Source organism: Anaerobacillus alkalidiazotrophicus (assembly GCF_001866055.1).
Map to the genome: position 1 here is coordinate 288,357 of NZ_MLQS01000017.1, position 353,615 is coordinate 641,971.

The 353,615-nt window shown below is 34.5% G+C and carries 317 protein-coding genes, 2 tRNA genes, 2 pseudogenes, 2 riboswitches and 7 other annotated features (1 of these 330 only partly in view); of the genes and pseudogenes, 254 read left to right on the forward strand and 67 right to left on the reverse strand.

The genetic code is table 11. From position 1 onward, the window contains the following. The 12 genes from sppA to argH form a co-directional block, all read left to right on the forward strand. Positions 1-441 carry the 3' portion of a signal peptide peptidase SppA gene (sppA, locus tag BKP45_RS11685; protein ID WP_071389856.1) on the forward strand. It extends 576 nt beyond the left edge of the window, so only the last 441 of its 1,017 coding nucleotides appear in the window; its start codon lies beyond the left edge, outside the window; its stop codon occupies positions 439-441. 6 nt (positions 442-447) lie between these two features. Further along, the gene (locus tag BKP45_RS11690) at positions 448-924 is read left to right on the forward strand and encodes an RDD family protein (RefSeq protein ID WP_071389857.1); all 477 of its coding nucleotides are present in this window, start codon (positions 448-450) and stop codon (positions 922-924) included. Between the two features lie 92 nt (positions 925-1,016). Beyond that, complete coding sequence (locus tag BKP45_RS11695; RefSeq protein WP_071389858.1) at positions 1,017-1,685, forward strand: DUF2953 domain-containing protein; 669 nt, start codon at positions 1,017-1,019, stop codon at positions 1,683-1,685. Positions 1,686-1,705: 20 nt separating this feature from the next. Then, on the forward strand, positions 1,706-2,149 hold the full coding sequence (gene ytfJ / locus BKP45_RS11700) for a GerW family sporulation protein (RefSeq protein ID WP_071389859.1): 444 nt from the start codon (positions 1,706-1,708) through the stop codon (positions 2,147-2,149). Positions 2,150-2,736: 587 nt separating this feature from the next. Continuing rightward, positions 2,737-3,237: a thiol peroxidase gene (tpx, locus tag BKP45_RS11705; protein WP_071389860.1), complete on the forward strand. Its 501-nt coding sequence runs from the start codon at positions 2,737-2,739 to the stop codon at positions 3,235-3,237. Between the two features lie 366 nt (positions 3,238-3,603). Further along, entirely contained in the window at positions 3,604-4,590 is a 987-nt protein-coding gene (locus BKP45_RS11710) for a class I SAM-dependent methyltransferase (RefSeq protein WP_071389861.1), read from the forward strand. Positions 4,591-4,990: 400 nt separating this feature from the next. Continuing rightward, positions 4,991-6,178, forward strand: coding sequence for an acetate kinase (locus BKP45_RS11715; RefSeq protein ID WP_071389862.1), 1,188 nt, complete (start codon positions 4,991-4,993; stop codon positions 6,176-6,178). 346 nt (positions 6,179-6,524) lie between these two features. After that, a complete protein-coding gene (locus tag BKP45_RS11720; protein WP_071389863.1) occupies positions 6,525-7,466 on the forward strand; it encodes a 3'-5' exoribonuclease YhaM family protein in 942 nt (313 codons plus the stop codon). A gap of 122 nt (positions 7,467-7,588) precedes the next feature. Beyond that, positions 7,589-8,440 carry an EcsC family protein gene (locus BKP45_RS11725; RefSeq protein ID WP_071389864.1) on the forward strand — a complete coding sequence of 284 codons (852 nt, stop codon included), beginning with the start codon at positions 7,589-7,591 and terminating at the stop codon, positions 8,438-8,440. Positions 8,441-8,511: 71 nt separating this feature from the next. Then, positions 8,512-9,342 (forward strand): alpha/beta fold hydrolase, encoded by an 831-nt coding sequence (locus tag BKP45_RS11730; protein WP_071389865.1) that lies wholly within the window; start codon positions 8,512-8,514, stop codon positions 9,340-9,342. A gap of 402 nt (positions 9,343-9,744) precedes the next feature. Continuing rightward, positions 9,745-10,953 carry an argininosuccinate synthase gene (locus tag BKP45_RS11735; protein ID WP_071389866.1) on the forward strand — a complete coding sequence of 403 codons (1,209 nt, stop codon included), beginning with the start codon at positions 9,745-9,747 and terminating at the stop codon, positions 10,951-10,953. Next, positions 10,950-12,332, forward strand: coding sequence for an argininosuccinate lyase (argH, locus tag BKP45_RS11740; RefSeq protein WP_071389867.1), 1,383 nt, complete (start codon positions 10,950-10,952; stop codon positions 12,330-12,332). Before BKP45_RS11735 ends, argH begins: the two co-directional genes overlap by 4 nt. A gap of 69 nt (positions 12,333-12,401) precedes the next feature. On the opposite strand, the gene BKP45_RS11745 is transcribed toward argH, so the two are convergent. Next, complete coding sequence (locus BKP45_RS11745) at positions 12,402-12,836, reverse strand: universal stress protein (RefSeq protein ID WP_071389868.1); 435 nt, start codon at positions 12,834-12,836, stop codon at positions 12,402-12,404. Positions 12,837-12,979: 143 nt separating this feature from the next. Here BKP45_RS11745 and BKP45_RS22540 point away from each other — a divergent pair, with 143 nt between their 5' ends. From BKP45_RS22540 to BKP45_RS11755, 3 genes are all read left to right on the forward strand, one after another. Then, on the forward strand, positions 12,980-13,123 hold the full coding sequence (locus BKP45_RS22540) for a hypothetical protein (RefSeq protein ID WP_169824101.1): 144 nt from the start codon (positions 12,980-12,982) through the stop codon (positions 13,121-13,123). Between the two features lie 171 nt (positions 13,124-13,294). Beyond that, positions 13,295-14,053 carry an SDR family oxidoreductase gene (locus BKP45_RS11750; RefSeq protein ID WP_071389869.1) on the forward strand — a complete coding sequence of 253 codons (759 nt, stop codon included), beginning with the start codon at positions 13,295-13,297 and terminating at the stop codon, positions 14,051-14,053. 121 nt (positions 14,054-14,174) lie between these two features. Next, a complete protein-coding gene (locus tag BKP45_RS11755; protein ID WP_071389870.1) occupies positions 14,175-14,555 on the forward strand; it encodes a hypothetical protein in 381 nt (126 codons plus the stop codon). Positions 14,556-14,669: 114 nt separating this feature from the next. On the opposite strand, the gene BKP45_RS11760 is transcribed toward BKP45_RS11755, so the two are convergent. After that, positions 14,670-15,767, reverse strand: coding sequence for a M24 family metallopeptidase (locus BKP45_RS11760; protein ID WP_071389871.1), 1,098 nt, complete (start codon positions 15,765-15,767; stop codon positions 14,670-14,672). A 197-nt stretch (positions 15,768-15,964) separates the two neighbouring features. Between BKP45_RS11760 and BKP45_RS11765 the strand changes: the two genes are divergently transcribed. From BKP45_RS11765 to BKP45_RS11780, 4 genes are all read left to right on the forward strand, one after another. Next, complete coding sequence (locus BKP45_RS11765) at positions 15,965-16,651, forward strand: metal-dependent hydrolase (protein ID WP_071389872.1); 687 nt, start codon at positions 15,965-15,967, stop codon at positions 16,649-16,651. A 133-nt stretch (positions 16,652-16,784) separates the two neighbouring features. Beyond that, positions 16,785-17,033, forward strand: coding sequence for a hypothetical protein (locus tag BKP45_RS11770; protein WP_071389873.1), 249 nt, complete (start codon positions 16,785-16,787; stop codon positions 17,031-17,033). A gap of 89 nt (positions 17,034-17,122) precedes the next feature. After that, entirely contained in the window at positions 17,123-18,430 is a 1,308-nt protein-coding gene (locus BKP45_RS11775; protein WP_071389874.1) for a CBS domain-containing protein, read from the forward strand. An 81-nt stretch (positions 18,431-18,511) separates the two neighbouring features. Continuing rightward, positions 18,512-19,456 (forward strand): DHH family phosphoesterase, encoded by a 945-nt coding sequence (locus BKP45_RS11780; protein ID WP_071389875.1) that lies wholly within the window; start codon positions 18,512-18,514, stop codon positions 19,454-19,456. Between the two features lie 212 nt (positions 19,457-19,668). Here BKP45_RS11780 and ytrI read toward each other — a convergent pair whose 3' ends face one another. Together ytrI and BKP45_RS11790 are read right to left on the reverse strand one after the other, a co-directional pair. Further along, positions 19,669-20,175, reverse strand: a complete 507-nt coding sequence (gene ytrI, locus BKP45_RS11785) for a sporulation membrane protein YtrI (protein ID WP_139193817.1) — start codon at positions 20,173-20,175, stop codon at positions 19,669-19,671. 6 nt (positions 20,176-20,181) lie between these two features. Continuing rightward, positions 20,182-20,508 carry a YtrH family sporulation protein gene (locus tag BKP45_RS11790; protein ID WP_071389876.1) on the reverse strand — a complete coding sequence of 109 codons (327 nt, stop codon included), beginning with the start codon at positions 20,506-20,508 and terminating at the stop codon, positions 20,182-20,184. A gap of 454 nt (positions 20,509-20,962) precedes the next feature. Here BKP45_RS11790 and dnaE point away from each other — a divergent pair, with 454 nt between their 5' ends. The 8 genes from dnaE (at position 20,963) to BKP45_RS11830 (ending at position 32,937) form a co-directional block, all read left to right on the forward strand. Then, entirely contained in the window at positions 20,963-24,325 is a 3,363-nt protein-coding gene (gene dnaE, locus BKP45_RS11795) for a DNA polymerase III subunit alpha (RefSeq protein WP_071389877.1), read from the forward strand. 185 nt (positions 24,326-24,510) lie between these two features. Continuing rightward, positions 24,511-25,743, forward strand: coding sequence for an NAD(P)-dependent malic enzyme (locus tag BKP45_RS11800; protein ID WP_071389878.1), 1,233 nt, complete (start codon positions 24,511-24,513; stop codon positions 25,741-25,743). A gap of 589 nt (positions 25,744-26,332) precedes the next feature. Then, positions 26,333-26,998 (forward strand): FadR/GntR family transcriptional regulator, encoded by a 666-nt coding sequence (locus tag BKP45_RS11805; protein WP_084787866.1) that lies wholly within the window; start codon positions 26,333-26,335, stop codon positions 26,996-26,998. A 114-nt stretch (positions 26,999-27,112) separates the two neighbouring features. Further along, entirely contained in the window at positions 27,113-27,967 is an 855-nt protein-coding gene (accD, locus tag BKP45_RS11810) for an acetyl-CoA carboxylase, carboxyltransferase subunit beta (protein WP_071389879.1), read from the forward strand. Positions 27,968-27,984: 17 nt separating this feature from the next. Then, entirely contained in the window at positions 27,985-28,962 is a 978-nt protein-coding gene (accA, locus tag BKP45_RS11815; protein ID WP_071389880.1) for an acetyl-CoA carboxylase carboxyl transferase subunit alpha, read from the forward strand. Between the two features lie 200 nt (positions 28,963-29,162). Then, a complete protein-coding gene (gene pfkA / locus BKP45_RS11820; RefSeq protein ID WP_071389881.1) occupies positions 29,163-30,122 on the forward strand; it encodes a 6-phosphofructokinase in 960 nt (319 codons plus the stop codon). Positions 30,123-30,240: 118 nt separating this feature from the next. Continuing rightward, the gene (pyk, locus tag BKP45_RS11825) at positions 30,241-31,995 is read left to right on the forward strand and encodes a pyruvate kinase (RefSeq protein ID WP_071389882.1); all 1,755 of its coding nucleotides are present in this window, start codon (positions 30,241-30,243) and stop codon (positions 31,993-31,995) included. 546 nt (positions 31,996-32,541) lie between these two features. After that, a complete protein-coding gene (locus tag BKP45_RS11830) occupies positions 32,542-32,937 on the forward strand; it encodes an FxsA family protein (RefSeq protein WP_071389883.1) in 396 nt (131 codons plus the stop codon). Positions 32,938-33,075: 138 nt separating this feature from the next. Here BKP45_RS11830 and ytvI read toward each other — a convergent pair whose 3' ends face one another. Further along, a complete protein-coding gene (ytvI, locus tag BKP45_RS11835; RefSeq protein ID WP_071389884.1) occupies positions 33,076-34,185 on the reverse strand; it encodes a sporulation integral membrane protein YtvI in 1,110 nt (369 codons plus the stop codon). Positions 34,186-34,368: 183 nt separating this feature from the next. Here ytvI and BKP45_RS11840 point away from each other — a divergent pair, with 183 nt between their 5' ends. The 25 genes from BKP45_RS11840 (at position 34,369) to nrfD (ending at position 66,284) form a co-directional block, all read left to right on the forward strand. Further along, complete coding sequence (locus BKP45_RS11840; RefSeq protein ID WP_071389885.1) at positions 34,369-34,839, forward strand: DUF441 domain-containing protein; 471 nt, start codon at positions 34,369-34,371, stop codon at positions 34,837-34,839. Between the two features lie 641 nt (positions 34,840-35,480). Then, positions 35,481-36,596 (forward strand): citrate synthase, encoded by a 1,116-nt coding sequence (gene citZ / locus BKP45_RS11845; protein WP_071389886.1) that lies wholly within the window; start codon positions 35,481-35,483, stop codon positions 36,594-36,596. A gap of 174 nt (positions 36,597-36,770) precedes the next feature. Further along, a complete protein-coding gene (gene icd, locus BKP45_RS11850) occupies positions 36,771-38,042 on the forward strand; it encodes an NADP-dependent isocitrate dehydrogenase (protein WP_071389887.1) in 1,272 nt (423 codons plus the stop codon). Between the two features lie 352 nt (positions 38,043-38,394). Next, positions 38,395-39,333 carry a malate dehydrogenase gene (mdh, locus tag BKP45_RS11855; RefSeq protein WP_071389888.1) on the forward strand — a complete coding sequence of 313 codons (939 nt, stop codon included), beginning with the start codon at positions 38,395-38,397 and terminating at the stop codon, positions 39,331-39,333. A 299-nt stretch (positions 39,334-39,632) separates the two neighbouring features. Continuing rightward, complete coding sequence (locus BKP45_RS11860; protein ID WP_071389889.1) at positions 39,633-40,355, forward strand: response regulator transcription factor; 723 nt, start codon at positions 39,633-39,635, stop codon at positions 40,353-40,355. Beyond that, positions 40,348-42,120: a two-component system histidine kinase PnpS gene (gene pnpS / locus BKP45_RS11865; RefSeq protein WP_071389890.1), complete on the forward strand. Its 1,773-nt coding sequence runs from the start codon at positions 40,348-40,350 to the stop codon at positions 42,118-42,120. Before BKP45_RS11860 ends, pnpS begins: the two co-directional genes overlap by 8 nt. 304 nt (positions 42,121-42,424) lie before the next feature. Continuing rightward, positions 42,425-43,390: an FtsH protease activity modulator HflK gene (gene hflK, locus BKP45_RS11870; RefSeq protein ID WP_071389891.1), complete on the forward strand. Its 966-nt coding sequence runs from the start codon at positions 42,425-42,427 to the stop codon at positions 43,388-43,390. Beyond that, positions 43,390-44,319: a protease modulator HflC gene (gene hflC / locus BKP45_RS11875; RefSeq protein ID WP_071310067.1), complete on the forward strand. Its 930-nt coding sequence runs from the start codon at positions 43,390-43,392 to the stop codon at positions 44,317-44,319. Before hflK ends, hflC begins: the two co-directional genes overlap by 1 nt. Positions 44,320-44,489: 170 nt before the next feature. Continuing rightward, positions 44,490-47,102 carry a DNA polymerase I gene (gene polA, locus BKP45_RS11880; protein ID WP_071390154.1) on the forward strand — a complete coding sequence of 871 codons (2,613 nt, stop codon included), beginning with the start codon at positions 44,490-44,492 and terminating at the stop codon, positions 47,100-47,102. A 233-nt stretch (positions 47,103-47,335) separates the two neighbouring features. After that, entirely contained in the window at positions 47,336-48,163 is an 828-nt protein-coding gene (gene mutM, locus BKP45_RS11885) for a DNA-formamidopyrimidine glycosylase (protein WP_071389892.1), read from the forward strand. Positions 48,164-48,339: 176 nt separating this feature from the next. Next, entirely contained in the window at positions 48,340-48,975 is a 636-nt protein-coding gene (ytaF, locus tag BKP45_RS11890) for a sporulation membrane protein YtaF (protein WP_071389893.1), read from the forward strand. 22 nt (positions 48,976-48,997) lie between these two features. Further along, the gene (gene coaE, locus BKP45_RS11895) at positions 48,998-49,600 is read left to right on the forward strand and encodes a dephospho-CoA kinase (RefSeq protein WP_071389894.1); all 603 of its coding nucleotides are present in this window, start codon (positions 48,998-49,000) and stop codon (positions 49,598-49,600) included. A 395-nt stretch (positions 49,601-49,995) separates the two neighbouring features. Beyond that, positions 49,996-50,403 carry a hypothetical protein gene (locus BKP45_RS11900; protein ID WP_071389895.1) on the forward strand — a complete coding sequence of 136 codons (408 nt, stop codon included), beginning with the start codon at positions 49,996-49,998 and terminating at the stop codon, positions 50,401-50,403. A 263-nt stretch (positions 50,404-50,666) separates the two neighbouring features. Then, positions 50,667-51,131, forward strand: a complete 465-nt coding sequence (nrdR, locus tag BKP45_RS11905; RefSeq protein ID WP_071389896.1) for a transcriptional regulator NrdR — start codon at positions 50,667-50,669, stop codon at positions 51,129-51,131. 204 nt (positions 51,132-51,335) lie between these two features. After that, a complete protein-coding gene (locus BKP45_RS11910; RefSeq protein WP_071389897.1) occupies positions 51,336-52,781 on the forward strand; it encodes a replication initiation and membrane attachment family protein in 1,446 nt (481 codons plus the stop codon). Then, positions 52,781-53,713: a primosomal protein DnaI gene (gene dnaI, locus BKP45_RS11915; RefSeq protein WP_071389898.1), complete on the forward strand. Its 933-nt coding sequence runs from the start codon at positions 52,781-52,783 to the stop codon at positions 53,711-53,713. The genes BKP45_RS11910 and dnaI overlap by 1 nt, the downstream gene beginning before the upstream one ends. Positions 53,714-53,892: 179 nt before the next feature. Then, positions 53,893-55,002, forward strand: coding sequence for a cyclic dehypoxanthinyl futalosine synthase (gene mqnC / locus BKP45_RS11920; protein WP_071389899.1), 1,110 nt, complete (start codon positions 53,893-53,895; stop codon positions 55,000-55,002). A 402-nt stretch (positions 55,003-55,404) separates the two neighbouring features. Next, positions 55,405-56,268 (forward strand): putative sporulation protein YtxC, encoded by an 864-nt coding sequence (gene ytxC / locus BKP45_RS11925; protein ID WP_071389900.1) that lies wholly within the window; start codon positions 55,405-55,407, stop codon positions 56,266-56,268. A 75-nt stretch (positions 56,269-56,343) separates the two neighbouring features. Beyond that, positions 56,344-56,705, forward strand: a binding site (T-box leader). Between the two features lie 67 nt (positions 56,706-56,772). Beyond that, positions 56,773-58,695, forward strand: coding sequence for a threonine--tRNA ligase (gene thrS, locus BKP45_RS11930; RefSeq protein WP_071389901.1), 1,923 nt, complete (start codon positions 56,773-56,775; stop codon positions 58,693-58,695). A 360-nt stretch (positions 58,696-59,055) separates the two neighbouring features. Beyond that, positions 59,056-59,991, forward strand: a complete 936-nt coding sequence (locus BKP45_RS11935) for a substrate-binding domain-containing protein (RefSeq protein WP_071389902.1) — start codon at positions 59,056-59,058, stop codon at positions 59,989-59,991. Further along, the gene (locus BKP45_RS11940; protein ID WP_071389903.1) at positions 59,988-61,874 is read left to right on the forward strand and encodes a histidine kinase; all 1,887 of its coding nucleotides are present in this window, start codon (positions 59,988-59,990) and stop codon (positions 61,872-61,874) included. The genes BKP45_RS11935 and BKP45_RS11940 overlap by 4 nt, the downstream gene beginning before the upstream one ends. Further along, entirely contained in the window at positions 61,846-62,499 is a 654-nt protein-coding gene (locus BKP45_RS11945; protein WP_245747456.1) for a response regulator, read from the forward strand. The genes BKP45_RS11940 and BKP45_RS11945 overlap by 29 nt, the downstream gene beginning before the upstream one ends. A 296-nt stretch (positions 62,500-62,795) precedes the next feature. Beyond that, positions 62,796-64,313, forward strand: a complete 1,518-nt coding sequence (locus BKP45_RS11950) for a multiheme c-type cytochrome (RefSeq protein WP_071389905.1) — start codon at positions 62,796-62,798, stop codon at positions 64,311-64,313. Between the two features lie 100 nt (positions 64,314-64,413). Continuing rightward, complete coding sequence (locus tag BKP45_RS11955; RefSeq protein ID WP_084787870.1) at positions 64,414-65,091, forward strand: 4Fe-4S dicluster domain-containing protein; 678 nt, start codon at positions 64,414-64,416, stop codon at positions 65,089-65,091. 14 nt (positions 65,092-65,105) lie between these two features. After that, positions 65,106-66,284, forward strand: a complete 1,179-nt coding sequence (gene nrfD, locus BKP45_RS11960; RefSeq protein ID WP_071389906.1) for an NrfD/PsrC family molybdoenzyme membrane anchor subunit — start codon at positions 65,106-65,108, stop codon at positions 66,282-66,284. A gap of 149 nt (positions 66,285-66,433) precedes the next feature. Here nrfD and BKP45_RS11965 read toward each other — a convergent pair whose 3' ends face one another. Further along, the gene (locus BKP45_RS11965; protein WP_071389907.1) at positions 66,434-66,859 is read right to left on the reverse strand and encodes a hypothetical protein; all 426 of its coding nucleotides are present in this window, start codon (positions 66,857-66,859) and stop codon (positions 66,434-66,436) included. A 326-nt stretch (positions 66,860-67,185) separates the two neighbouring features. Between BKP45_RS11965 and BKP45_RS11970 the strand changes: the two genes are divergently transcribed. The 6 genes from BKP45_RS11970 (at position 67,186) to BKP45_RS11995 (ending at position 72,381) form a co-directional block, all read left to right on the forward strand. Then, positions 67,186-69,345 (forward strand): sensor domain-containing protein, encoded by a 2,160-nt coding sequence (locus BKP45_RS11970; protein WP_169824102.1) that lies wholly within the window; start codon positions 67,186-67,188, stop codon positions 69,343-69,345. A 511-nt stretch (positions 69,346-69,856) separates the two neighbouring features. Next, positions 69,857-69,979, forward strand: a sequence feature (ribosomal protein L20 leader region). A 249-nt stretch (positions 69,980-70,228) separates the two neighbouring features. Then, entirely contained in the window at positions 70,229-70,732 is a 504-nt protein-coding gene (gene infC, locus BKP45_RS11975; protein WP_071310049.1) for a translation initiation factor IF-3, read from the forward strand. A 65-nt stretch (positions 70,733-70,797) separates the two neighbouring features. Further along, entirely contained in the window at positions 70,798-70,998 is a 201-nt protein-coding gene (rpmI, locus tag BKP45_RS11980; protein WP_071389908.1) for a 50S ribosomal protein L35, read from the forward strand. Between the two features lie 43 nt (positions 70,999-71,041). After that, positions 71,042-71,398 (forward strand): 50S ribosomal protein L20, encoded by a 357-nt coding sequence (gene rplT / locus BKP45_RS11985; RefSeq protein WP_071310047.1) that lies wholly within the window; start codon positions 71,042-71,044, stop codon positions 71,396-71,398. Between the two features lie 97 nt (positions 71,399-71,495). Further along, a complete protein-coding gene (locus BKP45_RS11990) occupies positions 71,496-71,762 on the forward strand; it encodes a DUF1294 domain-containing protein (protein ID WP_245747457.1) in 267 nt (88 codons plus the stop codon). Between the two features lie 37 nt (positions 71,763-71,799). Beyond that, on the forward strand, positions 71,800-72,381 hold the full coding sequence (locus BKP45_RS11995; protein WP_071389909.1) for a TVP38/TMEM64 family protein: 582 nt from the start codon (positions 71,800-71,802) through the stop codon (positions 72,379-72,381). Between the two features lie 87 nt (positions 72,382-72,468). On the opposite strand, the gene BKP45_RS12000 is transcribed toward BKP45_RS11995, so the two are convergent. Continuing rightward, positions 72,469-72,852, reverse strand: a complete 384-nt coding sequence (locus BKP45_RS12000; RefSeq protein ID WP_071389910.1) for a sigma-w pathway protein ysdB — start codon at positions 72,850-72,852, stop codon at positions 72,469-72,471. Positions 72,853-72,970: 118 nt separating this feature from the next. Here BKP45_RS12000 and BKP45_RS12005 point away from each other — a divergent pair, with 118 nt between their 5' ends. Beyond that, the gene (locus tag BKP45_RS12005) at positions 72,971-73,462 is read left to right on the forward strand and encodes a dUTP diphosphatase (RefSeq protein ID WP_071389911.1); all 492 of its coding nucleotides are present in this window, start codon (positions 72,971-72,973) and stop codon (positions 73,460-73,462) included. Between the two features lie 67 nt (positions 73,463-73,529). Further along, positions 73,530-74,606: a M42 family metallopeptidase gene (locus BKP45_RS12010; protein WP_071389912.1), complete on the forward strand. Its 1,077-nt coding sequence runs from the start codon at positions 73,530-73,532 to the stop codon at positions 74,604-74,606. A gap of 254 nt (positions 74,607-74,860) precedes the next feature. Here the strand turns inward: BKP45_RS12010 and BKP45_RS12015 are convergent, their stop codons facing one another. Further along, on the reverse strand, positions 74,861-75,112 hold the full coding sequence (locus BKP45_RS12015; protein WP_071389913.1) for a hypothetical protein: 252 nt from the start codon (positions 75,110-75,112) through the stop codon (positions 74,861-74,863). A gap of 643 nt (positions 75,113-75,755) precedes the next feature. Here BKP45_RS12015 and BKP45_RS23020 point away from each other — a divergent pair. Continuing rightward, entirely contained in the window at positions 75,756-77,816 is a 2,061-nt protein-coding gene (locus tag BKP45_RS23020) for a BMQ_0737 family morphogenetic spore coat protein (RefSeq protein ID WP_245747458.1), read from the forward strand. 507 nt (positions 77,817-78,323) lie between these two features. On the opposite strand, the gene BKP45_RS22545 is transcribed toward BKP45_RS23020, so the two are convergent. From BKP45_RS22545 to tnpA, 3 genes are all read right to left on the reverse strand, one after another. Next, positions 78,324-78,473 (reverse strand): type II toxin-antitoxin system RelE family toxin, encoded by a 150-nt coding sequence (locus tag BKP45_RS22545; RefSeq protein ID WP_169824103.1) that lies wholly within the window; start codon positions 78,471-78,473, stop codon positions 78,324-78,326. Further along, the gene (locus BKP45_RS12030; RefSeq protein ID WP_071389915.1) at positions 78,466-78,660 is read right to left on the reverse strand and encodes a hypothetical protein; all 195 of its coding nucleotides are present in this window, start codon (positions 78,658-78,660) and stop codon (positions 78,466-78,468) included. The genes BKP45_RS22545 and BKP45_RS12030 overlap by 8 nt, the downstream gene beginning before the upstream one ends. A gap of 642 nt (positions 78,661-79,302) precedes the next feature. Beyond that, a complete protein-coding gene (tnpA, locus tag BKP45_RS12035) occupies positions 79,303-79,701 on the reverse strand; it encodes an IS200/IS605 family transposase (RefSeq protein WP_071389916.1) in 399 nt (132 codons plus the stop codon). Between the two features lie 212 nt (positions 79,702-79,913). Here tnpA and BKP45_RS22550 point away from each other — a divergent pair, with 212 nt between their 5' ends. Next, positions 79,914-80,054 (forward strand): hypothetical protein, encoded by a 141-nt coding sequence (locus tag BKP45_RS22550; protein WP_169823119.1) that lies wholly within the window; start codon positions 79,914-79,916, stop codon positions 80,052-80,054. 187 nt (positions 80,055-80,241) lie between these two features. Here the strand turns inward: BKP45_RS22550 and sspI are convergent, their stop codons facing one another. Continuing rightward, positions 80,242-80,451 (reverse strand): small acid-soluble spore protein SspI, encoded by a 210-nt coding sequence (gene sspI, locus BKP45_RS12040; protein WP_071309350.1) that lies wholly within the window; start codon positions 80,449-80,451, stop codon positions 80,242-80,244. A gap of 110 nt (positions 80,452-80,561) precedes the next feature. Between sspI and BKP45_RS12045 the strand changes: the two genes are divergently transcribed. The 4 genes from BKP45_RS12045 to BKP45_RS12060 all read left to right on the forward strand — a co-directional run bounded on the left by BKP45_RS12045 (position 80,562) and on the right by BKP45_RS12060 (position 86,090). Further along, on the forward strand, positions 80,562-81,323 hold the full coding sequence (locus tag BKP45_RS12045) for a TrmH family RNA methyltransferase (RefSeq protein ID WP_071389917.1): 762 nt from the start codon (positions 80,562-80,564) through the stop codon (positions 81,321-81,323). A 101-nt stretch (positions 81,324-81,424) separates the two neighbouring features. Continuing rightward, positions 81,425-81,651 (forward strand) — a binding site (T-box leader). 130 nt (positions 81,652-81,781) lie between these two features. Continuing rightward, complete coding sequence (pheS, locus tag BKP45_RS12050; RefSeq protein ID WP_071389918.1) at positions 81,782-82,816, forward strand: phenylalanine--tRNA ligase subunit alpha; 1,035 nt, start codon at positions 81,782-81,784, stop codon at positions 82,814-82,816. Positions 82,817-82,972: 156 nt separating this feature from the next. Further along, a complete protein-coding gene (gene pheT, locus BKP45_RS12055) occupies positions 82,973-85,399 on the forward strand; it encodes a phenylalanine--tRNA ligase subunit beta (RefSeq protein ID WP_071389919.1) in 2,427 nt (808 codons plus the stop codon). A gap of 253 nt (positions 85,400-85,652) precedes the next feature. Then, positions 85,653-86,090, forward strand: a complete 438-nt coding sequence (locus tag BKP45_RS12060; RefSeq protein WP_071389920.1) for a hypothetical protein — start codon at positions 85,653-85,655, stop codon at positions 86,088-86,090. A gap of 35 nt (positions 86,091-86,125) precedes the next feature. Here the strand turns inward: BKP45_RS12060 and rnhC are convergent, their stop codons facing one another. Then, positions 86,126-87,058 carry a ribonuclease HIII gene (rnhC, locus tag BKP45_RS12065; RefSeq protein WP_084787874.1) on the reverse strand — a complete coding sequence of 311 codons (933 nt, stop codon included), beginning with the start codon at positions 87,056-87,058 and terminating at the stop codon, positions 86,126-86,128. A gap of 471 nt (positions 87,059-87,529) precedes the next feature. On the opposite strand from rnhC, the gene zapA reads away from it, so the two are divergent. From zapA to BKP45_RS12115, 10 genes are all read left to right on the forward strand, one after another. After that, positions 87,530-87,790, forward strand: a complete 261-nt coding sequence (zapA, locus tag BKP45_RS12070; protein WP_071389921.1) for a cell division protein ZapA — start codon at positions 87,530-87,532, stop codon at positions 87,788-87,790. A gap of 3 nt (positions 87,791-87,793) precedes the next feature. Further along, positions 87,794-88,333, forward strand: a complete 540-nt coding sequence (locus BKP45_RS12075) for a CvpA family protein (RefSeq protein WP_071389922.1) — start codon at positions 87,794-87,796, stop codon at positions 88,331-88,333. A 509-nt stretch (positions 88,334-88,842) separates the two neighbouring features. Then, positions 88,843-90,558, forward strand: coding sequence for a DNA polymerase/3'-5' exonuclease PolX (gene polX, locus BKP45_RS12080; RefSeq protein WP_071389923.1), 1,716 nt, complete (start codon positions 88,843-88,845; stop codon positions 90,556-90,558). 12 nt (positions 90,559-90,570) lie between these two features. Further along, positions 90,571-92,931, forward strand: coding sequence for an endonuclease MutS2 (locus BKP45_RS12085; protein ID WP_084787876.1), 2,361 nt, complete (start codon positions 90,571-90,573; stop codon positions 92,929-92,931). 15 nt (positions 92,932-92,946) lie between these two features. Next, positions 92,947-93,357, forward strand: a complete 411-nt coding sequence (locus tag BKP45_RS12090) for a DUF350 domain-containing protein (RefSeq protein WP_071389924.1) — start codon at positions 92,947-92,949, stop codon at positions 93,355-93,357. A 565-nt stretch (positions 93,358-93,922) separates the two neighbouring features. Continuing rightward, the gene (gene nirB / locus BKP45_RS12095) at positions 93,923-96,283 is read left to right on the forward strand and encodes a nitrite reductase large subunit NirB (protein WP_139193819.1); all 2,361 of its coding nucleotides are present in this window, start codon (positions 93,923-93,925) and stop codon (positions 96,281-96,283) included. A gap of 14 nt (positions 96,284-96,297) precedes the next feature. Beyond that, a complete protein-coding gene (gene nasC, locus BKP45_RS12100; RefSeq protein WP_071389925.1) occupies positions 96,298-98,442 on the forward strand; it encodes an assimilatory nitrate reductase catalytic subunit NasC in 2,145 nt (714 codons plus the stop codon). 151 nt (positions 98,443-98,593) lie between these two features. Beyond that, positions 98,594-98,908 (forward strand): thioredoxin, encoded by a 315-nt coding sequence (gene trxA / locus BKP45_RS12105; RefSeq protein WP_071389926.1) that lies wholly within the window; start codon positions 98,594-98,596, stop codon positions 98,906-98,908. Between the two features lie 209 nt (positions 98,909-99,117). Further along, positions 99,118-100,887: an excinuclease ABC subunit UvrC gene (gene uvrC / locus BKP45_RS12110; protein WP_071389927.1), complete on the forward strand. Its 1,770-nt coding sequence runs from the start codon at positions 99,118-99,120 to the stop codon at positions 100,885-100,887. Positions 100,888-101,114: 227 nt separating this feature from the next. Then, positions 101,115-101,303, forward strand: a riboswitch (Lysine riboswitch). Between the two features lie 173 nt (positions 101,304-101,476). Then, positions 101,477-102,709 carry an aspartate kinase gene (locus BKP45_RS12115; protein ID WP_071389928.1) on the forward strand — a complete coding sequence of 411 codons (1,233 nt, stop codon included), beginning with the start codon at positions 101,477-101,479 and terminating at the stop codon, positions 102,707-102,709. A gap of 98 nt (positions 102,710-102,807) precedes the next feature. Here BKP45_RS12115 and BKP45_RS12120 read toward each other — a convergent pair whose 3' ends face one another. After that, on the reverse strand, positions 102,808-103,257 hold the full coding sequence (locus BKP45_RS12120) for a YslB family protein (RefSeq protein WP_071389929.1): 450 nt from the start codon (positions 103,255-103,257) through the stop codon (positions 102,808-102,810). Between the two features lie 127 nt (positions 103,258-103,384). Between BKP45_RS12120 and BKP45_RS12125 the strand changes: the two genes are divergently transcribed. From BKP45_RS12125 to yihA, 29 genes are all read left to right on the forward strand, one after another. Then, the gene (locus tag BKP45_RS12125) at positions 103,385-104,734 is read left to right on the forward strand and encodes a TrkH family potassium uptake protein (protein ID WP_071389930.1); all 1,350 of its coding nucleotides are present in this window, start codon (positions 103,385-103,387) and stop codon (positions 104,732-104,734) included. A 354-nt stretch (positions 104,735-105,088) separates the two neighbouring features. Beyond that, positions 105,089-105,697: a succinate dehydrogenase cytochrome b558 subunit gene (locus BKP45_RS12130; RefSeq protein WP_071389931.1), complete on the forward strand. Its 609-nt coding sequence runs from the start codon at positions 105,089-105,091 to the stop codon at positions 105,695-105,697. Positions 105,698-105,721: 24 nt separating this feature from the next. Further along, positions 105,722-107,491, forward strand: a complete 1,770-nt coding sequence (gene sdhA, locus BKP45_RS12135; protein ID WP_071389932.1) for a succinate dehydrogenase flavoprotein subunit — start codon at positions 105,722-105,724, stop codon at positions 107,489-107,491. After that, the gene (gene sdhB / locus BKP45_RS12140) at positions 107,488-108,249 is read left to right on the forward strand and encodes a succinate dehydrogenase iron-sulfur subunit (RefSeq protein ID WP_071389933.1); all 762 of its coding nucleotides are present in this window, start codon (positions 107,488-107,490) and stop codon (positions 108,247-108,249) included. Before sdhA ends, sdhB begins: the two co-directional genes overlap by 4 nt. A 199-nt stretch (positions 108,250-108,448) precedes the next feature. Further along, a complete protein-coding gene (locus BKP45_RS12145) occupies positions 108,449-108,673 on the forward strand; it encodes a helix-turn-helix domain-containing protein (protein WP_071389934.1) in 225 nt (74 codons plus the stop codon). Positions 108,674-109,244: 571 nt separating this feature from the next. After that, on the forward strand, positions 109,245-109,508 hold the full coding sequence (locus BKP45_RS12150; RefSeq protein ID WP_071389935.1) for a phosphocarrier protein HPr: 264 nt from the start codon (positions 109,245-109,247) through the stop codon (positions 109,506-109,508). Then, positions 109,508-111,226 carry a phosphoenolpyruvate--protein phosphotransferase gene (ptsP, locus tag BKP45_RS12155; protein ID WP_071389936.1) on the forward strand — a complete coding sequence of 573 codons (1,719 nt, stop codon included), beginning with the start codon at positions 109,508-109,510 and terminating at the stop codon, positions 111,224-111,226. The genes BKP45_RS12150 and ptsP overlap by 1 nt, the downstream gene beginning before the upstream one ends. Positions 111,227-111,865: 639 nt before the next feature. After that, the gene (locus BKP45_RS12160) at positions 111,866-112,315 is read left to right on the forward strand and encodes a MarR family winged helix-turn-helix transcriptional regulator (protein ID WP_071389937.1); all 450 of its coding nucleotides are present in this window, start codon (positions 111,866-111,868) and stop codon (positions 112,313-112,315) included. Positions 112,316-112,344: 29 nt separating this feature from the next. After that, positions 112,345-113,142, forward strand: coding sequence for a glutamate racemase (gene racE / locus BKP45_RS12165; RefSeq protein WP_071389938.1), 798 nt, complete (start codon positions 112,345-112,347; stop codon positions 113,140-113,142). A gap of 480 nt (positions 113,143-113,622) precedes the next feature. Then, positions 113,623-114,690, forward strand: a complete 1,068-nt coding sequence (locus tag BKP45_RS12170) for a GerMN domain-containing protein (protein WP_071389939.1) — start codon at positions 113,623-113,625, stop codon at positions 114,688-114,690. Between the two features lie 260 nt (positions 114,691-114,950). Further along, a complete protein-coding gene (rph, locus tag BKP45_RS12175; RefSeq protein ID WP_071389940.1) occupies positions 114,951-115,709 on the forward strand; it encodes a ribonuclease PH in 759 nt (252 codons plus the stop codon). A gap of 9 nt (positions 115,710-115,718) precedes the next feature. Continuing rightward, the gene (locus BKP45_RS12180; protein WP_071389941.1) at positions 115,719-116,312 is read left to right on the forward strand and encodes an XTP/dITP diphosphatase; all 594 of its coding nucleotides are present in this window, start codon (positions 115,719-115,721) and stop codon (positions 116,310-116,312) included. Positions 116,313-116,325: 13 nt separating this feature from the next. Beyond that, a complete protein-coding gene (locus tag BKP45_RS12185) occupies positions 116,326-116,841 on the forward strand; it encodes a metallophosphoesterase family protein (protein ID WP_071389942.1) in 516 nt (171 codons plus the stop codon). Positions 116,842-117,153: 312 nt separating this feature from the next. Continuing rightward, a tRNA-Gly gene (locus BKP45_RS12190) sits at positions 117,154-117,227 on the forward strand. A 6-nt stretch (positions 117,228-117,233) separates the two neighbouring features. Beyond that, positions 117,234-117,310, forward strand: a tRNA-Arg gene (locus tag BKP45_RS12195). A 1,062-nt stretch (positions 117,311-118,372) separates the two neighbouring features. Next, a complete protein-coding gene (gene ilvD / locus BKP45_RS12200; RefSeq protein WP_071389943.1) occupies positions 118,373-120,040 on the forward strand; it encodes a dihydroxy-acid dehydratase in 1,668 nt (555 codons plus the stop codon). Between the two features lie 11 nt (positions 120,041-120,051). Then, positions 120,052-120,316 (forward strand) — a binding site (T-box leader). Between the two features lie 205 nt (positions 120,317-120,521). Then, complete coding sequence (gene ilvB, locus BKP45_RS12205; protein ID WP_071389944.1) at positions 120,522-122,249, forward strand: acetolactate synthase large subunit; 1,728 nt, start codon at positions 120,522-120,524, stop codon at positions 122,247-122,249. Then, complete coding sequence (gene ilvN, locus BKP45_RS12210) at positions 122,246-122,764, forward strand: acetolactate synthase small subunit (protein ID WP_071389945.1); 519 nt, start codon at positions 122,246-122,248, stop codon at positions 122,762-122,764. Before ilvB ends, ilvN begins: the two co-directional genes overlap by 4 nt. A gap of 99 nt (positions 122,765-122,863) precedes the next feature. Next, a complete protein-coding gene (gene ilvC / locus BKP45_RS12215) occupies positions 122,864-123,886 on the forward strand; it encodes a ketol-acid reductoisomerase (RefSeq protein ID WP_071311177.1) in 1,023 nt (340 codons plus the stop codon). Continuing rightward, a complete protein-coding gene (locus BKP45_RS12220; protein ID WP_071389946.1) occupies positions 123,873-125,417 on the forward strand; it encodes a 2-isopropylmalate synthase in 1,545 nt (514 codons plus the stop codon). The genes ilvC and BKP45_RS12220 overlap by 14 nt, the downstream gene beginning before the upstream one ends. Positions 125,418-125,436: 19 nt before the next feature. Then, positions 125,437-126,525, forward strand: a complete 1,089-nt coding sequence (leuB, locus tag BKP45_RS12225) for a 3-isopropylmalate dehydrogenase (protein WP_071389947.1) — start codon at positions 125,437-125,439, stop codon at positions 126,523-126,525. A 110-nt stretch (positions 126,526-126,635) separates the two neighbouring features. Then, positions 126,636-128,048 carry a 3-isopropylmalate dehydratase large subunit gene (leuC, locus tag BKP45_RS12230; RefSeq protein WP_071389948.1) on the forward strand — a complete coding sequence of 471 codons (1,413 nt, stop codon included), beginning with the start codon at positions 126,636-126,638 and terminating at the stop codon, positions 128,046-128,048. 33 nt (positions 128,049-128,081) lie between these two features. Then, the gene (leuD, locus tag BKP45_RS12235; protein ID WP_071389949.1) at positions 128,082-128,666 is read left to right on the forward strand and encodes a 3-isopropylmalate dehydratase small subunit; all 585 of its coding nucleotides are present in this window, start codon (positions 128,082-128,084) and stop codon (positions 128,664-128,666) included. A 216-nt stretch (positions 128,667-128,882) separates the two neighbouring features. Continuing rightward, positions 128,883-129,908, forward strand: coding sequence for a tetratricopeptide repeat protein (locus tag BKP45_RS12240; protein WP_071389950.1), 1,026 nt, complete (start codon positions 128,883-128,885; stop codon positions 129,906-129,908). Positions 129,909-130,197: 289 nt separating this feature from the next. Beyond that, the gene (gene tig, locus BKP45_RS12245) at positions 130,198-131,493 is read left to right on the forward strand and encodes a trigger factor (protein WP_071389951.1); all 1,296 of its coding nucleotides are present in this window, start codon (positions 130,198-130,200) and stop codon (positions 131,491-131,493) included. 575 nt (positions 131,494-132,068) lie between these two features. Then, positions 132,069-133,340: an ATP-dependent protease ATP-binding subunit ClpX gene (gene clpX, locus BKP45_RS12250; RefSeq protein WP_071389952.1), complete on the forward strand. Its 1,272-nt coding sequence runs from the start codon at positions 132,069-132,071 to the stop codon at positions 133,338-133,340. Between the two features lie 519 nt (positions 133,341-133,859). Further along, complete coding sequence (lonB, locus tag BKP45_RS12255) at positions 133,860-135,542, forward strand: ATP-dependent protease LonB (RefSeq protein WP_071389953.1); 1,683 nt, start codon at positions 133,860-133,862, stop codon at positions 135,540-135,542. A gap of 481 nt (positions 135,543-136,023) precedes the next feature. Then, a complete protein-coding gene (gene lon / locus BKP45_RS12260; protein WP_071389954.1) occupies positions 136,024-138,348 on the forward strand; it encodes an endopeptidase La in 2,325 nt (774 codons plus the stop codon). Continuing rightward, complete coding sequence (gene yihA / locus BKP45_RS12265) at positions 138,345-138,932, forward strand: ribosome biogenesis GTP-binding protein YihA/YsxC (RefSeq protein WP_071389955.1); 588 nt, start codon at positions 138,345-138,347, stop codon at positions 138,930-138,932. The genes lon and yihA overlap by 4 nt, the downstream gene beginning before the upstream one ends. A gap of 22 nt (positions 138,933-138,954) precedes the next feature. On the opposite strand, the gene BKP45_RS12270 is transcribed toward yihA, so the two are convergent. Then, a complete protein-coding gene (locus BKP45_RS12270; RefSeq protein WP_071389956.1) occupies positions 138,955-139,809 on the reverse strand; it encodes a DUF4309 domain-containing protein in 855 nt (284 codons plus the stop codon). A gap of 523 nt (positions 139,810-140,332) precedes the next feature. Between BKP45_RS12270 and hemA the strand changes: the two genes are divergently transcribed. From hemA to ysxE, 9 genes are all read left to right on the forward strand, one after another. Further along, positions 140,333-141,697 (forward strand): glutamyl-tRNA reductase, encoded by a 1,365-nt coding sequence (gene hemA / locus BKP45_RS12275; RefSeq protein WP_071389957.1) that lies wholly within the window; start codon positions 140,333-140,335, stop codon positions 141,695-141,697. Between the two features lie 13 nt (positions 141,698-141,710). Continuing rightward, a complete protein-coding gene (locus tag BKP45_RS12280) occupies positions 141,711-142,535 on the forward strand; it encodes a cytochrome C assembly family protein (protein WP_071389958.1) in 825 nt (274 codons plus the stop codon). Between the two features lie 310 nt (positions 142,536-142,845). Further along, positions 142,846-143,778, forward strand: coding sequence for a hydroxymethylbilane synthase (hemC, locus tag BKP45_RS12285; protein WP_071389959.1), 933 nt, complete (start codon positions 142,846-142,848; stop codon positions 143,776-143,778). Then, positions 143,778-144,557 carry a uroporphyrinogen-III synthase gene (locus tag BKP45_RS12290; RefSeq protein WP_071389960.1) on the forward strand — a complete coding sequence of 260 codons (780 nt, stop codon included), beginning with the start codon at positions 143,778-143,780 and terminating at the stop codon, positions 144,555-144,557. Before hemC ends, BKP45_RS12290 begins: the two co-directional genes overlap by 1 nt. Continuing rightward, entirely contained in the window at positions 144,558-145,529 is a 972-nt protein-coding gene (hemB, locus tag BKP45_RS12295) for a porphobilinogen synthase (protein WP_071389961.1), read from the forward strand. Between the two features lie 289 nt (positions 145,530-145,818). Beyond that, on the forward strand, positions 145,819-147,108 hold the full coding sequence (hemL, locus tag BKP45_RS12300) for a glutamate-1-semialdehyde 2,1-aminomutase (RefSeq protein ID WP_071389962.1): 1,290 nt from the start codon (positions 145,819-145,821) through the stop codon (positions 147,106-147,108). A 258-nt stretch (positions 147,109-147,366) separates the two neighbouring features. Further along, positions 147,367-148,770: a stage VI sporulation protein D gene (gene spoVID, locus BKP45_RS12305; RefSeq protein ID WP_071389963.1), complete on the forward strand. Its 1,404-nt coding sequence runs from the start codon at positions 147,367-147,369 to the stop codon at positions 148,768-148,770. 24 nt (positions 148,771-148,794) lie between these two features. Continuing rightward, positions 148,795-149,724: a hypothetical protein gene (locus BKP45_RS12310; protein WP_071389964.1), complete on the forward strand. Its 930-nt coding sequence runs from the start codon at positions 148,795-148,797 to the stop codon at positions 149,722-149,724. Next, positions 149,721-150,749, forward strand: coding sequence for a spore coat protein YsxE (ysxE, locus tag BKP45_RS12315; protein WP_071389965.1), 1,029 nt, complete (start codon positions 149,721-149,723; stop codon positions 150,747-150,749). The genes BKP45_RS12310 and ysxE overlap by 4 nt, the downstream gene beginning before the upstream one ends. 391 nt (positions 150,750-151,140) lie before the next feature. Here ysxE and BKP45_RS12320 read toward each other — a convergent pair whose 3' ends face one another. After that, positions 151,141-151,329, reverse strand: a complete 189-nt coding sequence (locus BKP45_RS12320) for a hypothetical protein (RefSeq protein ID WP_407639598.1) — start codon at positions 151,327-151,329, stop codon at positions 151,141-151,143. A gap of 471 nt (positions 151,330-151,800) precedes the next feature. Beyond that, positions 151,801-152,069, forward strand: a binding site (T-box leader). Positions 152,070-152,240: 171 nt separating this feature from the next. On the opposite strand from BKP45_RS12320, the gene BKP45_RS12325 reads away from it, so the two are divergent. Continuing rightward, positions 152,241-154,883, forward strand: a complete 2,643-nt coding sequence (locus BKP45_RS12325) for a valine--tRNA ligase (RefSeq protein WP_071389967.1) — start codon at positions 152,241-152,243, stop codon at positions 154,881-154,883. A 52-nt stretch (positions 154,884-154,935) separates the two neighbouring features. Here the strand turns inward: BKP45_RS12325 and BKP45_RS12330 are convergent, their stop codons facing one another. Together BKP45_RS12330 and BKP45_RS12335 are read right to left on the reverse strand one after the other, a co-directional pair. Beyond that, on the reverse strand, positions 154,936-155,211 hold the full coding sequence (locus tag BKP45_RS12330; protein WP_245747469.1) for a YqzG/YhdC family protein: 276 nt from the start codon (positions 155,209-155,211) through the stop codon (positions 154,936-154,938). 84 nt (positions 155,212-155,295) lie between these two features. Further along, the gene (locus BKP45_RS12335; protein ID WP_071389969.1) at positions 155,296-156,162 is read right to left on the reverse strand and encodes an ATP-grasp domain-containing protein; all 867 of its coding nucleotides are present in this window, start codon (positions 156,160-156,162) and stop codon (positions 155,296-155,298) included. 90 nt (positions 156,163-156,252) lie between these two features. On the opposite strand from BKP45_RS12335, the gene BKP45_RS12340 reads away from it, so the two are divergent. The 29 genes from BKP45_RS12340 (at position 156,253) to rpmA (ending at position 183,857) form a co-directional block, all read left to right on the forward strand. Continuing rightward, positions 156,253-157,527 carry a bifunctional folylpolyglutamate synthase/dihydrofolate synthase gene (locus tag BKP45_RS12340; RefSeq protein WP_071389970.1) on the forward strand — a complete coding sequence of 425 codons (1,275 nt, stop codon included), beginning with the start codon at positions 156,253-156,255 and terminating at the stop codon, positions 157,525-157,527. 97 nt (positions 157,528-157,624) lie between these two features. Beyond that, the gene (locus BKP45_RS12345; protein WP_071389971.1) at positions 157,625-158,134 is read left to right on the forward strand and encodes a type IV pilus modification PilV family protein; all 510 of its coding nucleotides are present in this window, start codon (positions 157,625-157,627) and stop codon (positions 158,132-158,134) included. A gap of 3 nt (positions 158,135-158,137) precedes the next feature. Further along, positions 158,138-158,611 (forward strand): PilW family protein, encoded by a 474-nt coding sequence (locus tag BKP45_RS12350; RefSeq protein ID WP_071389972.1) that lies wholly within the window; start codon positions 158,138-158,140, stop codon positions 158,609-158,611. Between the two features lie 13 nt (positions 158,612-158,624). Further along, on the forward strand, positions 158,625-159,602 hold the full coding sequence (locus BKP45_RS12355; protein WP_071389973.1) for a type II secretion system protein: 978 nt from the start codon (positions 158,625-158,627) through the stop codon (positions 159,600-159,602). Positions 159,603-159,633: 31 nt separating this feature from the next. After that, the gene (locus tag BKP45_RS12360) at positions 159,634-160,581 is read left to right on the forward strand and encodes a hypothetical protein (protein WP_071389974.1); all 948 of its coding nucleotides are present in this window, start codon (positions 159,634-159,636) and stop codon (positions 160,579-160,581) included. 21 nt (positions 160,582-160,602) lie between these two features. Continuing rightward, entirely contained in the window at positions 160,603-161,892 is a 1,290-nt protein-coding gene (locus tag BKP45_RS12365; RefSeq protein WP_071389975.1) for a VanW family protein, read from the forward strand. A 160-nt stretch (positions 161,893-162,052) separates the two neighbouring features. Then, positions 162,053-163,717 carry a GspE/PulE family protein gene (locus BKP45_RS12370; RefSeq protein ID WP_071389976.1) on the forward strand — a complete coding sequence of 555 codons (1,665 nt, stop codon included), beginning with the start codon at positions 162,053-162,055 and terminating at the stop codon, positions 163,715-163,717. An 18-nt stretch (positions 163,718-163,735) separates the two neighbouring features. Continuing rightward, positions 163,736-164,776, forward strand: a complete 1,041-nt coding sequence (locus tag BKP45_RS12375) for a type IV pilus twitching motility protein PilT (RefSeq protein ID WP_071389977.1) — start codon at positions 163,736-163,738, stop codon at positions 164,774-164,776. Then, a complete protein-coding gene (locus BKP45_RS12380; RefSeq protein ID WP_071389978.1) occupies positions 164,776-165,981 on the forward strand; it encodes a type II secretion system F family protein in 1,206 nt (401 codons plus the stop codon). The genes BKP45_RS12375 and BKP45_RS12380 overlap by 1 nt, the downstream gene beginning before the upstream one ends. An 88-nt stretch (positions 165,982-166,069) precedes the next feature. After that, a riboswitch (cyclic di-GMP riboswitch) is annotated at positions 166,070-166,153 on the forward strand. Between the two features lie 113 nt (positions 166,154-166,266). Further along, the gene (locus tag BKP45_RS12385; RefSeq protein WP_071389979.1) at positions 166,267-166,707 is read left to right on the forward strand and encodes a type II secretion system protein; all 441 of its coding nucleotides are present in this window, start codon (positions 166,267-166,269) and stop codon (positions 166,705-166,707) included. A gap of 107 nt (positions 166,708-166,814) precedes the next feature. Then, positions 166,815-167,582: a prepilin peptidase gene (locus BKP45_RS12390; protein WP_071389980.1), complete on the forward strand. Its 768-nt coding sequence runs from the start codon at positions 166,815-166,817 to the stop codon at positions 167,580-167,582. A gap of 191 nt (positions 167,583-167,773) precedes the next feature. Then, positions 167,774-168,748, forward strand: coding sequence for a type IV pilus biogenesis protein PilM (pilM, locus tag BKP45_RS12395; protein WP_169824104.1), 975 nt, complete (start codon positions 167,774-167,776; stop codon positions 168,746-168,748). Beyond that, positions 168,738-169,316, forward strand: a complete 579-nt coding sequence (locus BKP45_RS12400) for a PilN domain-containing protein (RefSeq protein ID WP_071389982.1) — start codon at positions 168,738-168,740, stop codon at positions 169,314-169,316. Before pilM ends, BKP45_RS12400 begins: the two co-directional genes overlap by 11 nt. Further along, complete coding sequence (locus BKP45_RS12405) at positions 169,317-170,000, forward strand: type 4a pilus biogenesis protein PilO (RefSeq protein WP_071389983.1); 684 nt, start codon at positions 169,317-169,319, stop codon at positions 169,998-170,000. A 168-nt stretch (positions 170,001-170,168) separates the two neighbouring features. Further along, positions 170,169-171,293 carry an SPOR domain-containing protein gene (locus tag BKP45_RS12410; protein WP_169824105.1) on the forward strand — a complete coding sequence of 375 codons (1,125 nt, stop codon included), beginning with the start codon at positions 170,169-170,171 and terminating at the stop codon, positions 171,291-171,293. Positions 171,294-171,622: 329 nt separating this feature from the next. Beyond that, entirely contained in the window at positions 171,623-173,038 is a 1,416-nt protein-coding gene (gene aspA / locus BKP45_RS12415; RefSeq protein WP_071389985.1) for an aspartate ammonia-lyase, read from the forward strand. Between the two features lie 276 nt (positions 173,039-173,314). After that, positions 173,315-173,872, forward strand: a complete 558-nt coding sequence (locus BKP45_RS12420; RefSeq protein ID WP_071389986.1) for a Maf family protein — start codon at positions 173,315-173,317, stop codon at positions 173,870-173,872. 72 nt (positions 173,873-173,944) lie between these two features. After that, entirely contained in the window at positions 173,945-174,634 is a 690-nt protein-coding gene (radC, locus tag BKP45_RS12425; protein ID WP_071389987.1) for a RadC family protein, read from the forward strand. Positions 174,635-174,924: 290 nt separating this feature from the next. After that, on the forward strand, positions 174,925-175,962 hold the full coding sequence (locus BKP45_RS12430; protein WP_071389988.1) for a rod shape-determining protein: 1,038 nt from the start codon (positions 174,925-174,927) through the stop codon (positions 175,960-175,962). Positions 175,963-175,975: 13 nt separating this feature from the next. Then, on the forward strand, positions 175,976-176,854 hold the full coding sequence (gene mreC, locus BKP45_RS12435; RefSeq protein ID WP_071389989.1) for a rod shape-determining protein MreC: 879 nt from the start codon (positions 175,976-175,978) through the stop codon (positions 176,852-176,854). 1 nt (position 176,855) lies between these two features. Then, positions 176,856-177,416: a rod shape-determining protein MreD gene (gene mreD / locus BKP45_RS12440; RefSeq protein WP_071389990.1), complete on the forward strand. Its 561-nt coding sequence runs from the start codon at positions 176,856-176,858 to the stop codon at positions 177,414-177,416. Between the two features lie 30 nt (positions 177,417-177,446). Beyond that, positions 177,447-178,112, forward strand: coding sequence for a septum site-determining protein MinC (gene minC, locus BKP45_RS12445; RefSeq protein ID WP_071389991.1), 666 nt, complete (start codon positions 177,447-177,449; stop codon positions 178,110-178,112). Positions 178,113-178,227: 115 nt separating this feature from the next. Next, positions 178,228-179,025: a septum site-determining protein MinD gene (minD, locus tag BKP45_RS12450; protein WP_071389992.1), complete on the forward strand. Its 798-nt coding sequence runs from the start codon at positions 178,228-178,230 to the stop codon at positions 179,023-179,025. A gap of 436 nt (positions 179,026-179,461) precedes the next feature. Further along, positions 179,462-180,250, forward strand: a complete 789-nt coding sequence (locus BKP45_RS12455) for a M23 family metallopeptidase (protein WP_071389993.1) — start codon at positions 179,462-179,464, stop codon at positions 180,248-180,250. A 1-nt stretch (position 180,251) separates the two neighbouring features. Beyond that, the gene (locus tag BKP45_RS12460; protein WP_071390161.1) at positions 180,252-181,109 is read left to right on the forward strand and encodes a M50 family metallopeptidase; all 858 of its coding nucleotides are present in this window, start codon (positions 180,252-180,254) and stop codon (positions 181,107-181,109) included. A 98-nt stretch (positions 181,110-181,207) separates the two neighbouring features. Continuing rightward, positions 181,208-182,692, forward strand: coding sequence for an Rne/Rng family ribonuclease (locus BKP45_RS12465; RefSeq protein ID WP_071389994.1), 1,485 nt, complete (start codon positions 181,208-181,210; stop codon positions 182,690-182,692). A gap of 114 nt (positions 182,693-182,806) precedes the next feature. Further along, positions 182,807-182,887: a sequence feature (ribosomal protein L21 leader region), on the forward strand. 15 nt (positions 182,888-182,902) lie between these two features. Next, the gene (rplU, locus tag BKP45_RS12470; protein ID WP_071311128.1) at positions 182,903-183,211 is read left to right on the forward strand and encodes a 50S ribosomal protein L21; all 309 of its coding nucleotides are present in this window, start codon (positions 182,903-182,905) and stop codon (positions 183,209-183,211) included. Between the two features lie 9 nt (positions 183,212-183,220). Next, positions 183,221-183,553: a ribosomal-processing cysteine protease Prp gene (locus BKP45_RS12475; protein ID WP_071311127.1), complete on the forward strand. Its 333-nt coding sequence runs from the start codon at positions 183,221-183,223 to the stop codon at positions 183,551-183,553. Positions 183,554-183,566: 13 nt separating this feature from the next. Then, entirely contained in the window at positions 183,567-183,857 is a 291-nt protein-coding gene (rpmA, locus tag BKP45_RS12480) for a 50S ribosomal protein L27 (RefSeq protein ID WP_071311126.1), read from the forward strand. A gap of 273 nt (positions 183,858-184,130) precedes the next feature. On the opposite strand, the gene BKP45_RS12485 is transcribed toward rpmA, so the two are convergent. Genes BKP45_RS12485 through BKP45_RS12495 form a run of 3 tightly spaced genes read right to left on the reverse strand, consistent with a single transcriptional unit; the run spans position 184,131 to position 187,070 of the window. After that, positions 184,131-185,018, reverse strand: coding sequence for a glycine betaine ABC transporter substrate-binding protein (locus BKP45_RS12485; RefSeq protein ID WP_071389995.1), 888 nt, complete (start codon positions 185,016-185,018; stop codon positions 184,131-184,133). A 22-nt stretch (positions 185,019-185,040) separates the two neighbouring features. Continuing rightward, positions 185,041-185,874 (reverse strand): ABC transporter permease, encoded by an 834-nt coding sequence (locus BKP45_RS12490; protein ID WP_071389996.1) that lies wholly within the window; start codon positions 185,872-185,874, stop codon positions 185,041-185,043. Then, positions 185,874-187,070 (reverse strand): quaternary amine ABC transporter ATP-binding protein, encoded by a 1,197-nt coding sequence (locus BKP45_RS12495; protein WP_071389997.1) that lies wholly within the window; start codon positions 187,068-187,070, stop codon positions 185,874-185,876. Before BKP45_RS12495 ends, BKP45_RS12490 begins: the two co-directional genes overlap by 1 nt. A gap of 139 nt (positions 187,071-187,209) precedes the next feature. Here BKP45_RS12495 and BKP45_RS12500 point away from each other — a divergent pair, with 139 nt between their 5' ends. The 11 genes from BKP45_RS12500 to BKP45_RS12550 all read left to right on the forward strand — a co-directional run bounded on the left by BKP45_RS12500 (position 187,210) and on the right by BKP45_RS12550 (position 197,901). Continuing rightward, positions 187,210-187,419, forward strand: a complete 210-nt coding sequence (locus BKP45_RS12500; RefSeq protein ID WP_071389998.1) for a hypothetical protein — start codon at positions 187,210-187,212, stop codon at positions 187,417-187,419. Between the two features lie 145 nt (positions 187,420-187,564). Beyond that, complete coding sequence (locus tag BKP45_RS12505) at positions 187,565-188,299, forward strand: MBL fold metallo-hydrolase (RefSeq protein WP_071389999.1); 735 nt, start codon at positions 187,565-187,567, stop codon at positions 188,297-188,299. A gap of 410 nt (positions 188,300-188,709) precedes the next feature. Continuing rightward, positions 188,710-189,732: a PstS family phosphate ABC transporter substrate-binding protein gene (locus BKP45_RS12510; RefSeq protein WP_245747460.1), complete on the forward strand. Its 1,023-nt coding sequence runs from the start codon at positions 188,710-188,712 to the stop codon at positions 189,730-189,732. 116 nt (positions 189,733-189,848) lie between these two features. Next, positions 189,849-190,784, forward strand: coding sequence for a phosphate ABC transporter permease subunit PstC (gene pstC / locus BKP45_RS12515; RefSeq protein ID WP_071390001.1), 936 nt, complete (start codon positions 189,849-189,851; stop codon positions 190,782-190,784). 2 nt (positions 190,785-190,786) lie between these two features. After that, positions 190,787-191,671 carry a phosphate ABC transporter permease PstA gene (gene pstA, locus BKP45_RS12520; protein WP_071390002.1) on the forward strand — a complete coding sequence of 295 codons (885 nt, stop codon included), beginning with the start codon at positions 190,787-190,789 and terminating at the stop codon, positions 191,669-191,671. 48 nt (positions 191,672-191,719) lie between these two features. Continuing rightward, positions 191,720-192,538, forward strand: a complete 819-nt coding sequence (gene pstB, locus BKP45_RS12525; RefSeq protein ID WP_071390162.1) for a phosphate ABC transporter ATP-binding protein PstB — start codon at positions 191,720-191,722, stop codon at positions 192,536-192,538. Between the two features lie 16 nt (positions 192,539-192,554). Then, complete coding sequence (phoU, locus tag BKP45_RS12530; RefSeq protein WP_071390003.1) at positions 192,555-193,211, forward strand: phosphate signaling complex protein PhoU; 657 nt, start codon at positions 192,555-192,557, stop codon at positions 193,209-193,211. 68 nt (positions 193,212-193,279) lie between these two features. Next, entirely contained in the window at positions 193,280-194,086 is an 807-nt protein-coding gene (locus tag BKP45_RS12535) for a response regulator transcription factor (protein WP_071390004.1), read from the forward strand. Positions 194,087-194,310: 224 nt separating this feature from the next. Beyond that, positions 194,311-196,050: a methyl-accepting chemotaxis protein gene (locus BKP45_RS12540; protein ID WP_084787884.1), complete on the forward strand. Its 1,740-nt coding sequence runs from the start codon at positions 194,311-194,313 to the stop codon at positions 196,048-196,050. A gap of 66 nt (positions 196,051-196,116) precedes the next feature. After that, positions 196,117-196,974 carry an EAL domain-containing protein gene (locus BKP45_RS12545; protein WP_071390005.1) on the forward strand — a complete coding sequence of 286 codons (858 nt, stop codon included), beginning with the start codon at positions 196,117-196,119 and terminating at the stop codon, positions 196,972-196,974. A gap of 105 nt (positions 196,975-197,079) precedes the next feature. Beyond that, the gene (locus BKP45_RS12550; RefSeq protein WP_071390006.1) at positions 197,080-197,901 is read left to right on the forward strand and encodes an alpha/beta fold hydrolase; all 822 of its coding nucleotides are present in this window, start codon (positions 197,080-197,082) and stop codon (positions 197,899-197,901) included. Positions 197,902-197,923: 22 nt separating this feature from the next. On the opposite strand, the gene BKP45_RS12555 is transcribed toward BKP45_RS12550, so the two are convergent. Continuing rightward, positions 197,924-198,469, reverse strand: a complete 546-nt coding sequence (locus BKP45_RS12555; RefSeq protein WP_071390007.1) for a phosphatase PAP2 family protein — start codon at positions 198,467-198,469, stop codon at positions 197,924-197,926. A 202-nt stretch (positions 198,470-198,671) separates the two neighbouring features. Between BKP45_RS12555 and BKP45_RS12560 the strand changes: the two genes are divergently transcribed. From BKP45_RS12560 to BKP45_RS12580, 5 genes are all read left to right on the forward strand, one after another. Beyond that, a complete protein-coding gene (locus tag BKP45_RS12560; RefSeq protein ID WP_071390008.1) occupies positions 198,672-199,832 on the forward strand; it encodes a glycosyltransferase family 4 protein in 1,161 nt (386 codons plus the stop codon). Between the two features lie 758 nt (positions 199,833-200,590). Beyond that, a complete protein-coding gene (locus BKP45_RS12565; protein ID WP_071390009.1) occupies positions 200,591-201,385 on the forward strand; it encodes a Cof-type HAD-IIB family hydrolase in 795 nt (264 codons plus the stop codon). Between the two features lie 70 nt (positions 201,386-201,455). Continuing rightward, on the forward strand, positions 201,456-202,709 hold the full coding sequence (locus BKP45_RS12570; RefSeq protein WP_071390010.1) for an MFS transporter: 1,254 nt from the start codon (positions 201,456-201,458) through the stop codon (positions 202,707-202,709). A 272-nt stretch (positions 202,710-202,981) separates the two neighbouring features. Beyond that, entirely contained in the window at positions 202,982-205,930 is a 2,949-nt protein-coding gene (locus BKP45_RS12575; RefSeq protein ID WP_071390011.1) for a PD-(D/E)XK nuclease family protein, read from the forward strand. Continuing rightward, entirely contained in the window at positions 205,927-209,379 is a 3,453-nt protein-coding gene (locus tag BKP45_RS12580; RefSeq protein WP_071390012.1) for a UvrD-helicase domain-containing protein, read from the forward strand. The genes BKP45_RS12575 and BKP45_RS12580 overlap by 4 nt, the downstream gene beginning before the upstream one ends. 156 nt (positions 209,380-209,535) lie before the next feature. Here BKP45_RS12580 and ald read toward each other — a convergent pair whose 3' ends face one another. Both ald and BKP45_RS12590 read right to left on the reverse strand, forming a co-directional pair. Beyond that, complete coding sequence (gene ald, locus BKP45_RS12585; protein WP_071390013.1) at positions 209,536-210,660, reverse strand: alanine dehydrogenase; 1,125 nt, start codon at positions 210,658-210,660, stop codon at positions 209,536-209,538. A 257-nt stretch (positions 210,661-210,917) separates the two neighbouring features. Beyond that, positions 210,918-211,130 (reverse strand): KTSC domain-containing protein, encoded by a 213-nt coding sequence (locus BKP45_RS12590; RefSeq protein ID WP_071311107.1) that lies wholly within the window; start codon positions 211,128-211,130, stop codon positions 210,918-210,920. A 297-nt stretch (positions 211,131-211,427) separates the two neighbouring features. Between BKP45_RS12590 and BKP45_RS12595 the strand changes: the two genes are divergently transcribed. The 7 genes from BKP45_RS12595 (at position 211,428) to BKP45_RS12625 (ending at position 219,350) form a co-directional block, all read left to right on the forward strand. Continuing rightward, entirely contained in the window at positions 211,428-213,188 is a 1,761-nt protein-coding gene (locus tag BKP45_RS12595; protein WP_071390014.1) for a globin-coupled sensor protein, read from the forward strand. A gap of 22 nt (positions 213,189-213,210) precedes the next feature. Continuing rightward, entirely contained in the window at positions 213,211-214,983 is a 1,773-nt protein-coding gene (locus BKP45_RS12600; RefSeq protein WP_071390015.1) for an EAL domain-containing protein, read from the forward strand. A gap of 120 nt (positions 214,984-215,103) precedes the next feature. Then, a complete protein-coding gene (locus BKP45_RS12605) occupies positions 215,104-215,391 on the forward strand; it encodes a hypothetical protein (protein WP_071390016.1) in 288 nt (95 codons plus the stop codon). Between the two features lie 373 nt (positions 215,392-215,764). Beyond that, complete coding sequence (gene yidC / locus BKP45_RS12610; RefSeq protein ID WP_071390017.1) at positions 215,765-216,559, forward strand: membrane protein insertase YidC; 795 nt, start codon at positions 215,765-215,767, stop codon at positions 216,557-216,559. Positions 216,560-216,817: 258 nt separating this feature from the next. Next, a complete protein-coding gene (locus tag BKP45_RS12615) occupies positions 216,818-217,516 on the forward strand; it encodes a hypothetical protein (RefSeq protein WP_071390018.1) in 699 nt (232 codons plus the stop codon). A gap of 301 nt (positions 217,517-217,817) precedes the next feature. Further along, positions 217,818-218,819: a methyl-accepting chemotaxis protein gene (locus BKP45_RS12620; RefSeq protein ID WP_071390019.1), complete on the forward strand. Its 1,002-nt coding sequence runs from the start codon at positions 217,818-217,820 to the stop codon at positions 218,817-218,819. Between the two features lie 198 nt (positions 218,820-219,017). Then, a complete protein-coding gene (locus tag BKP45_RS12625) occupies positions 219,018-219,350 on the forward strand; it encodes a rhodanese-like domain-containing protein (protein WP_084787890.1) in 333 nt (110 codons plus the stop codon). Between the two features lie 289 nt (positions 219,351-219,639). On the opposite strand, the gene BKP45_RS12630 is transcribed toward BKP45_RS12625, so the two are convergent. Further along, the gene (locus BKP45_RS12630) at positions 219,640-220,344 is read right to left on the reverse strand and encodes a Crp/Fnr family transcriptional regulator (protein ID WP_071390020.1); all 705 of its coding nucleotides are present in this window, start codon (positions 220,342-220,344) and stop codon (positions 219,640-219,642) included. Between the two features lie 323 nt (positions 220,345-220,667). Here BKP45_RS12630 and BKP45_RS12635 point away from each other — a divergent pair, with 323 nt between their 5' ends. After that, positions 220,668-220,973: an IDEAL domain-containing protein gene (locus BKP45_RS12635; protein WP_071390021.1), complete on the forward strand. Its 306-nt coding sequence runs from the start codon at positions 220,668-220,670 to the stop codon at positions 220,971-220,973. Positions 220,974-221,374: 401 nt separating this feature from the next. Here the strand turns inward: BKP45_RS12635 and arsA are convergent, their stop codons facing one another. Together arsA and arsD are read right to left on the reverse strand one after the other, a co-directional pair. Continuing rightward, positions 221,375-223,141 (reverse strand): arsenical pump-driving ATPase, encoded by a 1,767-nt coding sequence (gene arsA, locus BKP45_RS12640; protein ID WP_407639599.1) that lies wholly within the window; start codon positions 223,139-223,141, stop codon positions 221,375-221,377. A gap of 111 nt (positions 223,142-223,252) precedes the next feature. After that, positions 223,253-223,615 carry an arsenite efflux transporter metallochaperone ArsD gene (gene arsD, locus BKP45_RS12645; RefSeq protein ID WP_071390023.1) on the reverse strand — a complete coding sequence of 121 codons (363 nt, stop codon included), beginning with the start codon at positions 223,613-223,615 and terminating at the stop codon, positions 223,253-223,255. A 191-nt stretch (positions 223,616-223,806) separates the two neighbouring features. On the opposite strand from arsD, the gene BKP45_RS12650 reads away from it, so the two are divergent. The 3 genes from BKP45_RS12650 (at position 223,807) to arsC (ending at position 225,830) form a co-directional block, all read left to right on the forward strand. Next, on the forward strand, positions 223,807-224,145 hold the full coding sequence (locus BKP45_RS12650) for an ArsR/SmtB family transcription factor (protein ID WP_071390024.1): 339 nt from the start codon (positions 223,807-223,809) through the stop codon (positions 224,143-224,145). Positions 224,146-224,170: 25 nt separating this feature from the next. Next, on the forward strand, positions 224,171-225,235 hold the full coding sequence (gene arsB, locus BKP45_RS12655; RefSeq protein ID WP_071390025.1) for an ACR3 family arsenite efflux transporter: 1,065 nt from the start codon (positions 224,171-224,173) through the stop codon (positions 225,233-225,235). A 175-nt stretch (positions 225,236-225,410) separates the two neighbouring features. Continuing rightward, entirely contained in the window at positions 225,411-225,830 is a 420-nt protein-coding gene (gene arsC / locus BKP45_RS12660) for an arsenate reductase (thioredoxin) (RefSeq protein WP_071390026.1), read from the forward strand. 64 nt (positions 225,831-225,894) lie between these two features. Here the strand turns inward: arsC and BKP45_RS23025 are convergent, their stop codons facing one another. Beyond that, positions 225,895-226,350: a PCYCGC motif-containing (lipo)protein gene (locus tag BKP45_RS23025; RefSeq protein WP_281243163.1), complete on the reverse strand. Its 456-nt coding sequence runs from the start codon at positions 226,348-226,350 to the stop codon at positions 225,895-225,897. Positions 226,351-227,008: 658 nt separating this feature from the next. Between BKP45_RS23025 and BKP45_RS12670 the strand changes: the two genes are divergently transcribed. Then, positions 227,009-228,265 (forward strand): M48 family metallopeptidase, encoded by a 1,257-nt coding sequence (locus BKP45_RS12670; protein WP_071390028.1) that lies wholly within the window; start codon positions 227,009-227,011, stop codon positions 228,263-228,265. Positions 228,266-228,324: 59 nt separating this feature from the next. On the opposite strand, the gene BKP45_RS12675 is transcribed toward BKP45_RS12670, so the two are convergent. Continuing rightward, positions 228,325-229,242: a DMT family transporter gene (locus BKP45_RS12675; protein WP_071390029.1), complete on the reverse strand. Its 918-nt coding sequence runs from the start codon at positions 229,240-229,242 to the stop codon at positions 228,325-228,327. Between the two features lie 168 nt (positions 229,243-229,410). After that, positions 229,411-231,171 carry a B12-binding domain-containing radical SAM protein gene (locus tag BKP45_RS12680; RefSeq protein WP_071390030.1) on the reverse strand — a complete coding sequence of 587 codons (1,761 nt, stop codon included), beginning with the start codon at positions 231,169-231,171 and terminating at the stop codon, positions 229,411-229,413. A 181-nt stretch (positions 231,172-231,352) separates the two neighbouring features. On the opposite strand from BKP45_RS12680, the gene BKP45_RS12685 reads away from it, so the two are divergent. Together BKP45_RS12685 and BKP45_RS12690 are read left to right on the forward strand one after the other, a co-directional pair. Next, positions 231,353-231,556: a hypothetical protein gene (locus BKP45_RS12685; RefSeq protein WP_071390031.1), complete on the forward strand. Its 204-nt coding sequence runs from the start codon at positions 231,353-231,355 to the stop codon at positions 231,554-231,556. Then, positions 231,537-231,851, forward strand: coding sequence for a YbjQ family protein (locus BKP45_RS12690; protein WP_071311084.1), 315 nt, complete (start codon positions 231,537-231,539; stop codon positions 231,849-231,851). The genes BKP45_RS12685 and BKP45_RS12690 overlap by 20 nt, the downstream gene beginning before the upstream one ends. A gap of 36 nt (positions 231,852-231,887) precedes the next feature. On the opposite strand, the gene BKP45_RS12695 is transcribed toward BKP45_RS12690, so the two are convergent. Next, the gene (locus BKP45_RS12695) at positions 231,888-232,457 is read right to left on the reverse strand and encodes a GNAT family N-acetyltransferase (protein ID WP_071390032.1); all 570 of its coding nucleotides are present in this window, start codon (positions 232,455-232,457) and stop codon (positions 231,888-231,890) included. A gap of 212 nt (positions 232,458-232,669) precedes the next feature. Here BKP45_RS12695 and BKP45_RS12700 point away from each other — a divergent pair, with 212 nt between their 5' ends. The 3 genes from BKP45_RS12700 (at position 232,670) to BKP45_RS12710 (ending at position 235,564) form a co-directional block, all read left to right on the forward strand. Then, entirely contained in the window at positions 232,670-233,668 is a 999-nt protein-coding gene (locus tag BKP45_RS12700) for an ABC transporter substrate-binding protein (protein WP_071390033.1), read from the forward strand. A gap of 116 nt (positions 233,669-233,784) precedes the next feature. Then, positions 233,785-234,783, forward strand: coding sequence for an ABC transporter permease (locus BKP45_RS12705; RefSeq protein WP_139193827.1), 999 nt, complete (start codon positions 233,785-233,787; stop codon positions 234,781-234,783). After that, positions 234,770-235,564: an ABC transporter ATP-binding protein gene (locus tag BKP45_RS12710; RefSeq protein ID WP_071390035.1), complete on the forward strand. Its 795-nt coding sequence runs from the start codon at positions 234,770-234,772 to the stop codon at positions 235,562-235,564. Before BKP45_RS12705 ends, BKP45_RS12710 begins: the two co-directional genes overlap by 14 nt. 788 nt (positions 235,565-236,352) lie before the next feature. Here the strand turns inward: BKP45_RS12710 and BKP45_RS12720 are convergent. From BKP45_RS12720 to BKP45_RS12735, 4 genes are all read right to left on the reverse strand, one after another. Beyond that, the gene (locus BKP45_RS12720; RefSeq protein ID WP_071390037.1) at positions 236,353-237,519 is read right to left on the reverse strand and encodes a KamA family radical SAM protein; all 1,167 of its coding nucleotides are present in this window, start codon (positions 237,517-237,519) and stop codon (positions 236,353-236,355) included. 189 nt (positions 237,520-237,708) lie between these two features. Beyond that, positions 237,709-239,652, reverse strand: coding sequence for a TRAP transporter permease (locus tag BKP45_RS12725; RefSeq protein WP_071390165.1), 1,944 nt, complete (start codon positions 239,650-239,652; stop codon positions 237,709-237,711). 188 nt (positions 239,653-239,840) lie between these two features. Further along, complete coding sequence (locus tag BKP45_RS12730) at positions 239,841-240,788, reverse strand: TAXI family TRAP transporter solute-binding subunit (protein WP_071390038.1); 948 nt, start codon at positions 240,786-240,788, stop codon at positions 239,841-239,843. 384 nt (positions 240,789-241,172) lie between these two features. Next, the gene (locus BKP45_RS12735) at positions 241,173-242,585 is read right to left on the reverse strand and encodes an MATE family efflux transporter (protein WP_071390039.1); all 1,413 of its coding nucleotides are present in this window, start codon (positions 242,583-242,585) and stop codon (positions 241,173-241,175) included. A 154-nt stretch (positions 242,586-242,739) separates the two neighbouring features. On the opposite strand from BKP45_RS12735, the gene BKP45_RS12740 reads away from it, so the two are divergent. From BKP45_RS12740 to BKP45_RS12775, 8 genes are all read left to right on the forward strand, one after another. Then, positions 242,740-243,612: an AraC family transcriptional regulator gene (locus BKP45_RS12740; protein WP_071390040.1), complete on the forward strand. Its 873-nt coding sequence runs from the start codon at positions 242,740-242,742 to the stop codon at positions 243,610-243,612. A 494-nt stretch (positions 243,613-244,106) separates the two neighbouring features. After that, positions 244,107-245,411 (forward strand): sugar ABC transporter substrate-binding protein, encoded by a 1,305-nt coding sequence (locus BKP45_RS12745; protein WP_071390041.1) that lies wholly within the window; start codon positions 244,107-244,109, stop codon positions 245,409-245,411. Between the two features lie 308 nt (positions 245,412-245,719). Then, complete coding sequence (locus BKP45_RS12750) at positions 245,720-247,045, forward strand: carbohydrate ABC transporter permease (protein WP_071390042.1); 1,326 nt, start codon at positions 245,720-245,722, stop codon at positions 247,043-247,045. Positions 247,046-247,047: 2 nt separating this feature from the next. Then, positions 247,048-247,896 (forward strand): sugar ABC transporter permease, encoded by an 849-nt coding sequence (locus BKP45_RS12755; protein WP_084787894.1) that lies wholly within the window; start codon positions 247,048-247,050, stop codon positions 247,894-247,896. A gap of 193 nt (positions 247,897-248,089) precedes the next feature. After that, entirely contained in the window at positions 248,090-249,811 is a 1,722-nt protein-coding gene (locus tag BKP45_RS12760) for a glycoside hydrolase family 13 protein (protein ID WP_071390043.1), read from the forward strand. A gap of 151 nt (positions 249,812-249,962) precedes the next feature. After that, the gene (locus tag BKP45_RS12765) at positions 249,963-251,009 is read left to right on the forward strand and encodes a LacI family DNA-binding transcriptional regulator (protein ID WP_071390044.1); all 1,047 of its coding nucleotides are present in this window, start codon (positions 249,963-249,965) and stop codon (positions 251,007-251,009) included. A 119-nt stretch (positions 251,010-251,128) separates the two neighbouring features. Next, complete coding sequence (locus BKP45_RS12770; RefSeq protein ID WP_071390045.1) at positions 251,129-252,214, forward strand: AI-2E family transporter; 1,086 nt, start codon at positions 251,129-251,131, stop codon at positions 252,212-252,214. Positions 252,215-252,502: 288 nt separating this feature from the next. Further along, entirely contained in the window at positions 252,503-252,871 is a 369-nt protein-coding gene (locus BKP45_RS12775) for a rhodanese-like domain-containing protein (RefSeq protein ID WP_071390046.1), read from the forward strand. Positions 252,872-253,634: 763 nt separating this feature from the next. Here the strand turns inward: BKP45_RS12775 and BKP45_RS22130 are convergent. After that, positions 253,635-253,766 (reverse strand): DUF3941 domain-containing protein, encoded by a 132-nt coding sequence (locus BKP45_RS22130; protein WP_139193821.1) that lies wholly within the window; start codon positions 253,764-253,766, stop codon positions 253,635-253,637. 266 nt (positions 253,767-254,032) lie between these two features. Between BKP45_RS22130 and BKP45_RS12780 the strand changes: the two genes are divergently transcribed. Both BKP45_RS12780 and BKP45_RS12785 read left to right on the forward strand, forming a co-directional pair. Beyond that, a complete protein-coding gene (locus BKP45_RS12780) occupies positions 254,033-254,881 on the forward strand; it encodes a YitT family protein (RefSeq protein ID WP_071390047.1) in 849 nt (282 codons plus the stop codon). Positions 254,882-254,953: 72 nt separating this feature from the next. Continuing rightward, a complete protein-coding gene (locus tag BKP45_RS12785; protein ID WP_245747473.1) occupies positions 254,954-255,430 on the forward strand; it encodes a BsuPI-related putative proteinase inhibitor in 477 nt (158 codons plus the stop codon). A 78-nt stretch (positions 255,431-255,508) separates the two neighbouring features. Here BKP45_RS12785 and BKP45_RS22555 read toward each other — a convergent pair whose 3' ends face one another. From BKP45_RS22555 to BKP45_RS12805, 5 genes are all read right to left on the reverse strand, one after another. Next, positions 255,509-255,679, reverse strand: a complete 171-nt coding sequence (locus BKP45_RS22555) for a hypothetical protein (protein WP_169824107.1) — start codon at positions 255,677-255,679, stop codon at positions 255,509-255,511. 15 nt (positions 255,680-255,694) lie between these two features. Beyond that, positions 255,695-258,697, reverse strand: coding sequence for a DEAD/DEAH box helicase (locus BKP45_RS12790; protein WP_084787896.1), 3,003 nt, complete (start codon positions 258,695-258,697; stop codon positions 255,695-255,697). Further along, complete coding sequence (locus BKP45_RS12795) at positions 258,687-260,279, reverse strand: SWIM zinc finger family protein (RefSeq protein ID WP_071390049.1); 1,593 nt, start codon at positions 260,277-260,279, stop codon at positions 258,687-258,689. Before BKP45_RS12795 ends, BKP45_RS12790 begins: the two co-directional genes overlap by 11 nt. A gap of 64 nt (positions 260,280-260,343) precedes the next feature. Then, on the reverse strand, positions 260,344-260,649 hold the full coding sequence (locus BKP45_RS12800) for an AzlD domain-containing protein (protein WP_071390050.1): 306 nt from the start codon (positions 260,647-260,649) through the stop codon (positions 260,344-260,346). A 3-nt stretch (positions 260,650-260,652) separates the two neighbouring features. After that, positions 260,653-261,396 (reverse strand): AzlC family ABC transporter permease, encoded by a 744-nt coding sequence (locus BKP45_RS12805; RefSeq protein WP_071390051.1) that lies wholly within the window; start codon positions 261,394-261,396, stop codon positions 260,653-260,655. Between the two features lie 131 nt (positions 261,397-261,527). On the opposite strand from BKP45_RS12805, the gene BKP45_RS12810 reads away from it, so the two are divergent. After that, complete coding sequence (locus BKP45_RS12810; protein WP_071390052.1) at positions 261,528-261,788, forward strand: DUF6154 family protein; 261 nt, start codon at positions 261,528-261,530, stop codon at positions 261,786-261,788. Between the two features lie 210 nt (positions 261,789-261,998). Here the strand turns inward: BKP45_RS12810 and BKP45_RS12815 are convergent, their stop codons facing one another. Next, complete coding sequence (locus tag BKP45_RS12815) at positions 261,999-262,553, reverse strand: hemerythrin domain-containing protein (RefSeq protein WP_071390053.1); 555 nt, start codon at positions 262,551-262,553, stop codon at positions 261,999-262,001. A gap of 164 nt (positions 262,554-262,717) precedes the next feature. Here BKP45_RS12815 and BKP45_RS12820 point away from each other — a divergent pair, with 164 nt between their 5' ends. Beyond that, entirely contained in the window at positions 262,718-262,921 is a 204-nt protein-coding gene (locus tag BKP45_RS12820; RefSeq protein WP_071390054.1) for a hypothetical protein, read from the forward strand. Here BKP45_RS12820 and BKP45_RS12825 read toward each other — a convergent pair. The 5 genes from BKP45_RS12825 to BKP45_RS12840 all read right to left on the reverse strand — a co-directional run bounded on the left by BKP45_RS12825 (position 262,918) and on the right by BKP45_RS12840 (position 266,021). After that, positions 262,918-263,268: a DUF1360 domain-containing protein gene (locus BKP45_RS12825; protein ID WP_211272972.1), complete on the reverse strand. Its 351-nt coding sequence runs from the start codon at positions 263,266-263,268 to the stop codon at positions 262,918-262,920. The genes BKP45_RS12820 and BKP45_RS12825 overlap by 4 nt on opposite strands. Before the next feature lie 352 nt (positions 263,269-263,620). After that, positions 263,621-264,220: a hypothetical protein gene (locus tag BKP45_RS12830; protein ID WP_071390056.1), complete on the reverse strand. Its 600-nt coding sequence runs from the start codon at positions 264,218-264,220 to the stop codon at positions 263,621-263,623. 376 nt (positions 264,221-264,596) lie between these two features. Next, positions 264,597-264,827 (reverse strand): DUF3813 domain-containing protein, encoded by a 231-nt coding sequence (locus BKP45_RS12835; protein WP_071390057.1) that lies wholly within the window; start codon positions 264,825-264,827, stop codon positions 264,597-264,599. After that, positions 264,827-264,958 (reverse strand): hypothetical protein, encoded by a 132-nt coding sequence (locus BKP45_RS23325; RefSeq protein WP_281243164.1) that lies wholly within the window; start codon positions 264,956-264,958, stop codon positions 264,827-264,829. Before BKP45_RS23325 ends, BKP45_RS12835 begins: the two co-directional genes overlap by 1 nt. A 256-nt stretch (positions 264,959-265,214) precedes the next feature. Beyond that, on the reverse strand, positions 265,215-266,021 hold the full coding sequence (locus BKP45_RS12840; protein WP_071390058.1) for a Cof-type HAD-IIB family hydrolase: 807 nt from the start codon (positions 266,019-266,021) through the stop codon (positions 265,215-265,217). A 170-nt stretch (positions 266,022-266,191) separates the two neighbouring features. On the opposite strand from BKP45_RS12840, the gene BKP45_RS12845 reads away from it, so the two are divergent. The 11 genes from BKP45_RS12845 (at position 266,192) to argF (ending at position 279,023) form a co-directional block, all read left to right on the forward strand. Then, entirely contained in the window at positions 266,192-267,469 is a 1,278-nt protein-coding gene (locus BKP45_RS12845; RefSeq protein ID WP_071390059.1) for a molybdopterin molybdotransferase MoeA, read from the forward strand. Positions 267,470-267,479: 10 nt separating this feature from the next. After that, positions 267,480-268,007, forward strand: coding sequence for a molybdopterin-guanine dinucleotide biosynthesis protein B (gene mobB / locus BKP45_RS12850; protein ID WP_071390060.1), 528 nt, complete (start codon positions 267,480-267,482; stop codon positions 268,005-268,007). After that, the gene (locus BKP45_RS12855; RefSeq protein ID WP_071390061.1) at positions 268,000-268,473 is read left to right on the forward strand and encodes a molybdenum cofactor biosynthesis protein MoaE; all 474 of its coding nucleotides are present in this window, start codon (positions 268,000-268,002) and stop codon (positions 268,471-268,473) included. The genes mobB and BKP45_RS12855 overlap by 8 nt, the downstream gene beginning before the upstream one ends. Continuing rightward, positions 268,466-268,699 carry a molybdopterin converting factor subunit 1 gene (gene moaD / locus BKP45_RS12860; protein WP_071390062.1) on the forward strand — a complete coding sequence of 78 codons (234 nt, stop codon included), beginning with the start codon at positions 268,466-268,468 and terminating at the stop codon, positions 268,697-268,699. The genes BKP45_RS12855 and moaD overlap by 8 nt, the downstream gene beginning before the upstream one ends. A gap of 634 nt (positions 268,700-269,333) precedes the next feature. Next, positions 269,334-270,371, forward strand: a complete 1,038-nt coding sequence (gene argC / locus BKP45_RS12865) for an N-acetyl-gamma-glutamyl-phosphate reductase (protein ID WP_071390063.1) — start codon at positions 269,334-269,336, stop codon at positions 270,369-270,371. A gap of 32 nt (positions 270,372-270,403) precedes the next feature. After that, entirely contained in the window at positions 270,404-271,642 is a 1,239-nt protein-coding gene (argJ, locus tag BKP45_RS12870; RefSeq protein WP_071390064.1) for a bifunctional ornithine acetyltransferase/N-acetylglutamate synthase, read from the forward strand. 18 nt (positions 271,643-271,660) lie between these two features. Next, complete coding sequence (gene argB, locus BKP45_RS12875) at positions 271,661-272,443, forward strand: acetylglutamate kinase (protein ID WP_071390065.1); 783 nt, start codon at positions 271,661-271,663, stop codon at positions 272,441-272,443. Positions 272,444-272,520: 77 nt separating this feature from the next. Further along, positions 272,521-273,678 carry an acetylornithine transaminase gene (locus BKP45_RS12880; protein WP_071390066.1) on the forward strand — a complete coding sequence of 386 codons (1,158 nt, stop codon included), beginning with the start codon at positions 272,521-272,523 and terminating at the stop codon, positions 273,676-273,678. A 95-nt stretch (positions 273,679-273,773) separates the two neighbouring features. Further along, positions 273,774-274,853, forward strand: coding sequence for a carbamoyl phosphate synthase small subunit (locus BKP45_RS12885; RefSeq protein WP_071390067.1), 1,080 nt, complete (start codon positions 273,774-273,776; stop codon positions 274,851-274,853). Beyond that, positions 274,846-278,031: a carbamoyl phosphate synthase large subunit gene (locus tag BKP45_RS12890; RefSeq protein WP_071390068.1), complete on the forward strand. Its 3,186-nt coding sequence runs from the start codon at positions 274,846-274,848 to the stop codon at positions 278,029-278,031. Before BKP45_RS12885 ends, BKP45_RS12890 begins: the two co-directional genes overlap by 8 nt. 14 nt (positions 278,032-278,045) lie before the next feature. Further along, entirely contained in the window at positions 278,046-279,023 is a 978-nt protein-coding gene (gene argF / locus BKP45_RS12895) for an ornithine carbamoyltransferase (RefSeq protein ID WP_071390069.1), read from the forward strand. Positions 279,024-279,488: 465 nt separating this feature from the next. On the opposite strand, the gene BKP45_RS12900 is transcribed toward argF, so the two are convergent. Further along, entirely contained in the window at positions 279,489-280,175 is a 687-nt protein-coding gene (locus tag BKP45_RS12900) for a Crp/Fnr family transcriptional regulator (protein WP_071390070.1), read from the reverse strand. A gap of 363 nt (positions 280,176-280,538) precedes the next feature. Here BKP45_RS12900 and lpdD point away from each other — a divergent pair, with 363 nt between their 5' ends. The 10 genes from lpdD to BKP45_RS12950 all read left to right on the forward strand — a co-directional run bounded on the left by lpdD (position 280,539) and on the right by BKP45_RS12950 (position 291,597). Continuing rightward, the gene (lpdD, locus tag BKP45_RS12905) at positions 280,539-280,865 is read left to right on the forward strand and encodes a prenylated flavin chaperone LpdD (RefSeq protein WP_084787902.1); all 327 of its coding nucleotides are present in this window, start codon (positions 280,539-280,541) and stop codon (positions 280,863-280,865) included. Positions 280,866-281,092: 227 nt separating this feature from the next. Beyond that, positions 281,093-282,190: a TIGR04053 family radical SAM/SPASM domain-containing protein gene (locus BKP45_RS12910; RefSeq protein ID WP_071390071.1), complete on the forward strand. Its 1,098-nt coding sequence runs from the start codon at positions 281,093-281,095 to the stop codon at positions 282,188-282,190. Positions 282,191-282,626: 436 nt separating this feature from the next. Then, positions 282,627-283,835: an MFS transporter gene (locus BKP45_RS12915; protein ID WP_245747461.1), complete on the forward strand. Its 1,209-nt coding sequence runs from the start codon at positions 282,627-282,629 to the stop codon at positions 283,833-283,835. Further along, entirely contained in the window at positions 283,835-285,958 is a 2,124-nt protein-coding gene (gene fdhF / locus BKP45_RS12920; protein WP_071390072.1) for a formate dehydrogenase subunit alpha, read from the forward strand. The genes BKP45_RS12915 and fdhF overlap by 1 nt, the downstream gene beginning before the upstream one ends. Positions 285,959-285,979: 21 nt before the next feature. Next, positions 285,980-286,522 (forward strand): 4Fe-4S dicluster domain-containing protein, encoded by a 543-nt coding sequence (locus BKP45_RS12925; protein ID WP_071390073.1) that lies wholly within the window; start codon positions 285,980-285,982, stop codon positions 286,520-286,522. 83 nt (positions 286,523-286,605) lie between these two features. Beyond that, on the forward strand, positions 286,606-287,139 hold the full coding sequence (locus BKP45_RS12930) for a Rieske 2Fe-2S domain-containing protein (protein ID WP_071390074.1): 534 nt from the start codon (positions 286,606-286,608) through the stop codon (positions 287,137-287,139). Beyond that, positions 287,132-287,329 (forward strand): hypothetical protein, encoded by a 198-nt coding sequence (locus BKP45_RS12935; RefSeq protein ID WP_071390075.1) that lies wholly within the window; start codon positions 287,132-287,134, stop codon positions 287,327-287,329. Before BKP45_RS12930 ends, BKP45_RS12935 begins: the two co-directional genes overlap by 8 nt. Before the next feature lie 259 nt (positions 287,330-287,588). After that, on the forward strand, positions 287,589-288,884 hold the full coding sequence (locus BKP45_RS12940; RefSeq protein ID WP_071390076.1) for a NarK family nitrate/nitrite MFS transporter: 1,296 nt from the start codon (positions 287,589-287,591) through the stop codon (positions 288,882-288,884). 83 nt (positions 288,885-288,967) lie between these two features. Continuing rightward, a complete protein-coding gene (locus tag BKP45_RS12945) occupies positions 288,968-290,461 on the forward strand; it encodes a NarK family nitrate/nitrite MFS transporter (RefSeq protein ID WP_071390077.1) in 1,494 nt (497 codons plus the stop codon). A 425-nt stretch (positions 290,462-290,886) separates the two neighbouring features. After that, positions 290,887-291,597, forward strand: coding sequence for a Crp/Fnr family transcriptional regulator (locus tag BKP45_RS12950; RefSeq protein ID WP_084787904.1), 711 nt, complete (start codon positions 290,887-290,889; stop codon positions 291,595-291,597). A gap of 163 nt (positions 291,598-291,760) precedes the next feature. Here BKP45_RS12950 and BKP45_RS12955 read toward each other — a convergent pair whose 3' ends face one another. Continuing rightward, complete coding sequence (locus BKP45_RS12955; protein ID WP_071390078.1) at positions 291,761-292,306, reverse strand: hypothetical protein; 546 nt, start codon at positions 292,304-292,306, stop codon at positions 291,761-291,763. 449 nt (positions 292,307-292,755) lie between these two features. Here BKP45_RS12955 and BKP45_RS12960 point away from each other — a divergent pair, with 449 nt between their 5' ends. The 6 genes from BKP45_RS12960 (at position 292,756) to BKP45_RS22560 (ending at position 296,181) form a co-directional block, all read left to right on the forward strand. Continuing rightward, on the forward strand, positions 292,756-293,475 hold the full coding sequence (locus BKP45_RS12960) for a YwiC-like family protein (protein WP_071390079.1): 720 nt from the start codon (positions 292,756-292,758) through the stop codon (positions 293,473-293,475). Positions 293,476-293,559: 84 nt separating this feature from the next. After that, positions 293,560-293,742 carry a YjzC family protein gene (locus tag BKP45_RS12965; protein ID WP_071390080.1) on the forward strand — a complete coding sequence of 61 codons (183 nt, stop codon included), beginning with the start codon at positions 293,560-293,562 and terminating at the stop codon, positions 293,740-293,742. A gap of 105 nt (positions 293,743-293,847) precedes the next feature. Continuing rightward, entirely contained in the window at positions 293,848-293,973 is a 126-nt protein-coding gene (locus BKP45_RS23330) for a hypothetical protein (protein ID WP_281243165.1), read from the forward strand. A 77-nt stretch (positions 293,974-294,050) separates the two neighbouring features. Continuing rightward, positions 294,051-294,794 carry a hypothetical protein gene (locus BKP45_RS12970; RefSeq protein ID WP_071390081.1) on the forward strand — a complete coding sequence of 248 codons (744 nt, stop codon included), beginning with the start codon at positions 294,051-294,053 and terminating at the stop codon, positions 294,792-294,794. Between the two features lie 273 nt (positions 294,795-295,067). Continuing rightward, positions 295,068-295,994 (forward strand): NAD-dependent epimerase/dehydratase family protein, encoded by a 927-nt coding sequence (locus BKP45_RS12975; RefSeq protein WP_071390082.1) that lies wholly within the window; start codon positions 295,068-295,070, stop codon positions 295,992-295,994. A gap of 10 nt (positions 295,995-296,004) precedes the next feature. Further along, a complete protein-coding gene (locus BKP45_RS22560; protein ID WP_169824108.1) occupies positions 296,005-296,181 on the forward strand; it encodes a hypothetical protein in 177 nt (58 codons plus the stop codon). On the opposite strand, the gene BKP45_RS12980 is transcribed toward BKP45_RS22560, so the two are convergent. After that, positions 296,178-297,773 (reverse strand): peptide chain release factor 3, encoded by a 1,596-nt coding sequence (locus BKP45_RS12980; RefSeq protein ID WP_071390083.1) that lies wholly within the window; start codon positions 297,771-297,773, stop codon positions 296,178-296,180. The two genes, BKP45_RS22560 and BKP45_RS12980, sit on opposite strands and share 4 nt — an antisense overlap. 343 nt (positions 297,774-298,116) lie before the next feature. Between BKP45_RS12980 and BKP45_RS12985 the strand changes: the two genes are divergently transcribed. Continuing rightward, complete coding sequence (locus BKP45_RS12985) at positions 298,117-299,073, forward strand: BMP family ABC transporter substrate-binding protein (protein ID WP_071390084.1); 957 nt, start codon at positions 298,117-298,119, stop codon at positions 299,071-299,073. Positions 299,074-300,134: 1,061 nt separating this feature from the next. On the opposite strand, the gene BKP45_RS12995 is transcribed toward BKP45_RS12985, so the two are convergent. Then, positions 300,135-300,467: a hypothetical protein gene (locus tag BKP45_RS12995; protein WP_071390086.1), complete on the reverse strand. Its 333-nt coding sequence runs from the start codon at positions 300,465-300,467 to the stop codon at positions 300,135-300,137. 233 nt (positions 300,468-300,700) lie between these two features. On the opposite strand from BKP45_RS12995, the gene BKP45_RS13000 reads away from it, so the two are divergent. Beyond that, a complete protein-coding gene (locus BKP45_RS13000; protein WP_071390087.1) occupies positions 300,701-301,639 on the forward strand; it encodes a beta-ketoacyl-ACP synthase III in 939 nt (312 codons plus the stop codon). A gap of 57 nt (positions 301,640-301,696) precedes the next feature. Beyond that, complete coding sequence (gene fabF, locus BKP45_RS13005; RefSeq protein ID WP_071390088.1) at positions 301,697-302,938, forward strand: beta-ketoacyl-ACP synthase II; 1,242 nt, start codon at positions 301,697-301,699, stop codon at positions 302,936-302,938. A 388-nt stretch (positions 302,939-303,326) separates the two neighbouring features. Here the strand turns inward: fabF and BKP45_RS13010 are convergent, their stop codons facing one another. Both BKP45_RS13010 and BKP45_RS13015 read right to left on the reverse strand, forming a co-directional pair. Further along, positions 303,327-304,322, reverse strand: a complete 996-nt coding sequence (locus tag BKP45_RS13010; RefSeq protein WP_071390089.1) for an LCP family protein — start codon at positions 304,320-304,322, stop codon at positions 303,327-303,329. Positions 304,323-304,584: 262 nt separating this feature from the next. After that, positions 304,585-305,292 (reverse strand): Crp/Fnr family transcriptional regulator, encoded by a 708-nt coding sequence (locus tag BKP45_RS13015; protein WP_071390090.1) that lies wholly within the window; start codon positions 305,290-305,292, stop codon positions 304,585-304,587. 188 nt (positions 305,293-305,480) lie between these two features. Between BKP45_RS13015 and BKP45_RS13020 the strand changes: the two genes are divergently transcribed. The 4 genes from BKP45_RS13020 (at position 305,481) to BKP45_RS13035 (ending at position 309,822) form a co-directional block, all read left to right on the forward strand. Then, positions 305,481-307,625 (forward strand): DNA topoisomerase III, encoded by a 2,145-nt coding sequence (locus tag BKP45_RS13020; protein WP_071390091.1) that lies wholly within the window; start codon positions 305,481-305,483, stop codon positions 307,623-307,625. 117 nt (positions 307,626-307,742) lie between these two features. After that, the gene (locus tag BKP45_RS13025) at positions 307,743-308,576 is read left to right on the forward strand and encodes a DUF2268 domain-containing protein (protein WP_245747482.1); all 834 of its coding nucleotides are present in this window, start codon (positions 307,743-307,745) and stop codon (positions 308,574-308,576) included. Between the two features lie 179 nt (positions 308,577-308,755). Beyond that, positions 308,756-308,968, forward strand: a complete 213-nt coding sequence (locus tag BKP45_RS13030) for a hypothetical protein (RefSeq protein WP_084787927.1) — start codon at positions 308,756-308,758, stop codon at positions 308,966-308,968. 107 nt (positions 308,969-309,075) lie between these two features. After that, positions 309,076-309,822, forward strand: a complete 747-nt coding sequence (locus tag BKP45_RS13035) for a YjbA family protein (protein ID WP_071390093.1) — start codon at positions 309,076-309,078, stop codon at positions 309,820-309,822. 59 nt (positions 309,823-309,881) lie between these two features. Here BKP45_RS13035 and trpS read toward each other — a convergent pair whose 3' ends face one another. Then, positions 309,882-310,868: a tryptophan--tRNA ligase gene (gene trpS, locus BKP45_RS13040; protein ID WP_071390094.1), complete on the reverse strand. Its 987-nt coding sequence runs from the start codon at positions 310,866-310,868 to the stop codon at positions 309,882-309,884. Between the two features lie 60 nt (positions 310,869-310,928). Next, positions 310,929-311,183, reverse strand: a binding site (T-box leader). A gap of 245 nt (positions 311,184-311,428) precedes the next feature. On the opposite strand from trpS, the gene BKP45_RS13045 reads away from it, so the two are divergent. After that, on the forward strand, positions 311,429-312,010 hold the full coding sequence (locus BKP45_RS13045; protein ID WP_071390095.1) for a TlpA disulfide reductase family protein: 582 nt from the start codon (positions 311,429-311,431) through the stop codon (positions 312,008-312,010). Between the two features lie 46 nt (positions 312,011-312,056). Here BKP45_RS13045 and BKP45_RS13050 read toward each other — a convergent pair whose 3' ends face one another. Then, entirely contained in the window at positions 312,057-313,046 is a 990-nt protein-coding gene (locus tag BKP45_RS13050) for a sodium:calcium antiporter (protein ID WP_071390096.1), read from the reverse strand. A gap of 447 nt (positions 313,047-313,493) precedes the next feature. Then, complete coding sequence (locus BKP45_RS13055; RefSeq protein WP_071390097.1) at positions 313,494-314,033, reverse strand: HD domain-containing protein; 540 nt, start codon at positions 314,031-314,033, stop codon at positions 313,494-313,496. A 282-nt stretch (positions 314,034-314,315) separates the two neighbouring features. Here BKP45_RS13055 and BKP45_RS13060 point away from each other — a divergent pair, with 282 nt between their 5' ends. The 5 genes from BKP45_RS13060 (at position 314,316) to spxA (ending at position 317,645) form a co-directional block, all read left to right on the forward strand. Next, positions 314,316-314,546 (forward strand): excisionase family DNA-binding protein, encoded by a 231-nt coding sequence (locus BKP45_RS13060; RefSeq protein WP_071390098.1) that lies wholly within the window; start codon positions 314,316-314,318, stop codon positions 314,544-314,546. A 26-nt stretch (positions 314,547-314,572) separates the two neighbouring features. Continuing rightward, positions 314,573-315,775, forward strand: coding sequence for a putative glycoside hydrolase (locus BKP45_RS13065; RefSeq protein WP_071390099.1), 1,203 nt, complete (start codon positions 314,573-314,575; stop codon positions 315,773-315,775). A 422-nt stretch (positions 315,776-316,197) separates the two neighbouring features. Continuing rightward, positions 316,198-316,749, forward strand: coding sequence for a GNAT family N-acetyltransferase (locus BKP45_RS13070; protein ID WP_071390100.1), 552 nt, complete (start codon positions 316,198-316,200; stop codon positions 316,747-316,749). Between the two features lie 55 nt (positions 316,750-316,804). Then, positions 316,805-316,933: a hypothetical protein gene (locus tag BKP45_RS23335; RefSeq protein ID WP_281243166.1), complete on the forward strand. Its 129-nt coding sequence runs from the start codon at positions 316,805-316,807 to the stop codon at positions 316,931-316,933. Between the two features lie 313 nt (positions 316,934-317,246). Then, a complete protein-coding gene (spxA, locus tag BKP45_RS13075; RefSeq protein ID WP_071390101.1) occupies positions 317,247-317,645 on the forward strand; it encodes a transcriptional regulator SpxA in 399 nt (132 codons plus the stop codon). Positions 317,646-317,739: 94 nt separating this feature from the next. Here spxA and BKP45_RS13080 read toward each other — a convergent pair whose 3' ends face one another. After that, positions 317,740-318,423 (reverse strand): TerC family protein, encoded by a 684-nt coding sequence (locus tag BKP45_RS13080; RefSeq protein ID WP_071390102.1) that lies wholly within the window; start codon positions 318,421-318,423, stop codon positions 317,740-317,742. A 511-nt stretch (positions 318,424-318,934) separates the two neighbouring features. Between BKP45_RS13080 and mecA the strand changes: the two genes are divergently transcribed. From mecA to pepF, 4 genes are all read left to right on the forward strand, one after another. After that, entirely contained in the window at positions 318,935-319,600 is a 666-nt protein-coding gene (gene mecA / locus BKP45_RS13085; RefSeq protein WP_071390103.1) for an adaptor protein MecA, read from the forward strand. Positions 319,601-319,930: 330 nt separating this feature from the next. Next, the gene (gene cls, locus BKP45_RS13090) at positions 319,931-321,442 is read left to right on the forward strand and encodes a cardiolipin synthase (protein ID WP_071390104.1); all 1,512 of its coding nucleotides are present in this window, start codon (positions 319,931-319,933) and stop codon (positions 321,440-321,442) included. Between the two features lie 366 nt (positions 321,443-321,808). Further along, positions 321,809-322,984 (forward strand): competence protein CoiA, encoded by a 1,176-nt coding sequence (locus BKP45_RS13095; RefSeq protein WP_071390105.1) that lies wholly within the window; start codon positions 321,809-321,811, stop codon positions 322,982-322,984. Positions 322,985-323,432: 448 nt separating this feature from the next. Further along, positions 323,433-325,253 carry an oligoendopeptidase F gene (gene pepF / locus BKP45_RS13100; RefSeq protein ID WP_071390106.1) on the forward strand — a complete coding sequence of 607 codons (1,821 nt, stop codon included), beginning with the start codon at positions 323,433-323,435 and terminating at the stop codon, positions 325,251-325,253. A 702-nt stretch (positions 325,254-325,955) separates the two neighbouring features. Here pepF and BKP45_RS13105 read toward each other — a convergent pair. The 4 genes from BKP45_RS13105 to BKP45_RS13120 form a co-directional block, all read right to left on the reverse strand. Next, the gene (locus tag BKP45_RS13105) at positions 325,956-326,864 is read right to left on the reverse strand and encodes a ClpXP adapter SpxH family protein (RefSeq protein ID WP_071390107.1); all 909 of its coding nucleotides are present in this window, start codon (positions 326,862-326,864) and stop codon (positions 325,956-325,958) included. 27 nt (positions 326,865-326,891) lie between these two features. After that, a complete protein-coding gene (locus BKP45_RS13110; protein ID WP_071390108.1) occupies positions 326,892-327,275 on the reverse strand; it encodes a globin domain-containing protein in 384 nt (127 codons plus the stop codon). 154 nt (positions 327,276-327,429) lie between these two features. Beyond that, positions 327,430-328,086: a lytic transglycosylase domain-containing protein gene (locus BKP45_RS13115; RefSeq protein ID WP_245747462.1), complete on the reverse strand. Its 657-nt coding sequence runs from the start codon at positions 328,084-328,086 to the stop codon at positions 327,430-327,432. 18 nt (positions 328,087-328,104) lie between these two features. Continuing rightward, entirely contained in the window at positions 328,105-328,689 is a 585-nt protein-coding gene (locus BKP45_RS13120; protein ID WP_071390109.1) for a CYTH domain-containing protein, read from the reverse strand. Between the two features lie 455 nt (positions 328,690-329,144). Between BKP45_RS13120 and BKP45_RS13125 the strand changes: the two genes are divergently transcribed. The 4 genes from BKP45_RS13125 to BKP45_RS13140 all read left to right on the forward strand — a co-directional run bounded on the left by BKP45_RS13125 (position 329,145) and on the right by BKP45_RS13140 (position 332,044). Beyond that, the gene (locus tag BKP45_RS13125; protein ID WP_071390110.1) at positions 329,145-329,525 is read left to right on the forward strand and encodes a UPF0738 family protein; all 381 of its coding nucleotides are present in this window, start codon (positions 329,145-329,147) and stop codon (positions 329,523-329,525) included. A gap of 71 nt (positions 329,526-329,596) precedes the next feature. Continuing rightward, positions 329,597-330,229, forward strand: coding sequence for a GTP pyrophosphokinase (locus tag BKP45_RS13130; protein WP_071390111.1), 633 nt, complete (start codon positions 329,597-329,599; stop codon positions 330,227-330,229). A gap of 110 nt (positions 330,230-330,339) precedes the next feature. Further along, a complete protein-coding gene (locus BKP45_RS13135; protein ID WP_071311000.1) occupies positions 330,340-331,131 on the forward strand; it encodes an NAD kinase in 792 nt (263 codons plus the stop codon). A gap of 19 nt (positions 331,132-331,150) precedes the next feature. Continuing rightward, on the forward strand, positions 331,151-332,044 hold the full coding sequence (locus BKP45_RS13140; RefSeq protein ID WP_071390112.1) for an RluA family pseudouridine synthase: 894 nt from the start codon (positions 331,151-331,153) through the stop codon (positions 332,042-332,044). A 27-nt stretch (positions 332,045-332,071) separates the two neighbouring features. On the opposite strand, the gene BKP45_RS13145 is transcribed toward BKP45_RS13140, so the two are convergent. Together BKP45_RS13145 and prpE are read right to left on the reverse strand one after the other, a co-directional pair. Continuing rightward, positions 332,072-332,524, reverse strand: coding sequence for a hypothetical protein (locus BKP45_RS13145; protein ID WP_071390113.1), 453 nt, complete (start codon positions 332,522-332,524; stop codon positions 332,072-332,074). Between the two features lie 22 nt (positions 332,525-332,546). Beyond that, positions 332,547-333,287, reverse strand: a complete 741-nt coding sequence (gene prpE, locus BKP45_RS13150) for a bis(5'-nucleosyl)-tetraphosphatase PrpE (RefSeq protein ID WP_071390114.1) — start codon at positions 333,285-333,287, stop codon at positions 332,547-332,549. A 225-nt stretch (positions 333,288-333,512) separates the two neighbouring features. On the opposite strand from prpE, the gene BKP45_RS13155 reads away from it, so the two are divergent. The 8 genes from BKP45_RS13155 (at position 333,513) to BKP45_RS13180 (ending at position 342,049) form a co-directional block, all read left to right on the forward strand. Further along, positions 333,513-335,585, forward strand: coding sequence for a cation:proton antiporter (locus BKP45_RS13155; protein WP_322788163.1), 2,073 nt, complete (start codon positions 333,513-333,515; stop codon positions 335,583-335,585). 33 nt (positions 335,586-335,618) lie between these two features. Beyond that, positions 335,619-335,765 carry a hypothetical protein gene (locus BKP45_RS22565; protein ID WP_169823186.1) on the forward strand — a complete coding sequence of 49 codons (147 nt, stop codon included), beginning with the start codon at positions 335,619-335,621 and terminating at the stop codon, positions 335,763-335,765. Between the two features lie 195 nt (positions 335,766-335,960). Then, the gene (fabI, locus tag BKP45_RS13160) at positions 335,961-336,749 is read left to right on the forward strand and encodes an enoyl-ACP reductase FabI (RefSeq protein ID WP_071390115.1); all 789 of its coding nucleotides are present in this window, start codon (positions 335,961-335,963) and stop codon (positions 336,747-336,749) included. 441 nt (positions 336,750-337,190) lie between these two features. Continuing rightward, positions 337,191-338,594 carry a peptidoglycan-binding protein gene (locus tag BKP45_RS13165; RefSeq protein WP_071390116.1) on the forward strand — a complete coding sequence of 468 codons (1,404 nt, stop codon included), beginning with the start codon at positions 337,191-337,193 and terminating at the stop codon, positions 338,592-338,594. Between the two features lie 294 nt (positions 338,595-338,888). Continuing rightward, on the forward strand, positions 338,889-338,969 hold the full coding sequence (locus BKP45_RS21630; protein WP_084034865.1) for a YjcZ family sporulation protein: 81 nt from the start codon (positions 338,889-338,891) through the stop codon (positions 338,967-338,969). Positions 338,970-339,867: 898 nt separating this feature from the next. Next, the gene (locus BKP45_RS13170) at positions 339,868-340,224 is read left to right on the forward strand and encodes a DUF1360 domain-containing protein (RefSeq protein WP_071390117.1); all 357 of its coding nucleotides are present in this window, start codon (positions 339,868-339,870) and stop codon (positions 340,222-340,224) included. Positions 340,225-340,247: 23 nt separating this feature from the next. Beyond that, positions 340,248-340,997, forward strand: a complete 750-nt coding sequence (locus BKP45_RS13175; RefSeq protein ID WP_071390118.1) for a sugar phosphate nucleotidyltransferase — start codon at positions 340,248-340,250, stop codon at positions 340,995-340,997. A gap of 326 nt (positions 340,998-341,323) precedes the next feature. Further along, positions 341,324-342,049, forward strand: coding sequence for a dTDP-4-amino-4,6-dideoxyglucose formyltransferase (locus BKP45_RS13180; protein ID WP_071390119.1), 726 nt, complete (start codon positions 341,324-341,326; stop codon positions 342,047-342,049). 135 nt (positions 342,050-342,184) lie between these two features. Here BKP45_RS13180 and BKP45_RS23640 read toward each other — a convergent pair. Next, positions 342,185-342,372 (reverse strand): annotated as a pseudogene (locus tag BKP45_RS23640) (IS3 family transposase); the annotation flags it as partial. Here BKP45_RS23640 and BKP45_RS22575 point away from each other — a divergent pair. From BKP45_RS22575 to BKP45_RS13200, 5 genes and pseudogenes are all read left to right on the forward strand, one after another. Next, complete coding sequence (locus BKP45_RS22575; protein ID WP_084787910.1) at positions 342,343-342,570, forward strand: sugar nucleotide-binding protein; 228 nt, start codon at positions 342,343-342,345, stop codon at positions 342,568-342,570. The pseudogene BKP45_RS23640 and the gene BKP45_RS22575 overlap by 30 nt on opposite strands. Before the next feature lie 44 nt (positions 342,571-342,614). After that, positions 342,615-342,917 (forward strand): annotated as a pseudogene (locus BKP45_RS23030) (dTDP-4-dehydrorhamnose 3,5-epimerase family protein). Positions 342,918-343,056: 139 nt separating this feature from the next. Next, positions 343,057-344,340, forward strand: coding sequence for a glycosyltransferase family 2 protein (locus BKP45_RS13190; protein ID WP_071390121.1), 1,284 nt, complete (start codon positions 343,057-343,059; stop codon positions 344,338-344,340). Positions 344,341-344,408: 68 nt separating this feature from the next. Next, on the forward strand, positions 344,409-345,545 hold the full coding sequence (locus BKP45_RS13195) for a glycosyltransferase family 61 protein (protein WP_071390122.1): 1,137 nt from the start codon (positions 344,409-344,411) through the stop codon (positions 345,543-345,545). 624 nt (positions 345,546-346,169) lie between these two features. Beyond that, positions 346,170-347,237 (forward strand): glycosyltransferase, encoded by a 1,068-nt coding sequence (locus tag BKP45_RS13200; RefSeq protein WP_071390123.1) that lies wholly within the window; start codon positions 346,170-346,172, stop codon positions 347,235-347,237. Positions 347,238-347,556: 319 nt separating this feature from the next. Here the strand turns inward: BKP45_RS13200 and BKP45_RS23340 are convergent, their stop codons facing one another. Both BKP45_RS23340 and BKP45_RS13210 read right to left on the reverse strand, forming a co-directional pair. Then, positions 347,557-347,682, reverse strand: coding sequence for a hypothetical protein (locus tag BKP45_RS23340; RefSeq protein WP_281243167.1), 126 nt, complete (start codon positions 347,680-347,682; stop codon positions 347,557-347,559). A 305-nt stretch (positions 347,683-347,987) separates the two neighbouring features. Further along, positions 347,988-349,517: a glycosyltransferase gene (locus tag BKP45_RS13210; RefSeq protein WP_071390125.1), complete on the reverse strand. Its 1,530-nt coding sequence runs from the start codon at positions 349,515-349,517 to the stop codon at positions 347,988-347,990. Between the two features lie 244 nt (positions 349,518-349,761). On the opposite strand from BKP45_RS13210, the gene BKP45_RS13215 reads away from it, so the two are divergent. From BKP45_RS13215 to BKP45_RS13225, 4 genes are all read left to right on the forward strand, one after another. Next, positions 349,762-350,877: a DegT/DnrJ/EryC1/StrS family aminotransferase gene (locus BKP45_RS13215; RefSeq protein WP_071390126.1), complete on the forward strand. Its 1,116-nt coding sequence runs from the start codon at positions 349,762-349,764 to the stop codon at positions 350,875-350,877. Between the two features lie 35 nt (positions 350,878-350,912). Next, the gene (locus BKP45_RS22580; RefSeq protein ID WP_169824110.1) at positions 350,913-351,089 is read left to right on the forward strand and encodes a nucleoside-diphosphate sugar epimerase/dehydratase; all 177 of its coding nucleotides are present in this window, start codon (positions 350,913-350,915) and stop codon (positions 351,087-351,089) included. Positions 351,090-351,145: 56 nt separating this feature from the next. After that, positions 351,146-352,009, forward strand: a complete 864-nt coding sequence (locus BKP45_RS13220) for a glycosyltransferase family 2 protein (protein WP_071390127.1) — start codon at positions 351,146-351,148, stop codon at positions 352,007-352,009. Between the two features lie 313 nt (positions 352,010-352,322). Then, positions 352,323-353,177 (forward strand): sulfotransferase domain-containing protein, encoded by an 855-nt coding sequence (locus BKP45_RS13225; RefSeq protein WP_071390128.1) that lies wholly within the window; start codon positions 352,323-352,325, stop codon positions 353,175-353,177. 68 nt (positions 353,178-353,245) lie between these two features. Here BKP45_RS13225 and BKP45_RS23570 read toward each other — a convergent pair. Further along, the coding region (locus tag BKP45_RS23570) for a hypothetical protein (protein ID WP_407639596.1) at positions 353,246-353,615 on the reverse strand (370 nt) is incomplete at its 5' end.

Sequence of the window (353,615 nt, forward strand, 5' to 3'; positions counted from 1 at the left end):
AAGAGTGGTCCATATAAAGACATTATGTCATCTATGCGTGAGATGACTGAAGCTGAAAGAGAAATTTTACAATCAATCATTGATGATTCTTATGAAAAATTTGTAGATGTCATTGCTAATGGAAGACAAATAGCAACCAAAGAAGTAAGAAAGCTTGCTGATGGGAGGATTTATTCTGGAAAACAAGCGCTAGATTTGGGGTTAGTAGATGGGATAGGAAATATAGATGTAGTAATCGATGTTATGCGTCAAGATATTGGTAGAGGTGACATTGATGTTGTAAAGTATGAAGCTCCGTTTAGCTTTCCGGGCTTTTTAACTATGACGATGCAGAATATGGTTTCCAAAAATCAAGACCCACTAGGATTAAAGCAACTTATAAGGTATTCTAATTCACCTAGTTTAATGTATTTATATGACGCAGATTATAAAATGGAGTGAGATAGAATGGATGAACAACACCTGGAGCAAAAAGTAACCATTGAAAAAGAAGAAAAGAACTATAGGTATGCTGGTTTTTGGATGAGATTTTGGGCTTACTTGCTAGATTTAGTCGTTGTTGCAAGTATAAATGGCATTGTTGTAACTTCGGTATTATCTATGTTGGGGTTATCAAACGTTAGAATTGCATTTTTTTCAATAGAAGCAGTATTAATCGCTTTTGTAACTGCCTTATATTTTTTATTACTAACAAAAAAGTGGGGACAAACAATTGGGAAAAAGGTTTTTGGGATAAAGGTTGTTCATGTTAATAACAAGCCGTTAACGTGGTCGTCTGTCATTTTTCGTGAAGTAGTAGGTAGATATATTTTACAAGTTTTCATTTTGACATATTTTCTATATCTCATTGTTGCATTTCAAAAGAAAAAACAAGGTTTACATGATATGGTTGGTGATACGTACGTAATTCATGAGGAAATATAGTTAACTAAGTTAATTTGATTTTTAGTTCAATCTTTTTCATTGTTTATTTTTATATAGAGAAGGCGATAATGATTGAGAAGGAGGAATTTGCCATGCATTGGATTTGGTGGGTAGTGATATCGATTACGACTTCTCTCGTATTGCTTCCTTTTGCAAAAATAAAAGTAAATATTAATTACTCTCATAATCAAGATAATGATGAGCTTGCTATAAAAATATCCACCTTCTTTGGCTTAGCTTCCTATAAAATAAGCGTTCCTGTCTTGAAAATTGATGAAGATTCCGCTTCTATTATTGTTAAAGAAGAACAACATTCAGCAGTAGGTGATAATGAGAAGACAGAAAAAATCACCCCAGAGATAATACTACGTGACCTTCGTAAGATAAAAGGTTTTTTAAGACATGTCGTAGGGTTTCATAAAATAGTTAAAAGGTTTTTAAATCGTATATCAATTAATCACTTCTCTTGGAGTAGTCATTTAGGTATTGGTGATGCAGCTTCTACAGGTACTTTAGTTGGTACGGCATGGGCAATAAAAGGAAGTACACTTGGTATCATTTCTCATTATATGAAGTTAAAAGTTGAGCCACTTATTGAAGTAAACCCGACCTTTCAAAAACTGACTTCACATACTCAAATTTCATGTATGATTTCATTTCGACTAGGGTATGCTATAATCGCAGCTTTGCAAACCGTAAAGCATTGGAAAAAACGTCCAAAGTTTACGTCGGGAAATTTGTATGAGCAAAAAGGTACTTAAAGCGAGGAGGTTATACTTAAATGTCAGAACATCCAATTCAAGGCCTAATGAAAACGGCTATGGAAAATTTAAAGGAAATGGTAGATGTTAATACAATTGTTGGAGATCCGGTGGAAACTCCTGACGGAAGTGTTATCATGCCAGTTTCAAAAGTAGGTTTTGGTTTTGCGGCTGGGGGAAGTCAATTTGTCATTGATAAACCTGGAACTAGTGATAAAGAGCACCCATTTGGTGGTGGTAGCGGTGGTGGTGTTTCAATTACACCAATTGCATTTTTGATTGTAAATGCATCTGGAGTTAAAATGGTTCATTTGGATGAAAATACACACCTTTATGAAAAGTTAATGGATTTTGCACCTCAAGTAGTGGATAAAATTCAACAAATGTTAGGTAATAATAAAAATCACAATGAAAACCAGAGTACAGCAAATCCAATTACAAACAATGATAAGTTTGAATTATAATTAAAAACTGAGCTTGAGGTGATTTTCTCAAGCGCAGTTTTTTTATATAATCAGAATTTATCCCACTCTTAAGGGGCAAGTAAGACCCCCACTGATTGAAGTTCAGCTTTATAAATTCTAACTTGGAAACTGTCTAGCGCAAGCAGCCTAGTAGCTCGGTTACTTCAGTCAAGCAACTGACTTCAATTACCTCTTGAAATCCTTCGTTGATTAGCTTCATGCAGCTTTGCTCCTGCGGTTACTCGTCGCACGGAAAACAATTGCTCCTGCGGTTACTCATCGCACAAAACACTGCTTCGAGGAAGCTTACTATGAAGCAGTACTTGAAGACGAGCACGTAAGAAGCAAAGAGCGGCTTCTGTCAAAGGACGCCCCAGTGAAGCTACTACTTGGAATACTTCGAAGTGGCTTTGCGACGAGCAAACGGAGTGGCACAGGAGCAGCTGCTCGTGACCAAGGCGCTTGCGCTTTTCTAGCTAGGTAAAATTTTGAAGCTAGAAAGTTGTAAGAAGCATATTTCTTGAAATTTCGCAAAAATACAACTATATTAACAGTGTAAAGATTGTTATTATGAGGAGGCAGTTCATATGGCTAACGTAACATTTAAAGGAAATCCTATAACCTTAATAGGTAATGAAGTGAAAGTAGGGGACAAAGCTCCACAATTTTCGGTGTTAGAGAATGATTTAACTCCATTCACATTAGAAAATATTAAAGATAAGGTTACAGTTATTAGTGTTGTTCCATCCCTTGATACAGGGGTGTGCGATGCTCAAACTAGGCGCTTTAATGAAGAGGCAGCTAAACTAAACGGTGTAGACATCTTAACAATAAGCGTCGATTTACCGTTTGCTCAAAAGCGTTGGTGTGGGGCAGTAGGTATTGAAAAAGTTAAAACATTATCTGATCATCGTGACCTATCGTTTGGAACAGCTTATGGTGTTGCAATTGAAGAATTAAGGCTTTTAACGAGAGCGGTATTTGTCATTAATAGTAAAGGGGAAGTTGCATACGTAGAATACGTTTCTGAAGCTACTGATCACCCTAACTACGAAGCGGCGATTGAGGCAGCTAAAGCATTAATTTAGATTCCATTAAAAACCGGAAGGCGCAACAAACAATATTAAGAAGTTAAGGTAACGTCGAGACCATCTAACTCACAAAACAATTACAGCTTTAAAAGACAATGGTAGTAGGATTATTATAATATCAATAAAAAACGCACATATTGTGCGTTTTTTACTTTGGTTATTTAACATAAGACGTATGTAAAATTAGTTAGGATGCTTTTTTCATGTTTTTTTAACAAACTCGAGAAAGAATTGCTAGGTGAGGCACTGTTTTTTTCGGTAAAAGCCTTTCAAGTACAGTTAAATGAGTAAAAGATGTATAATCTTCTTCTCAGGATGGAATAAAAGATGTAGAATAAACACTTGAGAAAGGAGAGGTTTTATATGGGTCAAGAGATTAGTTTTGAAACGTTTTTTAACAGTATAGATGAAAGTGTAGAAGTAATTCAAAATGACCAGAAACTTACATATTTAGAAGCACTTATCATTACGGGGGAATTTCTTTTTCAAGGTGAAATTGAACAACCATTAAGTGAATTAGCTTATAAAAAGGTGAAAACTACCTTGGCAAATGTTAAGGTTGATCAATTTTCGAATGAGCAAATTCGCAAGACTTTTCAATTAGCAATCTTAAAAGGAATGAAGGAAGGTACACAACCGCAACATTTAATGACTCCAGATGCAGTTAGTATGTTTGTGAGTTTCTTAGTAAATAAACTAACAGAGAAAAAAGAATATGTTCGTCTATTAGATCCATCTGTAGGTTCAGGTAATCTACTTACAACAGTATTAAATAATTCAAATAAAAAAATAGATAGCTTTGGGATCGAACCGGACGAGACACTACTACAACTAGCCTATGTAAGTGCCAATTTACAACAGCATAATGTAGAATTCTTCCATCAAGACAGCTTAACTGAAATTTTTATTGATCCTGTAGATGTAGTTGTTGCTGATTTACCAGTAGGCCATTACCCTAATGAAGAAGTAGCAAAACGATATAAACTAAAAGCAGAGAATGGTATGTCTTACACTCACCACCTGATAATTGAACAAATGCTAAATTATACGAAGCAAGGTGGATTTCTACTATTTTTAATTCCTAACACAATGTTTGAAACCGAACAAGCAAAACAGTTACATAGTTTTATTAAAGAACATGCTCATATATATTCTTTATTACAATTGCCGAAATCAATGTTTAAACATGATAACCACGGAAAAAGTATTTTTATAATTAGGAAAAAAGGAGAAGGGGTTAAAGCCCCGAATCAGGCGCTTTTAGCAGAACTACCTTCTTTTTCAAATAAACAAGCCTTAACAGAGATGATAAATAGTATAAACAATTGGCTTGAAGCATATTTAAATTAGGATGTTTAAATAGAGAAATATGAGTGAGTATAACCTTGGCTAGAATGTCAGGGTTTTTCCTTCGATATTTTATCTAATAAAAATATTGCTGATTGGAAAGCTAAAAAAGAATAATGGGTAGTAAATTTAGTTTTTTACTATAGTAATGTTGGTAATACAGGTTGTCGATTTGTTGTGTTACAGAAGTTTGTTTGGTTAGTTTCTTTCTTGTTATATCAATTGTTATCAGTAATTTAATATAAACTGTACTAACAAAATATGATTTTTTTTAGGAAATTGTTCTAAAGGTATTGAAATCTACGATTAACAGTGATTAAATGAGAAGGTATGAACATTTCAGTAATAATTAAATGTAGTTAAGGGATTAAAACAATTTATATTCTTGAAGGAGATGTAGTAAATGTCAAAAATCATGGCGATCAATGCGGGAAGCTCGTCATTAAAGTTTCAACTACTTGAAATGCCGGAAGAAACAGTAGTGACAAAAGGGATTGTAGAAAGAATAGGGTTAGAAGATTCAATTTTTCAAATTGAAGTTTCAGGGGAAAAGAAAAAAGAAACACTTAATATTTCAGACCATTCTCAAGCTGTAAAGATTTTATTAGATAAATTAACAAGCTTAGGGATTATTGAATCTCTAGATGAAATAGAAGGTATCGGACACCGGGTTGTTCATGGTGGAGAGAAATTTAATGATTCCGTATTAATTACAGATGAAGTTCTAAGCGGTATCGAAGATGTTTCGGATTTGGCACCGCTTCATAACCCAGCGAATATCGTTGGTGTGAAAGCATTTAAGGAAGTTCTTCCAAATGTTCCTGCGGTTGCAGTTTTTGATACAGCCTTCCATCAAACAATGCCTGAACAATCATATTTATACAGCCTTCCTTACGAGTACTATGAAAAGTACGGCATCCGTAAATATGGTTTCCATGGTACATCACATAAATATGTATCTGAAAGAGCAGCTGAGCTATTAGGAAGACCACTTGAACAATTACGTTTAATTTCTTGTCACCTAGGTAATGGAGCAAGTATTGCTGCTATTGAAGGTGGAAAATCAATTGATACATCAATGGGCTTTACTCCGTTAGCAGGTGTAACGATGGGTACGCGCTCTGGAGACATTGATCCGGCATTAATTCCATATATTATGGATAAAACTGGACAAACTGCTGCAGAAGTAATTGATGTTTTAAATAAGAAGAGTGGTATGTTAGCTTTATCAGGTTTCTCAAGTGACCTTCGTGATATTGAACAACAAGCACAAGAAGGGAACGAACGTTCTGAACTAGCTTTAGAGGTATTTACTTCTCGTATTCACAAATATATCGGATCTTATGCTGCACGGATGCATGGTGTTGACGCAGTTATCTTTACAGCTGGTATTGGTGAGAATAGTGACGAAATCCGTGCCCGTGTATTAAAAGGTCTAGAATTTATGGGAGTTTATTGGGATCCATCGTTAAATAAAGTGCGTGGAAAAGAAGCATTCTTAAACTACCCACATTCTCCAGTAAAAGTAATAATCATTCCAACGAACGAAGAAGTAATGATTGCTAGAGATACTGTTCGTCTAACTAAATAATATATTTAACTGTAAACAGTGGGAGTAAAGTAATTATAGATCTCCCACTGTTTATTAATACATAGGAGTAATCTGCGGTGGTTACTAAAATAAGGTTTTGCTATATCGGATTTTTAGACTTTCATAGGGGCAGTTAACAAAAACTTATCGTTATCTAAGGTTTTAGTTGGCGTTCTTTCCCCTTACGAGTGGTAAATGAAGAAAGCATCTGCTCAAGTGGAGTAGGTGCTTTTTGTACTATAAAATTATTTAGGTTTAATATTATATTAATTAGTGGATGCTAAATTTCAGTTACAAGCTCTAATTTAGTGATGAAAGTGTTTACAAATAAAAGGTGGTGCAGGAATTGACGTTAATTATAGATGCGGATCAAGGAGACCGTTTGATTGGCTTCTACCTTATTAAAGAATTGCAACAAAAAATAGCGACAAATGGTTCAGAGTATTTCGATCTGGTGTTAGGTGATCGTTCTGGAGTAATCTCGGCAAAGCTTTGGGATATTTCTGAAGAGCAAAAAACATCTTTTGAAGTAAAAAAAATTGTTAAAGTGGATGGTATAGTTACAATTTTTCGAAATCAAAGGCAGATACAAATCCAACGAATTCGTTTATCTACCCCAGAAGATAGTATTGATATACAATCCCTAGTACAAATGCCGTGCACTTCAAGAGAAGAGTTATGGCAAGAACTAAGAATGATGATTGAAGAAATACATTCACCGACTTTAAACAAAATTGTTAAAGCGATATTAATAAATAAAGACATACGTGATAATTTAACCACGCTGCCTGCTGGCAAAACAATGCATCATGCATACTATGCTGGCCTATTAGAGCATATTGTAACATTGATGCGATCTGCATTACAGCTTTTTCCCGTATATCCTCAATTGAATAAAGACTTAATCCTAGCTACTTGTCTATTACATGATATAGGGAAAACTAAGGAGCTTGCAGATCCAATTGTTCCTGAATATACAACTGAAGGAGAGTTAATGGGACATATAGTATTAGGCATTGAGATTATAAACGAAGCTGCTAGTGAGGCAGGAGTTTCGATAAGTGATGAGGAATTATTAGCTTTAAAGCATTGTATATTAAGTCATCATGGAGACGTTGATTTAGGCTACGGAAGTGCAGTTTCTGGGAAAATACCAGAAGCAATCTTTTTTCATTATTTAGATCAAATTGATGCGAAACTAAACGCGATGAAGTTAGCATGTCAAAGTACGAATGATGCTTGGGTTTATTCTCCTATTTTAAAGAGGAAAATACAAAATAATAGATAGTTGAGTAAACTTCATATTTTAATGTAACGGTAGAATCGAACTAATATGGTAACCGTGTAAAAATCTGTAGTATAGCTTCTTAAATATAAATTGTGAAAATTGCATGTAAGGGAGTGGAGGAATTGGAATTAAAAGGTCGTAAAAAAAACGTTTGGGAAGAAATTAAAAAGTGGGAACATTTGTATTTTGATAAAGGAGAAACAAATTCCCTCAACTCATTTGAAGAAAACTTCAATAATATAATAAAATCTTGGCGACCTGAAGTTCAAAAAAAACTATTACAGGCTGTTGATAGCATGATTTTTCATACATATTCAATCATTCAAGACAACCAATTCGATCAAAAGACTATCTCGAAAATTTTAGAACAAGGTAGAGTATTCCGTAGTGATGTTGAGAATATTAATGATATGAAAAAGTTGACAATCGATCAGCTTCGCTATATAACAAATAAGTTCCTAGCAAAGCAACGACTAGTTTCTCTTACCCAGGGCGGAACATTAGGAATTGGTGGGTTACCATTAGTAGTATTAGATTTACCACTATTATTGTTAGTAAATTTACGTTCAATACAACTAACTGCAATGACGTATGGTTACGATTTAAGAAAGCCATATGAAGTAATGCTAGCCCTGAAAGTTTTTCATGTTTCAACTTTGCCAAAAACATTGCAAAAACAAGGTTGGAACAAATTGTTACTAGAGTTAGATTCTTGTGAGGATGAATGGATCTTTTTCGATGAAAAAACAAGTGGTGAGTCCCTAGTATGTTTACAACAACCGATTAAGCAACTTACTAAAGGACTTTTAGTACTTATGTTAAAGAAGAAAACAATACAAGGAGTACCTATTTTAGGGATTGCTGCAGGTGCATCAGCGAACTATTTCTTTACCAAACAAGTCTCGAATATCGCTCATAACTTTTATCAGAAACGATTTTTATTAGAAGAAAAAATGATTAGTGAAAAACAATAAAAAATACATGAAAACTCCTTTAATAGCTTATTCTAAAATGTATAGAATTGAAGGGTAGTAAAGGGGTTTTTATGGAGAAACATTTTGTTTATATAGATGGTACAAAAATTTATTATGAGGATAGTCTTCATGGAAAAGATGTTTTAGTATGCCTTCATGGTTTTATTAGCTCATCTTTGTGTTGGTATCCGATTATGAAACATATGACAAAGTTTTTTCGGGTGATTGCCTTTGATCTTCCTGGCTTTGGACAAACTGTATCAAGTCATGATTTTGAATACACTTTAACAAACTATGGGTTACTAACAATTAGCTTTATTGAGAAACTAGGACTTAATAAAGTTCATTTAGTAGGACATTCGCTTGGTGGACAAATTGCTCTTCAAGCAGCTTTAAAAAAACCTAATCTTTTTCATAAGTTATTTTTAATAGGAGCGTCTGCCCAAAGAAAACGTCCTTCGAAAATTGCACGACTTTTTTGTTGCATTCCATTTGCTGATGAAGCCGCATTTCGCTTTTATTTTCAAGATCGTATGGTAGACATCGCTATTTCTAAAGTTTTAGCAGGTGGAGTTGGCTTAGAAGGCGAGATATTACAACCTTATATTGATACATGTAAAAAGAGAGAAGTTATTCAAGCTGTTCTTAAATTGGGAAAAGAACGAGAAGATGATATGAAGGAAAGCGATCTGAAAACTATTTGTCATGATACATATTTGTTGTGGGGGAGAGAAGACCAAGTAGTATCACTTAAAGAGGGGGAATTTTTAAATCAAAACCTAATAAATTCTACGTTAGCAATTATTGAGCACTGTGGACATCTCCCTATGGAAGAATATCCATTTACAGTATTGCATCACCTTTATTCATTTTTTATTCCAAATTACCGTAACCAAACCTGATAAATTTTATCCCACTCTTAAGGGGCAGTAAGTTAATCTAACAATCAGTGGAGATGAAGGAAAACCCCTACTGATTGAAGTTCAGCTTTATATTACAGATTTTCTGTACAAGGTACAATATCTGGCTGTGTTGGGTGCGCTTTCATCAAGATGTAGTTTGGTGTCCCTTGATTAATTGGATTAGGAAATTCATTTAAGTGAATAAAATTTGATAAAAATATTTATATTTTTTTATGATTCTGTATTGCAAATTTTATAATTTGTTGATAAAGTAGTGATTAGTTATTAATGTATAAAAAGTCAGTATAAATGAGAGAGGTTGTTAAACCCTCTTTTCTTTTAAAAACTTATGTATAATTATAATGATAATAGTATCAATATTCATAAACGGGGGAATTAAAAATGAGTAAACCGAAAGTTGTCTTAGCTTATTCTGGTGGATTAGATACATCAGTTGCTATTAAATGGATTGGAGATCAAGGGTATGATGTAATTGCTGTATGTCTTGATGTAGGTGAAGGTAAGGACTTGGATTTTATTAAAGAAAAAGCACTAAAAGTTGGTGCTATTCAGTCTTATACAGTAGATGCAAAGAAAGAATTTGCTGAGGATTTTGTTTTGCCAGCATTACAGGCTCATACAATGTACGAAGATAAATATCCATTGGTATCCGCTCTTTCACGTCCGTTAATTTCAAAGAAATTAGTGGAAATCGCTAACCAAGTGGGAGCAAGCGCAGTAGCCCACGGTTGTACTGGAAAAGGAAACGACCAAGTTCGTTTTGAAGTTTCTATTCAATCTCTAAATCCAGACTTAGAGGTTTTAGCACCTGTACGTGAATGGGGCTGGAGTCGTGATGAAGAAATTGAGTATGCAAAACAACATAACATTCCAATTCCAGTTAACTTGGATAATCCGTATTCGGTAGACCAAAACCTATGGGGTAGAGCTAATGAGTGTGGAATTTTAGAAGACCCATGGGCAACTCCACCAGAAGGTGCTTATGAATTAACAGCACCATTAGAAGAAACACCAGATGAGCCAGAAATTATTGAAATTGGCTTTGAACAAGGTGTTCCAAAAACAATTAACGACAAAGCATTTGAGCTTGATCAATTAATTTTAGAGCTTAATATTATTGCTGGTAAACACGGTGTTGGTCGTATTGATCACGTAGAAAACCGTTTAGTAGGAATTAAATCACGTGAAGTTTATGAGTGCCCAGGTGCAATGACATTATTAAAAGCTCATAAAGAACTAGAGGATTTAACGTTAACAAAGGACGTTGCTCATTTCAAACCTGTTGTTAGTAAGAAACTAACAGAAATGATTTATGATGGACTTTGGTTCTCGCCGTTAATGCCTGCCTTGCAAGCATTTTTAAAAGAAACACAAAAAACAGTAACGGGAACAGTGCGTGTAAAATTATTTAAAGGGCATGCTATTGTAGAAGGCCGTAAGTCAGAATTCTCTTTGTATGATGAAAAGCTTGCAACATATTCAACTGATGATGAGTTTGACCATAGTGCTGCAGTTGGATTTATTAAGCTTTGGGGCTTACCTACAAAAGTTAGCAGCATGGTTACAAAGAAGGGAGTCAATCAACTGTGACAGCTAAGCTTTGGGGCGGACGTTTTACAAAAAAAGCAGAAAGCTGGGTGGATGCCTTTGGGGCATCCATTGGCTTTGATAAAGAGTTAGTAAATGAAGATATTGAAGGAAGTATGGCACACATCAAAATGTTAGGAAAGTGTGGTATTGTTCCAAAAGAAGATGTTGAGAAAATATTGACTGGCCTTACAGTTATTAAGGAAAGAGCAGAAAAAGGTGAGTTAGAATATAACGTTCAAAATGAAGATATTCATTTAAATATTGAAAAGTTTCTTATTGATGAAATAGGTGAAGTAGGGGGAAAATTGCATACTGGTAGAAGTAGAAATGATCAAGTTGCAACTGATATGCACCTTTACCTTCGAAATCAGGTGAACGAAATAATGGTTTCAATAAAACACCTTCAGGAAGCTCTTCTTGGACAGGCGAAACAACATGTGGAAACGATTATTCCTGGTTATACACATATGCAGCGTGCTCAGCCTGTTTCTTTTGCGCACCATTTAATGGCTTATTTTTGGATGTTAGAGCGTGATTATGAAAGATATGAAGAAAGCATAAAAAGGATAAATATTTCTCCGTTAGGTGCAGGGGCTCTTGCGGGTACCACTTTTCCAATTGACCGAGCTTTTACAGCGGAATTATTGGGGTTTGATGGTATATATGAAAATAGTATGGACGCGGTTAGTGATCGTGATTTTATTATTGAATTTCTAAGTAATTCATCAATGTTGATGATGCATTTATCTCGCCTCTGTGAAGAGATTATCCTTTGGTCTAGTCAAGAGTTTCAGTTTATTGAACTGGACGATGCCTTTGCGACAGGAAGTAGTATAATGCCACAAAAGAAAAACCCTGATATGGCTGAATTGATTCGTGGGAAAACTGGACGAGTTTACGGAAGTTTGTTCTCGCTATTAACTACATTAAAGGGATTACCACTTTCCTATAACAAAGACATGCAAGAAGATAAAGAAGGTATGTTCGATACAGTTCATACTGTGAAAGGCAGTCTACAAATCTTTGCTGGGATGATTGAAACGATGAAAGTGTTAGACAATAACATGGAAAAAGCAACGAATGAAGACTTTTCAAATGCTACTGAACTTGCTGATTACTTAGCGAGTAAAGGAATGCCTTTTAGGGCTGCTCATGAAGTTGTCGGCAAATTAGTACTTCATTGTATTCAGAATAATAAGTTTTTGTTAGATTTATCAATGGCAGAATTCAAAGAAGCTAGTGAATTATTTGAAGATGATATTTATCACGTACTTGAGCCGAAAACTGTTGTGGCAAGACGTAACAGTGCAGGTGGTACCGGGTTTAATCAAGTAAAAGAAGCGATTGTTAAGGCTGAAAGCATAATAAATAAGAAGTAACAAAAAGAGCTGATTTTCAGCTCTTTTTTTGTTACTAATTTCGTTAAATAGGTAAGTGTTAGTTCTTTTCTAATTACGAACTATAAGGACGTCACATTTAGCGCTTCTCGCAATATATTCTGAAACGCTTCCGATCAGAAGTCTTTCAACGGTATTTAATCCTGTGGCACCTGTAATAATTAAATCAACATTATACCTTTGTGATATATGTTTGGAAATTTTTACTTTTGGTGAACCAAAGTCTAAAATACACTCTACATCTATTCCGGCCTTTACAACTTCAGCTTTATAAGCTGAAAGCATGTCCTTAGCGTATTCTTCAGCTCTAGAAACAACAGTTCGATCATATTGTTCAACGGTTGCAAAAGTCCTTGTGTCTACAACGTGAGCAATAAAAATTTTAGCTTGCTCTTTTTTTGCAACATCAATTGCCTTAAGCAAAGCTTTTTTTGCTTCTTCTGAACCATCTACTGCTACGAGAATTCTTGAATAACTCTTCTCCATGGATTCCACCCCTTTTTATAAGATAATGAAAGCCTTTTCGTACTAAGTATAACATGGAATATCAGATTGTTAAATTAAAGGTCGTGTCATAAATTGAGAAAGTTTGTTGAATAATATTTAAGAGGAAAAGGGAGGTGGTATTATTGAAAGAGCAAGAAATTAAAAATATAATTTTTGATGAAGAGGGAGAAGCGATTATTAGGCAACAACTGTTAGATTCCTATTACGAAGGAACAACAGAAACAAAAAAGAGAAATGATACTTATAACAATACTGATAATAAATAATTTTATTAATAATACTCACCTTGGTATAAAGTGCCAAGGTGAGTATTATTGTTCTAAATAAGACATTCTTTTTTACATATAATTTACATACTTCTATAATAGTGCTAAGAACAATTGAGAATAACTTGTTTTAGTTTTTAAATAAATAAAAATATGGGGAGGAGTTTTTCTATGCGTCATGTTTTAATCACAGCTGGAACAAAAGGTTTAGGGAAAAAAATTTCTGAACAGATGTTAGAAAAGGGGCATATGGTTACGATTAGTTATAGAAGCGACCAAGAAGCTGTTAAGCAGCTTTCAAAGGAATGGAAAAAATATGAGGGTTTTTTTCAATTTTTTCAAGCAGATGTAACTAAAAAGGAAGATTTAGTACATCTTGTTGAAGCTGCAGTGAACTCCTTTGGTGCCATACATATTTTAATAAATAATGCTGGTCCGTATGTTTTTCAAAGAAAAAAGTTAGTGGACTATAGTGACTCTGAGTGGTATGAAATGTTGGAAGGTAATTTAAGTAGTGTATTTCATTTAATAAGACAAGTTATACCTATGATGAAAAAGGAAAAATTTGGGCGTATTATTACTTGTGGTTTCCAAGGTGCAGAAAGTACTCCAGGCTGGATTTATCGTTCAGCGTTTGCAGCTGCTAAAGTAGGGCTTGTTTCGCTAACAAAAACTATTGCGATTGAAGAAGCAGAAAATGGCATAACTGCTAATATGGTTTGTCCTGGGAATATTGTCGGTAAGATGAAAGAGGCCTCTATTGCACACTCACGGAACCATTTCGATCAGGATACCCCAATTGGAAGATCAGGGACAGGAGAAGATATTGGGCGGATGATATCGTTTCTTTGTGAAGAAAATTCTGATATGATAACTGGTGCAGTTATTGAAGTGACTGGTGGAGTAGATGTTTTGCATCGCTATCGTTAGTAATGAAAGTTGAAGAAGTGCGACATATTAATTTAATTTATTTAAATTGTGTGACCGTAATACAAGTAGCACTTGTATAATTTACCCATTATTTACTAATAGTAGTGATGAGGTGATAATAATGTTGAAAAAGTTATTTTTAATATCTTTGATAATTAGTAGTAGCTTTGTTTTAATCCCATCACAAGGATTGGCTCTTAATTTGATGGAAAGTTTATACTTAAAGATTTCAATCGTTGAGAATGGTATAGAACATGAGTGGGAATATACTAGTCCAGGTAAGTATGAATATGAAAAAGGTGAGCGTGTAATAAAAACTAAAGTTGCAAAAGAAGAAATGCATTCAATTATCAAAACTTTGAATCTATCCAAAAGTGCTAAAATTGAAGACATGGTTAAGATACTGAAACAGGAGAGATTCCCAAAGTTAGAACGCCTCGATATCCGGTGGATGGATGGAGAAAATAAATTATATACATGGGTATGGATTAAAAATGAGTAGATATAACTTTAGGTTGAAAGAATAATCCCCTTAAGTTTTGTGATATGTTAAAGCTAGAAACAGTGAGGATGAAAAAACTCACTGTTTCTAGCTTAACTTACTAATTTTAGGTGGTTACTTTACTACCAGTAGCTCTTTTGGAAAGCTGGTTAAACTGCGGAAACCGTCTTTTGTAATGACAATATCGTCTTCTATACGAACGCCTCCTATACTAGGTACATAAATACCTGGTTCAACAGTAAAAACAAACCCTTCTTTTAATAAATCCTGGTTATTTTTGTTCATTGAAGGAAATTCATGTACTTCAATTCCTAGACCATGTCCAATACGATGTGGAAAATATTCTCCGTAACCAGCTTTTTCTATATAATCTCTTGCTACTGTATCGATATCTTCTATTTTTGATCCAACCTTACATAACGATAAAGCCGCATTTTGTGCTTCTAAAACCGTTTCGTAAATATGTCTTTGTTTCTCGCTAACCTCTTGATAAATTACTGTACGTGTAATATCAGAGCAATATCCATCTAAAACTACTCCAAGATCGAACAAAACAAAATCCCCTCTTTTTATTTTAGTTTGGCCAGGGTTGCCGTGAGGATCTGCTGTATTAGCTCCTGTTAGGACCATTGTCGAGAAGGACATTTCCCGGACACCTTTGCGTTTTAATTCATATTCAATTAAAGCTAAAATTTCCATTTCTGTTTTACCTTCTTTAATGGTGTTGACGCCAACCTCAACACCAAAATCTGCAAGTTCAGCAGCTTGTTTTAAAACAGTTAGCTCTTTTTCATCTTTTATTAGACGTAATGAATTTAACTTATCTTCAATAGAATGAAATTTAGTGTCAGGAAACATATGTGAAAAATTGTTTGCTCGAGAGAAGGAGATTTGTTCTTTTTCGATAGCGATTGCATGTCCTAATTTATTTTGCCTTTTTAATAGTTGGTGAATTAAGTCCCAAGGATTATCAGTATCACTGTAGCTAATAATCTCATATTCCCATCCAGCCGATTTTGCTGGATTTCTTTCCATATTTGGACATATTAGAACTGGTTCATCATTTGGGAATATAAATAAACCAATTAAACGTTCGTGAGGTTCAGAAAAAAAGCCAGATAAATAAAATACATTTGCTTTTGTTTGGACAAAAGCAAAGTCGTAGTCGTTTTCAGCAAGCCAATTCATTAATTTTTTTATACGTATGTTCATTTTACTCACTTCCTATTTTAATTTGATAAGGTAAGCATATTTAAAACTGTACCATTTTCTAGAGTGTTTGTTAATTTTATGCTTCACTTTTTATATTAAAGTTTAACCTTCGTTATAAAAAAATAGAAGGATTATGACGTTTAAAAGCGTAGTAGGTTTGTAAATAAAGTAAATATAAAGTTTAGGAGTGATAAATTATGAAATTAACATATCATGGCCATTCGGTCGTTTGTATTGAAACGAATGGTAAGAAGATTATCATTGACCCATTTATTAAAGGTAATAGCCAAACTAACCTCGACTTTAATGACCTAAAAGTAGATGTTATTTTACTTACTCATGGTCATAACGACCATGTAGGCGATACAGTTGAACTAGCAAAGAAAAATCAAGCCACTGTTGTTGCACCATTTGAACTGGCTACGTATTTAGGGTGGCAAGGAGTAACGGTTCATCCAATGCACTTAGGTGGTTCACACCAATTTAATTTTGGTAAAGTGAAGTTTACTCAATCTTTTCACGGTTCTGCTTACGTAGAAGAAGAAAATAAAAAGATTGTTTATACAGGAATGCCTGCAGGAATATTACTTTCCGCAGAAGGAAAAACCATTTTTCATGCAGGCGATACGGCTCTGTTTTCAGACATGAAGCTTATTGGCGAACGTAATAATATTGATGTTGCTTTTTTACCAATTGGTGATAATTTTACAATGGGACCAGAGGATGCAGCTATTGCGGCTACATGGTTAAGAGCAAAAATTGTAATTCCAATTCATTACAATACATTCCCGGTAATCGAACAAGATCCAAAGGCGTTTATTGCATTGTTAGCACCTGGGGTTGAGGGTAGGGTTTTAACCTCTGGAGAAACGATGGATTTGTAGAAGTGAATAGTATGAAGTAGACTAAACCATTTTGGTTTAGTCTATTTTTACGGAAAATTAAGATGAAACTAATCATTGTTATTATCTTTCTGCATATAATGCAAGTAAGACAACCTATAAGGAGGGTGAGTTTATGAGAAGAAATCGTTTGTTTTTATGTTTTATACTAGGAATCGCTATTGTATTTTACGGTGTACCATACTTGAATTTTCAAGCCGATTTGAAGACTACTATTTTTTCAGCTACTTGGTTACTGTTTGCGCTTATGGCAATTAGTGGAAACCTTATTGCTCTGTTATATAGTGATAAAATGAAACGAATGAAAACAACAAGAAGAAATATAAGTATACAAAAGAAACAAAAAGTACGACAATATGGATAATTGCCTTGATGTCAAGCTCTCTGATCGCTATACTTGTATCAGTACAGGCCCATTATTTCATGAATACAGGCTAGAAGAGGAGGAGCTTGATGACAAAGCATGAACAAATTTTGCAATATATCCAATCACTAGACATTGGTAATAAAATATCTGTAAGACAAATTGCAAAAGCGTTGTCAGTAAGTGAAGGGACAGCTTATCGAGCAATTAAAGATGCTGAAAACCAAGGATTAGTAAGTACAATTGAACGTGTTGGTACAATCCGAATAGAGAAGAAACAAAAAGATAATTTTGAAAAACTAACCTTTGCTGAAGTTGTTAATATTGTTGATGGACAAGTACTAGGTGGAAGAGACGGTTTATATAAAACGTTAAGTAAGTTTGTTATTGGTGCTATGAAAGCGGAAGCAATGATGCGTTATGTAGAGGCTGGGAACTTGCTAATAGTAGGTAATAGAAATGAAGTACACAAACTTGCTCTTCAAGAAGGAGCAGCAGTACTTATTACGGGTGGCTTTGATACTTCTGATGAAGTAAAAAAGTTAGCTGACGAAATAGCATTACCAATCATTTCCACAACTTACGATACGTTTACAGTTGCAACGATGATTAATAGAGCAATATACGACCAATTAATAAAAAAAGAAATTATTTTAGTCGATGATATTTACATTAAATTAGAAGACACTTATTTCTTGAAGACAACAGACCTGGTTGAAAAATGGTTTTATTTAAATCATGAAACTAGTCATAGTCGTTACCCTGTTGTTGACGAAAACATGAGAATACAAGGTATGGTTACTTCTAAGGATATTATGGGTGTAGATAAAACTTTAGAAATAGATAAAGTCATGACGAAAAGTCCAATTTCTGTAATTGGGCAAACATCAGTGGCATCAGCGGCTCATCTCATGGTATGGGAGGGGATTGAACAACTTCCTGTTGTCGATAATTATAAAAAGTTAATTGGAGTTATCAGTAGACAGGATGTATTAAAGGCTCTACAAATGAATCAGCGACAACCTCATGTAGGTGAGACCATAGAGGATTTGGTTACAAGTGGTTTTCAAGATGCTTCAACTAATAATAAAATTTGTTATCGCTGTGAGGTAACGCCGCAGATGACGAATCAACTCGGGACAATTTCTTACGGGGTATTTACAACAATTGTAACGGAAGCAGGAAGTCGAGCATTACGTACTCAAAAAAAGGGAGATCTGGTAGTAGAAAATATAACATTATATTTTATTAAGCCAGTTCAAATTGAAAGTTTGATCGATATCGTTCCAAGGATATTAGAAATTGGCCGTAAGTTTGGGAAGGTTGATGTAGAAATTTTTCATGAGGGAACTATTGTAGGTAAAGCTTTACTAATGGCGCAAATTATCGATCGATAAAGAGTATGTTGGTTTCGTTAAGAGAGATCCTAAAAGATAATAACACACAACTCTATGATTGATTTAAAAAGGAGAAGTTGAATGAAAGAAAGAATTATTGAAGCTGTTGAAAGTTATGACAAAATTATTTTACATCGTCACGTTCGTCCTGACCCGGATGCATTAGGATCACAAGCAGGTTTAGCTCTCATGTTAAAAAATCACTATCCACAAAAACAAGTTTATATGGTCGGTGAAGAAGAAAAGTCACTTCGATTTATCTCTAAAATGGACGAGATTTCTGACGAAACATTTCAAGATGCGTTAATTATTATTTGTGATACTGCTAATGTAGAACGAATTAGCGATGAAAGATATACAAATGGTGATAAAATCATTAAAATTGACCATCATCCAAATGAAGACCCTTATGGTGATATCATTTGGGTAGACTCTAGAGCAAGTTCTGTTTGTGAAATGATTTATGAACTTTATGAAACTTGGAAAGATTTAAAAGGGATGCAATTGACAGATGAAGCTGCAAGGTGCTTATACGCTGGTATTGTTGGAGATACGGGACGATTTCGTTACCCTAATACAACAGAAAAGACTTTTCGCTACGTAAGTGAGCTAATTAAATATCAGTTTTCACCGATTGAATTGTATGAAAAAATGGATGTGAAATCCTTACAAGATGCTCGACTTGAAGGGTATATATTAACCAATTTTCAAATTTTAGAATATGGTGTAGGTGTCATTAATTTACCAAACAAATTACTCGAACATTATGGAGTAACCGCCAACGATGCTTCAAAGTTAGTTAATACGTTTGCCAATGTTGAAGGATTAAAGGCGTGGGTGTTTTTTGTTGAGGAGCCAGATAACTTAATTCGAGTTAGACTTCGTTCCAAAGGACCAATTATAAATAAAGTGGCCCAAAAGTTTAATGGTGGTGGTCATCCTTTAGCTGCGGGTGCTTCAGTTGATAATTGGGAACAAACGAAAGGGGTAGTAGCTGAATTAATTGAAGCGTGTCGTTGTTATTAACAATACAAAAAAAGAGTCATGCAGTCCTTCTTTTATTAAAGAAAGAACTACATGACTTCCTTTTGGGGTAAAACCAGAAACCTATGCTAGTAATGTCTTCAAAAACAAAAATACCTAATTTCTCAAGTCCCTTTTTTATAGAAGGCAATCTCTATTGATTCGGTATAAGCTGAGTATCCAGACTTTATCTGTTCTACTTTTAAACGGGCGCTTTATTCTGCTAAACGAATCTCTACAAATAATTCTAGCGTTGTATAAATAGACCATCCTTTTATTGTGACTCGGTAACTCTTTTCATTAATGTTAAAATCCCGGTTTTCAATTGCTTGAATTAACAGTTCTTTAGTATTGGCAACTGATTCAATATTTTTGTTTTTTACAGCCTTTAATTCATTTTCAATTTGTAGACGAAATTCATGAATCGATAATTCACTTAGCTTTAAATCTTTATCATTTATAAAATATACCTTTACTTCTTGGATTGTAAGCTTTTTTAAATTTTCTTTATTTAGTTCATCTTGATCACTTCTTAAAATCTCAATCGTTTCTACTTGTGCATTAATCGTTGATTCTTGTTTTTTAATTTCGGTTACAAGTTTCTCTTGAACAGCTCCGAATTCATAAATAAAAAAAAACCAACCTATCAGAATTCCGATAATTATACCGGCAAAAAAGCGTTGCCATCCTGTTTTTTTATAATAAGGTGGGATTCGCATCATCGGTGATTATGCCTCCTGAGTGATCCACTGAATAATAACTCCACCCGAGTGTGCTCCAGAAAGTGCACAAAAGATCATAAACAATGTTTTGGCAATATCAATATGGGAACCGTCATAGATGCCTCTTTCAATACTATAAATCGCGTCAAAAGTACCGCCAATTGCTGCAACTAGTGCCCAGATTTTTAGTCCCGCTGCTAATTCATTAATTGTAGATAAAGGCGGTTTACCAATAAGGAAAGCGCCGATCCCACCTACAATTGCACCACCTATCACAACTCCAAAGGCTACAAAAAAATTCATAACTAGTGTCGCAACAAATTCTTTGTCCATACGAAAGCCTCTCCCTTTTTATTCTGGATTTTAAGGTTTTTTGATTACATATTTTAATTGGTAGAAAACACCAGTGTACGTCGGTGAATAATTCTCTTCTCTTTTATCTCATTTGGAGCGACGTAACATTTTTAAACTATGAGGAACGAAAAATAAAGCCGACAAATATAAAATAATCGTATTAATAAATATGGGACAAAGCTATTAATTATGCTAAGGATTTAAATTGTTTCTTATTTCATGTAAAATGTTAATAAGAAAATAAGGATCGTATGTTCTGTTACTGTTAGTTATAAAAGTTCTTTGTAGAGTGAAGGTCATAATTGCCAAAACCGAGATGCATAAATATTATCTCTAATTTCAAAAAACAACGTGATTAGATGCAGTATCCTAATCGTGTAAATATGTATGTGAAAAACATTGCGGTAAATTACTAATATAAGGGGGGAAAGTTGTGGAGTTCGCTCATTTACATATAAATACTGAATATAGCCTTTTAAAATCTGCTGCAAAAATAAATACACTAGTAAAGAAGGCGGCAGAACTAGGTTTTTTATCATTAGCTATAACTGATCAAAATGTAATGTACGGAGTTGTTCCCTTTTATAAAGCTTGTAAAAAAGCCGGTCTAAAGCCAATTATTGGACTTGAATTAAGTGTTAAAGGAGAACAAACTGATGAGACTAGATTGTTACTTTTAGCCAAAACATTTACTGGTTATCAAAATCTAATAAAATTATCAAGTATTGCTCAAGTATTTTCAACGACCAAATTAAAGCGAATTGAAAAAAAACAACTATTTGATTATTCCAAAGATTTAGTCGCTATTAGTTCGGCTTATAAAGGAGAAATTCAACTGTCATTACAAGACTCTGAAGAAATGGCCTTAAAGAAAATAAAGGAATATAAGCATTATTTCGGTGAGGATTTTTATATAGGCATTCAAGACCATTTTTTAGCTACGGAAAAACAATTAAATTTACAGTTAGTAAATCTTTCAAAGCGAGAAAAAATAAAGTTTGTAGCTACTAATCAGGTTATGTATGTTAGGAAAGAGGATGCGCTTGCACATAAATGCTTATTAGCGATTGACCAAGGAACGACATTACCTGAACTTGAAGGAGCTTTTCAAACAGAAGAATATTATTTAAAGCCAAAAGATGAAATGGTTGAACTCTTTTCGTATATTCCAGATGCAATTATAAACTCTCAAAAAATAGCAGATAGTTGCACTGTAGAATTAGAATTAGGCGGTCAAGCACTACCTAAATACCCACTTGAAAAAGAGAAGAATCCAAGAGATTACTTGCGTGAGCTTTGTTTTCAAGGGTTACAAAAACGATATACAGATATTACTAAAGATGTTGAAAATCGACTACTATATGAACTAGAAATTATTGATCAGATGCAATTTAATGATTACTTTCTAATTGTTTGGGACTTTATGAAATTTGCTCAAGGTCAAGGTATGATTACAGGACCAGGAAGAGGATCAGCAGCTGGGTCGTTAGTAGCGTATGTTCTTAACATTACAAATGTTGACCCCATTAAGTATGACCTTCTTTTCGAACGTTTCTTAAATCCTGAGCGGATTACAATGCCTGATATAGACATAGATTTTCCTGATACCAGAAGAGAAGAAGTTATTGATTACGTTTATCAAAAGTATGGAAAAAATCATGTGGCCCAAATTATTACATTTGGTACGCTAGCTGCAAAAGCTGCACTTAGAGATGTTGGAAAGGTGATAGGCTTACCATTAAAGCAAATTGATAATATTGCCAAGCTTATTCCTTCTAGGCCGAATTTAACTATTGATGAAGCAGTAAAAGAAACTCCTGTCCTACAAAAGCAAATCCAACAAAGTGAGGAAATTAGAGAATGGTTTCGTTTAGCTAGGAGAGTGGAAGGGTTGCCACGCCATGCTTCTACACATGCAGCTGGTATTATCATAAGTAAAGACCGATTAACTGACAAAGTACCCTTACAAAAAGGTCATTCAGACGTGCTACTAACGCAATATCCTATGACCATTTTAGAAGAAGTAGGACTTTTAAAAATGGATTTTTTAGGACTAAGGAATTTGTCATTTATTGAGGAGATTTTAAACCATATAAATAAAATGGAAAGTAAGAGGATTGATATCAACACGATCCCACTAAATGATAATAAGACATTTCAACTGTTAGGAAAAGGAGATACAACTGGAGTCTTTCAATTGGAATCACCAGGAATGAGACGAGTGTTGGCGAATTTAAAACCTACAGAATTTGAAGATATTGTTGCGGTAAATGCTCTGTATCGACCTGGCCCTATGGAAAACATCCCACTCTATATAGATGGTAAGCATAAAAGAAGAAAAGTTACATATTTGCACAAAAACTTAAAGCCTATTTTAGAAAAAACGTATGGAGTTATAATTTATCAGGAGCAAATTATGCAAATTGCTTCAAAAATGGCAGGCTTTTCGCTAGGAGAAGCTGATATTTTACGGCGTGCCGTAAGTAAAAAAAACCTTGAAACATTAGAAGAGCAGCGAGGGAAGTTTGTTCGTGGTTGCTTAGCAAATGGCTCTAATGAAAAAGTTGCAACTGATGTTTATAATTTAATTGTCCGTTTTGCTAATTACGGTTTCAATCGAAGTCACTCTGTAGCCTATAGTGTTATTTCATACTATTTAGCTTATTTAAAAGCAAATTACCCAACAGCTTTTTTTGCTGCGCTTTTAACAAATACTATTGGACAGCAAACAAAAATGAGCCAATACATTCTTGATGCCAAAAACAAAGGAATTAAAGTAGAGAGACCATCGATTAATAAGAGTGATGCAGGTTTTACGATAAGTAAAAATAACAGTGTTCAGTTTGGACTTGCAGCAATAAAAAATGTTGGAATAAGGGCTATTGAAGATATCGTATTTGAACGAAGTAAAGGTGGGGAGTATAAAGATATATTTGATTTTTGTGCTCGTAATGATTCTAAGAATATAAATAGAAGAACACTAGAAGCATTGGTCGCTGCAGGCTGCTTTGATGAGTTAGGGCATCATCGTGCTGCTTTATTAGCAACATTAGATTATGCACAAGAGTTTGGTGAGCAAATACGGCAACAAAATACTGAAAATCAAACTGCTCTTTTTGTTGATGAACTGAAAAAACCTGACCTAGTTCAGGTGCCACCATTTAAAGAAACGGAAAAGCTATATTTTGAAAAAGAAGTTTTAGGATTTTATCTATCTAGTCATCCGATTGAACAATATCATGATGTATTTATCTCACATGATAGAAATTCAATTTTGGAAGCATTGAAAAAAGGTGAAAGTCACCCGCGCCTTGCTGGACTCCTTGAAAGTGTAAGGTTGATAAAAACAAAAAAAGGTGAACAAATGGCTTTTCTAAAGCTAAGTGATGAAAGTGGAGAGATTGAGGTAACTGTTTTTCCGAAAACCTATCGAGAGTTTTATTCAGCTCTTAAGATAGGACAGCTTGTTTTTCTAGAAGGGAATTTAGAAATAACAAAAGAAAGAACACAGTTAATTCTAAAAAAAGTAGTAGATGTTACAACTTTACAAAAGAAGCAGAAGTTAGAAAGTGTATTATATATAAAAATTAGTAATGAATATGCTAGCCAAAAGAAATTAATACAATTAAAACAAGTTATTAAAAGGTACCAAGGTAACGTGAAAGTTATACTATATTATGAAGAAAAAAAACAATCAGTTCAATTGTCCGATGAATATAAGGTATCTGCAACAAGACAATGCTTAGAAGAATTATATACAATTTTAGGAAGGGAAAATGTGGTAGTTAAAAGATAAAGGGTAGACAGAAGAAATTGATCTGTTATAATATGGTGGGACGTGGTCAGACCACTTTTTTCGCATTCTTATAAATTTTATACTTGTGTTAAATAAGGGTAAAAAAGTTTGTCGCGACATAATAACGTATTCGTTTCTAATTTTTTAATTAGGTTTCAAATTACGATTATGGAGAGTGAAAGTTCATGGCAACATTAAGAGAAGAAGCACTTCATATGCACCGAATTAATAAAGGGAAGTTAGAGTCAAAATCTAAAATACCTGTAAGAAATGCCAAAGACTTAAGTTTGGCATATTCACCTGGGGTAGCAGAGCCTTGTAAAGAAATATTTGATGATGTAAGTAATGTGTATGAGTATACAATGAAAGGAAACATGGTTGCTGTAGTTTCCGATGGAACTGCTGTATTAGGTTTAGGTAATATTGGTCCTGAAGCTGCTTTACCAGTTATGGAAGGTAAAGCTGTATTATTTAAATCTTTTGCAGGTGTTGATGCATTTCCTATTTGTTTAGCCACTAATGATGTTGAAAAAATTATAGAAACCGTTAAACTTCTTGAACCTACATTTGGTGGCGTAAACCTTGAAGACATTGCGGCACCAAATTGTTTTGTAATAGAAGAACGCCTAAAGAAAGAGTGTAATATTCCTATCTTTCATGACGACCAACATGGTACAGCGATTGTAACTGCTGCCGGCTTATTAAATGCCTTAAAATTAACTGGAAAATCAATTTCAGAAGTGAAAGTTGTTGCCAATGGTGCAGGCTCAGCAGGGATCGCTTGTGTTAAACTTATGCAACGTATGGGGGTTAAGGATGTTATACTTTGCGACACCAAAGGTGCTATTTATGAGGGGCGTCCAGTTGGTATGAATCCAGTAAAGGATCAAATAGCTAAAGTAACCAATCGAGATAAGCTCCAAGGTAAATTGGAAGATGTTATTAAAGGTACAGATGTATTTATAGGGGTTTCTGTAGAAGGAGCTGTTACGAAAGAGATGCTTTTGAGTATGAATGCAGACCCGGTTATTTTTGCAATGGCTAATCCTGTACCTGAAATAATGCCAGAAGATGCAAAAGCAGCAGGCGCTAGCGTGATTGGTACTGGCCGTTCTGATTTTCCGAATCAAATTAACAACGTTTTAGCCTTCCCAGGTATTTTTCGTGGTGCATTAGATGTCCATGCGACAAATATTAATGAAGAAATGAAAATTGCAGCAGTAGAAGCAATCGCTAGTCTAGTTTCAGAAGAAGAGCTTAATGCTGACTATGTAATCCCAGCCCCATTTGATCCACGAGTCGCTCCAGCTGTTGCTAAGGCAGTAGCGAAAGCAGCAATGGAAACAGGTGTAGCAAGAAGAAAAGTTAATCCTGATGATGTTGAAGCAAAAACAAAGAAACTTGCAATTATAGACTAATTAGGTTCAAAATATTTTTATTAGTTTTCCTTTGCGATAAGAGTTCAGAGTTTGATTTCTTCCTCTTAAAGGTTTTGTGGATCTTTTCAAGTTCTGAACTCAATCTAATTATAATATGAAAAATAAAGTTTAAGAATTATAGAAACTATCTAGTTATAGAGCCTATATGCTCAAGGTTACTTGCCTCATTATTTGCAAGGAGTGGATCATTACTGTCTTAATGTATTGGTCTCTCGAGGGGGCGTCGGTGCTTGTTGCGGTGATTAAGGGCGCGCTTGCGCTTTTTTAATAAGGTAAGAAAGTATAAAATTTTTAACTTAGATACTGTCTAGAGCAAGCAGCCTACGAGCTCGGTCACTTCAGTCAAGCAACTGACTTCAATTACCTCTTAAAATTCTTCGTTGATTAGCTTCATGCAGCTTTGCTCCTGCGATTACTCGTCGCACAAAACACTGCTTCGAGGAAGCTTACTACGAAGCAGTACTTGAAGACGCAGAAGCACGTAAGAAGCCAAAGAGCGGTTGCCTATCGCTCGTGACTAAGGTGCTTGCGCTTTCTTATTACAATAAAGAATAAAGGTGGTGATATTATGTCATCACACCAAGACAAGGTTTATATCGAGATTATACGTGAACTTAATCGAATTATTCAAGAAGATGACTTGAAGGCTGGGGATAAACTCCCATCGGAAAGAGAACTTTCAGATCGATTACAAGTGGGCCGTTCTTCTGTACGAGAAGCCCTTAGATCACTTGAATTATTGGATCTAATTGAAACGAGACGAGGGGAAGGAACGTTTATAAAAACGATTGGTGGACATCGCTTGGTAGAGGTGCTAGCAAGTTTCTTTTTAAGGGAGGAAAAAGCTAGAAGTGACCTAGCCGAGACGAGGAAAATCGTTGAAGTTGAGGCTCTTCGCTTAGCTTGTGAGAGAATTAATGAAGAGCAAATATCAAATCTGGAAAGATTGATTGAACAGTCAAAAAGTTGTTTAGGGAAAGGCGACTTACCTGTTGAAGAAGATTATTTATTTCATAAAACCATTGTAGAAGCTTGTCAAAATCGTTTAATGGTTAATATTTGGATTTCACTTGTAGAGTATAGCAAAGTAACTTTACGGGAATCCTTGTCTAGAAAAGGGAGAGCTGAAATCTCAGTAAACGAACATGAACAGATTTTGGATGGACTAAAAAATAGAGATGAAAAAAAAGCGATTTCCGCAATGGAAAATCATCTCGAAAAAAGTCGTTTTTAATAAAAAAATGTATAAAAAGCGGTAATTGTTTATCTTGAAACAATTGAATTTATTATGGTATGATTTATGAAAATTTTGATTGAATGTGATCTTGTCCAGTAGAGAGGTGTAACTGTGTTAAGAGATTTATTTTCTAAGAAAAAAAAATATGCGACGATTCCGTCTGAGCAGGCAAAAATGGATATTCCAGAAGGACTTATGACTAAATGTCCAAAGTGTAAAACGATTATGTATACGAAAGAATTGAAGAAAAATTTATATGTTTGTGATTCTTGTGGGTTTCACCATCGTATCACAGCTTATGATAGAATTAATAGCTTAGTTGAAGAAGGTACATTTATTGAATATGATAGTGACATGGTTTCCAAAGATCCGTTATCATTTCCGTCTTATCTAGAAAAAACGAAGGCTGATCGTGAGAAAACGGGGCTAAATGAAGCCGTTGTTACTGGACAAGGTCAAATGGCAAATATGACAATTGTTATTGCCGTTATGGATGCTCGCTTTAGAATGGGGAGTATGGGATCTGTTGTTGGAGAAAAAATTACAAGGGCTATTGAAAAAGCCATTGAGATACATGCGCCATTTATCCTTTTTTCTGCTTCAGGTGGAGCTAGAATGCAGGAGGGAGTATTAAGCCTAATGCAAATGGCAAAGACGAGTGCCGCCCTAAAAAAACTAAGTAATGAAGGTGGTTTATTTATTTCTGTTATGACACACCCGACAACTGGTGGTGTATCAGCAAGTTTTGCTTCACTTGGGGATTATAACTTCGCTGAGCCAGGTGCTCTAATTGGTTTTGCAGGGAGAAGAATTATTGAACAAACGATACGTCAAGAACTCCCGGAAGATTTCCAAACCGCTGAGTTTTTGTTAAAACACGGGCAATTAGATAAAGTAATTTCACGTTTGGAAATGAAACAGACATTAACATTTGTTTTAGATATACATCGCAATATTTACTCGTAAAAGGAGGTGTAGATAATATGGCCAATGAACTACATTTTGAAAAACCGATTATTGAATTAAAAACAAAAATCGAAGAGTTAAAAAAATTTACTGAAGATAAAGGTATAGATTTATCAGGAGAAATTGTTAAATTAGAAGAAAGACTACTTCAGCTTGAGAATGAAATATATGGCAACATGAAACCATGGGATCGTGTTCAAATCGCTCGTCACAGTGATCGCCCAACCACAATGGACTATATATCTTATATGTTTACAGATTTTATTGAATTGCATGGTGATCGTTTGTATGGTGATGATGAGGCTATTGTTGCTGGAATCGCTAAATTTAACGGGATGCCGATAACAGTCATCGGTCATCAGCGAGGGAAAGATACAAAAGAAAATCTACGCCGTAATTTTGGGATGCCGCACCCTGAAGGCTATCGAAAAGCCTTAAGACTTATGAAACAAGCAGAGAAGTTTAAAAGGCCAATTATTTGTTTTATTGATACAAAGGGAGCCTATCCAGGTAAAGCTGCAGAAGAAAGAGGGCAAAGTGAAGCCATCGCTAGAAACCTTCTTGAAATGGCGGGNATAACTGTACCGATTATTTGTATTGTTATTGGAGAAGGTGGAAGTGGAGGGGCGTTAGCCTTAGGTGTAGGTAACCATCTTCACATGTTAGAAAATTCGACATATTCTGTTATTTCACCAGAGGGAGCTGCTGCACTTTTATGGAAAGATGCATCTCTTGCTCAAAGAGCTGCTGAAACAATGCGAATTACAGCACCTGATTTAAAGGAATTGAACGTAATCGATGAAATCATCCCTGAAGTTAGAGGGGGAGCTCATAGGAACGTGAAAGAACAGGCGAATAAAATTGAAGAAGCAATCAAAAAATCGCTCTCTGAATTGGTAAAATATTCCGAGAAAGAGCTCGTTGAACAACGTTACGAAAAATTTAATAAAATCGGCGAGGTGGACCTTGTAAACGATACCATTGCGATTAAATAAGGAATTTGCTTTCTCTTTTTAGAGAAGGCATTTTTATTTGTCGATGGATGTCTATTGTCATTATGAAAAAGAAGTGTTATTTTAGACACGTAATGAAAATACTAGTATTAAAGTTGTTTTAATCAAAATGAACATTTTAATACTTTTAGTATAATAATTAATTGAAAACTACTTATTATTTAATTATGAGGTGAATTGGAATGAAACGTATAGGAGTTTTAACAAGTGGTGGAGATTCCCCAGGAATGAATGCTGCAATTAGAGCAGTTGTTCGAAAGGCTATTTATCACAATTTAGAAGTTTATGGTGTTTATAATGGTTATGCAGGTCTTATATCAGGAAATATTGAAAAACTTGAAATTGGGTCTGTAGGTGATATTATCCATCGTGGTGGAACAATGCTTTACACGGCACGTTGTGAAGAATTTAAAACCCTAGAAGGACAGAAAAAGGGTATTGAGCAATTAAATAAGTTTGGTATTGAAGCTTTAGTTGTTATCGGAGGAGATGGTTCTTTCCAAGGTGCAAAAAAACTTACTGAACATGGCTTCCCTTGTATTGGAGTTCCTGGTACAATTGATAATGATATACCTGGTACAGATTTTACGATCGGTTTCGACACAGCTCTAAATACGATCATCGAGGCAATTGACAAAATTCGTGATACTGCAACTTCTCACGAGCGTACATACGTCATTGAAGTAATGGGGCGTGATGCAGGAGATCTTGCTTTATGGTCAGGTCTTGCTGATGGCGCAGAAACAATTTTAATTCCTGAAGAAAATTATGACATGAAGGATATCGTTGCACGCTTAGAAAGAGGACATGCTCGTGGTAAAAAGCACAGCATTATTGTTGTGGCTGAAGGTGTAGGAAGTGGTATCGATATTGGACGAGTTATCCAAGAAGAAACAAGTTTAGAAACAAGGGTAACTGTTTTAGGTCATATCCAACGTGGTGGTACGCCTACTGCTTTTGACAGAGTATTGGCTAGCCGTCTTGGTGCAAAAGCTGTTGAATTACTACTAGATGGTTATGCGGGTAAAATGGTTGGAATCGAGAAAAATGAACTTGTTTTCCATGACATTGATGAGGCACTAGCTAAGGAACATACTCTTGATCAAGATCTATACCAATTATCAAAAGAATTATCCATTTAATTTGTAACATGCAGTAATTATGCCATACTTTATTCCTCTAATCAATAGGAATAGTATGGCAAAATAGAAAAAAAAGGCATAATTAATTAATTTATATTATTTAGGAGGAGTATTAATCATGAGAAAAACGAAAATAGTATGTACTATTGGTCCCGCAAGTGAAAGTTTAGAGAAATTAACCAAATTAATTGAAGCAGGTATGAACGTTGCAAGGTTAAATTTTTCACATGGTGATTTTGAAGAGCACGGGCAAAGAATTAAAAACATTAGGGAAGCAGCTGCTAAAGCTGGGAAATATGTTGCTATCTTATTAGATACAAAAGGTCCTGAAATTCGTACCAATAACTTCGAAAATGGAGTGGCAGAATTAAAAGCCGGTGAAGAAGTTATTGTATCAATGGAAGAAGTGATGGGTACCGCTGAGAAGTTTTCAATTACATACCCTGGTCTAGTTGATGATGTTCAAATTGGATCTAAAATTTTATTGGATGATGGTCTAATTGAATTAGAGGTTATCGAAATTGCGAAGAAAGAGCTTAAAACGAAAATTTTAAATAGTGGAGTTATTAAAAATAAAAAAGGTGTTAACGTACCGAATGTAAGCGTGAAACTTCCAGGTATTACTGATAAAGATGCTAATGACATTATTTTTGGTATTGAACAAGGTGTAGATTTCATTGCAGCATCATTTGTACGTCGTGCTTCAGATGTATTAGAAATTCGTGAATTGCTTGAAAAACATGATGCAGGACACATTCACATCATTCCAAAAATCGAGAATCAAGAAGGTGTGGATAACATTGATGAAATTCTTGAAATTTCTGATGGGTTGATGGTTGCACGTGGAGATTTAGGTGTAGAAATTCCAGCAGAAGAAGTACCTCTTGTACAAAAAGAATTAATTAAAAAGTGTAACTTCTTAGGTAAACCTGTTATAACAGCTACACAAATGCTTGACTCTATGCAACGTAACCCTCGTCCGACACGCGCAGAAGCTAGTGACGTTGCGAACGCAATCTTTGACGGAACAGATGCTATTATGCTTTCGGGTGAGACTGCAGCTGGTGATTATCCAGTAGAGTCTGTACAAACAATGAATAATATTGCTTTACGTACAGAAGCAGCATTGAATTATGGAGAATTATTAAAGTCTAAAGGTAAAGAAAGTCAAAGAACTGTTACGGATGCAATTAGTCAATCTGTTGCACATACAGCTTTAAACTTAGAAGCAGCTTCAGTTGTAACTGCAACTGAAAGTGGACATACAGCAAGAATGATTTCTAGATACCGCCCTAAATCACCGATTCTTGCAGTAACTCATTCAGAGGATGTGTGTCGTAAATTAGCGCTTGTTTGGGGAGTTCTTCCTCAACTTGGAACAAAAGCTAGTACTACAGATGAAATGTTAGAAATAGCTGTTTCAGAAGCGGTAAAAACAGAGTTTATTGACCATGGTGACTTAATTGTAATTACTGCAGGCGTTCCTGTTGGTGAAACTGGAACTACAAATTTAATGAAAGTTCATGTTATAGGTGAAGTAGTAGCTAAAGGACAAGGGATTGGACGTAAAACAGCAACGGGGAAAGTAGTAGTGGCAAAAACAGCTGCAGATGCTAATGCTAAGATGCAAGAGGGAGCTATCCTTGTAACTGTAGGTACAGATAAAGATTTAATGGGAGCATTTGAAAAAGCTGTTGCTGTAATTACCGAAGAAGGTGGCTTAACAAGTCATGCTGCAGTAGTTGGGTTAAATCTTGGAATCCCAGTTATTGTTGGAGTACCTCAAGCTACGGATCAGTTTGAAGACGGTGATGAAATTACTGTAGATGCAACTCGTGGCAATATTTATAAAGGTCATACAAGTATCCTATAATTAAGGTGAAATAAAAGAGGGTATCCCGATAGTTTGACTCTTGGGGTGCCTTCTTTTTTATAAGGTAAGAAAGTATAAAATTTCTAACTTAGAAACTGTCTAGCGCAAGCAGCCTACGAGCTCGGTCACTTCAGTCAAGCAACTGACTTCAATTACCACTTGAAATTCTTCGTTGATTAGCTTCATGCAGCTTTGCTCCTGCGATTACTCGTCGCACAAAACACTGCTTCGAGAAAGCTTACTACGAAGCAGTACTTGAAGACGCAGAAGCACGTAAGAAGCCAAAGAGCAGCTTCTGTCAAAGGCCGCCCCAGTGAAGCTACTACTTGGATTACTTCGAAGCGGCTTTGCTCTTGAGCAAACGGAGTGGCACAGGAGCAGCTGCTCGTGACCAAGGCGCTTGCGCTTTTCTTGTAAAGAAACACTTAAGGTGAAAAGCTTAATTCAAGTTATCTCTGTTTAAGGTTTCACCCGAGTATTAATCTAGAATATAATAGGGGAACATAACTAACTCAATATTATTGTTAATAAAGGAGTACTTAAGAAATGTTGAAATTCCTTATTTTACTTTTAATTATTATTCCAACATTGGAAATTGCCGTACTTGTTCTTTCGGGTAATACAATAGGCATTCCTTGGACGCTATTACTAGTTATATTTACAGGGGTATTAGGTGCGTGGTTAGCAAAAAAAGAAGGACTACAAACCATTCGCTTAGCCCAACTTCAATTACAACAAGGGCAAATACCTAGTGGCGTTTTATTAGATGGATTATGCATTTTAGTTGGAGGTGTTGTATTATTAACACCTGGTTTCATCACAGATGCTTTAGGTTTTTTTCTATTAATACCCCAAACTAGAGCAATAGCTAAAGCGTTTCTTCAGAAAATATTCAATAGCATGATTAAAAATGGCTCTATTGTTTTTATTAATAGGCGATAACGATGATAGATTTTAATTCTTTTTAAGACAAAAAGGCTGTTTATAAAAGTTTCGACTCATTTAACATGTAGAAAGTGTACCTATGCAATTTCTACCGTCGTTATTGTGATGAGACTTATTAGAACAGCCTCTTTTAATCTAAACTTTAAATATATACCGCTTTAAATCTCGAAAAACATTCGCTTTTTGTAATGCTTGAATAAAGACTAAGAGAACAGGACCAATAATTAATCCTAAAAAACCAAACAGTTTATAACCAACAAACAAAGACAGTAGCGTTGCTAATGGATCAACACCAATATTTGAAGACAAAACTTTTGGCTCCGTTAATTGTCTTTGAATTACTACGATACTATATAAAATCGAAAGTCCAATTGTAAGTGGAAGTTGACCAGAAAAGAACGTATAGAATATCCATGGTATAAATATTAAACCGGTACCTATATATGGCAGTAAATCTACAATAGCAATGATAAATGCAATGGTAATAGGGTAGTCTACTTTTAGAAGTATTAGGCCGGCTAAAACAATAAAACAGGTAATAGAAATGAGTGTTAGCTGAGCAAAAAGGTATCCAATAAATGCTTTTTTAAGGCTATTCATAACATCTTTAGTTCTAGAGGCAATGAAGTTAGGTGTCCACTTCCGGTAGAAAAAAACCAATTTATACCAATCTTTGCTAATGAAGAACGTTGCTAATAAAGAAAAAATAATAACAGTAGCTAAATTAGGTAAACCTAGTAAAAATTCAGAAATACCACTTAAAATTGAGTGAATGGATGTTGAAGCTGCATTGGTAATTTGAGTTGTTACTGTTTCAATATATGTTAACACTGTTACTTGATTTTCATGATCTAAAGAATAAAATATTGTTATTATCTTGTCGTAAATCGGGATAACTTTTTCGGTGAAAAGCTCTTTTAATTCAAAAATTAATTTTTGAAAATGGAAAGGAACTGACTGTGATAAATAATTAGTCCCCATAATAATTTCAGAAATTAATATCGTTATGGAACCAATAAAGATACCAATAATGATAAATAATACAAGAGAAACCGATAGCCATCTAGCAACTCTAAACTTTTCTTGAAAAAAGTTTACAAAAGGATTTATCAAAAAAGCAATGGTGAGTCCTATAATGAAAGGATAGGCGGTTCTAAAAGCAAAATAGCTTGATAGTACTCCGATAATTATAACTGAAATTACTACAAGGAATCTTAATAGGATTTGAATATAGTTTGAGTTCATCTATCCTCTCCCTTTCTGACGGACTTCATATTACTAACATATGGCTTGGTTCATTTTTTAGAAGTTAAATGGACAATGTTTTATGAGACTTATTAATATTAAAATTCTTGAGAGTTGGCTCAAATTTATTTTGTATGATAAGATTATCTATGGATATGTTTATCAAGGAAGGATGCATCATTTTTGATATCACAGGCAACTGTTTTTATGTTTATTTTACTTTTCGTAGGACTAATTGCTAAAAATCAGTCATTAATAATCGCAGTAATAGCTTTATTAGCTATCAAGTGGATAGGTTTAGGTGAAAAAGCCTTTCCGATATTACAGGAAAAAGGAATACATATAGGCGTTACGATAATAACAATAGCTGTACTTGTTCCTATTGTCACCGGACAAATAGGATTTAAGGAATTGAATGAAGCAATGAAATCAACTTATGCCTGGATAGCACTTGGTGCTGGGATTTTTGTTGCTGTGATTGCAGCTAATGGTGTAGAGTTATTAAAAACTGATCCCCATATAACTGCAGCACTTGTATTTGGAACAATATTAGCAGTCGCACTTTTTAATGGTGTAGCTGTAGGTCCATTGATTGGAGCAGGAATTGCTTATATGGCAATGAAAATTGTTGAATTAATTAGTAGATTAGGGTAATAAAATAACTTTTGATAAAATATAAACGTATAGACCTATAAAGTTGGAAAATTATCTAACTCTAGTGTCATCGGCTAAAAAGCTTTTTTCCCTCATATAAGAAAAGTCGAGACCAAAAGCTTAACTCGACATCTTCTAAATCTCATGAGACTTCATTACAAGTTTTTTATGTCGTTGAACAAGGTTCCTTGTGCGGTTTTAATTTTCGTAACAATTTAAATAGTCGGAATTTATTTTTAAATAAACGTTCACAAATCTGTGGAAACTGTTTATAATTAAATTTGGTTGGGAATTTTTTAAACATTTTTCTTCTAGAAACAGGGCTTCTGGGCAAGTCCACAAGTAAATGCCTTAGTTTTTCTTATACTTTAATTTTTGTAGTAGCAAGATAATCCTTCCTTAAAGTATAAAAAAGACTAATTTCAAAAAGTCAACAGGAATCATTTGGATTTTCTGACGTTTTTATTAACAATGTCATTTTTTTATAAAGTGTCTTATTTTTAATCATTTCCCTAATCAATAATAGCTTAGTAGATAAAAACGTCAAAATAAAACTGGCAAACGACTTTTTGAAAGGCTCCTTCATTTCTATGCATGAAAAAGTATGAAGAAACAATCTATTGTAAAGGAGAGGTTGAAGAATGAGCGCAACTCGTGGTCTAGAAGGTGTTGTTGCAACAACGTCGAGTGTAAGTTCGATTATTGATGGAGTTTTAACCTATCATGGATTTAATATCGACGATTTAGCACACTATGCCAGTTTTGAGGAAGTAGTATTCTTATTATGGAATGGACGTCTTCCTAAGGAACAAGAATTAAAGCAGCTTACTGAAGAATTAGCTAGCTATGCTGAAGTGCCGCAAGGTGTAATTGAACAAATGAAGATGTACCCACTCGATAAAATTCATCCAATGGCTGCTTTACGTACTGCAATATCAATTTTGGGGTTATACGACCCCGAAGCTGATGACTTGTCAGAAGCAGCGAATAGACGTAAAGCTCTAAAACTTCAAGCTCAAGTACAAACGGTCGTGACAGCGTTTTCTCGCATTCGTGAAGGTAGAGAACCTGTAGCGCCGCGGAAAGACTTAAGCTTTGCCGCAAACTTTTTATATATGCTAAAAGGTGAAGAACCTGATGAAATCTCTGTAAATGCATTCAATAAGGCGTTAGTTTTACATGCTGACCACGAATTAAATGCATCGACTTTTACTGGACGTGTATGCGTAGCAACTTTATCTGATATATACTCAGGAGTAACAGCAGCCATCGGTGCACTAAAAGGACCACTTCATGGCGGAGCAAATGAAAGAGTAATGGCAATGCTTATGGAGATAGGTGAGGTTAATAACGTTGAACCTTATATTATGAATGCTTTGAGCAATAAGGTTAAAATTATGGGATTTGGTCATAGAGTATACAAAGATGGGGACCCGAGAGCAAAACACTTAAAAGAAATGTCAAAAAAATTAACAACGATCACTGGAGAACCAAAGTGGTATGAAATGTCTGTGAAAATTAACGAAATTGTAACAAGTGAAAAAGGCTTATTACCGAATGTTGATTTCTATTCTGCAAGTGTTTATCATAGCTTAGGAATTAAACATGATCTGTTTACTCCGATATTTGCTATAAGTAGGATGTCAGGATGGATTGCACATATATTAGAGCAATATAGTAACAATCGCTTAATTAGACCGCGCGCTGAATACGTGGGTCCAGAAAAACAAGAATATATTCCAATTTCCAAACGTTAATTTGTTGTGTTAGGGAGTATGATAATCATGGATAAAAGAAAATTTATGATTAGTAATGAAAAGCAAAATAACTCAGTACGATTATTAATTGAGAAACTCTTGATTGCTGATTAAGTTGCTTTTCATACTCCCATTACATATCTCAGTAAAATAGACTTTTAGGAGGAATTCATAATGAGTAAAGGTGAAAAAATTACTGTTCAAGGTGGCGTTTTGAACGTACCTAACAATCCGGTAATTCCATACATAGAAGGTGACGGCATTGGTCCAGATATTTGGGCTGCAGCTTCTCGTGTATTAGATGCTGCTGTTGAAAAAGCATATAATGGTGAAAAGAAAATTGTTTGGAAAGAAATCTTAGCTGGTGAAAAAGCATATGAGCAAACTGGGAATTGGCTTCCAGAAGAAACGTTAGAAGCGGTTAGAGAATATATAATTGCTATTAAAGGACCATTAACAACTCCAATTGGTGGTGGTATTCGTTCATTAAATGTAGCGCTTCGACAAGAGTTGGATTTATACACTTGCCTTAGACCAGTAAGATATTTTAACGGAGTTCCTTCTCCGGTTAAAAGACCGGAAGATACGAATATGGCGATTTTCCGTGAAAACTCAGAAGATATTTACGCTGGTATTGAGTGGCAAGCTGGTTCTGAGGAAGTGCAGAAAGTTATTAAATTCTTCCGTGAAGAAATGGGTGTTTCTAAAATTCGCTTTCCGGAAACTTCAGGTATTGGGATTAAGCCAGTTTCTGAAGAAGGGACTGCTCGCTTAGTTCGTGCAGCAATTGAGTATGCAATTAAAGAAGGCCGTAAGAGTGTAACGCTTGTTCATAAAGGAAATATTATGAAATTTACAGAAGGAGCCTTCAAAAATTGGGGTTATGAGTTAGCTGAGAAAGAATATGCTGATAAGGTATTTACTTGGGCTCAATATGATAAACTAGTTGAAAAAGAAGGACAAGAAGCAGCGAACAAAGCACAAGCCGAAGCTGAGGCAGCTGGAAAAATAATTATTAAAGATACAATTGCGGATATTTTCCTACAACAAATCTTAACTCGTCCAAAAGAGTTTGATGTAGTTGCAACGATGAATCTAAATGGTGATTATATTTCTGATGCGTTAGCAGCTCAAGTTGGTGGAATTGGGATTGCTCCGGGTGCTAACATCAACTATGAAACAGGACATGCTATCTTTGAAGCTACTCACGGGACAGCACCTAAATATGCAGGATTAGATAAAGTAAATCCTTCTTCTGTTTTACTTTCAGGGGAGTTAATGCTTCGTCACCTAGGGTGGAATGAGGCAGCTGACCTAATTATGGCTTCAATGGATAAGACAATCGGTGAAAAAGTAGTCACTTATGACTTTGCTCGATTGATGGACGGAGCGACAGAAGTAAAATGCTCAGAATTTGCTAATGCATTAATTAGTAACATGAAGTAATACAACTATCGTTTAGTTAAGTTGACTCATATAGAGTAGTGTACTCCGAAGGTTAAGGGACATATATAAATGTTCCTTTACAATGGAAACACATACTCGTTTTGAGTCAACTTTTTTTTCGTGAAAGCAATGATTCGAGTATGTATAATAGATGTAATTTAACGATACACTTTACAAGCTTCTGTAAATGATTAATGAAATTTACCATCAAATATGCTGAGTTTATAAATTTAGTTACTATCAAGAGTAGATTATTTCTTTTAATAATAAGTAACATTGGTTCTCGCGGCAACATATGGGCCATATTTATTAATGTGGATACTTAAACTAAAAAGGATTGGAGTGAGAAGGGATGGCAATTAAAAGACGAAAGATCTCTATTATTGGTGGCGGATTCACAGGAGCGACAACTGCTTTAATGGTAGCTCAAAAGGAATTGGGTGATGTTGTATTATTGGATATCCCGCAAATTGAAAATCCAATTAAAGGAAAAGCGTTAGATATGTTAGAAGCGAGTCCCGTACAAGGCTTTGATGCGAATATTGTTGGTACTTCAAATTATAAAGATACTGCTCATTCTGATATTGTCGTAATTACTGCTGGAATTGCTAGAAAACCTGGTATGAGTCGAGATGATTTAGTTAATACAAATGCAAAAATAATGAAGGCGGTTACTAAGGAAGTTGTAAAATATTCACCTAATTGTTATATAATTGTGCTTACTAACCCAGTTGATGCCATGACATACACAGTTTTTAAAGAATCTGGATTTCCGAAAAATCGTGTAATGGGGCAGTCGGGAGTTTTAGATACAGCACGATTTCGTACATTTGTTGCCCAAGAACTAAAAGTATCAGTAGAAGACATTAGTGGTTTTGTTTTAGGAGGACATGGTGATGATATGGTTCCTCTAGTTCGTTATTCGTATGCAGGTGGTATTCCTTTGGAGAAACTAATTAATGGCGAACGCTTGAATCAGATTGTACAACGTACTCGAAAAGGTGGTGGGGAGATCGTAAATCTATTAGGTAATGGTAGTGCTTATTACGCACCAGCTGCATCTGTTGTGCAAATGGTAGAAGCGATAATAAAAGATAAGAAAAGAATTATCCCAGCAATTGCCTATTTGGAAGGTGAATACGGGTATCAAGGTCTTTATTTAGGAGTACCCACAAAAATAGGTGGAGACGGTATTGAAAAAGTGTTTGAATTAGAATTAACTAATGAAGAAAAAAATGCCTTACAAAAATCAGTTCAATCCGTAAAAAACGTAATGAACGCATTGGAATAAATCGTAAAAAAGTTGGTCACTTCAGAAAAGCAATGGACTTCAATAACTACATGAAATACGTTGTTAAATATAGCTTTTTACAGAATTAATATTAGAAAAATCCGGTTATACCACCAACCGGATTTTTCTATGTTAAATAATCACGTAAATTTATTTCGTACAATTTGATCACTATATTATGTATAATAGAAAAAACAAGTTTAAATTATGACTTTGGGGTTAAGTATTAACTTTCGAAACAGTTACAAAACAACGACTATGGTGGGGGCCATAGCGATTATCAGGAGGAAATATATAAAATGGGTCAAAGACTATTAGTTGTTGATGATGAAGATTCAATCGTTACTTTGCTGCAATTTAATTTAGAACAAGCTGGGTATGAAATTGAAACAGCAATGGATGGAAGTACAGCTTTTAAAAAAGCGAGTGAATTTAATTTTGACTTAATCATATTAGATCTGATGATTCCAGAAATGGATGGGTTGGAAGTTTGTAAACAGTTAAGGCAAAATAAAGTTAGTACTCCAATTTTAATGCTTACCGCGAAGGATGATGAATTTGATAAGGTATTAGGCTTAGAGCTTGGTGCAGATGATTATATGACAAAGCCTTTTAGCCCAAGAGAGGTTGTTGCACGTGTACGAGCTATCCTTCGACGTGTAAGCCAAAACCAGGATGAAAAACCAAAAAAAGACACTATAAAAAAGGATTTATTAAAAATTGGAGAAGTAGAAATCTTCCCTGAGAATTACGAAGTATATTATCAAGGGAATCAGCTTGAATTAACACCAAAAGAATTTGAGTTATTATTGTACCTTTCTAACAACAAGGGGCGAGTCTTAACAAGAGATCAACTCCTTAATGCTGTTTGGAATTATGAATTTGTTGGAGATACACGGATTGTTGATGTTCACATTAGCCACTTGAGGGAAAAAATTGAGCCAAATACAAAAAAACCTATCTATATTAAAACAATTAGAGGTCTAGGCTATAAACTTGAGGAGCCGCAATTTAATGCATAAATATAGATTGAGGTTAACTCTATCATTACTTATAGCAATATTTATAGTATTAGTTGGTTTAGGTTTTTTTCTAGGTCAACTAATTAAAGAATTTTATTTTAATCAATTGAGTGAAAGGGTTTCAAAAGAAGCGAAAATAGTAGCAATAAGTATATTAGAAACGGGATTAGGTCATCGTGACCTTCATTCAATTGTGAAGGATATGGGAGATCAGTTAGCTGCTAGAATAACCATCATTGCTGATGATGGAGAGGTTATTGCGGAAACTGATACTGACCCAGGTACGATGGAAAATCATTATTATAGACCTGAAATCAAGGATGTTAGGGAATTTGGGGAAGGACAAGCAATTCGCTATAGTAGTACGGTTGGTGCCGATTTACTTTATTATGCTGTTCCTCTTATTGAAGGTGAACAAATAATTGGTTACGTTCGCTTAGGGATCTCAATACATGTCCTAGATGAAGTCCACAAGAAAATATGGGGTTTATTACTTGTTAGTTTTACAATTGCTTTTTTAGTTATTGTTTTACTTAGTTCTAGAATTACAAATGAAATGGTTAAACCGATAGAAGAAGCTACTTTAGTAGCTAAACAACTTACTCATGGTAACTTTAAAGTGAGGGTTTCTCACGGGAAAAATGATGAAACTGGTCAATTAAGTCAATCACTTAACGTCCTAGCCCAAAATTTAGATGAAGTGACTCGTACATACCAGGTTCAACAAGAACGTTTAGAGACATTAATTGAAAACATGGATAGTGGACTAATCTTGATAAATAATAAGGGTGAAATAAGTCTCATAAACAAATCCTGTAAAATAATTTTTCAAGAAGATGTAGACTCTTGGTTAAACAAGGTTTACCATAGTGTAATTATTCATAAACAAATTATTAAAATTGTTCAAGAACTATTTTTAACCGAGAAAGGGCAGAGAAAGCAAGTTGTTTTGCCAATTCAATTAGAAATGCGCCATTTCGATGTTCAGGGAGCTCCAATCATTAGTAGTGGTGGAAAAGAGCGTTTAAAAGGGGTTGTATTAGTCTTTCATGATATTACCGAATTGAAGAAACTAGAACAAATGCGTAAAGATTTTGTGGCAAATGTATCTCATGAATTAAAAACACCCGTAACTTCAGTTAAGGGGTTTACAGAAACATTATTGGATGGAGCTGCTAATGATGAAGTTTTAAGAAATCGCTTTTTAAAAATAATATGGGAAGAAAGTGAACGACTCCAAAGTTTAATTCAAGATTTACTTGATCTTTCTAAAATAGAGCAAAGTCAATTTCAGCTAAATTGGCAACATGTTGATTTAAGTTTACTCACTGACGATGTTATTATAATGCTTAGTAATAAAGCAAAGAAAAAGGAAATACAGATTTCAAAGGTAATAGAAGGTTTAACTTCTATTGAAGGAGATCCTTTAAGAATTAAACAGATAATGATCAACCTCGTTAATAATGCTATCATGTATACACCCAAAGGTGGGAGTATTGTAATAAGTATTAAGGAAAATACCAAAGAAAAGGTACTTTTTTCTGTTAAAGATACTGGAATTGGTATCAGTAAAAGCGAGACTCTTCGTGTATTTGAACGTTTTTATCGAGTTGACAGAGCTAGAAGTAGAAACTCTGGTGGAACAGGTCTTGGTCTTGCCATTGTAAAGCATTTAGTTGAAGCTCATCATGGTGAAATTAGGTTAGAAAGTGAAATAGGAAAAGGGTCGCAGTTTACAATTTCTTTTAATAAGAAACAGAGGTAAATATATACTTTCTTTACAAAGAATTAACATTAAATTCAATGTTAATTTACGTTAGATAAGTATAATTTCAATTGTGAACTGTTTCGTAAGCAATTTTAGCTATTGATGCATAGTGACAAAATTGTTTAACAGCCCCTTTGTTAGGTGTGAAAGCCCCCTTAGCTTTCCACCTTTTTTTATTCTCAATTTTTGTAGAAAAAAATTTAGGTAATAAATTGGTAAGTTACGAAACTTTTATTATAGTATAATCGTAAGTATAATTAATAAAATGATAGAAAATACAAACTTAAGAGGGGGCAAATTAATGGTAACTATGAAGCAAATAATAGTTGGCTTCTTTTCCTTAGTTGGAATAGCTATACTAGCCTTGTTTTTAGTAACAGGTTGGTACATAGTCGACGAATCAGAACAGGCAGCACTTATTACATTCGGTAAAGTAGATGACCATATTACAGAGCCAGGTCTAAAATTTAAATTACCATGGCCAATTCAACGCGTTGAAATTTTATCTAGAGGAACATTCACAACTACTGTAGGTTATGATGAAAGAGATGGAGAAGTTATTGAATATCGTGACGAAGCGAAAATGATTACAGGGGACGAAAACATTCTCCTTGCTGATTTAGTTGTACAGTGGCGTATTACAAACCCAGAAAAGTTTTTATTTAATTCAAATGACCCTGAGCAAATATTGTTTAGTGCAACATCTGCGTCACTACGTGGGATTATAGGTAGTTCAAGAATTGATGATGCACTAACAGATCAACGTCCTGAAATTGAAGCTCAAGTTTGGGATTATTTAGTAGCGTTAATTGAGGATTACGATATTGGTATTTCAGTTATGGACGTAAAATTACAAGATGTTGAACTTCCAAATGATGAGGTTCGTAGTGCATTTATGGAAGTTACAGATGCTCGTGAAGAACGCTTGACTAAAATCAATGAAGCGAATAAATACAGAAACCAAAAAATAAATGAAGCAAAAGGTGAACAAGACGCAATCATCTCTAGGGCAGAAGGTACTAGAACAGAAAGGCTTGAACGTGCTCGTGGTGATGTAGCAAGGTTTGAAGCACTTTATAATGAGTATTTAATTAGTCCAGAGGTCACGAGAAGTCGACTTGTCATTGAGACCTTAGAGAGAGTTTTGCCAAGCACAGAAATTTACATTATGGATGAAAGTAGTGATACGGTAAAATATTTACCTATTAGATCACTAGAGCGTAATCCATCCACTGCTACAACAGCAAGTGAAGGGAGTGGAAACTAATGAGTGAAAAAATAATTGATTTAAGTGAGCGTAAACCATCAGACGAATGGAAGAAATATTCAAAGTTTGGTATTGTTTTGGTTGTTTTAATAGGATTAATTACATTTATTTCTAATAATTTGTTTATTGTTGAACAAGGTGAGTTTAAAGTTGTTAGACAATTTGGTGAAGTAGTAAAAGTTATTGATGAACCGGGTTTAAATGTAAAAATTCCTTTTATACAATCTGTTTCAACATTAACAAAAAAGCAAATGGTTTTGGATGTTGACCCAACGGAAATTAATACACGTGATAAAAAGCGTATCTTAGTAGATAATTACGCTATTTGGAGAATTGACAACCCACAGCTAATGATCGCAAACGCTCAAACAATTGACCGTGCTGAAGCGATTATGATGAACTTTATTTACTCTGTAATTCGAGCTGAACTTGGTCAGCTAAATTATGACGAAATTATTAATGATGAGAAGTCATCTCGTGGAAGCTTTAATGACAGGGTACTAAATCGTGTTAATGAATTGTTATTACGAGATAATTACGGTATTTCAGTAACTGATGTAAGAATGAAACGTACAGATTTACCTGAGGAAAACGAACAAGCTGTATATCGTCGTATGATATCTGAACGAAACTCAATTGCACAAGATTATTTATCACAAGGGGATGCTGAGGCAAACCGTATTCGTGCGAACACAGATCGTGAAGTAAAAGAAATCGTAGCTAAAGCTAATGCTGATGCAAATGAAATTATCGGTGAAGGGGAAGCTGGGGCTGCCCAACTTTATAATGACGCGTTTAGCAAGGATATTGAGTTCTATAACTTATATCGAACACTACAAAGTTATGAACATACAATTGATGATCAAACTGTTATTGTACTTCCTGCCGATGCACCATACGCACGTATATTAATGGGTTATACTCAATAACTCAAGTCCTTTCTCCGGCTAGCTTTAAAATGATAAATAGAGTATATTAGCGTTAAACTTAGCCAAGCAAATGCTTGGCTATTATTTTTGAATGATCGTTAATCATGGTAAAATACTACAAAGTATAAAAAGATTATATTGAGGTGTGTTTCTTGAAAAACAAATTAGTGATGATTGATGGAAATAGTATTGCTTATCGAGCGTTTTTTGCTCTACCCCTTTTGAATAATGATAAAGGTGTATACACAAATGCTGTATATGGCTTCACAACCATGTTATTAAAAATTATTGAAGAGGAAAAACCTACTCATTTAGTGGTTGCTTTTGATGCTGGAAAAACAACATTCAGACATGAAACGTTTCAGGAATATAAGGGTGGTAGACAAAAGACTCCCCCTGAACTTTCGGAACAGTTTCCATTAATTCGTGAATTATTAGACGCATTCCAAATTAAGCGTTACGAAAAAGAAAATTATGAAGCAGATGATATTATTGGAACACTTGCTAAAAAAGCTTCTGAAAAGGAATGGGAAGTAAAAGTTTTTTCAGGCGATAAAGACTTACTACAACTTGTTTCGCCAAAAGTAACTGTTGCTTTGACGAGAAAAGGAATATCCAATGTTGATACATATGACGAAGCTGTTGTGAATGAAAAATATGGTCTTACACCTAAACAAATTATAGATATGAAAGGATTAATGGGAGATCCTTCAGATAATATTCCTGGTGTACCGGGAGTTGGCGAAAAAACTGCCATTAAGTTATTAAAAGAATTTGGTTCGGTAGAGAAAGTTCTTGAGTCTATTGAGTCAATTTCAGGAAAAAAATTAAAAGAAAAGTTGGTAGAAAATAGACAACAAGCTTTAATGAGTAAAGAGTTAGCAACTATTTTTTGTGAGGCACCTGTTGATCTTTCTCTTGAGGATCTCACTTTTAGGGAGTATGAAGAAAAGAAAGTCGTTTCATTATTTAAAGATCTGGAATTTCAATCTTTATTACAGCGTTTTAGTACTGATGAAGTTGAAAATGAAGAAACTATAGAAAAACTAGAATTTACTATTGTAGAAGAAATAAATGCTGAAATCCTTGGAACGGATTCAGCTATCGTTATTGAAGTCTTAGATGAAAATTATCATCAAGCTGACATACACGGTATTGCAATTGTAAATGAACATGGACGTTATTTTATTCCGACGGAATTGGCCTTATCAAGTGATGTCTTTAAAACATGGGCAAAAGATAAAGATGCTAAGAAGGCAATATTTGATGCAAAAAAAGCAGTTGTAGCATTAGGGTGGAAAGGGGTAATCCTAGAAGGAATTAACTTTGATCTTTTCCTAGCATCTTATATCATTGATCCATCTGCCTCATCTCATGAAGTCGCTGATATTGCTAATAGAAAAGGAAAACGTATTGTGGCTAATGATGAAACGATTTATGGAAAAGGGGCAAAGCGATCGGTTCCAAGTGTCGAAGTTTTAGCTGAACACCTCGTTAATAAAGCCAATACAGTATACACATTAAGACAAGAAATAGTAGAAGAATTAACCAAAAACCAACAGAAAGAGCTTTATTATGAATTAGAAATGCCGCTCTCAATTATCTTAGGGAAAATGGAGATGGATGGGGTAAAAGTTGACGTAGAACAATTAAAAAATATGGGTGAAGATTTAAATACACAGTTAAAGAAACTTGAACAGGAAATTCACGCATTAGCAGGCTTACAGTTTAATATTAATTCACCTAAACAATTAGGTGAGGTATTGTTTGAAAAGTTAAATTTACCTGTGATCAAAAAAACAAAAACTGGAGCGTCGACTTCTGCAGATGTGTTAGAAAAGTTGGCAGATAAACATGAAATAATTCCAAGTATCCTTCACTACCGACAATTGGGAAAACTTAATTCTACTTATATAGAAGGTTTACTAAAAGTAGTACACAAAGATTCTCATAAAATTCATACGATGTTTAATCAGGCATTAACACAAACAGGTCGTTTAAGTTCTACTGAGCCTAATTTGCAAAATATCCCAATTCGATTGGAAGAAGGGCGGAAAATCCGAAAAGCATTTGTACCATCGAAACCGAACTGGATTATGTATGCTGCTGATTATTCTCAAATTGAGTTACGTGTATTAGCCCATATTGCCAATGATAGTAATTTAATCGAAGCCTTTAATAAAGGTCTAGATATTCATACCAAAACAGCAATGGACGTTTTCCATGTTAATCAAACAGAAGTAACTGATCTGATGAGACGAAGCGCGAAGGCAGTTAACTTTGGTATTGTTTATGGTATTAGTGATTACGGTTTATCTCAGAGTTTAGGTATTACTCGTAAAGAAGCCGGTAATTTCATCGAGCGCTATTTAGATAGCTTTCCAGGAGTAAAAGACTATATGGAAAACATCGTACAAGAAGCAAGGGAAAACGGTTATGTGACAACGTTACTACACCGACGTCGTTTTTTACCTGAAATTACTAGTCGAAATTTTAATTTGCGTAGTTTTGCTGAAAGAACAGCAATGAATACTCCAATTCAAGGAACTGCTGCTGACATTATTAAAAAAGCTATGGTTGATATAACTGAAAGAATTGAGAACGAAGGTATGGAAGCTAAGTTATTATTACAAGTTCACGATGAATTAATTTTTGAGGCTCCTAAAGAAGAATTGGAAAAACTAAAAGAAATAGTTCCTGAAGTGATGGAAGGGGCAATTGAGCTTAAAGTACCACTAAAGGTCGATTATGCATTTGGTGATTCGTGGTACGATGCTAAATAAGCTTAATTAATGTTATTGACTGGTTGTGTTGCCCTTATACAGTCATGAACAGCACAATCAGTACATTATAATTGTTATCTTTACGACGATCATCTAATGTCGAGTGGACACGCTCGTAGTAGAATAGTTCCTAAAAGCTATAGGACACTACTTAACGTTAAATAGTGTTTTTTATCTTTCATTAAGGTTGGAAAGAATAATATTGTTTAGAGTATCTTTAGAGAGGTGATTGTATGCCAGAATTACCTGAAGTGGAAACGGTAAAGAGGACATTACAAAAATTGGTTATCGGTAAAACAATTAAAGATATTACAGTACATTGGGGAAAAATTATTAAACGTCCAGATGATGTAACGCAGTTTCGGCATCTTTTAATAGGTCAAACCATTATTAATGTAGAAAGAAGAGCAAAGTTTTTAAAACTCATCTTTAATGATTATGTTGTTGTTTCCCACCTGCGTATGGAAGGGCGATATGGACTGTACAAAGTGGGAGAACCAATAACTAAACATACCCATGTTATTTTTTCATTTACTGATGGAACTGAACTACGCTACCAAGACGTTAGAAAATTTGGAACGATGCATTTGTTTCTAAAAGGTGAGGAAGAATTTCAATTACCACTTGTCCAATTAGGGATTGAACCTTTTGATAACCTTTTTACTCCAAAGAAGTTAAAAGAACTATTCGAAGGGACAAATAGAAAGGTCAAGGTAACCCTTTTAGACCAAACAAAACTAGTTGGTTTAGGGAATATTTATGTGGACGAAGCTTTGTTTCGTTCAGGAATATACCCTGAACGAATTGGTAAGGAATTAACCCAAAAAGAATTGAAAAAGCTCTACCAAGAAATTAAAGCTACATTACAAGAAGCGATCAATATGGGGGGGAGTTCTGTAAAGTCTTATGTAAACGGTCAAGGTGAAATGGGAATGTTTCAACAAACGCTTTTTGTTTACGGGAGAAAAGGTGAACCTTGCAAAAGGTGTGGTACTGAGATTGAAAAAACAGTCGTTGGTGGTAGAGGTACACATTTTTGTCCTAAATGTCAGAAAAAATAACATTGAACAAAGAAACGAATAGTAATATAGATTTTCCGAACGAGAAAGCCCAACTGCTTTTTTGTGGGAGTTGTCAGTTTCATGAAATCATCATTATTGAAAATTAAAAAAGTAAGTACGTTGGATGGGCTCTAACCATATACTATCGTATCAGTGGTTGGAAGGAGCTTTTAAATATGGTAGAAATTCTTTCCTTACTTTTATTAGCATTGGCCGTAAGTCTTGATAGCTTTGGTGTAGGATTAACATATGGTTTAAGAAAAATGAAGCTTCCTTTTAAATCTTTACTTTTTATTGCTTCATGTTCAGCCATTTCAATTCTTATTGCAATGACAATAGGAAATTGGATTCAAAAATATCTATCTGCTAGCGTGGCAGAAAGTATTGGTGGGTTAATTTTAATCATTATAGGTGCATGGGCACTTTATCAAATTTATCGTCCAGCTAAAAGAGATGAAAAAAATAAAGATGATCACGTAATCTTAAATTTTGAAATTAAATTATTAGGAGTAGTTATCAAAATCTTAAGAAAACCAATGGTTGCCGATTTTGATAATTCAGGAACAATAACAGGAAGAGAAGCATTTATGTTAGGGATTGCACTGTCCTTAGACGCCTTTGGTGCTGGTATAGGAGCTGCCTTAATAGGCTTCTCTCCGATAATTATGGCACTTAGTGTAGCTTTTATGAGTGCTTTATGTGTAACTTTTGGAATGAAAAGCGGCTATATTTTTTCAGATTCAAAAATTATTCAAAAATTTTCATTTGTTCCAGGTTTATTATTAATTATATTAGGAATATGGAAATTGTGAATTGTAACAAGGAGAAGTTGTCATGATTATTGGTTTAACTGGTGGGATTGCCAGTGGTAAAAGTACAGTGTCTAAAATGCTAAAAGATGAGGGAATACCAGTTATTGACGCTGATATTGTAGCAAGAGAAGTAGTCCAAATTGGAGAAGAGGCTTATGAAAAGGTTGTGAACAATTTCGGAATAGAGGTTACAAACAGTGATGGTACTTTAGATAGAAAAAAACTTGGTGCTATTGTTTTTAATGACGAGGAAAAACGGTCAGCTTTAAATGAGATTTTGCATCCGGTGATAAGAAATCGAATGGAAAACAGGGTAGGGGAACTAAAAGAAAAAGGATATAAAACAATTGTACTTGATATTCCGTTATTATTTGAAAGTAAATTAACTAATTTGGTAGATAAAATTATTCTTGTGTATATTGATGAGGACCTACAAAGGAAGAGGTTGCAAAATAGAGATCAGTTTTCTGATGAGGAAGTAGAAGTCAGACTGAAAGCTCAATTTCCATTAAAAGAAAAGATTAAGTGGGCTGACGAAGTCATTCACAATCATGGATTACTAAGCGATACAAAAGAACAATTAGTAACTATTTTGATTAAGTGGAATTGCTTACCCCGCTCATAAGCACTCTGTTCTCACGATAATACCTAAGTGGAATGGGATTTTAGAGTTCGATGAGACCTATCCCTAGAGCTCGAATATATAACGGTGAACGGAAAAGATCAACTTAATACGATTATGTTCTATAAATGGTGATCAATAAATCACTTTATTAGTCTGAGATCTCTGTCGATTAAGTGTATTTAAGAGGTAGTATACTGTAGGAATACAGAAACTACCTCTTAATTAATTATTTAGGATTGTCATTTAATAAACACGATCAGAAAAACTTTTTAAAGTTTGTCATTACTGATTAAAAGCTAAGCGGTGTATTTTACACCTCTTTTTTTAGTCTTAAATAGCAATTTACTATATTTTCAATTATAATTTAACTATACATAATTAATTGAGGTGAGGATATGGGAATTAAAGATAAAATTAATAAGTATATCTCTGCTCACACGGAGACAAAGGAAAAACATGTAGATAAAGAACTACAAACAAGATACTACAAGACAATGAAAGATAAATCTTTTAACGAATTACTTAATATATTCCATCAAAATTCTAATTTTAAAGTAAAGTCAAGTTCTGTTGACCGTGGAGAGATTATTGTTGATGGTATTGGAAAGAAAAGAATATTCGTCATTGCTACAGTTGTTATGGTAGCACCGAACAGAACGGCCATTGATTTTGCAGTTACTACTGAGACTGTTCTTCCTATGGACTTTGGATATAGTGCAACAGTAATTAAATCACTTTATCAAAAAGTTGATCAACAATTAGAATATGTTGGTTCTGGTTTAGGTGATCAACTTATGAAATAGCTGCAAGTTTAGATGTTCTTCTACACATTAAACTTCTTCTTGTACTTCTTGTCATTTTTATATAAGATTAAAGGACAAGATTTATTATTACGAAAGCTAAGTTTATTGTTCAAGTTCCTATAAATTTAATTGCTCCTACGAAAACAATGATTTTATTTTATTTAATTGAAAAATTGGACGATGAGCTTGTTTCAATTATTACGAACAAAATAAACGGCGCATAAGAGATTTTTTGCGTTTAACTAATTTTGGAGATGATAGGTATGCGATGTCCAACCTGTAATCATAACGGAACACGGGTTTTAGATTCACGGCCAAGTCATGAAGGGCGTTCTATTAGAAGAAGGCGCGAATGTGAAATCTGTAATTTTCGTTTTACAACCTTTGAAACTGTTGAAGAAACACCGCTAATAGTTGTTAAGAAAGATGGTAACAGGGAAGAGTTTAGTAAAGAAAAAATTCTACGTGGGCTTATTAGGGCCTGTGAGAAAAGGCCTGTTCCTTTACAAACACTAGAAGATATTGTCGGTAAGGTAGAGAAGGCGCTAAGAAGTGCTGGTTCAGCTGAAGTGAAAAGTGAAGATGTTGGTGAAATTGTCATGGAATACTTAGCCAAAATTGATGATGTAGCCTACGTTCGTTTTGCATCTGTTTATCGCCAGTTCAAAGATATTAACGTTTTTATCGATGAATTAAAAGATCTTCTACAAAAGGCAGAAAAAAAATAAATGCGAGCTTAAGATATAATAATCTAAGCTCTTTTTTTTTATGAAAGATTATTTATTATGTAACTGCATGTTTCATTGGCTTTTTTAGAAGGATTTGTACATTTTTTCCCGAAATGGCTTTAAAAATTAATCGTTTTTATCTAAAGTTTAAGAGAAAAAGTGTTAAAATAGATAAGTAAATTTATAGATACAGGTGATTAGAGAATGACGTTACATTGGATGCATTTATTACCCGTTGATCGATATGTCGTTCGTATGAACTGCTTCATTAATGAAGCAGATAAAAAAATTATTACACTCTTATATCAACCGCTAATTGGAGCAGTTGCTCACAGTATATACTTTGCATTATTAAGTGAACTTGAAAATGATCAATACACTTCTACAGAGACGACTCATAAGACGTTGATGACAATGCTAGGAATTCCTTTAGATAAAATTTATGAGGAAAGAAAAAAGTTAGAAGCAATTGGACTTTTAAATGTTTATAAGAAAAAGCAAGATGATGATATTACTTATTTGTACGAATTGCAAAAGCCGTTTAGTCCTTTAGAATTTTTTAAAGACGATGTTCTTAGTGTTTATTTATATAATAGAGTTGGGAAGCATCGCTACCTTCAATTGAGGGAACGATTTACATTAGATAAAATAAATCATGAGGTTTTTGAAGAAGTTACTCATTCATTTAGTGATGTTTTCACATCATTACACCATTCTGAAATCTCATCTCAGCAAGGTGAATTAGCAGCTTCACTAACACTGGTAGAAGAAAAAGAAATTATCACTAATGACAAAGGAGAAAGTTCTTATACTATTTTAGAAGAAGCTTTTGACTTTTCGTTATTATTAGCCCATTTATCGAATTTAATTAATCCAACAAAATTATTAACTAATAAAGTAAAGTATACAATTGTTCGTTTAGCCTTTGTGTATAGAATTGACCCTTTAGAAATGAGTAAGATTGTACAGGATTCATTAACACAGAATGATACTGTTGATCTTGATGAGTTAAGAGTAAAGGTGAAAAATTGGTATCGGTTTACGCATGAAAGCGAGCCACCAGCACTAGGTTTACGAGTCCATCCAGAAAAGTTTAGGATAATGGCAGGAAAAGCTCCTACCTCAGAAGAAGAAGAAATGATTTTACATTACGAAACAGTATCACCATTAACGCTTTTAGAAAGTAAGTCTACTGATGGAGCGAGAGTACCTTTAACAGATATGAAAATTGTTGAAGCATTAATACTAGATTACAAGCTTCTGCCTGGTGTTGTTAATGTCCTCATAGATTATATACTTGAGATTAACAACATGAAATTAATAAAATCTTATGTTGAAAAAATTGCTGGGCAATGGGCTAGAAAAAATATAAAAACAGTAAAAGAAGCGATGGATTTGGCAAAAGAAGAATATATAAATCGTGAAAAATTGGAAAAAGGCGAAAATGAGGTAGCTGTTACGAAAGAAAAACAAACTACAAAGCGCCAAAACAATAACCGCTATGTTAAAAAAGACCGACTTCCTAAATGGTTAATCGAAGAGAAAAAAGAGAAAAACTTAGTTGAAGACGGTGATATCTCTAAGATGAAAGAGGAACTTGAGACAAAGTTTAAACAATTAAAATTACAAAGAAATAGGGGGGATAGCTAATGGAATCAATTCAGCAAACGCTCCATAAAATGAAAAACTCTACTAACATTTTAGATAGATTTCAACGTTTAAAAGATGAAGTTCTATCTGATAAATTAATTTTGGACTTTATCCAATCTAATCCTACCCTCTCAGAACATGAATTAGACCGTAATGTATCTCGCCTTTTTGAGTTTCGTAACGAGCGTAAAAATTGTACAAATTGTTCAAGTTTGCAAGAATGTTCTAATATGATGGGAGGCTATCAGCCACAATTGTATACTGAACGTGGGCAAATATTGATTCGTTATAACGTCTGTGATAAAAAGAAAAGTGCAGATGAACGAAAACGTCAGCAAACCCTAATTAAAAGTTTATATGTACCTAAAGAAATACTATCTGCTACCTTTGATCAACTTGACCAAGATAATCGTTCAAGACTTGTGGCAATTGCAAAAGCTGTTGAATTTGCAACAACAACAAATCCAGGTGAAAATGGAAAAGGACTGTATCTACATGGGAAATTCGGTGTCGGGAAAACGTTCATAATGGGAGCTATTGCAAATGAATTAGCAGAAAGAAATATTTCGTCAATGTTAGTATATACACCTGATTTTTTCCGAGAGCTAAAAAGTGGTATTCATGACGGGTCTTATAATGAAAAATTAGAAATTGTGAAAAGTACTCCTATTTTGATATTAGACGATCTTGGTGCTGAGACAATGTCAAGTTGGGTAAGAGATGACATTTTAGGTGTTATTTTACAACATAGAATGCTAGAAAAACTTCCGACTCTATACACGTCAAATTATGATTATGAAGAACTTGAAGAACACCTATCGTATTCTCAAAAAGGTGGAATAGAACAATTGAAAGCGAAGCGAATTATGGAACGAATCCGGCATTTTGCTGAACCGATTTCTGTAGAAGGAATCAATAGAAGGGGTAATTAGTGTATAAACTATTCTTTTAAACTAATTCTCAGTTTTAGATTCTAGATTATAATAAAATATGTTACGATATTCAAAGTTATAATTATTAATATAGTGTTAATAGATTAAAATTACGAAGGTTTAAACTTGTGTAACCTTCGTTTTCTAGGACTTATCTACGTAGATTTGGGGGTTTTTTGATGACTATAGATCATATTCTAGATCGTGCAATTAATGGTAAACGATTAACGATTGAAGATGCTATTTATTTATATGAAAGTAATGAAGTAGAGAAAATCGGAGCGGCTGCTAATGAAGTGATGAAAAAGTTTCATCCAGATCCAGTAACTACATTTGTTATTGGTAGAAATATAAACTATACGAATTACTGTGATACGTACTGTCGTTTTTGTGCTTTTTATCGGCCGCCAGGACATGAAGATGGCTATGTATTAGAAGATGATGTTATTTTTGATAAAATTCAAGAAACGCTAGATGTTAATGGAACTGAGATTTTGATGCAAGGTGGAACACATCCAGATCTTTCATTTAGCTACTATACTAACTTATTAAAAGGTATAAAAGAACGTTTTCCAACAATTACGATGCATTCATTTTCTCCAGCAGAAATTTGGAAAATGGTTGAAGTTTCAGGATTTAGTTTAAAAGAAGTATTGCTACAGCTTAAAGAGGCAGGTCTTGATTCAGTTCCTGGCGGTGGAGCGGAAATACTAGATGATCGGACTAGGCAAAAAATTAGTAAGAAAAAAGGTTCTTGGGAAAAATGGATTGAATGCATGAAGATGGTAAAAACAGTTGGTATGCATGGTACTGCTACAATGGTTATTGGTTTTGGGGAATCATACCATGAGCGTGCGTTACATCTTCAACGTATTCGTGATGCACAAGACGAGACAAACTGTTTTTTAGCTTTTATTCCATGGACGTTCCAGCCGGATAATACAAACCTTAAAGCTGATAAGATAACACCAGAAGAGTATTTGAAAAACTTAGCAATATCAAGATTGTTCCTCGATAACATTTCTAACTTCCAGTCTTCATGGGTTACAATGGGTCCAGAAATTGGTAAGAAATCTTTATCCTATGGGTGTAACGATTTCGGTAGCACAATGATGGAAGAGAATGTAGTATCGGCAGCAGGTGCTACTCATAAAGTAAATACTAATTTGATTTTAAGATTAATTCGTGAAGCTGGAAAAGTGCCAGCTCAACGTAATACAAAGTATGAAATAATTCGATTATTTAAAGAAGAAGAAAACTCAGATAAAGATTTTATCATGCAAAACTAACTTTTGAGAGGAGAAGTAGATTATTTTTCTACTTCTCCTTTATCTTTATATAACCAGAATTTATAAATTTCTAACTTAGAAACTGCCTATCGCTCGTGACCAAGGCGCTTGCGCTTTTCTTGCATAATCAGAATTTATAAATTTCTAATTTGGAAACTGTCTAGCTTCAGCGCCTACGAGCTCGGTCACTTCAGGCCTTTTCGGAAGCCAAAGAGCGGCTTCTGTCAAAGGCCTTCTAGTGCCTATCGTTCGTGACCAAGGCGCTTGCGCTTTTCTTGCTAGAAAGCATTGATTTTCTGAAAACATTTAATCATTTTTTAGGATAAGCTCCCATATACATGTAAAGATAAAATGAACACTAGGTGGAGTGTTTTCGTCTAATTGTTGTGGGAGGGGCTTTCATTGATAGAGATATATTTACAAAATAAGCTCGATCGTTATAAGCTATTTAAATATTTTAAGGCTGGACTCCATGCTTTTATCAGAAATGGAGTTGTCGAACTTTCATTAGCTAGTGATCGCTTGATTATTAAGGTAGATGAATCGTTTGATTTTCAAGAGACAATAAAGCCAGTATTAATTGAGGCACTGAAAAAGCATGTTATAGAAACAAAAGAAGAAATTTGGCTGTTAGATATTATAAAAAATGTTTTTTACTTTGAAGACTCTGAGGAACAAACACAAATATTAGCTATGGCTAAATCTATTCTTTCAGGAGAACGGTTAGAGCTTCCTAATGTCACAAAATTATTTACTTGTGAGAACATAATTTATGATGCATTTAGGGCCTTTTTAACGAGGAATTGTCAGTTTGATTATGAATCGTTTTTAACGTTTCGATTAAAGAGTTATTTAGATAGGCTCATAGACTGTGTTGAAATGTCAATTGATGAGTATCAACTAGAACAAGAATATCAAAACCTAATTGAAAGTTTCAGGTATTATTTAAAAAAGCGTACACCTAAATTATATTCTGTACATCTTCTGTTGGATGAGAGTTACACTTTCTTTGATGAATTTTTTCAACAAATATCTGAAGAAAAACTTGAACAGTATTTAGATCGAGAAATAATTTTTGAAAAAGGGATCCCTATTCAAGAGATCGTAATTAGTCCGCTTGTAAGTATAGCTCCTAAGGAACTTCACCTCTATTGTGATGAAGTTAATAATGGGGTTGTGCAATCAATTCAAAATATCTTTCAAGAACGAGTGAAACTTTATAACAAAGATTTTTTTTGGAAAAATAGCCATAAAATGAAGTTTTAGTTGTTGGAATAATCAATTGGACTTGATTTTCTATTTAGAAATTCATATAATACGTACATATGATAATTATATCCAACAACAGTTTTGATGAGGACATGAGTATTATTTTACGGTTCAAAGAGAGGGGAGTAGTAGCTGAGAGCTTCCTAACACGAAAATAACACTTACCACCTCTGAACTTCAGTAGGGAATTAATAGTATCTACTGACGGCTACAACCGTTATTTTCTCATGAGTCGCTTTTTCATTAGGTGAAAAAATTGGAAAACGAGAGACAAGAAGGTCAAGGAAGCGAAGCTATGAGCAACGAACCGTAAAAAATGCGGTGAGTAGCAGACTAGCAAGCTGACAAAGAGATTCGACGTCCGTAGTTACCTGATTTTTGAACTTGATTTGCGAGAATGAGGGTGGAACCACGAGTCAACACTCGTCCCTTTAGTTGGGATGGGTGTTTTTTGTTGTTTTACCAAAATTTTCTTTAAGATCTAAATAAGGAGTGTTCAAAATGGAACAAATAAAAGTAACTTTCCCTGATGGAGCAGTACGTGAATATGATAAAGGAGTTACAACGGAAGATATTGCGGCTTCTATAAGTCCAGGTTTAAAGAAAAAAGCAGTTGCAGGCAAAATTAATGATAAAGTCGTTGATTTACTATTACCAATTACAGAGGATGTAGTAGTTGAGATTGTTACTCTTGATTCTAAGGCAGGTTTAGAAGTATATCGCCATAGTACAGCTCATTTAATGGCTCAAGCATTAAAACGCCTATATCCAGATATTAAATTAGGAATTGGTCCAGTAATTGAAAATGGTTTCTACTACGATATTGATATGGAGCATGTATTGAAACCAGAAGACTTAGTAGTAATCGAAAAAGAAATGAAAAAGATAATTAATGAGAACTTGAAAATTGAGCGCAACGTTGTCACTCGTGAAACAGCCTTAAGTACTTACGAAGAAATTAATGATCATTTAAAGTTAGAGTTAATTCGAGAACTTCCTGAAGGAGAAGAAATATCTATTTACGAACAAGGTGAATTTTTTGATCTTTGTCGTGGTCCACATTTACCTTCAACAGGAAAAATTAAAGCATTTAAATTAATGAGTATTGCAGGGGCATACTGGCGTGGGAATAGTGATAACCAAATGCTTCAAAGGATTTATGGAACAGCATTTCCTAAACAAGCAGAACTTGATGAGTACTTACATTTCATTGAAGAAGCTCAGAAGCGTGACCATCGTAAGTTAGGAAAAGAATTAGAGTTATTCATGTTTTCAGAGGAAGCACCTGGCATGCCGTTTTATTTACCTAAAGGACAAATAGTTCGAACTGAGTTAGAAGATTTTTCTCGTGAATTACAAAGAAAAGCTGGATATGATGAAGTACGTACACCTTTCATGATGAACCAACGTCTTTGGGAGCAATCTGGTCACTGGGAACATTACCATGAAAATATGTATTTTTCAGAAGTAGATAATACAAAGTTTGCAATGAAGCCTATGAACTGTCCGGGGCATATGCTAATTTTCAAAAATGAACTTCATTCATATCGTGACTTACCAATTCGTATGGCTGAATTTGGTCAAGTACATCGTCATGAATTAAGTGGAGCACTAAATGGTATGATCCGTGTTCGTACGTTCTGTCAAGATGATGCACACATTTTCGTTACACCACAGCAAATTGAGTCAGAAATTAAAGAAGTGTTTGGGTTAGTTGATAAAATTTACAAAACGTTTGGTTTTGAATATTCTGTTGAATTATCAACTCGACCTGAAAATTCAATGGGTGACGATAAATTATGGGAGCAGGCAGAAAATGCTCTTCGTAATGTATTAGAAGATCTTCAATTACCATACCAATTAAATGAGGGAGATGGAGCTTTTTACGGTCCAAAAATTGACTTCCATATTAAAGATGCTCTTAAGCGTAGTCATCAATGTGCAACTATCCAGGTCGACTTCCAAATGCCTGAAAAGTTTGATTTAACTTATGTAGATGAAAATAATCAAAAGGTTCATCCAGTCGTTATTCACCGTGCTATTTATGGATCAATCGATCGTTTCTTCGGTATCTTAGTCGAGCATTTTGCTGGTGCATTCCCTACATGGTTAGCACCGGTTCAAGTGGAAATCATCCCAGTAAATGAAGTTCATCTTGATTATGCAAAAGAAGTGAAAGCAAAACTCCAAGATGTTGGTGTTCGTGTTCATATCGATACACGTAATGAAAAAATGGGATATAAAATGCGCGAAGCACAAATGAAGAAAACACCTTACATTCTAGTATTAGGTGACAAAGAAATTGAAGAGAATGCAGTTAATGTTCGCAAATATGGTGAACAAAAATCAGAAGCAGTCGGACTTGAAACGTTTGTATTTAACATTAAAGAAGAAATTGCAACAAGAAAAAATAATTTGATATAAATAAAAAAAGGTGCCCTGAATTAGTATATCAGGGCACCTTTTTTCATCAAACTGTTGAATTTACTTCCACCACTAAAAACTATTTTTTACTATACTAAAATTAGTGCGTTAATTAGTTATTTTTTGCAAGGTAGAAAGCATAAAATTTCTTACTTGGAAACTGTCTAGCGCAAGCAGCCTACGAGCTCGGTCACTTCAGTCAAGCAACTGACTTCAATTAAATGCTTTGAATCCTTCGTTGATCAGCTTATCCAGCTTTATAAAGAGCAAACGGAGTGGCACAGGAGCAACTCGTGACCAAGGCGCTTGCGCTTATCTTGTTTTAACAAAATTCTGTCCTATTAGACAAGGAGGGAAATAATGAAAACACTAAGAGTAGTATTTTTCTCACTTTTTAAAATTATTATCGTCATTTTAATGACCTCTTGCTCAATGAGTGAAAACAAAACGTTTGTCCAATTAACTAATACACCACTTTCAGATAAATCTGTAAGTGTAGGTAGTCTCGAAGAAGAGCCAATAAGGTTTGGTGTGGTATCTATTATGTCTATCAGAGAAACGCATCGCTTATACTATAATTTTAAGAAATACTTAGAGGAACAGTTAGGACGACCAATTGAAATCATACAAACGCAAACGTACTCAGAGATGAAAGAACTTTTTGAAAGGAATGAAATTGATGCAGGTATTGTTTGTTCTTATTTAGCTGTTATTGGTAGTCGAGATGAGATTTTAAAAAAGATTGCCATGCCAGTAATAAATGGTGAAAAAAAGTTTACTTCCTATATCATTACTCAAAAAAATAGTGAAATAAACTCCCTCGAGGACCTTTATAATAAAAGCTTTGCTTTTTCCGACCCCTTGTCATATTCCGGATATCTTGTAACAAAATACGACATTATGAAAGGTAAGAATGATTTTAATAAATACTTTTCAAACACTTATTTCACATATAGTCATGATAATACCATAATTGCAGTATCAAATGGTTTGGTAGACGCAGGAGCAACACATAGTTCAATATTTGAAAAGTTAAAGAGCGGAAATAACCCAATCGTTGATAATATAATTATTATTGGCGAAGGTGAATATGTTGGCCAATCACCAATCGTGGTTAATCCCAATATCGATGATGAATTTATAAAACAGTTAACTGATGTTGTACTAAACATGCACCTAAATGAAAAAGGGAAAGTTGCTTTAAATAAATTAAGCTTTGATTATTTTGATTTACCTGAAAAAGAATTATATGAGCCGATTACTCAAATCCTCGAAGAAATTGAGAACTTAAAATGAAGAAAACAGTACAATTTATTATTACTAGTTTAAAAAATAAAAGTGTAAAAACAAAAATTCTTGGTATTACGATTGGGTTAGTTTTATTAATGGGATTGACAAGTACAATCATACTTAGGGAAATTTTGGTTGTGAAACTTAGTGAAGACCTTGATCGCCGAGCTATTTCTATAGCTAGTGATGTTAGTTCCAGAAGTATTGACCATATAATTTTAAGAGATATTTATAGTTTTCATACTTTATTACAAGATACATTGAGCAATAATCCAGACATCGAATATATTTTTATTGTCGATCAAAATTTTGAGATGATCATCCATACTTTTGGATCTAATTTTGAAGTGTCAGACGAACTCTTAAATGTAAATATGATAGATACAAATGGTGATAGTACAAATACGCAGTTAGTTGTATTTGAATCAGAAACGGGAAAAATTCACGATGTGATTGCTCCTATTTTTTCTGGCGATGCTGGGTTTGTAAGAGTAGGATTAAATGAAAAACAAATTTACAATACCATTGACGAAATTACATTTATGCTTGTTATGACTACAATTATTATTGGAGGGCTTGGCTTTGTTATTGCATTCATATTAACGAAATATATGTATCGAGATTTAACACAACTAATGCATACAACACAACAAGTAGGAAAAGGAAATTTGGATTGTAAAGTAGATATAGAATGTAAAGATGAAATAGGGATGCTTGCTAAAGAAATTAATACAATGATCGAACGTTTAAATGATAAAAAAGAAGAAAATAATCGTTTTACAAAAGTATTAAAAATGAGAAATAATGAACTTTCCTTACTACACCAACTTGCTGTTGGTTCGACGGATATTGCTCATTTTGAAAAACTTCTAGAGAGTACAGCAGAACGTTTAATTGAGGAGCTTGGATTAAACAGTTGTTTCATTGACATCTTACTTGGTGGGGAAAGTCTTTCTACGTATAAAGGTAGTAAATGGTGTACAAATTGTACTAGTTTTGAAGGAAAAGTAGTCTTAGATTCTAAGCATTTCTTCATTCCTTTTAAAACAAAAGGGAAGAAAATTGGTCAAATTTTATGCTGTTTTGAAAATGATCCAGATGATACAACAGTAAAGTTTTTGACCTCTTTTGCTAGGCAGCTTACTGTCATTGCTGAAAATGCTGAACTTTGGAAGGAAATAAAATATAAAGAAGAACTACGATTAAAGCTTTTGGATCGTGTAATTACTGCTCAAGAGGAAGAAAGAAAACGGATTGCTCGTGAATTACATGATGAAACGAGTCAATCGATAACTTCTATTATAGTTGGATTAACTCTTTTGGAGGAGTATGATATACCACCTTCGATGCAACAAGAGATTATTGACCTTAAAGAGGTTTCCCAACGTACACTCGATGAAGTTCATTATCTTTCATGGTCATTAAGGCCGAGTGTTCTTGATGACTTAGGATTAATGCCAGCGATTAAAAAGTACGTCATTGAATATATGAAAAAATTCACAATTGATGTTGACATTCAAGTAATTGGATTTAAACATGTGCGACTTTCTTCTATATATGAGGTTACGATATATCGTGTTATTCAAGAAGCGTTAACAAATGCAGCCCGACATGCAAATGCTGATAATATTAGTATTATTTTAAAGCATATAAATGGAGTAGTTTCAGTTATCATTGAAGATGATGGGGAAGGATTTGACGTAAATAAAACCTTAAATGGTAAATTAACAAAGAATCATTTAGGACTCAAAGGAATGCAGGAAAGAATAGAGTCAATAGGTGGAAAACTAGTGATTGAATCGAACACTGGTATAGGAACTACAATATACATGAAAGATATCATGATTGGAGATGAAACGGGTGGCGAAGCCGAAAATAATGCTAGTTGATGATCATGGGGTTTTATTATCTGGGATACAGCTATTACTGTCAAAGATAAACGAGTGGGAGATAATAGGTACTGTTTCAAGTGGTGAAGAAGCTGTAGAAAAGGTCTTCGTTTGGAATCCGGATTTGATACTGATGGATATTTCAATGCCTGGAATTGGGGGAATTGAAGCAACAAAACAAATTAAATTATCACACCCTAAAGTGAAAATATTAATGTTAACGATGTATTCTGAAGAGGATTATTTTAAGAAAGCTTTAAAGGCCGGTGCTTCTGGCTATGTACTGAAAAAAGCGGTTGATACAGAATTGATTTCTGCTGTAAGAACTGTACTTCAAGGAGAAACTTACATTTATCCTACCTTATCAAGCTTTCTATTAAAGGGTTTTTTTGGGGAGAGGCAAGAAGATCATTCAAAGAAATCTCCTTTAAGTAAGAGAGAAAAACAAGTACTAAAGTACGTTGCTTTAGGTTTTACGTATCAAGAAATTGCTGATCAATTATATGTTAGTGTCAAAACTGTTGAAACACATAAAGCCAGGATATCGGAAAAATTAAATTTAAAGAAACGATCAGAACTTGTTCGCTATGCAGTAGCGCAAGGTCTAATTTCTATAAATGAGTAAAGTCAGGGGATTTTCCCCTGACTTTACTCATTTTTTGAACTGGAAAAAGATTAATTCAAGCACATTATTTATTTTTAAAACGTTCAGGTTATTTGTCTATCAGGGAAATCCCTGATTGTTATAGGGGGTAAGTAGTGATTTTTCTGAAATCATTCAGGGATTAGACTAAGTAAAAAGGTGGCTTTCACTGATAACAGATTGTGTAATAATATGTGAAAATATGAACAAGGACTTACTAAGAAAAACAGTAGGTCAATAATTTTCAATCATTTTATTTACTAAAGGGAGGGGAAAATATGAAAAATATACGGTTATTGGTTTTATCAATCGTTTTATTAATTTTAGTGGTATTCGCTGTAGGGTGTCAAACCAATACATCTGTTGGAGGGCAACCAGTAAAGCCAACATTTCCTACAGAACCAACTGCAGAAGTAGTAGACCTTATAACAAATGGTTCTTATTATGATAAGTTTGTAGGTCCTGAAAGATGCATGGATTGTCATGAAGAAAAATACGAAAAATGGGAAACTTCTTGGCACACTGCTAAAACGACGGAAGGGCCAAATCTTGGGTCTTACGAGTATGTTTGGGATTGGGTTTTTGATCAGTGGGAACAAATGGATTCATATTTAATTCTTGACCAAAAAGACAGCAATACCATTTATTTAAGCACAAAGAAATATGAATTATCTGAAGTTGATTATGTAGTAGGTAGTGTAAGAAAGCAACGATATATGGTTTATTACGATGGATCACCGCAAGAAGCTTACTTAGCAACTACTGAAGATGGTGGAATTAGTTGGAATTTGGATAAGTCCGAAAAGGTTCAGTTTGAAGGTAATAAAGAACGGGCTGGATATAATTTCTTATTTCTAGAATTAACTCCGAAACAAGAAATTAAAACATACGGAACATGGCGTTCATGGCAAGAACAGTGCATCGCTTGTCATACTACTGGATTCGATCCAGATGCTTGGGAAGAAGCAAAAGAGGAATATATTAACGGGGAACGTGAGGATTTAAGAGAAACTTTTACTGTAGATACACGTGTAAGTTGCGAATCCTGTCACGGCCCAGGTTTAGAGCACGTATATTATCCGTTACGTGAAGGTACAATCATTAACCCAGTAACAATGGATGGTGATGTTGATACGCGTAAACTTGTCTGTGAACAATGTCATACACGAAACCAAACAAATCTTATGTATGGAAATGGTTCAAATGATTTCCGTGGATTTCAGTTAGGTGTTCATGATTTTAATGACTATTTGAATATTATTCAATATACGCGGCCAGCATGGGGTGAGGGTAATCGTCAAGTTTCTATTGATGGAAAAGGTCGCCGTGACCACCAACAAGACATGGACATTCGCCTGCAAGATCATATTAAAGGTGGAGAAACGATCCACGGTTCTATGACTTGTTTTGATTGTCATGATGCTCATAATGTAGGAAATAACCCAGATAACTTACGAACTTTTGGTGATACACCTATAGCTAATTGTCTAACCTGTCACGGGCTAGAGTCTGAAGAAATGATGAAAGCTCTAGATGGTAGAACTGGTTGGGATAGTTACGGATTCGGAAACTGGAAAAATGAAGGTGGCCGTGTGCCAAACAAACAGCACATCTTTAATGTTGACGAGGAAGGCAGAAGCTTTGGGTTGTCCCCAGATCAATATATTTGGGCACTAAAGGTTGATGGTGATGCTTCACTAAAAGAGGATTGGCTACCAATTTGGCCATGGGAAAAAGATCTATATAGAGAGAAAGGTCAAAGAGTATCTGTTGGGGCTGAACCTTGGAATCAGTAGCTCTTAATATTGATTAACACAATAGGGTACTAATCATGTTTAGTACCCTATTAGAATAAAAGTTTTGTTGTTATAAGAAAAATTAAAAGGAGGGAAAACGATGAAAACAAAGGTTTCACGTCGCGCTTTTTTAAAGAAGACTGCAACCTTATGTTCTGGGGCAGCATTACTTACAAGTGGTTTATTATCACTTACTAGTTTAGTAACAGCTTCTAATGGAAATACCGTAAAAGTTAAATTTGGTATGATCATTGATAATACGAAATGTATTGGCTGTGGTCTATGTCAGGAAGCTTGTGCTACTAGACATGAGCTGCCAGAAGGTGAGTATTTTATTAAGCTCTATAAGGAATACGAACGAGGAATGTATCCTAATATCGTTGTAGAGAATATTACTACGCAATGCAATCATTGTGAGAATGCTCCATGTGCTAGAATTTGTCCAACTGGAGCAACATATTTAAATGATCAAGGTATCATGGTTATGAATGCTAAGAAGTGTATTGGCTGTAAAGGGTGTATCACTGCTTGTCCTTATAACGCAAGAATTTGGAGTGAAAAATTCGGTACACCTGAAAAATGTAATTTCTGTGATGGGTTTGTACAGGCAGGGAAGGACCCAGCGTGTGTGAAAGCATGCCCTCGCGATGCTCGTATTTTTGGAGATTTAAACGATGTAAACAGTAAGATTAGTAAAACGATCATTGAACGTCGACTCGAACCATTAAAGCCTGAACTTGGAACGAAGCCGAAAATTTATTATGTGAGACATAAGTAAAGGAGGAACTGGAGATGAATGAAGTCGTTCAACAAAAGTCGATATTACCGAAAAGTCCCAAAAATCAAACTCCTTTACTAGTGATAACGGGTGTGTTACTTGCTTTATTTATTTATGGTGCGATAGTAACACTCGCTAAAGGTCATCATGCATGGGGTACAACCGATGAAGTACTATGGGGGTTATTAATCTCTGCGTATGTATACTTTGCTGTTGGGTGTACAGGTTTATGTCTCTTATCAACATTAGGACACCGAGTATGGATTCTACGTCTTGTTTTTGGAGACACAAAGTTTACAAACACAAAAGAATTTGAAGATATGGGAATAAAGCCGATCATTTTGGCTATTACATTTTTATCTACAGCGTTTATTGTGCTTGCTCTAGAGCTTAAATACCCTCTTAACTTGGCAATTTATGCTGTTCTGTCTCCAAATTTCCAATCAGCGTTTATTTGGATGGGTTACTTATATGGAATTTACCTAGTGTTTTTAATTGCAGAAGTTTTTTTCCACATGATAAATAAAGAAAAGGCAGTAAAAGTATTTGCTGTACTAGCGATTACTACTGGGCTAGCAGCAACAAGTAATTTAGGTGCCGTTTTTGGTACGATGCCAGGAAGAGCTTTCTGGACTTCACCTTATTTACCTATATTGTTTATATTTACGGCATTATTAACTGGAGCGGCAGCATTACTCATATTGTTTTATTTCACAAGTGAGAGAACTAGAGAACAGCTCGTTCCGTATTTAAGTAAATTATTAGTATTGTTTATAATCGTTGTTCTTATTTTAACTATTTGGAATATACTCAGTGGTTTGATTGGGCAATCTCCTGAAAGATACGAAGCTACAATGTATTTGCTAACAGGTAGTTTAAGTATAAGTTTTTGGGTGTTTGAACTTGGATTAGGTCTTTTACTACCTTTGTTGATTGTACTAACAGTAAAAGATCCTCGGAGCTTAATGGCTGCCGGTGTAATGGTGTTAGTTGGAATGGCATTTGCACGTCATAATCTCATAACAGCAGGGCAAATCGTATCGCTAAAACCAGAAGTAAACGCTCCCGTTACGTTGTTAAGCTACACACCAACATTCGTTGAGTATAGTATGGTGATCGGTGCGCTAAGTATGATATTGATAGGGTATTTCTTAGGAATAAAGTTAGTAAATAAATTTCAAAAAGCTCATTGATTTAATAATTAAATATATTTTTACGATAAAAGGTGAATTCAAAGCTCGTGAAACTAAGGCTTTGAATTCACCTTTTAAGTAGGTAAAAATATATGTTGTTTTGAAGCTTGGCTGATGCCAGTTGATACGGGTATTTTAAGTAGCTTTTTCTAAAAAGTAATTTTATGACCTTCTAATGTAATATTTTTTAAAATTTTTAGTTTGTTATTTCGTTTGGATTTGATATAGTATTTCTCATAAGGGTAAGTTAAATCTTCTGGTAAATCATTGGCTTTTATTTCCGCTTTCACTTGTGTAAGCAGTGATTGAAATTCAATTTCCACATCATCCTCTAACTTTTTGCCTCGCTCTATATAATTGAACAATAGTGGTAGCGTTATTTCCCCTTTTTCTTTCTTATTTTGATACTCTACAAAGGCTTCATCAATTAATGAATTCAATTGTAATATCGCTTTTCTTTCAATCTCCTCAAATTTAGGTAGATACTTTTCCTCTAGAAATTCTGGCGAGATAGCGGATGCTGAATGACTAAATAGTGTGATAAAAAGAATAGTTAATAATAAGTATTTTTTCACTTTCTTCACCTTCATAAATAATATAAATTTTTTTGTACAAGTATAAGCTTAACTCATAGTTTTATCCAAAAAATGCTTTAATATTTAATGAATTTTATTATACAGATTTACATGACTATGTTACTATATCTAGCTGAATTGGTGCGTTTTCAACTAGATATAGCATGATGTCGCTGGATTAATGAAATTATAAGATTCAATAATTATTATGATAAATAATTACACTTTTCGACATTGGTAAATAAGTGGTAGACTTACTATACCAATAAAAGCGAAATACTCTATATTTTATGTTAAGAAGTTTTCTTCTCAAGGGGGGAATTTTTTTGAGTAAGGATTTAATTAATACATTTAAACGTAATACATCGATAAATCTTGTCTATGAACTAAAGCGTGAGCTAATAAAATTAAATATCAAAAGTCAAATGGTAGAAGAAATATTAGGTGAGTTATCTGACCTTAGTTATGCCCATGATCAATCAACCATTGTTGCAACAACAGATAAAAACGGTACAATTTTAAGCGTTAATGATACATTTTGCAGAATTTCTAAATATTCGAGAGAAGAATTAATTGGGAAAAATCACAGGATATTAAAATCTAACCATCACTCAGATGATTTTTATGCGGATATGTGGAGAACGATTACTAGTGGAAATGTTTGGCATGGTGAAGTGAAAAATCGGGCAAAGGATCGAACCTACTATTGGGTGAAAACTTCCATTTTTCCTTATTTTGATGAGAATGGAATTCCATATAAATTCGTATCAATTAGAACGGATATAACTGAAGGAAAGCTTTATGAAGAACAAGGACGAAGATTACTTAAAAATGATTTCTTTCAAGTGATGGGGAATTTAGATAACTTTGTATTTAAGTTAAAGAAAATAAATAAAGATTATGTTTTCACTTTAATTGCTGGAAAACTAGCAGAAGAAATTGGAATATATAAAGATAATTTTCTACACTCTTCTATTTCGAAAATTTTACCGCCAGTTATTTTAGATAAGTTTTTATACTATGTAGAAAAAACGTTTACAGGGAAGAAGAGTAAGTTTGAATTAAAAAATAATAATAAGCATTTGTATATAACACTTTCGCCATTTTATCGAGAGAATGAAATACAAGAAATAGTTGGATCGGTAAATGATATTACAGAATTAAAAAATTCTGAATTAACGGTTCAACATATGGCTTATCATGACACACTCACTAATTTACCAAACAGAAGAATGTTGGATCTTAATTTAACTCAACATATACAAACGGCTAAGGAAACAAATAAAAATGTTGGAGTAATGTATATTGATTTGGATCATTTCAAACATATAAATGATTCGTTAGGTTACCAGGTAGGGGATTATATATTAATTTTGGCAGCACACCGTTTAAAAAAAGTAGAGTTAACCAATTATATTGGTGATTATGTGCTTTATCATCTCGGTGGCGATGAGTTTTTATTAGTCATTTATGATTTTAAAGAAGATGATGTAGTTAAAGCGTGCCAATACTTATTAAAAAATTTTGAAAGTCCATTTTTATATAAACAAGCTGATATACACCTAACAATAAGTATAGGTATTAGCGCTTATCCATCATGTGGCGAAACCTCTGAAGATTTAGTGAAAAATGCCGATATTGCATTGTACACTGCTAAAGAAAAGGGTAGAAATACGTATATGTTCTACACCGATGAAATGAATAAGAAGTTAGTCAAAAAATTACAAATAGAAAATGAATTAAGGAAAGCATTAACAACAAACGATCAGTTAATGCTGCACTATCAACCACAGGTTGACTTAAAAACGAATAAAATTGTTGGTGTAGAGGCACTTATTCGCTGGCTTCATCCAGAAAAAGGCTATATCCCGCCTTTAGAATTTATACAAGTTGCTGAAGAAACTGGTTTAATTATCCCCTTAGGAGAATGGGTGTTAAAAGAAGCGGTTACTGAAATTAAAAAGTGGCAACAGCTTGGCTTTGATAATATTAGAGTGGGTGTTAATATTTCTAATAAACAATTCCAACATCCTAGTTTTATAAACGATTTATCAAAATTGTTGGAAAAAACTAGGGTCAACCCGAGTTTATTAGAGCTAGAAATAACAGAGAATAGTTTATTAGAAAATACTAAAGCAACGGTTGAGACATTAACCCAATTAAAAGAATTAGGAATTCAAATTGCTATCGACGATTTTGGTACAGGGTATTCTTCGTTAAGTTATTTGCAAACATTTCCGATAACTACTTTAAAGATTGATCAAACCTTTGTTTATCATTTACCTGATAATAAGGGCGATCGAGCAATTGTATCTTCAATAATAAATTTGGCACATAATTTAGGTTTACGAGTGATCGCTGAAGGGGTAGAAAATAAAGAAGCACTGTGTTATTTACAAGAAGAACAATGTAATGAAATGCAAGGCTACTACTTTAGTCGACCAGTTTCTGCTGACGAAATCATTTCCCTTTTAAAAAATGAATGATTTATCCCACTCTTAAGGGGCAAGTAAGACCCCACCTCAAAACTTAAGAAAATCGAGAAGTTTAGGTGGGGGATAAACTGCCCCTAAAGGTCCGATAAGTTGAACTAACAATCAGTGGGGGATGAAGGAAAACCCCCACTGATTGAAGTTCAGCTTTATCATAACGGTCCGTATCACCTATTAAACTCTACGAATTGAATTTTAACTATTTAAAGAGAATAATGAATTTCATCATTCATTATTCTCGCCGCTAAGATATTATCTTGGGTCTGTTTGGTTAATTAGAAAACTCATTCAATAAGTATATTTAAATACGGAAAATATTAATAGAGCAATTAATATTCATTTTTAGGAAAAAAACACTTGAAATGTTTCATAGATTCTTGTTAAGATAAATAAGTCGATTTTCGAATTTCTTAATTGTTGTGAAGTAAAAATAATTAGTACACGTAGAATGTTGACAAACAACTTGCTTCTTGGTATAGTAACTTAGTGAATTAAATATTGGAACCAATGCAAGAAGAAGCGCCCGCTTCTCACCTGACTGACTAATGAAGTTTGTAGGTTACTAAAATGTTTAAGTTATGAACAGTATAGGTGTGGGCGCAATATGTGCTCACACCTTTTTTATGCTTCAACTTTTAACTTTGTTAAAAGATTAGAGTATAGAAAGGATAAGACGCATACTTAGAGTTTGCGAATGATTAAGTTGTTCAAGTACATTGGATAATCAAGTAAGTAGGGCATTCAATTTATGCATGGATCCTTGGTATATCGTTTTGAAAAAAGTAAAACGATATACATAGTAAACTAAGGTTACAGTTGCTTTAATAAGCAATATTTTTCTAAAAAACCATGGAGGTGGCTAGTTATTAGTAAAGACATGATGGTCAATGAGGGCATCCGTGCCCGAGAAGTTCGTCTCATTGGGGCAAACGGAGATCAAATTGGTGTAAAATCAAGACAAGAAGCTCTTGAAATGGCTCAAAATGCAAACCTTGACTTAGTTATGGTTGCACCAAATGCTAAACCGCCAGTATGCCGAATTATGGACTACGGTAAGTTTAGGTATGAGCAACAAAAGAAAGACAAAGAAGCTCGTAAAAATCAAAAAATTATCACAACGAAAGAGGTTCGCCTGAGCCCGACGATTGAGTTAAATGATTTTAATACGAAGCTTCGTAATGCCCGCAAGTTCCTTGAGAAAGGAGATAAAGTAAAAGCTGCGATCCGTTTTCGCGGACGTGCGATTACTCATTCTCAAATCGGAAGAGATGTTTTAATGCGTCTTGCCAAAGAATGTGAAGACATTTCAACGGTGGAGTCGGCGCCAAAAATGGAAGGCCGAAGCATGTTCTTAATTTTAGCTCCAAAAGCTGAAAAATAGTTGATAAAACTATTAAGAACATAAGAATCTTTTAATAGTAGTAATCAATAAGGGAGGATTTACTTATGCCTAAAATGAAAACTCATAAGGGTGCAGCAAAGCGTTTTAAGAAAACAGGTTCTGGCAAGCTTAAGCGTGCGCGTGCATACACAAGTCACTTATTTGCTAACAAGTCAACAAAAGCAAAACGTAAGCTTCGTAAAGCTGCAATGGTTCATAGTGGAGATTTCAAACGTATCCGTGAAATGTTAACGTACAAAAAATAATTATTATTTTCAACATTGTTGAAGATTTGAGGAGGGAAACACGATGCCAAGAGTAAAAGGCGGTTATGTCGCTCGTCGTCGTCGTAAGAAAGTATTAAAGTTAGCTAAAGGTTATCATGGTTCAAAACATAGATTATTTAAAACTGCGCAAGTCCAAGTAATGAAATCATTACTTTATGCTTACCGTGATCGTCGCCAAAAGAAGCGTGACTTCCGTAAGCTTTGGATTACTCGTATTAACGCAGCTGCACGTATGAATGGTCTTTCATATAGCCGTTTAATGCATGGTTTAAAAGTAGCAGGTATTGAAGTAAACCGTAAAATGCTTGCTGATTTAGCTGTTAACGATGAGAATGCATTTGCTGAATTAGCAGCAAAAGCAAAATCTAGCTTAAACTAATAGTAAAATTAAAAAGCCACTCTCATGAACGAGGGTGGTTTTTTTACACATTATGTAGTTGAGTATAGGCCTAATGTTAAGAAAGTAGGGAAAAGTTGTGACAAGTACAACCATCGTCGCATATGCTTTTTTTATCAATATTGTATCATTTGTCTATATGTTTGTAGATAAACAAAAAGCAATAAAAGGTCAGTGGAGAATTTCTGAGAGAAAATTTTTCTTACTAGCGATAATCGGAGGTAGTGTCGGTATCATGCTAGGTATGAGAGCTTTTCGTCATAAAACAAAGCACAATTCTTTTAGAATAGGGATGCCGGTTATAATGATTATACAAATTGTCCTAATGAGTTATCATTATTTGTAATCGGAATTCATATTTGTTAATAGAGAGGAGGAAGACAATGATTGAACATCTTTCAGAAGCTATCCCCATCTATATTGAACAGAGTGGATTTTTAGCGCCATTATTATTTGTTTTATTTCATCTTATTCGTCCACTTTTATTATTACCCGTTATTTTTGTTTGTATGGTTGGTGGGTATTTATTTGGTGTCATTTACGGATCGATCTTTTCAATGATAGGATTAACACTAATGTGTATCATTTTTTATTTTATCACAATGAAGTTTCCGCATCTGTTATCCAAATTTGCGAAGTTAAATAAAAAAATGATGAAAAATGGTCCAATGACAATGAATCAAATTATGGTGTTAAGGATGGTTCCTTTTGTTCATTTTCACCTCTTATCGCTCTATATTGTGGAGCAAACAAATAGTTTTAAAGAATATACGAAATATTCGTTTCTAGGTATCGTTCTACCATCAATTATTTTCACTAGTTTTGGGCAAATGATAGTTGATCTTCCGCTTTTTTATTCAATCGCTCTTTTGGTCTTTTTAACTGCTATCTTTTTTGGGTTTCGTAAAAAGAATTTAGACAAACAGACAAACGTTGAATGGAAGAAATTTTTTAAAACAAGCTGAAAAAACAACCGTCCAATAATATTATTGGATGGTTGTTTTTTAGCTTGTTTAGTTAAACTTTTGTCTTTACGGTTGCAGCGGTTTTTGTTAGCGTGAAAGTAATTCTTTTATTGGGCTCTTCCAAATTACTTTCGCATTTGGATATATGATACTAATTTCTTTCTCGATAAAATGAAAATCTTCCTTATTTAAACCTTGTAGGTTATTGTTATTCTTTGCCCAAACTTGTATAGTGACAACCTCAAAGGCATTTTCAGTTGTCCCTAAATATTTTTCTCCCTCAAATAAAACACCGCGGTAAGTCAAAAGAAAATTTTTTCTGACATTTGATTTTTCGTCTAGTAAATAAAACAATTTTTTATTATGGGCTAATTCTAACTTTCGTTTAGGGTTTATAAAATATTTGATAGCACAATATGCTAAAATAAAAACGGCTATTAATACCAAAAATCGAAATAAAAAAACAGCCATCGACATCACTCCTAGTTAAAATCATTTAATAGTATATGCGCATAATCAGATATCATCTCATTTACATACGTTTTAAAAAAGAAAAGGTTTCAAAAAATAACAAAAGGACGTGAATTTATTGGATTTAATAAAAATGTTCCAGTTGCAGAAAGAATTAGACAACCGAATTAGAGAAGAACACAATGTTCTTGGTAAGAACTTAATTGCTGAAAAAGTATTAGCTTTTCAAGTAGAACTTGGTGAATTAGCAAATGAAACACGTTGTTTCAAGTATTGGAGTTTAAAACAACCAAGTTCACAAGAAGTTATTTTAGAGGAGTATGTAGATGGATTTCATTTTTTATTATCAATAGGAATAGATATCTCAATATCAATAATAAAGCTTAATGTTGAAACTCCTAAAAATAGTTCAACGTTAACAAACCAGTTTGCAACTCTATATTCTCTTAGTAGTCAGTTTGAAAAAACGAAAGATGAAAGTGATTTTATTGTATTATTTCAGCAATATTTAGTTTTAGGAAAATTATTAGGTTTTACAGATAATGACATAGAAACAGCATATAGAGGGAAAAATGAAGTGAATCATCAACGGCAAAACGATGGCTATTAATTGAGTATTATTTCGATTATCGATATAATTAAATGAGAGATATTATATTTTAAGGAGGCATTTACATATGGATGAAACGTTAAAGATGTTAAAGGCACTGACAGATGCAAACGGAATTCCAGGGGATGAACGCGAGCCACGAGAGGTTATGAGAAAATTTATTGAACCTTATGCTGATGAAGTGACTCAAGATCACCTTGGGAGTCTAATAGCAAAAAAAACGGGTGCTGCTGAAGGTCCAAAAATAATGGTGGCAGGGCATTTAGATGAAATTGGCTTTATGGTTAAAAGCATCGATGATAAAGGATTTTTACGCTTTCAAACAGTAGGTGGCTGGTGGGGGCAAGTGATGCTAGCACAACGTGTTACTGTTATGACACGCAAAGGTAATGTGCCAGGTGTTATCGGCTCTAAACCACCGCATATTCTTCCACCTGAGGCAAGAAAAAAACCTGTTGAGATTAAGGATATGTTTATTGATATAGGTGCGTCAAGTAAAGAAGAGGCAATGGAATTTGGTGTTCTTCCCGGTGACTCAATAGTACCAGTTTGTGAATTTACGGTCTTAAAAAATGAAAAAATGCTTATGGCAAAAGCGTGGGACAATCGAATTGGTTGCGCAATTGCGATTGAAGTACTTCGCCAATTAAAGGATGTTGATCATCCTAATACAGTTTACGGTGTAGGGACAGTACAAGAAGAAGTGGGACTTAGAGGGGCTCGAACATCGGCTCACTTTATCCAACCAGACATAGGTTTTGGTGTTGATGTAGGAATTGCAGGAGATACTCCTGGTGTAACAGAAAAAGAAGCATTGGCAAAAATGGGGAAAGGCCCTCAAATTATCATTTATGATGCTTCAATGATTTCTCATAAAGGACTTCGTGATTTTGTAACTGATACAGCTGATGAAGCTGGAATTCCATATCAATTTGATTCTGTTGCTGGTGGTGGAACAGATTCTGGCGCTATTCACTTGACAGCGAATGGGGTTCCGGCTCTATCTATTACTATTGCTACACGATACATTCATACACATGCAGCGATTCTTCATCGAGATGATTTTGAAAATGCTGTGAAATTAATTGTTGAAGTTATTAAAAAACTTGATAAAGATACAGTTGCAAAAATAACATTTGAATAAAAATAAAAGGAGGCTGATTTAATTCTAACGGGTTCAGTTTTGGGAGGGAAAACGTTAATTTATAGGATAAATACATTACATTTAACATTCCAATTCCAAACGAATTAACACTACAATTAGCATACAAAAACGCACAGATACTGTGCGTTTTTACTCATATTTTCTTTTCTTGTTAAACTAAAGCCTCCTTACTTTAAGTGAAACTTTTCACAAATTAAAAGATAATTTCTTGGCTAAAAAAATCAGTACTTATATTAGGACTGAATTCTCTTTTCGAGGCTATTAATTTTCGTATCGTGTTTCCCTGTTTTTTCACTTGAATAATCAACGTCATACTTAATACCGTCAACCTTTTTAGAGATTAAATAAAGGGTGTCTTTAACATCTTTCTGCTGACTTTTTTCTATTTGACCAAGCCTTGATAATACTTCATCAAACTGAAGATCTACTTTATCAAAACGCTCTAAGATGATTTTGAGCAGATGTTCATTATCCGTTTTAATCACCTTTTACTCAGCAGACGTCATTTCAATTATTTTCTTATATATTGAAAAATACTCTGTTTCACCAATTTGATCACCGTCTAAAAAATCTTGGTTACCTTTCATACTAATAACAACTAGAAGATCATTTGAATTTTTATAAGTAACAATGTCCCAAATTTCTTCATCATTTTGAAGTTAAATGATAGGCATATTGTTGGATTCTTCGATTATTTCAAATCCCTTATATTCGTTATTAAACATTTCTTTAATTTTGATGAGCCATTCATCAGAACTACCACTATTATTAAAAAAAATCTCCTTGTAACGAATCAGAAGAAATAATTCCTATTCCGAAAGTTATTTCCGTACCATTCCTTGCTGCATTTTTATATATTTTTTTAAAACCTCGATATACCCTTTACTCTATATCATAATTCGAATGGAGGGATTACTTTAAAAGAGATGGTACATCTTTGAAAGCTTTTTTCAATAAACTTCCTAGAATAAAGATTGTATATTTCAACAACTTCTTAATTGAATCAACTCTAAATATGAAAATATTTCCTGATAAGGAGAAGTTAGATTTTTGCCCAAGCATAGTATTTTGGTTTAGAATAAAATATTTTATGTTTTACTATATTAATCAGTTTAGAAAGGAGGAATTATGTTAAACCTATGTGATATTTTAAAAGCAAATTGCATTCTTACAAATCAACAAGGAATTCCTATAGTCTCTTTATCACCAGGCACTATTAGCTGTAAAGAAATACCTCAGAAAAACGGCAGAAAAAATGTCAATACGACGTTACCAAACGGTGAAGTCATAACTTTACAAAAAGTGTTCGTTCAAAAAAGTGGATTGGTTATCATTGAAATCACTGGACCTGGAACCACCTGCCGCAGCCAACCTCTTCCATTTAGTTTTATTGAATCTTTTATACTATGTGCGCCTGAAGGTACAGAACTTGAATGTAATATAACTGAATTTGATTGTATTGCACAGCTAAACTGTCAAAATGGGCTTGTTACTTCGGTGGACCTATTTTTCGCTATTTGCCAAGATGTAGAAATAGCTGCAGATATGGTAATTAGCATTCCTGAACAATTGTGTAATCCGCGTCAAGAGATTAATATCAACAGTTGTCCAATTACTCCTCCAAATCAATGTCCAGCGGTATTTCCTACTTCTAATACCTCTGCAGGAACCCAAAGCAAAGTTAACTCTATTAAATTAACAAGTGATACGTTAGTTTCTACAAATCATACTTTTCAAAAAGAATTAGCCTGTGTATCTGTAAAAAAGGTATATGACTGGATTGTCCGCCCAAGCACATTTCAGTTAAATTTCAATATAAATGATTTAGTGCTTGATTGTGATATCCCACCTTGCGATGCGCATCTTTTTGTACATGCAGCCTATATATGTGAAGGAGATCTTCAAGGTCAAGTTCTTTGCGGAAATATACCTGTTGAGGGCGCACAAGTGTCGTTTAGTGCAGAACCAAACATTGTTACCTTCTCTCCTGATCCTACGGTAACGGATGCTAATGGCAATTTTGATACAATCGTCACTGTTCCACCTGGAACCCCGCCAACACCAGTTACAATTACAGCTAATACTTTTGTTAGTGGTCTACCTATTACTACCTCACTTGATACGATTGTCGAGTGCCATGGTCCTTGTGTAATTGAATTATTCACTACAGATGTAATTGACTGTGACGGATTTGTTGAGGGAAGAGTTATGTGCGGTGGAAGACCAATTGAAGGTGCTGTAATTGAGGTAACTTCAGATTCTGAAGATGTCACTTTTGCTCATGATCAAATTACAACTGGTACTGATGGAAACTTCTTCGTAGGTGTTACTGTTGAACCTGGAACTCCTTTACAAACCATTACAATTACTGCTTCAACAATAGTTGAAGGACAGAACATTTTCACCTCCATTGATGCCCAAGTGGTTTGTTCTGAAGATGCTTGTGTCTTAACACTCGAAGTTCCAGCCAACATTAGTTGTGAAGCTACAATCACTGGTTCCATTTTCTGCGGTGATGATCCTGTTAGTGGAGCTGATATCTCGTTTAGCAGCTTTCCAAATATAGTAACATTCAGTCCTAATCCTGTAGTATCCCTTGCGAATGGAACTTTCTCAACTACAGTGACAGTACCAGAGAATACTCCTTTTACATCGGTTCTTATTACGGCTACTACCACAGTTAATGGTCAAACCGTCTCGACCCATGTAGGCACGAATGTAGAATGTCCTGGTCCAGATCAATGTCCTTGTAAGTTCCGAATAGGTATTCAAGGCAATAGTGCCCCAGCGACTGTTAATATTACCCAACAAGGTGTTCCTTCAACTTTAGCAGGAACGATTAATGTGACTGCAGTCCAATGTTTTATCACAGCACCTATGTGTAATCCTGCCGTTGATAACTTTAATATTACATTTGGATCTGGGGGTACAACAATTAATTTTATTCAAGGAAGAAGAATTCACATTGATTGTACGGCCAATACAGCTAGAGTACATGGAACCGCAATGGCCAGTGGAAATTTATTCAGCGGGATATTTGATGTAGAGATTATATTGACACTCTTGCCAGGGAATACTGGGACATGGCAAATCAATGCTAGTGATTTATTGGGTAACACATTTACCACTACCTTTACGGCACCTTTGAACCCTATAACTTTTGTTGGGGATTGTAACCAACAACCTTAACATTTGTGGCACTGTTGCTAACAGAATAAGTTTGTCTCTATATGTGGTGGTCATCTAATCATGAAGGATGCCGATAAGCGTGTTGATCCTGACAAACAAGGACAAAAAAAGAACGAGTAAACTGTGTGCTTTTAAGCGCATGTAAGTGATCCAAATTGATTACGGTCTATTATATGCGCCAGGTATAAAAAACAGCCACCTCCAAAAAAGGAAGTGGCTGTCTCGTTATTCAACTAAAGGGAGTTAAGTAACTTCAACAAATAGAAGGCATTATATCTTGGATCAACAACGAGATGTGCAGTACTTTCGATAAAGCCTCCGTTACTTCAATAAGCTAATCTACCCACTCGGTAATAACTGTAAATTAAAAAAGGTTAAGAATACTCCCTAACCTTTTATCCTTGTATTTATTTGTAGATGTTACCTCGGAAATCAATGTCTAACATGTATAATATTAATTTTTCAACTTCTACTTTATAAATCATTCTGATGTCGCTAACTCTGAGTCTAAATATATCGTTGTACTCTATCATTTTCTTTTCGATAATATGGGTCTTCTGCTAACTGTAATAAAGCATTCTTTATTCTTTTTCTTGTAGGAGCGTCTTGTTTTTGAAAAAACTTTTTGGCTTTGTTCGAAACTTTAATTTCAAACATCTAAGACATCCTTAAACACATCTTCAAAAGAATGAAATTCACTATACATTGCCTCTTCAATTGCTTTCTTTTCCTCATTAGTTGGTTCAACTTCATAAAATTCCTGTCCATACTTAGTTAATGTTTCAAGGATTTCTTTTACCTTCTCTAAATTTTTTTCTGAAATATTGTCAATGATTTTATACAAATCTTCTCAGACATAGTTTCTTCTTGTTTTCATCAATCCACTCAACATAGAAATACATTGATTATTTTTTCTGTTGACACGAAAAAAAGCCAAACCTTAGTAAACTGTTCAGCGCTTAGATAAAAGGAATCAGCAACAACTAACCCTTTTCCTTGTTAAGCATTTGCACCCGTTACTTGAATATGAATTAGGCATTCAGTGAATTAGCTATTTCAAGTAGTTCATCTTTTGCTTTATTATCTTCATTAATAACGAAATTGTAATGTAAGTTATATTCTATCTCATCTTTTAACCAATTTAGGTCTGAAGATGGGAATGGAGTCTCTCGAAAAAATGCTACTGTTCCATCTTCTAATATAATTTCCTCATATTCGCTGCTTTTTTAATACTCTAAAATAACGGTCAAAATTTGCTACTATGAACTGTATGTGAACCACTCTTTCTTTAGAATTGTAAGTAATACTATATATGATTTTTTTCAAATCTTTTTCCCAATCCCCTATGGTTACATCTGACTCTTCAGCTAAAAATGGTAGAGTTTTTAAGTATTTAGCCTCAAAGGGTAGGGCGGTAATGTTGACTTAACTCATTCTTCAATCTTGAATATATCGTTTTTCTATTAAACTGGTTCGCTATATAGTTTTATATTGTTTCTTCATCCACCGTTCCTACTGTGGCACAAAAGTAGCCCCTTGCCCATAGGTGCTGTCCCCAATTTTTCTTTTTTAGCTCCGGAAACTGCTCCTGATGCAACCTTGATGACCTTCCTTTTAGGTACTGCATGATTTTACTAGGAGAAAGACTAGGTGGATGCGATAACAATAAATGAATGTAGACTTTTCCAACACTACCTTGCAAAATTGTGATTTCTCTCGCTTTGCATCTCTGACTGATTAATTCTTGTGTTCTTACGACATTCGCACCATGTAATTCCTTATATCTATATTTTGTCATCCAGATCACATGGAATTTGATGTCAAAAACTGCATGACTATTCTTTTCAAACGTTGATATACCGAAAAAATAAGCGTACAAAATCATATCTAATTTGTACGCTATTTCTAATGTTATTTGTCATTTGCTCTCCCAAAACTGAACTCGTTAATTTAATTCAGTCTCCTTTAATTTAGGGAATCTCACATTAGGTACTGGTCCTTTTGGAAAAACAATGTGATAAAACCTTACTATATTGCTGAAAACATTATCTTAGCTAGTTAATATAAGAGTAACAAAAAGGATAGGGGCGATGTTAAATGAAAAATGAAGCTTTAAAGTTAGCAAGTGAAATAATTCGCCTAGATTTAGTTCGGGATGAATTATTAGAAGAATTAATTTTACTATCTGGGAATGACGCACATGAAATTTTACGACAGGTTCAAAACGGTCATCAATGATCGTTAATGATATATTTTGATTTGTAATACAATTTTTATTCTCCTCCTTAAAATGAGAAAAAAGCGATCCAAATGTGGGTCGCTTTTTTCTTGAATATTTCATTATCACTTATTTTAATACCCGTCACACCTAAATGTAGCTTGATGTGGTAATCATTTTAATGAACGTAACTCAAATAACGGTATTTTACCTTTGTAATCCTTGAGAAATTTGAGAAATGACTTTTTGTTTACTAGTTTCATCTGCTTGTTGCCAATAAACTTCGAATAAAACCCCTAAACCAGGAAGCATTTTCTCTTCGCCACTTTGCATCGCATCATCAATAGTAGCTTTCACATCATCCGCTGTACTATTTGCTACATTTGCTAAAATTGCACCACGTAAATTAAACCCCATCTAATTAACAGCTCCTTTATGGTAAAATAAAATTTAAGCCAATTGGCATTTCTGTTATAGTATGACAACAATTGGACGAAAATATTTGTAAATGAAAAAAGGAGTTTGTTATGGAACGAATTGAATCGGTAAAAAACATAAAGATTAAAACAGTAAAAAAATTACATACTCGTAAAGGTAGGGAAAAGTTAGGGAGTTTTCTAATAGAAGGAGAACATTTGGTAGAAGAAGCATTAAATTCAAATGTTATTATAAATGAAATTTTTATAGAGGAGAATTTTACTATTCCCTCAAACTGGGATTTATCAAACATTCCAATATATATCGTAAACGATAAAATCATGAAAGAGATTTGTGATACACAAACTCCTCAAGGGATTGTTGCGGTCTGTGAATTATTAGGTAGAAAACCGTTAACGATAGAGAAAAACGGTTTATATATATTAATTGATCAAGTTCAGGATCCAGGTAATCTTGGAACTATTATTCGTACAGCGGATTGTGCTGGTTTGTCAGGAGTCATTTTAGGGACGGGAACGGTCGATATGTATAATAGTAAAGTTATTCGTTCTACACAAGGCTCTATTTTTCACTTGCCGATAGTTAGGGGCGAATTAACAGAATGGGTGGAAAAGTTTAAAAGTGAAAAAATACCCGTTTATGGAACAGCCTTAAACGAAAAGGCGAAAGAATATAGAACGGTCATGGCACCAGAGAGTTTTGCTCTCATTGTTGGAAATGAAGGAAATGGGTTATCGAAGGAACTTCTTCAAGTGACGGATGAAAATCTCTTTATTCCTATCTATGGAGAAGCTGAATCACTAAATGTTTCTATCGCTACAGGTATCCTATTGTATCACCTCCGTAAATAATACAAGACTTCAAGTCGAATTTGAAACGTAAAATTAGGGATATAAAGAAGGTTTGCCTTATTTAGAAAAATCAACTATAATTGAATTCGAATTTCATAATACTAAAAACGTTGAAAGAGAGTAGTAAATTGCCTAAACGACATCTCAGGGATGAAGTACCTAGACTGAAAGTGCTTCTATGATCGCAGCAATTGAATTCGCTCTGGAGTTGGCACCGGAACATAGAAATATTAAGGTTGCATCGGTCTTGGACCGTTATCAAGTTTGAGTGAATGAATCAGTTTGGATTCGTTAATTAGGGTGGTACCGCGAAGTCTTCGTCCCTTGCTTGGGATGAGGGCTTTTTTGTCTTTTATCCTAACTTTTAATTACAACCCCTACTGATTAAAGTTAAAGTGAAAAAAATTGATCGTTTAGGTCAAATTTTTTTAACATACATAAATTAAGGAGGAAAAATTATGCAACAACGTTTAAAAGAATTAGAGCAAGAAGCTTTAAATCAAATTGAAACAGCTGAGACTCTAAAGGATCTACAAGATATTAAAGTATCATATTTAGGAAAAAAGGGTCCAATAACAGAAGTATTACGCGGAATGGGAAAGCTTTCAGCTGAAGAACGTCCCGTTATTGGTCAAATGGCTAATGATGTTAGGGAAGCGATTTCTAATAAGTTAGAAGAGAAGGTTACGAAACTTGAGGAATTAGAGGTAGAACAAAGACTTGCAAGTGAAAGTATTGATGTAACATTACCAGGCCGTCCAGCGCGAGTAGGTGCAAGTCATCCTCTAACAACGGTAGTAGAAACAATTGAAGATATATTTATTGGATTAGGTTTTGAGGTAGCTGAGGGACCTGAGGTAGAAACAGACTATTATAACTTTGAGGCTTTAAATTTACCAAAAGATCATCCTGCCCGTGATATGCAAGATACTTTTTATATTACAGAAGAAATTTTACTAAGAACTCACACATCTCCAGTTCAAGCACGTACGATGGAAAAGTATAAAGGGAAAGGCCCTGTAAAGATTATTTGCCCAGGAAAAGTTTTCCGTCGAGATGACGATGATGCTACTCATTCACATCAATTTATGCAAGTAGAGGGGCTTTACATAGATGAAAATGTTCGTATGAGTGATTTAAAAGGAGTTCTTTTAGAGTTTGCTAAGAAGTTTTTCGGTCCAGATCAAAAGATTCGTTTGCGTCCTAGCTTCTTCCCATTTACCGAGCCGTCGGTTGAAGTTGACCTTTCTTGTGTAATGTGTCATGGCGATGGTTGTCGTATTTGTAAGGAAACAGGCTGGATTGAAGTGTTAGGTGCTGGAATGGTTCATCCACGTGTATTAGAAATGGGTGGTTTTGATCCGGAAAAATATTCAGGATTTGCATTCGGAATGGGTGTAGAACGTTTAGCAATGTTAAAGTATGGGATTGACGACATACGTCATTTTTACTTAAATGATAAAAGATTTTTAGAGCAATTTAAACGAGCATAATTTACTTAAATAAAAATTAAAAAATGAGTGGAAAGTTTATAGTATAGGTAAGGTTCTTTTAAGTAAATTTCTGCCCTTAGGAAAAAGCAAAGCAGAAAGAAACGAGAATCATGTCTAGCGTGTTACTAGGGCTTTTCTTACAAGGAGGAAATGTTTGTGTTAGTATCTTTTAATTGGCTTAAAGATTATGTTGAGCTTAATGATATATCAGCAGTAGAATTAGCAGAACGTCTAACAAGAAGCGGTGTTGAAGTTGACATTGTACATTCATTAAATAAAGGTGTAAAAAATGTTGTTATAGGTCATGTTGTAAAGCGTGAACAACATCCGGATGCCGATAAGCTTAGTTTATGTCAAGTTGATATAGGGGAAGAAGAACCAGTACAAATCGTTTGTGGTGCAAAAAATGTAGCAGAAGGTCAAAAAGTGGCCGTAGCAAAAGTAGGAGCCGTTTTACCGGGTAATTTTAAAATTAAGAAAGCGAAACTTCGTGGGCAAGCATCAAACGGTATGATTTGTTCATTACAAGAACTAGGAGTTGAAACAAAATTTGTTCCTAAAGAAGTTTCAGAAGGTATCTTCGTTTTTCCTAATGATGTTGAGGTTGGGAAAGACGCATTATATTACTTAAACTTACACGATGAGGTGTTAGAACTAGGATTAACACCAAATCGAGCAGATTGCTTAAGTATGCTTGGGGTTGCATATGAGGTAGGAGCGATTTTAGGTGTAGAAGTTAGCATTCCAACAACAAATTTACCAAAAGGCTCTGAACTTGCTTCAGACTATATAAAGGTAGATGTAGAAGCTCTAGAAGATAATCCTATGTATAGAGCTATGATTATTAAAGATGTAAAGGTTGGTCCATCTCCACTTTGGCTACAAAACCGTTTAATGGCTGCGGGAATTCGCCCTATTAGCAACGTAGTAGATGTGACAAACTATGTTTTATTAGAGTATGGTCAACCACTTCATGCTTTTGATTATGATCTTTTTGGTTCTAAGGAAGTTGTAGTTCGTAGGGCTTCAGAAGGCGAGGAAATTGTTACATTAGATGATGTTACACGTAAGCTTTCAAGTGATCACCTTGTTATTACAAATGGTAGTGAACCGGTTGCCGTTGCTGGTGTTATGGGTGGAGCGAAAAGTGAAGTTAACGAGGGTACAACGACAATTTTACTAGAAGCAGCCTACTTTAAAGGGGCAACAATAAGAAAAGCATCAAAAGATTTAGGATTACGAAGTGATTCAAGTGTTCGTTATGAAAAAGGAATTGATCCAAATCGTGTTGTCCTAGCTCAAGAACGAGCGGCAAAGCTAATTAGTGAGTTTGCAGGTGGAAATGTGTTGGAAGGTTTTGTTGAAATTAATGAGCTTGATGTGAAACCATTGCCAGTTGAAATTTCTATTGAGCGTTTAAACAAAGCGTTAGGTACAGATTTAACTGTCGATGTCGTAGAACAAATTTTCAAGCGACTTCAGTTTCTATATTCCAATAATGGGGATCTTTTAACGGTTTATGTACCAACTCGTAGACCAGATATTACAATTGAAGCAGATTTAAGAGAAGAAGTAGCTAGGCTTTACGGCTATGATCATATACCTACAACGTTACCTGTTGGTCTTACTACAGCTGGAGCATTGACACAAAGACAATTACGTCGTAGAAAAGTTCGAAAATTTTTAGAAAGTGTTGGCTTAAATCAAATCATAACGTATTCGTTAACTAATTCAAGTAAAGCAAAAGGATTTGGTGAAAAGTTAGAGAATGTTCAACCTGTTCGACTAGCAATGCCAATGAGTGAGGACCGTAGTACGTTAAGAACAAGTCTTATCCCACACGTATTAGATGTGATCCAATATAATCACAATCGTAAAATTGATGATGTTGCTATTTATGAGGTAGGTTCAATCTTTTTATCTGAAGAAAAAGAATTGTCAACTCAACCAACTGAGAAAGAAATGGTAGCTGGAGCATTTACTGGTACTTGGCACAGTCATTTATGGCAAGGTGAGAAAAAGAAAGTAGATTTTTTTGTAGCAAAAGGTGTACTTGAAGGTTTGTTTGAGTCTCTAGGAGTATCAGAAAGTATTCGTTACGAAACGGCGAAAAAAGATAGTTTACATCCTGGTAGAACAGCAGCAATCAAGTTAGAAGGAAAAGAAATAGGCTTCATCGGGCAAGTTCATCCTGTTTTACAAAAAGAATTAGATATAAATGAAACTTACGTCTTTCAATTTGATTTAGAAACAGTTCTTGAATTTCATCCTAAAAGTGTATTTTATGATGAAATCCCTAAATACCCTGCCATTTCTAGAGACATAGCTCTTGTTGTTGATGAAAAAATTAATGCTAAACATGTAATGGATGTAATCGAAGACCATGGTGGTAAATTACTCAAATCAGTGCAGCTCTTTGACTTATATCAGGGTGAGAAAATGGAGAGTGGACATAAATCTTTAGCTTTCTCACTTACTTACTTTGACCCAAGCAAAACGTTAACAGACGAAGAAGTAACGAAAGTGCATAATGCCGTACTAGAAGGGTTACAAGATAAGTTAGGAGTAACTTTAAGAGCATAATAGCTAAAAACGGAAGGGGGAATTTCTCCTTCCGTTTTAATATACAAAGTAAGAAATTCTAATTTGAGAGTTGGTAAAGGTCTTCCAGTGAAGCTGCTATTTGGATGGTTTCGTTGCTACTTTGCGATGACCAAATGGAAAAGCGGTTATTCGTGACTCAGACAATTTCGCTTTTTGCAAATTTAAGAAAAAGTTTTTTATGCCGATAGTAATAAGTATATTGAAAAATTAATAATATAAGGGTGGAGAGTCTGTGTACGAGATTTCAAATATTATCACTTTGAAAAAAATGGATTATTGTGTATGGAATGTAGTTTTTCAGATGGATGGGGAGCCACTTAATTATTCAACTGATTTTTTATATTTAATAAAAGAAAAAAAATGGGTATGTAATTCATTAATTACACATGAACTTACTAGTTTGATGCAAGGAAATCAATGTATTTATTGTGGAGAAGATAAAATCGCTTGTTTTATTGCAAGTAGAGATTATCAATTAATTAAACAGAATCTTGTTAACAATACTGATCTTCAAAAGGAAGTAGAAAAGGAGATAAACCTTTCAGTAGAACAAATCTCAACAGAAATTATCGTGATCAATGATAAAGCAAAATGGGAAAAGATAGCAGAAGACAATCGGTTTTACGGAAATATTCTTCGTATAAAAAAGAAAAACGAGAATGTTGATTGACTGTAGTAATCTACTCTCAATCAACATACCCATTATTAAAGTAGCTTTTTTGCCTTTTCTGTATTTGCGAAATGTAACTTGCAGAATTTATTTAAAGCCTGTACACCTTTTTTCTTTATCAGAATAGCCGCGGCTTTGTCTACATGAGGACCAGCTCCTTTTGGTATTTCAAACCCTGCAGCCTCACTTAACTTATCCATTTCTTTTACAAAAGCATAACGGGCAATAATTGATGATGCTGCAACAGATAAGTGAAGTGATTCTGCTTTTGTATGAAAAAACATATTTTCGTCTTGTACTTTTTCTTTCTGACCAGCAATGTAACGATAATAAATATTCCGTTCAACAAATTGATCAATTAAAATTCCATCATAGGGTGTATCGGCTAACTTCTTTTTTAAATGTAGCAGCGCTTGATTATGTAATATAGCCTTCATTTTCCCTTGATTCATACCTTTCGTTTGGAGTGAATTATATTTTTCATTAGGAAGAACTAGTAGGCTGTAAGGAATTTCCTTAATTAGTTGTTTGGCTATTTTGCATATTTCAGGATCTTTCATTCCTTTCGAATCTTTTACTCCGAGTTCTGTAAGTTGTTGGAATTTCTCTTTAGAAACAAAGGATGCCACTACTGTTATCGGTCCAAAATAATCTCCTGTGCCTACTTCATCAGAGCCAATTAAAGATAGTTGAGATAAACGTTTTTTCTCATCCCCATTATTAATCGTCTTATTTTTTTTGTTTTGTTGAACTGCGCCCTTTGCAAATTCCATCCAAATCATAGCTTCTACCTCAGGACGTGCTCCTTGGAATAAAACCTTCCCCGATTTGTAAGCAGTAACGGTACAATTCGTAGGTTTTGCTGAGAAGACTGCCCCGGGTGGTAGTTTAGATTGTAAACTGTCATTATAAAATTGTTTCATTTTTTCAATAGTACTAGCTTCTACTAACAAAACTTGTTGGCCCAAAGTGAAAACTCCTTTATTCAATGTGAAATTTAAAGAATTTCATCATTCATTATTCTTGCTACTAAGAATACTATACCTAGTACGCTAAAATTGTTCGTGAGTATATATTAACATTGATTGTACCATTGTTTCCCATTCCTTCTCAATTATCAAACGACATATTTTCAATCGAGTCGGTTCGTGATATGATAGACTGTAGGATTTTTGGATTGAAAGATGTATCATAGCGCTTACTTATTTCGTAACATATAAGAAGAAAGTATATACAAATTTAAAGTTGGAGAGATGTCTAGTTTCAGCGCCTACCAGCACGGATGCTTCAGTTAGTATACTGCTTGTAGTTACTTTATTGCTGTTTGTGATAGGTAATATCAGAAGTACAAGGGAGTCCAAAAGTGGTTTTCCTCAAAGCACTTTTGTATCCGTTGCTTTTAAATAAGGGGCTTGAGCTTTTCGAATAGGAGGGTCGTTGTGAGAGAAGAAAATGAAAAACGACGAACTACGGTAACGATAAATGGACAAAAATATGTGATCTCCGGTAGGACGGATGTAGGGCATATTATTGAGGTTGCGAATTTAGTTGATAAAAAAATGAAAGAAATGAGAAATGCAAATCCGTATCTTGATAAAATGCAGCTTGCTGTATTAGCAGCAGTAAATATTAGTGATGAATATTTACGTCTAAAAAAACAAGTAGAGAAAGAAAGACTAAAGAAAGATGGGGAAAAATAAAAAATGTTTAGTTTACTATTATTTATTTTATTAATTACTAGTTTTTTTGTTGGATTTAGGAGAGGTTTCATTCTTCAACTCATTCACTTAACTGGCTTTATTATTGCTTTTATTGTAGCTTATCTTTACCATGGAGAACTAGCGACTCACATTAGGCTTTGGATTCCATACCCACAATTTCCGACTGATAATCCAGCTTTTATGTTAATAGAGGCATTTAATTTTGAACACGTATATTACACTGGAATTGCTTTTGCAATCTTATTTTTTTCAACAAAAATTTTATTGCAAATAATCGGCTCTATGTTTGACTTTTTAGCACATCTACCTATTTTAAGTACTATTAACGGATGGCTTGGTGGTATTCTATGTTTTTTAGAAACATTACTTATTTTAGTAGTTTTACTCCATATCGCAGCCTTATTACCTATTGAATTTGTTCAAGATATCCTTAAAGAATCCACGTTTGCAAAGTTAATTTTAGAATATACACCAATTTTATCTAACGAGTTGAAGGAAATGTGGATTGAAAATATATTTTAATGTATAGAAAATAAACTTCTCTATCAATACGAGAGGTTTATTTTCAATTTATCCCCCTCTTAAGGGGCAAGTAAGACCCCCACCTCAAAACTTAAGAAAATCGAGAAGTTTAGGTGGGGGATAAACTGCCCCTAAAGGTCCGATATAGAATAACTTTCATCAGTGATAGCTGATGATTAGTTATTCTTATGCCTGTGGTATAAGTTGAACTAACAATCAGTGGGGGATGAAGGAAAACCCCCACTGATTGAAGTTCAGCTTTATGATGAATATTGAACACTATAAAGCCTTTTTTGAGATATAACTTTTCATTTTATCTCACTTTCTATTGGGCAGTAGTGTCCAAAAATGAAAACAGAAGTGATCGATAAGTTTAGGTGGCTACTTGATTATATAGAAGTGTTGATAACAAAACTGAGTGAGTTCAATAATATTTGCTCATATTAGTAAAAAGAAGGTATGATCATTTTGTGAGATATATACTCTCAAAATAAAGAGAGGGGTTTATTATGAACAAAAAACAAGTCATAACTACACTAGAAACTATTGCTTTATATATGGAAATAAAAGGTGAAAACAGTTTTAAAGTTTCAGCTTTCAGAAAAGCTGCACAGGCGTTAGAAGTAGATGAAAGAACACTAGAACAGATAGATGAACCAGCAAAACTTAAAGGTATTGGTAAAGGGACAGCTACAGTTATAGAAGAACTAAAAAATGAAGGGAAGTCTAGTCTGTTAGAAGAATTAATGAATGAACTACCAGGCGGGCTAATTCCATTATTAAAGCTACCAGGGCTTGGTGGTAAAAAGATTGGAAAGTTATATCAAGAATTAAATGTTGTAGATGTTAAAACTCTTAAACAAGTTTGTTTAGATGAAAAAGTACAAGCCCTTGCTGGTTTTGGTAAAAAGACAGAAGAAAAATTATTAGCTGCTATTGAAGACTTTGGAAAGCAACCAGAACGTCTCCCTATTTACGAGGTTTTACCAATTGCGAAAAGAATTGAAGAAAACTTGGTAAATATGTCTGGTATTATTCGCTTTTCGCGGGCAGGAAGTTTGCGAAGAGTAAGGGAAACTGTAAAGGACTTAGATTATATTATAGCAACAGATGATCCAAAAGAGATACGTGACCAGCTTTTAAAGTTTCAAAACGTAGGTGAAATAATTGCTGCTGGGGACACGAAGGTATCGTTACACTTAAATATGAATGATCTTCGTTTATCAGTAGATTTTCGACTTGTTACAGAGAATGAGTTTGCTACTGCACTACATCATTTTACAGGATCAAAGGATCATAACGTTCAAATGAGGCAGCTTGCAAAAGAACGCGGCGAGAAAATTAGTGAATATGGAGTAGAAAATATTGAAACTGGAAAAATAAGTACATTTCGCTCCGAAGAAGAATTTTTCGAACACTTTGGACTTCAGTACATTCCCCCTGAAGTGCGAGAAGGCGATGGCGAGATTGATGTATGGCAAATCGAAAATCCATTAATTTCGTTGGATGATATACGTGGAGATATGCACATGCACTCAACCTGGAGCGATGGAGCAAATTCTATTTTAGAAATGGCCGAAGCATGTAGAGAAAAAGGATATTCTTACATTGCAATTACCGATCATTCAAAATTTTTAAAAGTAGCTAATGGCCTTACCGTAGAAAGACTTAAAGAACAACACAGAGAGATTGCTAAGCTTAATGAAAAGTGGGATGACTTCAAAATTTTTACTGGTATTGAAATGGATATATTACCTGATGGGACTCTCGATTATGATGATGAAGTGATAAAAGAAGTTGATTTTGTTATTGCATCGATACATTCATCATTTTCCCAAGATCGAGCTGTAATTATGGAGCGTTTAACAAACGCTTTAAGAAATCACCATGTAGATTTAATTGCTCACCCAACAGGTAGGCTGATTGGAAGAAGAGATGGTTATGATGTAGATGTAGATTTGCTGGTTGATATTTCGGTTGAAACAAATACAGCTTTAGAACTGAATGCAAACCCTCATCGTCTTGATTTAGCTAGTCATTGGCTAAAAAAAGCTCAAGAAAAAGGGGCGAAGATTATGATTAATACAGACGCACATAATTTGGATATGTTAAATGATATGAAAATTGGCGTATCAAGTGCGAGAAAGGGTTGGATAAAAAAAGAAACTGTAATCAATAGTTGGGATCTTCCTGAACTAAAGAATTATTTAAATAGAAATGATTAAGGAGTTGGGACAGTGTTACAACGTGTATGTCGTCTTCTAGAGTACGATAAAATGAAGAAACAATTGATTGAACATGTAAGCTCTTCGCTAGGTAGAAAAAAAGTAGAAGAACTAGTACCGATGATAAACATTGAAGAAATACAACATGCGCAAAACGCAACACATGAAGGAACGAAAGTACTCCGTTTAAAGGGGCAGGCACCATTAGGGGGAATACGTGATATAAACGCTAGTGTAAAACGTGCTCAAATAGGTGGTATGTTAAATGAAATGGAGCTTTTAGATGTTTCAAGTACCATCTACGGTGGAAGAAGATTTAAAAAGTTTATAGAAGATATGCTTGAAGACGAAGTAGAGCTACCAATACTAGCAGAATTAGTGGCGACGATTACACCACTTACTGATGTAGAACGTGAAATTAAAATGTGTATTGATGACCATGGACATATGCTTGATTCTGCTAGTCCAACGTTACGTACGATTCGCTCGCAAATTAAAAGTCACGAAGCATCGATTCGTTCAAAACTAGAAAGTATAATCCGGTCATCTAGTAGTCAAAAGATGTTATCAGATTCAATCATTACAATCCGTAACGATCGTTACGTTATACCAGTAAAACAAGAATATCGTAGTAATTTTGGTGGATTAATTCACGATCAATCAGCTTCAGGAGCAACACTATTTATTGAGCCACAAGCAGTAGTATCTATTAATAATCAATTACGTGAAGTTCGGGTTAAGGAGAAGCAAGAAATAGAAAAGATCTTATTGGAGCTTTCAGAGAAGGTTGCTCTCGTTAGTGATGAACTATTACAAAATGTAATAACGCTAACTGAAATAGATTTTATTTTTGCTAAGGCCTTATATTCAAAAGTGCTAAAAGCTTCCCAACCAAAATTAAATGACATTGGATATATGAACATGAAAAAAGCTCGCCATCCATTAATTGGACATGATGAAGTAGTACCGATTGATGTAGAACTTGGTAAAACATATAGCTCTATTGTCATTACTGGACCAAATACAGGCGGTAAAACAGTTACACTTAAAACAACAGGATTACTTACTTTAATGATGCAATCAGGTTTACACATTCCAGTTGATGAAGGATCTGAAATGGCTGTATTTAAATCTATATTTGCAGATATTGGTGATGAACAATCAATTGAACAAAATTTAAGTACGTTCTCCTCTCATATGACAAATATTATTGATATTTTAGACAAGGTAGATCACGAAAGTCTTGTCCTTTTTGATGAACTTGGTGCTGGAACTGATCCTACAGAGGGAGCGGCATTAGCTATTGCGATATTAGACGATGTTTACCAACGTGGAGCACGAATTGTAGCTACAACCCACTATAGTGAACTAAAAGCTTATGCTTACAATCGTCCAGGAGCGATAAACGCTAGTGTGGAGTTTGACGTAGAAACGTTAAGTCCTACTTATCGACTTTTAATTGGAGTTCCCGGTCGTAGTAACGCTTTTGCAATCTCAAAGCGTCTTGGCTTAAGTTCTGATATTATAGATAAAGCAAAGGCACAAATATCGACAGAAACAAATAAAGTAGAAAACATGATTTCCTCGCTAGAATCTAGTCAGAAAGCTGCTGAAAAAGAAATTGAAGAAGCGGCGAAAATTCGTGAAGAAGCTGAACACCTTAGAAAAGATCTTGTGGAAAAATTTGCCTCGTTTGAAAGAGAAAAAGAAAAAATTATCGAAGAAGCCGATAAGAAAGCTTATGAAACAGTTCAAACTGCAAAAGAGGAAGCTGAATTTATCATTGAGGAACTTCGAGAATTGCAAAAAGAAGCAAGGGTCGTAAAAGAACACCAATTAATTGATGCGAAAAAACGCTTAGAAGAAGCTGCTCCAAAATTAAAGGATAAAAAGAAAAAAACTGCAGCTACAAATACTATTGGTAAAGAACTACTCCCTGGAGATGAGGTAAAGGTACTTAGCTTTGGTCAGAAAGGTCACATTGTTGAAAAAGTGTCTGATAAAGAATTTCAAGTTCAAATTGGGATCATGAAGATGAAAGTAGCAATAACAGATCTTCAATTACTCGATCGCCCTAAACAAATAGAGAAAAAGCCGATGGCAACGGTACGGGGCACGACAAACCATCATGTGAAACCAGAACTAGATCTTAGAGGTGAACGGTTTGAAGATGCGATGCAACGTACTGAAAAATATTTAGATGATGCGTTATTGGCAGGATATAATTCGGTGTCAATTATTCACGGTAAAGGAACAGGTGCCCTAAGAAAAGGTGTACTTCAACTATTGAAAAACCATCCACACGTAAAAAGTTCTAAGATGGCTGCAATGAACGAAGGTGGACTTGGTAATACAATTGTTGAATTTAAATAATGGGAGGTGAGGAATGTGGACCGGTTATTTCAAATTGATTTCGTTTACACAGCTGCCACCTTTAGTGTTGTAGTTTTAGCTACTATTGTTTTCTTAACAATTTTTGAAACAGTAACCAAATATAATAATTGGGAAGAGATCAAAAACGGGAATGTGTCTGTTGCATTAGCGACAGGGGGGAAAATATTTGGGGTGGCAAACATTTTTCGGTTTTCAATTCAACATAACGATTCGCTTTTTACAATGTTAACCTGGGGATTTTTCGGATTTGGCTTACTTATATTTGGTTATTTTGTTTTTGAATTTTTAACGCCACGTTTTAAAGTCGACGAAGAAATACAGAAAGATAATCGCGCTGTCGGTTTACTTTCATTTATCATTTCGCTTGGTCTTTCCTTTGTTATAGGTGCAGGGATCATAAAATAGTTTATTAATTTAACAAGGAAACTAGTTATATATAATATAAATGAGTGAAATAAAGCGACATTAAACTATGTCTATTTTAAACGTAACAATTCAACTAGATATACTATCTAGTGGCTAAAAAATTGTATATTATGAAATTCTTAAACCGCAAAGAATTAGTCTTTGCGGTTTCTTTTTTTAAAAGGATTATTTTCCCCACTCTTAAGGGACAGTAGGCTCCCACCTCAAAACGTAAGAAAATCGAAAAATTTAGTTGGGGATGAAGGAACCCCCCATTGATTTAAGTTTTGCTTGATAAATTCTCAAGCTAGTAAACGAATTTACTCGTTTGATCCCGATTCGTGGAGGGGGTGTCTTATGCTGGTGCACTTTTCTTAATACAAATTTTATAGAAAGTCTATATTTTTCTTTATATTTAAAAATAGAAAATAACATTATGATACATCAATGTTTATTTTGTATGTGAGTAAATGTGACGTAATTTCTTTATTTTAACTCATTTTATGAAAGAATAAGTAAATAGTAGCAATTAGCTACAACATTATGATTTTGTTAGGAGATTATCTTGATGAGAAAAAAATTATTAGTTGTAGGTAACGGTATGGCTGGTGTTCGTAGTGTTGAGGAAATAATTAAAAATAATTCTGAGGCCTTTGATATTACCATTTTCGGAAAAGAATCACATGTTAACTATAATCGTATTTTGCTTTCGACAGTTCTTCAAGGCGATACATCCATTGAAGACATTATAATTAATGATCAAAATTGGTATGAAAAAAATAATATAGAATTATTTACAAATGAAACAGTTGTCAAAATAGATAAAGAGAAAAAAATGATTATAACCGATCAAAATCGTGTAGTAGGTTATGATAAATTGATTTTAGCGACCGGGTCAAGACCATTTATGCTTCCTATTCCTGGGGCTAAGAAGGAAGGGGTTATTCCTTTCCGTACGATTGAAGATTGCCAAAAAATGATTGAATATTCAAAACGATATAAAAAAGCAGTAGTGATTGGTGGGGGACTTTTAGGGTTAGAGGCGGCTAGAGGTTTACTAAACTTGGGGATGAGCGTTGATGTCGTACATTTAGCTCCTTTTTTAATGGAAAGACAATTAGATGAAACGGCATCTCATTTACTGCAAAAAGAATTAGAAAGTCAAGGTATGAATTTTTTACTAGAAAAAATGACCGAAGAAATTATTGGAGATCATCGTGTGCGAGGCTTACGGTTTAAGGACGGAACAGAAATAGAAGCAGAGTTAGTTGTGATGGCTGTGGGAGTAACACCAAACATTCAGTTAGCAAAAGAAAGTGGCATCGAAACAAATCGAGCCATTATTGTAAATGATTTTTTACAAACAAATATACCAGATATTTATGCTGTAGGAGAATGTGTAGAGCATAGAGGAATGGTATATGGATTAGTCAAACCATTGTATGAACAAGGAAAAGTACTAGCTAAATCGATATGTCATATTGAAACTGAAGGCTACAAGGGCTCTGTCCTTTCGACTCAATTAAAGATTTCTGGTGTTGATTTATTCTCTGTCGGTCAATTGAATGAAGATGATACTTCGAAAACTGTAAAAGTTTATGATGAACTTGAAGGTGTTTATAAGAAAATTATTTTCAAAGGTAATAAAATGATTGGTGCAGTTATGTTCGGGGATACGAGTGATGGCTCACGAATTTTAGATATGATAATAAAGCAAAAAGATGTAACTGATTTAGAGAATGTTCAAATGTTTCAACCACCAAATATGACAGAAACACAAGTCCAAGCTATGGATTCTAGCAGTATTATCTGTCAATGTAATAGTGTTTCTAAAGGGAAAATTATTGAAGCTTGTCAAAAAAATGATATAACAACTATTGGAGAAGTGAAAAAGTGTACAAAAGCATCTGGTTCGTGTGGAAGCTGTAAGCCATTAGTTCAAGATCTATTAAACTATATTCAAAGTCCTGAATTTGATGAAGTTATAGAAAAAATACCTTTTTGTGGGTGTACGGCGTTATCAGAAGATGAAGTTGTTCATCAAATTCAAGTTCAAAACCTAGTTTCTATTGAAGAAGTAGTGAAAGCACTTAATTGGAAAACCGAATCTGGCTGTTCAACCTGTCGTCCAGCTTTAAACTATTATTTAGCAATGATATATCCAACTTATGTAAAAAAACAAGAATCGCTTTTTTTTAACGAAAATATGAATGCTACATTACAAAATGATGGGACTTTTTCAGTCATACCACAAATGTATGGTGGTGTAACAGATGCTAAAGAATTACGTAAAATTGCAGACGTAGTTGAGAAGTATAGTATCCCGTCTGTTACACTGACAAGCGGGCAACGAATCAGTTTAAATGGTGTGAAAAAAGAATATTTACAAGGTATATGGTCTGATTTAGGCATGAGATTGTGCTCCAGAAATGAACATACGGTTCAACCTGTACGAACATGTATGGGTGAAAATGTGTGTAAATGTGATAAAGAAGAAGCCATTGATCTAGCAATTCGTATAGAACAAAGTATGGAATTTATTCAAACACCTCACCGTGTGAATATGAGTATTTCAGGATGTATCCACGATGGAGCTGAAGCAACGACGAAAGATGTAGGAATCGTACGTATTGATCGAGGTTGGGAAATTTATGTTGGTGGTAACAGTGGACGGAATGTTAAGGTTGGAAATTTATTATGCGTTACTGAAAATGACGAAGAAGTTATTAAGTTAATAAGCGCATTTATCCAATACTACCGTGAAACGGCAAATTATTTAGAGACTACTGGAGAATGGTTAGATCGTATTGGCCTAATCCATGTTCGTGAAGTGTTGTTTGATGAAGAACTTTGTAATGTATTACTAACCCGATTAGAAATGGAGACTTCTACACAAAGAAAGTCGCCAGCATTAAAAATGATTTAAAGGAATGAGTAACTATGACCGAGATGTTATTAAAGTACTTTCGAACCAACCAACAAAAATGGCAGGCCGAAAAAACATATGATACACAATGTCCTTATTGTAGTATGCAATGTAAGATGCAATTAATTGAACAATCTTCCTTTACAAATAAAAAATATAAAACAATCTCAAAAGATAATCCGACGTCACAAGGTCGTTTATGTATTAAAGGTTTAAATGCTCATCAGCATGCACTGCACAAAGAGCGCATTAAGTATCCTCTTTTAAAGAAAGATAGTGAATTTGTTCAAATTTCATGGGAAGAAGCTTTAGAACATATAAAAATAAATTTTACTCGTATTCAATCTGAATATGGTTTAAATGCACTATCTGTTTACGGCGGTGGCTCTTTAACTAATGAAGAAGCTTATTTACTCGGGAAGTTTGCACGTGTTTCATTAAAAACAAAATACATTGATTACAACGGGCGTTTTTGTATGGCAGCAGCAGCAACAGCGGCAAATCAAGCCTTTGGTATTGATCGAGGGTTAACTAATAGTTTGTCAGAGATCCCAAATTCAAGGTGTATTATTATAGTAGGGTCAAATCTTGCAGAATGTCAGCCGACAATGACTCCTTATTTTCATAAAGCAAAGGAAAACGGAGCTTATATTATTGTCATTGATCCACGCGAAACAGAAACGACGAAAATGGCGGACCTACATCTAAAGCTAAAACCAGGTACAGACGCTGCACTAGCAAATGGACTATTAAAAGTAATCATCGAAGAAAATTTTGTTGATGATCTTTTTGTTCAAGATCGAACGAATGGATTTCCAGAATTAGAAAAGCATCTAAATGCTGTTGACTTAAATGAGATTGAACAAATAACTGGCATCGAAATTGAGCATATTCAAAGAGCAGCTAGGAAATTTGGAGAAGAAGAATCAGGAATGATTTTTACTGCTCGAGGTGTAGAACAACAAACAGATGGGGTTATGGCTGTCAGAAATCTATTGAATATCCTTTTGGTAACAGGGAAGATTGGAAAACCTAGTTGTGGCTATGGTGCTATAACTGGGCAAGGGAATGGACAAGGCGGAAGAGAACATGGGCAAAAGGCTGATCAATTACCAGGGTATCGGTTGATTGACAATGAAGAGCACCGTAAATATATTTCGGAAATATGGGGAATTAATGAAAAGGACTTACCGAGAAAAGGTGTCTCTGCTTATGAAATGATGGAAGAGATTCATAGGGGGGAAATTAAGGGGATGTTTTTGATGGGTTCCAACCCAGTTGTTTCCAACCCAAATGCAAATTTCGTAAAAGAAGCTTTTCAAAAATTAAAGTTTTTGGTCGTTGTCGATATGTTCATTTCTGAAACTGCCAGACATGCTGATTTAATTTTACCTTCATCGTCTTATTTAGAAGATGAAGGAACATTAACGAATTTAGAAGGGCGTGTCACGTTACGAGAAGCATCGAGGGCATGTCCAGGAGAAGTTAAGCATGACTGGCAAATTATTTGTGAAATTAGTCATACTCTTGGAAAAGGAAAATACTTTTCTTTTACATCTGTAGAAGATATTTTTAATGAACTGAGAGTGGCAAGTCGTGGTGGAATAGCAGATTACTACGGTATTACGTACGACCGATTAAGAGAAGAGAATGGAATCCTATGGCCGTGTCCTTCGATAAATCATCAAGGTTCGAAAAGGTTATTTGAAACATCATTTGCTCATTCAGATGAAAAGGCTGTGCTTATTCCTGTTTCAAATTATTCAACTGTGTCAAAAGAAAATATTAGTGAAGAATATCCTCTGTATTTAACGACTGGAAGGGTATTGGCTCATTATTTAACAGGTGTACAAACGAGAAAAAGTTCGGCTTTAGCTGCAAGAAACTTTGAGTCTTTTATAGAAATTCACCCATCAACTGCAATGAAATACCGAATTCAAGATAACAGTTTGGTCCAAATTGAATCTAAAAAAGGGAAGATCATAGTAAGAAGCAAATGGTCTAAACACATTCGCCAAGACACAGTTTTTGTTCCTTTTCATTGGGCAGAAACCCAAAATGTTAACTGTTTGATATCTGACTCATTAGATCCAACCTGCAAAATACCAGGCTTTAAAATTAGTGCAGTTAAGATTTCGCCAATAGATATCATAAATTAATAAGGCTAAGTTTTTGAAGTTTGAGTGGTTGTAGGGATAATTTCTTCGTTTAAGGGAAATTTCTTATTGTAAGCAATTTAGTAGCATGCACTAAATAAATAATGATATAATACGCGTGAGTATAAAATGGTATTTAGGGAGGATTTTAACAATGGCTATTGTAAATGTTACTGACCAAACCTTTACTAGTGAAACAAGTGAAGGTGTAGTATTGGTTGATTTTTGGGCACCTTGGTGTGGTCCTTGTAAAATGATTGCTCCAGTTCTTGAAGAACTTGATGGAGAATTCAATGACAAAGTAAAGATTGCAAAAATTGATGTAGATGAAAATCAAGAAACTGCAAGTAAATTTGGTGTAATGAGTATCCCTACATTATTAGTATTAAAAAATGGTGAAGTTGTAGATCAAGTAGTCGGCTTTCAACCAAAAGAAGCATTAGCAGAATTATTAAATAAACATTTATAAGCTTTTTTCTATTTATTTGGGATTACTACCCACATGAGAGCTTAATCAATGAAAAGTCTACTGTCCATTTAAGGATAGTGGACTTTTTCTATTCTAAATAATACCGTTTGTTCGACTTTTGATCCTATGCTATAGTTTACTGATAAAACACCAAAAACTTATCATACCAGCTTAAGAGTAATATAAAGTAAAGAGTGGTGATTAAACAGATGGAAAAGCTTAAGAAGAAATTAGAGATCTTACCAGATCAGCCAGGTTGTTATTTGATGAAGGACTCAAAAGGTACGGTCATTTATGTTGGTAAAGCGAAAATATTAAAAAATAGGGTGAGATCCTACTTTTCGGGTTCTCATAATGGCAAAACCCAGCTTTTAGTCAGTGAAATTGATGACTTTGAATATATCATTACTTCCTCTAATCTTGAGGCATTAATTTTAGAATTAAATTTAATTAAAAAGTACGATCCAAAATACAATGTTATGTTAAGAGATGACAAAAGTTATCCTTATCTAAAAATTACTGCTGATGAACACCCTAGACTCATCACTACAAGAAAGGTAAAAAAGGATAAGGGGAAGTATTTTGGACCATATCCAAATGCAGGCTCTGCAAATGAGACAAAAAAACTACTAGATCGTCTTTATCCGTTACGAAAATGTACAACTATACCAGAACGTGTCTGTCTTTATTTTCATATTAATCAATGCTTGGGTCCATGTATTCAAGAAGTTAGTAGTATTACAAATAAAGAAATGGTAGAGGAAATAACGCGTTTTTTAAATGGCGGTCATACGACGATAAAAAAAGAACTAATTTCGAAGATGGAAGCCGCAGCTGAAAATCTTGAGTTTGAACGAGCAAAGGAATATCGTGATCAAATCCAACATATAGAAGCAGTCATGGAAAAACAAAAGATAACAATTACCGATGAAATTGACCGAGACGTATTTGGTTTTTATTACGATAAAGGCTGGATGTGTGTACAAGTATTTTTTATTCGACAGGGTAAGCTAATCGAACGGGATGTATCTATTTTTCCAGTTCTCCAAGAACCAGATGAAGAGTTTCTAACGTTTTTAGGACAATTTTATAGTCAAAAGGAACATATAAAGCCAAAGGAAATCTTTCTTCCAAATTCAATAGATAAAGACCTAACAAGTGAATTTCTACAAGTGCGAACAGTTCATCCGCAACGTGGTCAGAAAAAGGAATTAGTAGAATTAGCGATACAAAACGCTACAGCTGCTTTAAAGGAAAAGTTTGATTTAATCGAAAGAGACGAATCAAAAACAATTAAAGCTATCGAGAATTTAGGTTTTGCACTAAAAATCCCAACCCCAAAAGTTATTGAAGCTTTTGATAACTCGAACATTCAAGGTGTAGATCCAGTTTCAGCGATGGTTAGTTTTGTTGATGGGAAACCTAACAGGAAAGGTTATCGTAAGTATAAAGTTCGTACTGTTCAAGGGCCTGATGATTATGAATCTATGCGCGAAGTAATTCGAAGGCGATATATTAGACAGTTAAAAGAAAACTTACCGTTACCTGACTTAATCGTTATAGATGGGGGGAAAGGGCAAATTTCTGCCGCGCAGAGTGTTGTTCAAGATGAACTAGGCCTTACAATACCAGTATGTGGCTTAGCTAAAGATGAAAAACACCGTACATCGCAATTATTAAAGGGTGATCCGCCTGTGGTTGTACCGTTAAAGCGAGATAGTCAGGAATTCTATTTATTACAAAGAATTCAAGATGAAGTTCACCGCTTTGCAATTACTTTTCACCGACAAATTCGTAGTAAGAGTCTCTTCTCTTCTGTGTTAGATGAAATAGAAGGAGTTGGTGAAAAACGCAAACGACTCCTATTAAAACATTTCGGCTCTGTAAAAAAGATGAAAGAAGCTAGTTTAGAAGACTTTCGTCAGATTGGAATACCGGAAAAGGTAGCTCTAGGATTAATGGAAAAACTGAAAGGGTAGAGGCAGAAAAAGGAGTTTGTAATCAAACTGATTTGAACTTAAGTCATAGACCCCCACCTCTAAGCGTAGCGTAGGTGGGAACTTCCATTCAGGTGGAGTTGAGACTCCATCTGAATTTCCGATGTTCTAGCGAAGCTAGAACGAGTTCTCTCTAACCTAGTATTTTACATTCTAATAGTATTCTGTTACAATATTTATTAATTGAATATCCAATACTTCAAAAATGAAGTGGTGGTAGAGGCGCAAAAACCATTAGTATGTTATAGGAGGGCGATGAGGTCCGGTGATTATAGCTGAAAGGGGAATTTGCCGAAGTATAATCAGTAACTCACTACTATTATACTGGACCTACATTGAATAAATGTAGAGCTGTCACACAATCGATCCCAATGGTTGTGTGGAGAACTATCTCACGTGAAAGGGAACAATAATAGTTTCTTTTTGTTTTGACTACATTTGTTAAAGCATCAGTGAGGAGTCTTCCTTACTGATGCTTTTTGTTTATTATCGTATGTAGGACGGGATTTTCACGAATGAATTACAGGGATAGAATTTTTGGGAAACTAAAATTTGAAAGGATGGTAGTCAAATGGCTTTAGTTGTTCAAAAGTTCGGTGGAACATCAGTTGGTAATATCGAACGAATTAAAAATGTAGCAAACAGAGTGATTAATACTGTTGAAAATGGTGACCAAGTTGTTGTGGTTGTTTCAGCAATGGGAAAATCTACAGACGAATTAGTTGCATTAGCAAAAGGAGTTACTGAAAAGCCGAGTAAGCGTGAGATGGACATGCTACTTTCTACAGGTGAACAAGTAACTATATCGATTTTAGCAATGGCACTTCAAGAAAGAGGTTATGATACAGTATCGCTAACGGGGTGGCAAGCAGGAATAATAACGGAAGCTTGCCATAGCAATGCTCGAATTGTTAATTTTGAAAAAGAAAAAATAACGAATTATTTGACCACAGGAAAAATTGTTATTGTCGCAGGGTTTCAAGGGGTAACAGAAAGTGGAGAGATTACCACATTAGGAAGAGGAGGTTCCGATACGACAGCCGTAGCTTTAGCTGCAGGTTTAAAGGCGGACCGATGTGATATCTTTACAGATGTTACAGGTGTGTTTACAACTGACCCTAGAGTGGTGAAAGAGGCTAGAAAGTTAAGTTCAATTTCTTACGATGAAATGTTGGAATTAGCAAATTTAGGTGCTGGGGTTTTACACCCTCGTGCGGTTGAATTTGCGAAAAATTTCCAAGTGAAGTTAACAGTTCGTTCTAGTATGGTTGAGGAAGAAGGAACAATGATAGAGGAGGAAGCGTCAGTGGAAGAAAATCTAGTTGTAAGAGGGTTAGCTTTTGAAAGTAATGTAACAAAAATTTCAGTGTGTGGGATGCCTAATAATATTTCAGGGCTATCAAATCTATTTACTACGCTAGCAGCAAACAATATTAACGTTGATATTATTATTCAAAATGTGATTGATAGTGAGAATACCAATATTTCTTTTTCAATTAACTCTGAAAAGTTAACTGAAACTCTTGAGGTTTTAGAAGGAAATCGCTCAGTTCTTTTATATGAGGAAATCCAACATGAAACAGGGCTGGCAAAAGTTTCAATTGTTGGCTCTGGAATGATTTCAAACCCTGGGGTAGCCGGAATTATGTTTAAGTCTCTTTCTGATGTAGGAATCTTAATAAAGATGGTTAGTACGTCTGAGATTAAAGTTTCAACAGTTATTGATCAAAATGAAATGGTTAAGGCGGTAGAAACGCTACATAAAGAATTTAAGTTAGACGAAATAAAAGTTCTTCAAAGATAAAGTGAAAAAAGACAAAAAAGAGTTAACCAATTGATTATGGTTCAACTCTTTTTTACATGGTAGAAAACCATAAAGTTATTTCCTTTTTTAGTTGTTTACTATGTTGTAACACGGTCTTCTAGATCCCATTTAACATGAAAAACAACTTTTTTTAACTTTCCTATTTTAGAAACCTCGTTTGCTTCAGTAATAAATCCTTGTATGTTTTGGATTTGTTCTGCTATAAAACCAGCTTCTAAAGGAGCAGAAAACGATTTTTTTTGATCAAATAGAAATGAAGTTAATTCAAACATTGCTTCTGTCTTCTTTTCCTTCACTAATACTAGGTTGCCCCAACCCGCTTTATCAAAAAAAGCGATCAGTTCGTCAATTGAAGAAAGTGGATATTTTCTAGCTAATGATTTTCCTGCCCAATATAAAATAACATTATGGTCTTTTCCTAATAGGTCGGGAAGTACTTCCTCTCTTAAGAGTTCATAGCCAAACAATGGTATTTGTAACTCTTCGGTGTGTTCAGTTAAATTTCTCTCTTTATGTTTAAAAATCATTTTTTTCCCCCACTTTTTTTGCCGTACATTCAGTTATTATTATATCTCTTTTCCTTTAGAATGTACTATATAAACTTGTGCAAAATATGGTATACTAAACCCCGAGTGGATTCGGAGGTATGTAGTTATGAATTTTTCAAAGGGGAAATTTCTAACCCCATTCAGAATTATTATTATTTCATATATAATAGCAATGTTTTTATTTAGCTTGTTATTATATTTGCCGATTTCACACCTTCCTGGTGTCTCAGTTACTTACTCTGAAGCATTGTTTACCTCAGTTAGTGCAGTTAGTGTGACGGGGCTAACAGTTGTAAATGTTTCAGAGACATTTAGTTATATAGGAATTATCTTTTTAGCCATTGCCATCCAGTTGGGTGGAATTGGTATTATGACCCTTGGGACGTTTGTGTGGATGTTATTTGGTAGGAAGATCATTTTGTCACAACGAATGCTGATTATGGTTGACCAAAATCAAAATACATTTTCTGGCTTAGTAAATTTAATGCGCGGTATTTTGTTTGTTGCATTAATTATTGAGCTAATTGGAGCTTTAATATTAGGTACATACTTTTTAAATTACTTTGATACGGTTGGAGAAGCATATTATCAAGGCGCTTTTGCATCTTTAAGTGCATTCACAAATGCCGGGTTTGACGTGACTGGAGAATCATTAATTCCTTTTGCTAATGATTATTTTGTACAACTAATTGTTGTCTTATTGATCTTTGCTGGTGCAATTGGTTTTCCGGTATTAATGGAATTGAAGCAATACTTTTCAAAAGCTCACCCGAATTTTAAATTTAGCTTATTTACAAAGATTACCACAACCACTTATTTCATTGTTTTTGTTTTTGGTTTTGTATCAATTTGGTTGTTGGAAATGGGCCACTATTATGTGGAGCTTGAATGGCATCAACAACTATTTTATTCGTTATTTAATTCAGCTACAGCAAGAAGCGGTGGGCTAGCAACAATGGATGTCTCGCAACTTAGCTTAGCAACATTATTACTGTTGTCAGGTTTGATGATTATAGGTGCAAGCCCATCGAGTGTGGGTGGTGGGATTCGTACGACAACTTTAGCAGTTATGTTTTTAACCATTCGTAGTTTTGCATTAGGGAAAACGGATGTCAAAGTATTTGGTCGGGAGATACATCAAGAAGATCGACAAAAATCATTCATAGTATTATCTGTTTTTCTCGTTATGTTATTTTTAGCGATTATTTTAATTGCAGCTTTTGAAAATAGTAGTGAAATAGCTTTGATGGCAATCATATTTGAAGCAAGTTCTGCTTTTGGAACTTGTGGATTATCTATGGGGATTACGCCAGATTTAACTTTGCCAAGTCAAATGATATTAATGGTTTTGATGTTTATTGGACGTGTAGGACTCATTGCTTTTCTTTTCTCAATTCGTAAAAAGGAAACGAAAAGTTATTATAAGTATCCTACCGAACGAATTATCATAGGGTAATAAATGGCTCATTGAAAGTATATACTTCAATGAGCCATTTTGCATTATTTTTTTGTTTCATTAGTATTAACTTGTATTCGCTTTCTTGACGCTGAATATATATAGACGTTAAAATGAAATTGTCATAATATTTTCAAAAAATGCAGTTGCAAACCAAAGGTTTCATAAATAAGGTTTTCAATAACTAAGATTTGTACATAATTTAAAGGGTCTCTAAGGTATTTTTATAGAAAAGTTATATAAATAGAGGAAATCATTCAAAGTTAATGAATAAATATTGGTAGTAGGACTTTACCAAAATAGAATTATCCGATGAATAAACCTACTAAAAAACAATGGACAGGAGGAAAACGTATGGTTGGAAATCGAGAATTTTTATATCGTAAGTTACATTCTTTATTAGGTGTTATACCAGTGGGAATTTTTTTAATTGTTCATTTAATGGTTAATTATACTGCAGTCCATGGTGCTGAGAGTTACAATGCGGCAACTCATTTTATGGAGAATCTCCCATTCAGGTACTTATTAGAAATCTTTTTCATATTTTTACCTTTACTATTCCATGCTGTGTATGGTCTATTTATTGCTTTTCAAGCAAAGCATAACACAAATACGTATGGTTACTTTCGAAACTGGATGTTTAGATTACAACGTACCACTGGAGTAATTACAGTAATTTTTTTAGCTTGGCATGTTTGGGAAACAAGAGTTGCTGCTGCTTTAGGAACGCCTGTTGACTTTGATATGATGGCCAATATCGTCGCTAATCCGTTTATCTTAACGTTTTATATTGTAGGAATAGTAGCGGCAACGTTTCACTTTGCTAACGGACTATGGTCGTTTTTCGTCACATGGGGAATCACCATTACTCAAAGGTCACAGCAAATTTCAACCTATGTAACGCTTGGTGTTTTCGTGGCGTTAACGTTTGTTGGTATTCGTGCAATCTTAGCATTTATCTAGCAAAATATGGAGGAGTGATCTCATATGAGTAAAGGAAAAATTGTGATAGTTGGTGGTGGTCTAGCAGGATTAATGGCCGCAGTAAAATCAGCAGAAGCAGGAGTTAAAGTAGATTTATTTTCAGTTGTTCCCGTAAAACGTTCTCACTCTGTTTGTGCCCAAGGTGGTATAAACGGGGCTGTAAATACAAAAGGTGAGGGAGATTCACCAGCTGAACATTTTGATGATACTATTTATGGTGGTGACTTTTTAGCAAATCAACCACCAGTTAAGGCAATGTGTGAAGCTGCACCTGGTATTATTCATTTATTTGACCGCATGGGTGTGATGTTTAACCGTACATCTGAAGGATTACTAGATTTTCGTCGCTTTGGTGGTACTCAATATCATCGAACAGCTTTTGCTGGAGCCACTACAGGTCAGCAATTATTATATGCGATGGATGAGCAAGTGCGAAGGTTTGAAACAAAAGGTCTCGTTAATAAGTTTGAAGGCTGGGAATTTTTATCAGCAATAATTGATGATGATGGTATATGTCGTGGAATTGTTGCTCAAAATCTAAATTCTTCAAAAGTTGAATACTTCAAAGGTGATGCAGTAATTATTGCTACAGGTGGTCCAGGGATAGTATTCGGTAAATCAACTAATTCAATGATAAATACAGGTTTTGCTGCTGCTAAATTATATGAGCAAGGTGTATATTATGCGAATGGTGAGTTTATCCAAATTCATCCTACAGCTATTCCGGGAGACGATAAACTTCGCCTAATGAGTGAGTCAGCTCGTGGAGAAGGTGGACGTGTATGGACATATAAAGATGGAAAGCCTTGGTACTTTTTAGAAGAAAAATATCCTGCGTATGGAAACTTAGTACCTCGTGATATTGCTACACGAGAAATTTTTGATGTGTGCGTGAATCAGAAGTTAGGAATTAATGGAGAAAACATGGTCTATCTCGATCTTTCACATAAAGATCCTAAAGAATTGGATATTAAACTTGGTGGTATTATGGAAATCTATGAAAAATTCATGGGAGATGATCCTCGTAAGGTACCAATGAAAATTTTTCCTGGAGTTCATTACTCTATGGGAGGAATATGGGTAGATTATAATCAAATGACAAACATTCCTGGTTTATTTGCTGCCGGGGAAGTAGATTACTCACAACACGGTGCCAACCGTCTGGGAGCAAATTCGTTACTTTCTGCCATATTCGGTGGGATGGTAGCAGGCCCTAAAGCTGTTGAATATATAAATGGACTCGAAAAGTCTGTTGAAGATATTTCTACAGCATTATATGACCGTTACTTAAAAGAGGAAGAAAGTAAATTCGATTCACTGTTAAAAATGGATGGGAAAGAAAATGCATTCCAACTTCATCAAGAACTTGGTGCTAGTATGACGGAAAATGTGACGGTAGTTCGTGAAAACAAACGTCTATTAAAAACGGATGAGAAGATATTAGAGTTAATTGAGCGCTATAAAAATATAAATATTTCAGATACAACAAAATGGAGTAATCAAGGTGTAGCCTTTACACGTCAACTTGAAGGAATGTTAAATTTAGCAAGAGTAATCACAATAGGTGCTTATAACCGTAACGAAAGTAGGGGGGCACATTACAAGCCAGAATTTCCAGACCGTAATGATGAAGAATGGTTAAAGACAACAAAGGCAAAATATAATGCTCAATTGAATGGTCCAGAGTTTGAATATGAAGAAGTAGATGTTTCATTAATCAAACCGCGAAAGCGCGACTACACCACTAAAAAGAAAGTGAGTGAAAAGGCATGAGTCAAAAAACCATTCGATTTATCATTACCAGACAAGCGGATCCCGAATCTACGCCTTTCAAAGACGAATTTGTAATACCGTATCGTGAAAATATGAATGTCATCTCAGCTTTAATGGAAATGCGTAGAAATCCAATAAATGCATCCGGTAAAAAAACAACTCCTATCACGTGGGATATGAGTTGCTTAGAAGAAGTATGTGGAGCCTGTTCGATGACTATTAATGGGAAACCAAGGCAATCCTGTACTGCTCTTATTGATCAACTTGAGCAACCGATTCGGTTAGAACCGATGCGTACGTTTCCGGTCATTCGTGATTTATTAGTAGATCGCACGAAAATGTTTGAATCTTTAAAGAAAGTAAAGGCGTGGATTCCTATCGATGGGACATTTGATTTAGGGCCAGGTCCAAGAATGGCAGAAGGTAAACGTCAATGGGCATACGAATTGTCTAAGTGCATGACATGTGGAGTTTGCTTAGAGGCATGTCCTAATGTTAATAGTAAATCTCCTTTTATTGGTCCGGCGCCATTGTCTCAGGTTCGTCTTTTTAACGCTCATCCAACAGGCGCAATGAATAAAGCGGAACGACTTGAAGCAATAATGGATGATGGTGGTTTATCAAATTGTGGTAATTCTCAAAACTGTGTTCAAGCATGTCCTAAAGGAATTCCTTTAACGACATCTATTGCGGCTCTAAACCGTGACACAACAATACAATCTTTTAAAAACTTCTTTGGTAGTGATAATAATTATTAATAGAATGTGCCCCTTTATCGCTAAAGTAATCTAAGGATCAAAAAGATAAAAATGGGCACGGAATTTATAAAAAAAGACGAAACTTCTTTCACATCTTCTCATAAATAAGTCACATGGGAACATCCCCTTACATAGGATATCGTAGCTAAATATTAAAATATCCTATTCACTGCAGCCCGTGCAAGAGAGGGTGAATTAATTGAAAGATCACGAATTCCGTCCTAAGCCACTACTCACAAAACGTGAGAAGGAAGTATTTGAATTACTAGTTCAAGACAAGACTACAAAGGAAATTGCACAGCAGCTATTCATAAGTGAAAAGACTGTTCGTAATCATATTTCGAACACAATGCAAAAGCTTGGAGTAAAGGGGCGCTCGCAAGCAGTCATTGAGTTAGTGCGGTTAGGTTATCTAGAAATTTAATGGTTCCGGCTTTCTATTTTAGAAGGCCGGCTTTTTTACAAGGTAAGAAAGCATAAAATTTCTAACTTGGAAACTGTCTAGCGCAAGCAGCCTACGAGCTCGGTCACTTCAGTCAAGCAACTGACTTCAATTGTCTAGCTCCAGGCGCCATCGGCTCGACCACTTCAGGCCTACTCTTTCGGTCAAAAACCGACCGCTAGAGTAGGCCTTCCAGTGTTTGTCGCCTATAGGCGGACGCCTTCTTATGTAAACGTCTTTATTTTTCAACTAAAGCTATTGAAAACATTTGCTGAATTGTGCTATAATTTGTTGCAACAGAACAAAATTTACGTGTTACTGATCCGATCAGGCATGAGTAAAGTTGTATATATGTACGATAATATGGGGAATTCTAATACTAGAATCATCTATTTTTTCGTCATGTTTAACTTTACCCATGTCTTTTGTTTTGTAAACGATCTACATACAAGGGTTTTGTTAAAACTTTTGACTCTAACTTTTTTTGAATTTTTATTAGGTTAGTTTCGAAGTTCAATAAAAATTTTATTAATTCTATTAAGGAGTGTTTTAAATGGCAGAAAAAACTTTTAAAATTACAGCAGATACGGGAATTCATGCAAGACCAGCAACATTATTAGTAAATAAAGCAGGGCAATTTCAGTCTGACATCACATTAACATACAAAGAGAAAACAGTTAATTTAAAGTCTATCATGGGTGTTATGTCACTTGGAGTTGGACAAGGTGCTGATGTAACGATTAAAGCGGAAGGATCTGACGCTGATCAAGCTTTAGCTGCTATCGAAGAAGTAATTAAAGGTGGTCTAGGAGAGTAATGTCAAAACTAATTAAAGGTATTGGCGCTTCTAGCGGGATTGCCATTGCGAAAGCGTTTAAATTGGAGAATCCAGATCTAACAGTTGAACGAAAATCGGTTGATAATACTGATGAAGAAGTAAGTAAACTTGATTTAGCTATAGAACAATCAAAAAAAGAATTAAAAGTTATTCAAGAAACAGCTAAACAAGAAATGGGTGATGATAAGGCTGCTATTTTTGAAGCGCACTTACTCGTTTTAAGTGATCCTGAGCTTGTTGATTCTGTAAAGGATAAAATTAAATCTGAAAATATTAATGCTGAAAGTGCAATGGATGATGTTTCTTCGATGTTTATTACTATGTTTGAAAGCATGGATAATGAATATATGAAAGAAAGAGCAGCCGATATTCGTGATGTTTCTAGACGTGTCCTTGGTCACTTGTTAGGTGTTCAAACAGCATCTTTAGCAAGTATTAACGAAGAAGTTATTATCATTGGTGAAGATTTAACTCCGTCTGATACAGCTCAATTAAACCGCAATTATGTGAAAGGTTTTGCGACAGATATCGGTGGAAGAACATCGCATTCAGCGATTATGTCTCGCTCTTTAGAAATTCCTGCAGTAGTAGGTACGAAAGAAGCTACTACACAAATTGAAGCTGGAGTACTTGTTATTGTAGATGGTATAGAAGGAACTGTAATCGTTAACCCAACAGATGCAGAAGTTTCAGAATATGAAGCAAAAAGAGAAGGTTTTGAAGCTCAAAAAAGAGAGTGGGCAAAGCTTGTTAACGAGAAGACTCTTTCTAAAGATGGACATCATGTAGAATTAGCTGCTAATATTGGTACGCCAAATGATCTTGAGGGTGTTATTAATAATGGTGCAGAAGCAATTGGTCTTTATCGTACTGAGTTTTTATATATGGGTAGAAATGAACTTCCTTCAGAAGATGAGCAGTTTGAAGCTTACAAAACTGTTGTTGAAAAGATGGAAGGAAAACCTGTTGTTATCCGAACTCTAGATATTGGTGGAGATAAGGAGTTACCATACTTAGAATTGCCAAAAGAAATGAACCCGTTCTTAGGATACAGAGCGATCCGCTTGTGTTTAGAAGAACAGGACATTTTCCGCACACAGTTACGAGCTCTTCTTCGAGCAAGTCATTATGGAAATTTAAAAATTATGTTCCCGATGATTGCTACTCTTGAAGAGTTACGTGAAGCTAAAGCAATCCTTAATGATGAAAAAGAAAAGTTAAAAGCTAATGGAGTAGAAGTTTCAGAAACAATTGAAGTAGGGATGATGGTTGAAATTCCATCTACTGCTGTGATTGCTGATATTTTTGCAAAAGAAGTGGATTTCTTTAGTATCGGTACCAATGATCTAATCCAATACACAATGGCAGCTGATCGTATGAATGAGCAAGTTTCATATTTGTATCAGCCGTATAACCCAGCTGTTTTACGTTTGGTAAGTTCTGTTATTAAGGCGGCTCATCAAGAAGGTAAATGGGCTGGGATGTGTGGCGAGATGGCAGGAGACGAAATTGCTATTCCTCTACTTTTAGGTCTAGGTCTAGACGAATTTAGTATGAGTGCAACTTCGATTTTACCTGCTCGAACGTTAATTGCAAAACTTTCTAAACAAGAACTAGAAAATATTGCTAATGAAGCTTTAATGCTAAGCACTGCAACGGAAGTTGAAGAGTTAGTTAAAACTAAAGTTCTTAAGTAATTTACCATTTAAAGGGGCTATAAATTTATAGCTCCTTTATTTTACGTTCCCTAGCTAAACTCTACGTCCTGTACTTAATATAAATATATTCCGGTTTTGGTAAGGTAGGATTTACAAAAACTGTTAGCTAAACAACAATCAGTGGGGATTTCTTCATCTCTCACTGAATGCTGTTTAACTTTTACCACAGGAATAATATTAACTAATCATTAGCTTTCACTGATGAAATTATTCTATCCGATTCTTTAGGGGGAGTTAATCCCCAACAAAAACTTTTCGGTTTTTTTTAACATAATCAGAATTTATAAATTTCTAACTTGGAAACTGTCTAGCGCAAGCAGCCTACGAGCTCGGTCACTTCAGTCAAGCAACTGACTTCAATTACCTCTTGAAATCCTTCGTTGATTAGCTTCATGCAGCTTTGCTCTTGAGCAAACGGAGTGGCACAGGAGCAGCTGCTCGTGACCAAGGCGCTTGCGCTTTTCTTGTTTTTGAGGTGGTGGTCTTTCTACCCCTCAAGAGTAGGATAAAATATTTTGTGAAATGATTACGATAGAAGACTTGAAATTATGATAAAAAACAAGGAAAATGAAAACATAATATGTCGAACTGGTGATTATCCAATTAAGGAGGTACAGAATGGGAGAAAAACTAAATAAAGAAATGGAGCAAGTGGTGCATATCGAAAAATCATTACGTATGATTGCTGATATTGTAAAACAAAAGGGGAGAGAAATATTAACACAATTTCCTATTACCCCACCACAATTCGTAGCTTTGCAGTGGCTTCATGAATATGGAGATATGACAATTGGTGAATTATCTACAAAAATGTACTTAGCATGTAGCACAACAACAGATTTAGTTGATCGCATGGAAAAAAACGAGTTAGTCGAGAGAGTCAAAGATACAAATGATCGAAGGGTTGTTCGAATACATTTACTAAATAAAGGTGCCACAATTATTGAACAAGTGATTATTAAGCGTCAAGACTATTTGAATGATGTACTTAAACATTTATCTGAAGAAGAAGTTAATGTGCTTGAACAAAACTTAAGTCACCTTTATCAAGAAATGAAAAGAGAGTAATAATTTAGAGACGAAAAAGAGGGAAAGCATTGAATAGAGCAATAGGAGTTATTGATTCGGGTATAGGAGGCTTAACGGTAGTCAAAGAGATGTTACGTCAACTTCCTAAAGAAGAGGTTTTATATATTGGGGATACAGCTCGTTGTCCGTACGGCCCTAGACCGCAGGAAGAAGTTAGAAAATTCACTTGGGAAATGATAAATTACTTACTTGAAAAAGAAATAAAAATGTTAGTTATTGCATGTAATACTGCTACGGCAGTGGTGTTAGAAGAAGCAAAAAGTAAATTATCTATTCCTGTTATCGGTGTTATTCACCCTGGAGCTATTTCTGCATTAAAAGTTACAAAAAATGATCATGTAGCAGTGATAGGAACAGTTGGTACCATTAATAGCGGAGCATACAAAAAAACACTTACAAGCATTAATAATAAAGTAAAAGTTGAAAGTTTAGCTTGTCCACTTTTTGTTCCAATTGTAGAGAGGGGGGCATTTAACGGCCAAGAAGCTTATGATGCTGTCTCTAAAAGTTTAACTCCACTAAAAGGCACCAACATCGATACGCTTATTCTAGGTTGTACTCATTACCCACTTTTAAGTGAAGTAATTCAAGAAGTGATGGGTAATGAAATTGAGATTATTTCATCTGGGGATGAAACCGCTCGAGAAGTAAGTGCCCTTTTATATCATAAAGGAATTCTCTACACTGGTAATAGAAGACCTAATCATACTTTTTATACAACTGGTGAAGAAATTCGCTTTAAAAACTTTGCCCAAAGCTGGTTAGAAACCAACGTTCCTTTAGTTACTACTATAAAACTTACGTAAAAAGTCCTTTGAGAAGGGCTTTTTTGTTTTAATCAGGTAAGGAAGTATAAAATTTCTAACTTAGAAACTGTCTAGCGCAAGTGCCCTATCGACTAGAAAGCTTCCTTCGTCTCGTCTACAATAAGTCGAGAACGAAAGTCTAACGACTTTCGACTCTCCTATATCTCACTCGACTCAGTCCAGCTTATTACGTCGATGAGCAAGGGCGCTTGCGCTTTTCTTACATAATCAGAATTTGTAAATTTCTAACTTGGAAACTGTCTAGCTTCAGCGCCTACGAGCTCGGTCACTTCAGGCTTTTTCGGAAGCCAAAGAGCGGCTTCTGTCAAAGGTCTTCCAGTGCCTATCGCTCGTGACCAAGGCGCTTGCGCTTTTCTTTAATAGAATCCCTTTTAAAGAATAAATTTACCAAAAGGGTTGGTCTAAAAACAAAAATAACTCGTATACATAATAGTACAAACCACCTAAGGAGGGAAAAGCATGCATAGAAGTTTCAAAACAGGAGTTCCAGTGCTGATTGCACTAGCATTTCTTGTATCCGGTTGTAGTTTTGGGGCAAATAAAATAATGGATGAAACTGATCCGCCACCTATCAGTTATGTTGACGAAAGTACTTCCTTCGAATTTAGCATGGAGGAGGAAATGGTTACTGAAGAAACAAATACTGATATGGTGAATGAAGAAACTAAGAGAGAGCTATACTTGCTTGATCAAAATGGATTAGTGGCACCACAAACGTTAGCGTTACCTAAAACTGAAGGTGTTGCAAAACAAGCGTTGGAATATTTAGTGAAAGACGGTCCGGTAACACAGTATTTACCAAACGGTTTTCAAGCTGTAATTCCAGCTGGAACTGAAATTTATGGAGTGAATATTAAAGACGGGATAGCCATTGCGGACTTTTCTGAGCAATTTAAAGAGTATCGTCCAGAAGATGAATTAAAGCTCCTTCAAGCAATCACATGGACGTTAACTCAATTTGATAGTGTAGAAGCTGTAAAGATCCGTATTAATGGTTATGATCAAGAAGTAATGCCTGTAAACGAAACACCTATTGGTGAAGGTTTAAGTCGTTTAAATGGTATAAATCTTGAAACGGAGAATGTAGTAGACGTAACTAATAGTAAGGCTGTAACAGTATATTTCTTAGCGCAAAATGGTGATAATGTTTATTATGTTCCTGTTACGAGAAGAGTTAACGCAAAAGAAGATCAATTAACAGCAGTTATTTCACAGCTATTAATGGGACCTTCTAGCTTTTCTAGATTGTTAACTGATTTCCGTTCTGGTGTTGAATTACTAGAAGAACCGCGATATGCAAATGGTGTGGTTACTGTAAACTTTAATGAAGCGGTCCTAAATCATAATGAAGGAACAGCCATCAGTGACGAAGTTTTAAATCTCCTAGTATTATCATTAACTGAGCAAAGTGGTGTTGAAAAAGTAGCAATTGAAGTTAATGGTGAAAGTGAAGTGCAAATGGCTACAGGGGAGTTGTTGTCAGAACCTGTATCGAGACCACTTAAAGTGAACTCAGGTAAATACTAACAATTATATTGTGAGGTGTCTAAGCTAAGACACCTCATTTCGTTTACGAATAACATTAAATTCAGAACGGCCTTTACCACTTTTTAGCTAAGAATAAAGATGACCTAGTAACTTGGAGTTTGTATAACATATAAACTGTGCCTAATTAGTATGGATTATTTAATAGGAATATTAGAGAAAATATATATATGATATAAGGTTTGTAGAAAAACTTAAACATTGGTATGATAGAATTTGAATGAAATAAAGGAGGAGTATGAATGCGTGTTGATGGACGTCAATTAGATGAACTTAGACCGGTTCGTATAGAAACGGATTTTATTAAACACCCAGAAGGGTCAGTGTTAATTACAATAGGTGATACAAAAGTTATATGTACAGCGAGTATTGAAGATCGGGTTCCACCATTTCTACGTAATCAAGGTAAAGGTTGGATTACTGCGGAATATTCTATGCTACCAAGAGCGACAGAACAACGAAATATTCGGGAGTCTTCGAAAGGGAAAGTTACCGGGAGAACAATGGAAATACAACGATTAATTGGCCGAGCATTAAGGTCGATTGTTGACTTAGAGAAAATAGGTGAACGGACAATTTGGATTGATTGTGATGTGATACAGGCTGATGGTGGTACTAGAACGGCTTCTATAACCGGAGCATTTGTCGCATTAGTATTAGCGGTAAAAAAATGTATGGATTCAGGTAAAATTGATAAATTCCCAATTAAAGATTACTTAGCAGCTGTATCGGTTGGAATTGATCAGAAGCTTGGAGAAATTCTTGATTTAAATTACATAGAAGATTCAAGTGCGAATGTTGACATGAACGTAATAATGACTGGTAGTGGTCAATTCGTTGAATTGCAAGGAACTGGTGAAGAGGCAACTTTCTCTAGAGATCAACTTAATCAATTGTTAGAATTAGCCCAAAAGGGTATTGATGAATTATTTATAGAACAAAGGGCTGCTATTGGTGACTTTGCAGATAAAATAAAAGTACTTCCTAAAAAAGAATTGTAGGTGGCCTTTTTGAAAGAAATTTTAATTGCGACGAAAAATAAAGGGAAAATTCGTGAATTTGAGGAACTATTTTCTCAATTTGGATTTCGTGTAAAATCTTTACTTAATTTAGAAAGTGTTATTGATGTAGTCGAGGATGGTCTAACATTTCGTGAGAATGCAACAAAAAAAGCTGAAACCATTGCGAAACAATATAATATTGCAACTTTAGCTGACGATTCTGGATTGATTGTAGATGCTCTGAATGGAGAGCCTGGGGTTTTTTCAGCTAGATACGCAGGGCCAAATAAAGATGATCGTGCAAATATGGAGAAAGTTTTACATGAACTAATAGGCGTAAAAGACTCGGAGCGTGCTGCCCGTTTTCATTGTTCATTGGCACTAGCGATTCCAGGACATAGTACAATATTGGTTGACGGAACATGTGAAGGGAAAATTACTCATGAACCTAAAGGTGAAAATGGTTTCGGTTATGACCCTATTATGTATATCCCGCAAAAGAATAAAACAATGGCTGAACTCTCAAAAGAAGAAAAAAATGAAATTAGTCATCGGGCATTGGCATTAAAAAAGATGAAAGAAGTAATACAATCAGTTCTTTAAAAGGAGATTTATCATGAAAGTTCTTGTCATTAGTGATAGTCATGGTCTGAGGGATGAATTGTTCGGATTACTTGATCGATATGAAAGTGAAGTTGATATTATCATTCATTGCGGTGATTCTGAAATACCTAATAAAGCATTTTCCGCTTACGACAACTTACTTATTGTAGGTGGAAATTGTGATTTTGGTAATGACTATCAGGATGAAATAAACATAGAGATATCAGGAATAAATATATTTGTGTCACATGGTCACTATTATAATGTTAAGGAATCTGCGGTAAAGCTTTCTTATCGAGCAGAAGAGTTAGGAGCAAAACTAGTTTGTTTTGGCCATTCACACATAGCTGTTGCGTTTCAAGAAAATGGAGTGGTTTATATCAACCCTGGAAGTTTTCGTTTGCCTAGAAAAAGGATGGAAAGAAGCTATGCTATTATCGATTTCAAAGAAGATACAGCCTATATAACTTTTTTTGACCATAAAGGAAATGAAATACAAGACTTGAAATATAGTTTCCAATTAGTGTAATATAAACGTAGCGACTAACAAAAAAAATTGTGAGAAAAAAAGTCGCTACGTTTAAAAATATGTTGACATTCAGTGTATGAAGTTATATAATATATTTTGTCCTTGGTAATTGTATTGGAGTACATGCCGAATAACAAATGTTAAAATTGCGGGTGTATTTTATGGTAAAACCTCAGCCACGAGCGAAACATCTGTGAAAAAGGCAGCGAGTTGTCTCAACGCAAAAACTTCTATGAATTATCGGGAAGAGGAAGAGACATGGTAAGGCCAAACTGCGTGGATAAAATAAATATTTTATAATTAATTAAAACTGCGGGTGTAGTTTAATGGTAAAACCTCAGCCTTCCAAGCTGATGTCGTGAGTTCGATTCTCATCACCCGCTCCAAATAGTGTCCCAGTAGCTCAGCAGGATAGAGCAACGGCCTTCTAAGCCGTCGGTCGGGAGTTCGAATCTCTCCTGGGACGCCATTTATACATAACCAAAAGCTTAAATCTATAACAATAGGTTTGAGCTTTTTTTGTTTTTGCATAAAATGTATTTTAGAGGTGGGGATGAGAAAAAATATAGGAGGTGCTCTGATGTTATGATGATAACTAAATTAATCCTATTTTATTATCCTCATGGCCATTTCTGTTTCCGCGATTTAAGGAAATAAAGTAGTTTAGGGGAAGGAACCAAACTAAAACCTTATCCGAGTTAGGGAACTTCCTTCTTCTATCCTGAAGAAAGTAAAGTCCAATTTATTAGGTTTAGTTAGGCTACTAACTTTCTTTCCTCATTAGTAAAATTAGATCAATGGATCTTGAGGCAGGCATTGGATTGGAGGTAATGTCAATTATGTTAGAACTTACCCTTAATAAAATGCAGTTATATTTTTGTAAAAAAAAGGTATTCTACTAATGTAAATTCCAGTTCTAAAGATTGTTATCTAGATTAACAAAAATTATTAAAACTCACCAATTTAATATCTATTTTTATTAATTTAAAAAAACTTTATTTTTTAAAATAGTGAAATCCTTTTATTTACATAGGTGTAAGCGTATGCACATAAAGAGAGTGTTCGAAATTATCTAATTATTTTAAAAAAAGTGGTTGACCCCTGAGATTAAAAAGCGTATTATATCTTCAAATACTAAAAAATAAAGAACTAACTACAAGTTTTATCTGTAAGAAAAATTAACAAGATAACAAATAAAAAAGTTATTCTACACTTGTATTCACAAAAGTCAAAAAATTCAAACAATAAAACGAGCGATTGACAATAAATATCCCTCAACGTTATCATTAAATAGTTTTTTATTATAATCATCTTCAGTCTAATAACATACATTAATGGTAGCCCTATAAAAGTTTAACAGGGTTTGTTATCACAAATTAGGTAATTACTATATTTGCGTTTACTGAAGAAGTTGAACATTTGTGTTATCGATATTTAAATAAGACATGATGTTTATATAGCTAAAGTTTATACAAAAGACGAACTAATCCAAGAGGATAAAACAACAAGTATACTAGGGGATGTAGATATTATGCGAAGTGATATGATTAAAAAAGGTATTGACCGTGCGCCGCACAGAAGCTTATTAAGAGCAACTGGTGTAAAAGAAGAAGATATGAATAAGCCATTTATTGGTGTCTGTAATTCATATATCGATATTATTCCAGGCCACGTTCACTTAAATAAATTTGCTGAGGTAGTTAAAGAAGCTATTAGAGAAGCTGGTGGAGTACCCTTTGAATTCAATACAATTGGTGTAGATGATGGAATTGCGATGGGTCACATCGGCATGAGATATTCACTACCTTCACGAGAAATAATTTGTGACGCAGCCGAAACAGTTATTAATGCTCATTGGTTTGACGGAGTTTTTTACATCCCAAATTGTGATAAAATCACCCCTGGAATGTTAATGGCAGCTGTTCGAACTAATGTCCCATCTGTTTTTGTAACAGGAGGTCCAATGGAAGCTGGGCGTACAAAAGATGGGAAGAGCTTATCTTTAGCATCCGTTTTTGAAGGAGTTGGAGCGTTCCAATCAGGAAAAATGTCTCGAGAAGAGCTTTTGGAGATTGAATCATCTGCATGTCCAACGTGTGGATCGTGTTCTGGAATGTTTACAGCAAATTCTATGAACTGTCTTATGGAAATGGTTGGGATGGCATTGCCAGGAAACGGAACAATCGTAGCGACTTCTGAAGACAGAAAAAAACTGATTAAAGATGCTGCAAAACATTTAATGAATTTAATTGAAAAAGATATCCGCCCAAGAGATATCATTACGAAAGAAGCTATTGATGATGCTTTCGCTTTAGATATGGCAATGGGAGGTTCTACAAATACAGTCCTTCATACATTAGCTATTGCTAATGAAGCTGAAATTGAATATGACCTAAAACGAATTAATGAGGTTGCAGAGCGTGTTCCGTATTTATCTAAAATAAGTCCAGCATCAGATTATTCAATGCAAGATGTGCATAATGCTGGTGGAGTCAGTGCCATCATCAAGGAATTATGTAGCATAGAAGGGGCAATTCACCCTGATCGTATGACAATTACCGGGAAGTCAATCTACGAAAATGTTAAAGATGCTGAAATTACAAATGATGAAGTAATTCGTCGTAAAGATAATCCATATAGTCCCGTTGGTGGATTATCAATATTATTTGGAAACATTGCACCTGATGGAGGAGTAATAAAGGTTGGGGGTGTTGATCCTAGCATTCAAACCTTTGATGGTAAAGCGATTGTTTTTAACTCACAAGATGAAGCATTAGAGGGAATTGAAAATGGTTCCGTAAAAGCTGGTCATGTAGTAGTCATCCGTTATGAAGGTCCAAAAGGCGGTCCTGGAATGCCAGAGATGCTTGCTCCTACATCTTCAATTATCGGTAGAGGATTAGGTAAGGATGTTGCTTTAATTACTGATGGAAGGTTCTCTGGAGCATCGAGGGGAATTTCTATAGGACATATTTCTCCAGAAGCAGCAGAGGGCGGCCCGATCGCTTTTATTGAAAACGGAGATAGAATTATCATTGATTTAACAAATCGAACAATTAACTTAGATATTTCCGATGAAGAATTAGAAAACAGAAAGAAATCTTGGGTTCAACCAGAGCCGAAGGTGAAAAAGGGATATTTAGCTCGTTATTCTAAACTAGTAACCTCGGCTAATACAGGTGGGGTAATGAAAATATAAAAATTTTATACAATAAAACGTCGAAGAGGAAAAGTAGTTTTAAGTGTTGGTATCTACAGAGAGCCGTTGTCGCTGTGAATACGGTGATACCCCTTATTACGAACTCACCTCTGAGTGTCAATATGAAAGGAATTTATAGGTTCCGAGTAGTATTGGTCGAGTGATACCGTCACTCGTTATCAAAACTGAACGATAAAATCGTTCCTGAGGTGGTAAATTGTATAATTAACCATGAAAAAGGGTGGTACCGTGGAAAGAAATCTTTTCACCCCTTACTAAAAGCAAATGTTGCTTATTTATAGGGGTGAGAAGGTTTTTTATTTTACTTTCAAAAAGAATTTTGATGGTATGAGAAAAGGTGGATATTATAACAATAATGGTTAACTTTGAAAATAATGTTGTCACCTCCCTTCTAAAACATGGTATGTATGAATAGCCAATAGAGCTGCATAAATAAAATCAACTTGTTAGGGGGATAAAAATGAGTACCAAGTTGAGGAAAAAAGAAGTAATTGTTGAAAAAGAAAATCAAATGATGACTGGTTCATCCATGCTGATCGAAGCAATAAAGCAAGAGGGAGTAGATGTGATTTTTGGTTACCCGGGTGGAGCAATTTTACCAGCCTATGATCAAATTTATAAGGATGGAATTCGTCACATCTTAGCAAGGCATGAGCAAGGCGCGATTCACGCAGCAGAAGGATATGCGAGAGTATCTGGAAAGCCAGGTGTTGTAGTCGTGACATCTGGTCCAGGAGCTACTAATGTGGTTACGGGAATTGCAGATGCAATGATGGATTCACTTCCATTAGTTGTTTTTACTGGTCAAGTTGCTAGTTCTGTAATTGGTACAGATGCCTTTCAGGAAGCTGACGTAGTAGGTATTACAATGCCGATAACAAAACATAGTTATCAAGTGCGAAACGTAAATGACTTACCGAGAATAATTAAGGAAGCATTTCATATTGCGACAACCGGAAGGCCAGGACCTGTATTAATTGACTTACCAAAGGATGTTTCACTGGAAACAGGTTTGTTTGATTATAGTAAAGCAGTTGATTTGCCAGGGTACCAACCCACGATCATGCCTAATAAGTTACAAGTTAGAAAACTTGTAGAAGCAGTAAGTAGTGCAAAGAAACCACTTATCTTAGTTGGTGCCGGTGTGTTACATGCTAATGGAACTGATGAACTGTTAAAGTATGTTGAGCAACAGCAAATTCCTATTGCAAGTACCCTTTTAGGATTGGGAGCATTTCCAGGTGATCATGAATTGTTTTTAGGGATGGCTGGGATGCATGGAACTTACACAGCAAACATGGCTATTTATGAGTGCGATCTGTTAATTAGTTTAGGTAGCCGTTTTGATGATAGGGTAACAGGAAACCTTGAGAAGTTTGCACCAAATGCTAAAATTGCACACATTGATATTGATCCAGCAGAAATCGGGAAAAATATTGAAACTCAAATTCCGATTGTTTCAGATGCCAAAGAAGCTCTAAAAGAATTAATTACCCAAAATGGTGTCAAATCGCAAAATTCAGTTTGGATCGAAGATTTAAAACGTTTAAAACAAGAGTATCCGTTATGGTATACAGAAGATACATCAGTAATAAAACCACAACAACTAATTGAGCGTATTTACGAAAAAACAAAAGGTGAAGCGATTGTAACAACAGATGTTGGACAGCATCAAATGTGGACAGCACAATTTTTTAAATTTAAAAAGCCAAATCGTTGGGTTACGTCAGGTGGTTTAGGAACAATGGGATTTGGTTTCCCGGCTGCAATAGGAGCACAAATAGCTGAACCTAATACTCCGGTTATAGCATTCATGGGAGACGCTGGGTTCCAAATGACTCTGCAGGAGCTATCACTTTTACAAGAAATGAAACTTCCAGTAAAATTAGTAATTGTAAATAATGCTTCCTTAGGGATGGTTCGACAATGGCAACAATTATTTTTTGAAGAACGTTATTCAAACTCTTTATTCCCTGTTCAACCAGACTTCGTAAAACTTGCCGAAGCTTATGACATAAAAGGTATGAGAGTGGATAGTGTGAATGATTTAGATAAAGCAGTTGAAGAGATGCTTGCTCATGATGGTCCAGTTTTAGTTGATTTTAGAGTAGCATCTAGAGAAAATGTTTACCCAATGGTGGCACCAGGTAAAGGATTACACGAAATGATTGGGGTGAAACCATTATGAAACGAATAATAACAGCAACTGTAAATAATGTTTCAGGTGTTTTAAACCGGGTGACTGGAATGTTTGCTAGAAGAAACTACAATATTGAAAGCATTACGGTAGGGCACACTGAAAATCCAGCAATTTCTAGAATGACTTTTGTAGTAGTTGTTGACAGTGAGGAAAGTATAGAGCAAGTTATAAAACAATTAAATAAACAAATAGATGTGCTCAAAGTTTCAGATATCACAGATGAGTCAATAGTTTCAAGAGAACTAGCACTTATAAAAGTGTTTAGTACGGCTCAACAAAGAAGTGAGATCGCAGCAGTAATTAACCCATTTCGTGCTTTAATTATTGATGTTGGAAGAGAAAGTATGACTGTCCAAGTTACTGGTGATCAAGAAAAAATAGGAGCACTTATTGATTTACTACATCCTTACGGCATCAAAGAGTTAGCAAGAACTGGTATTACAGCCTTCAAACGGGGGCAGAAAGTGTCAAATAACGACCAAAGAGTAGTTTTAATTAATTAGGAATTTGTAAGGAAATTGTGAAACATCACATGGTACTCTCACTTTCTTAATTTCAAAATTATAAATTTAAAATAATAAAATTAGAGGAGTTGTTTAATAATGGCAAAGGTTTATTATAATGGTGATGTAAATGAAGCAGTACTACAAGGGAAAAAGGTAGCAGTAATTGGTTATGGATCACAAGGTCATGCTCATGCTTTAAACTTAAAAGAAAGTGGAGTAGACGTAGTAGTAGGATTACGTAAAGGTGGATCTTGGGACAAAGCGGTAGCAGATGGTCATACTGTTGTTTCAGTAAATGAAGCTGCAGCACAAGCCGATCTTATCATGGTACTTTTACCAGATGAATATCAACCAAAGATTTATAAAGAAGAAATTGAACCAAACTTAAAAGAAGGAAAAGCGTTAGTTTTTGCACATGGTTTTAACGTTCATTTCAGTCAGATCGTACCACCTGCTAATGTTGACGTATTCCTTGTAGCTCCAAAAGGTCCAGGTCATTTAGTTCGCAGAACGTATACTGAGGGAGCTGGAGTTCCAGGATTAATCGCTGTATACCAAGACGCTACAGGAAATGCAAAAGAGTTAGCATTAGCATATGCAAAGCAAATTGGTTCAGCTCGCGCTGGTGTTCTTGAAACTACATTCCAAGAAGAAACTGAAACAGATCTTTTCGGTGAGCAAGCAGTGTTATGTGGAGGAACTTCTGCATTAGTAAAAGCAGGATTCGAAACATTAGTAGAAGCTGGTTATCAGCCAGAAGTAGCATATTTTGAGTGTTTACATGAATTAAAACTAATTGTAGACCTTATGTATGAAAGTGGATTAGAAGGTATGCGCTATTCAATTTCAGATACTGCACAATGGGGAGACTTTGTTTCAGGACCACGTGTAGTAACTGAAGATACAAAGAAAGCAATGAAAGATATTCTAACAGACATTCAAACAGGTAAGTTTGCTAAAGGTTGGATCCTAGAAAACCAAGCAAATCGTCCTGAATTTAACGCAATCAATGCTAGAGAAAAACAACATCCGATCGAAGTGGTAGGAAAAGAACTTCGTGAAATGATGCCGTTCGTAAAGGCAAAACATAAGGACGTGGTCACAAGTGGGAAAAATTAATGTCTTTGATACGACATTAAGAGATGGTGAGCAATCAGCTGGTGTAAATCTTAATTTTGAAGAAAAATTAGAGATTGCAAGGCAATTGGAGCGATTAAACGTTGATATTATTGAAGCGGGTTTCCCCGCTTCATCCCCTGGGGATTTTCGCTCGGTAAAAGCAATTGCAGACACAATAAAAGGCTGTTCTGTAACAGGACTATCTCGTTCGGTTCAAAAAGATATTGATGCCGCTTGGGAAGCGCTAAAAGGTGGAGTGGAACCAAGATTACATGTATTTATTGCTACTTCGCCTATCCATATGAAACATAAGTTAAAGAAAACTCCTGATGAAGTTGTTGAAACAGCGGTACAATCTGTTCGTTATGCAGCGAGATATTTTCCACATATTCAATGGTCTGCTGAAGATGCATGTCGATCTGATCTAGATTTTTTAGTTCGTATTATTAAGGAAGTTATTGATGCTGGTGCTTCTGTCATTAATATTCCTGATACAGTCGGTTATATTACTCCAAGTGAAATAGGAGAAATATTCTCTTATTTAAGAAATAATGTTCCAAATATAGATAAAGCTATTTTATCTACTCACTGTCATGATGATTTAGGTATGGCGGTAGCAAACTCTCTTTCGGCAGTTGAACATGGAGCAGGGCAAGTTGAGTGTACAATCAATGGTATTGGAGAGCGAGCAGGGAATGCATCTTTAGAAGAAATCGCAGTTGCTCTCAAAATCCGTGGTGATTATTACAACGCTGAAACAAGGTTAAAGCTAAATGAAATCAAAAGAACAAGTTCCCTTGTAAGTAAGCTTACAGGTATGGTTGTTCCTGGAAATAAAGCTATTGTAGGTGCGAATGCTTTTGCTCATGAATCTGGTATTCACCAAGATGGTGTATTAAAAGAAAAAACCACTTACGAAATTATTACACCGGAACTAGTTGGGGTTACTTCAAATCGAATGGTACTTGGAAAGCACTCAGGTCGCCATGCGTTTAAAGAAAAGGTTAAGGAACTTGGCTATAACGTAAAAGAGGAAGAATTAAATCGCCTTTTTGCTGCCTTTAAAGATTTAGCGGATAAAAAGAAAGAAGTAACAGAAGATGATATTTTTGCTCTTCTTACTGAAGAACGAGTGGCGAGTAGTGTAGCTTATTATAAAGTTGAACAGCTTCAAGTCAACTACGGTACTAATAATATCCCAACTGCGACAATCACACTGAAGACTCCAGAAGGGAAAGAACTTCAAGAAGCTGCAACGGGTTCTGGGAGTGTAGAAGCGATTTACAATACTCTTGAGAGAATGATTGAATCGCCAGTTAAATTATTAGATTATCGTATTCAATCGGTAAGTGGTGGTAGAGACGCACTTGCGGAGGTTTACGTAAAAGTTAAGTTTAAAGAAGTTGAAACAAGTGGACGAGGAACGGCTAATGATGTCTTAGAGGCTTCAGCAAAAGCATACGTAAACGCGATTAATCGTGTATTAAATCGCAAATCAAAGGAAGAGTGTTCAGAAACAGTTCAGTTGTGATGTCTAAGGGGGAACAAAAATGAATAAAACAATAACAGTGTTACCTGGCGACGGAATTGGTCCTGAGGTTATCAAAGCAGCGCAGAAAGTATTAGATACTGTTGCCGAAAAGTTTAGTCACCAATTTACGTACCAGAATGCCAAAATAGGTGGAGTGGCGATAGACGAAGATGGAACACCACTTCCTCAAGAAACAATTGACCTTTGTAAAAAAAGTGATGGTGTTTTGTTAGGAGCAGTAGGTGGACCAAAGTGGGATACACTTCCAGGACATATGCGTCCGGAGAGAGGTCTACTAGGTATCCGTAAAGCGTTAGAGTTATATGCTAACTTACGACCAGTCACTGCTCACAAAAGCTTATTAGATGCTTCAACCTTAAAGAGAGAAGTTATTGAAGGTGTAGACTTAATGATCGTTCGTGAATTAACGGGTGGATTATATTTTGGTCAACCTCAAGAGAGACGACAAGAAAATGATGGAGAGTCAGTTGTTGACACTCTTTATTATAAGAATTACGAAATTGAACGAATTATTAGACAAGCTTTTGAATTAGCTCGTCTACGTCGTAAAAAAGTGACATCTGTTGACAAAGCTAATGTTCTTGAATCAAGTAGAGTTTGGCGTGAGATTGCAATCGCTGTTCACGCAGATTATCCTGATGTAGAGTTAGAACATATGTTAGTTGACAATGCTGCCATGCAACTTATCCGAGATCCTAAGCAATTTGACGTTGTAGTAACTGAAAATATGTTTGGTGACATCTTAAGTGATGAAGCATCAATGCTAACAGGTTCTCTAGGAATGTTACCATCTGCAAGTATTAATGGAAATGGACCGGGGCTTTATGAACCAATTCATGGTTCCGCACCGGATATTGCAGGGAAAAACTTGGCTAATCCATTAGCAACGATTTTATCTGTTGCAATGTTACTTCGCTACTCGTTTTTAATGCAAGAGGAAGCAGATGCTGTTGAAACTGCTGTTACGAAAGTTTTGGAAGCAGGTTACCGTACGGGAGATATTGCAGAAAAAGGACAGCCAGTGTTAAGTACAGAAGAAATGACTGAAAAAGTTATCGAACATATTCAATTAGCAGTAACAAATTAAAATGTAGAAAAGAGATGTAGAATTAAGAAATAGCTTGAAGGCGCTGCTTTTAAGTAGCGCCTTCAATAATTCTACATTTTCCTTTTACATTAGAATGGGAGAGGATCTTGATGAGTAAAAAAACGATCATCGAAAAAATTTGGGATAAGCATACAGTTGTTGATGAACCAGGTAAACCTACTCTATTATACATCGACCTTCATATGGTTCACGAAGTTACCTCACCTCAAGCCTTTGAGGGATTACGTTTAAAGGGAAGAAAAGTTCGCCGTCCTGATTTGACGTTTGCAACAATGGACCATAACGTTCCAACGCTAAACCGTTATACAATCACTGATGAAATTGCAAAAAAGCAAATGGATACCTTGTCTGAGAACTGTAATCAATTTGGAATTAAAGTTGCTGATTTAAACAGCCCTGATAGTGGGATTGTTCATGTAATCGGTCCTGAATTAGGTCTAACTCAGCCAGGTAAAACAATTGTTTGTGGAGATAGCCATACGTCTACTCATGGTGCCTTTGGTGCATTAGCGTTTGGAATCGGAACAAGTGAAGTAGAACATGTTCTAAGTACACAAACATTATGGCAATCAAAGCCAAAAACGTTACAAGTACATGTAAAAGGTGACTTACCTATAGGTGTAACAGCTAAAGACGTTATTTTAGCAATTATTGCAAAATATGGTGTTAATTTTGGAACTGGTTCAGTCATCGAATTTACAGGTGAATCTATTCGTAAAATGACTATGGAAGAACGTATGACAATTTGTAATATGAGTATCGAAGCAGGTGCAAAAGCTGGTTTAATAAGCCCAGATGAAGTAACTTTCGAATACTTAAAAGGAAAAGAATATGCTCCACAAGGAGAAGCTTTTGAAAAAGCTGTTGCAGAGTGGAAAGCCCTTGCTACTGATGAAGGAGCTACTTACGATCAAACAGTTGAAATAGACGCATCTGAAATTGAGCCACAAGTAACATGGGGAACTAATCCTTCACAAGGAATTGGTATTAATGGAGTAGTACCTAATCCTGCTAATGCTACAAATGCTGTTGATAAAAAAGCTGTAGAGCAAGCACTTGAATACATGGGTCTTGAACCTAATACACCGATTACTGATATTGAGATTCAACATGTATTTATTGGTTCATGTACAAACTCTAGAATGAGTGACCTGCGTGCAGCAGCGCAAGTAGCAAAAGGAAGAAAAGTAGCACCTGGAGTACGAGCAATGGTTGTTCCAGGTTCGCAGAAAATCAAATTACAAGCTGAGGCAGAAGGTTTAGATCAAGTTTTCTTAGAAGCTGGCTTCGAATGGCGTGAGTCTGGTTGCAGTATGTGTTTAAGCATGAACCCTGACTTCGTACCAGAAGGAGAACGTTGTGCTTCTACTTCAAACCGAAACTTCGAAGGTCGCCAAGGAAAAGGTGCAAGAACTCATCTAGTTAGTCCGGCAATGGCAGCAGCAGCAGCAATAGCTGGTAAGTTCGTTGATGTTCGTACGTTTACTGAGGCAACAGTTTAATAGAAAACATTTTTGTTGGAGGTGCAGTTAGTTATGGCTGGAATTGTAGTTCATAAAGGTAATGCAGCGGCAATGGACCGTGTAAATGTAGATACAGATCAAATTATTCCAAAGCAATTTTTAAAACGTATTGAAAGATCTGGTTTTGGTCAATTCTTATTTTTTGATTGGCGTTTCAATGCTGATGGAACAGATAATAGTAACTTTGAATTAAATCAACCACACAACAAAAACGCAACTATTTTAGTAGCTAATGAAAACTTTGGTTGTGGTTCTTCAAGAGAACATGCTCCTTGGGCGATCCAAGATTATGGGTTCCAAGTAGTTATTTCACCAAGTTTTGCAGATATTTTTTACAATAACTGCGTAAAAAATGGTATTCTTCCGATCAAACTTACAGAAACTGAAGTAGAGGAATTGTTAGCGAAAGCTGATAAGGGTGTTTATGAATTAACAGTTGATTTGAAAGAACAAACTGTATCTGATGACCAAGGTTTTTCAGCAAAATTCACAATTGATCCGTACTGGAAAGAAATGCTTATGAACGGTTGGGATGAAGTATCTGTAACATTAAATTATGAAGAAGATATTTCTGAATATGAAAAACAAAGAGCATAAGTAAGGACAAGAAGGGGAGACAAACAATTGTCTTTCCTTCTTTTTTTACATAATCAGAATTTATAAATTTCTAACTTGGAAACTGTCTAGCACAATGAGAAAGTAAATCATGTGTGTTTCTTGGCATAAGGCGTAAGAAGTTGTTTCGTTGTAATTCATATATTAGAATGGTAAACTTAAAGGAAAAGGCGTACTAAAGGGTGGAGCGATTGTTTCATGAGAGAGAAACAAAAAAAAATTAAGGAAAAGGTAGTTTTATTTCCGGGTGTAGTGGAAAAGCTTGTAGCAAAGGGCATGGAAGCATTAAAGCAAAAAAGTTTTTCAGATGCATTTTCATTTTTTGACCAAGCACTACAAATTGAACCGGATCATCCGCAAGCAAGGTTTGGTCTTGCTTTAAGCTTAATTGAACAAGCAAGGTTAGAAGAAGCTAAAGAAGTTACTGAACAAATGCTTAAAGAAGATGTTGGTAATTATTATGATATTTTACAAGTACATATTTCCTTATTGGTTCAACTAGGAGAATATGATGAAGTAGTTACTATGCTTGAAGGCATTATGACTGAAGAAAAGTTGCCAGCAAATCTAGCAGAATCTTTTTATCACCTATTACATTTTAGTCGTCAGATGGTAGATGATGGGACACAAGTAGAAATTGATATCGATATCAAACAGCCGCCAGAAGAAGTGTTAAATATGTTATATAATGGCACAGTTGAGAAGCAATGGCTGGCAATTCAAATGTTAGGGAAATTGCCCGCATCAGTTTTTATGGAAACAGTCAAACAATACTTAATGACAGACCAATTTGATCCAGTACTGAAAAGTATTATTTTGCAGCAGCTAAAAGAAAAGAATGTAATAGGAGATATTGAAATACATAAGTTTGGTAAAGTAATCCACATAAACATTTCTGAATTAGAAGATGTTTACCATGAGGAATTTGGTCAAAATACTATAAAGTTAGTAGCTGAACAATTAGAAAATGATAATCCTAGTTTATTTGAAGTAGTTACCCAATTGTGGTGGCATTATCTCTTTGCTATCTATCCTATTTCACCTGAACCGTTGCAACCTTCACTATGGGCTGCTGCTGTGCATAGGACGGGAATTGAAATGGCAGGAATAGACTTTGATGATTATAACTTAGCAAACAAATATAACGTAGATAAAGAAGAGATGGTCGTTTGTTCCGAGGGGATTTTGAAAATTGAGAACGAGACCTATAAAGGAATTACATAATAATACTGGTTACTATTCTTCTAACAGTATTAGATCCAGTATTATAGCTGGAAAGATTTTGTACTAATTTCTAACAGTTGAAATGATACTACTCTATGGTATAATAGAATGGTTGTAAAAAGTGGAATATCATATAATTTTTTATGCTTTAAGAAAGGTTACACCTTTGTTAGAGGATTAAATTACATTGAAAAATGATACTCAGTCTTATAATGATAGTCAGTTTAGTTTTTCAAGTGTTACAAGCCACAAATACTTAATGATTGAAAATGTTGGAGGGAAAGAATAAATGACTGCAAAATGGGAAAAGTTAGAAGGAAATCAAGGCGTACTTACAATTGAAGTAGAAGCCGCAAAGGTTGATGAAGCGTTAGATCAAGCTTTTAAAAAAGTAGTAGGTAAAGTGAATGTACCTGGGTTCCGTAAAGGGAAAATTCCTCGTGCGATGTTTGAACAACGTTTTGGAGTTGAATCGTTATACCAAGATGCTTTAGATATTTTATTACCAACTGCATATGGAGCTGCGATTCAGGAAACAAATATTGAACCTGTAGACCGTCCTGATATTGATGTTGAACAAATGGGCAAAGGACAAAATCTTATTTTCAAAGCTACAGTAACTGTAAAGCCAGAAGTTCAGCTTGGGGAATATAAAGGTTTAGAAGTTGAAGAAATGGAAACAACTGTAACTGATGAAGATGTTGAACTTGAGTTAAAACAACTTCAAGAAAAACATGCTGAATTAATCGTTGTTGAAGAGGGAACAATTGAAAATGGCGATACTGCTATTATTGATTTCGAAGGTTTTGTTGATGGTACACCTTTTGAAGGTGGAAAAGGGGAAAACTATTCATTAGAAATTGGTTCTGGTTCATTTATTCCAGGTTTTGAAGAGCAATTAGTTGGTGTTAAATCAGGAGAAGAAAAAGATGTTGAAGTATCTTTCCCTGAAGAATATCATGCTGCTGATTTAGCTGGTAAGCCTGCAGTATTTAAATGTAAAGTTCACGATATTAAACGTAAGCAGCTTCCAGAGCTTAATGACGAGTTTGCAAAAGATGTAAATGAGGAAGTTGAAACGTTAGAAGCTTTAAAAAATAATATTAAAGAAAAAATGATCCAAGACAAAGAAACAGAAGCTAACCACCAAAAACGTGATTCCCTAGTAGAAAAAGCTGCAGAGAATGCTACTATTGATATACCAGAAGCAATGATTACAACTGAAGTAGACCGTATGTTAGAAGAGTTTGGACAACGCCTTCAAGCTCAAGGTATGAATTTAGATTTATACTACCAGTTCTCAGGTACAGATGAAAATGGTATGCGCGAGCAATTTAAAGCAGATGCTGAAAAAAGAGTTCGTATTAACTTAACTCTTGAAGCTATTGCTCAAGCAGAAAATTTAGAAGTATCTGATGAAGAAGTTGAAGTTGAACTTGAAAAAATGTCAGAACTTTATAAGCGTTCTGTTGATGAACTTAAACAAATTCTAGCAATGCAAGGTGGAATTGCTGCTATGAAGGGTGATTTAAAAGTTCGTAAAGCAGTAGATTTACTTGTTGAAAATAGTAAAGTTGTTGCATAACAATACTAATAACAAGGCGCGAATATTTTCGTGCCTTGTTTTATACTATAATAATTTATAAATTCTAATAAGTTTCATAATTGTTTATTTTCGCTACTCTGATACTAAATGTTGTTGGATGAAGATCGTTTCCAACAACATTTAGACTGATGTAGATCCATTTAGGTAATTATGAAATTCACTCACATAAAATAATTAAAATTTTTTTGATAAATAAGTTATGTTTTTTATATTATTAGTAAATTAATTGTAGTAGGAACTAACAGGTATGATATATACATAAAGCCTTTAAATTATGAAAGTATATTTTTTGACAAGGAAATTTGAAATTCTTTATTTTTTTAAAAGGAAAAAAGGAGGTAAAAATTGAATTAATTACATATACTCTTAAATACATACGGAGTAATCAAAAATTATCTTCGTACATACTATGTTTTATAGTGGGTGCTACAATTAGCGCTTACTGCTTAAGATGTGATAAAATGCTATACATATGAAAGACTAAATGAATTCGGTAAAATTTTAGTACGATATTAGTATCGAGAGATAGAACAAACTTTGAGGGGTGAAAATTTATGTTTAAATTTAATGACGAAAAAGGACAGCTGAAGTGTTCTTTTTGCGGTAAGACTCAAGATCAAGTAAGGAAACTTGTTGCTGGTCCAGGGGTTTATATATGTGACGAGTGTATCGAGTTGTGTACTGAAATCGTTGAGGAAGAATTGGGAACAGAGGAAGAAGTTGACTTTCAAGATATTCCAAAACCAAAGGAAATTCGTGAAATTCTAGATGATTATGTAATAGGACAGGAACAAGCTAAGAAGACATTATCAGTGGCTGTATATAACCACTATAAACGTATTAATTCTGGCCAAAAAGCAGATGAGGTTGAACTATCAAAAAGTAATATTTGTATGATAGGCCCAACAGGGAGTGGGAAAACCCTTCTTGCGCAAACGATGGCTCGAATATTAAATGTGCCATTTGCTATTGCAGATGCTACAAGTCTAACGGAAGCAGGATACGTAGGTGAAGATGTTGAAAACATTCTTCTTAAATTAATTCAAGCAGCTGATTACGATGTAGAAAAAGCCGAAAAAGGAATTATTTACATCGATGAAATTGATAAAGTTGCTCGTAAGTCAGAGAACCCTTCTATTACTCGAGATGTATCAGGTGAAGGTGTGCAGCAAGCCCTTCTTAAAATTCTTGAAGGGACAACAGCGAGTGTTCCTCCTCAAGGTGGTAGAAAACACCCACATCAAGAATTTATTCAAATTGACACAACGAATATTTTATTTATTTGTGGTGGGGCATTTGACGGTATAGAACAAATTATTAAACGTCGTTTAGGTAAAAAGGTTATTGGGTTTGGCTCTGATGTTGGTAAACAAGAAGATTTAAAACCGGGTGAATATTTGGCAAAAGTATTACCAGAAGATTTACTTCGTTTCGGTCTAATTCCAGAATTTATTGGGAGACTACCTGTCATTTCAAGTTTACAGCCTCTCGATGAAGATGCATTAATCGAAATTTTAACTAGACCAAAGAATGCTCTAGTTAAGCAATATGTCAAGTTGTTAGAATTAGATGACGTTGAATTAACATTTACTGATGACGCTTTAGTGGAAGTAGCGAAACAAGCCATTGAACGTAAAACGGGAGCTCGTGGTTTACGTTCAATAATTGAAGGTATAATGTTAGATGTAATGTTTGAATTACCTTCACGTGATGATATTGCAAAATGTACAATTACCCCTGAAGTTGTTACTGATAATGCAAATCCTATTTTGGAAACAAAAGATGGAGAAGTTATTCAAAAACCACTTCCGAAAGAAAGTGCGTAAAAAACTTAGCCCGATAACGTGACGGCTTAACTGAATAATGATTTATTTTCTGCAAAGCTAGTGAACAAACTATTTGTTCGCTAGCTTTTTTATATAATCAGAATTTATAAATTTCTAATTTGGAACCTGTCTAGCGCAAGCAGCCTACGAGCTCGGTCACTTCAGTCAAGAAACGGACTTCAATAACTACTTGAATAACCTCTCAGAATAGCTTCATGCAGCTTTGCTTCGAGGAAGCTTACTACGAAGCAATACTAGAAGACGCAGAAGCACGTAGGAAGCCAAAGAGCGGCTTCTGTCAAAGGCCTTCCAGTGCCTATCGCTCGTGACCAAGGCGCTTGCGCTTTTCTTGTATTAGGGAATGATCTGAGGTACTTTACAAAAATTTTCGAGTAGAGTTAGTAACTATTTTTTCCATGCGATAACAATTATTCCCTTCTCACAAATTGAAGATTACTCGATACATTACCGGAGATACTAAATGGCATAGATCTTGAAAAATTAGTAGGAGGGTACTTCATGAATTGGGCAGGCATAGCATTGTTGATTCAGTTATTTTTTGGGATTATCATTGGTCTTTATTTTTGGAACCTGTTGAAAAGCCAAAGGACACAACGGGTGTCAGTTGATAAAGAATCAAAAAAAGAACTTGAGCAATTAAGAAGAATGAGATCAATAAAATTAAGTGAGCCTCTGTCAGAAAAAGTGAGGCCGAAAAATTTTGATGAAATAGTTGGGCAAGAAGATGGTATTCGCTCTTTACGTGCTGCTCTATGTGGACCGAATCCACAACACATTATTGTATATGGTCCACCGGGTGTTGGAAAAACAGCGGCTGCTAGATTGGTTCTTGAAGAAGCTAAGAAAAATCCAGCTTCACCGTTTAGAGCTTCAAGTGTTTTTATTGAATTAGACGGTACAACAGCTCGTTTTGACGAAAGAGGAATAGCTGATCCATTAATAGGCTCAGTACATGATCCTATTTATCAAGGTGCAGGTGCTATGGGGCAAGCTGGAATTCCACAGCCGAAACACGGTGCGGTTACGAAAGCGCATGGTGGAGTCTTATTTATTGATGAAGTTGGAGAACTTCATTCAATTCAGTTTAACAAATTGTTGAAAGTCCTTGAAGATCGAAAAGTATTTTTAGAAAGTGCATACTATAGTGAGGAGAATACACAAATTCCGCAGCATATTCACGATATCTTTAAGAATGGATTGCCGGCAGATTTTCGATTAATTGGGGCAACAACACGAACGCCAAATGAAATACCACCTGCTATACGCTCTCGCTGTTTGGAAGTCTATTTTAGAGCGTTAACCCCTGCTGAAATCATTAAAGTTGCTCAAAAAGCTGTAGATAAAATCAACTTTGAGTTAGAAGAAGGAGTGTTAGAATTAATTTCAAAGTATGCAACAAACGGAAGAGAGGCAGTGAATATTGTTCAAATATCTTCTGGAGTTGCGACGTCAGAAAATAGAGAATTTATAAAAGTTTCTGATGTAGAGTGGGTAATTCATTCTAGCCAACGATCTCCACGTCCAGAAAAGAATATCCATAAAGAACCAACCGTTGGCTTGGTAAATGGTCTTGCTGTTTATGGACCAAATTCTGGGTCAATTATTGAAATTGAAGTTACTGCGTATGAAAATAAAGGAAAAGGAAGAATAAATATAACAGGGATAGCTGAGGAAGAAAGCACTGGTGACAGAGTACGTTCAATTCGACGAAAAAGTATGGCCAAAGGCTCTATTGAGAATGTGGCTACAGTACTTAGGAAAATGGGAGTTCCTACAGATGATTATGATATCCATGTCAATTTTCCAGGGGGGACACCTATTGATGGCCCTTCAGCAGGAATTTCAATGGCTACAGCCATTTATTCAGCTATTCATAATATCAAAATTGACAATGAATTAGCTATGACTGGTGAATTAAGTATTCACGGATCTGTTAAACCTATAGGTGGTGTAGTAGCTAAAGTAGAAGCTGCTAAGCAGGCGGGTGCGAAACGTGTATTAATTCCGATTGAAAATTACCAAGCAATTTTTAAAGAACAAAAGGGCATTGAAGTAATTTGTGTGTCTACTCTACAAGAAGTTTTTGACCTCGCTTTTGTTATCGAAGAAAGTTTAAAAGAAGAAGATGTCATTCCTGCTAGTATAATTAATCAGGATACTAGTCCTTCTGCGCTTGTTTAATAATGGTTGGGGCTTCTTAAACACATGAGGCCCCTATCAATAGTGATATTTTATGTTATTGTTCTATACCTTTGAAGAACATTATAAGTAGTAAATATTTGCCTAAAGAATTAACTATAGAATAAATCCCTTAAATTAAGATGGTTGATTGCTCATACGTTTAAGCTTATTTGGTAGCTATTTTCATTAAGGTAAAACGCCAAAACCGATAGTTATGTTTTTGTCTAAGTAATACACCTAATTTCATTGTAATATTAGACAAACTAGGAACGATAAGATAAAATTGTACAAGATTAAGTTTTTTCATTTCCTTCTAAATTTTACTAAATAAATGTAAAACTTTTTCTTATGTAAAGTGGATTTAAATGCTCTTATAAAATTTAATAAAAAGGATTTATATTAGAGTAAGTGGAAGTTATAAGTTTCATGATAAGCATCCTCTCCATAAAAATAGAAGAAGTTGTACGGAGGTGTATACATAATGGCTGAAGAGAATAAAATTGTTATCCCACTTTTACCTCTTAGAGGAATACTTGTTTATCCAACAATGGTACTTCATCTTGATGTCGGTCGCAATAAGTCTGTTCAGGCTTTAGAGCATGTTATGGTAAATGACCATAATATACTTTTAGCTACACAAAGAGAAATTTCAATTGATGAACCAACAGAAAAAGAGATTTACACTATTGGAACACTTGCTAAGGTTAAGCAAATGTTAAAATTACCAAACGGCACTATTCGAGTTCTCGTTGAAGGATTGCAAAGAGCTAAAGTTGAAAAGTTTTTAGAAAACGAAGAGTATTTCGAAGTGGAAATGACACTTGTTGAAGATGAGATTTTAGGTGATGCTGAGGAACAAGCACTGATGCGTAATGTCTTACTTCAATTTGATCAATATATCAAGTTATCTAAAAAAATCTCAGCAGAAACGCATGCTTCGGTTGCAGATATTTTAGAACCAGGACATTTAGCAGATGTAGTTGCTTCACATTTGCCTTTAAAAATTGTTCAAAAACAAGAGATATTAGAAACTTTTTCTGTTAAAGACCGTTTAAATAAGCTAATTGAAATATTAAACAATGAAAAAGAAGTTTTAGGATTAGAAAAGAAAATTGGTCAACGTGTGAAAAAGTCAATGGAGCGCACACAGAAAGAGTATTATCTGCGTGAACAAATGAAAGCAATTCAAAAAGAACTTGGTGATAAAGAAGGAAAAGAAGGCGAAATAGAAAGCTTTAAAGAGCGAATTAAAGAAGCTAACATGCCTGAAGTAATTGAGGAAAAAGCCTATAAAGAACTTGAACGCTACGAAAAAATGCCAGCTACTTCTGCGGAAAGCTCTGTCATTCGCAACTATTTGGAATGGTTACTTAATCTACCTTGGCATGAAGAAACAACTGATGTATTAGATATTAAACGTACAGAATCAATCTTAAATGAAGATCATTATGGCCTTGAAAAAGTAAAGGAACGTGTACTTGAGTATTTAGCTGTACAACAATTAACTCAACAACTTAAAGGGCCAATTCTTTGTTTAGCTGGACCACCAGGAGTTGGGAAAACATCACTTGCTAGATCAATTGCAAGATCCTTAGATCGTAATTTTGTTCGAATTTCATTAGGTGGAGTTCGTGATGAAGCTGAAATCCGTGGCCATCGTCGTACTTACGTTGGTGCAATGCCTGGCCGTGTAATTCAAGGTATGAAAAAAGCCGGAACGATAAATCCTGTATTTTTACTTGATGAAATTGATAAGATGGCTCATGACTTCCGTGGAGACCCAGCTTCGGCTCTATTAGAGGTATTAGACCCTGAACAAAATAATACGTTTAGTGATCATTTTATTGAAGAGTCGTATGATTTATCAAAAGTGATGTTTATTACTACTGCTAATAACGTGGGTACGATACCTGGTCCTTTATTAGACCGAATGGAAATTATCCATATACCTGGCTACACTGAAGTTGAAAAGCTTCATATCGCGAAAGATTATCTGTTACCAAAGCAAATGAAAGAGCATGGACTAGATAAAGGGAAATTACAAGTCAAGGACGAAGGAATAGTAAAGGTTGTTCGTTACTATACTCGTGAAGCTGGAGTACGTAATCTTGAGAGACAAATGGCAACGCTTTGTCGTAAAGCTGCTAAAATTATAGTCTCAGGTGAAAAGAAAAAAGTTATAGTCACAAATAATACGATTGAACAAATGCTTGGAAAGCCGAAATACCGATATGGATTAGCTGAAGAAGAAGATCAAGTAGGTGCAGCAACTGGACTTGCTTATACATCAGCAGGTGGTGACACATTGTCCATTGAAGTGTCTATTGCCCCTGGGAAAGGTAAGTTAACTTTAACTGGTAAATTAGGGGATGTCATGAAAGAATCAGCCCAAGCAGCCTTTTCGTACATTCGCTCACGTTCAGTGGAGTTAAATATTGATCCTACATTCCATGAAACAAATGATATTCACATTCACGTACCTGAAGGAGCGACACCTAAAGATGGTCCATCGGCAGGAATAACTATGGCGACGGCTCTTATTTCAGCTTTAACAGGTAAAGCAGTACGGAAGGAAGTTGGCATGACTGGTGAAATAACGTTAAGAGGTCGGGTCCTACCGATAGGTGGTTTAAAGGAAAAATCAATGAGTGCCCACCGAGCTGGATTAAAGATCATCATTCTCCCTAAGGATAATGAGAAAGATATAGATGATATTCCAGAGAGTGTTCGAAATGATTTAACGTTTATTTCTGTGTCACATTTAGATGAAGTTTTAAAGCATGCATTAGTGGGAGAGAAAAAATGAAAGTCACACAATCAGAAATAGTTATAAGTGCAGTAAAACCTGAGCAATATCCTGATACTGGTTTACCAGAGGTTGCTTTAGCAGGACGATCTAATGTAGGAAAATCATCATTTATAAATAAAATGATTAATCGAAAAAATTTAGCAAGAACCTCTCAGAAGCCTGGGAAAACACAAACGTTAAATTTTTATATTATTAATGAAGTGATGTATTTTGTAGATGTACCAGGCTATGGTTTTGCAAAAGTATCAAAATCAGAACGTGAAGCCTGGGGAAGAATGATTGAGACCTATATAACAAATCGCGAAACATTAAAAGCGGTGATTCAACTCATAGATATTCGCCATGATCCAACTAAGGATGACGTAGCAATGTATGAGTGGTTAAAGCACTACGACATTCCTGTAATTATCATTGCTACTAAAGCAGATAAAATCCCAAAAGGTAAATGGCAAAAACATGAGAAGGCAATTAAAGAAAAGTTAAATAAAGCTCCAAGCGATCCAATTGTTGTCTTTTCTTCAGAAACTGGTTATGGAAAAGATAAAGCATGGAAAACGATTGAAGAATTTTTAGAGTCCTAAAGCAAGTGCTTTAGGACCTTTTCTATTTTAAAAGAAAATTATTAGATTCAGTTAGCCAAATGTTGGTTATTTTTTTATCTTCATCAAATACTTCAAAAGATAGTAAATAAGGCCCTGCTTCATACGAATAAAAATAACTATTTTCCATTTCAGAGTATGATTTGCCTGTAGGTTCCCCTAATTTTTCAATAACTTCTGAAATTTGTACGTTAATTCGTAGCCCGGGCATATTCATTGCAACTACATTTGAATCTTCATCGAAAAGATAGGCTATATCATTATAGTAATAATAAGTACCGCCTAAATACCAATCAGTCATTGAGGGCTCACCAACCTTTAAAATAACCTCATTTTTACTTGATCCAATGATTATAGGAGAAGTAACCATTCTTCCCGTTTGAGCTTCTGTAATAAATGAACTAGTCACATCCAAATCATGATAACTCAAATAAAACTTGTTGTTTTCATGCCAAATATCAGAATAGAATTGTCCTAATTGTAAATCGACTTCATCAGTAAACTTTACCTTGTCTAGAATAATTATTTCGTCTTCATTTTCTACCCAAGTATAAAAACTTATGCCATTGATATGGTTATCTTGTTTCTCGGTTATAATTGTTTGAAATATACCTTCTTTTATTTCTTTACGAAGGTCATTTTGAGTAAAATAATCATTATTTGAGGTGGTGATGAGGTTCTCATCGGTATCAGGAGAAATAGTCAATAATGTTGCTACTAGTTCATTTTTACTAGAAGAGCTAATATAGGTGTTTAGGTTTTTGGAGTATTCAACTTCTAAATGGTGTAAATTAGCTTCTTGATTAGTACCACACGCAACTAAAAATATCCAACACATGACGAATAAAATTTGTTTCATAGCAAGTCTCCTTTTAAATCAATAAAAATAAGTACTTACTAGCTTGTTTCGATACATATTGTAGAAAACCCTATAAAAAATATATGAAAAATTGCGACTATTTATTAGGAAAAACTACATAGTTTAAAGGAAAGATAAAGAATTTTAGAGGAATATACCTTTTTATGTAATCCAAGCGAAAGGTTTATTGAGTTAAATGTTGAAAAGTGGCCCAGAATGTAGAAATAGCGTTTACGAAAATATCATAAACACTAAGTCTATTATTATGGGATAAATTTCTTACCTACATACTAGGTATTTGACCCTCAAATATGGTAAAAAAATCGAACGAATAAAAAATACGTATTTGTGAACAATCCGTCACAATTACTAGCCTTTTTAATAGTTGGAAGCTATGTGTGTTCACTTTCTGTTCACAAACTTATTTTGTACTAGTTTAGCAACGTGTTATAATATATTCTAGCAAATGGTTTTTATATGCACGTGTAAGGGAATTAGAAACCAACTCAGGGGGTGAAAAAACGTGCACATCCTAGTTACTAGTTTAAATTACAAATCAACGCCTGTAGAAATTCGCGAAAAGTTTACGTTTCAAAATGAGGAGCGTACTTGCGCTATTAAAAGGCTTATAAATACAAAGAGCATCTTAGAGGGTGTAATCGTTTCTACTTGTAATCGGACGGAAGTCTATGCAGTTGTCGATCAGGTACACACTGGTAGATATTATATTAAATCATTTTTATCTGAGTGGTTCGAACTTCCTATGGACGATTTTGTAGATTATTTAGATATATATCAAGATGATCGTGCTATTGAACATTTATTACGAGTGACTTGTGGATTAAATTCAATGGTTGTAGGAGAAACTCAAATTCTTGGACAAATACGTGAAAGTTTTTTGTTTGCTCAAGAACTTGAGGCAACTGGTACGGTTTTTAATCATCTTTTTAAGCAAGCTATCACATTGGCTAAGCGAGCTCACTCTGAAACTTCAATCGGTGAGAATGCCGTATCTGTTAGTTATGCTGCTGTTGAATTAGGAAAGAAAATTTTCGGCGATTTTAAAAATAAGCATGTACTTATTTTTGGTGCTGGGAAAATGAGTGAATTAACTGGGAAACACCTGCATGCTAATGGTGTTGGTAAAGTGACAGTCATAAATAGAACAATGTCTAAAGCGATACAACTTGCGGATAAATTTTTAGGGGAAGCAAGACCTATAAATGAATTAACAGATGCACTAATAGATGCTGATATCTTAATTAGTTCTACTGGTGCCAAAAACTATGTTGTTACAAAGGATATGGTATCTTCCATTATTCGAAAGCGTAAAGGACGTCCTTTGTTTATGGTGGACATTGCTGTTCCGCGAGATATTGAACCTAGTTTATGTGAGTTAGAGAGTGTCTATTTGTATGATATTGATGATCTTGAAGGGATCGTTCAAGCAAATCTAGATGAGCGGAAACGAGAAGCGGAAAAAATCGAAATAATGATTGACTATGAAATTGCAGAGTTTAAAAATTGGCTTAATACATTAGGAGTTGTTCCTATCATTTCTTCTCTTCGTACAAAAGCTCTTTCTGTCCATGAGGAGACCATGGCTAGTCTAGAAAGAAAGCTGCCTAATTTATCGGAACGGGAGAAAAAAGTGTTAAGTAAGCATATGAAAAGTATCGTTAATCAGCTTTTACGTGATCCAATTGTAGCTGCCAAAGAGTTAGCAGCTGAGCCTAATGCAGAAGAATCGTTAGCATTATTTACAAGGATTTTTTCTCTTAAAGATCTAACTGTAGAAGAAAAAGAAGCCTGTAGTCAGTTAGAAGAGAGTGCTGAAGCAACGCGAGAAGCTATTGTTTATGCCAAAGGTGCTGTAGTACGCTCCTAGAGAGGAGTTAAAAATGTTAAGTATGAATTTTATATATATATTCACTGTGATATTATATTGTTTAAGTGTTATAGGTTATTTTATTGATTTCTTACAGAACAACCAGAAGGTTAATCGAATTTCCTTCTGGTTGCTTTCTATTGTCTGGGTACTACAGACAATTTTCTTTGTTTTACGGATGCTCGAATATAATCGACTCCCATTAATGACTTCTTTTGAAGGATTGTTTTTTTATGCTTGGATTATCGTTAGTGTTTCTTTAGTAATAAATTGGTTTTTCAAAGTGGACTTCTTCGTATTCTTTACTAATATATTCGGATTTGCAATTATGGCTTTTAGTGTTTTTATTCCAACTGGTGATATTTCGCCTAACTTACAAGAACTATTAATTGTAGAATTACTTTTTATCCATGTAACATTAATATTGCTTGCGTATGGATCATTTACGTTTGCATTTATATTTTCAATTATGTACTACTACCAGCATCAAATGTTAAAGAAGAAAAGATGGTCTAAAAGATTGTTTCGTTTTGGAGACTTATCCAAATCAGAACATTTAGTCTTTATGTTTACTGTACTAGGATTTCCGTTATTATTGATGGGGGTTTTTTTAGGTTTAGTATGGGCTGCATTATCATTAGAACAGGTACCTTGGTTTGATGCAAAAATTGTTACCTCCGTACTAGTACTCTTTGTTTATGGATATTACTTGTATCAAAGAGTAGTAAAAAAAATTAGAGGTTATTCACTTGTTTTATTAAATATTGCTGGATTTTTATTAGTGTTAATTAATTATTTCCTATCAGGTTCACTTTCTAAGTTCCATCTCTGGTACTAGAAAACGATTTGCTTTGTTCATGTGCCAAAGGTATTTAATCAAACTGATTTGAACTTAAGGGTCATAGACCCCCACCTCTAAGCGTAGCGTAGGTGGGAACTTCCATTCAGGTGAAGTTGAGACTCCATCTGAATTTCCGACGTTCTAGCGAAGCTAGAACGAGTTCTCTCGGAAGAAGCAATTATATAGCTTCTTAAAGAGATAATATATAAAATAAAGAAATGAACAGTTAGAATTATTGGTGTTTCATCTCAAACGAGTTTACAAAATGTAATCTTTTTCTTAATTGAATTCATACACGGGGGTTTATATGCGAAAAATTATTGTAGGTTCAAGACAAAGTCAATTAGCATTAACACAAACAAATTGGGTTATTGATCAGCTAAAAAAATTAGGGGCTCCATTTGATTTCGAAGTAAAAAAGATTGTTACAAAAGGGGATCAAATATTAAATGTAACTTTATCTAAAGTGGGTGGTAAAGGTTTATTTGTTAAAGAAATTGAGCAAGCAATGCTTAATAAAGAAATAGATATGGCAGTTCATAGTATGAAAGATATGCCAGCGATCCTACAGGAAGGACTTACAATTGGTAGTGTACCAAAACGTGTTGATCCACGTGATGCATGGATTTCCAATAATGGCAAAGGCCTAATGGAAATTGAAGCAGGTTCTGTTGTAGGTACGAGTAGTTTAAGACGTTCCGCTCAAGTTTTAGCGAAACGTCCTGATTTGGAAGTTAAATGGATTCGAGGGAATATAGATTCTAGATTACGTAAGTGTAGAGAAGGAGAATACGATGCGATTATTCTAGCTGCCGCAGGTTTGGCGCGTATGGGATGGAGTGCTGATGTTGTAACTGAGTATATCTCTACGGAACTATGTTTACCAGCTGTTGGTCAAGGAGCATTAGGTATCGAGTGTCGTGCAGACGATGTTGAACTTAAAGAGCTTTTAAATAAATTTACTGATGAAAACACAAATCGCTGTGTTATGGCAGAACGAGCATTTCTTCATAAAATCGAAGGTGGATGTCAAGTGCCAATCGCAGGCTACGCTGAACTAAATGAAAACGATGAAATTGTCTTAGTTGGTCTTGTAGGTTCACCAGATGGAAAAGTAATTTTACATGAAAGAATGGTAGGTAAAGACGCACAAAGTTTAGGTGAACAGTTAGCTGTGAAACTACTTGATAAAGGCGCAAAAGAAATATTAGACGAAGTTATAAAAGAGCTAGAAAAGTAATGGAACTTAAAGGAAAGAGAATATTAGTGACGAGGGCAAAGGCGCAAGCTTCTGCTCTCTCATTACAAATAGAGAAATATGGTGGAATTCCAGTTGAAATGCCGTTAATAACGTGCAAAGCAGTAAAAGATAAGACTATTATCCACAAAGAATTACGCCTTTTACATACATATCAGTGGTTAATATTTACAAGTAAAAATGGGGTTGATTTCTTTTTTGATGAATTGAATTTAGTAAACGGTAGTCCGAATATACCGCCTACATGTAAAATTGCAGTGGTAGGGAAAAAGACAGAGAATGCTTTAGCACCATACGGTTTAAAAGCTGATCTAATTCCGGAATTATATGTTGCTGAAAGTTTGGTTGATTGTCTGCTTAATGTTTTAATTGAAGGGGAACGGGTACTAATTCCTCGCGGAAACTTAGCAAGGGATATCTTACCGAAACGTTTACGTGAGAATGAAATAAAAGTAACGGAGCTTGATGTTTATGAAACTGTTATTGATACAAATTCGAAAGATGAGTTGTATAGAGCGATAAAAAATCAAGAAATTGATGTAGTTACTTTTACTAGTTCATCGACAGTTGAAAATTTTATTCAACTTCTTGAAGGTTCTGATTGGCGAAATTATTTAGGTAACTTAATTTTTGCTTCTATTGGACCGATTACAACAAAAACGATGAAAAAACATCACGTACCTGTCCATACAGAACCAAGTGAATATACTATCAATGGCATGCTTATTAGTGTGATGGACAAGCTAAAGGAGGAAAAATAAATGTTAGAGTATAAAAGACATCGCCGTTTACGATCGTCAAAAAACCTTCGTTCAATGGTCAGAGAAACAGTTTTAAAAAAAGAGGACTTAATATATCCTATCTTTGTTAAAGAAGGAGAAAATATTAAAAATGAAGTTTCTTCAATGCCTGGAGTATATCAAATTTCTTTAGATTTATTAGAAGAAGAAATTCAAACACTTACAGATTTAGGTATCGTCTCAGTAATTGTATTTGGTGTTCCGAAAGAAAAAGATGAAGTAGGTACAAGTGCATATTGTGAAAATGGTATTGTTCAAAAAGCTATTAAAAAAATTAAAGAGGTAAATAAAGAGTTAGTGGTTATTGCTGATACATGCCTCTGCCAATTTACAAACCACGGACATTGTGGCGTAATAGAAGAAGGCATCATCTTGAATGATCCGACTCTTGAACTTCTCAGTAAAACAGCTGTCTCTCAAGCGGAGGCAGGGGCTGATGTAATTGCCCCTTCAAATATGATGGATGGATTTGTTGCTGCAATTCGAGTGGGCTTAGATGAAGCTGGCTTTAGTCATATTCCGATTATGTCATATGCGGTGAAATACTCTTCTTCATTTTATGGACCGTTTCGTGATGCAGCTCATAGTGCGCCATCATTTGGTGATCGAAAAACGTATCAAATGGATCCAGCTAATCGCTTAGAAGCACTACGTGAAGCCGAGAGCGATGTCCTTGAGGGAGCTGACTTCTTAATTGTAAAACCGGCACTATCGTACCTAGATATTATTCGTGAAGTAAAGGATAACTTTACGTACCCAGTAGTAGCTTATAATGTAAGTGGTGAGTATTCGATGATTAAAGGTGCAAGCTTAAATGGCTGGATTGATGAAAAAGCTGTAGTGATGGAAAAACTAATAAGCATGAAACGTGCGGGTGCTGATTTAATCATTACATACTTCGCTAAAGATGTAGCAAGATGGTTAAGCGAATAACTTTAAATATTTTTGAATCTCATAATACATATTTACGTAACTTAAGATACTATATCTGGTTGAGTTTTCAACTAGATATAGTTTAACGCTTAATCAAACGAATTTGAACTTAAGGGTCATAGACCCCCACCTCTAAGCGTAGCGTAGGTGGGAACTTCCATTCAGGTGGAGTTGAGACTCCATCTGAATTTCCGATGTTCTAGCGAAGCTAGAACGAGTTCTCTAAAGAATTATGAAATTCACTCATCTAGCAAAAAATATGATATTTACATTGTAGAGGGGGATATAAATGAAATCATTTGAAAAATCGACGGCCGCATTTAATAGAGCAAAATCATTAATGCCAGGGGGGGTTAATAGTCCTGTACGCGCGTTTAAATCAGTAAAAATGGATCCTATATTTATGGAACGAGGGAAAGGGTCTAAAATTTATGATATTGATGGCAATGAGTATATTGATTATGTACTTTCATGGGGTCCACTCGTATTAGGCCATGCTGATGAGCAAGTCGTTGAAGCTTTAAAAAAGACTGCTGAATTAGGAACTAGCTTTGGTGCTCCTAGTGAATTAGAAACAAAAATGGCTGAACTTGTAATCAGCCGTGTTCCTTCTGTTGAAGTTGTTCGCATGGTTAACTCTGGTACGGAAGCTACAATGAGCGCATTACGTTTAGCTCGGGGCTATACAGGGCGAAATAAAATCATTAAGTTTGAGGGCTGTTATCATGGACATGGAGATTCCCTCCTTATTAAAGCAGGTTCCGGTGTAGCAACTCTTGGTTTACCGGATAGCCCTGGAGTACCTGAAGCAGTAGCTATGAATACGTTAACTGTCCCATACAACGATTTAGAAAGCTTGCGGTATGCTTTTGAACAATATGGTGATGACATTGCCGCTGTAATTATAGAACCAGTTGCTGGTAACATGGGAGTTGTACGTCCTTTACCGGGCTTTTTAGAAAGCGTCCGTGAAATTACCGAACAAAATGGTACGCTCCTTATTTTTGATGAGGTAATGACAGGTTTCCGTGTTGGCTACCATTGTGCACAAGGTGTACTTGGAATTACTCCAGACCTTACTTGTTTAGGAAAAGTAATTGGTGGGGGACTCCCGGTAGGAGCGTACGGTGGTAAACGTGAAATTATGGAGATGATTGCCCCAAGTGGCCCGATATATCAAGCTGGTACACTTTCTGGAAATCCTTTGGCGATGACTGCAGGATACGAGACTCTATCGCAACTAACGGAAGCTCACTATGCTGAGTTTGAACGCCTTGGTATTAAATTAGCTAGCGGTTTATCAGAAGCGGCAACTAAATTTGGGATCCCACATTATACAAGTCAGGCGGGGTCTATGGTTGGCTTTTTCTTTACAGGAGAAGAAGTGATTAATTACGATAAAGCCAAGACATCTGATCTTGAGCGTTTCGCAACTTATTTCCGTTACATGATTGAAGAAGGAATATCTTTACCACCTTCACAATTTGAAGGTATGTTCCTTTCGACTAAACATACCGATGAAGATATTGAAAAAACGATTGCAGCAGCTAATAAGGTTTTTGCAAAATTAGTTGAATAAAATATAACTTCATATGCACCCAAAAAATATAAATATTAAGAGGCCAAGCTCATAGCTTGGTCTCTTTACGTTTTAATTAATTTATTTTAATAAATTCTAATCGTTGATACATGCGTTAATTTAGAAATTAATAAAAATGATCATATTTTACTGAGTCTTGTCATACATCTGTAACGTATTGGTATAAGTCCGTTTAACGAGGACGTGTCCTTAAGTTTTTGCGGAATTACTTTAATTTAAATAGAGGAGGAGAGGTAGTTGACACAAGATCACTCATCAAAGCTATCATTTTCCATCGAAGAATCAGTGTGGCTAAATAAAGGTCAGGAAGTAGACGAAATTGTATCTTTGTCACTAGATCCGGAAATAACAGTGCAAGAAAATGGAGATTACGTTTTAATTCGAGGTGGATTAAAGCTAACTGGTGAATACCGCTCCAATGGTAATAGCAATTCTAGTGAAAAGGAAAGTGACTCTCTTAGTGATCAAGTAGCTTATCGTTCAATTGAAGAAGTAACTTTAAATTCAGACGGTACGGGTGAAATTAAGCATTATTTCCCAATTGATGTGACCATTCCACAGGAACGAATTAGGAGTTTAGACGAAATATATGTGATAGTTGAGTCTTTTGATTACGATTTACCGGAAAGAGGTTGTATTCAGCTAACTGCAGATATTGCAATTACGGGAATGTCTTCAGGAAATGCTCAAAGAGATGCCCAATATTCAGAAGAATCGGCAGTTGATACTTTAAACTCATACTATGAAGAAGAAACAGATACAAAAGAACAAGATACATCGCTGGAAAATGAAGAACGTACTTTCCATTATGAAGCATATAATCAGCAAGATACTGTAGTACCATTTCCTAGTGAAGAAGTTCGATATGAAGAAAGCGAATTAGAAATCAATATTGAAGAAGTTAGTTCCGTAGAGAACGAAGAAGAAGTCCTAGAAGAAATTGAAGAACCGGTAGAAGCTATCTTAGAAGAAAATGATAAACAAGAAGAAGAAAGAACAGAAGAGGATACAGAAGAGGAAGTCCTAGAAGAAGTTGAAGAACCGGTAGAAGCTATCTTAGAAGAAAATGATGAACAAGAAGAAGAAAGAACAGGAGAGGATACAGAAGTAGATATAGATAAGGTTGTAGCAGAAGAAACAGATGAAGTAATTGAGGAAGTTGAGGTAACAAACGAAGTTACTGAAGAAGTGAAATCACCAGCAATAGCATTTGGGGTGATAAAAGAACGCCCTAAACAAGAAGTAGTGGTAGGAGAGAATGAAGAACCACTAGAAGAGAAAGATCAATCATTTAGTACGTTAAAAAGCCTTGCTGGTGATAGGAAGCAAGTTGTCAAAAATGAAGAGAGACATGAGGAAGCAGAAGTTGAAGTTACTGAAGTTTCTCTAGTTGATGAAGAGCAAGAAAAAGTAGAAACACCGCCTAGAGAAGAGAATGCTTTGTACTTAACAAAAATGCTTTCAAAAGGTGAAGAGGAAGAATTTAAGAAATTAAAAATGTGCATCATCCAAGAAAGCGAAACATTAGATACAATTGCAGCAAGGTATGAAATTACACAAAGTGCTCTCATTAAGGTTAATCGACTAAATGATGCAGAAGTACAAGAAGGTCAGATTTTATATATTCCAGTTCCACAATAAGCAATAGGATAGGGAGAAATAATTATGGATATGTTAAGTCAAATCAAAATGGAATATGACCTTTCTGAATTAACGTGGATAAAGGAAAATACGATTTTTCAAAGTGAAAGAGGTAAGAAAAGGATCCGTATTTGGAAAGATAAACAGCTACTCGAGTGGCATGTTAATTGGCGTGATGAAATTAGTAAACAGTCTGGATTTTTGTTAGACCGTATGATCCGTACGAGAGATAGGAAGCCATTTTTCATTTGTGATACAGACTTGGTTTCTATTCATGATGAAATTGATGAACCTTATCCGACTAAGGGAAAAGAACAAGAGTGGGGAAGGTTAATCGGTCATGCTTTGACTTATGGTATAAACCAAAGTGAAGAAAATCAGTGCTTCAAAAAAAGTGAACCTTTGCCATTAAAAACAGTAAGGGGGAGCCTTGAGCAGCTCTCCTTACTCGATCCAATGGCTAAGCTTGTATTAGAGCGAAGCTATATTGAAGCGAAAAGGAGAAACCAAAAAGCAAATTTGATACAAAAACGTGTCCAAGAAAGGAAACTTCCTATCCTAATAAATTTTTCAAGACTAGAAGATGCAAGGCAAGTCTTTTATCACTTGTATTGGATTTCTGGCAGTGAACAGCCGATAAGAGGTTATAAAACAATTAGAAATCTACTAGAGAATTGGTATGGTAAGAATGGGCATCACTCAACAGTAGAATTACTTGATTCGATTCATCGGTGCTTTTCATTAAAAGAAGATCAAGGCCTATTGTTGTTATCAGAATTGTTAATGCCACATGAGTTTGAAGAGACAGTTACTAAATTATTTACATGCAAAGATGTTAATGAAATGCCAGAAATTATTAATCAATATTTCAGTAGGTGGAAAACAACTCGAGAACTAGTGATTTTATTAAGTAAGTGGATTGAAAAAGACGGAGAAAAGGTGGTGGCCAAATGATTAATAATGCAGCCCCCCGAAACTCTATAGGGCATATTCTTTTTCAGTATGATTTGTATCCAGGAAAAATTGAGCAATTTGGCAAAGTAAAAAAAATTACCTCTCCTAAAGGTACTTTTGCATTAAAAGAGTCTAATATGATACAGGAGCAAGCTAATTGGTTTTCTCATGTAATGAGAAGATTAGAAAAAATTGATTATTATCAAGTAGTTCCAGTCATACCTACTAAATATGGAGACTTAACGATTACTCACGGTAATAAAACGTTCTATTTACAGCCATGGTTTTGGGAAGAAGCTGAAGTACCTGATGAAAAAAAAGAAATAATTTTGTTTCGACAGTTGGGAAAACTTCATAGCTTAACCGTAAAACCTCAAGAATTTTCAAAAGATACAATTGAAAATTCATATCACGAATTACTGAAAAGATGGGAAAAGCGACGGTTAGAAATGGAATACTTTGCAGAACTATGTGAACGAAAAACGTATATGTCACCCTTTGAGCTTACGTTCCTAACCCACTACAGCAGAATGGAGCAATTAGCAAATACTGCTTCAAATTACTTAAAGGAATGGTATGATGACTGTCTTGAAAAACAAACTTTTCGTGCTGTACTCTGTCATGGCAAGTTAGATCGTTCTCATATCTTCTATCATCCAAATGGATATGGTTATTTATTCAATTTTGAAAAAGCAGTATTAGATACACCAGTTAGAGATTTAGCCATTTCTTTTCGGAAATCTTTCCAGTATACGTTGTGGAAAGAAGATCAAGGAGTTGAATGGCTTGGGACATACGAGAGGTACTTACTCCTTGAGGAGGAAGAGAAGAAATTATTTGCAAGCTATTTAATTTATCCTGAGCTTATCTATCACTGTGTCGATCATTATAATCGTAGAGATGGTAGTATAACTGAATTACAATATGTACAAATTCTTGAAAAACGTATCATCACAATGACAAGAGTTAATCACTTTATTCATAATATATTGCTGAAGAAAGAAAGCAGTCAACCATCTGAATAGGTTGACTGCTTTCTTAAGGTTTATCCCACTCTTAAGGGGCACTAAGACCCCCACCTCAAAACGTAAGAAAATCGAGAAGTTTAGGTGGGGGATTAACTGCCTCTAAAGGTCCGATATAGAATAACTTTCATCAGTGAAGCTGATGATTAGTTATTCTGATGCCTGTGGTATAAGTTGAACTAACAATCAGTGGGGGATGAACGAAAACCTCCCACTGATTGAAGTTCAGCTTTATGAAAGAATGGTGTGAAACTACTTTTGAGCGCCAACAAGAATCCTAATTACTTACCTCTATTAAGCTTATAAATATACTCCTTGTTCTAGAAGATTTTACTACAAAGTGTTACTTTCAGTCGAAAAGGTATTCTTGTTTGTTCTTCACCGAGATTTGTTATAGTACTCCAGCAACGTACGTTAAATATAACACAACTAGTATGGCCAGGAGAACTACATCAATGGTTGTAGGAAACAGAATTGTTCTAATTAGTTGAAACATTGATAATGGGATTAAAAATTGATAGCCAGCATCACGAACTCTCCGTAACCAAAGAGGAAGTCGATATTTACCTTTTTTAAACACCAAAAGTCATCCTCCTTATTTTATATTTCTTATTCGTATAATGAATCTCATTCAATATTTTCTCTACTAAGATACTATAACTATTTACGCTAAACTATTCGTACTAGATATAGATGAATACGGCTCATTATGAAATTCACTGAAATGAAAGTAATTCTTTTTCTAACAAGAGCTTAAGTAAACAAACGTTTCTTACATCAGTGACTTTGCTAGAAGTAAAGCTTCTCTAATATTTATGATATGCTACTAAGTTAGGCGAGTGAATATTATTTTTAAATTAAATTGAAAACAATTAGATTAACTGAGATGTGAGAACGGGAATATGAATTTATTGTTCAATGGAACGTCAAAATATTTATTTCATGTATGGAACAAGAAATTTTGGAAATAATGCTAGTAAATTTTGATGTCACCTATTGACGTTTTTTTGTTATTACATGTAAAATATTATTACACATTTGAAGTGAATATTTATCTGCTTAGAATGGGAAGAGTACATTTGTAAGACCATCAGAGAGAAAAATCAAAGTTACCTACTAGTGAGGTATCTTTTGCTGAGAGATTTTTTTGGTACGAAAAATGGAAGGTCGCCCTGGAGCTGCTTTTCTGAAATTTTTAAACTAGTAAGAAAAGCCGGTTACATAACCGTTACATAAATGAAGTGTGCTATTTAAATTCATTTTTATTAGAATTATAGCAAACAAAGGTGGTACCGCGAATCTACTCTCTTCGTCCTTTGAGGATGGGGGGAGTTTTTTTATTTTGAAAAAATAACTTATTTAGGTTTGAAAGGTGGATAGCCAGCGTTTATTCATTTGAAGGCACTTTAACTTACTTATGTAATAAATTTCCAGTGCTTTTAGTGTGTGAATAAGGTGCTTGCACTTTTCTTAAAAGGGAGGAAATAAGAGATGGTAAATCAAGATTTATCAATGCCAACAAAGTATGATCCAAAAGATACGGAAGCGAAATGGTATCCGTTCTGGTTAGATGGGAAATTTTTCGAAGCGAAAGGTGAAGAAGGTAAAAAGCCATATACAATTGTAATTCCACCACCAAACGTGACTGGAAAGCTGCATTTAGGTCACGCTTGGGATACAACTTTACAAGATATTTTAATTCGCACAAAACGAATGCAAGGTTATGATGCACTTTGGCTTCCTGGAATGGATCATGCTGGTATTGCGACACAAGCAAAGGTTGAAGGGAAACTTCGTGAAGAAGGTTTAAGCCGTTATGACTTAGGTCGTGAGAAGTTTTTAGAAAAATCTTGGGAATGGAAGCACGAGTACGCTGATTTTATTCGTAAGCAATGGTCAAAGCTTGGGCTTTCATTAGACTATTCTCGTGAACGTTTTACATTAGATGAGGGCTTATCAAAAGCTGTTCGTGAAGTGTTTGTTAAACTATATGAAAAAGGGCTAATTTACCGTGGCGAGTACATCATTAACTGGGACCCACAAACAAAAACGGCATTATCGGATATTGAAGTTATTTATAAAGACGTTCAAGGTGCCTTCTACCACATGAAATATCCGTTAGCCGATGGAACGGGTTATATTGAAGTCGCGACAACTCGTCCCGAAACAATGTTAGGTGATACTGCTGTAGCTGTTCACCCTGAAGATACTCGTTATCAACATTTAATAGGTAAAAAAGTTAAGCTTCCTATAGTAGGTCGTGAAATTGAAATTGTTGCTGATGATTATGTAGATATGGAATTTGGTTCCGGAGCTGTAAAGATTACTCCAGCCCATGATCCAAATGATTTTGAAATTGGGAACCGTCATAATCTTGAACGCATCCTTGTTATGGATGAGTCAGGTAAAATGAATGAAAATGCGGGTAAGTATGAAGGTTTAGATCGTTTTGAGTGCCGTAAGCAAATTGTAAAAGACCTACAAGATGCAGAAGTATTATTTAAAATTGAAGAACATATGCATTCAGTTGGTCACTCAGAACGTAGTGGAGCTGTTGTCGAGCCATATCTTTCAACACAATGGTTTGTTCGTATGGGACCTCTTGCTGAAGAAGCGATTAAGTTACAAAAGTCGGAAGGGAAAGTCAATTTTGTTCCTGAACGCTTTGAAAAGACTTATTTACACTGGATTGAAAATATTCGTGATTGGTGTATTTCTCGTCAGCTATGGTGGGGTCACCGCATTCCTGCTTGGTACCATAAAGAGACGAAAGAAGTATATGTTGGTCATGAAGCACCAGCAGATCTTGAAAATTGGACACAAGACGAAGATGTTCTTGATACATGGTTTTCATCAGCGTTATGGCCATTTTCTACAATGGGTTGGCCAGATAAAGATGCGGCTGACTTTAACCGTTATTATTCTACAGACGTTCTAGTAACTGGCTATGATATTATTTATTTCTGGGTTGCGCGAATGATTTTCCAAGGTTTAGAGTTTACTGGTGAACGTCCATTCAAAGACGTGCTTATTCACGGATTAGTACGCGATTCTGAGGGACGTAAAATGAGTAAGTCATTAGGAAATGGTGTTGATCCGATGGATGTCATTGACAAATATGGTGCCGATGCCCTCCGTTTCTTCCTTTCAACGGGAAGTTCCCCGGGAAATGATTTGCGTTTTTATTGGGAAAAAGTCGAATCAACATGGAATTTCGGGAATAAAATTTGGAACGCATCCCGTTTTGCTTTAATGAATATGGAAGGCTTAACTTATGAAGAAATTGATCTTACTGGCAAAAAGTCAATAGCAGATCAGTGGATATTGACACGCCTACAAGAAACAATTGAAAATGTTACACGATTAATTGATGCCTATGAATTCGGTGAAGTAGGTCGCCTACTTTATAACTTTATTTGGGATGATTTCTGTGACTGGTATATTGAAATGGCAAAATTACCTTTGTACGGGGAAGATGAAGAAGCTAAGAAAACAACTCGTTCAATTTTAGCTTACGTTCTTGATCATACAATGAAACTGTTGCATCCATTTATGCCGTTTATTACAGAAGAAATTTGGCAGCACCTTCCGCACGTAGGAGAGTCAATTACAGTTGCACCTTGGCCAGTAAGAAACGAAATGCTAGTTTTTCCAGAAGCAACAAAGAAAATGAATTTACTTAAGGAAATCATTCGATCTGTTCGTAATACAAGAGCAGAGTTAAACGTTCCAATGAGTAAAAAGATTGAGTTGTTAATAAAGGCAAAAGATAGCGAAGTACTAAGCAATCTTGAAGAAGGACGTAGTTATTTAGAGAAGTTCTGTAATCCAGATCAATTAATACTTGGTACTGATTTACAAGCACCAGAAAAATCAATGTCATCAGTTCTTACTGGTGTAGAATTGTACTTACCATTAGCAGGGCTACTAGACCTTGATGCAGAAATCTCTCGCCTAGAAAAAGAATTAAAACGACTTGATAGTGAAGTCGAACGTGTACAAAAGAAATTAAATAACCAAGGCTTCGTTTCTAAAGCACCGGCTAAGGTTATTGAAGAAGAGAAAGCAAAAGAAAAAGACTATTTAGAAAAACGTTCGACTGTGCAAGCAAGAATTGATGAGTTGAAAGCATAAAGCTAAAGAGGGTGCCCGAAAAGTGTCTGACACTTTTGGGCACCCTCTTGCTTTACCTATCTGTTTCTCGAAATGAAATAGATCTAAATTGATTAGTTTGTGGATCAAATTCAACATCGACAAAAACACCAAACTCACGATTATTCTCGCGTAGCCATAGTTTAAACTTTTCAATGGAAATCTGATTGGTTTTATTTTCTCTCCCTATATGAAGATAATCAATGACACTTGCATTTGGATACTTCTTTATAGTTTCTTTAATAGCTATGCTTCCCCATTTAGCATAAGGTGGTATCTCATTATCAGCCAATACTCCTATTGATAACATCCCAAGTAAACAAAAAACTATTGTGAAAGTAACTGTATGCCTCATTTATCACACTACCTTTTTTAAGCATAGTATGTACATTAGTTACTCTAAACTTTTCAAAATATACTCTAAATAAAGTTTTACAATATTAACATTGGAATGAGCATAAAGTGTTCGTGATCCAGCAACATCTTCAATTTCATTAAAAATAAATGAACCATCTTTTGCAAAAAGGAAGTCTATACCGACAAAGCCAAATTCATCGTCAAATTGATCTATGATCTTATGTACTAACGCCTGTTGTTCACTCGATAACTCGTACAGCCGAGCTTTCCCACCTAATGAGAAATTAGCACGAAAATCATTATCAGAATACCGGAGTATTGCAGCAATAATTGTTTTTCCTACTACAAATACACGTACATCACGTCCAGGAACATCCCCCATTCGTTGAATAATTAGTTCTTTAGCTTGAACTTTCCAAAGTAACGTCCTTAATTCCTCTACGCTAGATGCTGTAAACACTTCATTCCCACCTCTTCCAGTGACATCTTTGACGACGACCGGATATGGAAATGGTAAATAATTGGGTTCGAATTCGTCCCGATTTATAAATAATGTATCTAGCATTGGAATGTCTTTATTAGCTAAAAATTGGTGTGTCTTCCCTTTATGATTACAAATATCTGATGTGAACGCTGAGTTATAAACTTTAATTTGTAAATCTTCGAGCTGTTTACTCAGTAGCGGGTCATTATTTCGTGAAATTACAAAATTGGGTTTTTCAAGCGTGACTCCTTTATGTAGAATAAATAGTCTATGATTTAATACACCATAGCTAAGGTCCTCTTTTAGTAGTAAACGAAGGTCAATATTTAGTTTTGTTGCTTCTTCTATAAACCATGTAATAAAGCCTTCGTTTATCTTCGAACTTTCTTTATTATAAATTAACCATCCTGTTTTTTTCATTTGTACTCCTACCTATTCTTAAATTTTCTTGCTTGTAAGACATTCATATTATACACTAATATGAAACATAATTTTAAAGGAGCTCGAACGATGATCTCTTATGATGAAGCATGTAATATTGTAAATTCGGCTAGTAAATTTGGAATTTGTTTAGGCTTGGAGCGAATGGAAGAAATATTAGTCCACATTGGTTCTCCAGAAAAAAAAATACCGGCAATTCATTTGGCTGGTACAAATGGTAAAGGCTCTACCCTAACTTACTTAAAATCCATTTTTACGGAAGCGGGGTATTCCGTAGGGACGTTTACTTCACCAGCTATTCGTAAAATAAATGATAAAATTCAAGTGAATGATAAAGAAATTCCAGATTCTGACTTTGCTCTTATCGTTGAGCAACTGAGCCCAATTATTAATAAAATAAAAAGAACAAGCTTAGGGGCACCAACAGAGTTTGAAATCATGACTGCTGTTGCATTTCAATATTTTGCAACAAAGGCAAAACCAGATATTGTACTAATTGAAACAGGACTCGGAGGTAGATTAGATTCTACGAATGTCATTCAACCGCTCGTCTCAATAATAACCAATATTGGACATGATCATATGGATATTCTTGGTCATACAATTGAAGCAGTAGCTCAAGAAAAAGCAGGTATTATTAAACAAGGTGTACCTGTTGTTTCAGGGTGTAAACAATCAGATGCTATTGAAGTAATGAAGAAAAAAGCGAAAGAAGCTTCCGCTACTCTTTATCAATTTGAAGAAGACTTTACTTGTGATCGTTCCGGAGATCATTTTTCTTTTCAATACAAAGATTATGTTATACAAAATTTAAAGACTGGGATGCTAGGAAGCCACCAACAAGAAAATGCAGCGTTAGCGTTGATGGCAATTTGTATCCTTGAAAAAAATGGTTTTCAGGTTGGAGAAAAATCTATTCGAAACGGGTTGGTTAAGGCAAAGATCGCTAATCGAATTGAAATCGTTCAAGAACAACCAACGATTATCTTTGATGGTGGGCACAATCCAGAAGGGATGGAGGCTTTAGCAACAACGTTAGCAAATTCTTTTCCTTCTAAAAGTGTATACATCCTTTTTTGCGCAATGAAGGATAAGAATATTAAAGATATGTTAAAACCGATTAGTACGTTTGCAAAAGAAATTATTTTAACGAGCTTTTTATATGATCGCTCCATGGATCCACACCAAGTTTATGAAGAATGTTCGTATCCGAATAGCAAAGTAATTGAAAATGTATCTGATGCTTATGATTACTTAGGAAAAGAATTACATGCTGATGATGTATTAGTTGTGACTGGGTCGTTATATTTCTTAAATTATTTTAGAAATGAATGTAAAAAGTAGTACTTGCTACTTTTTACAAATACCCAATGCTTTTATTTTATAGTATATTAGTATTGGGGACTATCTACCTAGAAAATAGATTCGAAGGGAGAAGGTAATGTTTAGAAAAAAAATAAAAAATATATTATCTTCTGTTGAGGCTAAGCTATTTTACGGTAGTCAAGGTGGTTTTACGCTAATTGAAGTTCTTGCATCATTGGTTATTCTATCAATTATTCTAGTAACTTTTTTTAGTTTTTTTAATCAAGCTTTAATATTTTCAGGTAAAAATGAAGAAAAACTTGTAGCTTACAACTTAGCAAGAAAAACATTAAACATCGTAGAGGAAGATTATGCTGATCTGAATGGAATTGAACTAACCATTTCATGTGAAAGTTACCCAACTAATTATCGTGACGATTTAAAGTTGGCTCTCTATGAAACAACATGTTATTACAAAGAAAATAATCGTTATTATTTTCCAGAAATAACGATTACGAAACAATCTTTTGATAATTTTACAAGTCCAGTTTTATACCTTATTCATGTCAAAATATATTCATCTGATCATTTAGTAGAACGAGAACTTTTGTCTGAAACGTTTGGGTATGTAAGGGGTGGAGGTTAATTGATGTATGTAAAAAATAGTAAAGGTTTAACATTAATTGAGCTATTAGCTACCCTTTCAATTTCAATAATTATTTTAGGGCTCGTTTCGAGTGTTCTTATTCAGAGTTATCGAAGTATGGAAGTAAGTAACACCCATATTGATCTGAGGCAAGAAGCCAATATTATTATAACGATGTTGGCGAACGCTCACGAAAAAAATAATTATGAGATTTTCTATAGTAAAACTGAGAATGATGAATGGGAAATTATGATAGGAGATCAAAAAATTATAAGTAGAGATTATGATCTTGTAGTAAAACTAATTTCAGATAACTCAACTTTAGAAATTGATACTAGTATAACAGATCCACAATCCATTAGTCTTCTTTTTACAGTGAATGTAAAAGAGCCGCTACATGTACAGGAATTAAGATTAACGGATATAAATGATCCGACAAAATCATTTGAACTATCTACAATTATAAGCCGTTTGTAGGAGGTAGGTATACATGAAACGATATTTCAATAATCGAGGTTATACTCTAATAATAGTCCTCCTAACTATTGTATTAATTAGTTTGTTTTCCTTAATGCTTATTCCCAAAGCCTTAAGTACATCATTGCAGGTAAATAAAAGCGAAGGAATGGCACAAGCGAAAGATCTTTCTGAAATGGGCATCCATTACGCACATGCATATTTTGAAAATATAGTAAATCTGGCTATTGAACAGGCCAAAGCTGACCCGGGGTTTATAAATCAGACAGTAAATCATGATTTACTTTTTTGTGAAAATTTTATTAGTCTTTTACCAATCGAGCAAACATTTGCTGAAAAAAGCATAAATAATTCGGCTTATTATTATAAGGTGAGTTTTGAGAAAGAGGTTAATGATTTTTTTACCAATTGCAGTGGTTTTCAGGAAATTATACTTCCGATTGAGAGTATAGGAAAGGTAGATAATAACTCAAATTCAGAAAAGCTAATTAGAGCAAATTTTGTTGTAGAAAATGAAGGTGAAAAATCAATCATAGGTCCATGTCAGGGGGAAATTTGTCCACCACCACCACCTCCTGAAAATTTACCTTTTAATATAATAAATACAGAGATCAACCTCTCAGGTCAGACTGTATCAAACTATATATACACTTCCCCTAAGTTTACACAATCAGTTGTCTTAGCAGGGAATTCTAGACTGATAGTTGGTGGAAATGCTTGGGTTAGTGGCTCTTCGCTTCGTTTTAATGGTAATAATGCAGAGTTAATAGTTGGTGGAAATGCATACTTCACAAGTCCAATTGATTTTAGAGGTAATGGAAATAAAATATGCATTAGAGGAACGGCTTATCTTTATGATCACATTGAAAAAAAATGGAACGTTTACGATGTTCCACAATTTATTAAATCATGTTCAGGAGTTAATGAAATAGGGTATTTTTACGATATTAATCAATGGAAAATAAATGAAGATATAGATGTATATTATTAGTTACGTATTTTAACATAAAGGGTGACATACCTTGGTACAGTTTATTTTTATCATTATTGGAGTTGTTTTCTCGGTTCTAATTTTTAGAATTTTTCCTTTTAACGTAAAGCGTAAGTATTTAATAAAGGTGATAGGTATTGCTGCTGTAAATGTACTACTCACTTTTTTGATGTATTCCATGTTTTCATTACCTGCTGCTTTAGGTGGCCTTTTAGTATTGACAGCTCTATTTGCTTATTTAGTAACGAACCAAGAAGCAGTTGATACTTATGTATATAAAGAAGTGAGTGAGAAAGATACAGAAAAAAATGAACAACACGTACAACAACCAAATGAGCTTAATACTCCACATATTCAATTAGGTCAAGATAGCATTGATCATCTCGTTCAGGCTGTTGCTGTTGAGGGCTTAGAGAGTGCGTTAGAGAAGGAAATCACTCCTAGATTAAAAGAGACTTTTACTTCACCTGAAGAGAATCAAGCTATTAAACAACAAGATGAGCAGGAAAATCTTGAAGTAAATGAATATATTATAAGTGAACCTATACAGAAAATAAAAATAGAAGGAGAAAACATGGTTCACATTGAAGAACCCTCTGAAAAAATTTCAAAAGATAAAGAGATTGAATTGTTAGGTGAAGATGAAAATAGGGGGGAGTCTTTTGAGTACAATGAACGAATAGAAAGGAATGGGACTTCTAGTAAAGATGAACTAGAACTATTTTTTGCAGGCAGTACTCGAAAGATCATGCTTGAAGATGAAATAGAAGATCATAAAGAAGCAACAGAATACCATTTACCTCTTTATGAAAGAAGCGTATTTAATGAAATTAAGTCCGAAAAAGTGACTGAATTAGATGAAATAAATAAAGATAAGCAATATGTTGATGTTGAAGCAAATAATAAGCAAAGTGAATTAAAGGAAAGTATCTTGAAAAAACGCACAAAGCTTTTTGAAGATATTGAAAAAGATTACTAAATTAAGGGAGAGGAAGGGAGTATGAAGGATTACCGGTTTTTTAGTAAAACGTTTTTAATAATATTATTTTATACTTCTTTTATCGGTTTGTTCTCTGTAGGTGGAACTTATGCAATCGAGACATACTACCCTAAACAAAGTTATTTTCCAGACGGCACAATGCTAAGTTCAATACCGATTAGTGGATTATCAGAAGCTGAAGCTAAAGATGCAGTAAGAAGTGAAATTGAAAATTGGAAAAGTAGTGCATCTCTTTCAATCGTATACTTTGATGAAGCAGTTGAATTAGATACTAGTCAAATTGAGTTTTTCATTCAAGAAAGTTTACAAGGTGTTGAAAATGGATATGGTGACCTTTACTCAAATGTTTCATCAATGACATTAAAGAAAGCTATTGAATCTCTTTCTTATGATGTTAATACCATAAATCTAAATTCGCTAACGGAAGAAGTTCAAACCTATGTAAATTTACTAAGTACAAGCCCACTTTTTATTGATATAAATGACTACGTATCACCTAATCGTCCAATTGAAGTTGTCGCAAGTAGTGTTACAACAAATTTTGAAAGTACATTATTACTCCCAAGATGGGTAGAACAACTCGATGGCGTTGTGATTGATGGCAGAAGTAGATTTTCTTTGCTTCAAACTATGGCTGACCTAGGTGCAGTACGTACAGAGACAGAATCATTAAATGTATTAGCTACTGCTCTTTACAATTTGTTTTTAGAAACGAACTTTCAATTTATTGAACGACATGGTGGGAGGGTTTTACCGAATTATGCAGATGCAGGTTATTATTCAGTTGTTAAACCTGATCAAGCAGATTTGATTGTAGAAAATCCTAATTATTATTCGTATACACTCAAATTGGCATTGGTGAATAATGAATTGACAGCTTCACTTGAAGGGGTATCTTTACCATATCAATTTACAGCTGTTACAAAAAATGAAAAAGTCATTGTTCCAAGGAAAGTGGTTCATTTTTCTTCTACTCGTAGGAAAGGTGACAAACAAATAGTTGAAAATGGCAAAAATGGTTATTTTGTAGAATTGTACCGTCAAATAAGAAATAAAGAATCAAACAAACTGATTAAAGAGTACTTATTATTTGAAGATTTTTATTCACCAGTCCATCAAGTTGAGGAATGGAGTATAAAAGAGCGACTAGAACAGCTTCGAAATGCTAATGACATTGAAGAACAATTAGACAAAGGTGAATTATTACCGCAGCCCGTAGAGGATCAAGATGATATTGGTTCAGATGAACAATATTTTGATGAAGCAGATGAATTAATGAAAGGTTATTAACTGAGAAAAGTTCATAATTATCCAAAACACTATAGCTATATTTAGTTATGATCGGTTTTACCGTAACTAAATGATGGATCTTAGTGGCGAGAATAATAAATGATGAAATTTCATTAACGACCTTTGCTGATATTACTTAATTGTTAAGTGGGGTATTTGCATGGCAAAAGAACGAAAGCGATTAGGCGACCTACTTGTTGAAGCAGGTCTTTTACAGAAAGATCAAGTTGAAGCAACGTTAAGGTCGAAAAAACAAGGTCAAAAGCTTGGCGACGCGTTACTTGAACGAGGTTTAATCACAGAGCAGCAATTAATTGAAGTATTAGAATTTCAATTAGGTATACCTCATATTTCCTTGCAACGCTATCCTGTAGATACAACATTAATGAATATTGTTCCTAAGGAGCTTGCACGAAGAAACATTTTAATCCCAATAAAAAGGAATGGAGATCAACTTCTCGTTGCAATGGCTGATCCGATGGACTACAATGCGCTAGATGATTTACGTATGTCTACAGGTTTCCAAGTTGAACAAGTCATTGCATCTAAAGAAGATATTCTACAAGCGATTAACAAACATTATGCAATAGATGAGTCCATGCGAGACTCTCTTGTAGAACAACTTGAGGAAGATTTAGCTGCAGCTGTAGCCAATGCAGGTGAAGAAGATGCGCCAGCCATTCGTTTGGTCAATCAAATTTTACTAAATGGAATTCAAAAGAAAGCTAGTGATATTCATATTGATCCTCAAGAAAAGAAGTTACTTGTTAGGTATAGAGTCGATGGTCTCTTAAAAACTGAGAGAGCTTTACCAAAAAATTTACAAAATGTCTTAACAGCTAGGATTAAAATAATGGCAAACTTAAATATTACTGAAACGAGGTTGCCACAAGATGGTAGGATTAAGGTTACGATTGATTTTAATCCGATTGATTTACGAATTTCAACATTACCTACTGTTTATGGAGAGAAAATTGTTATACGAATTTTAGATTTAGGTTCTGCCTTAGTGAACCTTGGACAACTTGGTTTTAATAAAATCAACTATAAACATTTTGTAAACTTAATTGCAAAGCCTTCAGGTATTATTTTAATTACTGGACCTACGGGTTCTGGGAAAACCTCAACATTATATGCAGCATTGAACCACTTAAATAGTGATGAAGTTAATATTATTACGGTTGAGGATCCTGTTGAATATCAAATCGAAGGCATTAATCAAGTACAAGTTAATACAAATGTTGGACTAACTTTTGCTACTGGTTTACGTTCAATTTTACGTCAGGACCCTAATATAGTTATGGTCGGGGAAATTCGTGATGCTGAAACTGCTGAAATTGCGATTAGAGCTTCGCTAACAGGGCATTTAGTATTAAGTACACTCCATACGAATAGTGCAATTGCGACAATTCCCAGGTTAATTGATATGGGGATAGAGCCTTTTTTAGTTGTATCTTCACTTTCTGGGATCGTTGCTCAACGACTTGTCAGAAAAATTTGTCGTGAATGTAAGGAAGAGTATGAACCAACAGAAATGGAAAAAAATCTATATATACGCCGCGGTATTAAAATGGGTAAAACATATCGTGGTAAAGGCTGTGAGGTTTGTGGTTCTACGGGGTATCAAGGACGTGTCGCAATTCAAGAAATATTGGTTATTGACGATGAAATTCGCCAGATGATGATGAATAACAAAACGACAACATCTATTCGTGATTACGCACTTCAAAATGGGATGGTTTTTCTTATGGATGATGGTTTATTAAAAGTTAAGCAAGGACTAACAACAATAGAAGAAGTACTAAGGATTGCAATAGAAGACTAGACAAGGAGGAGCAATGAAATGAAAGAACGACTTGAAGGATTGTTAAGAGCGGCTTTTGAAAAGGGTGCATCTGATTTACATTTAACAGTCGGTGTTCCTCCTGTTATGAGAATTAACGGTGACCTAAAACAGTTTGGAGAAGATATTTTAAAGCCAAATGATACAGAAGCAATGGCTAAATCAATCATTTCAGAAGGACTTTGGAAGGTTTTTTTGAAAAAAGGTGAATTGGACTTTTCTCATGGAATAATTGGTTTATCTAGGTTTCGGATAAATGCTTATTTTCAACGTTCCTGTGTTAGTATGGCTATACGAGTTGTACCGACAAGCATACCAACACTCGAACAATTAAACATGCCAGTAGTTCTTAAAGATATAGCCAAAAAACCACATGGACTTGTTCTTGTCACAGGTCCAACTGGAAGCGGAAAGTCAACGACTCTTGCTGCGATGATTGATCATGTAAATAACACCTATCGAAAGCATATTATTACGTTGGAAGATCCAATAGAATACTTGCATAAACATCGCCTATGTATTATTGATCAACGAGAAATAGGGTTTGACACTCAAAATTTTGCTAATGGTCTCCGTGCGTGCTTACGTCAAGATCCTGATGTTATTTTGGTAGGGGAAATGCGAGATTTAGAAACAATTTCTACAGCTATTACCGCTGCAGAAACAGGTCACCTTGTATTAGGGACGTTGCACACGACAGATGCTCCCGCTACCATTGATCGAATTATTGATGTATTTCCACCAAACCAACAACCGCAAGTTCGAATACAGCTTGCCTCTGTATTAAAGGCAATTGTGTCTCAACGATTACTACCAACTGCAGATAATCAAGGTCGTTGCGCTGCTACGGAAATATTAATTAATAATTCTGCTATAAAAAACTTAATACGAAATGAAAAAATACATCAAATAACAAGTGTCATGCAGACTAGTAGGGCAGTAGGGATGCATACTCTTGAAATGTCAATAAAAGAGCTCTTAGAACAGAAAAAAATAAGTGAGGAAGTTGCTCAACCTTATGTTAGTGAGTTGGGGTCGTAATGCCGTATTTTAAGTATACTGCAAGAGATAGAACCGGTAAGTTAAAAGAAGGACGAATAAAAAGTTTCTCAGAGAGAGAAGCAAAAGAAACATTAATCGCTGATGGAATGATTTTGAAGGAAATTGAAGAATTAACGGGGCTATTATATAAAGATATTTCCTTTGGAAGTGCGGTAAAGTCACAACAATTTGTCATGTATTTACGTCAATTTTCAACGTTACTAAAAGCTGGAATTTCAGTTATTGATGCGACTAGTATATTAGCTGAACAAACAAACTCGAAACGATTACAATATACATTAAAATCAATTGAAATAGAACTTCGAGCTGGAAATCCATTCTCTGAAGCTGCTGAAGCTCATAAAAAAGTTTTTCCAGCCTTGTTTACAAATATGCTTCGTGCAGGTGAAGTAGGCGGGAATTTAGATGAGGTTTTAGAAAGGTTAGCTACTTATTATGAAAAGCAATATCTTACTAGACAAAAAGTAATTTCTGCTCTTTCATATCCTGCAGTCGTAGGCTCTATTGCGATAATTGTTGTCGTCTTTCTATTGTCATTCGTCGTTCCGACATTTGCTGATTTGTTTCGATCATTCGATTCAGAGCTTCCGTTGATTACCAAGATGGTTTTATCAGCTGGTAGTGTTTTTAAAAAAGTTTGGTGGTTGCTAATTTTATTATTTATTGGCATGGTTGTCGCTTTTAAAGTCATTCAAGAAAATCGACGCTATAAATATTATTTTGACTTATTAATTTTGAAAATTCCTATCTTTGGATCATTATTTCAAAAAGCGGTATTAGCAAGAATGACACGTACACTAGGGTCACTATTTTCTTCATCAGTCCCAATTTTACATGCAGTTTCGATCGTTGAGAAAATAGTAGGAAATGAAGTAGTGGCAAAGGTAATCCGTGAATCCCGAAACGCACTAGAAAAAGGGGAATCGATAGCGGGTCCTATGGAAGCCCATTGGATTTTTCCACCACTTGTAACTCAGATGGTGCGAGTAGGAGAGAAAACGGGATCACTTGACACAATGCTAGACAAGGTCGCCGATTTTTACGAGACAGAAGTAGACATCGCTACAGAACGCATTAAATCATTAATAGAACCTTTAATGATAGTCGTTCTAGCAGGTATAGTCGGAGTTATCGTTGCTTCGATTGCCATACCAATGTTTCAGATTTTTGAAAATATTGGGTAAAAAGTCATAAAAAGTACTAGTCAAAATGATATAAAACTACTAGAAGAAAACTATTAATAGTATTATAATAGTATTAGTATTAAATAAAACAATATTTTGAAGCAAAGAAGAATCATCTATATTTGGGCACTTGGATGATTTGGAGCTAGTAGTGCAACCGGCCAAATTTTGTATATGCATAAATTTATGGATATAGAAGAGTTGGTCGTCTTTTATTTTTAAAGTCATTTCGTTGCAAACAGCTTTAAGTAAACTTCAAAAAAACTTATTAATGGAGGAAAGATAATGAGAAAATTGTTAAAAAACCAAAAAGGTTTGACGTTAATTGAATTGTTAGCAGTTATTGTTATTTTAGGGATTATTGCAGCGATTGCAGTACCGAGTATAGGTGGGATAATAAGTAAAACTGAGGATAAAGCAATTGTAGCAGAGGCAATCCAGATCATTAACGCAGCTAAATTAGATCGAGCTGCTAATGGAGCTGCAATGAAATGGACACATACTGGTAAAGATAATAGTAGAAAATTGGAGGAATATTTAGAGAAAGTAGATCAAAATAATACTAATTATACTGTTACACGTAATGGAGTAGAATTTTCAATAAGTGGACATCCAGCAGTTCAAAAAATAGGTGGTACAGTAGATGGAAGTGTTACTGAAAAAGAATTAAATGACTTTGCTAGAGATGGTAAAAAGAAAGAAAGTGATCCTGATCCTAATGATTAATAACAATTAAATGATTTTGCTAGAGAAGGTAAAACGATTGTTGATTAATAGTATGTGAGAAAAAATGAGTTATTATAAATATTCATAGAAAGGTATGTCACTTATTTATGATGGCAAGTATCTACCTCTACACCTTCACCCTAGGTCTTGTCCTAGGGTCTTTTTACAACGTCGTTGGTTTGCGGTTGCCGAATGGTCAATCGATTGTTCGTCCCCGTTCTCACTGTTCAAAATGCAAGCGGACGTTATCTGCATTAGAATTGATTCCTGTTACTTCTTACATATTTCAAAAGGGGAAGTGTAAAGGATGTGGGACGAAAATATCTCCCATCTACCCTTTCATAGAGGCTGCTACGGGTCTTTTATTTGTTTATGCATTTTATCAATTTGGGCTTACATTGGAAACTATTGTTGCTTGGGTTTTCATTTCATTACTCATTATCATTTTTGTTTCTGATATCCACTATATGATAATCCCAGATCAAGTTTTACTTTTCTTTGCACCAATTCTTTTAGTCATGCGTTTGTTTGTAGCGCCTTTAGACACATGGTGGAACCCATTTTTAGGTGGAGTTATCGGCTTTACTTTACTACTAGCCATTGCCATTATTAGTAAAGGTGGTATGGGTGGCGGTGACATTAAATTATTTGCTGTCATTGGGATTACTTTAGGGTGGTCCGGGGTTTTACTTGCTTTTTTTCTTTCTACATTGATCGGGGCAATTATTGGTATAATAGGTTTAACGTTAGGGAAAATAAGGCGTGGTGAGCCCATACCATTTGGACCATTTATCGTAATAGCAACTCTCATCACTTATTTTTTCGAAAAAGAGATTTTTACATGGTATTGGAGTTTATTTATATCCCACTATTAAATGGGCATTTACCTACAACAGAAAAAAGGGAAAATTTGGTTTGGGAGAAACGATTCTGAAAATCGGACAAGTTTACCTTTTAATTATGAAGTATAATGACCCTGCTTACTGAATGGTGGTAAAATTAGTTAGAATCATTGTCATTAGAAACGTGGTGAAAAACTGTGGTGTTTTTTCGTGGAAAAAAGCAAATGAGAACAGCGATAATCATTAAAGATCATGTGATTCGCTTTGTTCATGCAAAGCGAGCAGACTTAGCTAGTATTGATTCCTTTGGAGAAAGGTATTTACCTACTGGAGTGATTCATGATGGGAAAATCGTCGAGTGGGAAACGTTAGAAGGGATATTGCAGGATTGTATTGAAGAATGGCAGTTAAAGAAACATTATGTTCAGTTTATTGTTCCTGATGCCTATACGGTTTTACGTCATGTTCAAGTACCCCTTAGCATAAAAGTAGATGAAATAAAGGGGTATTTATATACAGTTATTGGCGAAACGGTACATCTGCCGTTTGATGAAGCTACCTTTGATATCCATAACTTAGGTGAGAAAGATGGTCAAAGAGAAGTTTTGTTAATTGCTACACCAGAAAAGAAAGTCCAGGAATACGTAAATTTATTAACTGAAGTGAAGGTAAAGCCGAATGCTGCCGACATCTCAGTTTTATCTCTATACAGATTAGTACATTTTTTGGATCGAGATAATAAAAATGATCATTTTTTGTTTGTACAAGTTGATTTACTATCAATAAATATTACAATTTTTCATAATCAGAAACCTGTTTTTATGAGGCACATAAAGCTATCGACCGAAAATAAGTGGAGGTATTTGAACGAAGGTGAAGGTATCGAAGAAGTTTCTTGGGAAGGAAATCAAAGTGAGATAGAAAACCAAGTACAAGACATCATAACGGAAGTTGAGCGGATTATGAATTATTATCGTTACAGTATGAGGCAAGGAAAATATCGTGTAACAAAATTGGTTGTAGTCGGAGATCATCCATATTTAAGTGATATTAGGAAGAAATTTCAAAAATCTTTTGATATTGATATCGAAACGATAAGCAAAGAGTCAATTAAGACTATGAATGGAAAAGAGATACCTGAACGCTTCTATGAAATTGTAGGATTAGCTTTGAAAAAAGAGGTTCACGATGTTAGTTGAAATTAATTTATTAACGGAAAAAGATAAAAAAGATATAACGAATTGGCTAATCGTCACGGTGATCTTTGTCCTATTACTCGTTTCTTTACTATTCATTTATGTCCATAGTAATAAATATGAGGTAGAAATTGATGCTCTTACAGACGAGCGCTCCTTCGTTCAGGAACAAATTTCCCTAAAACAGCAGTTATTCGACGATAAGCCAGCTTCCTATCATGAACAATTGAAAACAGCAATTTATTCTTTAGAAAAAAGAGTTATTCCAACTTCAATGCTTCTAAATGAGGTGGTGAGATTATTGCCTGAACATGGTTATTTCTCACAGTTTTACTTTCAAAAACCTGACGAGGTAACGATAATTGCTTATTTTGACCAAATGTCTTCCATTGCTGCCTATAGTTATGAGCTAAATAAGTCTCCATATATGTTTTCTGTTCATTTAACGAGTATTGAAACAGCAATGATGGTTGGAAATGAAACGATAGTTGATGATATTTTACCGAGGTATGTTGCTAGTTTTACAATAAAAGTAAATCGATCAGCTTTTCTTGTAAGGGAGGACTCATAGATGAAAGTATCATTTACGAAGAAAAAACTGATCACTCTCATTACTGGAATAGTTTTAGTTTTCATTAGTTACCTGGGTTGCTACTTTTATTTGATTTACCCCAAATTAACGATTATCGATCAGGTAACTCACCAACTTGAAACTGAAAAACAAATTTTATTGACATTAGAAAAAAGTCTTTTAAAAGAAGAGGACCATATTGAAGAAACAACTGAACTGCAAAGGCAGCTACCAGTTGAGCCACTCATGGACCAATTACTATTAGATTTTCAGAGAGTAGAGGCATTATCAAACAGCTACATTATTTCAATGACTATTGATCAGGATTCAACCGTTCATTCTGTGGTTCAAGAAGACGTGGAAGAAAACTTGGAAAATTCGTTTGATACAATAGAAGGAATAGTGGTAATGAATGTAAGTGTAACAGTCAATGCAAAAATGTATGAAGATCTTTTTCAATTTCTTGTTGAGATCGACCGTTTACCTAGAATAGTAAGTATAGATAACATTTCATTTATAGGAGCGCAAGAAACAGAAATCATTCACGATCCTCAAGAGTATCTTGAGTTTTTTGTAACAGTAAGTACGTTTTATTACCCTGATTTATATGAGTTGAGTGATGAGGTACCAAAAGTTATTCATCCTAACCCTAGTGAGAAACAAAGTCCGCTTCTCATCCAATAAAAAAATTAGAACAAGACTGACTTAAAGTGTACTACGTGTAAAAGACATTTTATCAGAAGTCTTGTTCTTTTTTAGGAAATTATTTCTATATCCCTTTTATTTTTCTAGTTCTATCTATCAATATTTATTAATAGACTATAGTAAATTGATTATAGAAAGGAGCTGGCAATGTTGGACAATACGAAGAAGAATGACCGGCGAATTTCAATCGTATTAAATGGACAAGAGAAACGGTATGAAGAGCTGGAGAAGGACAAGCACGCCTATGAGCATTTACTAGAAAAGGAGATAAGTGCAACTCAAGAAGAGGATCAAAAGGATGAATTTCATTGGATCCTCCCTGAAAACGAAACAAACGATTCTTCACCTAAAATTGTTGACTTAGGGGAGAGGCGTCATAATAAAAAAAAGTTAGAGGGGCCTTTTTGGGATGATGGAAAAAGTGAACAAGCCCCTAAGTTGCCACCAACAAAAAGAAAAAAGAAACAAAAGTTTGATTTTAAATTTAAAATCAAAGACCTTCCCTTAGGAATTATTGGTATTGTTATGTCTGCAATTATCGTAGGTGTTAGTTTTGGCTTTATGATGTTAACGATCTTTACTGGTGATAAACCACAAGCCATGGAAGTGATAAATCCTGTACAAGCTACAGAAATCGCGACAACAGAAATTGAAGCCCCGGAAGTGGTTATGAATGGACAAATTCCTGTTCTTGGAGTCGAGATTGTGCAAGGTGGTGCGTTTTCTTTAGTAGATAAAGCTACTGAAACAGCGCAGTCTATCCAAAATAAAGGATTTGCAGCAGCGATCACAAATACAACCGAGCCTATCTATTTATTTATTGGCCTTGGTATAGACCGAGAACAAGCGAATGTTTTAGCCGAGCATTATAAGGCTAATGGACAAGATGTATATGTAAAGCCATATGCTGTTACAACTTCAGGTACGGTTGATAGTCAAGAACAATCTCTTTTCCTAGAAACAAGTGTAGATTTATACCAACAACTAATTTTATTATCCGTAAATGGACTAGCTAATGGATCATCATTAGTAACAGACGAAACCCTAGCTGATTTAAAGGCAACTAATGAGATACTTGTATCATTAGGGAACCCTTTTAAAGATAGTGAACAAGAAACGTTAGCTAACGATTTTCAACACGCATTAGATAATGCTTATCAAAGTATGTTAAGTTTTGCTTCTTCTCAAGAATCAAACAACCTATGGCAAGTACAACAATTCTTATTAGATGGAATGTTAGCCTATGAGAAGTTAGTGAAGACCTTTACGTAATTCTAAAATGGCAAAAGAGGATGACTCAAACGTCGTATAAACGATCAATGAGTTCAGCCTCTATTCTTTTTCTTATTTTTGTTTTGACTGAGTGAATTTCATAATTACCTAAATGGAGCTACATAAGTCTAAATGTTGTTGGAAACGATCTTCATCCAACAACATTTAGTATCAGAGTAGCGAAAATAAGCAATTATGAAATTCATTAGACTTTTATCTTTTTACAATTTATAACTAATGTTGTACATAATATAAAAATGTTAGGGTAAAGCTGAAATGAATGTCACACGTTAGATGCAACAAATAGACAAAGAGGTGGAGGTTTTTACATGTCAAATGTTCGAATTGAACGCGATTTAATGGGAGAAAAGGAAATACCTCAAGACGCTTATTATGGGATCCAAACGGCACGTGCCATTGAGAATTTTCCAATCACTGGTTATCCGCCACACCGTGAATTAATTCGAGCGTTCGGGTTTGTAAAAAAAGCAGCAGCAATGGCAAATCGCGATGTAGGGGTATTAAATAAAAAAATTGCTGATGCCATCGTTAAAGCGAGTGACGAGATCATTGAAGGAAAGCTCATTGAACATTTTGTTGTTGATTCGATACAAGGTGGTGCTGGGACTTCATTTAATATGAATGCAAATGAAGTAATTGCTAATCGGGCAATTGAATTCCTCGGGGGGAAAAAGGGAGACTACATGACAGTTAGTCCGAATTCGCATGTTAATATGGCCCAATCAACAAATGATACGTTTCCAACAGCAATCCATATTGCCTGCTTACATTTAGCTAGAGGGCTTACAAGTTCATTACATGAATTAATTACTGCATTGGAGAAAAAAGAAAAAGAATTTGATCAAATCATAAAAATGGGGCGTACCCATCTTCAAGATGCTGTACCTATTCGTCTTGGGCAAGAGTTTGGTGCGTATAAACGTGTTTTGTCTCGTGATTTAAAACGCATTGAAAATTCGGTCGGTCATTTATATGAAATTAATATGGGAGCCACCGCTGTAGGTACTGGATTAAATGCAGTACCAGAATATATTACTCTTGTTGCAAAATATTTAGCAGAACATACAGGTATGCCGTTTAAAAGTGCTGAAGATCTTGTTGATGCTACGCAAAATACCGATGCATATACTGAACTTTCGAGTTCATTAAAAATATTAGCGATTAATATATCAAAAATTGCTAACGACTTAAGATTGATGAGTTCTGGCCCGCTTACTGGAATAAATGAAATTAACTTGCCACCTCGCCAAGCAGGTTCATCGATTATGCCTGGTAAAGTCAACCCGGTTATGTGTGAAGTCATAAACCAAATCTCGTTTCAAGTGATTGGTAATGATCACACGATTTCTTTAGCATCTGAAGCAGGTCAATTAGAATTAAATGTGATGGAACCTGTATTAGTATTTAATTTATTACAATCTTTATCAATTCTTCAAAATGGAATGAAAGTATTTAAAGAATACTGTATCGAGGGAATAACTGCTAACAGAGAGCGTTGCTTAGATATGGTAGAAGGAAGTGTTGGAATTATTACTGCAATAAACCCACACGTAGGATATGAGGTAGCAGCTAGAATTGCAAAAGAAGCCATTCAGACAAAACGTCCAGTTAGAGAAATTTGTATTGAAAAAGGGATACTCTCAGAGGAAGAGTTAAAAGTTATTCTAGATCCAAATGAAATGACTGTACCTGGAATTGCTGGGGCAGATCTACTTTTTGAATAAGTAAATGTCTTAGTTTACCAAAACCAACCGACATAAAACTATAGCTAGTTGGAGTGGTTCAACGATATAGTATCTTGGTGGAGAAAATAATTTAAAAATAAAAAAAATAATTGAAAATTTTGTACAATTTGGTATCCTAAGTATATCCTTTGTACAAAATTTTCTTTTTACATGAAGTTCAAAAAATAGGCACATATTTTGCTGCCCTACCTTTTGGTCCTCAAGGTAACGTTTTGAACAGCTATGAGAAAAATAATTAGACAAAGGAGAATCTTCGTGAAAAAACTCATATTAGCCTCTGGCTCACCTCGCCGAAAACAGCTTCTTGAACAAGGGAAGCTTGAATTTTCTATTTCCACAAGCACAGTTGATGAAAACGTAGATGAAACGACCCCAAATGAAGTAGTAGAAGAGCTTGCGATGAGAAAGGCAAAAGATGTCTTATTACGTCATGATGATAGTATTATTATCGGAGCTGATACAATTGTTTCTATAAATGGGCAAATTTTAGGAAAGCCTAATAATGAAACTGAAGCAACAGAAATGCTCCAACTCCTTTCAGGAAACGATCATGATGTATACACTGGTGTAGCAATACTCTCAAAAGAGAAAACTGTACTCTTTCACGAAAAAACAGTTGTATCTTTTTGGGAGCTAACAAACGAAGAAATTTTTCAATATATTGCAAGTGGTGAACCTTTTGATAAGGCTGGATCCTATGGTATACAAGGGTTAGGTGCTTTATTTGTCAAAAAAATTCACGGTGACTATTTTACTGTTGTCGGACTACCACTAGCGAGGACCATAAGAGAGTTAAAAACTTTCGAAGTTTAATCGGGAGTCGCTTAAGTTTTCGATACCATGTCTTGCATCAAAAGCTGCTCCCACGAAAAAGGAGGAGAATTTATGCAAGCAAAACCACTAATGATTCGTGATGTACCAAGTGGAGAAAGACCAAGGGAACGTCTGTTAAAAGAGGGGGCTCAAGCTCTATCTAACCACGAACTCATTGCAACAATTTTAGGTTCCGGGACAAGGCAGGAATCTGTCATTCAGTTATCTCAACGAATTTTACATCATTTTAACGGATTACGTCTTTTAAAAGAAGCAACGGTTGAGGAATTGAAAAGCATAAAAGGTATTGGTGATACAAAAGCAGTACAAATTCTTGCGGCGATAGAATTGGGGAGTAGAATTCATAAACTGCAGGCAGAAGATCGCTTTATTATTCGCTCACCAGAAGATGTTTCTCGCTATGTGATGGAAGACATGCGTTTTTTAACACAAGAACATTTTGTATGTTTATATCTCAACACAAAAAATCATGTTATTTTCAAAAAAACAATTTTTATTGGAAGTCTTAATGCTAGTATTGTACACCCAAGGGAGATATACAAAGAGGCATTTCGACATTCAGCTGCATCAATTATTTGTCTTCATAACCACCCCAGTGGGGACCCGGCCCCAAGTAGAGAAGATATTGAAGTCACTAAGCGTCTTGTTGAAAGTGGAAAAGTAATTGGAATCGAAGTTTTGGATCACATTATTATTGGTGAGAAGAAATTTGTAAGTTTGAAGGAGAAGGGGTATGTTTAAATTGGAAAAAAGTTCGTGAAAAAGAGGAATATTGAAAGTAGGCGCTTTGAAGCGCTTACTTTCAAATTTGTTTTTTTTAGCTTCGATATTCTCCATGAAATCACTATCCTTTTTTATTTTTTTTATATATAATCAAATTTATGGATTTATTTATGCATTAAAAAAGTGTAAGCTTATTGGTGGTAATAAAAAACAATTCTAAATAATTTGTTGATAAGCGCCAAGGAACCATATACAACTAGAATAACATTTTTAGCGGTAACGCTTTTCGATTGAAGGGAGATACATACATGTTTGGTGGTTTTTCAAAAGATTTAGGAATAGATTTAGGTACAGCTAATACCCTAGTTTACGTGAAGGGTAAAGGTGTTATCGTTCGTGAACCTTCTGTTGTTGCGATTAGAACAGATACAGGTACTATTGAAGCAGTTGGTAATGATGCAAAGAACATGATCGGTAGAACACCAGGAAATATTGTAGCAGTTAGACCAATGAAAGACGGTGTAATTGCAGACTTTGATACAACTGCAACTATGATGAAATATTTTATTAGGCAAGCACAAAAAAGTAGATCGATTTTCACCCGTAAACCAAATGTGATGGTGTGTGTACCATCAGGAATTACCGCAGTAGAAAAACGTGCGGTTGAAGATGCTACAAAACAGGCGGGAGCGCGTGAAGCTTATACGATTGAAGAGCCTTTTGCAGCAGCAATTGGTGCAGATCTTCCAGTTTGGGAGCCTACTGGTAGTATGGTTGTCGATATCGGTGGTGGTACGACTGAAGTTGCGATTATTTCATTAGGTGGTATTGTTACGAGCCAGTCAATTCGTGTAGCAGGCGATGAAATGGATGATGCAATTATCCAATATATTAAGAAAGCTTATAACTTAATGATTGGTGAGCGTACAGCTGAAGCTGTTAAGTTTGAAATAGGCTCTGCAGGTGTCCCAGAAGGTATTGATGATATGGATATCCGCGGTCGTGACCTTGTTACTGGTTTACCAAAAACAATCTCGATTACTGCAGTGGAAATAGCAGAGGCGCTTGCAGATACAGTTAACACTATTATTGAATCAGTGAAAAACACATTAGAAAAGTCTCCACCAGAATTGGCAGCAGATATTATGGATCGTGGTATTGTTCTAACTGGTGGTGGTGGTTTATTACGTAATTTAGATAGAGTATTAAGTGATGAGACACATATGCCAGTATTGGTGGCTGAAAATCCGTTAGATTGTGTTGCGCTTGGAACAGGGAGAGCTTTAGAAAATCTTCATTTGTTCCGCTCGAAGGCAGGTATTACAGTTCGTTCAAATCGTAAGTAAGTAGGTGTGTTAAATGCCCCAATTTTTTTCAAATAAAAGACTAATAGTGCTTCTCGTTAGTATTATTCTATTGGTGGCATTAGTAGGCTACTCCATGAATGATCGACGAAGCTTAACATGGCCCGAGCAGTTTGTCAAAGATTCAGTCGGTTGGGTCCAGACCGTTTTCCAACAACCCGCTCTTTATGTAGCGGGTTTCTTTGAGAACGTAAATAATATGAAAAATTTATATGAAGAAAACCAGATATTAAAAGCGCACCTAGATCATTATGCCGAAACTGCAGTAGAGGTTAATGTATTAAGAAGGCAAAATAAAAATTTAAAAGAAGCGTTAGACATTACAGAAAGCCTATTTGATCATAAGGTTAGGCCAGCCCTAGTTATTCATCGTTCTCCAGATCGTTGGAATGAATATATCGGTATAAATAAAGGTGAACAGCATGGTGTCAAGACAGATATGGCCGTTATTACATCAAAGGGCTTGGTTGGTAAGGTTAAACATGTTTCACAATTTACTTCTACTATTCAACTACTAACAGATCACGATCGTACGAATCGTATTTCTGCAATGGTGGATGCCGAAGATAAAGAAGTATTTGGTTTTATTGAGGGATATGATGAGATATCTGGAGCATTGATGCTCCGTAAAATAGAGGCAGATGCCGAAATCGAAGAAGGTCAAAAAGTCATTACTTCTGGATTAGGTGGAGTTTTCCCTCAAGGATTGTTAATTGGAGAAATAATTCGTGTTGAGGCAGATGAATATGGACTGACAAAAAATGCATACGTCCAACCATCAGCGAGCTTTCATAATCTAGATTATGTATTAATTATCGAACGTACTAGCCCGCAACTTGATGATGAGATAATTTCAAAACAGGAGGGAGGATAATATGGTTCGCTTTTTCCTTCCTTTTCTTATTTTCCTCCTTTTTATTATTGAGGGAACGATTATGCAAACTTTTTCTCCAGAACGGTTCGGATCTGAGTACTTTATCATTCCACGATTTGCTTTTCTTGTTGTTCTCGTTTTAAGTATTTTTTTTGGAAGAGCATTAGGTACTGTTTATGGTCTGATTTTAGGTTTGTTCCAAGATGTTGTTTATACTCATATTTTAGGTATATATATTTTTAGTATGGGTTTAATCGCTTATTTTTTAGGGTTTTCATATAAGATATTTCAAAAAAATCTGTTTTTATTAATTATTACAGCGGTTTTTGGTACGGTATTATTAGACTATCTAGTTTTCGGTTTACATACAATGATTGGAATAACTGAACTTGTCCATGAGCGCTTTTTTCGAGAAAGACTTTTGCCGAGTATCATTATCAATAGTGTATTCATGATCTTGTTTGCATATCCTTTAAGAAAATTTTTAGTTTTTTTACAAAAAAGTGATGATATTGAAGAAAAAATAAACAAAAGAAAAAAGGATTTTAGATGGCAACGTTGAATAAATGAAAGTTGAGGTGAACTTTGGAACATGCAAAAAACTAATAATATAACCATAAGAGGGACCAAAGAAGGCCTAATTTTATTTTTAGACGACGAATGTTCGTTTTTTGATCTAGTTAGTGAGCTTGAAGAAAAGCTTTCCTCAAAGTATCCTCAATCTTCAGAAGGACCTGCAGTGCAAGTTAAGGTATCTGTTGGAAATCGTTATTTAACAGAAGAACAGAAAATTGAGCTTAAGAAAATTATTAATGATAAGCAAAAGTTAATTATTAATGAAATCGAATCGAATGTTATGACGAAGGACGAGGCAGAAAATCTAATAAAAGAATCACAAATGACGACGATTGTAAAAGTAGTTCGCTCAGGTCAAGTTTTAGAAGTAAAAGGAGATCTACTTCTCATCGGTGATGTTAATCCTGGTGGAACTGTAGTTGCTACAGGTAATATTTATATTTTAGGTGTATTACGTGGAATTGCTCATGCAGGTAGTGAAGGGGATAAAGATGCTGTTATTTCCGCTTCAAGAATGGAGCCGTCACAATTGAGAATAGCAGAAATTGTAAGCCGTTCACCAGATTATGAAGAGAATGAGACACATGATATGGAATGCGCCTACATAGGTAACGATAGCAATATGGCTATTGAGCGCGTTCAACACTTGGGGAAAATACGTCCTAAAATAACAAATGTTTAGGTAGATGTAAAGTGTGTAAAAAATTGTGATAGAAAGCTTTAGTAGTAAAACTATCAAAATCTATCTACATGTTACATTGTTTATGTTACATTCGAATTAGAAAGGGGAATTTCGCATGGGAGAGGCGATTGTAATAACTTCTGGAAAAGGTGGAGTTGGAAAGACAACTACATCTGCAAATATTGGTACTGCCCTTGCGCTTTCAGGTAAAAGAGTTTGCTTAGTGGATACAGATATCGGTCTTCGTAACCTTGATGTTGTTATGGGGTTAGAAAATCGAATTATCTATGATATCGTTGATGTTGTTGAGGAACGTTGTCGTCTTCATCAAGCCTTAATAAAAGACAAGCGATTTGAATGTTTAATGCTTTTGCCCGCCGCTCAAACAAAGGATAAAGCAGCTGTAAATCCAGAGCAAATGAAATTGATGATTAACGAGTTAAAAGAAGATTACGATTACGTAATTATTGACTGTCCAGCAGGAATTGAACAAGGCTTTAAAAATGCTGTTGCAGGTGCTGATAAAGCAATAGTAGTTACGACACCTGAAACGTCTGCTGTTCGTGACGCAGATCGGATAATTGGACTTCTTGAGCAAATTGACATAGAACCGCCGAAATTAGTTGTTAATCGGATTCGTAGTCATATGATGAAAAATGGAGATATGCTTGATGTTGATGAAATTGTATCAATTTTAGCTATAGGACTTTTAGGAATTGTTGCTGATGACGATGATGTTATAAAAGCGTCAAATAAAGGTGAGCCAATTGCTTTTCAACCAAACAGTCGAGCTTCACTTGCCTATCGAAATATTGCTAGACGTATCTTAGGCGAATCTGTGCCTTTACTGTCTCTAGATGAAAATAAAGGTATGTTTTCAAAAGTGAAAAAGTTTTTTGGAATGCGAGCGTAAATTTATCCCACTCTTAAGGGGCAAGTAAGACCCCCACCTCAAAACTTAAGAAAATCGAGAAGTTTAGGTGGGGGATAAACTGCCCCTAAAGGTCCGATATAGAATAACTTTCATCAGTGGGGGATGAAGGAAAACCCCCACTGATTGAAGTTCAGCTTTATTAGGCATTTGCTTCTTTTTAGGGAAGTGAGACTCGTTGAATTATAAATATCTAATAGTAAACACGTGAAAGTTAGCAGGGAAATACTTGCTAGCTTTTTTGTTATATAAAGTGAGTTCTTCCATAAAAGAATATAGCATAACCTCTCGGGACAAGTCATATCTATAAGTAATAATCGTAGAATGTAAAATGTAAAATGAATGATCTTTTAAATAAAGATCTACCACACATCCATTTTACATTCTACATTTTATATATAAAAGGGGATGAGGGTAGATGGCGAATAGGGTAGACAAACTTCGTCGAGAAATTGAAGCTAGAAGGAAAAAGATTAATAGTTCGATTGGTAGGAAAGAACGCTCACAACCTCAGTATTATCCTAGTCATAGTGAGTCAAGAGATGATTCTGAATTCTACTTTGCTGGTGATTCCGATGAGAAGGGACAACCAGAAGAGAAGTTTTTTCGAAAAGAGATTTTTGTCTTACAAGTGCTTGTTGCTATTTGTTTATTTTTAGTTGTCGGAATATTATTTAAAACTCAATCTCCTCAATTCGAAGGAGCTAGACAATTTGTAAAAACCTCTTTTGAAGAAGAATTTCAATTTACTGTTGTGGCTGATTGGTATGAAAATCAATTTGGTAAACCTTTAGCTCTACTTCCAACAACAACGAATGTGGCATTAAATGATTTCGAGAGTGACGAATTACAAGTTGCATATGCTGTGCCAGCTGTTGGGAGAGTGGCACAAGGGTTTGAGCAAGATGGGAAAGGGGTCATAGTTGAGACGACCTCGAATTCTAATGTTGAAGCTGTTAAAAGTGGTATGGTAAGGTTTGTAGCAGAAGAAGAAACATTGGGTAAAACGATTATTATAGCTCACTATGATGGAGGTGAATCATGGTATGGAATGCTTGATCATGTAGAGGTAAACTTATACGATCATGTAGAGCCAGGTAGTAAGATTGGAACAGTATCTCTAAAAGACAATAATGGTTTTTACTACTTTGCGTTAAAAGAAGGAGAAACCTTCATTGATCCAATTGATGTGATTTCATTTGACTAATATGGGTTCCTTAGTTAAAAAAATTAAAATTAATCCACTTTTTTGGTTCGTAATCGGTATTGGTATTATTACAGGTTATTTTAGAGAAGTTATCATGGTTTTTAGCATTGTTTTTATTCATGAAATGGGTCATAGTGTGGCGGCTCATTACTTTAAGTGGAGAATTCGAAAAATTGAACTTCTGCCTTTTGGTGGAGTAGCTGAGGTTGAAGAATATGGTAATCGTCCTTTAAAAGAAGAATTTATTGTAATTATAGCTGGTCCATTACAACACATATGGTTAATTTCCATATCTTTTTTTCTCCTTCCGTTTGATTTTTGGACTAGTACCGACCACAAGTTGTTTTTAACTCACAACTTAATGATATTATTATTCAACTTACTACCTATTTGGCCACTTGATGGTGGTAAATTAATGTATTTACTCTTTTCCAAAAGACTTCCATTTCTTCAAAGCATTACTACAACTTTGAAAATCTCGTTGTTTTTATTATTTTTGTTTACAGTCATTAGTCTTTATTTTTTTCCGTTTCATTTAAATCTGTGGGTAGTTTTACTATTTCTTTTGTTTAGTCACTATTCTGAATGGAAACAAAGAAGTTATGCTTATATGCGCTTTTTAATGGAAAGACATAATCAGAAACAAAACCCTTTTATTCAAACGATACCGATTGTAGTTCCTGATAAATCAACTGTACAAGATGTCATAAAAAGGTTTCAACGTGGTGTTAAGCACAAAGTTATCGTCAAAAACCAATCTTATGAACCAATGAGAGTTATTTCAGAAAAAATAATTTTACAAGCTTTCTTTGAACAAAATAAGGCATCAGTACCTATTGGTCGAATTTTACCACCATAATTTTTGGTGTTTGTAATTAAAAGATGCTATACTTAAGTAGTAACCAGCCGTATAAAGGCTGGTTTTTTCACCTTACTAGACGTTAAAGAGGGATACCATTGAAATCATTTATTTTTAATATGTTAACAAATGAAAGAAGACTAGCGATTCTCGAAAATAAAAAAGTAGTAGAAATCTTAATCGAGCGTCCTCAAATTAATAAAATTGTAGGTAATGTGTACAAAGGTAAAGTAGTAAATGTACTTCCAGGAATGCAAGCAGCATTTGTGGATATTGGATTAGACAAGAATGGCTTTTTATATAGAGACGAGCTTTTGAGTTTTCAACAACTAGAAGAAAAAGATGAAGTGAAAAAAGAAAAATCAATCTCACAATTTGTAACAGTGGGGCAAGAGCTATTAGTACAAGTGACAAAAGAGGGATTCGGTAAAAAAGGACCAAGACTGACTGAAGTTGTTTCTTTTCCTGGTAAATACATTGTGTATATGCCAAATGGAGGTTATGTTGGTGTATCGAAACGGATGCAAACTGAAGATGTACGTGAGAAATGGCGTAAAATTGGGGAAGAACTTTGTGTTGGCAAAGAAGGTATGATTATACGTACAGCTTCTGAAAATTTAACAGAAGAGAATGTTGCTCAAGATTTATTTTTTCTACGGAAGCTTTGGGAAGACGTATGGAAAGACGGAAAAAACTTAAAACCACCTAGTTTAATTTACGAAGATAAATCAATTTTAGAAAAAGTGATGAGGGACTTTGACTTTGATGATCTAGACGAAATAGTTATCGATTCAATGGACGAATATCTACTAATTAAAAATATGTTTCAGCCTTATCCAAACCTTTTAGAAAAACTTCGCTTCTATCAACAAAGGGAAAACATATTTTCATTTTATCATATTGAATCAGAGCTTGAAAAAGCTTTGCGAAGACAAGTTTGGTTGAAAAGTGGTGCGTATTTAGTCATTGATCAAACCGAAGCTCTAACTGTTTTTGATGTAAATACCGGTAAATATACTGGAAAGTTAGATTTACAAGAAACGATCGTAAAAACAAACATTGATGCTGCTAAAGAAATTGCAAGACAGTTACGACTTCGAGATATTGGCGGTATTATTATTATAGACTTCATTGATATGAAAAGCGATAAAGATAAACAAACTGTTTTAAATGCGTTTAATCAAACTTTAAAAAATGATCGTACCAAAACAAATGTAGTAGGATTTACTGGACTAGGATTATTAGAAATGACCCGTAAGAAAGCCCGTCAAAATCTACAGGATAGTGTTTCGACTATTTGCCCGGCTTGTTTTGGTAAAGGGAAAGTATTTTCGGACGAAGCTGTTGCACATAAAGTAGAGAGAGCATTATGGGAATATAAAGGTATGGATAATGAAGCGTTACTCGTGGAAGTCCCAGCGAATGTTGTTCCGATTCTTAAAGGTCCTAAAGACAAAAATCTAATCCGACTACAAACCGTTCTTCATTATCAACTATTTATTAAAGAAAACGAAAAGCTCGCTCCAAACGACTTTGAGATCCGATTCATAGGTAGTATCGAGGAAGTCGAACAAAGGTTGTAGAAGTGTCTTTTGTTTTTCTTCACAAGCTGTTATTAAAATCTCGATTGGAAACATCGTTGACTCTAACTACTAAAAATGGTATTATATTTTTTGTTAGTTATTTGGATAACCTCCAAAGAGCTATAACCGCTCATAAAAGGGTTTTAAAGAATTTACTCGTGTAAATCACCCTCGATGGCGAGTCTGAGTATAATAAGGAGGTGCACGTTAATGTACGCAATTATTGAAACTGGTGGTAAGCAAATTAAAGTTCAAGAAGGTCAAGAGATCTACATTGAGAAGTTAGATGCTGAAGTTGGTGCAACAGTAAGCTTTGACAACGTATTAATGGTTGGTGGTGACTCTGTGAAAGTAGGAGCTCCATTCGTAGAAGGAGCAACTGTTACTGCTAAAGTTGAAAAAGTAGGTCGCGCTAAGAAAATCTTAGTTTATAAATACAAAGCTAAGAAAAACTATCGTCGTAAGCAAGGTCATCGTCAACCTTACACTAAAGTTGTTATCGAAAAGATCAACGCGTAAGGAAATGACATGATTACTGTTACAGTTGTTCGACATACTGATAACAACATTGTTTCCTTTGAAATGAGTGGTCATGCAGATAGCGGGCCATATGGACAAGATATTGTTTGTGCTGGGGCTTCAGCCGTTTCATTTGGAACTGTAAATGCTATCGATAAATTATGTGATGTTCAATTAGAAGTGGAAATGGATGATGATGGTGGCTTTCTCCGCTGCACTGTCCCAAAAGGTTTGGACGTGTCAACTTATGAGAAAGTTCAGCTTCTTTTGGAAGCAATGGTTGTTTCACTCACTTCAATTAGTGAACAGTACGGTAAACATATCAAAATTAGTGAAACCTAGGAGGTGAACTCATATGTTAAAAATGAACCTTCAATTTTTCGCATCGAAAAAAGGGGTAGGTAGTACAAAGAACGGTCGTGACTCAATCTCGAAGCGTCTTGGTACAAAGCGTGCTGACGGTCAAACAGTAACTGGCGGATCTATTTTAGTTCGTCAACGTGGAACACGTATTTACCCTGGTGTAAACGTAGGTAGAGGTGGAGATGACACTTTATTCGCTAAAGTTGACGGCGTAGTTAAGTTTGAACGCGTAGGACGTGACAGAAAGCAAGTAAGTGTATACCCAGTAGCTCAAGAAGCTTAAGAACTCTAAAACGATAAGTCCTAGCCATTTGGTTAGGGCTTTTTCTAATCATCTAAAATGTAAAGTAGTGTGTTTATATGTTTTGTATGGATGAATTTTATCCCACTCTTAAGGGGCATTAAGGCCCCCACCTCAAAACGTAAGAAAATCGAGAATTTTAGGTGGGAGATGAAGGAAAACTCCCACTGATTGAAGTTCAGCTATATTATACATTTTAGTTAGAAAAAAATAGGGTGTTCAAAAGCTATGCTTTTGAACACCCTATTTTTGATTTTATTTGCTTTCACCTTTCATTTCTGCTACTTTTTCTTGATTATTATCAATCCATTCACGAGCTACGTCTTCGGCAGAGCGCCCATTATCAATTTCTACAATCATTTGTTCAATATCACCAACATCAATACTCCAGTTGCTTAAAAATTCGTATGCTTCAGGAATACGATCTTTGAAATCATTATTCGTTAAAACATGAACCTCTGATGTAGCAAAAAATTCATCTTGTCCTTCTAGTACTTTTAAATCATAGTCGACAAACATTGGATGCGGTCTCCATCCAAGGAATACTACCGGTCTTTCTGCACCAATTTGTCTTGCAACTTGGGCGAGCATGCCACCTTCACTAGATGCAACATATTGTAAATCTAAGTCAAACTCTTCAATCATCTCTCTTGAAGTAATAGTCATTCCAGCGCCTTCTTCAATACCATAGATTTCTCCATCAAAAATATCTTCATTTCCTTTAATGTCTTCAATTGAGTTAATTTCCTCTACGTATGTTGGGGTAACCCACCCTAACTCACCGTCTGGATAGCTTATAGCAGTGCTATCTATGTTATCTCCAAATTGCTCCATATAGCTTGCGTGCATATCAGGTAACCAAGCATCCATGAAAACATCAATGTCACCTCGTGATAGGCCTGTATAGACACCACCAGCATCAGCTTCAATCTGGTTTACTTCATAACCCATATCCTCTAAAAGTAACATTGCAATCGTAGTTGGTGGAATGGTACTCGTCCAAGGAGTCATTCCAAATGTAATTGATTGGTCTTGAGCAGGTTGATCACCTGCTTGTGGGTCTTCTGCTGTATCTGCAGGACCGCACCCTATAATTAATGCAAAAATCGTAAACGTAAATACAAGTAATTTAAAATGTTTCACTATTTGTACCTCCTAGTTTTTATTACTTAGTTTTTTCACCAATACCTTGAGTAATCCTATCTAAAATGATGGCAAGAACAACAATTCCTAGTCCACCAGTTAACCCTAAACCAACATTAACCCTTGATATACCTGCTAAGACGACTGAACCTAGTCCTGGAGCACCAATCATTGAGGCGATAACAGCCATAGATAAAGCTAACATAATAGTTTGGTTGATCCCCGCCATGATCGTCGGTATTGCCATTGGTAATTGCACCTTTGTTAGCATTTGCCAATAGGTTGAACCAAATGCCCTGGCAGCTTCAACAACATCAGTAGGTACTTGTTTTATCCCTAAGGTAGTCATTCTTACCGCAGGTGGAGTAGCAAAGACAAAAGTTGAGATAACTGCTGGTACTCCCCCTAAGCCAAATAAGAGAATGGCAGGAATTAAATAAACGAAACTTGGTAAAGTTTGCATAAAGTCTAAAATGGGTCTAACTATCCTATTAACAACTGGAGATTTTGCGCTCCAAATACCAATCGGTATACCAATTACTATAGAAAAAATTGTCGCAACAATGACAATCGCTAACGTTTGCATTGCAGCATACCATAAATCTACTGACCCTAAGTAAAGGGAACCTATTAATGTGAAAATAGCTACCCCAACCCCAGCAAAACGCCAAGCTAAGATAATTAATAGTAGCGCCATTAATTCAGCTGGTAAAAAATTCAATAAATCAGTAACTAATGAAATAAAAGTAGCAACGATTGAACTGATTGAGTCAAAGAAGCCACCTAATACTGGTATTAACCAATTATTAACAAAGCGATTTGTCCATTCCTCTAAAGGTAGATGGAAGTAATTCATTATTCACTCACCTCCTCTCGTTGTTTTCCGAGAGTAAGTCCTGAAAGGATTGAAACCCTTACAATTATCCCCATTAATTTTTTATTTTCAACAACTGCGATTGGATATTTTGTTTCAGTTGCAATTTGAATTAAATCACTTAAAGGTGTATCTGGTTTTGTGGTATGGAAATCTTGAATGAGTACATCTTCAACCCATTTATTACTTTTATAAGCTTTAATGGCTTCGTCAATTGTTAAAAGCCCTTTTAAATTTTTCTCTTTATCAACAACGAAAATGCTTGATAAACCGGCCTCTTCCATTTTCCTAATGGCAGCTCTTGCTCCTTCTTTCCATGTGGTAATCACATCAGGCTTTTTCATTATATTGGAGGCAACAAGTACTTTTGTACGGTCAACATCTTCTACAAAATTTGAAACGTATTCATTAGCAGGATTTTCTAATATTTCTTCTGGTGTTCCAATTTGAACGATAATACCATTTTTCATAATGGCGATACGATCGCCTAATTTAAGTGCTTCATCTAAATCATGGGTAATAAATAATATAGTTTTTCCTAATTTACTTTGTAACATTAATAATTCGTCTTGCATTTCTTTTCTAATCAGAGGGTCTAGAGCGCTAAAGGCTTCATCCATTAGTAAAATGTCCGTATCATTTGCTAATGCTCTAGCTAGTCCAACCCGCTGTTGCATACCACCACTTAGTTCATCAGGGTAACTGTTTTCGTATCCTTTAAGTCCAACATCTTCTATTGATTTTAAGGCTTTATTAACTCGTTCACTTTTAGGAACATCCTGTATTTCTAACCCGTATTCAACATTTGTAGCTACAGTTCTATGCGGAAAAAGTGCAAATTTTTGAAAAACCATTCCAAGTTTTTTTCTTCTTGTATTCATTAAGTCTTGTTTATTCATAGTGGTAATGTTTTCACCATCTATTAGAATTTCTCCTGAAGTAGGTTCAATTAAGCGGTTTATTAGGCGAATTAATGTTGATTTTCCACTCCCTGATAATCCCATAATAACGAAGAACTCCCCTTCGTTAATTTTAAAACTTGCTTGGTTAACACCGACTGTAAGTCCAGTTTCATTTAAAATTTTTTCCTTACTTTGGCCTTCCTTTAAACGTTTTATTCCTTCTTTAGGATTATGACCGAAGATTTTTGTTAAATTATTGACCTCGATTTTATGCATAATCAATTTCTCCTTTGAGCTAGCTGTCTATTGATTATCGTTTGCTACTTCTCCACTAATATTCTTTTTTTGCAAAAGTGTATAAGAATAATAAAAAAAAGTGACTATATAAAAAAGGAATTGAGGAGGGAATCTGTTTATGAAGAAGAATTATAAAAACCTACTTAAAAAACAGTTAAGATCGATTATGAAGGAAACAGACAACCCAGCGATCATTCAAGATGTTACAGATACTGAGTTCGGGGTAATTCCGGGAGATTTTGAAAAACAGGTTTTTCGTCAAAGAAATAAAGATAACAATGTTACTAGAAATAGTACTGATGGCAAAACATGGAATGATATTGAATAGTTTAAAGATGTTATACAGTATGATTGCAATGAAAGTCCTAGTTAAATTAGCTAGGGCTTTTATTGTCCATTTGTTAAAATGTTAAATGAATCTAAAAAAGGTATGCTACATAGTGTTTACGTTATGTATAACAAAGGGGGATAAAATGAAATTAACCATTGTAGGACACTGGGGGGCATTTCCAGAAGTAGGAGAGGCTACTTCTTGTTATTTATTAGAGCAGGATGGGTTTAAATTACTTGTCGATTGTGGTAGTGGAGCCCTATCTCAACTACAACACTACTGTTCATTAGCTGATCTAGATGCAGTCATCCTTTCTCATTATCACCATGATCATATAGCCGATATTGGCCCGCTTCAGTATAGTCGTCTAGTTGATCAGCAGTTAAATAGGACAAATCAACCACTTTCAATTTATGGACATCCTTATGATCAAAAAGAGTTTCAAAAGTTAGCAAAGCCACCCCATGTACTATCATTTATTTATAATGAAAAAGCAGAATCTAAGATTGGTCCTTTTCGAGTTTCATATTTAGAGACTAATCATAAAGCAAAATGTTTTGCGATGCGTTTTGAAGTTGGAGGAAAATCAATCGTATATTCGGCTGATAGCAGTTACAAGGAAGAATTCATTTCCTTTACAAAAGATGCTCATATATTTATTTGTGAAACAAGCTTCTATGCCGATCAAAATGGAGAACCATACGGTCATATGAATAGTATTGATGCTGCGTCAATTGCTAAGGAGGCAATGGCAAAAAAACTTATTCTCACTCATCTACCTCACTTTGGTGAGCATCAGCAACTATTAGTAGAAGCGCAGTCAATTTTTAAAGGAGAAGTTTTTTTAGCAAAGAAGGGTTTAACCATACAACTTTAACGAAAAACCTCGTTTTACGAGGTTTTTTTCACATAATCAGAATTTATAAATTTCTAACTTGGAAACTGTCTAGCGCAAGCAGCCTACGAGCTCGGTCACATCAGTCAAGCAACTAACTTCAATTACCTCTTGAAATTCTTCGTTGATTAGCTTCATGCAGCTTTGCTCTTGAGCAAACGGAGTGGCACAGGAGCAGCTGCTCGTGACCAAGGCGCTTGCGCTTTTCTTCTGCTTATTTTCCTCATGAAATACAAAAGGAAAAGCAAATTTACAAATCATTTACATTCCATTACAAATCATTTACATCTAATTTATCCCCTCTTAACATTCCGCTACTATACTAGCAATTGTGATAGAGAAAAAACAAACTCTATCAAATTATGAAGCTAAACATAGGGAGGAAATTAGTAGTGAATTTCAAAAAGATTTTTTTATTATTAGCTTTAGTAACATTCATGGTAATGGTTGCAGCATGTGGCAACAACGACACAGCAAGTGAGAAAAATGAGGAGTCTACTAATCAAACAGAAGTAAATCAAGATGAAAATAAAGAAGAACAAAAAGAAGAAGAGCTTTCAGGCTCAGTAGTTATCGATGGATCAGGTACTGTATATCCATTAATGGCTCGTATTGCTGAAGAGTTTATGATAGAAGTACAACCAAATATTAGTGTTGAAGTTAGCCGAGCTGGTACAAGTGCAGGAATGAAAAAATATGTAGTTGGTGAAACAGACTTTTCGAATGCTTCACGAGAAATTAAAGAAGAAGAAATTGCTGAATTATCAGCAAATAATATTGATTCAAAAGAATTTAAAATTGCTCTTGATGGTATGACATTAGTTATTAACCCTGAAAACGATTGGGCAACTGAGATGACTGAAGAAGAAATTACAACAATGTTCGTAACTGGAGCGATTAAAGATAATGATGAAGTTTTATGGTCAGATATTCGACCGGAATGGCCAGCTGAAAAAATTAACTTTTATGGTCCAAACGAGAACCATGGAACGTATGAATTTTTCGTTGAAGTACTACTTCAAAAGCAAGATTTAGTAAATGGAATTAACTTACAACAAGAATATTCTACATTAGTAAATTTAGTTTCTGAAGACAAAAATGGAATTGCATTTTTTGGATATGGTTACTATGCAAATAACTCAGATAAAATTACTGCTGTTAAAGTAGATTTTGGAAATGGTCCTGTAGGTCCTTCATTAGACACAATAGCAGAAGACGGTGAGTATGGTCCATTTACTCGTCCAGTATTTACAAACTTAAGTATTGACTCAGCTAAGGAAAAGGCACAAGTTAAAGCATTCGCTGAGTACGTATTTGGAGAAGGTGCTGGTAAATTTGCAGGGGAGACTGGATTTGCTCCTCTTCCTGAAGAGGAATTAAAAGAAAGTTTAGAGTTTGTAAAATCAATCAATTAAATGATAGATCATAGTTTGAAGATGGGCTGTACGCAAGTACACCTCGTCTTCATACTATTTTCATGTTTTATAGTTTTTAACTTAAAGAGAATGAGTAAGGGAAGGGGCAGTTCATCATGGCGAAGATAGAGAGCGTCAAAGATTTAATTTATAAAAAGAAACAGTTAACTAGTGCTACAACTATCATAGAAAAAATTGTTCCTGTTGTTCTTTTTCTTACAGCACTTATTTCTATCTTGACTACTGTAGGAATTGTAATGACATTAGTTTTTGAAACAGTATTATTTTTTAAAGAAGTATCTTTTATACAATTTTTCACCAGTACAGAATTAAGACCATTAAGTCCTGTTGAGCCTAAATTCAGTATCTTACCATTAGTGATGGGGACGTTACTGACATCTGTTATTGCCATGTTTGTTGCTATTCCAATAGGTTTAACAACAGCCGTTTTTTTAAGTGAGTACGCAACAGAAAATACAAGAAAAATATTAAAACCAATCATTGAAGTTCTAGCTGGAATACCAACAATAGTTTATGGATTCTTTGCTTTTACATTCGTAACACCAATATTAAGAGAATTTATCCCAGCCTTACAAGCCACAAATGCATTGAGTCCAGGTATTGTTATGGGAATTATGATTATTCCATTAGTAGCATCACTTTCTGAAGATGCCATGAATTCAGTTCCTAATTCGATGAGAGAAGGTGCTATGGCTTTAGGTGCAACGAAATTTGAAGTGACGATACGTGTTGTTATCCCTGCTGCAATTTCAGGAATTATCGCTTCCTTTGTATTAGGTATTTCAAGAGCGATAGGAGAAACAATGATTGTAACAATTGCAAGTGGTAGCTCAAAAAACTTTACATTTGATATTACTCAATCAATGCAAACAATGACAGCTTATATTGTTGAAGTAACAAGTGGAGATGCTGCAGCCGGGACAACTGCTTATTATAGTTTATACGCTGTTGCGATGACATTATTTGTATTTACATTATTAATGAATTTACTAGCAAGATATATTTCCCGAAAATATAGGGAGGTTTACTAAAAATGAAATATATTGATCTCAATGTCGTTCAAAAGAGGATGAATACGAGACTTTTTATAAATCAGCTTGTAAAAAATCTATTTTTACTATCTACATTATTTGGTTTAGTTATTCTTGTCATCTTACTTTCTCGAGTTTATGTAGATAGTATCGGTTGGCTTAATTTCGAGTTTTTAATGAATAAATTATCGACAAGACCTGAACGGGCAGGAATTCAGGGTGCTATTGTTGGGACATTATGGCTAATGGTTATTGTTGGACCGGTAACAATGTTTCTAGGGGTAGGAACAGCCATTTATTTAGAAGAATATGCGAAGAAAGGGAAGTTACATTCGTTTATTCAAACAAATATAACGAATTTGGCTGGAGTTCCATCTATTGTTTTTGGTTTATTAGGATTAACAGTTTTCGTACGTCTATTTGGCCTAGGTTCAATTGTTTTAGCAGGTGGGCTAACGATGTCTCTTCTCGTTTTACCAATTGTAGTGGTTGCTAGTCAAGAAGCCATACGCTCTGTCCCACAATTTTTGAGAGAAGCTTCTTACGGAATGGGGGCAACAAAATGGCAAACTATTAAAAATGTCATACTTCCAGCAGCTATACCAGGAATTTTAACAGGTGTTATTTTGGCATTATCGAGAGCAATAGGAGAAACGGCACCACTAGTTGTTATTGGGATACCTGCATTGTTAATTCCTATTCCAAGTGGAATATTTGATCGATTTACAGTAATGCCAATGCAAATTTACTATTGGACTATAGATTCTGTGTTAGTTGATGAATATGCAAATCTCGCTGCTGCAACTATTCTTGTTTTACTAATTGTGTTGTTTGTTATGAATTCAATTGCCATTGTCATTAGAAACAAATTTCAAAACAGATTTTAAATTTAATATATGGGGGAATGTTAGATGGCAACTTTAACTGTAAAGGATATGGTTAAGGAAGTAAATGAAGCACATCGTAATATAGCATCAAATGCAGTTCTCGCAGATAAGAAAAAAATTGTCTATAACACGAAAAGTCTAAACCTTTGGTATGGAAAAGATCATGCCTTGAAAAATATTGATCTTCCAATTTATGAAAATGAAGTTACAGCTATTATAGGACCTTCTGGTTGTGGAAAATCAACATATATTAAGACATTAAATAGAATGGTAGAGCTAGTTCCGATTGTTCGCATTACAGGTGAAATTTTATACCGAGAGCGAAATATATTTGAAAAGTCATACAAAGTAGAAGAGCTTCGTACTCGCGTTGGAATGGTGTTTCAAAAACCAAATCCATTTCCAAAATCAATTTTTGAAAATGTAGCGTATGGACCTAAAATTCATGGTATTAGAGATAAAAAATTATTAAAAGAAATAGTTGAAAAAAGTTTACGAGGAGCAGCAATTTGGGATGAAGTGAAAGACAGACTTCATGAGAATGCATATGGATTATCGGGTGGACAACAACAACGTTTATGTATCGCTCGTTGCTTAGCCATTGAACCAGATGTGATTCTTATGGATGAACCAACATCGGCACTAGATCCGATCTCGACTTTAAAAGTTGAAGAACTCGTACAAGAACTTAAGAAAGAGTATAGTATCGTGATTGTTACTCACAATATGCAGCAAGCAGCTCGAATTTCAGATAAAACAGCATTTTTCTTAAATGGCGAAGTAGTAGAGTACGATGATACAAATGTCATTTTCTCCAATCCGCAAGACAAACGAACAGAAGACTATATTACCGGCAGATTCGGTTAAGGGGCGAGAAAAGTTCATGCACACTAGAGAAACGTTTCATTCAGGGTTAAGTGGTTTAAAAGAAAGTATTGTCAAATTGGGTGAACAGGTTGATCAAGCTTTTCATCATGCAATGGACGCCTTTGTTAATAATGATTTTGAAAAAATTCAGAATATTAAAGAAAACGATCTGAAAATCAACCAGCAAGAATTAGTTGTTAATGAAAAAGCAACGTTACTAATAGCAAGACAACAACCTGTTGCCTCAGACCTCAGAAAAATTATCGTTGCCTTTAAGATCTCTAGTGACCTAGAGCGTGTAGGTGATTTAGCGGTTGATATTTGTAAAGCCGCAGAAAGAATTCCTAAAACAGAAATGGAAATTGATACAACAATATTAGTAGAAATGGCTATCATTGCTAGTGGAATGGTTACAAATGCATTAAGAGCCTATGAATCAGGAAATGTTTTAGAAGCTCAGCAAATTGCCCACCTTGATGATCAGGTTGATGATATGTATGCACGATTTGTAAAGCAACTTTTTAATATTGTTATCTCAGATCAATTAGAAATTGAACAAGTAACTCAGTTAGCTTTTATTTCACGCTATATTGAAAGAATTGCTGATTATGCGACAAATATTGCTGAGTTAATTATTTACGAAGTAAATGGTCAATATTTTGACTTAAACTAATGATAAGCTGACAAAGAGAGTGGGATTATACCTACTCTTTTTGTTAAAGTTAGTTTCTGGAGGTAAGGATGAGCCAACTAATACTCAAGATAAATCCAGACCCGATTATCACAACAAAAATCAGAGAGGATTTTAACGCTGCAGGCTTTGGACTAATTCATACAAATGATATAGAAGAAGCTCTAGAAATAGTAGATAGATTTGAACCTACTATAATCCTTCTTGATTTAGACTTTATCAGATTCCAAGCATTTGACTTTTGTAGGACGTTACGGCTGCAAAAAGATAATTGGACACCCTTGATTCTAATGTCGGAGAAAGACGAAGAATTTGATTTAGTACTTGGATTAGAACTAGGAGCAGATGATTATATTCGAAAACCAGTTAGATCTAAGGAATTGGTGGCGCGAGTTAAATCAATTTTGAGACGTCAAAGCATTTCATGGCCAAAAAACAAGGAGAAATTTTCTAATGGTACTAATAACCATGACATAATTATAATTGGAAAACTTACAATTTGTCCCTCAAATTATACCATTAGGATAAATGATAAGATCATTGATTTTACAAGAAAAGAGTTCGAAATCATTTTATATTTATCTCAAAACAAAGGAACAGCTATATCACGAGAACAACTTCTATCGGTACTAAACGAGGAAGAATTTTTAGCAGATGTACGTGTTATTGATGTTTTTATAAGCAGAATTAGGGAAAAAATTGAGCCATGTCGTAGTAAACCCTCGTATATAAAAACAGTTAGAGGCGTTGGATATATGATGCTCCATCAAAATTTACCTTACATAAAGAAAAGCGCAAGATCCCTTAATCATCCATGTACTTATCATGATAATGAATATCCCTTAAAAAGTTTTTAAATTCGCCGCTAATGGAGAAAAGCCTATTCGTCATAGGCTTTTTCTGTTGCTTCTAATTTATTGTTGACCCATTAGCTTACTCCAGTTCGCTTTTCAATATCATATATTCAACTCATAGACAGAATTAATATTTTTTAATAATAACTTTTACATTTGATTAATATTTCCTTAACAAATTATTGGTATATTTGTCATATCGTGTAGAAACTAGGGGGTTGCTTTTCGTGAAATATATATATTTTAGTAAAAAAAATTCAAAGAAAGAAAGTAAAAAGAATTATTTGAATACTTTTCATACTGTATTATCAAAGATAAGTTTGCGAAACCGATTGTTATTTCTGTTTATTACTTTATTAATTATAGCTACTAACGCCGTTGGAATAACATCCTATATAAAAGCAAAAGAAACAGTTATCCAAACAATTGAAAATCGTCTTCAACGAGAAGCTGAAATGATGTCATACATTGCAACAAATTTAAAATTTTTATATGTAAGTGATATGGATTATTTTATGCAACAACTAGAAGTAAATGTCCGTTCACAACAAGGACAGTTAAATGAGGATGGTATTGAAGCTTACTTTTATTACATAAATAATAACGAAATTACACCTTTTCAAATAAATCAGGACATAGATATCTTGCTTTATCCATCTCTATTCGAAACAATTCAAAAAAATGAAACAAGAGTGTTCCATACAAGTATTGAAGGAGAAGATTATACAATATCAACGCACGAATTAAAGGAAATTGATGCTATGTATTTGATCGTTGTACCAACAAAATCTTATATAGACCCAATAAATGAGATTGCTAAATTTACAATAATGGTGATTATTGTTAGCCTAATTATTTCAGTTATTATTATTTTATTATTTGTACAAACATTAACGAACCCATTAAACGTTTTACAAAATACGATGAGGGAAGTTCGTGAAGGAAATTTAAGTAGTGCAATTTCCATTAAAACAACATTACCTGAAATTATTTCTCTAAATAAGAGTTATAATGCGATGGTTGGGCAAATGCGACAAATGTTAAATGAAATTACAGATACGACAGTCAAGTTAGAAAATACTGGTAGTGAATTGAAGAGATCCTCTGAAGGAGCGCTAGAGTATAGTCGTCAGCTGATTGAAGCTATTAGTGTTGTGAAAGAAGGGGCTGACCAAACGGCGGCGAATTCAGAAAGTAGTGTAAATAGTTTCAAAGATATAAAGCAAAAAGTTGAAGAAATGATGGGTAACATTAACTTAGTTTATAAAAGTTCAATTGGTATGAACACATCTGCTCAATGTGGAGAGAAAAATATTACTCAATTAATAAAAACCATTCATTCTTTTGAAGAAGATTTTGATCATATGACAAAAACAATCCAACAAGTAAAAAATCATTCAAGCTCTATTGCTAATTTAGTTGGGTTAATCAATGGAATAGCAGAACAAACAAAATTATTAGCCCTAAATGCGACCATTGAAGCTGCTAGAGCTGGCGAATCTGGTAGAGGCTTTGCTGTAGTAGCTAACGAAGTACGGAAATTAGCAGAACAATCAACAATTGCAACCGAAGAAATCACTCAATCTATTGGGACCATGGAACAAGTTAGTATCGTAGCTACAAACGAGTTCGATCATGTTTTGACAAAAATAAAGGCAAACTTATCAGCAGCAAATGAATCAAAGGATTCTTTTGATAATCTTATGGAAGAAATCAATTCGGTAAGTAATAAAATATTAAGTACACAAGAACAACTAGGAGACTTACAGTTGATATTACCAAGTATTGAGCAATCAACCATTAGCTTTGCTTCGGTTTCCCAGGAAACTTTGGCTAGTGCTGAGGAAATGTTTGCAACAAGTGATGAGCAAATACAGCAAATGGAAAAAACGAATGAAATTGGGTCAAAGTTAACACAAACATCTAATTCATTATTAAACCTCACAAAACAATTTAAGCTAAATTAAAAAGAGATATGAAATTGAAGAAATAAGTTCATGTGAAGTAGCGATATGAAGGATTGGGGATTATACATGGTAATAAAAGTACTCCAAAATAAAAGTTTCTTTCAAAGATGGAAATTTAATCGAAGTTTAGCTAGGCATATGGAGTTAAAAAAATTAAAGTATAGTGAAATATTACAAGTATTAAAATATAAAAATATTAATACATTGTTTCAACCTATTGTAGGTGTTGTGAACAGTTCATTAATCGGTTATGAAGCATTAAATCGTCCAATTAAACCAAGAAACTTTTCATCGACCGAAGATTTTTATCGGTTTTTAGGGGATACAGATCAAATATTTCAATTTGAACAGTTAACACGTCAACATTCAATTGAGAAATACGTTGAACTAAGTTGGAAAAACAAAAGTACAAATAAAGAGTTTATCTTTTTAAATGTTCATCCTAAAGTATTAAATGATGCAAATTACCGAAGCGGAGAAACACTTTTTTTCGTAGAGAAATACGGGCTTGACCCGAGGCAAATTGTTTTTGAAATAACAGAAAAGCAAGCGGTACATGATTATACTCAATTTGAAAGAGTATTAGCTAATTATCGTTATCAAGGCTTTAAAATTGCTATTGATGACGTTGGTGCAGGGTATAATAGTTTGAAAACGATGATGTGTATAAAGCCGGATTTCATTAAATTGGATCGATCATTTATTCAAAAGATAGATAAAAATCATTCACAACAAGAGCTAGTCAATCTATTTGTTCAATATGCCTCTCAAGCAAACTCTAAAGTTATAGCAGAAGGGGTCGAAAGGTTTGAAGAGCTACAAATATTAATAAAGTTAAAGGTCGATTATGCCCAAGGGTATTATATCGGTAGACCTTCTGTAAGTCTTATTGAAAGTGATCTTGACTATAAATTTTCAATTTAATACTTTTCAATATGAAATTCCTATAAGTATAACTCCACATTATTCATTCGATTTTTGTACATAATACATTTGAAAAATAATGTGATAATGTGGAGTTGGTATTTTATGGACAGAAATCAAATTAAAAGCGAGTTTATTACAATTTCTAATGTTAAAATTTTTTGTGAACATGTTATAAATGGAAAACCTCCAATGCTCTTCATTCACGGCTTCGCATCCTCTACATATACTTTTAACCGTCTTTTTCCACTAATAGAAAAACATTTCTCTATAATTGCTATTGATCTTCCAGGGTTTGGGAGGAGTGAAAAGTCTACAACATTTGTCTATTCATTTAAGAATTATGCCGAATTAATTGAGCAGTGTATCGATTATTTTAAGCTTACAAATGTAACGATTGTTGGTCACTCTATGGGTGGGCAAATTGCATTATATACCGCTAAAGCTGTGCCAGAAAAAATCAATAAATTGATTCTATTAGGATGCTCAGGTTATTTAAAACGCGCAAAAAAGTTCCTAATATATGCATCCTACTTACCGTTCTTTAACTATATTATCTACTTCTACATTCATAAAAAAGAAGTGAAAGATTACTTGAAAAATGTATTTTATAATCACTCATTAATCAACGATGAAATGATTAGTGAATTTCGTAAACCGTTATTAGAAAAGAAGTTTTATCAGTCACTTACTCGTTTACTTAGATACCGTGAAGGCGACCTACTATCTCATCAACTAAAGGCTATTTACACGCCTACATTGTTGATATGGGGGGAGGAAGACAATGTTGTTTCAGTAAATATAGGGAAGAGGTTAGTTTATGATTTACCAAATGCAAAACTAATCACATATAAAGAAACTGGTCACCTCATAACTGAAGAAAGACCGGTCGAAGTTTTTGAAGACATATTATCATATACATCTTAAAGTGAAACTCATTCAATTATTACTATTGTCCAGTAAAGAAAACGAATGAGCAAAACACAACAATGATTGACGATACAGTCCCTAGAACTGCACCTATAATACAGTCAGTTGGATAATGTAGACCGAGATACATACGTGAAATTCCAACTAAAATGGCGATTGGTAAAAAGAAAATGCTCAACATTGGCATGTGAAGAGAAAAAACGATAGCTATAGAAAAAGCAGCCGTTGTATGACCGGAGGGGAATGAGTAATCTGTAAGTGGGTTTGAGCATAATGTAACGTTAGCTAATTTGTTATAAGGTCGCTCTCGGCAATACATTTTTTTAATAATGTGAACGATGATATGACTTAAGGATAGGGAAATAAGGGCTTCAATAGCCCATGTCTGAACAACTTTTTCTGAAAAGATCATCACGATAAGCAATGTAAGTATTGTAAATGTAGCTCCCCCTATATGGGTGATTTTAGGTAGGATATAGTCAAAAGCTCTACATCTTAATTTTGAATTTACGAAATGAAAAAGCTGAGTATCATTTACAGAAATCCAATTTACAAATCGGTCCAACGAATTTCCCTCCCAGTACAATTATTGTAGGTTTAAAGGTATTCACTACGCTTCCTTCTACTTCCTATCATAATACATAATTGTAAAGATCACGTTAGTGTCCTGTTGAGATTTTTGTTAAATCTTAATATGAGCTAAATATTATTTTCATAATTATTTGTTAAGTTATAATTGAAACTACTAATTATGGGAGTGAGTGAAAATGCGTATAGCTATATTTTCTGATACCTACGCCCCCGAAATTAATGGGGTTGCAAAAACTTTAAAGCGATACACGGACTATTTAGAAAAAAAGGGTATTGAATATAAGTTATTTGTTCCGGAAAGTAGTACAGCAGTTCCAACAGTCCCTCAAGTTCAACGTTTTACAAGTATTCCTTTCTTATTGTACCCTGAATGCCGAATAGCCCTTCCTAATCCAGTGCACATTAAGCAAACATTAGAAGAATTCAAGCCAACTCTTATTCATATCGCTACGCCATTTAACCTTGGCCTTTTTGGTCTTCATTATGGAAAAAAACACAATATTCCAATGGTAGCATCCTATCATACGCATTTTGATGATTACCTAGAGTATTACCATTTAACCTTTTTGCAAAAATGGATTTGGAAATACATGGCATGGTTTCATGATTCTTTTGAAAAAGTTTATGTACCTTCACAAAGTACGAAAGAAAAGCTGCTTAACCAAAAAATTCACAATAATATCGATATTTGGGGAAGAGGTGTAAATCATGATTTTTTTACACCGCTTAAACGAGCATCTGACATAAGAAAAAAATATAATATTAACGAGAAGAATGTTCTTCTCTATGTTGGGAGGATTGCTCCAGAAAAAGATGTTCATACTGTTTTAGAGACATTTCATGCATTACCAGAAAGGGTAAAAAAAGATACCCATCTGCTTATTGTTGGGGATGGTCCACTATTTAAGCAGTTATCTGAACAAAAATATCCGAATATTACATGGACAGGATTTAAAAAAGGTGAGGAATTGGCAGAGATTTATGCTTCTAGTGATGTCTTTATCTTTCCTTCATCTACAGAAACATTTGGAAATGTTGTATTAGAAGCACTTGCCTCTGGAATACCTGTTATTGGAGCGAACGAGGGAGGTATTCAACATCTTATTTCTCATGGAGAAACTGGCTTTTTATGCGGTAAGAAAAATGTAGAAGAATTTGTTTATCAAACTACAATTCTATTAGAGCAAGAATATTTACGTAATGAGTTTGCAGAAAATGCACGACGTTTTGCATTAACTCTTTCGTGGGATGAAATCTTTGACCAATTGATTAATAGCTATCAAGATATCATATATAAATCATGGCTTGCAAACAGCCGGAATAGACATTATGCATAGATAATTATTTGGATTAGACCATAACATATCGTACTATGCCAACATATTTTAGTAGATTGTTAATCGAATATTAATCATAAAGTGATTTGCTCTAACCTTTAGAGTAAATCACTTTTTTACCCACTCTTAAAGGGCATTAAGACCCGCTATGATTGAAGTTCGCTTTATAGTACGAAAAAGTAAGGTTAATAGAGTATTATATGTAGCTCCATTTAGGTAATTATGAGTCACTCAAATGTTAAAAATATTAATATAAATTCAGTTTACTTAATCAATTTTACGATTACGAAAATATAATTATCAAACAATAACATTTACTTAATACTACCTCAAAGTTAATTGACTATTATTGTTTCAGGAGGAAAAAGGTGTTTACGAGAAGGTAAGGACGCGTTTGTGTGTTGTATTTATACTATCCCGTGTAGCGTTAGTTGTGGTTGGTGGTGAAGATTAAGAAAAAAGTTAGGAAGCCCTCACCAAGTATTACTAGACTTCGAATGCATCAACTGATGTAAAAGAAGATTCACGTTCTGCTTGACTTTAAACTTACATATGCAATTTTTCCTACTGAGGATCAAGATGTTGAAAAAAACAGTCTATGAAATGGATCGGCGTTAGCTACCGCTTTTCTATTTTAAAGAATTTTACAATTAGATATTATGCCTGAGCGAATGTTGAATCCATTCAAACGCTATTAACACTACTTTGTTAAATTATGAATGGTAAGCTTTGTGAAAACAAAATAGGAGGGGTTAGTATTGTTAAACGTTAAAGCGATTGTTCTAGACTTGGATGGTACTCTTTTAAAAAAGGATGATACGATATCTAGTAGAAATAAAGAGTTTTTAATGGAACAGAAAAAACAAGGAATAAAGATTATCTTAGCTACGGGGCGTCCGATAAATATGACATTGAAATATCATGAGGAGTTACAACTAGATACGCCATTAATTTGTTTGAACGGCGCAGTCATTTTTGATCGACTGAAAGAAAATATTCTAGAGCAATCCGTTATTAGCCCGGTTGAAGCAACAATGGTTTTTGATACAGTTTCTGACCACTATGCTAAAGTTATGATTAGTCATACTTCAAAAGCTAACTATGAAATGATCAATCTAATCGGAGATAAAATAACAAATCATGGTCCAATAGAACCAAAAGGAATTTACCCTAATAAGTATGAACCATTATTAAAATTATCTGTTCATTTTCAAAATGTGGCTTCAGCTTCTTATGCGTATACAAAACTTCTTTCTCACTTTGAAATCGCCAATTGGGGTGATAGTTTTGAAATTACGAAAAAGTCGATAACCAAATGGCATGCTCTGCAAAATGTCTTAAGCTCTTTTCAAATATTACCTCAAGAGGTAGTTGCTTTTGGTGATGGTCCAAATGATATTGAGATGTTAAAAAATGTTGGTTGCGGGGTTGCTATGGAGAATGGACGGTTTATGGTAAAGAAAGTAGCTAAATATGTAACTTTGGACCACGAAAACGACGGAATTACCGAATTTTTTTGTAGGCAACTAACAAAATCAACTCTAATAATTTAAAAAACTTTGAAAAAGGCGATCTGACAATATCTGTTATCGTCTTTTTTTCATTTAAAAGGAGTTCGTTTAATTGAGTAAATACATCGGGAAAAATAGCAGTGACCAATCTATCATTGCTGTTTCATTAGTAACTGCACTATGTTTAATAGGAGATTCTATGCTTTATATTGCTTTACCAATCTATTATAAAGAAGTTGGTTTACAATCACTTTGGGAAGTTGGATTAATATTATCATTAAATCGTCTTATAAGGATTCCAGTTAACCCTTTTATTGGCTTAGCATATCGCAAGATCACTTTAAAGTTTGGATTAATGATTGCTGTATTTTTAGCTGTAGTGACAACGATAGGGTACGGAGTTGGTTATGGACTGATAATTTGGATTATCCTACGGTGTTTATGGGGAGTTTCTTGGGCATTTTTAAGGTTAGGAGGCTTATTCGCTGTTGCAGAATGCTCCACAAATTCAAATCGTGGAAGATTGATGGGACTTTATAATGGTCTTTACAGACTTGGAAGTTTATTTGGTATGTTAGTTGGAGGTATTTTAGTAAGCTATTTAGGTTTAAAAGTAGTGGGTATTGCCTTCGGTGCACTGATGATTTTGGGTTTTCCACTAATCGCTTGGTTAGTTCCTAGGAAACATGTAGAAAGAGAGAGAAAAGTATCAACCAATACGTCTATTACTAGACTGTTTAATAAATCAGTAATCTTAGTTGTTATTAGTGGTTTATTACTTGCTTTCATTATTCAAGGATTGTTTGTCTCTACATTAAGTCTTGTTATGCTAAAGCATTATAGTCATCAAGTTCAAATCATTGGAATGACAATAGGGGTAACGTCATTAGCAGGGATTGTTCAAGGAATTCGTTGGGCATGGGAGCCATTTGTAGCATTGAAGTTTGGTCAACTTTCAGATGGAAAAGATGGTAGGTTACCATTATTTATCATGTTCTTAACTTCAGCAGCTATTTGTTTAGCCCTAATTCCTATATCGATGCCTCTTTATATTTGGATCATCATAACTATTTTCTTCATGTTATCAACGACAATCATCACAACACTTGTTGATGCTTTAGCTACTGATGTTGGAAAAACATCTGATATTAACATAGTGATGACGTATTACACTGTTTTTTTAGATGTAGGTGCTGCTTTAGGGCCAATCATCGCATATTTAATCATTAGCTTTGGGAATGGGCTGAATTTTTCATATTATATAGGGGCTCTCATCTTTTTAATCGTAGCAGCCATATGGTTAAGAGAGTACAAAGCAATAGTTAAAGAGCAGCGAAGACAACCGAACTCTTCTGTTATTCATTAAACATACAGTATCCGACAGTCACTTACGCTTCTTTATACGGAGCCCACCATTTTGGTCTGTGTTATACAAAGGGGGAAGTGCCTTTGAACTGGTAGGTGCAGACGCTAGACAACTTTCTAACTTCAGAAAAAATATATTTTCTTATCTCTAAAAAGAAACGTACGTTCTTTAATTTTGGTATAATTAAGTATAGGAGAAATAGAAATATAATTTTAAACATTTGGAAATTATTAGTATAATGAGTTTGGACATGAATGAAAAGGAGTGAGAAAATGCTAGTAGTTAAATATTCAGATTTAAAAGATGTAGCTAAAACAGATCGACTTACGAAAAGTTTTCAAAGACAAAAAGAAGTAGGGAAACCTATTTATTACATACTACCTTCTAATAAATGGCTTCAGGCTGCACGTAAACGCAAGGCTGGCATGGCCTTTAAAACGTTTGATGATCTCGCTGATTTATTATTAAAAAAAGCCAATATTAAGTATTTTCCTGTGTCAGAAAGTGAACGAACGATTTTTTTTCAAGAATTGATGTCAAATGATAAAAACCGTTTTTTAAATAATCCTCAAGAATTACGACATAAGGCCAAAGCCATCGCCGAGACATATGGTCAGTTAAAACGTATTGGGTTAACTTTAGAAAATCTACCTACTCAATTTAGACAAATGGAACCGATTTTTAGAGAATATGAGACAGAATGGGTGAAGAAGAAACGTCTATTAGACCCTGAGCATCGTATTCATGAAGCGGTTTCATTACCAATGAATCAAGAATTAAACCTAGGTGGAATTGTCATTGATGGTTATCTTGATTTTAGTACACTGCAATATATGGTGATTGCTTATTTTGTCTCATTGGGTATAGACATTACAGTGTATCTTCCTAGAATACAAGGAGCAGAAATTGTTGAAGGTACTGAAAAACAGCTTAAAAAACTAGGCTTTACTGTAGATAAAGAAGAAATTAGGCAAATTATGATAACTAAGTCAAATGTAGAGGTGAAATCAGCCACAACTATGGAAGAAGAAATTTACGGTGTATTACATGAAATTTCTGAAAAAAGCCAGGTAACACCACTTACTGATATAGGGATTGTACTCGCCGACGAAAGCGGTTATCAAGAAAAGCTGATTAAAGCAGCTGAAAAAAAGCAGATCCCGTTAAAGGTACCAGTTAAGAAAAAGGTTAAAGATACACAGTTTATTCAGTTTATTTACAAATCTTTATTAAAGCACAATGGAAGATTTATAAACCGATGGGATACCCTTGATCTAGTAGATACGATGCTTAGACTTCATTTCTATAAAAGTATAAATTATATGAACAAAAAGAAAAATTATATCGAAATTGGATTTTTACCAGAAGATGAAAAAAAACAAGTAGAAGCATTTATAAATTTTCGAAAAACAATTCCTAAAAAAACTAGTGTTATAACGTACTTATCTTCATTAAAGGAATTATTGGTTAATAGTGACTTTACATGTTCTTGGAAAAAACAAATCCTTGAAGAAAAAAACACAGAGAAACTTCTGCAAATTCGCCTTGAGTGGAAGGCGTATGATTATCTTGTCATGCTAGTGACTAGAAAAATCGAAATGTTAAAACAACAAGGTCTCGAAGATTTACAAGTTCATTATCATATTTTTGTTGATTGGCTTTATGAAGGGATTCAAGGTGGAAGTATTTTCGTAGAAAGAACTCCAGTTACTGGAATTCAACTTTATTCATTTAGAGATGTAGGGTTATTCGAAGGAAAAAGTCTATATGTTTTAGGAATGAATGAAGGTACATTTCCAAAAGGCCACAAACTGTCGGGTTATTTTCAAGAAAGCGATTTAAAAAATCTCCCTGTTCCGTATGCTAGCCCAACAAAAAAGTTATTTCGACAAAAGGATGACACCTTTTTCAAACAGTTATTTGAGTTAGCTGATGAACTATCTTTTTCATATGTTGTAGGAGTTGATCCACATAACCCGATATTACCTTCGGGGTACCTTGAAGCGTGGAAGGATCAAATTCAGGATCGAAAATATAGTGCCGCAAATCGTTATACTGAGAAGGTGAGTGACTCTCAAAATGATTATGAGGAAAAAATGGCCTACCATGTTGGGGTAGGAAAATTAGTCCACCATCTTCCAGAATCATTAGAACGAATGGTTGCAAAATTAAGTGAGCTTGAGGGTGGGATAGAAAAAGTGTCCCCTTATTGGGAAGAAAGATTAAAACGAGACAAGCTTTCTGTTACAATGCTTGAAAGCTATGCCATGTGTCCTTTTAAATATGCTCTTGAGAGAATATTAAAAATTAAGGAGCCTGTGGAAAAACAAACGATACTTGATTTTCGTGATGTAGGTTCAATGTTACATGACATTATTGAAAAATTTTATAAGCAATTAAACTTAATTGGAAAACCATTTTCTGCTTTTACTGAGGAGATGAAGGAAACAGCTGAGACGTTTTTACTAGATATATTTGAAGAAGAGTGGTCTATTGTCGAAGCAAATCATCTAGACTTCTCGAAGCTTCAGCTTTCAATTGAAAAAGAAGAATGGTTGAAAAAATTAAAAAAATGGTGGCTTGCTGAAAGACACCACTTTTGGGAAAATAAGCAACTTCAATCGATGCACTTATTTCGTTTAGAAGAAGCAGTTGAACTAGATATAAAGCTAGACGATGACACAACCATTACAATGTCAGGAAAAGTCGATCGGGTCGATATTGATGATCATGGTTTTGTTATTTATGACTATAAATCAGGTTTTGCTTCTTTAAACTTTATGAAAGAAGTGCGTCCAGGGTTAAAACTGCAATTACCTCTTTATTTAGTTGCAATGGAAAAGCGCCTTGCAAATGGTCATTATCAAATTGATTTAACGGAATGTTTTGAAAGCCTACCAGAAAATTTAACTGCTCATGGTGCATCTTACATTTCCCTTAGAGAACCATTAAAGCGTGCTGGAAATAGTGTTTGGCGCGAGGAACATTTTCGCAAGAATAGTCCGTTTTCCGTTAATTCTTATGCGACTAAGGAAGAAACGTTGGAAGCAGAAGCTCTACTTGCTAAATATGAGTTGAAACAACGAATAAAAGAACTTTGGCAAGGAAGTAGTCATGACTTCTCAGTAAGGCCTTTAAAATGCATTAGCAGTTGTGCTTATCGACCGGTTTGTCGTGTTACTCAAGATCAAATTGAAGAAGGGGAGGGGGAATTTAAATGAATTTTAACGAAGAGCAAAAAGCCGCTATATATAGTGAAAAACCACTAGTCGTTATTTCTGCTGGGGCTGGTTCTGGTAAAACACGTGTATTGACGGAACGATTTGTATATATATGTGAAGAAAAATTAAAGGAACGTCTTGGTAAGAAAAATAAATCACCGATAGGAGCTACGGTTGAGGAAATTGTAGCCATTACATTTACTGAAAAAGCAGCACGTGAAATGAAGGACCGTATTCGTGGACGTATAGAGGAGATACGCCAAAATGTACATGAACGTTATGATGCGAGTGAACATGAGTTTGCAAGAAATTTCTGGCAGGAACAAAAGGATGCGTTAGATGGCGCCCTTATAACTACATTTCATAGTTTTTGTCACAAACTTCTTGGAGAATATGCGTTTCTTGCAGATGTCCCTCCTAAGTTTACTGTGTTAGATGATGTTGGGGCTAAGTTGATTCAAATTGACATATTTGATGAAATGTTTGATTCGCCAGAGTATCATCGTAAATGGCGACCGCTGTACAACTTTTATACTCGTGGACAACTGAAAGAAGCTATTAAAGCAGTGTATAGTCAGATGAAGGAAATCATTACTTCAGTAGAGTCTATCGAATCATTTTTCGATTCCGAAACCATTGTAAAGCTTCAGTTACAATCGATAGAAAGTGATCGTAAATTTGTATTAACGAATTTTTATAAAGAAGCACGCCCGCATGTGATGGAACTTGATGACAGTGATAAGGCCTCAAAGAAAATTACGGAACACTTTTCTGAAGTAACCGATCTTTCGTTTGAAAATCCAGCTGTTCTATATGAGGCATTAGAAGAAGCACTTCCGAAAAAAGTAAATAAAAAATGGCAAGAAACAAATCCACCATTATATGATTTGTTTGAGTATTTATATAAACCTTTAAAAGAGACGTGGAAAAAATTAAAAGGACCATCAAGTGTTGACATTAAAGAGATTAAAGAAATTATTAACCTTTTTGTCCAAGTGCTTCAAGTGTTCCACGAAAAGTATGATGAGGCGAAACGAGAACGAGCAGCAATGGATTTTTCTGATCTACAGCAAAAGGCAATTACTCTTTTAGAAAAGAAAGAAGTTCAGGATGATTGCCGAAAGAAGTATCGTCATATGATGATTGATGAAGCCCAAGACACGAACCAACTGCAAATGAATATGTTAACGTTTATCCAACCGAAATATAGATTTATAGTTGGTGATGGAAAGCAGTCTATTTACCGATTTCGTGGAGCAGATGTTAGCTTGATGAATGAACTTGTAGATTTCTCAAAGAAAGATCTTAATAGCGATTTTATAAATATGAGTACGAACTATCGTACATGTGAGAGTATTATTGACTTTGTAAACATTGCGTTTAATGAAATAATGGGGGCAGAAAAGTCAGAATTGGACCCGTTGTATAAAATTCATTACACGAATATTAATAGTCATCGCAACGGGATAGAAGAACAAAAATGTCGTGTTGAACTTATAACAATCCCTAAAAAAGATGAACCAAAAGAAGGCATAGAAGGTCAAGCAGAGCAACCGGATGATGAACAATCAGAATTTGAAGTTATTGCGAACCGTATGCTTGAAATAATGGAAGAAGGCCAATCAATTGTCTCTGACAAAGACGCTTGGCGAACGCCTTCTTGGAGCGATTTCGCTATCTTAATACAAACAAGAACAAAGTTATCAAAATTAGAGCGTTCGTTAAAGCAAAAGGGAATTCCATATGTAGTTTATGGTGGGATCGGCTTTTATGAAAAACAAGAAATTCGAGATATGCTTACCCTTCTCAATTGGTTAAATAGACCGTGGGAATCGCTTTATATATTATCGTTACTAAGAAGCCCGCTTTTTGGTGTTTCGGTTGAAGACTTCTTATCGATTGATGAGTGTTTAGAGGAAGATATTCCTTTGGCGACCTTTATATACGAAGGGTTATTTGATAACGATGTAAATATCGGTGAAGAGCTTAAGAGCACATTAACTAAGCTTAAACAGTTTTATGAAGATTGGGTTCCTTATCGTCCTCAAGTTTCAACCCGCGAATATTTTGAAGATCTTTTCTTGAAATCGGGCTTAAAAAAAATGTTATTATTACAAAAAAATAATTTGCAACAAATTAAAAATGTTGAAAAACTGATCGATGTTTTAGCTCAGTTTCAAACAGCTTCTTTAGATGAATTGTTAAAACAAGTGAAACAATTAGCAGACTTATCGGATAAAGAAGGTGAAGCAGAAGTAGAGTTAGCAGAAGGAAATATGGTCCATATTATGACTGTACATGCTTCTAAAGGGTTAGAATTTCCAATTGTCTTTTTACCAGATTTAGCTAAAGGTCCAAGAGGAGATTCAGGAAATATCCGTTTTGATAAAGATGTAAGGATCGTTTTACAGTATGAGAAGGAAAAAGAAAATGAACCATTAAAAAAACCTGATAAAAAATATTCTCCATCATTTGAAAGAATTAAAGAAAAGACAAAGGATCAAGCGATTGAAGAATCAAAGCGATTATTTTATGTTGCTACTACTAGGGCAAAAGATTATCTAGTATTGTCTACAGTGGATAAACCGACTAAAGACTCATGGTATGACATGCTACTTAAGGCGATGGAACAAAACACGAGTTTAGAAAATCGTATAAAGCAAACTTCTAATGTACCTGACTATGAAGAGTGGCAAGAAAAAGGGCAAGAATATGAACCACCGCTAATTCAAAACAGAAATAAGGTACTACCTAGTTTTTCAGTTTCAGAAATCATGACATATATGAATGACCCGATAAAATATTATTATAAATACATTGTGAAAATTGAAGATGAGTGGTTAGTTGAACAGGAGGAATTACCGAAGTTTGTAGAAGAAAAAGAATTTGTCTCAGGTGCAAAACTTGGTACGATTGTTCACCGCGCATGTGAACTTTTAGATAACGGATACTCTCTTGAAGAAGCACAGGAAGAAGCGCTAGCTTTACTCGAAGAAGAACAAGAGCTAGGTGATTACGAACAAGCAGTAAGTGACCTAGTAACCAAATATCAGGCACTTAATGAGTTAAGTCTAGGAAGTAACTATGCTAATGAATGGGCGTTTATTGTTGAGATAGAAGGTGCACAAATTATAGGGGAAATAGATAAGATTGTTGAAAAAAACGGAAAATTTCACCTTATTGACTTAAAAACGAATAAAAGTAATAACGTTGAAAAGTTGGTTTCATATTATTCACCTCAGCTATATTTGTATAAGATGGCATTTGAAAAACTAACTCGTCTAAACGTTAGTGAGTTGTCATTATTTTTTATGCGTGAAGGATTAGAAGGTTTTTCAAGTATTGAAATTGACAAAACAATGGAAGAGCGTATTAGGGAGATAATTAAAGAAATGTCTCATTTAAAAATGACCCTTGCTGCAAAAGATAGTTATGAAAGAATCGGGTGACAAAGCATTTGTAGGTCGCCGAAAACGAACTGTTAAATTAGTAAGAGAAATTTACAAAAGGTTTTGCCAATATGATGGCAAAACCTTCATTTTTTCGTAAAGTGACTAGAGAGTATGAAGTTTTGAAGGGAGAGCTTTCTAGCTTAAGCCTTAATACTATATTCTATAATGTAAGGCTTCTGAAACGGGTACATAATCGTAACCTAAGTCTTTAGCAACAGCTTCATAAGTAATGGAACCATTTGCAACGGTCACACCTAATTCTAATGCTTTATTTTGGACTACTGCAGCAAACACCCCATTATTTGCAATTTGAAGAGCGTACCCTATCGTTACATTTGTTAAAGCGATTGTTGAAGTGCGAGGTACTGCACCTGGCATATTTGCAACAGCATAATGAACAATACCATGTTTCTCATAAGTAGGATCGCTATGTGTAGTAATACGATCAACAGTTTCGAAAATTCCACCTTGGTCAATCGCAACATCAACAATAACTGAGCCTGGTGACATTGTTTTAACCATTTCTTCAGTCACCAACTTAGGTGCTTTAGCACCCGTTATTAAAACGGCTCCGATCACTAGGTCACTTTCACGAACGGTATCAGCAATGTTTAATGGATTTGACATTAATGTATTAATACTAGATCCAAAAATATCATCTAAATAGCGTAAACGTTCTGGACTTAAATCAATAATAGTTACATCTGCTCCTAAGCCGACTGCAAGTTTAGCGGCATTTGTACCTACAACACCACCACCAATAATGGTAACTTTTGCCCGCTTTACACCTGGAACACCAGCTAGTAAGATGCCTTTTCCTCCTTTAGGTTTTTCTAAAAATTGAGCACCAATTTGCGAAGCCATCCGCCCTGCTACTTCACTCATCGGAGTTAGTAATGGCAAAGTCTTGTTTACTTCAACTGTTTCATAAGCTATCGCAATAACACCTTTACTAGTTAATGCTTTGGCAAGAGCAGGTTCAGCTGCTAAATGTAAATAGGTAAATAAAATGAGACCTTCACGAAAATATTCGTATTCACTGGCTAAAGGTTCTTTAACTTTCATAATCATTTCAGCTTTTGACCAAACGTCAGCTGCATTATCAAGAATTGTTGCACCTGCATCGATATATGCTTCATTTGTAAAGCCACTTCCAACCCCTGCATTTGTTTCAATTAGTATCTTATGACCAGAATTCACTAGGGTAATTACGCCGCCTGGGGTAATAGCAACACGATTTTCATTGTTTTTTTTCTCTTTTGGTATACCAATTATCATTGTTAATCCCTCTTTTTCCTCTTATTTGAGTGAATTTCATATCCAGTTAATCATATAGAAGTGTATTATGAAATTTATTAAAATATATAAGTATAGTATAATTTGTATCTATTTATCGAAACAATGAATATTCATTATGACGGAAGAAAATCTAACAGAAAAAAACTGAGCTTGAATGCGACATCAAGTTCAGTTTTTACTAAATACTATAATTTTTTTGAAATACCTTTTGGTAAATTCAAAGGGCTGCTTTTCTTTTAATGTAGTTTCCTTTTATCATATTTTATAGTAAGGCGATCTCTAACATATTTACTATGATCACTTGTAGATAAGAACCCTACATAATCAATTGGAATAACGTCATAATATACATAGTAATCACCATTAGTAAACCGAATGTACAATTGATGTGTAACATCATCATATGATGCAGACTTAATATCCTCTGAATTGATATTTGTTGTTTCCATACTCCAAACTCCCTCCAAATATTAGTGTATTTATATTAAAGTATTCCCAATGAAACAATAAGGAAACACTTTTTCATACATTTAAGTGACAAGAAATATTAGGAGAAAACACCTACTTTCAAAAAAGCTATTTAAAGAAAGCTTGAAGTCTTGCTTTCTAGGGAAATAACCTTGTAAACAATTGAAGTTTTAAAAAATTTCATGATAAATTAACGAACTATTCACTTGAAACTTTCATATATAAGGCTACAATGATAGTGGAAGTAATCTTAGATTTAAGTAGTAGGGGGGATTTCGATGTTTTTTACGAAAAGAATAAATGTGGAGAAAAAGGTTCAACCCTTAAATGATACAGATATTCAATCAACAGATCGAATGCAAAATAAGTTGTCATATTTACAGCTAAATAATAAAGACTTAGAAATTATTAAAAAGCTTGATTACTTATTTGATAAATACTGTGAAGATATAACGGAAAGACATTATGAAATGGTGGGGAGATTTGCAAATTTACAAAATATCATCGATCAACATAGTACAAGGGAGAGATTGTCAAATACCTTTATTAAATATTTACAGTCCATTCCAAGGTCAGAAATTAATGAAGAATATATTTCAGGGCGAGTAAAAATTGGAGATATACATAGTAAGATTCGGTTAACACCAGAGTTTTACACTGGCTCTTACATACGTGTATATGAGTATCTTATACCCTCTATTATTTCTGAATTTGGAAACTCTCCTGAACAATTATCTGAACTATTATTAAGCCTAATAAAGTTTATTACGTTAGATTCACAAATAGTACTTGAATCTTACCAAGAAGGAAATGATTATAAAGTTGTTTCTAATATAAGTTCTGTCATGGAATTAATAACAAAAATTAATAAAATGAAGGATCTATTAGCTGTTGTTGATAGTACAATTGCAGAAGCAGAAGCAGTAGCGGCTGCAGCCGAGGAGCTTTCCTCTTCGGTAGAGGAAGTCGCCAATAATGCAATAAATGTATCGGAAAATGCTGAAGAAACAATTCTTCAAGCTAATAACGGTCAAAAAGTAATTGAAGAGTCATTAAAAGGTTTCCTTTCTATGACAGAAGATTTTAGTGAAACAAAGGAGAAAATTAATAATCTCCTTAAAGAAATTCAAAATGTTACTACTGTCGTTTCATTTATACGTGATGTATCGGAACAGACGAATTTATTAGCTTTAAATGCCTCTATAGAAGCAGCTAGAGCCGGGGAACATGGAAAAGGGTTTGCAGTTGTAGCAAATGAAGTTCGTAAACTTTCTGAGCAAACGAATACGTCGGTTCAAAAAATTACATCTACGATAGAAAAGATTCAAGCTGAGGCAAATGAAGTAGATCAAAATTCTGATCGAATGTCTACGCAACTTGGTGTGCGAGTTAACAAAACAAGAGATGCTATTGATGTTCTAGATCAAATTATCACAAGAATAGAAGATGTAGGTGGAGCAACTTCAAATATCGCTGCAATTGCAGAGGAACAGTCTGCTGCTACTCAGGATATTACTTCAAGAATAAACGAAGTGTTACAGCATGTTGATGAAATAAGGACAGCTACAAAAGAAACGGGTAGTACGATTTACGATGCAAGCTATAAAGTTAATGAATTACGAAAAGAAGTATTAAAATCAATTCCACGACTTAGTGGTGAAAATTTATTACGAGTAATGAAAACTGAATATGAAACGTGGAAATGGTGGATATATAATACGATGATCGAATTCCATGATTTAAGTGAGGGAGACATCGCTCGTAGACAAGAGAGTCGTTTATCAACTTGGTTTACTACCATAAAAAATGATCCACTGATTCAATCTCAATCCGTTTTCACAACGGCAGAAAAATTGCACAATGATATATTTACTTTAGCTAATGATGCGTTAGGAGCTATGAAACGAGGTCATTTTTCTGAAATTAGTCAAATACTAGAACAACTAGACACAAAAACTGAAGCTATTAAAGAGTGTTTAGACGAACTAAGTCTAGGTGTAGCTGAAAGAAAAACAGGTAAGAGGCATCAACATAGCTAGATGCTAACTATTTGGAGGCCGTATGAACATAAGTAGTCAATATAATCATGAAATTGAACGTGAAAAGGATAAGCCTTCTAATGTAAGGTATAAATTAATTGAAATTTTCCGGGAGTTTGAATTGGAGGAAGGACTAGAAGGGGCTATTAAACTAAGACAAATTATTGATAGCCTCTGCTTTGTCCTAGGGCAAACTGTTACTATTTTTATTACCAACCGAAATGGAAAGATTTTATATTCCAATGATCATCTTCGGTTCTCAACCAAATTAAGAGAGGTTGGTATTATTGAAAATGATGTGATTAATATAGAACAAAAAGTTTTAGGTAGGAATTTGAATGTAGAAGATTTAATTTCTGAAGAAACCATGCATCAAATTTCTGACGAACTTATGTATATACATTCGCATATTTCACCAGTGAGAAGAGATGATGAGGTAAGCCACTTCATCATCGCTTTTCATGATGTAACTCAACTAAGGCGTGCAGAATCACAATTAAATATTATGTATTCAATAGATCCTTTAACTCAATTGCCCAATAGACATTGTTTCGAAGAAGATTTATTAAAAAAACTACAATTAGAAAAGAAAAGTCAAAATCCTTTTGCCCTATTTTTTCTTGATTTAGACCGTTTTAAATTTTTTAATGATACGTTAGGACATCAAGTTGGCGATGAGTTAATTATGGATATTGCAAATAAACTACGAGATATTGAAAATAAGTATATTACTTTGTACCGCTTTGGTGGCGATGAATTTATTTTTCTGATTAAAAAAGTTGATACAGAAGAGCAAATTGATGAGTTAGCTGAGAAAATATTACAAATATTTAAGTCAGCCTTTATTATTCAAGGAAATAGTCTTATGTTAACTTGTAGTATTGGCATCAGTATTTATCCAGATTCAAGTACTAGCCTAAAAAAACTAGTAGAATGTGCGGATACTGCCATGCATTATGCTAAGGAACGAGGGAAAGATACATATCAAATTTTTTCTGAAAATATGAACACTGCTTATTCAGAGAGGTTGAAAATGGAAGCTCAACTTCGCATCGCATTAGAGAAAAATCAATTTTTCCTACATTATCAACCCCAAATTGATATGAAAACGAATAAGATCATTGGAGTAGAAGCATTAGTTCGTTGGAATAATCCTGAATTAGGCATTGTCGCTCCTAATGAATTTATTCCACTCGCTGAAGAAATAGGTCTTATTGATCCGATAGGAGACTGGGTTTTGAAGACAGCATGTCAACAAGTGAAAAATTGGCAGAAGGAATTAGGTTTATATATTAGAGTGGGAATTAATATTTCACCGAAACAATTTCAACGCCCTGATTTTGTTAGCAAAGTAGAAAGAGTATTACAGGAAACTGGATTAGCGCCTAACTATGTTGATTTGGAAATTACTGAAAATGGATTAATGCAAAATAGCGCAGATTGTTTGCAAACATTATATCGTTTAAAAAGCCACGGTGTAAAAATATCAATCGATGACTTTGGGACAGGTTATTCTTCCTTAAGTTACTTAAAGCGGTTTCCAATTGATACTTTGAAAATAGATCAATCGTTCGTTAGAGATTTAATCGAAGATACAAATGATCAAGCAATTGTTACTTCAATAATTAGTTTAGCGCACAATATGAAACTGAATGTAATTGCAGAAGGTGTAGAAACTGTCGAAATTGTTAATTTCTTAAATCGTCATAAATGTGATGAAATGCAAGGCTACTTATATAGTAAACCTCTAAATCCACATGATTTTGAAAGCTTTCTAAAAAAAATGAAGCAATAAGTAATCAGACTACTAAAAATCCGAAAAATGCACTTAGGAATGTAAGGTACACCTGTATGGAATTTGATTTACTGGAAAAAATAAACTAAGTAGTAAATGAGGATAAAGGTGGGAACAAAAGTGAAACGTTTTTCATTAAGTATTGCAGCATTTTTATTCATTGCATGGATTGCAGCTCTCTTATTAAACATTGATATTTATCGGAAGGCAAATATAGAATTAAATATATTTGGACCGATTTTAGACGCGGTCTTACTCATGCTCATTGGGTTAGTTATTTTTGTTTTAGTAGCCATTTCTAGTGAGAATGTAGAAACCCCTAAAAAATGGGTAAACACTAGTTTGTTTTTATTAGGTTTAGGTGCAATATTTTTCATTTCATTTTTTTACATCGTAACGTTTTATTAATAGTCAATACTGTAGTGTAAGTGGTACAATGTACTCGTTCCTTTTATTATTTTTTAGCTAACAGGAGGTGAGAATTGGTGGAATTTCCTTTTGATTTATCTATAATTTGGCTTTCTATATTGCTTTCTATTATTTTTGTTGTAGCTTTCGTCTTTCGTTGTAACTGTTATCCGCCTTTAAAGAAGCAACAATCTTTTGGAAAAGTAAATAAACATATATTTAAAACAAATACATCTGATACCTTTTTATTTGAAAGACTTCATATTGTTTATCGAAAGATCCCTACTAAAGAAACTAGTAGTAATTCAATAGATGAAGAGCATTGTTTTCCTTGTCTTAAATTATATTTCAATTACAGAGGAGGACATAAAAGATGGGGAAAAATCTCCAATTGCTCACATCTAAATATAGAAAAGGTAGTTTATTTCTCGTATTAATTATAACATTGGTTTCACTTACAGGTTGTGGTATGAATGCTGGTCCAATAACAGTGGATAGCCCTGGTGTTTTTAATCATTATCTTGTTTATCCATTTTCTTGGTTACTTTTGAAAACTGCAGTGGTTTTTGGTAATAGTTTTGGCTTTTCAATTATTGCTGTAACGATACTAATCAGATTTATGTTATTACCGTTAATGATTAAGCAATCAAAGAATATGAAGGCTATGCGTTTAATTCAACCAAAACTAAATGAATTAAAAGAAAAGTATTCAGGTAAAGATGAAAAAAACCAAAGAAAGCTTCAAGAAGAAACAATGATGCTTTTTAAAGCTGAAGGTGTTAATCCAATCGGAAGTGGTTGTTTACCACTACTAATTCAAATGCCAATTATGCTTGCCTTCTATTATGCGATTATGCGTACAGAAGAGCTGGCTCGCCATTCATTTCTTTGGTTTGATTTGGGAGCACCTGATCCACTATATATTTTACCTATGCTTGCGGCGATAACAACATTTATCCAATTAAAAGTGACCGCTGCTCAAAATCCTGTTAATACTCAAATGGCTATAGTAAATAATATTATGCCAGCTATGATTTTAGTTTTTGCGATAAGTCTTCCATCTGCTCTTTCGTTATATTGGGTTATTGGTGGAATTTTTGGTATTGCTCAAGCCTATTTCTTAAATATTGATAGATCACAAATCAAACAAGAAACAGCAAATAGTTAATGAAACTATAGCGTTGACTGGGGTGGTTGGTTAAGATGTGACTTACGTTACATTTTAGCTAATCGCCCCTTCATTTTTACATTATGTTATTTTTCTACTTTTACATAGTAAGGTCCCACAGAAAAACTTAAGAGAGTTAGAGAAGATTTGGTGAAAGATAAAAACTTCTTTTGATGGAAAGGTGGGTGTATGGTTTAATTTGTGTAAAAAAGGGTTAGAAAAGTAAGGAAGCAAAAATATGGGGGGTATTACAAGGGTATGAAACAACTAATAATTCATTTGTTAATAATAACTCTTTTTTTTACTGTTGGCTGTCAGCAAATTGTACAAGAAGATACTTTAGAAACTGAAATAATTGAGAAAGAAAATGATACTGAAAAAATTTCCGAAGATCAAGGGTTAGTAGGAGATAAAGAAGTAGATGAAAACTCAGCTAAAACGATTCTTTTCGAATACCTTCCACTACAAGTGGGATATAAGTATGATGTTGTTCATGCCATGGATGGGTTAGGAGAGGGCATAGAAGTTTTATATAAAGATAATGATCGCTTTTTTGTTCGTGGTCATTATGGTTCAGCTCTCGGCTTTTATCGAGTATATGAGGTTAGAGAAGATGATATCGCAATTGTATTTGAAGTTACTGAAGAAGACCTTGACCTTTATGAAGAAATGGCTACAGTTTCAGAGGCAAGTGACCTTTATGATCTCCCGATTTATAATGAGAAAATTGTATTATCATTACCTATAAAAGAGAAAACGACCTGGAGTGGTGGAGAGATTATTGAAACGGATGCAGAAGTGACTATTAACGATGTTACCTATGAAACGATTATTGTTGATTACGAAGAGGATATAGCTCAAGGATATTATTATGCAAAAGGAAAAGGATTAGTTCAAATTGTATATGTAATCCCGGAACTCTCAGAAGAGCCACTTATTGCACAAATGATAGAATAGTTAATAATGGCTAGCAAAATGCTAGTCATTTTTTTCGCTTTTAAGGTAGTAAAGCATTAACTCAACTCCAAAGCTAAAGGGTTGTAGAAAATGGTTTATAGATACTCTCAATGAGAGAACTTCTTGTAAAGGGACGGTGTATACAAATAAAAAAGGGTTTTATAAGTATGGACTTCCTGGAGTTTATTAAAGTATACTAAGAACAAATGTTAAAAATCTGTGAACTTCAGAAGATTATTTAACAGAAACTTAATGAATTGTTATAATATTAATAATATTATAACTTAGGGAGTTTTAAACAATGAGCAAAACAACCACTGAAATAAATGCATCCACATTACTCAACGAACTAAAAGAAGCCAATCAACAAATGGAAAAAGTCGTAAAAACGATTAATCAAGTGGCATCACAAGCAAATTTATTGGCACTAAATTCAGCAATTGAAGCAGCTAGAGCCGGGGAGGCCGGAAGAGGGTTTTCCGTTGTAGCTAATGAAATTAAGCGATTTGCAGACTTAAGTTTAACGACGAATAAAGAAAGTTATAAACTAATTGAAAATATTCAAAAGAAAGCAAATGAAGTAATTGCAGTAAGAACAGCAGATGTTGCTTTTGATACAATTGATAAAATTGACCGGAATTTATTTGAAAGAAATTGTGATGTACAAGCATGGGCCACATTTAATGCGATAAAAGATTGCCTGTTAAACGTAGATCAAAAAAACCAAAAACGTGCTACAAACTTAATGAAAAATATAGTTGATATTTATGAAGTTTATTACGACCTTTTTGTAATGGATACTACTGGTAAAATTGTAGCTTCAGGAGTTAATCAAAATATTATTGGTAAAAACATGTCAGAACGATCATGGTTTAAAGAAGTATTAAAAACAAATGATGTCCATGTTACAGATATGTATTATTCAGAAGTAATGAACGGTCATACAATGGGATATTCTTGTCCAGTGCGTGATGACAATGGTCAAGTAATAGGTGTTTTTACAACACGATTTAATTGGAATTTCATTTATGAAATCATTGACTCTGTAAAAATTAGTAAAGATAGTGAGCTATATTTAATAAATGAAGACGGAATTGTTATTGCAAGTCATAACCATCAAGGCATACTAACAAAAGATCTTAACCAATTACAAGCAGTAAAACAACTGAAAATTGGTGAGAAATATGGTTATACCAAAGAAAAAATAGGTGGTCAAGAAAAGATCTATGCGTTTTGTAAGACCAAAGGTTATAATGCATATCGAGGTAAAGGTTGGTCAGTAATTGTAAGCGAAAATTTATAAAGGACAATATTTACAAACTGTAGTCTTTACTTCTAAAGTGGATGGTATGGATGAATATAAGTGCTTGAAGGAAAAAATATATTAATTTTTTCTTCAAGCACTTTTTTGGAGATAAAAAGACAATTGTCTTGGCTAAAGGTTACGAGTTCAATATAATAGAAAATATGTTATAAAAGTGAAGGAACTCTGGGGGAGAGTATGTACATTATCATAATTGTTATTTTCTTACTTCTGTTTGTTTATTTATATCAAATGTATTTTCCTGTTTTATACGTCCCAAATATGGATGAAGATCAAAAAATAGTAAATAACAATACAGTATTTTTAGATGTGAGAGATTATCGAGATTCTCTCCATAAACCAGTTCAAGGAGCTGTTAATCTTCCGTATGCTTATTTAAAGCGGCATCATCAACAAATCTCGAGTAATCAAGTTGTTGTAGTAGCCTCTGATTATGTTTCAAAAAATTTAACGGTACGCTTTTTAAAAGGGCAAGGGTTTAAAGTGATTGGCTATCAGTTAATAAAATAAAAATTTATCCCACTCTTAAGGGGCAAGTAAGACCCCCACCTCAAAACGTAAGAAAATCGAGAAGTTTAGGTGGGGGATAAACTGCCCCTAAAGGTCCGATATAGAATAACTTTCATCAGTGAAGCTGATGATTAGTTATTCTTATGCCCGTGGTATAAGTTGAACTAACAATCAGTGGGGGATGAAGGAAAACCCCCACTGATTGAAGTTCAGCTTTATAACGAAATGTTTCATTGCGTCTATATTTCACGTCTATACCACTTCTTCTACTTTTACGTAACCTATTGAATTATATTGTGCATTCAACATACGGACAAGATTCACAGCGAAGATGCTCTTGTAAGTACTCGATATTTTTAATTGTAATATACTTTGAATTTATAGAGATAATCTCTTCATTAGTTAAATTCTTTAATATTCTACTAATGCTCTCTCTAGTTGCTCCGATATAGTTAGCTAACTCTTGACTTGTTAATTTTTTGTTTATTAAAATACCATTTTCACAAGGAGTACCGTGAGCATTGCTAAGTCGGATTAATATTGAAAATAGTGCACCTTTTTTTCCACAAAAAATGAGATCACGAAATTGTGCAAGAAGTGAGTTACTATGGATTGAAATTCGTCTCATAAATGCTAAAGCAATTGCACCATTTACACGACAAATATCTTCTATTACTTCCCTTTCAAATCTAACCAATATAGAGTCTTTAATAACATCAGCATTAGAGGTAAGTTTTAAGTTATTATATAAACTTAGCTCTCCAATAAAATCATTATCCTGTTTCAGCTGAAAAAATAAAACTTTACCTTCAACACTTGTTTTACTTAAGCGAACTCTACCGGATTTTATGAAGTAGATATGTTTAGGACGATCCCCTTCGAAAAATAAAGAATTACCTTTTTGGACAGAAATCTCAGTTCCTTGTGACAAAAGGTACTGCTTCTCTTCTTCGCTTAACTCGTCAAAAAATGTCTCTTTTGTAATTTTGACCATTAGTAGTCCTCCTAGAAAAAACAAAAACATAATTTGTAAATATAAGGTAAAGAAATCGTCGATAAGTTAACAATCTTACTATATTTTACAACATTAATAGAATTAAATCGATTTTCTTTATTTAAAAATAACATATTTTGAGATTAAACGCTGTGAAAAAAAAGAGAATATTGGTGGAGTATGATGATATATATAGAAAAAAGCTAAAACTTTACGCTTTAAATTAACTGAAGTAAAAACCTTGTGAGATAACTTGACTAAAAACTCAGAAAGTTGAAAATAATCAAAAAATTTATTATAATTAAAAAAAGGAGGTTTTAAATATGGAAAAGTTTATGATAAATAAAAAAATGTTGAGGAAATTGTCATTAATGAATAACCATAGGGAGCCTTCTGTAGAGATACTTGACTCCTTATATGCTCAGATGTTTTTAGAAGTATCCATTTACCGCTTTCAAACATCGAAACTTCAAAAGGAAATCGATCATGCTCTAAAAAATGGTAATAAGGAAGAATTCGCAAAGCTTGCAGAAAAATACAATGAAATTTTATTTAAGTATAAAGACGGCATTAAATTTTCAAAAAAGGGGTTTGAATTAACGATTGACCTAGAAGAATATGTTCTATAGGCGAATGATAAGAAAATACACAACAAAGTGAAAGTGATGTGAAAAGTGGAGAAAATATGAGTATCATTTTGACGATTTCAATTGTATGGGGAAAAAACCAAAGTACCGACAAAAAAGGCGTTTAGAATTAGTAAAATAATTCAAACGCCATTTTTATTCCACTCTTAAGGGCAGTAAAACCCTCACCTCAAAACTTAAGAAAATCGAGAAGTTTAGGTGGGGGATAAACTGCCCCTAAAGGTCCGATATAGAATAACTTTCATCAGTGAAGCTGATGATTAGTTATTCTTATGCCCGTGGTATAAGTTGAACTAATAACAATCAGTGGAGGATGAAGGAAAACCCCCACTGATTGAAGTTCAGCTTTATACACTCAATACTGCCTATTATTGAAGTTCACCTTATAACAACTTTTTTAGACTTTCGCTTCCAATCATGTCATCAGCTTGCCAAGGCACAATTACGCATTGTTTCGACAGTTCATCTTTTACTTTTTTAATCCACTGTTCTTCAGCGAGAGCCCGTCCTTGAAGGATAGGGTCAGTAGTGCTGGAGGCCTGAAAGCTTTGGTTTATCACCCACCATTTTGGTGAGATTTGTGCACGACGTAAGTCTTCTTGGAGTCGGCTAGCTTCAAAAACAGGTGTTGCTTCTGGAAGTGTTACCAACACTACGTTTGTATTTTTTTCATCACGAAGTCGAGGCAATAGGTTTTTTACTGCTTCTGGGATGTTCCCACTAGAACGAGTAACCTCACGATGATAGGAATGAGCTGCATCTAGTAAAAGTAATGTATGCCCAGTAGGTGCAGTATCAATCACAACAAATGTTTCTTTTGACTTGTCCACGATATTGGCAAATGCCTGAAAAACTGCGATTTCCTCAGTACAAGGAGAACGTAAGTCTTCTTCAATGTATTTTAAACTTTCCTCATCTAATGTTTCTCTTACTTTATTTAAAACTTGGTCACGATAATTCTCAACCTCTTTTTTAGGATCAATACGACTAATCGAAATTTTATTTGTTACTTTCGTATCTTTTAAGACGGTAGTTAAATGTGCTGCTGGGTCAGTAGTTGTAAGATGAACGTGATGTCCTTTTTCTGCTAGTCCAATGGCAATAGCTGCTGCAATTGTTGTTTTACCAACTCCTCCTTTCCCCATAGTCATAATTACTCCACTTTTATTTTTTGAAAAGGCATCAATCATAGTTTTCAGTGGTGGTATCGTATTTGCTGTCAGTTTATTAGTAATAATTCTATTTGTAACTTCAACAGGTACAAACAGTTTCTTCAGTGCTTCTATTCCGGTTAAATTAAACGGAACTAAAGGGAGTTGAAATGTAGTAAGAGATTTCAAATAATCTGACATTTGCTCTAAAGCTGTAAGTTGTTTTCTTTCAAATTGATTTGCTACATGATCGTTTCTGTCCAAAACGTGAAAAACACCATTAATAATCAGTGCTTGATTTTTAATTCCAAGTTCACTTAACTCAGTAGCTGCACGTTCGGCTTCACTTAGTGATGAATACTCTGGTCTTGATACAAGTATAAGTGTTGTTTCTTCCCTATTAGAAAGTGCTGTTACCGTACGTGCGTAAAGGTCTTTTTTTGATGCAAGGCCAGATAAAGGACCTAAACAAGAGGTACCAGTTGTATTTTCTTCTAAAAAATCAGACCATGCAGTTGGCAATTGTAATAAACGTAACGTATGTCCAGTAGGAGCCGTATCGAAAATAACATGATCAAATTGCTTTGTTAAATCATCATTTGATAATAAGTTCGTAAATTCATCAAAAGCAGCTATTTCAACTGTACAAGCACCAGAAAGCTGCTCTTCCATATTATCGAGGGCTGCTTTAGGGAGCTTACCACGATAAGGACCAATGACACTTTCCCGATATTGTTTGGCGGCTTCTTCTGGGTCTAAATTTGAAGCAAATAAATTAGGCACTTCACTGATTGCTTTTGGAGTATTTGATAACGTTTCATCAAATACATCCTCAAGGTTAGATGCGGGGTCAGTGCTTACAATTAATACTTTTCTACCGGCTTGTGCTAAAGCAACCGCAGTAGCACAAGCGGTTGATGTTTTACCGACTCCTCCTTTACCAGTAAAAAAGAAATGTCGAGTTTCAGGTAATTTCATTGGGTGAAATAATTCCATGATGATACCAACCTTTCAAGTATATTTAAAACAATCTGCTCTTAATTAGCCCACCACGGAACTTTATTAAAAATGTATGTGGTGGGCATCTTTTTCGCTAATCAGATTAATTATTTATATTGACTTGAGATCAATATTTAATGGCGAGTTCTTGACTTCTAATTCAGTAACATCAATATTTAGCCATGTAGCTAGTTCTGTTTTCGAAGGGTACTTATGTGTTTTTACTATTTTGCCATTCACAACGGTAGCGGGTAAACCGTCTACTCCTTCAGCCTCCATAAGCATACTAATATCCTTATTTAATACATAAGGTTCAGCATTTTGAGCTAGATTATATCTAATAACGTCATGACCTTTATTAACGAGAGTTGCTACGTCTCTTGCAATACGAGTTAATTCTGGGTCAACATCAGGTCCACAAACACCAGTTGGACAGCAAAGGGCAGGGTCAAAAATTTCAATTTTTGTCTTCATGTTAAATCTCTCCTTAAGTTATAGATTTTAGGTTGAACATTGTATCAATGCTACACGGATCGTATTAAGGTTATTTTCTCCGTGCTAAGTAAGATATAATTCTTTTTTATTTTATCATATTTCTCATTGACATATAAGTATATACTTATATAATAATACATGTAATGAAATTAATTAAGGGAGTTGAATTCATGGATAAAATCCCTATAGAAAAAATGGTTGTTGTATTAAAGTTATTAGGAGATAAAACAAGGCTAACGATAGTTAGTCTATTGAAAGAAAGGGATTGTTGTGTATGTGAATTTGTTGAACTTTTAGAAATGAGCCAACCGTCTATTAGTCAACATATTCGTAAATTAAAAGATGCAAACTTAGTAACAGAGAAAAGAAAAGGACAATGGATTTTTTATTCACTAAATAAAGAAAATGATGCTTATTCGGTTATTCTCTCGATATTAGACCATATCCCTGATCAAGATGAAAAATTACTGCAGTTAGAGAGAATTAGTAAAAACGTTTGTTGTGATTAATAGAAGTTTGAGGAGAGTGAGAGAATTGAGTAATGAAACGGAAGTGAAAGGAATTGGGTTTTTTGAACGCTATTTAACGATATGGGTTGCGTTATGTATTATCGTTGGAGTTGCTATTGGCCAGTGGCTTCCTTTTATCCCAGAGACGTTAAGCAGATTTGAATATGCCCAAGTATCAATTCCTGTCGCTATTCTAATTTGGCTAATGATTTATCCGATGATGTTGAAAATTGATTTTTCTAGTATCGTAGGGGCATTAAAAATGCCAAAGGGGTTAATTGTGACTTGTACGACAAACTGGTTAATTAAGCCGTTTACAATGTTTTTATTTGCATGGCTGTTTTTTAAAATAATTTTTGGGGGGCTTATTCCAGCAGACCTAGCTACTGAATATATTGCAGGTGCCGTATTATTAGGGGCAGCCCCTTGTACTGCGATGGTATTTGTTTGGAGTCATTTAACGAAAGGGAATCCTTCCTATACACTTGTTCAAGTTGCTGTAAATGATTTGATTTTATTAATTGCATTTGCTCCAATTGTCATGATTTTATTAGGTGTAAGTAATGTATTAGTGCCATATGACACATTACTCTTATCTGTTGTGTTATTTATCGTTATTCCATTAGTAGGTGGATATTTATCAAGAACTTACATTGTTAAGAATAAAGGAAAAGAGTATTTTGAAAATGTCTTTATAAAGAAATTTGATAATGTTACGATTACTGGCTTATTGTTAACGTTAATCATCCTTTTCTCTTTCCAAGGTGATGTTATATTAAACAATCCAATCCATATTGTGTTAATTGCCATTCCTTTAATCATTCAAACGTTCCTTATATTTGCCATAGCATACGGATGGGCAAAAGCCTGGAAATTGCCACATGAAATTGCCTCACCTGCTGGAATGATCGGTGCTAGTAACTTTTTTGAATTGGCAGTAGCGGTAGCCATCGCATTATTTGGTCTTCAATCTGGTGCAGCACTCGTAACGGTTGTTGGGGTTCTCGTTGAAGTTCCTCTGATGTTAGCGTTAGTTCGTATATCAAACAATACACGACACTGGTTTCCTGATTCAAAGTTAGCCCAATAGTGTCGTTATTGATAGAAAGTATTATTTCAATCGGTTTAGATTTACTAATTTAAACTGATTGCTAAACTTATGTCTCACTGAAAAGACTAAGATTTACTTTGTTTTGAAGTGCAGGTCTTATAGCTCATTATGAGTGAAAAGAGATATTATTTTATTAAAGGAGACTTACTTACACATGTCAAAAAAAACAATCTACTTTTTATGTACAGGAAATTCATGCCGTAGCCAAATGGCAGAAGGGTTTGGTCATCATTATTTAGGAGATGAGTGGAATGTTTATTCTGCTGGAATAGAAGCTCATGGTGTAAATCCTAATGCTGTTAAAGCAATGAAAGAAATTGGTATTGATATTTCCAATCAAACCTCAGACACTATTGATCCTGAAATTTTAGCAAATGCCGATTTAGTCGTAACATTATGTGGCCATGCTAACGATGTATGCCCAGCAACACCCAAAAATAAGGATCGCGTTCATTGGGGATTTGACGATCCGGCAAAAGCAGAAGGAACAGATGAAGAAAAGTGGGCATTCTTCCAAAGAGTTCGTGATGAGATTGGCTCTCGAATTAAAACATTTAAAGAAACAGGAAAATAATAGAAAAAAGCCATTATAGCGAACTTTTCACTATAATGGCTTTTCTTCTTATTAAATAAACTATTTAATTTGCTGGTGGATAAGGTGTAGGGGTAGGTGGAGCATATTTTGAATATTCACCATCAATAAAGTCACGAATTTCTTGAAGGGGTACACCTTGTTCATGTAATTTTTGCACATCCAGTGCAATTTCTATACAAATCCCTCAGCCAGCGCCGTGATCATCATAAACAAGCAAATCATTGGTACTGTGTTCACTTGAAATAAAACATTCCTTAACATTCTTATGATTAAATGGTTCAACAAAACAGTTGCAATAGCATGGAATATATTCAAGGATTCCTTCCTCAGCTTCAACGGCATATTCATAAGCAGCCATTGCACCAGGATAAGTTGCATTTAATACATATTCAGGAAAGTTGTTAGGATTAGCTTCTTCATTTGTAGCATTACATGCTACTAAAATTAGTAGGAGAAAAGTTGCTAGAAAGTAAAAACGTTTAGTAAATGATTTTCCCATGTATTTCACTCTCTTTTCTGTGAAAAATTATACAGTTTATTATACAATTAATTATTATGATAAAATGTATAAAAGCTCACATATTTACGATATTTTCATAGAGATAAAAAAGTATGTATTTCAAATCTGTTTCTGAATTAGAATAATGTACATAATACATTGGTAATATTATCCTCTTTTTAAAAAGTAAAAAGTATCATTCGCATCATTGTTTTTATAATAATACGCTTTTAGAGTTCTAAATTCAATTCTATCGCCTAAACTAATATAGGAGTCTTTGTCCTCATTTTTAAAAAATACATTTTAAAATTTAAGACAAACTATTGAAATCGCACATAGAATTTAAATTTTTATCCCACTCTTAATGGGCAGTAAGACCCCCACCTCAAAACTTAAGAAAATCGAGAAGTTTAGGTGGGGGATTAACTGCCCCTAAAGGTCCGATATAGAATAACTTTCATCAGTGAAGCTGATGATTAGTTATTCTTATGCCCGTGGTATAAGTTGAACTAACAATCAGTGGGGGATGAAGGAAAACCCCCACTGATTGAAGTTCAGCTTTATACGTTTCAAAAGCAGATTCGAAGAAGGTCACCGTAGTAAATATATAATCTTAAGTATTACTAAACGTAGGCTACTAAGAAGGGGAGGATAAAAAGTGAGAAAGCTTTTTTGGGGAATCTTCATTATTTATTTGCTATATGCTGTATCCATATCTACATATTTATTTACAGTAAATACGCCTTTACCTGAACATTATGTAGGAACAGAAGCAGATCCACTTACTTTCATGGATGAAGAACAATATCAATTATCATCACAGTTTTCAAAATGGAGAAATGTTATCTATTTTATCAACTTACCATTTGAATGGCTCATTTATTTATTTGTTTTATTGTTTGGTCTGTCCCAGTTTTTTGCTCGATGGTCAGAGCGGGTAATTAGGTATCGTTTTTTACAAACGACACTATATGTGATTCTTTTATCTACCTTTAGTTGGATTGTTACGTTTCCGATTAACTATTTTTCATATACTTTAAGCAAGAAGTATGGAATTTCCATTCAAGCTTTTCAGAGCTGGATGAAAGATCAATTAATTACCTTTTGGGTAGAAGCTGTTATCTTAACAATTGTTGCTTATGTCATTATGCATATTATTTCAAAGTGGCCTAAAAAGTGGTGGTTATATACTTGGCTCTTATCTATTCCATTTACGTTGTTCTTAATGTTTATTCAACCTGTAGTTATTGATCCGTTATATCACGAGTTTTATCAAATAAAAGATAAGGAGCTTGAACAAGAAATATTATTATTAGCAAAGGAAGCTGATATTCCTGCTGATAGAGTGTATGAAGTGAATATGGCTGATAAAACGAATGCCCTTAATGCCTATGTAACAGGGATTGGTAGTAATCTACGAATCGTATTGTGGGACACGACATTAGAGCGATTAAATAAAGAAGAAGTATTGTTTGTGATGGCACATGAAATGGGGCATTATGATCTAAATCACTTGCCATTGCTATTAATAGGAATGATTGCAGCTAGCTTTGTTGGCCTTTATGTAACAAGCAAGTTTTATTCATTAATAATTAACAATTTTGGAAAGCGACTTAAAATTAAACCCGATAACATAGCAGCTTTACCAATTATCCTTTTAATCCTATCATTACTAAGTTTTGTTGTAAGTCCAGTAAGTAATGCTATTTCGAGGGTTTATGAATACCAATCAGATCGTTATGCAATAGATTTAACGAACGATCCAGATGCAGCTGTTGCGACATTTCATAAATTATCAGTGGAAGGTCTATCAGACGTAAATCCACCAACTATAGTGAAGATTTTTCGTTATACGCATCCACCAATGGTTGAGAGGATTACACATATAAGGGAATATAGTAAAACTATAGAATAAGAAAACGGAGTATCTATGTTTAAACGTATATAGATACTCCGTTTTCTTATAGTAAAATTTTAGGCAGTTGTTTGCCCTTGTTGAAAAGTTTTTTTGTGTTTTTGATCTTTGGTAGAATCTGAAACGACTATAACTCCAAGTAAAACAGAGGAAATTCCTATCAATTGCCACATAGTTAATAGATCGCCGAACATAAATATTCCAATACATGCAGCAACAACAGGTTCGATGGTGGCTGTGATTGAGGCTTTACTTGTTTCAACTTTATTAAGTCCTTTCGTATAAAGTAAATAAGCTAAAACAGTAGGGAAAAATCCTAAACTAATACCGTTACTCCAGAAAGAAGTAGTATGAAATATATTTTCTATATTCCACAATCCGCTAAACGGTAGCAAAGCGATTGCTGCAAATATAAACGTGTAAGCAGTGACGGTTTGAGAGTTGTACTTTTTTAATGCATATCTACAAAATATGCTATATAAAGCATAGGTTAACCCAGATCCAAGCCCAACAATTACTCCATATAAACTAACTTTGGAATTTTCAAGTGGAAATAAACCTATTACAAAAATACAGCCAACAAGTGTAAGTAAAAGAGAGAAAAGTTTTCTTGTTGTAAGCCATTCATTAAACAAAATTCTTGATAAAATAGTTACGAAAGCAGGACCTGTATAAAGTAATATAGCTGCTACGGATAGAGAAGTTTCCTGGATCGCAGTAAAAAAGCACCAATTAAAAAATACGATAGAAAATATACCTGTTCCAACAAAGTACTTATAATCTTGTTTATGGATTTTTAATAAAGTAGGGTTTGTTATAAGTAGATATAGAATTAAAATAATGGCTGCACAAGATACACGAACTGTTACTACTTGAAGTGGTGTGAGTCCCAAAGTATATAAACCTTGTACAAAAATACCAATTGTTCCCCATAAAGAAGCCCCGATAATGATTAATAAATAATTCCACTTTTCCATTAAAACACCTCTGACTAAAAAGTGTATCACTAAGTGTGAGTAATACCAATATATTTTTGCACTGAGAAAAGTACAAGCGACGAAGCTAGACAGCTATTAAAATAAGTGGTCTATAAGTATATAAATATAAAAGAACAGATCATTTAGCATGATCTGTTCTAGCTTATCTTATTTTTTTAGGATAGCACCTATTTCCGGTAAAATAAACGGGTAGGCTTTTTGCATTTTAGGATCAAAATAAGTAATGAGAAGAGTCTTACTTATTATAACTTCTTTTGATTTGAAATAATGTTTTATGTTAAAAGGAAGAACTTCGATCATCGTGTGCTTATGCAAATCCTTCACAGAAAGTTGTAGGTCACTAAATGAAGCAGAGACTTGTTGACTATTTTCTGCAACGTATTCTAGAAGATTTGCTTGTTCCCCTTTTGTTAATGTGAAATCCCACCATGTTTTTCGGGGTTTATGTTTATGATTTAAGAAAAAGTCATAAATCATTATTCCTTTAATTATTTCGAAGTTATTTGTTGCTCTTTGTTGTAAAAACTGCTGAATTCGTAAAAATAAATCTTCGAGTTGATGTCCAATTTTTGACCAACCTTGTTTGTCCCAATAGTCTCCAAATTCTTGGAAAAAATCAAAAGCAGTTGGGAATTCATGTTCTACTAAGAATTCAATGGTATGATCCATCCGGTGAGCATTCCAATATTTTTCTAAAATATCTTCAACTCGTTTGATGCGAATTATTTCAGAGAAAGATAACACATCATTCTGCAAAATTTCATATGGTGAATGATCCATAAAAACATAGCCATACTGTGTTGCCTGTTTTCTTAAACCAGTTCCCCGAAGCATCTTTAAAAAGCCTAATTGCAGCTCTTCAGGCCGCATAGCAAATACATCGTTGAAAGTTTTTTTGAATGAAATATAATCCTCTTCTGGAAGTCCCGCAATCAAATCTAGGTGTTGATCAATTTTATTACCTTCTTTGACCATATTTACGGTTCTTGAAAGTTTCTCGAAGTTTTGTCTACGGTTTACTAGTTCGTTTGTTGCATCGTTTGTCGATTGTATACCAATTTCAAAACGAAAAACTCCAGATGGGGCGTGAGTATTTAGAAATTCCAGCACTTCAGGTCGCATGATATCAGCTGTTATTTCAAATTGAAAAACACAGCCTTGGTGATTATCAATCAAAAATTGAAAAATTTCTAATGCGTAGTCTCGCTTAATGTTAAAGGTCCGATCGATAAATTTAATAATTTTGGCACCGTTGTTAATTAAATATAATAAATCTTCTTTTACTCTCTCGATATCAAAGTAACGGACTCCTACTTCTATTGATGATAAACAAAAGGAACAACTAAAAGGGCAACCTCGGCTTGTTTCAAAATAAATAATTCGTTTCTTTATATCTTCTTTGTCCTCTAGAAATCGGTAGGCAGTAGGTATCGTTTCTAATTTCATATTTGGACGTGGTGGGTTTACAATCACTTCATTATCTTTTCGGTAAGTTGCCCCAAATACTAGATGATACTTCTGTTCTCCACAAATTTCATCTAATAGATGTTTAAATGTTTCTTCTCCTTCGTTAGATACGATGAAGTCGACTTCTGGGATTCTGTCCATCCAATAAGGAACATCAAAAGAGACTTCTGGTCCCCCCAAGATAATTCTTAATGAGGGCTTAACTCTTTTTAACATTTTTATAATTTCGATCGTTTTTTCAATGTTCCAAATGTAACAACTGAAGCCGATGACATCAGCATTTTTTTCGTAAAGATCTGATAATATGTTTAAACTTGGATCCTTAATAGTGTATTCTTTTATTTCAACTTCATATTCAGGCTCAGCGTAAGCCTTTAATAGTCGAAGAGAAAGTGCGGTATGAATAAACTTTGCATTTAATGTTGTTAATACAATTTTCAAATATAATCCCTCAATTTCTAAGATATTAAGCACTATCGTATTTTAACATAAATATTATAAATTATTTGTATATAATCATCATCATTTCCACGAATCCCACCAAATAACAAAAAAAATGAAAATATTGGTTTTTGTTGTATAATTGAAGTTAGATTTATGTAATTGAGGGAGATAAATATTAATGAAAAATCTAAAATTGATATTATTAATTTTAACTTTTTTGTTTCAAGCGATTGCTATTGTTTTCTTTTTTATTAATATTGTTGTTGCTCTGTATTTAATTGCTCTAAATGTACTGTGCGCAATATCGTTAATTGTAGTAATAATAAAGGAAAGAATAAAAGAAAAAAGAGAGGAAGATGACGATGATTATCGCAACTACTGAACAAATCCCAGGTAAAGAGGTAATTGCTTACAAAGGCTTTGTGAAAGGAAGTACTATTCAAGCGAAGCATATAGGTAGTGATATTTTAGCTGGTCTTAAAAACATTGTGGGTGGTGAGATTAAGGAATATTCAGATATGATGGATAAAGCAAGAAAGATTGCTATTAGTAGAATGGTAAAAGATGCAGAGGAACTAGGGGCGAATGCCATTATTGGTGTGCGTTTACAAACTTCAGGAGTAATGAATAGCGCTTCTGAGATTGTTGCATACGGAACAGCGGTTGTTGTTCAATAAAGATACGGAAAATTTTTCGAATGGCATTTGTGGTATTCACAAATGCCATTCGTAATCTAAAAACTTCCCCATAATTATTAAGTCGTCATATCTACCGTTTCCCAGCTTTACTTGATTTACTAGTCTTCCTTCTTCAATAAATCCAAGTGATTTGTATAAGAGAATAGCACTTTTGTTAGAGGCTAAAACTTCCAAACAAAGTTTTTCTAATAAAGGATTATAATCAGCCCATTCAATTAAAGTTGAAAGGAGTGCTTTACCTACCCCGGTCCCTCGAAAATCTTTTTTAACAATGATTCCAATCGAACCATGATGTTGATATTTTTGTAATGTCCCCCCCTGAAAGGTTAACATACCAATAATCTGTCTATTGTACTCAGCTACAATTAGGCAACTTCTTGGATCATCATTGTAAAAATATATAGACTCTTTTTGTTTTTCTTCATTAAGATAAAATTCTTCAATAGTAGCGACTAACGTATCATTTTCACTAATAACCTCATAACTTAATTGACATAGAGGTCTTGCATCTGTTGGACTTGCTGATCGAAGAAGTATCCTATGTCCATTTTTTGAGATAAATTTATAAGGGATGATAACGCTCATCTTTTTTCACTCATTTCATATTTTATCATTAGTAATATATGAAGGTGTTTAGGTTCGTGTTCCACATTAAAAAAGTAAGAAATAGAACTATTTAATAAAAAATGACCTATGTCGCTAAAACGCTTTAAAGTAACAAATTTTTTTGTTTACAATGCAAAAATAATATAATATTATATTATTTAAATATTTTAAATTTTCAGGGGGACTTAACTATGAAGAAACAAATGATTAGTAGTTTTGCAATGTTATTATTGGCAATTTTTGCTCTTGTCGCTTGTGGTTCAAATGAACAATCGCAAGAAGAGAACGAAGTTAAACAAATAAAAATTGGAGCAACTCAAATTGTTGAGCATCCATCATTAGATGCAGCTTTTGAAGGTTTTAAAGCAGCGCTTGATGATAATGGTTTTGTTGAAGGAGAGAACGTTACTTACGACTTCCAAAGTGCACAAGGCGATCAAAATAATGTCGCAACAATTTCTAACCAATTTGTTGCCAATCAAGTAGATCTTATCTTTACAAACTCTACACCGAGTACATTAGGTGCGTTAAATGCAACGAACGAAATTCCTATCGTATTTGCTTCTGTGTCTAATCCAGTTGGCGCAGGTATTGTTGAAGCATTAGATCAACCTGGAGAAAATATTACTGGTGTTATTGATTTACATCCTGAATTTACGAAAAGAACGATCGAATTTATTGATACAAATTTTGAAGGTGCAAAAGTTGGATATATTTATAATTCTGGTGAAGCGAACTCAGTTTCTCAATTAGAAGCAATTAAAGAAGCATTAGAAGGATCAAGTCTTACATTAGTAGAAAGAACTGTTGCTACATCTGCTGAAGTACAGCAAGCAGCTGATTCTCTAGTTGGTAATGTTGATGTGTTTTTAATGACAACTGATAATACAGTTGTTCAGGGCTTAGGTTCTTTAGTTGGTACTGCTAATGACTATGGTATACCATTAATCGTTGGTGATCCTGAATCCCTTGATGCAGGTGGTTTTGTCACATATGGTGTTGATTTCTTTTCGATTGGATACCGAGCAGGTGAAATGGCTGCAGCAATTTTAAAAGGAGAAAAAGTACCTTCTGAAATGAATGTTGAAATACCACCTGAATTATCATTATTAATTAATAAGAGTGCAGCAGAAGCTCAAGATGTTGAATGGAATGCCGAGTGGGATGAAATTGCTAAAATTTTAGAGTAATAATTGTTGGTGGAAATTTGAATAATTTATTAGTTTAGGTGTCATGTGGTCAGACATTACTGACTACATGACATTTTAAATAAGTATGTGACTTATAATTAGGAAGGATGAGTTTTGTGTTTATCTCTATTTTTGGCTCAATTGAATCAGGTATCATCTATGCTCTAATGGCATTAGGGGTTTACCTCACCTTTCGTATACTTGATTTTCCGGATTTAACGGTAGATGGGAGCTTTGTGACAGGAGCAGGAGTTGCCGCAATAATGGTTATTAATGGCTACTCTCCTATTATTGCAACAATTGGAGCTGTAGTGGCTGGGTTCATTGCTGGTTGTGTCACAGGGATTCTTCATACGAAAGGGAAGATTAATCCTTTATTATCAGGAATATTAATGATGATCGCACTTTATTCTATTAATTTACGTATTATGGGGAGACCGAATTTACCATTGTTAAATGAGACAACGCTAATTAAGCAAATTACAAACTTTTGGCAAAATCTAGGCTTCGACCAATTTTTTAATGGAATATTAGCATTTTTGGGAGTTTCACATATGCCTCGGACATGGGCAGTTATTTTTGCTGGACTAATTATTACATTCATTGCAAAGTTATTATTGGATCAATTTTTAAAAACTGAGGTTGGCTTAGCATTAAGAGCAACGGGCGATAACAAGAAAATGATTCGTAGCTTCTCTGCTAATACAGACTATTTAATTATTGTTGGTTTAGGAATATCTAATGGACTAGTGGCATTGTCTGGGGCATTAATTGCTCAGCACGGTGGCTTTGCAGATTTGGGTATGGGTATTGGAATGATTATTATTGGTTTAGCGTCAGTAATTATCGGTGAAGCACTTTTTGGTACGAAGACTATTGCACGTACGACCCTAGCAGTTATCGGTGGTGCCATTATATATAGAATTGTGGTTGCCTTGGCACTGAGAGTAGAGTTTTTAGAAACAGGAGATATGAAGTTAATTACTGCTCTTATCGTAACAGCTGCACTTATCGTCCCAAAAGTAATGGCCACACAGCAAGAAAAAAGGCGGAAGCAGCGTAAACGATTAGAGTTATCAAAATCTCAAGGAGGGGAAAGAAATGCTGCAACTTAATAATATTAGCATCACCTTTAATGAAGGAACCCTTGATGAGAAAAAAGCCCTTCAGAATATTAATCTATCTTTAGAAGCAGGGGATTTTATCACCGTTATCGGTAGTAACGGAGCGGGTAAGTCAACATTAATGAATACCATATCCGGATCCTTGTTACCCGATGTTGGGGAAGTTTATATCGGTGGAAATAAAGTAACTCATATCGCTGAATATAAACGGGCAGCACTCATCGGTCGTGTTTTTCAAGATCCAATGGCGGGCACCGCACCTAATATGACAATTGAAGAAAATTTAGCGATTGCTTATAGTCGAAATCAGAGAAGAACATTGAGGTTTGGTGTTAATAAGAAACGAAAAGAAATGTTTCGTGAATATTTACAATCACTGGGATTAGGGTTAGAAAATCGTTTATCGGCAAAGGTAGGTTTGCTATCGGGTGGAGAAAGGCAAGCACTGTCGCTTTTAATGGCTACTTTTACAGAGCCAAATATTTTACTACTTGATGAGCATACTGCTGCACTTGATCCCTCAAGAGCAGAAATGATTACTAAATTAACTGGGGATATTGTAAGAACATACAAATTAACAACAATTATGGTTACTCATAATATGCAGCAAGCGCTAGATTTAGGAAATCGATTAATAATGATGGATAAAGGTCAAATCATATTAGATATTGCTGGTAAAGAAAAACAACAATTAACAATTGATAAGCTAATGAAAGAGTTTCAGCGTATTAGAGGGACAGAAATGGCTAGCGACCGTGCACTCCTAGGCTAGAACGCATTAGAAAAATCTTAGGGCTATTGCCTAAATTATTCAAATACCTAAAAACTAATTGGAAAATTATCACAAGACATCCTCCTATTTCATAAGATTGATAGTGTCAACTTAAACAAGTACCTAACTTACAATCAGGAAGGGGTAATAGAATGTCTTGTGGATGTAATAGTAATAAACATATGCATACGGGAGTAATGCCATACCAAATGGGTATACAGCCAGGGGTATTACCACACCATATGGGATGCCCAGCNCCAGGAATGGTACCACAGCAAATGGGAATGCCANTGCCAGCAATACCACCGCAACATATGGGGGTACCAGCNCCAGGAATGNTNCCACAGCAAATGGGAATGCCAGCGCCAGGAATGNNACCACAGCAAATGGGAATGCCAGCGCCAGGAATGNTACCACAGCAAATGGGAATGCCAGCGCCAGGAATGACACCACANCAAACTGTCGGCCAAATGCCTACTATGATAGATTATGATGATGATTTAGAAGAATTGCAAATGAATTGGAATGTAAATAATCCTAATTTATATTAGTATTTTAATATTTCCTTAGTAAGTGTTGATTGCCATTTCTTTCAACAAAAAAGGAGCTAACTTTGCTTTTAAAGTTAGCTCCTTTTTTGTACTTTAAGAAAGTTTAACTTCTCTAAAGGAATAGTATAAGAAAAACTAAGGCTTTCGCTTTAGGACTTGGCGATAAGCCAAGTTTTTCTTATAGATTAAGAAACCATAAATTTCTCCCCTTGAAAAGCCGTATAGCTTGTCGTTTTCTTAACTTCTAACTAGTTCTTTTTCACTCATGATCTCATTTGCTGATTGGATTGCTTCTTCCTTCTTGACTGGTGCTTTCCAATATTTTTCATTTCCAGGCAAATCATCAAACCAAGCGGCATCTTTTGGACAATCTAGAACCATGAACTTTCCGTATTCTTTATCTCTAGATTGATGGTATTTTAGGTATGCTTTACCATCTTCAATTGCTAGTATTTCGATTTTTCCAGATGTATGGCTCATAGACAAGCGAACGCGTTTACCTAACCCAGATGTACGTGCTTTTGCTTGTTCAACAATATGATAAGCTTCCTCTAATGTAAGTACAAAATCGTTATTTCCTGCCACCGGGCGATTGATAAAGAAATAGTAAGGTGTTACACCAGCCCATGACAATCGATCAAGTAATTCACCTAAAACAACGGGATCATCATTAATTCCTTTTAATACTGGAGTTTGGTTAACAACAATTGCTCCGGCGTCATGGAGAGCTTGAAACCCTTTTTTAGCTTCTTCTGTAATTTCTCTTGGATGATTAATATGTGCCATAATATAAATGCGTTTTTCAGGAGTTGAATATTCCCGAATAAGATTGAGGAATTCTTGATCTTCATAAATACGCATTGGGTTAAAAACCGGCATCTTTGATCCTAATCGGATAATCTTTACATGGTCAATCGCTCTTAGACGTTCTATAATCAGACGTAGTTTTTTTGTAGCTAAAATTAATGAATCGCCACCAGTAAGTAGAACGTTATTAATTTCTGGATTCTCGGCAATATACTCAATTCCAGGGTTAACGTCATTCATTGCTTCCTTAATTTCATTCCGGAACAAACGTTTTCTAAAGCAGTAACGGCAATAAGCACCGCATACTTCAGAAACGATTAATAAAGCTGTTGTTCCATATTTATGCTGGCATCCAGGAACAACATAGTTAGTCGCTTCATCGGAAGCATCCCAGCGCCCATATTCGGCAAGCTCTCCTTCATTTGGAATAACGAGTTTACGGATGGGATCGTTCGGATTATTCCAATCAATCAGACTTAAGTAATAATCATTTACACGGAAAACGTATTTCTCTGTAATTTTTTTTAATTTTTCCCGCTCAATCTCTGGTATCGCCTCAATTTTATTTATGTCAGTTACATATTTTGGCATTACCATCCTATCAGCTCCTTTTAATAGAATTATAGTAATCAAAATTAAGTATAACAAATAAAGACAAATTCGGTCAAAAAATTACTAGTTTTTATTAGATGATTACAAGAAAATGCTTTTGCGTTAAAACATATAAAAAAGAGAAACCCACAATATTTGTGAATTTCTCTAAAAAGCTCAAAAATTTCATGCTTATTAAGCATTAGCCTTTTGATTAAGATGGCTCTTTTTACGGAAATGTTGAATGGTCCCGATTGAAACAAGTAAAACTAAACCTATAAAAGAAAACACCAAGTTATTAGGATAAATCAATAAAACACCAGAAACGAGTAACATAATTCTTTCAACGAATAATGGTTTATAGACAAAATAATTCATCATCGCTGCACTAATGGCTGTCATTCCAATAAGTGCCGTTAATAATACGGGAGTAAAGGTTGAAAATGTTGCATCTTCTAATACTAAAACTGGATTATAAACGAAAACATAAGGAATGATAAATGCTGCAATAGCTAATTTCAGTGCATTAATTCCAGATTTCATAGGATTTGCCCTTGCTATCCCCGCTCCAGCGTAGGCTGCGAGACAAACAGGTGGTGTAATATCTGCAACAATTCCAAAGTAAAAAACAAACATATGGGCAGCAATAACAGGCACCCCAAATTCAAGTAATGCAGGTGCAGCCATTGAAGCAGTGACTACATAATTTGCAGTCGTTGGTAGTCCCATACCTAATAAAATACAAGCAAACATTGTAAAGAATAAAAGTAAAAAGAAACTTCCACCAGCTAAATCTAATATTCCACCAGCAATTTTTCCACCTAAACCAGTAAATACTACAATTCCAACAATTATTCCTGCACTTGCACAAGCAGCAATAACAGGCAGTGCTACTCTTGCACCTTGTTCTAAAGCTTGGAATACATCACGTATCGACATGCGTGTATCTTTTCTAGTTAAACTTACTAAAAAAGAAACTAAAATACCCCATAAAGCCGCATAAGTAGGCGTGTATCCGTAAAATAGCATACCGACGATTGTAAATAGAGGGAGGAGTAGGTCTGCGCGTTTAGCTAAACTTTTGAAAGACGGTAATTCACTTTTAGGTAAGCCTAAAATTCCACTTTTCTTTGCTTCAAAATGTACTCCCATAAACACTCCTGAAAAGTATAAGATAGCAGGTACGATTGCTATTATAATAATTTGACTATATGGGATACCAGTATATTCAGCCATAATGAATGCTGCAGCTCCCATAATTGGTGGCATGATTTGTCCACCAGTCGAAGCAGAAGCCTCAGAAGCTGCTGCAAATTCAGGTTTAAAACCAGCTCGTTTCATCATAGGTATAGTAAATGAGCCCGATCCAACAGTATTAGCGACCGAACTACCGGTCACCATACCTTGAAGTGCACTAGCAGAAACCGCAGCTTTTGCTGTTCCACCGGTAAAACGCCCTGTTGCTCCAAAGGCTAAATCATTAAAAAATTGGCCGATACCAGTTTTCGTAAGCATAACACCAAAAAATAAAAACAAATAAATAAATGTTGAAGAAATTTGAATAGGGATCCCGAAAATTGCATTGTCACTATATACAAGTCTTCTTACTAAACCTTCCCATGAAAAACCACGATGGCCAAAAACTGGAATGTATTTTCCCCATAAACCATATGCTATTGCGAGTAAAGCAATAATAACGATGGGTAAACCTACAGCACGGCGTGTTGCTTCTAGTAGTAAAGCGATTGTTAAGGAAGCAACAATAACATCTAAAGTAGAAAATCCAGTTGTTAAAGCTCGTGTCGTTAACCATTCATAATTATAAATAATATAAAAATTACAACCTAACGATAAGAAAGCGAAAAGTACGTCATACCATGCAATTCCTGGATTCTTAATAAGTGATCGCTTAACAGGGTATAAAAGAAAAATAAGCGATAATCCTGCACCAAGATGAATGGCTCCTTGAATCATAGATACATAAGACCCTTTAAGTGCAGTGTAAAGTTGAAAAAAAGTTAAAGAAATAGCAATAATCGTAATAACCCAAGCCCACTTCTTAAGGTTGGTTCTATATGCCGCTTCTCGATCATATTTGGCTAAGAGTTCTTGTTCGTTTAGATCATTTTTATTAACCATGAATTCACCACCTGAATAATAAATTAAAATCGATGAAAAAGTAGGAGGCTCAATATTTCCTGCTTTTTCATCGATATCCGTTTCAAACGGAAGTTTTTGATGAAAATACAATATAAGTAATATGGAAAAGATACTCGTTTGATACGTATAAAATAGACCGAACGTAAAGTCCGGTCTATTTTTCTAAATTATTTAAGACCAATTTCTTTGAAGTACTTTTCTGCTCCTGGATGGAAAGGTAAACCTTCTGACCCATTAAGAGCATTTTCGATTGTTAAATGTTGTGCTTGATCATGTGTAACCTTAGTAGCATTTTCAAACATAGCTTTTGTGATGTTATAGCCTAAATCTTCATCAATTGTATCTAAAGATCCTACTAAAACTGCATATGCAGTAACTGTACTTACAGGTGCATCTAAGAATTCATATGCATCCGCAGGGATTTCTAAGTGACCGTACTCGCTATTAGCTAGGATGTAATCTAAGGCTTCGCCTTCGATATCAAGAATAACAATATCGCGGTTTAGTGCTAATTCTGTTACAGCTGAAGCAGGTAATCCTAGTAAACCAAATAGAGCGTCGATGTTTCCATCTTGTAATTGACCAGCAGCATTACCGAATCCTTCAGCAAATTCAGTATAGTCACCATCCTCAATGCCATGTGCTTCAAGAATTAATTTAGCCGCAGCTTGAGTACCACTACCGGCTGGACCAATTGCTACTCGTTTTCCTGCTAAATCAGCAATTGAAGTAATACCTGAATTCTTTGTTGTGACAACTTGCATAACTTCAGGATAAATGTGGCCGATAAAACCGAAATTTTCTACAGGTGCATCAAAGGCACCTTCTCCATTAACTGCTTCCTGAGCAGGAATGTGAACAGTCATTCCTAGGTCCATTTCTCCTTGGCCAATCATAGAAAGATTTTCAACAGATGCACCTGATGAAACTGCACTTACTGAAAGACCATCGATTTCAGCGCTAACAACGTTAGCAATTTCTGTCCCGAGTGGGTAATATGTACCGCCTGGACTTCCAGTTCCAAGTTGCAATTGTGTTTCAGTGTCACCACAAGCAACTAGAAGTAGAGAAATGCTCAGTAGCAAACTGAAAAGAACCAACATTTTCTTTTTCAAATTAATTCCCCCTATTTTTATTTTATTAATAATTTCTACTAACATAAATTATGTATGCTAGGTATCTATATATTATTTTACACAGAGAAATATTTTTTTGTCAAAAAAGATTTAGTAGAAACTTTTTTGAATGGTGATCTTTTAAACTATACATAATGAAAAAATTAAAAAAAAGGCTGTTATATCGAGTACTCAGTAAAACAGCCTTCAAGCAAGGGGAGTATGAGTTTAAAAATGATTAAAAGGTTTTCCAAACTCATGTTACTGTTATTTTATGTTAAATAAATTTGCTAAACAAGTTATTGATAACAAAAAGTGTGGGAAGTAATATTACAAATTATTAAGTTACATAGTTGACCGATTACAAAAGGAGAAAGGAATTGATTAATGAAACGTTGAAGGGACACGTTTTTTTTCTTGGATGGACAATGGCCTTACAGTTTCTTTGTCTACAAAGGACATTTGCTTCCATTTTTTTGACCTCCAACGTTTTAACATTAGTAAACCCCGTAGCCATTCGTCGGCACTGAAGGCAATCCAGACACCAATTAGTCCTAGGCCAAAGTGAATTCCTAAAAGGTATGAAAGGACAACAGCAACTCCCCACATTGAAATAATTCCTATATAAACTGGGAACTTCACATCTCCCGCAGCTCGTAATGAACTGATTACTACAAGGTTAAAAGCTCTTCCAGGCTCTAAAATTATGGTTAAAAATAGAAGTGTACTACCAATGGTAATAATTTCTGGATTATTTGTGAAAATACTAAACAAAGGCTTACTAAACAAGGTGAAAATAATAGCCATTACAGTAGAGACGAATATGGCAATTTTTAGACTTTTTATACACCGTTTGTAGGCAGCTACAAATTTCTCTGCACCGACGTATTGACCGATTAAAATTTGTGTACCTTGGCCAATGGCAATAGAGAAAAGTAAAATAAACATCATGATGTTTTGTGTATAAACTTTAGAGGTTAAGGCTATTGTTCCCATAGAAGCTATGAAATAAGTGATTGCTATTTGAGATGTATTATATGCGATATGTTCACCAGCTGATGGTATGCCGATTTTTAAAAGTTTTTTTAGTTCCTCCTTAGGGAACTTTTTAAAAAGAAATGCAATTGGGATATTTCCTTTTGTCCGGTAATAAAGAATAATGATCATCGCAGTAAGACCAATTGTTCGACTAAGTGTAGTGGAGATAGCTACCCCAGTAACACCTAATACCGGGAAACCAAATGGACCAAAAATAAAAAAGTAGTTTCCTATGACATTGATTAAATTCATTCCAAAGGTTACATACATTGCATCTTTTGTAAAGCCGTGACTTCTTATGATGGCAGCAATGGTTAATATTAATGCTTGAATAAATGACAATCCACCGACAATTTGTAAATAGATTAAAGACGAGTCCGTTAGCTCTGAAGGGATATTCATTGCCTTTAATATAGTAGGTGCAAGTATGAATATAATAATGCTTAACAAAATTCCGAAAATTAGATTTGCAGCGATAGAAACAACGCCGATTTTGTTTGCTTCTTCTTCTTTTTTTGCACCTACATATTGAGCAATTAGAATACTAGTACCTGCTGCAATAAAGCCAAACATGACAATAATTAGATTAAGTACTTGGTTAGCAACACCTACTGATGCAACAGCGTTATCATCATATTGACTTAGCATTAACGTATCAGCACTACCCATTAACATGTGTAATAAGATTTCAATGAAGATAGGCCAAGTTATAGCAAATAAAGTTAGCCTTTCTGTTTTATTAGATTTTAACTTATTCATCTAGTTTTTCCTCCGATTTTCTATGGCTTGATGCGTTATTATTGGACATATACGAATTTTTCAGTATCATTAGTGTAAACGTTTTTCTATATGATAAAAAGACATAATAACGATAATAATTGGATTTTTCCGACCTTGAAGGAGTGGCTTTATTTTGAATACTTTGTGTTTCTTAGCTCCACCTTACCCGACATATATTAATGGTAGAGCACACTGCTTTAAAAAAGGTAAGAAGCATATTAAAAGAGTTTTTACTGTTTTTGATCTATTAGTTGTAAAAAGTGGAGTCATTTATATGTGCGAAAATGGTGTGAATTATGATGTGAAAGAAGGGCAATATATCATTTTGGCACCTGGTCTTGAACACTTTAGTTATAAGCCTTGCGATACAGATACACATTACTATTGGTTGCATTTTGATATAGATGTACATTATGAACTAAAAGAAGTTGCTGATATTAATTGGGGTATGATTATCAAGCAAGAAAAAACAGGAATTGAAGCTGCAAAACATGTATTGCATATCCCGAGATACGGCACTCTTATTAACGAAAAATTTATAGATTCTGAAATAACGCGTTTATTTTCTTTAGATAGTTCCAATAAGCCTGAAAAACGATTAAAAGAACAAATTATTTTTCAAGAAATATTATTACAGTTGCAATCGGATGCTATTCGAATACCGACAAGTGCTGAACAAGTTACAAAACATGCAATAGCATTTATTCAAGCGAATTATTATAAGGAAACGATAAAAATGGACAATCTTTCCAAAGAGTTACTTCTTCATCCTGACTATATAACACGATGTATGCAAAAAACGTTAGGGGTAACACCAATGCATTATCTAACTTCCTATCGATTGACCAAAGCAAAAAATTTCTTATCAAATACAAATGAGAAGCTAGATTCAATTTCAAGACAAATAGGAATTCAGGATAGTGCATACTTTACAAGAGTGTTTAAAAAAAATGAAGGAATAACACCAAGCGATTTTCGTAGATTAGCCAGACGGGAAGGGAAGTAAATAAAAGTAGATATTAACACCATACTGAAGAAATATTTCAGGCATTTTTCACTATTTATATAATCAAAGATATAAAGGAGAGTAGTGCAAACGAGTGCGTTGTGTTCAGGGGTGTGGTCATTATAACATCTCTGCAAAGGCTTTCCCCTATATTTTTCCTATAACATTAATTAAAGATATTCCTAAAAAACTCTTGTTTTTTTTACGAGTCATAGTATAATAGCTTTAAAGACAAACAGTGCAAGCGTTTTCCTTGATAGGTACGTAATGTTTATTTTTTTAAAACAGTGCGCAAACGTTTGTCTTGAGTGAGGTTGGATGCTTTGGAATTTGTGATAGTCAAAAATATTAAAGTAAGAATTTTTTGCATAGTTATTTAAATTTATATTCATACTTAGTAAGAAATTTCTTGCTTTCGTGTTTGATGGCATTACTTGTAAGCGGTTCATCTCATTCTACTGAAAACTCTATTGAAAATATAAGGGGGAAAGAAAATGGTAAAGAATACGAAATTTTTATTACTTTCATTATTGATGATAATGATGCTGACTTTAGTTGCTTGTGGTGGGAATGATGATGCTGCTAAAGAAGACACGGATGGAGCTGTAGATAATGGAGTAAATGAAGAAAGTGATTTTGATTTTGAAATTGTACCAGAAGAAGGAGCGGAACTTTTATTTTGGAGTGAAGGAGATGAAAACTTAGATTGGGCAAGGGAAATGGCAGAAGCATTTGAAGCTGAGTATGGAGTTCCTGTACAGGTAGAAGAAGTTAACCAAGAAGATGCTCCAGAACGTTTAGCTACAGACGGGCCATCTGGACTTGCTGGTGATGTATTTGCTTCAACTCATGATCGAATTGGACGAGCAATATCTGCGGGATTAGTATTAGAAAATTTCTGGCCAGAGGAATATGAAGCTGAATTTATGGATGCAGCGATACAAGCAACTTCATTTGATGATGTTCTTTATGGTTACCCGGCCCGAATTGAAACATATGCACTTTATTATAATAAAGATTTAGTAGATACACCTCCTGCAACTATGGATGAATTTATTGCAGTTGCAAAAGAGCTTAATGATGAGATTGATCGTGGCTTTATGATGGAGCCTGGAAATTTCTATTTCACATATGGATTTTTCGGTGGCTATGGTGGTTATGTATTTGGTGATAATAACACAGATGTAAGTGAGATTGGGCTAAATAATGAAGGTTCTGTGAAGGCAGTTGAATTAATTAAGGAGCTTCGTGATGAAATTGCTCCTGGTGTAGCGGCTGAAGACATCACTTATGATGTAAGAACATCACTTTTTGAAACAGGAGATATGGCATTCGATATTAATGGACCATGGGCAATTCAAGGATATAGAAGTGCTGGAATCGACTTTGGTATTACGCCACTACCTGTTCTAGATAATGGACAAAATCCTACAAGCTTCTCTGGTGCAGGTGCCTTTTATGTAAATGCATATACTCCATACCCTGATGCTAGTGCGTTATTTGCAAAATTTATTACTAGTGAGGAAAATTTATTGAAATTATATGAAACAGTTGGTCACCTACCACCACGTTTAGCACTTCTTGATAACGAAGTTATTCAAAGCAATCCATTTGCAGTAGCATTCCTTGAGCAAGCGGAGCATGCTGTTCCAATGCCAAATGTTCCTGAAATGCCTTTAGTTTGGGGACCGATGGAAGCAGCGGTAAACGAGGTTTGGAATAATGATGTTGATATCCAAGAAGCTTTAGATCGTGCAGTTAATACGATTGAAAACGCAATTAGAGAACAGCAGCAGTAACGTCAGTCCTTAGAATATGAAAATAGTAAATGATTTGATCATTGAGAAAGGTTAAGAATTTCTTACCTTCTCAATGATCAGCATTTATCCCGTACTTAAGGGGCAGTAATACCCCCATCTCAAAACGAATGAAAATCAGAAAACCTAGGTGGAGGTAATCTGCTCCTAAAGATCTGATATAGCGTACTTTTCAATTGATGGTCAATAAAAGTAAGCCTTTTTACCGACTGAATTTAAATCTAATAACAGTAGGAATCGAAGGTGTAATAAAAAAGAATGTCACTCTAAAGTAAAGGAGTATGAATACTATGGAGAATAAGCTTCAAATATCAAGCACTCATAATAGCCATAGCAAGATCGCTGCTGTGTTATCAGCACTTTTTATGGGGTTAGGGCAAATTTATAATAAACAGTATATCAAGGGTATACTATTATCTTTGAGCAAGGTTTTAGTATTAGTCTTTTTTTCAAGACCGATTATTGATGGATTGTATGGGTTAATTACCTTAGGTGAAACACCCCAAGTAAGACAACGAGGACGTATCATTGAGCAAGGAGATCATTCAATTTTATTGATGGCAGAAGGACTTCTCTTATTGTTTTTACTTATTGCTATATTATTTGTTTATTATTTTAATATTCGTGACGCCTATCAAATCGGTAAATTACGCGAACAGGGAAAAGCTATTCAACCGTTTAAAGCTACGATGAAAAATGTTTGGGAAAACGGTTTCGCATATATACTAATCACTCCTACAGCTTTGTTCATGGTTCTATTAACAGTTTTTCCGTTAATATTTACTGCTTTAATAGCATTTACCAATTATTCCTCCCCTAACTACTTACCGCCAGCTAATTTAGTAGATTGGGTTGGACTTCAACAGTTTGTTCGATTATTTACAATGGAATCGTGGAGAGGAACGTTTATTGGGGTTTTCTCTTGGACAATCATTTGGGCAACGTTATCAACTGTGATGGTCGTATTTTTTGGTCTTTTTGTAGCAGTTGTATTGTCGCAAAAAGTAGTAAAGTTTACGAAGTTTTGGAGGAATTTATTTATCCTACCGTGGGCAGTACCAGGTTTTGTGACAATCTTAATTTTTAGAAGTATGTACAACGGTCAGTATGGAATTATTAATGATATGTTAAGAGCAGTCGGCTTAAATGGAATTCCATGGTTATCGGATCCGCTGTGGGCAAAAGTAGCAGTTTTATTAACCAATCTTTGGTTAGGTTTTCCATTTTGGATGGCATTGTTTACTGCAATATTAACAACAATTAGTAAAGAGCTTTATGAAGCAGCCCAAGTCGATGGTGCAACAATTGTTCAGCAGTTCAGAAAAATAACTTTTCCAATTGTAATGGTAGCCGCAGTTCCATTAATGGTCTTTACATTTGCATTTAATTTTAACCAATTAACATTCATTTATTTAATGACTGAAGGTGGACCGACGAATTCTAATTACAACTTTGCAGGTCACACTGATATTCTACTATCATGGATCTTTAAAATGACACTAGATAACGGTCAATATGCGATTGCATCTGCTGTTGCATTATTGGTTTTCCTTATCATTGCATGTTTTGCGTATTTTAATTTGAAAAATACGAAATCAATGAAAGGGGATTTTTAATCATGATTACAAAACAAAAGTTTATGAAATTCACTAATTATTTTATTGTCTATAGCATTTTAATCATTTTAGCGCTTATTTGTCTGTTTCCAGTTTACTTTGTATTTATAGGATCGGTTAATCCTGGTAGTTCACTACGCGCAGCTCAAATTTTTCCAAGTTTTTCTGACTTGAACTGGGGTCATTACCGTGCGTTGTTTGATGATTATAATTATGTCACTTGGTACAAAAATACAATGAAAATTGCTGTGTCAAACATGCTTATTGCTACATTCTTTGGAGTTTTATCAGGATATGCTTTTTCAAGATTTAATTTTAAAGGCAAAAGACAAGGTTTGATGGCCATTATCATTTTGCAAATGTTCCCGACAATTATGGGGATGATCGCGATCTACACTTTGTTAGGTTCTTTTGGGTTATTAGATACTCATCTCGGTTATATTTTAGTTTTAGCTGCTGGGAGTGTTGCGTTTAATACTTGGATTGTTAAAGGTTTTTTTGATGGTATTCCAAGAAGTTTAGAGGAGGCAGCAAGGATTGATGGAGCTTCTAATTTACAAATTTTTGTTCAAGTTATGCTTCCACTTGCAACGCCAATAGTTGCTTTTGTTGCCTTTAATAGTTTTATTGCTGCAAGTATGGACTTTATTATGGCGGAAGTTATTCTTCGTTCAAGTAATCAATGGACATTAGCTCAAGGATTGTTTACATTAATTTCTGGTCAGGCGAATAACAATTTTACGGTGTTTGCAGCTGGAGCAGTATTAATTTCAATCCCACTTATGTTAGGATTTTTCATATTCCAAAAATATATAGTAGAAGGATTAACAGCTGGTGCTGAAAAAGGATAATTAATAAAGTAGGTGCTTTTCATGCTTAAAAGGTTCAAAGTGTTATCAATTATATTGTTAGTTTTAGCAGCTGGTATGATTATATATTCAACATTGCTCCTTTGGATCGTAACGAATTCTTAAATAAAAGAGTAGATCGTATAGGGGTAAAGGGATTATTAATAGTGAGTGAGATATGAGAAGGGTGGAGAATATGGTTAAAACATGGTGGAAAGAAGCAGTAGCTTATCAAATTTATCCACGAAGTTTCATGGATTCAAATGGAGATGGAATTGGTGATATTCAAGGAGTTATATCTAAACTAGATTATCTAAAGGGTTTAGGAATAGATGTTATTTGGATAGGCCCGATATATAGTTCTCCAAATGATGATAACGGTTATGATATAAGTGATTATAAAGGGATTATGGAGGATTTTGGAACGATGGCTGATTTTGATACGCTACTAAATGAAGTTCATTCCAGAGGCATGAAATTAATCATGGATTTAGTCATCAATCATACATCTGACGAGCATCCTTGGTTTATTGAAGCGCGATCTTCAAAGGAAAATCCATATAGAGATTATTATATTTGGCATCCAGGGAAAAAAGGAAAGGAGCCGAATAATTGGGAATCTATTTTTAGCGGTTCTGCTTGGGAATTTGATGAGAAAACAAATGAGTATTATTTACATGTTTTTTCACGTAAACAGCCTGATTTGAACTGGGAAAATAATGTTGTCCGAAAAGAGCTGTACGAGATGATAAATTGGTGGTTAGATAAAGGAATAGATGGCTTCCGTGTAGATGCTATTTCTCATATTAAAAAGTTAAAGGGTTTCCCAGATATGCCGAATCCAAAGAAGTTAAAATACGTCCCTTCACTTGATGGCCATATGAACCAAAAAGGAATAGATGTTTTTCTAAAAGAATTAAAACGTGAAACTTTCGACAAATACGATATTATGACAGTTGGTGAAGCAAATGGTGTGAAAGCTGAACATGCAGAGGAATGGGTGAGTGAAAAAAGTGGTTATTTTAATATGATATTTCAATTTGAACATTTAGATCTTTGGGGTAAAAATACAGAAAAAGGGATAGATCTCGCTGCACTCAAAGAAACATTTACTAAATGGCAAAAAGAACTAGACGGGAAAGGTTGGAATGCACTTTTTCTAGAAAACCATGATCAACCACGTTCTGTATCTACGTGGGGAAACAGTGATAAATTCCGAGTAGAGTCTGCTAAAGCTTTAGCTACATTATATTTTTTAATGCAAGGAACCCCTTTCATTTACCAAGGCCAGGAAATTGGTATGACCAATGTAAAGTTTAATTCCATTGAAGATTATAATGATGTTGCAATTAAAAACTTATATAAAAGTGAAATTGAAAATGGAAAAACTCATGAGGAAATTATGGATATTATTTGGAAAAATGGACGTGATAATTCTCGTACTCCTATGCAATGGAATGATGAAGAGAATGCAGGATTTACTACAGGGCAACCATGGTTAAAGGTGAATCCAAATTATAAACAAATTAATGTTCAACAATCAATCGAAGATCCGAACTCTATTTACAATTACTATAAGAAGTTAATCCAATTACGTAATGAAATACCGGCTTTAGTATATGGAAGTTATGAGTTAGTTTTAGAAGAACATGAATATATTTACGCATATACTAGGACCTTAGCGGATGAAATAGTATTAATTCTGACTAACCTTTTTGAAGAGGAAGCAGAGTTTACTTTACCTGAAACACTTATTGATAAACCAAGAAAATTCTGTATTGGTAACTATGATGTTGACCCTATAGAAGATATAAAAAAAGTAGTTTTAAAACCTTACGAGGCAAGAGTTTATTTATTAAAAACAAACAAGAATAGTATTAGCATGAAAAACACAAGTGAACTAGCTTCAACAAGATAACACTAAAGATATGGGAGGGGTAAATTATTATATCTTTCCATATCTTTTTCTTCGAGTATTTTGAAATAGAAAAATTTCATTGTTAAAGGATATAAAAATAGCTAAAATATATAAAGATAGTTAATAAATAAAGAGGGAAAAGAGGAGAACTATGGCAGTAACAATTAAAGACGTTGCAAAACTAGCAAATGTCGCTCCTTCCACAGTATCTCGTGTTATAGCTAATAGTCCTAGAATTAGTGAAAAGACAAAAGTAAAAGTTCGAGAAGCGATGGAGAAACTAGGTTATCATCCAAACTTTCATGCTAGAAGTTTAGCAAATAAGAGTACAAATACAATAGGTATTGTCATGCCTAGCTCAGCAAATAAATCGTTCCAAAACCCCTTCTTCCCTGAAGTTATTCGGGGAATAAGTTCCAAAGCTTATCAAGAAAATTACGGCTTGTATTTATCAACAGGACAAACAGAAGAAGAAATCTTTCAAGAAGTCGTACATATGGTGCAAGGAGGAAGAGTAGATGGGATTATTCTTCTGTATTCAAGAGTAAATGATAAAATTATGCCTTATTTACAACAACAAAAATTTCCTTTTGTTTTAATAGGGCGTCCATACAATGAAGAAATTCATAGCATTACTTATGTGAATAACGACAATTACAAAGCTGCGAAAACGGTTACGGAGTATTTGTTGTTGTTGGGGCATCGGAATATTGCTTTTATTGGTGGAGAGTTAGACTTTGTTGTAGCAGTCGACCATAAGAAAGGCTATGAACAGGCACTAAAAAATGCAAAAATTCCTATTAGGGAAGAATATATTATTTCGCATCATGAATTAGAGCAAGGAGGAGAGGATGCGATCATTCAGTTAATGAGTTCATCAGTACCACCAACCGCACTTATCGGTTTAGATGATATTATGACTTTCGGATTGTTAAAGATGTTTAGTGAAATGGGAATACGTGTTCCTGATGATATATCAATTGTTAGTTTTAATAATGTTTTGATTTCAGAGCTTTCTTCTCCACCTATGACCACTGTCGACATTAATATTTTCGGACTAGGCTTTGAAGCGATGAAGCTTTTAGTTGAAAAAATTAAAGAACCTACAAAAGAAGTTAAAAGTGTGATAATCCCTCACAAATTAGTAAAGCGTCAAACATGTAAAGCGTTAAATAGATCTGAAAAAAAGGATGAATGAGCACTTTAGTCTTCATCTTTTTTGAGTGGTAATAAATAGAAAAAATTAAATGAATTGTGCTATAATTAAACAAGCTTATTTTATTTCATAAGAAAGTGAAAAAGAGTGGTGAGTACTTGTTGTCACAATATAAATGGTTTCGTGTATTTTTAGGAATTATTATGTTGTTTTTAATTATATACTTAGGAACACTTGTACAATTTATATTTCGGCCAATTGTTGTTTTTGTAGAAGCGCTATTTGTTCCGTTTCTCCTTGCCGGAGTTTTGTATTATTTATTTCGACCAATCGTAAATTTGCTACATAAACAAAAGCTTCCGAAAACATTAGCTATCATAATCATCTACTTAGCTGTTGTTGGATTAATAACATTATTAGTATTATTAATTGGTCCAATTTTACAAAAACAGGTGAACAGTCTAGTCAATAACCTTCCATATTTAATTAATGAGATACGTGCATTAATTATTCAACTTCAAGAAAATGACTGGATTAATCGTTTTGAATGGTCAGAAACATTGTCTTTCGATACGCTTTCAGCTAATACGACTCATTATGTTAATCAAGCATTTAATATAATTAGCACTAATATTGCTGGATTATTTAGTTTTATTACGAATGTTGTCGTTGTATTTATTATTATTCCATTCATTCTTTTTTACATGTTAAAAGAAGGTGAAAAAGCTCCTAATCAAGTGTTAAAACTACTACCTGAGAAACAAAGAATCGAAGGACAAAAAATATTAGGAGAAATGGATGTAAAATTAAGTTCTTATATTCAAGGTCAAATACTTGTGAGTATGTGTGTTGGAATCTTGATGTATGCAGGTTTCTTAATTATAGACATAGAGTATTCATTAATTTTAGCTTTAGTTGCTATGTTTACGAATGTCATTCCTTTTGTAGGTCCATGGATTGGAACTGTGCCAGCTGTTATTGTAGCAATTATTCATTCACCATTTATGGTATTAAAAGTCTTGATTGTGATTGTTGTTGTTCAGCAATTCGAAAGTAATTTTATTTCACCACAAATTATGGGGAAAAAACTGGCTGTACATCCGTTAACAATAATATTACTTTTAATTGTTGCTGGAAGGTTTGCAGGAATTATTGGAATGTTATTAGCGGTGCCAACTTATGCAGTATGTAAAGTTGTTGTATCACATACATATCGCTTACTGAAGTTGAGAAATAGAATAGAGTGATAAGGATCATTGGTCAAATTTTTTCCTCCTTGGATAAAATAAATTAATGGAACAAAATATAAACAGAAGTACAATGATATGTACTTCTGTTTTTGATGTTTATTGGAGTTGTTTACTTATCTTTAATCGTTTGAAAGGTTGAAATTCAACGCTTAGGAGCATGATTATTGATAGTTATTATGTAGGGATATAGAAACGTAAAATATGGCAGCACATTCCTTGTAAAAAGATATATAGTCAAGTAAACTGTATGTGTATAGTGTTAATTGTTGGAGGTGGAGGTTTAATATGGCTTTTATTAATGAAGGTGTTAAACAAATTGATGTAAATGAACTAAAACAAATTCTTAAAGATAAACCAAAGAATACAGTAATTATAGATGTGAGAGAGCGAGAAGAGTATGAAGCTTTTCACATTCCTGGTATTCCATTAATACCGATGCATAACATACCAAATATTTTAGAAGATTTAAAAAGTGATAAAGAGTATATTCTCGTTTGCCGTAGCGGAAGTCGGAGTCACCATGTAGCTCGATTTTTGATAGAAAATGGAATAAAAGAAGCGCATAATTTTTATGGTGGAATGCTCACATGGGATGATGAAGTTAAGACAGGTTTAGAAAATGTTGTAACTGATGTTTCAAAGCTATATCAGTAAGTAGGAGGGAAAACCTTCTGCTTACTTTTTTATTGTTTATCTTATATCGTATATCTTTGTAATTCGGCCTAATTATCATTAAAAGTTACGAGTAGAATTTAATGTAGATATATCGACTTTTCGTTTACCGCAACAAATGGGGCATTTTACTTTAACATTGAAAAGAATAAAGCGAGATTCCTCTACTTTGCCAGTACCTTTACATTTTTTACAAACCACAATAATTGCCATATCGTCACCTCATTTTGGTTTGGTACAAGGATTAAAAAGAAAATTCAGACTTTGGTTTGCAATATAAGATTAGTTATATATCTACCACTATAACAATAATAACATATACCTCCAACTAAAGTTACTTATAACTATTCTATAGTTAGTAATATTATGTAACCTAAAAAGTATAGAGTTAACCAGATATGAAATAAAAAAGGAGAAAGTTATCCTACAACTAAGAAACAGTCAGACAACCCACCTCAAAACTTAGAATATCGAAAAGTTTAGGTGGGGGATGAAAGAAAACCCCCACTGATTGAAGTTCAGCATTATGTGGATGAACAAGGGTGCTTTCGATTTTCTTATAAGGTAAAGTATAAAATTTCTAACTTAGAAACTGTCTAGCTCCAGGTGCCCTATCGACTAGAAAGCTTCCTTCGTCTCGTCTACGATAAGTCGAGAACGAAAGTCTAACGACTTTCGACTCTCCTATATCTCACTCGACTCAGTCCATCTTTTTACGTCTAGAGCTGCGGCGCTTGCGCTTTTCTTATAAATGGTCTGTTTTTTTAGAGAATTGTCTTTCGCCACGTTCAGTGTTCTTCCCTCTTTGAACATTTTTTATATGGCGTTTTGCATTATTGTCCTGTTTCTTTTTATCGTTATCTTTCGTATGAGGCATTTTTTAAAGCTCCTTTCACTTAAAGTCTATAGATATTTTTTCCAAACAAAAGGTATTTATGTGAGTGAATTTCATAATTACCAAAATCGAGCCTCATACATTTATCTCTAGTTACGAAAGGTTCAACGTACCTAGGGGTAGTATCTTAGTGGCAAGAATCATGAATTGTGAAAATTAATTGTAATGAGCCTTTTATGAAAAATGGTATGTTCTAAAATAGGAAAGACTGTATAATAGGTTAGATATTGTAAAGTTTAGGGTGAAATATGAACAAAGAAAGGAGCTTTTTAATTTTGGAAGAAATAAAGAAAATAATAATATATATAATTGGTTCAATTTTATTAGCAGTATCGTTAAACTTCTTTTTAATACCAGCAAACGTTTTTGCAAGTGGATTTACTGGTGTAGCTCAAATATTAGGGGCGCTAACACCTTTATCAACGGGTATTTTTCTATTCATACTAAACATCCCTGTTGCTATTTTAGGTTGGTTAAAAATAGGAAAACGTTTTACTCTATATAGTTTTTTTAGTGTAGCTGTAACAACAATCTCTTTAGAGATTTTACCAATTGTCTCAATCTCTCAGGATATTTTGTTAAACTCGGTTTTCGGTGGAGTTATTATGGCTATTGGTGCTGGTCTTATTTTAAAATATGGTGCTTCCTCAGGGGGAGTTGATATTATAGCTTTAGTATTAGCGAGGTATAGTGAACGACCTCTAGGAACATATTTCTTTGTCATTAATGGTGCGATTGTATTAACCGCGGGTCTACTTTTCGATTGGGAAAAAGCATTATATACGTTGGTAACACTATATGTTTGTTCGAGAATTATTGATACTATCCACACTCGCCATGTGAAGCTAACTGCGTTAATTGTAACTAGTAAACCTGATGAATTACAAGCTGCGATTCATGAAAAGCTTACAAGAGGAATAACACGTATTCCAGCTAGAGGTGGGTATTCTAAAGAAGATAAAGAGATGCTTATGATCGTTATCACTAGATATGAACTATATCATCTGAAGAAGATTATTGAAGAAAAAGACGATAAAGCTTTTACTAATATTGTTGAAACAGCCGGAATTTATGGAATGTTTAGAAAAGAGAGTTAGGTGAATTTTCAGTCTAACTGTTTAAAATAACGGGATAAAAATAATGTATGGAAGGTGGTGAAATTTTTGTTAATGGTCAGTAAATTCATCATCCTAATGAGTATTATTGTTATTGGTGGCTGTGGTACTAGTAATCAAACGAATGATAATCAAGGTGAGGATGGAAAAAAGATGGTAAGTACTAATATTAGTGTTTCTGAATTAAACAGTAAGCTTATGTTTGAGTTGTCTTTAACTAATAACACTGATGAACACAAACAATTACAATTTCCTTCTGGGCAACAATTTGAAATAACTGTCATTGATGAAAATGATAATATTGTTTATCGTTATAGTGATGGAAAAATGTTTACGATGGCAATAGTGATGAAAGAACTAAAATCTTCTGAGACGCTAAATTGGTCAGAAGAATGGGATATGAAAGTAAATGGGGAAAGAATTTCAGCAGGAACTTACACTACTATTGGTGAACTACAAATTATGGCGATCAACGAAGAAAATGTTGAGCGAGATCAATTTAAGGTCGAAAAGTCAATTACTGTTGAATGAAGGTGGAGCATAAAGTGCCCCACCTTCTTATTTTTCCACTTGCAATGAACGCATTGACTCACAAAGGAAAGTTCAGCTTTATCGATTTGGTATATCTTTTTGTACTCGTTTTTTTACAGCTTCTAAAAATAATTTCCATTCATCACTGAGGTTTTCTTTATTAGAAGTGTAAGTCTTTTTTTTCGGTAATTCCTTTGACATATGCCAATAATGATGAAAGGTTTCAGGTAATTGATCTTTGGAAGTCATTTTATACTCCTTTCATTACGATAAATTAGAACTGCGCAATTTAAGGAATTGTTCTAATTCACTTGTTGACAACTCAGATAGTTTATTTTCATTTGTATTTAGTATTTGATCAGACAGTTGTTGTTTTCTTTCTAGCATAGTATGAATTTTTTCTTCCAATGTCCCTTTTGTAAGTAGCTTATGAACAGTAACGTCTTCGGTTTGACCAATTCTGTACGCTCTGTCAGTAGCTTGATTTTCTACAGCAGGATTCCACCATCGATCGTAATGGATGACATGGGTAGCTGCAGTTAAATTAAGTCCTACTCCACCAGCCTTCAACGAAAGAATAAAAAATGGTGCATTCCCATTCATAAACTCATGTATAAGCTCTTCACGTTTTTGTCTTTGTAAACTACCATGTAAAAATGGTATCGTTGTTTGTAATTTTTCTTCTAGACCGTTTTGAATGATTGAACCCATTTCTTTATATTGAGTAAAAATAAGCGCCTTTTCTTGGTTAGAAACAATGGTATCAGCTAAAAGCATCAGTTCTTCCCATTTTTCAGAACGATTTTCAAGACTGCCACCGTCTTTTAAATAGTGTGTAGGGTGATTACAAATTTGTTTTAGTTTTGTTAGGCTACTTAAAATTAATGCTCGGCGCTCCATTTCAGAAACAGTATCTATTTTCTCAAACAGATCATTAATTACTGCTTGATACAAACTAGCTTGTTCTACAGTTAATCCTACACGATGGATAATTTCATTTTTACTAGGAAGCTGGATGTGAATATGCTTATCTTGTTTTGTTCTTCTAAGTAAAAATGGTGAGATTATTGATCGTAGTTCATTAAGCTTTTCTATATTTTGCTCACTTGCTTCAATTTCTTTAATGTATGTCTTTGAGAATTGTTGGTACGAACCAAGAAAATGATCATTTAATAAATCGATGATTGACCAAAGTTCTTTTAATCGATTTTCGATTGGAGTACCCGTTAATGCAATTTTATGAACAGCATCAATTTGTTTAATGCTTTTTCTTTGTTTTGTTTCAATATTCTTAACATGTTGCGCTTCATCTAGTATAAGAGCTTCCCAATTTCTGGCCTTCCATAAAGATTCATCTCGAACAGATAAAGAATATGATGTAATAACAATATCAACTTCAGTAAGTTCATCAATTGAGCGGTTTTGTCCATGATGAACATAGACGTTAAATGTTGGAGCGAATAAATGTAACTCGTGTTCCCAATTTCCGATCAATGATGTTGGGCAAATAAGAAGGAATGGTTCAGTTAACTTTCCATTATTAGCTTCTTTTACAGCAAGTAAGTATGAGATCGTTTGTATCGTTTTTCCTAACCCCATATCATCAGCAAGACATGCGCCAAAACCAATTTTCCTCATATTTAATAACCAAGAATATCCATCCTGCTGATATGGACGCAATGTACCGTTTAATTCTTTTGGTAAGGGGGCCTTTTCCCAAGTATGAACCATTAAATCCTGTAATAAAGATTCGATTTTCTTGTTCCATTGAGCTTCCCATTTAATATTTTTTTCAATTTCATCTTGTAAATGAAGCTGATATGCTTGCATATAAGTAAGTTTCTTTTTTTCTTTGTATCGTTTAATTTTTTCTTGAATTTTTTGGGCTGTATTTACATCCCAAAGTACCCATTTCCCCCTTAGTTTCACAATCGGTTGTTTATGGTTTACGAGTTCATGAAATTCTTCTTCGGAAACGGTGACTCCACCAACGGATATAGAATAATCAAACTCAGCAATTGATTGCCAATTTAATAAAGGTTCAACATGACCTCTATGTTCACTAATTTCTTTTTGTTTAAGGGTAACGAAGAAATCATCTTCTTTTTTATGCCACCAACTAGGGACAAGAACCGCTATTCCGAGCTGCTCTAATTCTATTTGATTATCTCTTAATAAATTATACGCTTCTTCAATTGATACCTTTATAGAAGGTTTAGTTAAAGAAAATTTTTCAAAGTCTATTATTTGGTTTTGGGTATTTTTGAGTGCTTCTTTAAAGAAAGTTATCGGATTTTCTCTCCAGGGATGATTTCCAACAAGAAGCTCATTAACATCAATCATTAATGTTGGGTCTTTCCGATCTTGTATAAATAATGTTATTTGCCAATCATCCGTTCCTTTTTTCTCTTCAACCCGAACCCCAAGTTTGAACGGAGCCACTTCAACTGCCCCAATACTCTCCAAAAAATGTTGATGTGCTTTAGAAGAGTGAGATATTGGTTTATCTTCTTGAAGGTCGCTGATGATATTTTTTACATAGTCTGACTGACTTTCTTGAATGTTGTTAAAGGATTTTATTATTTCTTGATCATTCCTTATTAAATGACTGACGTAACTGTTGATAAATGAAAGAGAAAAGGCTTTTAAAGATGCTTTTTCTACTTCTTTATCAATGAGAGAGTAATTTGTTGGTAGTAGTGCTAAAAGAGAAGAGGGCGAACTATCTTCCCATTCCTTAAAAGGAAAATTAGGTATGCCCCACTCGCCATTTTGATTTGGTATTAAATTACCTTCAATCAGTTCATTTAACAGTGTTCTCATTAGCTGTTGCAGAAAAATAAAATCATCAGCAAGTTGCCATTCATCTGTATTTATTAACTGCAAAAAGGCAGAAATATACAAAGGAATATTCTGATTAGGAATTTCTAACCCATTTATCGGAAATAGGTGAGTTTCATAAGTAGATGGTACGTGATAAACAGGAACACTGCCAGCTAAACTGTAAAATAAGCGATTGTTTAAAGGTACTTGAATATGGCATTCTTCAGTTTCTAAAAAAGTCCCGTAAAATGATGGCTCGTGTTGACGAAATAAAGCTAATTTTAACTCAAAAGGAGAATAAAGAAACGGGTACTTAAATGGTTCTATGTCTACATATTTTTTATGTTTTTTTTGTTCTGCCCATATGAAAATACTATACCCTGATTTTTTTTTTAATAGTCCACCATGGACAATAATAGGGTTTGGGTTATAACTATTTATCAATTTTATTCAGCTCCTGAATAAACGCACGGAACGTTTTAAATCGTTGTTTTAGTCCGTTTTTATATAAATTAAATGTGTGTGTGTTGTTCAGTTTTTCGTAAATAATTTTTAATTTTTTTATAAAGGCAGCCGCTTCTTCATAATGAACTCGAGATTTTTTTTGTACTAATCTTTCCACGAGTTGATGATAGAATGGTAACAGTAGCTGTGGTTGTTTCTTTATTATCACCTTTAACATCTTTTCGATTTCAGGAGAGATTACATACACATCTTTTTTATGTGTTAATAATGAATGTATTCCTTCTTCAAAAAGCTCTTCTTCTGTCACAATATTATAATAAGTTGCTTCAGTTTGAGGACGATATAAATCAGCTCTTAATTTAGGGATAATATATTTTAATATTTTTCGTTTCTCTAATGGGTCGCTCTTTTTAATCCTTGATTTATATGAACCGAACTGTGGGTGTTCAAGCCAGTTTTTCCAAACAATCGTTAACTTTTCTTCTTCACTACCAGTTTCTATTAACATTTCTTCAAAGAGTTTTCCGAGCATCGTACCTTGTTTTGGTTTTTCGTGCGGAAAAAATAAATCAAACCAGTGTTTCATCATAACAAAATCTTTTTTTCGTTCCATTATTAAAAAATGGTCAACAAGTTCACTGTTATGTAGTTTAGATTTGAGTTGTTTCAGTAAAGTTAAAGAACTAGCACCGTCATTCGCTTGTAAATATAACAGGCTAGCTAATTTTGTTAAATAGATTTGATTATTTTTATTGTTAAGGCTTAATAATTGCTTTGCGTGAATAATTAATACATTTTCTCTTTCTTCACATAATAGCCAAGTAGAAATTAGTTTTTCATATGGTGCTTCTATTTCTTTTTTATTAGTTTGGTCGAGAAGAAGTGATGTGTACCATTCATAAAAAGGCACGTTCGCTTCAACAACTTCTTGTTTTAGGAAAGGATATCCTTGTTGAATCAACTCATTAAAAAAAGCTAAAAAACGATTTTGGCGAAATCGATATGTATCGTAATCAGTTGCTTTTTTTATTATTTCATCCATTAGTACTGTGAAACTTATAATTTTAAATTGAGCTGCCTTTTTTGCTTCAATTTGATCAAGCTCCTCGAAAAATTGTTTAACGATATATTTTAAGTGGTCATTACTGTAATGGCCATTTTTCGAAAGAAGTTGATATATTTTATCTACATACGGCTGTATATCATCTATTAAGTGCTTTCTCACAATCTCAGGATGATCAATCTGTAGATATGTTGTAGAAACTAATGAAAGAGATGCTGTTTCTTGAAGTATCTTTTCTAACTCTAATAAAACGGCAACCATATGCTTGCAATTTTTCTCATAAGGACAATTACAATGGCTCTGTTTTAAATCATTTAAGGCAATGGTAACTTCATAATAGGTAGTTCCTTCAACAGTTGCAGAGAAGCTGTCGTTTAATAAATACGTGTCGGAAACATTTCCATTGTAAAAATAACTTTTACCACGTTCTATAATACGACTTTGAAAATAATTTTCTAAAAAATATTCGATATTAGTAAGTAATTGTTTTTTCTCCATAGGTCACCACTTGTTTATTTCGTTATCACTCTATTGTAATACGAAATGTTACTAGAAAACAAATTCAGATAAAAAATGAATATATTGTTAAGGCTGTTATCGCACTGGCAACTACTACAATGAGATTTGCACCTATAAGCGCGATGATGAGCGCTGTGATACCGCCAATGACTCCAAACCAGATATCTCCCTGAATGAACAGTATTCCAGGAAAAATTAGTGCGCCCAAGGCAGCATATGGAACGTTTTGAAGTATAGCTTTGACCTTTGGGGGCATTTCTTTTCCGTTCATCGTAATAAGGGGTAGCACTCTAGGAATATATGTAACGATAGCCATTCCGAAAATAATAAGGGCAATGTTCATAGACATAATTTATTGACACTCCTGATTTTTACCTAATTCTTTATTTAAATAAGGTTGTTTTTTTGAATATATAACTTCAACGATTATTGATGAAAGTATTGTCGCGCATATAATGGCCCAACCACTTGGGATAACAAATGTAAAAAGAGAATTAAATATTGCAGCAAAACTTGCTAGTAAAATTACTTTTCGATGTTTTTTCAATGACGGAGCCAATAAGGCAATAAATAACGCATATAGCGCAACCGACATACTCTTTTGAAGTGTTTCTGGTAATGAAGTGCCAATGACATAACCGATTCCTGAATTAATCACCCAGCTAGAATATGCAATAAACGCTACTCCGAAGATGTACGAACTTGTTAATCGTCCTTCTTTTGTTGAAGTTACTGCAAATACTTCATCAGTAATTCCAAAGGCATAAATTCCTTTAATGATTGGATGGCCTTTTTCTGCCTTATCACTAATAACAGTTGTCATCAATAAGTGACGTATATTTATAATAAAGGTTGTAAAAATAATCTCAAGTGCGCCTGTGCCAATTGCAATTAAACTTAATGACATATATTGAGCTGCCCCCGCAAATACAAAGGCACTCATTGCGAGAGTTTCGATTATAGTCAATCCAGTTGTATTTGCAATAAAACCAAAAGTAAGTGCCACTGGCATATAACCGAGAGCAATACTGAGACCGGCAGTTAAACCTTTATAAAAATCTAATCTACGGTTTTTAATTGTAGGAAAAAGTAACATGTTTATCTTAGTTCTCCTTTTCATGATAGTTAACCCATATTTTACTCCTCCTTTACAAGCTATGTAAATAAAATTAAACAATTACTGAGTTGCATTTACGAAAACTTCCTAATACAAAAGAGGTGTTTATATTGAAAATTATTGATGATGTGTTTGAAATGTATAGGAATCATTTAACGGGTGACGAGGAAGACATTTTTGTCATCATTTATGGAATATTGGATGGCATGAAAACGAGTGATTTGGAAAAGGTTTTTTTAGAGTTAAATGGAGAAGAGAAGTTTGAAATGGTTGCTTTGTACTTATATGAAAAGCTCAGATTAAAAATGTCAGAAGAAGGTATTGGTCACATTGGAAATGATGATGATCAAGGAACAAGTATATTACATTAAAAAAAAGAATGTTGAATAGTTTAAGATATGATATGGAGCCTTTCATCCCAAATATCAATTAAACAAAATTCAACATTCTCAGTTAATCAAACTGATTTGAACTTAAGGGTCAGAACCCCACCTCTAAGCGTAGGTGGGAACTTTCATTCAGGTGGAGTTGAGACACCATCTGAATTTCCGATGTTCTAGCGAAGCTAGAACGAGTTCTCTTTATTTTATTTTTTCAAATTGAATGATTAGTTCTTGTTTTTCTTCATCGGATAGCATTTGTTCTGCCATAGGAAATAGGATGTTTTCTTCTTTCATAAAATGATCTGTTAACGTTATATATACAATTTTAAGATGGTGAAATAAAGAGAAGGCTTCCTCTTTCGATACTTCTTTATTTTCCTCTTTTATTACGGAAACCTTATCCATAAATTGTTTTAAGTTTAATTTAGCTGTAGAATGTTCATATTCCATTACTGCAATTGGACCACCATCACGACCAATATATTTAACCATCATCTCAAAAAGGACATCCTCTTCTCGATTGGAATGAGGTTCTAGTTCTGTAATGAAAGTAGTAATTTTATCATGTAACTCATTAACGGCTTTTGTCCAATCAGTTGTATTATCTTCTTCGAATGTTTCTACCATTTGATTAAATTCTGCCATTTTCGCTAGAAGTGAAGGGTGTTCATCAATTAATTGCTTTAATGGGGCTGAATAATTAATTTCCTTTGGATCGCCAAATGCCCCAGAACAAGGTGAGTTAAAATTCATACTTTTCCTCCTATAAATAGTAATTTTTTTTAGAGTATAGATTTCGCTTTTCTTATAAAATTAATTTTAACCAATAAAAATAAAATATGAGGTGACAATGGTCACAATTGAGAAAAAATGAATGCCTTTCTTTTGTTTGGGGATTTTAAAAGAGAGGTGATAATATGAGTCATAAAGACGATAATTTAATTGAAATACTTCAAGCTTCTGTAGACCAAGAAGAAGAAATGATGCGAACTTATTTAATTGCAGCCGAACGAATTCATGAAAGCGAAGAATTAAAACTTCGCTTACGGGAATTCGCAGAAGGAAATGCTAAACGTTCACGTCAGTTGATGGATGAAATAAAGCGTATCGATTTAACTTAGTGGGTGTGTTTGTTTAAGGCTTGAATGGCTTTAGTGCCAACCCCTACAAACGTTTCGAGTATCGTTTGACCACCAGCGATTGCGAAAATAAATATGGCAGGGACAAATATAGAAGGATAAAGTAAATAGCCTAATCCAAAGATGATCGCACTCCAAATACCTGTACACCAATAACAATTTAATAAGTAACCTAACTTTGAATCAGGTACCTTTTTTGTTTTTTTGTGTCCATCCTCATTGATTGTTTTTTCCTTTAAAAAGGGTTTACGTATAAATTCAGTAACCTTATCAAAAACGATTAAATGAGTAAAACGATAACTCGCTAAAATGATCATAACAAATAACATCCAATTCAATTCAATTACCAATTGAAGGCCCTCCCTAAATTTGGATAGTGTCTCTACATGTTATTTACTTAAAATACGAATTTCATACAGGTTTTGTGGAAGAAATTAGGGGGGGGCTTTAAGTAGCGAAAATAACTGGTAATAATACCCATATTAAATTTGTTACGTTCTATAGTATAATAAAAGAGGTTTTTCAATTTCTATCTTGAGATTTATTCGAGCCCTTTGAATAAATCTCTTTTTTTGTGGTGTCATAAGGAGACAATTGCTCGTAGTAATAAACGGGGGTTTTTCGCAAAAAAACACCCGAATTGTTTAAAACAAGTTCGGGATTTAGCTTTTTTATAAGTCATTAAAGTAATTGTTCAATTTCTTTTTTACGTTTAGATAATAGTTTTAGTTTTCGTTTTTGTTCTTTAATTGCATAATTGTCTAGAGCTTGAAGAGATTCGTAAAGTTCCATTAATGTGTAGTCAATTTCCAGGTTAAGGATATTAATAATCGTTTCTGGATCGAGATCATGATCAAAATCTCGATATTCAATAATTGCTCCATATTGGTTCATAACGATCTTTTCACCTCCATGAATTTCTGTAATGGACTGGATAACTCCATCCTTGAAAAATGTAATATAATGTGGACCCTCGGTGTACGTTTTGATGAAACCACTACCTCGATACTCTTTCATAATCAATTCTAGAGCTTTTGCTACTAATTCTTCGCTCACCTTCAGACAGTCAACAGTGATAGTAAGTTTTGTGCCGTTTTTCTCAAAAGGGATTTCGTGTATTGAATGATTTGTATCTATAATTAAGTAAATAATATCATCGTTGTACCGCCAATAAAGGGAACATTTGTATTCCATCATCTTATTAATGAATTGCTGGAGCGATTGTTTGGATAATTCTACATGAAGATCATGGAATTCAGCTTCGAAAAAATGCGGAACCATCTGAACACTCCTAACTTTTGGGATTCAAAAGCTGTTTTTTATTATCGTATGAAGGGGACGGCGTGAAAAGAAGTAAAAATTGTGTATTTTAATTTAGAAGAAATATATTTATTTTTATGTTTGTCCCCTCGAGATCAAATAAAAAAAGACAGCTAGAATATAGATGTTTCTAGCTGTCTTTTTAAATGATTATAATGTTGCAATTTTTAGGAACAACGCATCTTATAGATGCCATAATTTTCAGGTCAGTTCAAGAAAAAACCTTCAGCAAAGTAATCTAATCTGACTTAATAACTTAAATAGTTTGATGGAGGTTTCCGCGTATTTAGTTGGTTAAGTTGTGATAATGCAACCATTATCCCTACAGTAGTAATGATTATTGGTATTCTGGTAAGTTATGCTCAAGGTTATCTATTTGATCCTGGAGTTCAGCGAGTTGTCGTTTTTCAGCAATTGTCGATTGTGCAAACGCTGAAGAAAGGTTATTTTTCGCCTTCGAAATTTCTTTTGTTGCCATTGCAATTTGTTCAGGAGTAGAGGCTGTTTGAACCATTTTTTGGGCTTGCTCTACAGCTGTTCTAGCTTGTTGAAAAAGTTGGTTCCCCATTAGCATTCACCTTTATTTGTATTATTTTCAACTTCATCCATTGTTTTAATATTACGTTCTCGTTCATTTGCTGGTTGAACATAGTCCTTACCTTGTTGTACAAAGCGTTTTGATTTAGATTTTTTACTCATTTTTGATCTCTCCTTAATATATAAAGGTGCAAACTTATTTTTTTCTATTTGCATCAAAACTACACAGGTAGAATTATGTATTTTTCTAGGGGAATTACATGTATGCGTCATGACTAATTACCTATAAATAAGCAGCTTCGAACCTTAGTAGACCTAAGCGTAAGAATGGAACCCGAAGGAGAAGAAATGAAATATAGTACATAAAAAACGCTTGGCGGAATTCCAAGCGTTTTAACTGAATATTTACGACTACTTTCTAAATACTGAAATATCCCTCTAAAAATTCAGCGATTCCATCTTCTTCATTTGTTAATGTTGTTGCATTAGCAAGAGTTTTTAATTCAGGAATAGCATTTTCCATTGCTACACCTACCCCAGCGTAATCAATCATTTCTAAATCGTTGTCTTCATCCCCAAAGGCAATAATACGTTCTTTAGGGATAGAATAATAGTTCGCAATCTTTTGTAAACCAACCGCTTTATTTAATCCGGCTTTAACGATTTCTATTACATTCCATGGAGCGCCCCAAACCCGTTGATCGATGACTTCCGCATGAGCATCACGTAATAAATTTTTTAATTCCTTTACATGTTCGTCTTGTGGATGTATCAATATTGAAGTAGGGTGATCGGTTAAGATATGGTGTAAATTCCCAAATTTTATTGGAGATTCACCCATTGTAAATGTTTCAATTAAAACTTGATCGTAATACCTTAAATAAAATTCATCGATAATTTCAACCATAATATTTTTAACCTGGAATGCTTCACAAGTTTCAATGATCATTTTGGCTGTATTGAGTTCAAGAGGGCTATGATAAAAACCAAAATCTTTTTGTAATGGATGATGAACAAATGCTCCATTAAAATTCACAATAGGAGTATTTAAGTCTAATTCCTCATAATACATATTACTAGCACGATAAGGTCTACCGGTTGCTATACAAACGATGTGACCAGCCTCACGAGCTTTTTGTATTGCGCGTTTATTTCGGTTAGATATGGTTTTTACATCTGTAAGTAACGTACCATCTAAATCAATAGCAATCAAATGCTGTTTCATATGGCCTCCTAATAATAAAATATTATCGCATTATATTTCTATATATTACCTTCTTGAAAAATAATTGTCTAATTTGATTGAAAGATAATCAGCCAATGTGAAAAAGTTCATAGATATGTCTAAGAATTATCTGATAAAATATAAAGAGAACTGCGAAAGGTGTGACCTAAATGTTAACAGACAGAAAACCGATTAAGATCCATGAAGCTATTGAAGCTGTTTTGAAGTTTTCGAAAGAAGGCGAAATAGAATACATACCAATTGAAGAGAGTGATAATCGAATATTAAAAGCACCTATAAAAGCTGATCATGATATCCCTCCTTTTGATCGTTCACCATTAGATGGATTTGCTGTTCGTGCTGAAGATACAGTTTCAGCTTCAAGTGCTAATCCTATAGAATTAGAAGTAATTGAAACTGTTGGTGCTGGTGGGTTAGCAAATAGCATCCCTCAAAAGGGCCAAGCAATTAGAATAATGACAGGGGCAAAAATGCCAGAAGGTACTGATGCAATTGTTATGTTTGAATTAACAAAAGAAATTGAGAGAAACGGTAAGACGTTTGTTTCAATAAGTAGAAAATTCATTCCTGGAGATAACATATCTTTTCAAGGAGAAGAAACAAGATCTGGTGATGTTTTAGTAGAAGCTGGTCGACAGGTTGAGCCAGGGGTAAAAGCCCTTTTGGCTACATTCGGGTATAGTAAAGTTCCAGTAGCAAAAAAACCAACGATCGGTGTGTACGCAACAGGAACAGAATTATTGGATGTTCACGAAGAACTTAAGCCTGGTAAAATACGTAATAGTAATTCATACATGATTACTTCACAAATTATTAAGACTGGGGCAATACCAAGGTATTTTGGTAAATTAGTTGATGATTTTGATCGTTGTTTTGAAGCGGTAAAGAATGCACTTGAAGAAGTGGACGTGTTAATTACTACTGGTGGTGTTTCTGTTGGTGATTTTGATTATTTACCAGCTATATACGAGAAATTAGGGGCCAATGTGTTATTTAATAAGGTCGGAATGAGACCGGGAAGTGTTACCACGGTTGCTGAATATAATGGGAAACTTTTGTTTGGTTTGTCTGGTAATCCTTCTGCATGCTTTGTTGGATTTGAATTGTTTGTGCGACCGTGGGTTCAAATTTTCTTAGGGTCAAAGAAACCGCACCTACAAATGGTTCATGGAGAACTAAAATCTGATTTTCCAAAAGCGAATCCATTTGTACGGTTTATTCGTAGTAAAATGACGATCGAATCTGGGAAGGTCTTTGCTGAACCAGTTGGACTTGATAAATCTGGGGTGGTTACCTCTCTTGCAAATTCTGATGCGTTAGTAGTGTTGCCTGGTGGAACCCGTGGCTTTCAAAAAGGTGATACCGTTACAATCCTTCTTTTAAATGGTGAAGGTGGCACCGCAATCTATAAAGAAAAACGTAGCTAAGGAGTTTTTAATGAACCAACAAATCATTCAAGTAGCTGGGTTTAGTAACAGTGGGAAAACGACCCTAGTAGAAAAGCTCGTTCGTTTATTGACAAAAGAGGGGTATCGTGTTGGAACACTGAAGCACCACGGACATGGTGGTCAATTGACGTCTACAGATTATGGAAAAGATTCTTGGAAGCATAGTCAAGCTGGTAGTATTGCAACTTGTGCAGTTAGTGCTGGCGATTTACAATTAACAATTAATAGAGAGCAACATTGGGAAGTAGATGAATTGCTTTCTATTTACTGCAAGCTTCCAATAGATGTTATTGTTATTGAAGGGTTTAAAATGGCTCAGTATCCTAAAATAGTGATATTGAAAGAAGAAAAAGATGTTACATTATTATCTAAATTAAATAATATATTCTGTGTCATTAGTTGGTTTCCTTTAGAAAATGAGAAGAAAATGCAAGGAATTTATTATTTCCAAATAGACGAGGAAAGTAACTATACCAATTTCATATTACAGAAGGTGAAAGGGCAGGACAATGAGTGAAAAACTATTTTTAATTACAGAAGGGGAAATCTCAATTCAAGAAGTTGTCGATAAGGTTGTTCATCGTAATGCAGGTGCAATAAACACGTTTATTGGAACTGTTCGTGAACTTACAAAAGGTAAGAAAACAGTTTATTTAAAATATGATGCTTATACAAGTATGGCACAAAAAAAGTTAGCACAAATTGGTAATGAAATTCAAGAACGATGGCCTAATTCCTTAGTGGCAATTTCTCATCGAATTGGTCATCTGGATGTAACTGACATTGCTGTTGTCATCGCCGTTTCAACTCCACACAGAGCAGATTCTTATGAAGCAAGCCGTTACGCCATTGAAAGAATTAAAGAAATTGTACCAATTTGGAAAAAAGAGCATTGGGCAGATGGAGAAAAGTGGATGGGTGATCAATTAGAGAAAACACCGTATCCAACAGGAAAGCCAGAGGAGGAACATTTGAATGATTAAAGTATTATTTTTTGCAGAGTTAGAAGAAATAGTTGGAGCAAGAGAGTTAGTTATTGAAAAATCAGAAATGACAGTTAAAGATGTAAAGGAATATTTAAAAAGTCAATTTCCTAATTTGCCAGTCGATAGAGCCATGATCGCGGTTAATGAAGAATATGTAGAAGAAACTGATATAATCAAAGCAAATGATACTGTTGCCTTAATCCCACCAGTAAGTGGTGGTTGAAAAAGTTACCTTTGGGTAGCTTTTTTTGTACGGCAAAAAACGTTTGAAATTTTGACATTGTTTATGAGACGGTCCTACTTATACTAGTTTTCACGTACTAGGACATATAACTTGTGTATAAACGTCATGTAATCGCCCAAAAGCAAAATGGCCTCATAAATAAAACTAAATAACAAGGACATGGATATTCTAATAACTATGTTAGTAAGGCTTAGAGAGTAATTCACTAAGCCTTAAAGTTTTGCATTTTTATAATCTTATTAGGGAATAGCGATTAATCAAACTGATTTGAACTTAAGGGTCATAGACCCCCACCTCTAAGCGTAGCGTAGGTGGGAACTTCCATTCAGGTGGAGTTGAGACTCCATCTAAATTTCCAAAGTTCTAGCGAAGCTAGAACGAGTTCTCTTGTGACAAAGATTATTTATTTTAAACATATGAATAATCATAAATTATTTGTATAGTCGATTAATTCGAACTATTATTGTTCGTATAAGTATTATTCGTCTTTTTTCTTTAGAAAGAATATTTATAAAATATAAAAATACAGTTGATTTTATTTTTATTCAAACTTATAATAAAAAACAACATTAAAAATGTGAGAAGATATAACCATAGAAAATGAGGGAGAAACATGAAGGCAGCGATAATTGGAGCAACAGGATACGGAGGGGCTGAATTAGTTAGAATTCTGCACCAACATGACTATATAAAACAATATTCAGTCTATACGTCATCCCAAGTCGGAATGAAATTCAGTGAAAGCTATCCACAATTTAATCAAATCACTAATGAACAATTAAAAGAAATTGATATAGATAAGATTTCAGAAGAAGTAGATGTCGTTTTTATGGCGACTCCATCAGGGATATCTAATGAGCTAACGCCAAAAATCTTTGAAAGAGGTCTAACGGTAATTGACCTTTCTGGTGATTTACGTTTTAAAGATCAAGATGTTTATGAAACATGGTACAAGAAAAAGGCTTCGCCTAAAGATGTACTACAAAAGGCAGTTTATGGCTTAACGGAAATAAACCGTGAAATAGTAAAGGATGCGAAATTAATTGCTAATCCTGGTTGTTATCCAACAGCTACAATTCTAGGACTGTATCCTTTATTAAAAAATGTAAAAGTCGACCTTGATTCTATTATTATCGATGCAAAGTCAGGGGCTTCAGGAGCAGGACGGAAAGCGAGTTTAGCAACTAGTTATTGTGAAGTGAACGAAAATTTTCGTATTTATAAAGTGAATGAGCATCAACATATACCAGAAATAGAGCAAGCTCTTAAGACTGTTAATCCTGAACTAGGACCGATAAAGTTTAATACTCATCTTGTCCCGATGACAAGGGGAATTATGGCTACAATATATTGCAAACCATTAAATAAAATGACCGAAAAATCACTTCGAGATTTGTACCAAGACTTTTATCAAAACGATACATTTGTACGGGTTCGTGAGGTAGGGAATTATCCATCAACAAAAGAAGTTTATGGTTCAAATTATTGTGACATTGGAATTACGTATGATGAACGAACAGGCTGGGTGACCATTGTTTCGGTAATTGATAATTTGATGAAGGGTGCTGCGGGTCAGGCAGTTCAAAATCTAAATGTAATGCTAGGAATTGACGAGGGGACTGGTCTTTATGGTCCACCACTTTTCCCGTAAGGCATGCTAAATAAATAAGAGGTGAAGAAAAGGTGGATACAGCAACAAAACATTTATTAGTTACTCCTGTGGAGGGGGGGAGTATAACTACTCCCAAAGGGTTTCATACAGCGGGCATACACACGGGTGTAAAACGTTATAAATTAGATTTAGGTGTATTATATTGCGAGGTTCCAGCTAGTAGTGCTGCGGTTTATACGTTAAATAAAGTTCAAGCAGCTCCCATAAAGGTGACAAAAGAAAGCATTGCTAAGGAAGGTAAGTTACAGGCAGTGATTGTAAATAGTGGCAATGCAAATGCGTGTACTGGAACAAAAGGAATGGAAGATGCTTACACTATGCGTAAGACTACTGCAGAAGTGTTTGAAATTCCAGAGCATTATGTGGCTGTATCATCTACAGGGGTAATCGGCGAATTTCTTCAAATGGAGAAAATCGTTAATGGTATAAAGAAGATAAAAACATTAACACAAATGGATTTTGAATCTGCAGAACGTTTTAACGAAGCAATATTAACCACAGATACGATTAATAAAAGAGCTTGTTTTCAAACGACAATTGGTGGTAAAACTGTTACGTTTGGAGGCGTTGCTAAAGGTTCTGGTATGATCCATCCGAATATGGCGACTATGCTAGCTTTTGTTACTACGGACGCAAATATTGAGCCAAAATGGTTACAAATAGCTTTGAGTAAAGTAATTGACGAAACCTTTAACCGTATTACTGTTGATGGTGATACGTCAACAAATGATACAGTTGTTACGTTAGCTAGTGGTCTGGCAAATAACGACCAATTAACGAAAGATCACCCTGATTGGGATCAGTTTGTCCTAGGTTTAAAAATGACATGCGAGCATTTAGCAAAAAAAATCGCACGTGATGGTGAAGGGGCTACAAAACTAATAGAGGTTCAAGTTAAAGGTGCGTTAAATGATCAAGAAGCTGGAAAGGTAGCTAAGTCAATCGTTGGTTCAGATTTAGTAAAATCTGCAATATATGGAACAGACGCTAACTGGGGAAGAATTATTTGTGCAATTGGTTATAGTGAAGCAGAAATTAACCCAGATACGATTGATATTGCAATAGGAGAAATTCAAACTTTAAAAGATGGTATGCCAATTCCTTTTTCTGAAGAAGAGGCTACTCAATATTTATCAACGGAAAACATTGTTATCTATGTGGATTTGAAAATTGGTCATGGTTTCGGTAAAGCGTGGGGCTGTGATTTAACATATGATTACGTGAGAATTAATGCTGGTTACCGAACATAAAATTAGGAGGTCTAATCCATGAATGATGTAATGGTTGTAAAATGTGGTGGTAGCACGTTACAGGAGCTTTCGGATGAATTTTTTTCAAGTATGAAACTCTTAAAGAATATGAATGTAACACCGATTATCGTTCACGGTGGTGGACCTGAAATAGATTCATTGCTACAAAAACTAGACGTGAAAAGTGAGTTTGTGAATGGCTTACGTAAAACTACAGCAGAGGTACTTGAAGTTGCTGAAATGGTCTTAACTGGAAAAGTTAATAAGTTACTCGTAACAAAGCTACAACAAGCCGGTCTGTTGAGTTTAGGAATTTCAGGGTGTGATGGGACGTTGCTTAAAGCAAGTGCCATAAATGAAACTGAATTAGGTTTTGTAGGTGAAGTGAATCAAGTTAATGCAGGGTTACTTTTTCAACTTCTTTCAATCAATGTCGTTCCAGTCATTGCTCCTATTGGTATGGATGACAATGGTACTCATTTTAATATAAATGCTGATACAGCTGCCGCGGCTATTGCTGAAAGTATCTCAGCTAAAAAAATGATTTTTGTTACAGATGTAGCTGGAATATTAAAAGACAATCAGCTTCAAAAGGTAGTTTCTGTTTCAGAAGTTGAGGAAATGATCAAGGACGGTACTATATACGGTGGAATGATCCCAAAAGTAAAAGGTGCAATAAAATGCTTACAGGGAAATATTGAGGAAGTATATATCATTAATGGAAAAAGTGGGAACTTAATGACTAATGGAGAATTAGTCGGTACTAAAATAGTTAAGTCAAAAGAGCTTATTAATAATTAAGAATATTAAATGGAATGGTTTTTCGACATTACAAAGTAAAAAAAATTAACCATTCTAAAATTAGGTGGGGTGTGAGTGTGAGTTATTTATTTCCTACGTATAATAAATGGCCTATTAAAGTAAAAGAAGCTTTTGGTACATCACTAATTGATGAACATGGAAAAAAGTATTTAGATTTTGTGGCTGGAATTGCAGTTTGTAATTTAGGTCACTGTCATCCTTATGTTAATGAAATGATGATAAACCAATTAAATAAAGTAAGTCACGTTTCAAATTTATTTCATATAGATGGCCAAGAAGAAGTGGCTAAAGCGTTAACGTCGAACTCAAGTGGTGATGCTGTTTTTTTCTGTAATAGTGGGACTGAAGCTAATGAGGCTGCTATTAAATTAGTTAGAAAAGCTACTGGGAAAAAGAAGATTATAACATTTTATCAATCGTTCCACGGTCGTACGATGGGGAGTCTTTCAGCAACTGGTCAGGATAAAATCCATCAAGGATTTGCGCCGTTATTAGATGGCTTTTCGTATGTACCATTTAACAACTCAAAAGCACTAAATGAGGCAGTAAATGAGGATGTTGCAGCTATTATGCTTGAAGTTATTCAAGGAGAAGGTGGCGTCCATGGTGCAAGCGCTGAGTTTATAGAAACCATTAATCAATTAAAAGAGAAGTACAATTTATTAGTTGTTGTGGATGAAGTACAAACGGGAATAGGTAGAACAGGTAAAGCATTTGGTTATCAACATTACAATTTATCTCCTGATATTATAACTGTCGCAAAGGGTCTTGGTAACGGTTTTCCGGTTGGAGGATTAATCGGAAAAGCAAAATTGATTGAATCTTTTGGACCAGGAAGTCATGGTTCAACGTTTGGTGGTAATCCACTAGCAATGGCAGCAGCTAATGCTACTCTACAAACAATTTTCCAAGATTCGTTCTTAAAAGATGTGGAAGAGAAAAGTAACTACTTTATTTCCAAATTAACAGAAGTCCTTAAAGACTCAGAGGTTGTTAAAGAAATAAGAGGAAAAGGTTTCATTCTTGGAATAGAGTGTAACCAAGATGTAAGTTCTTTCATAGTAGCATTAAGAGATAAAGGATTATTAGTATTAAATGCCGGGCCTAACGTATTAAGACTTTTACCACCGTTAACGGTTACGTACGAGGAACTTGACTTAGCAATAAGTTTAATTTCAAACACGTTAAACGTAAAACTAGTTGAAAGTAAATAGTAATCTGATTCCGTTAAATTTTTTTGAGGTTGAATGAATAAAAATACGGTTTGTATAATGAATATTCGTTGGATATTTAGAGAGGGGGAAGTGAAGTGAAGGGATATATAGTTTTATCAACAGGTGAAACTTTTGAAGGGGAGCTTTTAGGAAATGTAGAACAGGTTTATGGTGAAGTAGTTTTTTTCACTGGTATGACAGGATATGAGGAGGTCATAACTGATCCTTCCTTTAAAGGTCAAATGGTTGTTTTCACCTATCCCCTAATTGGAAATTACGGAATTAATGGATTAGATCAGGAAAGTGTAGGGCCGCAAGCATCTGCTCTAATTATGCAAGGATGTAGAAGTCAAGGTTATCATTATGAAGCGATCGCATCGTTAAAAGAATATGCTGAGAAACACTCATTGCCCATATTGGTGGGAGTTGATACTAGAGCGGTTGTAAAAAGAATTAGAGAATTAGGTGATATGGGGGCTATTATCACTACTAACCTGGATTGTGTTGATTTTTCATCAAAACAGGCAATTGGTACGAGAGATCTTGTTCAAGAGGTTTCTGCAACTACAATTGAAAGTTTTGGCGATGGAGACCATCATGTAGTGATGGTTGATTTCGGTTATAAAAAATCAATTGTTACATCACTTGTGAATTTAGGTTGTAAAGTAACGGTTGTTCCATATAATACAGATGAATTGACGATTGCTAATTTAAAGCCTGATGGAATCCTTTTTTCAAATGGACCGGGTAATCCTAAGAAATTACTTCATTTAACAGGTCAGATTAAGCGTTTAGCTACTACTTATCCAACAATGGGGATTTGTTTAGGACACCAACTTTTAGCACTTGCATTTGGTGGTGACACTGAGAAGCTACGTTTTGGTCATCGAGGAGCAAATCAGCCAGTTCAAGATCTGCTAACAAAAAAAGTGTATATTACTTCTCAAAACCATAGTTATGTTGTTACTGATAGTAGTCTAAAAGAAACGGGTTTTACCCCTCGTTACGTTAATATAAATGATAGATCAATTGAAGGTATGTCTCATAGTAAATATCCAATCACATCAGTACAATTTCATCCGGAGGCACACCCAGGACCGACGGATTCAGAAGAGATATTTTTACATTTTCTAACGGACATGAGTAGTAAGAGGAGAGAAAAAGTGTATGCCTAAGCATCAAGATATAAAGAAAATATTAGTTATTGGCTCGGGTCCAATCGTGATTGGGCAGGCTGCTGAATTTGATTATGCAGGAACCCAAGCATGTCTTGCTTTAAAAGAAGAGGGATGCAAGGTAATTCTAATAAATAATAACCCTGCAACTGTAATGACAGATAAAGCATGTGCAGATGTCGTTTACTTTGAGCCATTAACGGTAGAAAGTGTTGAAAAAATTATTCAAAAAGAACGTCCTGATGGCATTTTAGCTACACTTGGGGGGCAAACAGGATTAAATTTAGCATTGTCACTTCATAAAGAAGGGGTATTAGAAAAGTATGGTGTTCCATTATTAGGTACTCCAATTGAGTCAATCATGAAGGGTGAAGATCGAGAAGAGTTCCGTGCTTTAATGCACCAATTAGAAGAGCCTGTACCTGAAAGTGAAATTGTAGAAACGGTTGAAGGAGCACTACAGTTTGCAAACCAAGTTGGTTATCCAATCATCGTTCGTCCTGCCTATACATTAGGTGGCGCTGGCGGTGGAATTGTGAATGATGAGCAGTCGTTAAAAAAGGTAGTTAAAGGTGGCTTGAATGCTAGCCCAATTAACCAATGCTTAATTGAAAAAAGTATTGCAGGGTTTAAAGAAGTAGAATACGAAGTTATGAGAGACGCAAATGATACGTGTATTACAGTTTGTAATATGGAAAATATTGATCCAGTTGGTATCCATACTGGGGATTCAATTGTTGTGGCACCTTCTCAAACATTAACAGATGTAGAATATCAAATGCTCCGTTCGGTTTCTGTGAAAATCATTCGTGCATTAGGAATCGTGGGTGGGTGTAATATTCAATTTGCCCTTGATCCATATAGTAAGAATTATTATTTAATCGAAGTAAATCCAAGGGTTAGTAGATCTAGTGCCTTAGCATCAAAAGCTACAGGATATCCAATTGCACGAATTGCGGCTAAATTAAGTATTGGGTATCATTTACATGAACTATTAAATCCAGTTACTGGACACACATATGCAAGCTTTGAACCTGCTCTAGATTATTGTGTTGTAAAATTTCCCCGTTGGCCATTTGATAAGTTTCCACAGGTGGATCGAAAGCTAGGCACACAAATGAAGGCAACTGGAGAGGTAATGGCAATTGAAAGAAATTTAGAATCAGCTTTTCAAAAAGCAATACGCTCTCTTGATATAAAAGGAATTTCTGGATTGGAAATGGAAAGTGTTAAGAAGTTAACAGATGAAAAGCTATGGAAAAGTGTTAAAGTAGCTGATGACCTTCGTTTTTTTGCAATCTTAGAACTACTACGCAGAGGATTTAGTGAAGTAGACATTCATGAAGTAACTCAAATTAACTATTTTTACTTAAAAAGTTGGAAGTTTCTAATTGAAATGGAACAAAAAGCAAAACAACTTTCTTATGAAACTGTTACAAACAAAGAATTAGAACAATTTAAGGTAAGTGGTTTTTCGGACAAATGGCTAGCTACAACTTGGAAGGTTTCGTTACATGACATGAGAAAAAAACGTAATGAATTTAATATTCATCCTTCGTATAAAATGGTTGATACTTGTGCTGGTGAATTCGTTGCGAAAACGGCTTACTATTATTCTAGTTGGTCTGGAGAGCAAGACGTAGATACAGCATCGACAAAGAAAAAGATTATTATCATTGGTTCAGGACCAATTCGTATTGGGCAAGGGATTGAATTTGATTATGTTTCTGTTCACGGTGTTTTAGCTTTAAAACAAGAAGGCTATGAAGCTATCCTTATTAATAATAATCCGGAGACAGTAAGTACAGACTATGAAATTGCAGATCGATTATATTTTGAACCATTAACGACAGAAGATGTTTTAAATATCATAGAGCTAGAAACGGCTGACGGTGTAATCGTTCAACTAGGTGGTCAAACAGCTATTTCTTTAGTTAAGGAATTAGAAGATGCAGGTGTTCCTTTACTTGGAACAAACCATGACACGATTGATAAACTAGAGGATCGAGACTTATTTTATCAATTCATGAATGAAGTTCACGTTCCTCACATTCCTGGTGTAACAGCAATTAATGAAGTAGATTTAATAACGAAAGCTGACGAAATTGGTTATCCAGTATTAATTAGACCTTCTTATGTTATTGGTGGGCAAGGAATGATGATTTTCCAAAGTCGTGAGGAAATGGTTAATTACGTTAATGATGAATTTACAAATGTATTCTTCCCAATTTTACTCGATGCCTATTACCCTGGAGTAGAAGTAGAAGTGGACGCATTAACCGATGGGGTAGACATTGTTATACCTGGTATGTTTCAGCATATTGAAAAAGCAGGTGTTCATTCAGGTGACAGTATTTCCGTCATACCACCATTGAACCTTGCAGAAAATCACAAAGAAACAATTGTAGAATATACAAAACGTATTGCCAATGGCATGGAATTTAAAGGAGTCTTTAATATTCAATTTGTCCTCTATAAAGAAGAAATTTTTGTTCTCGAAGTAAATCCAAGGGCATCAAGAACAGTTCCGATTCTTAGTAAAGTGACTGGAATGAATATGATTGACGTAACAACTAAGCTTTTAATGGGGCACAAATTAACAGATCTTGTAGATACGTTAGGCTATCAAGAGGAACCACCATATTATACAGTGAAGGCTCCAGTATTTTCGCACTCTAAACTTCCTGACCTTGATCCGAAGTTAGAGGCAGAGATGAAGTCTACAGGTGAACTTATCTCGATTAGTGATAATATTGATGAGGCATTTAGAAAAGCTTTTGTTTGGGGTGAGAGAGATATTCCTCAAATCTTTAAGAAAAAGGGAAGTATTTATTGTGAAATAGGTAAAGATGTAGAAACGGAATTTTTGTTGCTAAAAGAACAATTAGAAGAAAGAGATTATGTAGTTTTACAAAAAGACGATGTTTCCTTCCAAAATTGGTTAAATGATGAAAATAGTGTGTGTTTTTTAAGTGTTAATGTTAATGATCAGGACGCTAAATGGAGAAGAAAGGAAGCGTTAAAAAATCGTTTGCCAGTTGTAACTGAAGTCTCTACTTTCACTTGTATCGTAAACTGCTTGAACACCAATGATTATTCGGTTTCCTCAATTAATCAATGGTTGGAAATGTATGAGAGTAAAAAAGGTGAAACCAAAAAATTAAAAACTAATTACTAAAGGATGTGGATTTCTTGACTGCACTACCGGTAACTGAGTCAGGATTAAATATAGAAAAATATAAAGGGAAAAATCTTCTAACATTATTAGATTATTCTTCTGAAGAAATAAAAGAGCTTCTGGAATTTTCGGTATTACTAAAAAAATATCAAAAAGAAGGTGTGCCTCATCCGTTACTTGCAGGGAAAACACTTGCAATGATATTTGAGAAGTCATCGACAAGAACGAGGGTTTCTTTTGAAGTTGGGATGAATCAGTTAGGAGGATCAGCTTTATTTTTAAGCTCAAAAGATTCGCAGCTTGGAAGAGGTGAACCAATTTCCGATACTGCTCAAGTACTTTCGCGATATGTAGATGGGATTATGATCCGAACTCATGGACATGAAATTATTGAGGAATTAGCGAAATTTTCAACAATCCCAGTTATAAATGCATTAACAGAAGATTTTCACCCTTGTCAGGCACTAGCTGATATTTTAACCATTTATGAAGTAAAAGGAACGTTTGAAGGGATTAAAACTGTATATGTTGGCGATGGTAACAATGTAGCTCATTCATTTTTAATAGCTTGTGCAAAAGTAGGTATGGATGTAGCGATCGCAACACCTAAAGGTTATGAGGCAAAAGACTGGATCATGAAGGAAATCGAGGCTATTTGTAACGAAACAGGAGCAAAACTTCTTGTTACAAATGACCCGGTTGAAGCAGTAAGTGGTGCAGATGTTATTTATACAGATGTCTGGACAAGTATGGGTCATGAAGAAGAGACAGCCAAAAGACTTGAAGCATTTAATGAGTTTCAAGTAAATAAGGCTTTAGCTAGCCATGCCAAGGATGATTATATATTCCTTCATTGCTTACCGGCTCACCGTGGAGAAGAAGTAACGGTTGATGTAATTGATGGGGAACATTCATATATTTTTGATCAAGCGGAAAATCGACTGCATGCTCAAAAAGCTGTATTAGTTGCATTAATGGGTGATACGAAATAGTTATTAAATCAAAAAAGAGTTGGCCTATAGATTTTAGGCAACTCTTTTTCTGGTTGGAGAGCTATGTACGTCTAGATCCAATGACGGGTTGTTAGGTAGTTTATTAAGGAATTTACTACATTACAATAAAAAATATTTATAATAGGCTTCAACAAGGTTGTTTCAGCGATTACTCATAAAACAAAAGACTGCTTGGAGAAAGCGTTCTTTAGAGTGAGTATAGTTTTAGTCGTTGAAGTACGCAGAAGTCCTAAAGCGATCCTTAGAAACGTCAAAGTTCCTCGTGGTTGATTACATTTGATCCCACTCTTTAGGGGGCAAGTAAGACCCCCACCTCAAAACTTAAGAAAATCGAGAAGTTTAGGTGGGGGATAAACTGCCCCTAAAGGTCCGATATAGAATAACTTTCATCAGTGGGGGATGAAGGAAAACCCCTACTGATTGAAGTTCAGCTTTATATCGTTTCTAGTTTATATATTCTTTTAATGCATCAATATTATGAATAAATAAATACCCCTGTTTTTTTGTAACTATTTTTTGTTGCTTTAACTGATTCATTAATCTTGTTACACTTTCACGTGTTGCACCAAAGAAACTTCCTAAATCTTCATGTGTTAATTTGAGCTTAATTTTTATTCCGTCTTCAGTAGTACTTCCGTATTCATCCGCCAACCGCACTAAAGTAGCTGCTAATGCTCCGAATTTCCCGTATAATGCTACATCTCGCAGTGTGGTTTGAGAAATTCGAAGTCTTTCTGAAAAGTCCCGGAACAAAGATATTGCTAGATGAGGATGCTGTAATAAAAAGGTTTCTAAGTCATCATTTTTAATATAGGAAGTATTACCGTTCTCAATACAAGTGGCTGTAGCAGGGTATGTGCTTTCGGGTTTACAGAATAAAGCCACTTCTGCAAACATTTCTCCTGATTGGCGAATGCTTAGTACGATTTCTTTTCCATCTGGTGTACTTTTATTTATGCGTACTTTTCCTTCATTTACAAAATAAACTGCGTCAGCAGGGTCATATTCATGGAAAAGAACTTCTCCTTTTGTCATCTTTTTAGTTTGAATAATATGTGTAAGTTGTTCCTTTTGTTCCATCGGTAATGCAGAAAAAATAGGTATATTATTAATAAAGCGACTAACAGGCATTTATTTTTTCATCTCCTTTGGAAAAAATATTAAGTAAATATACGAAATAATAGTGGTTAAAAAACTATATTCAATATAATGAATTTCATAATTGTTTATTTTCGCTATTCTAATACTAAATGTTGCACCATTTAGGTAATGATGAAATTCAATCAATAGTTTAAAAATACCATAACATAAGTGAAATTTGTTGTGCAAAACTTTACATTGATACGAGGAGTGTAATATTTTCATTTTAAAATACTTTCTCCGATTTTTTAAGGGTGAATTTGTTAACAAAATATTCACTGTGATATGTTTCACATTAATTATACATTGAATTTGATAAGATTATCTCAAATCACGGATATAGGGGGAGCAAATGTGATTAGTTGTGAGCTAAATCGAGTTGGTGTCGATGATCTTATCATTGTATCGGGTGGGACAGGACCACATATTGGAGCTGTTGTTATTGCAGAATATACGGACAGCGAAGTTAAGATAATAAGTTATGGATTTCCAAATCATAAAGAAGAAGATTTATTTATACAATTAGCTAAAGTCTGGTGTCATACGTTTCAACAAAAAACCGTTCTTTTAGGTGGAATTCATATTGATAATGCTACCAAAGCTCAAATTGAAGATCTTGTTAATCAAACATGGGATAAATTTTTTCAACTTATGCTAGATCAAAAAAATTGTAAAGGTTAATAATGAAATACAAAAGTGAGGGACATTAAGTGATTACTTAAGGAACCTCATTTTTTTTGCGCTGTTTTTTCTTGATTACAAAAAAACTAGGGTACTTATTTAGTTTTCTAATTTACGTCTAAAAATGTGACTTTAAAAGCATTGTGATATATCTCACTGAGGTAAATCGTGTTTATCACATATGATGAAACTATGAAGAACTTAGTTAAAAGAGCGGAGGAGACCTTATGAATTTATCATTCTTATCAGAGAAACCTAAAAATTATGATGAAAATCCGTTCATAGTAATTTGGGAAGTAACAAGAGCTTGTGCCCTTAAATGTTTACATTGTCGCGCTGAGGCACAATATAAAGCCGATCCAAGACAACTATCTTTTGAGGAAGGTAAGAAACTAATAGATGAAATTGCTACTATGGATAACCCGTTATTTGTATTTACAGGTGGAGATCCATTAATGAGACCTGATCTTTATGAATTAGCCAAGTATGCAATAGAGGAAAAGAAATTACCAGTCTCAATGACGCCTAGTGCTACACCAAAAGTGACGAAAAAGGCAATTGATCAAGCGAAAGAAGTTGGTTTATCACGTTGGGCATTTAGTTTGGATGGTTCCACTGCCGAAATACATGACCATTTTAGAGGGACAAAAGGTTCTTTTGATTTAACAATGAAGGGGATCGATTACTTAAAAGAGTTAAATATACCTATTCAAATAAATACAACGGTTTCCAAATATAATGTTGATGATTTGCCAGCTATGGCTGAAAAAGTAAAAGAAATGAATGCTGTGCTTTGGAGCGTTTTTTTCTTAATTCCTACTGGTAGAGGTATGGAAAAGGATATGATTTCTGCTGACGAACATGAAGAAGTAATGAAGTGGTTATTTGAAATTCAACAAAGCATGCCATATGGAGTCAAAGCTACAGAAGCTCCTCATTATCGCCGAGTAGCTATTCAAGAAAAGAAGCGATTAAATCTAAAGGCTACTGAAGGAAATAAGCGTCTTGATACGTTGGGTCGTGCTCCTAAAGGTGTTAACGATGGGGATGGATTTGTATTTATTAGCCATATTGGCGATGTTTATCCAAGTGGCTTTTTGCCCGTAAAGTGTGGAAATGTACGAGAAAAGCCACTTCCTGAAATTTATCGGGATAATCCGGTATTCAGAGATCTAAGAAATAAGACGCTACTAAAAGGGAAATGTGGAGCTTGTGAATATAAAGGAATTTGTGGTGGTTCCCGTGCGAGAGCATTTGCGCTTACTGGAGATTATTTGGAAAGTGACCCATATTGTGCTTATATCCCCAAAAAGTATAAATCTTAACATTAATCAGTGCGGTGGATCTTTACCCAGCACTGATTTTTTTGTTTACCAGAAAACTATAGATTTCTTCCTTGTGGATAAGGCTGAAGTTAAAGGCAGTAAGTTTTGAAGCTTTTTACTTAATTTAATAAATATGTAAAAAAATGTAGAAAAAACAAGTTTTATTTGGCGGGTGAAATGTGTACATTTTGTGAACGGGTGTCATGTAAGTGGACAAAAAGAATGTTGATAAATAGAGCTTCTTTTACATGTTTTGCACTTTGTAAATGTTACAAATGACTTTCCTGTGATAAAATTCACACCTTTGCTGTGAGAAATTGCACAGTGAGTGATAAGTGTCTCTTCTACAATAAGGGTAACAGAACGTTTAGCACTTCTAACAGCTAAAAGGCCTATAGTTGTCCATGTGCGTACTTCAAAAAAGGAGTGAGAAAAGATGAACAATCTAGAAAGAACTTATTCTACTAATAACCCTAATGAATCAAACGATACAACACATAGAATAAAGTACCTTGAAAGATCTTTTTATTCAAAAACTAGTATGTATGCATTTTTTGTAGTTGCATTCTTGTTTATCACAATGTGGATCGGTACAGCTCAGTTCAAAAAAATTGATCTAATGTTAGCTGGCTATATGGTTGCCTCTTTTATCTTTTTCATTGGTATTACAGTTAGAATGGCGTCTTGGCTAATGCGACCGGCTACAAATGAGATGGTAAAGCGAAGTATTAAGAATTTATTTACTAAAAAGCGTACAAAAAGAAATATTGCAGCAATTTTAAAAACTTTCGTAGATAATATTATTTTACAAAAATTTATCTTTAAACGTGGATTGTACAGAGGTATTCAGCATTGGTTAATAGCTTGGGGGTGTATCGGTTCATTTGCTATTACATTTGGATTAACATTTGGTTGGATGCATTTTAGATTAATTGATGCAACAACGTATCAAATGATGGTATTTAACCTACCAACGATTAAAATGCAAGCAAATGGTATATTTGCTGAACTAGTTTATAACGGATTAAACATAACTGCACTTATGGTTTTAGTGGGTATCATTATGGCCCTAGTAAGAAGAATTAATAATCATGATTTGAAGGTTACTGAACGAGCTGAGTTTGATTTATTACCCCTTTATATACTATTAGCGGTAACGGTATCCGGATTATTATTAACAGTTTCATATAAGTTTTTAGGTGGATTTATTCACCCGCAACTAGCTTTAATACATCAAGTAACGGTCGTTTTATTTTTGATTTACTTCCCATTCGGTAAGTTGTTCCATTTACCAATTCGTCCTTTAGCAACGGCTGTACCGATGAATTATCAGGAGGAACCTATGGTAGATACGAGATCCTGTAAAAAGTGTAGCACGAAATACAGTAGTGACGATCAAATTGCAGATGTGAAAACCATTTTACATGAGCAACAGTTTGATTTAAAACTAGACGATGGAACATATTTAGCGGATTACTGTCCTAGTTGTCGAAGAAGAATTCGTGTAATGAGTCAATTAAACTTGGGATCAGTAAAGGGTAATCCGTACGGTCCGGTTCAAACAAACAACGGCATTCACATTCCAGGTTTTGGTAGAAGGAGATCGGAAGAATTTTATAACCAGTCTGATAAGGGGGATAAATAATGACACAGTTTTTAGCTAAAGAAGGAGTAAAAAATCTCCACCATGAAGGTGAAAAATTAATTACCACTCACTGCTGTTATTGCGGAATGCAGTGTGGGATGCATATTAGATTAAATGAAAAAACAGGTAAGGTAGTTGGGGTAGAGCCACGCTATGATTGGCCTGTGACATTAGGGAAGATGTGCCCAAAAGGGGTTACTGCTTATCAAACAGTTGATCATGAAGAAAGAATTACAACACCATTAATTAAGAAAAACGGACAATTTGTAAAAGCAACATGGAATGAGGCGCTTGATTTAATTGAAAAGAACTTTAAGCAGCTTCAACAAAAATATGGAAAAGATGCACTTTCTGTATATGGTGGTGTATCAATGACAAATGAAAAATGTTACCTCGTTGGAAAATATGCACGTGTTGCATTAGGGACAAGATTTGTTGATTATAACGGTCGATTTTGTATGAGTTCAGCAGCTGGTGGATTTATGAAAACTTTAGGAACTGACCGTGGTTCTACATTACCATGGACAGAGCTAGAGCACACGGATTGTTTCTTTATTAGTGGATGGAACGCAGCTGAATGTCATCCGACATCCATACAGTGGTTATGGAAGGCAAGAGACAAAGGTGCAAAAATGATTGTTGTAGATCCTCGTGAAACTCAGATTGCTCGATTAGCAGATGTTCACTTAGATATTAAATCAGGTACAGATTCAGCTTTAGCAAACGGAATGTTACACATTATTGTTCGTGACGGTTATGTAGATGAAACTTATGTAAAAGAACGTTGCAACAATTATGAAGAAATGAAGGAACAAGTAAAGCTTTTCACACCTGAATACACTTCTAAAATTACAGGGGTAACAGTTGAAAAAATTGAAAAAGCTGCCCACATTTACGGACAATCTCCGCGTTCAGTAGTGATGTTCTGTCGTGGTATCGAACAACAATCTAAAGGTGTTGATAATGTTTGTGTATACACATCAATGGCATTGTTACGAGGTCAAATAGGGAAATTTGCGTCAGGCGTTGCTACTGTCACTGGGCAAGGAAATGGTCAAGGTGGGCGCGAGCACGGGCAAAAAGCAGATGCGCTTCCTGGATACAGAAAAATTGCAGATCCTGAACATGTAAAATATGTGGCAGAGGTTTGGGGAATTAAACCTGAAGAAATGCCAAAAGCAGGTGTTTCCGCTTACGAAATGTTTGATGAGATACAAAAAGGAAATATTCGTGCGATGCACGTGATGTGTAGTAATCCGGCAGTATCTGCACCTAATACAGAATATGTTTGGGACAGCTTTAGAAAATTAGATTTCTTAGTAGTAAGTGATTTCTTCTTGTCTGAAACATGTGAATTTGCAGATGTGGTATTACCAGCTACAACTTGGGCTGAGGATGAAGGGACAACAACGAACCTTGAAGGTCGTGTCATTCGTATTCGTAAAGTGAAAGACCCAATTGGTGAGTCCAAAACTGATTGGCAAATTATGAAGCTTATCGCTGAGCGTATGGGCAAAGGTAAGTTCTTCCCATACGAAAATGTACCAGAAATTTTTGAAGAATTCCGTATTGCATCAAAAGGTGGAAAAGCTGATTATTACGGAATTACGTATGACCGTATTGATAAGGAAGATGGTGTTTTTTGGCCATGTCCGTCTGAAGATCATCCTGGGACACCAACAATGTTTAAAGAAAAATTTGATACACCAAATGGAAAAGCTAATTTAGCAGTTGTAGGTTGGCAAAAACCAGCTGAAGTCCCTAGTAAAGATTATCCACATACATTAACAACTGGCCGTGTCGTATTTCATTACCTTTCAGGGACACAGACTAGAAGAGTGAAATTTTTGATGGAACAATGTCCTCTACCTTATGCTGAAATGCATCCAGAATTAGCAAGTCGATATAATCTTGCAAATGGAGATAAGGTGAAGTTAACTACGCCGCGTTCTTCGATGCTATTAGATGTTCGGTTAACAAAAGCAATTCGAAATGACCATGTGTTTGTTCCATATCATTGGGGAAAAGAATTAGCGGTTAATCAGTTAACAAATCCAGCACTAGATCCAATATCAAGAATGCCAGAATTTAAAGTTTGTGCCGTGAAAATAGAGAAAGTGTAACGGAGAGGGGAGAGTCAAACTATGAATAAAATTATGTATCTAGAATTTGAACGTTGTATCGGTTGTAGATCTTGTCAAGCAGCATGTCGTGAATGCGGTGGTCATGATGCAAAAGAACGAAATTATGTTGAATATGTTGACTTTTTAGAGAGCCGTCAAACGTATCCAATGCTTTGTATGCAATGTAAAGACCCGGCATGTGCACGTGTATGTCCGGCAAATGCAATCCAAATTACTGAAGAAGGTGTCGTTCTTTCAGCATTGGAAGAAAAGTGTATTGGTTGTAGAAACTGTACATTTGGTTGCCCATTTGGAATTCCGAAGTTCGATTTTGAAGAGAATAAAATGTATAAGTGCGATATGTGTTATGACAGAACACAACATGGTATTTCTCCTATGTGTGCGTCTGTTTGTCCAAGTGACGCAATTCGTTTCATCGATTTTGATGAAATGCAAGCATTACGTCGCCGTAGAACACAAATGAATTTAATTGAAGGAAAAAAACCTACAGAGCAAGATAAGTGGCAGTATGTACCTGAGTTTTTTGGCGTGTACAGTGACTAAGTATTGAGGAAAACCCTTCCTCACTTAAAGCGAGGGGTTTCCCCTCGCTTTAAGTAACAAATTTACGAATGGAGGGTAAAATCATGACAGAAAAAAAGAAGTTAGGTCGTAATCAAAAAGATACAGATGATGACATGATTAATTTAGTAGACAATTTAAATCGTGATGACGATTTGAAATATAACCGTAGAGCCTTTTTAAAAACAGCAGTAGGAACATCTGTAGCTTTAGGGGTAGCAACTATCCCCTTTTCTGTAAAGGCGATGTTAGGTATGAATGAGAAAGAAAAAGAGAGAGTTGAAATTGCTAAACTTGAAGATCTTCCAGTAGGCGAATCAATAACTTTTTATTACCCAACTGAGAAAGATCCAGCTCTTCTAATACACACAGTAAATGGAGATTTAAAGGCATATAATAGCGCTTGTACTCACCTCATGTGTCCTGTTTTTTATGAGAAGACTCAAGATGTATTATTGTGTCCTTGCCACGCTGGATATTTTGATATAAATAATGGTCATCCAAAAGCCGGTCCACCCCAGCGAGAATTACCTTTGATTGAAATTGAAGTTGACAATGGTGTGGTTTATGCAGTAGGGAGGCAGTATCGCCATGGGTAAAAAAACGTGTTGGGTGGTAATTATTGTCTCAATTATTATTAATGTAATTATGCTTCAATGGACAGTTGAGGCGTTCCTAGGAAGGGAATATGATGTTTTATTCATTTATAACATTATAAGTTTAATATCAGCAGCAGCAGCAATATTTGCTTATTTTCAGTGGCGCAAGCTCGAATATAATAGCAAGTAAAGTTACGCGCTTTTTCATAAGGAATCCAATAATGGGTTCCTTTCATTAGGCGCAATTTGTTGGAAATCTTTAACTTTTCGTCATCGAAAAACAACATTTTTACTATTTCAAAAGAGTTTAACGTAATAAATTGAACAATTCGTGAACATCGATTAATTAGTGATTTATTTCACACCCTCATGGTAGTCCATCAACTATCATGAAAGTAACTTATTTTTAACGTTTATTAAATTAAGAAGGAATTCTAGGAGGAATTATTATGGCAAGAATTACAAGGTGGGATCCGGAAAACGAACAGTTTTGGGAAGCCGAAGGTAAAAAACATGCAACGAGAAACTTATGGATCTCTGTTCCAGCACTTTTTCTAGCATTTGCTGTTTGGCAAATTTGGTCGGTAACAGCAGCTAGTTTAAACGATATAGGTTTTAATTTTACTAGTGCAGAATTATTTACTTTAGCTGCACTTCCAGGTTTATCAGGTGCAACATTACGTATATTTTATACATTTGTTGTTCCAATTTTCGGGGGACGGAACTGGACAATTATTAGTACAGCCTCATTGCTTATTCCAGCAATTGGAATAGGAATTGCAGTACAAAATCCAGAAACGACCTTTATGACGATGGCAATCCTTGCTGCCCTATGTGGTCTAGGTGGAGGGAATTTCGCTTCATCAATGTCTAACATTAGCTTCTTTTACCCGAAAAAAGCAAAAGGGACAGCTTTAGGAATTAATGCTGGTATTGGAAATTTAGGAGTAAGTGCTGTTCAGTTTTTAGCTCCTTTAGTAATAACTGTAGGAGTTTTTGGAGCAGTGGCAGGGAACCCTCAAGTACTACCTGATGGTTCTCATGTATGGATTCAAAATGCAGCATTTGTATGGGTTATTCCAATTATATTAACTGTTATTGCAGCATTTTTCGGTATGGATAACTTACCTGGAACAAAAGCCTCTATTAAAGAGCAAGCAGTTATTTTCAAAAATAAACATACGTGGATTATGACGTGGCTGTACACTATGTGTTTCGGTTCATTTATAGGGTATGCAGCAGCGTTTCCACTACTAATTAGAACAGAATTTCCAGAAGTAAATGCTCTGCAATTTGCTTTCTTAGGACCTTTAGTTGGTGCGTTGATAAGACCATTAGGGGGATGGATTTCAGATAAGTTCGGTGGTGCAATCGTAACATTTTGGGATATTATTGTTATGATTGCCGCAACAGGTGGAGTCATTTATTATTACAACCAAGGAAACTTTACAGGGTTTTTAATTATGTTCCTCGTTTTATTCGTAACTACTGGTATTGCTAACGGGTCTACGTTTAGAATGATACCATATATTTTCAACAATCAAAAAGAAGCGGCAGCTGTGATTGGTTTTACCTCAGCTATTGGAGCATACGGTGCATTTTTAATTCCAAAAATCTTCGGTTGGTCGATTGATACAACAGGAATGGCAAATACTGCCCTATATATTTTCATTGCTTATTATGTTATAAGTTTAGTTATTACTTGGTTTTATTACTCTCGTAAAAATGCAGAAGTGAAGTGTTAGATAAATAGAAAGTAGCTCTTCCGATAATTTTTCGGAAGAGTTACATAATAAAATTTATATCCTTTTGATGGGGGATGATGTTCATGAATAGTAAAGAATTATTTCAACTTAAAAATCCACGTACAAAAACGTTACATTTAACGTGGATTGCGTTTTTTATCTCATTTTTTGCCTGGTTTAATATGGCACCTTTGGCTGGGACGATGGTTGAGTCAGTAGGGTGGTTAACAACTGACCACATGGCAGCTCTTGCAATCTTAAACGTTGCATTAACTATTCCAGCTCGAATTGTTATTGGAATGTTACTAGATAAATACGGCCCTAGAAGAGTTTTTTCAATATTACTTATTGTGATGGCAATACCTACTTTTATGTTTGCCTTTGGTAACAATTGGATGCAATTGTTTATATCCCGGTTATTATTAAGTTCTATTGGAGCAAGTTTCGTAGTTGGGATTCGTATGGTTTCAGAATGGTTTCCACCGAAAAGTGTAGGGTTTGCCGAAGGTTTTTATGCTGGTTGGGGTAACTTTGGTTCAGCAGCTGCAGCAATTATTCTTCCATGGGTAGCAATAACCATGTTTGGTGGCGATGATGGTTGGCGTTATGCGATTGCCTTTAGTGGTATAGCGTGTCTTGTATACGGAGTTATTTATTGGTTTGTAGTTAGTGATACACCAGAAGGAAAAGTATATCAAAAGCCGAGAAAAACAGCAGCAATGGAAGTAAGCTCATACGGAGATATGATTCAATTAATGATTTGGACAATTCCATTAGTTGGAGCATTAGGGTTACTTTCATGGCGGTTGAAAAATTTAGAGTTTATTTCAGAGCAAGCATTAACAATTATTTATGTTATTTTGATTATCGTATGTATATATCAAATCGTTCAAATCTTAATAGTGAATTTACCAATCTTAAAGGCTGGTGTGCCTGAAGATGATAAATATAAATTTAAAAATGTCGCAGCGCTAAATACAACATATTTCGCAAATTTTGGAGCGGAGCTTGCGATTGTCTCAATGCTTCCGTTATTCTTTTTAACGACATTTGGTTTAACAGCTACAGCTGCAGGGTTAATTGCATCTTCGTTTGCTTTTGTAAACTTATTTGCTAGACCTTTCGGTGGTTGGTTATCAGATAAGATGACAAGTAGAAAAACAGTTATGTTAATATATATGTTTGGAATTGGACTTGGCTTAGTTGGAATGGGGATGATTAACTCTGAATGGCCTTTGGTATTAGCTGTCGCTATAACAGTATTAACGTCAATGTTCATTCAAGGAGCTGAAGGGGCAACATTTGCTGTTATCCCATTAATTAAAAAGCGTATTACAGGACAGATTTCTGGTATGGCTGGTGCATATGGGAATGTTGGAGCTGTTGTTTACTTAACAATTTTTACTTTAGTAACTCCTCAAACCTTCTTTTTTATCTTAGCTGGTGGAGCCTTTGTTAGTTTCTTATTTTGTCTTATTTTCTTAGATGAGCCTAAAGGGGCACACGGAGAAGAATACCAATTATCGAGTGTGGACTTAGAACAACAATCAAGTTTAAAACAGTCAAAAGGAGCCTAACTAGGTTCCTTTTAATCTATCCAAAAAGTTATTTAATATGGAATAGTAGTCACATAAAATCTGTATTACGAAATTCATCTCAGTACATAAAGAAATCTTTCTAAAAAAACAAGTTTTAATCATTAGAGTAACGTTGAGCAATTATATTACTATAAAAAAATACTGTTTATTAGAGGAGCAATTTCATATTTTTACATTTTAAATTAGGTCAAATCGGTTTTACATATCACTTACTTCATGTTACAATTTTTTAGTATTATGTTTGTACACAAAATAGTCACAATACAATGACACTATACATATGCGATTTATACTTTTAATAATATGAATATAGTGTTAAGATAATAAAAAATGTCCTGAAGTCTTCAGGATATTTATTATTAACTACAATGTTTATTAATCCTATATGAAAAGAGGTTTTCTTAATGAAAAAGAAAGAGCTGGCAATGAAGCGTTTCTTTAATGAGCTGTCAAAAGAAAACCAAGAATTGTTATTATCAATAGGCTTGGAGATCAGTGCAAGCAGTGGAACGTTTTTATTCTATGAAGGGGATTTTCCTGAGAATGTTTATTTAATTCGATCAGGGAAAGTCCGTTTAAGTAAAATGACTGCAGATGGAAAAGAGTTTAGCGTTCATTTAAAGCAAAAGGATGAATTAGTTGGAGAAGTAGGACTATTTAATGATATGTCGATTAGTGTTACTGCTGAAGTAATTGAAGACTCTGTTCTAGTAAAATTTGAAAGATCCTCTTTAGAAGAGATATTTCGGAAAAATGGAGAAATTGCCGTTGCTTTTATGAAATGGTTTGCAAGACACACTCAATCGACACAGGCAAAATTCCGCGATTTAATTCTGTGTGGGAAAACAGGTGCGTTTTATTCGACATTAATTCGATTTAGTAATTCATACGGCGTTAAAACAGAAGAAGGAATTCTTATTAACGTCCAATTAACAAATCAGGATATTGCTAATTATATTGGCACGACAAGAGAGAGTATTAATCGAATGATTAATGATCTGAAAAAGGATAACGTTATCAATGTAGATAAAGGTTATATCTTAGTTAAAGACATCGAATTCCTAAAAAATTACTTACATTGTGGTGACTGCCCTGTAGAAATATGTACGATTTAGAAACGACATGGAACTTTTTTCATGTCGTTTCATTCTTTGTATATACATAAATAAATTTCATCATTCACTATCCTAATATCCTTTATTTAGTTAAGTTGAGTTGCTCATAATTACATATAGATTTAAGGCTCGTATTAGTACCTTTTTAATTCACTTAAATAATTTAAAATTCGCCTGTAGCAATGATCTTCAATTGATCACCAGTATATGTTTGTTCACCGTTTCGCGTTATTAGTTTACATTGAGTTATATAGAAATCATCATTTGTATTCTCAGCTTTTGTTGACTCTACTAAGATGCCTTCCCCAAGAAGCAATTGATTATCATACACTTGAACCTTTTGCCCTTCCATAGAAACATGCTTAGCCCCCTCTAAAAACTGTACCCATGCGCTCCAACCGTGATATATATATGCTTCATTTCCATTATCCAAATAGCCCATCAATGCTTGATGGTCGTCGACTTTTGCTTGAATCTTTTCTACAAGTATTTTTATTATTTTGTGAAGGTGTTTATATTGTTCAAATGATAATTCTTTTGAAAATTGAAGTTTTAGTTGGTTAATAGAAGTATCATTAATAATAGTAGCCGTATAATTAGTCGTTTGTTCGTCTAAAACATATACTCCTTCATTGTATTTGAATTGAAGTCCTCGTAATGTTTCAAAAATTGGTTGAAACCCTTTATATGTTAATATTACTTCGAGCATTTTGCCAACCCCTATTAAATAATAATTTACCTAGATCATAGCAAGAAAGTTCTATATGTACAGTGTAAAATATCACAAATGCTATTCCCTTATATAATCATGAACTTCATTCATTCATTATTCTTGTTACGAAGATATTATATATAGTTTGTTGAATCTTCCTTGACTAGATATAAATTTATCCCACTCTTAAGGGGCAAGTAAGACCCCCACCTCAAAACTTAAGAAAATCGAGAAGTTTAGGTGGGGTATAAACTGCCCCTAAAGGTCCGGTAAGTTGAACTAACAATCCAGTGGGGGATGAAGGAAAACCACCACTGATTGGAGTTCAGCTTTATGGGCTCTTTTTTGGTAATTATCGAATTAATAATCATTAGTGATAATAATCACTTTGCCTAAATTATTTTTTAAGTAAAATAAATGTATTAAATGAGAAATGAGGGATCAATATGAATTGGTTTATACCAAGGGAGCATGGAGCTTGGGCGATGTTAATTGTTCCTTTTTTATTAGGGATGCTAGCAAGTAACCCGTTGTGGCTTCATCTGCCCTTTTTTATAGGAGTAGTAGCTTTTTATTTTGCATCAAGTCCATTTTTAACAATGATTAGAAAGCCAAATTTAAAGAAAGAAATTATTCCTTCACTTATTATTTATTTAAGTATAGGATCATTATTTACGTTTCCCATTCTATTTATTATCCCTGAAATAATTATTATAGGGTTCCTTATTATTCCGTTCTTTCTAATCAATGTTATCTTTGCAAAACTGAAAAAGGAACGTTTATTTGTTAATGATTTTTGTGCTATTATAGCCCTGTCATTTTTAGTAGTTATTTCTTATTACATTGGCAACCGTACCATTGATCTTAGAGCGCTTATCTTAATGGTTATAAATGTTCTCTTCTTTACAGCAAGTGTATTCCATGTAAAAACATTAATTCGGGAAAAAGGTAATCAAATATTTTTATGGAAGTCTAATATGTTTCATGGTTTTACTGTTGTTTGTTTTTTAGTTTTAGCAATGCCTGTGATTTCAGTCGTCTTTTTTGTTAGTTCATTAAAGGCCTGGTTTATGCCAAAGAATAAACGTTATAAGCCGGTTCAAATTGGTTTAATTGAAATTACGAATAGTGTCATTTTTTTGGTTATAGTAGGGATATTTTTCTAATGAAACAAGTAGTTTCCTTAATAATTCACTTATTTAAATCCATATTAATAAAAGAAAGTGATTATTATTAGGGGTGATTTATATATGGGACAAAGTCGTCAATTTACTCATGGTCAAAAAGCACCGAATAATGGTATATATGTGGAAATTGGTGAAACTGGGGATATGGTACAAAACCCCCAAAAAGTAAAGTTAAAAGCAGGAGATCATTTTCCTGAAACAAGTAATCAAAATCGCAAATGGACATATAAAAGTAAATTTAAGTAACAGCTACGGCTGTTACTTATTTAAATTTAAAAAATTTTATCAAAACTAAATAATGTACATATACACTAGCATAAACTAATAAAAACGGTTCGCGGAGGGATCTTAATGGACGAAAAAAAGCAAGAACTAGAAGCTTTGTTGGCACAGTCAGAAACAAACTTAACTAATTATGGAAAAGTGAGGATTGAAGAATTGAAAAAGGAGTTATTTGAAATTGAGGATTATGAGTAAAATAGGCATTGTCCTATTCAAACTAAAGTATCCTTTGCATACATTATAAAAGGAATGAAATTTGCGAGGGATTTATAATGACTATAAAAGAGAGATTTTTTCTAATTGGCGAAGAGTGGAATGTTATTCATTTTCCGAAAAAACCAAATGGATTTGCAATTTTCATCATCGGTGATATAAACCATTTTGTAAATTCTAAAACTAGTTCATGGCATCAAAGACCTGCCCATTTTCAGTTTATTGAAAACTTAAAAAATGCTGGATATACAGTCATTTACTCTAATTTGTATGGGAGACATTGGGGGAGTGCTGAAGCCTGTCATTTTTTACACCGCATTTATGATGAAGTAACGAAAAAAGAAATTTTAAATAAAAAAGTCCACATTATTGCTGAAGGGATGGGGGCATTGGTAGCTGCTCAGTTAATCCCAACAAAAGAATCATCATTTCGCTCTATAGTCATGATTAACCCATGTCTTAACTTATCGCACTACTTTCAAACAGAAAAACGGAATAAATTCTTTTATAAACGTTTTCTAAAGGAGTTAAAGAAGGCTTATTCTATAGAGACTACGGAGTTGGAAAAGAAAATTTCTTCCATGGATATTAATATGTATAAGGCTATGCCAGTCCCGTTAAAAATTCTCCATTGTATGAATTCTACTCCTTATATGTTAGAAAACCATGTAAGACCATATGAGAAATTGTGTAATAACGGAAATGAAAGTGTAGAAGTTGCAATTTTTCTTAAAAATAAGCCACTTGAACAGTTAGCAAAGCCAACTATTGAATTTTTTAAGAAAAATGAATGTAATCTATAATTATAAAGTGTCAGCATACCAAACTAACTAGAATAATTACTTCTATATTCTAAGAAGATTCCTTTCATGGTTTAGCTGGCACTTTTGTTATGGAATAATACTTTTTTATTTTCAAATTAAGGGTAATTTAATGAATTTCATCATTTATTATACGTGCCATTAGATATAAATTTTGTGAAGCTAGGTTTTAATAAAGTGGAAATTCACTCATTGACATAATAATTACTGTTTTTTCATATATATAGTAAATAAATAAAACGGGGGAATTATTATATGAAAAAAATAGTAGTGACTGGCGCTCTTGGTTTTATAGGCTTTTCATTATGCCTCCGATTGTTAGACAGAGGGTTTAAAGTAGTCGGTATTGACGGAATGATTAATAGCCAATTAAAAGAGTTTTATGAAGAAAAACTTCTTTGGATTGGTAGGAATTCTCAGTTTCATTTTATAAATAAAAGGATTGAAGATGCTGATATAAAAGCGGTTCTTAAAGGTGTAGATACAGTTTATCACATGGCCGCGGCTACAAGTAAAGAGAGAAGTTGGGATGAACTTCCAAAAACTATTCAAGATAATGTTGGTGTTACAGAAAAAATAATTTCTGCTTGTGAGCAAAATACGAAAGTAATTTACACGTCTTCTACGCAAGTTTACGGTGAGAGAACAGGAACGATTACCGAAAATACCCCCTTGAACCCCATTACTCCATATAGTTTAACAAAGATGGCAGCGGAAGCTTTAATTAAAAGCAAATGCAACCAATTCGGTGTACCTTATGTTATTTTTCGACTTCCAACAGTTTATGGTCCTTGGCAAAGAGATGATATGGCCTATTGTAAATTAATAGTAAAGAAACTTATGTCAGATAAAAATACTTCTGCCAATTCAGATCGAGTAACCGAAGATGTTTTGTATATTGAGGATATTCTTGATACACTAATTGAAGCTGGAATAAAAGCCGAATGTAAAAATGAAGTGTTTAATTTATCAACTGGAAAAGTAAACGAATGGTTTCGAGGTTTAGCCTTAATTAGTAATAAAACAATTTCAGAACCTAGTGATAAACGATTATTAGTTAGTATAAGTAATGAAAAAGTTGTATCGCAACTGGGGTTTAAGGTTGTAACAAATCTTGAAACGGGATTAAAAGCACAAAAAGAACACATAAAAAAATACAAGCACTTATATTTAAGACAGTAGGAGAGAGGCAATGGGTCCAAAACAAATCATTATTGGATTACTAGTGTTTATTATTATTACAGTTGTAACTTTTTTTCTATTAAATCTGATTCTTCAATTACCTGAAGGTGTTAGCGTTATAATTGCTATTGTTGTCGGATTATTGGCTGAAGTGTTATATCGAAAGAAAGCTAGGTCTAGAACCTAGCTTTCTTTAATAAATGAATTCTCATAAAACTTTATGTTAGGGTATTTATCTTGAGCAGTTCTCATTTGATAGTCGTTTTCAAATAGTACGACTAGCCGATCATCACGATCTTTCGCAAGATTTCGTTGTGTGCGAATAAATGCATCTAAATCCTTTTTATCTCCTGAAACCCAGCGAGCGTAAGAGAAAGGTAATCGTTCGAGGCGAATATCTACTTTATACTCTGCTTTTAAACGATGTTCTAATACTTCAAATTGAAGGACACCAACAACACCTACAATTTGTTGTTCAACAACCTTTTGGTAAGTTTGAAAAAGTTGGATTGCTCCTTCTTCAGTTAATTGACGCAGTCCTTTTTCATAAGACTTATGCTTAAGCGCATCTTTTACAGAGATAACACAAAAGTGCTCTGGTGAGAAGTGTGGCATTTCTTCAAATTCAAAAGAACCATTTTCAACTAAAGTATCCCCAATTCGAAATGTTCCTGGATCAAATAATCCAATGATATCTCCTGCATATGCTTCTTCAACTGCGTTACGGCTTTGGGCTAAAAATTGGGTCGGTTGTGCTAGTCGTAAAGGTTTGCCAATTCTTACGTGATTAACATTCATACCTTTCTTATAGATCCCTGAAGTAATCCGTAAAAAAGCAATTCGATCACGATGGGCCGGATTCATATTTGCTTGAATCTTAAAAATGAAACCGGAAAAATTTTGATCTAATGGATTAACGATTCCTTCTGTACTTTTCCTAGCTGTAGGTGAAGGGGCCATTTTTAGAAAATGGTCGAGGAACGTTTGAACTCCAAAATTAGAGATAGCACTACCAAAAAAGATAGGAGTGAGTTTTCCGGTATTAATAAGTTCTATCTCAAATTGATCTCCAGCAACGTCTAATAGTTCCATTTCCTCCCGAAACTGATTTACTAAACTTTCATCGTTAATCACTTCATCAATAAGAGGGTCATCACAACCAGTAACCTCAATGATAGTAATTTTGCTAGGTTCATTATGATTGTATAGCTCTAATCGTTTTTGATGTCGATCATAAACGGCTCTAAAATCTTGCCCCATTCCAATTGGCCAATTCATTGGATAAGATCGTATGCCTAATACGTCTTCTAATTCTTCCATTAATTCAAATGGGTCTTTTCCTTGACGGTCTAGTTTGTTAATAAATGTAAAAATAGGTATTCCTCGCATACTACAAACTTTAAATAATTTAATTGTTTGTGCTTCGACACCTTTGGCAACATCGATCAACATTGTAGCAGAGTCAGCCGCAGTTAATGTTCGATATGTGTCTTCACTAAAATCTTCGTGTCCTGGAGTATCAAGTATATTTACATGAAAATCTTTATACTGAAATTCCATCACTGAACTAGTAACAGAAATACCTCTTTGTTTTTCGATTTCCATCCAATCACTCATGGCATGTTTAGAGTTTTTTCTTCCTTTAACTGTACCTGCTTCACGAATTGCACCACCAAAATAAAGTAACTTTTCTGTAAGTGTAGTTTTTCCAGCGTCAGGATGCGAGATAATAGCAAAGGTTTTTCTTGATTGTACCTCTTGTTCATAGGAAAGTTTCATAAATTTGAGCCTCTTTCTTTATTACATGTAATATTGGTGAATTTCATCATGCCATTAATCTAACCAAATTACTATATTTAGTTGAGAACGCATTAATACAACTAAATACGGTATCTTGGTGGCGTTAAATTTGTTTTATGAAATTCATTAAAGTCAACTAACTATTAAATAAAATGTTCAATTTTATATTACTTTTACATTTCAAATTCTAGTTTACCATTGATTGATTTTACCATATTTAATATAGTGAAAAAAGGGAGTATTATTTTCGAATGTATTATTAGGTAAAATAATTCTAGAAAGCGATTTATTAAAACCTCTATAAGGAGAGTGCTTAATACTTATGTCTTTTTTTCGAATTAGTCTGATCGTAACATTACTATTAATTTCAATAGGGTGTTCTACTTCTATTGAAACTAATATGTCAACCAAGGTGGGGCTACTGCTACCAAGTAATATTGACGATCAGGGCTGGAATAGTAAAGGTTATAAAGGCTTATTAAATATTCATTCCAAAATGAATGTTGATGTATTTTACAAGGAAGAAATTAATTCAATGGAAAAAGTTAACGATGCAATTTTAGAATATGAAAAACTAGGAGTAAACCTAGTCTTTGGTCATGGAAAGATGTATGCTATGAAGTTTTTAGAATTGAAAGATCAGTATCCACATATGCATTTTATTGCTTTTAATGGCGATGTGTCAGGAGAAAATATTACTAGTCTTCATTTTGAAGGTTATGCAATGGGCTTTTTTGCGGGGATACTTGCAAGTGAAATGTCTGAGACAAATGTAATTGGGGTAATTGCCGCTTACCCTTGGCAGCCAGAAGTAGAAGGATTTGTAGAAGGTTCTCAATATCAAAATCCAGATGTAGATGTCATAGTAAACTACGTTTCTAGTTGGGGAAATATTGATAAGGCAATTGAGCTATACAATGAAATGAAATTAGAAGGTGTTGATGTATTTTACCCAGCAGGTGACGGTTATCATATACCAGTTATTGAAGAAGTTAGAAAACACGGTTTATATGTTATTGGGTACGTTGGAGACCAATCCGATTTAGGACAGTCTACTGTACTAACAAGTACAATCCAACATGTTGATCAGCTTTATGAATTAGTTGCAGAAGAATTTTTTAATGGGAAACTAAGTACAGGGAATCGTTATTTTGATTTTGCTGAAGGAGTCATTTCTTTAGGAGCGTTCAGTCCGGAAGTGCCAGAAGATATTCAAGTGATGATTAGTGACGAGGTTCAACGATATATCGATACTGGAAAACTTCCAAATGAAAAATAGTACGACGAATAAATTTTAAGTATCAAATTTTAAACATGTAAGGTTATCTAGCTCCAAAGCCAATGGTTCATACCCACGGCACTGAAGCTTTCTTATCAGAAAAAGGGCGTTTCTCCTCCTAATATCGCCCTTTGGACATGCTCGTTATGGGATACGTGCACATAGGATAGTAAAGACCTAGATGAAAGACCGGGGTCTTAATTATTACAAGTAAAGGAGGTTCAATTATGTATCCCGGTATGCATTATGCCCATTATCCTGGACAATATATGATGACGAGAGATTACGGGCATGGAAAACATCATCATCCACATCCCCCACGCCCACCACATCCCCCACAACCCGGATATTCACCAGTTTTACCATTTTTAGCTGGTTTGGCGGGTGGTGGGTTATTATTTAGTGCTTTTTCTGGACCAGGAAAGGCATATGGCCCACAACCATACGGTCCACCGCCGCCATACAGCCCGTACCCATCTGGCCCACAACCGTACGGTCCACCACCGCCATACAGCCCGTACCCATCTGGCCCACAACCGTACGGTCCACCACCGCCATACAGCCCGTACCCATCTGGNCCACAACCATACGGTCCTCCGCAATATGAACAACAGCCATATCGCTAAAGCAATCATTGGGTAAGAGTTTGTTCGCATTTTTCGTCATAATTAGGATGACTATTTATAGTCATCCTAATATTATTACAAGGAAAGTATAAAATTTCTAACTTAGAAACTGTCTAGCTTCAGCGCCCTATCGACTAGAAAGCTTCCTTCGTCTCGTCTACGATAAGTCAAGAACGAAAGTCTAACGACTTTCGACTCTCCTATATCTCACTCGACTCAGTCCAGCTTATTACGTCGATGAGCTGCGGCGCTTGCGCTTTTCTTACATGCATCAAAAAATTTTGAAAGTTAATGAATTTTATAATACAGTTTTCACGTGACTGAAATACTATATCTAGTTGGATTTGCGTACTCATCTAGATATAGTTTTATGCCACTAGATTATGCTCAATTTGGAAGAAAAAAGAGCAGTAGTTTACCTTTTAACTTATTATTTTATTTTTTGGGACTACCAAAGCTTTTGAATAGATCGACTAATGGTCCCATTTTTTTTAGGGAAGGTCCTAGTTTATTAACCAATCCCATAAATTGATCAAATTGCTCTACCATTTGGACAAAATCTATTTCTTGTGTTGGAGAATTTTCACTATTGTGTTTATTGCTTTTATTACCCTCCGTTTGGGTAGGCATACTTTCTTTACTTGCTTCAGTACGTGTCGTTTGTGTATTTGCTTCTTCATCTATTGGAGGGTGTGCTGTTGGTCCAAACATTAGTTCATCAAAAAAATTTCTTGCTTGTGGAGTTTCTTGTTGTTTGTTATCTTCCAATTTTCAATCCCCCTTTAAAAAGAATTATACAATATAAACGTATGTCAACTTACATAAGAGAGTGTGGGAAGAGAGCGCCCGATTGTATAATGATTGCTAGACAAAGTCAATAAGATGAATTAAAATTATGATCAGGTCATAATATTAACTAGTATAGGATATAAAATGACACAATTATGAAAAAAAGTAAATGTGACTTATAATATAGAAATATATAAAAGGAGGACAAAGGAATGCTCAATGTTGGAATTCTAGGTATGGGATCGTACGTACCAGAAAATGTAATAACCAATGTAGATATGGAAAAGAAAATAGACACTTCAGATGAATGGATTAAAACTAGAACTGGTATTGAAGAACGCCGATTTGCTTCAGAGCATCATGATACTTCACATATGTCATATTTGGCTGCCAAAGATGCTTTAGAAATGGCGAATATCTTACCTGAAGAACTTGATCTAATTGTTGTAGCAACAGTTACTCCGGACCGACCATTTCCTTCAGTATCAGCTGTTATTCAAGATCAACTAGGTGCGAAAAAAGCTGCAGCTATGGATATAAGTGCGGCATGTTCCGGTTTTATGTACGGTATGATTACAGCAAAGCAATTTATTCAGTCTGGTGATTATAAGTATGTATTAGTTGTTGGCGCAGAAAAATTATCTAAGCTGATCAATTGGGATGACAGAAATACTGCGGTACTATTTGGTGATGGAGCTGGAGCGGCTGTTTTAGGCCCGGTTTCTAAAGATAAAGGAATATTAGCTTTTGAATTAGGAGCTGATGGTGGTGGGTGCGAGCACATTACTCAAGAAGGCCCACACTTGACTATGAATGGACGTGAAGTGTTTAAGTTTGCGGTACGTCAGATGGGTGAATCCGCATTAAGTGTAATTGAAAAAGCTGGTCTGACAAAGGAAGATGTTGACTATCTAGTTCCCCATCAGGCGAATATCCGAATTATGGAAGCGTCGCGACAAAGACTCGATTTACCTGAAGAGAAAATGGCAAAATCAGTCCATAAATATGGGAATACTTCAGCGGCTTCTATCCCTATGACCTTAGTTGATGAGCTGAAAAATGGAAAGATTAAAGATGGTGACATTGTAGTATTAGTAGGATTTGGTGCTGGATTAACCTGGGGCTCTGTAGTACTACGTTGGGGTCGTTAACCTAGATGAAGTCACAAATTTTTTAGAATGTCATTATATAAAAGGAGAGAAAAGATAATGAAGCAAAATCGTGTTGTAGTTACAGGAGTAGGGGCGGTTACTCCTTTAGGTAATAACGTTGAATCTACGTGGGAGAATTTAACAGCTGGAAAATCAGGGGTAGGATTGCTTACGAGAGTAGATGCATCTCAGTTTCCTACAGTTGTTGCTGCTGAATTAAAGGATTTCGATCCAGGTAATTTCATGGATAAAAAAGAGGCAAGAAGAATGGATCGCTTCACTCAATATGCAGTAGCAAGTAGTTTGATGGCTGTTGAAGATGCAAAGCTTGAAATTACTTCTGAAAATGCTGATCGAATTGGTGTATGGATTGGTTCTGGTATCGGTGGAATGGAGACATATGAACAACAGTTTAAAATTTTCTTAGAAAAAGGACATCGCCGTGTAAGTCCGTTCTTTGTACCAATGCTGATTCCTGATATGGCTTCAGGACAAGTTTCCATAACGCTTGGGGCAAAAGGGATTAATTCTTGTACAGTAACTGCTTGTGCTTCCGGTGCTAACTCCATAGGTGATGCATTTAAGGTTATTGAGCGCGGAGATGCTGATGTTATGATTACTGGTGGATGTGAAGCGCCAATTACGAGTATGTCAATGGCAGGTTTTAGTGCAGCAAAAGCACTATCTACTAATCCTGATCCAAAAACTGCTAGTCGTCCATTTGATTTAAATCGTGATGGATTTGTTATGGGTGAAGGTGCAGGAATTCTAGTCCTTGAATCGTTGGAACATGCACAAAAACGTGGTGCAAAAATTTATGCAGAAATCGTAGGTTACGGTGCAACTGGCGATGCATACCATATCACAGCACCTGCTCCTGAAGGTGAGGGAGGAGTTCGTGCTATGCGTATGGCATTAAAAGATGCAGGGCTCAATCCAGAAGAAATTGATTATATGAATGCTCATGGGACAAGTACTCATTATAATGATAAGTATGAAACGTTAGCAATTAAGCAAGTTTTCGGAGATTATTCCAAACAATTAGCTGTCAGTTCGACAAAATCAATGACAGGACACCTATTAGGTGCAGCTGGAGCTGTAGAAGCTATTTTCTCAATAAAGGCGATTGTTGATGGAGTAATCCCACCAACAATTAATTACGAAACACCAGATCCTGAGTGTGACTTGGATTATGTACCAAATGAAGCAAGAAAACATGAAGTGAACGTAGTTCTTAGTAACTCATTAGGATTCGGTGGACATAATGCAACGTTAATATTTAAGAAATTCAACGTTTAGATAACGAAAACTATTTAACTATAGAGTGTGAAAAGGATATTTTGCGAGAAGTTAGAAAAGGAACTACAGCCAACATGGCCGAGTTCCTTTTTTATCCCACACTTAAGGGGCAAGTAAGACCCCCACCTCAAAACTTAAGAAAATCGAGAAGTTTAGGTGGGGGATAAACTGCCCCTAAAGGTCCGATATAGAATAACTTTCATCAGTGAAGCTGATGATTAGTTATTCTTATGCCCGTGGTATAAGTTGAACTAACAATCAGTGGGGGATGAAGGAAAACCCCCACTATTGAAGTTCAGCTTTATATAATCCAGAATTTATAAATTTCTAACTTGGAAACTGTCTAGCTCCAGTGTTTGTCGCCGATAGGCGGGCACCTTGCGCTTTTTTAATCGTAAGCAAATTCCTGATCAAGCTCTAAAAATTCTTTAATAACTTGTTTATTTTTTTCGATATCTACTTCTAGTACCGCGCCAGCATGGTTATATCTAGCATCAACAAATGATCCTTTAACTGGAATTGTTATTGTTTCCACCTTTTCAATTGGCTTTAAGAAAAAATTTGTACCATAATCTAAAATTTGTTTGTTTTGGATATTAGTTTGAATATAAGGTTCAATGGAACCTAGTAATTTCGGAAGTCTAGTTATTCCCGAGAATGTTAGGAGTTCATCCTTTAATATAGTTAGGACTTCTTGTTGCCGTCGAACACGTCCAAAATCATTTTCGTGATCACTACGAAAACGTACATAGTTTAAAGCTTGTTGCCCATCTAAACGCTGTAGCCCTGGTTGAAAATCGATATGGTCTCGCCCTTTAGAATAATACATTCTTCTTTTGATGTCTATTTCAATCCCATCAGGTGAGATAATATCTACTACTCTTTGGAAACCATCGAAATCAATCATAGCGTAGTAATGGATGTCAATATCAAAATTGTCTTTTATTGTTTTACGTAGTAACTCCGGCCCACCTAAAAAGAAAGCGGTATTAATTTTATTGTTTCGATATCCTGGAATGGTGACATACGTATCCCGCATTATTGAAATTAACTTTATTTTCCCTTGTCTCGGTTGGTATTGAGCTACCATAATTGTGTCTGATCTTGCAGCGCCATCTTCTTCCTTATCCACTCCTAATAAAAGGACACGTATTAATTCTTTAAACTCATCTTTGCTGGCATTAAATTCGATTGCTTCAAATTCATGTTGATTATTATTACCTTCTATTAATTTAAGAGATTGTTTTCGTGCATGTTCAAATTGGTAAGTCGAATAGACTACAGTAGAGATTGCTAATATAATCAGTATAGAAAGTGTTATGTAAATAGGTTTCTTTTTGCTTTTTTTAGGCTTGTTTCTTGTTGGGCTTCCTTTTCTGGTCAACCTTAATCAACTCCTTTAAGCATACCAATTAGTATAGCAAAAAAGCACTGTTTTTAGTACTAAATCCCCAAATTTATTGGATTTATTCTAATTAATGAACGACATACATATATAATTTACCCCACTAAGATTTTATAACTAGTTACATTCATTCGATCGTAACTAGATATAGAATTATGCATCTCGGATTAGGTAATTATGAAATTTACTCAGCTAATAAAAAAATCCATTAACTAGAGTTAACAGATTTGCTTAAAGTAAGTTAAATTGTACAAATTTCAACTGGACATCTTTCGCAACGTAGATATTTCTTTAAATAGTCGATATTTTTGATTAGGATGTTATCATCTAAAATTGAGATGATATTTTCTTTTTTTAAATCTTGTAACATTCTGTTAGCAGTTTCTCTAGATGTACCTATGAAATTTGCAATTTCTTGGTTTGTGAGCTTTAGCGGTATTAAAATATCATTATGGTATTTTACACCATATGAATTGCTAAAACGAATAAGGATAGAATAAAGCGCTCCTAATTTACCGTAAAGAAGTAAATCGGAAAATTTTGCTTGTGTTGATTGCGTATTTCTAGCAAAAAGCTTAATGAAAGCTACGGCAATGTCACCATTTTGTAGAAATAACGCTTCCAAATTTTCTCTTGTAAATTTATAGAGGGTAGAGTCTTCAATGATTTCTGCTGTCATACTAACTAACATATCATTAAATAAACTAAATTCACCAATAATGTCGTTATCTTGCTTCAAGTGAAGGAAAAACTTTTTATGATCGATCGTCATTTTACTTAGCCGCACTTTCCCGGAACGGATTAAGTAAATATTAGTAGCTTCTTCTCCTTCGTAAAACAATGTAGTACCTTCTCTAGCGTGAATTTTTACTCCATGCTGTAACAAAATATCTTGGTTTTCTTTTGATAGTTGACTAAAGAAAGGTGTAATTTTTACGACTTTGTTCATTCCTATCACTCCATATATACTCTCGTTATATTTTGTCACAAATAAAGAATATCATAAAAACAGTGGAATTTGAATGGATTTTGATAGAATACATTCATCATTAAACCAAAAGAATTGATTCATATTTTGCCACATTCGATAAAAACTCGTAAAATAGGTATGGACTTATGATAATGAGGAGATTAGCAATGAAATTACTTATAGCTGAAAAGCCTGATCAAGCAAAAGCATTAGTATCACAATTTAAAACGAAAAAACAAGATGGTTATTTAATTATCGAGCCAAATAAATGGTTTCCTAACGGTGGATATTGCACTTGGGCCGTTGGTCACTTATTACAGCTTTCGGCTCCAGAAAATTATTTTCCAAGTTGGAAAAAATGGACATTATTAAATTTACCTATGATTCCTGATAAATTTCAGTATGAGGTCGTAAGGTCAAAAAATAAGCAATATCAAATCATTAAAAAATTGTTACAAAAAAAAGAGGTAACAGAAATTATTCATGGTGGAGATGCGGGGCGAGAAGGAGAATTAATTATTCGTAGTATTATACAAATGATCGGGATTCATAAACCAATGAAACGTTTATGGATTTCTTCGTTAACTCAAAAAGCAGTTCTAGAAGGTTTTGATAGTTTATTAACAGAAGAAAAAACAAGAAATTTGTATTATGAAGCATATACTCGTGCATGTGCCGATTGGCTAGTAGGAATGAATGCCTCAAGAGTATTTTCTATCTTATTAAAGGAAAAAGGTATTAGTGATGTTTTTTCAGCAGGAAGAGTTCAAACGCCTACGTTAGCTTTAATTGTAAAAAGAGAGAAGGAAATTGAAGGTTTTGAATCTAAGCCATTTTGGGAAGTAATTGCTACTTTTACAATGGATGGAAAGCATTATGAAGGAAAATGGTATAAAGAGAATCAATCAAGAATTGAAGAAGAAGAAATGGCCCAAAAAATAGCGCTGTTCTGTGAAGGAAAAACGGCAGAAATAGTCCATGCTGAAAAAGAACGAAAAAAGTTTGAGCCTCCTTTATTATTTAATTTATCAGCACTTCAGGCTACCGCTAATAACATATATAAATTTCCCCCAAAAAAGACATTAGATGTATTACAAAAGCTTTATCAAAAAGGAATTGTATCTTATCCAAGATCAGATTCAAATTATGTTACAAAAGGGGAAGCGGAAACGTTTCCATATATATTAGAAAAGCTAAGTGATTTTAAAGAATATTCATCGCTCTTCCCGGTTCCGAAAAAGTCGATTGCTAATAATAAACGCTTCGTAAACGAAAAAAAGGTAACAGATCACTATGCGATTATTCCTACTGAACAAGTAAAAGATCCTACTAAATTACCAACAGACGAAGCAAAAATTTATGATTTAGTCATACGTCGTCTTATTGCAGCCCATTACGATTCGTCACAATTTGACTATACAACAATTATTACCTTGGTAGACAAACGGGCACAGTTTATTTCAAAAGGAAAGCAGCAAATAAATGAAGGTTGGAGAAAAGTTTTATATAAGCAACAAGATGATACGGATGTCATTTTACCTATTTTAGAGGAGGGAGAGACTGGTTTTGTTAAGAGTGTTCATGTAAAGGCTGGAAAAACACAACCACCTAAGCGGTATACCGAAGGACAGTTAATTACGTTGATGAAAACAGCAGGGAAATTTATAGATAATGAAGAATTAGAAAAAGTTTTAAACAAAACAGAGGGGTTAGGTACAGAAGCAACTCGGGCTGGTATCATTACTATGTTAAAAGACAGGCAATATATAGAGGTAGTCAAAAATCAAGTGTTTGCAACAAAAAAAGCACGAATTCTTATTGATGCAATTGGTGGTGCTATTTTAGCTTCTCCTGAAATGACCGCAAAATGGGAGCAGCGTTTAGGGGAAATAGGTCAAGGAGCGGCTTCTCCAGTTACTTTTATGGAACAAACGAAAAAGTTAACAGCCAAAATTGTTGAAGACGCTACACAAAATTCAGTGAAATGGAATTTTCAAGGACTTGAATATGAAGTGAAAAAAAACTCTAAATCAAAGTTTACTCTCGGAAAAGTAATCGGGAAGTGTAAGCTTTGTGATGGAGATTTAGTTGATAAGGGAAATTTTTATGGTTGCGGAAATTATAAACAAACTTCTTGTAAATTTATTTTATCCAAAACAATTTTAGGAAAGAAACTATCTGAAACAACTGTCAAAAATTTATTAACAAAAGGTGAAACAGGAGTATTAAAAGGTTTTAAAAAAGGAGACAAAACATTTAATGCTACTCTCATTTGGGATGATAAGGAAAACAAAATTAGCTTTAAATTTTAGTTCAAGTGGTGACTAAAAATGATACGTGTGCAACTCCTATTAAAAAGTAGCACCTTTCAAAATCAAACATAACTATAAGTAGTAGGATATGTAGGAGGTGTCTAGACTTTGAGTGTTGTGCAAACTAATGAACTATTAAAGGAATTTGTAAGAAAGAGAAAAGAAACACCAACAAAGCTATATTTTCAATTGCAACGAGAACTTTTGTGTGATCCTGTAGCTGATCATTTCGAAGAGTACCATTCTATTCAGTTGCATAAATACTTTTTAGACAATGGAATGTTCTTTCCTGATGCTAAAATATTAGAAGAAATTAATGGGTTTGAAAAAAAGAAAATATGGAAGTTACTTCAAATTCATTATGAACGCTTAAAAAGTGATTGGCAGGGAGAAGAAGCTACAATTTATCTTTTTCCGGTTGAAAAGAGAAATGAAATAATAATGAAAGACTTGAATGGGAAAACAGGAATTAGTTTCCACAATGTTATAGTTTTATTTTTATCCAAAAATCTTTCAGTAGAACAAATAGATGCGCTTCTTACTCATGAATATAACCATGTATGCCGCCTTTCGTCGTTAAACAAAGACTTTGATCAGTTAACATTACTCGATTCGATGGTTATTGAAGGTATGGCGGAAGTAGCGGTAGAAAAGACAGTGGGAAAAAGTGCATTAGCACCTTGGGTATCTTTATATAATAAAAAAGAACTATATCCATATTGGCAAAGAGTAAAAAACTTATTAAACGTAAAAGGTAAACAAAATCATGACCCTATTTTATTAGGCGGTCAAACATCACGTAAATACCCTAAATGGTTTGGTTATTGTATTGGCTATGAAATTGTAAAAGCTTATTTGGCGAGAAACAAAGGAATACGAATGAGTGAATTATTAAAAAAGGATTCTAAAGAGATTTTATCTACATCAGAATTTGATCATACATTTCAGTAAGAGGAGTCTAGAATTCTTTTTAGACTTCTTTTTTAATACAAGTTTTTATGGAAATACCTTATTTTTAACAGGATTTTTCTAACTTTAGAAGAAGTACTAATATAGTAGTAAAAATATTAGTCAGAAGGGAGGATTCCCGTGGGAAAGTTTCAACAAAAGTTTCTATGGTGGGACAAGTTATGATTATTCGTTTCTTCATATTACTTGTTGGCTTTGGACTTGCTGTAATAGGTGGTATAAGCATGATTGCGTATTTAAACTTATTAACAGCTGGGTATTCCTTCGTATATTATCTGAAGTTCATTGGGATGAGAGTAGAACTACATCTCTTTATCATTGGTTTAGTCATGATTATCATTAGTATTTATGGGCCTTCTTCTAGGCGTAATTAAAGAAAATAGTGAAAAATTTCCTTGCATTTCCCTTCACCATGGAATAAATTTCCTAATGAATGCCTATACTGTTGGTACGAACATTCAAAGAGTAAGGGGGCTTTCTGATGGTCCACATTCGGGATGTATGGATCAATTGGTTTGAAGGAGAAGAAAATGGTTACAATATCTGCGAGTTTTTTGAGTGGAGGAAAGAAGATAAGATTGAGCTATTAGATTCTGTTATTGTAATAAAAGTAACAAGCAACATTTTCGACTACATAGAAAACAACTTGGCAGAATTACCTGAACAGTTATTAGATGATGTTTATCAACAGAGTTATCAAAGGAAAAACAATCAACGATTACAACTAGATTATTGTTTCATTGTAACAGATGGAAGAAAAGTCTTGGCAGTCGATACGTTAGGTTATAAAACTCCGATAAGAAAAAGTAGGTTAATGCCTAGACAAGAAGAAACCGTACTCGAATTAGCCATGAATGAACATGTAAATGATTACTACGTTGAGTATATTGATTTACCAAAGGAGCATCATATTTTATCACCTGATCCTAGGTTGATGAGTGGGTTGATCCGGAAAGAACGTCAATTAAAACAGCTGTTATTTATGGCGCTAGATCAGCTATATTCAACTTGTAATGTTTCGGAAGTCCGTTATTGGCTCACAGAGTGGTCACCAAATAACTATGAAAGTATTCAACAAATGTGTTTTGAAGAAGCGTGGGAGAAACTCTTTAATGAGGTGAAGATGGGCTGGACAAGCCAGCATTATCACCTATGTGAAAGAATGATAAAAGGACACTCCTTTTTTGAAAAATTATGGGAGCTTCAACATGCTGAAAGTGTAAAATAACAGGAGCAAAGAGCTCCTGTTATTTTTTGCTTTATAAAGGCTAGTATAGAGGAAAATTATTACCTTTTTCTACCTAAACCCATGGCTCTTTTTGCTTTCGCCAATGTTTTAGAGGCGACTTTATTAGCTTTTTCAGCTCCCAAATCTAAATAATGATCAAGTTCTTCGGAATTAATGATTTCATGGTAACGGTCATGGATAGGCTTTAATGTCTCAATAACAGCTTCACCTAACGCTTGTTTAAATTCACCGTAGCCTTTCCCTTTAAACTCATTTTCTAATTCTTCAATGGACTTGCCTGAACAAAGAGAAAAGATACTGAGTAGATTTGAAATAGCTGGTTTATTTTCTTTGTCGTAGTTAACAATTCCATCAGAATCGGTTACAGCACTTTTGATTTTTTTCATGATCGTTTTTTCATCATCTAACATTGAAATATAACTTTTCGGATTTGGATTTGACTTACTCATTTTCTTAGTTGGATCAGTTAATGACATAATTCTTGCGCCTACCTTTGGAATGCGTACTTCTGGAATTGTAAAGATGTCATTGTACTTTTTATTAAAGCGTTCTGCTAGATCGCGTGTTAATTCTAAATGTTGCTTTTGATCCTCTCCCACTGGCACGATGTCTGTATTATAAAGTAAAATGTCAGCTGCCATTAATGGTGGATACGTTAAAAGTGCACTAGATACAGCTTCTTTTCCATCAGATTTATCTTTAAACTGTGTCATTCGCTCTAATTCACCAATGTAGGAGACACACTGCATAATCCAACCTAATTGGGTGTGGGCACTTACTTCTGATTGGATAAATAAAGTTGATTTGGTTGGGTCAATTCCAGCTGCAATATAGAGAGCTGCCAAGCTTCTGATATTTTTGCGAAGTTGAAGTGGATCTTGTGGAACTGTGATGGCATGCTCATCAACTATACAAAAATAACAGTGATTATCATTTTGAAGTTCTACAAAATGTTTCATTGCTCCTAAATAATTTCCAAGTGTTAAAGTTCCACTTGGCTGAATGCCTGAAAAAATCGTTTTCATCGTCTTACTTCCCTTCTTTAAATAAAAATGACAATAAAAAAAGCCCATTCATCCCGAAAAGATAGGGACGAATGGACCGCGGTACCACCCTAATTATTCTAACTTAGTTAGAATCACTTAAAACCGTACAGCTGTTGAAGCGATACGAAGTCCTTGATAACGTTAAGGACAAAACGCCGAGGCCTACTTACAAACATTATTGGTTCGGTTCGGTTGCTCAAAAGCCCATTCTATATTGCGTTACTATCTGTTTCCCACCATCACAGACTCTCTAAGAGTTTAACAATATATACTATTCTTCATCATCGCAAAGTATATAAATTCCAAATAATCACAATCGCGTTAGGGAATTTAAGTATTTTTATAATTCCCATGTTTTTGAAAAACTTACTCCTTGTAATTAGAAAAGCCAAGTTTTTCTAATTATATAAAACAAAATATAAAAAAGCAATCTTGTGTTATGACTGAAAGAATGATTACGTAATGGTTCAGTGATATGTGCATATATATGTACTATGTCGATGGCCTGGTCAACTAAAATTATTAAGGTGGTGTAAAAGATGATTTTTAAAAAGAATTTAATATATTTAGCAATTTTTTCTTTTATTTTTCTTTTTTTAGCTTTTAGCTATGAACGTTCGGATTCAGTATTAAAAAGGTTGGATCTAGAAACGATCACCTCTAAACAACAAGGTGTTTACAAAGGAAATATTGCCGAGGATTTTCAGCTTTTAAATAGTGTCGGTGAAAAGGTATCTCTATCAGACTTTCGAGGGAAAAAAGTGATTATTAATTTTTTTGCGACTTGGTGTTCTCCTTGTCAAGAAGAAATGCCAACGCTTGTACAATTAGATAAGAAAATTGACGATGAAAAGTTAGTTCTTTTGGGAATAAATGTTACGAAAGAAGAAAGGAATGTAGACGACGTTCGAAGGTTCCTTAATCATTTTGAAGTAAAATATGAAGTTTTGTTTGATGGAGACGGTAAAGTTATGAAGGATTACCAGTTAATCGGAATACCCACTACGATATTTATAGATGAAAATGGAAAAATTGTAGAGCGATTAAATGGGATTGTGACAATGGAGATGTTATTAGATCACCCGTTTTTACAGGGGTTATTAAACAAGAATAATCAATGATTTAGTGATATGAAGAACGAGGCTACTCTAGCAGCCTCGTTTTCTATTAGTTTATGAAAATTAGAAAACTTGATACGAAATAGAAAAATATAAGTACAGCCGAAGGTAACCAATAAACAGTTTGATTCTTTTGCACTTTTGAACGAAGTAATGAATATAATATTATGACACTTAATAAAAACGTAGCTATTGCAGTAATACTGTGTACGGATGATGCTGCTGATAAAATTGAAGCTGGACGATAGAAAACATCAGATCCTATTAAAATTAAAATGTTAAATAAGTTACTACCTAAAATGGAGCCAATCGCTAGATTATAGTTCCGTAATTGGATGGCAATTAACACTGCTACTGCTTCTGGTAATGAAGTTGAAGCTGCAATTAAGAAACTACCAACAAAACTTGAACCTAGTCCTGTAACAATGGCAATTCTATCGCCGGTTATTGATAAAAGTGAACCTGAAATTAAGATAACAAACGCTGCAATAATAAACCCTATGATTGCTTTTTTTAATGAAATTGCTGACGTTTGAGAAACGCCATCCTTGTCTTCGTCTTCATCTTCAAAGTTGGTTACTTTTTTAGAAATGAGATACATTCCACTGGCATAAATGATGATAAGAATAATCGTATCGAAACCAATGCCTAAAATTGAGTAAGGTAGTTTTAAAGTTAAAGCAAGAAAGATAAGACAAGATAGAAGCATGCCAACACTGATGGTATAAACATGGCTATGTGAAGCACTTTTGAAAATTTGGTTTTTACGATAGTACAGATCGAAAGCCGCAATAATTAAAAGGTTAAACATGTTGCTACCTAAAACACTACCGACAGCGAGGTCAGTGTTTTTTAAACCTACAATTGCGGTCAAGGTCGTTGTCACTTCAGGCAAAGAAGTAGCTCCTGCTAAAAAGATTGTTCCGACTAACATTCCTCCTAATGAAGTTCTTTCACTTAAAACGTCTGCATAAGTGGAAAGTTTGATTGCTGATAATACTGTAAATATTGCTGCAATGAAAAAGAGTAAAAATACCATGAGTTGTCGCCTCCTGAAATTTCGAAAAAGAAAAAGACCCTTTTATGAAAATGCTTTAGGAATCTAAAGCATTTTCATAAAAAGGTCTTGCGTACTTTGTCGAAAACACAAAGCTTAATGAACCGAGTGATATAATCACTGAAATGACGATTCATTAACCAGTTGGTCGCTACTCCCCTTTTTGGGCTTATTCTTTTGTTGGAATAAATGTACCACGGAAAATGAAAATCGTCAATCGCTATATATCATTATCATTTATACAAAATAATAAAGGAGAAGAACTTTCTATACGTAAGTTTTTCTCCTTTTTCAATGTTATACAATTGTTAGCTGTTAGGTCAAAAGTGTTTTGTGATCCTGGGACACAAAGTGCATTTAGAATAAATCGCACTTGATCAGGGAATTGGGCTTTCAAACCTATAGGTAATGAACAATATCAATTGTTCATTACAAAGATGCAATTTGATTATCTTGTTGATATAGTTCATTGTCAATTTGTTCATCTAATTTTATAATTAACAATCGCGCCTTTTCATCATCAACTTTTCGATAATGGTGGTTCCCATTTGGTTCCTCATCCATTTCATCAGCTAAAGCAACAACTTTTTGAAGAGGATCTAAACTAAGCTGTCCATCTGGTAAGTAAGAGTCAGTGTGTAATAAAATAGCTAAAGCGATTTTTTTTGCCTTTGCTGGATGTTCACCTAACCTAATTAATAACTTATGAGCACGTTCTGCACCTTTTATAGCATGAATGTCATTTTTCTTGTATAACTCATAATCCCATTTACCATCTCGGTACCATGTATAGTGTCCTATGTCATGCAGAAAAGCTGCTTTAGTCGCTAAATCAGAATTTACATTATATTGTTTTGAGAGGGTAAATGCATGATAAGCAGCCGCAATGGCGTGTGCCATACCAGATCTTTTAATATACTTCTGTGTAATACGATGGTCAAAAATAGTCAGCAATGTAATGTCTCTCATCATGATCTCCTCCTTAAATTTTCTTACACCAAAAATATAAATTTTTACTATTATACATATGTTGGATGATGAATGCAAGTGACAAAATAAGAGGTATTTTGAAATTGGAAAGAAGTTAAGGGGGCACTTTGATAATAAACGGGAAAAATGATAATGAAAGTGGTTGTAGCTTGTCATTAAATGTCACTATTTTACGATGAACTTGTTGGTATTCATTACGAACAATTGTATAATCCTAATATATAAGGAACTTTAAAGCTGAGAAAATGGGGAGGGATTAGGTTGTATGTTACAGTAAAAGAACTGGCTGATTATTTGCACTTATCACCAGACTACGTTTTTCAGCAAATAAAAGTTGGAAATATTAGGGCAGTGCATGATGGGGAGCAATATCTAGTGAATAAAGAGCATTTTAAGAAAACTCTAGAAAATATTGAAAAACAAATCAGATTATGGAAAGAAGAACAATTACAAGAATTACCTACTGACATTGATGTAAAAGACGAAGATTAATAGAAAAGGAATTGAGGTATGTAAATATGGGGAAGAATTTACTGAAGATATTTACAATATTATTTTTCGTATCGTTGTTAGGAACTGGAAGTTTTACTTATGCAACTGTAGAAAAAACAGTCGTAGAGCATGCAAATAAATTAACTGAATTACGTCAAAAGGAAATTCCAGAACCGATGTCAAGGTTTCTTTTCCAATCAGGATATCACTTTGAATATCCAGATGCTGTCCGTGGTATTTATGTTACTGGCCATTCAGCTGGTGGTGCAAGGTTTGAAACATTAATTGACTTAATTGATAATACAGACCTTAATGCAATGGTTATAGACATTAAGGATGATCATGGTTATTTAACGTATACTCCCGATTCAAATTCACCGTATTTAAACATCAGTCAACGCTATATTAAAGATACAGAGAAACTAATGAAGCGTCTCGAAGAACACGAAATTTACCCTATTGCCCGCATAGTTGTTTTTAAAGACACAGTCTTAGCAGAGAAGCGCCCTGATCTATCATTTGTACAAAATGGAAAGGTGTGGAAAAACGGAAGAGGTGAAGCATTCGTCAATCCATTTCTAAAAGAGGTTTGGGATTATAATGTTGCTATTGCTGAGAAAGCAGCTCAACTTGGATTTAAAGAGATTCAATTTGATTACGTAAGGTTTCCAGAAGGCTTTGAACGAAGAGATGAAATGTTAACGTATGATGTAGGAGAATATAATGATGGTGATCGAGATAATGTCCAAAAGCGGGTTGATGCTGTAACTGATTTTGTCGCTTATGCACGAGAGAAACTGCAGCCATATGGTGTAGATGTTTCGGTTGACATTTTTGGATATTCAGCAACAATTACTGAGGCACCAGGAATTGGTCAAAATTTTTCAAGGATCTCACAAAATGTTGATGTTATTTCATCAATGATTTATCCTAGTCACTGGACTTCGTATTTTGGCATCTCAAAACCTGATTTGCATCCGTATGAACTAGTTACAGAATATGCCAAAGTAGAAAATCATGTTCTTGGGAAGTTGGAAAATCCCCCTGTTTCAAGGCCGTGGATCCAAGACTTTACAGCTTCCTACTTAGGTGCTGGTAACTACCGGGTTTACGGAAAAGAGGAAGTAGAAGCACAAATCCGGGCTCTATATGAAAATGGGATCAATGAGTTTTTGTTATGGAATGCTGGTAATCGCTACACACCAAATGTAAATTATAAAATGGATTAAAAGGTAAACGAAATTAAAGGGTGGTAGTTGGCTATAAAAGCAATTACGATCCTTTTTTATCCCACACTTAAGGGGCAAGTAAGACCCCCACCTCAAAACGTAAGAAAATCGAGAAGTTTAGGTGGGGGATAAACTGCCCCTAAAGGTCCGATATAGAATAACTTTCATCAGTGAAGCTGATGATTAGTTATTCTTATGCCCGTGGTATAAGTTGAACTAACAATCAGTGGGGGATGAAGGAAAACCCCCACTGATTGAAGTTCAGCTTTATATCTCTTGAGTAACATTTAACATATTAAAACAAAATTAGTCATTTTTTACTAAGTACAAATCAATAAACTTAGTTTAACAATTATTAAAAAAAGCATATACTAATAAGTGAAGACATGTTATTAAAAAGTATAAGCTACTTGGAGGTAACCATGAATTGGTATGAAAAGCTGAATCAATATTTCCCTATTGAAGAGATGAAATCAAAAGAGCATATAGAGCTGTTATTAAAAGAAAAGGGAGATATTTATCACAAAGATGAAGGTCCTAATCATGTTATGATGTATGTAGAAATGGATGACTTTATCTTTATTGATTATTTGTTTGTATCAAAAAATGCTAGAGGCCAAGGATTAGGAAAAAAATTATTAGATAATTTAAAAGCAAAACAAAAACCAATAATACTTGAAGTAGAACCTGTTACCTATGAAGACACAGACACAAAGAAGCGTTTTAATTTCTATGAAAGAGAAGGCTTTCATCATGCTAAATCCATTGGTTATCGTCGTAGATCCTTAGCAACGAAAGAAATAACGGATTTGGAGATCCTTTATTGGTCGCCAGAAAATGACGACGAAGAAACCATTTATGAGAAGATGAAAGAAACGTACGAAACTATTCACACGTACAAAGATAAACAATTGTACGGTGAAGCTTATCAAAAAGTTGATGAAGTTCTTTCCTTCGATGAGGAACATTCTTAATTTAATTTGTCTTTGCTCTCTATGATTAATATTAAAATAAGGGAAGGTGCTTATTATGAAAGGGAGAGAGAAGAAACGAAAAAAGAAAAGAGAAATTTGGAAAGATTTATTAAAAAAGAAATTTCCCGGTTGGCAACCGCTTCCAGGGAGAAAACCACTTTCTCAATCTAAGACAACAGCATAAGAAAAAGATGGTGTCCTATGATTTGTATAGGGGCACCTTTTTCTTGAAAAAAATCTAAAGGCGAAAAGTATTTAGATTAGCGGTCTACATGCTACATTACATGAGTAATTCATATTTGAAATTAATGACAGATTTTAGAGTGATAGGTTAACACTATGTACAAGTTGTATAAATTTTGTTTATTTTTTTTGTTAGAAGGGTATTCAAATTAGAATAATTATTGTATAATTTGATTATCAACTAACAGTGTGTTTTTACTTTTAATTGAGAATTAGAAGAAAAGATATAGATAAATAGAAGGGAGAATTGAATAATGGTTACACTATTTACATCCCCAAGTTGTACATCTTGTAGAAAAGCGAAGGCTTGGTTAGAGGAGCATAATATTGAATTTGTTGAGAGGAATATCTTTGCTGAACCTTTAACGATTGATGAGGTAAAAGAAGTAGTTCGCATGACTGAAGACGGTACAGATGAAATTATTTCAACTCGTTCAAAGGTGTTTCAAGAATTAAATGTTGAAGTAGAGTCATTATCATTACAACAACTTTTTAAGATTGTAAGTGAAAATCCAGGTTTATTGCGTCGTCCGATACTAATCGATGAAAAACGATTACAAGTAGGATATAATGAAGCAGAAATAAGAAGGTTTTTACCACGTAAAGTTCGTACATTCTTCTTACAAGAAGCTCAAAGAGCAGTTAACGAGTAGAATATATATAAAAGCAAAATGGCAGACGATTAGTCTGCCATTTTCGTTTAAACCGACGTATTGAACATTGTATTAAATTGTTTCTAATTTTAAATTACTTTTTTATCCATTCAATATTGCTTTTCATTCGTTTTGATAGCCAACCGATACACATGATTAAAATTATGATTAATGTTTGCATAAGGGATGCGAAGGTGGGGTGGCTATTAAACAATGGAGCTAACATTGGCTCATGAGCGATCATCTTTGTAGCGGTAAATGCTAGGATGCCAGCTCCGAAATAAATAATAATTGGAAAACGTTGCATCGCAAATAAAATAATCCGACTACCCCAAATGATAATTGGTACTGATACTAATAAACCAATGATTACTAATGCTTTATTCCCGTGAGCAGCCCCTGCTACAGCTATTACATTGTCAAACCCCATAACAATATCAGCTACAATAATTGTTTTGATAGCAGCGAATACCGTTGATTTGCCTTGGATATCACGATCATCATTTGTATCAATTAATAAATGATAAGAAATATAAAGTAATAAAGCTCCTCCAATTGCCATAAGCATTGGTATTTTTAACAGGTAAACGGCAACTAGAGTAAGTGTTATTCTCGCAATGATTGCAAACATAATTCCTAGTACAATAGCTTTATGTCTAATTTTTTCGGGTAAATTACGGCAGGCAAGAGCAACAACGATAGCGTTGTCTCCACCTAAAACAATATCAATACCAATAATCGTTAATAATGGAATAATAAAATCCATTTGTAGGCTCATGGACACACCTCTAATCTCTTAAATGAATAAAGAACAAGTATAACACTTATAAATTGAGTAAATAAATGTTAAAATAAAAGGACAACTTATTAACTAAACATATCACTTTATACTTGATTTCATTCCTTTTTTTTAAGGAAGCAAAAAAAAAGTTTGAAAATAGCTGTTAAGATTCAGTGTCTACACTTTAGGTTGCTTGGATCATTATGGCGCGAAGACTTTTCTTATTCTAAAGAAATAATGTAATTTTTGCATCGCATATAATTTCCATTCTGAATTGATTTATCATAGAATAGAAGTATAATATATGAAAAGGAATTGCTTCATTTGTACTAATATAAAATGTGTTGAAAATAAGATGAGAATAGAGCCGGAAGGTTGTATAAGTATACTTGTTTTTGGAACATCCTTTTAAAAGGAAAGTAATTGGGATAGGGTTAAGCTGTGCGCTCTCTAGGGGAAAAGCATGTCCCTTCCGTCATTTAAATTTGCAAGAAGGGAGAGTAGAATTATGGAGATAGAAAGACTGAATGAGTCAACAATCAAGTTTTTTATCACGTATAAGGACATAGAAAATCGCGGCTTTGATCGAGAGGAAATTTGGTATAATCGTGAACGAGGCGAGGAACTATTTTTCGAAATGATTAATGAAGCTAATGACCAGGGAAATTTTGAGTTAGAAGGTCCTTTGTGGATCCAAGTTCAAGCTCTTGATAGGGGTTTAGAAATTATCGTTACTAGAGGCCAAATAACTGACGGTAACGTGAGATTAGAAATACCTGTTTCTAATGACCAAACTAACTTACCTGTAGATGAAAATATTGAAGATATGCTTGATGAGAATTTTGTAAACAATAAAGATCTTCAAGAAGATGAGGAGCCAGAATTATTAGATCTTGTTATTGGCTTTGATGATTTTGAAGACATAATTTCATTAAGTCATCATATAGAAGTAAGAGGGTTTAATAATGCTCTTTATCACTTTGAAAATAAATATTATTTGTTTGTTATGTTTACTGATGAATTTCCAGAAGATGAGCAAGACGATATACTAAGTCAAATTTTAGAGTTTGGCTATGAGTCAGAAATTACGATTCACCGTATCCAAGAGTATGGCAAGGAAATCATAGCAGACGAATCATTACAAGAGTTACGTAAAAAGTTTGATAAAAAATAGAACTGACTTTTAAAGAAAGGGTCAGGCACTTCCTCTAAAGAAAATGTGAACACAATGATAATGAAATTTCATTATTTTCACTAAAATTTAGGAAGCGTCCCCTTTTTTTCTTTTTTATTAAAAATAAGGGACTACGTTTTCTAATGAGTGAATTGAGAATACGGCCAGCTCCAATGCTTGCTAGTTTGGCCACGGTATCTTTTTAGAAGACTAAAGTGAGTTTAGGAAAGTATTCTATTGATTCTCGCTCATGACAAATCCGCTTGTGCTTTTTTTGTTACCTTCATAGTAATAAATGTATTTTTAATATTTATAAGGAAGGTAAAGATTATGAAAAAGAAACTTCAAATACTATTGTTTTTATTAATTATTGGGATCGTTCTATACTTAACGAAAGATTACTGGGAAGGTTGGATAGTTGGGGGAGTAAGTATACTTTTTTCACTATCTGCATTCTTTATTGCAATTGTAATCTTTTTAGAAAATCGTCATCCATCAAGAACTGTAACATGGTTAATGGTTCTTGCTGTTTTTCCAGTTTTAGGTTTCTTCTTTTATTTAATGTTTGGTCAAAATCATCGTAAAATGAAGACATTTACGGAAAAAGCGATTTTGGATGAACAAGCTCTACACTTAATTGAAGGAAATAAACCATTAAATGAGAATGAATTAGGTAAAATGGGTGAAGATCAACAGCTCCTATTTCGACTTGCCCATCGGTTAGCCAACAATCCTATATCTTTTTCAACGGAAACAAAAGTTTTAACAGATGGGAAAGAAACGTTTACCCACATATTAAAGGCGATAAACGATGCTACAAATCATATTCATATGGAATATTACATCGTTAGAAGTGATGAGATTGGAAATGAGATAAAAAATATATTAATTAAGAAGGCGAAAGAAGGAGTTAATGTTCGTTTTCTTTATGATGCAGTCGGCTGCTTTCAATTACCCAAAACCTACATTGATCAGTTAAAAGAGGCAGGAGTAAAAATGGTACCATTTGCTCCTGTTAAAATGCCATTACTAAACCATAAAATAAATTACCGAAATCACCGTAAAATTATAGTGGTAGATGCCCAAATTGCTTTTGTTGGGGGCCTGAATATCGGAGATGAATATTTAGGTAAAAACCAATACTTCGGTCATTGGCGCGACACTCATTTATTTGTAAAAGGTGAAGCTGTTCGTTCACTGCAGCTTATTTTTTTGCGTGACTGGTATTATATGACAAAAGAAACCTTGTTGAAGCAGAGTTATCTGTCTCCAGATCTGCCGAATGTAGAACGTTTAGGTGGAGTACAAATGATTGCTAGTGGACCAGATACGCGCTGGGAAGTAATCAAAAAGTTATTTTTCTCTATGATTACTTCTGCAAAAAAATCAATTTGGGTCGCATCACCCTATTTTATTCCAGATGACGATATCCTTTCTGCTTTGAAAATAGCAGCGTTAAGTGGTGTAGACGTGCGTATTCTAGTTCCTAATCGACCTGATAAAAAAATTGTTTTTTATGCATCTCGTTCTTATTTTCCTGAACTACTAGAGGCGGGGGTCAAAGTCTATGAATACAATCGGGGATTTATGCATAGTAAAATTCTAATTGTTGATAGTGAAATTGCTTCGATTGGAACAGCGAATATGGATATGAGGAGTTTTCATTTAAACTTTGAAGTAAACGCCTTTTTATATAAAACTAAAAGTGTCCATACCCTTGTTAGTGATTATATCTACGATATGGAACATTCTACGATCATAAGTTATGAACAGTTCCAAAAACGTTCCATATTTAACCGAATTGTAGAGTCTACATCAAGGTTATTATCACCTATGCTCTAGTTTTTTGAGAAGAAACTAGAGCTATATTTTACATAATCAGAATTAATAAATTTCTAACTTGGAAACTGTCTAGCTTCAGCGCCCTATCGACTAGAAAGCTTCCTTCGTCTCGTCTACGATAAGTCGAGAACGAAAGTCTAACGACTTTCGACTCTCCTATATCTCACTCGACTCAGTCCAGCTTATTACGTCTAGAGCTGCGGCGCTTGCGCTTTTCTTTCTATGCTAGTTTTTAATGGACTTTTTTGAAATAAATCGGTATGAGATATTCATTTTCTGTAATAAAGTCCAAACTTAGGGTAGATTGCTATTTCAATAGTTGATAAACTAGTAGAAACTATACTATGTAAAATGGAGTGATGTTTTTTGCTAGTAGCGTTAACAAAACAGGGATCGCTTTTTTCCTTAGCAAATAAATCTTTTAGTAAACAAGAATTAATTAAATTAAGAGAAAAAACAATCTTCTTATGCCCTGTATGCAAACAAGAAGTCGTTTTAAAATTAGGAGAAAAGCTTGCTTGGCACTTTGCTCATAAGAAAAATGATCGTTGTCATGATGAAATGGAGGGTGAAACAGAATATCATTTAAACGGGAAAAAGCTACTATATGAATGGCTTAAAAATCAAGGTTTTGATGTTCATCTTGAAGCATACATAAAAGAGGCGAAACAACGACCAGATTTATTAGTTCATTTCAAAAAAAAATCCTATGTGATTGAATTTCAATGTGCAAAAATTTCTCCAGAAATTTTTTTAAAAAGAACAAATACTTACCGAAAATATAATTATATACCTATATGGATTTTAGGAGGAAATCAATTAATTAGGATTAAAAATAATTTCTTTAAGCTTAATTCGTTTCATTTTCTTTTTGTGTATCGCTCACTAACAAAGAATAACGCTGTCCAACTGCTAAGTTTTTGTCCTCAAAATAAACAATTTGCTAAATTAACGAATATTTCTCCTCTATCAGTTAATCGATCTTTTTCCTTTCCTACATTTTATCCACTTAGAAATTTTCATTTTTATGATATTTTTCAAGATTATCATCAATTCGTTCCAAAAGAGATATGGCTAAACTCAAAAAGCTATTGGCGACAGCATCGATTAAGATTGACTCATTCAGAACAATACGTAAAAGACTTATATTATCGTAAAGGACATCCCCTAATTTTATTTCCCTCTGAAGCAGGTATACCAACTCCATTCTACTATTTTATTGAATCTCCAACCTATATATGGCAAAGTTGGATATTAGAAACTTTTGTTACCAACAGAAAAGTCGGTGAAAAAATACATTATACATTAATATTGCGTGCATTTAACACAGCATTACAGAAAGGTGTATTTCGAATTCGAGTGATGCCTTTGATTGAAAATGGAAGTTACAATTGTGCTCTTCAATGCTATTTACACTTTTTATGTAAATTGAATGTTTTGATAACGAAAGACGGACAAATATTTATTAAAAAGAGAGATATAGCATACCCTAAAAATTTAGAACAAGCATTAAAAAAAGACGAAGAACTTGGAGTAATTTGAATTAGCGATAAAATCGTATTTTAAGTATAAAATCTACATGTTCAGTGGATTTAAAAGTCGTTTTGAACAAGGATACAGAAATGAACGTTGGTGTCAACAGGAGAGATGAAGAGTAAAAAGGTAATGATTATATTCGTGCCCGATGAGAGAAGAAATGAGTGATAGCAGTCACGTGAGAAAGCGAAACGTGCCCGGAGTTATACTGAATATAAGAAGTCGGTAACACGCACCAATCGCTCCCCATTTGTTATCTATTAATGAAGCGGCAACCTACGTTCGATTCATAACTTGTTTTACCGAATTGTATTAATAATAGTAAAGAATAGTCCAAATAATTACTTCGGTAATGGTAATATTTTTCTGAGAAAAAAGGATTAATTCTATAAAGTAACGAAGAATATATATATTAAATCAGTATGTTTTTTGTACTATATGGAGGTGCGACTATATGTCAGATCAAACAAAAACGAAACAGCTTCCAAAGCGTGAGGAGATCCCGGTAGAAAGAACTTGGGATGTGGAAGCGATCTTTTCAACTGATGAAGCTTGGGAAAAAGAATTTAATGAATTAAAGTCTGAAATGCCTAAAATACAAGAATTTAAAGGGAAATTAGAAATAAGTAGTGATCAGTTATATCAATGTTTAAAATATCAAAATGAGTTAAGCATGCGCTTAGGGAAGTTGTATGTTTATGCTCATTTAAAAAGTGACTCAGATACAACAAATTCGTTTTATCAAGGTTTAAACGACAGGGCTTCAAATCTAGCCACACAATTTAGTAATTATTCATCGTTCATTATTCCAGAATTATTAAGTATACCAGAAGAAAAAATTGCTCAATTCGTCGCTGAGAATGATGACTTGAAAATCTACAAGCACGCATTAGATGAAACGAATCGTCAGAGACCACATGTGTTATCTGAAAGTGAGGAAGCAATATTAGCTCAGGTAAGTGAAGTGACAGCAAGTTCTTCTAATACATTTGGAATGTTAAACAATGCTGATCTAAAGTTCCCTACAATTAAAGACGAAAACGGAGAAGAGATAGAAGTTACTCATGGACGTTTTATACGCTTCATGGAAAGCAGTGATCGTCGAGTAAGAGAAGATGCGTTTAAAGCGATTTACGAAACGTATGAGAAATATAAAAATACGTTAGCTAGTACATTAAGTGGAAATGTAAAGAAAAATTTATTTAATGCTAATGTGAGAAATTATCAATCGGCACGTCAAGCAGCCCTAGATAATAATAATATACCTGAAGTTGTTTATGACCAATTAGTTGATACAGTTAATGATCATTTACACTTATTACATCGTTACGTTGCCCTACGAAAAAAGGCTTTAGATCTAGATGAAATCCATATGTATGATTTGTACACGCCAATTATTAAGGACGTAAAAATGGAAGTGACTTATGAAGAAGCCAAGGACCTTGTAATAAAAGGTGTTGAGCCACTTGGAGAAGAATACGTTAATATCATTAAAGAAGGCTTTGAAAAACGTTGGGTTGATATAGAAGAAAATGTTGGGAAAAGAAGTGGAGCTTATTCTTCTGGAACATATGGAACAATGCCTTACATTTTAATGAATTGGCAAAATAACATAAATAATCTATTTACGTTAACACATGAATTCGGTCATTCTGTTCATAGTTATTACTCAAGAAAAACTCAGCCATATCATTATTCTGGATATTCAATTTTTGTAGCAGAAGTTGCTTCAACTTGCAATGAAGCGTTACTTAATGATTATTTATTAAAAGTAACAGAAGATAAGAAAAAGAAACTATACTTATTAAATCATTTCCTTGAGGGATTTAGAGGGACGGTATTCCGCCAAACGATGTTTGCAGAGTTTGAGAAATTAATTCATGAGAAGGCTGGAAATGGAGAACCGCTAACTCCTGAATTACTTTCGAAGACATATTATGAATTAAATAAAAAATATTTTGGTGACAACATTATTCTTGATGATGAGATTGCAATGGAATGGGCAAGGATTCCCCATTTTTATTACAATTTCTACGTTTATCAATATGCAACTGGATATAGTGCTGCGACAGCACTATCAAAACAAATTCTAGAGGAAGGAAACTCAGCTGTCACTCGTTATATAGATTTCTTAAAGGCTGGTAGCTCAGATTATCCAATTGAAATATTAAAGCGTGCTGGTGTAGATATGACTAGTTCAAATCCTATTAAGGAAGCCTTAACAGTGTTTGAAAAAACGCTAAATGAAATGGAACAATTATTGTTTGATAAGTAACCTTGGGCTTCTATTAATTTGGTATGATAATTAAGTTTTGATTATAGAAAAAAGACTGTTAGTTAAGAGCTTGATCGTCATTTGCACGAAACCAAAAGCTTATACCGACAGTCTTTTTTCAACTAATTTTTCAATCTTCTCATGAAAATCCACGAAAACGTCTTCGTTCATTATAACAGTGTACTGTGAATAATATTGAAAGTAATAATAGTGGTGCAGCTATCCAAATTGGTATAAAATACAATAAACTTAAAATGAAAATTCCAAAAGTTATGAAGGTGAATAGAAGACCAATAAAAAACATGACCTGATACACTAATGTCTCACCATCCCTAAATATTGTTTATCTCAATCGTAAAGGGCAGTAACCCCCTATTACTAAAGTAAAACTTACTAAATTCCTATGATAGGGAGGGACGAGTTATTCATAAAAGTTAATCGTGAATATTTTGTGAAATACTTCACGAAATGGTTGAATTTCTTACAAAAAAGAGGTAAATTATAATTGTGAACAAGATCACATAACTCCCCCTAAGTTTATGTGAATGAAATCACAAACCCCTTTTAAAAGTTTTAATCCCTTTTATTACTGTGTACGGAAAACCTTGACAATTAATGAATGCAATGAAGGCTAGGTCTCCCCAACCTAGCCTTTTTGCGTGTATTCGTATAAGGTTTTTTTGTCTTAGTATCACCTTGTCATTACAACTCACCAACATAACGCCAGAACGTTCCATACTTAACAGGGACACGCTCTACGATTTGACGCAATACAAGTTTCTTCATTTCCTTTTCAACTTCTTCAATTGTTAAATCATAAACGACTGCTATTTCCTTTGAGGCAACAAAATTATGGTACTTTAAAAAATCTTCAAGAAAAACAGATGGAGAAGGAATGAGTTCTTCATGATACATCTCTTCAAGGACTTTCACATAAACGTCAAAATTATATAACCCTTTTACCATGAGACCTTCATCTTCCACGTTATTATTGAACACTACAAGTGTTGGAAAACACTCTACACCCATTTCTTTTGTTGTTTTTAAATCGCATTGAAGTGCTTTAATTGCTCCTCTTGAATGAAGGTCCTTTTTAAATTCAACTAGATCTAAGCCTTCGATACTTTCAGCGCACTCTAATAGGACTTCTTCTTTAGCGATATTTTGTTTGGCTAAAAACATAAGTTCACGTAGTTTCCGTAAGTATTTCATACCAATCTGCTTACCTTGAAGTTCTGATGCTTTAATAGCTATAGAAGCTGCAAAGGGGGTCGAAATTGGGTTTTCTAGCCAAATGTCACCATCACAAGACATTCCTGTTCTACTTGCTGTTTTTTCCCATGCATTTGCTTTTTCTTTATTGGACGTTTTGTTTTGACAGCACTGTAACTTTGCACCAATTACATAGCGTATTTTAAAATAATGATAATAGTAAGTTTGTAACTTTTTAAGAATTGGCTCAAGTGCCCAACATTCTGGACAGAGGGGGTCTATAAAAGTATAAATTTCTAATGGTTTGTTTTTAGGTTTAATAGGTTGTAAATGCACTTCATCAGATCCGCATAACCCAAATTCGTCATTGCAATTGGAGTCAGAGTCATTGAAAGACAATGTAGATCCCTCCTTTTCGTTCATTCTTTAAGTGCTAGTATTAATCATGTGATGTGCAGTTTGTGTTAAGCGCTCAAAGACATAGTCCCGAACTGGACCTTCAAGACCTATATCAGTCATTGCTTCATTCATACATTGAAGCCAAGCGTGGGCCCGTTGTGGCGTGATCGGAAAAGGCATGTGTCTCGCTCTAAGCATAGGATGTCCATGTTCATCACTATATAAAGTAGGTCCCCCGAGAAACTGTGTTAAAAACTGCTTTTGTACTCTAGCTGTTTCGGTTAAATCATCAGGGAAGATAGGTGTTAGGAGTGGGTGCTTCTGTACTTTGCTGTAAAAGCTTTCGACAAGTTGATCTATTACATCTTTACCACCTATTGCTTCAAATGGGTTGTTAGACTGTGCACTCATAAGTTGTCTCCTTTAAGTAGTGTGTAGCCTTATTTTAGCAAGGGGGGGACTTCATCGCAAATAATTAGCTTTTACCTTTAAGTAAATACCGTTGGTAAGGAGAATAATATCAAACAAAAAAACTCTCTTTGTTAAAAAGAGAGTTGGATTTTCATCAGATACTCAAGTAAGTACTGAGCACTTTTGGTACATAGCGTCTTGTTTCATTAAAAGGTGGTATTCCACCATGTTTATCGACATTACCTGGACCAGCATTATAAGCGGCTAGAGCAAGTGACACATCGCCATTATAGCGATCTAACATTTGTCTTAAATATTTTGTTCCACCTTCAATATTTTCTTTAGGATCGAAAACATTATTAACATTTAAACCACGAGCTGTTGCAGGCATTAGTTGCATTAAACCGAGAGCTCCTGCGTGACTTCTTGCATTAGGATCAAAGTTTGATTCATGTTTTATAACAGAATAAATTAACTTAGGGTCTACATTAAATTTTTTCGCTGCTTCTTCAATATAATGGTTGTATTTTCCCTCACCTGTAGTAGTGAGAGTTTGTAGTGGTTCTTTTGTAGCCATTGGTAGTAGGCTTACTTTGTTTGTTCCATGTAAGTTTGATAAAGAAAGTGAAGGATCTAGCTTCTTTGAAACGTTAAGGTTTTGAAGCGTTTGTTTGATATGGTTATCTAATTTTTCTTCTAGAAAGGTTGAAAACAAGGATTCAAAAGATGTTGAAGTAAGCTGGTTACTTTTCTGCATATTTCGAATTGCTTGTAGCTCAAACATATGTTGAAAATTAGTCGAGACTTTCAAAGATTCCACCACCTAAAGTTATTTGCATTCAGCTTTTCTTAAAAAGAATCGTTTGATTTTGTTTTCTGTTTTTTTGATAGGAATTTGGAGATTGGTAAAGAGTCCCGAGAAAATTTCTTTTCCTTTTTCTTCGTCGGTTACTTCATACTCAATTTCGAAATCTTCTACCCCTAAATAAATGCTATGATCAAACACCAGTGTTCCGCCAAGGTAGGAAATTTCAGCTCGATTAGTTATTAAAGATCCTAAATACCTACATTTGCTTAAGTCAATTTGAAAAGATGTATAAAGTTGAGTAGCGACAGCCCCTTTAGGTAATGCTTCTCCATTAAAGGAACGATTGGCATCTTCATCTGTTATGTCTTGGTGAGTTTCTAATAGTCCGACTTTGTGTGGCTGCTTTAATGTTAATGTGTACTTATTTTGTTTTTCTCTAATACGAAGAGCACTTCCGTGAGCTTTTATCTTAAAATCATTGGTATCAAAATAGTAATTTTTTTGTTTTTTTAAGTCTGATTCTTTTACAGAAAAATGAGAAAGTAGTTTAAAAAAATCTTCTTTTGTGACAATATTTTTAAATTCAATTTCGATTTCTTGTTTCATTATTTAAAACCTCTTTGCTATGCTAATAAGTCGAAGTGATTATTAGCTTTTTTTTAGTTGAAAGCTGACTACCTTTAGCGTGTACAATCTTGGTCCTCACTACATCACTTTTCGGTTACTACGAAGCGGCTTTGCTCTTGAGCAAACGGAGTGTCACAGGAGCAGCTGCTCGTGACCAAGGCGCTTGCGCTTTTCTTACATAATCAGAATTTATAAATTTCTAACTTGGAAACTGTCTAGCTTCAGCGCCTACGAGCTCGGTCACTTCAGTCCTTTTCAGAAGCCAAAGAGCGGCTTCAGTCAAAGGCCTTCCAGTGCCTATCGCTCGTGACCAAGGCGCTTGCGCTTTTCTTAATCATACTACGATTTGTCGAATATTGATAGTTTTCTAATTATCGAAAAAATGTATTTTATGATACACTAAGGGCGTAAATAGTTAATTGGAGGATTTAGGAATGGCGAAAAAAATTGAAGTTACAAAAATACAACTTGATGATCGTGAAGGAAAGGTATATGTTGATCAATCCGATTTTTTAGTAGATAAAAAAATTCAACCTGAAGGTCGGATGTTAACTGATTCAGAACATTTGTCATTTATCTATATTTTAGATGTAGAGGATGACTTTATTTATGTGAGCTTTGCCGAAAAGTTTTGGAATGAACTAAATACCGCTACCAAAAAAGAGTTACCTTTATTTTTACAAATTAATGAAACAAACCGTATACCATTTATTCAATTCCAAGAAGAATTTACATATTTACTTTCTAACATTCAAGAAAACAGCAATTATGGTGAAAGAATGGTACAAGCTGTTAATCAGACGTTCTTTAGTTAATAATCTTAATAAGGTGAGGAAAAACTGGACAAAGTTTCACATACATAGATATATAAGAGGTGATATGATAAATGAATTGGGATGTTTTTTTTGCTCCTTATCAACAAGCTGTCGAAGAATTAAAGATTAAGTTAAGGGGAATTCGTAAGGAGTACAACATGTATTCTACAAAACATACTCCAATTGAATTTGTTACGGGGAGAATTAAACCGGTTTCAAGTATTATTGACAAATCTAAAAGGAAAAATATCCCTTTAGATGAGTTAGAAACACGAATGCAGGACTTAGCCGGGGTAAGAGTAATGTGTCAATTTGTTGAAGATATCGATAGTGTCGTAGAATTAATTCGTGCAAGAAAAGATTTTGAAATCATTGAAGAAAGAGATTATATTACTGAGAAAAAGCGAAGTGGATATCGAGCATATCATCTAGTTATTAGATATCCAGTGCATACGATAGAAGGGGAAAAAAAGATCCTCGTGGAAATACAAATAAAGACTTTGGCTATGAATTTTTGGGCGACGATTGAGCATTCATTATTATATAAGTATAGTGGCGAAATTCCAGAAAATATTATTGAGCGTTTACAAAGTGCGGCTGAAGCGGCGTTTAAATTAGATGAAGAAATGTCTCAAATTCGTGGCGAAGTACTTGAGGCACAAGTTAGCTTTAGAAGAAAAGAAGAAGAGCAAAGAAACCATTAAATTTTTATAGAACGGAAAAAAGAAAATTTATAGCTATGAAGTACTTTGTTCCTATTAAAGCTTTCAAAATTTGCATTTACATATGAACGAATAGGAGTTGTTCTAGTGAAATGAAATTTGCAGTTACTTCCCGAGGGGATGAAAAGTCCGACGGTTTGATGCAAAAAATAAAAAATTATCTACTTGAATTTAATCTCGTTTACGATATTGACAACCCTGACATGGTGATTACTGTTGGCGGAGATGGAACGTTACTCTACGCTTTTCATCATTACGCTCATCGCCTGAGTGATACTGCATTTGTGGGAGTTCATACTGGACATCTTGGGTTTTATGCCGATTGGAAGCCTGAAGAGGTTGAGCGATTGGTGATCCATATTGCAAAGACTCCTTTTAAAATTGTGGAATATCCTTTAGTTGAAGTCATTGTAAGACATAATGATACAACAAAATCTGAACGTTACTTGGCACTAAATGAATGTTCTGTAAAAAGCGTGGTCGGAGCTTTAGTTATGGATGTTGAAATCAAAGGTGAAATGTTTGAAACATTTCGTGGGGATGGACTTTGTATTTCAACACCATCAGGAAGCACAGCATATAATAAGGCTTTAGGAGGAGCAATATTACACCCTTCGATATCTTCAATTCAAATGGCTGAAATGGCATCGATTAACAATCGTATCTATCGAACGGTGGGTTCACCTCTAGTTTTACCACAGCATCACACATGTTTATTAAAACCACAAAGTGAAGGAGATTATCACATCACAATTGATCATCTTTCAATCATTGAAAAAGATGTAAAATCTATTCAGTGTCGAGTAGCTGAAGAAAAAATAAAATTTGCGCGCTTTCGACCGTTTCCATTTTGGAATAGAGTGAGAGACTCATTTATTAAGTAAAGGTTAGAAGGTAGTTTAAATGCATGGAATCATTTTGCGATGGAAAGTAGAAAATAAAGATCATCATTGTCTTTTAAGGGATTATTTAAGAAATGTAAAAGAAATTTCTAGACAAGCGTTAACAGCGGTTAAACAGCATGGTGAGTTACGTGTTAATGATGAAGAGGTTACTGTAAGAGCTTTATTGCATGAAGGTGATGAGGTTACCGTCGTTTTCCCCCCTGAAGAACGTAGCGACGGTATGGAAGGAAGGCAAATTCCTTTATCGATTGTTTATGAAGATGAGCACATATTAGTTATTAACAAACAACCCAATCTACCAACAATACCGTCTATTTATCATCCTAATCGATCATTAGCGAATGGAGTTCTATATTATTATGACGTCAACAACATTCCAAGTACTTTTCATGCTGTAAATCGGCTTGACCGGGACACGTCTGGGTTACTTATCATAGCGAAGCATCGATATGCCCATGATTTATTTTCTCGACAACAAAAACTAGGAAAAGTAAAACGTACGTATTTGGCCGTTGTTCATAACATAATGGAAAGAATAGACGGCACAATTAACGCTCCAATAGGTCGCAAAGAGGACAGTATTATTGAACGTGAGGTTAGAAAAGATGGTCAAGAGGCCGTTACTAATTTTAAAGTCATTAGGTACCTTAAGAAGGAAACGGTCGTACGTTTAATTCTTGAGACAGGAAGGACTCATCAAATTCGTGTTCATATGGCATCTATTGGCCATCCTCTCCTTGGGGACGATCTATATGGAGGTTCAATAGAAAAAATAAGTCGGCAAGCATTACATAGTTGGAAACTACAGTTTTTTCATCCGTTTTTACAACGCGAATTAAATTTTAGCGTAGAACCACCTGAGGATATGAATAAACTTATAAATGAATTGTAGCCGTTAGAAAAACATGAAGCGCATTCCTTATTCAAAAGGCGCTTCATGTTTTTTGACATTTGGAATAAGAAATTGGATCATTTCCATTCCGTTTTCATCGCTTATCACCACTTCAACCATATTAATAAGTTCATCATCATCTAGTTGCGCATCGTATAAAAATGATTCAGAAATAAAGTACTCCTCATTACCATCAATATAAAAAGGCTGTTTCTGTGCATTTCCCAATGTAAAGTCAATAACTTCTGCTCCAATTGCCTCTTGTAATGTTTCATCATGAATAATAAATTTTGCATAGAGAGGGCCCACTTTATTACGGTTCTCATTTTTCATTACAGCATATAAAGATACAGTGGAAAGTTCATCATCAATGATGATCCTACTCTCATCTGTGTTTGGAGTTATGTTTGGTTCATTACCACATGCAGTTAATAAAGAAATGGACAGTATTAATATTACTATTTTTAATGAATTACTCATTAATTTCTCCTTTCTAGATTAGTTAATCATCAAACGTGCGAAACTTTTCTGGTACAAATGGTTGTTTAGAAGCAACAGAAACCGTTTCTTTTTCGGGGTAACGGAATGCTGTTAATGTCCCACCGAAAACGCAGCCTGTATCGATATTAATCGTTTCATTAATAAGACGAGGCTTTTTGACAGGGGTGTGCCCGTAGACAATGAAAGATTGATTGTTTGAATGCTTCTTTGCCCAATCCCTCCGAACGGGAGTACCGTCTGGATTTTTTTCCCCAGTAATATCACCATATAACACAAACGTTTTAACTTTTTTGTCAGTTCTACCAATGTAGTCAGAGCGAATTCCAGCGTGTGCAATGACAAGCTTTTGTTGATCTAAAAGTAGATAAAGAGGAGCATTTTCATATAATTCCATGAATGATGAGCGGATCGATGCATATTGATCTTTATTAAGTGCTTTTATTTCAGCTACAGTTGTTTCTAAACCGTGGGTTTCTTGAACTTTACGCCCTAGAAAATATCGGTATAATTTATCGCAATGATTACCAGGAGTATAATACGCTCGATCTTTTTTTACTAATTTTGAGACAATTTCGATTACCTTTAAGGAGTGAGGACCTCGGTCGGTTAAGTCTCCAACAAAAGCTAATTTTCTGTTTTCTGGATGAACTGGGTAGCTTTCATGCCAACTATATCCTAGTTTTTTTGTTAATTGTTCAAACTCATCATAACAGCCATGAATATCACCAATAACGTCAAACATGTAATCCCATCTTTCTAAAAAATAGTATGTAGTTCTCTATAGTTATAGCATATCAGTCTTATAAATAACCTATACTTTACGGAATAATAAGTTTAAAGTGAAAATTATATTACTACTTCTAAAGATAATAGCTTTTTTATTGACAAGGCCATACCATTCTTTTATGATTGTAGAAGTTTTTGCCATAAACATAGGGTTTAGTAATAAAGAAAAGGTTGTGATACGTTGTTTACTTTAGAATTACCTGTTACTGATCCTGTTCTTATTTTTGCCTTGGCTATGGTTATTTTTTTATTAGCGCCAATTATTATGAACCGATTAAGAATTCCAGGTATCATTGGACTTATTTTTGCTGGGATCTTCGTTGGTCCTAATGGTTTAGGTATTTTAGATCGAGATCCTACAATTGTATTATTAGGAACTGTCGGACTTTTATATATCATTTTCATTGCAGGCTTAGAAATAGATTTAGATGGATTTCAAAAATATCGAAATAGAAGCTTAGTATTTGGTTTATTGTCTTTTTCGATACCTTTTGCCTTAGGAATTGCGCTAGGGATCATGATGGAATATTCTATTCCCGCAGCGATCTTACTCGGTTCAATACTTGGTTCTCATACGTTACTCGCATATCCCATTGCTAGTCGTCTTGGAGTCGCGAAGAACAAGGCTGTTACGACCGCAGTTGGTGGGTTAATTATGACCGATACACTAGCCTTGTTAGTGTTAGCCATTATTGCTGGGATGAAACAAGGCGACATAAATATTATTTTTTGGGTACAACTAATTGTTTCTTTAACTCTTTTTTCACTTGTTGTGTTATTTGGAGTACCTGTCATTGCAAAGTTCTTTTTCCGTAATATGAGTAGTCATGGTTCGATGGAATATATCTTTGTCATGTCAGTATTGTTTGTATGTGCCTATCTGGCTATTGTTGCTGGTGTTCAACCGATTATTGGTGCTTTCTTAGCGGGGCTAGCGTTGAATAGATTAATTTTCGAACAAGGTCCATTAATGAACCGGATAAAATTTATCGGAAATGCGATATTTATTCCTTTTTTTCTTCTTTCCGTTGGAATGTTAATGGATTTTCGAGTGCTTCTTGAAGAGCCGAAAGCGTTAATTTTTGCTTTCTCGATTGTTGTCTTAGTTAACATTGGAAAAATGTCTGCAGCATGGATATCTGGGGAAATTTATCGATATTCAAAGGATGAAGTTAAATTAATGTACGGGTTAACAATTCCACAAGCAGCAGCTACTTTAGCAGCGACACTTGTTGGATACGAATTAGGTTTGTTTAGCTTAGCTCTTGTCAATGGGATTATCATTATGATTTTAGTAACTTGTATGATTGGACCCTATCTAGTTGAAAAATATAGTCGCAAAATTGCTGAGGCGGAAGAAGAACAGCCGTATGAACGAAGTCAGGCACCGGAACGAATATTAATACCTTTAGCAAATCCAAAAACAATAGAAGGGCTGTTTGATTTGGCATTCATTATTAAAACTCCGACATCAAATGAGCCGTTGTATCCGATCTCAGTTGTCAGAGAAAATGGGGGAGACGAAGCAGCAAAAGTGGCAGAGGCGGAAAAGATGCTTGGTCATGCAGTGATGTACGCAGCAGGTGCTGACATACCAATTCGTCTTTTAACAAGAGTTGATTATAATGCAGCCTCAGGAATTATTCGAGCTATGACAGATACGAGAATTTCTACCGTAATTGTAGGTTGGAATGGGAAACTTTCAACACCTCAAAAAATATTAGGTGGGATTTTAGATCAAATTTTAGAGCAGACAAACCAGATGATGTTAGTGGCAAAGCTTATTCATCCTTTAAATACAACAAAGCGAATTGTTTTGATTTTACCCCATTTAAGTTCTAAGAAGCCTGGATTTAAGGAAAGTATTCGTATTGTAAAGTTAATGGCAAATCGTTTGGGAGCTACTTTGCTTTGTTTAGTTGTAAAAGGAGATCAAAACTATTATGGAAAGCTCGTTAATGAACAAAAGCCAGACGTAGATGTGACATTAGAAACAGTAGATAAGTGGATGCACTTGGAAGAAAACTATTTACACCGTTTTAAAAAAGACGAGTTAATAATTGTCATTAGTGCTCGTCGTGGGACGGTTGCTTGGCATCCGTATTTAGAGAAATTACCAAGGAAAATATCAAAATCAACGTCTGAGAATTTTATTGTTATATTTCCTGAAGAAGTAGAAACGGTTGATCTTAGAGGTTCAAGGGGAACTACTTTACCAACAACATTTCTTCCAGATAGAGAATATGATCATTAATATAGGCAAAAATATTCTAGAGGTGAATGGTACATGGAGGAAATCGTAATTATTTGTCCTAGCTGTCAAAAACGAGATGCTCTAGAGAATGTTTTAACTGCTCAATCAAATCAAAATGTCATTTATGAATGTTCTTATTGCCATTTTAGCAAACGTAATATTGAAACGAGTAAAGGGTAAGTCACTTTAAGTGTTCTTACCTTTTTCAGTATTTAGATAAAGTAAGGGAGTGTTAGTTTCTCATTTAAGAAGTGTGAAAACACTGTAATGTAATCTTGAAAAAACACTTCTTGCTTATTTATAGGTACATGCTATAATTATTAGGACCAAGTGCTAATATCAACTTATTGTATTAAAATAAAAGGAGGACTTTCGATGTACTTATCGTTAGAAAATCGTACATTTGTCGTAATGGGAGTTGCGAATAAACGTAGTATTGCCTGGGGAATAGCTCAATCGTTATCAAAAGCAGGAGCTAGACTTATTTTTACATATGCAGGAGAAAGACTTGAAAAAAATGTGAAGGATTTAGTTGCAACATTAGAGCGAGAAGATCATCTAGTTTTATCATGTGATATCTCAAGCGATGAAGAAATAGATGCAACATTTAACACAATTAAAGAAGAAGTAGGCGTTATTCATGGTATTGCCCACTGTATCGCATTTGCTAATAAAGACGAGTTAGGTGGAGAATATTTAGCTACTACACGAGAAGGCTTTTTACTTGCTCAAAATATTAGTGCTTACTCTTTAACAGCTGTAACTAAGGCTGCTCGTGAGCTTATGACAGAAGGCGGAAGCATCATTACACTTACATATTTAGGTGGAGAGCGCGTAGTTAAGCATTACAATGTAATGGGTGTTGCTAAAGCGTCATTAGATGCTAGTGTGAAATATTTAGCTAATGATCTTGGCCAAGAAGGGATTCGTGTAAATGCAATTTCTGCTGGTCCAATTCGTACGCTAGCAGCAAAAGGGATTTCTGACTTCAATAAAGTTGTGGAAGAGTTTGAAGAAAATGCTCCGTTAAGAAGAACGGTGACACAAGAAGAAGTAGGAGACGCTGCTCTATTCTTAATGAGTGATTTATCTAGAGGAATAACTGGAGAGATCCTTCACGTTGATGGTGGATATAATGTTATTGGCTTAATGAAAAATGAGTAAAATTTTGAATTAATAAAAGTCTGTGATTTACGATTGTTCGTAAGTTGCAGACTTTTTTTGTTTATTCAATTTTGTGAATTTCTACTATATAAAATATTGTAATGTGTAATATTTGTAAATGAAGTTCATCTAAAAATTAGGGATTTCTCGAAGCTATAAATAAAGGAAATCAATTATTGTTGCGCAAGCTAAACTGTCTAACTAAAATTAGGATCAACTTGTGCTCACCATTCTAAGATCATAAAAATATTATAAAAAAAGAGTATGTTAATGAATTTCATAATTGTTTATTTTCGTTACTCTGATACTAAATGTTGTTGGATGAAGACCGTTTCCAACAACATTTAGACTTATGCAGCTCCATTTAGGTTATTATGAAATTCACTCATGTATCAAATTTTACCAATATTTAAGAATAATAGGTAAAGGAGAGTCGAGGGGATGGCGAACATTCAAGATATTCGTAATCAAACACCAAAAGGCTCTAACCGTCGTGATATATCAAGGATAACGAAGATTGCCAGACACCATACTGCAACTACTGGTGGAGATTTCTGGAGTTTTTGGAATAATCGTTGGAGAGGTCTAGGTTGGTCTACTGGTGGTTATCATGAAATCATTCTTCAAGATGGAACAGTGCAACTTTGTTATGATCCAACTGTCATTACCAATGGTGTAGGTGGACATAACAGTACAACGTATCATATCGCAATGGTAGGTAATGGCTCATTTACTGAACTTCAAGAAAAAGTATGGCAAGAACGAGCAAATATTGCAATAAATCGCTTTAATCTTACTGTGAATGACGTATTAGGTCATCGTGAATTTGCAAATCAAAGTACACAATGTCCGGGAATTGATATGAATAAAATTAGAAATGAATTGAGAAACAGTTCAGCAAAAGGGTCCACTCCATCAACAAGTACTGGTGGACATATACTCCGCCTAGGTAGCAAAGGAGAAGAAGTAAGAAAGCTGCAAAATGACTTACTAAAAGCAGGAGAAGAGTTACCAAGGTTTGGAGCAGATGGAGACTTTGGATCAGAAACAGAGGCAGCCGTAAGGTCTTTCCAGCAAAAGCATGGATTAAAAGTAGATGGTATCGCTGGTCCTAAGACGTTAGGAAAGTTAGCGGAAGTGTTGAGAAGTAGCTCAAATAAAGGCCCCGTATCCTCCCCTAATCCTGGAGGACTAATCCTACGCCAGGGAGACAAAGGAGAAGAAGTAAGAAAGTTGCAAAATGACTTACTAAAAGCAGGAGAAGAGTTACCAAGGTTTGGAGCAGACGGAGACTTTGGATCAGAAACAGAGGCGGCAGTCAGGTCGTTCCAACAAAAGCTAGGGTTAACGGTCGATGGAATAGCAGGTCCGAAGACGTTAGGTAAGTTAGCGGAATTGTTGAGTAACAGCACAGATAAAGGGGCTGTATCCTCCCCAAATATAGGAGGTTTAATCCTTCGTAACGGAGACAAAGGAGAAGAAGTAAGAAAGCTGCAAAATGACTTACTAAAAGCCGGAGAAGAGTTACCAAGGTTTGGAGCAGACGGAGATTTTGGAGCAGAAACAGAAGCAGCAGTCAGGTCATTCCAACAAAAGCATGGATTAACAGTAGATGGTATCGCTGGCCCTAAAACGCTAGGGAAGTTAGCGGAAGTGTTGAAAAAGAAAAGTTCTGATAATAGTCTGTTTAAAGATGTACCTAGTAATCATTCAGCCTATGAAGCGATAAAGTTCGTTCATGACAAAGGAATTATGAAAGGGTTTGAAGAAGGTACATTCCGTCCTAATCAACATGTGACAAGAGGAGAGTTAGCTCAGATTATTCAAAATCTAGTAAATAAATGAGAAGTTGCCCACCAACTATTGGTAGGGTATTTTTTTGCTGTCTGAAAGTAAATTGTTTACCTGTCAGGACTTTAATAACCAAATTTATTACCTCTTTAAATCATAAAAGTCTTGAGGTTTAATGTAGGACATTCCAAGTATTTCCATTTTGTGGAAAGTCAATGGGAGATAAAAATAGTGCCCAAATCTTTTAGTTTTAATAAAAAAATAAGGTCAAGTACAAACAAAATTAGTCTTTTTACATACATATAGTAGTAGGAGGCCGGCCTCTACACTAGGTTGGAGGTGAGAATCATGCATAAAACTTCAGGATATGCGCTTGTTTTAGTGCTGTTTATCCTACTAGTTATTATTGGAACTGCTTACGTTTGGTAATGAAATAGATAAATGTCTTATAAGGTTGTTGAGTGAATTTTTCTCAACAACCTTTCTTTGCATAATCAGAATTTATAAATTTCTAACTTGGAAACTGTCTAGCTCCAGGCGCCATCGGCTCGATCACTTCAGACAAGCAACGGACTTCAATTACTGCTTGAGATCCTTCGTCGATTAGCCTCATGCAGTTTTGCTTCGAGGAAGCTTGCTACGAAGCTATGCTAGAAGACGCAGAAGCACATAGATTTCGGTCAAAAACCCGACCGTTACGAGCTGGTCTTCCAGTGTTTGTCGCCGATACGCGGGCGCCTTGCGCTTTTCTTGTAGTATCAGAATTTATAAATTTCTAACTTGGAAACTGTCTAGCTTCAGCGCCTACGAGCTCGGTCACTTCAGTCAAGCAACGGATTTCGATTACTGCTTGAGATCCTTCGTAGATTAGCTTCATGCAGCTTTGCTTCGAGGAAGCTTGCTACGAAGCTATACTAGAAGACGCAGAAGCACGTAAACGTAAGAAGCCAAAGAGCGGCTTCTGTCAAAGGCCGCCCCAGTGAAGCTACTGCTTGGATTACTTCGAAGCTGCTTTGCGACGAGCAAACGGAGTGGCACAGGAGCAGCTGCTCGTGACCAAGGCGCTTGCGCTTTTCTTAAGTACATTTTATAAAGAATAAAAATTTAGCTTGTACGAAGTTGGTAGTACTGTTTATTAAGAGAAGGATAATACAGCGACTTAATCGAAAAAGGACATGGTTTATGTTTTAGTTTTTATAAAATGATGTTTCATTCTTAAATTTCTTTCATATGCTAAAAAAGAGTATTCATTTAAGTAAAGAGATGGACTTGTTAAAAGATTAAAGCCTTACGTAAAAAAAGTTTTCTGAAAGAGAAGGTGATAAATATGAGTGTAAGTTGGCTTGAATTATTATTAATAATCTTAGCAAGCTTTCGCCTTACTAGATTAATTGTCTTTGATACGATCACACAATTTCTTCGTAGTCCATTTCTTGAAGTTGTTGAAGAAACATTACCAGATGGAACTGTCGCATCATATATTCAACCAAAAGGCACAGGGATTAAAAAGTTTTTTGGAGAGCTATTAAGTTGCTATTGGTGTACAGGATTTTGGTGCTCGTTAGTCATCGTTTTAGGATATCTTTGGTACCCATTTATCATGTATCCATTCATTCTTATTTTTGCGGTTGCAGGAGCAGCTTCTTTTCTCGAAACAATTCTTGGAAAGTTAGTAGAAGATTAAAAGAAAACTAGGTGGGTGAAAAAATGAAAGGAGTTATTCTTGCAGGAGGAACAGGTTCTCGTTTAAGTCCGATAACGAAAATTATGAATAAACATCTTCTTCCAGTGGGACCTAACCCGATGATTTTTTGGTCGATATTTAAATTAAAAGAAGCAGGGATCAAAGACATTTTAATTTTAACTAATCGGGAGCATTTAAGCTCGTTCATTCAGTTATTGGGGTTAGGGGAAGATCTAGAGGTAAATCTAAATTATAAGGTACAAGAAGGTGCAAAAGGAATAGCTGATGCTGTTTCATATGCAAAACCGTTTGTAAAAGATGAAAAGTTTCTTGTGATTTTAGGAGATAACATTTTTGAAGATTCCCTTAGTCCCTACATTCAATCATTTAAAAACCAGGAAAGAGGTGCACGCGTTTTATTAAAAGAAGTTGGTGATACGACTCGGTTTGGTGCAGCTTTATTAAATGAAAAAAATAACGTGATTTCATCCATCGTTGAAAAGCCAAAATCAGTCATTTCTCCTTATTGTGTCACTGGTATATACATGTACGATGATAGTGTTTTTGAATTAATTGACTGGATCCAAGTATCAGAACGTGGTGAGCTAGAAATTTCAGATGTTAACAATCTGTATGCTAGTGAAGAACAATTGCAATTCGATATTTTGAAAGGCTGGTGGATAGATGCAGGAACGTGGCAATCTTATTATCAGGCCAATTCTTTTATTTATGATTGGTTAAATACTGAAAAAGGAAGGGAGTTGCAGTATTGAGGCAAGAGCTATTAATTACAGGTGGGGCTGGTTTTATTGGATTAAATTTTATCGAACATCTTTTAAGAAATCTAAAAACAACATCACCAATTCTTTTTTCATTTTTTAAGTGAAAAACTATTTAACAAAAAAGCTTATTAGATTGGCATTAATGATCGATTAATGATTTTCTTTGAATAATTCAGGTTTATAATACATTAGATATAGAGAAGATTAATTTTAGTGATTTTAAAAAGAAGCTCCAAACAGACCAAGGATAGAAAAGACTTTTTAATGACCAATATTTGGTGCAGATATGGAAAAATATTTTTGAAGAGGTGAGGTGAATGAAAACTCTAATTGTTACGGATAACGAGTTTTTGTATAAAAATTTTTTGCGGATTATTCGAAAAGTTAACTTGGAGTTTGAAAGTTTTGATTTTAGATATTCGAATAACAACTCTGCCCTTAAAATTAAGTATGAACGAAGCGATGATTTTAAACCTGTTAATGTGAAAGAAGAGCTTGAGTGTATAATAAACACTTATGAACTTGTTATATCATTACATTGTAAGCAGTTATTTCCAAAAAAACTTGTTGAAAATATAAGATGTATCAATATTCATCCGGGGTATAACCCTTATAATAGAGGGTGGTTTCCTCAAGTTTTTAGTATATTAAATGATTTACCTGCAGGAGTAACAATTCATGAAATGGATGAGCATTTAGATCATGGTCAAATTATTGTGCAAAAAAAGATTGATATTTCCTCTTGGGATACTTCTGAATCCGTGTATAAAAGAATCTTAGAAGTGGAGTTAGAACTTATAGAAAAACACTTATCTAATATTTTAGAGAAGAAATATAAAGCATTTACTCCTAAATTCGAAGGAAACGTTAATTATAAATCAGATTTTAATGACTTGTGTCATTTGGACTTGAATAAAAGTACAACTTTAAAAGAGGCTATTAATTTATTACGTGCTTTATCCCATGGTATATATAAGAATGCCTATTTCATCGATGAAGAAGGTAATAAAATTTGGGTGAAAGTAGAGTTAGAAAAGGATTAACATCTAGTAGGAGGGATACTATGTCAAATAATGGACACATAAAATAGAGATTTTCTTCAAACTAGCGCGATTTGCTTGCTGGCCATTCTATCAAATTAAGGGACGTAACCCTTAACTTGATAGAGTGGACAATATCTACGCAACTGGCTTTACTTTTAAGCTTTTAAAATACTTTTTTAATAGGCAATCGGTGACAGATGACTATTTGCAGAATGAATTCTTTTGTAGTTATAAAAGCTGACAATGTATTCAAAAATACTTCGTTTTGCTTGCTCACGAGTTTTATAGTTTTCATGGAAAATCAGTTCTCTCTTAATGACGGGATTTATCATGTCAGTAATTTGGGCGCTTGTAGCTGGTTTGAGTTTGCGAGATTTATATTTTTAGAATCTGGGTACGATCCTTCCCTTGTTAAACCAGTAAGTACAAAAGAATACGGTGCAATCAGTGAAAGACCGAAGTTTTCTATCATGAGTAACGAAGCACTAATAAATGAAGGAATTAAACCTTTACGACCTTAGCAAAGCGCAGTACAAGAATTTATAAGAAGGTAAGAGTTATCTTCATGATTGAAGGGGTTAAGGGAAGCGTATCACGAAGCACTGTGATAATCGTGGTTTTTTGGCGGGAATTATTCGTGATAGTGAAGGAATGTTAGAAACCTTTGCTCAAGCATCAATTCAATGAGTTATCCAGGGGTTATTAAAGCCTTTCATTATCAGGCCATCAAGATGATCTTTGGTACTTTCCTGTTGGTAATGCTCAAGTTGTTTTACATGATTTGAGAAAACATTCGCCTCCAGATGAGAAACGAATTCCATATAATGATCACAGTATTGGTTTTGATTGGAGGAAAAATCATAGATAAGAATTAAATCTTAACTAACGACTGTAGTTAACTGTTTATGAATAAAAAGTATATATAAAATGTATGCATGAATATGAATAGAAAACTTTGTCTGTCAACATTCGAAATGGTTTAAAGTTAACAAGGGGAGAGTAGGTCAATGCCGCCAAAAGTATCGGTTATACTAACTAGCTACAATCGACCAAACTTAATTGGAAAAACGATTGAAAGTGTGATTAATCAAACATTGAAAGACTGGGAATTGTTTATTATGGATGATGCCTCTAATAAAGAAACGATAGCTGTAATAAGTTCCTATTTAAACGACCGACGTATTCATTATGTAAACAGTGGTGTAAAGAATGAGGAACGTTATAAAACAACGAGATACGCCACACTAATTAACGAAGCGATTCCAATGACTAAGGGAAAGTACTTAACCTATTTAACGGATGATACTGTTTATTTTCCAAGGCGTTTACAGTTGATGTCGGAATTTTTAGATAAACGACCTTCCATTGATATCGTCTATTCAAGTCAAAAGGTACAAATTTTAAATGAACAATTAAAAATGGTTGCAGAGCGTAAGAGAAATGCTTCAAGAATTTTAAGGAAAGCTGCTAATATTGTTGATCATTGCTCTGTGATGCATACGAGAAGAATTGCTGAACAAGTGTTTAAAAAATATAATAGCTACTGGGATGATCAGCCAGAGTGTTGGCATAACGGGGATGCAGTATTTTGGATGCGCTTAAATGAGTTTCAACCATTTTATCCTATATCTGATATGTTAGATCAAACGATTAAATCACCGCAATGTTTTCAATTTTTGAATAGACATTTACCAAATGTACTACCAAATGGAACAATTGTTCAAGCGGTATCGTCGGAAATTTTTATCATTGATCAGAAAAAAAGGCGTAAAATTACACCGCAAATGTTTACCGCATTAAAGTATGATAAGGGTAAAATTGTCGAGATTACTGATCCATTACTGTTTAAATATACGTTAGGACAAGAGGTTGATCAATCAGTGTTTTCAAATTCGCAGTTGTTTCCTAACAATAGACTTGTAAAAGGAACAAATAATTCTCAAATTTACTATATAGAAAATAATCAAAAACGATTGGTACAGCAGCAAGCGTTTAAAAGATTTGGGTTTAAAACTAGTGAAATTATTCCTGTTACTAACGGTTTGCTTTCAGAAATTACAACCGGGAACCCATTAGAGGCAATCATCAGACCTCATTCGGTTATTCCAGATAATTTTGTTTTCCTGATCGGTTCAGCATATTATTTAAGTATGGAAAATCAATTGCACTTAATTGAAATAAATATTTTAAAGAGACTAAAATTACTAACCTCCAAAATAATCCAATTGAATAAGGCAGAAGCTACTATGTTAAAACAAGGTGCACCGTTAAATTGGGGATTTCGAAAATAAAGTATAGAACGAAAAAGTTCATTTAACTTCTTTCTATCTTTCTATATATTTTACAAAAAGGAGTTATTATGGAACAGATTAGAACATTAAGGAACTTGAAATTAGTTGATTATCGTAATATATGCGAAGTGAAAAATTTTAAAGATTTAGAAAATCAGTTTACCAAAAAAAATCACTTTTATCTAATCGAACAACCAGAAAAAATAACTGTCATACCTCCGTCTAATGCACCGGTCGCAAAGGATTTTATTCCCACTAGTTGTACAACAAATGAATTTTATCTTGCAAGAATAAATGATGGAATATGTATTAAAAACCAAATTATAACGTATGGAGATAAATACATTTTACCGGACACTTTTCGAAATTATGATCTAGATCCACCGCACCGATCATTACAATATAATAGAATTACTAATAGCTTTCTAATAAAAAATAAGCTAACTAAGCAAATCTTCGTGCCTGGCGATAGTATTTTTTTGAGTGGAGAAAACTCAAACGGTTTCGGTCATTTTTTGTTAGAGGTTATATCGAGGCTTTGGATTACACAATATTTAGATATTAGTCAGTATAAAATTTTGATGAATCCACATGATCGAAAGCGGTGGCAACTTGATCTTTTAAGAGCACTGGGAATAAGGTCAAAACAAATTGTTTATTTACATCACCCGACTAAATGTGAACGACTTCATATTCCGGTTCAATCATTTGTTTTGAGAAAATATGCATCTACATTCGCTTCTTCTATTTGGCAAAAAATAGCTGATTACTACGATGATGGTCTCGGTCCTAAAAAAATTTATGTTTCAAGGTCAAAATTAAATAAGAAAAGAAGAATATTACGCAATGAACTTGCAGTTGAACAGCTGTTTGCTTCACACGGTTTTATGATTATTCACCCTCAAGAATTAACTATTAAGCAACAAATTAACTTTTTTAGAAATGCAGAGATGATTGCTGGACCTTCAGGCTCTGCAATGTATAATTGTGTCTTCCAAAACAACCCTACAATAAAACTGATTCTTACTCCTAGTAATTTTTTTAAATTAAGTGACGTATTAATTAATACATTGAACAAAGGAAAATTGCATTATTTTACTGGAGAAACTGTTGATGTAACACTCCCAGAAAACGTTGCAGATTGGACGATTGATACTGGAATACTTCAGAAATATCTACATAATTTGTTAAATGAAATGTCTTAAATTATCTATTTTTAAATGAGCTTATTTCTTCTACTTATTATACAAGAAACTATTCAGAATTATTTTCAAAAGAGAATTGAATTATTGAATTATAAAATAAAAAATAGAGACTTGAAAATTAATCAAATAAATCTGGGTCTATTGGGGGAGGAAAGCAGGTCTCTAGAGGATAAATTGGAATTTTCAAAGTCATTTTTAAAAAAGGGCATATCAAATAAATCACAAATAATGGATTTTTAAAATATGTACTTTAAGATAGAGTCTTGGCTCTGTATAAGGACAGCAGATTTTTAATGGTTGAAAGTAAATTTGCGAAATTTACTTTTTCTACTTCCTTGAACCACGCATTGGCATGGTGGCACATGCCGATGAAATACGATCGAATATTCCAATGTCTTGAACTACGTCCCCTTATCAATTTTTTTGTCGTTTGATACAACGCTCGACCTAAGTACGTAAAGCATGACATTTATACTATTCCTTACTATCACGTTTTACTCTAGGAAAGAGAGGAGAGTTATCCTTCGTCAATGTATAAAAGATCCGTCCATAGGCAAATTCAGAGCATGGTGTTGGACATTTTCAATTTCCAAAAATCTATGTTGATAAAAAAGAGGTGTTTTAATGATTACTATCAGTTTGTGTATGATCGTTAAAGATGAGGAAGCAACATTATGGAATTGTTTAAATTCAGCAAAAGACATAGCCGATGAAATGATAATTGTTGATACTGGGTCAACGGATCGTTCTAAAGAGATCGCAAAAGAATTTACGGATAAAATTTACGATTTTGAATGGGTTGGTGATTTTGCAGCTGCACGAAATTATTCATTCAGCCACGCAACAATGGAGTATATTTTATGGCTTGACGCAGATGATGTATTACTTCCAGAAGATCAACAAAAATTATTAGAATTAAAAAACACTCTAGATCCTTCGATTGACTCAGTATCCATGATTTATAATTATGGATTTGATAAATATGGAAATGTAACACTAAGTTTTCGGAGAAATAGATTGGTAAAAAGAAGCAAGAATTTCCAATGGTATGGTGATTGTCATGTTTATTTACAAGTGAACGGGGAAATTTTGGATACAGATATTTGTGTATCCCATAAACGAATTCATCATTCAAGTGGAAGAAATTTAGCAATCTATGAAAAAAGAATAGCAAAGGGAGATGTGTTTTCGCCTCGTGATTACTATTATTATGCTAAGGAGCTTATGGAAAATGGCTTCCATGAAAAAGCAATTGAAAACTTCAATATTTTTCTGAACATGAAAGGCGGGTGGAGAGAGGATAAAATTGCAGCTTGTGGGAAGCTGGGCGATTGTTATGGGAAAATTGGAGATGTGAAAAAACAAAAAGAAGCGATTTTTAAATCTTTTGAATATGACTCCCCTCGTCCTGAAATATGTTGCCGTTTAGGTAATTTACTTAAGAAAGATCGCAATTACAAGGCTGCAAAATTTTGGTATGAACTAGCAACTAAATATGAAAGACCTAAAGATAATTGGGGCTTTTTTAATGAAGCATATACCACTTGGATACCACATCTTAACCTATGTGTTTGTTATTACTATTTAGGAAACTATGAAAAAGCATATGAACACAATGAAATTGCAAGAGAGTATCGACCGCAGGATAAGAGTATATTATACAATAAACAGTTAATAGAAAATAAGTTTTAAATTAAACGTTCCATTATTCTTCCTATAATCAAAAGAAACGCTAAACTACGAATTCAGATGTGGCGGCTTATTCCCCGAATCGTTGCTGCATCAACATTAAACGGACCGACCTTTGGAGTCAGTCCGTTTTCCTTTTTTTGGGCAGATTACGTTTTTCGTTCAGTTGCTGGTTTTGAGCCAAATACGATCTGGCACGATTGATTAGGAATACTAAATTTTTGGTTCGTCTTCGCCATTCACAATGGCAAATTACGTCTAATTCCCTTCATATAATTAGGGGACGCACACAGTAAGTCGGTGGTTTATTTTATTTATGAGATTAGGCAAGCACCCATCCGGACATTGTCACGGGACCATCAACACCACTATCTGTGGTTGCTGAACCAAACAATTGGATAACGTGATGACCTACTGGAAGATTTTCAATAATTGAGTGGAATGTCACTTGCTGTGAATCCGGGGGCTCAATAAACACGTCAGTTAGTCCTTGTTCGACACCATCTATTTCGACAGTTAAATCTACCAGCGTACTTGCAGCGGGAGTTTCCAACCCAACCGAAGACATGATTTCAAGAAATGATACTGGAGCAGCGACATTTATAAAAGAGTCTGTTTGGATCGAAAACAGACTCTTTATTTACTACTCAATTTTCCTAACGCATTTTGCTATTTAGATGAAATAGTCATAGTTTAAGTAATTTTTGTTAGCCACATCCAATAGCAGCAAAACTCTTATATTCTTATAGAGTTTCACGGCAACACAACGACTTTTTCAGAACACGAAGCGCAAAATTTGGCATATTGGATACACGTTTCCATTGAGTCATTTGGCTCCATAGGCCACCATCGGATAGCTCCCATGGGTGCTATCGATGCATAGTTCTCGATTTCTGCAGGAATACGGCCTACAACTACTACTTCGATCTCCTTAAAGTTGGTTTCTATGCCCCTTTGAAGAGTCTTAAACAATTGGGCATGCTTTTTTGCAGGATCGGAGTGGGGAATAGGAAACAGGATCGATACTTTCGTAGAATCTTCATGAATAATATGAGCAGATTTCCGCGCAGGATGATCTGTGGTTGTCTCCCACACACGTCCATATGGGACTTGCTCAGGTAAACCCAGTTCTTTCACTCGCGTATAGATTCTCCTATGATAATAATTTTTTAGTTCTCTTACGAGGATTTGAATCTGTTTATTTCTATGAAAAGTGGAGTTATTTCCATTTTCATTCCGATATTGGATATAGAGCAAATCCGGAATCGCTACGTACTTAGTACAAAGAAACGTCCGAATTAGCATGTCGTAATCGTCTGCAACCAACAGTTCTTCGCGATGGCCTCCAATCAGATGGTAACAATCCCTCGTCCACGCACGAGGATGATTTGGTAAACCGACCAAATGACGGATGGTATTCCCGTTGATCGCCGTTTGTTTCAGCACATTTTGTCGCCGGTTCATTTGGTGGACCCAGACTCGATAATAAATACTGTATCCAAACCCGCAATCCCAGCCATACCAATGAGAATGATTGTTTCCTGCATAAACTTCAGCACAATCCCCATAAGCAAAGCCGCACTCAGGATGTTGTTGAAATGCATGGACGATTTTCTCCAGACAGTCAGGGGTTAGCTCGTCATCATGATCTACTTCAACTAAAATCTCTCCTGTACATAGACCTGCTGCATACCGTTTGATGGCACCTATGTAGCCATTGCCAAAATCTTGACGATACCTCCTTACACGGGAATCGTCTAGAGGCAGCAAAAATTGGTTGTAGGTTTCATCTTCATCACCGGAATCATCTACAATCACCCATTCCCAATTGGGGTAGGTCTGATTCAATAGGGAACGATAAGGTCGCTGAATTTTTTTTTGAGATTTGCAGCTAGCTGTGAAAACGGATACTAAGGGAGTATCTGAAGAAAATCGAGTAGAGAGAATGGTTTTGTTTTCAGGGAGAGGATCGGTACGTTTGAGCCAGCAGTAAAATAATTTCGAGGGTTGAATCTCTGCTGGAGAATTGTAATGCAACCAACGTTTTCTCTCGTGAAGTGGTAACGCATTTAGTGTTCGAAATTCTTCCCACTCCGTTCCCAATGAAAGGTAGATGTGAGGATTTTTGGGGTTTATACCCAATAATTCATCATCAGTTTCATATAACTTTACTGTTATTCCGCTTTCATCCAGTCTGCCGATCATATCTTTCAATCCATCCCATGATTTCTTCCTTGAAACAAATAGATGAGTTGTTAAAAGTGGAGTTTTATTCGGTGACATTTTCTTCCTCCTTTTTAATAAATGCGATCAATTATAAATTAGTGTTAATTTATAGTCTTCACGACTCTTATTCATTTTCTTTATCATCCTCACTCCTTTTTATAGATAAATATGAGAAAGAGTAGTTAAAGTATTCATCAAATTTTCAAGTAAGATCAATAGATATTTCATTGGTTGGGTTCTATTACCAGATCAATAGCCATATGTTTTAGGGTAAAGAAAGGAGTTGACAAATCGTTCAATCATGATGAAAATTCCATTTTTACGGCCTAATCTGGTAAAGCAAGAAGCGTTGACTCCATATATATCTGAGATAGAAGCATCACGAATATACAGTAATTTCGGCCCCCTTAATACACGCTTTGAACATCGAGTATTGGATGAATACTTTGATAACATAGGAGCTGTTACAACAGTCAACAATGCTACCATCGGCTTGATATTAGCTATTTCGCAATGTAAACGACCAAAGGGGAAATATGCCTTAATGCCAAGCTTTACGTTTGCAGCCACCCCCCTTGCGGCTTTATGGTGTGGCTTAGAACCTTTTTTCGTAGATATTCGTCCGGATGACTGGTGCATGGATGAGAAGCTCCTTTGTGAGTGGCTACAAATACTTGGGGATCAAGTAGCCACTGTCATTCCATATGCTGCGTTTGGTACAAATATGGACCTCGACTTCTATCGACAGGTTAACGAGTCTGGGGTACCAGTGGTTGTAGATGCTGCTGCCAGCTTTGGTGTGACGGGAAGTCAAAATCATTTTGGAAGGGGATTTCCAGGTTGTGTAGTGTTTAGCTTTCACGCTACCAAATCGTTTGGAGTTGGTGAAGGAGGGTTAGTTTACAGTGCAAACAAGGATTTAATATCCAAGATTCGTCAAGCTGAGAATTTTGGTTTTTCTGCGAGCAGAGAAACTACCTTGCCGGGTTTAAATGGGAAAATGTCCGAATACAATGCAGCAATCGCCTTATCTACTTTGGATGTTTTTGTGCAAAAAATAAAAGCAAGGCAGCAAGTTCATTCTTGGTACCTCGAACAACTTCATCAAAAAAATTTCTTTGGTAAGGGCTGGACAATTCAAAAATCTGAAGGGGAAATCCCTTATCAATTTATGCCTATTTGTTGCCCAGAAGGTCGACAAAATGTTGACGTCATTCATGCTCTTTCGAATCAAAACATCGAAGCCCGAACTTATTTTTCTCCACCTTGCCATCAGCAACCCCTTTTTATAAGGTATCCTAATACAGACTTAAAAGTTACGGAGAGGATATCCAGCCGAATTTTGAGTCTGCCTCTATGGGAAGAAATGACCAATCAAGATGTTTGTTTGATTGTAGAAGGGATGGTTTTATCATAAAGGAGCTAGGATTTGGGGATGTGGTGGTCACGGTCGTGAAGTCCTTCCTTTGTGATCAAATCGGAATTGAAGTAGTCGGATTTCTGAATGAACGACCTGATTTAAAAGGGCAGATAATAGATGATGTTCCAGTTTTAGGAGATCTGCCAGATATCATTTCGTTACAAAATCAAGTTAAGGTTGTATGTGCTGGAGTGGGGATCCATTTCTAAGGAAAATCATATATCCTTATATACAACTAAACATTTTTCGAGAAGGAGGGGAGCTAGTGGGACTTCCATTGGTTAGCATCGTCATACCTGCGTATAACCGACCGCATACTCTAAAAATAGCCATCGACAGTGTATTGGAACAAACCTACGAAAATATTGAAATCATCATCTGTGATGATAGTACAGATAATCGAGTACAAGAAATGCTTGATCCTTACTTACATTCATTTCCTCAAATCAAATATTATAAAAATGAACGGAATTTATTTCTTGAAAATTGGCACAAATGCTTTGATCTTGCATCAGGAGAATATATCAATTACTTGATGGATGATGACGTGTTTCAAAAAGAAAAAATCGCAAAAATGATCTATTTTTTTAATGAATTCGAAAATATTACACTTGTCACTTCTTATCGACAAACCATCGATGAATCAGGTCATTTTCTTTCTCCTATCCGTGCTACGGCTAGGCTATATGAAGAAACTAGGGTATTTGACGGAAAGGTGTTGGGGAATATTGCATTAACTCGTTGTCTTAATGTTATCGGTGAACCGACAACGGTGTTATTTAGAAAAAAAGACCTTACCGAACGATATGGAGTTTACAAAGGGAAACAGTATTCTCTGATCAATGATCTAGCTGCCTGGTTGTCATTGCTATCCAAGGGAAAAGCAGTCTATATTCCGGAAGCACTTAGTTATTTTCGATTACATCCCAATCAAAATAACAATACAATGGGACTACATGCTTTTAGTGAATGGTTGGATATTATAATTGCCTCGCGAAAAGAAGGTTTTCTTGAAACGAACGAGTTATTCAAAACTGCTCTTCACTCTTATCGTGAACGTGTGAAGGACTATCATCAATTTGTAGAAGATATCAAGCGAATTGAAATGATATTAAAAACGTTAGACTAAAAATCTAGCTTTGAGACCTGTGTTGCTTTAAAACAGGATAACCAAATCATTTAGAATATTTATACCATTTGATAAATATAAGCCCTTAACAGGACATGAAAATAAAAACCCCCTTATTTCTATGGAAACAAGGGTAGAGGGTAATATTAATTTTAAGTGAATTTTTGTAGCAATCAGGATATTAAATTGCTATTATACCTTTCTCGTAAAGCGGTATTTTTGATTCCGAGATTATTGTGAAATCGAAATTATCCCATATTTCCGAACCATCAATCAATAATTTAAAATATTTTAGGGGTTGGGGTGAAAAATAGTGGATTTAAAAGAAGGAATGAATATTCTAGTAGTTGGCAAACCGAAAACTGGTACTACAGTGATTTCAAAAAATATACAAAACTCTATACCTAATGCTTCTTATTATTTAGAGCCATCAAATGAAAGGTTTTTTTTATCATACCCTCCAGAAAATGGGAATAAATTAAACGTAGTAAAGGTCTTGTATGAACAGTACACTAAAGACATATTGCAGAAAGTGATAAATAATGATTATCCTTTTAAATTTGATAAAATTATTTTTATTATACGCGATCCTCGAGATGAGTTTATTTCTTCATTGATGTACTGGATCTTTAATTATATTAGAACAGTAAAAGAACCGAAGTTATCTCATATCAAAGAGTGGCAGGAGCTTGTCAAACAAAAAGAAATTAATCCTGGGTCCATTTCAGCTGTTCAATTGAATGAAAAGGTTGTAGAGATCAGCAACCGAAATTTTTTGCAATACCAGATTCTTTTTTTCAAAGATTATTATAATTTTTTACAAAAGCTATCAACAAATCATTATATTTTAAGATATGAGGATTTTATTCAATATAAAATCGGTAGTTTGGAAAAGTACTTAGGTTTTTCTTTATTAAGTTCAAGGGATGTAGGGCATCTCAAAAGAACCAACAGATCTGGCAACTATAACAATTGGAAAACCTTTTTTACCGATCAGGATATAAAATTTTTTCGGCACCATTTAGAAAAAGAAATGGCAAATGTAGGTTATACAGATTTCCAGCTTACTCCTGTAAATAAACTAAATGAACAGCATTTCTCAATATATCTGAATAATCTTATTCATGAAGCAACTCAGACTAGAATCGGAAATAAAAACAGTGAATAAGTTTTAATTTACAAGTGAACTGAAATTATAGTATGTGCATTACTAATAGTTTCCACCGTTAGTAAGCCTTAATCCATTTTAATTAAATAAAAGCAGGACTTTGCATTTTCGCAAAGTCCTGCTTTTTTATTTTGCAAGAAACAAGCAGTCATTGTTTTAGGACTATGAGTATCTAATTTTTTAGATATATTATTCTGGTTAACCAGTAGGTCCTTGAGGTCCAGTGTCACCCTGAGGTCCAGTGTCGCCCTGAGGTCCAGTGTCACCTTGAGGTCCAGTGTCGCCTTGAGGTCCAGTGTCACCCTGAGGTCCAGTGTCGCCTTGAGGTCCAGTGTCACCCTGAGGTCCTTGAGGTCCGGTATCGCCTTGAGGTCCAGTGTCACCCTGAGGTCCTTGAGGTCCGGTATCGCCTTGAGGTCCAGTGTCACCCTGAGGTCC

Coding starts and splice junctions, on each gene's coding strand:
- BKP45_RS12505 (WP_071389999.1), top strand. CDS start 187,565: ATGAAATTAACCATTGTAGGACACTGGGGGGCATTTCCAGAAGTAGGA.
- BKP45_RS11715 (WP_071389862.1), top strand. CDS start 4,991: ATGTCAAAAATCATGGCGATCAATGCGGGAAGCTCGTCATTAAAGTTT.
- tnpA (WP_071389916.1), bottom strand. CDS start 79,701: ATGATTTTGTACGCTTATTTTTTCGGTATATCAACGTTTGAAAAGAAT.
- BKP45_RS12750 (WP_071390042.1), top strand. CDS start 245,720: ATGGAGAATAAGCTTCAAATATCAAGCACTCATAATAGCCATAGCAAG.
- BKP45_RS11780 (WP_071389875.1), top strand. CDS start 18,512: ATGAAAGAAAGAATTATTGAAGCTGTTGAAAGTTATGACAAAATTATT.
- BKP45_RS13030 (WP_084787927.1), top strand. CDS start 308,756: ATGATTATTCGTTTCTTCATATTACTTGTTGGCTTTGGACTTGCTGTA.
- BKP45_RS12490 (WP_071389996.1), bottom strand. CDS start 185,874: ATGAATTACTTCCATCTACCTTTAGAGGAATGGACAAATCGCTTTGTT.
- BKP45_RS13170 (WP_071390117.1), top strand. CDS start 339,868: ATGAGTGTAAGTTGGCTTGAATTATTATTAATAATCTTAGCAAGCTTT.
- mdh (WP_071389888.1), top strand. CDS start 38,395: ATGGCAATTAAAAGACGAAAGATCTCTATTATTGGTGGCGGATTCACA.
- rpmA (WP_071311126.1), top strand. CDS start 183,567: ATGTTAAAAATGAACCTTCAATTTTTCGCATCGAAAAAAGGGGTAGGT.
- sspI (WP_071309350.1), bottom strand. CDS start 80,451: ATGGGGTTTAATTTACGTGGTGCAATTTTAGCAAATGTAGCAAATAGT.
- fdhF (WP_071390072.1), top strand. CDS start 283,835: ATGACACAGTTTTTAGCTAAAGAAGGAGTAAAAAATCTCCACCATGAA.
- pilM (WP_169824104.1), top strand. CDS start 167,774: ATGAGAACAGCGATAATCATTAAAGATCATGTGATTCGCTTTGTTCAT.
- BKP45_RS12710 (WP_071390035.1), top strand. CDS start 234,770: ATGCTGCAACTTAATAATATTAGCATCACCTTTAATGAAGGAACCCTT.
- BKP45_RS13055 (WP_071390097.1), bottom strand. CDS start 314,033: ATGAGAGACATTACATTGCTGACTATTTTTGACCATCGTATTACACAG.
- BKP45_RS12560 (WP_071390008.1), top strand. CDS start 198,672: ATGCGTATAGCTATATTTTCTGATACCTACGCCCCCGAAATTAATGGG.
- BKP45_RS12130 (WP_071389931.1), top strand. CDS start 105,089: ATGGTTGGAAATCGAGAATTTTTATATCGTAAGTTACATTCTTTATTA.
- BKP45_RS13050 (WP_071390096.1), bottom strand. CDS start 313,046: ATGGTATTTTTACTCTTTTTCATTGCAGCAATATTTACAGTATTATCA.
- radC (WP_071389987.1), top strand. CDS start 173,945: ATGCAAGCAAAACCACTAATGATTCGTGATGTACCAAGTGGAGAAAGA.
- BKP45_RS13015 (WP_071390090.1), bottom strand. CDS start 305,292: ATGAACAAAGTCGTAAAAATTACACCTTTCTTTAGTCAACTATCAAAA.
- BKP45_RS12495 (WP_071389997.1), bottom strand. CDS start 187,070: ATGCATAAAATCGAGGTCAATAATTTAACAAAAATCTTCGGTCATAAT.
- BKP45_RS12170 (WP_071389939.1), top strand. CDS start 113,623: ATGCATAGAAGTTTCAAAACAGGAGTTCCAGTGCTGATTGCACTAGCA.
- BKP45_RS13210 (WP_071390125.1), bottom strand. CDS start 349,517: ATGTCACCGAATAAAACTCCACTTTTAACAACTCATCTATTTGTTTCA.
- BKP45_RS12735 (WP_071390039.1), bottom strand. CDS start 242,585: ATGAATAAGTTAAAATCTAATAAAACAGAAAGGCTAACTTTATTTGCT.
- ilvD (WP_071389943.1), top strand. CDS start 118,373: ATGCGAAGTGATATGATTAAAAAAGGTATTGACCGTGCGCCGCACAGA.
- BKP45_RS12925 (WP_071390073.1), top strand. CDS start 285,980: ATGAATAAAATTATGTATCTAGAATTTGAACGTTGTATCGGTTGTAGA.
- rplT (WP_071310047.1), top strand. CDS start 71,042: ATGCCAAGAGTAAAAGGCGGTTATGTCGCTCGTCGTCGTCGTAAGAAA.
- polA (WP_071390154.1), top strand. CDS start 44,490: ATGATTGATGGAAATAGTATTGCTTATCGAGCGTTTTTTGCTCTACCC.
- BKP45_RS12310 (WP_071389964.1), top strand. CDS start 148,795: ATGGATATGTTAAGTCAAATCAAAATGGAATATGACCTTTCTGAATTA.
- BKP45_RS12625 (WP_084787890.1), top strand. CDS start 219,018: ATGTACATTATCATAATTGTTATTTTCTTACTTCTGTTTGTTTATTTA.
- ilvB (WP_071389944.1), top strand. CDS start 120,522: ATGAGTACCAAGTTGAGGAAAAAAGAAGTAATTGTTGAAAAAGAAAAT.
- BKP45_RS12950 (WP_084787904.1), top strand. CDS start 290,887: ATGAAAAAGAAAGAGCTGGCAATGAAGCGTTTCTTTAATGAGCTGTCA.
- BKP45_RS12335 (WP_071389969.1), bottom strand. CDS start 156,162: ATGAAAAAAACAGGATGGTTAATTTATAATAAAGAAAGTTCGAAGATA.
- BKP45_RS22130 (WP_139193821.1), bottom strand. CDS start 253,766: ATGCCTCATACGAAAGATAACGATAAAAAGAAACAGGACAATAATGCA.
- BKP45_RS12410 (WP_169824105.1), top strand. CDS start 170,169: ATGTTGGACAATACGAAGAAGAATGACCGGCGAATTTCAATCGTATTA.
- BKP45_RS12745 (WP_071390041.1), top strand. CDS start 244,107: ATGGTAAAGAATACGAAATTTTTATTACTTTCATTATTGATGATAATG.
- minD (WP_071389992.1), top strand. CDS start 178,228: ATGGGAGAGGCGATTGTAATAACTTCTGGAAAAGGTGGAGTTGGAAAG.
- infC (WP_071310049.1), top strand. CDS start 70,229: ATGATGGTCAATGAGGGCATCCGTGCCCGAGAAGTTCGTCTCATTGGG.
- BKP45_RS13180 (WP_071390119.1), top strand. CDS start 341,324: ATGAAAACTCTAATTGTTACGGATAACGAGTTTTTGTATAAAAATTTT.
- argC (WP_071390063.1), top strand. CDS start 269,334: ATGAAGGCAGCGATAATTGGAGCAACAGGATACGGAGGGGCTGAATTA.
- BKP45_RS12805 (WP_071390051.1), bottom strand. CDS start 261,396: ATGTTACTTTTTCCTACAATTAAAAACCGTAGATTAGATTTTTATAAA.
- BKP45_RS12600 (WP_071390015.1), top strand. CDS start 213,211: ATGAACATAAGTAGTCAATATAATCATGAAATTGAACGTGAAAAGGAT.
- pfkA (WP_071389881.1), top strand. CDS start 29,163: ATGAAACGTATAGGAGTTTTAACAAGTGGTGGAGATTCCCCAGGAATG.
- BKP45_RS13175 (WP_071390118.1), top strand. CDS start 340,248: ATGAAAGGAGTTATTCTTGCAGGAGGAACAGGTTCTCGTTTAAGTCCG.
- leuC (WP_071389948.1), top strand. CDS start 126,636: ATGAGTAAAAAAACGATCATCGAAAAAATTTGGGATAAGCATACAGTT.
- BKP45_RS13140 (WP_071390112.1), top strand. CDS start 331,151: ATGCATGGAATCATTTTGCGATGGAAAGTAGAAAATAAAGATCATCAT.
- BKP45_RS11805 (WP_084787866.1), top strand. CDS start 26,333: ATGTCATCACACCAAGACAAGGTTTATATCGAGATTATACGTGAACTT.
- BKP45_RS12375 (WP_071389977.1), top strand. CDS start 163,736: ATGAAAGAACGACTTGAAGGATTGTTAAGAGCGGCTTTTGAAAAGGGT.
- BKP45_RS13000 (WP_071390087.1), top strand. CDS start 300,701: ATGCTCAATGTTGGAATTCTAGGTATGGGATCGTACGTACCAGAAAAT.
- BKP45_RS12935 (WP_071390075.1), top strand. CDS start 287,132: ATGGGTAAAAAAACGTGTTGGGTGGTAATTATTGTCTCAATTATTATT.
- BKP45_RS13035 (WP_071390093.1), top strand. CDS start 309,076: ATGGTCCACATTCGGGATGTATGGATCAATTGGTTTGAAGGAGAAGAA.
- BKP45_RS12980 (WP_071390083.1), bottom strand. CDS start 297,773: ATGAAACTTTCCTATGAACAAGAGGTACAATCAAGAAAAACCTTTGCT.
- BKP45_RS13145 (WP_071390113.1), bottom strand. CDS start 332,524: ATGAGTAATTCATTAAAAATAGTAATATTAATACTGTCCATTTCTTTA.
- hflC (WP_071310067.1), top strand. CDS start 43,390: ATGAGTGAAAAAATAATTGATTTAAGTGAGCGTAAACCATCAGACGAA.
- BKP45_RS13080 (WP_071390102.1), bottom strand. CDS start 318,423: ATGAGCCTACAAATGGATTTTATTATTCCATTATTAACGATTATTGGT.
- BKP45_RS23330 (WP_281243165.1), top strand. CDS start 293,848: ATGGACGAAAAAAAGCAAGAACTAGAAGCTTTGTTGGCACAGTCAGAA.
- BKP45_RS12675 (WP_071390029.1), bottom strand. CDS start 229,242: ATGGAAAAGTGGAATTATTTATTAATCATTATCGGGGCTTCTTTATGG.
- aspA (WP_071389985.1), top strand. CDS start 171,623: ATGTCAAATGTTCGAATTGAACGCGATTTAATGGGAGAAAAGGAAATA.
- tig (WP_071389951.1), top strand. CDS start 130,198: ATGACTGCAAAATGGGAAAAGTTAGAAGGAAATCAAGGCGTACTTACA.
- BKP45_RS12815 (WP_071390053.1), bottom strand. CDS start 262,553: ATGAATTTTAACTCACCTTGTTCTGGGGCATTTGGCGATCCAAAGGAA.
- ytvI (WP_071389884.1), bottom strand. CDS start 34,185: ATGAACTCAAACTATATTCAAATCCTATTAAGATTCCTTGTAGTAATT.
- rph (WP_071389940.1), top strand. CDS start 114,951: ATGCGTGTTGATGGACGTCAATTAGATGAACTTAGACCGGTTCGTATA.
- BKP45_RS12650 (WP_071390024.1), top strand. CDS start 223,807: ATGGATAAAATCCCTATAGAAAAAATGGTTGTTGTATTAAAGTTATTA.
- BKP45_RS22560 (WP_169824108.1), top strand. CDS start 296,005: ATGGGTCCAAAACAAATCATTATTGGATTACTAGTGTTTATTATTATT.
- BKP45_RS13135 (WP_071311000.1), top strand. CDS start 330,340: ATGAAATTTGCAGTTACTTCCCGAGGGGATGAAAAGTCCGACGGTTTG.
- polX (WP_071389923.1), top strand. CDS start 88,843: ATGAACAAAAAACAAGTCATAACTACACTAGAAACTATTGCTTTATAT.
- BKP45_RS11730 (WP_071389865.1), top strand. CDS start 8,512: ATGGAGAAACATTTTGTTTATATAGATGGTACAAAAATTTATTATGAG.
- rpmI (WP_071389908.1), top strand. CDS start 70,798: ATGCCTAAAATGAAAACTCATAAGGGTGCAGCAAAGCGTTTTAAGAAA.
- tpx (WP_071389860.1), top strand. CDS start 2,737: ATGGCTAACGTAACATTTAAAGGAAATCCTATAACCTTAATAGGTAAT.
- BKP45_RS13120 (WP_071390109.1), bottom strand. CDS start 328,689: ATGAAACAAGAAATCGAAATTGAATTTAAAAATATTGTCACAAAAGAA.
- BKP45_RS11900 (WP_071389895.1), top strand. CDS start 49,996: ATGGGAATTAAAGATAAAATTAATAAGTATATCTCTGCTCACACGGAG.
- BKP45_RS12830 (WP_071390056.1), bottom strand. CDS start 264,220: ATGGTTCCGCATTTTTTCGAAGCTGAATTCCATGATCTTCATGTAGAA.
- pnpS (WP_071389890.1), top strand. CDS start 40,348: ATGCATAAATATAGATTGAGGTTAACTCTATCATTACTTATAGCAATA.
- BKP45_RS12960 (WP_071390079.1), top strand. CDS start 292,756: ATGAATTGGTTTATACCAAGGGAGCATGGAGCTTGGGCGATGTTAATT.
- trpS (WP_071390094.1), bottom strand. CDS start 310,868: ATGAAAACGATTTTTTCAGGCATTCAGCCAAGTGGAACTTTAACACTT.
- BKP45_RS12930 (WP_071390074.1), top strand. CDS start 286,606: ATGACAGAAAAAAAGAAGTTAGGTCGTAATCAAAAAGATACAGATGAT.
- BKP45_RS12010 (WP_071389912.1), top strand. CDS start 73,530: ATGGATGAAACGTTAAAGATGTTAAAGGCACTGACAGATGCAAACGGA.
- BKP45_RS12325 (WP_071389967.1), top strand. CDS start 152,241: ATGGTAAATCAAGATTTATCAATGCCAACAAAGTATGATCCAAAAGAT.
- ilvN (WP_071389945.1), top strand. CDS start 122,246: ATGAAACGAATAATAACAGCAACTGTAAATAATGTTTCAGGTGTTTTA.
- BKP45_RS11695 (WP_071389858.1), top strand. CDS start 1,017: ATGCATTGGATTTGGTGGGTAGTGATATCGATTACGACTTCTCTCGTA.
- BKP45_RS11940 (WP_071389903.1), top strand. CDS start 59,988: ATGAAGAAAACAGTACAATTTATTATTACTAGTTTAAAAAATAAAAGT.
- yidC (WP_071390017.1), top strand. CDS start 215,765: ATGGGGAAAAATCTCCAATTGCTCACATCTAAATATAGAAAAGGTAGT.
- minC (WP_071389991.1), top strand. CDS start 177,447: ATGCAAAAAACTAATAATATAACCATAAGAGGGACCAAAGAAGGCCTA.
- mreD (WP_071389990.1), top strand. CDS start 176,856: ATGGTTCGCTTTTTCCTTCCTTTTCTTATTTTCCTCCTTTTTATTATT.
- clpX (WP_071389952.1), top strand. CDS start 132,069: ATGTTTAAATTTAATGACGAAAAAGGACAGCTGAAGTGTTCTTTTTGC.
- BKP45_RS13020 (WP_071390091.1), top strand. CDS start 305,481: ATGAAATTACTTATAGCTGAAAAGCCTGATCAAGCAAAAGCATTAGTA.
- BKP45_RS12365 (WP_071389975.1), top strand. CDS start 160,603: ATGAAGGATTACCGGTTTTTTAGTAAAACGTTTTTAATAATATTATTT.
- mqnC (WP_071389899.1), top strand. CDS start 53,893: ATGACTATAGATCATATTCTAGATCGTGCAATTAATGGTAAACGATTA.
- icd (WP_071389887.1), top strand. CDS start 36,771: ATGAGTAAAGGTGAAAAAATTACTGTTCAAGGTGGCGTTTTGAACGTA.
- BKP45_RS22550 (WP_169823119.1), top strand. CDS start 79,914: ATGAAAAATGAAGCTTTAAAGTTAGCAAGTGAAATAATTCGCCTAGAT.
- BKP45_RS12975 (WP_071390082.1), top strand. CDS start 295,068: ATGAAAAAAATAGTAGTGACTGGCGCTCTTGGTTTTATAGGCTTTTCA.
- BKP45_RS12545 (WP_071390005.1), top strand. CDS start 196,117: ATGGTAATAAAAGTACTCCAAAATAAAAGTTTCTTTCAAAGATGGAAA.
- BKP45_RS12475 (WP_071311127.1), top strand. CDS start 183,221: ATGATTACTGTTACAGTTGTTCGACATACTGATAACAACATTGTTTCC.
- ytfJ (WP_071389859.1), top strand. CDS start 1,706: ATGTCAGAACATCCAATTCAAGGCCTAATGAAAACGGCTATGGAAAAT.
- BKP45_RS13045 (WP_071390095.1), top strand. CDS start 311,429: ATGATTTTTAAAAAGAATTTAATATATTTAGCAATTTTTTCTTTTATT.
- BKP45_RS12700 (WP_071390033.1), top strand. CDS start 232,670: ATGAAGAAACAAATGATTAGTAGTTTTGCAATGTTATTATTGGCAATT.
- BKP45_RS12075 (WP_071389922.1), top strand. CDS start 87,794: ATGTTTAGTTTACTATTATTTATTTTATTAATTACTAGTTTTTTTGTT.
- BKP45_RS12340 (WP_071389970.1), top strand. CDS start 156,253: ATGATCTCTTATGATGAAGCATGTAATATTGTAAATTCGGCTAGTAAA.
- BKP45_RS23020 (WP_245747458.1), top strand. CDS start 75,756: ATGTTAAACCTATGTGATATTTTAAAAGCAAATTGCATTCTTACAAAT.
- BKP45_RS12965 (WP_071390080.1), top strand. CDS start 293,560: ATGGGACAAAGTCGTCAATTTACTCATGGTCAAAAAGCACCGAATAAT.
- BKP45_RS23335 (WP_281243166.1), top strand. CDS start 316,805: ATGAAAGGGAGAGAGAAGAAACGAAAAAAGAAAAGAGAAATTTGGAAA.
- lonB (WP_071389953.1), top strand. CDS start 133,860: ATGAATTGGGCAGGCATAGCATTGTTGATTCAGTTATTTTTTGGGATT.
- BKP45_RS12240 (WP_071389950.1), top strand. CDS start 128,883: ATGAGAGAGAAACAAAAAAAAATTAAGGAAAAGGTAGTTTTATTTCCG.
- BKP45_RS12940 (WP_071390076.1), top strand. CDS start 287,589: ATGGCAAGAATTACAAGGTGGGATCCGGAAAACGAACAGTTTTGGGAA.
- ytaF (WP_071389893.1), top strand. CDS start 48,340: ATGGTAGAAATTCTTTCCTTACTTTTATTAGCATTGGCCGTAAGTCTT.
- BKP45_RS12380 (WP_071389978.1), top strand. CDS start 164,776: ATGCCGTATTTTAAGTATACTGCAAGAGATAGAACCGGTAAGTTAAAA.
- BKP45_RS13190 (WP_071390121.1), top strand. CDS start 343,057: ATGCCGCCAAAAGTATCGGTTATACTAACTAGCTACAATCGACCAAAC.
- BKP45_RS22575 (WP_084787910.1), top strand. CDS start 342,343: ATGGAAAATCAGTTCTCTCTTAATGACGGGATTTATCATGTCAGTAAT.
- nrfD (WP_071389906.1), top strand. CDS start 65,106: ATGAATGAAGTCGTTCAACAAAAGTCGATATTACCGAAAAGTCCCAAA.
- mobB (WP_071390060.1), top strand. CDS start 267,480: ATGAACCAACAAATCATTCAAGTAGCTGGGTTTAGTAACAGTGGGAAA.
- dnaI (WP_071389898.1), top strand. CDS start 52,781: ATGGAATCAATTCAGCAAACGCTCCATAAAATGAAAAACTCTACTAAC.
- BKP45_RS12780 (WP_071390047.1), top strand. CDS start 254,033: ATGAACAAAGAAAGGAGCTTTTTAATTTTGGAAGAAATAAAGAAAATA.
- ytrI (WP_139193817.1), bottom strand. CDS start 20,175: ATGATGCGAATCCCACCTTATTATAAAAAAACAGGATGGCAACGCTTT.
- lon (WP_071389954.1), top strand. CDS start 136,024: ATGGCTGAAGAGAATAAAATTGTTATCCCACTTTTACCTCTTAGAGGA.
- BKP45_RS12535 (WP_071390004.1), top strand. CDS start 193,280: ATGAGCCAACTAATACTCAAGATAAATCCAGACCCGATTATCACAACA.
- BKP45_RS11935 (WP_071389902.1), top strand. CDS start 59,056: ATGAAAACACTAAGAGTAGTATTTTTCTCACTTTTTAAAATTATTATC.
- BKP45_RS12400 (WP_071389982.1), top strand. CDS start 168,738: ATGTTAGTTGAAATTAATTTATTAACGGAAAAAGATAAAAAAGATATA.
- BKP45_RS12760 (WP_071390043.1), top strand. CDS start 248,090: ATGGTTAAAACATGGTGGAAAGAAGCAGTAGCTTATCAAATTTATCCA.
- BKP45_RS12635 (WP_071390021.1), top strand. CDS start 220,668: ATGGAAAAGTTTATGATAAATAAAAAAATGTTGAGGAAATTGTCATTA.
- BKP45_RS11770 (WP_071389873.1), top strand. CDS start 16,785: ATGAGAAGAAATCGTTTGTTTTTATGTTTTATACTAGGAATCGCTATT.
- citZ (WP_071389886.1), top strand. CDS start 35,481: ATGAGCGCAACTCGTGGTCTAGAAGGTGTTGTTGCAACAACGTCGAGT.
- BKP45_RS11750 (WP_071389869.1), top strand. CDS start 13,295: ATGCGTCATGTTTTAATCACAGCTGGAACAAAAGGTTTAGGGAAAAAA.
- ilvC (WP_071311177.1), top strand. CDS start 122,864: ATGGCAAAGGTTTATTATAATGGTGATGTAAATGAAGCAGTACTACAA.
- BKP45_RS12430 (WP_071389988.1), top strand. CDS start 174,925: ATGTTTGGTGGTTTTTCAAAAGATTTAGGAATAGATTTAGGTACAGCT.
- yihA (WP_071389955.1), top strand. CDS start 138,345: ATGAAAGTCACACAATCAGAAATAGTTATAAGTGCAGTAAAACCTGAG.
- BKP45_RS11775 (WP_071389874.1), top strand. CDS start 17,123: ATGACAAAGCATGAACAAATTTTGCAATATATCCAATCACTAGACATT.
- BKP45_RS12370 (WP_071389976.1), top strand. CDS start 162,053: ATGGCAAAAGAACGAAAGCGATTAGGCGACCTACTTGTTGAAGCAGGT.
- BKP45_RS12955 (WP_071390078.1), bottom strand. CDS start 292,306: ATGCTCGAAGTAATATTAACATATAAAGGGTTTCAACCAATTTTTGAA.
- BKP45_RS12115 (WP_071389928.1), top strand. CDS start 101,477: ATGGCTTTAGTTGTTCAAAAGTTCGGTGGAACATCAGTTGGTAATATC.
- BKP45_RS11800 (WP_071389878.1), top strand. CDS start 24,511: ATGGCAACATTAAGAGAAGAAGCACTTCATATGCACCGAATTAATAAA.
- prpE (WP_071390114.1), bottom strand. CDS start 333,287: ATGTTTGACGTTATTGGTGATATTCATGGCTGTTATGATGAGTTTGAA.
- BKP45_RS11950 (WP_071389905.1), top strand. CDS start 62,796: ATGAAAAATATACGGTTATTGGTTTTATCAATCGTTTTATTAATTTTA.
- BKP45_RS12755 (WP_084787894.1), top strand. CDS start 247,048: ATGATTACAAAACAAAAGTTTATGAAATTCACTAATTATTTTATTGTC.
- BKP45_RS12460 (WP_071390161.1), top strand. CDS start 180,252: ATGGGTTCCTTAGTTAAAAAAATTAAAATTAATCCACTTTTTTGGTTC.
- BKP45_RS12270 (WP_071389956.1), bottom strand. CDS start 139,809: ATGAAACAAATTTTATTCGTCATGTGTTGGATATTTTTAGTTGCGTGT.
- BKP45_RS12405 (WP_071389983.1), top strand. CDS start 169,317: ATGAAAGTATCATTTACGAAGAAAAAACTGATCACTCTCATTACTGGA.
- BKP45_RS22545 (WP_169824103.1), bottom strand. CDS start 78,473: ATGTTTGAAATTAAAGTTTCGAACAAAGCCAAAAAGTTTTTTCAAAAA.
- BKP45_RS12550 (WP_071390006.1), top strand. CDS start 197,080: ATGGACAGAAATCAAATTAAAAGCGAGTTTATTACAATTTCTAATGTT.
- fabI (WP_071390115.1), top strand. CDS start 335,961: ATGTACTTATCGTTAGAAAATCGTACATTTGTCGTAATGGGAGTTGCG.
- BKP45_RS12845 (WP_071390059.1), top strand. CDS start 266,192: ATGTTAACAGACAGAAAACCGATTAAGATCCATGAAGCTATTGAAGCT.
- BKP45_RS12630 (WP_071390020.1), bottom strand. CDS start 220,344: ATGGTCAAAATTACAAAAGAGACATTTTTTGACGAGTTAAGCGAAGAA.
- trxA (WP_071389926.1), top strand. CDS start 98,594: ATGGCTATTGTAAATGTTACTGACCAAACCTTTACTAGTGAAACAAGT.
- arsC (WP_071390026.1), top strand. CDS start 225,411: ATGTCAAAAAAAACAATCTACTTTTTATGTACAGGAAATTCATGCCGT.
- BKP45_RS12000 (WP_071389910.1), bottom strand. CDS start 72,852: ATGGCTGTTTTTTTATTTCGATTTTTGGTATTAATAGCCGTTTTTATT.
- BKP45_RS12685 (WP_071390031.1), top strand. CDS start 231,353: ATGAAAAATCTAAAATTGATATTATTAATTTTAACTTTTTTGTTTCAA.
- BKP45_RS12355 (WP_071389973.1), top strand. CDS start 158,625: ATGAAACGATATTTCAATAATCGAGGTTATACTCTAATAATAGTCCTC.
- BKP45_RS11690 (WP_071389857.1), top strand. CDS start 448: ATGGATGAACAACACCTGGAGCAAAAAGTAACCATTGAAAAAGAAGAA.
- BKP45_RS11765 (WP_071389872.1), top strand. CDS start 15,965: ATGAAATTAACATATCATGGCCATTCGGTCGTTTGTATTGAAACGAAT.
- hemB (WP_071389961.1), top strand. CDS start 144,558: ATGTTAGAGTATAAAAGACATCGCCGTTTACGATCGTCAAAAAACCTT.
- BKP45_RS23325 (WP_281243164.1), bottom strand. CDS start 264,958: ATGAGTAAAAAATCTAAATCAAAACGCTTTGTACAACAAGGTAAGGAC.
- pstC (WP_071390001.1), top strand. CDS start 189,849: ATGGCGAAGATAGAGAGCGTCAAAGATTTAATTTATAAAAAGAAACAG.
- rplU (WP_071311128.1), top strand. CDS start 182,903: ATGTACGCAATTATTGAAACTGGTGGTAAGCAAATTAAAGTTCAAGAA.
- sdhA (WP_071389932.1), top strand. CDS start 105,722: ATGAGTAAAGGAAAAATTGTGATAGTTGGTGGTGGTCTAGCAGGATTA.
- BKP45_RS12590 (WP_071311107.1), bottom strand. CDS start 211,130: ATGGAAACAACAAATATCAATTCAGAGGATATTAAGTCTGCATCATAT.
- BKP45_RS12690 (WP_071311084.1), top strand. CDS start 231,537: ATGATTATCGCAACTACTGAACAAATCCCAGGTAAAGAGGTAATTGCT.
- BKP45_RS11755 (WP_071389870.1), top strand. CDS start 14,175: ATGTTGAAAAAGTTATTTTTAATATCTTTGATAATTAGTAGTAGCTTT.
- argB (WP_071390065.1), top strand. CDS start 271,661: ATGAATGATGTAATGGTTGTAAAATGTGGTGGTAGCACGTTACAGGAG.
- ysxE (WP_071389965.1), top strand. CDS start 149,721: ATGATTAATAATGCAGCCCCCCGAAACTCTATAGGGCATATTCTTTTT.
- BKP45_RS12765 (WP_071390044.1), top strand. CDS start 249,963: ATGGCAGTAACAATTAAAGACGTTGCAAAACTAGCAAATGTCGCTCCT.
- BKP45_RS12825 (WP_211272972.1), bottom strand. CDS start 263,268: ATGTTATTTGTTATGATCATTTTAGCGAGTTATCGTTTTACTCATTTA.
- BKP45_RS12900 (WP_071390070.1), bottom strand. CDS start 280,175: ATGCCTGTTAGTCGCTTTATTAATAATATACCTATTTTTTCTGCATTA.
- thrS (WP_071389901.1), top strand. CDS start 56,773: ATGGAACAAATAAAAGTAACTTTCCCTGATGGAGCAGTACGTGAATAT.
- BKP45_RS12890 (WP_071390068.1), top strand. CDS start 274,846: ATGCCTAAGCATCAAGATATAAAGAAAATATTAGTTATTGGCTCGGGT.
- pyk (WP_071389882.1), top strand. CDS start 30,241: ATGAGAAAAACGAAAATAGTATGTACTATTGGTCCCGCAAGTGAAAGT.
- moaD (WP_071390062.1), top strand. CDS start 268,466: ATGATTAAAGTATTATTTTTTGCAGAGTTAGAAGAAATAGTTGGAGCA.
- BKP45_RS12390 (WP_071389980.1), top strand. CDS start 166,815: ATGATGGCAAGTATCTACCTCTACACCTTCACCCTAGGTCTTGTCCTA.
- pstB (WP_071390162.1), top strand. CDS start 191,720: ATGGTTAAGGAAGTAAATGAAGCACATCGTAATATAGCATCAAATGCA.
- ald (WP_071390013.1), bottom strand. CDS start 210,660: ATGATAATTGGTATACCAAAAGAGAAAAAAAACAATGAAAATCGTGTT.
- mecA (WP_071390103.1), top strand. CDS start 318,935: ATGGAGATAGAAAGACTGAATGAGTCAACAATCAAGTTTTTTATCACG.
- hemL (WP_071389962.1), top strand. CDS start 145,819: ATGAAATCATTTGAAAAATCGACGGCCGCATTTAATAGAGCAAAATCA.
- pstA (WP_071390002.1), top strand. CDS start 190,787: ATGAAATATATTGATCTCAATGTCGTTCAAAAGAGGATGAATACGAGA.
- BKP45_RS12160 (WP_071389937.1), top strand. CDS start 111,866: ATGGGAGAAAAACTAAATAAAGAAATGGAGCAAGTGGTGCATATCGAA.
- BKP45_RS13130 (WP_071390111.1), top strand. CDS start 329,597: ATGAATTGGGATGTTTTTTTTGCTCCTTATCAACAAGCTGTCGAAGAA.
- BKP45_RS12150 (WP_071389935.1), top strand. CDS start 109,245: ATGGCAGAAAAAACTTTTAAAATTACAGCAGATACGGGAATTCATGCA.
- BKP45_RS12720 (WP_071390037.1), bottom strand. CDS start 237,519: ATGGTAATGCCAAAATATGTAACTGACATAAATAAAATTGAGGCGATA.
- sdhB (WP_071389933.1), top strand. CDS start 107,488: ATGAGTCAAAAAACCATTCGATTTATCATTACCAGACAAGCGGATCCC.
- BKP45_RS11790 (WP_071389876.1), bottom strand. CDS start 20,508: ATGGACAAAGAATTTGTTGCGACACTAGTTATGAATTTTTTTGTAGCC.
- BKP45_RS12985 (WP_071390084.1), top strand. CDS start 298,117: ATGTCTTTTTTTCGAATTAGTCTGATCGTAACATTACTATTAATTTCA.
- BKP45_RS12385 (WP_071389979.1), top strand. CDS start 166,267: ATGAGAAAATTGTTAAAAAACCAAAAAGGTTTGACGTTAATTGAATTG.
- BKP45_RS12615 (WP_071390018.1), top strand. CDS start 216,818: ATGAAACAACTAATAATTCATTTGTTAATAATAACTCTTTTTTTTACT.
- BKP45_RS12725 (WP_071390165.1), bottom strand. CDS start 239,652: ATGGTTAATAAAAATGATCTAAACGAACAAGAACTCTTAGCCAAATAT.
- BKP45_RS12185 (WP_071389942.1), top strand. CDS start 116,326: ATGAAAGTTCTTGTCATTAGTGATAGTCATGGTCTGAGGGATGAATTG.
- BKP45_RS12970 (WP_071390081.1), top strand. CDS start 294,051: ATGACTATAAAAGAGAGATTTTTTCTAATTGGCGAAGAGTGGAATGTT.
- BKP45_RS11745 (WP_071389868.1), bottom strand. CDS start 12,836: ATGGAGAAGAGTTATTCAAGAATTCTCGTAGCAGTAGATGGTTCAGAA.
- BKP45_RS11995 (WP_071389909.1), top strand. CDS start 71,800: ATGATTGAACATCTTTCAGAAGCTATCCCCATCTATATTGAACAGAGT.
- BKP45_RS12910 (WP_071390071.1), top strand. CDS start 281,093: ATGAATTTATCATTCTTATCAGAGAAACCTAAAAATTATGATGAAAAT.
- coaE (WP_071389894.1), top strand. CDS start 48,998: ATGATTATTGGTTTAACTGGTGGGATTGCCAGTGGTAAAAGTACAGTG.
- BKP45_RS13165 (WP_071390116.1), top strand. CDS start 337,191: ATGGCGAACATTCAAGATATTCGTAATCAAACACCAAAAGGCTCTAAC.
- fabF (WP_071390088.1), top strand. CDS start 301,697: ATGAAGCAAAATCGTGTTGTAGTTACAGGAGTAGGGGCGGTTACTCCT.
- hemC (WP_071389959.1), top strand. CDS start 142,846: ATGCGAAAAATTATTGTAGGTTCAAGACAAAGTCAATTAGCATTAACA.
- BKP45_RS13195 (WP_071390122.1), top strand. CDS start 344,409: ATGGAACAGATTAGAACATTAAGGAACTTGAAATTAGTTGATTATCGT.
- uvrC (WP_071389927.1), top strand. CDS start 99,118: ATGGAAAAGCTTAAGAAGAAATTAGAGATCTTACCAGATCAGCCAGGT.
- BKP45_RS12775 (WP_071390046.1), top strand. CDS start 252,503: ATGGCTTTTATTAATGAAGGTGTTAAACAAATTGATGTAAATGAACTA.
- mreC (WP_071389989.1), top strand. CDS start 175,976: ATGCCCCAATTTTTTTCAAATAAAAGACTAATAGTGCTTCTCGTTAGT.
- BKP45_RS12280 (WP_071389958.1), top strand. CDS start 141,711: ATGTTAAGTATGAATTTTATATATATATTCACTGTGATATTATATTGT.
- BKP45_RS13200 (WP_071390123.1), top strand. CDS start 346,170: ATGATTACTATCAGTTTGTGTATGATCGTTAAAGATGAGGAAGCAACA.
- BKP45_RS11760 (WP_071389871.1), bottom strand. CDS start 15,767: ATGAACATACGTATAAAAAAATTAATGAATTGGCTTGCTGAAAACGAC.
- BKP45_RS12800 (WP_071390050.1), bottom strand. CDS start 260,649: ATGTCTATGAACATTGCCCTTATTATTTTCGGAATGGCTATCGTTACA.
- BKP45_RS22565 (WP_169823186.1), top strand. CDS start 335,619: ATGGAGGAAATCGTAATTATTTGTCCTAGCTGTCAAAAACGAGATGCT.
- phoU (WP_071390003.1), top strand. CDS start 192,555: ATGCACACTAGAGAAACGTTTCATTCAGGGTTAAGTGGTTTAAAAGAA.
- BKP45_RS11710 (WP_071389861.1), top strand. CDS start 3,604: ATGGGTCAAGAGATTAGTTTTGAAACGTTTTTTAACAGTATAGATGAA.
- BKP45_RS12575 (WP_071390011.1), top strand. CDS start 202,982: ATGCTAGTAGTTAAATATTCAGATTTAAAAGATGTAGCTAAAACAGAT.
- BKP45_RS11735 (WP_071389866.1), top strand. CDS start 9,745: ATGAGTAAACCGAAAGTTGTCTTAGCTTATTCTGGTGGATTAGATACA.
- arsD (WP_071390023.1), bottom strand. CDS start 223,615: ATGAAGACAAAAATTGAAATTTTTGACCCTGCCCTTTGCTGTCCAACT.
- BKP45_RS12785 (WP_245747473.1), top strand. CDS start 254,954: ATGGTCAGTAAATTCATCATCCTAATGAGTATTATTGTTATTGGTGGC.
- BKP45_RS11830 (WP_071389883.1), top strand. CDS start 32,542: ATGTTGAAATTCCTTATTTTACTTTTAATTATTATTCCAACATTGGAA.
- pheS (WP_071389918.1), top strand. CDS start 81,782: ATGCAACAACGTTTAAAAGAATTAGAGCAAGAAGCTTTAAATCAAATT.
- BKP45_RS12125 (WP_071389930.1), top strand. CDS start 103,385: ATGAATTTTTCAAAGGGGAAATTTCTAACCCCATTCAGAATTATTATT.
- BKP45_RS12500 (WP_071389998.1), top strand. CDS start 187,210: ATGAAGAAGAATTATAAAAACCTACTTAAAAAACAGTTAAGATCGATT.
- BKP45_RS22555 (WP_169824107.1), bottom strand. CDS start 255,679: ATGACTTCCAAAGATCAATTACCTGAAACCTTTCATCATTATTGGCAT.
- hflK (WP_071389891.1), top strand. CDS start 42,425: ATGGTAACTATGAAGCAAATAATAGTTGGCTTCTTTTCCTTAGTTGGA.
- BKP45_RS11910 (WP_071389897.1), top strand. CDS start 51,336: ATGACGTTACATTGGATGCATTTATTACCCGTTGATCGATATGTCGTT.
- BKP45_RS12835 (WP_071390057.1), bottom strand. CDS start 264,827: ATGGGGAACCAACTTTTTCAACAAGCTAGAACAGCTGTAGAGCAAGCC.
- BKP45_RS12695 (WP_071390032.1), bottom strand. CDS start 232,457: ATGAGCGTTATCATCCCTTATAAATTTATCTCAAAAAATGGACATAGG.
- BKP45_RS13215 (WP_071390126.1), top strand. CDS start 349,762: ATGATGAAAATTCCATTTTTACGGCCTAATCTGGTAAAGCAAGAAGCG.
- spxA (WP_071390101.1), top strand. CDS start 317,247: ATGGTTACACTATTTACATCCCCAAGTTGTACATCTTGTAGAAAAGCG.
- BKP45_RS12820 (WP_071390054.1), top strand. CDS start 262,718: ATGAGTCATAAAGACGATAATTTAATTGAAATACTTCAAGCTTCTGTA.
- BKP45_RS12330 (WP_245747469.1), bottom strand. CDS start 155,211: ATGTTATCAATAGGAGTATTGGCTGATAATGAGATACCACCTTATGCT.
- BKP45_RS11955 (WP_084787870.1), top strand. CDS start 64,414: ATGAAAACAAAGGTTTCACGTCGCGCTTTTTTAAAGAAGACTGCAACC.
- BKP45_RS12945 (WP_071390077.1), top strand. CDS start 288,968: ATGAATAGTAAAGAATTATTTCAACTTAAAAATCCACGTACAAAAACG.
- BKP45_RS12350 (WP_071389972.1), top strand. CDS start 158,138: ATGTATGTAAAAAATAGTAAAGGTTTAACATTAATTGAGCTATTAGCT.
- BKP45_RS12795 (WP_071390049.1), bottom strand. CDS start 260,279: ATGGAGAAAAAACAATTACTTACTAATATCGAATATTTTTTAGAAAAT.
- BKP45_RS12345 (WP_071389971.1), top strand. CDS start 157,625: ATGTTTAGAAAAAAAATAAAAAATATATTATCTTCTGTTGAGGCTAAG.
- mutM (WP_071389892.1), top strand. CDS start 47,336: ATGCCAGAATTACCTGAAGTGGAAACGGTAAAGAGGACATTACAAAAA.
- BKP45_RS12290 (WP_071389960.1), top strand. CDS start 143,778: ATGGAACTTAAAGGAAAGAGAATATTAGTGACGAGGGCAAAGGCGCAA.
- BKP45_RS21630 (WP_084034865.1), top strand. CDS start 338,889: ATGCATAAAACTTCAGGATATGCGCTTGTTTTAGTGCTGTTTATCCTA.
- BKP45_RS12855 (WP_071390061.1), top strand. CDS start 268,000: ATGAGTGAAAAACTATTTTTAATTACAGAAGGGGAAATCTCAATTCAA.
- BKP45_RS12120 (WP_071389929.1), bottom strand. CDS start 103,257: ATGATTTTTAAACATAAAGAGAGAAATTTAACTGAACACACCGAAGAG.
- BKP45_RS12915 (WP_245747461.1), top strand. CDS start 282,627: ATGAACAATCTAGAAAGAACTTATTCTACTAATAACCCTAATGAATCA.
- BKP45_RS12840 (WP_071390058.1), bottom strand. CDS start 266,021: ATGAAACAGCATTTGATTGCTATTGATTTAGATGGTACGTTACTTACA.
- nrdR (WP_071389896.1), top strand. CDS start 50,667: ATGCGATGTCCAACCTGTAATCATAACGGAACACGGGTTTTAGATTCA.
- nasC (WP_071389925.1), top strand. CDS start 96,298: ATGACCGAGATGTTATTAAAGTACTTTCGAACCAACCAACAAAAATGG.
- BKP45_RS12045 (WP_071389917.1), top strand. CDS start 80,562: ATGGAACGAATTGAATCGGTAAAAAACATAAAGATTAAAACAGTAAAA.
- BKP45_RS13065 (WP_071390099.1), top strand. CDS start 314,573: ATGGGGAAGAATTTACTGAAGATATTTACAATATTATTTTTCGTATCG.
- BKP45_RS13070 (WP_071390100.1), top strand. CDS start 316,198: ATGAATTGGTATGAAAAGCTGAATCAATATTTCCCTATTGAAGAGATG.
- pepF (WP_071390106.1), top strand. CDS start 323,433: ATGTCAGATCAAACAAAAACGAAACAGCTTCCAAAGCGTGAGGAGATC.
- BKP45_RS13125 (WP_071390110.1), top strand. CDS start 329,145: ATGGCGAAAAAAATTGAAGTTACAAAAATACAACTTGATGATCGTGAA.
- leuB (WP_071389947.1), top strand. CDS start 125,437: ATGAATAAAACAATAACAGTGTTACCTGGCGACGGAATTGGTCCTGAG.
- BKP45_RS12455 (WP_071389993.1), top strand. CDS start 179,462: ATGGCGAATAGGGTAGACAAACTTCGTCGAGAAATTGAAGCTAGAAGG.
- BKP45_RS12620 (WP_071390019.1), top strand. CDS start 217,818: ATGAGCAAAACAACCACTGAAATAAATGCATCCACATTACTCAACGAA.
- leuD (WP_071389949.1), top strand. CDS start 128,082: ATGGCTGGAATTGTAGTTCATAAAGGTAATGCAGCGGCAATGGACCGT.
- BKP45_RS11860 (WP_071389889.1), top strand. CDS start 39,633: ATGGGTCAAAGACTATTAGTTGTTGATGATGAAGATTCAATCGTTACT.
- BKP45_RS13110 (WP_071390108.1), bottom strand. CDS start 327,275: ATGAGTGCACAGTCTAACAACCCATTTGAAGCAATAGGTGGTAAAGAT.
- ptsP (WP_071389936.1), top strand. CDS start 109,508: ATGTCAAAACTAATTAAAGGTATTGGCGCTTCTAGCGGGATTGCCATT.
- BKP45_RS12580 (WP_071390012.1), top strand. CDS start 205,927: ATGAATTTTAACGAAGAGCAAAAAGCCGCTATATATAGTGAAAAACCA.
- cls (WP_071390104.1), top strand. CDS start 319,931: ATGAAAAAGAAACTTCAAATACTATTGTTTTTATTAATTATTGGGATC.
- BKP45_RS12595 (WP_071390014.1), top strand. CDS start 211,428: ATGTTTTTTACGAAAAGAATAAATGTGGAGAAAAAGGTTCAACCCTTA.